This is a genomic window from Sutcliffiella halmapala (assembly GCF_002019665.1).
Taxonomy (GTDB): Bacteria; Bacillota; Bacilli; order Bacillales; family Bacillaceae_I; genus Sutcliffiella_A; species Sutcliffiella_A halmapala.
Genome location: NZ_KV917375.1, coordinates 1,741,175 through 2,202,547 on the forward strand (window position 1 = coordinate 1,741,175; position 461,373 = coordinate 2,202,547).

At 37.2% G+C, this 461,373-nt stretch carries 495 protein-coding genes, 1 other RNA gene and 5 riboswitches (1 of these 501 running past the window's edge); of the genes, 408 read left to right on the top strand and 88 right to left on the bottom strand.

Translation table 11 applies throughout. The annotated features are described in order from the left end of the window. The 20 genes from BK580_RS08385 to BK580_RS08480 form a co-directional block, all read left to right on the top strand. Positions 1-710 (top strand): group II intron maturase-specific domain-containing protein (locus BK580_RS08385; protein WP_268877368.1); only part of this gene is annotated, 710 nt, incomplete at its 5' end. A gap of 216 nt (positions 711-926) precedes the next feature. Then, a complete protein-coding gene (locus tag BK580_RS08390; protein ID WP_078379888.1) occupies positions 927-1,412 on the top strand; it encodes a flavin reductase family protein in 486 nt (161 codons plus the stop codon). A gap of 15 nt (positions 1,413-1,427) precedes the next feature. Continuing rightward, on the top strand, positions 1,428-2,903 hold the full coding sequence (locus tag BK580_RS08395; protein WP_078379889.1) for a 4-hydroxyphenylacetate 3-hydroxylase family protein: 1,476 nt from the start codon (positions 1,428-1,430) through the stop codon (positions 2,901-2,903). Between the two features lie 91 nt (positions 2,904-2,994). Beyond that, positions 2,995-3,744, top strand: a complete 750-nt coding sequence (locus tag BK580_RS08400) for an IclR family transcriptional regulator (protein WP_078379890.1) — start codon at positions 2,995-2,997, stop codon at positions 3,742-3,744. A gap of 46 nt (positions 3,745-3,790) precedes the next feature. Beyond that, positions 3,791-4,330, top strand: coding sequence for a 3-hydroxyanthranilate 3,4-dioxygenase (locus BK580_RS08405; protein WP_078379891.1), 540 nt, complete (start codon positions 3,791-3,793; stop codon positions 4,328-4,330). After that, on the top strand, positions 4,321-5,376 hold the full coding sequence (locus BK580_RS08410; protein ID WP_078382694.1) for an amidohydrolase family protein: 1,056 nt from the start codon (positions 4,321-4,323) through the stop codon (positions 5,374-5,376). Before BK580_RS08405 ends, BK580_RS08410 begins: the two co-directional genes overlap by 10 nt. Further along, a complete protein-coding gene (locus tag BK580_RS08415) occupies positions 5,324-5,785 on the top strand; it encodes a RidA family protein (protein WP_078379892.1) in 462 nt (153 codons plus the stop codon). Before BK580_RS08410 ends, BK580_RS08415 begins: the two co-directional genes overlap by 53 nt. Positions 5,786-5,841: 56 nt before the next feature. After that, positions 5,842-7,317, top strand: a complete 1,476-nt coding sequence (locus tag BK580_RS08420; protein ID WP_078379893.1) for an aldehyde dehydrogenase — start codon at positions 5,842-5,844, stop codon at positions 7,315-7,317. A 15-nt stretch (positions 7,318-7,332) separates the two neighbouring features. Further along, positions 7,333-8,118 carry a 2-keto-4-pentenoate hydratase gene (locus BK580_RS08425; RefSeq protein ID WP_078379894.1) on the top strand — a complete coding sequence of 262 codons (786 nt, stop codon included), beginning with the start codon at positions 7,333-7,335 and terminating at the stop codon, positions 8,116-8,118. A gap of 402 nt (positions 8,119-8,520) precedes the next feature. Continuing rightward, positions 8,521-9,420 (top strand): acetaldehyde dehydrogenase (acetylating), encoded by a 900-nt coding sequence (locus BK580_RS08430; RefSeq protein WP_169864872.1) that lies wholly within the window; start codon positions 8,521-8,523, stop codon positions 9,418-9,420. A 13-nt stretch (positions 9,421-9,433) separates the two neighbouring features. Then, entirely contained in the window at positions 9,434-10,450 is a 1,017-nt protein-coding gene (gene dmpG, locus BK580_RS08435) for a 4-hydroxy-2-oxovalerate aldolase (protein WP_078379896.1), read from the top strand. Positions 10,451-10,466: 16 nt separating this feature from the next. Then, entirely contained in the window at positions 10,467-11,240 is a 774-nt protein-coding gene (locus BK580_RS08440; protein ID WP_078379897.1) for a 2-keto-4-pentenoate hydratase, read from the top strand. 16 nt (positions 11,241-11,256) lie between these two features. Further along, positions 11,257-11,448 carry a 2-hydroxymuconate tautomerase gene (locus tag BK580_RS08445; protein ID WP_078379898.1) on the top strand — a complete coding sequence of 64 codons (192 nt, stop codon included), beginning with the start codon at positions 11,257-11,259 and terminating at the stop codon, positions 11,446-11,448. Between the two features lie 27 nt (positions 11,449-11,475). Beyond that, entirely contained in the window at positions 11,476-12,006 is a 531-nt protein-coding gene (locus BK580_RS08450; protein ID WP_078379899.1) for an FAD synthetase family protein, read from the top strand. Positions 12,007-12,057: 51 nt separating this feature from the next. Next, positions 12,058-13,065 carry a TRAP transporter substrate-binding protein gene (locus tag BK580_RS08455; protein WP_078379900.1) on the top strand — a complete coding sequence of 336 codons (1,008 nt, stop codon included), beginning with the start codon at positions 12,058-12,060 and terminating at the stop codon, positions 13,063-13,065. 34 nt (positions 13,066-13,099) lie between these two features. Beyond that, on the top strand, positions 13,100-13,579 hold the full coding sequence (locus BK580_RS08460; protein ID WP_078379901.1) for a TRAP transporter small permease: 480 nt from the start codon (positions 13,100-13,102) through the stop codon (positions 13,577-13,579). Further along, entirely contained in the window at positions 13,576-14,856 is a 1,281-nt protein-coding gene (locus BK580_RS08465) for a TRAP transporter large permease (RefSeq protein ID WP_078379902.1), read from the top strand. Before BK580_RS08460 ends, BK580_RS08465 begins: the two co-directional genes overlap by 4 nt. A gap of 207 nt (positions 14,857-15,063) precedes the next feature. After that, the gene (locus tag BK580_RS08470; protein WP_078379903.1) at positions 15,064-15,339 is read left to right on the top strand and encodes a hypothetical protein; all 276 of its coding nucleotides are present in this window, start codon (positions 15,064-15,066) and stop codon (positions 15,337-15,339) included. Between the two features lie 38 nt (positions 15,340-15,377). Next, a complete protein-coding gene (locus BK580_RS08475; RefSeq protein ID WP_078379904.1) occupies positions 15,378-16,238 on the top strand; it encodes a hypothetical protein in 861 nt (286 codons plus the stop codon). Further along, positions 16,231-16,776, top strand: a complete 546-nt coding sequence (locus BK580_RS08480; RefSeq protein ID WP_078379905.1) for a hypothetical protein — start codon at positions 16,231-16,233, stop codon at positions 16,774-16,776. The genes BK580_RS08475 and BK580_RS08480 overlap by 8 nt, the downstream gene beginning before the upstream one ends. Positions 16,777-16,822: 46 nt before the next feature. Here the strand turns inward: BK580_RS08480 and prli42 are convergent, their stop codons facing one another. Then, a complete protein-coding gene (prli42, locus tag BK580_RS23530) occupies positions 16,823-16,915 on the bottom strand; it encodes a stressosome-associated protein Prli42 (protein WP_169864875.1) in 93 nt (30 codons plus the stop codon). A 159-nt stretch (positions 16,916-17,074) separates the two neighbouring features. Between prli42 and mce the strand changes: the two genes are divergently transcribed. The 5 genes from mce to BK580_RS08505 all read left to right on the top strand — a co-directional run bounded on the left by mce (position 17,075) and on the right by BK580_RS08505 (position 21,340). Next, positions 17,075-17,494 (top strand): methylmalonyl-CoA epimerase, encoded by a 420-nt coding sequence (gene mce, locus BK580_RS08485; protein WP_408055240.1) that lies wholly within the window; start codon positions 17,075-17,077, stop codon positions 17,492-17,494. Continuing rightward, on the top strand, positions 17,490-19,037 hold the full coding sequence (locus tag BK580_RS08490; protein ID WP_078382695.1) for an acyl-CoA carboxylase subunit beta: 1,548 nt from the start codon (positions 17,490-17,492) through the stop codon (positions 19,035-19,037). Before mce ends, BK580_RS08490 begins: the two co-directional genes overlap by 5 nt. A gap of 64 nt (positions 19,038-19,101) precedes the next feature. Next, complete coding sequence (locus BK580_RS08495) at positions 19,102-19,587, top strand: GNAT family N-acetyltransferase (protein WP_078379907.1); 486 nt, start codon at positions 19,102-19,104, stop codon at positions 19,585-19,587. 81 nt (positions 19,588-19,668) lie between these two features. After that, positions 19,669-20,787 carry a M20/M25/M40 family metallo-hydrolase gene (locus BK580_RS08500; protein WP_078379908.1) on the top strand — a complete coding sequence of 373 codons (1,119 nt, stop codon included), beginning with the start codon at positions 19,669-19,671 and terminating at the stop codon, positions 20,785-20,787. Positions 20,788-20,869: 82 nt separating this feature from the next. Further along, positions 20,870-21,340, top strand: a complete 471-nt coding sequence (locus BK580_RS08505; protein ID WP_078379909.1) for a chemotaxis protein CheW — start codon at positions 20,870-20,872, stop codon at positions 21,338-21,340. A 179-nt stretch (positions 21,341-21,519) separates the two neighbouring features. Here BK580_RS08505 and BK580_RS08510 read toward each other — a convergent pair whose 3' ends face one another. Continuing rightward, positions 21,520-23,415 carry a sigma 54-interacting transcriptional regulator gene (locus tag BK580_RS08510; protein ID WP_078379910.1) on the bottom strand — a complete coding sequence of 632 codons (1,896 nt, stop codon included), beginning with the start codon at positions 23,413-23,415 and terminating at the stop codon, positions 21,520-21,522. Positions 23,416-23,668: 253 nt separating this feature from the next. Between BK580_RS08510 and BK580_RS08515 the strand changes: the two genes are divergently transcribed. From BK580_RS08515 to BK580_RS08530, 4 genes are all read left to right on the top strand, one after another. After that, positions 23,669-24,874, top strand: a complete 1,206-nt coding sequence (locus BK580_RS08515; RefSeq protein ID WP_078379911.1) for an iron-containing alcohol dehydrogenase — start codon at positions 23,669-23,671, stop codon at positions 24,872-24,874. 21 nt (positions 24,875-24,895) lie between these two features. After that, positions 24,896-26,242: a GntP family permease gene (locus BK580_RS08520; protein WP_078379912.1), complete on the top strand. Its 1,347-nt coding sequence runs from the start codon at positions 24,896-24,898 to the stop codon at positions 26,240-26,242. A gap of 23 nt (positions 26,243-26,265) precedes the next feature. Next, entirely contained in the window at positions 26,266-27,168 is a 903-nt protein-coding gene (locus BK580_RS08525; RefSeq protein WP_078379913.1) for an NAD(P)-dependent oxidoreductase, read from the top strand. Positions 27,169-27,261: 93 nt separating this feature from the next. Continuing rightward, positions 27,262-28,785: a CoA-acylating methylmalonate-semialdehyde dehydrogenase gene (locus BK580_RS08530; RefSeq protein ID WP_078379914.1), complete on the top strand. Its 1,524-nt coding sequence runs from the start codon at positions 27,262-27,264 to the stop codon at positions 28,783-28,785. Between the two features lie 70 nt (positions 28,786-28,855). Here the strand turns inward: BK580_RS08530 and BK580_RS08535 are convergent, their stop codons facing one another. Continuing rightward, complete coding sequence (locus BK580_RS08535) at positions 28,856-29,035, bottom strand: hypothetical protein (RefSeq protein WP_078379915.1); 180 nt, start codon at positions 29,033-29,035, stop codon at positions 28,856-28,858. A gap of 141 nt (positions 29,036-29,176) precedes the next feature. Between BK580_RS08535 and BK580_RS08540 the strand changes: the two genes are divergently transcribed. Next, positions 29,177-30,430, top strand: coding sequence for a DNA polymerase IV (locus BK580_RS08540; protein WP_078379916.1), 1,254 nt, complete (start codon positions 29,177-29,179; stop codon positions 30,428-30,430). 124 nt (positions 30,431-30,554) lie between these two features. Continuing rightward, a complete protein-coding gene (yunB, locus tag BK580_RS08545) occupies positions 30,555-31,358 on the top strand; it encodes a sporulation protein YunB (RefSeq protein WP_078379917.1) in 804 nt (267 codons plus the stop codon). Between the two features lie 32 nt (positions 31,359-31,390). Here yunB and BK580_RS23535 read toward each other — a convergent pair whose 3' ends face one another. The 3 genes from BK580_RS23535 to BK580_RS08555 all read right to left on the bottom strand — a co-directional run bounded on the left by BK580_RS23535 (position 31,391) and on the right by BK580_RS08555 (position 32,704). Next, entirely contained in the window at positions 31,391-31,561 is a 171-nt protein-coding gene (locus tag BK580_RS23535; RefSeq protein WP_169864878.1) for a hypothetical protein, read from the bottom strand. Continuing rightward, entirely contained in the window at positions 31,554-31,757 is a 204-nt protein-coding gene (locus tag BK580_RS08550) for a hypothetical protein (RefSeq protein WP_078379918.1), read from the bottom strand. Before BK580_RS08550 ends, BK580_RS23535 begins: the two co-directional genes overlap by 8 nt. Positions 31,758-31,855: 98 nt before the next feature. Continuing rightward, the gene (locus tag BK580_RS08555) at positions 31,856-32,704 is read right to left on the bottom strand and encodes an HAD family hydrolase (RefSeq protein WP_078379919.1); all 849 of its coding nucleotides are present in this window, start codon (positions 32,702-32,704) and stop codon (positions 31,856-31,858) included. Between the two features lie 115 nt (positions 32,705-32,819). Between BK580_RS08555 and rnz the strand changes: the two genes are divergently transcribed. Then, positions 32,820-33,740, top strand: a complete 921-nt coding sequence (gene rnz / locus BK580_RS08560; RefSeq protein ID WP_078379920.1) for a ribonuclease Z — start codon at positions 32,820-32,822, stop codon at positions 33,738-33,740. Positions 33,741-34,535: 795 nt separating this feature from the next. On the opposite strand, the gene namA is transcribed toward rnz, so the two are convergent. Beyond that, positions 34,536-35,552: an NADPH dehydrogenase NamA gene (namA, locus tag BK580_RS08565; protein ID WP_078379921.1), complete on the bottom strand. Its 1,017-nt coding sequence runs from the start codon at positions 35,550-35,552 to the stop codon at positions 34,536-34,538. Positions 35,553-35,691: 139 nt separating this feature from the next. Between namA and BK580_RS08570 the strand changes: the two genes are divergently transcribed. Further along, a complete protein-coding gene (locus BK580_RS08570; RefSeq protein ID WP_078379922.1) occupies positions 35,692-37,305 on the top strand; it encodes a M20/M25/M40 family metallo-hydrolase in 1,614 nt (537 codons plus the stop codon). Positions 37,306-37,330: 25 nt separating this feature from the next. Here BK580_RS08570 and proC read toward each other — a convergent pair whose 3' ends face one another. Then, complete coding sequence (gene proC, locus BK580_RS08575) at positions 37,331-38,170, bottom strand: pyrroline-5-carboxylate reductase (RefSeq protein ID WP_078379923.1); 840 nt, start codon at positions 38,168-38,170, stop codon at positions 37,331-37,333. 528 nt (positions 38,171-38,698) lie between these two features. Between proC and BK580_RS08580 the strand changes: the two genes are divergently transcribed. The 6 genes from BK580_RS08580 (at position 38,699) to BK580_RS08605 (ending at position 42,975) form a co-directional block, all read left to right on the top strand. Beyond that, on the top strand, positions 38,699-39,676 hold the full coding sequence (locus BK580_RS08580) for an MBL fold metallo-hydrolase (protein ID WP_078379924.1): 978 nt from the start codon (positions 38,699-38,701) through the stop codon (positions 39,674-39,676). Positions 39,677-39,678: 2 nt separating this feature from the next. Continuing rightward, positions 39,679-40,470, top strand: coding sequence for an SDR family NAD(P)-dependent oxidoreductase (locus tag BK580_RS08585; protein ID WP_078379925.1), 792 nt, complete (start codon positions 39,679-39,681; stop codon positions 40,468-40,470). Positions 40,471-40,526: 56 nt separating this feature from the next. Next, complete coding sequence (locus BK580_RS08590; protein ID WP_078379926.1) at positions 40,527-41,099, top strand: DUF3221 domain-containing protein; 573 nt, start codon at positions 40,527-40,529, stop codon at positions 41,097-41,099. 535 nt (positions 41,100-41,634) lie between these two features. Beyond that, entirely contained in the window at positions 41,635-41,841 is a 207-nt protein-coding gene (locus BK580_RS23310; RefSeq protein ID WP_139364860.1) for a hypothetical protein, read from the top strand. Between the two features lie 32 nt (positions 41,842-41,873). Continuing rightward, the gene (locus BK580_RS08600) at positions 41,874-42,422 is read left to right on the top strand and encodes a GNAT family N-acetyltransferase (protein ID WP_078379928.1); all 549 of its coding nucleotides are present in this window, start codon (positions 41,874-41,876) and stop codon (positions 42,420-42,422) included. A gap of 19 nt (positions 42,423-42,441) precedes the next feature. After that, a complete protein-coding gene (locus BK580_RS08605) occupies positions 42,442-42,975 on the top strand; it encodes a YfiT family bacillithiol transferase (protein ID WP_078379929.1) in 534 nt (177 codons plus the stop codon). Between the two features lie 231 nt (positions 42,976-43,206). On the opposite strand, the gene BK580_RS08610 is transcribed toward BK580_RS08605, so the two are convergent. Further along, positions 43,207-44,139: a DUF4349 domain-containing protein gene (locus BK580_RS08610; RefSeq protein ID WP_078379930.1), complete on the bottom strand. Its 933-nt coding sequence runs from the start codon at positions 44,137-44,139 to the stop codon at positions 43,207-43,209. Between the two features lie 143 nt (positions 44,140-44,282). Here BK580_RS08610 and BK580_RS08615 point away from each other — a divergent pair, with 143 nt between their 5' ends. Continuing rightward, complete coding sequence (locus BK580_RS08615) at positions 44,283-44,978, top strand: YfjL-like protein (protein ID WP_078379931.1); 696 nt, start codon at positions 44,283-44,285, stop codon at positions 44,976-44,978. A gap of 239 nt (positions 44,979-45,217) precedes the next feature. Continuing rightward, complete coding sequence (locus BK580_RS08620) at positions 45,218-46,033, top strand: lipid II flippase Amj family protein (protein WP_078379932.1); 816 nt, start codon at positions 45,218-45,220, stop codon at positions 46,031-46,033. Between the two features lie 52 nt (positions 46,034-46,085). Here BK580_RS08620 and BK580_RS08625 read toward each other — a convergent pair whose 3' ends face one another. After that, positions 46,086-46,988 (bottom strand): DMT family transporter, encoded by a 903-nt coding sequence (locus BK580_RS08625; protein WP_078379933.1) that lies wholly within the window; start codon positions 46,986-46,988, stop codon positions 46,086-46,088. A gap of 336 nt (positions 46,989-47,324) precedes the next feature. Here BK580_RS08625 and BK580_RS08630 point away from each other — a divergent pair, with 336 nt between their 5' ends. Continuing rightward, a complete protein-coding gene (locus BK580_RS08630) occupies positions 47,325-48,608 on the top strand; it encodes a histidine--tRNA ligase (RefSeq protein WP_078379934.1) in 1,284 nt (427 codons plus the stop codon). Between the two features lie 65 nt (positions 48,609-48,673). Here BK580_RS08630 and BK580_RS08635 read toward each other — a convergent pair whose 3' ends face one another. Further along, the gene (locus BK580_RS08635) at positions 48,674-49,144 is read right to left on the bottom strand and encodes a GNAT family N-acetyltransferase (protein ID WP_078379935.1); all 471 of its coding nucleotides are present in this window, start codon (positions 49,142-49,144) and stop codon (positions 48,674-48,676) included. A gap of 421 nt (positions 49,145-49,565) precedes the next feature. Between BK580_RS08635 and BK580_RS08640 the strand changes: the two genes are divergently transcribed. The 3 genes from BK580_RS08640 (at position 49,566) to BK580_RS08650 (ending at position 51,874) form a co-directional block, all read left to right on the top strand. Continuing rightward, a complete protein-coding gene (locus BK580_RS08640) occupies positions 49,566-50,195 on the top strand; it encodes a hypothetical protein (protein ID WP_078379936.1) in 630 nt (209 codons plus the stop codon). A gap of 31 nt (positions 50,196-50,226) precedes the next feature. Continuing rightward, the gene (locus tag BK580_RS08645) at positions 50,227-50,772 is read left to right on the top strand and encodes a GNAT family N-acetyltransferase (protein WP_078379937.1); all 546 of its coding nucleotides are present in this window, start codon (positions 50,227-50,229) and stop codon (positions 50,770-50,772) included. Between the two features lie 85 nt (positions 50,773-50,857). Then, the gene (locus BK580_RS08650; protein ID WP_078379938.1) at positions 50,858-51,874 is read left to right on the top strand and encodes a phosphotransferase; all 1,017 of its coding nucleotides are present in this window, start codon (positions 50,858-50,860) and stop codon (positions 51,872-51,874) included. Between the two features lie 74 nt (positions 51,875-51,948). On the opposite strand, the gene BK580_RS08655 is transcribed toward BK580_RS08650, so the two are convergent. Next, positions 51,949-52,905, bottom strand: coding sequence for an arsenic resistance protein (locus BK580_RS08655; protein ID WP_078379939.1), 957 nt, complete (start codon positions 52,903-52,905; stop codon positions 51,949-51,951). Between the two features lie 150 nt (positions 52,906-53,055). Between BK580_RS08655 and BK580_RS08660 the strand changes: the two genes are divergently transcribed. After that, positions 53,056-53,736, top strand: coding sequence for a DUF3885 domain-containing protein (locus BK580_RS08660; protein WP_078379940.1), 681 nt, complete (start codon positions 53,056-53,058; stop codon positions 53,734-53,736). A 35-nt stretch (positions 53,737-53,771) separates the two neighbouring features. Here the strand turns inward: BK580_RS08660 and BK580_RS08665 are convergent, their stop codons facing one another. After that, complete coding sequence (locus BK580_RS08665; protein ID WP_078379941.1) at positions 53,772-53,966, bottom strand: YqzH family protein; 195 nt, start codon at positions 53,964-53,966, stop codon at positions 53,772-53,774. A 171-nt stretch (positions 53,967-54,137) separates the two neighbouring features. Here BK580_RS08665 and BK580_RS08670 point away from each other — a divergent pair, with 171 nt between their 5' ends. Together BK580_RS08670 and BK580_RS08675 are read left to right on the top strand one after the other, a co-directional pair. Continuing rightward, positions 54,138-55,394: a Y-family DNA polymerase gene (locus tag BK580_RS08670; RefSeq protein ID WP_078382697.1), complete on the top strand. Its 1,257-nt coding sequence runs from the start codon at positions 54,138-54,140 to the stop codon at positions 55,392-55,394. Between the two features lie 20 nt (positions 55,395-55,414). Further along, entirely contained in the window at positions 55,415-55,738 is a 324-nt protein-coding gene (locus BK580_RS08675; protein WP_078379942.1) for a YolD-like family protein, read from the top strand. Between the two features lie 51 nt (positions 55,739-55,789). Here BK580_RS08675 and BK580_RS08680 read toward each other — a convergent pair whose 3' ends face one another. Next, positions 55,790-56,029, bottom strand: coding sequence for an HPr family phosphocarrier protein (locus BK580_RS08680; protein WP_078379943.1), 240 nt, complete (start codon positions 56,027-56,029; stop codon positions 55,790-55,792). Between the two features lie 211 nt (positions 56,030-56,240). Between BK580_RS08680 and BK580_RS08685 the strand changes: the two genes are divergently transcribed. The 3 genes from BK580_RS08685 (at position 56,241) to BK580_RS08695 (ending at position 59,227) form a co-directional block, all read left to right on the top strand. Then, positions 56,241-57,338 (top strand): threonine aldolase family protein, encoded by a 1,098-nt coding sequence (locus BK580_RS08685; protein ID WP_078379944.1) that lies wholly within the window; start codon positions 56,241-56,243, stop codon positions 57,336-57,338. Between the two features lie 173 nt (positions 57,339-57,511). Further along, complete coding sequence (locus tag BK580_RS08690) at positions 57,512-58,324, top strand: nucleotidyltransferase domain-containing protein (protein ID WP_078379945.1); 813 nt, start codon at positions 57,512-57,514, stop codon at positions 58,322-58,324. A gap of 57 nt (positions 58,325-58,381) precedes the next feature. Then, complete coding sequence (locus BK580_RS08695) at positions 58,382-59,227, top strand: SPL family radical SAM protein (RefSeq protein ID WP_078379946.1); 846 nt, start codon at positions 58,382-58,384, stop codon at positions 59,225-59,227. Positions 59,228-59,268: 41 nt separating this feature from the next. On the opposite strand, the gene BK580_RS08700 is transcribed toward BK580_RS08695, so the two are convergent. Beyond that, the gene (locus BK580_RS08700) at positions 59,269-59,481 is read right to left on the bottom strand and encodes a CDGSH iron-sulfur domain-containing protein (protein WP_078379947.1); all 213 of its coding nucleotides are present in this window, start codon (positions 59,479-59,481) and stop codon (positions 59,269-59,271) included. A 167-nt stretch (positions 59,482-59,648) separates the two neighbouring features. Between BK580_RS08700 and BK580_RS08705 the strand changes: the two genes are divergently transcribed. The 12 genes from BK580_RS08705 to BK580_RS08760 all read left to right on the top strand — a co-directional run bounded on the left by BK580_RS08705 (position 59,649) and on the right by BK580_RS08760 (position 69,228). Beyond that, complete coding sequence (locus BK580_RS08705; RefSeq protein WP_078379948.1) at positions 59,649-59,984, top strand: iron-sulfur cluster biosynthesis family protein; 336 nt, start codon at positions 59,649-59,651, stop codon at positions 59,982-59,984. Further along, entirely contained in the window at positions 59,981-60,223 is a 243-nt protein-coding gene (locus tag BK580_RS08710; protein WP_078379949.1) for a DUF2552 family protein, read from the top strand. The genes BK580_RS08705 and BK580_RS08710 overlap by 4 nt, the downstream gene beginning before the upstream one ends. A gap of 389 nt (positions 60,224-60,612) precedes the next feature. Next, positions 60,613-61,563: an ABC transporter ATP-binding protein gene (locus BK580_RS08715; RefSeq protein ID WP_078379950.1), complete on the top strand. Its 951-nt coding sequence runs from the start codon at positions 60,613-60,615 to the stop codon at positions 61,561-61,563. A gap of 5 nt (positions 61,564-61,568) precedes the next feature. Then, positions 61,569-62,333 carry an ABC transporter permease gene (locus BK580_RS08720; protein WP_078379951.1) on the top strand — a complete coding sequence of 255 codons (765 nt, stop codon included), beginning with the start codon at positions 61,569-61,571 and terminating at the stop codon, positions 62,331-62,333. Next, positions 62,334-63,119 (top strand): ABC transporter permease, encoded by a 786-nt coding sequence (locus BK580_RS08725; RefSeq protein WP_078379952.1) that lies wholly within the window; start codon positions 62,334-62,336, stop codon positions 63,117-63,119. A gap of 72 nt (positions 63,120-63,191) precedes the next feature. Next, positions 63,192-63,626 carry an SMI1/KNR4 family protein gene (locus tag BK580_RS08730; protein ID WP_078379953.1) on the top strand — a complete coding sequence of 145 codons (435 nt, stop codon included), beginning with the start codon at positions 63,192-63,194 and terminating at the stop codon, positions 63,624-63,626. Between the two features lie 253 nt (positions 63,627-63,879). Next, positions 63,880-64,068 carry a DUF4017 family protein gene (locus BK580_RS08735; protein ID WP_078379954.1) on the top strand — a complete coding sequence of 63 codons (189 nt, stop codon included), beginning with the start codon at positions 63,880-63,882 and terminating at the stop codon, positions 64,066-64,068. Between the two features lie 218 nt (positions 64,069-64,286). Next, positions 64,287-64,760, top strand: coding sequence for a GNAT family N-acetyltransferase (locus BK580_RS08740; RefSeq protein ID WP_078379955.1), 474 nt, complete (start codon positions 64,287-64,289; stop codon positions 64,758-64,760). A 183-nt stretch (positions 64,761-64,943) separates the two neighbouring features. Further along, the gene (locus BK580_RS08745; RefSeq protein ID WP_078379956.1) at positions 64,944-66,455 is read left to right on the top strand and encodes a spore germination protein; all 1,512 of its coding nucleotides are present in this window, start codon (positions 64,944-64,946) and stop codon (positions 66,453-66,455) included. 25 nt (positions 66,456-66,480) lie between these two features. Further along, positions 66,481-67,575, top strand: a complete 1,095-nt coding sequence (locus BK580_RS08750; RefSeq protein ID WP_169864881.1) for a Ger(x)C family spore germination protein — start codon at positions 66,481-66,483, stop codon at positions 67,573-67,575. Continuing rightward, complete coding sequence (locus BK580_RS08755; RefSeq protein WP_078379958.1) at positions 67,568-68,680, top strand: GerAB/ArcD/ProY family transporter; 1,113 nt, start codon at positions 67,568-67,570, stop codon at positions 68,678-68,680. Before BK580_RS08750 ends, BK580_RS08755 begins: the two co-directional genes overlap by 8 nt. A gap of 77 nt (positions 68,681-68,757) precedes the next feature. Beyond that, positions 68,758-69,228, top strand: a complete 471-nt coding sequence (locus BK580_RS08760) for a DUF4306 domain-containing protein (protein WP_169864886.1) — start codon at positions 68,758-68,760, stop codon at positions 69,226-69,228. Between the two features lie 44 nt (positions 69,229-69,272). Here BK580_RS08760 and BK580_RS08765 read toward each other — a convergent pair whose 3' ends face one another. From BK580_RS08765 to BK580_RS08775, 3 genes are all read right to left on the bottom strand, one after another. Next, positions 69,273-70,760, bottom strand: coding sequence for a lipase family alpha/beta hydrolase (locus BK580_RS08765; RefSeq protein ID WP_078379960.1), 1,488 nt, complete (start codon positions 70,758-70,760; stop codon positions 69,273-69,275). 299 nt (positions 70,761-71,059) lie between these two features. Further along, complete coding sequence (locus BK580_RS08770) at positions 71,060-71,440, bottom strand: hypothetical protein (RefSeq protein ID WP_078379961.1); 381 nt, start codon at positions 71,438-71,440, stop codon at positions 71,060-71,062. A 180-nt stretch (positions 71,441-71,620) separates the two neighbouring features. Beyond that, entirely contained in the window at positions 71,621-71,935 is a 315-nt protein-coding gene (locus tag BK580_RS08775; RefSeq protein ID WP_078379962.1) for a hypothetical protein, read from the bottom strand. A 507-nt stretch (positions 71,936-72,442) separates the two neighbouring features. Between BK580_RS08775 and BK580_RS08785 the strand changes: the two genes are divergently transcribed. Then, a complete protein-coding gene (locus BK580_RS08785; protein WP_078379963.1) occupies positions 72,443-73,906 on the top strand; it encodes an Msr family ABC-F type ribosomal protection protein in 1,464 nt (487 codons plus the stop codon). A gap of 9 nt (positions 73,907-73,915) precedes the next feature. Next, positions 73,916-74,821, top strand: coding sequence for a macrolide 2'-phosphotransferase (locus tag BK580_RS08790; RefSeq protein ID WP_211279014.1), 906 nt, complete (start codon positions 73,916-73,918; stop codon positions 74,819-74,821). 791 nt (positions 74,822-75,612) lie between these two features. On the opposite strand, the gene BK580_RS08795 is transcribed toward BK580_RS08790, so the two are convergent. Both BK580_RS08795 and BK580_RS08800 read right to left on the bottom strand, forming a co-directional pair. Beyond that, positions 75,613-75,984, bottom strand: a complete 372-nt coding sequence (locus BK580_RS08795; protein WP_078379965.1) for a hypothetical protein — start codon at positions 75,982-75,984, stop codon at positions 75,613-75,615. 150 nt (positions 75,985-76,134) lie between these two features. Continuing rightward, complete coding sequence (locus BK580_RS08800) at positions 76,135-76,476, bottom strand: DUF3889 domain-containing protein (protein WP_139364863.1); 342 nt, start codon at positions 76,474-76,476, stop codon at positions 76,135-76,137. Positions 76,477-76,744: 268 nt separating this feature from the next. On the opposite strand from BK580_RS08800, the gene BK580_RS08805 reads away from it, so the two are divergent. Beyond that, entirely contained in the window at positions 76,745-76,978 is a 234-nt protein-coding gene (locus BK580_RS08805) for a hypothetical protein (protein WP_078379966.1), read from the top strand. A gap of 55 nt (positions 76,979-77,033) precedes the next feature. Here the strand turns inward: BK580_RS08805 and BK580_RS08810 are convergent, their stop codons facing one another. Next, positions 77,034-78,707: a ribonuclease J gene (locus tag BK580_RS08810; RefSeq protein WP_078379967.1), complete on the bottom strand. Its 1,674-nt coding sequence runs from the start codon at positions 78,705-78,707 to the stop codon at positions 77,034-77,036. 272 nt (positions 78,708-78,979) lie between these two features. On the opposite strand from BK580_RS08810, the gene BK580_RS08815 reads away from it, so the two are divergent. Next, complete coding sequence (locus tag BK580_RS08815; RefSeq protein WP_078379968.1) at positions 78,980-79,606, top strand: nitroreductase family protein; 627 nt, start codon at positions 78,980-78,982, stop codon at positions 79,604-79,606. Positions 79,607-79,736: 130 nt separating this feature from the next. Here the strand turns inward: BK580_RS08815 and BK580_RS08820 are convergent, their stop codons facing one another. Continuing rightward, positions 79,737-80,276 (bottom strand): hypothetical protein, encoded by a 540-nt coding sequence (locus BK580_RS08820; protein ID WP_078379969.1) that lies wholly within the window; start codon positions 80,274-80,276, stop codon positions 79,737-79,739. Positions 80,277-80,652: 376 nt separating this feature from the next. On the opposite strand from BK580_RS08820, the gene BK580_RS08825 reads away from it, so the two are divergent. Together BK580_RS08825 and BK580_RS08835 are read left to right on the top strand one after the other, a co-directional pair. Then, positions 80,653-81,189 carry a histidine phosphatase family protein gene (locus BK580_RS08825; protein ID WP_078379970.1) on the top strand — a complete coding sequence of 179 codons (537 nt, stop codon included), beginning with the start codon at positions 80,653-80,655 and terminating at the stop codon, positions 81,187-81,189. Between the two features lie 436 nt (positions 81,190-81,625). Then, entirely contained in the window at positions 81,626-81,898 is a 273-nt protein-coding gene (locus BK580_RS08835) for a DUF4190 domain-containing protein (RefSeq protein WP_078379972.1), read from the top strand. Positions 81,899-81,990: 92 nt separating this feature from the next. Here BK580_RS08835 and BK580_RS08840 read toward each other — a convergent pair whose 3' ends face one another. Both BK580_RS08840 and BK580_RS08845 read right to left on the bottom strand, forming a co-directional pair. Next, positions 81,991-82,413, bottom strand: coding sequence for a ferritin-like domain-containing protein (locus tag BK580_RS08840; protein ID WP_078379973.1), 423 nt, complete (start codon positions 82,411-82,413; stop codon positions 81,991-81,993). 76 nt (positions 82,414-82,489) lie between these two features. Continuing rightward, positions 82,490-83,425: an alpha/beta hydrolase gene (locus tag BK580_RS08845; protein WP_078379974.1), complete on the bottom strand. Its 936-nt coding sequence runs from the start codon at positions 83,423-83,425 to the stop codon at positions 82,490-82,492. 216 nt (positions 83,426-83,641) lie between these two features. Here BK580_RS08845 and BK580_RS08850 point away from each other — a divergent pair, with 216 nt between their 5' ends. Continuing rightward, complete coding sequence (locus BK580_RS08850; protein ID WP_078379975.1) at positions 83,642-84,214, top strand: hypothetical protein; 573 nt, start codon at positions 83,642-83,644, stop codon at positions 84,212-84,214. Between the two features lie 107 nt (positions 84,215-84,321). Here BK580_RS08850 and BK580_RS08855 read toward each other — a convergent pair whose 3' ends face one another. From BK580_RS08855 to BK580_RS08860, 3 genes are all read right to left on the bottom strand, one after another. Next, positions 84,322-85,407 carry a collagen-like domain-containing protein gene (locus BK580_RS08855; RefSeq protein ID WP_078379976.1) on the bottom strand — a complete coding sequence of 362 codons (1,086 nt, stop codon included), beginning with the start codon at positions 85,405-85,407 and terminating at the stop codon, positions 84,322-84,324. A 311-nt stretch (positions 85,408-85,718) separates the two neighbouring features. Next, complete coding sequence (locus tag BK580_RS24030) at positions 85,719-85,853, bottom strand: hypothetical protein (protein WP_268877369.1); 135 nt, start codon at positions 85,851-85,853, stop codon at positions 85,719-85,721. Positions 85,854-85,911: 58 nt separating this feature from the next. Beyond that, positions 85,912-86,823 carry a hydroxymethylglutaryl-CoA lyase gene (locus BK580_RS08860; protein WP_078379977.1) on the bottom strand — a complete coding sequence of 304 codons (912 nt, stop codon included), beginning with the start codon at positions 86,821-86,823 and terminating at the stop codon, positions 85,912-85,914. A gap of 152 nt (positions 86,824-86,975) precedes the next feature. On the opposite strand from BK580_RS08860, the gene BK580_RS08865 reads away from it, so the two are divergent. The 28 genes from BK580_RS08865 to BK580_RS09000 all read left to right on the top strand — a co-directional run bounded on the left by BK580_RS08865 (position 86,976) and on the right by BK580_RS09000 (position 116,940). After that, positions 86,976-88,160: an acetyl-CoA C-acetyltransferase gene (locus BK580_RS08865; RefSeq protein ID WP_078379978.1), complete on the top strand. Its 1,185-nt coding sequence runs from the start codon at positions 86,976-86,978 to the stop codon at positions 88,158-88,160. 24 nt (positions 88,161-88,184) lie between these two features. Further along, complete coding sequence (locus BK580_RS08870) at positions 88,185-88,874, top strand: CoA transferase subunit A (RefSeq protein WP_078379979.1); 690 nt, start codon at positions 88,185-88,187, stop codon at positions 88,872-88,874. Between the two features lie 17 nt (positions 88,875-88,891). Further along, positions 88,892-89,560, top strand: coding sequence for a CoA transferase subunit B (locus tag BK580_RS08875; protein ID WP_078379980.1), 669 nt, complete (start codon positions 88,892-88,894; stop codon positions 89,558-89,560). 241 nt (positions 89,561-89,801) lie between these two features. Beyond that, the gene (locus tag BK580_RS08880; RefSeq protein ID WP_078379981.1) at positions 89,802-90,389 is read left to right on the top strand and encodes a GNAT family N-acetyltransferase; all 588 of its coding nucleotides are present in this window, start codon (positions 89,802-89,804) and stop codon (positions 90,387-90,389) included. Between the two features lie 400 nt (positions 90,390-90,789). Then, positions 90,790-90,939, top strand: a complete 150-nt coding sequence (locus BK580_RS08885) for a hypothetical protein (protein WP_211279016.1) — start codon at positions 90,790-90,792, stop codon at positions 90,937-90,939. A gap of 221 nt (positions 90,940-91,160) precedes the next feature. Continuing rightward, on the top strand, positions 91,161-91,727 hold the full coding sequence (locus tag BK580_RS08890; RefSeq protein WP_078379982.1) for an AAA family ATPase: 567 nt from the start codon (positions 91,161-91,163) through the stop codon (positions 91,725-91,727). A gap of 84 nt (positions 91,728-91,811) precedes the next feature. After that, on the top strand, positions 91,812-92,237 hold the full coding sequence (locus BK580_RS08895) for an HIT family protein (RefSeq protein ID WP_078382699.1): 426 nt from the start codon (positions 91,812-91,814) through the stop codon (positions 92,235-92,237). Positions 92,238-92,368: 131 nt separating this feature from the next. Continuing rightward, entirely contained in the window at positions 92,369-92,791 is a 423-nt protein-coding gene (locus tag BK580_RS08900; protein ID WP_078379983.1) for a VOC family protein, read from the top strand. Between the two features lie 32 nt (positions 92,792-92,823). Beyond that, entirely contained in the window at positions 92,824-93,588 is a 765-nt protein-coding gene (locus BK580_RS08905; protein ID WP_078379984.1) for a phosphotransferase family protein, read from the top strand. Between the two features lie 21 nt (positions 93,589-93,609). Further along, positions 93,610-93,780 carry a hypothetical protein gene (locus BK580_RS23540; RefSeq protein ID WP_169864888.1) on the top strand — a complete coding sequence of 57 codons (171 nt, stop codon included), beginning with the start codon at positions 93,610-93,612 and terminating at the stop codon, positions 93,778-93,780. Between the two features lie 639 nt (positions 93,781-94,419). Then, positions 94,420-94,941: a YehS family protein gene (locus tag BK580_RS08910; protein WP_078379985.1), complete on the top strand. Its 522-nt coding sequence runs from the start codon at positions 94,420-94,422 to the stop codon at positions 94,939-94,941. Between the two features lie 280 nt (positions 94,942-95,221). Further along, a complete protein-coding gene (locus BK580_RS08915; protein ID WP_078379986.1) occupies positions 95,222-96,388 on the top strand; it encodes a hypothetical protein in 1,167 nt (388 codons plus the stop codon). 186 nt (positions 96,389-96,574) lie between these two features. Continuing rightward, entirely contained in the window at positions 96,575-97,456 is an 882-nt protein-coding gene (locus BK580_RS08920) for a proline iminopeptidase-family hydrolase (RefSeq protein WP_078379987.1), read from the top strand. A 138-nt stretch (positions 97,457-97,594) separates the two neighbouring features. Further along, the gene (locus BK580_RS08925) at positions 97,595-98,221 is read left to right on the top strand and encodes an SGNH/GDSL hydrolase family protein (RefSeq protein ID WP_078379988.1); all 627 of its coding nucleotides are present in this window, start codon (positions 97,595-97,597) and stop codon (positions 98,219-98,221) included. A gap of 430 nt (positions 98,222-98,651) precedes the next feature. After that, on the top strand, positions 98,652-99,788 hold the full coding sequence (menC, locus tag BK580_RS08930; RefSeq protein ID WP_078379989.1) for an o-succinylbenzoate synthase: 1,137 nt from the start codon (positions 98,652-98,654) through the stop codon (positions 99,786-99,788). A 26-nt stretch (positions 99,789-99,814) separates the two neighbouring features. Continuing rightward, positions 99,815-100,642: a GNAT family N-acetyltransferase gene (locus BK580_RS08935; RefSeq protein ID WP_078379990.1), complete on the top strand. Its 828-nt coding sequence runs from the start codon at positions 99,815-99,817 to the stop codon at positions 100,640-100,642. After that, entirely contained in the window at positions 100,635-101,795 is a 1,161-nt protein-coding gene (locus BK580_RS08940; protein WP_078379991.1) for a M20 peptidase aminoacylase family protein, read from the top strand. Before BK580_RS08935 ends, BK580_RS08940 begins: the two co-directional genes overlap by 8 nt. Next, on the top strand, positions 101,785-104,082 hold the full coding sequence (locus BK580_RS23900) for an alpha/beta fold hydrolase (RefSeq protein WP_235864016.1): 2,298 nt from the start codon (positions 101,785-101,787) through the stop codon (positions 104,080-104,082). The genes BK580_RS08940 and BK580_RS23900 overlap by 11 nt, the downstream gene beginning before the upstream one ends. Before the next feature lie 250 nt (positions 104,083-104,332). Further along, a complete protein-coding gene (locus BK580_RS08955) occupies positions 104,333-105,820 on the top strand; it encodes a M81 family metallopeptidase (RefSeq protein WP_078379992.1) in 1,488 nt (495 codons plus the stop codon). Beyond that, positions 105,820-107,439 (top strand): ABC transporter substrate-binding protein, encoded by a 1,620-nt coding sequence (locus tag BK580_RS08960; protein ID WP_078379993.1) that lies wholly within the window; start codon positions 105,820-105,822, stop codon positions 107,437-107,439. Before BK580_RS08955 ends, BK580_RS08960 begins: the two co-directional genes overlap by 1 nt. Positions 107,440-107,554: 115 nt before the next feature. Beyond that, positions 107,555-108,475, top strand: coding sequence for an ABC transporter permease (locus tag BK580_RS08965; protein ID WP_078379994.1), 921 nt, complete (start codon positions 107,555-107,557; stop codon positions 108,473-108,475). Between the two features lie 18 nt (positions 108,476-108,493). Then, positions 108,494-109,396, top strand: coding sequence for an ABC transporter permease (locus BK580_RS08970; protein ID WP_078379995.1), 903 nt, complete (start codon positions 108,494-108,496; stop codon positions 109,394-109,396). A 51-nt stretch (positions 109,397-109,447) separates the two neighbouring features. Continuing rightward, positions 109,448-110,473, top strand: a complete 1,026-nt coding sequence (locus tag BK580_RS08975; protein ID WP_078379996.1) for an ABC transporter ATP-binding protein — start codon at positions 109,448-109,450, stop codon at positions 110,471-110,473. Next, entirely contained in the window at positions 110,474-111,457 is a 984-nt protein-coding gene (locus BK580_RS08980; RefSeq protein WP_078379997.1) for an ABC transporter ATP-binding protein, read from the top strand. It begins immediately after the preceding gene. A 24-nt stretch (positions 111,458-111,481) separates the two neighbouring features. After that, positions 111,482-112,339, top strand: a complete 858-nt coding sequence (locus BK580_RS08985; protein WP_169864890.1) for a MurR/RpiR family transcriptional regulator — start codon at positions 111,482-111,484, stop codon at positions 112,337-112,339. Between the two features lie 51 nt (positions 112,340-112,390). Further along, on the top strand, positions 112,391-113,806 hold the full coding sequence (locus tag BK580_RS08990) for a serine hydrolase domain-containing protein (protein ID WP_078379999.1): 1,416 nt from the start codon (positions 112,391-112,393) through the stop codon (positions 113,804-113,806). A 345-nt stretch (positions 113,807-114,151) separates the two neighbouring features. Beyond that, a complete protein-coding gene (locus tag BK580_RS08995) occupies positions 114,152-115,339 on the top strand; it encodes an SLC45 family MFS transporter (RefSeq protein ID WP_078380000.1) in 1,188 nt (395 codons plus the stop codon). Positions 115,340-115,458: 119 nt separating this feature from the next. Continuing rightward, a complete protein-coding gene (locus BK580_RS09000) occupies positions 115,459-116,940 on the top strand; it encodes an SEC-C domain-containing protein (protein ID WP_078380001.1) in 1,482 nt (493 codons plus the stop codon). Between the two features lie 300 nt (positions 116,941-117,240). On the opposite strand, the gene BK580_RS09005 is transcribed toward BK580_RS09000, so the two are convergent. Both BK580_RS09005 and BK580_RS09010 read right to left on the bottom strand, forming a co-directional pair. Beyond that, positions 117,241-117,918 carry a GNAT family N-acetyltransferase gene (locus BK580_RS09005; RefSeq protein WP_078380002.1) on the bottom strand — a complete coding sequence of 226 codons (678 nt, stop codon included), beginning with the start codon at positions 117,916-117,918 and terminating at the stop codon, positions 117,241-117,243. Between the two features lie 412 nt (positions 117,919-118,330). Beyond that, the gene (locus tag BK580_RS09010) at positions 118,331-118,702 is read right to left on the bottom strand and encodes a VOC family protein (protein ID WP_078380003.1); all 372 of its coding nucleotides are present in this window, start codon (positions 118,700-118,702) and stop codon (positions 118,331-118,333) included. Between the two features lie 225 nt (positions 118,703-118,927). On the opposite strand from BK580_RS09010, the gene BK580_RS23545 reads away from it, so the two are divergent. After that, entirely contained in the window at positions 118,928-119,071 is a 144-nt protein-coding gene (locus tag BK580_RS23545; protein WP_169864894.1) for a hypothetical protein, read from the top strand. 20 nt (positions 119,072-119,091) lie between these two features. Here BK580_RS23545 and folE2 read toward each other — a convergent pair whose 3' ends face one another. Further along, complete coding sequence (gene folE2 / locus BK580_RS09015; protein ID WP_078380004.1) at positions 119,092-119,988, bottom strand: GTP cyclohydrolase FolE2; 897 nt, start codon at positions 119,986-119,988, stop codon at positions 119,092-119,094. A gap of 199 nt (positions 119,989-120,187) precedes the next feature. Between folE2 and sufU the strand changes: the two genes are divergently transcribed. The 20 genes from sufU (at position 120,188) to BK580_RS09115 (ending at position 140,416) form a co-directional block, all read left to right on the top strand. Beyond that, positions 120,188-120,610, top strand: coding sequence for a Fe-S cluster assembly sulfur transfer protein SufU (sufU, locus tag BK580_RS09020; protein WP_078380005.1), 423 nt, complete (start codon positions 120,188-120,190; stop codon positions 120,608-120,610). Positions 120,611-120,657: 47 nt separating this feature from the next. Next, the gene (locus BK580_RS09025) at positions 120,658-121,647 is read left to right on the top strand and encodes a CobW family GTP-binding protein (protein WP_078380006.1); all 990 of its coding nucleotides are present in this window, start codon (positions 120,658-120,660) and stop codon (positions 121,645-121,647) included. 71 nt (positions 121,648-121,718) lie between these two features. Next, positions 121,719-122,264: a dCTP deaminase gene (dcd, locus tag BK580_RS09030; protein WP_078380007.1), complete on the top strand. Its 546-nt coding sequence runs from the start codon at positions 121,719-121,721 to the stop codon at positions 122,262-122,264. A gap of 302 nt (positions 122,265-122,566) precedes the next feature. Further along, positions 122,567-123,760, top strand: a complete 1,194-nt coding sequence (locus tag BK580_RS09035) for a GTP-binding protein (protein WP_078380008.1) — start codon at positions 122,567-122,569, stop codon at positions 123,758-123,760. 85 nt (positions 123,761-123,845) lie between these two features. Further along, positions 123,846-124,958 (top strand): NAD(P)/FAD-dependent oxidoreductase, encoded by a 1,113-nt coding sequence (locus BK580_RS09040; protein ID WP_078380009.1) that lies wholly within the window; start codon positions 123,846-123,848, stop codon positions 124,956-124,958. Beyond that, positions 124,952-126,607 carry a nucleoside recognition domain-containing protein gene (locus BK580_RS09045; protein ID WP_078380010.1) on the top strand — a complete coding sequence of 552 codons (1,656 nt, stop codon included), beginning with the start codon at positions 124,952-124,954 and terminating at the stop codon, positions 126,605-126,607. Before BK580_RS09040 ends, BK580_RS09045 begins: the two co-directional genes overlap by 7 nt. A gap of 53 nt (positions 126,608-126,660) precedes the next feature. Then, positions 126,661-127,029: a hypothetical protein gene (locus BK580_RS09050; protein ID WP_078380011.1), complete on the top strand. Its 369-nt coding sequence runs from the start codon at positions 126,661-126,663 to the stop codon at positions 127,027-127,029. A 102-nt stretch (positions 127,030-127,131) separates the two neighbouring features. Further along, positions 127,132-127,401, top strand: a complete 270-nt coding sequence (rpsN, locus tag BK580_RS09055) for a 30S ribosomal protein S14 (RefSeq protein ID WP_078380012.1) — start codon at positions 127,132-127,134, stop codon at positions 127,399-127,401. 350 nt (positions 127,402-127,751) lie between these two features. Then, positions 127,752-128,351, top strand: coding sequence for an SMI1/KNR4 family protein (locus BK580_RS09060; protein ID WP_078380013.1), 600 nt, complete (start codon positions 127,752-127,754; stop codon positions 128,349-128,351). Between the two features lie 309 nt (positions 128,352-128,660). Next, positions 128,661-129,593, top strand: coding sequence for an EamA family transporter RarD (gene rarD, locus BK580_RS09065; RefSeq protein ID WP_078380014.1), 933 nt, complete (start codon positions 128,661-128,663; stop codon positions 129,591-129,593). A gap of 216 nt (positions 129,594-129,809) precedes the next feature. Continuing rightward, positions 129,810-130,133 carry a PadR family transcriptional regulator gene (locus BK580_RS09070; protein WP_078380015.1) on the top strand — a complete coding sequence of 108 codons (324 nt, stop codon included), beginning with the start codon at positions 129,810-129,812 and terminating at the stop codon, positions 130,131-130,133. Further along, complete coding sequence (locus tag BK580_RS09075; protein ID WP_078380016.1) at positions 130,126-130,686, top strand: HAAS signaling domain-containing protein; 561 nt, start codon at positions 130,126-130,128, stop codon at positions 130,684-130,686. The genes BK580_RS09070 and BK580_RS09075 overlap by 8 nt, the downstream gene beginning before the upstream one ends. Continuing rightward, positions 130,679-131,524, top strand: a complete 846-nt coding sequence (locus BK580_RS09080) for a DUF4097 family beta strand repeat-containing protein (RefSeq protein ID WP_078380017.1) — start codon at positions 130,679-130,681, stop codon at positions 131,522-131,524. The genes BK580_RS09075 and BK580_RS09080 overlap by 8 nt, the downstream gene beginning before the upstream one ends. 310 nt (positions 131,525-131,834) lie before the next feature. Then, positions 131,835-133,286, top strand: coding sequence for a cardiolipin synthase (gene cls, locus BK580_RS09085; protein WP_078380018.1), 1,452 nt, complete (start codon positions 131,835-131,837; stop codon positions 133,284-133,286). A gap of 747 nt (positions 133,287-134,033) precedes the next feature. Beyond that, a complete protein-coding gene (gene nikA / locus BK580_RS09090) occupies positions 134,034-135,575 on the top strand; it encodes a nickel ABC transporter substrate-binding protein (protein ID WP_235864017.1) in 1,542 nt (513 codons plus the stop codon). A gap of 101 nt (positions 135,576-135,676) precedes the next feature. Continuing rightward, positions 135,677-136,624: a nickel ABC transporter permease gene (gene nikB / locus BK580_RS09095; RefSeq protein ID WP_078380019.1), complete on the top strand. Its 948-nt coding sequence runs from the start codon at positions 135,677-135,679 to the stop codon at positions 136,622-136,624. Then, complete coding sequence (gene nikC, locus BK580_RS09100) at positions 136,624-137,472, top strand: nickel transporter permease (protein ID WP_078380020.1); 849 nt, start codon at positions 136,624-136,626, stop codon at positions 137,470-137,472. Before nikB ends, nikC begins: the two co-directional genes overlap by 1 nt. Then, positions 137,469-138,287 (top strand): ABC transporter ATP-binding protein, encoded by an 819-nt coding sequence (locus tag BK580_RS09105; protein ID WP_078380021.1) that lies wholly within the window; start codon positions 137,469-137,471, stop codon positions 138,285-138,287. The genes nikC and BK580_RS09105 overlap by 4 nt, the downstream gene beginning before the upstream one ends. Beyond that, positions 138,284-139,054, top strand: a complete 771-nt coding sequence (locus BK580_RS09110) for an ABC transporter ATP-binding protein (protein ID WP_078380022.1) — start codon at positions 138,284-138,286, stop codon at positions 139,052-139,054. Before BK580_RS09105 ends, BK580_RS09110 begins: the two co-directional genes overlap by 4 nt. A gap of 18 nt (positions 139,055-139,072) precedes the next feature. Beyond that, positions 139,073-140,416 (top strand): MATE family efflux transporter, encoded by a 1,344-nt coding sequence (locus BK580_RS09115; RefSeq protein ID WP_078380023.1) that lies wholly within the window; start codon positions 139,073-139,075, stop codon positions 140,414-140,416. A gap of 163 nt (positions 140,417-140,579) precedes the next feature. Here BK580_RS09115 and BK580_RS09120 read toward each other — a convergent pair whose 3' ends face one another. After that, positions 140,580-141,017 (bottom strand): MarR family winged helix-turn-helix transcriptional regulator, encoded by a 438-nt coding sequence (locus tag BK580_RS09120; RefSeq protein WP_078380024.1) that lies wholly within the window; start codon positions 141,015-141,017, stop codon positions 140,580-140,582. A gap of 264 nt (positions 141,018-141,281) precedes the next feature. On the opposite strand from BK580_RS09120, the gene BK580_RS09125 reads away from it, so the two are divergent. From BK580_RS09125 to BK580_RS09145, 5 genes are all read left to right on the top strand, one after another. Further along, the gene (locus tag BK580_RS09125) at positions 141,282-141,695 is read left to right on the top strand and encodes an organic hydroperoxide resistance protein (RefSeq protein ID WP_078380025.1); all 414 of its coding nucleotides are present in this window, start codon (positions 141,282-141,284) and stop codon (positions 141,693-141,695) included. A 162-nt stretch (positions 141,696-141,857) separates the two neighbouring features. After that, positions 141,858-142,721: a metallophosphoesterase gene (locus BK580_RS09130; RefSeq protein ID WP_078380026.1), complete on the top strand. Its 864-nt coding sequence runs from the start codon at positions 141,858-141,860 to the stop codon at positions 142,719-142,721. A 403-nt stretch (positions 142,722-143,124) separates the two neighbouring features. Then, the gene (locus BK580_RS09135) at positions 143,125-144,657 is read left to right on the top strand and encodes a malate:quinone oxidoreductase (RefSeq protein ID WP_078380027.1); all 1,533 of its coding nucleotides are present in this window, start codon (positions 143,125-143,127) and stop codon (positions 144,655-144,657) included. Between the two features lie 125 nt (positions 144,658-144,782). Next, on the top strand, positions 144,783-145,151 hold the full coding sequence (locus BK580_RS09140) for a PH domain-containing protein (protein ID WP_078380028.1): 369 nt from the start codon (positions 144,783-144,785) through the stop codon (positions 145,149-145,151). A gap of 190 nt (positions 145,152-145,341) precedes the next feature. Continuing rightward, positions 145,342-146,112: a class I SAM-dependent methyltransferase gene (locus tag BK580_RS09145; protein WP_078380029.1), complete on the top strand. Its 771-nt coding sequence runs from the start codon at positions 145,342-145,344 to the stop codon at positions 146,110-146,112. A gap of 769 nt (positions 146,113-146,881) precedes the next feature. Here the strand turns inward: BK580_RS09145 and BK580_RS09150 are convergent. Next, positions 146,882-148,198, bottom strand: coding sequence for an HRDC domain-containing protein (locus BK580_RS09150; RefSeq protein ID WP_078380030.1), 1,317 nt, complete (start codon positions 148,196-148,198; stop codon positions 146,882-146,884). 566 nt (positions 148,199-148,764) lie between these two features. Between BK580_RS09150 and BK580_RS09155 the strand changes: the two genes are divergently transcribed. The 5 genes from BK580_RS09155 to BK580_RS09175 all read left to right on the top strand — a co-directional run bounded on the left by BK580_RS09155 (position 148,765) and on the right by BK580_RS09175 (position 154,407). Then, the gene (locus BK580_RS09155; protein ID WP_235864019.1) at positions 148,765-150,387 is read left to right on the top strand and encodes a GIY-YIG nuclease family protein; all 1,623 of its coding nucleotides are present in this window, start codon (positions 148,765-148,767) and stop codon (positions 150,385-150,387) included. Positions 150,388-150,574: 187 nt separating this feature from the next. Then, a complete protein-coding gene (locus tag BK580_RS09160) occupies positions 150,575-151,078 on the top strand; it encodes a hypothetical protein (RefSeq protein WP_078380031.1) in 504 nt (167 codons plus the stop codon). Between the two features lie 337 nt (positions 151,079-151,415). Further along, positions 151,416-152,240: an aldo/keto reductase gene (locus BK580_RS09165; RefSeq protein WP_078380032.1), complete on the top strand. Its 825-nt coding sequence runs from the start codon at positions 151,416-151,418 to the stop codon at positions 152,238-152,240. Positions 152,241-152,399: 159 nt separating this feature from the next. Continuing rightward, positions 152,400-154,112 carry a transglutaminase domain-containing protein gene (locus BK580_RS09170; RefSeq protein WP_235864020.1) on the top strand — a complete coding sequence of 571 codons (1,713 nt, stop codon included), beginning with the start codon at positions 152,400-152,402 and terminating at the stop codon, positions 154,110-154,112. Between the two features lie 106 nt (positions 154,113-154,218). Further along, positions 154,219-154,407, top strand: a complete 189-nt coding sequence (locus tag BK580_RS09175; protein WP_078380034.1) for a DUF4177 domain-containing protein — start codon at positions 154,219-154,221, stop codon at positions 154,405-154,407. 66 nt (positions 154,408-154,473) lie between these two features. Here the strand turns inward: BK580_RS09175 and BK580_RS09180 are convergent, their stop codons facing one another. From BK580_RS09180 to BK580_RS09190, 3 genes are read right to left on the bottom strand one after another with little or no spacing between them, the layout of a single operon-like run. Beyond that, positions 154,474-155,055, bottom strand: a complete 582-nt coding sequence (locus BK580_RS09180) for a hypothetical protein (RefSeq protein WP_078380035.1) — start codon at positions 155,053-155,055, stop codon at positions 154,474-154,476. Between the two features lie 37 nt (positions 155,056-155,092). Then, positions 155,093-155,842, bottom strand: coding sequence for an SAR2788 family putative toxin (locus BK580_RS09185; RefSeq protein WP_078380036.1), 750 nt, complete (start codon positions 155,840-155,842; stop codon positions 155,093-155,095). Continuing rightward, complete coding sequence (locus tag BK580_RS09190) at positions 155,839-156,768, bottom strand: S8 family peptidase (RefSeq protein WP_078382703.1); 930 nt, start codon at positions 156,766-156,768, stop codon at positions 155,839-155,841. Before BK580_RS09190 ends, BK580_RS09185 begins: the two co-directional genes overlap by 4 nt. A 207-nt stretch (positions 156,769-156,975) precedes the next feature. On the opposite strand from BK580_RS09190, the gene BK580_RS09195 reads away from it, so the two are divergent. The 5 genes from BK580_RS09195 to BK580_RS09215 all read left to right on the top strand — a co-directional run bounded on the left by BK580_RS09195 (position 156,976) and on the right by BK580_RS09215 (position 161,239). Next, a complete protein-coding gene (locus tag BK580_RS09195) occupies positions 156,976-157,674 on the top strand; it encodes a response regulator transcription factor (protein ID WP_211279018.1) in 699 nt (232 codons plus the stop codon). Then, entirely contained in the window at positions 157,664-159,070 is a 1,407-nt protein-coding gene (locus BK580_RS09200) for a sensor histidine kinase (protein ID WP_078380038.1), read from the top strand. The genes BK580_RS09195 and BK580_RS09200 overlap by 11 nt, the downstream gene beginning before the upstream one ends. Before the next feature lie 144 nt (positions 159,071-159,214). Then, positions 159,215-159,850, top strand: a complete 636-nt coding sequence (locus tag BK580_RS09205) for a YhbD family protein (protein ID WP_078380039.1) — start codon at positions 159,215-159,217, stop codon at positions 159,848-159,850. A gap of 5 nt (positions 159,851-159,855) precedes the next feature. After that, entirely contained in the window at positions 159,856-160,512 is a 657-nt protein-coding gene (locus tag BK580_RS09210; RefSeq protein WP_078380040.1) for a hypothetical protein, read from the top strand. Then, a complete protein-coding gene (locus tag BK580_RS09215) occupies positions 160,502-161,239 on the top strand; it encodes a polymer-forming cytoskeletal protein (protein WP_268877452.1) in 738 nt (245 codons plus the stop codon). The genes BK580_RS09210 and BK580_RS09215 overlap by 11 nt, the downstream gene beginning before the upstream one ends. A 48-nt stretch (positions 161,240-161,287) precedes the next feature. Here BK580_RS09215 and BK580_RS09220 read toward each other — a convergent pair whose 3' ends face one another. Continuing rightward, complete coding sequence (locus BK580_RS09220) at positions 161,288-162,202, bottom strand: DMT family transporter (protein WP_078380042.1); 915 nt, start codon at positions 162,200-162,202, stop codon at positions 161,288-161,290. A 186-nt stretch (positions 162,203-162,388) separates the two neighbouring features. Here BK580_RS09220 and BK580_RS09225 point away from each other — a divergent pair, with 186 nt between their 5' ends. The 6 genes from BK580_RS09225 to BK580_RS23550 all read left to right on the top strand — a co-directional run bounded on the left by BK580_RS09225 (position 162,389) and on the right by BK580_RS23550 (position 166,244). Continuing rightward, positions 162,389-162,889 (top strand): Lrp/AsnC family transcriptional regulator, encoded by a 501-nt coding sequence (locus BK580_RS09225; protein WP_078380043.1) that lies wholly within the window; start codon positions 162,389-162,391, stop codon positions 162,887-162,889. A 140-nt stretch (positions 162,890-163,029) separates the two neighbouring features. Then, positions 163,030-164,022, top strand: a complete 993-nt coding sequence (locus BK580_RS09230) for a zinc-binding dehydrogenase (RefSeq protein WP_078380044.1) — start codon at positions 163,030-163,032, stop codon at positions 164,020-164,022. 198 nt (positions 164,023-164,220) lie between these two features. After that, complete coding sequence (locus tag BK580_RS09235; protein WP_408055258.1) at positions 164,221-164,991, top strand: serine/threonine protein kinase; 771 nt, start codon at positions 164,221-164,223, stop codon at positions 164,989-164,991. 194 nt (positions 164,992-165,185) lie between these two features. Then, entirely contained in the window at positions 165,186-165,467 is a 282-nt protein-coding gene (locus tag BK580_RS09240; RefSeq protein WP_078380046.1) for a hypothetical protein, read from the top strand. Between the two features lie 55 nt (positions 165,468-165,522). After that, on the top strand, positions 165,523-166,068 hold the full coding sequence (locus BK580_RS09245; protein WP_139364865.1) for a GNAT family N-acetyltransferase: 546 nt from the start codon (positions 165,523-165,525) through the stop codon (positions 166,066-166,068). 26 nt (positions 166,069-166,094) lie between these two features. Then, positions 166,095-166,244 carry a hypothetical protein gene (locus tag BK580_RS23550; protein ID WP_169864900.1) on the top strand — a complete coding sequence of 50 codons (150 nt, stop codon included), beginning with the start codon at positions 166,095-166,097 and terminating at the stop codon, positions 166,242-166,244. A 303-nt stretch (positions 166,245-166,547) separates the two neighbouring features. On the opposite strand, the gene BK580_RS09250 is transcribed toward BK580_RS23550, so the two are convergent. Then, on the bottom strand, positions 166,548-167,453 hold the full coding sequence (locus tag BK580_RS09250) for an EamA family transporter (RefSeq protein WP_078380047.1): 906 nt from the start codon (positions 167,451-167,453) through the stop codon (positions 166,548-166,550). A 430-nt stretch (positions 167,454-167,883) separates the two neighbouring features. On the opposite strand from BK580_RS09250, the gene BK580_RS09255 reads away from it, so the two are divergent. The 8 genes from BK580_RS09255 to BK580_RS09290 all read left to right on the top strand — a co-directional run bounded on the left by BK580_RS09255 (position 167,884) and on the right by BK580_RS09290 (position 174,732). Next, the gene (locus BK580_RS09255) at positions 167,884-168,099 is read left to right on the top strand and encodes a hypothetical protein (RefSeq protein ID WP_139364866.1); all 216 of its coding nucleotides are present in this window, start codon (positions 167,884-167,886) and stop codon (positions 168,097-168,099) included. A 141-nt stretch (positions 168,100-168,240) separates the two neighbouring features. Next, entirely contained in the window at positions 168,241-168,771 is a 531-nt protein-coding gene (locus BK580_RS09260) for a P-loop nucleotide/nucleoside kinase family protein (protein ID WP_078380049.1), read from the top strand. 202 nt (positions 168,772-168,973) lie between these two features. Next, positions 168,974-169,186, top strand: a complete 213-nt coding sequence (locus tag BK580_RS09265; RefSeq protein ID WP_078380050.1) for a DUF3955 domain-containing protein — start codon at positions 168,974-168,976, stop codon at positions 169,184-169,186. 312 nt (positions 169,187-169,498) lie between these two features. Beyond that, positions 169,499-170,707, top strand: a complete 1,209-nt coding sequence (locus BK580_RS09270) for a threonine synthase (protein ID WP_078380051.1) — start codon at positions 169,499-169,501, stop codon at positions 170,705-170,707. 114 nt (positions 170,708-170,821) lie between these two features. Continuing rightward, positions 170,822-171,874: a sulfate ABC transporter substrate-binding protein gene (locus BK580_RS09275; protein WP_078380052.1), complete on the top strand. Its 1,053-nt coding sequence runs from the start codon at positions 170,822-170,824 to the stop codon at positions 171,872-171,874. Positions 171,875-171,898: 24 nt separating this feature from the next. Continuing rightward, on the top strand, positions 171,899-172,741 hold the full coding sequence (gene cysT, locus BK580_RS09280; protein ID WP_078380053.1) for a sulfate ABC transporter permease subunit CysT: 843 nt from the start codon (positions 171,899-171,901) through the stop codon (positions 172,739-172,741). Positions 172,742-172,753: 12 nt separating this feature from the next. After that, positions 172,754-173,641, top strand: a complete 888-nt coding sequence (gene cysW / locus BK580_RS09285; RefSeq protein WP_078380054.1) for a sulfate ABC transporter permease subunit CysW — start codon at positions 172,754-172,756, stop codon at positions 173,639-173,641. 17 nt (positions 173,642-173,658) lie between these two features. Next, a complete protein-coding gene (locus BK580_RS09290; protein WP_078382705.1) occupies positions 173,659-174,732 on the top strand; it encodes a sulfate/molybdate ABC transporter ATP-binding protein in 1,074 nt (357 codons plus the stop codon). A gap of 33 nt (positions 174,733-174,765) precedes the next feature. On the opposite strand, the gene nagZ is transcribed toward BK580_RS09290, so the two are convergent. Next, a complete protein-coding gene (gene nagZ, locus BK580_RS09295) occupies positions 174,766-175,983 on the bottom strand; it encodes a beta-N-acetylhexosaminidase (protein WP_211279020.1) in 1,218 nt (405 codons plus the stop codon). Between the two features lie 493 nt (positions 175,984-176,476). Next, a riboswitch (purine riboswitch) is annotated at positions 176,477-176,579 on the top strand. A gap of 376 nt (positions 176,580-176,955) precedes the next feature. Between nagZ and BK580_RS09300 the strand changes: the two genes are divergently transcribed. The 6 genes from BK580_RS09300 (at position 176,956) to BK580_RS09325 (ending at position 183,510) form a co-directional block, all read left to right on the top strand. Then, positions 176,956-177,843 carry a 5'-methylthioadenosine/S-adenosylhomocysteine nucleosidase gene (locus BK580_RS09300; RefSeq protein ID WP_078380056.1) on the top strand — a complete coding sequence of 296 codons (888 nt, stop codon included), beginning with the start codon at positions 176,956-176,958 and terminating at the stop codon, positions 177,841-177,843. A 189-nt stretch (positions 177,844-178,032) separates the two neighbouring features. Next, positions 178,033-178,644: a DUF421 domain-containing protein gene (locus tag BK580_RS09305; protein ID WP_078380057.1), complete on the top strand. Its 612-nt coding sequence runs from the start codon at positions 178,033-178,035 to the stop codon at positions 178,642-178,644. Between the two features lie 162 nt (positions 178,645-178,806). Next, positions 178,807-178,906: riboswitch (TPP riboswitch) on the top strand. Between the two features lie 79 nt (positions 178,907-178,985). Further along, the gene (locus BK580_RS09310; protein ID WP_078380058.1) at positions 178,986-180,260 is read left to right on the top strand and encodes an acetylornithine deacetylase; all 1,275 of its coding nucleotides are present in this window, start codon (positions 178,986-178,988) and stop codon (positions 180,258-180,260) included. 21 nt (positions 180,261-180,281) lie between these two features. Then, positions 180,282-180,947: a thiaminase II gene (gene tenA / locus BK580_RS09315; protein ID WP_078380059.1), complete on the top strand. Its 666-nt coding sequence runs from the start codon at positions 180,282-180,284 to the stop codon at positions 180,945-180,947. 251 nt (positions 180,948-181,198) lie between these two features. Beyond that, positions 181,199-182,320 carry a metallophosphoesterase gene (locus BK580_RS09320; RefSeq protein WP_235864021.1) on the top strand — a complete coding sequence of 374 codons (1,122 nt, stop codon included), beginning with the start codon at positions 181,199-181,201 and terminating at the stop codon, positions 182,318-182,320. Positions 182,321-182,640: 320 nt separating this feature from the next. After that, positions 182,641-183,510, top strand: a complete 870-nt coding sequence (locus BK580_RS09325; RefSeq protein WP_078380060.1) for an aminoglycoside 6-adenylyltransferase — start codon at positions 182,641-182,643, stop codon at positions 183,508-183,510. Between the two features lie 116 nt (positions 183,511-183,626). Here BK580_RS09325 and BK580_RS09330 read toward each other — a convergent pair whose 3' ends face one another. The 4 genes from BK580_RS09330 to BK580_RS09345 all read right to left on the bottom strand — a co-directional run bounded on the left by BK580_RS09330 (position 183,627) and on the right by BK580_RS09345 (position 186,818). Next, positions 183,627-184,370, bottom strand: a complete 744-nt coding sequence (locus BK580_RS09330; RefSeq protein WP_078380061.1) for an amino acid ABC transporter ATP-binding protein — start codon at positions 184,368-184,370, stop codon at positions 183,627-183,629. Between the two features lie 15 nt (positions 184,371-184,385). Then, entirely contained in the window at positions 184,386-185,069 is a 684-nt protein-coding gene (locus tag BK580_RS09335) for an amino acid ABC transporter permease (protein WP_078380062.1), read from the bottom strand. A 61-nt stretch (positions 185,070-185,130) separates the two neighbouring features. Further along, positions 185,131-185,982 carry a transporter substrate-binding domain-containing protein gene (locus BK580_RS09340; protein WP_078380063.1) on the bottom strand — a complete coding sequence of 284 codons (852 nt, stop codon included), beginning with the start codon at positions 185,980-185,982 and terminating at the stop codon, positions 185,131-185,133. A gap of 137 nt (positions 185,983-186,119) precedes the next feature. Then, positions 186,120-186,222: riboswitch (SAM riboswitch) on the bottom strand. Between the two features lie 101 nt (positions 186,223-186,323). Then, on the bottom strand, positions 186,324-186,818 hold the full coding sequence (locus BK580_RS09345) for an MFS transporter (protein ID WP_328589091.1): 495 nt from the start codon (positions 186,816-186,818) through the stop codon (positions 186,324-186,326). On the opposite strand from BK580_RS09345, the gene BK580_RS09350 reads away from it, so the two are divergent. The 6 genes from BK580_RS09350 to BK580_RS09375 all read left to right on the top strand — a co-directional run bounded on the left by BK580_RS09350 (position 186,798) and on the right by BK580_RS09375 (position 194,191). Then, the gene (locus tag BK580_RS09350) at positions 186,798-187,385 is read left to right on the top strand and encodes a cupin domain-containing protein (RefSeq protein ID WP_235864022.1); all 588 of its coding nucleotides are present in this window, start codon (positions 186,798-186,800) and stop codon (positions 187,383-187,385) included. The two genes, BK580_RS09345 and BK580_RS09350, sit on opposite strands and share 21 nt — an antisense overlap. A 147-nt stretch (positions 187,386-187,532) precedes the next feature. Continuing rightward, entirely contained in the window at positions 187,533-188,471 is a 939-nt protein-coding gene (locus BK580_RS09355; protein WP_078380066.1) for an LCP family protein, read from the top strand. A 329-nt stretch (positions 188,472-188,800) separates the two neighbouring features. Further along, positions 188,801-189,868: an LLM class flavin-dependent oxidoreductase gene (locus tag BK580_RS09360; RefSeq protein ID WP_078380067.1), complete on the top strand. Its 1,068-nt coding sequence runs from the start codon at positions 188,801-188,803 to the stop codon at positions 189,866-189,868. A 352-nt stretch (positions 189,869-190,220) separates the two neighbouring features. Further along, positions 190,221-191,216, top strand: coding sequence for an ABC transporter substrate-binding protein (locus BK580_RS09365; protein WP_235864023.1), 996 nt, complete (start codon positions 190,221-190,223; stop codon positions 191,214-191,216). Then, on the top strand, positions 191,217-193,178 hold the full coding sequence (locus tag BK580_RS09370) for an iron ABC transporter permease (protein WP_078380068.1): 1,962 nt from the start codon (positions 191,217-191,219) through the stop codon (positions 193,176-193,178). Between the two features lie 131 nt (positions 193,179-193,309). After that, positions 193,310-194,191, top strand: coding sequence for an AraC family transcriptional regulator (locus BK580_RS09375; protein ID WP_078380069.1), 882 nt, complete (start codon positions 193,310-193,312; stop codon positions 194,189-194,191). Between the two features lie 116 nt (positions 194,192-194,307). On the opposite strand, the gene BK580_RS09380 is transcribed toward BK580_RS09375, so the two are convergent. The 3 genes from BK580_RS09380 to BK580_RS09390 all read right to left on the bottom strand — a co-directional run bounded on the left by BK580_RS09380 (position 194,308) and on the right by BK580_RS09390 (position 197,692). Then, positions 194,308-195,429: an ABC transporter permease gene (locus BK580_RS09380; RefSeq protein WP_235864024.1), complete on the bottom strand. Its 1,122-nt coding sequence runs from the start codon at positions 195,427-195,429 to the stop codon at positions 194,308-194,310. A 1-nt stretch (position 195,430) separates the two neighbouring features. Continuing rightward, the gene (locus BK580_RS09385; protein ID WP_078380070.1) at positions 195,431-196,360 is read right to left on the bottom strand and encodes an ABC transporter ATP-binding protein; all 930 of its coding nucleotides are present in this window, start codon (positions 196,358-196,360) and stop codon (positions 195,431-195,433) included. A 207-nt stretch (positions 196,361-196,567) separates the two neighbouring features. Beyond that, positions 196,568-197,692: a M20 family metallopeptidase gene (locus tag BK580_RS09390; protein ID WP_235864025.1), complete on the bottom strand. Its 1,125-nt coding sequence runs from the start codon at positions 197,690-197,692 to the stop codon at positions 196,568-196,570. Positions 197,693-197,954: 262 nt separating this feature from the next. Between BK580_RS09390 and BK580_RS09395 the strand changes: the two genes are divergently transcribed. The 8 genes from BK580_RS09395 (at position 197,955) to BK580_RS24035 (ending at position 206,306) form a co-directional block, all read left to right on the top strand. Continuing rightward, a complete protein-coding gene (locus tag BK580_RS09395; RefSeq protein WP_078380071.1) occupies positions 197,955-199,301 on the top strand; it encodes a M20/M25/M40 family metallo-hydrolase in 1,347 nt (448 codons plus the stop codon). Between the two features lie 12 nt (positions 199,302-199,313). Further along, positions 199,314-200,516: a M20 metallopeptidase family protein gene (locus tag BK580_RS09400; protein ID WP_235864026.1), complete on the top strand. Its 1,203-nt coding sequence runs from the start codon at positions 199,314-199,316 to the stop codon at positions 200,514-200,516. Continuing rightward, complete coding sequence (locus BK580_RS09405) at positions 200,513-202,066, top strand: ABC transporter substrate-binding protein (RefSeq protein WP_078380072.1); 1,554 nt, start codon at positions 200,513-200,515, stop codon at positions 202,064-202,066. Before BK580_RS09400 ends, BK580_RS09405 begins: the two co-directional genes overlap by 4 nt. 85 nt (positions 202,067-202,151) lie before the next feature. Further along, positions 202,152-203,066: an ABC transporter permease gene (locus BK580_RS09410; RefSeq protein ID WP_078380073.1), complete on the top strand. Its 915-nt coding sequence runs from the start codon at positions 202,152-202,154 to the stop codon at positions 203,064-203,066. 18 nt (positions 203,067-203,084) lie between these two features. Then, positions 203,085-204,005, top strand: a complete 921-nt coding sequence (locus BK580_RS09415; RefSeq protein WP_078380074.1) for an ABC transporter permease — start codon at positions 203,085-203,087, stop codon at positions 204,003-204,005. A 24-nt stretch (positions 204,006-204,029) separates the two neighbouring features. Next, positions 204,030-204,986, top strand: coding sequence for an ABC transporter ATP-binding protein (locus BK580_RS09420; protein ID WP_078380075.1), 957 nt, complete (start codon positions 204,030-204,032; stop codon positions 204,984-204,986). A 14-nt stretch (positions 204,987-205,000) separates the two neighbouring features. Continuing rightward, positions 205,001-205,993: an ABC transporter ATP-binding protein gene (locus BK580_RS09425; protein WP_078380076.1), complete on the top strand. Its 993-nt coding sequence runs from the start codon at positions 205,001-205,003 to the stop codon at positions 205,991-205,993. A 181-nt stretch (positions 205,994-206,174) separates the two neighbouring features. Then, positions 206,175-206,306, top strand: a complete 132-nt coding sequence (locus BK580_RS24035) for a hypothetical protein (RefSeq protein ID WP_268877370.1) — start codon at positions 206,175-206,177, stop codon at positions 206,304-206,306. A 118-nt stretch (positions 206,307-206,424) separates the two neighbouring features. On the opposite strand, the gene BK580_RS09430 is transcribed toward BK580_RS24035, so the two are convergent. Continuing rightward, entirely contained in the window at positions 206,425-206,895 is a 471-nt protein-coding gene (locus tag BK580_RS09430; RefSeq protein ID WP_078380077.1) for a nucleoside deaminase, read from the bottom strand. Positions 206,896-207,071: 176 nt separating this feature from the next. On the opposite strand from BK580_RS09430, the gene BK580_RS09435 reads away from it, so the two are divergent. From BK580_RS09435 to BK580_RS09465, 7 genes are all read left to right on the top strand, one after another. Next, positions 207,072-207,947, top strand: a complete 876-nt coding sequence (locus BK580_RS09435) for a gamma-glutamylcyclotransferase family protein (RefSeq protein WP_078380078.1) — start codon at positions 207,072-207,074, stop codon at positions 207,945-207,947. Positions 207,948-207,997: 50 nt separating this feature from the next. Beyond that, positions 207,998-209,161 carry an iron-containing alcohol dehydrogenase gene (locus tag BK580_RS09440; RefSeq protein ID WP_078380079.1) on the top strand — a complete coding sequence of 388 codons (1,164 nt, stop codon included), beginning with the start codon at positions 207,998-208,000 and terminating at the stop codon, positions 209,159-209,161. Between the two features lie 182 nt (positions 209,162-209,343). Then, a complete protein-coding gene (locus tag BK580_RS09445; protein WP_078380080.1) occupies positions 209,344-210,318 on the top strand; it encodes an ABC transporter ATP-binding protein in 975 nt (324 codons plus the stop codon). Continuing rightward, positions 210,305-211,078 (top strand): ABC transporter permease, encoded by a 774-nt coding sequence (locus BK580_RS09450; protein WP_078380081.1) that lies wholly within the window; start codon positions 210,305-210,307, stop codon positions 211,076-211,078. The genes BK580_RS09445 and BK580_RS09450 overlap by 14 nt, the downstream gene beginning before the upstream one ends. Before the next feature lie 216 nt (positions 211,079-211,294). After that, positions 211,295-211,828 (top strand): GNAT family N-acetyltransferase, encoded by a 534-nt coding sequence (locus BK580_RS09455; protein ID WP_078380082.1) that lies wholly within the window; start codon positions 211,295-211,297, stop codon positions 211,826-211,828. Between the two features lie 39 nt (positions 211,829-211,867). Continuing rightward, positions 211,868-213,028, top strand: coding sequence for a GNAT family N-acetyltransferase (locus tag BK580_RS09460; protein WP_268877371.1), 1,161 nt, complete (start codon positions 211,868-211,870; stop codon positions 213,026-213,028). 30 nt (positions 213,029-213,058) lie between these two features. After that, positions 213,059-214,372 carry an MFS transporter gene (locus BK580_RS09465; protein WP_078380083.1) on the top strand — a complete coding sequence of 438 codons (1,314 nt, stop codon included), beginning with the start codon at positions 213,059-213,061 and terminating at the stop codon, positions 214,370-214,372. A gap of 62 nt (positions 214,373-214,434) precedes the next feature. Here the strand turns inward: BK580_RS09465 and BK580_RS09470 are convergent, their stop codons facing one another. Continuing rightward, positions 214,435-214,737, bottom strand: coding sequence for a hypothetical protein (locus tag BK580_RS09470; RefSeq protein WP_078380084.1), 303 nt, complete (start codon positions 214,735-214,737; stop codon positions 214,435-214,437). Positions 214,738-214,926: 189 nt separating this feature from the next. Continuing rightward, positions 214,927-215,514: a TetR/AcrR family transcriptional regulator gene (locus tag BK580_RS09475; RefSeq protein WP_078380085.1), complete on the bottom strand. Its 588-nt coding sequence runs from the start codon at positions 215,512-215,514 to the stop codon at positions 214,927-214,929. A 216-nt stretch (positions 215,515-215,730) separates the two neighbouring features. Between BK580_RS09475 and BK580_RS09480 the strand changes: the two genes are divergently transcribed. From BK580_RS09480 to BK580_RS09515, 8 genes are all read left to right on the top strand, one after another. Then, on the top strand, positions 215,731-216,075 hold the full coding sequence (locus BK580_RS09480; RefSeq protein WP_078380086.1) for a DoxX family protein: 345 nt from the start codon (positions 215,731-215,733) through the stop codon (positions 216,073-216,075). A 79-nt stretch (positions 216,076-216,154) separates the two neighbouring features. After that, positions 216,155-216,796 (top strand): FMN-dependent NADH-azoreductase, encoded by a 642-nt coding sequence (locus BK580_RS09485; protein WP_078380087.1) that lies wholly within the window; start codon positions 216,155-216,157, stop codon positions 216,794-216,796. Positions 216,797-216,927: 131 nt separating this feature from the next. Then, complete coding sequence (locus tag BK580_RS09490) at positions 216,928-218,646, top strand: WG repeat-containing protein (protein WP_078380088.1); 1,719 nt, start codon at positions 216,928-216,930, stop codon at positions 218,644-218,646. Between the two features lie 216 nt (positions 218,647-218,862). Beyond that, the gene (locus tag BK580_RS09495; RefSeq protein ID WP_139364868.1) at positions 218,863-219,372 is read left to right on the top strand and encodes a GNAT family N-acetyltransferase; all 510 of its coding nucleotides are present in this window, start codon (positions 218,863-218,865) and stop codon (positions 219,370-219,372) included. Between the two features lie 37 nt (positions 219,373-219,409). Next, entirely contained in the window at positions 219,410-219,868 is a 459-nt protein-coding gene (locus BK580_RS09500; RefSeq protein ID WP_078380090.1) for a hypothetical protein, read from the top strand. Between the two features lie 148 nt (positions 219,869-220,016). After that, a complete protein-coding gene (locus BK580_RS09505) occupies positions 220,017-220,364 on the top strand; it encodes a DUF4260 domain-containing protein (RefSeq protein WP_078380091.1) in 348 nt (115 codons plus the stop codon). 179 nt (positions 220,365-220,543) lie between these two features. Then, positions 220,544-221,101 (top strand): DJ-1/PfpI family protein, encoded by a 558-nt coding sequence (locus BK580_RS09510; protein WP_078382714.1) that lies wholly within the window; start codon positions 220,544-220,546, stop codon positions 221,099-221,101. A 181-nt stretch (positions 221,102-221,282) separates the two neighbouring features. Beyond that, entirely contained in the window at positions 221,283-222,449 is a 1,167-nt protein-coding gene (locus tag BK580_RS09515) for an FAD-dependent monooxygenase (RefSeq protein WP_078380092.1), read from the top strand. 126 nt (positions 222,450-222,575) lie between these two features. Here the strand turns inward: BK580_RS09515 and katA are convergent, their stop codons facing one another. Continuing rightward, entirely contained in the window at positions 222,576-224,036 is a 1,461-nt protein-coding gene (gene katA, locus BK580_RS09520) for a catalase KatA (protein ID WP_078380093.1), read from the bottom strand. A 222-nt stretch (positions 224,037-224,258) separates the two neighbouring features. On the opposite strand from katA, the gene BK580_RS09525 reads away from it, so the two are divergent. After that, the gene (locus BK580_RS09525) at positions 224,259-224,513 is read left to right on the top strand and encodes a YqkE family protein (protein WP_078380094.1); all 255 of its coding nucleotides are present in this window, start codon (positions 224,259-224,261) and stop codon (positions 224,511-224,513) included. A gap of 98 nt (positions 224,514-224,611) precedes the next feature. On the opposite strand, the gene BK580_RS09530 is transcribed toward BK580_RS09525, so the two are convergent. Next, positions 224,612-225,526 (bottom strand): aldo/keto reductase, encoded by a 915-nt coding sequence (locus tag BK580_RS09530; protein WP_078382715.1) that lies wholly within the window; start codon positions 225,524-225,526, stop codon positions 224,612-224,614. Positions 225,527-225,642: 116 nt separating this feature from the next. Further along, positions 225,643-225,780, bottom strand: coding sequence for a Z-ring formation inhibitor MciZ (gene mciZ, locus BK580_RS09535; protein WP_078380095.1), 138 nt, complete (start codon positions 225,778-225,780; stop codon positions 225,643-225,645). Between the two features lie 74 nt (positions 225,781-225,854). Here mciZ and BK580_RS09540 point away from each other — a divergent pair, with 74 nt between their 5' ends. The 28 genes from BK580_RS09540 to BK580_RS09675 all read left to right on the top strand — a co-directional run bounded on the left by BK580_RS09540 (position 225,855) and on the right by BK580_RS09675 (position 251,843). Continuing rightward, complete coding sequence (locus tag BK580_RS09540; RefSeq protein ID WP_078380096.1) at positions 225,855-226,406, top strand: NUDIX hydrolase; 552 nt, start codon at positions 225,855-225,857, stop codon at positions 226,404-226,406. Positions 226,407-226,415: 9 nt separating this feature from the next. Continuing rightward, positions 226,416-227,585 carry an endonuclease Q family protein gene (locus BK580_RS09545; RefSeq protein ID WP_078380097.1) on the top strand — a complete coding sequence of 390 codons (1,170 nt, stop codon included), beginning with the start codon at positions 226,416-226,418 and terminating at the stop codon, positions 227,583-227,585. A 660-nt stretch (positions 227,586-228,245) separates the two neighbouring features. Further along, a complete protein-coding gene (ltrA, locus tag BK580_RS09550) occupies positions 228,246-229,574 on the top strand; it encodes a group II intron reverse transcriptase/maturase (RefSeq protein ID WP_078380098.1) in 1,329 nt (442 codons plus the stop codon). A 315-nt stretch (positions 229,575-229,889) separates the two neighbouring features. Beyond that, positions 229,890-230,531: a stage II sporulation protein M gene (gene spoIIM, locus BK580_RS09555; protein ID WP_078380099.1), complete on the top strand. Its 642-nt coding sequence runs from the start codon at positions 229,890-229,892 to the stop codon at positions 230,529-230,531. Positions 230,532-230,640: 109 nt separating this feature from the next. Further along, a complete protein-coding gene (fur, locus tag BK580_RS09560) occupies positions 230,641-231,111 on the top strand; it encodes a ferric iron uptake transcriptional regulator (RefSeq protein ID WP_078380100.1) in 471 nt (156 codons plus the stop codon). 152 nt (positions 231,112-231,263) lie between these two features. Next, positions 231,264-231,491 carry a YqzK family protein gene (locus BK580_RS09565; RefSeq protein ID WP_078380101.1) on the top strand — a complete coding sequence of 76 codons (228 nt, stop codon included), beginning with the start codon at positions 231,264-231,266 and terminating at the stop codon, positions 231,489-231,491. A 6-nt stretch (positions 231,492-231,497) separates the two neighbouring features. Continuing rightward, on the top strand, positions 231,498-232,388 hold the full coding sequence (gene xerD / locus BK580_RS09570) for a site-specific tyrosine recombinase XerD (protein WP_078380102.1): 891 nt from the start codon (positions 231,498-231,500) through the stop codon (positions 232,386-232,388). Between the two features lie 194 nt (positions 232,389-232,582). Next, positions 232,583-233,767, top strand: a complete 1,185-nt coding sequence (gene deoB, locus BK580_RS09575; RefSeq protein ID WP_078380103.1) for a phosphopentomutase — start codon at positions 232,583-232,585, stop codon at positions 233,765-233,767. A gap of 13 nt (positions 233,768-233,780) precedes the next feature. After that, complete coding sequence (locus BK580_RS09580) at positions 233,781-234,596, top strand: purine-nucleoside phosphorylase (RefSeq protein ID WP_078380104.1); 816 nt, start codon at positions 233,781-233,783, stop codon at positions 234,594-234,596. Positions 234,597-234,619: 23 nt separating this feature from the next. Continuing rightward, the gene (locus BK580_RS09585; protein WP_139364870.1) at positions 234,620-235,924 is read left to right on the top strand and encodes a pyrimidine-nucleoside phosphorylase; all 1,305 of its coding nucleotides are present in this window, start codon (positions 234,620-234,622) and stop codon (positions 235,922-235,924) included. A 537-nt stretch (positions 235,925-236,461) separates the two neighbouring features. Further along, a complete protein-coding gene (locus tag BK580_RS09590) occupies positions 236,462-237,625 on the top strand; it encodes a D-alanyl-D-alanine carboxypeptidase family protein (RefSeq protein ID WP_078380105.1) in 1,164 nt (387 codons plus the stop codon). Positions 237,626-237,751: 126 nt separating this feature from the next. Beyond that, positions 237,752-238,102: an anti-sigma F factor antagonist gene (gene spoIIAA, locus BK580_RS09595; protein ID WP_078380106.1), complete on the top strand. Its 351-nt coding sequence runs from the start codon at positions 237,752-237,754 to the stop codon at positions 238,100-238,102. After that, a complete protein-coding gene (gene spoIIAB / locus BK580_RS09600; RefSeq protein WP_078380107.1) occupies positions 238,102-238,539 on the top strand; it encodes an anti-sigma F factor in 438 nt (145 codons plus the stop codon). The genes spoIIAA and spoIIAB overlap by 1 nt, the downstream gene beginning before the upstream one ends. Positions 238,540-238,551: 12 nt before the next feature. Further along, positions 238,552-239,307, top strand: a complete 756-nt coding sequence (gene sigF, locus BK580_RS09605; protein WP_078380108.1) for an RNA polymerase sporulation sigma factor SigF — start codon at positions 238,552-238,554, stop codon at positions 239,305-239,307. A 176-nt stretch (positions 239,308-239,483) separates the two neighbouring features. Continuing rightward, on the top strand, positions 239,484-240,104 hold the full coding sequence (locus BK580_RS09610) for a stage V sporulation protein AA (RefSeq protein ID WP_078380109.1): 621 nt from the start codon (positions 239,484-239,486) through the stop codon (positions 240,102-240,104). Beyond that, complete coding sequence (locus BK580_RS09615; RefSeq protein WP_078382717.1) at positions 240,094-240,516, top strand: stage V sporulation protein AB; 423 nt, start codon at positions 240,094-240,096, stop codon at positions 240,514-240,516. The genes BK580_RS09610 and BK580_RS09615 overlap by 11 nt, the downstream gene beginning before the upstream one ends. A gap of 14 nt (positions 240,517-240,530) precedes the next feature. Next, positions 240,531-240,989 (top strand): stage V sporulation protein AC, encoded by a 459-nt coding sequence (spoVAC, locus tag BK580_RS09620; RefSeq protein WP_078380110.1) that lies wholly within the window; start codon positions 240,531-240,533, stop codon positions 240,987-240,989. Positions 240,990-241,004: 15 nt separating this feature from the next. Continuing rightward, positions 241,005-242,015: a stage V sporulation protein AD gene (gene spoVAD / locus BK580_RS09625; protein ID WP_078380111.1), complete on the top strand. Its 1,011-nt coding sequence runs from the start codon at positions 241,005-241,007 to the stop codon at positions 242,013-242,015. Beyond that, entirely contained in the window at positions 242,015-242,365 is a 351-nt protein-coding gene (gene spoVAE, locus BK580_RS09630) for a stage V sporulation protein AE (RefSeq protein ID WP_078380112.1), read from the top strand. Before spoVAD ends, spoVAE begins: the two co-directional genes overlap by 1 nt. A 7-nt stretch (positions 242,366-242,372) precedes the next feature. Further along, positions 242,373-242,984 (top strand): stage V sporulation protein SpoVABEA, encoded by a 612-nt coding sequence (locus BK580_RS09635; RefSeq protein WP_078380113.1) that lies wholly within the window; start codon positions 242,373-242,375, stop codon positions 242,982-242,984. Continuing rightward, positions 242,932-244,407, top strand: coding sequence for a spore germination protein (locus BK580_RS09640; RefSeq protein ID WP_078382719.1), 1,476 nt, complete (start codon positions 242,932-242,934; stop codon positions 244,405-244,407). Before BK580_RS09635 ends, BK580_RS09640 begins: the two co-directional genes overlap by 53 nt. A gap of 221 nt (positions 244,408-244,628) precedes the next feature. Beyond that, positions 244,629-245,954 carry a diaminopimelate decarboxylase gene (gene lysA, locus BK580_RS09645; RefSeq protein WP_078380114.1) on the top strand — a complete coding sequence of 442 codons (1,326 nt, stop codon included), beginning with the start codon at positions 244,629-244,631 and terminating at the stop codon, positions 245,952-245,954. 196 nt (positions 245,955-246,150) lie between these two features. Further along, complete coding sequence (locus tag BK580_RS09650; RefSeq protein WP_078380115.1) at positions 246,151-246,591, top strand: peptidylprolyl isomerase; 441 nt, start codon at positions 246,151-246,153, stop codon at positions 246,589-246,591. Positions 246,592-247,674: 1,083 nt separating this feature from the next. Further along, entirely contained in the window at positions 247,675-248,757 is a 1,083-nt protein-coding gene (gene ribD, locus BK580_RS09655; protein ID WP_078380116.1) for a bifunctional diaminohydroxyphosphoribosylaminopyrimidine deaminase/5-amino-6-(5-phosphoribosylamino)uracil reductase RibD, read from the top strand. A 12-nt stretch (positions 248,758-248,769) separates the two neighbouring features. Further along, complete coding sequence (ribE, locus tag BK580_RS09660) at positions 248,770-249,423, top strand: riboflavin synthase (RefSeq protein WP_078380117.1); 654 nt, start codon at positions 248,770-248,772, stop codon at positions 249,421-249,423. Between the two features lie 23 nt (positions 249,424-249,446). Continuing rightward, complete coding sequence (locus BK580_RS09665) at positions 249,447-250,640, top strand: bifunctional 3,4-dihydroxy-2-butanone-4-phosphate synthase/GTP cyclohydrolase II (protein ID WP_078382720.1); 1,194 nt, start codon at positions 249,447-249,449, stop codon at positions 250,638-250,640. A 233-nt stretch (positions 250,641-250,873) separates the two neighbouring features. Beyond that, positions 250,874-251,338, top strand: a complete 465-nt coding sequence (ribH, locus tag BK580_RS09670) for a 6,7-dimethyl-8-ribityllumazine synthase (RefSeq protein ID WP_078380118.1) — start codon at positions 250,874-250,876, stop codon at positions 251,336-251,338. Between the two features lie 157 nt (positions 251,339-251,495). Next, on the top strand, positions 251,496-251,843 hold the full coding sequence (locus tag BK580_RS09675; RefSeq protein ID WP_078380119.1) for a GNAT family N-acetyltransferase: 348 nt from the start codon (positions 251,496-251,498) through the stop codon (positions 251,841-251,843). 65 nt (positions 251,844-251,908) lie between these two features. Here BK580_RS09675 and BK580_RS09680 read toward each other — a convergent pair whose 3' ends face one another. Then, positions 251,909-252,442 carry a DUF309 domain-containing protein gene (locus tag BK580_RS09680; protein WP_078380120.1) on the bottom strand — a complete coding sequence of 178 codons (534 nt, stop codon included), beginning with the start codon at positions 252,440-252,442 and terminating at the stop codon, positions 251,909-251,911. A 129-nt stretch (positions 252,443-252,571) separates the two neighbouring features. Between BK580_RS09680 and BK580_RS09685 the strand changes: the two genes are divergently transcribed. From BK580_RS09685 to BK580_RS09760, 16 genes are all read left to right on the top strand, one after another. Beyond that, entirely contained in the window at positions 252,572-253,348 is a 777-nt protein-coding gene (locus tag BK580_RS09685; RefSeq protein ID WP_078380121.1) for a segregation/condensation protein A, read from the top strand. Continuing rightward, complete coding sequence (scpB, locus tag BK580_RS09690) at positions 253,335-253,913, top strand: SMC-Scp complex subunit ScpB (protein WP_078380122.1); 579 nt, start codon at positions 253,335-253,337, stop codon at positions 253,911-253,913. Before BK580_RS09685 ends, scpB begins: the two co-directional genes overlap by 14 nt. A gap of 69 nt (positions 253,914-253,982) precedes the next feature. After that, a complete protein-coding gene (locus tag BK580_RS09695) occupies positions 253,983-254,411 on the top strand; it encodes a hypothetical protein (protein WP_078380123.1) in 429 nt (142 codons plus the stop codon). 104 nt (positions 254,412-254,515) lie between these two features. Beyond that, positions 254,516-255,004, top strand: coding sequence for a YpuI family protein (locus tag BK580_RS09700; protein ID WP_078380124.1), 489 nt, complete (start codon positions 254,516-254,518; stop codon positions 255,002-255,004). 166 nt (positions 255,005-255,170) lie between these two features. Then, positions 255,171-256,049: a superoxide dismutase gene (locus tag BK580_RS09705; protein WP_078380125.1), complete on the top strand. Its 879-nt coding sequence runs from the start codon at positions 255,171-255,173 to the stop codon at positions 256,047-256,049. A 98-nt stretch (positions 256,050-256,147) separates the two neighbouring features. Next, a complete protein-coding gene (locus BK580_RS09710; protein ID WP_078380126.1) occupies positions 256,148-257,299 on the top strand; it encodes a D-alanyl-D-alanine carboxypeptidase family protein in 1,152 nt (383 codons plus the stop codon). Further along, a complete protein-coding gene (locus tag BK580_RS09715) occupies positions 257,296-257,886 on the top strand; it encodes a nucleoside recognition domain-containing protein (RefSeq protein ID WP_078380127.1) in 591 nt (196 codons plus the stop codon). The genes BK580_RS09710 and BK580_RS09715 overlap by 4 nt, the downstream gene beginning before the upstream one ends. Before the next feature lie 11 nt (positions 257,887-257,897). Next, positions 257,898-258,431, top strand: a complete 534-nt coding sequence (locus tag BK580_RS09720; protein ID WP_078380128.1) for a spore maturation protein — start codon at positions 257,898-257,900, stop codon at positions 258,429-258,431. 193 nt (positions 258,432-258,624) lie between these two features. Next, positions 258,625-259,353 (top strand): pseudouridine synthase, encoded by a 729-nt coding sequence (locus BK580_RS09725; protein ID WP_078380129.1) that lies wholly within the window; start codon positions 258,625-258,627, stop codon positions 259,351-259,353. Between the two features lie 189 nt (positions 259,354-259,542). Next, positions 259,543-260,073 carry a thiol-disulfide oxidoreductase ResA gene (resA, locus tag BK580_RS09730; protein ID WP_078380130.1) on the top strand — a complete coding sequence of 177 codons (531 nt, stop codon included), beginning with the start codon at positions 259,543-259,545 and terminating at the stop codon, positions 260,071-260,073. Positions 260,074-260,085: 12 nt separating this feature from the next. Then, positions 260,086-261,729, top strand: a complete 1,644-nt coding sequence (resB, locus tag BK580_RS09735; protein WP_078380131.1) for a cytochrome c biogenesis protein ResB — start codon at positions 260,086-260,088, stop codon at positions 261,727-261,729. 11 nt (positions 261,730-261,740) lie between these two features. Beyond that, entirely contained in the window at positions 261,741-262,904 is a 1,164-nt protein-coding gene (gene ccsB / locus BK580_RS09740; RefSeq protein WP_078380132.1) for a c-type cytochrome biogenesis protein CcsB, read from the top strand. A gap of 75 nt (positions 262,905-262,979) precedes the next feature. After that, positions 262,980-263,699, top strand: a complete 720-nt coding sequence (locus BK580_RS09745; protein ID WP_078380133.1) for a response regulator transcription factor — start codon at positions 262,980-262,982, stop codon at positions 263,697-263,699. Further along, the gene (locus BK580_RS09750; protein ID WP_078380134.1) at positions 263,696-265,465 is read left to right on the top strand and encodes an ATP-binding protein; all 1,770 of its coding nucleotides are present in this window, start codon (positions 263,696-263,698) and stop codon (positions 265,463-265,465) included. Before BK580_RS09745 ends, BK580_RS09750 begins: the two co-directional genes overlap by 4 nt. An 88-nt stretch (positions 265,466-265,553) precedes the next feature. Continuing rightward, positions 265,554-265,754: riboswitch (cobalamin riboswitch) on the top strand. A gap of 212 nt (positions 265,755-265,966) precedes the next feature. Then, positions 265,967-266,377 (top strand): DUF4430 domain-containing protein, encoded by a 411-nt coding sequence (locus tag BK580_RS09755; protein ID WP_169864903.1) that lies wholly within the window; start codon positions 265,967-265,969, stop codon positions 266,375-266,377. Positions 266,378-266,380: 3 nt separating this feature from the next. Continuing rightward, entirely contained in the window at positions 266,381-266,881 is a 501-nt protein-coding gene (locus BK580_RS09760; RefSeq protein WP_078380136.1) for an ECF transporter S component, read from the top strand. Between the two features lie 246 nt (positions 266,882-267,127). On the opposite strand, the gene BK580_RS09765 is transcribed toward BK580_RS09760, so the two are convergent. Then, positions 267,128-267,502, bottom strand: a complete 375-nt coding sequence (locus BK580_RS09765) for a hypothetical protein (RefSeq protein ID WP_078380137.1) — start codon at positions 267,500-267,502, stop codon at positions 267,128-267,130. Between the two features lie 347 nt (positions 267,503-267,849). Here BK580_RS09765 and sigX point away from each other — a divergent pair, with 347 nt between their 5' ends. The 3 genes from sigX to BK580_RS09780 all read left to right on the top strand — a co-directional run bounded on the left by sigX (position 267,850) and on the right by BK580_RS09780 (position 270,952). Further along, on the top strand, positions 267,850-268,386 hold the full coding sequence (sigX, locus tag BK580_RS09770; RefSeq protein WP_078380138.1) for an RNA polymerase sigma factor SigX: 537 nt from the start codon (positions 267,850-267,852) through the stop codon (positions 268,384-268,386). After that, the gene (locus tag BK580_RS09775) at positions 268,376-269,659 is read left to right on the top strand and encodes a hypothetical protein (protein WP_078380139.1); all 1,284 of its coding nucleotides are present in this window, start codon (positions 268,376-268,378) and stop codon (positions 269,657-269,659) included. The genes sigX and BK580_RS09775 overlap by 11 nt, the downstream gene beginning before the upstream one ends. A gap of 480 nt (positions 269,660-270,139) precedes the next feature. After that, complete coding sequence (locus BK580_RS09780) at positions 270,140-270,952, top strand: histidinol-phosphatase (RefSeq protein ID WP_078380140.1); 813 nt, start codon at positions 270,140-270,142, stop codon at positions 270,950-270,952. Between the two features lie 4 nt (positions 270,953-270,956). On the opposite strand, the gene serA is transcribed toward BK580_RS09780, so the two are convergent. Beyond that, positions 270,957-272,528 (bottom strand): phosphoglycerate dehydrogenase, encoded by a 1,572-nt coding sequence (gene serA / locus BK580_RS09785; protein ID WP_078380141.1) that lies wholly within the window; start codon positions 272,526-272,528, stop codon positions 270,957-270,959. A gap of 191 nt (positions 272,529-272,719) precedes the next feature. Further along, positions 272,720-272,984, top strand: a riboswitch (FMN riboswitch). 168 nt (positions 272,985-273,152) lie between these two features. Between serA and BK580_RS09790 the strand changes: the two genes are divergently transcribed. Further along, positions 273,153-273,737, top strand: a complete 585-nt coding sequence (locus BK580_RS09790) for an ECF transporter S component (RefSeq protein ID WP_078380142.1) — start codon at positions 273,153-273,155, stop codon at positions 273,735-273,737. Positions 273,738-273,787: 50 nt separating this feature from the next. Here BK580_RS09790 and BK580_RS09795 read toward each other — a convergent pair whose 3' ends face one another. Beyond that, the gene (locus tag BK580_RS09795; RefSeq protein ID WP_078380143.1) at positions 273,788-274,036 is read right to left on the bottom strand and encodes a ferredoxin; all 249 of its coding nucleotides are present in this window, start codon (positions 274,034-274,036) and stop codon (positions 273,788-273,790) included. A gap of 249 nt (positions 274,037-274,285) precedes the next feature. Here BK580_RS09795 and BK580_RS09800 point away from each other — a divergent pair, with 249 nt between their 5' ends. From BK580_RS09800 to BK580_RS09845, 10 genes are all read left to right on the top strand, one after another. Next, a complete protein-coding gene (locus BK580_RS09800; protein ID WP_078380144.1) occupies positions 274,286-275,368 on the top strand; it encodes a YpbB family protein in 1,083 nt (360 codons plus the stop codon). Further along, positions 275,340-276,869: a RecQ family ATP-dependent DNA helicase gene (locus BK580_RS09805; RefSeq protein ID WP_078380145.1), complete on the top strand. Its 1,530-nt coding sequence runs from the start codon at positions 275,340-275,342 to the stop codon at positions 276,867-276,869. Before BK580_RS09800 ends, BK580_RS09805 begins: the two co-directional genes overlap by 29 nt. Then, positions 276,866-277,492 (top strand): CPBP family intramembrane glutamic endopeptidase, encoded by a 627-nt coding sequence (locus BK580_RS09810; protein WP_078380146.1) that lies wholly within the window; start codon positions 276,866-276,868, stop codon positions 277,490-277,492. The genes BK580_RS09805 and BK580_RS09810 overlap by 4 nt, the downstream gene beginning before the upstream one ends. After that, on the top strand, positions 277,473-278,174 hold the full coding sequence (locus BK580_RS09815; RefSeq protein WP_169864906.1) for a LysM peptidoglycan-binding domain-containing protein: 702 nt from the start codon (positions 277,473-277,475) through the stop codon (positions 278,172-278,174). Before BK580_RS09810 ends, BK580_RS09815 begins: the two co-directional genes overlap by 20 nt. Before the next feature lie 177 nt (positions 278,175-278,351). Then, on the top strand, positions 278,352-278,789 hold the full coding sequence (locus BK580_RS09820; RefSeq protein WP_078380148.1) for a DUF2663 family protein: 438 nt from the start codon (positions 278,352-278,354) through the stop codon (positions 278,787-278,789). 443 nt (positions 278,790-279,232) lie between these two features. Next, positions 279,233-279,949 carry a metallophosphoesterase gene (locus tag BK580_RS09825; protein ID WP_211279079.1) on the top strand — a complete coding sequence of 239 codons (717 nt, stop codon included), beginning with the start codon at positions 279,233-279,235 and terminating at the stop codon, positions 279,947-279,949. Between the two features lie 110 nt (positions 279,950-280,059). Then, positions 280,060-280,983, top strand: coding sequence for a MerR family transcriptional regulator (locus BK580_RS09830; RefSeq protein ID WP_078380149.1), 924 nt, complete (start codon positions 280,060-280,062; stop codon positions 280,981-280,983). Between the two features lie 231 nt (positions 280,984-281,214). Continuing rightward, positions 281,215-281,802 carry a genetic competence negative regulator gene (locus BK580_RS09835; protein WP_078380150.1) on the top strand — a complete coding sequence of 196 codons (588 nt, stop codon included), beginning with the start codon at positions 281,215-281,217 and terminating at the stop codon, positions 281,800-281,802. 460 nt (positions 281,803-282,262) lie between these two features. Next, entirely contained in the window at positions 282,263-283,543 is a 1,281-nt protein-coding gene (locus BK580_RS09840; RefSeq protein WP_078380151.1) for a Glu/Leu/Phe/Val family dehydrogenase, read from the top strand. 155 nt (positions 283,544-283,698) lie between these two features. Further along, positions 283,699-284,664, top strand: coding sequence for a YpdA family putative bacillithiol disulfide reductase (locus BK580_RS09845; RefSeq protein ID WP_078380152.1), 966 nt, complete (start codon positions 283,699-283,701; stop codon positions 284,662-284,664). A gap of 172 nt (positions 284,665-284,836) precedes the next feature. On the opposite strand, the gene BK580_RS09850 is transcribed toward BK580_RS09845, so the two are convergent. Further along, entirely contained in the window at positions 284,837-285,811 is a 975-nt protein-coding gene (locus BK580_RS09850) for an asparaginase (protein WP_078380153.1), read from the bottom strand. A 113-nt stretch (positions 285,812-285,924) separates the two neighbouring features. On the opposite strand from BK580_RS09850, the gene prsW reads away from it, so the two are divergent. From prsW to fni, 9 genes are all read left to right on the top strand, one after another. Then, positions 285,925-286,575 carry a glutamic-type intramembrane protease PrsW gene (gene prsW, locus BK580_RS09855; RefSeq protein WP_078380154.1) on the top strand — a complete coding sequence of 217 codons (651 nt, stop codon included), beginning with the start codon at positions 285,925-285,927 and terminating at the stop codon, positions 286,573-286,575. A 529-nt stretch (positions 286,576-287,104) separates the two neighbouring features. Beyond that, positions 287,105-288,109 (top strand): cell wall hydrolase, encoded by a 1,005-nt coding sequence (locus BK580_RS09860; protein WP_078382722.1) that lies wholly within the window; start codon positions 287,105-287,107, stop codon positions 288,107-288,109. A gap of 15 nt (positions 288,110-288,124) precedes the next feature. Beyond that, entirely contained in the window at positions 288,125-289,465 is a 1,341-nt protein-coding gene (gene ypeB / locus BK580_RS09865) for a germination protein YpeB (protein ID WP_078380155.1), read from the top strand. A 122-nt stretch (positions 289,466-289,587) separates the two neighbouring features. After that, positions 289,588-290,238: a flagellar brake protein gene (locus tag BK580_RS09870; RefSeq protein ID WP_078380156.1), complete on the top strand. Its 651-nt coding sequence runs from the start codon at positions 289,588-289,590 to the stop codon at positions 290,236-290,238. Between the two features lie 57 nt (positions 290,239-290,295). Further along, positions 290,296-290,487: a YpfB family protein gene (locus BK580_RS09875; RefSeq protein ID WP_235864116.1), complete on the top strand. Its 192-nt coding sequence runs from the start codon at positions 290,296-290,298 to the stop codon at positions 290,485-290,487. Between the two features lie 184 nt (positions 290,488-290,671). Continuing rightward, entirely contained in the window at positions 290,672-291,361 is a 690-nt protein-coding gene (gene cmk, locus BK580_RS09880; RefSeq protein WP_078380158.1) for a (d)CMP kinase, read from the top strand. Further along, the gene (locus BK580_RS09885; protein ID WP_078380159.1) at positions 291,358-291,939 is read left to right on the top strand and encodes a lysophospholipid acyltransferase family protein; all 582 of its coding nucleotides are present in this window, start codon (positions 291,358-291,360) and stop codon (positions 291,937-291,939) included. The genes cmk and BK580_RS09885 overlap by 4 nt, the downstream gene beginning before the upstream one ends. 396 nt (positions 291,940-292,335) lie before the next feature. Next, on the top strand, positions 292,336-293,478 hold the full coding sequence (gene rpsA, locus BK580_RS09890) for a 30S ribosomal protein S1 (protein ID WP_078380160.1): 1,143 nt from the start codon (positions 292,336-292,338) through the stop codon (positions 293,476-293,478). Positions 293,479-293,499: 21 nt separating this feature from the next. Next, positions 293,500-294,561, top strand: a complete 1,062-nt coding sequence (gene fni / locus BK580_RS09895; RefSeq protein WP_078380161.1) for a type 2 isopentenyl-diphosphate Delta-isomerase — start codon at positions 293,500-293,502, stop codon at positions 294,559-294,561. A 180-nt stretch (positions 294,562-294,741) separates the two neighbouring features. Here the strand turns inward: fni and BK580_RS09900 are convergent, their stop codons facing one another. After that, positions 294,742-294,873, bottom strand: a complete 132-nt coding sequence (locus BK580_RS09900) for a YpzI family protein (protein ID WP_078380162.1) — start codon at positions 294,871-294,873, stop codon at positions 294,742-294,744. 128 nt (positions 294,874-295,001) lie between these two features. Here BK580_RS09900 and BK580_RS09905 point away from each other — a divergent pair, with 128 nt between their 5' ends. From BK580_RS09905 to aroA, 28 genes are all read left to right on the top strand, one after another. Then, complete coding sequence (locus tag BK580_RS09905; protein ID WP_078380163.1) at positions 295,002-295,607, top strand: YphA family membrane protein; 606 nt, start codon at positions 295,002-295,004, stop codon at positions 295,605-295,607. After that, on the top strand, positions 295,604-296,488 hold the full coding sequence (locus BK580_RS09910; protein WP_078380164.1) for a YIEGIA family protein: 885 nt from the start codon (positions 295,604-295,606) through the stop codon (positions 296,486-296,488). The genes BK580_RS09905 and BK580_RS09910 overlap by 4 nt, the downstream gene beginning before the upstream one ends. A 1-nt stretch (position 296,489) precedes the next feature. Then, positions 296,490-296,675, top strand: a complete 186-nt coding sequence (locus tag BK580_RS09915) for a capping complex subunit for YIEGIA (protein ID WP_078380165.1) — start codon at positions 296,490-296,492, stop codon at positions 296,673-296,675. A gap of 243 nt (positions 296,676-296,918) precedes the next feature. After that, positions 296,919-298,229, top strand: coding sequence for a ribosome biogenesis GTPase Der (der, locus tag BK580_RS09920; protein WP_078380166.1), 1,311 nt, complete (start codon positions 296,919-296,921; stop codon positions 298,227-298,229). An 18-nt stretch (positions 298,230-298,247) separates the two neighbouring features. Next, positions 298,248-299,288, top strand: coding sequence for an NAD(P)H-dependent glycerol-3-phosphate dehydrogenase (locus BK580_RS09925; RefSeq protein WP_078380167.1), 1,041 nt, complete (start codon positions 298,248-298,250; stop codon positions 299,286-299,288). 560 nt (positions 299,289-299,848) lie between these two features. Then, entirely contained in the window at positions 299,849-300,052 is a 204-nt protein-coding gene (locus BK580_RS09930; RefSeq protein WP_078380168.1) for a DUF2768 domain-containing protein, read from the top strand. A gap of 38 nt (positions 300,053-300,090) precedes the next feature. Next, entirely contained in the window at positions 300,091-300,825 is a 735-nt protein-coding gene (locus tag BK580_RS09935) for a hypothetical protein (RefSeq protein WP_078380169.1), read from the top strand. A gap of 235 nt (positions 300,826-301,060) precedes the next feature. Then, positions 301,061-302,539, top strand: a complete 1,479-nt coding sequence (gene spoIVA / locus BK580_RS09940; RefSeq protein WP_078380170.1) for a stage IV sporulation protein A — start codon at positions 301,061-301,063, stop codon at positions 302,537-302,539. Positions 302,540-303,309: 770 nt separating this feature from the next. Next, positions 303,310-303,582 carry an HU family DNA-binding protein gene (locus BK580_RS09945; RefSeq protein WP_078380171.1) on the top strand — a complete coding sequence of 91 codons (273 nt, stop codon included), beginning with the start codon at positions 303,310-303,312 and terminating at the stop codon, positions 303,580-303,582. Between the two features lie 310 nt (positions 303,583-303,892). After that, complete coding sequence (folE, locus tag BK580_RS09950; protein WP_078380172.1) at positions 303,893-304,459, top strand: GTP cyclohydrolase I FolE; 567 nt, start codon at positions 303,893-303,895, stop codon at positions 304,457-304,459. Between the two features lie 27 nt (positions 304,460-304,486). After that, positions 304,487-304,708, top strand: coding sequence for a trp RNA-binding attenuation protein MtrB (gene mtrB, locus BK580_RS09955; RefSeq protein ID WP_078380173.1), 222 nt, complete (start codon positions 304,487-304,489; stop codon positions 304,706-304,708). Between the two features lie 539 nt (positions 304,709-305,247). After that, on the top strand, positions 305,248-306,078 hold the full coding sequence (locus BK580_RS09960; RefSeq protein WP_078380174.1) for a heptaprenyl diphosphate synthase component 1: 831 nt from the start codon (positions 305,248-305,250) through the stop codon (positions 306,076-306,078). Positions 306,079-306,081: 3 nt separating this feature from the next. Then, entirely contained in the window at positions 306,082-306,795 is a 714-nt protein-coding gene (locus BK580_RS09965) for a demethylmenaquinone methyltransferase (protein WP_078380175.1), read from the top strand. A gap of 18 nt (positions 306,796-306,813) precedes the next feature. Beyond that, positions 306,814-307,776 (top strand): heptaprenyl diphosphate synthase component II, encoded by a 963-nt coding sequence (gene hepT / locus BK580_RS09970; protein WP_078380176.1) that lies wholly within the window; start codon positions 306,814-306,816, stop codon positions 307,774-307,776. Between the two features lie 109 nt (positions 307,777-307,885). Beyond that, complete coding sequence (gene ndk, locus BK580_RS09975) at positions 307,886-308,332, top strand: nucleoside-diphosphate kinase (RefSeq protein WP_078380177.1); 447 nt, start codon at positions 307,886-307,888, stop codon at positions 308,330-308,332. Positions 308,333-308,543: 211 nt separating this feature from the next. Then, the gene (locus tag BK580_RS09980) at positions 308,544-309,329 is read left to right on the top strand and encodes a CheR family methyltransferase (RefSeq protein ID WP_078380178.1); all 786 of its coding nucleotides are present in this window, start codon (positions 308,544-308,546) and stop codon (positions 309,327-309,329) included. 587 nt (positions 309,330-309,916) lie between these two features. Continuing rightward, positions 309,917-311,089, top strand: coding sequence for a chorismate synthase (gene aroC, locus BK580_RS09985; protein WP_078382724.1), 1,173 nt, complete (start codon positions 309,917-309,919; stop codon positions 311,087-311,089). A gap of 1 nt (position 311,090) precedes the next feature. Continuing rightward, positions 311,091-312,170, top strand: coding sequence for a 3-dehydroquinate synthase (gene aroB / locus BK580_RS09990; RefSeq protein WP_078382723.1), 1,080 nt, complete (start codon positions 311,091-311,093; stop codon positions 312,168-312,170). Between the two features lie 202 nt (positions 312,171-312,372). Then, positions 312,373-312,738 (top strand): chorismate mutase, encoded by a 366-nt coding sequence (gene aroH, locus BK580_RS09995; RefSeq protein ID WP_078380179.1) that lies wholly within the window; start codon positions 312,373-312,375, stop codon positions 312,736-312,738. A 295-nt stretch (positions 312,739-313,033) separates the two neighbouring features. Continuing rightward, entirely contained in the window at positions 313,034-314,548 is a 1,515-nt protein-coding gene (trpE, locus tag BK580_RS10000; protein WP_078380180.1) for an anthranilate synthase component I, read from the top strand. Then, positions 314,541-315,566 carry an anthranilate phosphoribosyltransferase gene (gene trpD / locus BK580_RS10005; RefSeq protein WP_078380181.1) on the top strand — a complete coding sequence of 342 codons (1,026 nt, stop codon included), beginning with the start codon at positions 314,541-314,543 and terminating at the stop codon, positions 315,564-315,566. Before trpE ends, trpD begins: the two co-directional genes overlap by 8 nt. Continuing rightward, positions 315,556-316,320 carry an indole-3-glycerol phosphate synthase TrpC gene (gene trpC, locus BK580_RS10010; protein WP_078380182.1) on the top strand — a complete coding sequence of 255 codons (765 nt, stop codon included), beginning with the start codon at positions 315,556-315,558 and terminating at the stop codon, positions 316,318-316,320. The genes trpD and trpC overlap by 11 nt, the downstream gene beginning before the upstream one ends. Continuing rightward, complete coding sequence (locus BK580_RS10015) at positions 316,313-316,972, top strand: phosphoribosylanthranilate isomerase (protein ID WP_078380183.1); 660 nt, start codon at positions 316,313-316,315, stop codon at positions 316,970-316,972. Before trpC ends, BK580_RS10015 begins: the two co-directional genes overlap by 8 nt. Further along, on the top strand, positions 316,950-318,161 hold the full coding sequence (trpB, locus tag BK580_RS10020) for a tryptophan synthase subunit beta (RefSeq protein WP_078380184.1): 1,212 nt from the start codon (positions 316,950-316,952) through the stop codon (positions 318,159-318,161). The genes BK580_RS10015 and trpB overlap by 23 nt, the downstream gene beginning before the upstream one ends. After that, complete coding sequence (gene trpA, locus BK580_RS10025) at positions 318,154-318,954, top strand: tryptophan synthase subunit alpha (protein WP_408055259.1); 801 nt, start codon at positions 318,154-318,156, stop codon at positions 318,952-318,954. Before trpB ends, trpA begins: the two co-directional genes overlap by 8 nt. 8 nt (positions 318,955-318,962) lie before the next feature. Beyond that, on the top strand, positions 318,963-320,057 hold the full coding sequence (gene hisC, locus BK580_RS10030) for a histidinol-phosphate transaminase (protein ID WP_078380186.1): 1,095 nt from the start codon (positions 318,963-318,965) through the stop codon (positions 320,055-320,057). A 59-nt stretch (positions 320,058-320,116) separates the two neighbouring features. Then, the gene (locus tag BK580_RS10035) at positions 320,117-321,226 is read left to right on the top strand and encodes a prephenate dehydrogenase (protein ID WP_078380187.1); all 1,110 of its coding nucleotides are present in this window, start codon (positions 320,117-320,119) and stop codon (positions 321,224-321,226) included. A 26-nt stretch (positions 321,227-321,252) separates the two neighbouring features. Then, positions 321,253-322,539 (top strand): 3-phosphoshikimate 1-carboxyvinyltransferase, encoded by a 1,287-nt coding sequence (gene aroA / locus BK580_RS10040; RefSeq protein ID WP_078380188.1) that lies wholly within the window; start codon positions 321,253-321,255, stop codon positions 322,537-322,539. 137 nt (positions 322,540-322,676) lie between these two features. Here the strand turns inward: aroA and BK580_RS10045 are convergent, their stop codons facing one another. Further along, positions 322,677-323,159, bottom strand: coding sequence for a glutathione peroxidase (locus BK580_RS10045; RefSeq protein ID WP_078380189.1), 483 nt, complete (start codon positions 323,157-323,159; stop codon positions 322,677-322,679). 257 nt (positions 323,160-323,416) lie between these two features. Between BK580_RS10045 and BK580_RS10050 the strand changes: the two genes are divergently transcribed. The 15 genes from BK580_RS10050 to BK580_RS10125 all read left to right on the top strand — a co-directional run bounded on the left by BK580_RS10050 (position 323,417) and on the right by BK580_RS10125 (position 335,019). Continuing rightward, a complete protein-coding gene (locus tag BK580_RS10050) occupies positions 323,417-323,869 on the top strand; it encodes a MarR family winged helix-turn-helix transcriptional regulator (RefSeq protein WP_078380190.1) in 453 nt (150 codons plus the stop codon). 356 nt (positions 323,870-324,225) lie between these two features. Next, positions 324,226-324,621, top strand: coding sequence for a transcriptional regulator SpxA (gene spxA, locus BK580_RS10055; protein ID WP_078380191.1), 396 nt, complete (start codon positions 324,226-324,228; stop codon positions 324,619-324,621). Positions 324,622-324,710: 89 nt separating this feature from the next. Next, entirely contained in the window at positions 324,711-325,136 is a 426-nt protein-coding gene (locus BK580_RS10060) for an RrF2 family transcriptional regulator (protein WP_078380192.1), read from the top strand. Positions 325,137-325,260: 124 nt separating this feature from the next. Continuing rightward, positions 325,261-325,593 (top strand): IDEAL domain-containing protein, encoded by a 333-nt coding sequence (locus tag BK580_RS10065; protein WP_078380193.1) that lies wholly within the window; start codon positions 325,261-325,263, stop codon positions 325,591-325,593. Between the two features lie 42 nt (positions 325,594-325,635). Next, positions 325,636-325,929, top strand: a complete 294-nt coding sequence (locus BK580_RS10070; RefSeq protein WP_078380194.1) for a heme biosynthesis protein HemY — start codon at positions 325,636-325,638, stop codon at positions 325,927-325,929. Between the two features lie 213 nt (positions 325,930-326,142). Further along, positions 326,143-327,048: a hypothetical protein gene (locus tag BK580_RS10075; protein ID WP_078380195.1), complete on the top strand. Its 906-nt coding sequence runs from the start codon at positions 326,143-326,145 to the stop codon at positions 327,046-327,048. 56 nt (positions 327,049-327,104) lie between these two features. Further along, a complete protein-coding gene (locus BK580_RS10080) occupies positions 327,105-328,364 on the top strand; it encodes a tetratricopeptide repeat protein (RefSeq protein WP_139364871.1) in 1,260 nt (419 codons plus the stop codon). Between the two features lie 32 nt (positions 328,365-328,396). Further along, positions 328,397-328,933, top strand: coding sequence for a ReoY family proteolytic degradation factor (locus BK580_RS10085; protein WP_078380196.1), 537 nt, complete (start codon positions 328,397-328,399; stop codon positions 328,931-328,933). 956 nt (positions 328,934-329,889) lie between these two features. Next, complete coding sequence (locus BK580_RS10095; protein WP_078380198.1) at positions 329,890-330,345, top strand: YpiF family protein; 456 nt, start codon at positions 329,890-329,892, stop codon at positions 330,343-330,345. 328 nt (positions 330,346-330,673) lie between these two features. Next, on the top strand, positions 330,674-331,183 hold the full coding sequence (locus tag BK580_RS10100; protein ID WP_078380199.1) for a ubiquinol-cytochrome c reductase iron-sulfur subunit: 510 nt from the start codon (positions 330,674-330,676) through the stop codon (positions 331,181-331,183). A 3-nt stretch (positions 331,184-331,186) separates the two neighbouring features. Further along, positions 331,187-331,861: a menaquinol-cytochrome c reductase cytochrome b subunit gene (qcrB, locus tag BK580_RS10105; RefSeq protein WP_078380200.1), complete on the top strand. Its 675-nt coding sequence runs from the start codon at positions 331,187-331,189 to the stop codon at positions 331,859-331,861. A gap of 36 nt (positions 331,862-331,897) precedes the next feature. Continuing rightward, on the top strand, positions 331,898-332,692 hold the full coding sequence (locus tag BK580_RS10110) for a menaquinol-cytochrome c reductase cytochrome b/c subunit (protein WP_078380201.1): 795 nt from the start codon (positions 331,898-331,900) through the stop codon (positions 332,690-332,692). A 77-nt stretch (positions 332,693-332,769) separates the two neighbouring features. Further along, positions 332,770-333,366, top strand: a complete 597-nt coding sequence (gene lhaT, locus BK580_RS10115) for a lipoprotein heptaprenylglyceryl N-acetyltransferase LhaT (RefSeq protein WP_078380202.1) — start codon at positions 332,770-332,772, stop codon at positions 333,364-333,366. Positions 333,367-333,425: 59 nt separating this feature from the next. Continuing rightward, complete coding sequence (gene ypjB / locus BK580_RS10120) at positions 333,426-334,223, top strand: sporulation protein YpjB (protein ID WP_078380203.1); 798 nt, start codon at positions 333,426-333,428, stop codon at positions 334,221-334,223. A gap of 121 nt (positions 334,224-334,344) precedes the next feature. Further along, positions 334,345-335,019 carry a zinc metallopeptidase gene (locus BK580_RS10125; RefSeq protein WP_078380204.1) on the top strand — a complete coding sequence of 225 codons (675 nt, stop codon included), beginning with the start codon at positions 334,345-334,347 and terminating at the stop codon, positions 335,017-335,019. Between the two features lie 274 nt (positions 335,020-335,293). Here BK580_RS10125 and BK580_RS10130 read toward each other — a convergent pair whose 3' ends face one another. Beyond that, positions 335,294-336,169, bottom strand: a complete 876-nt coding sequence (locus BK580_RS10130; RefSeq protein ID WP_078380205.1) for a YitT family protein — start codon at positions 336,167-336,169, stop codon at positions 335,294-335,296. A 140-nt stretch (positions 336,170-336,309) separates the two neighbouring features. Here BK580_RS10130 and BK580_RS10135 point away from each other — a divergent pair, with 140 nt between their 5' ends. The 18 genes from BK580_RS10135 to BK580_RS10220 all read left to right on the top strand — a co-directional run bounded on the left by BK580_RS10135 (position 336,310) and on the right by BK580_RS10220 (position 353,159). Continuing rightward, positions 336,310-336,657 carry a nucleotide pyrophosphohydrolase gene (locus BK580_RS10135; protein ID WP_078380206.1) on the top strand — a complete coding sequence of 116 codons (348 nt, stop codon included), beginning with the start codon at positions 336,310-336,312 and terminating at the stop codon, positions 336,655-336,657. After that, a complete protein-coding gene (gene dapB / locus BK580_RS10140; protein WP_078380207.1) occupies positions 336,654-337,457 on the top strand; it encodes a 4-hydroxy-tetrahydrodipicolinate reductase in 804 nt (267 codons plus the stop codon). The genes BK580_RS10135 and dapB overlap by 4 nt, the downstream gene beginning before the upstream one ends. Before the next feature lie 16 nt (positions 337,458-337,473). Then, on the top strand, positions 337,474-337,887 hold the full coding sequence (mgsA, locus tag BK580_RS10145) for a methylglyoxal synthase (RefSeq protein ID WP_078380208.1): 414 nt from the start codon (positions 337,474-337,476) through the stop codon (positions 337,885-337,887). Next, positions 337,884-338,594 (top strand): bacillithiol biosynthesis deacetylase BshB1, encoded by a 711-nt coding sequence (bshB1, locus tag BK580_RS10150; protein WP_078380209.1) that lies wholly within the window; start codon positions 337,884-337,886, stop codon positions 338,592-338,594. Before mgsA ends, bshB1 begins: the two co-directional genes overlap by 4 nt. Then, a complete protein-coding gene (bshA, locus tag BK580_RS10155; RefSeq protein WP_078380210.1) occupies positions 338,595-339,722 on the top strand; it encodes an N-acetyl-alpha-D-glucosaminyl L-malate synthase BshA in 1,128 nt (375 codons plus the stop codon). 42 nt (positions 339,723-339,764) lie between these two features. Beyond that, entirely contained in the window at positions 339,765-340,973 is a 1,209-nt protein-coding gene (locus BK580_RS10160) for a CCA tRNA nucleotidyltransferase (RefSeq protein ID WP_078380211.1), read from the top strand. 2 nt (positions 340,974-340,975) lie between these two features. Next, a complete protein-coding gene (locus tag BK580_RS10165; RefSeq protein WP_078382727.1) occupies positions 340,976-341,929 on the top strand; it encodes a biotin--[acetyl-CoA-carboxylase] ligase in 954 nt (317 codons plus the stop codon). A 527-nt stretch (positions 341,930-342,456) separates the two neighbouring features. Then, positions 342,457-343,305 (top strand): 3-methyl-2-oxobutanoate hydroxymethyltransferase, encoded by an 849-nt coding sequence (panB, locus tag BK580_RS10170; protein WP_078380212.1) that lies wholly within the window; start codon positions 342,457-342,459, stop codon positions 343,303-343,305. After that, entirely contained in the window at positions 343,292-344,155 is an 864-nt protein-coding gene (gene panC / locus BK580_RS10175) for a pantoate--beta-alanine ligase (protein ID WP_078380213.1), read from the top strand. The genes panB and panC overlap by 14 nt, the downstream gene beginning before the upstream one ends. Further along, on the top strand, positions 344,156-344,539 hold the full coding sequence (gene panD / locus BK580_RS10180) for an aspartate 1-decarboxylase (RefSeq protein WP_078380214.1): 384 nt from the start codon (positions 344,156-344,158) through the stop codon (positions 344,537-344,539). It begins immediately after the preceding gene. Between the two features lie 147 nt (positions 344,540-344,686). After that, complete coding sequence (locus BK580_RS10185; RefSeq protein ID WP_169864909.1) at positions 344,687-347,284, top strand: exonuclease domain-containing protein; 2,598 nt, start codon at positions 344,687-344,689, stop codon at positions 347,282-347,284. A gap of 242 nt (positions 347,285-347,526) precedes the next feature. Beyond that, positions 347,527-347,697: a YpmA family protein gene (locus BK580_RS10190; RefSeq protein ID WP_078380216.1), complete on the top strand. Its 171-nt coding sequence runs from the start codon at positions 347,527-347,529 to the stop codon at positions 347,695-347,697. A 35-nt stretch (positions 347,698-347,732) separates the two neighbouring features. Next, positions 347,733-348,173, top strand: a complete 441-nt coding sequence (locus BK580_RS10195) for a cell wall elongation regulator TseB-like domain-containing protein (protein ID WP_139364872.1) — start codon at positions 347,733-347,735, stop codon at positions 348,171-348,173. A 22-nt stretch (positions 348,174-348,195) separates the two neighbouring features. Continuing rightward, a complete protein-coding gene (locus BK580_RS10200) occupies positions 348,196-349,386 on the top strand; it encodes a pyridoxal phosphate-dependent aminotransferase (RefSeq protein ID WP_078380218.1) in 1,191 nt (396 codons plus the stop codon). 212 nt (positions 349,387-349,598) lie between these two features. Then, positions 349,599-350,891 (top strand): asparagine--tRNA ligase, encoded by a 1,293-nt coding sequence (gene asnS, locus BK580_RS10205; RefSeq protein ID WP_078380219.1) that lies wholly within the window; start codon positions 349,599-349,601, stop codon positions 350,889-350,891. 206 nt (positions 350,892-351,097) lie between these two features. After that, complete coding sequence (locus BK580_RS10210; protein WP_078380220.1) at positions 351,098-351,805, top strand: DnaD domain-containing protein; 708 nt, start codon at positions 351,098-351,100, stop codon at positions 351,803-351,805. 197 nt (positions 351,806-352,002) lie between these two features. Beyond that, positions 352,003-352,656: an endonuclease III gene (nth, locus tag BK580_RS10215; protein WP_078380221.1), complete on the top strand. Its 654-nt coding sequence runs from the start codon at positions 352,003-352,005 to the stop codon at positions 352,654-352,656. Next, a complete protein-coding gene (locus BK580_RS10220; RefSeq protein ID WP_078380222.1) occupies positions 352,656-353,159 on the top strand; it encodes a YpoC family protein in 504 nt (167 codons plus the stop codon). Before nth ends, BK580_RS10220 begins: the two co-directional genes overlap by 1 nt. 40 nt (positions 353,160-353,199) lie before the next feature. Here BK580_RS10220 and BK580_RS10225 read toward each other — a convergent pair whose 3' ends face one another. Continuing rightward, positions 353,200-355,779, bottom strand: a complete 2,580-nt coding sequence (locus tag BK580_RS10225) for a transglycosylase domain-containing protein (RefSeq protein WP_078380223.1) — start codon at positions 355,777-355,779, stop codon at positions 353,200-353,202. Between the two features lie 42 nt (positions 355,780-355,821). Continuing rightward, entirely contained in the window at positions 355,822-356,421 is a 600-nt protein-coding gene (gene recU / locus BK580_RS10230) for a Holliday junction resolvase RecU (RefSeq protein ID WP_078380224.1), read from the bottom strand. Between the two features lie 98 nt (positions 356,422-356,519). On the opposite strand from recU, the gene BK580_RS10235 reads away from it, so the two are divergent. Continuing rightward, a complete protein-coding gene (locus BK580_RS10235) occupies positions 356,520-357,539 on the top strand; it encodes a DUF2515 family protein (protein ID WP_235864027.1) in 1,020 nt (339 codons plus the stop codon). 59 nt (positions 357,540-357,598) lie between these two features. Here BK580_RS10235 and BK580_RS24040 read toward each other — a convergent pair whose 3' ends face one another. Further along, positions 357,599-357,721: a hypothetical protein gene (locus BK580_RS24040; protein ID WP_268877372.1), complete on the bottom strand. Its 123-nt coding sequence runs from the start codon at positions 357,719-357,721 to the stop codon at positions 357,599-357,601. Between the two features lie 195 nt (positions 357,722-357,916). Between BK580_RS24040 and BK580_RS10240 the strand changes: the two genes are divergently transcribed. Continuing rightward, positions 357,917-358,171 (top strand): hypothetical protein, encoded by a 255-nt coding sequence (locus tag BK580_RS10240; RefSeq protein WP_078380226.1) that lies wholly within the window; start codon positions 357,917-357,919, stop codon positions 358,169-358,171. Between the two features lie 51 nt (positions 358,172-358,222). After that, positions 358,223-358,579 (top strand): YppE family protein, encoded by a 357-nt coding sequence (locus tag BK580_RS10245; RefSeq protein ID WP_078380227.1) that lies wholly within the window; start codon positions 358,223-358,225, stop codon positions 358,577-358,579. Between the two features lie 135 nt (positions 358,580-358,714). Here BK580_RS10245 and BK580_RS23555 read toward each other — a convergent pair whose 3' ends face one another. Continuing rightward, the gene (locus tag BK580_RS23555) at positions 358,715-358,879 is read right to left on the bottom strand and encodes a hypothetical protein (RefSeq protein WP_169864911.1); all 165 of its coding nucleotides are present in this window, start codon (positions 358,877-358,879) and stop codon (positions 358,715-358,717) included. 111 nt (positions 358,880-358,990) lie between these two features. Further along, the gene (gene yppF, locus BK580_RS10250) at positions 358,991-359,194 is read right to left on the bottom strand and encodes a YppF family protein (RefSeq protein WP_078380228.1); all 204 of its coding nucleotides are present in this window, start codon (positions 359,192-359,194) and stop codon (positions 358,991-358,993) included. A 353-nt stretch (positions 359,195-359,547) separates the two neighbouring features. On the opposite strand from yppF, the gene BK580_RS10255 reads away from it, so the two are divergent. Continuing rightward, positions 359,548-359,994: a YppG family protein gene (locus BK580_RS10255; RefSeq protein WP_235864028.1), complete on the top strand. Its 447-nt coding sequence runs from the start codon at positions 359,548-359,550 to the stop codon at positions 359,992-359,994. A 100-nt stretch (positions 359,995-360,094) separates the two neighbouring features. On the opposite strand, the gene BK580_RS10260 is transcribed toward BK580_RS10255, so the two are convergent. Together BK580_RS10260 and BK580_RS10265 are read right to left on the bottom strand one after the other, a co-directional pair. After that, complete coding sequence (locus BK580_RS10260) at positions 360,095-360,343, bottom strand: hypothetical protein (RefSeq protein ID WP_078380229.1); 249 nt, start codon at positions 360,341-360,343, stop codon at positions 360,095-360,097. Next, entirely contained in the window at positions 360,336-360,521 is a 186-nt protein-coding gene (locus tag BK580_RS10265; RefSeq protein WP_078380230.1) for a hypothetical protein, read from the bottom strand. The genes BK580_RS10260 and BK580_RS10265 overlap by 8 nt, the downstream gene beginning before the upstream one ends. A 203-nt stretch (positions 360,522-360,724) precedes the next feature. On the opposite strand from BK580_RS10265, the gene BK580_RS23560 reads away from it, so the two are divergent. Then, positions 360,725-360,874 (top strand): hypothetical protein, encoded by a 150-nt coding sequence (locus BK580_RS23560; RefSeq protein WP_169864914.1) that lies wholly within the window; start codon positions 360,725-360,727, stop codon positions 360,872-360,874. 80 nt (positions 360,875-360,954) lie between these two features. Here the strand turns inward: BK580_RS23560 and BK580_RS10270 are convergent, their stop codons facing one another. Further along, positions 360,955-361,428 carry an Hsp20/alpha crystallin family protein gene (locus BK580_RS10270; protein ID WP_078380231.1) on the bottom strand — a complete coding sequence of 158 codons (474 nt, stop codon included), beginning with the start codon at positions 361,426-361,428 and terminating at the stop codon, positions 360,955-360,957. A 181-nt stretch (positions 361,429-361,609) separates the two neighbouring features. Here BK580_RS10270 and BK580_RS10275 point away from each other — a divergent pair, with 181 nt between their 5' ends. From BK580_RS10275 to BK580_RS10335, 13 genes are all read left to right on the top strand, one after another. Next, positions 361,610-363,523, top strand: coding sequence for a lysylphosphatidylglycerol synthase domain-containing protein (locus tag BK580_RS10275; protein ID WP_078380232.1), 1,914 nt, complete (start codon positions 361,610-361,612; stop codon positions 363,521-363,523). Positions 363,524-363,716: 193 nt separating this feature from the next. Next, positions 363,717-363,923 carry a cold-shock protein gene (locus tag BK580_RS10280; protein WP_078380233.1) on the top strand — a complete coding sequence of 69 codons (207 nt, stop codon included), beginning with the start codon at positions 363,717-363,719 and terminating at the stop codon, positions 363,921-363,923. A 172-nt stretch (positions 363,924-364,095) separates the two neighbouring features. Next, positions 364,096-366,363, top strand: coding sequence for a DEAD/DEAH box helicase (locus tag BK580_RS10285; protein ID WP_078380234.1), 2,268 nt, complete (start codon positions 364,096-364,098; stop codon positions 366,361-366,363). Positions 366,364-366,410: 47 nt separating this feature from the next. Next, positions 366,411-367,670 (top strand): ribonuclease H-like domain-containing protein, encoded by a 1,260-nt coding sequence (locus tag BK580_RS10290; RefSeq protein ID WP_078380235.1) that lies wholly within the window; start codon positions 366,411-366,413, stop codon positions 367,668-367,670. A gap of 339 nt (positions 367,671-368,009) precedes the next feature. Continuing rightward, positions 368,010-368,393, top strand: a complete 384-nt coding sequence (locus BK580_RS24045) for a spore coat protein (RefSeq protein ID WP_078380236.1) — start codon at positions 368,010-368,012, stop codon at positions 368,391-368,393. A gap of 143 nt (positions 368,394-368,536) precedes the next feature. After that, positions 368,537-369,103, top strand: coding sequence for an SLOG family protein (locus BK580_RS10300; RefSeq protein WP_078380237.1), 567 nt, complete (start codon positions 368,537-368,539; stop codon positions 369,101-369,103). A 168-nt stretch (positions 369,104-369,271) separates the two neighbouring features. Continuing rightward, positions 369,272-369,577, top strand: a complete 306-nt coding sequence (gene gpsB, locus BK580_RS10305; protein ID WP_078380238.1) for a cell division regulator GpsB — start codon at positions 369,272-369,274, stop codon at positions 369,575-369,577. 62 nt (positions 369,578-369,639) lie between these two features. Further along, positions 369,640-370,033, top strand: an RNA gene (gene rnpB, locus BK580_RS10310) — RNase P RNA component class B. A 233-nt stretch (positions 370,034-370,266) separates the two neighbouring features. Next, positions 370,267-371,412: a THUMP domain-containing class I SAM-dependent RNA methyltransferase gene (locus BK580_RS10315; protein ID WP_078380239.1), complete on the top strand. Its 1,146-nt coding sequence runs from the start codon at positions 370,267-370,269 to the stop codon at positions 371,410-371,412. A gap of 49 nt (positions 371,413-371,461) precedes the next feature. Then, positions 371,462-371,671, top strand: coding sequence for a hypothetical protein (locus BK580_RS10320; RefSeq protein WP_235864029.1), 210 nt, complete (start codon positions 371,462-371,464; stop codon positions 371,669-371,671). A gap of 107 nt (positions 371,672-371,778) precedes the next feature. Continuing rightward, complete coding sequence (locus tag BK580_RS10325) at positions 371,779-371,970, top strand: hypothetical protein (protein WP_078380241.1); 192 nt, start codon at positions 371,779-371,781, stop codon at positions 371,968-371,970. 529 nt (positions 371,971-372,499) lie between these two features. Then, the gene (locus BK580_RS10330) at positions 372,500-374,437 is read left to right on the top strand and encodes an ATP-dependent DNA helicase (RefSeq protein WP_078380242.1); all 1,938 of its coding nucleotides are present in this window, start codon (positions 372,500-372,502) and stop codon (positions 374,435-374,437) included. Between the two features lie 133 nt (positions 374,438-374,570). Further along, positions 374,571-376,085 (top strand): carboxypeptidase M32, encoded by a 1,515-nt coding sequence (locus BK580_RS10335; RefSeq protein ID WP_078380243.1) that lies wholly within the window; start codon positions 374,571-374,573, stop codon positions 376,083-376,085. A 190-nt stretch (positions 376,086-376,275) separates the two neighbouring features. On the opposite strand, the gene BK580_RS10340 is transcribed toward BK580_RS10335, so the two are convergent. Next, the gene (locus tag BK580_RS10340; RefSeq protein ID WP_078380244.1) at positions 376,276-376,734 is read right to left on the bottom strand and encodes a chemotaxis protein CheX; all 459 of its coding nucleotides are present in this window, start codon (positions 376,732-376,734) and stop codon (positions 376,276-376,278) included. A 241-nt stretch (positions 376,735-376,975) separates the two neighbouring features. Between BK580_RS10340 and BK580_RS10345 the strand changes: the two genes are divergently transcribed. The 10 genes from BK580_RS10345 to BK580_RS10385 all read left to right on the top strand — a co-directional run bounded on the left by BK580_RS10345 (position 376,976) and on the right by BK580_RS10385 (position 386,991). Beyond that, entirely contained in the window at positions 376,976-377,518 is a 543-nt protein-coding gene (locus tag BK580_RS10345; protein WP_078382729.1) for a GNAT family N-acetyltransferase, read from the top strand. A 202-nt stretch (positions 377,519-377,720) separates the two neighbouring features. Continuing rightward, on the top strand, positions 377,721-378,800 hold the full coding sequence (locus tag BK580_RS10350) for a type III polyketide synthase (protein WP_078380245.1): 1,080 nt from the start codon (positions 377,721-377,723) through the stop codon (positions 378,798-378,800). A gap of 4 nt (positions 378,801-378,804) precedes the next feature. After that, positions 378,805-379,371, top strand: coding sequence for an isoprenylcysteine carboxyl methyltransferase family protein (locus BK580_RS10355; RefSeq protein ID WP_078380246.1), 567 nt, complete (start codon positions 378,805-378,807; stop codon positions 379,369-379,371). 573 nt (positions 379,372-379,944) lie between these two features. Continuing rightward, positions 379,945-383,643 carry a dynamin family protein gene (locus BK580_RS10360; protein WP_078380247.1) on the top strand — a complete coding sequence of 1,233 codons (3,699 nt, stop codon included), beginning with the start codon at positions 379,945-379,947 and terminating at the stop codon, positions 383,641-383,643. Positions 383,644-383,647: 4 nt separating this feature from the next. Beyond that, positions 383,648-384,391, top strand: a complete 744-nt coding sequence (locus BK580_RS10365; RefSeq protein WP_078380248.1) for a nucleotidyltransferase domain-containing protein — start codon at positions 383,648-383,650, stop codon at positions 384,389-384,391. Between the two features lie 5 nt (positions 384,392-384,396). Then, on the top strand, positions 384,397-384,600 hold the full coding sequence (locus BK580_RS10370; protein ID WP_078380249.1) for a hypothetical protein: 204 nt from the start codon (positions 384,397-384,399) through the stop codon (positions 384,598-384,600). Beyond that, positions 384,597-384,851, top strand: a complete 255-nt coding sequence (locus BK580_RS10375; RefSeq protein WP_078380250.1) for a YpbS family protein — start codon at positions 384,597-384,599, stop codon at positions 384,849-384,851. Before BK580_RS10370 ends, BK580_RS10375 begins: the two co-directional genes overlap by 4 nt. Before the next feature lie 15 nt (positions 384,852-384,866). Further along, on the top strand, positions 384,867-385,706 hold the full coding sequence (locus BK580_RS10380; RefSeq protein ID WP_078380251.1) for a sulfurtransferase: 840 nt from the start codon (positions 384,867-384,869) through the stop codon (positions 385,704-385,706). Between the two features lie 72 nt (positions 385,707-385,778). Beyond that, complete coding sequence (locus BK580_RS24050) at positions 385,779-385,913, top strand: hypothetical protein (RefSeq protein ID WP_268877373.1); 135 nt, start codon at positions 385,779-385,781, stop codon at positions 385,911-385,913. A gap of 205 nt (positions 385,914-386,118) precedes the next feature. Further along, positions 386,119-386,991, top strand: a complete 873-nt coding sequence (locus BK580_RS10385; RefSeq protein WP_078380252.1) for a 5'-3' exonuclease — start codon at positions 386,119-386,121, stop codon at positions 386,989-386,991. 70 nt (positions 386,992-387,061) lie between these two features. Here the strand turns inward: BK580_RS10385 and sspL are convergent, their stop codons facing one another. Further along, complete coding sequence (gene sspL, locus BK580_RS10390) at positions 387,062-387,202, bottom strand: small, acid-soluble spore protein L (RefSeq protein ID WP_078380253.1); 141 nt, start codon at positions 387,200-387,202, stop codon at positions 387,062-387,064. Positions 387,203-387,301: 99 nt separating this feature from the next. On the opposite strand from sspL, the gene BK580_RS10395 reads away from it, so the two are divergent. Both BK580_RS10395 and BK580_RS10400 read left to right on the top strand, forming a co-directional pair. Continuing rightward, positions 387,302-387,790 carry a divergent PAP2 family protein gene (locus BK580_RS10395; protein ID WP_078380254.1) on the top strand — a complete coding sequence of 163 codons (489 nt, stop codon included), beginning with the start codon at positions 387,302-387,304 and terminating at the stop codon, positions 387,788-387,790. 66 nt (positions 387,791-387,856) lie between these two features. Beyond that, on the top strand, positions 387,857-388,129 hold the full coding sequence (locus tag BK580_RS10400) for a DUF6123 family protein (RefSeq protein WP_078380255.1): 273 nt from the start codon (positions 387,857-387,859) through the stop codon (positions 388,127-388,129). A gap of 80 nt (positions 388,130-388,209) precedes the next feature. On the opposite strand, the gene BK580_RS10405 is transcribed toward BK580_RS10400, so the two are convergent. Beyond that, complete coding sequence (locus tag BK580_RS10405; RefSeq protein ID WP_078382730.1) at positions 388,210-388,599, bottom strand: reverse transcriptase-like protein; 390 nt, start codon at positions 388,597-388,599, stop codon at positions 388,210-388,212. Between the two features lie 175 nt (positions 388,600-388,774). Between BK580_RS10405 and BK580_RS10410 the strand changes: the two genes are divergently transcribed. Together BK580_RS10410 and BK580_RS10415 are read left to right on the top strand one after the other, a co-directional pair. Continuing rightward, complete coding sequence (locus tag BK580_RS10410; protein ID WP_078380256.1) at positions 388,775-389,428, top strand: reverse transcriptase-like protein; 654 nt, start codon at positions 388,775-388,777, stop codon at positions 389,426-389,428. A 15-nt stretch (positions 389,429-389,443) separates the two neighbouring features. Continuing rightward, on the top strand, positions 389,444-389,653 hold the full coding sequence (locus BK580_RS10415; protein WP_328589045.1) for a zinc-finger domain-containing protein: 210 nt from the start codon (positions 389,444-389,446) through the stop codon (positions 389,651-389,653). Between the two features lie 8 nt (positions 389,654-389,661). On the opposite strand, the gene BK580_RS10420 is transcribed toward BK580_RS10415, so the two are convergent. Then, positions 389,662-389,931, bottom strand: coding sequence for a DUF2564 family protein (locus tag BK580_RS10420; protein WP_078380258.1), 270 nt, complete (start codon positions 389,929-389,931; stop codon positions 389,662-389,664). Positions 389,932-390,050: 119 nt separating this feature from the next. Beyond that, positions 390,051-390,251, bottom strand: a complete 201-nt coding sequence (cspD, locus tag BK580_RS10425) for a cold-shock protein CspD (RefSeq protein ID WP_078380259.1) — start codon at positions 390,249-390,251, stop codon at positions 390,051-390,053. A gap of 196 nt (positions 390,252-390,447) precedes the next feature. Between cspD and BK580_RS10430 the strand changes: the two genes are divergently transcribed. Both BK580_RS10430 and BK580_RS10435 read left to right on the top strand, forming a co-directional pair. Next, positions 390,448-390,696 carry a hypothetical protein gene (locus tag BK580_RS10430; RefSeq protein WP_078380260.1) on the top strand — a complete coding sequence of 83 codons (249 nt, stop codon included), beginning with the start codon at positions 390,448-390,450 and terminating at the stop codon, positions 390,694-390,696. Between the two features lie 98 nt (positions 390,697-390,794). Next, positions 390,795-392,969 carry a DNA topoisomerase III gene (locus BK580_RS10435; protein WP_078380261.1) on the top strand — a complete coding sequence of 725 codons (2,175 nt, stop codon included), beginning with the start codon at positions 390,795-390,797 and terminating at the stop codon, positions 392,967-392,969. Positions 392,970-393,357: 388 nt separating this feature from the next. Here the strand turns inward: BK580_RS10435 and BK580_RS10440 are convergent, their stop codons facing one another. Together BK580_RS10440 and BK580_RS10445 are read right to left on the bottom strand one after the other, a co-directional pair. Next, a complete protein-coding gene (locus tag BK580_RS10440; RefSeq protein WP_078380262.1) occupies positions 393,358-393,972 on the bottom strand; it encodes an FMN-binding negative transcriptional regulator in 615 nt (204 codons plus the stop codon). A 120-nt stretch (positions 393,973-394,092) separates the two neighbouring features. After that, entirely contained in the window at positions 394,093-394,710 is a 618-nt protein-coding gene (locus BK580_RS10445; RefSeq protein ID WP_078380263.1) for a TetR/AcrR family transcriptional regulator, read from the bottom strand. 205 nt (positions 394,711-394,915) lie between these two features. On the opposite strand from BK580_RS10445, the gene kynU reads away from it, so the two are divergent. Together kynU and kynA are read left to right on the top strand one after the other, a co-directional pair. Continuing rightward, on the top strand, positions 394,916-396,184 hold the full coding sequence (gene kynU / locus BK580_RS10450) for a kynureninase (protein ID WP_078382731.1): 1,269 nt from the start codon (positions 394,916-394,918) through the stop codon (positions 396,182-396,184). 110 nt (positions 396,185-396,294) lie between these two features. After that, positions 396,295-397,149: a tryptophan 2,3-dioxygenase gene (kynA, locus tag BK580_RS10455; protein ID WP_078380264.1), complete on the top strand. Its 855-nt coding sequence runs from the start codon at positions 396,295-396,297 to the stop codon at positions 397,147-397,149. A 76-nt stretch (positions 397,150-397,225) separates the two neighbouring features. Here the strand turns inward: kynA and BK580_RS23565 are convergent, their stop codons facing one another. Continuing rightward, the gene (locus tag BK580_RS23565; protein ID WP_169864917.1) at positions 397,226-397,366 is read right to left on the bottom strand and encodes a hypothetical protein; all 141 of its coding nucleotides are present in this window, start codon (positions 397,364-397,366) and stop codon (positions 397,226-397,228) included. 13 nt (positions 397,367-397,379) lie between these two features. Further along, positions 397,380-397,607, bottom strand: a complete 228-nt coding sequence (locus tag BK580_RS10460; protein WP_078380265.1) for a DUF3892 domain-containing protein — start codon at positions 397,605-397,607, stop codon at positions 397,380-397,382. A 126-nt stretch (positions 397,608-397,733) separates the two neighbouring features. Between BK580_RS10460 and BK580_RS10465 the strand changes: the two genes are divergently transcribed. The 7 genes from BK580_RS10465 (at position 397,734) to BK580_RS10495 (ending at position 403,906) form a co-directional block, all read left to right on the top strand. Beyond that, positions 397,734-398,414, top strand: coding sequence for a class I SAM-dependent methyltransferase (locus BK580_RS10465; RefSeq protein ID WP_078380266.1), 681 nt, complete (start codon positions 397,734-397,736; stop codon positions 398,412-398,414). Between the two features lie 13 nt (positions 398,415-398,427). After that, positions 398,428-399,123: an AIM24 family protein gene (locus BK580_RS10470; protein ID WP_078380267.1), complete on the top strand. Its 696-nt coding sequence runs from the start codon at positions 398,428-398,430 to the stop codon at positions 399,121-399,123. Between the two features lie 134 nt (positions 399,124-399,257). Beyond that, positions 399,258-400,949, top strand: coding sequence for a formate--tetrahydrofolate ligase (locus BK580_RS10475; RefSeq protein ID WP_268877374.1), 1,692 nt, complete (start codon positions 399,258-399,260; stop codon positions 400,947-400,949). Positions 400,950-400,969: 20 nt separating this feature from the next. Then, complete coding sequence (locus BK580_RS10480) at positions 400,970-401,464, top strand: hypothetical protein (RefSeq protein ID WP_078380268.1); 495 nt, start codon at positions 400,970-400,972, stop codon at positions 401,462-401,464. A gap of 66 nt (positions 401,465-401,530) precedes the next feature. Further along, positions 401,531-402,007 carry a glutathione peroxidase gene (locus BK580_RS10485; protein ID WP_078380269.1) on the top strand — a complete coding sequence of 159 codons (477 nt, stop codon included), beginning with the start codon at positions 401,531-401,533 and terminating at the stop codon, positions 402,005-402,007. A gap of 153 nt (positions 402,008-402,160) precedes the next feature. Then, complete coding sequence (locus BK580_RS10490; RefSeq protein WP_078380270.1) at positions 402,161-403,021, top strand: amidohydrolase family protein; 861 nt, start codon at positions 402,161-402,163, stop codon at positions 403,019-403,021. A 42-nt stretch (positions 403,022-403,063) separates the two neighbouring features. Then, entirely contained in the window at positions 403,064-403,906 is an 843-nt protein-coding gene (locus BK580_RS10495) for a DegV family protein (protein ID WP_078380271.1), read from the top strand. Positions 403,907-403,908: 2 nt separating this feature from the next. Here the strand turns inward: BK580_RS10495 and BK580_RS10500 are convergent, their stop codons facing one another. Continuing rightward, positions 403,909-404,151: a hypothetical protein gene (locus tag BK580_RS10500; protein WP_235864030.1), complete on the bottom strand. Its 243-nt coding sequence runs from the start codon at positions 404,149-404,151 to the stop codon at positions 403,909-403,911. Positions 404,152-404,379: 228 nt separating this feature from the next. Here BK580_RS10500 and BK580_RS10505 point away from each other — a divergent pair, with 228 nt between their 5' ends. The 14 genes from BK580_RS10505 to BK580_RS10565 all read left to right on the top strand — a co-directional run bounded on the left by BK580_RS10505 (position 404,380) and on the right by BK580_RS10565 (position 416,116). Continuing rightward, positions 404,380-405,009, top strand: a complete 630-nt coding sequence (locus tag BK580_RS10505; protein WP_078380273.1) for an HD domain-containing protein — start codon at positions 404,380-404,382, stop codon at positions 405,007-405,009. A gap of 2 nt (positions 405,010-405,011) precedes the next feature. Continuing rightward, entirely contained in the window at positions 405,012-406,913 is a 1,902-nt protein-coding gene (locus BK580_RS10510) for an ABC-F family ATP-binding cassette domain-containing protein (RefSeq protein WP_078380274.1), read from the top strand. 74 nt (positions 406,914-406,987) lie between these two features. Next, positions 406,988-408,106, top strand: a complete 1,119-nt coding sequence (locus tag BK580_RS10515) for a conserved virulence factor C family protein (protein ID WP_078380275.1) — start codon at positions 406,988-406,990, stop codon at positions 408,104-408,106. 15 nt (positions 408,107-408,121) lie between these two features. Next, positions 408,122-408,559: a BrxA/BrxB family bacilliredoxin gene (locus tag BK580_RS10520; RefSeq protein ID WP_078380276.1), complete on the top strand. Its 438-nt coding sequence runs from the start codon at positions 408,122-408,124 to the stop codon at positions 408,557-408,559. 391 nt (positions 408,560-408,950) lie between these two features. After that, positions 408,951-409,730 carry a class I SAM-dependent methyltransferase gene (locus BK580_RS10525; protein WP_078380277.1) on the top strand — a complete coding sequence of 260 codons (780 nt, stop codon included), beginning with the start codon at positions 408,951-408,953 and terminating at the stop codon, positions 409,728-409,730. Between the two features lie 56 nt (positions 409,731-409,786). After that, on the top strand, positions 409,787-409,918 hold the full coding sequence (locus tag BK580_RS23320) for a YuzL family protein (protein WP_139364874.1): 132 nt from the start codon (positions 409,787-409,789) through the stop codon (positions 409,916-409,918). A 412-nt stretch (positions 409,919-410,330) separates the two neighbouring features. Further along, positions 410,331-410,921, top strand: a complete 591-nt coding sequence (locus BK580_RS10530) for a YpjP family protein (RefSeq protein ID WP_078380278.1) — start codon at positions 410,331-410,333, stop codon at positions 410,919-410,921. A 21-nt stretch (positions 410,922-410,942) separates the two neighbouring features. Further along, complete coding sequence (locus BK580_RS10535; protein WP_078380279.1) at positions 410,943-411,473, top strand: phosphatidylglycerophosphatase A family protein; 531 nt, start codon at positions 410,943-410,945, stop codon at positions 411,471-411,473. Between the two features lie 313 nt (positions 411,474-411,786). Beyond that, on the top strand, positions 411,787-412,542 hold the full coding sequence (locus tag BK580_RS10540) for an anthrax toxin lethal factor-related metalloendopeptidase (protein WP_078380280.1): 756 nt from the start codon (positions 411,787-411,789) through the stop codon (positions 412,540-412,542). Between the two features lie 103 nt (positions 412,543-412,645). After that, positions 412,646-413,440 carry a thymidylate synthase gene (locus tag BK580_RS10545; protein WP_078380281.1) on the top strand — a complete coding sequence of 265 codons (795 nt, stop codon included), beginning with the start codon at positions 412,646-412,648 and terminating at the stop codon, positions 413,438-413,440. Continuing rightward, positions 413,437-413,919 (top strand): dihydrofolate reductase, encoded by a 483-nt coding sequence (locus BK580_RS10550; protein ID WP_078380282.1) that lies wholly within the window; start codon positions 413,437-413,439, stop codon positions 413,917-413,919. Before BK580_RS10545 ends, BK580_RS10550 begins: the two co-directional genes overlap by 4 nt. A 31-nt stretch (positions 413,920-413,950) precedes the next feature. Beyond that, the gene (locus BK580_RS10555) at positions 413,951-414,661 is read left to right on the top strand and encodes a lysophospholipid acyltransferase family protein (RefSeq protein WP_078380283.1); all 711 of its coding nucleotides are present in this window, start codon (positions 413,951-413,953) and stop codon (positions 414,659-414,661) included. Positions 414,662-414,843: 182 nt separating this feature from the next. Beyond that, a complete protein-coding gene (locus BK580_RS10560) occupies positions 414,844-415,095 on the top strand; it encodes a DUF2535 family protein (RefSeq protein WP_078380284.1) in 252 nt (83 codons plus the stop codon). A gap of 178 nt (positions 415,096-415,273) precedes the next feature. Continuing rightward, the gene (locus BK580_RS10565) at positions 415,274-416,116 is read left to right on the top strand and encodes a DegV family protein (protein ID WP_078380285.1); all 843 of its coding nucleotides are present in this window, start codon (positions 415,274-415,276) and stop codon (positions 416,114-416,116) included. Between the two features lie 48 nt (positions 416,117-416,164). On the opposite strand, the gene BK580_RS10570 is transcribed toward BK580_RS10565, so the two are convergent. Together BK580_RS10570 and BK580_RS10575 are read right to left on the bottom strand one after the other, a co-directional pair. Next, complete coding sequence (locus BK580_RS10570) at positions 416,165-416,680, bottom strand: PCYCGC motif-containing (lipo)protein (RefSeq protein WP_078380286.1); 516 nt, start codon at positions 416,678-416,680, stop codon at positions 416,165-416,167. 131 nt (positions 416,681-416,811) lie between these two features. Beyond that, positions 416,812-417,072 carry a hypothetical protein gene (locus tag BK580_RS10575; protein ID WP_235864031.1) on the bottom strand — a complete coding sequence of 87 codons (261 nt, stop codon included), beginning with the start codon at positions 417,070-417,072 and terminating at the stop codon, positions 416,812-416,814. Positions 417,073-417,366: 294 nt separating this feature from the next. Here BK580_RS10575 and BK580_RS10580 point away from each other — a divergent pair, with 294 nt between their 5' ends. The 12 genes from BK580_RS10580 to BK580_RS10635 all read left to right on the top strand — a co-directional run bounded on the left by BK580_RS10580 (position 417,367) and on the right by BK580_RS10635 (position 434,689). Next, positions 417,367-418,851 (top strand): spore germination protein, encoded by a 1,485-nt coding sequence (locus BK580_RS10580; protein WP_078380288.1) that lies wholly within the window; start codon positions 417,367-417,369, stop codon positions 418,849-418,851. Positions 418,852-418,862: 11 nt separating this feature from the next. Further along, complete coding sequence (locus tag BK580_RS10585) at positions 418,863-419,972, top strand: GerAB/ArcD/ProY family transporter (RefSeq protein ID WP_078380289.1); 1,110 nt, start codon at positions 418,863-418,865, stop codon at positions 419,970-419,972. Then, positions 419,969-421,111, top strand: a complete 1,143-nt coding sequence (locus BK580_RS10590) for a Ger(x)C family spore germination protein (protein ID WP_078380290.1) — start codon at positions 419,969-419,971, stop codon at positions 421,109-421,111. The genes BK580_RS10585 and BK580_RS10590 overlap by 4 nt, the downstream gene beginning before the upstream one ends. 397 nt (positions 421,112-421,508) lie before the next feature. Continuing rightward, positions 421,509-423,959, top strand: a complete 2,451-nt coding sequence (locus BK580_RS10595; RefSeq protein ID WP_078380291.1) for a hypothetical protein — start codon at positions 421,509-421,511, stop codon at positions 423,957-423,959. Then, positions 423,952-424,884 carry an ABC transporter ATP-binding protein gene (locus BK580_RS10600; RefSeq protein WP_078380292.1) on the top strand — a complete coding sequence of 311 codons (933 nt, stop codon included), beginning with the start codon at positions 423,952-423,954 and terminating at the stop codon, positions 424,882-424,884. The genes BK580_RS10595 and BK580_RS10600 overlap by 8 nt, the downstream gene beginning before the upstream one ends. After that, complete coding sequence (locus tag BK580_RS10605; protein ID WP_078380293.1) at positions 424,885-425,742, top strand: ABC transporter permease; 858 nt, start codon at positions 424,885-424,887, stop codon at positions 425,740-425,742. A 1-nt stretch (position 425,743) separates the two neighbouring features. Then, complete coding sequence (locus BK580_RS23570; RefSeq protein ID WP_169864920.1) at positions 425,744-427,297, top strand: hypothetical protein; 1,554 nt, start codon at positions 425,744-425,746, stop codon at positions 427,295-427,297. After that, positions 427,298-428,305, top strand: a complete 1,008-nt coding sequence (locus BK580_RS10615; RefSeq protein WP_078380294.1) for an AAA family ATPase — start codon at positions 427,298-427,300, stop codon at positions 428,303-428,305. Between the two features lie 5 nt (positions 428,306-428,310). After that, positions 428,311-429,174, top strand: a complete 864-nt coding sequence (locus BK580_RS10620) for a DUF58 domain-containing protein (RefSeq protein WP_078380295.1) — start codon at positions 428,311-428,313, stop codon at positions 429,172-429,174. Between the two features lie 5 nt (positions 429,175-429,179). Further along, positions 429,180-430,973, top strand: a complete 1,794-nt coding sequence (locus tag BK580_RS10625) for a vWA domain-containing protein (RefSeq protein ID WP_078380296.1) — start codon at positions 429,180-429,182, stop codon at positions 430,971-430,973. Continuing rightward, positions 430,957-433,698: a VWA domain-containing protein gene (locus BK580_RS10630; RefSeq protein ID WP_078380297.1), complete on the top strand. Its 2,742-nt coding sequence runs from the start codon at positions 430,957-430,959 to the stop codon at positions 433,696-433,698. The genes BK580_RS10625 and BK580_RS10630 overlap by 17 nt, the downstream gene beginning before the upstream one ends. A gap of 400 nt (positions 433,699-434,098) precedes the next feature. Next, positions 434,099-434,689, top strand: coding sequence for an SCO family protein (locus BK580_RS10635; RefSeq protein ID WP_408055241.1), 591 nt, complete (start codon positions 434,099-434,101; stop codon positions 434,687-434,689). 132 nt (positions 434,690-434,821) lie between these two features. On the opposite strand, the gene BK580_RS23575 is transcribed toward BK580_RS10635, so the two are convergent. Continuing rightward, positions 434,822-434,965 carry a hypothetical protein gene (locus BK580_RS23575; RefSeq protein WP_169864924.1) on the bottom strand — a complete coding sequence of 48 codons (144 nt, stop codon included), beginning with the start codon at positions 434,963-434,965 and terminating at the stop codon, positions 434,822-434,824. Positions 434,966-435,397: 432 nt separating this feature from the next. Between BK580_RS23575 and BK580_RS10640 the strand changes: the two genes are divergently transcribed. From BK580_RS10640 to BK580_RS10655, 4 genes are all read left to right on the top strand, one after another. Further along, positions 435,398-436,327: an SGNH/GDSL hydrolase family protein gene (locus BK580_RS10640; protein WP_078380298.1), complete on the top strand. Its 930-nt coding sequence runs from the start codon at positions 435,398-435,400 to the stop codon at positions 436,325-436,327. Between the two features lie 11 nt (positions 436,328-436,338). Then, positions 436,339-436,926, top strand: coding sequence for a YpmS family protein (locus tag BK580_RS10645; protein ID WP_078380299.1), 588 nt, complete (start codon positions 436,339-436,341; stop codon positions 436,924-436,926). Between the two features lie 176 nt (positions 436,927-437,102). Further along, positions 437,103-437,195 (top strand): YjcZ family sporulation protein, encoded by a 93-nt coding sequence (locus BK580_RS10650; protein WP_078380300.1) that lies wholly within the window; start codon positions 437,103-437,105, stop codon positions 437,193-437,195. 43 nt (positions 437,196-437,238) lie between these two features. After that, positions 437,239-437,373, top strand: coding sequence for a YjcZ family sporulation protein (locus BK580_RS10655; RefSeq protein WP_078380301.1), 135 nt, complete (start codon positions 437,239-437,241; stop codon positions 437,371-437,373). An 89-nt stretch (positions 437,374-437,462) separates the two neighbouring features. Here BK580_RS10655 and BK580_RS10660 read toward each other — a convergent pair whose 3' ends face one another. After that, positions 437,463-438,071, bottom strand: coding sequence for a DUF4397 domain-containing protein (locus BK580_RS10660; protein ID WP_078380302.1), 609 nt, complete (start codon positions 438,069-438,071; stop codon positions 437,463-437,465). Positions 438,072-438,270: 199 nt separating this feature from the next. Between BK580_RS10660 and BK580_RS10665 the strand changes: the two genes are divergently transcribed. Then, positions 438,271-439,086, top strand: a complete 816-nt coding sequence (locus BK580_RS10665) for an alpha/beta fold hydrolase (protein WP_078380303.1) — start codon at positions 438,271-438,273, stop codon at positions 439,084-439,086. Positions 439,087-439,129: 43 nt separating this feature from the next. Here BK580_RS10665 and BK580_RS10670 read toward each other — a convergent pair whose 3' ends face one another. Further along, positions 439,130-439,378, bottom strand: coding sequence for a DNA alkylation repair protein (locus BK580_RS10670; protein ID WP_078380304.1), 249 nt, complete (start codon positions 439,376-439,378; stop codon positions 439,130-439,132). A gap of 153 nt (positions 439,379-439,531) precedes the next feature. After that, positions 439,532-439,861 (bottom strand): MerR family transcriptional regulator, encoded by a 330-nt coding sequence (locus tag BK580_RS10675; protein WP_078380305.1) that lies wholly within the window; start codon positions 439,859-439,861, stop codon positions 439,532-439,534. 193 nt (positions 439,862-440,054) lie between these two features. On the opposite strand from BK580_RS10675, the gene BK580_RS23325 reads away from it, so the two are divergent. Both BK580_RS23325 and BK580_RS23580 read left to right on the top strand, forming a co-directional pair. Next, positions 440,055-440,216, top strand: coding sequence for a Fur-regulated basic protein FbpA (locus tag BK580_RS23325; RefSeq protein ID WP_139364875.1), 162 nt, complete (start codon positions 440,055-440,057; stop codon positions 440,214-440,216). Position 440,217: 1 nt separating this feature from the next. Beyond that, the gene (locus BK580_RS23580; protein ID WP_169864927.1) at positions 440,218-440,358 is read left to right on the top strand and encodes a hypothetical protein; all 141 of its coding nucleotides are present in this window, start codon (positions 440,218-440,220) and stop codon (positions 440,356-440,358) included. Positions 440,359-440,396: 38 nt separating this feature from the next. Here the strand turns inward: BK580_RS23580 and BK580_RS10680 are convergent, their stop codons facing one another. Continuing rightward, positions 440,397-441,320, bottom strand: a complete 924-nt coding sequence (locus BK580_RS10680) for a CobW family GTP-binding protein (RefSeq protein WP_078380306.1) — start codon at positions 441,318-441,320, stop codon at positions 440,397-440,399. Between the two features lie 159 nt (positions 441,321-441,479). Between BK580_RS10680 and msrA the strand changes: the two genes are divergently transcribed. The 13 genes from msrA (at position 441,480) to BK580_RS10745 (ending at position 454,309) form a co-directional block, all read left to right on the top strand. After that, complete coding sequence (gene msrA, locus BK580_RS10685; protein ID WP_078380307.1) at positions 441,480-442,445, top strand: peptide-methionine (S)-S-oxide reductase MsrA; 966 nt, start codon at positions 441,480-441,482, stop codon at positions 442,443-442,445. Positions 442,446-442,647: 202 nt separating this feature from the next. After that, entirely contained in the window at positions 442,648-444,132 is a 1,485-nt protein-coding gene (locus tag BK580_RS10690; protein WP_078380308.1) for a methyl-accepting chemotaxis protein, read from the top strand. Between the two features lie 260 nt (positions 444,133-444,392). Then, entirely contained in the window at positions 444,393-444,545 is a 153-nt protein-coding gene (locus BK580_RS10695; RefSeq protein ID WP_078380309.1) for a YjcZ family sporulation protein, read from the top strand. Positions 444,546-444,802: 257 nt separating this feature from the next. Further along, positions 444,803-446,137: an aspartate aminotransferase family protein gene (locus BK580_RS10700; RefSeq protein WP_078380310.1), complete on the top strand. Its 1,335-nt coding sequence runs from the start codon at positions 444,803-444,805 to the stop codon at positions 446,135-446,137. A 14-nt stretch (positions 446,138-446,151) separates the two neighbouring features. Next, positions 446,152-446,868: a CoA transferase subunit A gene (locus tag BK580_RS10705; RefSeq protein ID WP_078380311.1), complete on the top strand. Its 717-nt coding sequence runs from the start codon at positions 446,152-446,154 to the stop codon at positions 446,866-446,868. Continuing rightward, positions 446,838-447,491 carry a 3-oxoacid CoA-transferase subunit B gene (locus BK580_RS10710; RefSeq protein WP_078380312.1) on the top strand — a complete coding sequence of 218 codons (654 nt, stop codon included), beginning with the start codon at positions 446,838-446,840 and terminating at the stop codon, positions 447,489-447,491. Before BK580_RS10705 ends, BK580_RS10710 begins: the two co-directional genes overlap by 31 nt. A 41-nt stretch (positions 447,492-447,532) precedes the next feature. Continuing rightward, entirely contained in the window at positions 447,533-448,801 is a 1,269-nt protein-coding gene (locus BK580_RS10715) for a peptidase (protein WP_078380313.1), read from the top strand. Between the two features lie 137 nt (positions 448,802-448,938). After that, positions 448,939-449,823, top strand: coding sequence for a putative beta-lysine N-acetyltransferase (gene ablB / locus BK580_RS10720; RefSeq protein ID WP_078380314.1), 885 nt, complete (start codon positions 448,939-448,941; stop codon positions 449,821-449,823). 13 nt (positions 449,824-449,836) lie between these two features. Beyond that, positions 449,837-451,249: a sigma-54 interaction domain-containing protein gene (locus BK580_RS10725; RefSeq protein ID WP_078380315.1), complete on the top strand. Its 1,413-nt coding sequence runs from the start codon at positions 449,837-449,839 to the stop codon at positions 451,247-451,249. 163 nt (positions 451,250-451,412) lie between these two features. Next, positions 451,413-452,828, top strand: a complete 1,416-nt coding sequence (gene kamA, locus BK580_RS10730) for a lysine 2,3-aminomutase (RefSeq protein WP_078380316.1) — start codon at positions 451,413-451,415, stop codon at positions 452,826-452,828. A gap of 11 nt (positions 452,829-452,839) precedes the next feature. Further along, a complete protein-coding gene (locus tag BK580_RS10735; RefSeq protein ID WP_078380317.1) occupies positions 452,840-453,121 on the top strand; it encodes a YokU family protein in 282 nt (93 codons plus the stop codon). 81 nt (positions 453,122-453,202) lie between these two features. Then, positions 453,203-453,421 carry a YozE family protein gene (locus BK580_RS10740; RefSeq protein ID WP_078380318.1) on the top strand — a complete coding sequence of 73 codons (219 nt, stop codon included), beginning with the start codon at positions 453,203-453,205 and terminating at the stop codon, positions 453,419-453,421. A gap of 180 nt (positions 453,422-453,601) precedes the next feature. Next, a complete protein-coding gene (locus BK580_RS10745; RefSeq protein ID WP_078380319.1) occupies positions 453,602-454,309 on the top strand; it encodes a hypothetical protein in 708 nt (235 codons plus the stop codon). Here the strand turns inward: BK580_RS10745 and BK580_RS23585 are convergent. After that, positions 454,298-454,456, bottom strand: a complete 159-nt coding sequence (locus tag BK580_RS23585; protein WP_169864931.1) for a hypothetical protein — start codon at positions 454,454-454,456, stop codon at positions 454,298-454,300. The two genes, BK580_RS10745 and BK580_RS23585, sit on opposite strands and share 12 nt — an antisense overlap. Before the next feature lie 189 nt (positions 454,457-454,645). Here BK580_RS23585 and BK580_RS10750 point away from each other — a divergent pair, with 189 nt between their 5' ends. Together BK580_RS10750 and BK580_RS10755 are read left to right on the top strand one after the other, a co-directional pair. Beyond that, positions 454,646-454,819 carry a YozD family protein gene (locus tag BK580_RS10750; RefSeq protein WP_078380320.1) on the top strand — a complete coding sequence of 58 codons (174 nt, stop codon included), beginning with the start codon at positions 454,646-454,648 and terminating at the stop codon, positions 454,817-454,819. A gap of 352 nt (positions 454,820-455,171) precedes the next feature. Next, the gene (locus BK580_RS10755) at positions 455,172-455,486 is read left to right on the top strand and encodes a hypothetical protein (protein ID WP_078380321.1); all 315 of its coding nucleotides are present in this window, start codon (positions 455,172-455,174) and stop codon (positions 455,484-455,486) included. Between the two features lie 52 nt (positions 455,487-455,538). Here the strand turns inward: BK580_RS10755 and BK580_RS23590 are convergent, their stop codons facing one another. Then, the gene (locus BK580_RS23590) at positions 455,539-455,685 is read right to left on the bottom strand and encodes a hypothetical protein (RefSeq protein ID WP_169864934.1); all 147 of its coding nucleotides are present in this window, start codon (positions 455,683-455,685) and stop codon (positions 455,539-455,541) included. 183 nt (positions 455,686-455,868) lie between these two features. On the opposite strand from BK580_RS23590, the gene deoD reads away from it, so the two are divergent. From deoD to BK580_RS10770, 3 genes are all read left to right on the top strand, one after another. Beyond that, on the top strand, positions 455,869-456,573 hold the full coding sequence (gene deoD / locus BK580_RS10760) for a purine-nucleoside phosphorylase (RefSeq protein WP_078380322.1): 705 nt from the start codon (positions 455,869-455,871) through the stop codon (positions 456,571-456,573). Between the two features lie 61 nt (positions 456,574-456,634). Further along, on the top strand, positions 456,635-457,039 hold the full coding sequence (locus BK580_RS10765) for a secondary thiamine-phosphate synthase enzyme YjbQ (RefSeq protein ID WP_078380323.1): 405 nt from the start codon (positions 456,635-456,637) through the stop codon (positions 457,037-457,039). A 169-nt stretch (positions 457,040-457,208) separates the two neighbouring features. Continuing rightward, on the top strand, positions 457,209-458,063 hold the full coding sequence (locus BK580_RS10770; RefSeq protein WP_078380324.1) for a M15 family metallopeptidase: 855 nt from the start codon (positions 457,209-457,211) through the stop codon (positions 458,061-458,063). Between the two features lie 34 nt (positions 458,064-458,097). Here the strand turns inward: BK580_RS10770 and BK580_RS10775 are convergent, their stop codons facing one another. Further along, positions 458,098-458,835 carry a ZIP family metal transporter gene (locus BK580_RS10775; protein ID WP_211279025.1) on the bottom strand — a complete coding sequence of 246 codons (738 nt, stop codon included), beginning with the start codon at positions 458,833-458,835 and terminating at the stop codon, positions 458,098-458,100. A gap of 125 nt (positions 458,836-458,960) precedes the next feature. Between BK580_RS10775 and BK580_RS10780 the strand changes: the two genes are divergently transcribed. Further along, on the top strand, positions 458,961-460,085 hold the full coding sequence (locus tag BK580_RS10780) for a hypothetical protein (RefSeq protein ID WP_139364876.1): 1,125 nt from the start codon (positions 458,961-458,963) through the stop codon (positions 460,083-460,085). A 23-nt stretch (positions 460,086-460,108) separates the two neighbouring features. On the opposite strand, the gene BK580_RS10785 is transcribed toward BK580_RS10780, so the two are convergent. After that, positions 460,109-460,612, bottom strand: a complete 504-nt coding sequence (locus tag BK580_RS10785) for an Hsp20/alpha crystallin family protein (protein ID WP_078380326.1) — start codon at positions 460,610-460,612, stop codon at positions 460,109-460,111. A gap of 173 nt (positions 460,613-460,785) precedes the next feature. Between BK580_RS10785 and BK580_RS10790 the strand changes: the two genes are divergently transcribed. Continuing rightward, a protein-coding gene (locus tag BK580_RS10790; RefSeq protein WP_078382736.1) for an alpha/beta hydrolase crosses the window boundary here: on the top strand, positions 460,786-461,373 show its 5' portion. Its footprint extends 12 nt past the window's final position; 588 of the gene's 600 nt are visible here — the first part of the coding sequence; it begins with the start codon at positions 460,786-460,788; its stop codon lies beyond the right edge, outside the window.

The following is a 461,373-nucleotide window of genomic DNA, read 5'->3' on the forward strand; positions in this document are numbered from 1 at the left end:
TAGAAGAAGGGACTCCTCAAGGTGGTCCGCTAAGTCCTCTTCTCTCTAACATCCTCTTGGATAAACTCGATAAAGAGCTAGAATCCAGAGGCCACAATTTCGTCCGATATGCGGATGATTGTAACATTTATGTTCAGTCCAAGAAGGCAGGGGAAAGAGTCATGAACTCCATCACTGACTTCATTGAAAAGAAGCTGAAACTAAAAGTTAATCGAGAGAAATCGGCAGTAGACCGCCCTTGGAGGCGTAAGTTTCTTGGCTTTAGCTTTACTATTCATAAAGAACCTAAGGTTCGGATAGCAAACGAAAGTATCAAACGACTTAAAGCTAACATAAGAATTCTTACTTCCCGTTCTAAACCAATCCCAATGGAATGGAGAATAAGGAAGCTAAACCAATACCTAGTAGGGTGGTGCAGCTACTTTGCCCTCGCAGACACACCGAGCAAATTCAAAGAATTTGATGAGTGGATAAGAAGAAGGCTACGAATGATTGTATGGAAAGAATGGAAGAAACCGAAGACCAAAGTGAGGAAATTAAAAGGTTTAGGAGTTCACCCATATAAAGCATACGAATGGGGCAATTCTAGGAAGAAATACTGGAGAATCTCCAAGAGTCCAGTCTTACACAGAACCCTTGGGAACTCCTATTGGAGTTCCCAAGGGCTCAAAAGTCTATATGCAAGATATCAAAGTCTACGTCAATTTTAATTGAACCGCCGTATACCGAACGGTACGTACGGTGGTGTGAGAGGTCGGGGGTTAGTCATCCCCTCCTACTCGATTTACATATAGCTTATTTCAAATGATGGAATGAAAAAAAAGTAAAAGAAATTATATTAAATTTCACTATTTGAAATTTTAAGATTGTTCAGAAAAATATTTCCGATTATAGTGTAAAAAGAAATAGATGGAGGTGATGTTTGATTGGATACTCGAGCATTAAGAAATTGTTTTGGTAATTTTGCTACGGGAGTAACAGTTGTAACTTGGGCTGCAGGAGAACAGCAACGAAGTGGGATTACGGTAAACTCCTTTACCTCAGTCTCTTTGGACCCACCACTTGTGTTGGTTTCTATTGATTGCAAAGCAAGAGCATGTGAAGCCTTGAAAAACAAACCATTTGTTATTAACATTTTAGCTTCTGATCAAGAAGCTATAGCTTGGCAATTTGCAGGAAGACCACAAATTGATTTAGAGATGGAATGGGAAGATACCGAACTAGGTCCGAAAATTAAAGGCGCATTGGCAACAATGGAGTGTGAACCATGGCAGGCTTATGAGGCAGGAGATCATGTTCTTTATTTAGGAAAAGTGAAAGCGTTTACAGTTAATGGAGGAAATGCGCTTTTATTTTATAAAGGTAAATTTTATGACAGTAAAGAGATGGAAAAAAAGCTCATTGAGGGTTAATTAGGGGGACGGAAGATGGGGATTAGGACTGGGGAGCAATATATCGAAGCATTAAAATCGAGAAGGCCAGAAATCTGGCTTGGTGGACGAAAGGTGACAGACCTTTACAATGAAGATGTGTTTAAACAACCGATCCATGAGATTGCCAAGCTTTATGATATGCAGTTTGATCCAGCTTATCAAGATAAAATCACGCATGTTTGTGAAGAAACTGGCGAACGAGTAAATAACGCGTTCCTTGTCCCAAGGTCACATGAAGATTTGATGGCTCGAAGCGCATTATTTGAAGCGTTTGCAAGAGCCACCTTTGGATTAATGGGAAGAACGCCAGATTTCTTAAATGTAGTTATTACATCGATGGCAAGCAATTCATGGTTCCTTGATAAATACAATCCAGATTGGTCAAAAAACATTCGAAACTATTACCGATTTGTCCGTGATAATGATTTATTTTTAACACATGCCATTATCAATCCGCAAAATGACCGTAGTAAAGCATCTTATGAACAAAAGGATATATTTACACACTTAGGTACGGTCAAGGAGACAAAAGAAGGGCTAGTTGTTCGTGGTGCGAAAATGCTTGCTACATTAGCTCCGATTACAGATGAAGTTATTATTTATTCATTTCCAGGATTCCAGCCAGGAGATGAAAGATATGCTCTTGCATTTGCGATACCAATTGATACTCCTGGATTAAGAATTATTTGTCGAGAGCAGATGCAAGATGGGAAACGTTCCTTATTTGATCACCCACTCGCTTCAAGATATGAAGAAATGGACGCGATTTTAGCCTTTAATGATGTACTAGTTCCTTGGGATCGAGTGTTTATGTATAACAATGTTGAAGCAGCTAACTCTTTATATCCAATGACTGGTATTGCTCAACAACCAGCACATCAGTCAGGAGTTCGAGGTTATGTGAAGTTAGCATTTGCTACAGAAGTAGCTTGTAAAGTAGCAGATTCTATTGGGGTAGATGGCTATCTTAATGTACAGAACGACTTAGGGGAATTAGTACAGGCGGTTGAGACCATTCGAGCTTTATTACGTGTTTCTGAATATGAATATGAAGTGACGAAAGATGGGGAGTATCGACCTGCACCTGCTCCATTAGAAACCATTCGAGGCTTATTACCAAAAATGTATCCACGGGCTATAGAGGTAATGCAAGTAATTGGTGCTGGCGGCCTTCTAATGTCACCAACGGGATCTGACTTCGATAATCCGGAATTAAGACCGGATTTAGATAAATATTTTGGTGGACGTGAAGGAGTTTCAGCGGAAGAACGTGTAAGACTTTTTAAACTAGCTTGGGATTTATGTGGGGAAGCATTTGGTCAACGTTTGCTTCAGTACGAGCGTTATTATACAGGTGATCCAATTAGAAAAAGAGCAATTTTTTACAACCAATACAAGCGAAAAAATAAATTTGAAATGGCTGAGATGGCACTCAGAAATACGACAAAAACTGAGAAGAATCTAATTTGAAATAAAGGGATTTGACGTTTTTTGTTTAATAATAGAATGTTGTGTATATTCAGACATTAAATAAAAAACAGTGTATAAAAGGAGCGAAAACATGATTTCCTCTGTGCTAAAAGTCTCGAAAATATTGGACTGTTTTACTGGTAATGAGCCGGTATTAGGTAATCAAGAAATTGCAGAGAAATTAGGAATGAATGTAAGTACGGTTCATCATATCGTAAGCACCTTATGTCATGAAGGAATTCTTATCCAGGATAGTCGAAAGAAGTACCGTTTAGGATGGAAGTTGTTAGAGTGGAGTAATCATGTAATGTACCAACAAGAAATTTATAGTGAGGCTATTCCTATAGTGGAGGATCTTGTTCGCCAGTATAACGGGACGGTACATATCGGGATGTTTGATGCAGGAGAAGTGCGTTTCGTGTTAAAGGTATCAGCGAAAAACTCGGTATCTGTTCCAACATTCGTAGGTGCTAGGAAACCGGCTTATTGTACGAGCACAGGGAAAATTCTGCTGTCATTTAATCCAACTTTTATCCAACCTACTATTTCAAAAGGTTTATTGCAACGAGCTCCTAATACGATTACATGTGTTAAAAAATTGAAAAAAGAACTTGATGAAATAAGGGAGCAAGGATATGCCATTAGTAATAATGAAAATGAATTAGGATTATACGGAATAGCAGCTCCTATTCACTCTTATACAGGGCAAACGGTAGCAGCATTAAATATGGTCGGACCAATTTCTTATATGCAAGGAAGTCAAAAGCAGTCTATCATCCAAAGTGTTTTAAAAACTTCACAACAAATCTCAAAAGAGTTAGGTTATATTAGCAATTTATGATAACGCTTACAAATAGGTTTTTGAAGAAGAAAAGGGAGGAATTTTAATGACATTAAAATCAAGAACGTTAAACATTTTACAAGTAATCGAGGATAATAAACATTTATTAAAGCCGCCAGTTAATAACAAAGTGCTTTGGGAAGATTCGGAGTTTATCGCGATGTTACTTGGTGGGCCAAACCGAAGAAGGGATTTTCATGTGGACCCGTCCGATGAATTCTTTTATCAAGTAAAAGGTGATTGCTATGTAGAGTGTATTAATGAAAATGGGGAACGTGAGGTTGTCACAGTTAAAGAAGGAGAAATGTTTATGCTGCCTGCTAATGTTCCTCACTCTCCTCATCGGGTGGCAGACACGTATGGCATTGTTCTTGAAAGAAAAAGAGATACAGGAGAACTGGAAGACTTTGTATGGTTTTGTGACCAATGTAACGAAGAAATGCATCGAGTGACGGTTCAATTGACGAACATTGAAACACAAGTAAAAGGTGCTATTGAACAATTTAATGGAAGTGAAGAACTAAGAACTTGTGAACATTGTGGTCATGTAATGCCAGAGGAAGTAGATGTGTGGAAATGCGAATAGATTTTCATACCCACATCATTCCTAAAGAGTTCCCTGACTTTGCGAAAAAGCATGGAGGAGATCGTTGGCCAACATTACAGCAAACTTGTACATGTGGTGCGAATATCATGGTTGCTGGAAAGGTATTTAGAGAAGTTACCGATCAAGTATGGTGCCCGCATAAACGTATTCAAGATATGGATCGTGAAGGGGTAGATATTCAAGTCCTTTCCCCGATTCCTGTTACCTTTTCTTATTGGGCGGATACTGATGCAGCGCTTGAAATGGCACAGCTCCAGAACGATTTTATCGCTGAAACGGTGAAAGAGTATCCAAAACGATTTATTGGCTTAGGAACAGTGCCTCTTCAAGATACGAAAGTAGCGATTGAAGAAATGGATCGTTGTATGCATGATTTAAACCTAGCGGGCATTGAAATCGGGACAAATGTGAATGGAGAAAATTTAGATGCCCCCCATTTAACGGAGTTTTTTCGAATGGCAGAGGAGTGGAATGTACCATTATTTATCCACCCTTGGGAAACGATGGCGAAAGATAGAACACCAAGACACAATTTCATGTACACAATTGGAATGCCAAGTGAAACAGCCTTAGCTGCAGCAAGTTTAATTTGGAGTGGCGTAATGGAGAAGTTTCCTAAACTGAAAATTTGTTTTGCACACGGCGGTGGATCCTTCCCTTACATTTTACCAAGGCTAGATCAAGGCTGGGACGTTTGGCCACAGTTAAGGTTAACGACTCATCCTCCTAGTTATTATGCAAAAAACTTCTATTTCGACTCGCTTAATTATGATTCGTTAAATACCAAATATTTAATTGATCGTTTTGGGTTAGATAAGGTCATTATGGGTTCTGACTATCCATTTTTATTAAGAGAAATTCCTCCTGGAAAAGTAATAGATGGAATGGAAGACCTTTCTGATCATGACAAAAGCATGCTTTTAGGAAAAAACGCTTTACAATTCTTGAACTTAAAGGAGACCGATTTTGACTATGAATCAAAAGCTGATGACTCCAGAGGAGAAGCTAGAACAATTAGGACTTGAGCTTAAACACATTCGTCCAGCCGTTGGAAACTATATTAGTCATGTCCGAGTTGATAACTTGATTTTTACAGCTGGGCAAGGGGTAGATCAATATCACGGGAAATTAGGTAGAGAATTTACCGTGGCTGAAGGCTATAAAGCATCACAGCAATCTATGTTAAATCTATTAAGTGTACTTAAAGTTGAGCTAGGTGAGCTTAGTAAAGTGAAGCGGATTGTCAAAATGCTCGGATTTGTCAATTGTACGGAGGACTTTACAGATCACCCAAAAGTAATAAATGGAGCTTCTGATCTGTTAGTGGAAGTATTTGGTGAAAAGGGAAGGCATGCTAGGTCAGCGGTAGGCATGGCACAGCTTCCGAACAATACAGCGATTGAAATCGAGTTAATTGTAGAAGTGGAAGATTAAGAGACGCCTTTCTCCTCTAAGGGGGGAGGCACTTTTCGAAAGGACCGGTGGCTACTATGCAGGTAAAAGAAATAAGGAAGAAAAAAGTCCAACCGATTGATTGTCGCCACTTTATTGATGGTGAATACATCGATTCGTTAAATCTAAAAACCTTCGAAAATATCAATCCAGCAACGGAAGAAGTGTTAGGAAAGGTAGCAGAAGGTGGAAAGGCAGAAATTGATTTAGCAGTTAAGGCAGCCAAAAAAGCATTAAAAGGTCCGTGGAAAAAGTTTACAACCAAACAGCGGTCTGATGTTTTAAGAAGAATTGGCGACGGTATTATGAAGAGAAAAGAAGAACTGGCTGCATTAGAAGCACTTGATACAGGTAAACCTTTTGAACTAGCGCTTGAAATGGACATTACTCGATCTGCCTATAATTTTTATTTTTTTGCAGATTTTCTTACCTCAATGGGCGGAGAGTCGTACCAGCAGGATGAGGTAGCACTTCATTATTCCATTCGTCGACCAGTAGGAGTCGTCGGAATGATTAATCCGTGGAACCTTCCACTACTTTTATTAACGTGGAAGCTAGCTCCTTGTCTGGCAGCTGGAAATACGGCAGTTATGAAGCCGGCGGAATGGTCGCCAATGACAGCAACGGTTTTAGCTGAAATTTGCAAAGAAGCGGGAGTACCAGATGGTGTAGTAAATCTTGTACACGGATTTGGGGCAGATTCAGCAGGTTCAGCATTAACGGAACATCCAGATGTGGATGCGATAACCTTTACAGGTGAAACCAAGACAGGTTCTGCCATTATGAAGGCAGCAGCACCAACGTTAAAAAAGCTTTCCTATGAACTAGGTGGGAAAAATCCCAATATTATCTTTGCTGATTCTGATTTAGATGAAGTAATTGAAACGACATTAAAGTCCAGCTTCATGAACCAGGGGGAAGTTTGTCTTTGTGGTTCACGCATCTATGTAGAGAGTACTGTGTATGAGAGCTTTATTGAAAAATTTGTAGCAAAAACAAAAGAGTTACAGACAGGTGATCCGTTCCATCCAGCTACAAAAGTTGGCGCTGTAATCAGTAAAGAACATTATGAACGAGTCCTTTCCTACATCGATATTGCTGTGGAGGAAGGAGGTACGATTTTAACAGGTGGTGCTAGACCTGAGGAATTAGAGAAGGGGTATTTTATCTCCCCTACGATAGTGGTTGGTCTCGATCGAACGGCGAGATGTGTTCGAGAAGAAATTTTTGGTCCGGTTGTTACCGTTCTGCCATTTGAAACTGAAGAAGAGGTAGTAGAACAAGCCAATGACACGCATTATGGTTTAGGGGCGACCATTTGGACGAACGACCTACGTCGCGCCCATCGCGTTGCACGAGAAATTGAGGCAGGAATCATCTGGATTAACACATGGTATTTACGAGATTTACGTACACCATTTGGTGGTATGAAGCAAAGTGGCATAGGGAGAGAAGGCGGGATGCATAGTTTCGATTTTTATAGTGAACTTTCAAACGTCACAGTAAAGTTATAAGCGTAAAAGGAGTGAATGTCATTGGCTATTGAAACAAAAGATCTATCAGATATTTTAATTAGTGCAGAAGAAACCAAAAAAGGAGTCCGTCCTTTAACAGAACTAGCGCCTAATTTAACCATTGATGAAGCATATAGAATCCAGCTAGCAACTATCGAAAAGAAAATATCTGAGGGGCAAGTAATAAGCGGGAAAAAAATCGGCCTAACATCTCTAGCAATGCAACAGTTATTGGGGGTAGATGAACCAGACTATGGGCATTTACTTCATAGTATGGAAATTTGTAATGGAGGAACTGTTTCTCGAGATAGCCTTTTGCAGCCTAAAGTAGAAGCGGAGATTGCTTTTGTTCTGAAGAAAGACTTAATCGGGCCAAATGTGACAGTAGCAGACGTACTAGAGGCTACTGATTATATCCAACCAGCAATTGAAATCGTTGATAGTCGAGTGGAGAACTGGAAAATCAAGCTTTGCGATACGGTTGCAGATAATGCCTCTTCTGGTCTATATGTTTTAGGCGAGAAAAAGTTAGCTCTGGATGAGGTCGACTTGAAGGAAATAAAAATGGAGTTATATAGAAATGGAGTTTTAGAAAATGAAGGGGTTGGCAAAGCAGCATTAGGTAATCCAGCGTACTGCGTGGCATGGCTTGCCAATAAATTAACGACATACGGAATCCACTTAAAAGCAAATGAGGTTATTTTATCTGGTGCGTTATCCGCTGCTGTAAATGCTAATAAGGGAGACGTTTTTTTTGCAAAGTTTGATAGCCTTGGAGAAGTAGAAGTGCGCTTTGACTAAAATAGTATGAACGTTTTGGTAAACCGCCCCTGATGATTGGAGTGCAACCGCCCGCGATCGCTGCCACCTAGCACGGAAATCAACAGGGTGTTCAAAGGAGTCACCGTATTTTCAGGGTAGACACCCATGCAAACCAAATTTGCACCATGGCGGATGAAAATGGAACTCGGATCGTTAATCGCAATGATTCCCCGTCGCCCCTGATGATTGTAGTGCAAGGCGTGAGACTCCTGCGGAAGGCAGCGAGTTTCGGGAGACCCCGCAGGCGCTTTTACGCCGAGGAGGAGGCTCCCGAACCGCCCGCGGAAAGCGAATGCCTGGCACGGAAATCATCAGGGAGTTTAAAGGTGACATCGTATTTTCAGGGTAGCTTCAAAATAGAAGGAAGGGATGAAAAAAAGCGTGAAAAAAATAAAGGTTGGAATTATCGGGTCAGGAAATATTGGGACCGACTTAATGATTAAACTTCACCGCTCTAAAGTGTTGGAAATGACAACAATGATCGGGATAGATTCACAATCAGATGGATTACGTCGCGCTAAGGCGTATGGCCATCACATTATAATGAATGGAATAGAGGGCTTTCTTGAACGACAAGATCTAGCAGATATTTTGTTTGATGCTACATCGGCAAAAGCTCACCTACATCATGCAGAGGCGTTGGAGGGAACGGGAAAACACATACTCGATTTAACTCCGGCTGCCGTAGGACCATTTGTTGTCCCCACGGTAAATTTAAAAAATCACATCGATGCGCCCATTGTAAATATGATTACATGTGGTGGTCAGGCAACTATTCCAATTGTCCATGCTGTGAATCAAATTTGTGATGTAGAATACGCTGAGATTGTAGCAACAATTGCAAGTAAAAGTGCAGGCCCTGGGACCCGTGCTAATATTGATGAATTTACGACAACAACTGCACGTGCTATTGAAAAAATAGGAGGTGCAAAAAGAGGGAAGGCAATCATCATTCTGAATCCCGCAGAGCCTCCAATTATTATGCGAGATACGGTCTATTGCCTTGTGAAAGATGTAAATGGAAAAGAAGCGCAAATCATTCAATCTATCAAAAAGCGAGTAGAAGAAATTCAACAATATGTTCCTGGATACAGACTAAGAACAGATCCAATTTTTGATGGTAATAAACTAAGTGTTTTCCTTGAAGTAGAGGGTGCTGGAGATTATCTCCCTTCCTATTCTGGAAACCTCGATATTATGACAGCTGCGGCAGTGAAAGTCGCGGAAGAAAAGGCAAAACGGTTAATAGGTGAAATGAGCCGAACGATAAAAGCTACATGAAAGGCGGGGTAGCGTGTCAGAGCGCGATTTATGGATCACGGAAGTAGCATTAAGAGATGGTAGTCATGCCATTAGTCACCAATATACGATAGAACAAGTAGAGTTAGTAGCAAGAGAATTAGATAAAGCAAATGTTCCTTATATCGAAGTTGCACATGGAGATGGACTCGGTGGATCCTCCTTACAATATGGACTTTCACTTACAAATGAAATGGATTTGATAAGTGCCGCAGTCAATGTTGTACACCAAGCGAAGATTGCTGTTTTATTATTACCTGGAATCGGAACAGTTGAACATTTAAAAGAAGCCGCGACTCGTGGTGCGAAGGTTGCAAGAATTGCGACACATGTTACAGAAGCAGATGTTTCGAAGCAACATCTCACATACGCGAAAGAAATAGGAATGGAAACGGTTGGATTTCTCATGATGTCCCATATGGCATCTGTAGAAAAGTTAGTAGAACAAGCAAATTTAATGGAGAGCTATGGAGCGGACACTGTATATGTGGTAGATTCTGCTGGAGCGCTTCTGCCCTATCAAGTTAGAGAAAGAATCCGTAGTTTACGCCAAAGCTTAGATGTTCCAATCGGTTTTCACGCACATAATAATCTGTCTTTAGCTATGGCTAATTCGTTAATCGCTATAGAAGAAGGGGCTACTAGAATCGATGGAAGTGTTCGGTGTTTAGGAGCGGGGGCTGGGAATACACAGACGGAAGTTCTGGTAGCAGTCTTAGATAGATTAAATAAAAAAACTGGAATTGATGTGTATAAATTGATGGATGTAGCAGAAGAAATAGTTGCTCCTATTCTAAAAAAGCCACAAGAGATTACAAGAGAAAGCTTACTTCTCGGCTATGCAGGAGTATATTCTAGCTTTTTAATTCATGCAAACCGCGCTGCAAAACAATTTCAGATAGATGCAAAAGACATTTTAATAGAATTAGGCAAGCGTAAGGTAGTAGGTGGCCAAGAAGACATGATAGTCGATGTAGCAGCTGAAATTGCTCAAAAAAGAGTAAACGTTTAAAGGAGGTAAGTTAATAGTGGATTTGTTACAAATAGCTAAGCAGGTTGCACAGCATCAACAAAAGGGTCAAGAGATGGATAAAATAACGTTGTCCCATCCAAAAATGAATACGGATCATGCATATGAAATCCAAAAACTAAGTATGGAGCAAGCAATCGAAAATGGAGATCGATTAATTGGCTGGAAAATGGGTCTTACAAGCAAAGCAAAGCAACTTTCTGTAGGAGTAGAAGAAGCAATATACGGTAGACTTACTTCCTCTATGGAATTAACGGAGTCAACATTGCATGTCGGACCGCTAATTCATCCGAGAGTAGAACCGGAATTCGCCTTTGTACTTAACCGAGAATTAAAAGGAGAACATATTACTGTTCGAGATGTGTGGATGGCAACAGAATGTATTTTTCCTGCAATAGAAGTAATCGATAGTAGATATCGAAATTTTTCTTTCACTTTAGAGGATGTTATTGCCGATAATGCTTCTTCCTCCAAGTTTATTTTAGGTAATCAGGCATTTTCTCCTTATTTTACTTCATGGGATACTGTCGAAGTGAAAATGCGCCGTAATGGAGAAGTTGTTCAGTCAGGGGTCGGTGCAGCTGTTTTAGATCATCCTGTAAAGTCGATTGTCGAACTCGTCAAAATGTTAAATAAAGAGGGTCTTTCTGTACAACCTGGCATGGTCGTTTTGGCCGGTGGGATTACAGAAGCAATTAATGTCTACGCTGGAGATGTAATAGAAGTTCACTATGATAAATTAGGAACGCTCAAGCTGCACATTGAACAGTAGACAGGAGGTAAGTTTCATGCCAATCGCTCATATTCACCTTTTAGAAGGGAGAAGTAGCGAAAAAAAGCAAGTGTTAATTAAAAATGTAACGGCAGCAATAAGTAAAAGTCTCGATACTTCTCCGGAAAAAGTAAGAGTATTACTATTGGAAATCCCGAAAGAGAATTGGGGAACTGCTGGTAAAACAAAGGCGGAAAGCGAAATTTAATAGAGCTTGAAGCTTGGAGGTTAGTAGATGCAGATACACAAAGCCGAGAGCATTAAATTGCCTAAATCCATTGTTACTATAGGAGCGTTTGATGGTGTTCATCGAGGACACCAAACGCTTATTAAGGAAATCGTACAAAAGGGACGTCGTTTTAATCTTCCAAGTGTTGTTTATACCTTTGATCCTCCCCCAAGAGTGTACTTTCAAAATGCCCATATTCTAACGCCAATACATGAAAAAATCAGAAGGATACAAGGATTAGGAATTGATCATTGTATAGTTGCTTCATTCAATGAAGACTATCTGCAAAAAAGTGCTGCACAGTTTATTCAGGAATTGAAGTTGTTAAATCCAATTCTAATTGTCGTTGGAAGTGGATTTCGTTTTGGGAAAAAGCGGACTGGTGATATACACCTTCTAAAGGAGCATTTTCAAGTGAAGGTGATAGAACCTTTCTATTGTTCTGCTGGGGAAGTTATTTCTTCTACAAGAATTAGAGAGTTAGTAGTGAACGGGGAAAATAAACGAGCATTTTCTTTACTAGGTTGGCCAGTGTAATAGAACCTATCTAACACATATGCTCGTAATTGGAATTTTAGGGGGAGTACGATGAAAAAGATGAAACGCAACTTATCGTTAGTATTGGTTATATCACTACTGTTAATTGTGGCTGCCTGTGGAGGAAGTCAATCAAGTGGAGATGGAGCAGATAAATCATATACGTTTAAACTAGCACATATTACACCAACCTCACATATGTGGCATATAGCTTCTGAAAAATTTGCAGAAGAGCTGGAAAGTAAATCTGACGGAAGAATGAAAGTGGAGATTTACCCAGCTAGTCAATTAGGAACCGAAGCAGATATGGTTCAACAAATTGAAGCGGGATCAATTGATTTTGGATTAATCACTGCAGCATACATGAGCTCCCGTTCTCCTTCTTTTGCAGCATGGTTTATGCCTTATGCGTTCAAGGACATTAACGCAGCACATGAGGCAAGAACAACTGATGTTGCAAAAAAGATTCTAGGCACATTAGATGAGCAAGGTCTAATTGGACTAGATTATTTATTTGCCGGTCAACGAGTGATGCTTTTTAAAGATAAAGAAGTATTAACACCAGAAGATATGTCTGGACTAAAGCTTCGAGTAACGCCAAGTCCCCCAATGCAAGATTTTTACCGCTCTGCAGGAGCATCACCTGAAGGCTTACCCCTTCCAGAAGTGTATGCAGCTGTTCAAACTGGTGTAATTGATGGAATGGATATGGATTTAGATGCAGCGATTACGAATAAATATTTTGAAGTAGTGGACTATGGTGCTGTAACAAATCACATGGTATGGCCAGCTGTTGTGACAGTGAATAAGTCTACCTTTGAAGGTATGCCAGAAGCAGATCAAAAAATAATTCGTGAAGCATTAGCGGTAGCGACAGATTTTGCAGTGTCTACGCGTTCTGCTCAAGAGGAAGAATTCAGAACAACCTTAAGCGATAATGGAATGAAAATCTATGATATTCCTGCATCCGTTTTCGCTGATCAAATAGCTGCGTTTGATGAAAAGTATAAAGAGTTAGACCCACTTATCAAGGAATTTATCGAAACATTCAGAAAGTAAATTGTGTTTGATTAGGAAGGGGGAAGACAAACGGATGAATAAAATCAGCGATACAATTGCCGAGGTAGAAAAGTATTTAGGAGCATTTTTAATGCTTTGTATGGTGGTTATTGTTATAGTTGCTGTTGCGTTCCGATACTTCCTTAACTCCCCCTTATCATGGGCAGGGGAAGTATCAATTTTTCTATTAATATGGACTAGTTTTATTGGAGGAAGTTTGGGGTTGAAATATAAGTCCCAAGCTTCTGTCACATTTTTATTAGATTTTGTTTCTGAACGAGTAAAAAAAAGTTTAATTATTCTAGGACATATTAGTATGCTTGGGTTCTTATTTATCATTTTGTACTTTAGTTATAAGTGGATACTATCTCCCAATGTAGCCCTGCAAAAATCTAGTGCTATGTTGTTGCCGATGTGGATCCCTTTTAGCGCAGTACCAATTGGCTTAACCTTTGCAACGATTCATATCATAACAAATCTACTAAACGTGATCCGAGAGGGGGAAACAAAATGACGATTCTCGTAATCTTATTGTTTTTTGTATTCCTGCTCATTGGTATCCCAATTTCCATCGTTTTAGGAATGACAACAGTTCTATACTTTTTACTAGTAGGCAGCCCTGTGTTGCTTCAATCTACTCCAATGCGTTTGTTTTCGGGTCTAGAGAACTTTGGGCTATTAGCGATTCCCCTATTTATGCTAGCTGGTGAGCTGATGAATAGCGGAGGGATTACAACGAGACTAGTAAAATTCTCAAAGGTATTAATAGGCCATGTTCGCGGGGGCTTAGCATATGTAACGATTATTTCTAATATGATTATTGCCTCCATTTTAGGTTCAGCTAATGCACAAGCAGCAATGATGAGTAAAGTAATGGTTCCAGAAATGGAAAAAGAGGGATATAATAAGGAATTCTCTGCTGCCCTTACTTTGGCATCTTCCATTGTTGCTCCGATAATCCCTCCTAGTATGATTTTTATCATTTACGGTACACTCTCTGGAACCTCTATTGGTGGTTTATTTATGGCAGGTATTATCCCAGGTATTATGTATGGAATCGGGTTTATAGGACTAATTGGTTATTTAGGCTACAAGTACAATTTCCCTAAAAGTGAGCGTGCTTCTATCAAAGAAGTGCTAAGGCATGCTTTGTATGTAATCCCTGCTCTCTCTGTACCATTTATTATTATTTTCGGTATTTTAAGTGGTGCATTTACACCAACAGAGTCAGCAGCTGTCGCTTGTTTAATTGCATTATTAGTTGGAACCTTCTTGTATAAAGAATTAAAATGGAAACATATTCCGAAGTTGCTGATTAATACGGTTGTGAGTACTGCGACGGTTACTTTTTTAATCGCAATGGCCAATATATTTGGTTGGATGATTGCTTTTGAACAAATACCACAAATGTTTGCGAATGGATTTTTATCCTTATCAGATAATCCTTTAGTTTTCTTACTACTCGTCAATCTAATGTTACTATTACTTGGAGCGGTGCTAGACGGGATTGCAGCATTAATTATTCTCATTCCAGTATTAATGCCTCTAGTAATTGCATTTAATATTGATCCTATTCATTTTGGGGTTATTATCTGTATTAACTTAACGATTGGTCTTTTAACTCCACCAGTTGGTACAGGACTATTCATCGTATCCTCCATTACAGGAGTGAAAATTGAAAGACTAGTAAGAGCAACCACTCCTTTCTTAATAATGGGGATTTTTATTCTATTAATCATCACTTATTGGTCAGATGCGGTATTAATTATCCCGAGAATGCTTGGTTTTTAAGGAAGTAGTAACTATGAAAATAGTAAAAAGCAGCGCTAACGATTCGCTGCTTTTTGTATGTCGATTTTTTACTCAAATATCGTTCTTCCAACATCTCCACGCACAAAGATATTCCATAATTTTTGTTCAAAATACACGCTAATTTGTTACTAAATAAGTTATAATAGGAAAAAAATGCCGTGTGTAAAGGTGCATAAGGAGCAAAAGATGGAAATAATTTATCAATTAATAGGTGGGATAGCAAACGTTTTTATGATATTTTCAAAGAACGTTACGGAAGAAGTAATTGAAAAGAATATTGAACATTTAAAGCAATATGATTGGTTTACGAGATTTTTAGAAAATGAAAGCTTTCAAAAGTTAATAAGCAAGGATCAAGATGTGCGATACATAATAGGAAAATTAAATCAGAAAAAACTACAAAAAAACCCGAATAAATATGAACAAAAAATCTATCAAGCTTTAGAGAAAGCAAGAAATTAGCAAATTATTTCACGTTAGTCAGGAGAATCAATTTAAATATGAAAGTAGTGGAAATTCTTCGTATTGGCATCATTATTCTTTTCCTAAGTTGGATAGGAAACACCGTTTATTTTGCAAGTCAGCAACTAGATGAGCCGATTGTGTTGCAGCATTTCTATGAATTGCCACTTTCGGACGATTATTATTTTGAAATTTACTATATTACGAATAAAAATGATCCAGTAGATTTAAGTTTTGTTGAATTTCCCGAATTAGAAGAGCTCGACTATCGGCATTTGATAACGAGACATGGGCAAGTACGGGATGAGCAAAATTTTTCGCATCATTCTGTAAAAAGTATTGGTTTTCAAATTCAACATGAAGATATCACCAAGGGGAAATACGACGACATCGTCTTAACGGAAATGAGAACGTTTAAGCCTAATGGTGAAGTCAAGACTTATTCGATTGGAGAAATCAAGCTATATTCAGATAAGCGTGGGCCTTTCGAGATGCATTCTACTGGAAGCTCTAGTGACCACAATGGTTTTGATATGGTGAGAGCTACGGAAAGTATTACTATTACTGATTTGAAATTTTCTTTCCTTGATAAGCTTGAAAATAGTATTCAATTATGGATGAATAAAGAAGAATTACAAATAATAGATTCCCAGATTGATTCTAGTTTATTTCCTAAGGTCTTAAATCAAGGGGACTGGCTCGAAGTCGAACATCGCTTTCAATTCACTGAAGGAAATTTCAATCGCTTCCACCATTATTATTTAGCACCTACTTTATTAGGAAAAACAGCGGATGGAAAAGAGTTTGAGCATCAGTTGTCAATTCAATACCGCCCTTATATTTCGAAAAAAGAGTTACAGGAATTAATCAAAGTGGCTAGTGGTGATCAGGATGAATAGTGGGTTTAACAAAATAACATTGGGATTAGTCATCGTGCTAATTAATATAAATATTGGGTTTATTAATTTACTACCAGATATCATCGGCTACATGATGATTGCTTCTGGGACATCTCAGCTTGGGTTGGAAAAAGCAAGGAATTGGGCTGTTTGGCTTGCTGTACTTTCGCTACCTACCATCTTTAACCTGGGAATGAATTTAATTGATGCAATTCAATTTAGTCCAGCGTTTTTTGCAGAATCTATCTATATTGTTGTTTTAACCATCTTTCATATTCTCCTCATTTTTGAATTGATGAAGGGATTCGTAGCAAAGGCCGAAGAAAAGGGGCTAGTAACGATAGTTGGGAGTACGAAAAAGAGAATCAACATTTATGCCACGGTCTCCTTGATTTATTTAATCACATTTCCATTTATCTTGAACTTGGAGGAGCTAGTGAGTATCACCGTTATCATACTAATTAGTTTCGTCACCTTCTTCATGGAAATCATGATTATTCTATTAGTTCGTCAATACAGAAATATATTAGCAGCATAAAAAAACCGAGCCTTTTGTTGATGGCTCGGTTTTTTCGTCTAATCTATTAAAAAAACATAGAAGCTCCAGCTAGTAGGGTTGTAATTAGCATTACGCCAATCATTAGGTACACGATTACTTTTTGTGTTTTTCTGCTCATTGAGTCTTGTCACTCCTCATTCTTTTATGCTCTTCTTATTGTACATGGAAACTTGTCTATTCTCAAGGTGAGAGATTCTAGAATAAAGGAGGATTTTTGCAGAAAAAGTCGAAATGTTATAGAGTCATAGTTAAGCGACTTACAACAAGGGGGATGGACATGATTAAAAATATAAATCATATTGGGATTGCTGTGAAGTCAATTGAGACAGCGCTTCCATTTTATACAGAAACTTTAGGTCTGACCTTTGAAACAGTTGAGCATGTTGCTAGTCAACGGGTTCGAGTGGCTTTCATTCATGCGGGGAATTGCAAGATTGAATTATTAGAGCCGACATCTCCAGAAAGTGCTGTTGCAAAATTTATTGAAAAACGTGGTGAAGGTATTCATCACGTGGCTTTAAGTGTAGATAACATCGAAGAGCGAATTCAAGAAATGGTGGATAAAGGGATTGCGATGATAGATTCGACATCTCGAGTAGGAGCAGGTGGTGCTAATATTGCATTCATGCATCCAAAGGCAAGCGGCGGGGTATTAGTGGAATTTTGTGAAAAGGCGGCGAAACAACATGACAATTGATATTTATGAAAAGATAAATGAGTTATACGATAAACGTCGCGAGGTCGAGCTTGGTGGCGGAGACGAACGAATTGATAAGCAACATGAAAAAGGGAAGCTAACAGCCAGAGAGCGAATTGAACTTTTAGTAGATGAGGGGACTTTTGTAGAGCTTAACCCTTTCATCGAGCACCGTTGCAATGATTTTGGATTACAAGGAAAAAAAGGTCCGGGAGATGGGGTAGTAACGGGTTATGGAAAAGTAAATGGCAAGCCAATCTATCTATTCTCGCAAGATTTCACCGTGTTTGGTGGGGCATTAGGGGAAATGCACGCAAAGAAAATTGCGAATGTTATGGATATGGCGGCTCAAAATGGTACGCCAATTGTCGGATTGAACGATTCTGGAGGAGCGAGAATTCAAGAAGGTGTCCTTTCTCTTGATGGGTATGGTCACATCTTTTATCGAAATTCTATCTATTCCGGCGTGATTCCCCAAATCTCTGTCATCATGGGACCTTGTGCTGGCGGAGCGGTGTATTCTCCTGCCATCACTGATTTTGTGTTCATGGTGGAAAAGACAAGTCAAATGTTTATAACTGGACCAAAAGTGATTGAAACTGTTACTGGTGAAAAGATTAGTTCAGAAGGATTAGGTGGAGCGAAAGTTCATAATTCAATAAGTGGAAGTGCTCACTTTTCAAGTCCCTCTGAAGAGGAAGTTCTGGCTCAGGTTAGAAACCTCTTAAGCTATCTTCCTCAAAATAATGAAGAGAAGCCAGAGCGCATTTCATGTGAAGAGGGGGATGATTACCGTCCTGAGCTATCAGACGCCATCCCTTTTGATGCAATTAGACCATATGACGTAAGAATTGTAATTAATCAAGTAGTAGATGAAGGCTCTTTTATGGAAATCCATAAAGATTTCGCCAAAAACATCGTGGTTGGTTTAGCAAGATTGAAGGGTGAAGTCGTTGGGCTCGTTTGTAATCAACCAAAAGTGATGGCAGGAGGGTTAGATATCGACTCCTCTGACAAAGCAGCGAGATTTATCCGTTTTTGTGATTCCTTCAATATTCCGCTTATTACTTTTGAAGATGTAACTGGTTTCTTCCCAGGAGTTAAGCAAGAGCATGGTGGAATCATTCGCCATGGAGCAAAGATTCTCTATGCGTACTCTGAAGCTACGGTGCCAAAGCTTACCGTTATTTTACGAAAAGCATATGGTGGGGCTTATGTTGCCTTAAACAGTAAGTCCATTGGAGCAGATCTTGTATTTGCTTGGCCGAATGCGGAGATTGCGGTAATGGGACCTCAAGGTGCTGCAAATATTATCTTTGCACGTGAAATTAACGAAAGCGAAAATCCAGAAGAAACAAGAGCGCAAAAAATCGAGGAGTATCGTGAGAAATTTGCCAATCCTTATGTTGCAGCAAGCCAAGGAATGGTCGATGATGTAATCGATCCAAGAGAAACAAGAATTAAACTCATCCAGTCTCTCGAAATGCTGCGTAACAAAAAAGAATCTAGACCATTTAAAAAGCATGGGAATATCCCACTTTAATGTAAGGAAGATAGTAGGTGCATCCTGCTATCTTCTTTTATAGCAGATGAGAGGAAGAAGCCTGTTGATTAATCTAGTGAGTGTGAGAAAAGAAGAAGAGGAAGTTTTACAACGGCTCATTCAATTCTATATCTATGAGTTTACAAGATTTAATGACGATATTAAGTTAGAAAACGACGGTAGCTATAAGCCGTTTGATTTACAAAAATATTGGCAGATAAACACGTCTTACCGTGCATTTTTTATCAACTATCAGAAGGAAATAGTCGGGTTTGCCCTTTTAGAAGAAGGCACAGGAGACTCTCCGAATGTAATAGAAGAATTTTTCATCATAAGGAAATACCATGGAAAAGGCTTTGGTCGAATTGCTGCCCAAAGGCTATTTTCGATGTTTGAAGGGAAATGGCAAGTTTTCCAAATTCAAAACAATTATCCAGCACAAGCATTTTGGCGCAAAACAATCCGAGAATTCACTAGTAACTCCTATCTAGAACGATATGATGAGCATAGACGGTCTATTCAGGAGTTTGATACACGCCAATTGGATTAAGGGAGCTTGTTCCGTAGAAAAGTTTTTCTCAAATAGGTTATAATAAGGAAGGATTTAAAAAGTGGTAGGAGGAACATACATATGATTAATAGAGACAGATTAGTTGAAGAATTTTTAGAGCTTGTTCAAGTAGATTCTGAAACAAGATTTGAAGCTGAAATTTGTAAAGTATTAAAAGAGAAATTCTCTGCTTTAGGTGTTAACGTAATAGAAGATGACACAATGAATGTAACAGGGCACGGTGCTGGTAACCTTATCTGTACGCTTGAAGGGACAAAGACAGGAGTAGACACTATCTATTTCACCTCCCACATGGATACAGTTGTACCTGGAAAAGGAATAAAACCTTCCATTAAGGATGACTATATTGTAACAGATGGAACAACAATTTTGGGGGCAGATGATAAAGCTGGCCTTGCAGCAATGTTAGAGGCAGTAAAAGTACTAAAAGAAAACAATATCGAGCATGGAACGGTACAATTCATTATCACAGCTGGGGAAGAATCAGGACTTGTTGGAGCTAAAGCACTCGATCCGGCAATGGTAACAGCGAAATATGGCTTTGCTTTAGACAGTGATGGAACAGTCGGCAACATTATCGTTGCTGCACCTACACAAGCAAAAGTAAAAGCAACTATTTATGGAAAAACAGCTCATGCTGGTGTTGCTCCAGAAAAAGGAATCTCTGCCATTACGATTGCAGCAAAATCCATTGCGAAAATGCCACTAGGTCGTATTGACGAGGAAACAACTGCAAACATTGGTCGCTTTGAAGGTGGCGGTCCAACAAACATTGTGTGCGATCGCGTAGATATCTTAGCAGAGGCACGTTCTCTAGTACCTGAAAAGATGGAAGTGCAAGTTGCCAAAATGAAAGAAGCTTTCGAAACAGTTGCAGTAAATATGGGTGGACGTGCAGAAGTAACCATTGATATTATGTACCCTGGTTTCAAATTTGCAGCAGGAGATCACGTAGTAGAGGTTGCCAAACGTGCTGTTACAGCCATTGGAAGAACTCCTGAGTTACAAAAAAGTGGCGGCGGAAGCGATGCGAATGTAATTGCTGGATTCGGTGTTCCGACTGTCAACTTAGCTGTTGGCTACGAAGAAATCCATACAACCAATGAAAGAATGCCAATTGAAGAATTAGTTAAAACGACAGAGCTTGTCGTAAGTATCATGAAAGAAGTTGCAAAGTAAGTAAGGGAAGCTTGGTGAAATGCCAAGCTTTTTTTTCATGGTTGAATTATAATGAAAGAAAAGCGTTGATAGGAGAAAAGTCATGGAACCTAAAAAACTAGTTATCTTTCAAGCGAATGAAGAAGAGTATGGTGTTTCTGTGGAGTTTGTCGTTTCCATTGAAAAACTAGCTAGCGTAACACCGATCCCTGAAATGCCTACCTTTATGAAAGGTCTTATGAAGGTAAGAGATGAATTGATTCCAGTACTAGATACAAGCCAGATACTTTTTAATACACCTACGACTCTTACCGAAAAAACGAGAGTAATTGTTGTGCAAACGACTGATCTTTCTGTTGCTCTATTAGTAGAAGATGCAAAGGAAATCCTAGATGTGCAACAAGAAAATATTCAACCGCTTAGTTTAATTGCGGCCAACACTACCGCCTATATAAGTGGAATGGTAAATTTAGAAAACCGATTAATTGCTATTATTGATCCTAGTATACTAGTTAATAACCTTAGCGAAATAGAAACAATTAAAGAAGAAGTAGAAAAGCAAGCAACTAGTTAAAAAACACTTAACGGTAGTAAGGAGGTTCTCTTTAGGTAGGAGGGTACCTCTTTTTTTAGTTTGAGTAGTGATAATCTTGCTAGTTCACACAAGCAAGTTCCGCCAAAAGCCATGGAGAGGTGATACTTTTGGCGAAGGGAATGTGCTTGTCTGATTTGATTAAGGTGCCTTACTATAGTTTACTGCAAGTGATACTTTGCCATTTTTTTATATAACGTAGTTCGGTGGATGCCGAGAATTTTGGCAGCCTTTGATTTGTTTCCTGCTACTTTTTGCAAGATGGATAAAATAAGTTCTCGCTCAAGTTCATCATTTGCCTCCTTTTGATTAACAAGCAAATCCGAGGTTGCGATATTTCCTTGTGGGAGTGAATAGCTTTGTTGGGTCAATTCCCGAACTGTACTTAAGGTTGGTTGACTAGCTAGCGATGAAGTCTTAGTTGGTTTTGTATATTCGTTAGGCATAAGATAGCTCGTTAAGTGTGGCGGAAGGTCCTGCAGTAATATTTGGTTTTGATCAGTAAGTACAACTAAGCTTTCTAAGATGTTTGCCATTTCTCGAACGTTACCTGGCCAATCATATTGAATGAATTTTTCCATGACCTCTCTACTTATCTTTATGGAAGAGAGATGATGTTTTTTGGAGGCTGCTTCTAATAAGTGTGATACAAGGACAGGAATATCTGCTTTCCTATTTTTAAGGGGCGGAATATGCAAGGGAACAATATTAAGTCGATAGTATAAATCCTTTCGAAAGGCTCCCTTTTCTACAAGCTTCTCCAATGGTTGATTTGTTGCAGCAATAATGCGCACATTCACATTTATTTCACTTATGCCTCCTACCCTTTCGAATTTTTGCTCCTGCAGGACACGAAGGAGCTTAGCTTGTAAGTGAAGAGACATATCCCCGATTTCATCTAAAAACAACGTTCCGTTATGTGCCAATTCGAACTTTCCGGGTTTTCCACCCTTGCTTGCTCCAGTAAACGCTCCAGGATCGTATCCAAATAGCTCTGATTCAAGCAATTCATCAGGAATAGCCGCGCAGTTTAAAGATATCAATGGGCCATTTTTTACTGGACTTAGGTGATGAATAGATTTGGCAAAAAGCTCCTTCCCAACACCACTTTCTCCGATAATTAAGACCGTTGCCATCGTTTTCGCTGCTCTCCGCGCGATTTTTTTAACTTCTCCTATTGATTTGCTCTCTCCAATAATTTTGTCAAATGTAATCTTCTCTTTCTCTTGTTTAGGTATTTCGAGCGTGAACTGTTTATTGCTAGTTTCCTTAAGAACCTGTAGCTTGTCAAAGGCTTTAGCGAGCTCTGAAACACCTTCAAAAACGAGCATTCCGATTGCACCAATTACTTTAGTGTTTTTCCAAATAGGTATCACATGGGCAACCATTTCCTGCCCTTGCAACATAACTGCATTAGAACGTTCCGGAATTCCAGTTTCAAGAACTACAGGCAATCTAGTGTTTTCGATTACTTCTGTACAATGTTTTCCAATCACATCATCTTTTTTCATACGTACGAAACGGCTATAGGAGCTATTAAAAAGTTGGATGATGCCATTTTCATCTACCACCGTTATTCCTTCATAAGCTGTATCGAAACAAACTTCGTACATTTTTACAATCTGATCTAAAGATTGATTTTGTTCATGGAGTTCCAAGACTTTATTGACTATTTTTCTTTTTGAAGGAAAGCTACCAATGAGTCTTTTCTCTCTATCTACCACTGGAATAACTGTAGGGAAATAAAGAGAATCTTCATTTATTGGCTCATCAGCATATAGAGTAGTGAACTCTGTGACCATAATACTTTGAATCTCTTGTTCTATGGGGAGACCACTTAAGAATGCTTTCATAACTATCGAGGAGGAGACAATCCCCTTTACAGTCCGATCTTTGTTTACTACTGCAATACTAGTAATTTCATATTCCGACATGATTTTAGCTGCTTTAAAAATAGAGTCATTAACTTGGACGGAATAATATTCATCATCCATCCAATCTTGAACAATAGAGTCCTTATATTGCAAGGGGGTGCCTTCTTTTTTTAGAGCGTCCATATAAAACCACCTATCAACTTTATCGGTTATTAATCCGTTTGATTTTGAAAAATTAGAATATTTATAAAATAGATTAAAGGATAGTGTAGTTATTAGTCAACACATTTGTTTGTCTAAGACTACATATTTGTGTTCGGTGTGTAGCTTTATCAAAGCATATATTGATAAAAATACAGAAAATTCGTTAAATTAATAGTTGGCACGATAATTGCATTATATAAAGTGTATATTACTTCGTAACAGGGGGGCTTATATGAATTTAATAGCAGAAATCCGGATGCCCAATGTCATTCATTACGGGAGAGGTAGTCTTTCTAAATTGGGCAAGGAGGCAAATGAATTAGGATCAAAGGCATTGTTAATTAGTGATAAACCTTTAAGTGAGTTAGGTTATGTTGACAAGTTGATTGACTCTTTGGAAGTGGATAATGTTGAGGCAATTCCTTATTTGGGAGTGGACTCTGAAACAAAAGATACTCATGTTGAAGAAGCTTTAACCCTGTTTCATGAAAATGGTTGTGCTTTCATTATTGCCTTAGGTGGAGGAAGTTGTATTGATGCAGCTAAAGCCGTTGCTTTATTGGCTAGAAATGAAGGCGAGTTAATAGAATATGTGGGAAATCGGAAAATCATCAAAAATGATCCGGTGCCAGTAATAGCCATTCCTACAACAGCAGGCACAGGATCTGAAGTAACGGATGCATTGGTTGTGACCCATACAATTAATGATATAAAAATGATGATTAAGCAGCCTAAAATCATGCCAAGGGTAGCCATTGTTGACCCAATCCTTACACTATCAGCACCAAAAATGATAACGGTTGCAACAGGGGTAGATGCATTAAGCCACGCCATTGAAGCATTTATTTCACGCAAGTCCAATCCCTTATCTAATACATTAGCCTTATCATCTATTAAACTAATTGCAGATAACATTCAGCGCGTTTATGAAGATGGAAACGATTTGGAAGCAAGAACACAAATGGCTTTAGCATCTATGCAAGCAGGGATTGCATTTTCTAATGCCTCTGTATGCCTCGTTCATGGGATGTCTCGCCCTATTGGCGCTTTGTTTAAAGTGCCACATGGAATATCTAATGCTATGTTGCTATCGGCTGTATTGGAATTTAGTGAAAGTAGCTGTATAGAAAAATTAGCTCAGATAGGAAGGACAATTCTGAGAGATATAGAACAGTACAGTGATGAGGTCATCGCTAGAGAAACAGTCTTATTTATTAAAAAGCTCTGTATGGATTTAACAATTCCTAATTTAGAAACTTGGGGTATTAAAGAGCAAGATTTTGAAAAAGTGTTAGACAAAATGGCTACCGATGCATTGGCAAGTGGGAGTCCAAGTAATAATCCTCGAATTCCTAGTAAAGAGGAAATTATCAATCTGTATCGAGTCTCCTTTACATATGACTATTCAAATATGAAGCTTTTAAACAACAATGTCTAAAATAGTAAAGGAGGTTAGGGGATGGCACTTAGCTTTATAGGCTTGATTGTGGGACTTGGACTACTTATGTATTTAACAATTAAAGGGATAAACATCATTATCGCTGCTGTACTCTGTTCGACAATTGTAGCAGTCACAGGTGGGCACAATTTATTGGAAGCGTTAACATCTTACTATATGACAGGCTTCACTGGATTCTTTGCTTCTTGGTTTTTAACATTTTTACTTGGGGCAATTTTTGGGAAAGTCATGGAGGATACATTAGCTGCAAATGCGATTGCTGATTGGGTTAAACGCAAATTTGGAGCAAAGAGAGCGGTGTTTGCTGTTGTAACGGCGTGTGCACTTATGACTTACGGTGGTGTAAGCGTATTCATTGTAGCGTTTACTGTTTATCCAATAGCTTTTTCTTTATTTAAAAGTGCTAATTTGCCCCATCGTTTTATCCCAAGTGCACTAGTGTTCGGATCAATCTCTTTTACGATGACATCACCAGGTTCACCGGAGATTCAAAATCTAATTCCTACTCAGCATTTTGGCACGACTCCCACTGCTGGTGGTTGGATAGGAGTTATTATTGCGTTATTCATTATGGTAGTAGGCGGAATTATCTTAGGGAAGATGGTAAAAAAAGCAGTAGATCGAGGAGAAGCTTTCTCCTTGGAGCATCTTTCTGAAATAGCAAAGGCAGAGGTCGCCGCAACTAATGAAGGTAGAGCAAATGAAGGAGAAACTAAAAAGGACTTGCCTAATATTTTTGTTTCGCTATTGCCTTTAATATCTGTAGTAATAGTCTTAAATATTGTTGCCCAGTTTATCTCAACAGAACAAGCAGTTTTAATTGCTTTATTTGCTGGAATTGTTGTAGGGTGGGGTCTTATGTATAAAAATGCCATTGGTACTCATTTGAAAGCACTTACTAAAGGTACTGAAAATGCAATAAATGCGATTGCTAATACTTGTGCTGTAGTTGGATTTGGTGCAGTTGCTGCAAAGGTACCTGCATTTACAGCTATTGTGGATGCGCTCACAAACATGCCTGGCCTAGAATATGCAGGTCTTGCTATGGCTGTTACACTGATTGCTGCGATTACAGGTTCAGCATCTGGTGGGTTAGGGATTGCTTTGCCGATACTCGGACCTATTTATATGGCCCAGGGATTAGATCCAGGCGCAATGCACCGGATTTCAGCCCTTGCTTCAGGTGGATTAGACTCTCTTCCTCATAACGGATACATCGTCACTACTATTAATGGGGTTTGTAAGGAAACACATAAACGGGCTTATTTTCCAGTATTTATAATGAGTGTAGTTGTACCAACCATATTTTTAGCACTAGCGGTTGTACTATATATGATTTTTCACTAAACCATTAAAAAGGAGAGAGAATGATGAGTGTAAAGCGCATTCTAGGTTTTATAGGGTTAGGAAATATGGGGCTTCCTATGGCTGGAAATTTAATTAATGAGGAATATGAGGTATTTGGTTTTGATATTAATCCAACGGCCATTGCCAAATTCCAAGAAAAAGGGGGCCATATATGCCCAAGTATTAAAGAGGTCCTTCAGCGTGTAGATGTTGTTTTCCTTAGTTTACCCTCACCTGCTATCGTGGAAAAAGCATTTTATGAAGAAGGTATAATCAAGTATGGTAGAGAAGGTTTAATAATTATAGACACTAGTACCGTAACACCAGAATTAAACCGCAAAGTCTTTCAGGCTTGTCTGGAAAATAAACTAAAATACTTAGGATCTCCAATTAGCGGAGGTGTAATTGGTGCCGTTAATGCAACCTTGACGTTTATGGTTGGAGGACCGAAACAAGATTTTGAAGAAGTACTACCACTATTAAATATACTGGGAAAAAACCTCTTTCATGTCGGTGAAAACCCAGGCAGCGGTACAGTGATTAAGTTAATCAACAACTTAATGATCGGTTTTTATACCCAGGCCGTTGGAGAAGCCTTAACTCTTGGTGAAAAGATGGGCCTAGATCACGAGAGTATGTTTGAAATTTTAAATGTGAGTTACGGCCAAAGTAGAATCTATGAAAGAAACTATAAAGAATATATTGCTGAAAATAACTTTGAGCCTGGCTTTACAACGAATCTACTGTTAAAAGACTTAAAAATCGCTAAACAAATGGCAGAGGATTGTAAAGTCCAATTGCCAATTGGGGATCACCTTGTAGAGTGGTATTCACAGATAGCTAATGAAGGCTATGGAGAAAATGACATGTCTGCTGCTTACTTAATGACGAAGAAGCTAGCTGAAAAAGCAGAAACAACAAAATAGATTACTAGAATCATAGATACAACTTCTTATAAGTTAATGAAGGAATGCTTGTGAATAGAAAAGAAAAGCACTTAAAAATTAGGAGGAATAAATATGACTACAGTAAAGAGTGGAATGACAACATTAACGCATTTTATCGGTGGTGAAATGAAAGCTGGAAAAAGTGATCGCTTTGGAAAGGTTTATAATCCTTCAACTGGTGAAGTAACAGCATTATGTCCATATGCTTCAGCTGATGAAGTAAATGAAACCGTTGAAGTGGCACATGCTGCATTCGCAGGGTGGAAAAATACTTCTGTTGGGAAAAGAGTAGAAATTCTGCACCGCTTTAGAAGTCTTCTAGTGCAGGAAACTGATAAACTAGCTGAAATGATTGGTCTTGAAAATGGAAAAACGATTTCTGATGCAAAAGGTGAAATCAGCAGAGGGATTGAATCTGTTGACTTTGCAATTAATGCTCCGCAAATGTTAAAAGGAGAGTACTCGGTTAATGTTGGAGGAGATATTAATGCTTATTCATTGAAACAACCTTTAGGTGTAGTTGCAGCGATTTCACCATTTAATTTCCCGGTAATGGTGCCACTTGCGATGACTTCTATGGCAGTAGCTGTCGGAAATGCAGTAATCTTAAAACCATCGGAACGTGTTCCAAACTCGGCACTATTTATCTCAGAACTATGGAAAAAAGCAGGCCTGCCAGATGGAGTTTGGACCATCATTAATGGTGATAAAGAGGCTGTAGATGCTATCCTTAGAAACCCTAAAGTGCATGCAATTTCATTTGTAGGTTCAACGAGAGTTGCTGAATACGTCTATCATGAAGGATGCCGAAATAATAAGCGAGTTGCTGCTTTTGGTGGTGGTAAGAATCATATGATCATTATGCCTGACGCGGATTTAGATCAAGCGGTTAATGCCTTTCTTGGAGCTGCATATGGTTCTGCTTCCCAACGTTGTATGGCCATTTCAGCGGCTATGCCAGTAGGAGAAAAAACAGCAGAAGTATTTGTCCAGAAATTAAGGACTCGTGTAAAGGAATTAAAAGTTGGCGCTTATAATGATGAACAAGCAGATTTCGGCGCAGTGATTACTCAAGAGTCGAAGGATACTATCTTAAAGTATATTAACGAGAGCTTAGCAGAAGGAGCTGAATTAACGGTTGACGGCCGCAACCCGGAAATATGCGAAAAAGAAAATGGCTTCTACTTAGGTGCTACACTACTAGATCGTGTTACTCCTGAGATGAAGATTTATCGCGATGAAGTATTCGGGCCTGCACGAATTGTTGTGCACGTTAATAGTTTAGATGAAGCCATTGAATTAATAAATAGCCACGAATATGGAAATGGTGTGACGATTTTTACAGAGAGTGGATCTGCTGCAAGAAAGTTCACAGAACAAATTGAAGTGGGCATGGTTGGTGTGAATGTACCGATTCCAATTCCTGTTGGCTACCATAACTTTGGTGGGTGGAAGCGTTCTAAATTTGGAGAAGGTCATATGTTTGGACCAGACACAGTTCGTTTCTTCACAAAAACTAAAACAGTATCAGAAAAATGGCCGGAAGCAAAAGCAAAGGACCACAAAACAGAATTTGCATTTCCAAGTAACAATTAACAGTTAGTTCAGGGGCATAATAGCACCCAGACATTTTATTTAACTGAAGATATGGAGATTTCCTAAGTTACTAGGAAGTCTCTTTTTGGTGTTTATCTTCTTTTTTTGAGATTTGTATTACTAAATAAATATTAAGAAGGAAGGAAGCGGTGGAGAATGTGAGCAATGCATTTTCAGCTCCCCCACCAGCGGCAATACTAAAAAAGGGAACTAAAACGACTATTATTGCTAGAATTATCCCATTGAACATGATATGGCCTCATTTCTTAACTACTAATATATCTATAATTATACAATATTGTCCAATTGATTCTGAAGAAAAAGTCATCTCCCTTTGATAATCTGCTTATATTTCATATAATAAAGGTAATGAAAAGTTAGGGTGGATACTATGAATGAACCAGTGAAAAAGAGCGGACGAATTATCTTTCATGTAGATATGAATAGTTTTTATGCTTCTGTTGAGATTGCGTATGATCCAACACTTCGCGGTAAGCCTCTTGCTATTGCAGGGAATGTGGAGGACCGGAAAGGGATTGTTGTAACCTGTAGTTATGAAGCCCGAGCATTTGGTGTGAAAACTACGATGCCTGTTTGGGAAGCGAAGCAAAAATGCCCTAATTTAATTGTACGGAAACCGAATTTTGAAAGATATCGAAAAAGCTCTCATGCCATGTTCGAATTACTTAGAACCTATACGGATTTAGTTGAACCTGTTTCTATTGATGAAGGGTATATGGATGTAACGGATTGTTCGATTTCATTAACTCCTATACAGATTGCGGAAGAAATTCAAACTCGTCTTAAAACGGAGCTATTACTGCCATGTAGCATTGGGGTTGCACCAAATAAATTTCTAGCTAAAATGGCTTCTGATATGAAAAAGCCAATGGGAATAACTGTGTTAAGAAAAAGAGAGCTTACAACAAAGTTGTGGCCTTTGCCTGTTGGTGAGATGCATGGTGTTGGTTCTAAAACTGCGGAAAAGCTCAAAACTATTAATATTACGACAATTGGTGAGTTGGCAAAGGGAAATGACTATCAACTAAAGCATATTCTCGGTATCAACGGTGAAAGGCTTAAAAAGCGAGCTAATGGAGAAGATAATCGTCTAGTTGATCCAGATTCTGTTTCGGAGTTTAAGAGTATTGGTAATTCCACCACTTTAAGAGAAGATACGGATGACGAGTTATTGATAGAAAATGTCCTAGAAAAATTAGCAGTATCCGTCAGTGCACGTATGAAAAGAAAATCTGTTTTAAGTTATAATATACAGCTTGTGATTCGGTACGGAATCAATCATACGGTCACAAGAAGTAGAAAGCTAGCTAATTCAGTTGAGTCAGTTGCACAAATAAAGGAAGCTGCTATTTTTTTGTTGAAAAAGCATTGGAATGGTAATCCTGTCCGTCTACTTGGTATAACTGCGCAAGATCTTGTTGAGAAGGATCATTCAGTAAAGCAGCTGGATCTATTCACCTTTCAAGAGGATGCTAAAGATGAACCATTGCAGAAAACACTGGAGAAATTGCAAGATAAATTTGGTAAAGGAATTATCAAAAGAGGAATTAAGAACAAAAATACGATAAATTCAAATTCTACAGCAAAACTCACTACAAGTTTCCAAAAAGATTTTTTGGAATAAACACTGTCCTGTAAACGGTAGAAGTTTATAGGGCTTTTTTGTGCACTTTTTTAGTTTGTCCCATAAAAAATAGCTAATAATCTGTCCAAAGAATCTATATATATTAGGGAAGGAGGATTATTACATGAGAAAAATACGTCGGACTTCACTATTAAAACGTGGACCGTTACCTTTAAAATATGTGTTTTTAATATCTTTCGTAGTTTTTAATGTGCTAACTGTTTTTAGTCTAATTATTATTAATAAAAATCTAGAGCCAAGTTTTAAAGGGATAGCTGAAACGAAAGCGCGACAAATTGCTACACAAGCAATTAATGATGCAATCTCAAAAAACATGGTAGATAGTTTTGATGTGAGAGATTTAATTATTGTAATAAGCGAAGGTCCGGACCATTTTAGTTATAGTACTAATTCTCAAATAGTTAATCGGCTTAGTTCTGATACTACTTTATCGGTTCAAAGATATTTAGACTATTTAGAGGAAGGAAACTTAGAAGGATTAGAGTCATACAAGGTGGATCCTAATATTAACTTTGAAAAATCAAAAAAACAAAATGGGATTGTTTATAATGTACCGTTAGGGATGGCTACGAAAGCTACTCTATTTTCTAATTTAGGTCCGAAGATCCCGGTGAGGTTTGAAATTCTAGGAGATGTCATTTCGAATGTAGAAACCAAAATTATTGAATCAGGAATAAATAATACGATTATGGAGTTTTACTTGAATGTAAGTGTGAAAATGAACATCATTATTCCCTTAATAGAACAGCCACTGGAAATTAAAAATTCAGTTAAAATCGGCGACCACACAATTCATGGGAAAGTACCTCAGTTTTATCATGGCGGTGGAAGCGGAAGTGGTGGATTTGCACCAGTGTTAGTTCCAGAAAATGAAACACAAAAGGATGAAGAGGAAAATAATAATTAAAATACTAGTATTTTATGGCCTGTGATTTCATATCATGGGTTTGTTTTTTTGTTGGAAAAAATATAAGTAATTACGTCTTCTTTACAAACATTGACGACAGAGCAAATAACATCTAGATCATTGGTAACCTTTTGATCAACAAGTCGTTTAGCAATTTCAAGTGCAACAGTATAGGAAGGTGAACTACTGGTTGTTTTAGCCATGGTGGGATTCCTCTGAATGATTTATTACATTTTTCATTCCAGGAATAGCGATTAAGCAGATAGAAGTAAGTAGGCTTAACCTAAACATAGGAGCACTGCTTGTCTTATCTGAGATTACAAAATAGAAGAGAATACCGAAGCCTGTTACTGCTAAAAGTTTTAAGAATAAGTAGAAGGAATTTTGAATGGTTTTCATGTTTATCACCTCATAAGTTTTTAGAACGTTTGTTCTTGTTTTTATTATAAGGAACATTTGTTCTCATTTCAAGTGTTTTTTACAAAAAAATAACACCGTTAAATTTCGGTGTTATCTAGTAATAGTTTTTCCAGTTTTATTGATAGTTCATTTAGGTTACGGACAGTATAGTTAGCAACGCTATTTTCGTGGATATCGTAAGGATCAATACAAATTGTTGAGCAGCCTAAAAGCGATGCAGGTAGGATTTCATTAATATAGTTGTCTCCAATACTAAGCATCTGACTAAATGGTACCGTCCACTTTTCGGAGATGAAGGTTAATTTCTCTCCTGTATGTATAGGCTTGTTTGCCTCAAAGATTTTATCGTGAAAATAAGAAGTAAATCCTAATTTTTTGATGATAGTTTCACTATCTACTTGCGGACTGTTTGTCATGAGTACCAGTGTATATTTGGAATGTAGCCTTTCTAATACATCTGCGAATTCCTTTAAAGGTTGTAGCTCAAAGTCGTCTGTCATCATATGCTCTCTTGTTTGTAAAAAGGCCTCATATGCTTCTTTGCTCGATAGACCATAGTGTTTTGCAATTGCTACAGGTATCCACCACAAGTCTCCGATGCTGAGCGTTTCTACTAAGTCAAACTGCAGAGGTTTTGGATATAATTCCTTTATTTCGTGAGAAGGAACGATCTCTCCATCCCATTTCCACCCTTGCGTAACTTCACCATGATGATGAGAAAGAATGAGATCCTTTTGGGCATCATATACTCTTCCAATCTTTAGTGTGTGGCTTCCATCCTCCACTGCTAAATAATCTTGCTCGAATAGTTCTTGGACATCCATTGAAAGTTTGTTTCTTAAAAGGTCAGCATAATAACGAAAGTGATGTGTGTCTTCATAAAGTGTTCCGTCTAGATCAAATACAATGGTCGTTATATTTTCCATTTGATTCGCTCCTTTATTGTTTCTCTTATCATTGTACTATATCTAGCGGTGGCTTCCATCCCCTTATGCTTTTTTTACAATTTGAGTATAATGGAGAAAGAAGGAGAGGGTGAAGGTGAAGATTACGTTTTTAGGGACAGGATCGGGTATTCCTGCAAAGCACCGCAATGTGTCTTCTTTGGCTTTGCATATAGATGATAAAGAAAGCTCGATTTGGTTGTTTGATTGTGGGGAAGCGACGCAGCACCAAATTTTACATACATCGTTAAAGCCGAGAAAGATTGCGAAAATATTTATTACTCATTTACATGGAGATCATATTTTTGGTTTACCTGGTCTTTTAAGCAGCCGTTCTTTTCAGGGAGGAGAATCACCACTTACCGTTTATGGTCCCAAAGGTATTAAGGAATTTATTGAAACGTCCTTGAGGGTAAGTGTGACGCATGTGAAGTATCCTTTACATATTGAAGAGTTTGAGGAAGAAGGCTTAATACTTCGGGAAGATGAGTATCAAATAGAGGGGAAAAAGCTAGTTCACGGTATTCCTTCCTATGGATTTCGGGTGGTGCAAAAGGACTTACCGGGAGCACTGTTGATGGATAAAATAAAGGCACATAACATTCCGGCGGGTCCCCACTATCAGCAATTAAAGGATGGCCAGACGGTGGTGCTACCAGATGGGCGAACCTTTGATGGAACAGAGTTTATCGGTCCACTTAAAAGAGGGAAAGTCATTACAATCCTTGGTGACACACGATATAATGATGTTTCTGTTGAACTGGCTAAAGATGCCGATGTTCTTGTTCATGAGGCGACTTTTGCAGCGAAAGATGAATTACTAGCGATGGAGTATTTTCATTCCACGACCGTGCAAGCAGCTAAAGTTGCACTCGATGCCGGGGTGTCGCAGCTCTTGCTTACCCATATAAGTGCCAGGTACCAAAAGGAAGAAATTGGACTTTTGGAGGATGAGGCAAGAGTGATTTTTGCCAATTCGAGTGTTGTGTCTGATTTAGAGATGATAGAAATAAAATAGTGAAGGAAAACGGTGTTCTATCTGGAGGTAGGGGACACTGTTTTTGGTGTATCAGGAAATTATATAAACTTCCGATTAGTGGATAATTGTTCGATACAAGGTTTATTCAAGTCTAGTATACCTTAGTGTATATTACGAAGATAAGAGGGAGCGATTGGAGCGTGATCGTGTCCTTTAAAATGAAAAACGAGAAAAAGAGGGAACGATCAGAGTGTGATCGTGACCTCAAAAATGAAAAATGAGAAAAAGAGGGAACGATCGTAGCGTGATCGTTCCCTCAAAAATGAAAAATGAGAAAAAGAGGGAACGATCGGAGCGTAATCGTGCCCTCAAAAATGAAAAACGAGAAAAAGAGGGAACGATCGTAGCGTGATCGTGCCCTCAAAAATGAAAAATGAGAAAAAGAGGGAACGATCGGAGCGTGATCGTGACCTCAAAAATGAAAAACGAGAAAAAGAGGGAACGATCAGAGTGTGATCGTTCCCTCAAAAATGAAAAATGAGAAAAAGAGGGAACGATTGGAGCGTGATCGTTCCCTCAAAAATGAAAAATGAGAAAAAGAGGGAACGATCAGAGCGTGATCATGCCCTCAAAAATGAAAAATGAGAAAAAGAGGGAACGATCGGAGCGTAATCGTGCCCTCAAAAGCGAAAACAAGAAAAAGAGGGAACAATCAGAGTGTAATTTAAAAGATTAACTCACTTTAGCGATTTTGTTCCTTGCTGATTGTACTTTTCGTATATCCCACCACACAAAAAGGTCCGCCCACACTGGACAAACCTTTTCCTATTCCTATTACCAACCACGGTCATACTGCTTTGGTGCTTCAATCTCTACCCCAAGTTCCTTCGCAGCCGTTCTTGGCCAATAAGGATCACGTAGTAGTTCTCTTGCTACAAAGATTAAATCGGCACGTTCGTTGCGTAGAATTTCTTCTGCCTGTAGACCAGATGTAATGAGGCCAACTGCTCCTGTATCAATTCCAGCACCAGCTTTAATCGTCTCCGCGAAGCCTACTTGATAGCCAGGATACGCTTCAATACGTGCGGGAACAACAGCGCCTGAGCTTACATCGATTAAGTCCACACCTTGTTCTTTCATCCAAGCTGCGTAGGTGACATAATCCTCCGCTGTTAGGCCTTCTGGATGGTAGTCATTAGCTGAGACTCTCACGAATAAGGGACCGTCCCAAACAACCTGAACGGCATCAATTACTTCGCGTAAAAAGCGATAGCGATTTTCTGTGCTTCCGCCGTAGTTATCTTCTCTTTTATTCGATAAAGGTGATAAAAATTCATTGATTAAATAACCGTGTGCACCATGTAGCTCGATAATATCAAAGCCAGCTTCTTTTGCGCGCCTTGCACCAGCGACAAATGCCTCTATGGTTTCTGTAATATCTGCTTGCGACATTTCCACAGGTGTTTTCATTTTTTCGTTAAAAGCAAGAGCTGATGGTGCGTATATAGTGCCTTCTAGCATTGCTTTGCGACCGGCATGTGCTAGTTGGATTGCTGTTTTTGCACCATGGGATTTTAATTGTCTGGTCAATTCTTGTAAACGTGCAACATGATCGTTACTCCAAATGCCAAGATCCTGTGGCGAGATTCTACCTTGTGGCTGCACGGCAGTTGCTTCTACCATAATGAGACCAACTTGGCCGACAGCACGGGATACATAGTGAGTCATGTGCCAGTCTTCGATTTTTCCATCCTCATTGTGACTTGAATACATGCACATAGGAGACATCACAATGCGGTTCTTCAGGGTAACACCTTTAACAGTATATGGCGAAAAAAGAGCAGTTTTCATTTGTCATTCCTCCTATATATTTCGGGTACCTAAAATATTATATCAAATGTTTTTTCTACCTCCAAAAGATAGGTGTTCAATTTTAAAAAATAGTAGTATGATAGGAGCAAAATAGTACTATTTTAGAGGAGGATAAGCGATGCGATGGCAAACGAAAGAGCAGTTGACAGATCTATTAGTATCCCTTGTCCAACATGGAAGTGTCACGTTATCTGGTGAAGAAAAAAGGCTTGCTTCTTTTATCTATTATCAGTTAAATCACTTAGATTATTTTCAAAACAACCCTAGTAACTTAGAGCTCCATCGTATGGAGGATGGCCGTTCTTTTGTAACTGCTTTAGTAAAAAAGTCTACTAAAAAGGAAACGATTGTGTTAGTGAGTCATTTTGACGTGGTAGGAGTAGAAGATTACGGAGTGTTAAAAGAGTTAGCATTCCAACCATTGGAGCTAACAAGAGAGCTGGAGAACTATGTGGATACGTTGCCAAATGAAGCGAGAGAGCATCTACTAACAGGTGATTGGTTGTTTGGTAGAGGAGTCATGGATATGAAAGCAGGACTTGCTCTGCAAATGTCCTTGCTCGAGCGAGTCATTGAGGAGAATTGGGATGTCAATCTCTTGCTTTTAGCGGTTCCTGATGAAGAGGTCAATTCACAAGGGATGCTTCAAGCATTACCAGCCTTAAGTACGATTGCCCAAGATCATGACATTAGCTATAAAGCATGCGTGAATTCGGAGCCAATGTTTCAGCAATATCCAGGTGATGATAATCTTTATCTGTATTCTGGGTCCATTGGAAAGCTATTACCTGGCTTTTTCTGCTATGGAAAAGAAACACATGTGGGAGAACCTTTAGCAGGGCTTAATGCCAATTTTATGGTGTCTGAGATTAATAAGTTAATGGAATGGAATACGGAATTATGTGAGCACGTTGAAGGTGAGGTCACACCACCGCCAACCAATCTTTTACAAAAGGGCTTGAAGGAAGATTATTCTGTTCAAATCCCGCACACAGCGGTGACCCTATACAATGTCCTATTTATGAAAAAATCGCTTCCAGAGTGGGAGGCTTCGTTTCTTGCTATTGCCAAGCAAGCAGCCGAAAATATGGAAGCGTTTTGCAAAGAAAAAATAAAGCAATATCAACAATTTGCTGCTTTTAACGAACGACCAATTCATGTGTCTGTATTAACTTATGAAGAGCTTGTACAAAAAGCCAAGGAAATTCACGGAGAGCATGAGATAGATCTACGAATCTTTTCGGTTATTGCTGCTTTCTCTCATTTAGATGAAAGGGAACAATCAATAAAAGTAGTAGAAGAGGTCGCTTCCTTATGTAAAGAAGTAGGTCCAATGATTATTTTATTTTTTGCTCCACCATATTACCCAGCAGTGGTAACGGAAGAGGACAATGAACTGATGGCAGTCGCGAAGAGCTTCATCGAGAAAATGAAGCAAGAAAAAAATATTAATTTTGTCGAACAGCGATATTTCTCGGGCTTATGTGATTTAAGCTTTATTGGAAAAGGGGATTTTACAGCAAAGGAACGTTTACCTTACAATATACCAGTCTATGGCACGACGTATAGTTTGCCGTTTCAAGATATGGAATCCTTACAAATGCCTGTCTTTAATTTAGGACCAATTGGTAAGGATGCTCATCAATGGACGGAGCGTTTAGATGTCTCCTTTTCCTTTGATGTGTTTCCGCCTATTTTAGCTGAGTTTGTAAAAACAATTTATGAAAAATAAAAGTATGAAGCCTGCATATGCAGGCTTAATTAGATGTCTTTTCTCTTAACTTTTCCGCGATTTCTTCTCCCATTTCACGTGAACGTTTCGTCGCTCCGTCAATGCATGATTCAAAGGCTTCTGTTACTTTTAAATCATTTAATAGGGAAATTCCTCGTTGAGTAGTGCCACCTGGACTTGTTACTTCCGCTCGAAGTACTTCAGCATCTTTCTCTGTTTCCTGAAGCATATGTGCCGCACCAATTAACGTCTGGCTTACTAATTTTTTGGCAACCTCTATGTCTAAGCCTTGTGCAAGTGCGGCTTTTTCCATCGCCTCGGCTATAAAATATATATATGCTGGTCCACTTCCGGATACACCTGTTACCGCATGAAGCTGTTCTTCCTCAACGACCGTACATAATCCAATCGCTGTAAAAAGAGCTTGAACTAAGTGGAGGTCTTTGTTGGTTGCATACTTTCCTTTTGCAATAGCCGTTGCAGAAAGTCCAATAGCAGCGGAGGTATTTGGCATGGAACGAATGATGCGTAATTCCTGTTGAAAGAGTGTTTCTATTACTGTACTAGAAATTCCAGCGAGAACGGATACGACTAGCTGGTCTTTTTTAATAAATGGTGCAATAGAAAGAATTCCTTCCTTCGCATCCTTTGGTTTCATTGCTAAAAAGATAACATCGGCGTCTTTTATGGCTTTTTCCTTATTATCATTCACGCTTACTCCATATCTCACTTTTAAACGATCCAACCTGTTTTTATCTTGTTTATTTGTAACCGTTATGGATTTGCTTTCACAAATTCCTTGTTTAATTAGGCCAGCAATAATTGCTTCTGCCATCGATCCTGCCCCAATAAAAGAAATCTTCATCGTCAACACGCTCCTTTTAAAATAGAAAAAAGACCTATCTGTCCTATAAATAAGGACGGATAGGTCTTATCCGCGGTACCACCTTGATTGGTTGGTTAAACCCAGCTTGTTTTCCCGTATCGTGGGGGACGATTAGGTTTGCCTAATTGTTCCTGGGTAGGTTCAAAAGAATAGGGGATGAGGAAGTCTTTCAGCCGGTGAACTTCCATCTCTTTCATCATTGTTCTTTTTACTAGTCCCATTCGTCACGTTATCTTTTATAATTTTTTACATTATGCAACGGGAACCACTGAAAGTCAAGGGATTATTTGTCACAATTTTAAAAATATCTCAAGTCGTTATTTAAGAATAATGAAGTGTGAATTTTTTTTAGTTATTGAAGAATAACACTTTCTTTTTTATCAGAAATAGTGCATTCTGTAAATGAATACTTATTCATTAAAATTGCTCGTCTATTATTTTGTTATAATTTTAAAAAATCATCTATCCATTCACTAAGTGTTATGACGAAGAAAAAAGGAGATTATTATGAACAAAGTTTCTTGTAAACAAGAAATAAAACAAATCACCATTCCAACTCCTTTTGCGGTTGGAGATGTACATACATATTTGATTATTACAGACAAGATTACACTTGTGGACGCTGGTGTAAGAACGATTGAAGCGTGGGAGATTTTTCAGAAAGAACTCAAAAAACATGGTCTGAAATTGTTGGACATTGACCAAGTATTTATTACACATCATCACCCCGACCATGTCGGTTTGTTAGATTATTTACCTGCTAACATTCCTGTTTATGGACATAAGCGCTCGCACCCTTGGATGACACAAGATCAGCGTTATTTTGAGACACATGAAACGTTTTATAAGGATCTTTTTGAGAAAATGGGGGTAGAGAAGCGTTTCTATGCACTGCTTGCTTCCATCGATAAGCCAATGCGCTTTTCTTGCCATAGAGGGTTAACATCCTTTGTTAAAGAAGGGGATCAACTAGAAGGTTTAGCGAACTGGCGTATTTTCGAGACACCAGGCCATGCAAGCAGCCATCTGGTTCTTTTTGATGAAAAAAGCGGAACATTGATAGGGGGAGACCTCATCTTAGAGCACATCTCTCCTAACCCTCTTGTGGAGCCTCCTTATGTAGGAGAAACAGAGCGCAAAAAATCGATGATTGACTATGTGGCTTCGATTGAAAAAATGCTCACCTTGCCGATTTCGAGAGTCCTGCCTGGTCATGGTGGAATAGTGGAAAACGTTCAGGAGATTTTAACGGAGCGCTTGGAACAACAGGAAAAACGTGCGCACAAAGTTCAGACTTTTGTAAAAGAGAAGTCGGCTACTGCCTATGAGATATGTCAACATCTGTTCCCGAAGGTTTTTGAAAAGCAGCTACTTTTAACCTTATCGGAAACCCTCGGACAAATCGACTATCTCTTGGACCAAGAAAGAATTGAGGTAGACACATCCTCCCTTCCATATCGATACAAAGAAAAAGAGGGTGTATAGAAGTGGCAAATTTACAAGGAAAATATGTGGTGATCACTGGCGCTTCTGGTGGTATTGGAAAAACGCTCGCTTTAGAAGTAGCGAAAAGAGGGGCCAATCCAATTTTGATGGCGCGTTCTTTAGATAAACTGGAACAAGTATCAAGCCAAATAAAAATGAATACTGGAAGAGATGTTCTTTTTTTTCCTTTAGATGTGGGCAAGCGTCAAGATATAGAAGAGACGTTTACTAAACTTTTAACTGAAATTCCGACTGTTGATGTGTTAGTAAACAACGCAGGATTTGGAATTTTTGATGAAGTACATAATCTTTCTTTAGATGATATGCAAGGCATGTTTGAAGTAAATGTGTTTGGAGTAATTGGATGTACCAAAATGGTGCTGCCAACGATGCTTAAGCAAAATAGCGGACATATTATTAATATTGCTTCTCAAGCTGGAAAATTGGCGACTCCGAAATCCAGTGTGTATTCCGCTACCAAGCATGCTGTTCTTGGTTTCACGAATAGCCTTCGAATGGAGCTTCACGATTCGGCGATTCATGTTACCTCAGTCAATCCAGGTCCGATTCGTACAAACTTTTTTGATGTGGCAGACGCCACTGGCCAATACAAACAGAAAGTGGATAAATGGATGTTAGATCCCGAAAAAGTGGCCAACGAGATAGCGAATGCGATGCTTACAAACAAGCGAGAAATCAATCTACCTGGCTGGATGAACATGGGAAGCAAAATGTATCAGCTTTTTCCTGGACTCGTGGAAAAATTTGCTGGAAAAGCCTTTCGTCAAAAATAGACAGCGCTTGTAACTTTTTTTTAATCGTTTCGTCCAATAGGATAAGAGGTGAGAAGATGAAAACGATAAAATTTTGGACATTGCTAAGTTGTTTTCTTCTCTTGTTCGGCTGTGGTACGAGCAATGAGAATAGTGGCAACAATGGAACCGGATCCGATCAAATCCATCCAACTGAACCTGATGAGGAAGAAGCGGTCGAGGATCTTACTGGCTATATTATCTCGATAAACGAAGGAGATAACTTGCAAATTCTCGTAACTGGTCACCATGCAAGCTACGATGGAATATCGGCTACTAGCTATACGTTGGAAGATAGTACACAAATAGAAGACCCAGATGGAGAACCGCTTGCTGCTACCGATTTAAAAGTAGGGCTGAAGGTGACCGTTTGGAATTCAGGGATCGTTCTCGATTCTTTTCCAGCACAATCTGGTGCCGTGAAAGTAGTTGTGGATACTACACAAGAAGAGCATGAACAAGAAGCGGTTCAAAAAGCTCTAGCTGAAGTGGAAGCGGGATATCCATGGCACGTGGAAAAGGTAGAAGAAACTGGAGAACATCAGTATAAAGTAACATTGAAGAATTTATTAGAGGATTCGGAATCTGTGGACGTGGAAGTGGAATTATAGGGTTGTAGAAGGCGCACATTTATTTTGAATGTGTGCCTTTTTAAATGGAAAATTTCCGGTCTACTATATTTTTTACTTATCAAAATAGTGATAATATGAATATATGGATAATTTAGTATAATTTAAAGAGACATTGAATCTAGTATTCATGTTCTCTCTGGTTAAAAATTTTTAACAGAGCCAATTTTAACGAATTTAATGACTAAAAATTATAATGATTTTGAAACTACTAGTTGTGAAGAACGTATCAATTAGATAAGTAAAGAGAATAGGATCTTGGGAAGTATACCTAATTCAGAACGCAATAGGGAGGTCGGCGTTATAAAAAATCTTACTTTAATAGGAAAAGTTAACTTTGGAATAGGAATTGTTTTTTTCATACTTGGCATAGTTCTGTTCGTTCAAACGTTTCAGGATACTTTTTTCTTGCAAAAACAATATCAATTTATATCAATATCCTTTATTTGTCTTGGATTAGCATTTTTCTTAAGCGCATATCGCCTGAAGAGTAGTAACGAATAATGAAAAGTAGGTGATGAAAATCTCCAAATCTATGATATGGAAAGTAGTAGCGGTATTCTCTCTATATACATTGATCGGCTTTATTTTTGACATAGATGTGTTAAAAATAATCATCATACGACCTAACGAACAAACCATCAGTATTGTTGGGGTCATTATCTGTCTACTTACGTTAAAACTTTTTAGTTACATAGAGGGAAAATGGAAAGCCAACAATTAAGGCGGGAAAATATTTATTTAGGAGGGGGATTTATGCTTTTCCAAAATGGTATGTTAAGTGTTCGGAAATTAGAAGAAAAGGATAACTATTTGTTAGCAAAATGGCTATCCGACCCATTTGTGCTTGAATTTTACGAGGGACGAGACAATCCATTTAATTTGGAAAGAGTGAACCAAGTTTTTTACGATCCTGAGGATGACGAGGTTAAATGTATCATCGAGTTTGAAGGAAAAGAAATAGGATATATTCAATTTTATCTAATAGATGATGCATCTAGAAAGGTATATGGTTACCAAATGAATCATGAAAGAATCTATGGGATAGACCAGTTCATTGGAGAAGTAGAGTATTGGAATAAAGGAATTGGTTCTCAATTAGTTACATCGATGGTGAATTATTTGGTGGAACAGCAGCAAGCGGATAAAGTAGTGATGGAACCGCATGTACAAAATTTGAGGGCTTTGAAGTGTTACGAAAAGTGTGGGTTCAAAAAAATTCGTCTTCTACCTAAGCAGGAACTTCACGAGGGAGAATATCGCGATTGTTGGTTGATAGAATACAATAAGTCTAGAACAATATAAAAATAGTGGAGGGAATTATATGACGGATTTACGCTACCCTATTGGTCCATTTAAGTTGGAAAAGAATCCGACAATAGAGACAATTGAAAGCTGGATAAAAGAGATTGAGATTACTCCAGCCAACCTTAAAGAGGCGGTAAAAGATTTAAGTGAAGAGCAACTGGATACGCCCTATCGTCAAGGGGGATGGACTGTTCGCCAAGTAGTCCACCATCTTGCCGACAGTCATATGAATAGTTATATCCGCTTTAAATTGGCTCTTACAGAAGACAATCCCACCATTAAGCCCTATATGGAAGATAAGTGGGCCGAGTTGCCTGATTCCAAACTACCAATAGATATTTCATTATCCCTCTTAGAGTCCCTGCATGCTAGATGGATTACGTTATTGCGCTCTATGCAGCCGGCTGACTTTGAAAAGACTTTCCAGCACCCAGAATTAGGAGCTGTTAAATTAGCGGTAAATATAGCTATCTATGAATGGCATGGGCGTCATCATATTGCACATATTACGTCTCTTCGTGAAAGGTTTGGGTGGTGTAAATTTTCATAATGCTTCAGAATATGCTCACAATTTTTCGGGTTGAGTTTCATAATTGGAAAGGCAAGTAATATGGAAATACTTTAGAGAAACGAATTAGTCGTTTCTCTCTTTTTTTTATTATTTATTTTCACCAGTAAACCACGAAGTTGCAAAATGGATTAACTTTAGAAAGTTTTTTGTCCAACCAAAAAAGACAAGCAATTAGCTTGCCTTTTTTAGGTGCCAAGCCAATAAGTTAGATTACTCCAAATCGGAATTACTTTTCCTAAACCTTCTGCGCCATAAGAAAAATACAAGAAATCCAACTATCGCAAGCAAGATTAGGATTGGGGAGTATCCGATTAAGAAGACTGCAAGCCCTGAGAAAAAGGCCACGATGGAATTGATAGATACAGCGAATGTCTGCTTTATTTTTTCACCAGTTTTAAGCTCTTCCTTTCCTTTCACTTCCTGTACATTGACGGAGACATCGATGAATTCTATTTGTACCTCGGCATATTCGGTTTTGTTATCCAAGTATTTCATACGGCCCATAACTTGTTCGATTTCTTCCTGTACGATGGATAGGTCATTGGATATCTTCAAAAGATCCTCCGTTTGCTCTGCACGGCTCAACAGGTCGAGCAGCCGTTCCTCGACGACTCTCTTTGCTTTCAACCTGGAGGTCAAGTCCACGTACTCCTCGGTTACGTCCTGCCCGACCACCCTTTTTTCTGTCACCTTCCCGCTGTACTCTTCCACACCATCTAAGAAGGAGGTAAGGGAATCAGTTGGGATCCTTAGGGTAACCGATCCATAATCCTGTTCCTCATTCGATGAAAAATTAACTTCCACCACATACCCTTTTTCTTTAGTTACTGTTTTCTCTATCTCTTTGATGGAACTGTCAATGTCATCTACTTCCAATGTTACAAGTGCATTGTACATTACCTTCCGCTCTTCCGGATTCAATGGTGCGCTCTCTTCGTTCCCTGCGGCATCATCCATGTCAGCTACATTTTCTGATTCCCCTATTCCTCCGTAGGAATCTTCGGATGCAACTTCATTTTTACTTGATTCACTCGATTCGTTGCCAGCACTGCAACCAGCCAATAACAGAATTACCATTGCAAGTCCGAGTGAAATTCTCTTTATCATTTCAATCACCCCTTTAAAGCAATAGACGCTAATCATGGGGAAAAGTTCCAATACAAGGAATTTTTTTTGTTTTGGTTTTGTGGTAATTACTATGATGTAAGATTATTTCTATTTTTTGGATGAACTATTTCTAATGGTTTTTCGTTATAGAGTTAGCTACTTTATTATGGGGGGACTTTATGGTTAAAAAGCGCATTTTCAAAATCTTTATAGCACTTGTTTTTTCTTTTCTTCTTTTATTTTTCTACTCTTTATTTAATGGTATTCCTTTTGGTAGTTATATAGCAAAAGCAAAAATTACGGATTATGTGGAGCAAGTATATGGCTTTGATGAAGGTATCCCCAAACCACAATTCAACTATAAAGAATCATCTTATGAAGTAAACCTTCCTCAATTAGGAAATGAATTTTCCTACCACCTTTCAAGTAATCTAATTTTTGATGAAAAACTAGGAAACGAAATTAATAGTCAATTTCAAATTGATTACGATAAGTTAAAAAATTCATATGTAGAAAATATTGAGTTGCCAAGCGCATTTTTGTTTAGTACGGTTTTAGCGAATGGTGAGTATTCAAAGAATATCCAACTTCATCAAAAAATTTACCTTTTAGGGATAATAAACCGCGAGAAGATAGCGCCTGAGGATAGTATAAAATTGCCTGCAAATCTTACAAAAGAACTCATTGACAGTCTAGGTGAAAGATACAATATTACATCTCTTCAAGTGTTATATACTGATTTAAATGGTCAATATGAAATTACATTAAATGATAATAAATCAATCTCAGTAGATAAATTGCGTAAGAATACATCGAAAACGGATCAGATTGGTGAGGAAGAAAGAGAATTAATTCGCAAATTAAATGAACCTTAATAAAAATCTGTATAAAGTTATTCCGCTATCGGGCGCGATGCTGTAACAAGGAACGACGCTCATTTTTATTTTAGCCGGGATGAGAATATCTTATTGTAGGAATTTTTAGATTATGAAATAATTGGTATTAAGCAATAGGAGCAGGATTGGGGAATATCAAAGGGATAAAGGTGAAAAATGGTAGAAAAAGAAATTCAGCTTTCTGATTTGGAAGCTGAATTTCGATGGAGGCTTTTAGTATGGAATTAATAACTGGGAAACTAATAATTATTTCTATTTTTCTTTTAATCGTAACAATGGTTGAAACATTGGCTTATTCCATGAGAATCTCAGGGGCAAGAGTGAAATTAATAGCAACAGCACTATCATTATTTGGTACGTTAGTTATCGTTGCGAGATTCTCTACTATGATCCATCAACCTCTAACGGCAAAGTTAATAGCTGAAGCACCTGAAGTGAATAAACTACATTTTATTGAGGAGCAATATCGAATTTTAATCGGTATTACTTCTGTTGGGGTTCTTTTAGCGATTCTTCTCTTTCCAACATTTATCAATATTTTTTCAAGGGCGATTATTCAGCTTTCAAACGAGCGTGGCTCTGTTGTTGCAGTATTTGTGAAGCAGTTTAATCTAAATGGAATCCGAAAGGTTTGGAAATGTGTCGCCTTACCTCGATTTTCCTACTTAAAAGGAATCACGTTACAAACGATCCCTAAACGTCTTTTTGTGATTAATGTTATTATTTCGGCGATATTTACGGTGGGAGTGCTCTCATCCATTTATGCTTCTTTGTTAGTTCCTCATGATTATGCACAAGCGGCTCTTATGTCATCTGGAATAATTAACGGCATTGCGACTATTTTACTTTCTCTTTTTATTGATCCTAAAGCTTCGGTATTAGCCGATAGAGTGGCAAAGGGGCAAAGTAAATATATTTATTTGAAAAGTTATTCATTGACAATGGTTAGTTCAAAATTAGTCGGTACCGTAGTAGCTCAGCTTTTCTTCATCCCAGCAGCATTTTATGTAGCGTGGTTTGCTAAGTGGATTTAAGAACCTTGTTTCAGGAAAAAAGCGTCTCTTCTAAAAAATAGAGACGCTTCACTCACAATCCAGCATGCACAGCTTTTCTTCTTTTCGTTGGCATATTTACCAGTATCACGGATGCCAAAATCAAGATGGCGCCAATGACTTGTACGATACCTAGTGTCTCTGAAAATACGAGCAGTCCGATCATCGAGGCAACGATTGGTTCTACGGTTGCAATGATAGAGGCTTTACTACCCTCTGTATATCCCAATCCCCAAGTATATAAGAAGTAAGCGAGCACAGTTGGAATTAAGCCTAAGCCAATGCCAATCAGCATCACTTCTACTGAAAATAATACATCTAGTTTCTGCCAAAGTTGTGTAAACGGTAAAAGAGAAATGGCTGCAACGAGAAAGGTGTAGAATGTAACCGAAAAAGGTTCATATTTTTTCAAGGCAAACTTACCAAATATCGTATAAAGTGCATACCCCAACCCTGATCCCAAACCAGTCAGAACTCCAAGTGCAGTCAACTCTACATTGCTTCCGGACAGACCGGCTATAAGAGTACACCCCATAATAGTTCCTATTACAGCCACTATCTTTTGAATTGTTAAAGCCTCCTTTAAAAATAAAAAAGAAAGGACGGTCACAAATGCCGGGGCTGTGTATAGTAAAATCACAGCAATGGATATATTCATCTCGTTGATCGTCGTAAAATAACAATAATTAAAAAATACAATACTAAAAATTCCTGTTCCAATGAAATAGCGAAGATCGCCCATTTTTTTTAGCTTCATCTGCTGTTTAAAGCGAATAAGTCCGACAGCAAATAAAAAAATCACCGCCCAAATTACTCGAATCGCGACAATCTCCATCGCTGAAAATCCATAGTTGCTTAACCCTTTCACAAAAAGCGCGATAATTCCCCAGAGGCTTGCACCTGCTGCAATCATCAGATAGGGAAGTATTTTTTTCATATGTATCACTCCAATAAAGCTAGGTTCTGTATAATCTCTTCTTTTCTACTATACTACGATTTTTATAAAAATAAATAATAATGAATTTTCAAAATGCGATTGAAAAGCGATGGACAATATGCTACAGTATATGGAAATTAGAGGTGGATATTATGCTAATCAATAAAAAAATAATTTCCTTGTCACAAGTACATCATCATATCAAGTAGCTTTGCTATTCGATTTTTTATAAATCGTAGATAGGAAGGCTATTTCTCATGAAACCGCATGGATAAAGTGTAAGAACTTTTATCTGGAGCGGTTTTTTATTTTTTAAACAATTGGAGGGAAAGAACGATGAGAAAGATGGATTATCAAAATGTAAAGGGAACACTGGATTATTTACCGGAAGCAGAAGTAGTTCGACGAGAGGTTAGAAGAACTTTAGAAGATGTTTTTATTCAATATGGATGCAAGCCTTTGGAAACGCCTATTTTAAACTATACGGAGTTACTTGCTTCCAAGTATGGTGGTGGAGCTGAGATACTAGAAGAAATGTACACCTTAACAGATAGAGGGGAAAGAGATTTAGCGTTGCGATACGATCTTACGATACCTTTTGCTAAAGTGGTCGCAATGAATCCAACGATTAGGATGCCTTTCAAAAGATATGAGATTGGAAAAGTATTCAGGGATGGTCCGATAAAAACAGGGAGATTTCGTGAGTTTACGCAATGCGATGTCGATATTGTAGGGGTGAAATCGCAAATAGCGGAGGCAGAATTAATGCTCATGGCCTTGGATGCATTTCGTAAACTGGATATAAAAATAACGATTCAATATAACAATCGAAAGCTTTTGACAGGAATGCTCGAAGTGTTTGAGATAACAGAAGAGAAAATCAATCAAGTAATATTAATTCTTGATAAGCTCGAAAAAGTGGGCTTAGAGGCTGTTACTTCGGAGCTTACGGAACTAGGACTACCACTAGCGACGGTCGAGCTCATTAAACAGTTTTTAACCGCTGAAAATAATGCAAGCTACAGTTACTTCGAGCCTTTTTCTGAACAAAATGAACTAGTGAAGCAAGGATTAGAAGAGCTAAAAGAATTAGAAAGCTATTTGGCATTTCTAGGTGCCAAGCAGCAATGTGTGTTCAATCCTTTTTTAGCGAGAGGTTTGGAAATTTATACAGGTACGATCTATGAAATTTTTCTAGCGGATCAAACAATAAAGTCTAGCATTGGTAGCGGTGGAAGATATGACAATGCAATCGGGGGCTTAATCGGGACGAATGAAAGCTTTTCCACCGTCGGAATTTCATTTGGGCTAGATGTTATATATACGGCTCTTAGTATCTCAAAGGAAAAAAGCTTAGAAAGTTCTAATGTGGATTATTACATCATTCCATTAAATACCGAAAAAGAGTCATTATTAGTGGCAAGCCAGCTTCGCAATCAAGGATATAAGGTCGAGGTGGAATTGGGCAATAAAAAGTTAGGGAAGGCTCTAGATAAAGCGAACAAGGAGAACATTCGCAACGTCATCATTATTGGAGAAAATGAAGTGAAGAACAATCAATATAAAATAAAAGATATGGTGTCTGGTGAGGAAAGAGCGGAAGGATTCTTGTTTAATTAAAGTCCTAATGGAGAAGCGTAAGCTCAGAGTTACAGCTTTGAGCTTACGTTTTTATGGAAACTAGTCTAGTTAATGTCATCTACATCGTAACCGGTATGTTGTAGTAGCATATCTACGTGCGGGATATTATCTTCTAAATAGGTATCGGATATAGCTCGGAAACCAAAGGAGCCGTAGAATTTTCTTAAATAATCCTGCGCTTGAATTTTAACCGTGTTTTCTTTTAATTCGTTTTGGATAAAATCTAACCCTTTTCTTAAGAGCTCTTCAGCAATTCCTTGCCCTCTAAATTCTCTTTTTACAAAAACTCTACCAATAGAAGCTTCTTGATACGAAACACCTGCGGGTAAAATTCTTAAGTAAGCGACAATTTCCCCATCTTCTTCTTTAAAGAGGTGATAGGACTGAGGATCCTTCCCATCGACTTCTAGATAAGGACAATTTTGTTCTACAACAAAAACGGAGGTTCGTTCTTGTAAAAGAGTGTATAGTTCTATATTTGTTAAATCATTAAATTTCTTTAATTTCCAGCTCATAAACATTTGCCCCTTTTATATGTAGTGTTAAATGATAGGTTATTAATCAGTTATAACATATCCTTCAACAATGGTAACCATATAGTATAGTAATATTATAATTATGAGTATCTTCTTGAATCAACAGCCAAGCTTAACTGAGCTAACTGATTTGCTCTGTTAAACACCGCTGTTGATTTCCGCACTAGGCTACGCTTTCCGCGGGGTTTACGAGAGCCTCCTCGGCTTCGCCTGTGGGGTCTCCACAAAACGCTATCTCCCGCAGAGTCTTCGCCTATTGCTCCAATCAACAGCTAGCGTCCTAAAAATCAACACTACTTTTATAGAGTAAATAGTAAAAAAAAGGAAAAGTTCTTTTTTTTGTCGAATTATTTCTTTAAAAGAGTTAATTACTATACGTTTTGGGAAGAGGAGACTTCATTTGAAAACAACTAGTGAGTCAATAATAGCTAGAGGTAAAGGTTTTATTTTAGAAGCTGTCTTAACAGAATTAAGTGTTTTGTATTATTCAATCATCGTGTGGTTTCGGAAACCTGATATGCGATCGGAAGAAGTCTATACTTATCATAAATCTTCTCAGATAAAGACTATTGTCATTGTGTTTTCCATATTAATTATTGCAGAAGGCGCATTGTTTCATTTTCTTATTCAACGATGGAGTGATATTGCTGCCTGGATTCTTACCGTTTTGAATGTATACGCGCTTATGTACATGGTAGGCCTTTATAATTCTGTCAGATTTTTGCCCCATATGATAAAGCAGGGAAAACTCTTCATTCATCTAGGCTTTCAGAGTAGTATTGAAATAGATATTGATAATATCGAGAGCATTCGGCAAGCGAAAGAAATTGATCTGGGAGAGAAAATACCGCGAGATACATACTATTCATTGTTACAAATAGATTCCCCACAGTTCGAACTCATCCTGAAGGAGCCAACATCATTAATGAGAGGTTCCTATGGAAAAAAGAAATACGTAAATCGTGTTATAGTTCGAGCCGATGAGCCAAATAAGGTAATGGAGGTACTACATTCATTAATGCTCATTTGAAAAAGGGATAATTAAATAGATGGGGGAACAAATGAAAATGAATCAAGAGGAATTCAACGTTAACGGCATGAATTACATAGTAAGACCCGCAAGGATTCAAGATGCAAAGGAGTTGTCTGCACTTCGATTACAGATTGATGGAGAGACGGAAAACCTTGATAGGGAAAAAGGTGAAGCGTTCTTAGATACAGTTAGTTTTGAGAAATTAATCAAAACGGATACGGAAAATGAGAGGAACCTATTTTTAGTTGCTGTGGCTAACGACAGGCTTGTTGGGTTTTCAAGATGTGAAGGAAATCTCTTGAAGCGTTTTGCTCATAAGGTAGAATTTGGGGTTTGTGTTTTAAAAGATTACTGGGGCTTCGGTGTTGGAACCAATCTGTTAAAAGAATCTATTACATGGGCTGATTCAAACGGAATCAAAAAAATAACGTTAACTGTTTTAGAAAAAAACGACAAAGCCGTCAATCTCTATAAAAAGTATGGTTTTAAAGTAGAGGGAATTCTAGAAAATGACAAAGTCCTTTCCGACGGTTGCTACTATAACACGGTTGTGATGGGGCGGTTTAATGGGTAAGGTCGACTATAACTTATTTTCTTGCACTTGTTTTTATTGAACTAAAGGGAGAATAGTTAACTGTGAATATAAGGAAGGTTAGAAAATGAGTGATATACAGTACAATATACAATTGGGGAAATTGTGTAATGCATTGCAACTTGGTGAGCTAGATAGTGTACCTAAAGCAATATCGGGTGGGCTTTTACACAGAATGTATGCTATTGAAACTACGCAAGGGAAATATGCAATTAAAGCTTTAAACCCTCAAATTATGCTTAGGTCTGGGGCAATGCAGAACTATATCAATTCAGAACGTATTGCCAATTTTGTAGCAAATAATATATCTGCTATTCCAGCTGAAAAGTTTAATGGTGTGGTCATACAAAAATTAGATGCTCAGTTCTATCTTGTGTTTGATTGGATAAAAGGTGACAGCCTGAATTCGAATGAAATTAACAGTGTTCATTGTGAAAAGATAGGTGTCATTCTTGCTGATATACATAAGACTGATTTTTCTGGACTAAGCATAAATTATGATTACATACTTAATGAGAAGCTGATTGATTGGAATTACTATTTACAAAAAGGACAAGAAAATAGTATAGAATGGGTTAATCTCTTGCTTGAAAACATCGATAATCTTATTGGTTGGAACACTAAGGCTATTAAAGCAGGGAAACTCCTGGTATCTAATATGGTTATTAGTCACAGAGATTTAGATCCAAAAAATGTTATGTGGAACAATCAGGACAATCCCGTCCTAATTGATTGGGAGTCTGCTGGCTATATAAACCCTATGCAAGATTTAATAGAAACAGCAATTTACTGGTCTCAAAATGAAATAGGAAGCATTGATAAAGAAAGATTTTTTGCTTTTATAGGTGGATATAAAAAGAGAAATGAAATACTACACGCAGATTGGAGAATTGTTTTAGCAAATGGTTTTCTAGGCAAATTAGGTTGGCTAGAATATAATTTAAAACGCTCTTTATGGATGGAATGTACTGACGATGAAGAACAACAGATGGGGACTACCCAAGTAACAGGTACAATACATGAAATTAGACGCTATGCAGATATAATTCTCGAATTAGAAGATTGGTTAAATAATGAATTATAAGACTAGTGCGGTTAAACGACATTTAACGGACTTCCATATAATCGGAAGTCCGTTTTACTCATAAAAAATTAATATTAACCTTTAAGAGATCTTCTCGAAACCAACAAAGCTTGCGAAACAAGTACTAAGATAGGTAGTTCAATAAGTGGTCCAATGACTAATGCTAGGGCAATGAGTGGTTGTTCTGGAAATGCTGTAACCGCAATTGCCAAAGCAACGGGTGAGTTTCGCGCAAGGATGGTTAAGTTTAAGCTAACGGAATCCTCGTATGAAAAGTTGAGCATTCTGGCTGCAATTCTTCCTATAAAATAGTTCAGGAAGAAGTATAGCAATATTGGTACAAGCAAAATGAAAATAACTTCGAAATTCCCCATCAAGTAGGATCCTTGTGATGCAAACATTGCGATAATCGCTAGTGATAAAAAGACGATTTGTGATTGAGCAAAGAATGGGACGACTTTATTATCAAAAATAGCTTTTCTCTTTTTAAACAAAAAGCGTGTAAGATGTGCGAATGAAAAAGGGATTAATAGGACTAGGATGACGCTTTCTAGAAGTGTTCCCATTGCTATCGTTTCGATTGTTCCAGCAAAAATCAGTAAATAGAGTGGTAATAGTAACACTTGTAGTATCAGATTGAATGGTAGTACGGAAGTTGCAAGGGATACATTTCCTTTTGCGATAGCTGTGAAAACTAAATACCAATCTGTACAAGGAGTGACCATTAGCATGATAAAGCCGATCCAAAGTGCTGGATGGTCAGAAAGGAAAATAGCTCCTAGCCCCCATGCCAAAAGGGGAGTCCAGATAAAGTTAATAATAGCGCTTGTTCCTAAAAACTTTATGTTTAAAAAAGCCTTTTTCAGTTCGCCTAAGGGGATACTTAAAAATAGTCCATAGAGCATTAATAATAGGAAAGGAATGATGAATGATTCGGCTCGTTGCTCTATTAGGGAAACCTGCCCTAGCAAAAGTCCTAAACCTACTGCCGCTATAATAATGAGTGTTTGAAATTTTTCTAAGAGATTCATGAAACGGACCTTTCTTTAAGCTTATTCTAAAAATAAAGTATAGGCGAATTTCATCATTAAATCCATGTTCTTTTTACATAGAATGAGTGCGATAGATAAACAAAGATGTGGTAGGTACTATAATGAGTTAAAAGAACGGAGTCAATGTATATGGAATTAAAGGAATATTTAGCTATTAATTTTCCAGGGCTTATGTTAAAGCCAAGCCTCTATCATCAATGGGAGGCGGGTATTCACTTTGTATTAGGGGAAGGAATGGATGCATTTAAAAGTGGAATAGACGAGCTAAACCTTGGTCGATTTAATCGAGTACATAATCAGGCATTGGCTATCTTTAATGAAGTATTTTCTTTTGAGGATGAGATTTTTCTTGTTACGAATGTTTATCAACCTAAGGCTTATAGAAACAGAAGACAGCGAACAAGAGTTTATGATCACTATATAAAAAATAAAGAGTTAAAATTTCACTTAAAACAGGAAACTTTACCATATATGTTTGACGACGAAGAAAGGCATGAATGCTACACCTCGCGTTTTTTCCTGAAATGTCGCAAACAGGATATTAATTACCCACTACTCATTCAAGCAACTTGCAACGAAGATTGCCACTTAAAGCCTAAGCTTGGCAGAGTAAACGGTTCATACTATCCAGATGTGTTTTTTATTAATGTCACTAAAAATATTATCTTCTTTATTTATGATGACAGAGGTTGTGAAGTGATTGCAAGTGATAAAGACACTATTCGGACTTTATGTGAAAAATATCATGATTGGGTGGATGGAAATTATCGAGAAGAAATTAATCGGCGTTTTAAGCTCAACTATCAATAAGCTAGAGTTATTGATAGTCGAGCTTATTCTGGTATTCACTGACTCAAATATTCATACACTACATCATTAATTACTTCAAACACTTCGGCCGTTGTATCTTCATTTAATTTCTCTGCTACTTCTCCCACTAATCTTTCATAATCATCGTCACTAAGCGGAACAGATTCTGGGTCGTGTCGATATTGGATAAAGCCGTTTCTAATCATTTTCTTTAATAATTTTTTCTCCACATGCTCACCTCATTATTCTCTTATTATATAGGATTTACCCTTTCGTCGAAAGATGTCGTCATAAATCCTCAAATTTCCATTGAAATAGAACGTATATTCGCTTATTATTGGGTATATACTACCGATACGAACATATATTCTATTTCTGGAGAGGTGTGACCTTTTGTGGAGATGGATCACAGCAAAAGACCAAACAACAAGATTTTATGTGTAGACATGAAGAGCTTTTATGCCAGTTGCTCTGCTGTCATGAGGGGTCTCGATCCGCTTACTTGCTATTTAGCAGTAGTAGGGGATAAAGAGCGTCAGGGAAGTATTGTTCTAGCGGCTTCTCCCATGCTAAAAAAAGAATTCGGCATTAAAACAGGATCGCGGCTCTTTGAAATTCCCAATGATAAGCGCATTCATGTGGTAAACCCTCAAATGGCTATGTATTTACGGATCTCAACAGAAATAACGCGCCTTTTTAATCGCTATGTCCCCAATGATGCCATTCATACGTATAGCGTCGATGAGTGCTTCCTGCAAGTGGACGGGGTGGAAGGCATTTGGGGAGGAGCGACTACTATTGCAAAGAAAATAAGAGAGGAAATTGACCGTGAAATTCAGCTCCCATGCTCTATTGGGATTGGTCCTAATATGCTCATGTCCAAACTTTGTCTGGACTTAGAGGCAAAAACGATAGGCATCGCGGAGTGGACCTATGATGATGTCCCGACAAAGCTTTGGGCCATTTCTCCCTTGCGCAAAATGTGGGGAATTGGTTCAAAAGTAGAGAAAACACTCAATCGAATGGGCATTTTTAATGTTGGTCAGCTTGCGAAATATCCGCTCGAGCTTCTGGAGAAAAAATTCGGGGTGATGGGGAATCAGCTTTACTATCATGCTTGGGGCATTGATTTATCTGAACTGGGCGCTCCTATTATTCAAGGGCAAATTAGTTTTGGGAAAAGCCAAATTCTAATGCGGGACTATACGGATCCAAAGGAAGTGAAACATGTACTTCTAGAAATTTGTGAAGAAGTAGCAAGGCGAACTCGGGAACACGGGAAAGCAGGGCGAACGATAAGCCTTGGAATTGGCTATAGTCGCGATGAGTTAGGTGGGGGCTTTTACCGATCGAAAACAATGGAGCGGCCGAGCAATATTACCATGGATTTATATAAAACCTGCTTAGAGTTATTTGAGAAGCACTATGAACAAAAAACGGTTCGGAAAATAGACGTCTCCTTATCTAATATTGTCGATGATAGTGAGATGCAGCTCAGCTTATTTGAATTAGAACGACCAAAGAAAAGGGAGCTTGGCTATGTCATGGACCGAATTCGTGGAAAGCATGGCTCAAACGCTCTGTTGAGGGCTGTTTCCTACACAAACGCTGGGACTGCTAAGCAGAGAAGTAGTCTTGTTGGTGGGCATAAAGCTTAAGAAAGGTAGTGAGCATAATTATGATACGTGATCGAGGAACGATAAAATGGACATCCATGATGCTACCAGAGCATGTGAAAATGCTTAGGGATTTGGTGAGAGAGGATACGTATGAAACAAAACCAGAACTGGATGAACAGCAACTAGACGAAATGAATGAGCTATTTTGCGAGGCGATGGAAACGGGGAAAGAAGTAACGATTACTTATTATGAGAAGAAAAGGTACCACTTATTTGTTGGTATGGTTCATCATCTAGACGCCTATCAACGACGCTTACATGTGGTAGATAAGTTTGGAGAGACATGTTATTTGAGTGTGGATAATATATTAGATATTTCCTAAAATGAAAGTCAGACTGAATGAGGATTTATCACCAGTCTGACCCCTAGCTACTTATTTCTGTTCAAAAAATCCAAGCTCAAGGATAGCTGCAAACACTTCTTCGCCCTCATCAGAAGTTACTTCCACCTCTTGACCAGGCTGAAGAGCAAGAGCCAACACACCAAGCAAGCTTTTCGCATCCACTACCCAATGCTCCTTTTTAAACAAAACAGTGCCGGGATAAGCACTTGTCGTATTCACTAAACTACTAGCAGATTCCGCAAAAATAGGCTTCAACACTTTAAGTATCATTTTGATATCCCCCTTTGTCTTCGTATAATTTAAGTATAGAGAAAAAATTGGAAACGACAAGAGAAAATTATTGATAAAAAGAAGTAAATATGTAGGTCCGTATAACTCTACGCACAAATAAAGGAATTGATTTAGAAAGTATCGAATGTATGGGTAGAGCAAAATTGCTGGGATGTACTTAAAATTTAAAAATGGCAGAGGGGAAACATACATGAACGAAATTAATCTATTAGTAGAATCATATAAACAAACAAAGTATCAATTAGTAGGCAATGGAGGAAGGGACGTCCAAGTACTGAAAGAGGCATTAAGGGAAATCGAGGGACAGCAGGAAAGTGATATGTATGGAAAGGGCAAAATAATAGAAGATTTTCAAGCGAAGATGGCAACGTATTTAGGTAAGGAAGATGCCGTCTTTTTCCCTAGTGGAACGATGGCGCAGCAAATTGCATTAAGAATTTGGTGTGATAAGAAAGGAGTGAAAAAGGTCGCTTATCATCCATTATGTCATTTAGAAATTCATGAAGAAGATGGATTGAAAAAATTACATCACATAAAGTCAATTTTGTTGGCGGATAAAAACAGGGTCATACAATTGGAAGATGTGTTGAATATAGAAGAGGATATTGCTTGTTTATTACTAGAATTACCTCAACGTGAAATTGGTGGTCAACTACCAGAATATCAAACGCTTGAAGCTATTTCTTCCTACTGTAGGGAAAAAGGAATCCGATTACATTTAGATGGTGCCAGGCTTTTTGAAATTCTGCCATACTATAAAAAAACGGCTGCTGAAATTTGCAATCTTTTTGATAGTGTTTATGTATCTTTTTACAAAGGTATTGGAGGAGTTGCAGGAGCCATTCTTGCAGGTGATAAAGCCTTTACTAAGGAAACAAAAGTATGGAAAAGGCGCTATGGTGGGGATTTAATCAGTCTATATCCTTATATTGTAAGTGCAGACTATTACTTTGAGCAGAGGGCACATAAAATGAAACAGTATTATGAGGATGCGAAAGAGCTTGCCAGTTATTTTAACAATTGCCATGCTGTTTCTACAAGGCCAATTGTACCTGTTTCTAATATGTTCCACGTGCATTTTGATGTGCCAAAAGAGAAGCTTGAATCGATTCTAGTAAACATTCATAAGGGTACCGATATCGGATTAACCAAATATTTAAGCGAAACGAGTGAACAAACTTGTTTCTATGAGATAAGTATTGGCGATCGATATGCTGAAATACCAAAAGAAGAGTTAAACAGAGTGTTTCATCTCCTGGATGAAGGGATAAGGAGCTCCCTTGAATAAAAAAATTTCTTCTTTAAAAGGAAAAAGTATAAAAATCTAGAATATAATGAAATGAACAATAAGCAGAAATTTGAAGGCAATGATACCAAAAGGTACAACCTAGGCTCTAGTCAAGGTTGTACCTTTTTATTTTGGCGGAAAATGGAAGCAGACAAACAGAGAGGATGAGGGCGATGTTTCAATATCATGCAGGATTAAGCGCAATAGTAGCTGAATTTTCACAATTAGAGGAGGTAGAAGCCATACTGCTTGCTGGTTCTCACACAACCAACACACAAGATGAAAACTCTGACTATGATTTATACATCTATTTAAACCGAGAAGTCCCAATTATAAAAAGAGAAGAAATTATAAGGAAGTTTTGTGATTATATAGAGATTAATAATCAATTTTGGGAAACAGAAGATGATGGGATCCTACGTGACGGAAATATTCCCATCGAAATTATTTACCGGGGTTTAGATGGAATCGATGCACAACTGGAGCGAACAGTAATTAATTGTCAAGCAGATATCGGTTACACCACTTGTTTTTGGAGCAATTTCCAAACATCCGTTATACTGTATGATAAAAATAAAAAGGCAGAAAAACTGCAACAGAAATACAAGGTTAACTATCCCGAAGCACTAAAATTAAACATAGTGCGAAAAAATTATCCATTATTAAGGAAACAGATGCCTTCCTTTTATTTTCAAATAGAAAAAGCCATCAAGAGAAAGGATTATGTAAGTATTAATCATCGAATTGCCGCTTTATTGGCTAGCTATTTTGATATATTGTTTGCGATTAATGAAATGCCACATCCTGGTGAAAAGAAATTAGTAGAAATATTAAAAGCAAGGGCGACTAAACTGCCTTTGGATATGGAGAATAATTTAAAGGATTTATTGAGCGGCATGTCTAACTTTGATGAACGAATATTAACCGAAGTAAATACGCTAGTGGATAACTTAGATGCCCTTTTAGCGAAAGAGGGTGTATATTAATCTAACAGTTGGATGATGCCGCGAAAAGCAAATGATGGATAAGTGGGTGAGAAATCGATGAAAGTAGAAGTAACGGAAAAAACACCGCAAAAAATCCTAACTCCAGCAAGTGGATTTTTAGAAGGATATACCCATTCACTAAATCCTTATATTGGTTGTGCCTTTGGATGTTCTTATTGCTATGTAAGGCAGAGTCCGGTTGGATTATTTCGTAAACAAGAATGGGGCACATGGGTTGATGTGAAAAAGGGAGTAAAAGAGAAGTTAGAAAAAGAACTGCTTTTATTAAGAAAAAAACAAAAGCCTATCACAATCTTCATGTCATCCAGTACAGATCCGTATCAACCTATGGAGCACAATGAGCAGGTTACGCGAGCTTTGTTAGAAGTAATGACGAAGGTAAAACCTGATTTTCTTTTGGTGCAAACAAGAAGTCCATTGGTAGTAAGAGATATCAATTTGTTGCTGGAGCTGAAAGATCGAGTGATGGTAAGCATGACGGTTGAGACTGATTTGGAGGAAGTGAGAAAACGTTTTTCACCAGCGGCACCGCCAATTCCAGCAAGATTGAAGGCCTTAAAGGAATTACGAGCATTTGGAATTCCAGTACAGGTAGCGATTGCACCGGCACTCCCCTTTTCGGAAAAGTTTCCTGAGGCATTATCTAAGCTGGTAAATCGGGTTTGTGTTGATGATTTTACAGGAGATGGAAGTGGTGGGAAACGAACAAAGCGCTTGAAGATAGGAGACAGGTATGAGGCGTTGGAAAAAGAGAATTGGTATGATGGAGACGTACAAAAGCGAGTGTGGGAGAGACTGAGAGAGTGTTTTCCAGAAGAACAGTTAGTAGTAAGTCCAGAAGGCTTTATGCCACCAAAAAAGAGCATGGACCATTCTCATTAAAGAGAAGTCCATGCTCTTTTTTTAATAAGCGCTACACAAAATCAATCGTTTAGTACTTGTGTAGCGCGAACACAGGATTCAAAATTACCTTTATGTGACGCATCACAGTATGGTAGCTTTTTAGAAAGCCCACAGCGGCATAAAGTAAAAGCCGGCTTCGGCTCGAATTTGTTGCCGTCAACATCGACTAAATCTACGTCTCCTGTTACACGAAATCCTCCATTGTCCATCACTTTGATTTGAACCTTTGACATTGGTAAAACCCTCCTTCATATTCATATATTAGTATCGTATCTATAAAACCCCATTTTGACAACCTCAACTTATACCACTATCAGCCTCTCCAAATAGCTTCTAGTTATACAATAAAGCAAAATATGGTACAATCAGGCTAACGATTATATAGTTGGAGGCATGAAACGTGAAAGTAACGTTTACAGAGAAAGCAGCAGATAGAGTAAAAGCAAAGCTAGAAAACCAAGAAGGAAAATGGTTGAAGCTGAAATATGATACAGAAGGTTGTGGCTGTGTGGTTAGTGGCGTATCCGCATTATGGATTACACCAGAGAAAGACGATGACGATGTGACGCTAGATACAAATGTAGGGCCATTGTTAATGGAAAAATCGAAACTAGTCTTTTTCGATGAAGACATGACGGTCGATTTTGTGGAAAGTGCAAACACCTACATGCTTAAATGCCCAAGCCAAATTCTAAACCCCCGCATGTCTTTAAAGGTAGTGGAGGTAGCGAAATGAGTGGAAAAATTAATGCATTAAAAAATGTAGCGCAATCCAAAACATGGGCGTCCTTTTTAAATCATAACCATCCTTATAGCCTGCTGCACTGGTCGATCGGTGGCATCAACCATGAGGATAAAGATGTGTGGTTACTGCAGGATGAAGTAACCTTTGAAGCACAGGAATTTGAGAATTTGGATGCTGCAATGGTATGGATTACAGAAAATATGGATGGCATAACAGATGTATTAGGCTGAGTCGAAGAATTTATTCTTCGGCTTTTTTTGTTTGCTTGAAGAGTAGAGGGGGAGACTTGGAGCAAAGGGGGAAAATAGGGAAATGTCAGAAGGTCCTAGAAAAAAATCAGAAGGTCGTCCAAAAATGTCAGAAGGCCTTGGGAGAAAATCAAAAGGTCGTCCGTCCCCCGCCTCCGCAAGCTTCAAAATCGGTCTAAACACCACCCGAAATCTCTAGCACCAATCAAAAATCCCGATAACCCCTCCAATTTCTATTTAAAAAACCCCTCTCTTATGAAGACCCAAAAGTTCACCAAACTCTCAAAACCCCTAAAATAAAACCAATTATTTACATCAAACCCAAACTTATCTATAATTAATTATTATAATTTTCTGAATGGAGTGAGGTTATGAATAGAATTATCGAAGTAAGTAATTTATCCCGTACCTATAAATTAAAAGGGGGACATAAAACGGCGTTGGATCATGTTTCGTTTGAGGTTTATGAGGGGGAGGTTTTCGGATTACTTGGTCCAAATGGAGCGGGGAAAACTACCACTATTAAAATTTTAACAACCTTACTTCTACCAACTTCTGGACAAGCAAAAGTCCTCGGGTACGACGTCGTAAAAGAGAGTGCTAAAATTCGAGACAAAATCAACTTCGTCTATGGCGGGGAGCGGGGTGTATATGGAAGGTTAACAGCCATAGAATATATGCATTATTTTTGCACACTGTACAAAATCCCAAACAAGAAACAAAAGGAATTAATCCAGCAGCTGCTATCATTAGTGGGATTAAAGGATGCGGCAAACCAAAAGATACACACTTATTCCAAAGGGATGGTGCAACGGCTACATATTGCACGCTGTTTAATTAATGAACCAAAAATAATTTTTCTGGATGAGCCAACTATTGGACTAGATCCTATTGGGGCAAGATTGTTAAGGGATCTTGTAAGGGAATTAGCGCAAAAGGGAATTACGATCATCTTAACGACGCATTACATGCAAGAAGCGGATGAGCTTTGCGATCGGATTGCTTTTATTAAAAATGGAGCAATTAGTTTAATCGGTGAGCCGGTGCATATAAAAGAAAGCTGTAGTCATTTGAAGTTATTTGAGGCGACGATGCAGGTCTATGATACTCGTAAACTAGAACAAGATAGATTCCTGCAACAAGTAGAAGTAAATGAAATTAAAGCCCCATATTACTCTGTGAATTTTCAAGTAGCTGAAGAAGAAGCAGATCATCAAAAATTGACTTCCTATTTGGAGACATACGGCGAAGTAATTAAACTTGAGAAAAGAGAGATTTCTTTAGAAGACGCCTATGTTCATCATATGAAAGACGTGGGGTGAATAGGGTGAATTTTGTTAATTTACTATTTAGAGAGATTCGATATTTCACTACTCTACAAAATAAAATGTACCAATTTCTTTTGTTTTTCCAGCCACTTCTGTTCCTTTCGATTGTTTATTTTCTTAAACAAATGCGAGGGGACGTCAATATTGAGAAATTTGTGGTGGCTTCCGCATTAATTAGTATGTGGAGTTATGTCCTTTATTCATCAGGTTCTGCCTTAATCGCGCAAAAGTGGAATGATACATTAAAGCTCTTAATTGCGGCGCCTATTTCGCTTTTTCAAATCATTCTCACGAAAGCAATAAGCAATGCCTTTATCGCTCTAATTTCGATGGTTCTTAGTTTTACTTATGCGAGATTTATTTATCAGCTACCAATTGGGATTGAACATCTCGGTTTATTTTTCCTATCTGTCCTAGTATTACTCCTCTCTTTAAGTGTAGTAGGAATGATTTTAGCGATAGTGTTTGTGGCGTTCCAAAATGTTTTTGATTATCAAAATTTAATTTTAACCCCTGTCATTTTATTATGTGGTGTTTTTATCCCAGTGGAAAGTATGCCTTTCTTGTTAAAAGGTATTGCTTACCTTATCCCCATGACTTGGGGAATACAAGCTGTCTATGAAACCCTTACTCTTTCCCCTCAGATGTACACTTCTATGATGGTATCTTTAGGCGTCAGTACCTGCTACTTCTTGTTATCTATTTTCATTATAAAAAGAATCGAACTCGTTTTACGAAAACATGGAAGCTTGGGGGCGATATAAGTGTTTTTCCTTAATAAATTTGGTTTTACTTATTTGTCCTATAAAGCACTTTACTCCTTTCAAACGCTTCGGCTATTTATTTTGTTTCGGATACTTGATCCATTTATGCACTATTTATTCTTTGCAACACTTGCTAGTGCCATTGTTGGACAGGAGTATTTGTCCTATGTTGTTCTTGGAAATATTGTCTATTACACCGGACAGACGATGATGATTAATTTCATGTCGATGTTTCGAAATGAACGTAAATTTGGAACATTAGAATTAAACATTGCCTCCCCGACTTCTACTTTTGTCATCATCATGAGAAAAGCGTTGGTACCATTTTTAGATGGGCTATTCGTATTTATTGCAGGTTTGACGATTGCAAGGGTGCTATTTTCTATTGCTTTGCCACTGGATCAAATAGGACATTTACTATTACTCTTTACTGTCACCATGTTTTCACTACTAAGCTTTGCCCTACTATTTGCCTGTATTAGTCTATTGTTCTCGAATGTTAACTTGTTCTTAAATCTTGTTTTAGCTAGCTTTCAAGTGTTATGTGGAGTCAACTTTTCCGTGGCCTTACTTCCAGGTTCACTTGAAGCACTTGCAAGAATATTACCTCTAACCCATAGTATTGAAGCAATACGGTCAATTTATCAATTAGAGTCCTACGCGATTTTACCACTATTAGGAAAAGAGTTAATGATTGGGGGATGTTATTTCTTGATTGCCCTCCTTTTAGTCAACGTGATGGAGAAATTGGCGCGAAAGCAGGGGGCGTTGTTTAAGAATGTGTAAGTGAAATCTGACAGTTCAAGTAAGAACTAGTAATGAATTCATACTTATAAAATAAAGGGGTCAATGGCCATTATGTGGGAAAATTATATTAATTCTATTTCTAAGGATTATCATTTTGTAACTCCTGCAACTAATTCCGAAATAATAAAAATTGGTGAAGAACTAAATGTGGAGCTACCTAAAAAGTTACTAGAATTGTTCAAGGAGACAAATGGAGTGTTTGATCAGTTTAAGTGTCCCTTAATTTGGTCTACAGAACAAATCGTCAAAGACAATTTGTTTTTCAGGAATTTTGAAGAATATAAGGATATCTATATGCCTTTTGATCATTTGTTGTTTTTTTCTGATTCTGGATGTGGTGATTTATTTGGCTTCCCTATATTAAATGGCGTAGTTCAAAAAGAAGACATCTATGTTTGGAATCATGAGGATGATAGTCGAATGTGGGTGTCGTCATCGTTAGAAGAGTTTATTAAGGGTTGGATTACGGGTGAAATTTCCGTTTGAACAAGTTTTTCCGATAGTAATGAATGAGAGCGTATTTGTTGTGTAATAAGCAAATACGCTCTTTTTTATAGTGAAGAGGTAGACAATTAATATACAAAGAAGGAAAAAACATAATACTAGCTAGGTTACCGAAAATAAGATTATGAATATATTATAAACAATAAAGAAAGTAAAAAAGGGAGAGATGCAGTTATAAAATCAATCAGCCTATTGGACAGGGGTTACCTTTACATAAGTGAAGGGAGGGCTGTAAATGAAAAATTTAGTTTTACCATTACTAGCTTACGTGCTTGTTTGTGTACTAGTCGTTATCGCGCCAGCATCTACGGGTTATGATACGCTAGGCTGGAAATTATTCGCTGGACAAATGTATGCGATACCGGCTTTTGTAGTCGTTGCGCTGTTTTCATTTTATGTAAATAAAAAGCCTACAGATGATTAATAAATGAGAGGAATTTCCTTAAAGGCAGCTGTAAAAAGGACTATAAACGAGTCCTTTTTCTATTTAGTAATTAAACTCGTCCGTCTACTTCCCGAGATTCAGAATCCCAATTCTTGAACCTCCAAAAAGCGAACTAAATGTAACTAAGATTTCTAAAAACGCGGCAATATTTATAAGGGGTTTTATAGTAAACTAGTAGTAAAAAAGGGGATAGATACATGCTGCTTAGAAATATTCAAAACGATGATTTTTTAAGGGTCTCGACAATTCTCAATGCTTGGTGGGGGGGGCGCAATATGGTAGATATGCTGCCAAGATTGTTCTTTAACCACTTTCAGGAAACGAGTTTCATTGTCGAGGATGAGGGAAGAACGATGGGATTTTTGATTGGATTTGTCTCCCCGACACGACCAGAAGAAGCATATATTCATTTTGTTGGTGTTAATCCATCTGCGCGTCAGAAAAATATTGGGCGAGACCTTTATGAGCATTTTTTCAAAGTGGTGAGATTCAAAGGTTGTCAGGAAGTAAGCTGTGTGACGTCTCCCATAAATACGACATCGATAAAATTCCATCAAAAGCTTGGCTTCTCCATGAAGACGAGCGATCATATAATCGATGGTCTTCCGATTCATCTCAGCTATGATGGAGTGGGAGAGGATCGCGTCGTTTTTGTTAGAAGTCTTGTATAATCAAGCATTAGAATAAGTGTTACATAACCTCCAATCAAATCGTGCCGACTCTTCTGTGAATATATAGAAGAGTCTTTTTTTGTATGTTTAACTATGGGTGAATTGGACGGATTTTTGACTCTCATAAAAAGGGAACTTTTGGATAACATAATGGTAGAAAATGATAGGTGGTATTTATGAAGAATGTTCAATGGATTGTTTGGTAACCTAAACTCAAAAAATAAAAAAAATTATAAGTTAGCAACATTTCTTGAAATCGCTAGTAAATCAAGTGATTTTACTTGTTTTTATCCTTCGAGTAGTAAAGATAAAGTTATCATTTATTACTACTATTCCTTGATTGACTCAGAACTATTTAAGAGAGACCTTCTTCCATATTTAAAGCCAAATCTCGATAAAATAAAATCGTTACAGGATATAAGTGATATTATCCCAGTAGAAACGATGCTCATTTCAGATAGCGTACAAGAAATTGAAACAAAATTAAACCATGGATTTATCTTTATACAATTACATAAAAAGGATGAAAAGGGTTTATTAATTGATCTAAAATCAGTGGGTAAAGGATATCGAGAGACAAATGATACAGAAAATGAATTTAGTGTCATTGGACCAAAAGTTGGATTTGTAGAGAATTTATCAACCAATATATTTTTATTAAAGCAACTTTTGAATACGAACTTGATGGTAGAAGAGCTAAAGGTAGGTTCAATTTCAAAAACAAAAGTGGCAATTGTGTATTTAGAAGGTATTACGAATCCTGAATATGTGAATACAGCAAGACAGAGGTTAAAGGATACAGACTTTGATGTCGTGTTTGACACATCCATTATAGATCAAATGTTATCGGATAATTCCACTACTCCATTTCCAGTCCTTCTTACTACAGAACGGGTAGATAGGGTAGTGTATGCCTTAACAATGGGACAAGTTGCTATAATTAGTGACGGATCTCCTTACATTTTAACTGGTCCTTCTGCCTTTTTGGATTTTTTTATTTCGCCAGAGGATTATTATTTACCATGGATTGTTGGTACTTTTTTCCGAATGATTCGAATTATTGGGGTATTATTTTCGATTTTTTCGACACCAATATATGTTGCTATTTTGACGTTTCATTATGAAGTGATTCCTCAAGATTTACTGCGTCCCTTAATTAGCTCTCGAGCGTATGTACCATTTCCACCAGTATTAGAAGCTATTTTTTTAGAAATTACAATCGAATTTTTGCGAGAAGCTGGTGCACGATTACCGACGAAAATTGGACAGACCCTTGGGATAGTTGGAGGGATTGTTATTGGACAAGCGTCTGTGGAAGCGGCTCTTACTAGTAATATTCTTTTAATAGTGGTCGCATTATCGGCATTAGCTTCCTTTACAACACCAATCTTTAAAATGTCGAATACAATTCGATTGATTCGCTTTCCTTTTATCGTGTTAGCGGCGACATGGGGAGGTTTTGGTATTGTTATTGGATTTGTTATTATGCTTACTCATTTACTTGGACTGAAATCATTAGGTAATCCGTATCTGGTGCCACTCTTTCCTTTCAGAATAAGGGACTATGCAGACAGTATTGTTCGTTCAAACTTTGAACAAACAACGAAACGAGCTAGTTATTTAAGGCCACTAAAAATGATAAGATATCGACCAAAGAAAAATAGGGACGTAAAAGAGGGACTGGATCATGAATAAGTATTTTATATGGAGGCACTTGAGATTGTGGGGAATATGCCTTTTTACCACAGTTTTATTAGTGGGTTGTGAAAGGTATAAATTGGTGGATGAAATAAATCTTGTTGATGTATTCGGTTTTGATGTAGTGGAGGATAAGGAAAATGAAATTATGACAAGTGGGATCATCCATTTGTACAGAAAGGGACAAGAAGAGGAGGCACTTGTAAGCGTAATAGGGACAGGTAAATCAGCTAATGCTGCGTTATCAAGTGCAAATGCCAAATCATCCTATCCAATAGAAATCGGAAAAGCTCGTGTAATGGCATTTACAGAGAGGTTTACGAGAGAACAGCCGATTAAGGATGTAGTTAGCTCTGTTTGTAGAGATGTACTTGTAGGTAGTAATTTGAAAATTATTATCATCAATGATAACCTCACTCCCTTTCTTGAAAAACTGCTAAAAGAAGAGGGGGATATGCTCCCAAAGCAAATTGAACACAATATGAACACACATATTATCCCTTTTTCCAATTTGCAAATATTTCTCTATAATTATTACGGTGAGGGAAGTGACCCCGTTTTACCTTACATAGTCATGTCAGAAAATGGGGAGATAACATTGGAGAAAGTTGGAGTTATAGGTCGTCAGGATAAATTAAAAATGGTCTTAGGACGTGATCAAAGCTCTCTATTATCCTTAATCATGGATAATAGATCTTCGAAAAAGATGATTTTTAATGTTCCAATCCATAAGGAAGGAAAGGTAGGGAATTTGTCCTTTAACATCTTTACTGGAAAATCCAAGCTAATTCCTAAGGTAGAGAAGAACACCTTTCATGTGAACCTGAAGATTGACGGTCTAATTAAAGACTATCCAAGTTGGATTAATTTGAACCAAGATAAAGCTTTCGTAGAAAAAGTAGTGAAAGAATACATGGTGAAAAATTATACTTCCTTGTTTAAGGAGTTTCAAAAAAATGATGTAGACCCTCTCGGAGTAGGAATGTTGTTTAAAACGAAAGACCGAAAATGGACGGAAAAGGAATTTTACAAAACGACTTATCCTAATATCGACACAGACCTAGACGTAGCGTTAAATATTTATCAATCTTATTTAGGAGATACGGAGCATGACTAATAAGCCTTCAAAAATAAAAGAAAATCTGCTTGTATCTCCCTTTTTAGTGCTATTTTTAGTGCATTCATCCCAGACAGGAATCGGATTATTAAGCTTTCAACATGAAATAGCCATGGATGCAGGATATGATGCATGGATTAGTTTATTTCTAATTGGACTTATTTTTCATCTCTTATTATTTATGATGTTTAAACTATTAAGCTACTCAAGTGAAGGAGATATTATTTCTCTTCATCGTGATTATTTTGGAAAATGGTTCGGTAATATCCTTACCTTGCTATTTTGTTTTTACTTTCTTCTATTAGTAACAACTGTTTTACGATCTTATGTAGAAGTATTACAAATTTGGGCGTTTAATACGATAACGATATGGGAATTTACTTTGCTCATTTCTATCATAATTTTTTATGTGGTCATTCGCGGCTTTCGCGTAATTACAGGGGTTGTTTTTTTTAGTACAATCATTCCCCTCATTCTGATATTTGTGTTGATTTACACTTTAAAATATAGTCATTTTTCTAATTTAATGCCATTTTTCAACCATGATTTGATAGAAATTATGAAATCAGCAAAAACATCTACCATTTCATTTCTCGGATTTGAATCGATCTTATTCTATTATCCCTATATAAAAAATCAAAAACAGTCGCATAAATGGGGACAAGCTGGTCTGCTTTTAACTACTGTCCTCTATACGATATTAGCGATTTTTACATTCGCCTATTTTAGTGAAGGTCAATTAAAATATATGATTTGGCCCACCTTAATCATGACGAAAATAGTTTGGATTCCTTTCATTGAAAGATTTGAATTCATTTTTATCTTTTCCTGGCTATTAGTCATTCTCGCACCAATTTGCTTATCATTATGGTCGACAGTTAGAGGGTTTAAAAGATTATTCCATATTAAGCCACGATATTCATTAATTGGTGCCTTAATTCTCCTTAATATCACACCATTTTTCCTACAAGACAGGGAAAATATTGAGATGTTAGGGAAGATAACATCAGAAATGGGATTTTATTTACTTTTTCTCTATATCCCACTTCTATTTGTCTATGTGACAATCGTCCGTAAAATAAAAGTAAGAAAAAATGTTTCCTAAAATTCCGTAGTTTTTTACAAATTGTTGTTGTAATATATAAACTATCAAATGTAAAAATGTGTAATAGGAGGAAAGGGATGAGAATGAGTCGATTAATCTTGTTCGGTTTAGCCTGTTTATTTTTCGTGATTGCTACTTTTGCATCTTGGTATGAGGGCAGTGACTTAGTTGAAAACCCATTTGAATGGGAGAATACGGCGATCATTACGTCATGGCTTCATGATGGAGAAATAGAGCGGACCAATATTTCACAGTTCGATTATTTTATTTACGCGGTAAAATTTAAACCGACATTTCCGATTATTATGATGATTAGTTTAGTATACATATTGTTTAAGGTTGGTCAGCTTTTCTTAAAAGGAATAAAACAATTCTCCTACTTTAACGTAGCTGTAGGATTGGCCTTAATAATAAGTGCGTTACAACTTATTAGTTCTCCGACAGACGGAGCTAGCATGATGATGAAATCTATGTTCTTTGTCAGTGGATTACTGATGCTATATGCTTTTTTGAATTACTTTAAAATAATCCCGCATATAGAAAACTAAAAGCCAAGCACTTTGCGGGGATGCAGCAAAGTGCTTGGCTTTTCTTAATATTTATTCCCGTTTTTATCAATATAAAGGGACTTCACAATTGTTCGCTCAAAGTTATTGCCATTTTTTGTTTTCCCCTTCACATCAAGCGTAATGGAGTAGACGCCTTCTTCCGTAAAGTTCAGTGCTACTTTGCCTTTTTTGGCGACTTTCATTCCATAAGCCGATTTAGCTTTGCCGTCTTTTTGGATGTTAACATCGACTTCAAAATCCTTAACTTTGGCTCCTGTATTTTTTAACTCTAATGTTGCTTCCTCTAATACAATTTCTTCATTTAATTCGGAATGAAAGCCGACAGTCATCAAATAGGTTGCTTGCTCCTTTTTAGCTTTAACGGTCCATTCTCCTTGTTCAGGTTTGGTAATTTGAAAGGTATGGTGATGACCACCTTGAAAAATTTCCCGGTCAATGGAATGCTGGAAATTGGTGTGGATTTTTCCGGATGGACTAATTATTTCGATGTCTGTTGTTTGCTTGTCGCTTAACCAATCTAGGTCGATTTGTGCGACATTTTCTTCAACAGAAAAGGTTTCTTTTCCTTCTGTTTGAAATTCTCCACCTCGATGAAGGGTGCTGATGGAGATAGCTTCTTCTTCTCTTGGTTCGACCGTTGCGCTTACCTCGTCAAGGGCAAAACTAGCCCCAGCCGCTTGAGTTAGTGTTAAGTAAGGACGGAAATACTGAAACGTGACCCCTTCACGAACGGTCGTGTGATTCCAATTGCTCACTAGCACTTCCGTACTATACGGGAGGCGTGAACTTGTGACCGTAACTGCACCATCATTTGACCCATAGGAATTTAAGTATAGTCCACCCCAGTAAAGGGAAGAGCCAAAGCTTCCCCAGCTTGTGCCAGCCAAGGTGTAGACACGATTACGTGAACGGTTCGTATGATTATCAATTTGTGGACGATAGCTATTCATATAGCCTGTTTGTAGCGAGTACGTTGCATCATTTTTACTACCTAAAATACTAGCAAGCCAGCTTGCCCAGCCACTATAAGCGAGATCTGCTAGCTGCGAACCATAGTGTGGAGTAGATAAGGTGATGAGATTAGACACATATGGATGCGCTCCGTGGTGAACAAGGGCATTTTGTGAATCAATTCCCCCCTTACTATGAGCAACAATGACAAGCTTTTTTTGTCCAAAATGATTATAGATATCTCGGATGCGGCTATTGACGATGGCGCCGTTATCCCACATGTTTTTATCGGGATGAACATCAATAAAGGCAGTCTGGTAGCCGTTAGTTAAAGCAGTTTGATACATATTATTATTTTCCCACCATGTACGCGACGAACTATTAATCCCATGAATAAATACAATTGGAGGTTTATTCGGATCAACAAAGCTCGGCGTATCCCCAACATACCACTGACCAGGAACGCCACCAGGATTATCCTTTCCACCAATACTACCTGCATTCACCGAAACTGGAACAACAAGCAAAGCAACCAGCAAGATCAACACCAACCTTTTCATACCACCACTCCACTTCTGCTAAGAAATAGGAGATATTCTCCCCATCTATCCTATCTGAGAGCGGTGTCATTTCAGAAGTGATTTTTGAAAAATGAGTGAAAGGACACGGAAGTATGGGAGAATTGTAGGTAGATAGATTTATGATTTTATGGCGTTCGTGGGTGAAGTAAAGGTGTTTGATGGTAAAAAGGGAGCTATCGACAATTAGATCACTGAACTTCTCCTCACTCCCCTTATAGCATCCAAAAGCCAACCTCTTAAACTAAAATTACCTTTTTTACCAAAAAACTAAGCGACCTCTAAGGTGTCCTACCAGCCGCAAATAATTCTCTCATTTCTTTTGGAACAAAAATAATATCTTGTATCTCAATTTTCCCATCTTCCATTGGTATTAGATGAACAAGAACCATTTCGCCGTTTTCAAAGGTAAGCAATTCGTAGCTAGCGTAGCTCGTTCCAGCAGAGGTAAGATTACGTAATTGATCAAAGCTTTCTTGGCTAGCTGCCACTTTTCGCCCTTCACTAAAAAGCGATTCAAAATGTGCGAAATCGTTATTGTCAGCAGCAAGCTTCATGAGCCAAGCTGTATTTTTGGGACTATCTGGATTTACCGTTTGATTGCTGCTACAGCCAGCTCCAATTAAAAGTAATAAGGAAAGTACTACAAGCATTCTCTTCATGTTATCTCCATTCCTTTGCAAATCTCTTATTTTGGCAATAACCTAATCTATTAATTCTCGAAAAGAGAAATCAGCTAATAGGTAGCCTCTTTCTTCCCCTGGAAAAACGGTTATTTTCTTATACGGATACGGTTAAGATTCTATAAAAGGATGAGGAGTTCCTGCTGAGAGAAGTGTGTATCAATTCATAAAAAAAGACATTGTTAGATACACGATAAAACAAACAATAGAACCAACTAAAAACGGGCCAACACGCAATGTTGCCTTTTCGTGCTTTGGATGATAGCTGCCTGCAAGGGATTCAAAAACAGCAAGTTCCGCGTTTTTGCTGAGTGCGTCTCCTGTTGATCCTAATAAGAATGCCACAATAATAAAGGAAATAGAACCGAAGAACATGGTGCTTAACAGATTAAAATCGAAGAAATAAGATATTCCAAAAAGCAAGCCAATCTCAATGCCTACAACAAGAAGGAGCATAATAATGTACCGTCTCAATTGCCATCCCTCCACCAGATAAATTTAGTTTACATTAAATATACGTTTCGGCAGTAGTAAGGTTTCGGAAAATTATGCATTTTAAAACAGAAAATTCCCCATTGACATATTTAAAGGGAGAACCATATAATAAAGGTGAATTTAAATTAAAGGAGGATTATTAAAAGATGTATTCAGTCAGATGGCGTTTCCTAGCTTTGAACTCGTAATTTCATACGTTCAAAGGCTCTGCTTGTGAATGCGGAGTAAACGGGATCAGTCTGTCCATTTTTAATAATCTTCATTTAGCATAGAGATATGTCATGGAGAAAGGCGGATCGTTCTGCCTTTCTTTATTTTTGTTTAAATCCGTCTACATTTGCTTTGGCAAAGGTAGGTTTATTTGTTGTAGTGTTTAGGACGAACACTAACATCAAAGGGATTGGTCTCTTTCCGTTTACTCGAAATCACAGGCAGCTTGCCTGTGATTTTTTTGTATTTCACAAGGAGAAACGGGAGGAAAAATTAATGGAACAATTAATGTTAGAACTAACCAATGTAGAAGTATCGTTTTTAGATAAGAAAGTATTAGACATTCCGAAGCTATCGGTCTATCAGTTTGATCGAATTGGAATTGTCGGAAAGAATGGTGGTGGGAAAAGTACCTTATTGAAAGTAATGAATGGACAAATCCAACCAAATATTGGGCAAGTAAATCGACTTGCTGAAGTGGGCTATTTTAGTCAAACGGAAAAGCCGGTGGAGGGCGAACTCGATTATGAATTGCTGGGTAAGCTAGCAGTGCCGCAAACCGATATTGGGCAATTAAGTGGTGGAGAACAGACTCGTATGAAATTAGCGCAGCTATTTTCGACTTATTACGAAGGGTTATTGATCGATGAGCCGACCACTCACTTAGACGCTTCCGGGACAGATTTTCTCATAGAAGAGCTACGCTACTACTATGGGGCCCTTGTCCTTGTAAGCCATGATCGCTACCTATTAGATCAGCTCGTAACAAAAATTTGGGAAGTGGATAATGGGAAAGTGACTGAATATACCGGGAATTATTCCGACTATTTTGAGCAGAAAAAACTGGAGCGAAAACAACAACAGGAGCAGCATGAAAAGTATGTAAAAGATAAAAATCGACTATTAAAGGCTGCTGAGGCCAAAATGAAAATGGCGGAGAAGGTAACCCAAGCGAATAACCATATTTCCAAAAAAGAAACAAAAGCAAAAGCAAATCTGATGTTCATGACGAAATCAAAGGATACTGGCCAAAAGTCGATGCAGAAAGTTGCGAAAGCAATGGAGCAGCGTGTCAAGCAATTGGAGGTAGTCGAAGCGCCTGAAGAAGAAAGAGCCTTACAATTTCACCAATCCGAAGCGCTGCAAATGCATAATAAGTTTCCGATTATGGCGGATTGCTTGATGCTTGCGGCTGGAGAAAAAATATTGCTTCAAGAAACGAGCTTCCAGCTGCCAGTAGGAGCGACGATTGCGATTACTGGTAATAATGGGACGGGGAAATCCACGCTTCTCAAGCACATTTTAGAAAATGGGGAGAGTATCATTCTTTCTCCTAAAGTCGTCTTTGGTTCGTATCAGCAAATGGAATATCAATTTGAGATGGCTGAGACAGTGCTTTCCTATATGAAAGAGCGAAGTGATTATGAGGAAAGCAGAATTCGCGCCGTTCTTCATGCAATGAATTTTACAGGGAATGATATTAGAAAAGATGTAAGAGCGTTAAGTGGTGGAGAGTCGATTCGACTAATTTTGTGTCAGTTATTCTTAGGAAGATATAATGTGCTCGTATTAGATGAGCCAACAAATTTCTTAGATGTAGATTGTTTAGAAGCCCTAGAAAGATTCCTCCATGCTTATCAGGGTACTGTTTTGTTAGTGTCACATGATCGAACCTTTATCGAAAGAGTAACAGATCATGTGTATGTGATAGAGGATCAACAGTTGAAAATTAAAAAATAAAAAGATGAGGTGTTTGCATTGACATTAAAAGTAAAAGAAATCGCAGAACAGAATGGAATTTTAATAAAAGAAGACTCCATCAAATTAAATGAGTCTGGCTTGGATTTTCAAGTAGCACATGCAGAAGATGTACAAGGTAACAATTGGATCCTAAGACTTCCGAGAAGAGAGGACGCTTGGTTAAAAACAGAGCTAGAAAAAAATGTGTTGGAAACTCTCCATCAACACGTTTTCTTCGAAATTCCGGTTTGGTCCGTCTATACGAAGGAGTTAATTGCGTATAAACAGCTCTCAGGGATTCCAGCAGTTACCTTCGATCTAGCGTCACAAAAGAATAAGTGGCAGCTGGACGAAGAAAATGTACCACAAAGCTTTAATGAATCATTAGGGAGAGTACTGGCTGAATTACACCAGTTCCCAAAAGAAAAACTAACCCATCTAGACTTAAAGGTGCATACTGCCGCAGAAGCTAGGGCAACTATGGTAAGTCGGATGAATAAAGTGAAAGAAAAATTCGGAGTCGGAGAAGCACTATGGGAAAGGTGGCAAACATGGATTGCAAACGATGAAATGTGGCCGAAAGAAACTGCACTAATTCATGGCGATGTCCACGCAGGCCATACATTAATTAATGACAATAAAGAGGTGACAGGCTTAATCGACTGGACAGAAGCAGCAGTGACAGATCCATCCAAGGATTTCATGGGCCATTATGTGGTGTTTGGAGAAGCTGCGTTAGAGCAATTAATCGCGTTTTATCACCAAGCCGGTGGGATAACGTGGCCGTTTATGAAGGAACATATCATCGAGCTGACCACCACATCAGCCATCGATTTAGCGGAATTTGCTGAGCAATCTGGGTCGAAGGAATATGAGCAACTGGCGATAGATGGACTTGGTGTTAGTGGGGAGTAACTAGAATAAAATAAAAGGTGAAAAGTGCATCGTCCCCTGGAAAATGCAAAAAACAAAAAGAGAGGGAACGATGAGGAGCCAATCGTGCCCTGAAAATGCCAAAAACGAAAAGAGAGGGAACAATGAGTCGCCGATCGTGCCCTGAAAATGCCAAAAACGAAAAGAGAGGGAACGATGAGGCGTCGATCGTGCCCTGAAATTGTAAAAAACAAAAAGAGAGGGAACGATGAGGAGCTGATCGTGCCCTGAAATTGCCAAAAACAAAAAGAGAGGGAACGATGAGTCGCCGATCGTGCCCTGAAATTGCCAAAAACAAAAAGAGAGGGAACGATGAGGAGCTAATCGTTCCCTGAAAATGCAAAAAACAAAAAGAGAGGGAACGATGAGGAGCTGATCGTGCCCTGAAATTGCCAAAAACGAAAAGAGAGGGAACGATGAGTCGCCGATCGTGCCCTGAAATTGCCAAAAACGAAAAGAGAGGGAACGATGAGGCGTCGATCGTGCCCTGAAATTGTAAAAAACAAAAAGAGAGGGAACGATGAGGAGCTGATCGTGCCCTGAAATCGTAAAAAACCAAAAGAGAGGGAACGATGAGTCGCCGATCGTGCCCTGAAATTGCCAAAAACCAAAAGAGAGGGAACGATGAGGAGCTAATCGTTCCCTGAAAATGCAAAAAACAAAAAAAGAGGGAACGATCTGGCGTCGATCGTTCCCAAAATAGTAAATAAAAAATTAGAGTAAGAACGATCATTCTACTCTAAATGGCTAAACCTATCTTATCCTCCAATGTTTTAACTCTCTTTATATTTCTCATACCACTCTTTCCCGGTCTCCCAATCTCTGTTCACAGGGTTTTCCTTGCCTAAGATCTCAATACACGCCAGCGCCATAATGTATTCTTTTAAACCATTAGAATCTGATTGGCTGAACTCATGTGAGAAATGTTGTAATGTAGCATCTCCTTGCTTCACGATTAAGTCGAATGCTTCTTGGTTGGTTTTTACATAATCGTGAGGACTAGAAGAGGTCGATGGGGAATCAACAATTAATGCTAAGGAGCTATCAAGTTCTTTCGCAACTGCTTCATCTATTTCCATCACCGGATTATTACAAGCTATTAAGAAAAATAGAGCTAAAAATAGTACTCCAAAAATCCGCTTCATTTTTACAACTCCTTTACTTAGAAAAATATTACAGTACTCTATTAATTACAACAAAAACCAAAAAAATCCTCTACATTCAGAAAAAGAAATCTGGAATGCTGAGGATTTTCACATGAAATAATAGCGTGTAGAGGTATCTTTACACATTCACTACCTACGAGATTCTCTAAATGAGACGTCTATTAATTCTTCTGTTTCGGGATTGAATGTAACATGGACAAACACAGCGAATTCTCTGTTATCCTCTTTTAGCCATAGCTTAAATTTTTCGGTAGAAACTTTTTCTTTTTTCTCAAGATTAATATGAAAGTAATCGGTAATGGCTGCATTGGGATATTTCTTTTTTGTCCGCTCCATCGCAATTTTTCCCCATTTGGCGTACGCAGGGGAGAGCTGGTCTATATGATTCATACTGATTAAATGATTATTCGGAATATCAGCACCAAAGGATAAAAGGCCAAACACTAAGAAACTCGTTGTAATAATTCTCAACTTTTTACAACTCCTTTTTGTAATAGGATTTTCATAATGGGTAGAGGTTATGCAAACAATTCGTTGAGCTTTTGTAACTAGCAATCAAAATGAAACGTCCAAAAAAGAAAAGGGGTGATTTGGTTGGAAAATAGAAGTGGAAAATCCGCTTTAATTAAGTACGTAATGTTATTTGGGATAGTTCTAATGAGACTATATTAGAAAAACAACAATGGATTATTTTATTTTCCATGGTGAGTGAATCCTTATAGGAAGAGGGGGGAATGGGATGGAGGGATATTCAGGTATATTGTGTTTGTTAGGTGTTGTCATTTTACTATTTGTATTGAATTTTTATATTCAGGTTAGTGATCTTAAAAAAGTTTCGGAATTGAGTACGAAAGAAGCAATGAAAAAGGGCTTAAAGTCGATGTCATTTCTTGCAATAGTCTTTGGTATTATAATCATCGTGTTCCTTGGGATAGTAGCTTATCTCCGATTCTTTGCGGTGGAATCCTGGTAGGTTAAAAAGTAAATCCTGAGTGGCAGTAAAGAAATCGCTACTACCACTCTTTGCATTATATTTCAATGATGATAGGAAGAATCATTGGTTTTCTTCTAGTTTGTTTAAATAAATATTGCCCAACAGATTTCTTTATGTTCTGTTTTATCACATTCCATCTTCTTACTTTTTCATGTTGAAGTGCTACGATCGTGTCTTTTACAAGCTGATTGATTTCCTTTGTAATGTGCTCGGAATCCTTTGTAAAAATAAACCCACGTGTAATCGTATCTGGCCCGGTCATAATTTTGTGGTTGGATTTACTAAGGGTAATGACGATGACCACCATCCCCTGTTCGGAAAGTAACTTGCGGTCTCTTAGCATGCTAGATCCGACATCCTCTACACCCATGCCATCCACATAAATATCACCTGCAGAAATAGACCTAGTTTGTTGTGCAATAGAGTGTTGCATATCGATTACATCACCATTCTTGATGATAAAAGTATTTCCTTTCTCCACTCCTACAGACTCTGCTAATAATTGATGATGGTGAAGCATTCGATATTCTCCATGTATCGGTATGAAATATTTGGGCTTCATTAAGGTGATCATGAACTTCAAATCTTCCTGATAGCCATGACCCGAAACATGCATGCCTGTAGAACTTCCAGATCCATAAATCACATTCGCACCTAATTGGTATAAATTATCAATAACTTTGGAAACATCCTTTTCATTTCCTGGGATAGGAGAGGCTGCAAAGATTACCGTGTCATCCGGATAGATGTTCATGTCGCGATAATTACCAGTTGAAAGGCGTGCAAGTGCGGCATTTGGTTCGCCTTGGCTACCAGTACATAAAATAACAACATTTTCGGGAGGAAGCTGTTCGACCTCACGTGGATCTACTAACATTCCATCAGGTATAGTCAAATACCCCCGTTCCATTGCAATGGAAATCACATTTACCATGCTTCTTCCAACCAAGGAGAGCTTACGTCTCGTTTTTAGCGCAGCATGGACAACCTGCTGAACACGACTCACATTAGAAGCAAAGGTAGTAACAAAAATCTTTCCCGTTGCTTTGATGAAAGCTTCCTCCATATGGCCAGCGACGATGCTTTCCGAAGGGGACAACCCAGAACGTTCCGCGTTTGTACTTTCTGAAATAAGAGCCAAGACCCCCTCGTTGCCAATAGTAGCCATTTTATGTATATCTGCAAATTCATCGTTGATTGGTGTTAAATCAAATTTGAAATCGCCCGTATGCACAACTCTACCTTCTGGTGTATCAAATACAATACCAAGACAATCGGGGATGCTATGACTTACCTTAAAGAAAGAAACCTTTATCGCCCCAAGCTCTATAGAAGAGTTAGAGTCAATGGTATACAGCTCTGAATCTCTAAGGAGTCGATGCTCTTCTAACTTCAGTTCAATTAAACCCAAAGTGAAATTTGTCGCATAAATTGGTACATTTAATTTCTTTAAAAAGTATGGGATTCCACCAATGTGATCTTCATGGCCATGTGTGACAATCAACGCTTTGATGTTTTCCTTGTTTTCCTCTAGGAATGTAAAGTCAGGAATAATTAAATCTATTCCTAATAAACCTTCATCAGGAAACTTCCCACCACAATCCACGATGATGAGGTCATTTGAATATTGAATTACATACATGTTTTTTCCAATTTCATTTATGCCACCTAAGGCAAAAAAGGATAATGTGTTTTCATTTGATTGCATGGAAATCCTCCTTGGGAAATGAGTCCTAGTATTACTCTTTTCTATATAAATAAAAATTATTAAAAAATATATACTAAGCGTGATAGGCAAAGTGAATTCCACGTATAATCAGGAATTAGATTTGGGAATCTAAGTTGATTTATTTGTAGAAATTTCATGTAGTACAAATTATTGGAATTTATCTCGAAAACAATTATTTTGACATCAAGATTTACGTGTGGTAAAAATAATAAGGATAAATTTAATTAACAAGAAGAGGGAGAGTTTTCTTCATGACAACAACTACACAACAATCAGCAATTGAGATAATGAAAGAACGTCATTCCGTTCGTAAATATACGCAATATGAAATGCCACAAGCTGACTTAAACGCCATTTTAGAAGCAACAATTACGGCACCATCTGCTTGGAACCTGCAGCACTGGAAATTCCTAGTCATCCAATCAGAAGAGCAAAAACAAAAGCTATTACCAATTGCGTATAACCAACAGCAAGTAGTAGATAGCTCCGTAACAATTGCGATCTTAGGTGATTTAGAAGCAAACTTAAATGCGGAAAAAGTGTATGGAGAGGTTGTTAATAAAGGTTTCATGACACCAGAAGTAAAGGACATACTTACTGGGCAAATTAATCGAGCTTATACAAATGAACAATTTGCTCGTGATGCAGCAGTTTCAAACAGTTCCCTAGCTGCCATGCAATTAATGCTTGCCGCAAAGGCCAAAGGCTACGACACTGTAGCAATGGGTGGATTTGATAAAGAAAAGTTCATAAAAGAATTCAACATTCCAGAACGCTATGTACCAACTATGCTAATCTCAGTAGGGAAAGCAGCAGAAAAAGCACATGGTACATTACGCTTGCCGCTTGATGAAGTAGTAGCATACGAAACATTTTAATAGAAGCTTGGCTCACTCTGTGATAGGCGGGGTGGGCTTTTTTAGTAAAAGAGGGAGGAGGTTTTGAAAAATGTCAGAAGCTCCTTGTCAAACGAAGCTTTGAGAGGTGAGGCAAATCTTTAATGCTCAATTATTTATCTTTCCCCGGATCTCCTTCATCAAAAATGCTTCCTAATCCAGAATATATCAATGTAAGTAAAACAGAAATGACAATTTTACCAAAATCGGAAGAATATAATGGAACAATAACCTCAGTTGATAGGAAGCTTAAAGAAAGATATATTGCTAAAAATACTAGGATTGATTCCACAGAAAACAGTAAGATTCTCGGTACCCTAAACGAACTAACTGTTATTTTAATTAAAAATACTAAAAATAACATGTAGATAAAAGCTAAAATACTCGTGATTAATGAAAATAAATACATATCAATTTTCGTTTCAAAAATGAAATGGTTGCTTAAAAAACCTAAAATAACCAGATAAATAATTAAACTAGTTGTAGTAGCTTTTAAAAATATTGCAAAACCGACGACAACCCCTAGTAAAAAGATAGTCATCAACTTGAGACGTTTTTTGGAAGAATATTTCTTTAATAGAAGCTGTATAATTGCTAATCCAATCAAACAACAAACGAATAAAATAGCGATTATAGCTTGAAGTATGCTCACATATTTTCACCTCAATTAGTTTACAGTTGGATTTTTCCTTTAATAGGCTCAAAAATAAAATGCCTATTAAGTATGAAAAATGGTAAAATTATCATAAATGTTGTAAGAAGAAAAAGATTTTCTTGTTAATAACAAGCATCGTTTAATTTTACTGCTAGACAAAGGAACATGAACATGGTCTTTTTTGTATATATATCGTGATTCAGGTAGCACTATGCCACTATGCGATTTAAATATAAATCGTCGCTATGGACAAGGCATACAATTATAATTGTATGAAGCACGAAAAATAATAGAGTGAGTAACAGCAATTGATAAATAAAGTTAAGAAATTTATAGAAGATTCGTGTTATTAACCCAAATTGGAGGAGTTCCGTTGAAAGTAGGTCTGATTCGGCATTTTAAAGTAACTCGGGGCTACCCGAATGCAAGCGTAACATCAGATGAATTATTAAAATGGATTGAAGAATATGATGTGTCAGAAGTAGAGGAAAATGAGCTGGATTTAGGAAATGTTGATTGGAAAAGATGCTATTCCAGTGACTTACCCCGCGCTGTTACAACAGCAAAAAAAGCATTTCAAGGTGACATCACTTACCTGAAGGAGTTAAGAGAAATAACGCTGGCGCCGGTCTTTCCAGCTACCAAAAAGCTACCGTTAAAATTACACCTATTGTCTATCCGTTTAGCTTGGCTTTTCAATCACAAATCGCAGCCTGTAAGTAAAGCAGAATTACGAGCTCAAATAAGCACAACACTAGATACAATTCTCCAAGAAAAGGAAAACGTACTGATCGTCAGCCACGGTGGCGTGATGATGCTCCTCAGAAAAGAGTTGTTACGTAGAGGGTTTAGAGGTCCAGATTTTAAAATTGCTAATAATGGTGAGCTATATATTTTTGAAAAAAGATGACGGGAGAGATGAAAAGATTAAGTTATTTCTAATAGAATAGTAGGAAGTTCGTTTCAAACTCAATCTCAATTATTAATAATAGAGGCAGAAAACATTGATTTAAAGAGAGAAGGCATTGTGAGTAATGAGTAAAATCGTTAAATCCCAGATCAGTTAAGCGAAAGTATGGAGAGGATTGATGGTTTGAGCAATGAAAGGCTCGGAAAAAAGATTCATTATGGATTATTCTTTTTGATTTTTCCTTTAGCAATTCTCTCTGGGTTTAACGAACTCTATCTAAAATTAGCGTTTATTTTAATAGGTATTAATTTTTTATCTAGGGCCATTACAGAATTTCATCTAAAGAAAAAAAGTGACAAAATCTGGCTGATAGTAGGCGGTTGTTTTTTAATTTTATTTAATTGTTTTAGAATCATTTTTTAGAGGGGGAATTATTTTGCAAACAGTTGAAATTAAACAAACGAACACGAAAGCAATCATTGGATTAACATTAGGTATACTTTCTATTTTGATACCTTTTCTTGGTTTAGTGCTTGCAGTAATTGGAATTGTCCTTTATGGTATGAGCAAAAGAGAAATTGTGCAAAACAATGAAAATGGAAGTGGACTTGCTGTAGCAGGCTTGATTTGCAGTATAGTAGGAATCGTCATTCAATTGTTCATGATACTAGGATTAGTTTCCTTTTATGCGGTTACTGTGGGTGCGTAGTTTGTAGGGGTTCTTTATTAGAAGGAATGTCCTTATAAGATTCAATAAAAGGCAAGTATTCATAGACATACATGAATACTTGCCTTTTACCTTTATTTCAAATGCTTGCGCAACAATTCAATATGCTGTTGATGCTCGGCTAAAATTGATTGAACGATGCTTTTGCTTTCTTGATCAAGATCACCTTTTACCATTTTAGCCATCATATCTGTACCGAATTCTTCTCCCCTAATTGCTCCTTTAATAATGTCATGGGTTTCCTTCGGGTAGCCCTTTACTTGTGCAACGCGCTCTTGGAAGGAGCCGACAATCCCGACATCGTCCACTGCAGTGCCGCCAAGATTTTGAATCTGCTCAGCCACAAAAATGGCATGCATTTTATGGTTTTGTTGAATTGTTTGCAGGTCTTTTTTTACCGCTTGATCTTGGGTGTTTTGAATATAATGTTCATAGGCGTGGATGCCCATAAATTCGCCTTCTAAAAAAGCATTTAATTCTTTAATCTGCTGGTCCATGTCTTTCACTCCTTCAAAATCACTCACTAGTTATAGCGTTCTTTTTAAAGGAGCAAATTATTCTCTTCGAACTTGATTATGAAAGAATTTCTTCTTTTCCATGACCGATTTCTTCTAAAAATTCATCAACGGCTTTTTCATATTCCTCCCGATTTTCTGAATAGCTCATCGCGTGCATTCCGTTTTTAGCGAGATACAATTGCTTTTTGCCTTTCTTTTTTTCGAAAAGCTGTTGAGTCATCATCATTGGAATAAAATCATCGGGCTCACTATGAATAAAAAGTACCGGGTTCTCGATATTTTCGATGACATTAATCGGAGAGACATCTCGCATTGAGTATTTGTCACGTAAGCGCAAAAACGTGTTCGCAATCGGCATGATAAGTTGTTTTGGAATTTTATAATCTGCTCGTAGACGATAGGTGAGTTGTTCTTCTAAATCGGAAAAAGGACAGTCGGCAATATAAAAATCAGCGCCATCTTCCAAGCCACCTGCATACATCAGCAAAGTAGCAGCACCCATTGATTCCCCGTGGATACCGATAACTGCGTCTTTACTAGCTTGCTCTCTGACCCAATCCACAACCGCCTTTAGGTCATGCTTTTCATAAAAACCATAGCTTGTCGTTTTTCCACCGGACTTTCCGTGACGGCGGTGATCATAAAGAACCACATTCCAGCCTCTTTCCAAAAAGATGTTCATATACTTAATGGAATTCAGCGTATTTTGCGTAACTCCATGGCTAAAAATCATGTAACGATTAGAACCTTGGACATCAATTATTTCCCCGTAAATGTTGTAGCCGAAAGGGGAGGGGATCGTTAGCTCTTTTTTAGGAAGCTTCATATACACATCTTCCTTATAGTGACCAAGCATCATCTCTCGTTCTAGGATCTCTTCATTTGTTTTTTTGCGAATGTACATCACCTTGTTCGTAAAGAAAATCCCGATAAACAAGATATAGGAGAGGATTACACCAAAAACAATCAGTACTCGCTTTAGTTGTCTCACTAAGAAAACCTCCAAAATGAATGTATATCCCTTAGTTTACCATTTGGATAAGCATGGAGGGAAATAGGGTGAGAAAATAGTTCCGCTAAAAAATAGTTATTCTTTCATAAGTCAGACCGTATAGTAAAGAAAACAAGGTGCAGGAGATTAGAACAAATTATTGAAATCAGAATAGGTATCAGATGGAATTCGAATAAGCATTGGGAGGGAAGATAAATGGATGTTTTTTGGAGTGCTTTAGGGATTTCTGTTGATATAGTAATTCTAGGGATAGCTGTAGTTTCATTAATCCTACTCTTATCTTTCAAGAAAAGAATATTAGTAAGCATAGTGATCATTGTGGTTGCTATAGGAGCGGTTTATGTATATGACCGCGCAAAATATATCACCTTTCCTGAACTTGTGGAGACTCAACTTAATAGTGAAAGTACGGTTCGGGATATAACCATCACGATCAATGATAATGATCTTTCTGGTGATGGTTTGCCAGTGAGAAAAGCGCATGTAACGATAGAAGATGAGGAAATCATTAAGCGGATTTTAGATGACTTTTCCGACTTGGAGCTTAAGAAAAATGTTAATGCTCAAGGTACTTTTAAAGAGTATCAACTACGCCTTCTTATCATCAATCCGTCGAAGGAAAATGGATTAGTGACAGATTCTCTTTACTTGTATGTAGATGAACATTACGTTAATGATTTTGCAATAGTAGGAGAGACGGACCATTTAAAAACAATTAAGTATTTAGTGGAGAGTGATGAGGTTGAGTGGGAAGACCTAGGGGAGTGATTTTAAAGGGATGCACGCAAGAAAGTAAAAAACCGCAACTTTAAAAGTCACGGTTTCAGGTAGGAAAAAGTCCCTTGTCACCCCAGATTATAATGTTGTTTAACTATTTATTGAAGCCGAGTGATAACAAGGTGTGCCGATACTGGTCTAGCTCCTCCTGCTAGAGGAGTTATCGTTAGTGCAGTGGAATTTCCGGCAGGATTACGTACAGTAAGAATTGAGTTAATTGATAAAGTTTCCACGAGAGCCGTACCTATGATTTTAGAAGTACCGGTTGCTCTTCCTGCCACGGTATAGGCTAGATCAGAACCATCGAGAGTTAGAATCAATTGCCCTGCTTCGGTTACACTCACATTAAAAAAGATCTGGTATACACCAATTTCAGACAAGTTAAATGAACTAGGACTTATACGAGTAATACCGCCAGATCCACTAGTTGGCCCATCTTGTGGAAAGCTAACGTCTGTAGCAGGTGCAACTGTTGCTGCATTATCATTAGGCATTAATGCATAAAAATCTGCAAAGTCTAGTACTCCTCCGGCAGGCCCAGCAGGTCCAGTAGCCCCAGCAACTCCTTGCGGTCCCGCTTCTCCTGCAGGTCCAATTGGGCCTGCAATTCCTTGAGACCCTTGAGGTCCAGTAGCCCCTGTGGCCCCAGTGGTTCCGGTTGCTCCCTCTGGTCCTGGAACTCCTTGCGGTCCTTGTGGTCCCTGAGGCCCAGGAACTCCTTGCGGTCCGGTTGCTCCCGTTGGTCCTTCTGGTCCTGGAATCCCCTGAGGCCCTTGTGGCCCCCCTGAACCACCTGCAGGCCCAGGGACACCTTGAGGCCCTTGAGGCCCTGTAGCGCCAGTAGGACCTGTGGACCCTGTTAAACCTTGAGGTCCAATTTGCCCTGAAGCTCCTTGAGGACCTGTAGCCCCCGTAGCGCCTGGAGTTCCTGAAGCTCCTTGTGGCCCAATAGGACCCTGAGGCCCAGTTTGCCCAGGAATTCCTTGAGGACCCGTAGCGCCAGTAGGCCCAGCTGGTCCAACAGGTCCAATTGGTCCTCCAGCCGGCCCGGGAGGCCCTTGTGGCCCAGCAGGTCCCTGTGGTCCTGGTACTGGAAAAGGGATATGCTTATCACAACAACATTTTAAACGGTTTCGATTACATCGGCTACATCGGTTGCACTGACCCTCGAAGTATATTCCCATACTAAATCCATCCTTTCACTTTTTACTAATATATGTGAATGCCTCCTTAATGGTATAGGTCAATTGAAAAGATGGTGCACAAATAAACTATTATCCTAAATTACTAGGAAAAAAGTCGCTCATTTTCACAAATAACGAAATACATTCAGAACAAAAACACAAGCATCTCGTTCGGATTCGAAAACTTGAGGGAATAGAAGGCGAGGCTAAACGTAGCAATGCTTTATAAACAGACTCCACAAATCATCGAGTATTATATAATTCCCAACAATATAAAAACCGTGACTCCTAGTAAGTCACGGTCTTCATGATTATTGCTCCGAATTCTGCCCCTTTATTGGGTGTGTAGCACGTTCTACTTCTTCTGCTGATTCTACATTTTTGATACTATTTGCATTCGGTTGGCCCTTTTGGCTAGGGCCTTTATGTTTATTGTGTTTTGACATATTAGTAATTCTCCCTTCTCCAATTATCATTAGTTAATGTGAGTAAGGAAGGGGAGAATTATACATGCTGGTTTGTATCCAACTGTGCAAGCTTAAAGTACTGGCTTTCGTAGGACTTATTAAGATGTGGTTGCAGGTTTTCTAGTGCCACCACCACACGGCGCAAGTTAATGCCAGTCTCGATGCCCATTTGTTCTAGCATAAATACGACATCCTCTGTTGCCACATTACCGGACGCTCCAGGTGCAAATGGGCATCCGCCAAGTCCGCCAGCTGATGTATCGAAGCGATCGACCCCAGCTTGCAATGCCGCGAATACATTGGCGAGCGCCATGCCTCTCGTGTTATGAAAGTGTGCCGTTATCATGATATTTGGTAACGCTTTCTTTAGCGTGGAAAATAACTCGAAGGACTCCTTTGGATTAGCCATTCCAATTGTATCGGCTACACTTAATTCGTCCACACCGAAGCCTTCAAATCTTTTACATAGTGCTAACACATCGTCAATTTCCACTTTTCCTTCATATGGGCAGTAAAAAGAGGTGGAAATACACGTTCGTACGAAGAAGTTTTTCGCCTTTAAATCTCGGATAATGGGCTCAAGTTCCTGTAGACTTTCCTCGGTTGTTTTGTTGATATTTTTCTTATTAAAGGTATTACTCACTCCTACAAACACTGCTGCATTTCTACATGAGGTGCTTAGCAAGCGGTCAATTCCCGTTTGGTTGGGTGTGAGCACAAAGTTGCGTGTTTCCTCGTCTAAACATTCCTCGATAATAGCAGGTGCGTCCGCCATTTGTGGAACCCATTTTGGAGACACGAAAGAGGTCAACTCCATTTCCTGAACCCCTGCACTTTTTAGTTGTTTGATAAACTCTATTTTAGCTTCTGTTGGTACAAACGTTTTTAAATTTTGTAATCCGTCTCTTGGCCCGACCTCAATAATTGTTGCTTTCTTTGGTAAGTTCACTATAAGTCCCCCTACTTATTGGAATAACTTTACTACAATTTTAGATAGAAGATAGGCAAAAAAGCAAGAATTATAGAAATTTTATAAAAAAAGCAGGATTTTCGACAGAAACCAAGAAATTAGTTTAATGTAGAGAGAGAGGAGATGGAATCATGGCAAACAAAGAAGTAGTCATTGTAAGCGCTGTCAGAACAGCGATTGGAAGTTTTGGTGGTGCATTGAAGGATGTTTCCGCTCCACAATTAGGAGCAGTAGTAATTAAAGAGGCGCTCGCGAAAGCCGGGCTTGCACCAGATAGTGTAGACGAAGTAATTATGGGGAATGTGCTGCAGGCAGGCTTAGGTCAAAATCCTGCGAGACAAGCTGCAATCGGAGCTGGACTTCCGAATGAGGTATCCTCGATGACGATTAATAAAGTATGTGGATCAGGATTAAAAGCTGTTCACCTTGCCGCGCAAGCGATTATCGCAGGAGACGCTGATATTGTCGTTGCAGGTGGCATGGAAAATATGTCACAAGCCCCTTATTTATTAAAGGGTGCGCGTGATGGTTACCGCATGGGCGATCAAAAGGTCACCGATAGTATGGTGGCAGACGGCCTCTGGTGCTCGTTCAATGATTATCATATGGGTGTAACTGCGGAAAACCTATGCACAAAATATGAGCTAACAAGAGAAGAACAGGACCAATTCGCGGCAAACAGTCAGCAAAAAGCTGTTCAAGCAATCGAAGGCGGAAAATTCAAGGACGAGATTGTCGCGGTAGAAGTAAAAAAGCGAAAAGAAATTCTGACAGTCGATACAGATGAATATCCTAGAAAGGGAACAACCGCCGAAAAACTAGGTGGTTTACGTCCAGCCTTCAAAAAGGATGGCTCCGTAACAGCTGGAAACGCTTCTGGGATTAACGACGGCGCTGCTGCAGTCGTTGTGATGAGCAAGGAAAAAGCAGACGAACTAGGTATTAAGCCGTTAGTGAAAATTGTCGCTAATGCTAGCAGTGGTGTCGATCCAAGTATCATGGGTATCGGACCTGTCACAGCAGTCAAAAAAGCATTAGAAAAAGGCGGGCAAACACTCGAAGAAATGGACCTTGTGGAAGCAAATGAAGCGTTCGCTGCACAAGCACTAGCAGTCGGAAAAGAGCTGCAATTTGATGCTGAAAAATTAAATGTTAACGGTGGTGCGATTGCGCTTGGACATCCAATCGGAGCAAGCGGAGCTCGTATCCTGGTTACCCTTATTCACGAAATGAAACGTCGTGAAGCGAAAAAAGGTCTTGCTACACTATGTATCGGTGGCGGCCAAGGTGTTGCAACAATAGTAGAAAACATCTAATTCAATAGAGAGAGGTGCAACGCGATGAAACCAATTTACACATCATTTACCGAAGCAGTAAAAGATATTCAGGATGGCGCAACCATTATGGTAGGTGGATTTGGCCTGTGTGGAATTCCAGAAAACCTCATCCTAGCGCTAGTAGAAACAGGGGTAAAGGACTTAACGGTCATCTCCAATAACTGCGGAGTAGACGAATGGGGTTTAGGACTTTTACTAAAAAATAAACAAATCAAGAAAATGATTGGCTCCTATGTCGGAGAAAATAAAGAATTTGAACGCCAAGTGTTATCAGGTGAACTAGAAGTGGAACTTACTCCACAAGGAACGCTTGCCGAAAAAATCCGTGCAGGTGGAGCAGGAATCCCAGCATTTTATACGCCAGCAGGAGTTGGAACGCCAATTGCTGAAGGTAAAGAGGTGCGCGATTTCAACGGGAAAGAATATGTATTAGAAGAAGCTTACTCGGCAGATTTCAGCTTAGTAAGGGCAGATAAGGCAGATAAAATGGGGAATCTCATTTATAACAAAACTGCTCGTAACTTCAACCCAATGATCGCGGCAGCTGGAAAAGTAACGATTGCCGAAGTGGAAGAGCTTGTTGAAATTGGAGACTTAGAGCCAAATCAAATTCAAACACCAAGCATCTATGTTCAACGACTCATTGTCGGCAAGCAGGAAAAGAAAATAGAACGTGTCACGACAAGAGATTAGCGAGGAGGGGAAAACGAATGGCAAATGAAAAAGTAAACACCCGTGAAAAAATCGCCAAACGAGCAGAAAAAGAAATCGAAAGCGGCTACTACGTCAACCTAGGAATCGGAATACCCACACTCGTGGCTAACTACATATCCGACAACAAACAAGTCGTCCTGCAATCGGAAAATGGTCTATTAGGAATCGGACCATACCCAACAAAAGAAAACGTCGACGCTGATCTAATCAATGCCGGCAAAGAAACCGTAACCGCCATCCCAGGCGCGGCTTACTTCGATAGTGCGGAATCCTTCGCGATGATTCGCGGTGGCCATGTTAACATCGCCATCCTAGGTGGAATGGAAGTTAGTGAGAACGGCGATCTCGCAAACTGGATGATTCCAGGAAAAATGATCAAAGGTATGGGTGGTGCGATGGACCTCGTACACGGAGCTGGTCGTATCATCGTCATTATGGATCATGTAAACAAAGCTGGCGAAGCAAAGATTTTGAAAGAATGTACATTGCCACTAACGGGAAAAGGTGTGGTAGATCGTATTATCACCGACCGTGCAGTGTTAGATGTGACTGAGCGAGGCTTGAAGCTTGTAGAAGTTGCAAATGGATATACGGTGGAGGATATTCAAAATTCAACAGAGCCCACTTTGATTGTGGATGAGTTTGTAAAGTTGGATGCGTTTTAATAGGGAGTAGTAAAAACGAAGTACCTATAAATTTTAGAGAACAAAGGAAAAAAGGAGGGGATTTACATGCTAATTAAACAAAATATATCAAATTATAATACGATGGTTATTTCCCCCTCACTAAGTCAGTGAATTTGTTCAAAAACAGTTTATTATTCTAAACAAGACCTTCGTATTAAACGGAGGTCTTTATTTTTTTCTGCCAAACTAATATGAATTATATATAAAGGAGACTGTTAATATGGAGATTAGAAGGTACAAGATTGAAGATGAAATGAGTTGGGTACGGTGTCGAGTCCTTTCTTTTTTAGATACAGCGTATTACGATAACGTGTTGCAGGAAAAAGAAAGGTATGAAAATCCATCGATTGAATTAGTAGCAGTAATTCATAATCAAATTGTTGGGCTATTAGACATTGAGTACGAAGAAAAAGAAAGGACTGTGTGTTCCAGAGGTAAGGGGATTGGTGGAATGATCTGGCATATAGCAGTCCATCCAGATTTTCGTAGGAAAGGCATTGGAAAAGCACTACTTTTAGAGGCAGAAAAAATCGCAAAAGAGTTAGGATTAAACCGCCTTGAGGCATGGACAAGGGACAATGCATGGGTCAATAGATGGTATGATTCGAACCAGTTTGAAATGGTTGATTCTTATCTGCAAGTATATATAGATGGGGCAGGGGAATTAAAAGGAGTATTAAAAAGTGAAGTGCCTAAGCTGAAGCCAGTTCAAGCTTTCGCACATTATGTTGGTGAAGATAGGGAGCGGATAAAGACTAAATTTAAACGGGTTCATGAATGTTTTTGTTATGAGAAACAATTAATTTAGTCTACCCTACTCTGAAAATGGAGTAGGGTACCTGTTTCTACTCCCCATAGGTCTCTGCTATAGGTGTTTGTGAGTGTTCGAGGTCATGGATTTTAAAAGAAAGGAAAAGCATGACCTTAGCAAAGGAAAAAGAAAGAAGGTAGTCAAGGAGCTTTTATGAGTATCCGAATCACGCTACATTATGCAGGCTTTCACACCTGCACTCCAATCATTAGGGGTGAAGGGGATACTGGAGCTCCACTTAATCATTATCATGTTGTGATTTTTCGTTGCATTGCAAGGGTGTATAGCAGAATGAGTTTAGCTTGAAATTTCCATAATTAATAATTTCTAAATATTTGAAACTATATAAAATATATATCGTACTAAATGGAAAGGGGATAAATTAGGAGGAGTCTTATTGGCTGATACAATTTTAACGATTATTTTATTGTTGCCGGTATATGGTGTATTAATTTGGACCTTCTTTCACCCGGAGGAAAGTATGCTTTTGGGAAATAGGTGGATGTATAAGGGGGAACCGGAGTTTTCGGAAGACGCCATTCGGTAAACTAAATTTGTATCCATTAATGGTGCTATTTTCCTAACACTAATACTGGTAATTTCTGTCCTAGATAATCAATTTGTTAGGTTTCTACTAATTATAGGATTCGTCTTTTACATCATCTTTAGTGGTTACAGATTGCTAAAAAAATATGTTGAGTAACGGTTGTTTTGCTTTTTTGGAGAGAGAAAACTTATTCAAAGAAAAAGATATTAGGAGAAATAGTCATGAAAAGGTTAATGATTATGACAGTTGGTAAAACACATAGCGGGAAAAGTACTTTTGCAAGAGATCTGGAGAAGGAGTTAAGCAATTCAATTGTAATGGATCAGGATAATAATGCTGATTTTATTAATACATTTTATAGAAATTTGCAGCCGAAGCATGGCCCTAATACGCTCAAGCATGCAATCTCAAAGTTAATTGTCAATTATGCCATTGAACAAACAAACTTTCATCTTATTATTTGTAACGCAAACCGAAGTAGAAAAGGTCGATCCAATTTACTTGAAGAGTTCTTTTGTGAAAATGAGTTTGTCAGGATTCTTGTCCATTTTGATATACCGGATGATGTCCTTCAATTCCGAGTTAGGAATAGTCAGCGAAGTACGAATATATTTAGGGGAACTTATACTAATTTTGAGGAGGTCCTCGTTCGACAACAGGAAGAATCTCTAATGGAAGATATCATAGATCCTATGGAAGGGGAAGGAGACCATCTGTTTGTCATAAAAGACAACCAGGAAGTGGCTGCTGTTATTCAGAAAATTAATCATATTGCTCAATGTCTATGACAAAGATCTATGATGGAAGAGAAAACTAATTGGATAAGGAACCTGTCGAGCGATCTCCATAGAGGTGATAATGTGAACGAAATTATGAAATGTTTAGGATGTAGTCTAGCAAATAAATTTGCACCTGTGAATGTAGTCTATGAGAACGATTATATTTGTTGTATTTTAGACCATGACCCATTTAATGAAGGGCACGTTATGATACTACCAAAAAAACATGTTGAAGATGTTGATGAACTTGATGTAGATACCGCAAATGAGGTAATACAGGCATCAAGGTTAATCTCAAAAGCGATAAAGGTGCTATATAAACCTGATGGAATAACCATCTGTCAAAATGGAGGCGTCTTTAGCGAATTATCTCATTTTCATATGCACATTGTTCCAAGGTATAAGCATCAATCGTTTGCCGATTTTTATTTGGAAGAGCCTTTAAAAAATGAGAGGTTAAAAAGTAAATTGATAGATACAAGAAATGAATTAGTCGAAGCTATCAAAACAATAAATTAATTCTTCTTAAACTATTAGGCGCAATCCTTCCAATAGCAGAAAAAACACTTGTTTATTGAAATTTGTGTATATATAGTGATAACTAATAGAAAAATTATATGACAAGAAGATACTAGAGGGGAATGAATAATATGAAGCCAAGAATTTCGGTTATTACATTGGGTGTAGATGATTTGGAAAGGTCATTGAAATTCTATCAGTATGGGCTTGGACTACCAACCGAAGGAATAATAGGCAAAGAATTTGAACATGGAGCTGTTGCTTTTTTCGACTTACAACCGGGATTAAAACTTGCAATTTGGAATCGTAAAGATCTTGCTCATGAGGCAAAGGTTAAGCAAACTGCTATAAGTCCAACTGAATTTACTCTTGGTCATAATGTAGGTAGTAAGGAAGAGGTCGATATGGTAATGGAACAGGCAAAAAAAGCCGGGGCTGTTATTACAGACCCAGCGCACGATGCTTTTTGGGGGGGATACTCTGGACACTTCCAAGACCCAGATGGACATTTATGGGAAGTGGTTTGGAATCCACATTGGGAATTAGTTGAATAAAAAAGGCAGAAAAAATAGTTAGGGGATAAAAGATGCATTTAGGTACTCTAATTGCAATAGGGAACACAGCCAAAATCTATCTGTCTGAAAATAAGATTGTTAAATTATATAATGACTATCTACCGGAAACGGAAGCTTCCTATGAAGCATCCAAACAAAAATGCGCCTATACGTGTGGACTATCGGTACCTAAAATATTGGATATTACGAAAATAGATGGGAAACAAGCGTTAATAATGGAATACGTTAAGGGTAGAACAATAGGTGACCTTGTATCTGATGAAATGGATCAAGCAGAATACTACATGAATATTTCTGTTGAGATACAACAAAAAATTCATCAGACGGTCGTCGCTAATGAATTTGAACCAATGACTGAAAAATTAAGTCGTCAAATCGCATCAGCCCATACCTTGGATAATAGACACAAGTCTGCTTTACTACATAAATTGGAGACGATGACCTTTGAGAAAAGGCTTTGTCATGGAGATTATCATTTATATAACTTGATTATGTCAGACAACAAAGTAACAATTATCGATTGGGTGGATGCAAGTGTGGGGGATATTCGTGCCGACGTTTACCGGACGTATCTTTTGTATTTACAGTTTTCAGTAGAATTAGCAGATTTGTATTTGCGTCTTTATTGTGAGAAAAGTGGTTTATTGAAAGAGGAGGTCCTGCAATGGGCGCCAATCATAGCAGGTGCGAGATTGGCTGAACATGTGCCAGCGGAAAAATCCGAACGCCTTATGGAGATAGTAAATCAACATCTTAGGAATGAAAGGGATTTCTAATTTTGCATAGTAGAATAGAGTTTGGGAGCAGCAGTTAGTGCTGCCTTTTTAATTGTAACAGAATTAATTGTGATAATACTTCATAATCGCATCATCAAAACTCCTTATAAAAGGAAAAAGAGAGAACGATTAGTGGGTGATCGTGCCCTCAAAAACGAAAAAAGAGAAATAGGTGGAACGATTAGCGCGTGATCGTGCCCTCAAAAACGAAAAAAGAGAAATAGGGGGAACGATTAGCGCGTGATCGTGCCCTCAAAATCGGAAAAGAGAAATAGGTGGAACGATTAGCGCGTGATCGTGCCCTCAAAATCGGAAAAAGAGAAATAGGTGGAACGATTAGCGCGTGATCGTGTCCTTAAAAACGAAAAAAGGGAAATAGGGGGAACGATTAGCGAGCGATCGTGCCCTCAAAAACGAAAAAAGAGAAATAGGTGGAACGATTAGCGCGTGATCGTTCCCTCAAAATCGAAAAAAGAGAAAAAGAGGGAACGATTAACGCATAATCGTGTCCTCAAAAACGAAAAAAGAGGGAACCATCTGAACGTGATCTATAAAGGTTAATTAACTCGTGCTTTCTCTTTTGTTCTAATCTGGTTAATTAACTCGGATATATTGTGCAATAGTAAAATTAATAAAGGAATGTAAGTTTATATCCTGAAAATAGGGGAAAATCATCATAATTGAACTTAGGTTTCAGGTAAAACTATAAATCATGTCTTTAAAGTGTTAAAATTTAAATTTAATGGAGATTAGAATAAAGTAGTTTTATGTTGGCTAGTGTTGGAACTTTCAATGCTGTGAATATAGCTATAATTTTCGGAGGTTTTACAAATGGACATGAATAATAACGATATTTTAATTCGATTACGATATGCGCTAGACATAAAAGATGCGGATATGATAGAAATTTTTAAACTTGGTGGCGTGGATGTCACGAAAGAAGACGTACAAAAGCTGCTTACTAAATTTGAGGAAATTTACGATGCTGAAGGTAATTTAGTAGAAGATGAAGAAAATGTTAGATGTGATAATTTCACATTAGAGTCATTTTTGAACGGCCTTATTGTTTTTAAAAGAGGAAAACAAGAACCAAAACCCGGTCAGCCTGAAAGACCAGCAATGTCGATCACAGATAATCGAAGTGTGAATAATGTAGTTCTAAAGAAGCTGAAAATAGCACTAGCATTAACAAGCGAGGATATGATTGATATTTTGGCAGATGCTGGAGTGATGGTAACAAAAGGAGAATTAGGAGCTTTACTAAGAAAAGAAGGCCATAAGAATTATAAGGCATGCGGTGATAGATACGCGCGAAACTTTTTAAAAGGACTAGCGTTTAAATATAGAGATTAACATAATCTTTAGATAAGGGTCGAAACAGATACCGCTTCTATAGGAGGGTGGGGTTGAATCATAAGCAGCCCTTCTTTCCGTTACTTAGCTAGATGGTTTCGGCAATGATTTCAAATTTTCCCGAGGATACACCAACTGCGTTATCAATCGCTTGTTATAAGACAAAAGACCACGAACTTCCTTACTCATTTTTTCTACCCTTTCCTATACATATTTCCAAAAGTAACCACATTTACTAATATAGATACTTATATTGTTTCTTAGGAGGTTACTGAGTTTAGTGATTAAAAAAAAGTGGCTTATTTCGATATTTATTTTCCTCATTACAGGGATAGGTACGTTTTTTATTTTTCAACAAATTTTTAATAAGGAAACAGAAGCAATTCCAGTAACAAGTCATGTCAGCACTCGAGACATAGAAGTGGAAGTGAAAGAGGTTCACAGGGATGAGGAATCAGATACTAACATCGATAGCGATGGTAGTAAGGGAAACGAAACGGAATATCCCAAAGAGGAGGAAGAAAGTTTATCGAATGACGATGTAAAAGACATTGTTTCTGATTTATTTGAAGGTATTCTTTTCACCTATCGTGATCTGGGTACAGCGCATAATTGGAGTAATCGTAGTAACCCTGCTGATTTTGAGCTTCTTAAACCAGAGCTACTTCAATATGCATCTAAATCCTTTACGGATGGTCATTTGAAGGAGTTATCCTCAAAATATTATTGTGAATGTGATGCACCTCTTATCCCGTTTCCATCGCTGGATGTTCGATTTACGGTGGTAGAAAGCAACAGTAATAAAATAGTTGCGTCGTCCATCGAATTTTCTAATGAGTTACATGGGGACAACGGAGGGACGATCTATTTTACGGTAATTAAAGAGAATGAAATTTGGGTGATGGATGGTTGGAGCAAAGTCAGTCCTGAGAAAGAGGATATGAAGGTCACCTGGCAGGAGTATGAAGCTTATGTAGGGAAGTATAACGACGTTACCTTTCTAAACGAAGTGAATGGTGGAAAGGTCTATGTTTTTTTTAATCATGATGCTAATTGGTTGAACGCGGTTGACGCTACAAACACAAATTCCATCTATGACATTCCGATAGACTGGATTCCAATCGAGTATCGTAAGCCACCATACTATATCAAGAGCATCGAGGGTATCTGGAGGCATGAAAGCTACTCTGGAGGATTTGAAATTAGTAATGTCTCTGGGAATGTATTTGACTTTCAGCTAAATGTTATCTCTAGTGGAGGAAACGTTGGTGAGCTAGAAGGAATGGCAGTAGTCGATGGAACAAAAGGAATCTTCAACGAATTAGAGCATGGATGTGAACTGATTTTCGAGCTCGGTACAGACTCCATTGAAGTGACCGAAAACACAGGATGTACAGCTTGGCATGGAAGTAATATGTCGTTTGAAGGTGTTTATAAGAGAGAGTAGTAGATAACAAGAGAATGGAGAAATTTAGGGAACTTCTTAATTAAAGCAGAAGTTTCCTTATTTTTATTGAAAAATGTTATTCTGTTTAGTTATTTTCAATTTTAAGCTACATTTAGCAATGCCTTTTCATTTCATTCTTTTTACATGATAATAGAAGGGTTCATATGTAAAAAGGGGGAGAAATGTATGTCTATGTCGGAGGGATTTATTGAAGTAACTGGTGGGAAGGTATGGTATCAGCTTCACGATACGAATACAAATCAGACACCGGTTATTGTGTTACATGGCGGGCCAGGTTCTTCGCATTTTGCTATGCAAGATTTACGAATCCTTAGCAAGGATCGCCCGGTTATTTTTTATGATCAATTAGGATGTGGGAAATCGGATCGACCTACGGACACGTCCCTTTGGAATATTGATCGATTTGTGGAGGAGTTAGGACAAATCAAAGAGGCGCTTGAACTAGAGGAATTCCATATTCTTGGTCACTCATGGGGAACGACGTTAGCAGCGGCTTACTATCTAGCGAATCCTACCGGGGTAAAGAGTATTATCTTTTCAAGCCCGTGTTTAAGCGCTCCAATGTGGGCAGCGGATCAGGATCTAAATCGCAAACAACTTTCTCGAGATGTTCAAGAAACATTAAAGCAATGTGAGGAAAATGGGACAACAGATTCACAGGAATACAAGGATGCAACGGCTGTATTTAATAAGCATTTTGTCTGTAGACTGGATCCATATCCTGAATTCCTAAAAAAAGGGGCACACAACAGAAATCCTGAGGTTTACAATATTATGTGGGGTCCATCTGAATTCCATGTGACCGGAAACTTAAAGGATTTTGACTGTACCGACCGATTAAAAGAAATCCAGGTACCAACTCTTTATACGTGTGGTCGCTACGATGAAGCTACGCCTAAATCAACAGAATACTTTAGCTCCTTAACACCTAATGGAAGGTTCCATGAGTTTGAAGAAAGTGCGCATATGCCATACATAGAAGAGCCGGAGGAATATGTGAGAGTAATTGGTAAATTTTTAAAGAATGCTGATGTAAGAGAATTGTAATTTTATATGAAATTTGAAAAAATTGCAAAAACCGATAAGAATCGTCTTGTCGGTTTTTGTTAGTTTATGGAATAATATAATTAAACCACAATTAGGTTTTGTACCATCATTTGCGCGAAAAGGAGAGAAGAGAATTCCATGCAACCACAAAAGCGATTAGTATTCATAGGTGATAGTATTACCGAGTCAGGGCGTTTCAAGGATACAGAAAGAATGGGTTCTGGCTATGTGAAAATGATTTACGACTATTTAGTATTAACGGATCCTAGTAATTTTCCGAACGTTATAAATCGTGGAATTAGCGGAAATAGAATCACAGATTTACAGAGTAGATGGGACGAGGATGTAATAAAGCTCAATCCAGATTATGTATCTATCTCAATCGGCGTGAACGATGTTTGGAGGCAATTAGATAACCCGGAATTAGAACAAGTCTCTCCAGAAAGATTTGAAAGCATTTATCGTGAGCTTTTAACGGAAGTAAATGAAAAAACGAACGCGGTCCTTTTCTTGATGGAGCCAACTATAATTGAAGAAAATATAGAGTCTCCTGGTAATATCATACTAAAAGAATATGTCGACATCGTTCAACAATTAGCGATAGAATACGATTCGATCCTTGTACCGACCCACCAATCATTCTTAGATTATTTACGAAATAATCCTATCCACGCATTAACAACAGACGGTGTTCACATGAATGATAAAGGAAATCTGTTAATGGCGAAAACATGGGTTGATGCAGTAAAGTGGCACTTGAAATAAAAAATGAAAATGAAAACTGGTGTTTCCCCGCAAAAATTCTGTTGATAAGTATTTTATAAACGAGACCGTTTGGTGTTGTAGCACCAGCGGTTTTTTGTATTTAAAACACAACAGCCATGGTTTTAATAGCAGTATCAATAAAAGAAGCAATGAAATGAAACAATTATAAAAGTCAAAAAATTATGAAAATAATTCTTGCAATATCAGAAAAGTGAAAATATAATAATTATAAAGTTTAAACTTTATTATTATTATATTTTGTTGTATAAACTTCTTTTGTGCTACCATCAAAGAAATCCCTTCTTAAGCTCCTTTTTTTCTAAGCTCCTAGTTTTATCAACATTTCTTCTCGTGAAGAAAAAACTATGCCCACATGTCTAGAGGAAATATCCTCCAAGATAATAATTCTATTTAAAAAGGAAGTGACTACATGAAAATAGATAAAATTAAACTACAGCGATTAAAAATGCCTTTAAAGGCCCCTTTCGAAACGAGCTTTGGAAAGGTAGTAGAAAGAGATATCATTCTTGTTCGTGCTTTTGGTGGCGGAGAGGTTGGGATAGGTGAAAGTGTAGCAATGCCATTTCCTGTTTATAATGAGGAAACAACTGGGACGGTATTCTATATTCTTGATGAATTTTTAATTCCTAAATTAATGGATATTGAGATTCAACATCCTGATGAAATTTCATCAATGTTTTCCTCTATTCGACGCAATAATATGGCAAAAGCAGTACTAGAAATGGCCATCTGGGATCTATATAGTAAGCAAACTGGACAAAGCTTATCATCAGCGATTGGTGGAACACGAGATGAGATAGAGGTTGGAGTTAGTATTGGAATAGAACCTACTGTAGAAAAACTAGTAGAAAAAGTGGAGGGATTTATAGAGGAAGGTTATCGAAAAATTAAAGTGAAAATTAAGCCGAGTTGGGACATAAAACCACTGAGCGCGATTCGAAATAGATTTGGAGACTCTATTCCCCTAATGGCAGATGCCAATTCAGCTTATACTTTAAAAGATTTAAATCTATTAAAGCAGTTGGAACAATTTAATTTAATGATGATTGAACAGCCATTAGCTCATGATGACATTATTGATCATGCCAAGCTACAATCTGTATTAACAACGCCATTGTGCCTTGATGAAAGTATTCATTCAGTGGAGGATGCGAGAAAAGCAATAGAAATTGGGGCATGCAAAATTATAAATATTAAGGTTGGACGCGTAGGGGGCATTACAGAATCAAAGAAAATTCATGACTTATGTGAAGAACAAAATATTCCAGTTTGGTGCGGGGGCATGTTAGAAGCTGGTGTTGGACGCGCCCATAATATTGCATTAGCATCGTTAAGAAATTTTACTATTCCTGGTGACACGTCGGCATCTAATAGATACTTTGAGGAGGATATTATTTTCCCAGAAGTAAAACTAATGAAACCTGGCTATATTAAAGTACCTACACAATCAGGATTTGGTTTCGATCTCAATGAAGGTCTTATTAGTAAATTAGTATATTTAGAGAAAGAATATAAACTTTGTAGTAAGCTATCAAAAAAGTATTGACTAATCTATTAGGAGGTTACTACCAAATGACGACAAGCCCCATTAAGTATAGGGTAGTAGTGGGTATAGAGGAAATGAAAGAGATTGTTTTCTTTCAAGGGGAGATTTGGGGTCACGAGGTGGTTACTCCTCTTACTCAATTAGTTGCAGCTAGCCATCATGGTGGCATTGTAATAGGTGCTTTTCAAGAAGAAAAGGTCATTGGATTTACCTATGGTTTTCCAGGATTTAAAGATGGAAGAGCATATTTGATTTCTCATATGACAGCAGTGCACCCGAAACACCAAAATGCAGGTATAGGCTATGCTTTAAAGTTAGCCCAACGAGAATGGGCCATAAAGACTGGGGGATATAAAAAAATAGTATGGACCTATGATCCGTTAGAAGCGCGCAATGCTTACTTTAATTTAGTGAAACTCGGTGGATACGCTCGTCAATATATTAAAGAGTATTACGGACTTATGGACGATAAGTTAAATAAAGGTCTACCAACTGACCGATTTTTAATTGAATGGGATATTACATCGAAAAGAGTAGAACGGGCAATTTCCGATCAACATTCCTTATCAGATTCAGTCCACACATATCCATTTGTTTTATTGCGAGAGCTTGAAAAAACACCATCCGTAAAATTGGAGGAAAGTGCTGGTTATTTAGTTCCTGTTCCTAAAAACATCCAACAAATCAAGATTCAAGATATACAATTAGCAAAAAGCTGGCGGGATGATTTAAGGTTGTTTTTTACAGAATTATTAGCAAAAGACTTTGTTGTAACAGGTATTATGAAAGATCGAGATCCTTCCTATCAATTTTATGTTATCGAAAATTCAAATTTGGGGGTATTAGATGATTGATAGCATTCGAGAATGGATTGCCAATAATGAGGAAAGGGTAACAGCAACCTATCATCATTTACATAAAAATGGGGAGACGAGCTGGAAAGAGGTTAAGACCACTAAATTCCTCTGTGAGCAATTGGAGCTGTTAGGTATTCCTTATGAAACGTTCTCTGACCATACAGGTGTCGTTGGGTATTGGGGTGACGGTAAAGAAGGCACAACTATTGGGTTAAGAGCAGATATGGATGCACTCTGGCAACTAGTAGATGGAGAGTGGAAAGCTAATCATTCTTGTGGTCATGATGCACATATGACAATGGTTTTATACAGTATAATTTGTTTGAAAGAAATAGGGTTTACCCCAAAGGGCTTAATTAAAATTATCTTTCAACCTGCAGAGGAATCAGGAAATGGTGCAAAAGCGATTATAAAGAAAGGAATTATAGAGGATGTGCAATATCTTATTGGCACTCATCTCCGACCAATACAAGAGCTACCTTTCGGAACCGCTTCACCAGGAATTTATCATGGTGCAACGACTTTATTGAAAGGAACCGTCAAAGGAGTCCAGGCTCATGGAGCAAGACCTCATCTCGGCATTAATGTGGTTGATTCATTAGGAGCAATTATTCATGCGGTCAATGCAATTAAAGTAGATCCTACAAAATCTGCTTCCGTTAAGGTTACGGTAGTGAAAGCTGGTGGAGATAACATTAATATTATTCCCGATTTAGCGGAGTTTGGAATTGATGTCAGAGCTCAAGAAAATGAAGTGATGAAAGAACTGATTGAACAAGTTAAATATGCAGTTATTACTGCAGGTTCTGTGAATAATGCAAAGGTCGAAATTGATATAATGGCTTCCATGGTAGCAGCAAAGCCAAGCTTGGAGGTTGAGTCTATCATTCGTGAGTCTATTAAAGAGAGCCTTGGAGAAAAAGGGTTAGTTGATTCGCAAGTAACACCAGGAGGAGAGGATTTTCACTTTTATAAAGCATCTTATCCAGATCTTCAAGCAACAATGGTTGGTATTGGCGCCGGTTTATCGCCAGGCTTACATCATCCAGAAATGAAATTCGACCTACAAGCGTTACAGATTGGCGTGCAGATTTTTTGCTTAGCTATTGGAAAACTGTTAAAACAGGAGATTGATTATTATGTTCGCTAATTTAAATGGAACAAAACTTTTCTTTGATATTGAAGGTGCTGGATGGGAAAAGGTTGGCACAAAACTAGTTGAAAAACCGGTTTGCTTTATTTTACATGGCGGACCAGGAGGTACCCATCTAGGATTTAAACCTCATTTTTCACGATTGTCAGAAATGTCACAGTTGGTGTATATCGATAACCGTGGGAGTGGACTATCCAACCGAGGTCCTCAAACCTCTTATTCTATAGAAAATAATGTGGAGGATATTGAGGCGTTAAGGAAGTATCTAGGCTTTAAGAAGATATATTTACTAGGGCACTCATACGGAGGAATGGTGGCATTAAACTATGCATTAAAGTATCAGAATCATCTACAAGGCTTATTGTTATTGACAACCTCTGCAAGTTCTAACTTTTTAGAGAAAGCAAAAGCTTTTATCAAAGAAAGGGGGAATAAAGAGCAAAAAGAAATGGCCACTATTTTGTGGAAAGGTTCCTTTCAATCTCAAGAACAATTAAAAAAATATTATGAAGTAATGGCGCCGCTATATTCCTTCAAACATCAAGAGACAATTTCGACATCGACTCCTCTTGGTAATCGTTCCTATGAGGCATTAAATGAAGGGTTTGGGAACTTTTTGAAAAAATATGATGTGATAGATAAAGTTTCTGCCATTCGGATACCAACAATTGTGATGGCAGGTCGTTACGATTGGATTACACCAGTAGAAGAGTCAGTACAAATTTCAGAACTCATTCCAAACAGTCAACTAAAGATTTTTGAAAATAGTAGCCATAATATACCAATCGATGAACCATCACTATTTTTCGATACAGTAAAAACTTTCATCCAATCAAAAGGAGGACAAAAAATGGGAGAAAAGAAATTGTCTCAAGATTTTGAACATGCGACCAAACAATTAGTAGAAAAGTACTTAATTCCTGGGACATCTGTAGCTTTAGCGCAAGACGGAGAAGTTGTCTCTAGTTCAGGATTAGGTTTTAGAAATATTGAGAAATCACTTCCTGTTAATTTAGATACAGTATTTGGGATAGGTTCCATTACAAAATCAATTACATGTATAGCAATTATGCAACTTCAAGAACAGGGGAAGCTTTCTGTGGATGATCCAGTTGTAAAATACTTACCCGAATTTACTTTGAAAGATTCTATTACGGTAAAGGAGATGACGATCCATCACTTTATGACGCATTCTGCTGGGATACCCCCATTGTCTTCTTTGTATTATGCACTTAGAAGGACGATGGAAATAGATCCATCGGTAAAGGACCATAAAAGTCTACAAGTAGAGGAAGAAAATCTAGGGTATATCGATACCTATGATCAACTAATGAGCTTTATAGGGAAACTGGATCTAGATTTATTAGGAAAACCAGGAAATAATTTTAGTTATTCCAATGATTGTTATGCGCTATTAGGTACGATTATTGAGCGAGCTAGTGGAAAATCGTATGAGCAATATGTATATGACCATATATTGAAGCCATGTAGAATGGACCGTAGCTTCTTTACTATAGAAGAGTATGGCGATGATGAAAATTTACAAATGAGTTATGCAATAGATGAAATAGAAGGTAGAAAGTATGTTTATCAAGCACCGATTTGGTGGGATGCTCCTGCGATGCGAGCAGCTGGATTTTTAAAATCATCAACTGCGGATATGTTGAAATATGCAGAAATTTTCCGTAACACTGGTGTAGTAAATGACCAAAGGATTTTATCAACTGAAAGCGTAGAGGCTATGATGACACCTCATATAGAGGCACAGCCAGGAAGATATTATGGATATGGATTAATGATTACGCCTGATTATTTTGGTACTAGGTTAGTAGAGCATGGTGGAAACTTAAAGGCAATAGCGGCGCAAATGAGCGTGTTACCAGAAGTAGGATTAAGTGGCGTTACATTGACTAACTTAGCTGGTGTCCCAGCATCACGTATTATGGAACTAGCCATCAATGATTACCAAGGAAGGGATGTATTTGTATCCTCTGCTGATTTAGAGAAAGTAGAAGTGCCGCTTGAAGTGTTAGAGCGTTTTACTGGTGAATATGTGTCTAACGAAGGAATGAAAGTAGCAATAGCAATTGAAAATGGAGTTCCAGTGTTTACTTATCAAGAGAGTTCCCATCCTGTAAAAACGGTAGGTGAAAACCTACTATTAGCAACTGTTAATGATATGAAGGAGCTTATTCAAATTCATAGAGATGATGTTGGAAATGCTGTGAGAATTACATTTCATTATCGAGAGTTCCCAAAAGTAAACAGTAAGCAAAGGGTGTAGTATATGGAGGGATGATTACTTTTCAAAGAATTATATCCTGTCAGTTAGTAGAATATTTCGTTGAATGATAGAAAGGGAAAAGATTGTCAACATTCCTATCATGAATTTAAGAAATATTCTGAATATAAGCTTGTTTCTAAAAAAATAGGTGTGTATAATAATGATAAATTGAATGTTAGACTTCTGGTGTTTGAAATTTTGAAGTTTAAACAACAATAAAGCTAGGCTGATAATAATAGGGGGTGTTAGCTTGAAAATTTTAGTCGGACAAATTGCTCATGAGACAAACACATTCTCCAATGTCAAAACAGATGTAGAATCGTTTAAGCTTTGGGGATGGGATGTTGGAGAAGCGGTGTTTGAGAAAAACCGTCATGTAAGGAATTTTGTAGGTGGAATGATTGAACGAGCTGAAGAGCTAGGGATAGAAGTCATACCGACATTTTCTACCTTTGCATATCCTGCTGGTGTCATTACTGCGGAAGCGTACGAAGCCTTAAAAGGAGAATTATTAAGTGGAATTTCAAAGTCCGCCGACTACGATGCTATTTGTCTTTCATTACATGGTGCGGGAGTAACAGAAAGTACGGAAGATTTAGAAGGAGATTTATTGAAGGAAATTCGTAAAATGGTTGGTTACAAGATTCCAATAGTAGTCACACTTGATTTACATGCAAACGTCACTCAAACGATGGTCGATGAGGCTGATGTACTTCTCGGAAACAACTTATATCCTCATACTGATTCTTACGAAATAGGTATAGAAGCAGTAAATGTAGCACAAAGCATCCTACAACAAAACCTCAAACCAACTATGTATCTATCTACTCTACCTATGATTATTCCAACATCAACGACCAATTTAGCCCCTGCAAGCGATGTAAATGAACGTTGCTGGAAATGGGAGGAAAAAGAAAATATTATCGATTGTACTTTTTATCATGGTTTTCCATATACCAATATAGCAGAGTTAGGAGTAACTGTGTTAGTAACTACAAACGGAGATCCAGACTTGGCAAAACAAGCAGCGAAAGATGTTTCTTCTTATATATGGGAAAGAAAAGAAGATTTTTATCAAAAGCAACCATCACCAAAGGAAGGAATTATTCAAGCATTACAACATAAAGGATTTCCAGTTGTTATAAATGAAACTTCTGATAATCCAGGTGGAGGTACACCTGGTGACGGGACATATTTATTAAGAGCTTTGTTAGAAGAAAAAGTAGAAAATGCTGCATTTGGATTTATATACGACCCTGAAGTAGTAGAAATGGCTTTTAAAGCAGGAGTAGGATCGAGTATTGAAGCAGAGTTGGGTGGTAAAACGGATAATTTACATGGAGAACCTATTACGTTAAGAGCTTATGTAAAGTGTTTAACAGATGGGTATTTCACGCAATCCTCTCCAATGGGGAAGGGAGGAAAGGTTAATCTTGGGCGAACTGTGCGTCTACAATGCGACGGAGTCGATATTATTGTTTGTTCTGTAAAAGCTCAAACGCTAGATGAGCAAATATTCCTCTTACATGGAATAGATGTCACAGAATATAAGATTATTGCATTAAAGTCAAGCCAACATTTTAGAGCTGGCTTCGAACCAATTACTTCAAAGATAATCACAGTTGATTCTCCAGGTCTGACAACATTAGATTTTACCACCTTTCATTATACGAATCTTAAAGAAGATGTCTATCCATTAAAACTAGTTTCTAGTATGAATAAGGAAGTGAAAAATTAATGAAAAAGCCACATTTCTTATTGCTATTTTTGCTGTTGCTTGTGGTTGCTTTGGCTGCATGTACATCCTCTAATAATACAACAACGGATGTAACGAAGGACAATGCAGGTGATTCTGACTCCAATACAGGGAAAAGTGGAGGATCGATAACGGTTACCTCTGTACGTGAGCCTGATACGGTAGACGTGCAAAGAACAACTTGGGTGGATGATGCGAATGCACATTTATATGAGCCATTAGTTAGATTTGATGAAGATGGAACAATTGTACCGGCTTTAGCTGAAAAATATGAGTTTTCAGATGATGGAAAAGTTATTATTTTTACATTAAAGGAAGGAGCAGCCTTTCATTCTGGTACCCCTGTCACTGCAGAAGGAGTAAAAAAATCATTTGAGAGATTTATTGAATCAGCTCCAACGAGTTACATGGTAGGACCATTAGAGAATATGGTAGTGGCAGACGAGTTAACATTAGAGCTGCATTTCAGTGAACCTTTTGCTCCATTTTTAAGCAATGCAACGACAGCTTATTTAGCACCGTTAGATCCAGCTACAATAGACGAACATGGTGAAGACTTTGGAAATCATGCAAGTTCTGCAGGGATTTTAAGTTTAAAAGAGATAAATAGAGGATCTTCTATTACATTTGAGGCGTTTAACGAATTTATTTTAGGTGCACCATATTCTGCTAATAAAGGTGCAGTAAATTTTGATGAAGTAGTATTCCGTTTTATTGCGGATGACGATACTAGATTACTAGAATTCAAGCGTGGTAATACACAAGTTATGCTTTCTGTTCCACCTAACTATATTGCGGAGTTAGAAGCAGATGCGAATACACAATTAGCTAGAGCTTTAGCTAATGGCCATGTCTATCTTGGTATGAATAATAAAAAAGAAGTGTTCCAAGATAAAAGAGTGAGAAAGGCCATTGCATTAGCTGTAGACCGTGCCCCAATTGTTGATTATGCGTTAGAAGGTGCAGCACAACCAATCTATGGACCATTACCTCCAACTATTCCGGGGTATAACCAAGAGGTAGAAGATTACGCAGCAAATATGTATGCTCGTGACCTTGAAGAAGCGAAAAGCCTTCTACAAGAAGCAGGATACTCAGAAACAAATGGTTCTGGATTTGTGATGAAGGATGGAAAGCCATTAAGCGTAGATTTATGGGTAACTCAAGAGCCAACGATGCAACGAATTGCCCAAATTTTACAAAATCAATTAAAAGAAGCGGGAATTGAAATGACGATTTCTGTACAGGAGGATGCCACAATTCGTGCACAAAGTCCTGAAGGTGTACACGAGATGCTTCTATGGACTTACGGCTGGTATGATGCGGATATTTTACATTCTATGTTTGGTAGAGGGCTTTCTACACGTGTGCACTATGAGAATGACGATTTGATTTCTATTTTAGAAAAGGCACGTGTCACAATGGATCATGAGGAAAGAATGGAAATGTATAAAGAAGCTCAAGAGATTTTAGTTGAAGAAGCTCCATGGGTTCCATTATTTGTTCGTGAAAATGTAACAGCTTATCGTGATTTAGAAGGCTTTAAATTACATCCAATCACTGGGAATATTATCTGGTCTGATATCTCGCTGTCAAAATAAGTAGCTCTAATAATGTTGGGGAAGTAATTCAATACTTTCCCAACTTCCTTCTTTTTGGACGGTGTAGATATACGAATTGCCCGGTATTTGTCTTTCAAATAAAGGGGGAACATATGTGACAAAATACTTAATTAAACGACTGTTTTCGATGGTCATTACGCTTCTTGGGGTTTCAGTACTTGTTTTTCTAATGATTCATTTAATCCCAGGTGACCCAGTATTAAATATTCTTGGTGAATTTGCTACGGAAGAGTCCATTAATAGGTTAAGAGAGACTCTCGGGCTCGATAAGCCATACATTGTGCAGTATTTTAGTTTTATAGGGGATGCCATTCAGGGGAATTTAGGTAAATCTTATATAACAAATCAGTTTGTATTAGATGAAATTATGCATAGATTTCCAGTTACATTTCAATTAGCAGTCTATAGTTTAATCATCGGTACTATTTTAGGAATTGTTATGGGCACCATTGCAGCTGTAAAACAAAATACCATTTTCGATCAATTAGCGATGCTAGTTTCCTTGATTGGTATTTCTGCTCCAGGTTTCTGGATTGCACTTTTTTTAATATATATTTTTGCTTATCAACTGCCGATTTTTCCGATTTCGGGTTACGACGGGATATATTCTTTAATTTTGCCATCGATTACTCTAGGTTTAGCTACAGCTGGTAATATTGCCCGCATGACTCGGTCTAGCATGCTAGAGGTTATTAAACAGGATTATATGCGAACGGCTGAAGCAAAAGGCGTAGATGTTCTCCGCCTCGTTTTTGGCCATGGATTACAAAATGCTCTAATTCCTGTTATTACCTTAGTAGGTTTGCAATTTGGGAACTTATTAGCAGGAGCGGTCGTGACTGAAACTGTTTTTGCACTCCCAGGTATAGGAAGTTTAGCAATTGATGCTATAGCTACACGTGATATGCCTACGATTCAAGGGCTAGTACTTTTTATGGCATTCCTATTTATTATCGTTAACCTAATGATCGACATTATATATAGTGTGGTTGATCCTCGAATTAAATACGAATAGAGAGGAGGATGACAAAAAATGAGTCAAATAGTTACAAGACCTAAAACAGAAGAAATTCTTCCTGAAATAGGTGCAGTAAAGAAACCGAATTCGTATTGGTCCTTAGTATGGGGACGCCTGAAAAAAAATAAGGGTGCTTTAGTCGGGGCAACAATTTTACTTTTCTTTATTATCACAGCATTACTTGCTCCTGTACTCGCACCATTTCCTATCGAAGAAATGAGAATGGAAAATCGTTTTATCCCACCTTCTTCTGAACATTGGTTAGGAACAGACGAATTTGGACGAGATATATTATCTAGAATGATGCATGGTGGAAGAGTATCCCTCATGATGGGATTAATTGCAGTATCAATAGCTGGAATAGTCGGTGTAATTTTAGGAGTTATTTCAGGATATTATCGACGATTAGATATATACATTATGCAATGCATGGATATTTTATTAGCTTTTCCATCGCTATTATTAGCCATTGCTATTATTGCAGTATTAGGAGTTGGCTTAACAAATGCAATGATTGCTGTCGCTATTTCTGTCATTCCTTCTTATGTAAGGGTAGTTCGAGGGACGGTATTGTCAATCAGGGAAAAGGAATACATTGAGGCTGTGAAAGCATTAGGAGTAAGTGACTTGAAAATTATCGGTAAACATATTTTACCTAACGTAATGTCACCAGTCATCGTGTTATCATCATTACAATTTGGAACAAGTATTTTAGCTGCGGCAGCTTTAAGCTTTTTAGGTTTAGGAGCCCAACCACCGATACCGGAGTGGGGAGCAATGGCGTATGTAGGGAAATCTTTTTTACTTAGCGCTTGGTGGATGACTCTATTTCCAGGGTTAGCCATTATGTTGGTCGTGTTAGGCTTCAACTTACTGGGAGATGGATTAAGAGACGCACTTGATCCTAGATTAAAATAGTTTCATAAAGTTTGGGAGTCGACAAACACGACTAGGTAGGGGGGAGATACTATGATATCTATTCAAGAAACATTAAATGTGCAAAATCATAGAAACAGTGATAGAGAAGACTTATTAAACGTTGAGGAATTATATATCAAATTTAAAAATAATAAAAAGGAAGTTTCAGCTGTAAATAATATTAGCTTTAGCTTAAAAGAAGGGGAAACGGTTGCTTTAGTTGGGGAGTCTGGATGTGGGAAAAGCGTAACTTCTCTATCAATAATGGGATTGATTCCTAAACATGATGGTGTTGTAAAAGGAAGCATTAAGTTAGGAGATTTACAATTAAATGGGCTATCACCAAAAAAAATGCGGAAAATACGTGGACAAGCTGTTTCAATGATTTTCCAAGAACCAATGACATCACTAAACCCTGTCCATAAAATTGGACAGCAAATTGGAGAAGTTATTCAATTACATGAGGCCTGTACTAAAGAAGAAAAAAAAGAGAGAACGATTGAAATGTTGAAGAAGGTAGGGATTCCACGGCCTGATAAAATTATTAACGATTATCCTCACCAATTATCAGGAGGAATGCGACAAAGGGTAATGATTGCAATGGCGATGGCTTGCAATCCGAAGCTGCTTATTGCAGATGAACCTACAACTGCATTAGATGTAACAATTCAAGCTCAGATTTTAGATTTAATGAAGGAATTAAAAAGAGAATACAATACAACAATTTTATTAATTACACATGACCTTGGTGTTGTGGCAGATATAGCGGATCGAGTGATGGTCATGTATTATGGGCAGATTGTTGAAGAAGCAGATGTATATACTTTATTTAAGTCGCCCAAACATCCTTATACAATTGGATTAATTAATTCGATACCCAATTTAGCGAAACAGCAAAAACGATTAGATCCAATTATAGGAAATGTGCCGAGCTTAGGTGAGATTACTAAAGGGTGTCCGTTTAGAAATAGATGTAATGTTGCGATAGATATATGTACGGAGAAAAACCCTCCTCTGTTTTTCCAAGATAAACAAACAGTTAGATGCTGGTTACATGAACCGAAGGAGGAAAAGTAAATGAGCGCACCATTACTAGAGGTCGGGGATTTAAAGACATATTTTCCTATAAAAACAGGCATTTTTAAAAAAGTAAATAGTTATGTTAGGGCAGTAGATGGTATTTCCTTTTCCTTAGAAGAAGGAGATACTCTAGGTTTAGTAGGAGAAAGTGGCTGTGGTAAGTCAACTACGGGTAGAAGTATTCTTCGCCTTATTGAACCAACTAGCGGTACAGTGAAATATCAAGGTATGGAAATAACATCCATGGATAGTAAACAATTAAGAAAGCTTAGGAAAGATATGCAAATAGTTTTTCAGGATCCATATGCTTCATTAAATCCGAGGCTTCAAATTGGTTCTATTATTGAAGAGGCCCTGTCGACACACAAAATTGGTCAAAATACGAAAGAACGTAAAGAAATGGTAATGGATCTTCTTGAGAAAGTTGGACTTAATCGAAATGCTTATGAGCGGTATCCTCATGAATTCAGTGGAGGTCAACGGCAACGGATTGGAATTGCCCGCGCAATCGCTGTAAATCCAAAACTTATTATTGCAGATGAGCCGGTATCGGCACTAGATGTTTCGATACAAGCGCAAATATTAAATTTATTCCAAGATTTACAAGATAAAATGGGCTTAACGTATATTTTTATAGCACATGATTTGAGTGTGGTGAAACATATAAGTGACAAGATAGGAGTGATGTACTTAGGTCGAATGGTAGAGTTTGCTTCAAAAGAAAAGTTGTTCTCCAATCCTTCCCATCCATATACACAAGCACTAATGTCTGCCGTGCCAGTGCCTGATCCAACGATAAAAAAAGAAAGAATAATTCTAACTGGAGATGTTCCGAATCCATCCAACCCGCCTAGTGGCTGTACCTTTAATCCTCGTTGTAGTTCTTGTATGGATATTTGCACCAAAATTGCACCTAAGCCTATAGAATTAAGTCCCGGGCATGTGGTATCCTGTCATTTGTATGACACTGAAATTTTGTAGATATACATGATAGGAGAGAGTTGTTTGAAGAGGATAAAGGATCAAATTAAATTACATTATAACGACCTGTCACAACGGTTAAAGCAAGTAGCAAATTTTATTATAGAAAACCCTAAATTAATCGCCTTATATCCAGCAAAGGAAATCGGAAAGCAAACCAATACGAGTGAAACAACCGTTATCCGGTGTAGTGCTGCACTAGGATATACCGGATATGCAGCTCTACAGGAGGATATTCGGAAAGCATTGTTACTTCCAGATGGGGAGGATCCAATTCAAGCTTTAAAAAAGGGAATAAAGAATGACAATAATACACTAATGGATGTAATGAACCAAGACATTGAATTTATTAAAAAAACGTTTGAAAAGATGGATGAAGCCCTATTTTTAGAAGCAGTGACGAGTATTGTTCAAGCAAAAAAAATAATCGTCGTTGGTTTAAGAACGACGTATGCTCCTGCTAATTGGTTAGCTTACAGCTTAAATATCGTGAAAGGGGATACGATTTTATTTAAAGGGGATATTGATGATGCAAATTATTTACTAAGAGAAGTAGGGGAAGATTGGTTAGTAATTGCACTATCGTTCCAACGCTATGTTAAGCAAACAATTTCGTTTGTAAAAGCCGCAAAAGAAAAAGGCGCCACTATTCTTGCAATTACAGACAACGAATTATCTCCAGTTGGCGTGATAGCAAATTACACACTACCAGTCATTACACCGAATCCAACTAGTTTAAAAGGTATGCCAACTTTATTTTCCATTTTGAATGCATTGATTACGAGTGTTATGGTGTCGGATAAGGAAAATGTCGAAGCGCGAGTAGATGAATATAACCAAACAAGTGAACATTTTTATTCGTTCTATCGAAATGAGAACTAGTTTTGAGCGTGAAATGGGACAAAAATATTGATGATGCTAGGGGGAGGAAGAATGAAAGTTCAAGTTGAAATGAGTGCATTTGAAAATTATGCAGAAGGTTTAATTCAGAAATACAAAATTCCAGGAACTGCAATAGGTTTTGCACATAATGGGCATCCAATCTATGAAAAAGGTTTCGGCTATCGGAATGTAGAGAAAAAGCTTCCTGTAACGATGGATACTGTATTTGGAATCGCGTCTGTAACGAAATCATTTACTTGTATGGCGATTATGATGCTACAAGAACAAGGGAAGCTGTCGGTTCACGACCCTGTAGTGAAATATTTGCCGGAATTTTCTACACCAACAGATGCAACTAATAAAATGACTATTCATCATTTCATGACCCATACAGCAGGGTTACCACCACTTCCATCCCTTTTTTATGCCAAAAAAAGAAGTATTGATCAAGATCCTTCAGCTAAAGACTATCCTGGATTATCCATTGTAAAAGACGATGAACAGGGACCAATTGATACATATGAACAGTTAATGGCGTTCATTGCAGGATTACAGTTTGACCTTCTCGGTGAGCCAGGCATGGAGTTCAGTTATTCAAATGATTCGTATGCTCTGTTAGGGACGATTGTGCAACGTGTGTGTGGTATCTCGTTTGAACAGTTTGTAAAAGAATCCATTTTAGATCCGTGTGGGATGGAGCATACTTGCTTTGAACCTGATGAGTTGGATGGCTACTCTAACATTACCTCACTTTATGCTGCTAGAAAAATAGAGGACGGCTTAGAAGTTTATGAAGCCCCTGTATGGTGGGAATCACCTTCAATGAGAGGTGCTGGTGCACTTAAATCTACCGTAAATGATATGTTAAAGTATGCAGAAATAATTCGTACGAAAGGTAAAATAGGGGATAAACGACTTTTAACAGAAGAAAGTGTGGAGCAAATGATTACGCCGTACATTGAATGCTCCCCCGGGCGCTATTATGGCTATGGTTTTATGATTACACCTAATTTTCATGGCTCAACATTAGTAGAGCATGGAGGAAATCTAAAAGCAGTAGCTTCTCAACTTTGCATCATACCGGAAGAAGGCATTACGGGTATGATTTTAACGAACTTAGCCGGTGTCCCAGCAACGACTATTATGAGTGGAGCATTAAATAGTATAGAGGGTCGAGATGTAGAAGAAACGCCGTATTCTGTGGCAGAACTAGAACTTTCTTTTGCGGAATTAAAAACTTATGAGGGAACATATACTTCGAATGAAGGAATGAGTCTCTCCATAACAGTAACAGAAGAGGGGATTGATTTCTCTACACAAGGAACATCCTTTCCAATTCAATGTGTAGGACCTGATCTATTCCTTGCGGTCGTAAAAGATCAAAAGGAGCTAATCCGTTTTGTAAGAGATAATAATGGAGAGATTGAGCGGGTTGCTTATCATATGCGTCAATTTCCCAAGAATTAATAGTTAAGTCCGGAGTTTGGAAGAAATAATATCTCAGATTAATAGAGCCATTAATATGAAAAACCGTTTGGTATTACGCAAACGGTTTTTCTATTTTTATTCGTCCATAATCTCCTTCCCCAGACAAAAAAACTTCCTATAGACATTCTATGAGTCTTCCACAGTGAACGCTCCTGTTTACATTTTTTGAGTACTGAACAAACGGGACAAGCAAAAGTGAGAGATTAACAGCATAGTATAATATCACTACATTCCAATACTTATAAAGATTATATGTTTACATAAGTGCAATCCGATTTTTATAAGCCTTTTACAAAAGGTAAATTGAAAACAAGGGGAACGAGAATGAAAAAAACATGGCTGTTAGGGTTTGGTTTTTTTAGCATTAGTATTGCTTGGTCTTTGTATAACGGATTTGTGCCATTCTTTCTAGACGATTTCGTTGCAAGCACTGCCTTGATTGGATTTCTCATGACCATTGATAATTATATTGCCCTATTTTTGCAGCCATATATTGGACAAAGAAGTGACCGCACGAATACGCGGTATGGTCGAAGGATGCCATATTTGCTCATCGGTATTCCATTGGCTGCTGTATTTTTTGCTCTGATTCCATTTCACACTAGTTTACTTATGCTAATTATTTTTATGCTCTGTATGAACCTATCAATGGCGATTTTCCGTTCTCCCACTATTGCTTTAATGCCTGATATTACACCAGAATCAAAGCGTACGAAAGCAAACGGAATTATCAACTTTATGGGTGGCTGTGGAGCAATATTAGCATTTAGTGTTGGCTCGTATCTTTTTCATATCAATGAATCCCTTCCATTTTTAGTTGTTTCCTCCCTTTTCTTTCTGGCTTTATGGATTGTCTATAAAAATATTAAAGAAAATCGAGATGCCATTTCCTATACCATTACGACAGTACAAAAGTTTAATTACAAAAAGGAACTAAATAGGCCAACGCTTTACTTGTTAGCGGCAATCTTTTTTTGGTTCATTTCGATCCAAGGAATGGAAGCATTATTTACGCTATACGGAGTAAATGAATTTGGCTTGTCCAAAAGTGCCTCCGCCTTTTCCCTAGCCTTTTTTTCCTTAACCTTTGTTGCCGCAGCCATACCGTGCGGACTCTTAGGGGCGAAATACGGCAAGAAAAAGATGATCATCATCGGTATTATCGGTTTATTTATCATTTTCCTTCTATTAAACATGATAAACTCAGTCTACCTTTTATGGGTTCTTCTTCTAGCTGGCGGAATGTTTTGGGCCTGTATTAACATCAATGCTTATCCACTAATTGTTGCGACTGGAGGGAAAAACAGCTATGGAGCACGGACCGGCTTGTATTATTTAGTATCTTCCTTAGCAGCGATCACTTCTCCACCAGCATTTGGTCTTCTCATTGATTTATTTGGATTTGGAATCCTATTCTATGCCGCAGCAGCTAGCATGCTTTTTGCTTTAGGTTGTATATTGAAGGTGGAGCATTCAGAGGAGGAGAACCAAGACATTCCTCTTGGTACTTGATGCCACGGATACCACGGGATACCATGGGGACAGTCCCTGTGGTAACTTCTCTTGTTTCCCTTGATTTTTCCCCTCATGCCTTTAAACTAGAATTAGATAACTTAAGGGAGAGTTGACCGATGGCAATTAGTCGTAATCAAGCTTGTCCGTGTGGCAGTGGTAAGAAATATAAGAAATGTTGTATGAATAAAGATAAGGTCATAGATATATTTAAGCTACAAGAAGAAAGATTTTATGAGCGAAAGCATGAATTAACAACAATGATTACTGATTTTGTATGGGGGAAAATGGACCATCGAGAACATAAACGCTTACAGACTATTTTTGATACTAGAACAGGACAAAGTGTAGATAAAGAGGCGGTTCCTATGATGTTTCACTTTTTTACATTGTTTATCCATCGATATGAAAATGGACATCGTGGAATTGAATGGTTTTATAAGGAGAGAAAGAATCACTTAAACTCAGACTTGAAAGCAATGGCTAAAAGATGGACGAATTTAAAATTTTACCCAGTTCAAGCAACGGAAATAGCGGCGGATGTCATTATATTTGAAGATATGATAACAAAAGAAGCGTATCCAGTTGCAAATACATATGGAAATGTACCTAGTAGTATTAAGCAAGGCGATGGAACAATTGGACTGTTAGAATTAAATAATGAAAAGTATTACTTCAATGGCGTAAAAGTATTCATGGCATCAAACAATCTGATACGGGCTAAACATAAGATAGAGTCACTTATGAAGACAACTGGAATGGCATATGATGCTGTAATGATGGAGTATACTCTTGAAGTGTTAGCAGTAATGCTATCTGGAGATAAGCAGCACCGGTATAATAACGAGGACATTGCTATTTTAGAAGATCTAGGATTAGAGCATCTTCCTGTCTATTCAGGCGATTTTCTGGCATTTTTTAAAGAAAAAACAAAAGGGAAAAAAGAGAATACGATTAGGAAGTATCGAGAAAGTTTACAGGATCTTAATGAAGTATTAAAAAGAAATCATATTGTTGATTTAATAGAAATTGAAGAAAAAACATGGAAAAGCCTTCTGTCAAAAGATTACTTTGATATGTTTGAGGTCATGACGAAAACGCAAATAACTGATTTTCTAAGCACTTTCAAAGCTTTTCTACAATGGATGAAACGAAATAAGAAGGGGATGTTGTGGACAGGATTAGCCGATTTCATAAAGGAAGAAGAGAGTCAATTCATAAACGCTGTACAGCTTCCACATACTTTTTTTGCGAACCGGCATGGGGATTTTGGTTTGAAAATGAATGAACTAGCAAAACTATTACGCGGTGAAATAGTAATAGATAGTCCAAAAATCGCAGGGTTGTTTGAAATAGTGAAGAGAAATAAACAAAGCTTTCGTGTCATTCTATTAAGTGGATCAAATAAAGAATTAGAAGGAAAACAATACACGATTTCCGGATCTGATGTGCATATGGAATATCTAGAGGAAGGACTACTATTCACTGGGGAGATAACAAAGGGACGAATTAATATGTGGGAATTATTAGAAATGGAAGGTGGATATCCAAGGACCGCCAAGCCGTTTTTAATAGAAGAATTGAATAAAGTGGAGGTATGAGATAGTGGGGAATCCAGTAAATCTAAAGTTACTGGTTGAAGATTAAGAGAAATAGCAGAAGAATGGTGCGAGATGAATGGGATTGAGTATAGTATAGAGGAGTAATAGTCGCTCCTCTATAAAAAAGAAAGGCACATCTAAAGGTAAGTAGTTCCGATAACGTGGAAAAAAAGCCAAATAACAATATAATTAACACACCGAAACGCTTTGAGGGGTACATTGAATTGCCTAAGCGTTTTGAATTTATTGTGTATATCATGCTGAATTGTTCGTTTTTAAACAGGGTAATACCCAAAAAACTTAACTTAAATGGAAATCCACACCATATTTATGAAGCCCCAATTTTTTAGCTATTGATTGTGATGAGAAATTATCCCACGCTGTACTATAAAGAGGTTGTAATCCTTCTTTCTTGAGTTCATTCCCCCAAGCGATAACACTATTTGTCCCATAACCTTTCCCTTTATACCCTTCCAATGTTTCCACACTTGCCTCAGCTGCTTTTGTGCTTTTTCTCGCACTACAACAAACAGAAACAGCATTACCGTCTGCAATAATTGCAAAACACGGTTGTCTCCATTCAAATTGCTTAAATAGATTTGGGAAATCCTTTATTAGTAATTCCTTATTTTCATTTGTTATTTTAACTGCGTTTGAATTCATATTAAAACTTTCTGGAAAAACGTATGCTGGACCAATCCAAATACTACTTATCGCTTTTATCTCATTAATAACTTCAATTATTTTTCCAAGGTCAACGTTCCGTTCGTCGTTATTTATAACTTCCAACACTGTCTTCATTTTTAAATTTGGGAAAGAATTATGGAAACGAACGACATTTCCTTCTTTTGTACGCCCAAGGAAAAAGAAAGGTCCATCAATATTCAGCGGCTCATTTATTTCTGTCATTCTTCCTAAACTATCATGTTTAAATAATACATCTGCTTGTATTTCCATTAGTTTGTAATCTTTAGTCAAATTTTCTCTCCCCCTTATATCTCAATATTATAAACACGATTACTATTCAACTGCTTTGTTAGTTAGAACATATCTTCACATTCTTTTATAATGATTTTAACATAAAATTACATTTAACCCCGCACCTGAATTCAGGTAATGATAATAGCCATTGTCCGGTTGTTTTTTAGTACGATATCGGGATATTATTCGTTCAAATTTCTGTTATATTATCGAAAAAAAGCATACCAACTTTAGTGATTATTGGTATGCTAATTACTATGCTATTTATAGTTTTTTTCCACAAAAACGGAACTACTTAATCTAAAGGGTAGTTCCGTGTTGTGTTTCTCCTTAATACTCAAGCACTCGAGGAAAGTCAGCTATAAACTAGATTTTATGTACTTAATTACTTATTATGCAAACCACTTCATCATCTATGCTGATCTATAAGGATTTGATTACCGTCTGGATCTTCTAGTGTAATGTAAGCTGGTCCTTCACTTGTCTCATCTGCTTCTGTTTGGAGTTGTATTCCTCTTTCATTCAGCTGTTTTTGAAGTTCACGAACATCTGTAAATGAGTCGAGGTTTTCTGCATTTTCATTCCAGCCTGGGTTAAAGGTCAAAATGTTTTTTTCGAACATATCTTGGAATAGTCCAATGATACAATTTTCATTCTTCATGATAATCCAATTATGACCAACATCTCCACCTAATACTTGAAATCCTAGCTTTTCATAGAAAGACTTTGATACGTTGATATCTTTCACATTTAAACTTACAGAAAAAGCACCAAGCTTCATGTTTTTAGCCCCTTTTTTAAAAAACAGATTTTTTCGTTGCTTATGTTTAGTATATATGTGTATTTAGCAATATACAATATTAACCATTGGGTTATTTTGAATCAAAATAACTCATCCTTGAGCTTCATGGATTATGAAAAAAACTATTAATTACCCCGTAAGCGTTTTATAACATTTCAAAAAAATTAGAATATAGCTAAATGCAACCATTTAAGGATGATAATTTTGGATATTACGATAAAAAAAGTAGTAGAAGCACGTTATTTAACAACTGAACTGTCTTATGTTGGTTGGTGCTTAACATGGAGCTTGAGCTTGTGTTCTCCCATTGAGAAGATGGCAGGACTAATCATGGGGCTACCTTTCTAAAAAACTAACAAATACCCAAACTATTTTCTATATTCCAGTTTTGCATATGCATCGTGAAGATGAATAGACTCTTCGTTTCTACATTCTATTTTAAAAGAATCGACCCAATCTAATAAATACAAATCTGCAGCGATGAGACGAATAAGATCCTCTACAAAACGGGGGTTTTCATAAGCCTGTTCTGTTACTCTCTTTTCATCAGGTCTTTTCAAAATTGGGTGTAACATGGCACTTGCGTTGGATTCAATAATATTCAGGATGGTTTCTTTCGTGTCTTCTGTGAAGGATTCGTTGATTTCATTCTCTATTTCTACTTTAACGATCCCCCGTTGATTATGTGCACTGTATTCACTTATTTCTTTGGAACACGGACAAAGAGTTGTAACTGAAGCAGTCATTATTAATTTCTCTGTCCAACCCACATTCTTTTCATAGTTTATTAATAGGTCTACATCTGCTTTCATTAAACCAGTTAATTTAACCTGGGGGCTTTTTCTTTCAAAAAACCAAGGAAAAGTCACATGGATGGAAGAAGAAGATTGCTCCATTTTTTCAGAGAAACGTTTACTTAAATCCCTTAGAGTAGAGAAATCCATTTTGAGTCCATGAGTATAATATTCCTGAAGTATCTCTGGTAGTCGGCTCATATTAATGCCCTTTTGATTGCGTTCTAATCCTGTTGTTAATGTGAAGATTCCAATCGAATCTTGTTGATAAGGTTTTAGCGTTGAAGATATCTTTACAGGATAAGTAATATTTTTTATACCAACATGACTGATTGCAAAAAAATAGTCTTTTTTTGTATTCTGCAAGTCGTTCATTTGTTCTTTATTTTTTGGTTTATCTCCTTCAATTGAAGGAACAGAACCAAAATAGCGTAATCTTTCTTCTTTAGAAGGAAGGATAATATTATTCATTTATAAGCTCCTTTTTCAAATCGTAATCATTCTTGTTTATTATGATTTTATTTTTATAGAAAATCAAGTGATTGTTTTAATAGTATCCTGTTTCTGGTGATATTGATTATTCATTTGGTGAAGTAGTATACTTAAATCGTAATGATTGCGAATTAAACCAAAAAGGAATCAACTATCTTATAAATTTGGAGGGGATTGGTTGAATCTCAGCGATCTTTATAAACAAATTGTGCTAAATCATGCAAGAAACAGAAGAAATCAAAAGGAACCGATTTCTTATACGCATAAGATACATTACAAAAACCCTACTTGTGGCGATGTAATGACGATGTATGCCACAATAAACGATAATATTGTGGAAGAATTATTTTTTAATGGAGATGGATGTTTTATAAGTATGGCTTCATCTTCTATGTTTACTACTATTGCAAAGAACAAATCGATTAAAGAACTAGAAGAATTATCCCATCTTATGCATGAAATGATAGTAAAAGGGATAGAAGTAGAGGATTTACGTCTAGATGATACCCTTAGCTTACGAAATATTCATAAACTACCTGCAAGATATAATTGTGCATTAATGCCATGGCAAGCTTTTTGCAAACTGATAAAAGGAAGTTAACTATTTTCATGTGTTTTTCGTTAAGAGTAAAAATGGAGGTGGCTTGTATGAGTGACAATAGCTCAAAGAAAATTCCAGTAACAATCCTTACTGGGTATTTAGGTGCAGGGAAAACGACATTATTAAATAGGATTTTAACAGAAAAGCAAGAACAAAAGGTGGCAGTCATCATTAATGAATTTGGAGAAGTCGGGATCGATAATCAATTGGTCCTTAAAACAGAAGAAGAAATCATACAGATGAACAATGGGTGCATTTGTTGTAGAGTACGAGGAGATTTAATATCAAGCTTACGAGAACTAAGAAGGTCAATGGCAGAAGGAAAGATTATGTTTGATCGGGTTATCATTGAAACAACCGGACTTGCGAATCCAACTCCTGTTGCACAGACATTTTTTATGGACAAATTAGTTACTGAGAAATTTGAAATAGATAGTATTTTAACGGTAGTGGATTGCAAGCACATCGTAAATCATCTAAATGACAAAGATGAGGCTCAAGAGCAAATTGCTTTTGCGGATGTAATTATACTGAATAAGCTAGATTTAATAACAACGGAAGAGCTTCACGTGTTAGATAAGAGGATAAGTAGTTTAAATCCAACTGCTAAGAGGTTATACACTGAAAATTGTGGAGTAGATTTAGATGATGTCCTAGGGTTAAACTCATTTGAATTGGATCATAAGTTAGCAATTAATCCTGATTTTTTAAATAACCACTACCATCACCATCATGATGATAAAATAACTGCCATTGTATTTATGGAAGAGCGAGCACTAGACAGAAGAAAAATTGATTTATGGATGAGTTATCTTGTTCAAGTAAAAGGGGAAGACCTACTTAGATACAAAGGGATTCTCTATGTAAAAGGTGTAAGGGAACGAGTTGTATTCCAAGGCGTCCACATGTTATTTGCAGGAATGCCTGATAGAGAATGGGAAAATTCAGAAAGAAAAGTAAGTCAAATGGTCTTTATAGGGAGAAATTTAGATAAAGATCAATTAGAACTTCAATTTAAAGAATGTATTGCGAACTAGTAACCTGAGAGAGATCTCCGTTAGCTTTCCTTTTAGAAAACCAAATTGATTATAAAGAGGAGTAATATTTTATGATACTTTCAGGGAAGACGCTTGAAAAGAAATTGGAGCAACAAGAACTAGTGATTGTTCCTTATGATAAGAAATGTATTCAACCTGCCTCGATTGATTTAAGAATAAGTAATCATTTTTTGACAATTGATGAGAACAATAGTGCATTAATTTCTTTAAATAAAGAAGCTATTTATCGGGATATTTATGTGGAGAAAAATGGGGCGATTATTATTTCACCACAATCCTTTTTACTCGCCACTACCTTAGAATATGTGGAGATTCCATCGTACCTGACTGCTTTTGTAGAGGGAAGAAGCTCGATTGGAAGATTAGGCTTGTTTATACAAAATGCAGGATGGGTGGATCCTGGGTTTAAAGGACATATAACACTAGAATTATTTAATGCAAATCGATTCCCAATAGAGATACCTGTTGGAAGAAGAGTTTGTCAATTAGTTTTAGCAGAACTAGATCAAGAAGCAGAAAGATATGATGGGAAATATATCGGGCAAACAAATGCGACAGCAAGTAGAGTTTATCTCGATTACGATCGTTCAAAATAGAGACCATTCATAAGATTGTTTATGAAAAATGAATAAGTAGTGGTTCATTAAGTAGTCGTACTGTTTTAATCAGGTGGGTGTAACGATTGGTATAAAAAGATTTGACTATATACTCCATATACTTACTGTTTATGTAATATTCATAAATTTATACATTACAAGTTTACATATATATGGAATAAAAGTTATAAATAATTTCTAGCTATGAGGTTTAATTTGGCTTAAAAAGATGTTATCACTTTACAAATAATAAAGAATAGCATATATTTAATCGTAATCATTACGATTTAGGAGGAGTTAATATGATACCTGTTACCGTATTAAGTGGATATTTAGGTGCTGGAAAAACAACCATTTTGAATCATATCTTACAGAATAGAGATGGTCTGAGGGTAGCTGTCATCGTAAATGATATGAGTGAAATTAATATAGATGCTGAAACAATTAAGCAAGGTGGGGGTCTTAAAAGAACGGAAGAGAAATTAGTGGAAATGTCAAACGGTTGTATTTGCTGCACTCTTCGTGAAGATTTACTTATAGAGGTCGAAAAACTAGCACTTGAAGGAAATATAGATTACATAGTAATTGAATCTACAGGCATTAGTGAGCCAGTTCCAGTTGCACAAACGTTTTCTTATATTGATGAGGAATTGGGTATTGATTTAACTCGCTTCTGTAAGTTGGATACAATGGTTACTGTTGTAGATGCAAACCGTTTTTGGCATGATTTTAGATCCGGGGATAGTTTATTAGATAGGAAAGAAGCACTAAGTGAGGAAGATGATAGGGAAATAGCGGATCTATTGCTCGACCAGATTGAATTTTGTGATGTATTAATAGTGAACAAGTGTGATTTAGTCAGTCCAGAAGCGCTCCACAAGCTTGAGCAGGTTTTACGAAAGCTTCAGCCAGAAGCAAAATTGATTCGGACTGAAAAAGGGAGAATAGATTCTAGGGAAATTCTTCAAACGGGACGCTTTGATTTTGATAAAGCAAGTGAATCTGCTGGTTGGATTAAAGAATTAAGGATGGGTCATAAAGAACACCAACCGGAAACGGAGGAATATGGTATTTCTTCTTTTGTTTATCGAAGAAGGCTTCCTTTCCATAGTGTACGATTTGATGATTTAATGCACAATCTATCAGATAATATTGTACGTGTTAAAGGTGTTGCTTGGTGTGCTTCAAGGAATAATTTAGCACTTGCTGTATCACAAGCGGGTCCGTCTGTCGTTATTGAACCTGTTTCATATTGGGTAGCAACATTACCTATACCTGAACAAGAAGTAGTTTTGGATGAAAATCCTCAAGTGAAAGCTAATTGGGATACGGAATTTGGTGACCGTGTTACACAATTAGTGTTTATAGGTGTTGGTCTAAATGAAAAGGGTATAACGGAACAACTAGATGCTTGTTTACTAAACAGTGAAGAATTTGATACGGATTGGAGTAAACTAGAGGACCCATTTAAGTGGGAAATTCCTTCCTCAAATTAAAGCAATCAAAGCAAGCTTCAATGGGGAAATTTTTCTTTAGTTGCAATGATACTACTAATCTTAGTTACTTTGGAGGAAAGCTTATATGAACTACAAAATTGCAATTGTTGGTGGAGGACCATCAGGTATTGGTTTTGGAATTCTTCTAAAACAATTAGGAATAAAAGATTTTGTGATAATAGAAAGGGACGAAGTTGGTTCCACTTTTTATAAATGGCCAAAGGAAATGAAACTTATCACTCCATCCTTTACTGGCCACGGGTTTGGTTTACTTGATTTAAATGCTATTACTCCAGACACTTCTCCTGCCTATACATTTCAAAAGGAACATATTAGCGGCGAAGAGTATGGGGACTATTTGGCCATGTTAGCGGAGCATTATGAATTGCCAATTATGGAATATACAGAAGTAACCAACATAGAATTCAAAAAGGATAACGTTACATTTAATGCAGGCAATGAAAAAATGACAGTAAGTAGCCTGGTGTGGGCGACAGGTGAATATCAAACTCCTAACTTAACTCCCTTTGAAGGGGCAGAGCTGTGCATTCACAATAGTCAAGTTGCATCTTGGAGTAAGATGGAAGGTCAGGAACTCACGATTATAGGTGGATATGAGAGTGGGATAGATGCAGCATTGCATCTTGTTAAAAATGGAAAAAACGTTACGGTTCTTTCTAAAAGTGCAAGGTGGAAGTCGAATGATGCGGATCCTAGCATTACTTTATCCCCATATACACAAGAACGATTAGCACAAGTGAAGAAAACAGGTCGCTTGCAGTTAAAAGGAGATAAAGAAGTTGTAAAAATTGCATTCTTAAATGAGGAATATCATATTTATCTCACTGATGGTTCTACTCTTCGTTCCTTAACAAAACCTATCTTAGCAACGGGGTTTCATCCAGGAGCTAGACAATTAGAGGGGCTATTTGATTGGGGAAAAGATGGTATGCCAGTATTAACAAATAAAGATGAATCTACAAAACAAAATAATCTCTTTTTAATTGGTCCCAATGTCCGTCATAAAGAAGTAATCTTTTGCTTTATTTATAAATATCGTCAACGATTTGCGATTGTGGCAGAAGAAATAATCAAAAGACTGAATATGGAATACGAAGAAAGCACGCTAGAAAAGTATAAAAAAAATCAAATGTACTTAGATGATTTATCGTGTTGTGAGGTTAAGTGTGAATGCTAGCTTCCGTTAAAAAGTTAAAGTGTTCGACAATCACATTAATAGGATTAGAGTCATCTGGTAAAACAACCTTTTTTTCAAAATTAACCAATCAAGCCATAGGCGAGGAGTCTAATGTAAAAGGCTCCACTTACAGTGTGCGTATACATCGGAAGAATAATATCGAATATGTAGATACACCAGGGATACACCCAAATGATACGTTAGCAAACGAGATGGTAAAACAGGAATTGGAAAAAGCAACTTGTATCGTGGTTATTGTTAGAGGTACCCATTTGCAAGAAGAACTAAAGGAAATTATTCCTTATTTAGAGAATAATTCTAAATCAACTATTATAGTGGCTACATATGCAGATAAGATGACCAAGAAGAGTAAAAAAGTACTCAATCAGACTAGCCTTATGTATAAATTACCATTAATATTATTGGATGCTAGAAAAACGACAGATGAAAAGTTGCAGACCTTCTATAGATGTGTCGAAAAAGAATATTCATTTACAGATGAAAAAGTGAAGAAACTTCAAGTTTTATCTTTAGATCGTGTAGAGCCAAGTAGATTGATATTTGACATTCCTTTTTTCGGAAAGCTTCTCTCTTTTTTAGTATTAACCTTTATGTTTCTCGTTCCTGTAATGGGGGCTTATTATTTTGCTGATGCCTTGACGCCACTAGTGAATTCGTATCTGATTTCGTCTATGGAAGCCAAGCTGAATCATGCACCGGTTTTTATTTATAGTATTCTAGTAGGAGACTATGGAGTATTCTCACTTGGGATATATTCTTTTTTGTGGGCATTTCCGGTTGTCTTTCTTATGGGGTGTACCACTGCTATAGTGGATGAGACAGGTCTAAAGGATAGGATTGTCGATACGTTAGATCCATTACTTAGAAATATAGGATTAAACGGAAAAGATTTAATACCTGTTCTTACTGGTTTTGGGTGTAATGTAGTGGCTGTTTTTCAATCAAGAAATTGTAGTCTTTGTACACGTAAGCAATGTATTTCTTTCATCACTTTTGGATCAGCGTGTAGTTATCAAATCGGTGCTACTCTTTCCATTTTTAATTCAGCTCAAAAGCCGTGGTTAATTTTTCCGTATTTAGGTCTTCTTATAGCAGGAGGGATTTTCCACACTAGAATATGGAATAGAAAATATAGCACCCCACCTAGCTTTAGTGTGCGTAAGACATTTTTACAAAAACCTACAATAAACGGACTCCTTTTTCGCTTAAGCTCTGATATTAAACAATTCTGCAGGCAAGCTTTACCGATATTCCTAATTATTTGTGTAATAGCAGCGATATTTCATGAAATAGGTTTGCTGCAGGTTTTATCCTTTGTATTTTATCCGTTGCTGGCTATTTTTGATATTCCTTTAGCAGCTGCATCAGGCCTGGCTTTTTCTATTATAAGAAAAGATGGTATTCTTTTATTTAATGAGGGTCAAGGAGAGCTGTTAGTTCAATTAGATGATTTTCAATTAGTCTTGTTAGTTTTTTTGGCTTCTACATTGACAGCTTGTGTGGTAACAATGATGACGATTTGGAAAGAGATTGGCGCAAAAATAGCATTGCAGTTAATATCTAAGCAACTAATAACTTCATTAATCTGCACATTTTTTATTTATGGAATCAGTTTGTTTTTTGCGTAAGAGATAAACTTTACTTTTTATGAATAAAGGTTTGGATAAAAGAGGTGATAAGGGTGAATGAAAATGTAGTAAACTTTTTCACGCGAAAAATAATAGCAAATCTACCTACAAATAAAAAAATTGTCTATCAATATATTTTAAGGATAGAGGATCAACTGGCTGAAGAGTGTGATACAAAGGAACAGTTTTTAAGTCAGCTGCTAGAAAAATCATATTATCAACAAGCCGCAAACCACTTTCAAATGTCGATAGATGAGATTTTCAGCATGTTAAAGGAGATTGAACAGGAAATTAGTATTAGACTGGATTACGTGTTGGTTCTCTATAAGTGGATGGATTATACGAATCAAGTAGAGGATTATATGGAACAATTAATGGATAATAAAAGATATTTTTTAGTAGTTACTTCATCTGAATACTAATAAAATAAGTTTAGTTAAATGATTTTATTTGAATATGATCCAATTTAATGTTTAAATAGTAATGATTACGATTTGGTTCTATAAAAGAAAGGAAGTTGAGTAATGGCAAAAACATCTAAGGTTGCTAAAGAAAAAAAACGTCAGACATTGGTGGAAAAGTATAGAGAATTACGATTGGAGCTAAAAGAAAAGGGGGACTACGAAGCACTCAGAAAGTTACCGAGAGATTCATCCCCTACACGTTTGAAAAATAGATGTGAATTAACAGGTAGGCCAAGGGGAGTATTAAGGAAGTTCAAACTTTCTAGAATTGCCTTCCGGGAGCTGGCACATAAGGGGCAAGTCCCAGGAGTGAAAAAAGCTAGCTGGTAACCATAGACATGTAAAGAATGGAACTTCAGTAATGAAGGAAGCACTAACAAGACTTGATATTCACAAGTCTAAAGTATTTATATTATTGAAGTTTAAATCGTCATAATAACTATTATTATTTGGGTTTAGGATTTTTTTCCTAATATTTCTGATTTGATGTAATGACTATGCAGCCAATCACAAGTCAGAAGGAGTTAGTTGCATTTAGATGAAAGTGATCTATGGGGATATTATACTCCATAGACCTTTCGTGTTCTTGTGCCTTGATTACAACTAATGAAGAGTGTTAATTAATATTTTAATAGAAGGAACATCACTCATTCTATTAAAAGAGTGGAGGGATTTTTCAGATGAGAGCAGAGTGGGGAATGAACGAGTTAATAGGAAAAGTACTAGACTATAAAGGGCCGTATACTAATTATGCAAAGTGTGGACTAACTCTGATATATCTTTCGCATGAATTAAAGGAAGACAATAGAATGATATTTCCAGATAACCTTGCACACTCATTTTTCTCTTCTGCAACAACAGAATCGATAATGAAAATAGAAAATAAATACAGTATGGAATTCCCGAAACTTTATAAAAATTTGATTAAAGAATGCAATGGGTTCTCCTTAGAAGCGGGAAACCTTAATTTTTATGGAATAGATTTCGGTTTATTGGATGAACTCTCACAGAATGAAAAAGCATTTTTTGAAGTTGATGTTATTCAAATTAATAAATTATCTGTCCCCAAAAACATAACTAGTAGATATTTTATTATTGGAGAAGATTTTTATAAGAACTGCTGGATTGGTATTAAGAATGATAAAACATACTATATCAATAGAGATGGCAAAGAGTTAAAAGAGACTGATATGGTAAATGATTACCTATTATCTGTGGAGAAATTTAATAGGCATGCAATGGATATAATTTCAAACCTGAAACAATTGTATAAATACTGAAAAAGAAAACCCTTTAAAATAAGGGTTTTTGTGCGTTGAGTAGGGAAAAATTTAATAAGAATCATAGGTAAGCTAGTCACTAAAGAGGCTCATATGGGAATAGAGTAGCGATTTTCTTGTTTTAGTTGATTCGTATTTTCTACATATTATGAATCCTTCTTAAAGGTAGAAAAACTCCCCAGTAGAGTATTTTCACCTCCCCAATTAGGAAGAAAATACTCTTTTTTCGCAACACGAAACATTTTTATTGCATTTTTCTTCCAACGGTCCTAAACTGATTACAAACAATTAGAAAAAGAGGTAACTGGCATGAATCAAACATCAGGAAATAAGGAGCTTGGACTAGGGATTGTCTGTGCAGGACTATCGTATATGTTGTGGGGATTTCTCCCGTTATTTTGGAAGCTGGTCGATGATGTATCGGCTGGAGAAATACTAGCGCATCGAATTGTCTGGTCGCTCGTCTTTATGCTGGTCATTTTGTTGTGTTTACGAAAAATCCCGGCGTTCACTTTGGAGTTGAAGGCGCTTTTGACTAATCGCAAGCGGTTGATCGGTATTACGCTTGCCTCCATTTTTATTAGCTTAAACTGGGGTCTATATATTTGGGCTGTAAATGCAGACCGGATCATCGAGGCAAGTCTTGGCTATTACATCAACCCATTAGTTAGTATTCTCTTAGCGGTTATCGTACTGAAGGAAAAGCTATCGAGCTTGCAAACTCTTTCTATTATTCTAGCTGGAGTTGGCGTGCTTGTGCTCACTTTAAACTTTGGTTCGTTTCCGTGGGTTGCTATTATGCTTGCTGTTAGCTTTGCTTTTTATGGGTTGATTAAAAAGATGGTCCAGCTTGGCGCGCTAGTTGGCCTAGCGATAGAAACTTTGCTAATTACGCCTTTTGCTTTACTATTTTTGACTTATGTACATGGAAGTGGTGGAGGAGCTTTTGGCGGAAGCGTCAGTTTGTCAACACTTCTGATGCTTGCCGGTGTGGTGACGGCTGTACCGCTACTACTCTTTGCTAACGGCGCAAAACGAATTCCACTCTCAATGGTCGGCCTGCTGCAATATATAGCACCAACCATCAAGCTAATTTTAGGTGTGTACCTATTTAATGAACCATTTACTTCCATCCACCTCGTGGCGTTTTCTTGTATTTGGGTGGCATTGGTGATTTATACGTGGACGTTGACGAAGGGGTTACGTGTGAGGACTTTGACTACAGCAGGGAAAAGTGCATAATTTGATGGGACCAGGAGAAAAGTTCTCCTGGTTCTTTTTTGTATACCGCAAAATATATATGTCAGTGGAACCGCTACACTCAAGCACCCTCATGCTCATAAAAAATATTATTCAGTACCTTGCATTAAACAGTACTTGGTGTTATATTATTTATAGAACGGTACTGGATATTAAACAGTAGTGAATAATATATAGTGATGAGGGTGTGAAAGATAAGTGAACGTACAATTTAAAAAAGGTGTTTTAGAGTTATGTGTACTCGTTTTATTAGATAAGCAGGATCGGTATGGGTATGAGCTCGTCCAAAAGATTTCAGAGCAAATTTCCATATCGGAAGGCACGGTGTATCCACTGTTACGACGATTAACGAAGGAAGGATACTTCACGACGTATCTAAAGGAGTCAACGGAGGGTCCATCCCGTAAGTACTATCAACTGACTGATAGCGGAAGAGAATTTTTACATGAACTGCTGCAGGAGTGGGAAGATTTCACATTAGGAGTTAATCAATTAATTAAAGAAGGTGTTAATAATGAATAAAAAACAGTTTTTAGAGACGTTAGACTCCTTTTTAAAAAGAATGCCTATAGAGGAACGTCAAGATATTATACATGACTTTGAAGAGCATTTTGCCATTGGCTTAGCAGAAGGGAAATCCGAAGAGCAGATTGCCGCATCCCTTGGATCTCCACAACAAATAGCTAAAGATTTAAATGCCACATATCATCTTGAGAAGGTAGAAGTATCCGCAACAACAGGGAATATTTTTCGTGCAATGTGGGCTGTTATTGGATTAGGCTTTTTCAACCTTCTTGTTGTCCTTGCACCATTTATTGCTCTAGTTTCTGTTATTATAGGAGGCTGGGCATTAGGAATCGGATTTATCGCATCGCCTTTACTCGTTTTAGGAAATGCTGTTATTTTTCCAGCTACATTTGCGTTTTTTGATTTGTTTTTTTCTTTGGCGTTATGTGGAATCGGATTGTTCATCGCAATTGGAATGTTCTTTGCAACACGTGCATTAGCACAAGGCTTTGTTCGATATTTGAAATTTAATATGAAGCTTGTAAAAGGTGGGTTGAAAAATGATTAATATAAAAAAAATATCGATTGTTGCATTAATATTATTACTTGTTGGAATTGCTGGAAGTGCTTTTTTCTTACAAGGTATGAAGAAAGATGACTGGGTAGAGGAAGAAAGAACAGTTAATGATGAGTTTCAAACAATTGAAATTACAACCGATAACACACAAATAGAACTTCTTCCAACTAGTGAACTTGCAGCTAAGGTGGAGTTAACAGGTAACGACTCTAACCATGTGTTAACAACAGAAGTAAAAGATAACACCCTATCGATTCAGGTAAACTATAATCAAAAAAAATATTTTAATTTCAATTTCTTTGATGAGTCCTTATCATTGAAAGTTTATGTACCAGAAAAGCAGTATGAAGCGTTACAAATTAGAAGCAATAACGGGAGAATTACAGTAGATAACATACATGCCAAGGATACGAAAATAAAATCTGACAATGGCAGACTCGTTATAAGTAATGTAGAAGGAACTACTGTTACAACGGAAACAAATAACGGTTCCACTTCCCTAAAAAGAGTTAAATCTACAACTATCTCGGTGAAATCAAATAATGGGAAAATCGAATTAATCGATATTGAAGGTGAGATTATTGGCAACACCAATAATGGTGGCATCTCTCTTGCGACTAGTCATTTAGATCGCTCTATTCAACTCAAAACAGATAATGGCCGAATCACCATTGATACAGAAAAAGAGCCAACTAACGCTACCATCAATGTAGATGTGAAAAACGGCAGAGTCGATATCTTCGGTAGCTCTTCTAACCACAAAGTAATTGGTGACGGTGAACATGCAATTAAACTAACTACCAAAAATGGTAGTGTGACGGTTAAATAACGCGGTGAAAAAGTCTCCACAAGTAGACTTAAAATAAGAATTCAGCTATTAAACAGAATAAATCACCCCCTAATGGTAGAATCAGTGTGACTAAACACTAACCATAGGGGGTTTTTCTTTTGCTTCTAGTTGAGCGGAATCGAATTAACTTTCTAACAAAATTGCTAGAAACCCCTTATTTTTCAGTGTTTGTTTGCTAAAATGAAGGTATATGTAATAGTGATAAAGAAGAATAGAAACACTTCAATAAGCAAATAGCTAAAAATACATAGTCAGACTGTTTTAAATCAGAATAGGGGCACATTCTTTTATGGATTATAGTAGTATCGTTGCATTAGTTTTCACAATCATCCCATTTATTAACTTCTTGCTTGCAATAGTTTTGATTTTTTTCGAAAGAAAAGATATTGGAACTACCTGGGCCTGGTTGATGGTGATTTTTTTTATACCAGTACTAGGCTTTTTAATCTATGTGTTTTTTGGACGTCGGTTAAAGCAAAAGAACTTTTATAATATGTCGGTTGAAGAAAAAGAGTATCTTCAATCAACCGTAGATAGACAAATAGAAGGGCTAGACAGTGGTCAATTTCCACAAACTTTAATGAAGAAATATCGAGATTCCATTAGGATGAACGTAAAGTCTGCCAATGCTTTAGTTACAACAAATAATGAAATTAAGCTATTTATTGATGGCCATGACAAGTTTTATTCGTTGTTTGAGGATATCAGAAATGCTCAAGAAGAGATAAACATTGAGTATTATATTATTCAACGTGATTCATTAGCAAAAAAGCTGAGGGATGAACTTACAAAAAAGGCAAAGCAAGGTATCAAAGTCCGCGTTCTTTATGATGGATTTGGCTCCAGAAAAATATCTCCTGCCTTTTTCAAGGAACTGATCGCAAGTGGAGGGGAAGTAGGGGTGTTCTTCCCCTCATTTCTTAGATTAATCAATTTCCGCATTAATAATAGAAACCACCGCAAGCTTTGTATAGTAGATGGAAAGATTGCTTATATAGGAGGTTTTAACATTGGGGATGAATATTTAGGTCTTCATGAAAAAATTGGATACTGGCGTGATACACACTTCCGAATTAGTGGTGGTGCTGTTGCTCATATTCAAGGAAGATTTATTCTTGACTGGAATCAGGCGACAAAACAAGTCGCAGGGAACCTGAAACAGTTTTCTCTCCCGACAGAAACCGATGATGGAGACAGTATTGTTCAAATCGTTGCCGGTGGACCAAGCTCTAAAACACAACACCTCAAGAATATGTATATAAAGTTAATTACATCTGCTGAAAAAGAAATACTGATTCAATCGCCATATTTTATACCCGATTCAAGCTTTATGGATGCGTGTAAGATAGCGCTACTTTCTGGAGTGGATGTCCGAATTATGATTCCCAATAAACCTGACCATCCCTTTGTGTACTGGGCCACTTGGTCCTATGCAGGTGAGCTTATTTCCTATGGAGCGAAAATACTCTTGTATGAAAAAGGTTTTTTACATGCGAAAACGATGATAGTAGATCAAGAAGTAGCTACGGTCGGAACAACTAATATTGATAATCGTAGTTTCGAATTAAACTTTGAAGTAAACGCGACAGTTTATGATGAAAAGGTAGCTGCAAACTTAAGAAAGTCATTTTTGGAAGATCTCAAAGTCTGTTCAGAGCTTACCTTAGAGCGCTATCAACAAAGGAGCAATATTATAAAATTTAAAGAATCGATTTCGCGCCTTTTATCGCCTATTTTATAGTCTTTTTATGAGAAAGAAAGTGACTTTCCGTCTTTTTTCAAGATGGTCTATATCGAGTTTTTGACATTTTTTATTTCCCGTAATTTTCGTGGAGCTGCTTTCTTTGTAGAACCCGCTATTATCTTCCAGCATCCAAAACAAAGCTTTTTCATACAATGGTATAATAAATAAGGAAAAAGAGGTGAAATAGACGAAATGTTTTCTTATGAGGAAAAAAAGTACTTGTTATCCCTTTTAAAAAAACAAAAGCGAAACACCTTTTTTAGAAGAACACCGGATATTAACAGTAGATTAATAGAAAAAATACAACAAATGATACGAAATGAAGAAGTGAATAATGAGGAATTAAGAAAAAAACTTTAATCCAATTCTCAATCCTGCTTTTAAGGGTTGAGTTTTTTTGTGGACACGGAAGTGATTCTAGGTACATAAAAAAATGCTAATTCTATAAATAAATCAAAATTGTTACGATTTACAGTTGACGTGTGGTCGTTTGTTTTTGTATAGTAAGTAAAGTGTAAATAAGAATCGTTACGATTAAACCGAGATTTAAATCGTAATGATTCTATTTTGTTGGAAAGCTTTATTATTTTGTTTTGTAGTAAAAAGGGGGACAAGGATTAAAAATAAGCCATAATTTTCACTATGGCTTACACACTTACTTTTAATTAAAAAGGACAGTATTTATTAAAGAGAAATTGAAAATAGAAGTGGTATGAAAATTTTACGATAACAGGAGTGAGTTAATTGTTAAAAAATACTATATTTTTCTTGATAGTAAGCATATTTATGGTCTTCCTTATTGGGTGTGATAACCATGAAAAGGATGTACAAGGAGAAGATAAGTCTTCAAGTGAAAGTAACAAATCTATCACATTACTATTTAGCTTTCCGTCTAAAACGATGGATCCACATCAAGATTGGATGGGAGTACGTGCTGGGGTTGCTGAGACGTTAGTGAAGATAGATGAGGATTTAAACATTCAACCGTGGTTAGCAGAATCTTGGGAACAAACGGGTGAGAAGACATGGACCTTTCAGATTAGAAAAGGCATTACATTTCATGATGGTACACTTGTTGATGGAGAAGCAGTTAAAGAATCTTTTACTAGAGTACTAGAGGTAAATGAAGCTGTTGGATCTAGCTTGAAAATTGAATCAATGGAAGCAGAAGGACAAACTATTACATTTTTCACGAAGGAAGTAAATCCTGCTTTTCTTTCTGAGCTTGTACATACAAATGCTTCTGTTATTAAGACGGATACGGATAATATTAGTGAAAGTCCAATTGCTACTGGTCCATTCAAAGTGGATCATTTCACGCCAGAAGTTGATATTAAATTAGAAAGATACGATGATTACTGGGATGGAGCAGCAAATCTTGAACACGTAAACATAAAGTTTAATTCTGATGGAAATGTTCGTGCGCTAGCGCTTCAATCTGGTGAAGCGGACATTGCTTATCATTTACCACCAGAAGCATTGACACCAATTGAAAATAGGGAGGATCTTCGGGTCGAATCTGTCTCAAGCTTGCGAGTTCATTTTATGCTTTACAATGCTAATAAGGTAACATTACAAGATTTGAATGTACGAAAAGCATTAGATTTACTTATTAATCGTCCGATTATGGTAAAGGAAATTATGAGTGGCCATGCTACAAGTGCCTTTGGTCCATATCATCCTGATTTTGCATTTTCAGGAGAAGAAACAGATGCTATTTATGACCCATCACAGGCAGAGGCATTATTGAAGGAAGCTGGTTATACGAAAAACGACGCAGGGAAGTTAGAAAAAGCTGGTGAGACACTGCAACTGACAGTAGCTACTTATCAAGGTAGACCTGAACTACCATTGATGGCTCAGTACTTACAAGCAGAAGCGGCAAAGGTTGGTATCGAGATTAATATCGTAACGGTGGAAAATATCGATAGTTATTTATGGGAGCAACAAGATGATTGGGACATAGTGACGTATTCCAATTTAACGGCACCTAGAGGAGATGGTGGTTATTTCTTGAATGTAGCCTATTTACCTGATGGATCTCTAAACCCAGGTCAAATTAATATTCCACAGTTAAATGATTTAACCAGACAACTAAACGTTACTTCCGACCCAGAAGGAAGAACAGCTATTCAAGAAAATGCAGTCTCAATTATTCAGCAAGAGGTACCACAGTCATTTATTCTTCACCCACATATTATTGTTGGTGTAAACGAACGAGTGAAAAGCTGGAAGCCAGGTTCTGAAGAGTACTATTTAATTACGAATAAAATGGATGTTGAATAAGTGGAAAATCAGGTTCAAATATCAGGTCGATTTGGCCACATATCTCGACGGATACTAGAAGAATATGAAAATAACAAACGGTACAAATGGGAGGTGAGAGGATGAAAAGAGTATTTTCAATGATTGCATCACGTCTCATTCAGTTGTTAATCATGGTCTTCGTTCTCTCCTTTGTTACGTTCGTGTTAATGAAAATTACATCTGGAGATCCAATTAGAGATCTCTTGAAAGTAGACGATGTGGCAGCAACGAAAGCAGATGAAGAACGTTTAATGAAGGAGAATGGATTTGACCAACCGATCCTCGTGCAATATGGCAAGTGGATTTGGAATGTGCTACATCTAGATTTAGGGGAATCCATTATTTCCAAAAAGCCCGTTCTTGACATGATTATGAGTAGATTACCTTCCACAGTCGCTCTTTCTGTTGGCGGCTTAGTTGTATTGTTTATGATCGCCATCCCACTTGGTATTGTTGGGGCGATTTATGAAGGGCGTTGGCCAGATTATATTAGTAGATGGACAGCTTTATTTGGTGCATCCATCCCAAGCTTTTGGTTTGGCTTGCTACTCATCTATTTTTTTTCATTGAAATTAAATTGGTTACCGGTGATGGGAAAAGGAACGCTTGCCCATTATGTCTTGCCATCGGTGACACTTGGGGTTGCGATGGCCCCGATGTATATTCGTTTGTTACGGGAAAGACTGATTGCGACATTGCAAAGCCCTTATATAGAAGCAGCAAAGGCTAGGGGACTGACGAAAGAACGCATCATTCTTTTTCATGCGCTGCGCGGGAGCTTAATCCCATTAGTAACCATGTTTGGCTTAAGTATCGGAAGTCTGCTAGGAGGTATTACCGTCATTGAAATTCTCTTCTCCTGGCCAGGAATGGGGGAGATGATCGTGAATTCGGTTATGCAGCGTGATTATCCGGTCATTCAAGGCTATATTTTAATAATCGGTTGCCTCGTTGTCGGAGTAAATTTAATAGTAGATTTACTGTATATGATCATTAATCCGCAAATAAGGCAAGAGGAGAAGACATGATGGAAACGATAAAAATAAAAACCTCCACTCTTTTGCAAAATCCTAATATGTTGGTAGGTATGGTGTTAGCCGTTGTACTATTCGGCATCACAATTTTTGGAGAAGTCTTTGTTGTGCACGATCCTTTTCAGATTGACATGAATAATAGATTGAACGGTGCCTCGCCCATAAATTGGCTTGGCACCGATCAATTGGGAAGAGATGTTTTTTCTCGAATTATTTATGGAGCAAAACTAACAATTGGATTGAGCTTGCTTGCCATTATATTAGCTGTTGGAATTGGGGTACCTATTGGACTTGTATCTGGTTATATCGGTGGAAAGCTAGATGCCATACTCATGAGAATAGTAGACGGTATTTTGTCTTTTCCAGATTTTATTTTAGCTATTGTCATTGCAGGGATGCTAGGGCCTAATTTAACGAATTTAATAATAGCGATTGTGATCGTGAGATGGATTGTTTATGCAAGAATTGTTCGAGGACTAGTGCTTGGGGAAAAGGAAAAGGAGTATGTGCTTGTTTCTAAAATTTCGAATTCTAGCTTTCTAAAAACGGTCCGAATGCATCTTTTGCCACACGTAATGCCAGATATTATTGTGATGGCTGCCATCGATATTGGGAAGGTCATTTTACTTATTTCTGCCTTTTCTTATATTGGTCTTGGTGCACAGCCGCCGATTCCTGAATGGGGAGCTATGTTAAACGATGCAAGAGGGTATTTTCAAGTTCATCCTTTTCTAATGATTTTTCCTGGAGTTGCCATCGTTCTAACTGTCCTGTGCTTTAATTTATTAGGTGATGGATTGAAAAGCTATTTTGATATCAGAAAAGGGAGGGGCTTTATGTGAATCAACCTTTACTCTTGATACAAGATTTAACAGTAAGTCAGCCTATAGTTAACAAGGAATTAGTGCACGACGTTAATTTGTCTATAGATAAGGGAGAAATGGTGGCTCTTATTGGCGAGAGCGGTAGCGGGAAAAGTATGACTGCTCGTTCTATTATGGGTCTTTTACCGAATGGGATGGAAGCAAGTGGTCGTATACTTTTTCAAGAAAAAAACTTATTGTCCCTACCTTATGAAAAGCATCGCAAATTGTTAGGACGTGAAATAGGGATGATTTTTCAGGATTATCGTGGAAGCTTTACACCGTATATTAAAGTAGGAAATCAAATGGTGGAAGCGATTCGTACACATTACTCGATAGGAAAGAAAGAAGCGAAAAGCATCGTGCAGGATGCCTTAAATGAAATGGGTTTAGACGCAGAACGAATATATCGGAGCTATCCCTTTCAATTAAGTGGGGGGCAGGTCCAACGCGCCTCGATAGCTATGTCACTTGCCTTAAAGCCTTCCTTACTTATTTGTGATGAGGTGACGTCTGCGCTTGACGTTATGAATGGAAATAAGGTCCTACATTATATTAATAAAGTCCGTAAGAGCACAGGATGTGGGGTATTGTTTATTACGCATGATCTCGCCCAAGCCTTTAAGGTGACAGACCGTATGTATGTCATGCAAAAAGGGGAAATCATAGAAGAAGGCCTGCCAGAGCAGATTCGATGTCATCACCAGCATCCATATACAAAGAAACTGTGCTCCTGTTTACTAGAATTACCTAAAAACATACCAGTAAAAAAAGAAAGAGTGAGTTTCCTATGACGCTCTTAGTAGAAGCGGTCTCAAAGCAATATTCTAATAATGTTCTAGCCTTAAACGAACTTTCTTTTCACGTCGTGGCAGGTGAAAGTGTAGGAATCGTTGGGGAAAGCGGAAGTGGGAAAAGTACACTCGCGAAGCTTTTAGTTGGAATTGAGTACTATAATAAAGGGGTTATTACATTCGATGGAATGCCAATTGTACCGAAGAAACGAATAAATCAAAAGAAATTCCGGAAAAATGTTCAGATGGTTTTCCAGGATGCCGTGAGTGCGTTAAATCCTAAACTACCAATCTGGAAGAGTTTATTAGAGCCACTTGATAACTATAAAGAATTTACTCCTTCGTTTTTGGATGGTGAAAACCTTACGAGGAAAGAAATAGCAGCACAACTATTAGAGATGGTTGGATTAGAAAAAGAAATGGCGAACCGACTTCCAGGAGAATTAAGCGGTGGTCAAAAGCAAAGGGTAAGTATTGCTCGAGCAATTAGTATGGAACCGAAACTCCTCATTTGTGATGAACCGACAGCTAGTCTAGATGCTTCCATTCAAGTCCAAATATTAGATTTATTGAAGGAACTTCAACAAAAATCTAATATGACGATCCTTTTTATTTCGCACGATATTAGAGCGGTAGCCTATCTATGTGAAAGGTTGATGGTTCTGAAAAACGGGGTAAAGGTAGATGAGTTCAAATTAGTAGATATCTATCATGAGGATCGTCACGAATATACAAAAGCATTAATTCAAGCAGCAGCCATTGATTAGCGAAAGAGTGGAAGAAAAATGAAGATAGCTACACATTCTAAAGCAATAGAAAACAAATCGTTACATCATAGGACTTATCTAGCTTTGTCCATTCCATTGATTATCTCAGGAATTTCAACCCCTCTATTAGGAGCTGTAGATACAGCTGTAGTTGGGAGAATTCCTGACACAGCAGCTATCGGTGGCGTTGCAATTGGTGCAGTTATTTTTAATACTATATACTGGCTTCTTGGTTTTCTAAGAGTAAGCACGAGTGGATTTACTGCACAAGCAGAAGGAGCGAATAATCAAAACGAGATTTTACTCTCTCTTCTTCGTCCCGTAATTTTGGCAATCTTATTTGGGGCATTGTTTATTATATTTCAGCAGCCTATTTTGCAGATAGCTTTATCTCTTATAGGTGGAAGTGAAGCCATTTCGGCCAATGCTGCAACCTACTTCTCTATTAGAATTTGGGGAGCGCCTTTTCTTCTATTAAGTTATTGTATAATAGGCTGGTTAATTGGAATGGGAAAGGTTCGATTAGCATTATTCATCCAAATAGGTATGAATGTCATCAATATATCATTGGATTTTTTATTTGTATTTGGACTAGGGCTAGGGGTTGCTGGTGTTGGATATGCTAGCTTAATTGCGGAAGCAAGTACAATCCTTTTTGGCTGTTTTTTTATCTATCGAACGAATGCCACTAAAATACGAAATATAACAAGAAAGATGCTATGGGAGAAGGAACCACTTCTACAAATGTTAAAAGTAAATCGGGACCTATTCCTTCGCACCGTTTCCTTACTTGTAATGACAGGACTTTTTACTTCAAGTGGCGCAAGTATGGGAGAGGTTACGTTAGCAGCTAATGCAATCCTCTTACAACTACATTATATGATGGCCTACTTATTTGGAGGGTTCGCAAATGCATCAAGTATACTTGTCGGAAGAGCCGTTGGGACGAGAAATCACTTTTTATTTCAGCGTGCATGCTCTCTATCTGTTCAATGGGGGCTTTTATCCGCTATCCTATTATTCTTTCTAACATACCTCTTTGGAGATTACATAGTTGTACTCTTTACTAACATTCCTGAAATTAAAGAATTGACATTAGAATTACTAATCTGGATGCTTATCTTTCCTTTTGTTGGGTTTTTAGGACTATTATTAGAAGGGATTTTTTCTGGTGCGACTGAGGCTAAACCAGTTAGAGATTCTATTTTTCTTGCCTTACTCGTATACGTAATTGCCCAGTGGATATTAATCCCTATCTATGAAAACAACGGGTTGTGGATCGCGTTTTTACTATTTAGTTTAGGACGATCGATTTTTTTATTACTTTATGTGCCTAAGCTATCGCGTACGAAGTTTTCATAACTTTAAAGGATATGGCAAAAACACCATCTAGAAAAAGGCTTTCCTGTTTCATAGTTGATGAATCAAAAACAAGTGGTGTCAAAATACACCTCTTGTTTTTTTGTCATTTGATTTTCAAGATTTCTACCGATACTTTTTATCTATAGCTATTGATAATAAAAAATTATTTTGTAAGAAGGTTCGAATGTAAATTTTTTATTATATTAATTAATTCATCAATTTGTTGTTGTGACAATTTTGATTTTTCGAAAATTTGAATAGGAATATTTTTAGCCTTTTCTTTCAGTTCTTCCCCTTTATTTGTAAGTGAAATGTTGACAATTCTCTCGTCCTCGACGGATCTCTCACGTGTTATTAAACCAGCTTCCTGTAGTCTTTTTAATAAAGGTGTTAAAGTACCCGTATCAAGATACAGTTTTGAACCTAAAATTTTAATTGGTATTTCATCCTGTTCCCAAAGTACTACCATTACTAAATATTGCGGATAAGTGAGTTTAATTTCTTTAAGTATTGGTGTGTACAATTTAGTTATTTCTCTTGAACAAGCATATATATTAAAGCATAAGAGATTGGATAATGATAATTTCTCCTCTTCATTCATTGTTTAACCTCCATTAAACATCAATTTTTTGGTATTAATAATTATACATAATAGTTGTCAATAATAGAAAGATTAACTTTAGTAGATTAACCACAAATTATATTGGGCTAAATTAGACTTATATAAGTGTACCTTAAAAACCAAATGAAAATATTTCCTTGTTAATCTTTCAATTAGAAAGTTGACTAATATTTATCGATGATGTTATATTTATATTGTGCAAAATATAGTTTTGCAAAACATATTATCAAGGAGGAAATTACTATGAAAAAACTTTATACTGCAACTGTAAAAGCTACTGGTGGAAGAGAAGGTAGAATTGAATCCTCTGATGGACAATTAGATTTAAAGATAGAAATGCCGAAAGCTCTTGGTGGATCTGGTAAAGAAGGTACAAACCCGGAGCAATTATTTGCAGCTGGATATTCTGCTTGTTTCGATGGTGCTTTAAACTTAGTGGCTCGCACAAAACGAGTGAAAATTGGAACGAGTGAAGTTACTTCTCATGTAACTATAAACAAAGATGACAGTGGATTTGTTCTAAGTGTTGTGATGGAAGTTCATGTTCCGGGGATTACTTTAGAGGAAGCAAAAGAGTTAGTGGAAGAGGCTCATCAAGTATGTCCTTACTCAAAAGCAACAAGAGGGAATATAGAAGTAGAACTGAAAGTAGTATAATTAATGTAAATTAAAAAGATAAATTTAAGGTGTCTCTAAAACAATGTGTGTCTAAATCATCCCGTTAGCAAACGGGGTGATTTTTTTGAAGGTCTAAGATAACTTTGTGTTAAACTATTTGCATATTCAGTTTGGCTATCCAAATTAAAAAGAGGTGAAAGGTTGAAAAGAATAACTAAGAAAAGTTTTCTAATTCTTATTATTGCTATTATATCAATTGTTTTTTTCTTTTATTTTCAAAACAATTCTATTGAAACAACGGAAATTGATATACGATCGGCAAACATCCCAGCAGGTTTTCACGGGTTTAAGATCGTTCAATTATCAGACCTCCATAGTAAATCCTTTGGAGAAAATCAAAGTGGGTTAGTCAAAGAGGTAGGTAAAGCTAATCCTAACTTAATTGTATTTACAGGGGATTTGGTCGACTCTAAAAAATATGATGAGGATGCCAGTCTGACATTGATGAAGGAATTGGTTCAAATTGCTCCTGTTTATTTTGTAACAGGAAATCATGAATGGTGGTCAGGAAGATTCAATTCATTGGAAAACAAGTTAATAGAACTAGGGGTACAAGTAATGAGAAACACATCAGCTGTTATCGCAAATGGAGAGGACAAAATTCACATCATTGGAATTGATGATCCAGCACAAGTTAATGAGGGATATTCAGAAGAAAGTATTGCTGAAGAAGCGATTGAAAATGCAATGGATGGACTAACTGATGGAGAAAATTTTAAAATCCTTTTATCACATAGACCAGAATTATTTTCCCTATATTCCAACTATGAATTAGATGTTGTTTTTTCAGGTCACGCTCACGGTGGACAAGTAAGAATTCCTTTTTTAGATAGTGGTTTAATTGCACCTAATCAGGGATTTTTCCCAAAGTATACATCAGGAAAACATAATTTAAATAACACAACAATGATCGTAAACAGAGGACTTGGAAATAGCATTATTCCACTTAGGATATTTAATCGTCCTGAAATAGTTGTTGCAACGTTAAAGCAAGGCATAAATTAATGTCAAAGCTAAATCGGAATTTGAGAACGTCTTAAGATCCTAGATTTGTGTGAACAGTCTAGCATTAATTCAGTAGAAAAATCGAGGGGAAATATAAACAAAATCCAAACCATCTACTAGTAAAATCTGTAGGTGGTTTCTTTAATTTTTAAGGTATTTCCTTTTGAAAAGATAAGAGAAGTTTATACCTTTCAGATACACAATGAGTAAAAAATGAATTATATGATTGTAGGCTTATAAAAACACTTTAAAATATCATAACAAAAAATATTTTAATATTATAATATTTTAAGAATAATGGTACACTATGATTAGGGTATAATTGATCCAGAAAGATATAGGTCGCACCTTTTAGGAGTGCCTGCATCCTTTCTGCAAACTTAGGGGATAAAGGACGGTAAAAATGAGTAACAGACATACTAGATCAGACGTTATCTTAATTGGTGCCGGTATCATGAGTGCAACATTGGGGACATTACTGAAAGAATTAGTACCGGACTGGAACATTAAAGTGTTTGAAAGACTAGAAAATGCAGGAGAGGAAAGCTCTAACGAATGGAATAATGCGGGAACAGGGCATGCAGCATTGTGTGAGCTTAACTACACGAACGAAAAACCGGATGGATCGGTAGATATTAGTAAAGCGATAAAAATTAATGAACAGTTTCAGGATTCATTGCAGTTCTGGTCTTATCTTGTAAACAGCAAGCTACTTCATAAGCCACAGGACTTTATTAAACAATTGCCTCATATGAGTTTAGTGCAAGGGGAAGAAAATGTTGCTTTTTTGAAGAATCGTTTTGAAGCGCTTACAAGAAACCCATTATTTCAAGGGATGGAATTTTCCGATGAGCCGGAAAAACTGATGGAATGGGTTCCGCTTATTATGCAGGATCGATCATGGAATGAGCCAATAGCAGCTACAAAAATCGACTCTGGAACAGATGTCAATTTTGGCGCTTTAACGCGAATGTTGTTTGATCACTTAGAGAGTAAAAATGTCCATATAAACTACAAACATAATGTTAATGATATAAATCGTACGAGTGACGGCCAGTGGGAATTGAAAGTGAAGAACCTTGATAGCGGTACAGTCGATCGCCATACGGCAAAATTTGTCTTTATCGGAGGCGGGGGAGGAAGCATCCATTTACTCCAAAAATCCGGTATTCCTGAAGGAAAAGGTATTGGAGGATTCCCAGTAAGCGGAATATTCATGGCGTGTAAGAACCCAGATGTTGTAGCACTTCATCATGCAAAAGTCTATGGCAAAGCTAAAGTTGGTGCACCACCAATGTCAGTTCCACATCTTGATACAAGGTTTATCGACAATAAAAAGTCGTTACTATTCGGACCATTTGCAGGTTTCTCACCCAAATTCTTAAAAACTGGTTCCATGTTCGATTTAGTAACGTCCGTAAAACCGAATAATGTCTTAACGATGTTGGCAGCAGGGGCAAAAGAGATGCCATTGACAAAATATCTGATCCAACAAGTTATGTTGTCAAAAGAACAGCGCATGGAAGAACTACGTGAATTTATTCCTAATGCGAAAGGTGAGGATTGGGATTTAATCGTAGCAGGCCAACGTGTTCAGGTTATCAAAGATACGGAAGCTGGAGGCAAAGGAACGCTCCAATTTGGAACAGAAGTAATTACTGCCTCTGATGGTTCGATTGCAGCATTACTAGGTGCTTCACCAGGTGCCTCGACTGCTGTTTCCGTTATGCTGGAATTAATGGAAAAATGTTTCCCGCAACATATAAAAGAATGGGAACCGAAAATAAAAGAAATGATTCCTTCTTATGGTGAGTCACTAATGAAAAAACAAGAGCTTATTAAGAAAATTCATACTTCAACTGCTCTATCACTAGGATTAAACGGGAATGAACAAGTAGATTCGAAAATAGAAGATCGTGTGTTACAGGAAGCATAAATTGCCGTTTGGTGATTTATGCTTTTTTTAGTTCCCGGATAGCGAATCATAAAAAAGGGTTTTTCTGTTATTAGAAAGAATATTAAAGTGTAATAGCTTGCGAATCAATAGAGGGGGTAAGGCTAATGCCTGCAACAAAAGGAATATTAGAATGGACACTTGTTTCTGAATGCCCAATACCTGGGGATGTGAATGATTTATTAGTAGACGGGGAAGAAGCAATTACTGCTTATAAGACATTCCGTGATAGCGCGATTTTTACAAATAAGAGATTGCTAGTTAGAGATGCTCAAGGACTAACGGGTAAAAAGGTAGAGATTTATTCCCTGCCGTATTCGTCTATCTATATGTGGTCAACAGAGAATGCAGGTGGTTTTCTTGATGTAAACGCTGAGGTAGAGTTATGGACCAAAGCAGGCCATATTAAAGTAAACCTAAAAAAGGGTGTAGATATTCGGAAATTCGATAATTTAATTGCTAATGCTATTTTGTAATTTACAAGAAAGGGAGAGTATAAAATATACACTCCCTTGGCTGGATCAAATTTTACTCGGGTATCTTTGACAATTTTCTTAATAACTGATTATAATGAATCAAAGAATTAATAGGCAATGCTTGAATCAAAAGTTAGTGTTTGTAAAAATTAACAAAACCATTATTTAAACTAGAAAAGAGCAAAGCGATATGGATATAGTTAAACATAATAGCAATGCATGGGATAATAGGGTTAAAACTCAGAATAAATGGACGATTCCTTTAACATCACTTCAAGTAGAACAAGTAAAAAAGGGCGAGTTTACATTAAGTTTAACTCCAACAAAGCCAGTACCAAAAGAGTGGATCGGACAAATAGCCGGAAAGAATGTGTTATGTCTTGCATCTGGTGGAGGACAACAAGGTCCAATATTTGCTGCACTAGGCGCTAACGTCATCGTTTTTGATAATAGTAAGGAACAACTTGCACAGGATAAAATGGTAGCAGAAAGGGATCATTTAATCATTCATCTAGAGCATGGAGACATGAGAGATTTATCAAGATTTGAAGAAGGAACTTTTGACTTAATCTTTCATCCAGTAGCTAATTGTTTTATTAATGATGTGGAAAAAGTGTGGAAAGAATGCTATCGAGTGTTAAAAAAAGGCGGAACAATAATCTCCGGATTTGTGAATCCACTTTCCTATATTTTTGATACATACGAGTGGGAAAATAACAATCAATTGGTTGTAAGAAATAGCATACCCTATTCCGACATAGATCAACTTCCTAAGGAGTTCCTAGCAGAAAGAATCCAGAATAATGATGCTCTTGAGTTTGGTCATTCTCTTCAGAGTCAAATCGGTGGTCAACTGGAGGCTGGCTTTGTTTTAGCAGGATTTTATGAAGATAATTGCGGTGGGAATTTGCTAGATAAGCATATAGATACATTTATTGCTACGAGAGCATTAAAATTATAATTAATTTGGTGAAAAATCCATCCTAAAGCGATTATTAGTATTAGGATGGCTTTTTTTATTGTTTCTTTGCTCTGTTGGTAAGATTAAATATAGAAAAAGTGCGTTTTCTTGTTTGGTAGTATTACGAGAATCTATCATTGATGTTAAGAAGAAAAATTCCGATAGTTTGAGGGGTGGAGAGAATAGATATTTTCATAAGTCTACTTATTATAGCTATAGCAACTGCAGTTGTATCTTATTTTATTTACTATTTTGGTAAAAAGAAATATGCAAAAACTAGTAAGTATGTTCCTGCAATAGCCTCAGCATTAGGGATTTGCTTCCTATATTTTAAATTAAAATTAAATCTATATTCCAAAGCCCTTAGTGGTATATACGATATCCTAGGAATCATCTTTTTATCTATAATATTTTCCATTTCCATCCTTACAGCTCTAATAATAGAATTAAATAGCAAGATAAAAAGAAAAGCATAAAGATAAACTGTTCTTGTGATTCGGAACATTAAGGAAAATAAACATGGGTATCAAGTAAAGATTGATTTAGAAGAGACAAAGATATTAGTGAAGGAAAAATAATAATTTTCAATTTTTGTATTTGTAGATTTACCGGGTAATCAAGAAGAAAAGTCACTTTAGTTAGCGGAAAGTGACTTTTCTTCTTATGTTTTAGGGCTGCCACCATCTTACAACGAAGCTTTGGAGCAATAACTGACTGTGCCACTGATTAACATTTATCAGAGTATAATTAATACCTAAGTCAAAACCACTCAACTCTCACATTTCTGAACAATTCTTAAAATATCTTCCCCGAACTCAGCAACCTTTTTTTCTCCAATTCCATCAACTTTTAATAGGTCATTAAAGGTTTTAGGTTTTTGTTTGACTATTGCTTCCATTGTGTTGTTAGTAAAGATGTAATAAGGCTTTACATTTAATTCCTTTGATCGTTTTGTTCGGTATTCAATGAGTGATGATTGTAAATTGGAAGATTGAGCTGGTTGTGAATGAATACTTAGTGAGTTTTGGAGCTTATTACTTTCCTGAATATTATTCCAGCTTTTTTGGATGATAGCTAAAATGTCGTGACCGTATTGTTCAGCTTTGTGAGCTCCGATTCCTTGTACTTCTAAGAGGTCATCCATTGTTTTAGGTTTTTTATCTAGTAGTTCGTCTAATGTTTTGTTAGTGAATATATGATAGGGCATGCTCTCTTGTTGTTTAGCCTTTTTGGAGCGGTAATCCATAAGTATATATTTTAAGTCGCTTTTATCAGGATATACGATCTTACTACAATCATACTCCATGGATGGAGAGTTATTTTGTATAACATTGCCATCCACTCCATAGTCATTCATATCGAAGGTTTTCTCTTTACAATTTTCTTTTATCACGTTAGCAATCTTGAACACTGGTGCATCAAGCATAAATACAGGTGAGTTCTTCCCTAACTCTGTTGTTAAAAATGTCTTAATTTGATCATGACGAATCACACTAGATTGTATATGTATAGGTGTTTTCTTAGAAATATCTATAATAGTTTTTGGATTAGCAAAGGTAACTGCATATCGAATAGGGCATTTTTCTATCAAATTCTTTGATTTTAAGAACTTTTCAAGAATGGCAACATGTCTCTCAACTTGATTAATAGGACTGTACATTCCTTCTTTATTAATAACTCTATTATTCTTCGTAATCACACGTTGAAACTCACCTTTATCGTTAACAACAATGTTTCCAAAAAGTTTCTTCACTTCAAGTACAAGAATAAATTTATGTGTAATAAGTACGAAATCCATTTGAGCTTTGTAATCCTCAATCTCGATATTCACATCATGCAAAATTAACATTGGAATCATTGAATTTTTCAATTCAAATAACACGCTACTTTCACCAGCATGTCCAATAGAAAACAGTTTTAACTGTTGTTCAACTTTTTTTAAATCTACCTGAGAATCTTTGCTTTCAGCTAAACTCTTTAAAGAATCCATCATCGTTGAGTTTTGACTAAATTCTTTATAAACAAGTGGTTCTTTTATATCTCGATTATCAGATAAAATTTTAAATACATTTTTAAGAAAAGACATAGTGTACCTCACTTTTGAAAAAATATGTAACTATTTATCTAGTATTATAACAAATAATTCATTATTTAATTTATTTTTCCATCTATTTCAATTGAAGAAATTTGGTTATTTTACGAAGAAAGCGAGGGAAAGAATCTTTTGTTTTTTCGTTTTGCTAATCGAAGAAGCACCGGGGCTATAGTACTTTATTAAAGAGAAGTGACCAAGTATATCTAGGTATTTAAGTTTCTAAAGCGCATCGTGGATAGGTTAATTTAGGAGTGTCTTCCTAGTAATTGATTAAAAAATAGTAGAATATTCACACTTATACTTATGTAAATATTGGATATTTTTATATAATCTAGTAAAATAGTTTTATGTAGGAGGAAACTAGGTTTGCGATTTATAGTAATAAGAATTGATGGTTATATGACTGCCTTTTAAATTTCGTAAAAATTATATTTAAGAAACAAGGTGATTACATCTTTACTGTTTTAAACAATTTACTTGGATTAAAATTTGTTGAGTAATTGATTGTGGATTCAAATCAGTTTGTGTAGTTCTATAATTATGTGGGAGGAATTATTATGAAAACATTTCCTTGGTATTACTCCACTGCATTTATTGCTATTCTATTTGCATGTTGGTGGTTTTATGGATTACCACTAGTAGTAGGGATAATCCTATTAATATTACGAAAGAAAAAAGAAAAAGATTTACAAATGAAGTGGGAAGAAAGTGGTTTTGAAAGCCTTGATGATGTAAAAATAAAATTTAATGAAGCTACTAATCAACTAGAGGACGTTACTAATACATTAAAAAGTAAAAGTGAAGAATTAAACAAACTAAACAATAATATTTCCCAAAAAGGAGAACTCGTAGAAAAAGTTCTGAATTTCGAAAATACAATCGTTGATTATCAAAATCAAATTACAGCATTGACTAGTGAGCTTTCTGAGTTAGCAGAAACGAAAAAGCATTTTATTGAAGAGAACGAAAAAGTATTACTCCTTAAAGACGAAGCTGTGAAAACAGAGAAACAGCTAATTAAGCAACAAAATTTGATTGGAAAATATAAGGTGGAGATTGTTGGTATAAAGCAACTCATTGAAAATTTCCCAAATGCCATCAATTACTCTTATATCGAAGAACATTTACAGGAACTTGATAATCAACTAGAAGTTGGCTACTTAAATACAATTGTTGAATTAGACCTTCATCACAAAGCGTCAAAAGAACTAAGAAAAGAAATGAATGCAAATAACAAAGATATTAAGAAATTACTTAAAGGTTATCAGACTCGGTACACATCTAAGGCAAACTTAACAATATATGACCTAATGGTAATTGGATTGCAAGCAGAATTACAAAACATATTATACACCCTAAGTTATACAAACCTAGACATTGCATTAGAAAAATCTGAAGCACTAATTGAAAAGTATTTAACGATTTGTGGAAATGGGAATGCTTCAATCCTCTCTACTATAACTAGATTTTTAACAGAGTTAGAACCTTTATTTAGAAATGCCATCCAAATTGAATATAAATATTATATTCAAAAGGAAAAGGAAAAAGAAGAACAGAAACTTATAAAAGAACAAATTCGTCAAGAAGCTGAAGAACGCCGCTTACTTGAAATAGAACGTAAGAAAATTGAAAAAGAAGAAGAGAAATATATAATAGAAATAAATAAAAATAAAGAGTTGCTTGAACAAGAAAAAGATCAGGAGAAGGTTTTAGCTTTACAAGAAAGATTGAGAGAATTAGAAGAGCAATTCAATAAAATAGAAGAGCAAAAGGAGGAAATAGTTAAACGTGCAAATGGTAGAGCAGGTTATGTCTATGTTATTTCCAACCTCGGTTCATTTGGAGAAAAATTATTTAAAATTGGTATGACTAGAAGATTAAACCCATTAGATAGAGTAGATGAATTGGGTGACGCATCAGTCCCATTTAAGTTTGATATCCATGCGATGGTATTTAGTGATAACGCAGTAGAGCTCGAACAAAGACTTCATAACCACTTAGAAAAAAAACGGGTAAATAAAATTAATTTAAGAAAAGAATTCTTTAACGTTGATGTATTTGAATTACAAGAAATTGTTCAAGAAATAGATCCAACAGTTGAGTTTACAACTACGATGAAAGCGGAAGAGTATCGCCAAAGTCAAAGTTTAGAAAATGTTGAACCAGAATACATCGGTTGAATTACCCTCTAATCTTTAATAATGAAAGTTTATTTAGACAGTAAAGGAACTCTTGCTTCTTTCGTTTTGATAATCAAAAGAGGCAACGGAATCGTCGGTGACTGCAGTAAAGTAGAGGTGAATTGTTAAAGTACAACTAGATGAGGGGGAATCTAGTATATTTATACGAAAAGGTGGCTGATAGATAGTGGTTCTAAGAAAGAAAAGGTTAGGTTATTGGTTATGTTTGGTGTTATCTTTCTTTGTATTATCTGGCTGTAATGGTCAAAAAAGTGATAATAATTATTATTTATTACTGATGGGTGAAAGTGAAAACTGGAATCTATCAGGTTATGAAATTGTTATAACACCAGAGGAATTTAAAGCAGGATATGGGACTTTAAATATGAAAAACGAGAATGAGTATATAACAGATTCCTTCCACTTTGTTACTTATGTAGTTATAAATGATGAAGATACAGTAGTTCATTCTGGTTCAGAGACTGGTGAGATGAACATAGCAGAAAAGACAACTGGTGCTATTGAAGGTAAAACATACCTAAATGAAAACGGTGACTCTATAAAACTTAACGAAATAAGTGAAATTTATGTAGTAGTTGAATGGTGGGATATAGGTAAGAGTGAAAGTGTTAAAGAAAGAATAGATTTATATAACAAAGATAGCAAAGAACAAACCTTTTTAAATGAATAAGTATAGGAATAAACCTTTAGAATTAACAGCGCAAAAATAAAGAGATTTTTAACTATATATCAAAGAAAGCGCTCTTATGTACAGGACACAGGCTTTAGGTTCCAAGGACGTTCGAAATTACTTAAAAGCACCTTTTAACTTATGTTTATTATGTGCTTTTTTCATTTTAAACCATCCTTACATATTCAGCCCGAATCTCCAAAAAAGACAGACTATTCGTAGTATTGTATAATTAGAAAAGAATGAGAGCGATATGAGTAGTACTTTAATAAATGAAGATTGATAGTGTACTCATATTAATCTATCCATTAAAACACTAATAAAGGGGATATGCAGAATGAATCTTGTTACCTTAAATAACGGTGTCAAAATGCCTCAGCTTGGATATGGTGTGTGGCAGGTGCCTGATGATCAAGCGATAGCATCAGTTGCGAAAGCGATTGAAGTTGGATACACATCTATTGATACTGCGATGATTTATAAAAATGAAGTAGGGGTAGGAAAAGCGATTAAAGAAGCGAATGTACCTCGTGAAGAGTTGTTCATTACGACGAAAGTTTGGAATAGTGATCAAGGCTATGAAAATACATTACTTGCATTTGATGCTAGCTTGGAGAGATTAGGTCTTGATTATATCGATCTTTATTTAATTCACTGGCCAACTCCTCAATTCGATCAGTATGTTGATACATATAAAGCATTAGAAAAGCTTTATCATGATGGCAAAGTGAAAGCGATTGGTGTGTGTAACTTCGAAATAGAGCATTTAGAACGCCTTCTTCAGGAATGTGAGGTTGTTCCTGTTTTAAACCAGGTTGAGTGTCATCCATATTTAGCTCAAAATGAGTTAAAGGAGTTTTGTGCAAAGCATAATATTTTTGTAGAAGCATGGAGTCCCTTAGATCAAGGCGGAGAAGTTCTCCAAGACGAAGTGATTCAAAAAATCGCGGCATCGCACGGTAAAACTCCTGCACAGGTTGTTCTGCGCTGGCATTTACAAAATAATACGATTGTCATTCCTAAGTCTGTTACTGCATCAAGAATAGAAGAGAATTTCCAAGTGTTTGACTTTGAACTTTCGGAAGATGAAATTCAAGAAATTAATCAACTAAATCGCAACAGACGTAAAGGTTCACATCCGAACGATATGAATGTGAGGTAAGGAGAAAAAGTGGGTTTTGGGAGCAGAGTTCTCCCCCCCACTTTTTTTATTTTAGGGGACAGGTTAATCTAACTAATCTATAAAAATGAGAAACTAATCACTTTTTCAGACGTACATATACATGTAGGCTTTCAACTCTGTATCCACATGAGGGAGGTAATGATGATTCGAACAAAATCATTGTTTACAATCTTACTAGGTTTAGTGAGTAGTATGTTTTTTCTTGCAGCTTGTAGTAATAGTAGTGATAGTAATATGAGTGAAAATAACGAAGAGAGTAATCCCCCTGTTGTTGAGGAAACTAAAGTAGACCCGTATGAGGAACTTGTGAACGTAAAGAACGAGGAAATAGGGTTAACTCCAATAGAACTAACATCCTATAGCGAGCAGATCGGTGTTACTTTATCGAATCCTATCTATAATAAATTTGCCGTAAATGGCCAAGTGGTTATCGAAGGAGCAATTGAAAAATTCGCTGAGTTGAAATCAGATTATGCGTGGATTAAAGTACATGCATTTGAAGAAGGTCCGGCAGGTAATCAGCATGAATATTATACGCCAATCGTAAATGGGGAATTTACACAAGCAATCCACTTTTTTAATGGAGAAGGGGAATATCGGATAACTGTACAACTACCGAGTGTGGACCGGGAAAATTATTATTATGACACCGCTACATTTGAAGTGGTGAATGTCAATCCTGAATTAAAGCGTGATGTAAGCTACACCCCCTTTGGTCATCAGGCAGAGCTTTCCATTTCATTAGATTCAAGCTTTGTGAAGGAGGAGGGAGTATTTTCCTTACAAGGAAGCGTAAATTTAACGAATGAAGATACCGTAATGCTTCGACTTAATAAAGACTCGGAATCTTGGAAGCATGTTATCTCGGTAAAGGATGGTCAATTTTCTTATGATGTCCCATTGTTTTTCGGAGAGGGGATACACGAGCTAGAAGTGCTAGTTCCAGATAAGAAACGTGATAATTATTTTCAAACGGCTACGGTTATTTTAGTAGAAAACGAGTCTGATCTGGTCATGAAACCAATTACATTTTATAACACCTATTTGGAGCGAGGTGTAACATTAGCTTCTCCAACTTTTGGTGGAGAAGAAGTGGATGAAACCTACCGTATTAGCGGGACGATTGACCCGTCAGCTGAATTCGCAGCAGAGACGACACATCTATATGTTACGACAAAATTAGGGGATGATGAAGCATTAGAGGTCATTCCTGTAGAAAATTATTCCTTTGATGGCTCATTCCATCTCCGGTTTGGACCTGGTACCTATACAGTGAATGTTAGTGTTCCAGAAATAAAAGAGAAAAACAGTAATCAGTTCCGCTATTTTCACTTTGTTGAATTCGAGGTTGATTCCAAAGCTATTGTGGATAAACGAAATATATTACCTTCAAGAGGAATTCAATCAGAGGCACCAGAGATTATTCAATTAGCGGAAGAAATAACAAAAGGGATTGATTCTGAGCGCGACAAAGCAAAGGCTGTCTACGAATATGTCGCAAAAAATGTTTCGTATGATGTAGAAAAGTTCAAAACATATGATTTTCATTGGGACGATAGTGCGCTTAAAACCCTAGAATTAAAGACCGGTGTATGTCAGGACTATGCATACTTAGCAATAGCGCTATTTCGATCAATCGACATGGAAGCTAGATTTGTCGAGGGATACACGCGAGAAAAACACGCATGGGTAGAGGTAAGTGTGAATGGAGATTGGCTTACTATGGATCCTACATGGGGAGCTGGGTATGTGCAAGGGGATGAATTTGTAGCACAATATCGCGATGATTATTTTGATCCAAATCAAGAGGAGTTTGAAAAGACACATTCGCGGACTGGAGTAGTTTATTAGCGCATTTTGGTTGTATTGTACATTCACTCATTTTGCAGAAATTATGAAACTATTACCTAATTTTTTCTGTCTATTAATTAATATTACTTACATGGAGGTATGAATAATGTACGAATATAAATTTGTGAAAATTGAACTTTCTCAATGGAACAGTAAACCAAAAGAAGATTATCAAGATATCATCACCAACCATGCGAAGGATGGTTGGCGATTTATCCAAATATTCGCACCAGCTACCAGAGGATATGGTTCTGCTGCATATTTTGAAATCATTTTTGAAAGACCTATCACTTAAGGGTATCGGGGACAAGTTTCATGACCCACCATATTTTGGTGGGTCGAGAAAGAAATCTGTCCTACATTATTGCTCAATTTTTTCATAATCCAGATAAAAAACTATTCCCTCATTGATAAGATATTCTTCGACACGTTCTCCATCAAGTGTATCAATTTTTCGAGTTTCTACTAAATTGTCCATGAGTGTTTGTTTTTCTTCTTCTGGCAATGTATCTATCTCATCTTTTAACCAAGTGGAATGCATATAATAACATTTCCACTCAATAGAATTGTTATTATTCAACCAGCTAGGAAGTTTTAGGTGATCCTCACATTTAAGGAATCTGTTTTTATACGCTTCTATTTGCTCATCTATTGATAGGATAAGTTCAGAATCAAATATATCGACCGTATTAATATGCAATCTTAAATAATAGGAGCTTAATTGAGCATCAGCTTGTTCTTTCCAAGCATGGAAAGTATCAATGAATGTTGTAACGATATCTGCTTTATACCATAAAGGAATATTATCGATCTCAGGATAATTAAATAATTTTTGATACTCTACCTTATTATCTTTTAAAAAATCCCTGTCAAAAGCAACATGCTCTTTTTTAAATGCTTCTAATTGTCTTACTCTTCTTTTCCAACCTCTAATTTTTTTCAAATTTACTTGCACCTCTATTCCTACTTTTAAAAAAGTCTTAAAGCTTTATTTTTCTTCCCTTGACGGCTCCTTTATACATTTCCCCTGTTAAAGGATCCATGCTACCTAAATGTTTGCCATTATGATCATATACTTCAATATCATTATGAGTGTTGTCCCATTCATAATATCTTTTCTTCTTCCCACTTCCACTTGTCTTGGTTTTACCTCTGAATGTACTGAAACGCTTCCAAACGGGGCTGTCCGCTTTGGTCATATTTTTAGCTATAGCTCTTAATGTAGTTTTTCCAAAATGCTGAACAGCTTTTTGAACACCCCATCTTGCTAAAAATGCTACAACAATAGGAACAGCAGGTAAAACTGAAGCTGTTATCTCTGTTGTATCGTAAACATAGTCTTTTCCAGTTTCTCTATCATGGAATAAAGCTACGAATTTATCATCATTACTTTCAAATACAGTTACATCAAAATTAACATTGGTTTCTTTGCCCTCCGAATCAAGAACAGAACCAAAAACTCGAATATCTTCTGTTTCAATAGTTAATTTTACATCAACTTTTGCTTCAAAGTCACTTGTAGTTAGTTGACTTTCTACAACAATTTCTTCAGAGGTATCTTTAGTGATTTCCAATTTTAATTCTTCTTCGATGTTAACATCCGGTTCATGTTCTATTGAATTATCTATCCTATGTATATCAGTTTCTGGCAAAGACTCCGCCTTATTTAGACTAGGTAAAGTACTTAAAACTAAAGTGAAAACTAGTAGATTAATAAGTAATTTTTTCATTGTGAACCACTCCCACCATATTTCAATAATCCATTTCCATACTTTATATGTTCTTCTTTAGTTCCTATATAAGTAGCTGACTGTTTAAACTTTTGAATAATTTCTTCTGAGCTATAAGTTTCTTGTCTATGAGACAAAGTGGCTGCGATAACTCCTGTTAGATACGGTGTCGAAAAGGATGTTCCTTCAAATAGGTCATATGAACCATTATTTGAAGTAGAAAGGATATTACGACCTGGAGCTACAAAATCAATTTTACCTTTAGCAGAGGTACTAATCCGATTTAAATCCTCATCAATGGAAGAGACTGATAAAACATTTTCATATTTAGCAGGGTAATCTACACTTAACCCAAAAGTATTTCCTGCAGCTGCCACAACAATAATTCCTTTGGATACAGCTTCTTTTATTGCTTCTTCTAACAATTCATTATTAGACTGAACACCAAAACTGATATTAAGAATGTCAACTTCCTCTTTAATACTCCAGTTTATCCCTGCTATTAAATCTTCTATATTGCCTTTGCCTTCCTCATTTAAGACCTTAACATCGTAGATTTCGACATTTTGTGTTATTCCAACAATGCCAATAGCATTATTGTTAGCAGTAATAATACCTGCGACTGCTGTTCCATGACCTAAATCATCATGTACTCCATCTTGAGGATTAATAGTATTATATTTTTTGTAAACTTTCCCTAACAGATCTTCATGATTATCATTGATACCACTATCTAGAATAGCTACTTTAATTTTTTTTCCTTTTTCGGTGTCAATCCCGACTAAATGTTGACCCCAAGGGGTAATTTGTCCATTTAAGTCATTTAATTTTAGTGAATCATTTTCATACGCTTTGTTCTTATCTTTTGTATGCTCTAGTAAGTAAAAGAAAAGGCAAGAAAAGAACACAATTATTATCGTTCCCATTGTTATTTTTTTTCTCATAATCTCAAATTAACTTTTGTTTAACCTCCTCTCCATTAACATTGGTTGTTAGGGGATTTATTTATTGTATAAAATCACATTAAATGGAAGCTTAACCAAACCTTAAATAAACCTTAAATTGCAAATCGAGCGAGCGTTTTCATGATAAAATATGATGATATTCTTTTTAAACGGGGACTGAGGAGTAAGATGATGACCAAGCTGATCTATATTGCAGAAGATGATAAAGAAATAAATCAATTGCTTGCACTCCATTTAAGAAATGAGGGCTATCAGGTCGAACAGACTTATTGTGGGAAGGAAGTTCTGAAGAAGTTCCAAGAGAAAGTGCCAGGGTTACTTATTTTGGATCTTATGATGCCAGGTGTCGATGGCTTACAGGTCATACAAACGGTGAGGGAATATTCCAAGGTTCCTATCCTGCTTCTTACGGCAAGGGGAACCGATGCTGACAAAGTATTGGGATTTGGTTTGGGAGCGGATGATTATGTCGTGAAGCCTTTTAGCATAATCGAGCTGCTTTCCAGAGTGCATGCACTGATTCGCCGGTACAGTGATTACGGGAAAGAAGAGGAAGAGAAAATTATTCGGAATGGAGAGCTCGAGTTCCATCCGATCAACCAAGTTATCACTAAAAATGGAGTTGCCCTTTTGTTAAAGCCAAAAGAGACACAGCTTCTATCCATCTTCATGAAAAATGTAAACCGTTTGTACACAAAAGCCCAATTATATGAGCTTGTCTGGAATACCGATTATCTTGGAGACAGTAATACCATCATGGTTCACATTAGCAGAATCAGGGAGCAAATTGAGCCAAATCCTAAAACACCTACCTATATCAAAACGATTAAGGGGTTGGGCTATAGGATGGAACGACATGAACAGTAGAAGATTGTTTTTCCTTCCTCAGAAGAAGCCCATTTCCATCAAGAAACAATTTTTTGTTAACTACACTCTATTATTTATTATCCTCCTATTATTAGGTATCGTCACATTAATCGCCAATACGATATATGTCGAATCCGTGTATGAGGATTTGGACCAGGAATACTTAAAAGAGCTTTATGAAGATGTACAGGTTTTAGGGATGAAGAAAGCTTTTCAAAAAAATGCCCTACCGGAACGTTCTTATCTCGAATATGTGAGTAATGACTATACGGTACTAGATCAATACAATAGCCCGCATGAAGTAGGCTATCATTATGGATTACATGAATTCTTAAGGGAAACGAACCACTATGATGCGGATCTCTATATACCGGAAGGAGATCCGAATTATCTGCTATTATACTTTCCTGTAGAAAGCTATTTTAAATTGGATGATATTTTCCTATTTACTGTCCTCTTTTTCATGATCTGTTTATTGTTTATCTTACGATGGTATGTGAAAAGAACCTCCACTCAGATCATTCAGCCGATTGATAGACTGCTAACAGGTGTTCATCATATTTCACAAGGAAATTATGCTACAAAGATACAATTTCAAGCAAATAAAGAATTTAATCAACTGAAAAATGATATTAATAGCATGGCTTCTAAAATAGGAGAGGAAATTGCACTGAAGGAGCGCTCTGAATCCTTAAGAAAGCAATTGATTCTGGATATTTCTCATGATTTGAAAACGCCATTGACTAACATACAAGGATATGCGGAAACATTATGTAAATTCCCAGCACTTATACAAGAGGAGCGTCAAAAATATTCCTCGATTATTATGGAAAATAGTACAAGAGCAAACCGACTCATACAGGATCTATTCGAGTTATCACAGCTGGAAATGCAGCCGAATAAGGTTTTCTTGGTGGATTGTAACCTGACTGAAGTAATCAGGACGATTTTTTCTACTTATGTCGACGAGTTGGAGGCAAAAGGTATTTGCTATGATGTTGATATCCCGGACAATATGATAACGGTGAAACTAAATGCTCATTTATTCGAAAGGGTAATTACAAATATGCTCCAAAACTGTATAACCTATGGTGATAAACACGTCACTTTGTCGTTAAGAGGAGAAAAGAATAAGGCAATTCTTACTATAGAAGATAACGGAAAAGGCATTCCGATAGACTATCATAGGAAAGTTTTCGAACCATTTATACGAGTGGATGAGTCGCGAAATATGCAAACAGGTGGAACCGGACTTGGCCTGGCAATCGTCCAAAAAATAATTGCTCAGCACAACGGAACCATTTCTATAGATTCTTCCTACACAGAGGGCTGTCGCTTTGTGATTGTATTGCCGTTAAGTGGGGATGGAGGGAAGCTGGTGGAATCTGTATTGTAAGCTATCAATATATTTGGCTATGGTTTTGGAAAGAGGTGTCAATCCTCCGCATAGTAGAGGGTTGATACCTCTCTTTTTCATTTACAACGTAACAGTGTTATGTTACATTGTTATTAGTTAATATGAAATTTGGAGGGTTATTTATTGGAAGAGAACTTAATTTCTAAAAAAGACCTTTTAGAGATAGCGGATATATCGTATGGGCAGCTATACCGTTGGAAAAGAAAGAACTTGATTCCAGAAGACTGGTTTGTTCGCAAATCAACGTTTACCGGACAAGAAACGTTTTTTCCTAAGGGGCAAATTCTAGAAAGAATAAATAAAATTAAACAACTGAAAGATGACCTCTCATTAGATGCTTTAGCAGAAATGTTTTCATCTAGGCCAAAAGAAGATATCAGCTTATCTAAAAAGGATTTACTAGAACGTAACATTGTTTCGGTATTGGTGTTTTCTTTAGTGGCAGAACCTTTTAAGCCAGAGCAAGCATTATCTTTTCATACGATTTTGTTTCTGTATCTCCTGCATAAAATGTTAGAACAAGGGGATGTCAGCTTGGAAGAAGGTAGGTTAATGTATCATTTATTAGAGGAACATTATGAGAAGCTGGAGCAAAAAAAGGGGGAATTATTGCTTGTGAGGAAAATGGGAGTGCCTTTTGCTCTTTTATTAGAAAATCCTAAATCGCTTTACTTAGATGATCAGGTAAAAGTTGTTGTACAGCTGAATATTGGAGCTGTGGTAGAGGATTTAAAAAATACATTGATTGTAGGAGGGTGAAGTCGATGGCTCAAAAAAAAGCAGAGAAGCTACGGATTTTCGGTGATGGTACATACCCAGGTGGCCAATACAGTAAGGTTAAAATAATAGGGCAAGGAAGAGTGAATGGGGATATTGAAAGTGAGAATATCAAAATTCTAGGTGATAGTATATTTGAGGGAAAGGTAGTAGTGGATTCCTTTCAATTGGTAGGTAATGGAATTGTAAATAGTGATATGTCAGGTAAATCATATTGGGTACTGGGGAATCTTGATATTTCAACTAATTTGATAGGTGAGCATTGCCGCATTCGAGGTTGGGTAAATGCAAACGGAAATATTGAAATGGAAAGGCTCGATGTAAAAGGTGGACTAAAGGTAAAGGGATTAGTTAATGCTGAGGAATTTAAATTAAAGCTTCACCAAGCGACGAGTCAGGTGCAAGAAATCGGAGGTAAAAATATAAGGGTGAAAAGCAACTGGTTACATTTTTTTGGTGGAAAAAACAGGCTAGTTGCAGACATAATTGAGGGAGATACGATTTACCTTGAGCATACCACTGCTAAGATTGTAAGAGGGAAAGACATTATTCTTGGGCCACAGTGTGAAATTGAAGTCGTTGAATATAAAGTTAGCTATAAGCAAGATAAAAACGCAACAGTTCATCATGTAAATAGATTATAAGGGGGAGTTTGTAATGGCTGATAACGATTTAATTTTAAATGGAAGCGGAACGGTTACAGGCGGTTCCTTTCAACGAGTGAGTATTAATGGAAGTGGAACAATAACTAGCGATGTGGAGTGTCAAGTTTTCGAATGTAATGGTTCAGGAAGAGTAAAGGGAGACGTTATGGCGCAAAGTTGCTCCATTGCAGGAGGAGCAAAAATCGAAGGGGACATCCATGCTAAGGAAGTGAAAGTTCATGGATCTTCTACTATTGAAGGGAAGCTTCTGTTTCTTAACCTAGAAGTTCGAGGATCAACGAAGGTGAAGAAGGGGCTAAAAGGTGAAAGCGTTTCTGTCGAAGGGTCAATCAAGGTGAACGGAGACTTTGAAGCTGAAACGGCTGATTTTGATGGTTCCTTTGAAATAAATGGGCTATTGAATGCAGATAGGATTGATATTGGCATGCATGGAAGATGCTATGCGCAAGAAATTGGTGGAGAAACAATTAAAGTAAAGAAAAAAAGTGGCATGCTCTTAGATAAACTTATCAAAGCTTTTAATAGAGAATTACACTGCGAGTTGATTGAAGGTGATACGATTCAGCTAGAATATACTACTGCGAAAATAGTAAGAGGAACTAACGTGTATATTGGACCAGGCTGTGAAATAGATCTAATTGAATATAAGAATGACCTAAAAATTGATAATAGTGCGAAGGTGAAAGAGAGCAAGAAAGTGGAATGATAGGTTTTGGGGAAAGGTTCTGTATCTACTAGGTACAGAACCTTTCCTTCACTTCACCAGCCGAGGTTTTACTGCAATTTGAATGGAAATCACTCTCGTTTTAAAATAAGTAAATAAATAACTTCCTAAAATGACAATACAACTCCCGACCGCTTGGATCCAAGTAAGTTGTTCTCCCAAAAGGAAGAATGCTAGGATGACGGTGAAAATAGGGTTAAAATTAAGGAATAACCCCGAAGTTGTTGCCCCTAATTTTTGTACTCCGATATTCCAAAGTACCATACAAACTACAGTAGATATAACGCCTGTATAGGCAAGAGCCCCAATGAAAGAAGCGTTGATATTAGATATCTTTAAATCAGTGGCATTGAAGGGTAGGAGAAAGAGTAGACCAAATATCCCAGAATATAAAATTGCCATCATTGGTGATGTACTGGATGATACCCATTTGCTACAGACGGAGTAGATCCCCCAAATACATACGGCTGCTAGCATCCAGAGGTCCCCGGTGTTAAATTGAAAAGAAAGTAAGTAGTGAATGTTTCCCTTTGATAAAACAAGGATGACACCAAATAGGGAAAATACCATCGAAAGAATTTGTAACGAATTGATTTTTTCCTTAAGAAATATGTATGAAAAAACCGCAATTGAGACGGTAATGAGTGTTGAAATAAGTCCGATATTCGTGGCGGTTGTTTTTTCTAATGCTAGAAATTGTAATACATTAAATAGTGCAGCTCCTGTAATCCCCATTATGATCAGGGGAAAGAGCGCTTTTTTTTGTGGTACAAGCTTTTTTTCTTTCCACCATACGATTGGAAAAAGACAAACGACGGCTATAGCCCAACGTATGATTGTTAAGGTCATAGGTGAAGCGTGATCAACGAGCTGTTTTCCCACGATAAAATTTCCCGCCCATAGGAAACTAGTTAAAAGTAGTAATAATTGATACTTGTACGCCATAGCCGGTCTTCCTCTCTTCATCTGATAGAATAATTTTAACATTTATCTCACTATTACTATCGTTTTTATTTTATAATTGAAATATATCGAAATAATCGAAAGTGAACTTATGTTTTTGGTAAAATTAATTCAGTTTATGAAGAAAAAACGCTTTAGCGTCAGAATAAAATAAAGGAGGGAAAGTGAATGGAGTCACTTGTAAGTAAAGTACTCGATGAGATCGACCTACATATTCTAGATATTTTACAAAAAGAAGGACAAGTAAATAATTCGGAGATTGCCAAGCGGGTAAAGTTATCCCCGCCTGCCACACATGCGCGGATAAAAAGATTGGAAGCAGAGGGGTATATTGATAAACGTGTTTCCATTTTAAACCAAGAGAAGCTAGGGTTTGATTTGTTGTCATTTGTCTTTATTAGTACAAATATTCATCAAGCAGAGCAGCTAGAAGTTTTGGAGAGTGAACTTGAATCCATGCCAGAGGTGTTAGAGGTACACCTATTAACGGGGGAGCATGATTATTTGTTAAAGGTGATGAACAGGGATAGAAAGGAACTAGAGAAGTTCATCCGAAAATTAAATAAGCTTGGGATAACGAGAATTCAGACGAGTTTGTCTTTGCGGGAGATTAAGTTTTCTACTGAATTACCTTTAGAGGGTCTGTCCCCTGGTACTGTAAAACATTAAAGTATTTGAAAGAATTGGGTTGCAAAGAGGGGAGTTCCACGATAATTAAATTCTTTTCCGTATTAAAGTTGAAACTTCTGATCTGCTTGCTTTACTATTAATCTATAAGTTTAATTATCAATAATTAGGGGTGTAATGAGATGAAAGCAATAATTCATGCAGAAAAGCTAGGCTTAGAAGGAGTTTCAGTAGGAGAGATGGACGTACCTAATCCGGCAGCAGGTGAGGTAAGAGTCAAATTGAAAACTGCTGGGCTTAATCATCGCGATCTTTTTATACCTAATCGTCATCAGCCGTCAGAAGGAGTATTAGTCCTTGGTTCAGATGGTGCTGGGATCATTGACCAAGTGGGAGAGGGAGTTAAAAACGTCCGAGTTGGGGATGAAGTGATTGTTAATCCAGGTCTTGGTTGGAAAGAAAACACGCCTGCACCACCAGCTGGCTTTGAAATAGTCGGTTTTCCTTTTAACGGAACGTTTGCAGAATACATTGTAATAGGAGCAGAGAACGTTGTGTCGAAGCCAAGTCACCTAAATTGGGAAGAGGCAGGTGTCCTTTCATTAGCGGCACTAACTGCATACAGAGCCCTTTTTACTAGAGGAAAAGTAGAAGCTGGTATGAAGGTGTTTATTCCTGGAATTGGAAGTGGGGTGGCGACATTCCTTTTGCAATTTGCTAAAGCTGTCGGAGCTGAAGTATATGTATCGTCCCGCTCTGAAATAAAGAGACAAAAAGCGCTTGAGCTTGGAGCTGATAAGGCAATCGATAGTAACGGAGATTGGGATCAAGCTTTGAACGGAGAAAAAATGGACCTTGTCATAGAATGTGTAGGAGCGGCAACATTCAATAAATCACTCGCACAATTAAAAGCTGGTGGCACCATCGTTACATTCGGAGCATCTGCTGGGGATGTAGTCGAATTCGACTTACGAACTTTCTTTTACGGACAATATAATCTATTAGGCTCAACAATGGGAAGTGGGGAAGAGTATAAAGAAATGCTCAACTTTATTACTACCCACAACATTAAGCCGGTCATGGATGAGATGTATACATTGGATCAATTTGAAGGTGCCTTCGAGCGAATGGAGAAAGCAGAGCAGTTAGGGAAGATTGGGTTTGTGATGGAGTAAGAATAGAGCCTGTCCCTTGATGATATAAAGTACTAAAGTTTTCTCGGGGGATAGAATGATAGAAATAAAGAAAGGAAGGGTAGTTTATGCTATCCTTCCTTTCTTGGTGGAAACCGCATTAAAATAATGTGAGGTGAGTGTTCTTTGGTAGTGCAAAATATAGATGGGATCGATTATGAACTAGAGGAACCTTATGATATGTCCTTTCTCTCAAAATACGGAAGAGTATTTCAGGTGTTTGATAAGCAAGACTCGGGTTGCATATGTTTTGGTGTACAAAACAAAGACGAAAAATTATTTGTGAAATTTGCGGGTGCTAAACCAGTCCAATATAAGGGAACTCGAGAGGATGCTATTCTAGTATTGAAATCTACTTGTAAGGTATATGGAGACCTGCGACATAGCAATTTAGTATCCTTTATTAATGGTGAGGATATTGGAAATGGTTATGCAACTTTCTTTAGATGGACAGATGCGGAATGTATGGGGAAACAATATAATTCAAGATTCAAATTCTTTGAATTATCGATTGAAGAAAGAATACATATGTTTGAAGATATTTTGGCATTTCATAAATTTGTTTCAGAACAGGGCTATGTTGGCATAGATTTCTATGATGGGAGTATCATGTATGATTTTGCTAACCAAAATACAATAATCTGTGATATTGATTCCTATTCAAAAATGCCATATATAAATTCTATGGGAAGAATGTGGGGATCATCAAGGTTCATGTCACCTGAAGAATTTGAAAAAGGTTCAGTTATCGACGAGGTTACTAATGTGTATTTAATGGGAGCAACAGCCTTTGTATTATTGGGAGATGCCGAAGATAAAACTCTTCAAAATTGGGAGGCGGACAACTCCCTATTTGCTGTTGCAGCAAAAGCAGTAGGCAAAGATAGAGCGGAGCGTTTTCAATCGATAGATGAATTTATTGTTGCCTGGAATGGTGCAAAAACGAGATAATTCCAGAAGCATAGCGTAAGGACAACAAAGAAGATAGAAATTTCTATTTGATTGAATTATTATCATATTTTTAAAAAATAGTTTGAGTAAAGTGAAATGTTTTGAAATAATTGATAATAATACCAATATTGTAAATGTAAAAGTGTTAGAAGAATAGATTAGTTGAAATAAAGTGTAGGTGGTGTTTTTAAAAGATGGGATTGTTTTTCCAAAAGATGAAAAAAAAAAGTTCGAAATCCATGATGGTGGTTAGACTTTTCGTTATCTTTATAATGGTGATTTTATTGGCAACGGGAATCATCAAAGGTTTTGATTCTATTTTCTTTGGATTATTTTTTATTATATCAGGGATAGGATCCATAATAGATGGAACCGAAAATTATTTTCATAGAGAAAACAAACGTGTCTATCTAGTTAATTACGGATTAGCCTTTGTATGCTTTGTTGCATCATTTACATTTTTTGAATTAATTTAAATAAATGTATCTAAATTTTAAAAAAAAGATGACAAAATCAAGAAAGAGGTACAGTATGACATTCCCTATTTTAGAAACGGAAAGATTAATTCTTCGCCAAGTGAAAGCAGTTGATGCCGGAAGTTTATTAACCTATCTTTCTGATCCAGATGTTATGAAGCACGTAGGGTTACTGCCATTCGAGTCTATCGAGGATGCACTCGGGGAAATATCCTGGTACGACTCTATCTATAAAGAGAAAACAGGAATCAGATGGGGGATCACCCTAAAAGATGAGGGGGAAGTCATCGGTAGCTGTGGGTTTCTTAAAATGGCTTCTCAACATTTTCGTGCAGAAATCGGAACAGAACTTAGCAAAGAGTATTGGGGACAAGGCATTGCCAGTGAAGCATTAGAGGCAGTGATTCAATATGGTTTCAATAGCTTGGATCTACAAAGAATAGAAGGACTGATTGAACCTGCGAATCTCTCATCACAAAAGCTGTTCGAAAAACATGGCTTTCTACGAGAGGGACTACTAAGGAAGTATGAATTTACGTGTGGCAAATTTGACGATTTGTATTTATATTCATTATTGAAAGAAGAGTTTCCAAGATTGTAAGTAACTGTTAAAAAGGAGGGGATGCAATGGTAGATTTTATGGATGATTTGGCAGGTGCTTTTTATGATTGCTTTAAGTTCATTTTAACAGGTATTTGTTATTTATTAGCCGGAATGTTAATAGTAGGAGTTCCTCTATATTTGATAGTAATTATAATTGGGAAAATTTCGTCATAAATAGGTATGGTTTAGGGTTTGGTTTTCAGATAATAGTAATAACCAAGTTGTCTTTTAATGGCTGTTTTCGAATACTTTGTTGCTTATCGTAAATAGAATCAACCCATTATTATCGTTGCAATCGTGCTCTGTTCCATCATGTAATCGAGGGTTTTTCTTCTATTTTCTAAGCAAGGTGACGGTAAAAAGTCCCAATGCCGACTTTTTACCAGCTTAAAACAACAATCTTTACGAAAAGAGCCTTTTTAATTAATAAAACTAAGGTTATGACTATACCTGGATACTATAACCCCTCCCCATTTTTTAGATGCTAATTTTGCTTGATAGTTTTAATATCACTGTATTAAACCGTTTCGTATTACCAAGAATTATTCCTCCTAAAATAAGAACAACTCCTGACCATTGTAATAGACTTATATCTTCTGCTAAGACAATTGCTGACATGATTATTGCGATTGGGAGTTCAGAAGCCGTTAGTATCGTTCCGAGTCCTGGCCCAACATGTGGCATTCCAATCGAAAAGAATAACGGTGGCAATACTACGCCGAATATACCGAGAATCAATCCATATGGCGCCACACCTGCTAAGGTCGGTAAATCGAAAAGAAAGACGGGAGGAAATAATAAAAATGTAACAATCATGCTCCCAGTTGCCAAAAGTGCACTTTTTTGTATAGCGGGAACCTGTTTACCGACTATGCTACTGAGAAAGATAAAGATGGAAAAAGTAAAAGCAGAGAGTATTCCCCAAAAAGCCCCTTGCCAAGATATAGATTTTATACTTTCTGCAAAAAGCCCTGCTGCTAAAATAGATCCTGAAAGAAGAATCACCATAGAAAGAACCTTGCCTGATGATGGTTTCTTTTTATAAAAAATCCATTCAATTAATGAGCCAATCCAGATAAATTGAAATAAAAAAATAATGGCCAAAGATGCATCAAGTGTTTGTAAAGATTGATAATAAAGCAATCCTGTTAATCCCATCGGTATTCCAGCTAAAATGATTTTAACAGTTTGAATCAAATTAGTTCTTGTTTTTTTGACGAAAATAGTTACCAGCCAAATTATCACTGTTCCAAACAACACTTGACTCCCAGTTACCTCGACCATGGAAAAACCTGCTGAATAGGCAAGCTTCACAAATGTAGATAATATCCCAAGACAGCAGCCACCAATAAATACAAGAAATGCATAATGCCAAGTTTTCATAATAAATCCCCACTTTCATTTTATTTTAAAAAATACAAAAAGCCACACGACTGTCATTAGACAATCGTGTGGCGAAAATAGAGTTACCTCTAGAAAAATCCACATTTAACAAAGATTTTATTATTGAATTGAATTTCCAAAATGAATTATAACGGAAAAAGTAGTTAATTACAATAGTTAAAAGTAGCCTATTACCACGAATGGATTTATCCTCAATAGAACAATTTAATAAGTAAAGATAGCCCTTTATCAATAAGTAGTTCAGCTTTAGAGTACCAATCGTAACACACCCTAAAAACAAATTACTTTATTATCTCTATTAAATCCGTAAATTTTCGCGATATATTTCTCCTTTTGTAAGAAAAAACCATAAATTGTGGTATTATTTAAGTAGAAGTTATTTAACTATTTTGTAGGAAAATGACGGAGGGTGAAGTGGTTGTCTAATAATGTTATCATTCTACTGATTATACTTGCACTATTATTTGCACCGATTATTTTTATTGTAGTAAAAGATTGGTTGGGACTTAATAGTAATAAGTTCTATGGAGATGAACTGAATAAAAAGACGAAAAATTCAAAAACAACTAAGTTTGATGAGCAAGAAAAAAGTTCATTTTTGACCGAACTTTTTCGTAATCGATAGGAAAAGAGGGGTGTGAAACTTATTAGAGTTTAACATCCCTTTTTGTATGTGTTTTAAATTTTTGTTCCTCTAAAGTAAACTATTTATTTTTTCAGGAATGTCAATAAGTTATATAGACTAAAAATTGGAGGATGAACACTGATGAAGGGGAAAATTGAATTAGCCGACATTTTACTTTGTAAACAAAATGGTTTCACTCCTTTAGTGATAATGATGTGTGGTGTAGCCGGATCCGGAAAGACGACATTTGCTCAGCGATTAGAAAAGGAAGGTTTTGTTCGACTATCTATTGACGAAGAAATTTGGGCAAGTAATGGTCGTTATGGGATTGATTACCCAGAAGAAAAGTATGAGAAATACAAGGAAGATGCAGAAGTGAAATTACGTCAGCAATTAGTTGAATTAATCCAAGATAAACAACAGGTAGTAATTGATTTCAGTTTTTGGCAACGTTCTAGAAGAAATGAGTATAAACAACTTATTGAAGAGGCTGGCGGTGAGTGGAAACTGATTTATCTAAAAGTTAATGCTAATGAATTACGTGAACGACTTCAAATAAGGAGTCAACGCTTTGATGCAAATGCAGCTTTTCCTATAACAGAAGAAATTTTAACTGCTTTTCTTCTTGGCTTTGAAGTTCCCACAGATGAAGGAGAAATAGTAATTGAATAATAGACGACTAGTCTTTTGAAAGAAATTTTTAGTATTTTATGATAAAAGCTACAGGGATCTCTCGGGATTTTTTCACTTGATTTTTGGAGAATGAGAAAGCGTATAATAATATAAATATGTTGATAATAATTAAATGTTTATTGATAAACGATAAATTCGGATGTATAATTCAATTATGAATTAATATAGAGGAGAGTTTACAATGAAGAATAAATATTTATTGGCATCTACACCCATATTATTAGGAGTTATTTGTCTCGTTATTAAAGGCATGATCGGTTCAAGTGTGGAACCAGATGGCACTTTACAAGAAGCGTTCTTTTTAATTCCATTAGCATATTTATTTGTTTTTATAGGGATGATTTTAATAATGAGCGTGGCAATTCTCTCGTTTTATAAAAAGAGAGTTAACTAGCTTTAAAAGGGATAGGTTTCGTGACACATCATATTTTCTTGGATTAACCAACCTATCCTCCCATTATGTTTCTCATTTAAATAAAATATTTACAGAATATTAAAAAACTACGTTGACATACTTTGAAATTTAGGTTAAGTTATGTATTAATTAAATTGTATCAAATGATTAATATACATATTGCCGATTGGAAAACCAAAGGCCCTACGTCATATAAAAAGACTTAGGGTCTTATTTTTTACCCTAAATACCTAGTAAATCAATAGGGATTATGTAATTAAATAAATAGAGAAAGGGTGTTGAATACTTAAGATGAAGTATAGTTATATCTCCCATTTAGAATGTCCTAAATGTAGGAAGGAGTTTTCCTACAAACTTGTTCAGCAACTTTGTGTTTGTGGCTCCCCATTACTTGTACAGTATGATCTAGATAATCTTACTAAAGATTTAACAAAAGAAGATTTAAAGAAAAGAACGAATACTCTCTGGAGATATCATGAGTTATTACCTGTCGTGGAGGAGGATAATATCCTCACGTTAAAAGAAGGAATGACTCCATTACTACCATTAAAGGGAATAGGCGAAGTTCTTCAACTTCCCAGTCTTCTATTAAAGGATGAGGGGTTAATCCCATCTGGATCTTTTAAGGCTAGGGGAGCAGCAGTTGGTGTTTCTAAGGCGAAAGAGTTAGGTGTAAAAGAGTTGGCGATGCCTACTAATGGCAATGCCGGAGCTGCGTGGTCTCTCTATTGTGCAAAGGCTGGAATTAAAGCTCATATTGTGATGCCCCTTGATGCGCCGGATATAACACGAAAAGAGGTGAGTATCTCAGGAGCAGCACTATACTTAGTTAATGGGTTGATTAGTGATGCAGGGAAAATTACTGCAAAAATGGTAAAGGATAATGATTATTATGATGCATCTACTTTAAAGGAGCCTTATCGGATCGAAGGGAAAAAAACAATGGGCTATGAAATAGTAGAGCAGCTTGATTGGGAGGTTCCAGATGTCATTTTGTATCCTACAGGTGGTGGTGTAGGACTTATCGGAATATATAAAGCTTTATTGGAGCTGCAAAGTCTCGGCTGGATTGACAAGCAGCTTCCTCGGCTGGTCGCTGTACAGGCAGAGGGCTGTGCACCAATTGTGAAAGCATTTAACGAGGGAAAAGAAGAATCAGAATTCTGGTCAAACTCTACAACAAAGGCATTTGGGATTAACGTACCAAAGGCACTAGGAGATTTCCTTGTATTACATGGTATTTATGAAACGAATGGATGTGCAGTGGCTGTATCGGAAGTAGAAATAGAGCAGGCACAAAAGCTGACGGCAGAAAAGGAAGGGTTATATATCTGTCCAGAAGGCGCAGCGACTATCGCTGCAGCAAAAATATTGCGTGAATCGAACTGGCTAGAAGAAGATGAAACAGTAGTATGTTTAAATACAGGTGTAGGAATTAAATACCCTGAAACAGTGGAAGTTACTGCAACTTATCTAGATAAAGAATCATTTACGTATTGAAACCAACAATAGAAAACATTCATTGATGTGCTGATCAGAAAAACTGAAGGCCGCCGCTTAGATTTTAAGCAGCGGCTTTTTGTATAACTTTAAAAACAAAAAGGAGATGTTTTGATGAGAAGAAAATCATTTTTGGGACTTATTGTAGGAATAATACTGGTGTTACTTATCACTGCTTGCAGCCAAGATACAACTTCTGGGAAACAAAATGAAGCAAGCGCTCAGTCTAAAGAGTCTATTGAACTATTAAATGTTTCCTATGATCCTACCCGTGAACTCTATCAAGAATTTAATGAAGAATTTGCAAAGCATTGGGAGGAAGAAACTGGTCAAAAAGTGACGATTCAACAGTCACATGGGGGTTCAGGGAAACAAGCTCGCTCCGTAATTGATGGTCTCGAAGCGGATGTCGTGACGTTAGCGCTGGCATATGACATCGATGAAATTGGTAATAAACGTGGCATTCTCTCTGAAGATTGGCAGACAAAGCTAGAGGATAACTCTACTCCATATACCTCTACTATTGTCTTTCTAGTTAGAAAAGGAAATCCAAAAGGAATTAAAGATTGGGATGACCTTATAAGAGAGGACGTATCGGTAATTACGCCAAATCCCAAAACCTCTGGTGGAGCAAGGTGGAACTATCTAGCTGCTTGGGCTTATGCAGCGAAAAAATTTAATGGGGACGAGGAGCAAACTAAAGGATTTGTGAAGGACTTATATCAAAATGTAGAAGTACTTGATTCAGGGGCGCGTGACTCTACGAATACGTTTGTACAGCGAGGGATAGGAGATGTTCTTATCGCTTGGGAGAATGAAGCCTACTTAGCTATTCATGAGCTTGGGAAGGATAACTTTGAACTTGTAAATCCTTCTATCAGCATTCTTGCTGAACCTCCAGTTGCAGTGGTAGATAAAATAGTGGAAAAGAAAGGAACCGCAGAAGTGGCGGAGGCGTATTTAAAGTATTTATATACGGAAAAAGGACAGGAAATTGCAGCAAAGAATTATTACAGACCACGTAATACTGAAGTGTTAAAGAAGTATGCAGACCAATTTGCAGAAATTGAATTTGTGACAGTAGATGAGGAGTTTGGAGGTTGGCAAAAAGCCCAAGAAACGCATTTTAACGATGGAGGTACCTTTGACCAAATCTATCTACAATAACGAGGAAAGGCTTCAGGTGATGAAATGCAGAAAGCGAATAAAGTAGTTTTTAAAAAACATAGGGTGTTACCTGGATTTGGATTAACGATGGGCTATACCATGTTGTATCTTAGTATTCTTGTATTATTACCTTTATCCATGATTTTCTTCTATACGGCAAAAATGGGCTGGACGGAGTTTCTGGATACAGTATTAGATCCACGAGTAGTGGCCTCTTATAAACTTAGCTTTGGGGCTTCGATTACGGCAGCTTTCGTTAACGTAGTGTTTGGAGTATTGCTAGCATGGGTGTTAGTTCGATATCAATTTCCTGGGAAAAAAATTATTGATGGTTTAGTAGATTTGCCTTTTGCACTACCGACTGCTGTTGCTGGGATTGCGTTAACAACGGTTTATGCACCAAATGGATGGATTGGTAGTTTATTAGGTTTTAAGGTTGCTTTCACACCACTTGGAGTGGTTATTGCTCTAACCTTTATTGGTCTCCCTTTTGTAGTTCGGATGGTTCAACCTGTCTTGCAGAATCTAGAAAAAGAGGTGGAGGAAGCTTCCTCCTCTCTAGGAGCTAGCAGATGGCAGAATTTCCGGAAAATTATTTTTCCGGAGTTGTTGCCTGCAGCTCTTGCAGGATTCACACTTGCCTTTGCTAGATCTTTAGGGGAATACGGATCTGTGGTATTTATTGCGGGTAATATGCCAATGAAAACAGAAATTACCCCGCTACTGATTTTAACGAAGCTTGAGCAGTATGACTATACCGGTGCTACCGCAATTGCGTCGGTAATGTTGGCAGCATCCTTCGTACTTTTACTAGTTATTAATTTTATTCAATGGTGGACGAACAGAAAATTCATCCATGCTTCATAAGGAGGTGCTAACTTGGCTGGGAATGTTCCTATTAATGTCTCAAGTACAACTATTACCAATCAAAAAGTAAAAGGAACAAATGACCCTAAATGGGTACAATTACTACTTATTACAATTGCCTTATTGTTTCTAGGTCTCTTTCTTTTCCTGCCATTAATTACAGTGTTTATACAGGCATTTGATAAAGGGTTAGAGGTATATATCGCAGCCATCACAAATCCTGATGCTTTTTCCGCTATCAAGCTGACTATTTTTGTTGCAATTATAGCAGTTCCATTAAATGCGATATTTGGAATTATGTCTGCATGGGCTATTACTAAATTTCAATTTAGGGGGAAGAATTTTCTTATTACCCTAATAGATTTGCCCTTTGCGGTATCACCTATCATTGCTGGACTTATCTTTGTTTTACTTTTCGGTTCACAAGGATTATTTGGAGAATGGCTATTTGAAAGAGACATAAAAATCATATTTGCTGTGCCTGGAATAGTACTTGCTACTATATTTGTTACATTTCCTTTCATAGCAAGAGAGTTGATTCCTTTAATGCAAGCACAAGGGACAGCTGAGGAGGAGGCATCTATTACCTTAGGTGCAAATGGTTGGAAAACCTTCTGGTATGTGACATTACCCAATATAAAGTGGGCGTTACTTTATGGAATGATCCTCTGTAACGCAAGAGCAATAGGGGAGTTTGGTGCAGTATCCGTCGTATCTGGGCATATTCGTGGTTTGACGAATACGATGCCCCTTCATATTGAAATTTTATATGGGGAGTATCAGTTTGCAGCTGCCTTTGCAGTAGCTTCCTTGATGTCTATAATGGCTATCTTCACCTTAATTTTAAAGAGTATTCTTGAATGGAAAGCAAGAAAACAGCTGGATACAGGACTAAATTAAATGAGAGAGGTATTCCCATGAGTATTGTGATAAAACAAGTTTCAAAGTCTTTTGGTACCTTTCAGGCATTAGAAGATATTAATCTAGAAATTCAAACAGGGGAACTAGTAGCTTTGTTAGGTCCATCTGGATCTGGGAAAACATCCCTACTTCGTATCATTGCTGGTTTAGAAGCCGCCGATCAAGGTATCATTTACTTTGACCAGGAAAACATTACATCAGTTACAGCAAAAGAAAGGAAGGTTGGTTTTGTCTTTCAACATTATGCTTTGTTTAGACATATGACCGTATTTGATAACATTGCGTATGGCTTAAAAGTAAGGCCGCGAAAGGAAAGACCTAGTAAAAAAGAAATAGAAAACAAAGTGCATGAATTGTTGGGGCTTGTGAAATTAGAAGCGTTAGCCAATCGTTACCCAGCTCAACTTTCAGGAGGGCAAAGACAACGTGTGGCATTGGCTAGAGCGTTAGCGGTGGAACCAAAGGTATTGTTACTGGATGAACCCTTTGGTGCTCTTGATGCGAAGGTAAGAAAAGAGCTACGAAGATGGTTGAGAAGACTACATGATGAGTTTCAAATCTCCAGTATTTTTGTTACTCATGACCAGGAAGAAGCCTTAGATGTAGCAGATAAAATTGTTGTAATGAATCAAGGGAAAATAGAACAAATAGGCACACCAAATGAAGTGTACGAAAATCCACAATCTCCTTTTGTCTATGATTTTTTGGGCAGTGTCAATCTCTTTAAAGGACGTTTCAATAATGGAAAGCTGAAGCAAGGTGACTTTGTTTTAGATATTCCAGAATGGAGTGGTACAAATAACCAAGAAGCAGTAGCTTATGTTAGGCCACATGATATTAATATTAGCAAAGAGAACGAAGGGGAAGAAGCGGTTCAATCAACAATTACTCATCTCCACATGATTGGTCCAGTAGTTCAGATTGAGTTAGTTCGTAGTGATAATAAAGAATATCTAGAGGCAGAGATTTCAAAGGAACAATATGTAAAGTTAGCACTTAGAGTAGGCGAAGAAGTATTTGTTAGACCAAGGCAATTAAAAGTGTTTACGCCGCAGGATTATATGATTTAAAAAGCCAGAGGGGAGGAATCTCTCTGGCTTCCTTTATTGAAGTGCACGAAGTATTTCTTCTGATGATTGGTTTATTTTATTTAAATCAAGATCGTATTGCAGACTATCTGATAAGTTATATTTATCTTTTAAACGTAAAATTCTTTCCACGCTTTCATTGATACGATCTTCACTTATCGTTCCATCCTTGAAGGCATTGGTTATACTGTTGACAGCTTTCACTTTATTTTCTGTACCATGGCAAACTAAAATAATGTCATTTCCTGCTTGAATTGCTCTTACGGAAGCTTCCCCTATATCGTAGTTTTCGATAATAGCTCCCATTGTCATGTCATCGGTTATCACAACGCCATTAAAGTTCATTCCTTCTCTTAACAAATTGGTGATTACATTTTTTGATAAAGAAGAAGGGAATTCGATGTCTATTTCAGGCAAAAGGATATGGGCAACCATCATCAGATCTGCTTGTTGATTAACCGCATGTTGAAATGGCACCAATTCCATTTGGCGAAGTCTTTCCAAACTATGGTTTACAACCGGCAATCCTAGATGAGAATCAACATCTGTATCACCATGACCTGGAAAATGCTTTACTACTGGAATGATGCTTTTGGATTGTATTCCTTTCATTTCTTCGATTCCCAGCTTTGCAACAATTTCCCTATTAGCGCCAAAAGCTCTTTTCCCGATTACTGGGTTTGCTGGATTGCTATTGATATCCAAAACAGGGGTCATCGTCATATTAAATCCAAATGAGTCTACTCTTTCTGCAATGGCTTCACCAACTTGATAGGCAAGTGCTGGACTATTAGAATTTCCAATGTCCACACTGTCTGGCAAGTTTATTATCTCAGGGGGCATTCTCGATATTAAACCACCCTCTTCATCTACTGCTATAAAAATGGGAGTGTTATGATGCTTGGAATTTATTTCTTTTATCTGATTGGTTAAGGCCAATAATTGCTGTGAGCTAGTTATGTTTTTCTTAAATAAAATGACACCACCAATATGATTATCCACTATTAATTTCCTAGTTTCCTCATTAATTTTACTATCATCAAATCCAAACATAAGCATCTGACCAATTTTTTCTGCTATTGACATAGAATCCAGTTTTGCTTTTATCGGATCAGTTGCGCCATCAAGCAGAGATACTTCCGTTTCCATTTCATACTCAGCGCCTTGGACAGCGTGAACGATGTTATGGTTGGAAGCTTTGCTACATCCGACGAAAATCATTATCAAAATCAAAGAAAAAACTACCTCTTTTTTGTACCAATTATTCCTAATTTCCATCATACCTTTCCCTATAAAACAATTTCTTTTACGCGAAAACTTAATTCCCTATCTCTCATAGGGATTCTTTATTTATGGGCAGTTAAAATATAATTGCCTTTTTGAACATGGTCCATTAAATGTAATATTCCCGTTTTCCTATCGTATTCATACTATCTAGCAAAGTCCATTTGGAGAATAAGTTGAAAAAGGCGATGGCAAGCAAAAGGGAATATGGAAAATGCGGAAATGATAGAAGGTTGCACAACTAACGATTTTCGAGTGAATCGAATAATTCCGACTCTATTTCACTCTACCTATCAAAATAGCTTATTTTGTAAAAGGAGTAGGGATAAAGACTGTGTTATTATCTAAAAACGATAAAACACGAACATTAAATTAGTTTTTATTAATTAAAATTCGTATTTTGGTTGATTATCTGTTATTAATTTGTTATATTAATAAAGTAATAAAGTGAAATATTATTACTCGTATATACTCGGTAATATGGTCTGAGTGTCTCTACCCGGTTCCCATTGAAGAACAGGACTACGAGGTAAAGTATATGGTTGTTCGGCTTTTTAGTTGAACCCATTTTATGATGTAGCACTGGCTTCTTAACTAGCTGCATTATATATACTTGAACTCGTAGGTTTAGATGGTAGAAATTATTCTACATTTTCTAGACCTTTTTCTATTGACCAAGGCTTTGTTAAAGTACAGTTTTGATTTTTAGGTACCTAGCTGTTGATTGGAGCACGGGAAGAAGACTCCTGCGGGAGATAGCGTTTTGTGGAGACCCCCGCAGGCGAAGCCGAGGAGGCTCCACAAGCGCCCCGTGGAAAGCGTAGCCTCGTGTGGAAATCAACAGCGGTGTTTAACAGAGTCTTGACCAAAAAAGCAAGTATATCAACATCAAAAAGAAAAACTACTTAGGAGAGATTACTTATGAAAAACAACATGGTAAAAAAATTCATTTCAATATCAATGATAGCGGTACTGTTATTATCGGTATTTGCAGGATGTAGTTCTCCTTCACAATCAGCAGCAGAGAAAGTGGAAGTAGAAACTCAAAGACCCATTATGGTTCAAGGACCAATGCCAATCGAAGCTGAAAAGTTTGCACAAAGATTAGAGAATGTGAAAGAAGAAACATCAGGAACTTTTGTGTTTTACATAGGGACTTTAGATGATTATCCAGTAATCGTAGCAAAAACTGGTAAGGGGATGGAAAATACAGCTGCAGCTACAGCAGTTGCTATTGAGAGATATAATCCAATTGCCATCATCAATCAAGGAACTTCAGGCGGACATGACCCGGATTTAAACGTATTTGATATTGTTTTAGGAGAAAGAACGACAAACCTCGGTTCATTAAAGACAGCAGATAAGGATGAAAACCAAGGAATTGATCCAACTGTATGGATACCAATGGACTTAATGGCTTCTGAAGGAAGTGCAGGAGAAGATCCAAATGCTGAAAAAATTCGTTATTACGAGGGAGATAAAGATTTGCTCGCAGCTGCAAATGCAGTGATTGATACCTATACAGAGGGTAAAATTGTTCAGGGAACTATTGGTTCTGCCGATGTATGGAATAATGAAGTTGATCGAATTAAATGGTTCCATACTAAATTTGGCACATCTGTAGAAGAAATGGAAGGTGCTGCAGCAGCACAAATTGCTGGCGCGTATGATATAGCATTTTTGGGTATTAGAGTACTATCTAATAATAAAACCAACGGTGGTAAATACAACCCAGAAACAGCAACAGCCAACCAAGAATATGTATATGAAGTAGTAAAAAAATATATATCCACAATGCAAGGCGAATAATGTAGTTGATTGGGAGGCCCTTTTTAGGGTCTTTTTTTTGTGGTATCTATAGATAGTAGTGCTTGACCACCAGCAACTGTAAAGAAGGAATATTGAGGGTAAGTGAATAGGTTGTATGGGGAATTTTGAATAATTTATATGTGTTTAGTCATGCTACATAGAAGGAAAAGATTTTAGGAGGCTCATGTCTTGGAGTTAGATTGGATATGGAAAGCGGTACTAATTGTAATTATTGGATTTCTTATTTTGCGATTGGCTGGAAGAAAATCGATTTCTCAGCTGACTGCCGCACAAACCATCATCATGATTTCAATCGGAAATTTACTCATTCAGCCAGTACTCCAAAAAAACATTTGGATCACCTTTTTAATTGCCTTATTATTGGTAATCGTTTTAATAACGATCGAATGCCTTCAAATAAAATTTGATAAACTTGAAACCTTCATAACTGGAAAAGGAATAGTTGTAATAGAGAATGGAACAATTCTTGACGAAAACCTTAAAAAGATGCGAATCACCGTCGATCAATTGGAAATGCGCTTACGTCAAGACAACATCTCGAACATTAGCAATGTCAAAACAGCAACCATTGAGCCAAGTGGACAACTGGGATACGTACTAAAAGAAAGCGCCCAATATGCGACAAAAGAAGATATACAAGCAATCTTAGATTATCTTCATCATAAATTTCCAACTGGTCAACAGCCCCCAAATATTCTCCAAGAAAAAAATCAAAAGTCGATTTTTTCAGAAGTGGTGAGGGATGAGGAGGGTGGGGCTACTTCTAAGAGGTTACAGTAGCTAGACATTGAAAGTTCAAATATGAGCTCTCCTATCAATCTTTTTCTAATTCATAGATAATCTTTTGTTTTCAATGATAAAGGAATATCATAAGGGTGAATCTTCGACACTATTTATTGTATTAATCCCTTCTATTTGTTAAAGTTTATATATAATAGAATACACGAACACTAGGGGTGCTTTTTAGCTGAGAGAGACTGCTGTCTTAACCCTGTAACCTGCTCTAGGTAATGCTAGCGAAGGGAAGTGGAATGATGGGATAGTTGTGTCTTTTTCTAATTCAACCACTTCTTTAGGGAAGTGGTTTTTTGTTGTTTTTTTCAAAAGTGAGGGTGATGTAAATGAAATCGGATTTGTTGGAATTGTTAAAGATGGTGAATCAACGTCAGGATGAGTTAGTGGATCTCTTATCGCATTTGATACGCTATAAAACGCCAGCTCCTCCTGCGCGAAATACGGAGGATGCGCAGCAGTTTATTGCGAATTTTTTAGGAGAAAGAGGATTTGCCATTGATAAGTGGGATGTTTATCCTGGTGATCCGAATGTGGTAGGAGTGTTGAAAGGAAAGCGTTCACAGGAGTATCAAAGTTTGATTGTGAATGGGCATATGGATGTAGCAGAGGTAAGTGAGACGGAAGAATGGGAGGTCGATCCGTTTACTCCAGTAGTGAGGGATGGAGTTGTTATTGGTCGTGGCGCCTCTGATATGAAGGGTGGGCTTGCTGGGGCTTTGTTTGCGATTAAGCTACTCCATGAGGCGGGGATTGAACTGCCCGGAGATCTTACTTTTCAGTCTGTGATTGGAGAAGAGGTAGGGGAAGCGGGGACTTTGGAGTGTTGTAAGAGGGGGTATACGGCTGATTTTGCGTTAGTGGTCGATACTAGTAATCTGCAAATTCAAGGGCAAGGTGGCGTGATAACTGGTTGGGTTACGGTTAAAAGTAAGCAAACACATCATGATGCAACAAGGAAAAGTATGATTCATGCTGGTGGCAAGCTTTATGGTGCTAGTGCGATTGAGAAGATGATGAAAATCATGCAAGGGTTGCAAGACTTGGAGAGACACTGGTCTGTGATGAAAAGCTATCCTGGATATGATCCTGGTACAAATACGATTAATCCTGCTGTTATTGAAGGAGGAAGGCATGCTGCTTTTATTGCCGATGAATGTCGTTTATGGATTACCGTGCACTTTTACCCAAATGAAACGCATGAACAGGTCGTAAAAGAAATCGAAGAGCACATTCTGCACGTGGCAAAGGCGGATCCATGGTTAAGAGAAAATCCTCCGACGTTTGAGTGGGGTGGTTCCTCCATGATTGTCGATCGTGGTGAAATTTTCCCTTCCTTAGAGATTGACCCGGAGCATCAGGCTATCAAGACGTTAATGGGCTGTCACGAATCTACCTTGAAAGAACAACCTGTTGTAGGTGTATCACCAACTGTGACTGATGGCGGCTGGTTTGGTGATGCAGGAATACCTGCTGCGATTTATGGTCCAGGAGAGCTGAAGCATGCACATTCGATTAACGAACAAGTCTCTATTCAACAATTAGTTGATTATACAAAAGTAGTATTAACATTTATTTATGAATGGAGCCATACAAAAAAATAGTAGAATTGGAGAGGGTTAAAAATGAAATTCACAGAGCGTTTGCAACTAAAAACAGAGCCAATTTGGAGGAAAAATCATTCCCATCCATTTGTAGTAGAAATGGGGAACGGAACGCTAGATAAAGAGAAGTTTAGGTTTTACATGATCCAGGACTATCTTTATTTAATCGATTATGCCAAGTTGTTTGGAATTGGTGCAGTTAAAGCAACCGATGTGTCCACAATGGAGAAATTTTCTGCACTATTACATGCGACTTTACACGAGGAAATGGCGTTACATAGAAGCTATGCCGAACAGTTTGAAATTTCACTAGAGGAATTAGAGAATGCAGAGCCATCTCCAATTACGCTAGCCTATTCTCACTACATGCTACATAAAGCGCAAAGTGGCACACTTGCTGAGCTAGTGGCTGCTTTGTTACCGTGCATGTGGAGCTATTGGGAAATTGGAAAAGAACTAAGTCAAATTCCTGGAGCAGCTACTCATGAATTATATGGAGAATGGATTAGTATGTATAGCTGCGAAGAATTTGGCGAATTAGCAACATGGTGTAAGGATCTAATGGATAAGTTGGCTGAAGGAAAATCAGAATCAGAGCTTTTGGAGTTAGAGAAAATATTTTTGAATACGACACGGTTTGAGTATATGTTTTGGGATATGGCTTATAAGGGACAGATGTGGGAATAGGTTTTTGATGTCTTCTCTAGAGTGTAGAGGAAGTATGCTTACAAGAGCTTAAATAAATTCGTATAGGAAATTTATTGGTAGTGATGCACGCTAGATATTGTTTATACAATATCTGCTCACCAGTAAATTTCCTTTTTTGTATTAGCAAGCTAAATCTTACAGTAGTCGTGTAAAATTGTGATACAATGCACACTATAAAGGAAAGATTTTACTCACTTTCCACTATGTAAAAATGATTGGAGAACAAAGTTGTGATTATTTTTGGTTTAGTTTTTCTTTTCGTGTATGCCGCTCTTGTTTTGTATATTGGGTGGAGTGGTTGGGGCTGGATGAAGTCCGTGGTGAAAAAAGAGATATCACGGAAATTCAAAGTCCTTTATATTGTTACATTTACTATTGTTTCTAGTTCATTTGTAATAGGAAGATTTTTCGATAATATTATATTTCATATTATTGGTTCCTTTTGGATGGCGTTGTTTTATCTCTTAGTCATTATCGTACCTTTAGTACATATTAGTGTTTTGCTTTTACGTTTAACGCGATTGCCAAGACCTAATATTGATAAATGGTCTAGTATTATGGCGATGGGCTTAGTATTTTCTTTAGTAGGCTATGGATTATTTAACGCATATAGTCCAACCGTTCAAACGTACGATATACAGATTGAAAAAAGTAATCCATCGACTGAGCAGCTTAATATTGTGATGGCTTCCGATACCCACTTTGGAGTACTTTCAGGGAAACGTCATGCGATTCGGATGGTGAAGGAGATTAATGCACTAGAACCAGACCTCGTCTTGTTTCCAGGAGACATTCTTGACGATGATATCAATCAATTTATTGAAAAAGAAATTGCCCAAGTTTTGGCTCAAATCAAAGCCCCTGATGGCGTGTATCTCTCTCTCGGTAACCATGATCGACATAATGGACCGATTGAGGACTTAATCGATACGCTGGAAATTGGAAATTTGCACGTATTATATGATGATGTCATTACAATTAATGATAGTATCACCCTTATCGGTAGAAGAGATCGTACGAATTCTGAACGTTTGGAGCTCGGGGCGTTTACGGAGGGAATGGATTTATCGAAGACCGTTATTTTACTAGAACATCAGCCGTACGATCTGGATATTGCGCAAGAGCATGGTATCGACCTTATGCTTTCAGGCCATACACACCGTGGACAAGTCTTTCCTGGTAACCTCATAACGAAACGAATTTATGAAAATGATTGGGGACTTTTACAGAAGGAGCAGATGTATTCGATTGTATCCTCTGGCTATGGATTCTGGGGTCCACCGATACGGATAGGATCTCGTTCAGAGATTGTGCAAATTAATGTGTCTTTTCAAGAAGAATCGAATATGTAGAATCTAGGCACAGCTAGCTCGCTAGTTGTGCTTTTTTGATGATAGTAGTCATTGTATAAGATTTATTTACTCATAAAATCAGGAAGGATTTTGTTATTATTAAGTTAATAAATATAATGATGGAAAACATTATTATATGCAAGTTATCATAAAAAGCTGAGGGACGGAGAAGAACAAAAGAATCACAATGAAATGGGGGAATTCGAATTCGATGACATATAAAGAACATTTTAAATAACTCTATTTCGTTAGTATTCGAGGACCTCCTTTAGTTGGGGTGTTTTTGAATAATTACATCACCTTTTTAGGAGGGGAAATAAATGCGTTCTGAACAGGAAATGCTAGATTTAGTTTTAAAAGTAGCGAAGGAAGATGATAGAGTTAGAGCGGTTGGAATGAATGGTTCTCGTACGAATCCGAACGTACCAAAGGATTCTTTTCGGGATTATGATATTGTTTACCTAGTAAAGGACATGCAATCTTTTTTAGACAACCCTAATTGGGTTAATGTCTTTGGCGAACGAATAATCATGCAGACTCCGGAGGATATGGCGATGTTCCCCCCTTCTTTGGGAGGAAGGTTCTCCTATTTAATGTTATTTAACGATGGGAATAGAATTGATTTAATTCTTGCGCCGATAGAGGAAAAAGATCAGTATACCTATGAAGATGGGCTGACAATCCTCTTATTAGATAAAGATGGGACGATGCCAATTTTATCTCCGCCAACAGACGAAGAATATTGGGTGAAAAAGCCCACTGCAGCCTATTTTGCTGATTGCAGTAATGAATTTTGGTGGGTTTCTACTTATGTAGCAAAAGGATTATGGAGACGGGAAACCCTATATGCTTATGATCATTTAAATATTGTAAGAGCGATGCTCATTAAAATGATCGAATGGAAAGTAGGCATCGATACCGATTTTTCCTTAAGTATCGGTAAGAATGGCAAATATTTAAAGCGTTATGTGACGAATGAAACATGGGAGAAGTTATTAAAGACCTATCCTAGCGGAGATGATGAACAGATTTGGAAAGCTTTGTTTATCATGACGGATTTGTTTGAAGAAGTTGCTAATGAAGTGGCAGATAAACTTTCTTATATCTACCCACTAAAAGAAGCGGAGAAGGTAAAGCGGTACCTTAAGCGTGTTCAAGGTTTACCTGAAGACGCAATGGAGATTTATTAGTAGGTATTTTATTTTGAACAACATTAGATTACAGAAATCCTAAAAAAGGAGAAGACTTTCGTTTTGAACAACGTTAGGTCTTCTCTTTTTTATGATAATGAAATAGAAAAAGGCCCCTATCTAACCAGCACTTTCTCCAAAAACCGCTTCGTTCGCTCTTCTTTTGGATTAAAAAAGATAGCTTCCGGCGTACCTTCCTCCATGATATGACCATCCGCAATAAACACTGTACGATCTGATACGTCTCTCGCAAAGTTCATTTCATGTGTGACGATAACCATGGTTTGACCTTCGTCGGCCAGTTCTTTGATGACAGTTAATACTTCACCCACAAGTTCTGGATCAAGGGCGGAGGTTGGCTCATCGAATAGGAGAATTTCAGGCTTTAAGGCTAGCATTCTTGCAATGGCAGCGCGTTGTTTTTGACCTCCGGATAGTTGATCAGGGTACTGATTTTTTTGTATTGTCAAGCCCACTTTTTGTAAGAGTACTTCTGCTTCTTTTATAACCTCAAGTTTGTTTCTTTTTTGCACAATGTAAGGAGCTTCGATAATATTTTCTAATACCGTCTTATGGGGGAAGAGGTGAAAATGCTGAAAGACCATTCCGGAATATTGTTGGATTTCTTTTTTCTTTTTTTTAGATGGAGTTTTTCCGTTAAAACTTACTTGTACATCAGCAATTTGTAACGTCCCAGAAGAGGGAGTTTCTAATAAATTAAGACAACGAAGTAACGTTGTCTTACCCGAACCGGATGGGCCGATGATACTTACTACTTCACCTTTTTCAATAGTTAAAGAGATAGATTTTAAGACTTCTGTATCCTGAAATTTTTTTGTTAATTTGTTAACTTGAATCATACATTTAACCTCCAATCAAGCTGAGACATAACGATTAGCTTTTTTCTCTAGATAGTCTTGTAGTATGGTGACAACGGTACATAATCCCCAGTATATAAGTGCAACGAGAATGTATAATGTTAAACTCTCGTAAGTCTGACCAACCACAACTTTAGCTCGATAAAACATTTCAGATACAGTAATTACCATCGCAAGGGAGGTACCTTTAATAATATCCATAAAAACACTTGATAATGGTGGTAGAGCGATTCGTGTTGCTTGAGGTAAAATAATTCGGCGCATTGTTTGCCAATAAGACATTCTTAATGTTTCAGCTGCTTCCCATTGACCATGTGAAACGGAAGAAATGGCAGAACGAATAATTTCGGCACAATAAGCGGAAAAATGGAGGCTTATTCCAAGAATTGCTGCTGACAGTGGCTTTAGTTCTATGCCAACCATTGGAAGTCCGAAATACAAGATAAATAGAATTACAAGTAAGGGAGTGCCACGCATAAAAGAAATGAAAATCCGTGCTATTGTGCGCGTGAAGAAAAATTTGTTCATCCTTGCAAGTGCGACAAATAATCCTAAAACCAACGCGATAGCCATACTTACTAACGCAATATAAATCGTATACCAGGCTCCTTCTAAAATAAAAGGGAGGGAGTTTAAGGCAACTTCGACATTAAAAAGATATTCCCATTTAAAATCCGACATAAAAAGTCTCCTTCATTTCATATGTAAAAAAGAAAGGAATCAAATCGATTCCTAATCAAAACTAATCTATTTCAACTGGATGAGAAACATCTGCTCCAAAGAATTCTAGAGCGATTTCTTTAATCGATCCATCATCGATCATTTCTTGTAGTACTTTATCTAATTGATTCTTAAGTTCTGTGCTATCCTTTTGCATCACAATTGCTCCAACATTTGGTTCAAACTTCACATTTTCCGCAAGCTTCAAACCAGGTTTATTAAATTGTTTCAAAGTTTGAATTAAGACAAGGTAGTCATTAAGTGTAGCATCAACACGACCGTTGATAATTTCTGGTAATACCGTATCCGAACCTGTATAAACAACAACTTCTGCACCTTGGCTCCTTGCAAAGTCCGAATAGTTACTTGTTGCAGAGCCTCCTACCTTTTTTCCTTGTAAATCTTCTACTGTGTCAATCCCAGAACTATCACTTTCACGAACAAGTGCAGATCCAAAAGAATGTTTAATAGGAATCGTAAAATCAAATTTTTCTAGACGCTCTTCTGTAATAGTGAAGTCATTGGCAGCAACATCAATTTGGCCATTACGAAGAGCTGGAAGAAGTCCGTCAAATTCCATGGTTTTAAATCCGACCTCTAAGCCTAATCTTTTTCCTAATTCTTTTGCTACTTCTACATCAAAGCCTGTTAATTCTTGAGTATTCTCATCAAAATATGTAACTGGAAAATAAAGTCCCTCTGTCCCTACAACAATTTTCCCGGATTCTTTAATCCTTTCCCAAGAGTTTTGTTCATCAGCTATTTTACTAGTAGAATCTGAAGGTGTAGCAGAACTACTAGATTCATTGTCACCACAAGCAGAAAGTAAGAGTCCAATTGTGAAGACAAACAAGAATAATGAAAGTTTTTTCATGTTCAATACCATCCTTTTTCAATAGTTTTACTTGGTTTTAACTTAACAGAGTTGCCGCTATCACGATTCTCCTAACATAAACAAAAAACCTCTTCCATAAGAAGAGGTTGGCAGAAAAAAATAAAAATACCGGACTCTTCTTATCTCTCAAGCCGTTGCTTGCTGGATTTGGCACAGTACTCTAAAAGTCTGTTGCCGAGGTTTCATAGGGCCAATCCCTCCACCTTCTCGTGATAAGAAACAAAGTAACTATTAAGTTATTAATGGAAATATTACCATTCAAAGAAATAACAGTCAATAGATTTTTGTGAGTCAATTCTCTTGACTGAGAAAAGTACCCTCTACTGTTCTTCCAGTTTAGCATCCCGCATTGGAGAAACAGCTAACCAAATCGCACAAATAGCTAGCCCAATAATGGCAACCCATAGAGACGTTCGGAATCTGAACGCGTCCGCGATTAATCCGCCTAGTGGTGCTCCAATTACAATCATACTGCGATTGATCGACCGCATTGTTGCATTCACTCGGCCTTGCAGGTGCATTGGTGTGATGGACTGGAGATAGCCCATTTCGATTGGCCCTTCGATTCTCATCGCAAAACCGTAAAAGAATTGACCAATAATCACTAATACTAGTGCGGCAACTTGGTGATTAACATGACTTGTTATTGGTGCCAATGCAATGAGGATTACAGCCGGACTATAGAGAAAGCGGGAAAAAATCGCACGTCCGACTCCCCATTTTTGTCCGATAAGTGGTTTAACTATTTGTGGAGATGAAGTTGATTTGTCATAATTGAAAGTATGATAGAACGCTTGATAACAAACGAAATTTATAGTTTTCGATTAACTAAATCTTATGATGGGGTGTTTAGCATAGTTAAATTAGCTGAAGAGGTACTAGTTCACCCGGATGGAACAACCATTACGCTTCTGGAAAAAGGGACGGATGAACAGGGAGAATATATAGTAATTGAGCATTTAGTGAAGAAAATGGGTGCGATGAACGGGCCTCATTGGCATCCAGAATTGACGGAATCGTTCACAGTTAAGGAAGGAAAGATGCGGTTTATGGTAGATGGCAAGGAGTATTTACTAGGACCTGGTCAGCAATTGAAGGTGCTTCCGAAACAGCTTCATCAATTTTGGAACGAGAGTGAAGAGCAGTTACTAGTCATCCATGAAATTCGACCACCAAAGAATCATTGGGATATGTTTAAAATCATTCATAAGTTAACCATTCAAAACAAAGTAAATGCTAAAGGAATACCAAAAAATCCACTTTGGTTAGGCTTAGCCTGGGAAAGTATAGATGGCTATTTATCCGGACCACCTATTTTTTTACAACGGACATTATTAGGCGGATTGGCAAGAGTGGCTCGTGTAATGGGGTATCGAATTTAAATTCAGGAAATGAATTTAGTATAAAAGGAAGGAAGAAAAATTAAATTCGACATAATAGTCTATTATTATTTTTAAAGATTGTATTTTTTTGAAAATTTTGTTAGATTAAATTTGAATCATCAAATTTTAAAATACAAGGATGCTAATATGACGATTAAAACTAGAAGACAAAAGCGAAATATTAAAAAGAAAAAACTATTAATATCAATAGGTTTTATTCCTATTATGCTTATTTCGGCCGTATTAATTTATGGATATTTACAATATAAAAGTGCATTTGAGAGTTCAGTTAAAGAATCTGTAATAGATCGTACACAAATAGAGTTTAACCCGGTAAAAAGTACAGATGATAAACATAACGTTTTATTATTAGGTATTGATGCTAGGAATGAGGAGAAATCTAGAACGGATACGATTATGATTGCTCAATATGATGGGAAAACCAAAAGCACTAAAATAATATCGATAATGCGTGATTCATACGTAGAAATCCCGGATTATGGTTATAACAAGATTAATGCTGCACATGCATTTGGGGGAGTAGAGTTATTAAGAAAAACTTTAAAATTAAATTTTGATGTTGATGTGCATTATTATGCAATAGTCGATTTTAATAGTTTCTCTAAAGTAGTAGATGTAGCTTTTCCTGATGGGATTGAAATTGATATTGAAAAAGAAATGTCTAAAGGAATTAATTCTACCCTTTTTGCTGGTACACATAAGTTGAATGGTGATCAATTATTGGATTATGTTAGGTTTAGACAAGATGCGGAAAGTGATTTTGGTAGAGTCCGAAGACAACAGGATGTCCTAAAAGTATTAACTAGTGAATTTTCAGAGATTAATAATTTAGTAAAACTTCCTCAAATTTTAGGAACAATTACACCTCATATTAAAACAAACATGGAAAATTCGCTTCTTTTTTCAATTGGTCCATCTATACTTTTTGAGAACAAGAATGATATTGAATCCATAAGAATTCCATTGGAAGGCACCTATACGGATGAAAGATATGAGAACGCTGGGGCAGTGCTTGGCTTAGATATTGAAGAAAATAAAAATGCGATGCAAGATTTTTTTAATTGAAACAGTAGCATGTGTATTTTGGAGTAACGAAAAAGCCTAATTTCTTAATGGTGCTACGAAATTAGGCTTTTTATATTGGGGTTTCTAGTAAGGTGAATATAGGTTCTTGGACTTACATTCCAATTGGTCCGGTATAGAAAATACAGTAATGTTATGATTTTAATTCTGAATACTAGATTATTTTTTCGCGGTCTAGGGATATTGAAACACTTAGTGGCAAAAGGGGGAATATTGGAGATAACCGAAAATCCATGACCTTTCATTTGACTACAAAATTAAATAATGCTGTAATTCTAGATAGATTAATTATTAAGTAGGGGGAACTTTTCTTGGAAATAGGCATAAGTACGTTTGTAGAAACGACACCAGATGTTGTAACTGGTGAGGTAATTAGTCATGCTCAGCGAATACGTGAGGTGGTCGAGGAGATTATACTGGCGGATAAGGTCGGATTGGATGTCTTTGGTGTGGGGGAGCATCATCGCGAAGACTTTGCAGCTTCTTCGCCTGCAGTTGTTTTAGCAGCAGCAGCTTCCCAAACGAACCGGATTCGTTTAACAAGTGCTGTAACAGTACTTTCTTCTGTAGATCCTGTGCGAGTTTTTCAAGATTTTGCAACGCTTGATGGAATTTCGAATGGTCGTGCTGAGATCATGGCCGGTAGAGGCTCTTTTATTGAATCTTTCCCGTTGTTTGGTTATGACTTAAAAGACTATGATGAGTTATTTGAAGAGAATTTAGAGTTGTTGTTGAAAATTCGGGAGTCAGAAAAAGTGACTTGGAGAGGTGGACATCGACCTGCCATTCAAAATCTTGGGGTATATCCGCGTCCAGTTCAGGGTCCACTTCCTGTATGGATTGGCAGTGGTGGAAATTCTGAATCCGTAGTGCGCGCAGGTATTCTAGGATTGCCGTTAGTTCTGGCTATTATTGGAGGCAGTCCGCTTCAGTTCAAACCATTAGTGGACCTTTATAAGAGAGCAGCAATCCATGCTGGCCATGATGTATCAAAGTTACCGGTTGCTTCACATTCACACGGATTTATAGCCGAGAATACTGAAATAGCTGCTGATAAATTTTTCCCTTCTACCCAACAGGTAATGAATAAATTAGGACAAGAACGTGGCTGGGCAAGGTATGACCGATCCACATTTGATGCTGCTCGTAGCTTTGAGGGAGCTCTCTATGTAGGAGATTCTGCAACAGTAGCTAAGAAAATTATTCACCTTCGAAAAAATGTAGGTATTACCCGTTTCATGCTTCATGTTCCAGTTGGCACGATGCCTCATGATGATGTCATGAAAGCAATAGAGCTATTAGGAACAGAGGTCGCGCCTAAGGTTCGAGAAGAAATAGCAAGATGGGAAGCGGAGAGTAAATTGGAAAAGAGGCATTAATCCTAGAATTAATGTTCTTTCTACTTATCATGAGGGAGTATAAAAAGGCCCGGTGGGTGATGTGTTTAGAAAGGATAATTCGTACGTGCTTTTGTTCCGTACAAGCATGGGAAAAAGTAGAAAGAAAACAATACGAAAAGCAGTGCGTTCCCTTAAAGGAATCCACTGCTTTTCGCATTCTAATAGCTAAACCTAGCAGAAGTGATTTTATCCTATGAGCTAAATACTCTTCCTAAAGAGTTTGACTGATATGAGTAATCATGTGCTCATCTATAAATAGTTCTTGCAAAAAATTCATAATGTTTTATAATTGATAACGATTATCATAATTGGTTAAACAGGGGGAACTAAAGTGAAAAAGGTTACACTGATGTTAATAGCTTTAATGATCTTTTTGGTTGCTTGCGGCCAAAAAGATGGAAGTAATGGCGGAGATAAAGAAAATGAAGCCGCTTCCGAAGGGAACAAGGCAGATGTAATTACGGTTTCCGGTGTATTAGGTGAAGTAGAGTTAGAAGGTCCGGTGCAAAATGTGGTTGCTCTGGAATGGACATATGCAGAAGATTTATTAGCTGTTGGTGTACAACCAATAGGGATGGCAGATATTGCAGGATACAACAGCTGGGTTGATATTGAAAAAGAATTAAGCAGTGATGTAATAGATGTAGGAACACGCCAAGAGCCTAGCTTAGAACAAATAGCAGCACTTGAGCCTGAATTAATTATTGCTATTAAAAGTCGTCATGAAGCCATCAAAGATGAATTAGAATCTATAGCTCCAACAGTCTTTTTTGATCCATATCCAACGGATGAAAGCTTTAATCAATATGCGGAAATGGAAGCAACGTTTAATGAAATTGCAAAAGCGGTTGGTAGAACTTCAGAAGCAGAACAGGTACTTGCTGATTTAGCTAAGAAGTATGAGGAAGCAAAAGCAACCATTGAATCTAGTGATTTAGAAAATAAGGATGTCGTTCTTACTCAAGCGTATAGTGCAAGTCAAGCACCAGAAATTCGTGTATTTACACCAAATGCTCTTGCCGTTACTATTTTGGAGAAAATAGGATTAAATAATGTTCATCAACCAGATTCGTTTGAAGTGTACGGATTTAGTACGTTGAATGTTGAAGGTTTAACAAAATATGAAGATGCAAACTTTATCTATGTCGTGCAGGATAATGATAATGTGTTTGAGAACCAGTTAAAGGACAATAGTGTCTGGAAAAACTTAAGTTTTGTTCAAGAAAACCGTACATATGCATTAGGTGGGGATGCTTGGTTATTTGGCGGTCCGTTATCAGCGAAAGTAGTAGTTGATCGTATTGTTGAGACAATGGTGACTAACTAAATGCGTTTGAAAAACGCGAAGTCCCTCTCTTTTTTGGGGGGCTTTTTCCTGTTAATTCCCTTATGTATCCTTCACCTTACACAAGGGCAGGCAGGTTACACAGTTACCGAACTTGTGACCGACGTTTGGACAGAAGGTCGCGTACAGGATATAGTACTGGGATTACGCTTGCCGCGGCTTGTTATAGGACTGTTGGCTGGAGGTGCTCTTGCAGTAGCAGGAGTTATTTTACAAACGTTAACGAATAATCCTTTAGCGTCAGCGAGTACTTTAGGAATCAACGCCGGTGCTTATTTTGGAGTAGTCATAGCGATTATTTTCTTTCCAGGATTTCTTAGTCAATTTCCATTTGTTGTGGCTTTGGTAGGAGCTACTCTTTCGACCTTTCTTGTGCTGGCTTTAGCAGGGAAAGCGCTTGATCCTGTTCGAGTTGCGTTAACTGGAATGGTTATTTCCTTGTTTTTTTCATCAGTAACTGGTGCACTCCAGCTTTTGTTTGAAAATGAAACAAATGGTTTATTCTTATGGGGAGCGGGGACTTTATTTCAGTTAGACTGGTCAGGAGTTACTTTTGCATTCCCATTTATTCTGATTGTCACCGTGATCGCGATTTTCTCAGGGAAGACACTAGATACGCTCTCATTAGGAGAAGGTGTTGCAACCTCGTTAGGACAGTCCGTAATCAAGGTCAAGGTGTTAATGTGGACCATTGCGATTGTCTTAGCATCTGTAACAGTCAGTGTGGTCGGGGTCATTGGATTTGTCGGCTTAATCGCTCCTCATATTGTTCGTTTGCTAGGAGTTAAAGGTCATAGAGCATTAATTATGCACTCTTTCTTATGGGGAGCTGTAATATTAATAGCTGCTGATACAGCAGCGAGGTGGATACAGCCTGGTCAGGAGATTCCTGTAGGTGCGATGACGGCGTTAGTTGGTGGGCCATGGCTCATGTATTTAGCCTACAAAACAGCAAAGCAGCAAAAAAGGGGCGGAAAATCATTAGGAGGAACTAAGAATCCGATTTCCTTAAAATGGATTTTGCCTATTCTTCTACTTGGTATCGGAGTAATAGTAACGATTTCCTTTTCTTATAATGGATCGGAATGGGTTGCGATGTCAGAGTGGACTTCCAAAATTGTTTGGAACTTTAGAATACCTCGTGTGATAACAGCGTTTGCTATAGGGGCGATGCTTGCAGTGAGTGGTGTTTTGTTACAAGGAGTATTGAGAAACCCATTAGCAGATGCTAGTGTGTTAGGGATTACGTCTATGGGTGGTGCTGGCGCGATGATTTTTCTCGTGTTATTTCCAACACTACCTGCTTCATGGATGCCGATCGGTGCTGTTCTTGGCTCATTATTTGCCATGTTGATAATTTTTATAACGTCATGGAGAGCAGGATTTCAGCCAGTGTTAGTCGCACTTATTGGAATATCTGTGTCAGCATTTGGCTCCGCAATTATTCAAATTTTAGTTGTTAAATCTAAGCTTGTTGTAGCGGCAGCACTTGTTTGGTTATCAGGTAGTACGTATGCAAAAGGCTGGGAAGAAGTACAACTTGTATCCATCATCTTTTTGCTGCTTATTCCAATCGCAGTGTATTTTACAAGATCACTTAATTCACTAGCATTTGGCGATGATATAGCAACTAGTCATGGACTAAAGATTTCAAAGACTAGAATTTGGGTACTATTAATTGGTGTTGCGTTAACAGCTGGTGCCGTATCGATTGTCGGAACCATCGGCTTTGTTGGTCTACTCGCTCCACATATAGCACGTAGACTAGTTGGGTATTTACATTTGCCGTTATTGACGGTTAGTATGCTCCTTGGAGGTTTTCTACTTGTACTAGCAGACTTTATTGGGCGGGTTGTATTAGCTCCGAAAGAGATTCCTTCTGGGTTAGTGGTTGCTCTAATTGGGGCACCTTACTTGCTATATTTATTGAAAAAAATAAAGTAAGGTCTTTTCCATTCAATGGATTAAGTTATTTTAAAGGAGAAAAGACATAGTTTCACCCGACTTTATTGTGCATATATTGTCGGGTAACTACCCTCCAATCCTGTTATTTTATTGATAAAGGAGGTCAAGGGATGGATTTGCTGAAGAACATGAATATGGCGTTAAAGTATATCGAGGAAAACCTTGTAGATGAAATCGATTTTAAAGAAGTAGCTAGGACTTCACTTTGCTCTGAATATCATTTTAAAAGAATGTTTTCTTTCCTCGCAGGTGTTTCTTTATCGGAATATATTCGTAGGAGACGTTTGACTCTTGCAGCACTGGAGCTTACCGATAGCAACTTAAAGATTATTGATATTGCAATGAAATACGGATATAGCTCCCCTGATTCTTTTACACGGGCTTTTCAACAATTGCACGGCATTACACCATCAGAAGCAAGAACTAATGGCAAGCCAATGAAAGCTTATCCACCCATGACCTTCCAATTATCCATAAAAGGAGGGCATGAAATGAATTATCGAATCGAAGAAAAAGGACCATTTCGCATTGTGGGTTTGAAAAAGAGGGTACCAATCATTTTTCATGGGGTGAATCCAGAGATAGCAGAAATGTGGAAAAGTCTAAATGGTGAAATGATAGAGTCGCTTAAATCTCTTTCCAATGTTAATCCTATCGGACTGATAAGTGCATCCACTAACTTTTCTGAAGGTCGGATGGAGGGAAGAGGAGAGTTGGATCATTATATTGGTGTAGCAACCACAAATGAATCTCCCAGTAATTTTGAACATCTTGAGGTTACCGCTTCAACTTGGGCAGTATTTACAGCAATCGGGCCATTCCCAGATACGCTTCAAAATGTGTGGGGACGCATTTATTCTGAATGGTTCCCATCTTCAACCTATGAGCAAACAGAAGGTCCCGAAATCCTTTGGAATGCGGATAAAGATCTAACATCTCCGACTTTTGAAAGTGAAATTTGGATTCCGGTGACAAAAAGTAATAGAACATAACTTGTTTTTCAGAGCTGTTGTTTTTGCGACAGCTCTCTTATTTATGAAGATTAAGTGCTAGGTACAACCATTTTAGTAGTACCTAACACTTTTTCTATGTTGAAATTCTATTTCTGTTATCTCGTAGCCACAATCGAATTCCTTCTATATAACCAAGAACCAATGACAAAGGTGACAACGCCCCAAATAAGTAATACTCCAATCCCAAACCACAAAGTACTTGTGAATATACTCGTCTCATACACCATGCTATATCTTAACCCTTCAGCAAAATAGGTAAGTGGAAGAATATTTGATATCGGCTGGATCCAGTCTGGCATTGTTTCAACTGGGAAGAATATGCCGCTTAAAAACATCATGAGGAAGCTAAAGATGTTTGCGACTCCCATGTAAGCTTCCGCTGTTTTGCTGAAAGAGGAGAAGAAGTAGCCAAGTGCATTAAATGATAGTGCTCCAATTAAAAAGACGACGAGTAGACCAAGAAAATTGATGTAGAGATTTGCGCCAAATATAAAAACGCCGATAAGTGAAAGTAGAACGATTTGGACGATACTAAATACTAACCTCATCACCATATCACTTAATCCGAAAAGCCCCATGTTTGCAGGCGTCATCCGTAGTCTTTTGATCAGTCCTTTTCGGCGCATCTCTACTAAATCCACCATTCCGAACATGCCCCCTTGCGCAATTGCTAAGGCGATCATTCCAGTTAATAGAAAATCTGTATAGCTCAATTCAGTATTTCCTGATGAAATCGATTCGAATTGCATTTCATACGTAGGTGCAGCGCCAACGCTGTGAAGGTTTGCCTGCTGAATAAACTTATCCAAGATACCGGCAATCGCCTGGGTAGTAACACCTTGTTCATTTTCTTTGTTTACGATAAGAACAAGTGTAGTAGCATCTTGCGATTCAGGTAAAATAATAGCAGCATCTACTTCCTTGTTTTTCACCAATTCCTCTGCTCGTACTCGATTAACGGATTCTTCTTCTTTAATGTCAAAAACAGGAAGTTGCGTTATTTGTGTTAACAGCATTTCAGAGGTGGGATTCGGATTTTCATCTACAATTGCAATTTCTGAATGAAACTCTTTATCTGAACCTCCAGTAAAAATAACCATAAAGATAACCATTAGAATGACTGGGAAAAATATCCCCCAAAACCAAGCCTGTTTCTCACGAAGGGTCATTTTTAATTGAGCAGCAAACATTTTCTTAAACTGTTTAAAATTGTTCACCTTAATCCCTCCATTCCTTGCCAGTAAAAGCAATAAAGACATCTTCCAAACTCATTTCTCGGATGGAGACTTGTTCTACCTGGTATTCTTTTTCCTTTGTGAACTTGAATAAATCATAGAGCGTATCCTCAGGCTTGGTCGTCCAAAGGGTTAGTGATGCTCCATCCCGTTTCGTACGAGAGACAGAATCAAGATTATTGGAAAAGAGCTCGCCTTCCTCTGCTGCCGTTTCTCCATCAAGAAACGATAATCGTACTTCTCTTTCTTTCGTTAGTTTTTCAATCAGTGCTCCAGGTGTATCTAATGTGACAATACGTCCCTGATCGACAATGCAAACACGATCACTTAGTTTTTCTGCTTCTTCCATATAATGAGTAGTTAGAATGGTTGTTTTACCTAATTTCTTAAGTTCAAGGATAATATCCCATATGTTTCGGCGTGCTTGTGGGTCAAGACCAGTTGTAGGTTCATCGAGGAAAATAATTTCTGGATCACTAATCATTGCAAGTCCAATTGCAAGCCTTTGTCGCTGGCCTCCTGATAGCTTTTTTACTTGATTGTGACGATGGTCGGTAAGATTGATTAATTTTAGCATTTCTTCGGTAGAACGTGCATTCTCATAAAAGGTAGCAAAAAGATCTAAATTTTCTTCAGGAGTTAATAAATCAAACATCGCACTTGATTGAGGCTGGACACCAATCTTCATTTTGATAGATGTTGCATGTTTATCCCAGTTCAACGCTCCGAAATGTATCTCCCCATTGTCTGGCGTAACTAAACCCTCAATCATTTCAAGCGTTGTCGTCTTGCCTGCTCCGTTAGGTCCAATAATGGTGAACACTTCCCCAGCTTCGACAGAAAAGCTAATGTCTTGCACAGCATGGATCGTTCCAAACGACTTTTGTAACTGTTTTACCTCTAAAACCGTCATGTATTCTCCTCACTTTCATGGCAACTATAAGACATATTTATTTTAACAGAACTAGGCGTAATTTCTATAATTTTCTGTCAAATGATTTCGGATGTAATTCATGTGAAAGGAATAAATCGCTATTCGCTAAAATACATAAAGCCTTGATGAAGCATCGGTTCATCAGGGCTTTAAAAATATTGAAATAGCAATATATTAATAGTGGATTTAAATTCTCATCAATAAATGAGAAATCAGTGCAGTTCTTTTAGGTATCTCATCGATTATAATGTGCTCGTATTCAGCATGAGGACCTTCGCCTAAACATCCCAGGCCATCAAGTGTAGGTATACCAAGATATGCTGTGAAGTTCCCGTCACTTGCGCCACCGGCAGCTGCTTCGTCTAGTGAGAAGCCAATTTCTTTTGCGGCTTCTTTTGCTTTTAAAAAAAGGCTTACAATCTCTTCTGTACGTTCCATAGGAGGGCGATTAAGTTCACCGGTTACTTCTAGTTCAATTCCATCGATAATGGGAGAAAGATTTTCTAATATATTAACCATTCGCTTTGCTTCAGAAGCTGTCTCCACACGAAAGTCGATATGCGCTTCCGCTTCTTCAGGTACAACATTGCTTCTAGTACCACCATTTACAACTCCAACATTTACTGTCGTACCTAGTTTGTAATTAGTTAGTTCTTCTAAGTTAATAATCTGGTGAGCAATTTCTTTGATGGCGCTTTTTCCTGCTTGGTGATGGTTGCCGGCATGTGAACTTATCCCTTTCGCCTTTAACTGATAAATTCCTACGCCTTTTCTAGCAGTTTTTAAAGCTCCGGTTTTTGCAACGGGAGGTTCTGTAATTAAGACAATATCACTTTTTTGTGCTTCTGCTTCGATTAGTGCCCTCGAAGTTTGGCTACCTACTTCCTCATCAGATGTGCAAAGGAATGCAATCTCCGCATTCAATTCATATTTTAGAGCAAGATATGCTTTCACTGCCCAAATCGATTGGATAATTCCACCCTTCATATCAAGTACTCCAGGTCCATAGAATTTCCCATCATTAATATACAAAGGTAATCGTCCTTTATCCCAAACGGTATCAAAGTGGCCGGCAATTAGAATTCTAGTTTTTCCTTTTCCCACTTTAAATAGTAAATGATCTCCACGATCTTTTTGAGGAAATCTTACTGCATCTACTCCTAATCGTTCTTTAAAAATAGTCTCTAGTACTTGACCACATGAATCAACCATTTCTTTTTCCAGTGAGGGAGATTCCGCCTCTACCAATCTTGTTAAATCCTCTAACATTTGATCTTTATGCTGATTTAAATATGTATGAATATCTAACAATGTCTTTTCCTCCAATTAGTTTATTTTTCTAAACTAGAAAAAATGTATATTTGGAAAATTTAAGTTGTTACGAGGATTCTCCATCTTTTCCTGTCTATAATTTTGTTATTGTAGAACACTATCTCTATTTATTCAATAGTTTTGAATATAAAAAAAATTAAGAATATTAGATTGACAAAATAATCAAACAGTTTTAATATTGGGAATAAGATTTTTAGGGAATGATTAAGGAATGTTTCCTTAAATGATCAGGGGGGATAAAGTGGAGGATATTTATCAATATATTGAAGAGCACAAAGATGTGTATATTCAGTGGCTTCGAGAACTTTGTCAAATACCTAGTGTTGCAGCTCAAAATAGAGGTATGCAAGAAGCTGCTCATAAAGTTATGAGTTACATAGAAGAGATAAACGGAGAAAGACAACTAGTACCTACGTCAGGTTTTCCTGTTATCTACGGAAAGATTAATGGAAATTCACCCAAAACATTATCTTTTTATAATCACTATGATGTGCAACCAGAAGAACCAGTAGACCTATGGAATTATCCACCGTTCGAAGGAGTCATTGATGATGGGAAGATGTTTGCAAGAGGGGTTGCCGATAACAAAGGGAATTTAATTGCAAGATTAGCTGCGGTTCATGCCTATCAGCAAGTAAGAAATGAACTCCCTCTCACTGTAAAGTTCATAGTTGAGGGTGAAGAAGAGATAGGAAGCATCCATTTAGGTGAATTCAGTGATAATTATCCAGAACTTGTTGAAGCAGACGGTTGTATATGGGAGTTCGGATATCGAAATGCTGATGGAACACAACAAGTCAGTCTTGGGGTAAAAGGCATGGCATATGTTGAACTTGTATGCAGAGGAGCAAATACTGATATGCATTCTGCAAACGCGGTGGTAATTGAAAATCCAGCTTGGCGTTTGCTGTGGGCGTTAAACACGATTAAAGATCAGTATGAAAATGTGAAAATAGAAGGCTTTTACGATGAAGTCTTAGAGTTATCTCAAGAGGAAAAAAAAGCGATTCAAGAACTCGTTTATAGCGAAGAAGAGATGCTATCAAATCTGGGCTTGAATTCCTTTTTACTCGGGCTTGAAGGGGATGCACTGAAGGAACGTCTGATTTTTAGTCCAACATGCAATATCTGTGGAATTACATCAGGTTATACCGGAGAAGGTTCTAAAACAGTACTTCCTTCTGAAGCAAGAGTGAAAATAGATTTTCGCCTCGTTCCAAATCAAGATCCGCATAAAATAGTTAGCTTATTAAGAAAGCATTTAGATAAAAACGGCTATCAAGACATTGAGATTATCCAAATGGGATTGGAAAAACCAGCTAAGACACCACTAAAGAATCCACTAGCAGAAAGTATTATAACTATCACAGAACAACTAACCAAAAAGAAACCAACGGTAATGCCAATGTCCCCTGGAACTGGTCCAATGTATGAGATTTGTCAAAAATTCGGCATCCCATCCGTTTCAATTGGGGTAGGGAATTTTCAATCGAATAACCATGCACCAAATGAAAATATCAAGGTAGATGATTTCATAGAAGGCATTAAATTAATTGCAGCTATTATGAAAGATTACGCAAAGAGGTAGGGAGGAATCAAAATGGTATTGAAGATGAATCATCCGATTTTAGAAAAGGCTAAGCTTCTCGAGTCAGAGTTAACGGCATTAAGGCGAGATTTTCATCAACATCCTGAATTAGGCTTTGAGGAACAAAGAACTGCGGCAATCGTCGCTGATTATTTAGAAACTCTTGGTCTTGAAGTGGAACGAAATGTCGCTAAGACTGGAGTGATTGGACTTTTAAAAGGAAAAGAACCTGGTCCAACTTTCGCCCTACGTGCAGACATGGATGCACTTCCTATTCTTGATGAAAAAGAAGTGGAGTATAGCTCAAGGAATGAAGGGAAAATGCATGCTTGTGGTCATGATGCTCACACAACCATTTTGTTAGGTGCTGCTAAACTCTTAACCGAACAAGGAATAGAAAAAGGCAATGTGAAATTTGTGTTTCAACCTGCAGAAGAGGGACAAGGTGGAGCCAGCGCGATGATTGAAGGAGGAGCACTTCGAAATGTTGATGCCATTGCAGGGCTCCACGTTAACACGGGAATTGATACAGGTAATATTACAGTTTCAAGTGAAAGAGTAGGCTGTGGTGCAGCTGATTTCTTCTCACTAAAGATTATCGGCAGTGGTGGACATGCTGCACATCCACATATGACGGTGGACTCAATCGCAGTGGCAGGGCAGATACTTACTGCCTTACAGAATATTTCTAGCAGGCAAGTGAACCCTACTGATCCAATTGTAGTAACTGTTGGATCAATTCATGGTGGTAATGCTAGCAATGTTATTGCTCCTATAGTAGAGATGACAGGAACAGTTAGAACATTAAACCCCGAATTACGTAAAAAGGTTCCAAGTATGATGAAAAAGATTATTAAAGGTACAACAGAAGCATTTGGGGCTACTTATGATTTTGACTTCCAATATAAGTTTCCGTCCATTCTAAATGACGATGCATTGACGGAATTAGTAGTACAAACTGCAGATGATGTTCTAGGAGAAGGCCATTCTTCAAGGGAAAAGCCTGGACTTGGTGGAGAGGACTTTTCTTTTTACACAGAGCTTGTACCAGCAGTGTTTTTTCGACTAGGAGTTGGTAATGATGACATGGTCAGATATCCCGGACATCATCCGAAATTTGATATTGATGAAAAAGCACTGCCATATGGATCAGCGATGTTAGCAAAGGTTGCACTTAACTTTTTAGATAAAGATTTAGAGGGGGAAAACAGATGAAAAAAATACTTTCATTATTAGTCATGTTAGTACTTATGATTTCGTTAGTAGCATGTACATCTGATTCAACTGGTAAAACGTCTACAGATGGTGGGGAGTCAGCAAAAAAAGATGATAAGAAACTAGTAATTGCCATGGGGTCTGATATGACTACTTTTGATATTCATGACCATAACAATACTTCTACAGAAGCGATTCACATTAATATGTTTAATTATTTAATAAAAACAGGTGAGAATGGTGAATTTCAACCAGACTTAGCGGAGTCATGGGAAAACGTAGATGAAACTACTTGGAACTTCAAGCTTCGTGAAGGTGTAAAGTTCCATAACGGTGAGGATTTCACAGCGGAAGATGTGAAATTCACTTTAGAGCGTGTTGCAAAGGATAATACGGTGCTTGAACACGGGAATTATAAACAAATAAAAGAAGTAAAAATAATTAGTGATTATGAAATTTCTATTATTACTGAAAGTGCAGAACCTGCACTGTTAAATCGCCTTTCACGCCTAGGCTCAGGCATATTACCATCTGAATACATTGAATCAGAAGGATGGGAGACGTTTTTAGCAAATCCAGTTGGTACTGGTCCTTATAAATTTGTAGAGTGGAAAAAAGATGACAGAGTGGTTCTTGAAGCAAATCCTGACTATTTTGGTGAAAAAGCAAAATGGGAGCAGTTGGTGTTCCGTGCAGTACCAGAGGATTCAACGCGTGTTTCTGAATTATTGACCGGCGGTGTTGATATAGCAGTGAATATACCACCTACTGACTGGAAGCGTATAGAAGAAAACGCAAGTACAACTTTAGCAGATAGCCCGACACAACGTGTAATGATGCTTGTACTTCGAACTGCGGGTGATTTCCCTACTGCTGATCCTAAAGTACGTGAAGCTATCGATTTAGCTATTGATAAACAGGTAATCCTTGATAATTTAATGGAAGGTTCAGGAACTGTTACTAGAACACGTGTTACTCCAGGAAATACTGGAGCAAATGAAGATTTATATGGTACAAGTCTTTATGATCCTGAAAAAGCAAAGGATCTTTTAAAAGAAGCTGGTTATGAGAATGGTCTACAACTAACATTGAGTGCTCCAAGTGGTCGTTATTTAAAAGACAAAGAATCAGTTGAATTGATGCAAGCAATGTTAGCAGAAGTAGGAATCGAAGTGAAGCTTGATCTATTAGAATGGAGCTCCTTTTCCGAAAAATATGCAAGTAAAAGCTTCAGCGACATGTTCCTAATTGGCTATGGAAACTCCATGTTTGATGCAGCTTTGGCACTTGATCGCCTTAGCAAAGGACAAGCAGCTGGAGAAACGGATTATGACAATCCAAGAGTAGAGGAATTACTACTTGGAGCAATGAGTAATATGAATCCAGAAGAAAGAGCGGAACAATATAAAGAAGCACAAGTATTAATTGCAGAGGATCGTCCACAGATTTATCTGTACCAATTAGATTCAATTTATGGAGTGAATGAAGGACTTTCATTTCAACCAAGGTTAGATGAAATGATTTTCGTTGACGACATTACAGTTAAGTAAATAGTTGTTCATTGATGTATGCAGAAGGAACTGACAGGTTAGTCAATTGTCAGTTCCTTCTTGTCCTTACTAAGGAGGGATTTCTATGAAGTTTTTACTGACCAATATACTACGTATTATACCGGTATTGTTTATTATTACGATCATCGTATTTATTCTAGTACGAGTAACTGGGGATCCTGTATCTCTTATGCTACCAGAAACAGCAACAGATGAAGATAGAACTGCGTTACAAGAGTCTCTAGGCTTAAATGAACCACTACATATACAATATCTTGTTTTTTTAGGAGATTTGGTTAAAGGAGATTTTGGAGACTCGTTCCGTTATAATCAACCCGCGTTAAGTATTGTAATAGAGCGATTACCAGCAAGCTTTAGTCTTGCTATCGCCTCGATGATTATAGCAACGCTTATTTCAGTACCACTTGGAATCTTATCAGCCATTAAACGAAATACTTTTATAGATTTATTTATCACAAGTTCCTCTGTACTTGGAAAAGCAATGCCGAACTTTTGGTTAGGAATTATGCTTATTTTATTATTATCGGTTACTTTTCAGATTTTTCCTGTATCAGGGACAGGTTCAATGATGCACCTCGTTTTACCAGCAATTACTCTAGGGACCGGGATAGCAGCTGAGATGACAAGGTTAATTAGGTCTAGCATGTTAGAAATTCTTGGTCAAGAATATATTCGAACTGCACGAAGTAAAGGTTTGCTAGAAATAGTTGTTGTTAATAAACATGCATTTCGAAACGCATTGATTCCTGTGGTGACAATTATGGCATTACAAACATCTACTTTAATAGGTGGAACCTTAATAACAGAAACCATTTTTTCTTGGCCAGGAATGGGTCAACTGTTAGTACAAGCAGTTAACTTACGAGATATGGCAGTTGTACAAGCAGCAACTTTTGTTATTGCAATCCTTGTTATTGGTAGCAATCTTTTCGCAGATTTAGCTTATCGATACCTTGATCCAAGAATTAAATACGACTAAAGGAGGGTTTAGCTCTAGATGCAGATACAAGTTGAAACAAATAAAGATATATCGATAAATACTCAAAATGAAAAAACAAAGAGCAAGTTTTCAAAATGGGTGAAAATGTTATTTAAGAGTAAGACTGGCACAGTTGGCTTGGTCATTGTTCTATTAATGATAATGATGGCACTGTCAGCAGATGTGATTGCACCACATGATCCATCAAAAACAAATGTAATGGATCGATTGCTACCTCCAGTTTGGTCAGAAGGTGGAGATTCAACGTATCTATTAGGAACGGACAATTTAGGAAGAGATATTTTAAGTCGGATTATTGTTGGTTCAAGAGTATCATTACTAGTTGGAATTAGTGCCGTAATAGTTGCTGGGGCAATAGGTTTAGCTATGGGGCTTATTGCAGGATATTATGGTGGATTTATTGACCGTGCAATTATGCGCGTAGTGGATGCCTTTTTAGCCATTCCAAATATCTTATTTATGTTGATTATCTTAGCGGTTGTAGGTCCAAGCTTAATGACATTAATAATCGTGCTTGGTGTTACGACCTGGGTAGTCTACGCCAGGATGGTACGAGGAGAGACCTTAAGTATTAAAGAACGTGATTATGTAAATTCTGCAAAAGCTGTTGGTGCAAAAGATTTTCGCATCATTACAGTCTATATTTTACCTAATATTATTTCATCATTTATCGTCATTGCCACTCTTAACGTAGCCACTACGATTATTTTAGAGTCCTCTTTAAGTTTCCTAGGTTTAGGAATCCAATCTCCAGATGTTTCCTGGGGTCTGATGTTAAGTGATGGAAGGGAATATATAGCGACAAGCTGGTGGGTAGCCACATTCCCAGGCATTGCAATTACAGTTACCGTGTTAGGAATAATCTTTTTAGGTGACTGGTTACGAGATGTGTTAGATCCAAAGTTAAAAGCAAATTAGTTGGGAGTTAGGGGGGAATTCGATATGAAAGATGCACTTCTAGAAGTAGAAGATTTGAAGGTGCGTTTTAAGACAGATGATGGATACGTTACTACTGTTAACGGCGTCTCCTTTTCTGTCAACGAAGGTGAAACAGTAGCAGTTGTAGGAGAGTCTGGTTGCGGCAAAAGTGTGACTTCTCTTTCTATACTAGGGTTAACTCCTGGAGAAATTTACAACGGTGAAATAAAATTCAATGGCAAAGACTTAACAAAAATGAAAAAAGGAGAGCTTAGGAGATTAAGAGGTAAGGAAATATCGATGATCTTCCAAGAGCCCATGTCTTCATTAAATCCAGTCTTTACAATCGGTAATCAGATCAGTGAAGTGATTATGCTTCATAAAGGTGCAAATAAAAGACAAGCGTTCGATAAATCTGTTGAAATGCTTAAGATTGTTGGAATTCCAGATGCCCAAAAGGTTGCTAAAAGATATCCACATCAACTTTCAGGCGGAATGAGACAAAGAGTAATGATTGCAATGGCATTGTCTTGTAACCCGAAATTACTGATTGCAGATGAACCGACAACTGCCTTAGATGTAACCATTCAGGCTCAAATTCTAGAGTTAATCAAAAAGCTGAAAATAGAATTTAACACGGGCATTATCATGATTACCCATGACCTAGGGGTAGTGGCTGAAGTAGCAGATCGCGTAGTAGTTATGTATGCAGGAGAAGTGGTTGAGGAAGCACCAGTATATGAATTGTTTAAAAACCCAACTCATCCTTATACAAAAGGATTGTTAAGCTCCATACCACAAATCGATCAGGTGGTGGAAGAACTAGGATCGATAATAGGGTCTGTTCCTATTCCGAAAGAGATGCCTATCGGTTGTAAATTTCATCCTCGTTGTCCGATTGCAACTGACATATGTCGTACAAGCCATCCGTCAATAGAGCAAATTGGATTAGATCATAAAATACGTTGTTTTCACGTGTGAAGGAGTGATGTGTCGTGCCAGAAACAGTGAGTAAAACGAGAACTTTGTTAAAAGCTGAGGGCTTGAAAAAACATTTTCAGATGAGAAAAGGATTTATAAAAAAAGAAATAACCTACACAAAAGCAGTAGATGGGGTTAATTTAGAAGTCTATGAAGGAGAAACACTTGGAATTGTGGGAGAGTCTGGGTGCGGCAAATCCACTACTGGGCAAATGCTTTTAGGGTTGCTACCTCCCACAAGTGGGAATGTCTGGTTCGACGGGAAAGATATTACTAAACTCTCAAAAGAAGAATTGCGTAAACTACGAAAAGATATCCAAGTTATCTTCCAGGACCCATTTTCATCTCTAAATCCGAGGATGACTATAGAACAATTAATAGCGGAACCTTTAAAAATTCATGGGGGAAAAAGCAAGGCTGAGATTAAAGCGGAAGTAATAGACTTGATAGAAGTAGTAGGGTTGAATCGGTATCACCTTGATCGCTACCCTCATGAATTTAGTGGTGGGCAGCGTCAAAGAATTGGAATTGCAAGAGCACTAGCATTAAAGCCAAAATTAATTATTTGTGATGAGCCAGTCTCAGCATTAGACGTTTCTATTCAGGCTCAAATACTAAATCTATTAAAAAAACTTCAAAAAGAATTCCAATTAACCTATGTATTTATCGCACACGGATTACCAGCGGTCAGACACATTAGTGACAGGATCGCAGTTATGTATCTTGGTAGAATTGTAGAAATTACTGATCGTGATTCTTTATTTGAAAATCCGACTCATCCATATACAGAAGCACTTTTATCAGCTATTCCTATCCCTGATCCGACAAAGAGGAAAGAACATAAGCTATTAGAAGGTGATTTGCCAAACCCTAGCAATCCACCAACAGGTTGCCATTTTCATACGAGGTGCCCTTATGCTCAGGAAATCTGTAGTCAAAAAACACCGGAATTAGTGGAATATCGTGAAGGCCACTCTGCAGCCTGTCATTTTCCATTGGGAGTATAATATTGAACCTCTTTGTAGTAATAGTTTTTTGTCAGAAAACTAAGAATTATTTTTAAAATCAGTCTTAATTCTACATTTTCAATTTTGATTAATCAAAAACCTTTCAGAATTCTGTCACCAATTTCCCTTTCTTACATATGCTAGTTTTGTTGTGAGATATTTTTTGAAAGGATGAATTAGAATGAAAGACATCAAAATTAATAGACCGACATTGAATGAGACAGGGAGTTATCAGGAGTTTAAAGTTATTGAAGTAAACATATCGGATACTACTGAAAATTTATTTGCTGTTGTTACTCCAGTGAAAAATTGAGTTTGATAATACTTAGTTTAAACTAGTAATAATAAAGCTCCTAGTACGGACATGTTACTATAAAGATGCACCTCGAAAGTTAGAGGTGCATCTTTATAATTGAAGAATATTTCATTTTCTAGTACATTTTCTTGTTCGCGTTTGTTTCCCACAAAGTGAATGGTTGCTCTTTAATCGTTACATCTATTTTGTTAAAAGGGATCGTTTTCTTTTGATCAAGCGTATTTATTTCTTTATAAATATACTCATCATCAAAACCCACACTTTTGGCATCATCCTTCGTATACGCATAATACACTTCTTTTAATCTAGCCCAATAAATGGCACCAAAACACATTGGACATGGTTCGCAGCTAGTATAGAGCGTGCAATTTGTTAATTGAAAATCCTTCATTTCTAGACATGCATGTCTAATCGCTTGTACTTCTGCATGTGCGGTTGGATCTGTGTGACTTGTCACTTTGTTAACTCCTTGGCCAATTATAACCCCATCTTTTACAATTATGGCTCCAAATGGACCGCCCTCTCCATTTTTCACATTCTCGTTCGCTAGCTTTATGGCATACTTCAAAAATTGTTCGTGATCCATAGTTCCCCCTCCATTTTTTTTATTATATTTTTTGAAGCAGAGAAGTAGACGATAAATCTTGAACTTTCTATTGACTTGAAAATGGCTTTAGAGCATTGCTGCTGATAATGAACTCCTAAATTAAACCTACATGAATATATTTATAAATAATTACTATTCAAAAAGGAGTTGTTCAAATGAAAGAAACATTCCTTGTATTTGTTTACGGCACTTTACGACGGCATGAGCGCAATCATTTTTTATTAAAGAAAGCGAAAAACATTGCTAAGCAGTGTTGGTCTACTGGGATACTTTATGACACGGGGTGTGATTATCCTGTTATGACTCCCCATAATTCGCGAAGAGTTTATGGAGAATTGTATGAGGTTAATCAAGCACAATTGAAAAGCCTTGATTTTTTGGAAGGATATACAGGAAATGAAAGGACCAACAATTACGATCGGATTTTACAAACCGTATATACAGATAAAGAAACAGTGGAAGCTTTAGTATATGTACAATCAACTACTAAAATAGGGAATCTGAACGAAATTAAGTATGGAGATTGGAAATGTCAAAAATATTTAGCTCAACAAGAACTACTGTACTTTGCCTATGGTTCATGTATGGATGATGAACGATTTTGTTTATCTGGTGTACAGGAGCAATTTAAGGATGTGAAAGGTTGCGGTATTGCGGCTAACTATTCACTGGCGTATACGCGAAATTCTTTAGATGGTGGAAAAGCGGATTTAGTGGAGTCAGATGAATATGTTGAAGGAAAGGTGTATCGAATCAAAAATGAGGCCTTACCTTACTTATTTAAAAGAGAAGGAGTTGCCTTTTCTATTTATCGACCTGCTTTCCTGGATGTCTGTATTGACAGCGTTATATATCAAGATGTCTTAACATTTCTTGTTGTGGATAAAGTGGAAGAGGTTGCTCCATCAGAGTATTATGTAACGCAAATCCTGCGAGGTGCGAAGGGGTTTGTTAGTGAGGTGTATTATAAAAAACTGCAGGATGATCTTAATAAAAGGTTTGAAACAACTAAAAACTTTTATAAGCCTTAAAGTTGCGATTGTTGTAGAGGGAAATTAATATATGAATAGGAGGAGATAACATGAATGACTTTACTTTTCAAAATGGAACCAAGATTATTTTTGGGAAAGATACCGAACAAATGGTTGGTAAGGAATCGAAAGCTCACGGGAAAAAACTGCTGTTACATTATGGTGGCGGTAGTATTAAAAGCAGTGGGCTTTACGAGAAAATCGTAAATTCCTTGAAGGAAGAGGGTATTGAGTTCTATGAATTAGGTGGTGTAAAGCCTAATCCTAGAGTTAGCCTTGTTCGAGAAGGAGTGACAATGTGTAAGGAGCATGAACTCGATTTTATTCTCGCGGTTGGTGGCGGAAGTGTTATTGACTCCGCAAAGGCTATAGCTGCAGGAGCGAAATATGATGGAGATGTATGGGATTTCTTTTCTGGGAAAAATCAAGTGACAGAGTGTTTACCGATTGGTGTGGTATTGACGATTCCAGCAGCAGGTAGTGAGACAAGCTCCGGGACCGTTGTGACGAATGAGGACGGCTGGTTCAAGCGTGCGACCGGACATTTAACGATGAGACCACAGTTTGCCATTTTGAATCCGATTCTTACATATACATTACCTTCTTATCAAACAGCTTGCGGAATCACGGATATGATGGCACATATATTGGAGAGATATTTTACAAATGTGAAGCATGTAGAGCTAACGGATCGACTATGTGAAGCGACATTAAAGACAATTATCAATAATGCTCCTACTGTGCTAGAGAATCCAACAAATTATGATGCAAGAGCGGAGATTATGTGGGCGGGTACAATTGCACATAATGATTTATTGGGGACAGGAAGAATTGGTGACTGGGCTAGTCATGATATCGAACATGAAATTAGTGGTATTTATGATATTGCACATGGAGCGGGTTTAGCAATTATTTTCCCAGCGTGGATGAAGTATGTATATAAACACGATGTCAAACGATTTGCCCAATTTGCTAACAGAGTTTGGGATGTAGAGCTTGACTTAAATGATTTAGAAAAAACTGCTTTGGCAGGTATCAAGAAAACGGAGCAATTCTTCCGATCTATCGGGATGCCTATCACATTAAGTGAAGCCAATATCGGCGAAGAGCATTTTGAAGAAATGGCAAAAAAAGCAACTGAACGGTGGGCACTCGGGAATTTTGTGAAATTACAAGAAGAAGATGTTTATCGAATTTATCAGTTGGCGAAGTAAGTTGAAAAAAGTCCTAAAATCTTTAGGGCTTTTTTTTATACCCAATAATGTAGATAGTTCTAAATATCCACCTTAAGACGGAGAGAAAATCCAACTGCATCTCGTTTAATAAGATCAATATTCTAAATATAATGAATATTAGTAAGAGGTAATGGTAAATTCAATTTGGGGAGGGTGATTAAATGGAAAAGATTATTGAAGTGCGTGACATAAAAAAGAATTATGTCAAAAGAAAAACGAAAGAGGTCATTACAGCAGTTAATAATGTGTCATTTGATGTTCATCGTGGGGAGGTCCTTGGATTATTAGGGCCAAATGGTGCAGGGAAAACTTCAACAATTAAGATGATTTGTGGATTGTTACATGCTGATTCTGGCTCTATCCGAATCAATGGAATAGATATACATAAAAAGAGGCTAAAGGCGTTGCGCCATATTAGCGCAGTATTAGAGGGGAATCGAAATTTGTATTGGCGCTTAACTGTTCGAGAAAACATGGAATACTTTGCTGGAAACCGCGGTCAATCTCGTAAACAAGTATTATCTCAAGTTGAAAAGTTATTAGAACAGTTTCGTTTGAAAGAAAAGGAGCATGAGCTTGTTCAAGGTTTATCACGTGGAATGCAACAGAAGCTTGCCATCGCAGTAGCTTTATTAGCGAATACAGACGTTATATTATTAGATGAGCCGACTCTTGGATTAGACGTGGAAATTAGTTATGAACTTCGAGAGCTTCTTAAGATGATTGTAAAAGAAGAGCAACGAACAATTATTATAAGCTCGCATGACATGCCAGTTGTGCAAGAATTATGTGATCGCACGATTATCATCAATAAAGGAACGGTAGTGGTAGACGAAAAGGTAGAGAATTTACTCAATCTGTTTGAAACAAAGGCGTACTCCGTTAAATTGGGAGAGGCTTTAAGCACGAAACAAAAGGAACAATTAATCATTAACTTTCCTTTAAGTACGTATTCAGAGCAATCTCATCAAACGATTGTGGAAGTGAATTTAGAACGAAGTGAGGACATCTATAAGCTATTCGATATTTTTAAAGCGGAAGGAACACTGGTGGAAAGTATTGATCGCACGACTATTGATTTTGAAAAAGTATTTATGCAAATAGTGAAGGGGGAGAAAAAGCTTGCAATGGCTTAATTTATTGAATGCTAACTTTCGAAAAGAATACATTGAAATGAAGCGTTATTTACCAAACACGATTGCTTTGTTACTGACTTTTTATATTCTTTTCCTCGGTGCGTTCTTCGGTATTATGTTTATTGGAGATCCAGCAACCTTTGATGCGAATGTACAGTATTCCATTATCAGTGTCGTTTTTTGGGGCTTAACGATGCTGACGATGAATTTTATTGGATTTGCCGTGGTCACCGAGGCGATGCGTGGGACATTGGAGCAATTATACATGTCGCCTATGGGTGTATGGAAAATTATGCTCATGCGTATTATCGGGCAATTTTCACTACAATCGATTCTGATGCTTCTTTTACTTTTTGCTGCCATGTGGACTTCTGGTCAATGGATGAATCTTAATCCATTGACGACCATACCTATTATAATCATAACCATGATAAGTATGATTGGTGTTAGTTTTATGATTGCTGGTTTAGCTATTATCGTAAAACAAATACAAGCTTTTCTACAGATATTCCAATTTGTTTTAATGGCACTGGTCTTTATCCCGATTTCGGTCGCACCATACCTTGTATTCGCTCCCTTTGTAAAAGGAGTCAACATGATAAGAACAGTAATGATGGAGAATTTGACTTTAACCCAATTACCTTGGTCTGATTTCGGCATCTTATTCATTAACTCAGTCGTGTATTTGGCCTTAGGGCTATTTGTTTTCCATCGTTGTGAGAAAGTAGCGATGAAGAAGGGGTTGTTAGGACAATATTAATAGGAACTTGAGCTTCTGGTTAGTCCAGAAGCTTTTTTTCTTGGCTATCATTAGATTTTCGAATGTTGAAAGCAACAAGTCTTTCTAAAATGACGTAATTTTTCAGTTTAGTTTATATTATAATAGGAATGGTTTTAAAGGAACTCACTTAAATTTGTCGAACTATTTATCTGATAAACCGATTAGTGTAAGCTTATACTTAAGGAGAAAAGTAAAATGCAAATATCAATCAGACAAGAACAGCAAAGAGACTATAATACTACTGAGAATGTAATAAAGAATGCTTTTGCTAAAGAAGAATTTAGCGATAAGAAAGAGCATGAATTGGTGTCACGCTTAAGGAATTTTGATGCTTTTGTACCTGAACTATCACTAGTAGCACTTAGCGCAGAACAAGAGATTGTCGGTCATGTACTATTATCGAAAATTACGATAAGAAATGATACATATATAACAGAGTCTTTAGCGCTTGCTCCGGTTTCTGTTTTACCAGCGTTTCAAAGTAAGGGTATCGGAAAACTGTTGATTGAAGAAGCTTTAAAAATTGCTAAAGAGTTGAACTATAAATCTGTCATTGTATTAGGACATCCAGCCTATTATCCTAAATTTGGGTTCAAGCGAGCTTCCATGTGGGGGATTAAAGCGCCATTTGTAGTGTCGGATGAAGTGTTTATGGCATTAGAGCTGCAAGAAAATGGACTTAGTGGTGTTTCTGGTGTGGTCGAATACTCGCCAGCATTTCTTGAGTAAAAAGAGAGAGAAAAGTAATTATTTTTAGGAGGAAGCAAATTGGGAAAAATCGTTAAACTAACGGAAAATCAATTCATGGATGCTATTCAATTATCTCAATATGCGTTTCAATACATTGTACCAGAGGATCAAATTCCGAAACGATTAGAAATGTTAAAGAAGCATAAAATTTTGGGGATTTTTGAAGCTGAACAGCTTGCTGCCAAGTTACATTTGATTCCGTTTGAAGTACATATTGGAGAACAGAAATGGAAAATGGGTGGAATTGCTGGGGTAGCAACTTATCCAGAGTATAGAAGGAAAGGCTATGTAAAAGTCTTGATGCAGCAAGTGCTAGAAGAGATGAAAGACGAAGGATATAGCGTTTCGATGTTACATCCGTTTAAAATTTCTTTTTATCGAAAATATGGCTGGGAGCTCTTAACGAATCGAATAAAATGTACGTTATCAAAAAGTGATTTAGTGATGCAGGAAGTAGTTTCTGGTACCATTAAGCGTACAAATAAAGACGTTAACTTTCATGATTTGAACGAGGTATATACTCATTATGCTAGTCGCTTCGCTGGTATGTTGGTTCGTGACGAAACTTGGTGGGAAGCAATAACGAAGGACGAATTTGTTTCTATCTATTACGATGCTAATCAGGAATCAAAAGGATTTTTAGTATATTCCATTAAAGATTCGAAAATGAAAGTGGAGGAGTTTGTCGCATTAACAGGGGAAGCAAGGAAAGGGCTTTGGAATTTTATTTGCCAACATGACTCGATGGTCAATGAAGTGGAAATCATCCTCTCCGAAAAGGATCCACTGCTATATACTTTACAGGAGCCAAATGTGAAGACGGAATTAATGCCATATTTTATGGTGCGAATTGTCGATGTGGAAAAGTTTCTTCCTGATTATGACTTTCATTGGAGTGGCGAAGAGGTTGTTTTGCAAGTAACGGATGAGTACGCAAGTTGGAATGAAAAGTTTTTTACCTTGAAAAATGATGAGGTTTTTGTTCATGCAGAGGATGATCAGATAGAGAGCTCTCATGTAATAAAGCTCTCCATTAACTCCTTATCTGCTATTCTATTTGGCTATAAACGTCCTCTTGAACTCTTTAATCTTGCATTATTAAACGGTAAGGAAGAGGAGATACAGAAATTGGAGAAAATGATCCCTTATCGCGAATCATTTTTTTATGATTTTTTCTAATTTGCTAGACATCGGAAGGCGGTAAACACCATGTTGCAAAATCATAAACCTGACGATTCAGGGGCTATTTACAATCAAAAAGAAGAAAAGTTATATGAATATGTTCACTCTCCAGAAAAACAACAGCAGTTATATCGCCGTACGTTGTTCATTGTTGTCCTCTCACAAATTTTTGGAGGAGCTGGACTAGCAGCTGGGATAACAGTAGGAGCGCTTCTTGCACAAGATATGCTTGGTACAGATGCATATTCAGGAGTTCCGGTCGCATTATTTACGCTTGGTTCAGCTGGTTCGGCGTTAGTAGTAGGGCGTCTTTCTCAAAGATTTGGTCGGCGTTACGGACTAGCTACTGGGTTTATAACTGGGGGGATTGGTGCAATAGGAGTAGTCATTGCGGCATTAACTAGTAATGTGCTGCTTCTTTTCGCTGCCCTAGTAATCTATGGGGCTGGTACGGCAACAAACCTTCAAGCACGTTATGCTGGGACAGATTTAGCTAACACTAAACAAAGGGCAACAGCTGTAAGTATTGCCTTAGTATCGACAACATTAGGTGCTGTTGCGGGACCCAACTTGGTCGGAGTAATGGGGGGATTCGCGACTTCAATCGGTGTTCCAGCATTGGCAGGCCCATTTATTTTGGCGGCAGCAGCTTTTCTTCTAGCGGGACTAGTCCTTTTGGCTTTCCTCCGACCTGATCCATTATTGGTTGCAAAAGCTTTGGAAGAAAGGATAAAGAGGGAGCCGTTAGTCAATTCTACTAAAATTTCCGCAAAAAATAATCGTGGAATCGTGGTGGGAGCTTCTGTCATGGTCTTAACACAGATTGTCATGGTCGCTATTATGACGATGACCCCAATCCATATGGGGCACCACGGACATGGTTTGAGTCATGTCGGACTTGTTATCGGAATTCATGTCGGTGCTATGTATCTTCCATCGCTTGTGACTGGAATTTTAGTAGATAAGGTCGGACGTACCACAATGGCGGTCGCAGCAGGAGTTACGCTCCTTCTAGCAGGAATTGTAGCAGCATTTGCACCTACTGATAATCTAGTAGGACTTATTATTGCACTTGCGCTGCTAGGTCTCGGTTGGAACTTTGGCTTGATAAGTGGTACCGCAACCATTATCGATGCAACGGCTCCTTCAACGAGAGCAAAGACGCAAGGTTCAGTGGATGTATTAATTGCCCTATCTGGAGCGACAGGAGGGGCATTATCAGGAATGGTTGTAGCGCACTCCAGTTATGCCACACTTTCGCTCGTTGGGGGTCTACTCTCTCTACTTTTAATTCCTGTTGTTATTTGGGCAAATAAAACTAGACTGAATGAAAAAATGTAATGAAAAAGCTTCCCTTCACTATGGTATGTAGTGATGGAAAGCTTTTTTGACGAACAGATAAGTTATTTAGTTTTTAGTTGAGCCATTTCTTCTGTCACAATAAATGCTAAATCATCATTCCCAAACAGGGACAAGACCCCTAACAATGTTTCATTTGAAATTTCTCCAGCTTCTTCTTTTGTCACAGTCAATTCCAATGCTTGGGCTAATGCAGGATTATTTGCTTGATCTGGATAAGCCTTCATATAAAGTGCTGCTGGATCTAAGTCGTGGTTGACACACCATTGGGCAAACACGAGTATCATCATGTTTTCTTCTTTTTGATAGTTTTCTATGATACTCTGTTCTACTTCATTTTTATTCATCTATTATTACTCCTTAAAATAAATACTAAAGTAATTATAACATTTGATTGGTTCTTACTTAATAAATAATCCTCTTTTCGTTGCATTTCTAAGTTTTTGTAAAAGTAAGAAAGAGTTTGAGTAGTCTTTCTTTTAAATGCTTTTGCAAAATAATTCGGAATATAAAAACCTTCCTAATTCCCATATACCTTATTTATTAGTATTACATGAATTTAGTAACTGTACACCATTTGAAATGGGGGTAAGTGCTTTATTGATATATTGACTTGCGGTGAGATGACTATTATGTTGCCAATCGATAGTTGCGCCATAAATCCCCCAGCTTAACATAACTGCTCCTATTCTAAGGGTTTCAAGATTCTCCTCAGGTTGATTTTTCATTAATAGTTTATATAAAAGGTCTTCTAACTCAGCTTTTAGTTTTGCTTCGATTGTAGACATGAAGGCATCGTAGCTGCGTCGACACTGTGAGGAAAGCTCAGCTTGGAATGTTGTTATGGAAAGAAAAATTTTAACGATCGTTTCTTCCGAAAGTTCATCATACAATTTAATTTCATTAAAGACCTTTTCCATGAGGTTTTCCGTTAGAGCTGCATCTAATAATTGATACTTATCTGTGAAATGAGAATAGAATGTAGCCCGATTGACCGTTGCTTTATCTGTTATATCTTTTATTGTAATGTCCTTGAACTCTTTTTTCATTGAAAGTTCTACGAATGCTTCCATGATTAAGTTTCGGGTACGAGTAATACGTGGATCAATTCGAGTTGGTGACATTTAATCCCTACTTCCTTCCTGTTTTTTTAGACAATTTATCGAATTTGTTGCTTATGCAACAATAGCTATATATCATCGATTGAAATCATATTAAAAAGCGTATAAATTTATTATACAACATATGTTGGGTATGCAAAATATGTTGTTTAGAGAGTTGCTTTAAATTAATAGTACCATTTGCGTCAACAAAGTCTAATATAAAAGGAGGAAAATAAGATGGATATATTAACTTGGATTTTACAAGGTCTACTCATACTGATGTTCTTGATGGCTGGAATAGGAAAATTAGTTGGTTCACAAATGCACAAAGAAGCATTCGATAAATTGCAATTACCACAATGGTTCCGTGTTGTAACAGGACTCGTTGAATTTATAGGAGCAACTTTATTAATCATCGGTTTTTGGCATATAACTAGTAGTATAGTAGGGGCGTTGTTATTAGGGGTAACTGCGATTGGTGGGATTTTAGCACATGTAAAGGTAAAGGATAGTTTGAAAGAAGCGGCACCTATTACGATTTTAGCAGTCATATCTTTTATTCTATTATTCTTATTAATGTAATTAAAGTGTGTGTAGTTAAATAAGTATTTTTTAATAATGATTAGAACAATATAAATGTAAACATTGGAGGATTTTTAACATGAACGTATTAGTAGTCAAAGCAAATAACCGTCCAGCGTCAGAAGCTGTATCAAGTAAAATGTATGAAACATTTATGGCATCTATCAAGCATGCTGAAAATATAAACGTCACTACTTATGATGTATTTGCAGAAGATATGCCTTACTTTGGCCAGGATTTATTCAACGCATTCGGTAAAATGCAAGCAGGTGGAGAGCTTACAGATCTTGAACAACGACTATTAGCCTCTAAACAAAAAGCAATGGATGCTTTTACGGCTGCTGATGTAGTGGTTCTCGTTTTTCCTTTATGGAACTTATCCATTCCAGCAAATCTTAGAACATTTATTGATTATGTATTTCAAGCAGGATATACATTTAAATACAGTGAAGAAGGACAATTAGTAAGTCTAATGCCAGAGAAAAAAGTGATTATTTTAAATGCACGTGGCGGAATTTACTCAACACCAGAAGCTGCACCAATGGAAATGGCCGTTAATTATGTACGTAATGTGTTTGGTGGAATGTTCGGGATGGAAATCATCAATGAAGTAATTATCGAAGGTCACAACGCAAAGCCAGAACAAGCAGAACAAATTATTGCACAAGGTCTTGAAAAAGTAACAGACGTTGCAAATAGATTAACTTTCCAACCTGTTTGATTGAGTGAGGGTGCCTGTCCCCTAGTGCTTTAAAGCGCTAGGGGACAGGCACTTTTTTAGGCGCTTTTTTAACACCCATCTTTCATACACTCCATAAGATATCAAAAATATCTACTTGGGAGATGCGGCTTATGCAAAAAGAAAGAATTGCAATTCATTTATTTCCGGCATCCGTCAAAACGATTACTGGAACAAAATGGGGTTATATAAATGAAGCGGGGAAATTCGTGTTTCCACCTCAATATGAAGAAGCAAGTGAGTTCCAGACAAATGGTTTGGCAATTGTTCGTCAAAAAGGTGCTGGAATCATCAATCAGTCTGGAAACTATGTTGTTCTACCTAAGTATAGCTCGATATCTCTCTATTCCGAAGGGCGTGCGGTTGTGATGGATGAACATGGCTCGATGGTTGTGGATGAAGCCGGAAAAGTGTTGAATCTAAAAGCATATCCTTTTATTAGCTCTTTTCAAGAACAACGGGCTGTTTTTCAGGATATTGTGAATGATGGCCAGACAGTTTATGGCTATTTAGATTTGAATGGAAAACCTGTGATTCCAGCACGATTTCAGTATGCCAACGACTTTAAAGATGGAAAAGCACTTGTTCAAATAAACGCTGCTCACTACGCACTGATCAATCGGAGTGGAAAACAGCTACAAACTTATCCGTATGAACAAATGAGCGGTTTAAGTGAAGGGATGATTTCATATAAGAGAACATTTCAGGATAAGGCTGGCTATGTGAATGAAGCCGGAAAAGTCGTCATTGCTCCACGATTTGCGTTTGCCTTGCCATTTCGAAATGGAAGGGCAGTGGTTAATGCATCGGAGGATTACAAAAACGAATATGGCATCATAAATAAATCGGGAGTTTATGTTATTCCTCCTAAATATAACGATATCATTATGTTGGGGGAAGACCGTGCCGCCGTAGGGAGAGCGATCGATTCGAACCAGCCTTTTATAGGATCTATTTATGCCATTGCTGATACGGAAAAAGGTCGAGTCCTGACTGATTTTATCTATGATAGTGTGAATGAGTTTGATGGTGGCTATAGCTCGGTCACACAAGGGCTACAGTCATTTTTTATAAACAGAGATGGAAAGCCTGCATCCAATCTTCCTGTCATTCAAGGCATTGGCACACTTAGCTTGGAAGGGAATGTGATCAAAGCCTTTGTTGATCAACGACTGACCTATTATGATCGGAATGGTCGTGTAATATGGACCCAGAATAACAAAATCCCTTTAACTCCATCCCTTTTCATTCGGGAGGGAAAATACAGACCGAATAAAGACTATCTTGTCTACTATCCACAAATGGAGGGAATGCAGAACAGAGCTGCACAAGCAATAATAAATCAAGTGTTAAAAAAAGAATCTCAGGTGAAGCCGATCGATTCTAATACACCTCTTGATTACAGCTATACTGGGGACTTTTCCGTTAAATTTCTTCAAAAGCATTTACTTGTGCTAGAACTTGTGGGCTATAACTTTCCATATGGAGCTGCTCATGGCATGCCAAGTCAAATAGAAGTGCCGCTCAATTTAGTCACCGGTCAAATCTATGAATTAAAGGATTTGTTTAAGTCTAACAGTAATTACGTTAAAGTAATAAGTCAAATCATCGGTAAGAAAATTCAGGAGAATTCAGATGCTTATTTCCCTGATGCTTATCAAGGAATTGCAGCTAATCAACCATTTTATGTAACAAAGGATTCTTTAGCGATTTATTTTCAGCCATATGAAATTGCGGCTTTTGCGGCAGGGTTTCCAACTTTTGATATCCCATTTGAAGAGATTAAGAGTTTGATAAATGTAGACGGGGAGTTTTGGAGGTCTTTTCATTAGGTTTGTCATAGCTGCTTGCCCATTTAGAGTTGGGCAAGTTTTCTTTTAGTGCAAGATTAATAAAAATTGAGTGGGTTTTCCTGAGGGTTTTTTATATCATTTCAATATTATTTAACACATCTCGGAATCTATCTAACACTTCCACTTATTGGTGGTATATAATCCAATTATAGATACCCTAGAATTTTTGTAAAAACTAAAAAAGAGGTGATAGTGTTGACAAAAGATATTACAATCACACAACTCCATTCCGCGGAAGAGCATATTAATGAGTTAACAGAACTACTCATTCAGGTTGTGGAAGGTGGTGCTTCCATAGGCTTCTTACCACCACTCGACCGTTCGGTAGCTATAGAGTATTGGCAGAATGTATTAAAGCAAGACGTAATTCTTTTCATCGCTAAACTAAACAATCAAATAGTAGGAACAGTACAATTACATAGCAGTTCCAGCCAAAACGGTGCACATAGGATGGAAATTGCTAAATTAATGACGCATCCTAATTATCGTAACAAGGGTATCGCAAAGATGCTGATGAACCATGCAGAAGAAAGAGCGAAGCAAGAAGGTAAGACTTTATTAATTCTAGATACGAGAAAAGGGGATCCATCAAATCTCCTTTATTCATCAATCGGTTTTATCGAAGCTGGGCAGATTCCCAACTTTGCAAGATCCAGTGACGGCCAATTACATACGACGGTTTTTTATTATAAAATCCTTAAGTAATCAAGGTTTCACAACGAACTTGAGGGTAGGTGTTAACGTGATTTTATTAAACGGGGTAAGTGGTTCTAATAATGAAACATTAGTTGATGGGGTAGAATTTAAGCGGATTTCTTATTATATTATTAAAAAAAATCGTGGTAGAGTTCTGTCCTTTATTGAGCCAGAAACCGGAACTAATTATTATAAAGTTAAAGTGCAGATTTTCGGTGAGCAACTGTATATTTTGCTGAATATCAGTTATCCATTCCTTGCATTTGCTTCCTCTGTTGAGCCTGGGGAAATTTTATTTGTTGATTACCCACTACTGAAGGAAGAATTAATTTCCTATTATAGGATATTGACCATTCATGAATTGAACGAACCATTAATAGTGAAGCAAGTAAAAGGAAAAAGCCTAGTAGAAAATGAGAATCAGTTAAATGAGGCTGACCTTTACGGAATAAAGCATTGGAAAACGCAAACGATTGGTGAGGTAGTTTTCAATTTTTGGGACTAAATATCAAAATAAGGAGATTAAATCTACTGATTCAATATAAAAGCGACTGTGTTACTTCATTATATCTATGCTAACGAGTCTCGAATTTACAGATGTTAATAAGACAAAGGCTAGTGAGCATTATGTCAATTTGAAAGGAGATGTCTTGTTGAATAAAATTCTATTACATTTAGAAGGCGCCTTTATTTTGTTAATTAGCCTTTATTTTTACTCGTCCCAACAGTTCAGCTGGCTTGTGTTTGCAATCTTTTTATTAGCACCAGATCTTGCAATGGTCGGGTATTTAAAAAATAATAAATTTGGAGCAATAATTTATAATCTGTTTCATACTTATTGCTTTCCAATTGTCATAATTATCTTTGGGATATTTTTGAAAAACGACCTACTTCTACAATTCGGGTTAATTTGGTCTGCTCATATTGGAATGGATCGGATGTTTGGTTACGGATTGAAAAATCCAACTAATTTTAAAGATACGCATTTGAATCGGATTTGAGGGATTGGGAATTTTTTTAACTGGAATTATTCAATAAACTTTCATCTAATGACATTTTCGAAATATTGCGATAAAATTAATTTGATACATATGGGAAGGAGCTGGTTGTATGAAATTTAATCAAATAGGTGGTAAAAACTCGATTTGATTCAACAGAAAAGCAAAAGGGAGATGAGTGGTTGAAAGCATTATTTTTCTTATATGAGGGGTATGTTGATTGGGAAATTAGTGCCTTAACTTATATGTTATGGGACTCTAAAATCGAAATTAAAACAACAGCACTAAGTAGCGAGGTAACACATATAGGAGGTTTCAGAATTGCAATTGATTTAGCAGTGGAGGAGTGTAACCCTTCTGACTTTGATATATTAATCATTCCTGGAGGAGACCCAGGTGAGTTAGTAAATGAAAAGCATTTATTGAACATTATCCGAGGATTTGATGCACAAAATAAATATATTGCGGCGATTTGTGGGGCTCCAACCTTTTTAGCAGCTGCAGGTGTATTAAAGGAAAGAAAATATTCCACGTCAATTGAGGAGCCGGAATATACGTCGCTTTTTGATGAGCAGTATAAGAGTGAAAAAGATGTAACTGTTTGCGAAAATTTGATTACGGCTGAAGGAAATGCCTATATCGAATTTGCAATTGAAGTTGGGAAAAAATTGAAGATTTTCAAGGATAGAGAAGATGAACTAGAAACAGTCCTATTTTTTAAAAATCAACTAAGAGGATAAAATAACATTTTTGTTTAATAATTACCCTAGAGAGAAGGAAAATAACAAACTCTTTAGGGTGTTTTTTAAATTAGCCTCTATTAAAGTAAAGTGTTGTTTTAGACAACAGCGGTGTTTAGTAGAGCCTTAAATTAAGATGTAAACACAGATATAGTGAAGTGGTTTGAGAGAGGTGAGATAAATGCCTAAGAAAGCAATTATCATTGGTGCTGGGATTGGTGGTTTAAGTACGGCTATTGCCATACAAAAGAAAGGATGGAACGTAAGCGTTTTTGATCGGACCAGCTCGTTAACGGAAGCAGGAGCAGGTATCGTTTTGGCAGCGAATGCGATGAAGGCACTCGTAAAGCTAGGCGTCGCTAAAGATGTTGTTTCGATAGGGGCTGCTGTAGGAAAAGCGGAAATTCGCACGTGGAACGGCGAGTTAATCTTGGATTTACCTACTTCAAGGCAAGCCAAACGGTATGGGTCGCAGAGTTTTCTCATCCACAGAGGGAAGTTACAGTCTATTTTACTGGAAAAAGTAGAAGAAGCTTCTATTGTGAAACTCAATAAACAATTAGCTAGTGTAGAACAAAATAACGACAAAGTGATAGCAACTTTTACAGATGGATCTAAGGAGGAAGGGGATATCCTAATTGGTGCGGATGGTCTACACTCTATTGTCCGCGAACAATTATTTGGCACATTACAAACTCGGTATTCAGGCTATACCGCATTACGAGGTATTTGTTCATTTAAGGATGAACGTTACACGATGGAGCAAGGAGGCGGATTCGAGGCATGGGGACCAGGCAAAAGGTTTGGTTTCTCTCAGCTTGGACAAGGTCAAGTCTTTTGGTTTGCGGCGATTAATGCTCCTCGTGGTGAAACGATCTCATCAAATGATAGAAAACAAGTCGCGCTAAATCATTTTAATAGATGGTTTGAGCCGATTCAAACGGTTATTGCTGCGACGGTAGATGGCGACATTTTACACCATGATATTGTGGATTATGAACCTCTTCCATATTGGAGCAAAGGACGAATTACTTTGTTAGGGGATGCAGCCCACCCGATGCTTCCTAATCTTGGACAGGGTGGCGCACAAGCAATGGAAGATGCACTCGTTTTAGCTCGATGCTTAGCCGAACCCCACATTAACGTAAACCTTCCTTCTTCCTTACAAGAATATGAAAAAATAAGAAAGCAGCGTACAACTAAAATTGTACAACAATCAAGAAGAATGGGGCGAATGGTTCAGCTGGAAAATCAGCTGGCAATCACTGTTCGAAATAGCCTGCTACGTCATGTGCCAAATAAGATTTTAATAGAGCGATTAAATTGGATAGTAGGACATAAGGTGTAAAACTTAGAAAGTAATATACAATCCCCCATAAAAAGAGCAGGTACCTATATGGCACCTGCTTTTGACAGAAGTGAATGAGAATTAAATAGAATTGTAATGTTACGTAATAGACTTACAACTAGTAAATTATAAAACTTCTTGTGGCACTTTCAAGCCAAGGCCTTCAGCGACACGAGTTCCATATTCAGGATCTGCTTTATAGAAGTGAGAGATTTGACGTAGCTTGATTTCATCGCTTTCTACTGGCTTCATGGCACCAACGATATTGGCAACAAGACGTGCGCGTTCCTCTTCACTTTGCAGGCGATAAAGGTCACCAGCTTGTGTATAGTGATCATGGTGATCGTAAGCTACACTATCGGCAACACCAGACACTGGATATGCCGCTTGTTTGTTTTCGGAAGATTCAGTCGGTCCACCTAAGCTGTTTGGCTCGTAATAGACGGATCCGCCCCCATTGTTATCAAATCTCATTTGGCCATCACGTTGGTAGTTATTTACTTCATTACGCGGGCGGTTAATTGGCAATGCTTGATGGTTTGCACCAACACGGTAACGATGTGCATCGCTGTAAGCGAATAAACGTCCTTGAAGCATTTTATCTGGAGATACGTCAATTCCAGGTACTAATGTTCCAGGAGAGAATGTTGCTTGCTCTACCTCTGCAAAATAATTTTCTGGGTTTTTATCTAATACCATTCGTCCCACTTCAATTAATGGATAATCCTTTTGCGACCACACTTTTGTCACATCGAATGGATCGAAGCGGTAAGTATCAGCATCTTCTAAAGGCATGATTTGTACATGAACTTTCCATGCAGGGAAATCGCCTTGCTCGATGGAGTTAAATAAATCTTGCGTATGATAATCTGGGTTTTCACCAGCAATCTTCGTCCCAACTTCTTCTGTTAGGTTCTTAATGCCTTGCTCTGTTTTAAAGTGGTATTTAATCCAAACACCATCTCCATCTTCGTTTACCCATTTGAAGGTATGGCTACCAAAACCGTGCATATGACGGAATGTAGCTGGAATGCCACGATCAGACATTAAAATAGACACTTGGTGTAAGGATTCTGGAGATAAAGACCAGAAATCCCAAACCGCGTTAGGATTTTTCAAATGAGTCTGAGGGTGACGTTTTTGTGTATGAATAAAGTCAGGGAATTTGATAGCGTCACGAATAAAGAATACAGGCGTGTTGTTTCCAACTAAATCGTAGTTTCCATCCTCAGTATAGAATTTAACGGCAAATCCACGTGGATCACGCACGGAATCAGCAGAACCGTTTTCCCCAGCTACCGTTGAAAAACGAACAAATAATGGTGTACGTTTTCCTACTTCAGATAAGAATTTAGCTTTTGTATATTTTGTCACGTCATTTGTTACTTCGAAATATCCGTGAGCTCCTGCTCCTTTGGCATGTACCACACGCTCAGGTACACGTTCTCTGTTGAAATGCGCTAGTTTCTCTAGTAAATGAACATCTTGAATTAGTGTAGGTCCTCTTGAACCGGCTGTCATGGAGTTCTGGTTGTCCCCAACTGGAGCGCCCCAGCTAGTAGTTAAATTTTTGTTGTTAGTACTCAAATTTAATCACCTCATAAGATAAGATTAGTAGTACAAATATAATGATAACACTTCTCAGGGGAAAATCAATATCTTTTTATAATAATTATAAAAAGAAAACTCTTATAAAAATAATATTAGTATAATAATAGAGTATTCTGTTAATGGAGCGCTCTATTATTATTCCGAATAAGAGCCGTTTCTGCTATACTACAAAAAAGTATATGAAGGAGTTTGTTTAATATGAAGAAAAAACAAAGAAAAAACGTAACGAATTCACCAAAATCGAAAGACGATAAGCTTTCATTAAAAGATCAACTGCAAGATGATGTATTTTCAAAGTTAAAGTCAATGAAAGAACAGCTCATGCAAACAGAGCATAAGGCAAAAGAAGAAGAGGCTGCTAGAATAAAAGAAGAAAAGCGCTTAAAAGAGAAGAATAAATCATTTGAAGAACTACTAGAAGAAAGCAGTCAGAACTGGAAGGAATTTAAATGATAGAAGTAACCACTAAGAATGAAGTAGAAATAGACCGAGAAGCGGAGCAATGGTCCAAACAATAAAAGTGCCAAACACTAATGTGTTTGGCACTTTTGTCATTCTCGATGTGACTCATATTGTGAATGCTTCAATAATTCCTTCAATCGCTTATATTCGATCGCTGTTAACGCTGGATATTGTATAGCAGCAACGTTTGCTTTAATTTGCTCCACAGTGCTTGCGCCTGGAATTACGGCTGCTACTGCTGGATGGTGGAGACAATAATGGAAGGCAGTTGATTGTAAAGGACGTGTCTTTTCTGATTCCTCAAGTTTTCCTAAGAGCTCTATCAGTTCTTCGTAAGAATAATTCATATAATCTTTTGCTTTTTCCTTCGCTTTTTCTAGACCTTTACTAGATAAGAGTCCTTTCGCCAAAGAGCCTCTAGCAATGACGCTGATATCATTTGTATGTAGATAGTCTAAATACTCTTCTGGGCGCGTATCAAGCATGCTATATTGCATCATTACAGATATAATGCCAGAAGAATTCGTAAAGCGCTGAATCACATTCGGGCGGATGGAGGAAATGCCGTATTCTCGAATATAGCCTTCCTTTTTCAATTCTTCAAAGGCTTCGATCGTCTCCTCGCTATTATCTTCTATCGTTCCACCATGAAGTTGATATAAATCAATATAATCGGTTTGGAGGCGGTGTAAACTGTTCTTCACACCTGATTTTATATGTTTTTTTGAAGGATCCCATTCCCAGCCTTCTTTTCCAGCGGTCCACCTATTACCGACCTTAGTCGCAAGTATCACTTTGTCACGTTGTCCTTTTATGGCTTTTCCAACTATTTCTTCATTTTTTCCTAAATCATATAGATCAGCAGTATCTAAATAGTTAATCCCAAGATCCAGTGCTTGCTTAATAATTTCTACTGCTTTTGTTTCCTCTGTGCCAAGTGACATGCAACCAAGTCCGATTTTACTTACATATAAATCCGATTTGCCAAGTCGATTTGTTGGTATCAAAGAAATGCCCTCCCTTTTAAAGTTGTAGCTATATAATCGTAGTGACCAGCTCTGGCTAATATTATTTATAAGTTTACCGAATAAGGGAGGAGTTGTGCAATTACAAGGGCTTACTAATCTTGATTCTCTTTTTGATGAGTGATCCACTCCTGTAACGTCCCATGTTTTTTGGCATATTCTTTTAACTTGGAACGAATCTCCCACGCCTTTCCAACTAGTACAATGCTGTTAGGACGCACATAGATCTTCATATTTGTTACCCCCTAAAGGTTGTATGTTAGAATGTATGAAGGTAGTTCAATAATGAGAACAAGGGGCGGTAATAGTGGATCATTTAAAAGAAACGACGATAAAAAAGGAAAAATTATTTACTGGAAGAATTATTGATTTATATGTAGAAGAGGTCACCTTACCGAACGGGAAAACGAGTAAGCGGGAAATCATAAAGCATCCGGGAGCAGTTGCGGTTATTGCTTTGACAGATGAAGGGAAAATCGTGATGGTACGCCAATATCGAAAAGCGATGGAAAGAGCCCTAGTTGAAATTCCTGCAGGAAAGCTAGAAAAGGGTGAAGAACCAATTGCTACTGCTAAACGAGAGCTCCAAGAAGAAACCGGCTATACATGCGAATCATTAACACCTTTGCTTTCGTTTTATACTTCTCCTGGCTTTGCAGACGAATTAGTGCATCTTTTTATAGCGAATGGATTACATAAGGATACCCAGGAGCATCATTTAGATGAGGATGAATTTGTTGATCTTTTAGAGGTTTCGATAGAAGAAGCACAGGGAATGATAGAAACTCAAGAAATTTTTGATGCGAAAACAGCATACGCGGTTCAATATTTACAACTTCAAGCATTACTTCGAAAGTAGTGAGGAAAGATGAAGGATTATTTTGTTGATTTACATATTCATTTAGGGCGAACAGCAAGTGGAAAGCCCGTTAAAATTACAGCTTCCAACCAATTGACGTTGGAGGCTGTTTTAGAAGAAGCCAAGGATCGCAAAGGGTTAGACATGGTGGGTATAATTGACTGCCATGTGCCAGAAGTTTTAGTGCAGCTAAGAACCAGTTTGGATAACGGAATTATGAAGGAACACTCTGGTGGAGGCCTTGTTTTCAATGATTTAACACTCATACTGGGCACAGAAATCGAGATTTATGATGAGAACTGTCACGGGCCGATCCATGCACTTTGTTACTTTGGGACTATAGAGCGGATGGTTACTTTTTCTCGGTGGTTAAGCGCTAGGATGAAGAATATTACTTTATCGACACAGCGAGTCTATGAACAGGCGGTAATCATTCAAGAAAAAGTGAAGGAACTAGACGGTTTATTTATACCTGCCCATGTGTTTACTCCTTTCAAGAGCTTGTACGGAAAAGGGGTAATGAAAAGCTTAACTGAGGTGTTTCAGCTTAATTTAATCGATGCCATTGAATTGGGATTAAGTGCAAACACGGAGATGGCAATATGTCTATCTGAGTTGGATTGTTATACTTTTGTATCCAATTCAGATGCTCATTCTGTAGGGAAAATTGCCAGAGAGTATCAAAAAATTCGCATGCTGACTCCAAGCTTTGAAGAGCTCAGGCTTGCTCTGCACGAGCGGAAAGGGAGAGGAATTGTTGCGAATTATGGACTTGATCCACACTTAGGTAAGTATTATAACACTGCATGTGAAAAATGCTTTTTTACGGTAAATTCAACGGCCGAACTGTCATGCCCGAATTGTGAACATAAGCGTTTTACGAAGGGAGTGTCCACGAGAATAAGGGAAATACAAGATCAAAGCGCGACTGTTAGAAAAAGACCACCATACATTCACCAAGTTCCTTTAGATTTTATTCCAGGAATCGGTCCGAAAACACTAGAAAAGCTAAGAAATACTTTTCAGACAGAAATGAATATCCTACATGAAGCAACCTTTGACCAGCTAACAGATGTAGTAGGAGAAAAAGTAGCATTACTTATTACGAAAGCAAGAAATGGAGAACTCACCTTCCATGCAGGTGGCGGCGGAAAATTCGGCAAAATCGTTTCGGATTAATAGATAGGGATTGTTAAGAAAGAGAGTAAATAAATGAATTTGTAAATTTTCATAGTAGACAATCATGCAAAGAAATTTGCACCATGGATGATGAAAAAGGGGAATGTTAAGTATTCCCGTCTCCCCTGTTGATTGAAGTGGAAGGCATGAGACTCCTGGAGCGACCGAGCAAGGTCGTAATATATAACGGGTGGGATTCCCGTCGAGAAAGAACTAACCATTCACTCGTAGCGAGTCTTGGAGGATATGTGGTAACACTATATCTTTAAGCGTAGACAGTTAGGGAATGGGCCGTAAACCGAATAAAGGTTGAAGGGATTGAGCTCCGAAATCAGTGCCAAGTTAGGAAGGCCGATGTGTTCGGGAGTGCAGAAGGCAACATTGTTATTCTCGTAATGGTGAGAGAATGACAACTTCCTCGGAGTCGATGACCGTGGCACGTTTCACATTGATATATTACGGCAACTCGGGAGGTCCTTTAAGTCTCTCCTTCATATCGGAGAGTAATGACGAACAAGCGATAACAAAGTGAGGGCTGTCAAACGCTTAAAGGAAGTCGGATAGTGGCATAGTACCTATTAAAATAATGATAGGAAAGGCCATTACTCGTCATCGACCTTGAAAGAGACACACTTACTACACACGGAGGTAGAGAGAGAAGTGGAAACAAAACTAGCAAGGATAACAGAATTAGCGAAATCGAATCAAGATATAGTTTTCACTTCGTTGGCTCATTTACTTAATGAAGAGAATCTTAAACAATGTCACCGAGAGTTGCCAAGCAAGAAGGCAACAGGCATAACTGGCATGACAAAGGCGGAATATGACACAAATCTGGATGAGAACACCAAAAGACTAGTGGGGAAATTAAAGAAGAAGGCTTATCGTCCTATCCCAGTAAAACGAACATACATCGATAAACCTGGAACGAAGATGAAAAGACCACTGGGTATCCCAGACCACGAGGATAAAATCGTTCAACAAGCCATTGGGAAAATTCTCAAAGCCATATTTGAGCATGAGTTCCTGGACAGTTCCTTTGGATTTCGACCAGGTAGAAACTGCCACGATGCATTAAAGATTCTGAATGTGTATATTGAAGAACGCCCCACCAACTATATAGTGGATGTTGATATTAAAGGATTCTTTGACAACGTTAATCACGAGTGGATGATGAAATTCTTGAAACAACGTATCAATGACCCAAACTTCTTAGGAATTATCGCTAGGTTTCTAAAAGGTGGGTACATGGAAGAAGGTAAATATTTCGATACGGATAAAGGAACTCCCCAAGGGGGTATCATTTCACCAATTTTAGCGAACGTATATCTACATTATGTCCTAGACTTATGGTTCGAAAAAGTGGTTCGTAAACAGTGTAATGGTCAAGCTTACATGGTCCGTTATGCGGACGACTTTGTGTGCTGCTTTCAGTACAAAAGCGATGCAGATGCCTTTTACTCTGCCCTTATCATGCGTTTACAAAAGTTCCATCTTGAAATTGCAGAAGATAAAACGAAAATCATTTCCTTTGGTCGTTATGCAGATAAAGATAGTAAGCGGAATGGACAAGGAAAACCACCAACATTCGATTTCTTAGGCTTCACTCACTATTGTAGTGAGAGTAAGAAAGGGTCATTTAGGGTTAAACGGAAGAGTAGTAAGAAGAAAGTAACAGCCAAGTTAAAGAAACATAAGGAATGGCTCAAAGCTAATCGAACAATGGACATCAAGGACATTATGAAAAGCATTAACCGTTCCTTAACAGGCTACTACAACTACTACTGTATTACCGATAACACTCAACATGTCGAGAGTTTTCTGTATCGTATCCGACTACTATTGTTCAAGTGGATGAACCGAAGGAGCCAAAGGAAATCATTCACATGGGAGAAGTTCAACATATTTTTAAGTAAATATCCTTTGAAGAGTCCAAGGGCGAAAGTAAACATATATCAACTGAAGAAAGACATTAGCTACATTTTGTGAAGGGTGATGAGAAGAGCCGTGTGCGATAGTATCGCATGCACGGATCTGTGAGGAGTGAGGAGAACACAGTAAAAGTGTGGCTCCCGCTTACTCGACCGGGAGATAGCATTTTGTCGAGACCCCGCAGGCGAAGCCGAGGAGGCTCCACAAGCGCCCCGCGGAAAGCGAATGCCTGCAACGGAAATCGACAGGGTGTTTACCAGGTCCAATTCTATTTTCAATGTAACTCTCTTTTTCTTACTTTTTACTAATAGCTTGTCATACTTCCATTCCTCTATCATACAATCTAGTAAGAGAGTGATAGGAGGAACTATGATGAAAAAACAGTCGCGCTTTTCCATTTTACTAGGGCATATAAAAGAACACTCCTCTCTATACTTGTTTATAGTGGTTCTTTTTTTTATGGGGGTGATATTCGGTGCAATCGTCGTGAACAGTATGAATTTCACGCAAAAACAAGATTTATACGTTTACTTAAACCGCTTCTTTGGACAAGTTGCTGATGGACAGTTTGCAAATGCAAAGGATATATTCTTCCAGAGCTATTTTCATAACATTAAGTATGTACTATTAATGTGGATACTAGGAATTTCTATTATAGGATTACCTGTTATATTAGTATTGCTATTTCTAAAAGGTGTCGTTGTAGGATTTACAGTGGGCTTTCTTGTGAATCAGTTAAGCTGGAAGGGTTTCTTACTCTCTTTTGTAGCCATTCTTCCGCAAAATATGATTGCGATTCCTGCTTATATCATTATTGGGACATTATCTGTAGCCTTTTCTTTAAAGATGATCCGCCAACAATTTGTTAAAAGAATTCAAGAGCCCTTCTTTCAACAGTTTATTCGATATAGTATGGCGATGGGATTAATCTGTTTGTTATTGCTAGTGGCTTCTTTTATAGAAGCTGTAGCATCTCCAGTTTTGATGAAATCAGTCATTACAATGTTAAAGTGATTATTATTTAATAATAATTATTAGTTCTTGTTTATAATAATTATATTTTCTTTGACAGTTGTCTCCCTATTCGCTAAAATATAAAAGTATAGCGAGGGAGGGACAATTTATGGAAGAAAGAATTGATCGGATTAAAAAGCAACTACATTCCGCAAGCTACAAGCTAACTCCTCAACGGGAATCAACAGTCCGAGTTTTATTAGAGCATGAAGAGGATCATTTAAGTGCGGAAGATGTATACCTCCTCGTAAAAGAAAAGTCCCCTGAAATTGGGCTTGCTACCGTGTATCGAACATTAGAGCTACTTACAGAATTGAAAGTTGTCGATAAAATAAATTTTGGCGATGGAGTTTCCCGTTATGATTTAAGACAAGAGGGAGCGAAACATTTCCATCATCATTTAGTTTGTATAGAATGTGGTGCAGTAGACGAAATACAGGATGACCTGCTAGAAGATGTAGAAGCGGTAGTAGAACGAGATTGGAATTTTAAAATTAAAGACCATCGTCTGACGTTTCACGGAATTTGTCATCGTTGTCAAGATCCGGAGAATCCCGATGAGAGTAATGAACCTACATAATGAAGATGTCCCAAAAGTGTACGCGCTTTAGATAGGGACGTCTTTTTTTTTCGTTTCTTTTAATCTTCCATGTATAAAACCACTCCAAATTGTCATACCTTCTAATAAGACAAGTTTAGAAGCTGATTATAAGCTGGAGGGTGCTGTTTTTTATGAAGAATCTTATTGATACATGCTATAATACATTTAAGGTTTTTATTTTATTTACTGGCTGCACAGTTTTATTTTACTATGGCATTATATGGGTTAATCAAGAGTACGAAAATTACCATAGATATGATGAGCCAGAAGGTGCGGCAGTGAAAGTGACAAAAATGGTAGAGGAGAGAGATGAGGGCTGGATTCAGCGCTTACTGTTTTTCTATCATTACGGGGAGTAGAGTAGAGTGCAGGATCAATTAAAAGATTTTATCCACTTTTTAGTGGTGGAGAAGGGTTTGGCAGAAAACACAATTGTTTCCTATGAACGAGATCTAAAGGCTTATATACAATATATAAATAAAGTGGAAGAACTGACTTCCTTTAATGAAGTAACTCGAGCGACCATTCTTCAGTTTCTAAAGTTTCTACATGAAAAGGGGAAGTCATCTAAAACAATTGCTAGACATATTGCATCAATTCGTTCGCTTCACCAATTTTTATTGCGAGAAAAGGTGACAACTCAGGATCCTACAGTACATATTGACTCACCGAAGCCGCAACAAAAACTACCACAGGTTCTTTCAGTAGAGGAAGTTCAAGCATTACTGGATTCACCGGATACAAGTAAAACTTTTGGGGCTAGGGACAAGGCGATGCTTGAATTATTGTATGCGACTGGAATACGTGTATCAGAACTTATATCGTTAAATTTGAGTGATGTCCATTTAACAATGGGGTTTGTACGGTGTATTGGAAAAGGAAATAAGGAGAGAATCATTCCTCTTGGAAAAATGGCGCAGGAAGCGATTCATACTTATATAGAAGAAAATAGAAATAAGTTGAAGAAGAAAAAGATAACAGACGCATTCTTTTTGAACCATCATGGGAATCGATTGACAAGACAAGGATTTTGGAAAATACTGAAAAAGTTATCGAAAGAAGCTGGTATTGAAAAGGATCTCACGCCTCATACATTACGTCATTCCTTTGCGACTCATCTATTAGAAAATGGCGCAGATCTTCGTGCGGTCCAAGAGATGCTAGGACATGCAGATATCTCGACAACGCAAATTTATACACATGTAACAAAGACACGTTTAAAGGATGTTTACAGTAAGTTTCATCCAAGAGCATAGAGGCTGGTTGTCAGAACAGTCTTTTTTTTATTTTTTGATTGCAAGAGTGAAAGCGCTTGTTTATACTTTATAGTGAGACGTCAGACTTCTGACAATTGTTTTTGGTTTTATAGGGTTAACCTCATTAAAAGAGGGAAAAATACATTTGTTAAAATATATACTAAAAGTAAATAGCTTTTGGAGGAGGTTTACAAATGAGTTCTTATACATATAAAAGAGTATTTCTTGTAGTAATGGATTCAGTAGGAATTGGTGAGGCACCTGATGCGGAGAAATTCGGTGATAAAGGTGCAAACACAATCGGGCATATTGCAGATCATATGAATGGCCTGAACATGCCGAACATGGCAAAACTTGGACTAAGTAATATTGAAGAGGTTAAAGGAATTGAAAAAGCAGTAAAACCACTTGCTTATTATACAAAAATGGAAGAAGCATCAAGCGGGAAAGATACGATGACTGGTCATTGGGAAATTATGGGTCTTCGAATCGATACGCCGTTCCGCGTGTTTCCTGAAGGCTTCCCAGATGAATTAATTCAAGAATTAGAAGAGAAAACAGGTAGAAAAATTATTGGAAATATCCCTGCCTCCGGTACAGAAATATTGGATCAATTAGGAAAAGAACATATGGATACTGGTGCATTGATTGTATACACTTCTGCTGATTCTGTCCTACAAATTGCAGCGCATGAAGGTATTGTTCCAATCGAAGAATTATATGATATTTGTAAAATTGCACGTGAGCTAACTTTAGATGAAAAGTACATGGTTGGAAGAGTAATTGCGCGACCATTTGAAGGGGAGCCTGGAAACTTCAAACGGACTCCAAACCGTCATGACTATGCTTTAAAACCTTTTGAACGTACAGTAATGAATGAGTTAAAGGATGGCGGCTATGATGTCATCTCTATTGGAAAGATTTCCGACATTTATGATGGAGAAGGAGTAACAAAATCACTTCGTACAGTGTCCAATATGGATGGAATGGATAAGTTAGTCGATACGGTGGAAATGAATTTTACCGGAATCAGCTTCCTGAATCTAGTTGATTTTGATGCAGTTTATGGCCATCGTAGAGATCCGGCTGGATATGGAAAAGCGCTAGAAGAGTTCGATGCTAGATTACCGGAAGTTCTAGCAAATCTTCGTGATGAAGATTTATTAATCATTACTGCGGATCACGGCAATGATCCAACCTTCCCTGGTACGGATCATACTCGTGAGTATGTACCACTACTTGTATACTCACCGCGTCATTCGGAAGGCAAAGAATTAGAAATCAGAAAAACGTTTGCAGATATTGGTGCAACCATTGCTGATAACTTTAATACTAGAATGCCAAAGCATGGAAAAAGTTTTTTAACAGACTTAAACTAGGGGGAACATATCGATGAACACTCAATCTATTCAACAATCAGCTACTTATATAAAGTCTAAAATTACAACAGAACCCAAAATTGGTCTTATCCTTGGTTCTGGGTTAGGTGTACTGGCGGAAGAAATTCAAAACCCAATTACAATCCCATACAGCGAAATTCCTGAATTTCCTGTTTCTACAGTAGAAGGTCACGCAGGACAACTAGTGATCGGTGAATTAGAAGGAAAAACAGTTATCGCTATGCAAGGTAGATTTCACTTTTATGAAGGTTATTCCATGGATAAAGTGACCTTCCCAGTACGTGTAATGAAGTATTTAGGTGTCGAGCAATTAATCGTGACTAACGCTGCTGGTGGAGTGAATGAAAACTTTGAAGCAGGAGACTTAATGATTATCACGGATCATATTAATAATTTTGGTACAAATCCGTTAATTGGAGAGAATCACGCAGAATTAGGCGCTCGCTTCCCTGATATGTCAGAGGCTTATAGCAAGGATTTAAGGAATTTAGCTAAGTCTACTGCAGAACAATTAGGAATTAAAGTTCAAGAGGGCGTATACGTTGGTAACACAGGTCCTTCTTATGAAACACCAGCAGAAGTAAGAATGCTTCGTATCCTTGGTGGAGACGCTGTTGGGATGTCTACAGTACCTGAAGTAATTATTGCCCGTCATAGCGGGTTGAAAGTATTAGGAATTTCATGTATCTCTAATATGGCAGCAGGTATTTTAGACCAACCATTAACACATGATGAAGTAATGGAAACAACTGAAATGGTAAAAGCAAACTTCCTACAATTCGTAAAAACAATTATTAAAGGTATGTAATTTTAAAAAAGAGGTGTTTCCTAATGAGAATGGTAGATGTTATTGAAAAGAAACGTGACGGAAAAGAATTAACAACAGAAGAAATTCAATTTGTCGTAAAAGGCTTCACTGACGGGTCTATACCTGACTATCAAATGAGTGCTTTTTCAATGGCAATTTATTTTAAAGGGATGAGCGACCAAGAACGTGCAGATTTAACAATGGCAATGGTTCATTCGGGTGATACAATCGATTTATCCGCTATTGAAGGGATTAAAGTAGATAAACATAGTACTGGAGGAGTTGGCGATACAACTACTTTAGTGTTAGCGCCACTTGTAGCAGCAGTTGGAGTACCAGTTGCGAAAATGTCCGGACGTGGTCTTGGACATACTGGTGGTACTATTGATAAGCTTGAGGCGGTTCCAGGCTTCCATGTGGAAATCGACAATCAAGAATTTATCGACTATGTAAACAAAAATAAAGTAGCTGTAATTGGTCAAAGCGGAAACTTAACACCTGCTGACAAAAAGCTTTACGCACTTCGTGATGTAACAGCAACGGTTAACAGTATTCCACTAATCGCAAGCTCCATCATGAGTAAAAAAATTGCAGCAGGTGCTGACGCAATCGTACTAGACGTAAAAACTGGTGCAGGCGCATTCATGAAAGATTTAGATGAAGCGAAAAAATTAGCAAAAGCAATGGTTGATATCGGAAATAACGTCGGCCGTAGAACGATGGCTGTTATCTCAGACATGAGCCAACCTCTAGGATTTGCAATTGGTAATGCACTTGAAATTAAAGAAGCAATCGATACACTTCGTGGTAAAGGACCAAAGGATCTAGAGGAACTTTGCTTAGTGTTAGGAAGCTACATGGTATTGTTAGCAGAAAAAGCATCTACTTTAGAGGAAGCTCGTGGCATGCTAGAAGAGGTTATTCAATCTGGTGCCGCAATTGAAACGTTAAAAACTTTCTTAGAGGCGCAAGGTGGAGACGCTTCTGTTGTCGATAATCCTGAGAAATTACCACAAGCTAGTTTCATTGTGGAGCTAGAAGCAAAAGAAGCAGGAGTTGTATCTGAAATCGTAGCAGATTCAGTTGGAACAGCAGCAATGTTGCTTGGTGCAGGTCGTGCTACAAAAGAGTCTGAAATTGACTTAGCAGTTGGTATCGTGCTTAATAAGAAAATTGGAGACAAAGTGGAAGCTGGTGGATCCCTAGCAACAATCCACAGTAACCAAGAAGATGTAACTAAAGTAAAAGAAAAACTTTATGAGAGCATTAAATTAGTAAGCGGTGAAGTAAAAGTTCCACCACTTGTGTATGATACAATTTCTGAATAAGGCTTAAATGGACAGCTCCTCGGTGATGAGGAGCTGTTTTTTTATGACAGCGGCGGGTTAGATATGGGAATTATGACTCTTTTTTGATCCAGTTCTCCATTTCTGAGCCGATTCGAACGATTTGTGACTCGGTACAATCTAATTCTGATCCGAACCGGGCGAATTCTGATCGGGTATGACCATTGTGAGCCCCACCGTCCTGTTTCTGAGCCGATTCGAACGATATGTGATCCGGTATAATCTAATTCTGATCCGAACCGGGCGAATTCTGATCGGGTATGACCATTGTGAGCCCCACCATCCTGTTTCTGAGCCGATTCGAACGATATGTGATCCGCTACTATCCAATTCTGATCCGAACCGACCTATTTCTGATACAATCCCCCTCTGTACGATAGAAAGCAACTCCCATCCTATACCGATTCACTCAAAGTGCTTCAACATTTCTAACTTTTTTAATTCGCCTGCCAAATCTTAGTATAAAACGTATGATATTGGAAAAAATGAGAATTATGGAATAAGATTGGAGGTCTATGGATGAAAAAGTTAGTAACCGCAATAATTGCAATTGCTTTTACTTTTTCCGCATTTAGTCCATTCGCGCTAGCGGAAGAAAAAGGTGTTCAGCTTACAGAAAATGCGAAATCTGCAATTTTGATTGAACGTGACACAGGTCAAGTTTTATATGAGAAAAACGGACACGAAAAATTGCCGCCAGCGAGTATGACAAAAATCATGACGATGCTCTTAATTATGGAAGCAATCGATGAAGGCAAATTAACTTGGGATGAAAAAATCAGAACAAGTGAGTATGCTGCGTCTATGGGTGGCTCTCAAATTTTTCTTGAAGCAGGAGAAGAAATGACAACAGATGAAATGCTTCGAGGTATCGCTATAGCATCAGGTAACGATGCATCAGTCGCGATGGCAGAGCGTATTGCGGGTTCTGAAGAGGCATTTGTGGAGAAAATGAATGCGAAGGCTAAAGAACTTGGATTAGAAAATACATTATTTCAAAATCCAACAGGTTTACCTGCTAAAAATCATTACAGTACGGCCTCTGATATGGCAGTAATCGCAAAAGAATTATTAAAATTTGATGATATTACGAAATACACAGGTCAATATGAGGATTATCTTCGAGAAAATACGGAGAAAAAATTCTGGCTGGTTAACACCAATAAGCTAGTAAAATTTTATCCCGGTGTTGATGGAGTCAAAACTGGCTTTACAGCAGAAGCAAAATATTGTTTAACTGCAACAGCAAAAAAAGATAACATGCGTGTCATTGCTGTCGTATATGGTGCTCCAACGCCAAAAGAACGTAACGCCCAAATCACCAATATGTTAGATTATGCTTTTAGTCACTACAAAACGCATCCAATGTTCGAAAGAAATGTAGCGGTCGCAAAAGTTAAGGTAAGTAAGGGCTCTAAAAAAGAACTAGAGGCTGTAACGAGCGAACCAATATCCGTTTTAACGAAAAAAGGTGAAACGGTGGATGATGTGGTAAAAGTAATTAACGTAGATGAAAAGGTGCAGGCACCAGTGAAAAAAGGTGACAAGGTAGGTACGATTGTTCTGAAAAAAGGAAATAAAGTACTTTCAGAAAGTGATCTTGTAGCTGGTGGAGATAGCTTAGAAGCCAGCTGGTGGCAACTATTTAAGCGATCTATGGGACATTTTACAAAAGTTAACTAATAAAATTTATGGCGAAGAAGGACACACTTTAGCGAAATAGCACTAGTTTTGTCCTTAAGCAGGATTTTGGAATATAAAAATAGAAATTGACTCACTGAACGATGATTCTACAAGGAGGAAAGTACAGTGAGTCTTACAGTTGATTTAGAAGTAAAGCAGAATGTACTTTGTGTACGATTGGCAGGAGAATTAGATCATCACACGGCAGAGAATCTACGTGAACAAGCTTCAACCATTATTCAAAAGCAACAAATCACTCACATTATTTTAAATTTGGAGCAGCTATCTTTTATGGATAGTTCAGGGCTGGGAGTTATTTTAGGGCGATATAAGCAAATCAAAAATAACGGTGGAGAAATGGTTGTGTGCTCTATTTCCCCAGCAGTGAAACGCCTGTTCGAAATGTCTGGCTTATTTAAAATCATTCGTTTAGAAGAAAGTGAAAAAAATGCTCTTCAGAAATTGGGGGTGGCATAATGAATAATCAAATGCACCTACAATTTTCTGCGCTTAGTCAAAATGAATCGTTTGCTAGGGTAACAGTAGCGGCATTCATCATGCAGTTAGACCCAACCATGGATGAGCTTACAGAAATTAAGACAGTTGTTTCAGAAGCGGTGACAAACGCAATTATTCATGGTTACGACAACGATCCTAAAGCCACTGTTTATATCTCTGTAGAACTTGAGGATGGAGCTGTCCACATTACCATTAAAGATGAAGGAATTGGAATTGATGATGTGGAGGAAGCTAGACAGCCGTTATACACTACTAAGCCTGAGCTCGAGCGTTCTGGTATGGGGTTTACCATTATGGAAAACTTTATGGATTATGTAGAAATTCACTCAACTAAAGAAGGCACCTCAATCCGTATGACCAAATATTTAGCTAAGAGCAAAGCGCTTGTAAATTAAGGAGCTAAGCCTATGGATGTGGAGGTCAAAAAAGAAGCGCAAATCTATTTAAAAGATCATGAAGTGAAAGAACTGATCAAAAAAAGTCAAGCTGGTGAGCAAGAAGCCAGAGACCTAATCGTGTCAAAGAATATGCGACTCGTATGGTCGGTTGTTCAACGTTTTATGAATAGAGGATATGAACCAGACGACCTTTTCCAAATTGGGTGTATTGGTTTACTAAAATCAGTCGATAAGTTTGATCTTTCTTATGACGTGAAATTTTCTACCTATGCCGTTCCGATGATTATCGGGGAAATTCAACGATTTATTCGCGATGATGGAAGTGTGAAGGTGAGTCGCTCTTTAAAAGAGGTTGCGAATAAAATAAGAAAGGCGAAGGACGAATTATCTAAGCGCTATGGAAGAGTACCGACAATTAATGAGATTGCAGAGTTTCTTGAAATTACTGCAGAGGAAGTAGTCCTTGCTCAAGAAGCAGCGAGAGCGCCATCTTCCATTCATGAAACGGTATATGAAAACGATGGGGATCCTATCACGTTACTAGACCAAATTGCTGACCACTCAGAAAATCGATGGTTTGATAAAATTGCATTAAAAGAAGCAATTGAAGAGTTGGATGAACGTGAAAAACTAATAGTCTATTTACGCTATTATAAAGATCAAACGCAGACAGAGGTCGCACAGAGGCTTGGTATTTCGCAGGTTCAAGTCTCTAGGTTGGAGAAGAAAATATTAGTTCAGATGAAAGATCGTATGGATGAGTGATGTCCGTACGGTCTTTTTTTTGTTTTGGTATTGGGCAATTAAAGTTTTGTTTTTTTCCTTTGGGGAGGAAGAGTTTTTTATGTGGTAATTCTTGGTGATGTTTTTTCCTTTGCATGGTAATTCTCCCACTAAACCATACTACAGATACAGTATGTTTTGGCGGGATGTGTTCGGGGATGGATAAAATTGTGTATATTCGGCTGCGGCATCGTATTCAAGCTCGTCCAAATCAAATCATTAGAATTGGGGATGTCGCACAACTTGTTGCTGATGACAGCATTGTACAACTAATAGAAAAAGTTGCTGTTCATCATGTGAATATGAGTGATAAATCGATTGTTGTTGTAGATGTCATGCAATTACTGAAGGAATTGCGAAAGGTAGACCCTGAACTGGATATTCAAACGTTTGGGGCAGCACAAACAATCGTAGAAATTATGTATAAGAAAAAGCGTTTTCGTCCAATGTTTTTTGCAGCGGTATGGCTATTACTATTTTTGGGAGCAGCACTTGCAATTATGAATTTCCACGAAGATGTCAGTATGCGTATTGTCCATCAAAAGATTTTTAAAACAATTACTGGCCTTGAAGATGACAAACCACTTTTATTGCAAATACCTTATTCCATTGGTTTAGGCTTAGGTATGATCCTGTTTTTCAATCATGTATTTAAAAAGCGGATAAATGAAGAGCCAAGTCCATTAGAGGTAGAGATGTTTAATTACCAACAGGATTTGGATCAATATGTGATTATGAATGAGAATAAAGAAAGTTCGAAAAAAATGGATGGCCATTAGTATCATTTTCGTCGTTTTTTTGGGGTTAGCCGGTGGATTAGCGGTGGGATCTGGATTTGTCGCTTTTTTAACAGTCCTTGGAATTATTCCTCGACTAACACAACTTACAAAAACGACATCATATGTGTATGGCTATGAATGGGGAGTTATTGGAGGGGCCTTATTTGGAAGTTGGATCAGTTTAAATAACGTTGCCTTCCATTTACCTTCCATTTTGGCCGTTCCGATTGGACTGTTTTGTGGAATATTTGTTGGTTTATTAGCTGCTGCATTAACAGAAGTTCTCAATGTATTACCAATCCTTGCAAAACGTATCGGAGTAGATGGGCAAATCGTCATCCTTTTAATGGCGATTGTTTTTGGGAAAATCGTTGGCTCGCTTTATCACTGGCTAATATTCGTTAATTTATGAAAGGAGAAGCAGATATGAGTGAAAAATTAAAAGATAACTATCAGCAAAATATAAAAAAATTTCAGCCGAAACCACCTTACTTTATAAACTGTGTGAAAGCCTTCCTTGTGGGAGGATTAATCTGCCTAATAGGGCAGGGAATTCAGAATTTCTATATTTCGGTCTTTGATTTTTCAGAAAAACAAGCAGGAAATCCGACCGTTGCCACCTTGATTTTATTTGCTGCACTGCTTACAGGGTTTGGAGTTTACGATAAGATAGGTCAGTTTGCTGGTGCAGGTTCTGCAGTGCCTGTGACCGGGTTTGCTAACTCGATGACAAGTGCAGCTTTAGAGCATCGAAGTGAAGGATTAGTACTTGGGGTTGCAACGAATATGTTTAAGCTAGCTGGGAGCGTCATTGTGTTTGGAGTAGTTGCGGCATATGTGGTTGGGTTTCTTCGTTATCTTTTTAATATGAGTTTTACGGGATAAAGGAGGAGAAAGGTTATGAGGATAGTAGGAAAGCAAACATGGATTTTTCAAAATCCAATCTATATTAATGCGACCGGAACAGCTGTTGGCCCTAAAGAGGCAGATGGGCCACTCGGAGCAGATTTTGACTACTCATTCAAGGAGTTACATTGTGGGGAGGACAACTGGGAGCTGGCAGAGAGAAGGCTGATGGAGCAGTCTATCCAATCGTGCTTAAGTAAGGAGAAGCTAGAATATAAAGATATTGATCTCTTCTTAGCTGGAGATTTACTTAATCAAAATGTTACAGCTAATTATGTTGCGCGTCACCATCAGATTCCATTTCTCTGTATGTTTGGTGCTTGCTCTACTTCCATGGAAACATTAGCGATGTCTGCTGCATTAGTCGATGCGGGTTTTGCAAATAGAGTGCTAGCGTCAACAAGTAGTCATAACGCAACTGCTGAAAGACAATTTCGTTATCCAACTGAATATGGCGGGCAAAAGCCAGATTCGGCAACGTTTACCGTGACAGGTGCAGGTACAGCTTTAGTTAGTAAAGAAAAAGGTGCGGTGAAAATAACCTCAGCTACGATAGGGAGGGTGATTGATTTAGGAATTACTGATCCATTTGATATGGGAACGGCTATGGCTCCAGCTGCTGCGGATACGATTCAGGCTCATCTACAAGATTTAAACATACAACCTGATGAGTATGATTTAATCGCTACTGGTGATCTGTCTGGCGTAGGTAGTCCTATTTTAAAAGAATTACTGAAAGAAGAAGGCTTTGATGTTTCGATTATTCATAATGATTGTGGCCTAATGATTTATCGCTCCGATCAAAATGTGTTTGCTGGAGGAAGTGGCTGTGGCTGTGCAGCTGTCGTAACATATGGTCATATCATAAATGAACTGAAAACTGGGGCCTTAAAGAAGGTGTTGGTTGTAGCAACCGGCGCATTATTAAGCCCGACAATGCTTCAACAGAAGGAATCGATTCCAACCATTGCCCATGGTGTCGTTCTAGAAAGGGTGAATAATTAATGGAGTATGTCATTGCGTTTGTTGTAGGTGGACTTGTTTGTGTAGTTGGACAACTTCTATTGGATTTTTGCAAGCTTACACCAGCTCATGTAATGAGTAGCTTTGTGGTAGCAGGTGCCATTCTAGACGGGTTTGGAATATATGATAAATTCATTGACTTTGCTGGTGCAGGTGCAACGGTTCCTATAACTAGTTTTGGGCATTCTTTGCTCCACGGGGCTATGCATCAATCGGAAAAGCACGGCTTAGTGGGAATAGGTATGGGCATATTTGAATTAACATCTGCTGGGATTTCTTCTGCTATTCTATTTGCTTTTCTTGTGGCATTAATATTTAAGCCGAAAGGATAAGGACCACATGATAAAAAAACGGGTCATTTTAGTCACAGATGGAGATGTGTACGCGAAGAAAAACATTCAATTAGTTGCGAAGAAGTACGGGGGGAGATGTATTTCGAGTTCCTTTGGAAATCCGACATTATTGAGCGGCGAAGAAATGGTTCAATTAATCTTAAAAGCCAAATCAGAGCCTGTTTTTGTGATGTTTGATGACAGTGGTTATTTGGGCGAAGGAGCAGGGGAAATAGCATTGAAGTATGTAGCCTCTCATCCGCAGATAGAGGTTCTTGGTGTCATTGCGGTTGCTTCTAAAACACATCAATCCGAATGGGCGAAAGTAAATGTTACCGTTGATCGTGATTTACAAGTTTCATCCTTTGGAGTAGATAAAAGTGGGATTCAAGAAATGGATATTGGAAGAATAAATGGAGACACCGTGTATTGTTTAGATACCATTGATGTTCCCGTTATTGTAGGAATTGGTGATATTGGCAAAATGGCCAGGAAAGATGATGTGAAGCGAGGAGCTCCCGTAACTTGTAAAGCAGTAGAAATCATTTTAGAGAGGAATGGGTATGATGTCTCACAATGGAATGGAAAAAATACCGATTTCACCGAAGCTGACGAATAACGAGGATTTTTTTAAAGATAAAGTAGGATTGAATGACAGTTTTGATTTAGGAATAAGAAAGATTACGGTTCTTGGAAAAGAATTAAATATTTATTATGTGAATGGCCTATGTGACACGAGCTATATTATCGAGTTAATGGAAGAGCTTGTTCATATCAATGATGTGGAGCGGAAAACATATAAAACCAAAGAAATTATCCATAATCGTCTTGTCCACCAGCAAGTGGAGACAATTAAGTATTTGGATGAAGTTGTAGATCAGGTTTTAAGTGGACTAATCGCCATTCTTATTGAAGGAGAAGACACCGGGTTTGTCGTTGATACGAGATCTTATCCTGGGAGAAATCCAGAGGAGCCTGACACCGAGAAAGTAGTGCGAGGAGCACGTGATGGATATGTAGAGAATATCATTGTAAATACAGCACTAACGAGAAGAAGGATAAGAGATGAGCGTTTGCGTAATGAGATTTTTCAGGTAGGTGAACGCTCTAAAACAGACATATGCCTTTCCTACATAAAAGATGTTGCAGACCCTGATTTAGTGGATATCATTCGAAAAGAAATCCAAAATATTAAGATAGACGGAATCACGATGGCTGATAAAACAGTGGAAGAGTTTCTGGTGAAACAAGGCTTCAATCCATTTCCGCTTGTACGGTTTACAGAAAGACCTGATATAGCGGCAACTCATCTGCTAGAAGGACATGTTATTATCATGGTCGACACTTCTCCGAGTGTTATTATCACACCTACAACTTTCTTTCATCATGTACAACATGTGGAGGAGTATCGCCAATCACCAGCAGTCGGGACATTTGTTCGGTGGGTTCGTTTTGTAGGGATCTTTGCTTCCTTATTTTTATTGCCAATGTGGTTTTTAATGGTAATTGAACCAAGCATGTTACCTGAAGCGATAAGTTTTGTTGGTCCGAATGAACAGTCGAATATTCCGATCGTTATTCAGATTTTCCTCGCAGATATTGGGGTTGAATTTTTAAGGCTTGCGGCGATTCATACTCCAACAGCTCTCTCTACTGCGATGGGTTTAATTGCTGCAGTATTAATTGGACAAATCGCGATTGATGTGGGGTTATTTGTTCCAGAAGTTATTTTATATGTAGCGGTTGCGGCAATTGGATCTTTTACCACACCAAGCTATGAATTAAGTGTTGCAAATAAAATTGTTCGACTGATTCTATTAGCCCTAGTAGCGCTTTTTAAAGCACCAGGATTAATAATTGGCGGTACTTTATTCGTTATTTTTCTAGCGGGGATCCGCTCGTTAAATACTCCATATTTATGGCCGTTTATTCCATTTAACGCAAAAGCGTTATTTATGATCTTAATTAGACGTAGTACTCCAGGAGCGAAAGTGAGACCGAGTATCGTACATCCAAAAAATCGCTTTAGACAACCACAATAAAAAAGTAGTAAGAATATTCGCTTGATAGGGGAAAATAGATGTGATAGAGTTTATTTAATCAAATAAAGAGGTAAAGGGTTTGCTAACAGCTAAATGAGTTCTGTTTAGCTGTTTTTTCTTACTAAGTCTTAAAATGGGCAAGTACCCTTCCCCTTTCTGAATAAAAGAATAATGTACAACATGAGTAACCTAAAAGACTACATTAAGAGGAGAAATAGCGCATGTATTTTCATGGAACAAGTCAAGTAAATGAAAAGGGACATTTAGAAATTGGTGGAGTAGATACGATTGAATTAGCCAATCAGTATGGAACACCGTTATATATTTATGATGTAGCACTTATTCGAGAACGAGCGCGTAATTTCCAAAAGACGTTTAAAAATCTAGGAATTAAAGCGCAAGTTGCTTATGCGAGTAAGGCATTCTCGTCTATTGCAATGTTTCAATTAGCTAAAGAAGAAGGATTATCGCTTGATGTTGTTTCAGGAGGCGAATTATTTACTGCACTTGTAGCAGACTTCCCTGTTGATCGGATTCATTTCCATGGCAATAACAAAAGCTATGAAGAGTTAGAAATGGCTGTTCAGCAAAAGATTGGCTGTGTCGTAGTAGATAACTTCTATGAATTAGAGCTATTACAAGAAATTTGCCAAAAACATGATTACATAATGCCGATACTTTTACGAGTAACACCAGGTATTGAAGCGCATACCCACGATTATATTTTAACTGGGCAAGAGGATTCTAAGTTTGGTTTTGATTTACAGAGCGGGCAAGCAGGAGATGCGATGAAGCTTGCAATTAAAGCTTCTCATCTAGATTTATTAGGTATTCACTGCCATATTGGTTCACAAATTTTTGAAACAACGGGTTTCAAATTAGCAGCAGAAAAATTATTTGAAACTTTAAAGAATTGGAAAGCTGAAGTAGAGTTTGAAGCTAGAGTAGTAAATCTGGGTGGTGGGTTTGGAATTCGCTATACTAAAGAAGATGATCCGATTCCAGTATCTGTATATGTGGAAGAGATAATTAAAGATGTGCAAACTTATGTAAAAGAGATGAACTTACAGATGCCAGAAATTTGGATTGAGCCAGGCCGCTCTTTAGTTGGTGATGCCGGAACTACTATTTACTCCGTTGGTTCAAAGAAAGAAATTCCTAATATTCGCAAGTACCTAGCGATTGACGGTGGGATGAGTGATAATATTCGTCCAGCCCTCTATCAAGCAAAATATGAGGCAGTGTTAGCAAATCGGGTAAATGACCCTGCAGACGAAACGGTTTCGATTGCAGGCAAGTGTTGCGAATCCGGCGATATGCTTATTTGGGATCTTCCTTTACCTAAAGCAAACCATGAAGATTATTTAGCAGTTTTCTGTACAGGTGCATATGGCTACTCGATGGCAAATAATTATAACCGGATCACAAGACCAGCTGTCGTATTTGTAGAAGATGGAGAAACGCAGCTAGTTATAAAAAGAGAAACATTTGAAGATTTGGTGCGATTAGATTTACCGTTTCAGTCAAAATCGAAAATACTAAAGTAACTAAAGTAATTCATTTAGGATGAAGCCTATTCCGATCGTTAGTGGGGTAGGCTTTTTCTGGTTTTAGGATTTGACGAATACAGAAGAAACCCCTGAGTTAACAAAATAACATTTTCATAGGCTCTTGCTTTCCTTTGGACATAGAATCATGTATGATAAAGACTGATTAAGTTACTCATAAAGGAGATGTTTTCCCATGAAAAAACAAGGATACATACTAATGCAAAACGGTGAGAAAATCGAATTCGAATTATATCCAAATGAAGCACCAAACACTGTTGCTAATTTCGAGAAGTTAGCAAACGAAGGATTCTACAATGGTGTTACTTTCCACCGTGTTATTCCTGGCTTTGTAAGTCAAGGTGGCGACCCAACTGGTACAGGTGCTGGTGGTAGTGGAACAACAATCAAATGTGAAACTGAAGGCAACCCACATAAGCATGAAGCTGGTAGCCTTTCCATGGCGCACGCTGGGAGAGACACTGGTTCTAGCCAATTCTTCATCGTACATGAGCCACAACCACATTTAAATGGTGTGCACACTGTATTCGGTAAAGTAACTTCTGGTCTTGAAACAGCTAGAAGCATGAAAAATGGCGACACTATGGAGAAAGTTGAAATAGTGGACGCCCAATAGTAAGTTTAAAAGGTGGGAGCAGAAATGCTCTCTCTTTTTTATAGAATGGCTCTGTTCAATTTTACTGTTCATTCCGTATCATGCGAAAAATCCCCCGGCTACTGGCTTCCACCTCGGTTCAAAGGGGTCACCTTCTTTTCACGGGAAGCACCCATATAAAAAACTTAAACTTAGATGATGAAAAAGTGGAGCTCCCCGCGGAAAGCGAACACCTGGCACGGAAATCTACAGGGTGTTTAATGTGCCACCCTTATTTTCAGGGTAGTCTATAGAATAAAATAAGCGTAACGGCAATAAAGAAAGGATAGTTAGATTCAACTTCAGCGTATAGCCTCCTAATTCATAAGGGTTTTTCTAAGGGTGCTTATGAGCACTCTATAGAAAACTCTTTATACTTGTCTAGGGGGAATAAAAAGCTTAGACGTTGTTATTTGTAGAAAGTAGGGTTTAAAATGAATAAATCAAATTGGATTCTAGCAGGTGTTTTACTCGTTATGTCACTTGTTTGGGGTATTATTTATTGGTTTTTTATCGTCTAAATGGAGTAAGTAATAGATTTTAAAATTTTACTTCTTTGAAAGATATGCTAAGATAATGTAGAACATAAAATTATATATTTATGTCCTTCGGGGGTGGGTGCAATTCCCTACCGGCGGTGATGAAGCATGATTGCTTCTTAGTCCGTGACCCAGTTTATTTGTGAAAAGTATAGCCACTTAGTTTTGGTTATTGTTGGAGCTAAACAAGCCGCTTCTGCTTTTCTGTGTCTAGCTCCAGCGGCTAGCTCCTCGAGTCATAAGTCAGTTTCCTACAGAGGTCAAAAGAACAACCTCTGTAGGAAACTGTCTTATGCTTGTCGGAGCTGAACGAGCCGCTTCTGCTTTTCTTGTAAACTGGTGGATCTGGTGTAATTCCAGGGCCGACAGTGAAAGTCTGGATGGGAGAAGGATTTAAGTTGCTAAAGCAGTGAAAAAACACTTAGGTGAGCACTGTTTATTTTCCTATACGCAATTTTAATCCATTTAACCTCTAGGGCAAGTTTCTTAGAGGTTTTTTATATTTCTATTAGAAAGTGTGGGGTTCATGGACGATCGTTATTTTATGGAATTTGCCATTAATCTAGCAAGGAAAGCGATAGGACAGACCACTCCTAATCCTGTGGTTGGTTCAGTTGTGGTGAAGGAGGGTGAAATCGTTGGGTTTGGTGCGCATTTAAAAGCAGGAGAAGCACATGCTGAAGTCAATGCGCTTCAAATGGCTGGTGATAAGGCAATCGGTGCGACTGTTTATGTAACGCTAGAGCCTTGTAGCCACTTCGGTAAAACACCGCCTTGTTCAGATCTTTTAATTCAAACAAAGGTTAAACGAGTAGTCGTTGCATCTGTAGATCCCAACCCTCTTGTCGCCGGAAAAGGGATCAAAAAGCTAGAAGAGGCTGGTATTAGTGTCGAGGTTGGTGTTTGTGAAGAAGAAGCGCTAGCGTTAAACGCAGTATTTTTTCACTATATAAAAACGAAGACACCATATGTAACGTTAAAAACCGCTTCGAGTTTAGATGGGAAAACGGCGACTGTCACAAAGAATAGTAAATGGATTACAGGGGAGGAAGCTCGTCTTGATGTCCATCGGTATCGCCATCAGCATGACGCAATCCTTGTTGGAGTGGAGACAATCATAGCGGATAATCCGAGTCTAACTACAAGATTGCCGAACGGTGGCAAGAATCCAATTAGAGTTATCCTAGATACAGCGCTAAGGACTCCATTGAATGCGAAGGTTGTGACGGATTCCGCGGCACCAACATGGATTATTACCGCCTCTAATGTGAACGAGGAAAAAGTACAGGATTTTCACAATGATCAAGTCTCTATTCTTCCGCTTCCGACCATGAAAATAGAAATACACTCTCTGCTAGCTTTACTTGGAGAACGTGGTATCACCTCTTTATTTGTCGAAGGAGGAGCTACTGTGAATGGGAGCTTTCTTAAAGAAGGTTTTATTAATCAAGTGATTACGTACATCGCGCCAAAGTTAATTGGTGGAAGACATGCGCCGACAATGATTGGCGGAGAAGGTTTTGCGACAATGGATGAGTGTATGCTTCTTGAAGTGAAAGAATGTACAAGAATGGGGCAAGACATCAAGATAGTCTCGGTTCCAAGGTAAGGAGAGATTTTCATGTTCACAGGAATTATTGAAGAAATCGGAACAATTAAGCAACTAACTCGTGGCGATCAGGCAATTATCTTAGAAATTGCAGCAAAGAAGGTATTAGAGGATGTTAAGCTTGGGGATAGTATCGCAGTCAATGGAGTTTGTTTAACCGTTACTACTTTTTCAGCAAATCATTTCACGGTAGATGTGATGCCAGAAACTGTACACGCTACTTCGCTAAGTGAGTTATCAGCAGGTTCAAAGGTTAATCTTGAACGAGCAATGCTTGCGAATGGCAGATTTGGTGGGCATTTTGTTAGTGGGCATGTGGATGGAACAGGCTTCATCAAGGAGAAGAGAAGAGTTTCAAATGCTGTTTACTACACTATCTCGGTAGAAAGTCAGCTTGCCAAGTTCCTTATGCTTAAGGGCTCAATAACGGTTGATGGTACAAGCCTAACGATATTTGGTGTAACGATGGATTCGTTCACGATATCATTGATTCCCCATACCTTAAATGAAACAATCCTCGGTGGTAAAGAAAAGGGAGATAAAGTCAATATTGAAGTGGATATGTTGGCAAAATACATGGATCATTTATTGAAGCGAACGGAATCAACTCCAAAAAGTAAATCAAGCATATCCACGTCATTCTTAGAAGAACATGGATACAAATAAGGTGGGTGATTGGAATGAGTAAAATGTTTAATTCGATTGAGGAAGCGTTAATAGACTTGGAAAATGGGAAAGTAATCATTGTTTGTGATGATGAGGATCGGGAAAATGAAGGGGATTTTGTTTCATTAGCCGAAAAAGCAACACCAGCTGTCATTAACTTTATGGCGACGCATGGTAGGGGGTTAATATGTGTACCTGTTACCGAGGAGCTTGCGGAAAAATTAGAATTAGTTCCAATGGTAAACCATAATACAGACTCCCATGGGACGGCGTTTACGATTAGTGTTGATCATATATCAACGACTACAGGTATTTCTGCTTATGAACGATCCACCACGATACTAGAGCTTTTAACTCCAGCTGCAAAAGGTGGAGATTTTAAGAGACCTGGTCACATTTTTCCACTTGTTGCAAAAAAAGGTGGGGTCTTGAGAAGAGCAGGACATACTGAAGCAGCAGTTGACTTAGCGCAAATGAGTGGCTCATATCCTGCAGGAGTTATCTGTGAGATTATGAACGAAGATGGTTCGATGGCAAGAGTTCCTGAGTTAAGGCAGATTGCTGATAAGTTTGACTTGAAAATGATTACGATAAAAGATTTAATACAATATCGGAACCGGAAAGATAAGTTAGTACAACGAGAAGTGGAAATTAAGCTTCCAACCGAATTTGGTGACTTTCGTGCGATTGGCTACTCTAATATTGTAGATGGAAAAGAGCATGTTGCTCTTGTCAAAGGCGAAATCAACCCAACTACTCCTACATTAGTTCGCGTTCATTCGGAATGTTTAACGGGAGATGTATTTGGTTCTAATCGTTGTGACTGTGGCCCTCAGCTCCATGCAGCTCTGGCACAAATCGAGAAGGCGGGAAATGGGGTCCTTCTCTATATGCGTCAAGAAGGGCGAGGAATTGGCCTATTAAACAAAATGAGAGCATACAAGCTACAAGAACAAGGTTATGATACAGTCGAGGCTAATGAAAAATTAGGCTTTGGAGCGGATCTACGAGATTATGGAATTGGTGCGCAAATTCTCCGTGACCTCGGTATCTCAAAAATGAATCTCTTGACGAATAATCCACGTAAAATTGCTGGTCTAAAAGGATACGGATTAGCAGTAGTCGATCGAATTCCTTTACAAATGCCAGCAAAAGAAGCCAATGAGCACTATCTAAAAACAAAATCAACGAAACTAGGACATATGTTGCATTTTTAAACGAATAGCACTGTTAAGAAAAAAACGGATGATATGCTTAGATAACTATAGTAAAACCGTTAAGTATTCCCGTCTCCCCTGTAGATTGTAGTGCAAGGTGTGAGACTCCTGCGGGAGGCTCCCGGACCGCCCGCTTTCGCTGCCACCTGGCACGGAAATCTACAGGGGTTCAAAGTAGCCAGTTTATATTTTTAGGGTAGACAAACAATTAAAAATTTTGGAGGTAGAGGAAAATGGGTAAAATTTTTGAAGGTAATTTAGTAGGATCAGGACTTAAGTTTGCAATAGTAGTAGGAAGATTTAATGAATTTATCACGAGTAAACTGTTAGGTGGCGCACAAGATGCGTTAAAGAGACATGGAGTAGAAGAGGACCAAGTGGATGTTGCCTGGGTACCAGGAGCGTTTGAAATTCCACTTGTTGCGAAAAGATTAGCCGATTCAGGAAAATACGATGCGGTTATTACCCTTGGGACTGTAATTCGTGGAGCTACACCTCATTTTGATTACGTTTGTAATGAAGCGGCAAAAGGAGTTTCAGCAGCTTCCATGGCATCTGGCGTTCCAATTATCTTTGGTGTATTAACAACAGAAACAATCGAACAAGCGATCGAACGAGCAGGAACGAAGGCTGGAAATAAAGGCTGGGAAGCTGCAGCAGCAGCAATTGAGATGGCTAATTTATTACGCGAATTTTAAGATATATTCAAAAAAGGTATACAATCTAGTAGCGATTGGATAGAATGTATATTTAAGAGTAAGTTAATTGTAAAAAAACAGGAACCTTTTTTATTTGGTTGCCTATACTACTTATATCATTTATTAAGAAAGTTTTTTCGATAATGAGGGGTAATGTATGTTAATTCGTTATAAAAAGAGCTTCGAAAAAATCGCCATGGGGCTTATGTCTTTTATGCCAACCGAGAAAGAGCTAAAAAAACTACAGCAAACCATGAAAGCTTACGAAGAAAATGAGAATTGGCAACTTTTCCTATGGAAGCAAGAAGACATCATAGGAATTCTCGGTGTGGTAGAAGAGACGGACAGCGTCACGCTCCAGCATATTAGTGTGAGTCCATCCCACCGTCAACAAGGTTGTGGGAAGAATATGGTGAAGGCATTAAAAGAATACTATCCTACTAAATCTGTGAAGACAACTGAGTATACAACTGGATTTATGGAGAAATGTAATCAGGAACAGTGATTTTTCTCTAAGCCACAATTTAACAATATATACTCTATGTAAAGAAAGGAAGGCAACCAAATAGGTTAGCCTTCCTTTTCTTTACTTTGCTGTCTTTTCATTAATTGTACGAGTCTTTCATTGATGACATCTTCACGGTTGCGAGTAGAATGTCTATTGATTAAGGAGTCGTTGGAAAGATCACTCGGTGAGCCCCAATGCTTATTCTGGATTTTTGCTTGCTTCATACAGCTAGTTAGCAAAGCGGAATCCGTAATAGGTAAATTAAAGCTCTTATAGTCCTCTTTTTTTTCCACTTGCTGAATGTGTTCTGAAAGTAATGCTACTGTTTTTTCGCTGTCAAGTCCGAGCTTATTTATTGCTGTTCTTTCCTTGTTGATTATTTTCACAGCATTTTTTAGCATTTTTTGCGCACCGTTAAAGTTACCTCTGCGATGATGATATAAGCCAACTGCTATTTGGATTAGTCCAACCCAATGTAGTTCTCGCTCATTAGCCTCGCGTTCTTTCCAATGCTCTTCTAGTACTTCATGGCATTCAAAATAGTCGCGATCACAATGAAAATAATGTAAAAAATCAACATAAGCTTGTGGATACAAAGGATTTCCCCCTTTTAAAAAACATAATTATATTTTATCATAATCATGAAAACTCTATAAAATAAAGCTGAAATACTCTATACTATACTATTGTAAAGTTTGCTGATTAAGTTGGGTGGATGAAGAAACGTGCAGGAATATAATGTGAAAGTAGAAGCTTTTGAAGGTCCATTAGACCTTTTGCTTCATTTAATAAATCGACTAGAGATTGATATATATGATATCCCAGTTGCTCAAATTACAGAGCAATATTTATTTTATATACATACGATGAAAGAGTTACAATTAGACGTTGCGAGTGAATACCTTGTGATGGCTGCGACCTTACTAGAGATTAAGAGTAAAATGCTCTTACCTAAGCATGAAGAAGAAATAGTAATAGAAGATGAAGAATTTGGAGAGTTTGAGGAAGATCCTCGCGAAGAATTAATGAATCGATTGATAGAATATCGAAAATATAAAGAAGCGGCAGATGATCTGAAAGAACTGGAAGAAGAAAGAAGTCATATATACACGAAACCTCCTAGTGATTTAAGTGCGCTTGTTAAAAATGTAGAGCCAGAAGAAGTAAAACTAGATGTATCTCTTTACGATATGTTAGGTGCGCTTCAGAAGTTGATGCGTCGTAAAAAACTTCAAAAACCTTTACAAACTAGAATAACGAGACAAGAAATCCCCATTGAAAAAAGAATGGAGGAGCTTATTGAGGATTTGCGTAATTTTAAAGGAAGAAAGCATTTCTTTGATCTTTTTCCAGAGTCGAGTAAAGAATATATTGTGGTTACTTTTTTAGCAATTCTTGAGCTATTAAAAAAGAATACGATTCTACTTGAGCAGGAGAATAATTTTTCAGATATATATGTGTCGTATCAGGAAGGAGGAGCTACAGAAGTTGGATATTATTAAGTGGAAATCCATTGTAGAAAGCTTGCTATTTGCAGCGGGCGATGAGGGCTTGACCTTAAAGCAGCTAACGACAGTTTTAGAAATAGATGAACGTGTTGTCTTAGATGTTATTAGTTCATTAAAGGATGATTATCAAGCTCCAGATAGGGGAATAGCAATCATAGAGCTTGCTGGCACCTGGCAGCTAACCACCAAAAAAGAGCATTCTACCTATTTAAAAAAGCTAGTTGAATCACCAGTCACACAATCTTTGTCACAAGCAGCGTTAGAAACACTTGCAATTGTGGCTTATAAGCAACCCATTACAAGAACGGAAGTAGAAAGCATTCGCGGGGTGAAAAGTGAACGTCCATTGCAAACCCTTGCTGCTAAAGCGCTTGTGAAAGAGGTAGGTCGTGCAGAAGGAACAGGACGCGCCATTCTGTATGGAACAACGAGGGAATTTCTCGATTACTTTGGCTTAAAAGATATAAAAGAGTTACCACCTCTCTCCGTAAGTGTCGAAGATAGTGAAGAAGAAGCTGATTTGTTTTTTGAAAAGTTTCAAGAAACGTTTGAAAATTAAAACGGTTTGGACGAAAGTATGGTAAAATAGTAGTACATAATAGATCTGCTACTAGTAAGGGGTGTAAAAATGCGAATTACGGAATTAAAAGGCTATGAATTAGAAAAAGCACAACCGAATACATCAGAAGATTTTTTTAACCGTTCAGAAGTAACTTTTGAGGAAAACGGAGAAGAAAGAACTTTTCATGTGCTCTATATTCGCTATTTTGATGAAACCTTTTCTGAATTTTTGCATGTTGGAGTAGAAAGTGATCCGGTCTTTCAAATTGGAGAGAAAGTTATAAATTTTAAAGATTTAGTAGCTATCACGTGTTTAATAAAAAATCCAAGCTTCAGGCATCGTAAACGTATTTACATAAATACCCAAGAAGAGTTTGCTCGCTATTTTGAAGGTGTTAACGTACCCAAACTAAAAGAAATCTTTGATGGACTGATTCATCAAGGGGAATATACGCTAACTTCTCCTTTACACTTTTTGGCACAGCCATCCGCATAAGTTAATAAGCTAGTCATAGATATTGAATAAAAAACGTATCGTTATAGAAGTCGCTACATTCCTAGAATTTACTATTAAACCTATACATGGAGGGTCCATTACAAATGGCAAATACGATTGTAAAAACTCAGACAGAACAAGTAGAGAGTTTTTTAGGTAATACGGTACAACAATTAAATGATTTTTTAAATGAAGTAACACTATCGTCTTTAATTTCAGAGACATCTGGCACGAAAGCATATGTGGAATTATTACTTGCTAACACCCGTCGACTTACTGTGTTTTGTGACGAAGGTCATAATGCTTGTCAAGTTATTTTAAAGGGAGCACCATTCCGCAAATCAGCAGCCGAAAAGGTCTTATATAATATATATCACCAATGCATAGAGGAGTTTTTTGCTCCTAAAAATGATGCATGGTATGAGGATAGCCGCTCTGCTTATACTGGGAAGAATTCCATCCAATTCCATGAGACTCCTCCAGAAACGTTAAAAGCGGTTATTAGACAATTAGAGAGTGATTTTCAAACAATAAGAGAAGAACTTGAGTACTATGAAACAGATTATCGCACGAAAATGATTCAAAGTAATTAACATTATCATACACCTAATCCGTTAGTGGACTGGGTGTATTTTTTTTGTAAGTCATTTGTTTGGATAGTTAGTAAAGGAAGTTTGCCTGGCAAATTAGTGGGTACAACTTTCTTTTTCTCTTGCTCATCGCATAGGATAGCACGATGAGTTTTCTAGGAGGGGTAGAATGATTAAACAAAATCAGAAAGTTTTTAGACAATATTTAAATGATATGGAAAACTGGTGTTTGCAAGTGTTGACGGAAAATGGTGCAACTCGCTCAGAATGGGTAATGGACGTAAGAGACCTCTTAAAAAACGTACAAACTGCTCAACAAAAGACTACAATTCTAGAATTAGATGTTTTGACAATGAAACAAAAAATGGAGGATGTAGCACAGGGATTCCAATTAGGACAAAATACGCGCCAAAATAATGGAAGGGTTCCAATTGGAGGACACAAATTACCGCCACTGCCGTATAGCTATACTGCACTTGAACCCTATATTTCAAGAGATATCATGGAAATTCATCACTTGAAACATCATAAAAGCTATGTAGATGGACTAAATCAAGCAGAATTGAAAATGCAAGAATCTCGGGATACTGGGAATTTCGATCTTATCAAGCATTGGGCGAGGGAAGCGGCATTTCATGGTTCTGGGCACTATTTGCATACAATGTTTTGGGAGAATATGTCCCCTAGTGGCGGTGGTTTACCTAAAGGAAGACTTCTTCAACAAATAATTCAAGACTTCGGAAGTTTTGATAAGTTTAAAAAACATTTTTCAGAAGCTGCTGATAAGGTAGAAGGCGTAGGCTGGGCGTTGCTGGTTTGGTCTCCTCGTGCACAAAGATTAGAAATTTTACAAACGGAAAAACAACAACTTTTCACACAATGGGATACGATACCATTGCTTGGACTTGATGTATGGGAGCATGCGTACTACTTGCAATATAAGAATAATAGGAAAGAGTATATAGACAATTGGTGGAATATCGTAAACTGGCGGGATGTCGAGAAACGGTTCCAAGAAGCGTCTAAATTAAAATGGAAATCGTATTAAGTTGGGGAGAGAAATCTTCCCTTTTTTTGATGGAAAAATCATATTAGGACATGTTGAGCATAAACTTGTACAAACATAGATAAAGGGATGGGGATTAGATGTTACAAGCTAGAGTTATGTTCATCATCGCTTCTATTATGATGCTGGTGTTTAGTATAAGTTTTCCTTCGAGTGCAAAGGCAGAGCAGGTTGGAGTTAGTGCAAGAAATGCGGTTTTAATGGAGCAAGAGAGTGGTAGAGTCATCTTCGAAAAAAACGCACATGATAAGCAGCGTATTGCAAGTATTACAAAGGTCATGACAGCTATTATTGCGATTGAATCTGGGAAAATGGGAGAAATAGTAACGGTTAGTAATCGAGCTATTCATGCAGAAGGTTCTTCTATTTACTTAAAAAGTGGGGAGAAAATCAAGCTTGAGCATCTTGTATATGGATTAATGCTTCGATCAGGTAATGATTCAGCCGTTGCGATTGCCGAACATGTAGGAGGGAGCCTGGAAGGGTTTGTTTACATGATGAATGAAAAAGCAGCGGAAATTGGAATGTCCAATACGGAGTTCGCCAATCCCCATGGCTTAGATGATCATGAAAACCACTATTCCACCGCATATGACATGGCACTATTAACACGCTATGCAATGGAAAATGAGAAGTTTAGAGAGATTTCTGGAACAAAGGTTTATCGTGCACCGGCAGCACCAGGTGAATCGTGGGAAAGAAGCTGGACGAACAAACATCGTCTCGTAACAGGGATGTATTCCAATGCAACCGGAGGAAAGACTGGATTTACAAAACGAGCGAAACGAACGCTTATTACTACCGCCTCCAAAGATGGTTTGGATGCTATTGTGGTTACGTTGAACGGCCCGGACGATTGGCAAGATCATATTTATATGTTTAATCGTGCATTCGTAGATTATAAGCTTTATAACTTAGCACATGAAGGTAAGTTGAAAAACATTGAAGATGAATTCTATAAAAATAAAATTTTTATTGCAAGAGATATCCAGTATCCTTTAACTGTGAAAGAAAGAGAAAATGTTCGGATAAATGTTACATTAGTAAAACCAAAAGAAGAGTGGGATCGCTCTGCAAATGTGCCTGATGTCGTAGGGAATTATACGGTGATATTAAATGATGAAATGATTGCAGAAACACCAATCTATTTTGAGAAGAAGGAGAAAGAATCTAGTGGATTTTGGTCCATTTTTAAAAATATATTCTTTATTTTTGCTGGTAAGCTACCATGATTAATCTTATTTGGGTTGCTATGACAATCATTGGAATAGTATTTGCAATGATTAATGGCACGATGGATAAGGTGAATGAAGCCATTTTCCTTGGAGCGAAAGAGGGCGTCACCATCTGTATCGGATTTATTAGTATTTTAGTATTTTGGTTAGGTTTGATGAGAATTGCTCAAGAAGCAGGGCTATTAGAAAAATTAGCTATTTTATTCAGACCCTTTATGAAATGGATTTTTCCAGAGGTACCACCAGATCATCCTGCAATGGGGTATATGTTATCTAATATGATCGCTAATATGTTTGGACTTGGAAATGCAGCTACACCAATGGGTATTAAGGCGATGGAGCAATTAAGGGCGCTTAACGGAGGTACGGTGGAAGCGAGTCGTTCTATGGTGACATTTCTAGCAATTAATACAGCAAGTATTACACTTATACCAACTACAGTCATCGCAATAAGAATGACGTATGAGTCGGCAGCCCCTACGGAAATTGTAGGCCCGACGTTAGTTGCGACAACTTGCTCGGCAATTGCTGCCATTCTCATAGACCGCTTTTTCTATTATCGAAGAATGGCTAGAAGGAGGTAGGATATTAAGGTATGCAGTTTATTTCTCTTATTTCACTCTGGTTAATTCCTTTTATGATAGGATTTATCCTCCTTTATGGGACATTTAAAAAAGTACCGACCTACGAAACGTTTGTGGAAGGTGGAAAGGAAGGCATAAAGATTGCGATTTCTATTATTCCATTTCTAGTAGGAATGCTAGTAGCAATTTCAATCTTTCGAGCTTCAGGTGCACTAGACTTTTTAGTAGAATTATTACGTCCTGCTATGCAAGCGATAGGTGTGCCTGCTGAGATTGTTCCGCTAGCTCTCATTCGACCAATCTCAGGTACAGCAGCACTTGGTATGACTACGGATATGATTGCCACATACGGGCCCGACTCCTTTATGGGCCGGTTAGCCTCAATTTTGCAAGGAAGCACCGATACGACTTTATATGTCCTTACTGTTTATTTTGGTGCAGTAGGAATTAAGAAGATGGGAGATGCCTTAAAGGTAGGTTTACTTGCAGATGTTGTGGGGATTGCAGTTTCCATTTTGGTCGTGACTTTTTTCTTTGGCTTATAAAAACAGTTAGGGGGTCTGGCCCCATTTGGGTAATTTGCCCAAATGGGGCCAGACCCCTTTTATATAATTTTCCTTCCTATTTTAAAAATAGTATGGGTATAATTAGAGTTTGTGAACAATGGGAATAATAAAGGTATAGAAATCTTGGCTTTTCCTTGTAAAGTCAGGTAAGATGTTGAATGAGGTGAAAGAAATGGAACGGTTACAAAAAGTTATTGCACATGCAGGTATTGCATCTAGAAGAAAAGCAGAAGAATTAATTCAAGAAGGTAAAGTTAGGGTAAATGGGAAAGTAATCAAAGAGCTTGGGGTCAAAGTATCCCCTCATGATAAAATAGAAGTGCAAGGTGTTCCTGTTGAAAGAGAGGAACCGGTATATTTTGTTCTTTATAAACCTAGAGGTGTCATATCAAGTGTTAGTGATGACAAAGGAAGAAAAGTAGTAACAGACTTTTTCCCTTTTATTACGGAACGTATCTATCCCGTTGGACGTTTAGACTATGATACATCTGGTCTTTTGATCATGACAAATGATGGGGATTTCGCAAATAACTTGATGCATCCAACCTCGGAGGTTGAAAAAGTATATGTTGCGAAAGTAAAAGGTATCCCTTCAAGAGAAGCTATCCGTAGCCTAGAGCGTGGAATAAAGCTAGAGGATGGAAAAACAGCTCCTGCAAAAATCAAGATGATTTCTATGGAGAAAACAAAACAAACTGCTATTTTTGAAGTGATCATTCATGAGGGAAGAAATCGCCAAGTTCGTAGAATGTTCGAGGCAATCGGCCATCCCGTAATGAAGTTAAAAAGAGAACGCTATGGCTTCTTAACACTTCAAGGTTTACAAGCAGGTGAAGCAAGAGAGTTAACTCCGCATGAGGTGAAACAATTACGTGTGATGGCTACTAAGCCAAAGAAATAGTAGAAAAGCTGCATAAGCGGAGGTGGAGATATCCGCTTCCGCTTTACTGATTTTTTTGGACAGAAAGAGCGGACTCTGCTTTTCTAGTGTTCACATAAGGTTCATAATCTGTTTACTGTGGGAAAAGTGGTAAGTGATATAATAGCAAAGATGAATGATGATGACTTAGATATAGGAGAGTTTTGAAGAATGAGTAAAAAGAACCGTTTAGTTATGCGTACAGCGATTCTGCTTCTCCTGTTATCCGCTATCGGGTATACGTTATACACGAATTTTTTTACAACAAAAGAGTTGGTGAGTGTGGGAGATCAGGCTCCAAACTTTGTCTTAACTGATCTACAAGGTAATGAGGTAATGTTATCAGACTTAAAAGGCAAGGGTGTTTTTTTAAACTTTTGGGGTACATGGTGTAAGCCGTGTGAGCGTGAAATGCCGTATATGGAAAATCAATATCGAGTGTTTAAAGACCAAGGTGTAGAAATATTAGCAGTGAATATTCAAGAAACGAATGTAGCTGTGGAACGATTTAAAAATCGATATGGGTTAACATTTCCAATATTATTAGACAAAAACGACCAAGTAAGACAAGCATATGGGATTGTTCCTTTACCGACAACAATTTTAATTGATGAAAATGGAAAAATACTAAAAAAAGATTCTGGGCAACTAACAGAAGCAAAAGTGAAGGAATACATGGAAATGATCAAACCGAAACAATAGGGAGTTTTACGAATGAAGGAAATAAAATGTGAGTGCGGACATCTTAATCCAGAAGGCACCATTTTATGTGAAGCATGTGGGAAGCCTACCGAGAATGATACAGGTAAAGAAAAACTACTAGACATGCGGTATGAAGGTAGTGCAAGACGATCCCAAACCTATAATAAAACTATTGTAGATAAAATTTGGAATTTCTTCTCTTCAGTGAAAGTGGGAGTTTGGATTATTGTTATCTTGTTGATTGCATCTGCCTTTGGTACACTTTTTCCACAAGAAGCGTATATTCCCCCAACTTCCAACGCTAGTACATATTATGCAGAAGAATACGGATTCGCCGGAAAAATGTATTATCAGTTAGGGTTTCATAATCTTTATGGATCATGGTGGTACATGCTTTTAATTGCAGCACTTGGAATATCGCTAGTAATAGCAAGCTTAGACCGCTTTGTTCCACTCTATAAATCATTAAAAACGCAAAAAGTAACGAGACATGATAGTTTTCTAAAACGCCAGCGTGTGTTTGGACAGACAACTGTAACTGAATCAATGTCAGAACTAGATAAAGTTAAAGAGGGTCTTTCAAAAAGACATTATAAAATTAGAGAAGAGAATGGAAATATACTAGCGGAAAAATACCGTTTTTCCCGCTGGGGTCCTTATGTGAACCATATTGGATTGATTATCTTTTTATTAGGTGCTATGCTACGGTTTTTCCCTGGAATGTATGTGGACGAGGTAGTATGGGTCCGTGAAGGGGAAACACGTCCAGTACCGGGTACGGATGGTCAATATTTTTTAAAAAGTGAAGACTTCATTTTCGAGTCATATACAAGCGATTCTGCTAATGAAGTGTTTGAGTCTGCTATTTCTAGAGCTGGGGAAGGGGCAATTGCAAGTAACTTCCAAACCAATGCGATTCTTTTTGAAAGAAAAGGTGAAATCGTTCATGGAGCAGAGCCAGAATTAGAAGAAGTAAAGAAACATGCCATTAAAGTCAATCAACCTTTGAAGTATGACTCTTTTGCCTATTATCAAGTGGATTATAAACTAAATGAATTTAGTGCGATGTCCTTTAATTTTGTAAACAAGGAAACTGAAGAAAACTTTGGTACGATTAAAGTGGATTTGTTAAACCCGGATTCAATCTATGAATTGGGGAATGGACACTCTGTAGAGCTAATAAGTTATTTTCCAGACTTTGTGTTAGATAATGGCGAACCGACAACTAAATCGAGAATTCCAGATAATCCTGCTTTTGTTTTCCGTATGGTGACACCAGAGAAACCTGATGGAGAAATTAGTTTAGTGGCAATCCAACAAAACATTGAACCCAACGGTACAAACGAAAACAAAATGACTTTTGCTGGTATAGAAACGAGGAATGTTTCCGGTCTGACAGTTCGAAAGGATCACACCCTTTGGTTATTAGGTCTCGGTGGTACAATCTTTATGATAGGTGTTATCCAGGGGATGTATTGGAATCACCGCCGTGTATGGGTGCAAGTAAAAGGAAATGAAATTTGGGTTGCAGGCCATACTAATAAAAACTGGTTTGGACTAAAACATGATATTAATAAAGCTCTTCAAGGAACTTCTATTGAAATTCCAGTTGATCAAGTAGAAGATGATAAAGAAATCAAGAAAGTGGAAGAATAGGAGGCTCACTTATGGCGCAGCTTAGTGGTAACTTGCTTTACACTGCATTTATCCTATATTTAATAGGAACCGCCTTTTTTGGCGGAGCGATCCGTGCTAAGAAGGGGAATAAAGCAGCATTAATAGGAATTTCACTCACTATTTTGGGGTTTGTTGCCCAATTAGGATACTTTATTACACGTTGGATTGCAGGTGGTCATGCACCGCTTAGTAACTTATTTGAATTCACGACGTTTTTTGGGATGATGTTAGTATTAGCATTTATCGTTATATATTTCATCTATAAAACTAGTACGCTTGGTGTTTTTACTTTACCAATTGCTTTACTATTGATTGCTTATGCAAGTATGTTTCCGAGAGATATTGCCCCATTGATTCCAGCATTGCAAAGTCACTGGCTTGCAATCCATGTTTCAACAGTGGCACTTGGTATTGCTATCCTGTCTGTCAGTTTTGCTGCAGGCTTGATTTATCTAGTGAAAGTGGTAGATTATAGTAAAAAAGGTCAAAAGCCTTTTTGGATAGAGTTTACACTTTACACGCTCATCTGCTTCTTAGGCTATATTTTCCTCTCCATTGGCTTTGGAGCTGCAAATTATGAAGCAGAATTCGCTTATGTGAATAAACAGGGGGCACCTGCGAATGTTGAGTATCATCTACCAGCATTAGTTGGCCCAAACCAAGGTGAACTATTAACAGACAATAGAATGGATGCGTGGATTAATTTACCAGCAGTTGTTAATACTTTGAAATTAAATACAGTTATTTGGTCACTTTTTGCAGGCCTATTTTTATATGGATTATTCCGTCTGATTTTACGAAAACCAATCGGTAAAGCTTTAAAGCCAGTAGTAAGTAAGGTTAATTTAGAGCTTGTCGATGAAATCGGTTATCGTGCAGTAACAATTGGATTTCCAGTGTTTACATTAGGTGGCTTAATCTTTGCTGCAATCTGGGCTCAAATAGCTTGGACAAGATTCTGGGCTTGGGATCCAAAGGAAGTATGGGCACTTATTACGTGGTTATTTTACGCTGCTTATTTACATTTACGCCTTTCCAAAGGGTGGCAAGGTGAAAATTCGGCATGGTTAACCTTAATTGGATTTGCTATAATTTTATTTAACCTTATTGGAGTTAATTTAATAATTGCAGGTTTACACTCGTATGCTATGTAACGTTGAATAATGAGCCTTCACAGAAATTGTGAGGGCTTTTCTTACAGAACTATGTGATTAACAGGAGGGTTTTCAATGGAAAAAGACGTGAAAATACTAGTGGTGGATGATGAAGATCGCATTAGAAGATTATTAAGAATGTATCTAGAACGTGAAAACTATACGATTGAAGAGGCAGATAATGGATATCTAGCTTTAGAACTTGCGCTAGAAAAAGAATATGATGTTATTCTCCTAGATATAATGATGCCTGGGATGGACGGTATGGAAGTTTGTAAAGAAATAAGAGAAAAGAAGGCTACTCCAATTATCATGCTGACAGCAAAGGGAGAAGAAACAAACCGCGTGCAAGGCTTTGAAGTAGGAACTGATGATTACATAGTAAAACCCTTTAGTCCAAGAGAAGTAGTGCTTCGTGTTAAAGCGTTATTAAGACGTTCTTCGACCACGACATTCTTAACAACCGAAACGACTACGAAAGATGTCATTGTATTTCCGCATCTTACGATTGATAACGATGCACATCGCGTTACATCTGATGGAAAAGAAGTTAATTTGACACCAAAGGAATATGAATTGTTATACTTCCTTGCTAAATCCCCTGACAAGGTATTTGACCGCGAGCAATTACTAAAAGAAGTATGGCAATATGAATTCTTTGGAGATCTACGTACTGTGGATACTCATGTCAAAAGGCTTCGTGAAAAACTTAATAAAGTATCAGAGCCTGCTTCAAAAATGATTGTAACCGTTTGGGGGGTAGGATATAAATTTGAGGTTGGCAGTGAATCATGATTTGGAAAAGTGTCGTTGGTAAGCTTTGGCTTACCATTTTACTTTTAGTTTCCTTTGTATTATTTGTTTTAACAATTCTCCTGCTAGAATTTTTCGAGAATTACCATGTGAAAGAAGCGGAAAATGAATTAACAAAGGATGCAAAAAAAATTGCTCTCATCCTCGAACAGCATGCAGATCATGAACAATCTAAATTGATTGCATGGGAGCTTGTTGATGAATCGACACGAGTTGTAATATTTTCGGATAAAGCGGACTATTCGCATTCACCAAGCAAAACTCTTGAACATCTTCCAGCATCATTTTTCTTAGATGACCCACAATTGTCCTTAGTATTTGAGGACCAACCTATGGTTACAAAAAAAACATATCTGCCGGATATAAATACGACAGCTGATATGTATGGAGAAGTGATGGTAGTTGGAATTCCACTTCATCTAGAAGAAAACAAAGATGGGGCAGTATTCATCTATCAATCATTGCTCGCTATAAAAGAAACAACGAAGCAAACAACGAAACTTATTTTACTAGCAGCTGGCTTTGCAATATTTTTAACAACCATTTTTGCCTTCTTCCTATCTACAAGGATCACTGCCCCACTTCGGAAAATGCGAGAGGCTGCATTTGAAGTAGCACGTGGGAAATTTGATACGAAGCTGCCAATGCTAACGCATGATGAAATTGGCGAATTAGCCATGGCTTTTAATCAGATGGGAAGACAATTAAAATTTAATATAAATGCCTTAAATCAAGAAAAAGAACATTTGGCCAATATCTTAAGTAGTATGGCAGACGGAGTTATCACGCTAAATCGAGATGGTTCCATACTTGTAACCAATCCTCCAGCTGAACGCTTTTTACAAGCATGGTTCTATCAGGAGGGGAATGAAAAAGGTGAAAATCTTCCAACTGAAGTGAAGGAGATGTTTCAACGGGCTGTTTCGATAGAAAAAGAGCAAAGTATAGAACTCTCTTATCAAGGAAGAACTTGGGTTATCGTCATGAGTCCACTTTATAGCCAAACTACAATCCGTGGAGCAGTGGCGGTTATTCGGGACATGACGGAGGAGAGAAGGCTTGATAAGCTGCGCAAAGACTTCATCGCAAATGTGTCGCATGAACTGCGAACTCCGATTTCGATGCTTCAGGGGTATAGTGAGGCAATAGTAGATGACATCGCTGGAACAGATGAAGCGAAAAAAGAACTAGCATCGGTTATCTATGATGAGTCTTTACGAATGGGAAGACTTGTAAACGACCTGTTGGATCTGGCGAGAATGGAAGCTGGTCATATCTCCTTAAACTATGAAAAGGCAGATGTGTCGCATTTTGTTGAAAAAATTATTCGCAAATTTCAAGGCCTTTCAAAAGAGAAACATATACATCTTAGCTATAACATGACTGGGCAGGGTGAAATAGATTTTGATGTCGATAAGATGGAGCAAGTACTAACAAACCTTGTCGACAATGCTATTCGCCATACGGAACAAGGTGGAGAAATTATCATTATCATTAACCTGACAGATCTTGGTGTGAAAATTGATGTGAAGGATTCCGGTCACGGTATACCGGAAGAAGACCTTCCATTTGTTTTTGAAAGATTCTATAAGGCAGATAAAGCAAGAACAAGAGGGCGAGCAGGGACAGGATTAGGCTTAGCCATTGTAAAAAATATTATTGAAGCCCATAATGGACATATTTCCGTTCATTCAAAATGGAACGAAGGTACGACATTTTCACTGTTTATCCCTCGAACGATAGCTTAAAATGTTACTCTTTAGCGAATAATCTTGTTAACTATGGAACATTTTCTTGTCATGTTCCAGCAATTTGTGTAATATGGAAAATAGTTAACTGAATAGAAAAGTAATTGGTATCACTTCGGTGATTTAAAAGGGAATTTGGTGAAAGACCAAAACTGTCCCCGCAACTGTAAATGTGGACGAAATGAGATTACCACTGTATGAGAAGGCTTAATAATAAGGTCTCCATATGGGAAGGCTCAAAGTAGAGTGAAGCATAAGTCAGTAGACCTGCCAATTACCAAACTAGTTTCTATGCTTCGGGGGTTGAGTGAGCGAGACGGCTACTTTTGTGTATTACTTGTTTTTATAGATGCCGTTAAACCTCATCCTCTTTCCAACAGAGGATGAGGTTTTTTATTGCATTTATTGACCCAGTAGCCACTATTTTTGCTGAAAATGGTGGGATGAAGTAACATTCTTGTAGTTAGCTTAAACTATCACGTACATAGGGGAGAAATGACAATGAAAAAGTATTTATTAACACTATTAACAATCTTCACATTAGCGCTTGCTGGCTGTGCAATTGGTCAGGAAAACACGGAGAATAACCAAAATGCAGGTGAAACTCAAGAAGAACAACAACAGGAGCAAGCAGAAGTTACTGTTAAACTTACTAAAGATGGAGAAGAAGTGATTAGTGAAGAAACAGTGGAATTTGAAGAAGGCGAATCAATCATGGAAGTGATGGAACGTAACTTTGATTTAACTTTAGACGGTGATTTTATCGTTGGAATAGATGGGGTAGAATCTGATACAGAAAATTCTTATTTTTGGACTTATACCGTGAATGAAGAAGAGGTTATGGTAGGTGCTAAGGAATATATTCTAGAAGCAGACGATGTGGTTCAGTTCAATTATGCAAAGTGGGAATAAAAAATGTCTACTAGAAAGATTGCTCTTTTAGGTGTTTTCATCGCACTATGTGTAGTTGGGAGACTTGCGTTTGTCTCGATTCCGAATGTGCAACCTGTAACGGCAATTATAATTATTTGCTCGTTCTGGATGGGGCCAATTTCCGGTGTAATTCTTGCTGCCGGCAGTACTTTAGCAACTAATCTAGTGTTAGGAAGTGGCACGTGGACCATTACGCAGATCATTGCTTGGTCCACGATTGGAGTCATGAGTGGACTACTAGGGAAATGGTTTAAAAAAACACCAGTCATTATTTTAGCAATCTATGCTGGGGTTTGTGGACTATTATACGGCTTTGTCGTATCACTAGAACGTGTTGTTATTGGAAAAATGTTTTGGCCCTATTATTTAGCTGGCTTGCCGTTTGATATTAACCATGCAATCGGTAATGTTATATTTTTCCTTATTTTATTTCCTATACTAACACGGTTACTTAGGGAAAGAGCGGAATATATGTTGCAATGAATGAGAGATGAGGGGAAGCCTGGAAGTTTTGGGCTTCTCTTTTTTATCCGTTTTTTTTAGGCTTAGATTACACTAGGACATAGAATTTCTAATAAACAGAAGGTGTTTGAGAAGGTTAAGTAGGAAACATAGGTGGCAAGTAAAGTGTTTTGACTATCGTATTTTCGTAAACTTTGTAGAATACCTATCGTAGTACGGCTCTATAATTTGGATTGTATTCGTTTATTTAGGTTGTTTAGCTCTGTGTCATGTTTCCCAGCCTTCGAACTCATCAATGTTTACTTTTTTAAACTCACCTTCCACAACGTTAAAAGTACTTTGTTGTTCATTAAGTTTATTTTCAATCTGTTTAAAATGGCTACGACTTTCGATTGAATTATTGGTAACAGTTTCTTTAATTACTGAGACTTCAGCCTTTAAAAAATTTAAATCCCCATCAACTTTCTCAAAACGAGCATCAATCTGTTCAAAGCGAGTGTCAATTTGTTCAAAACGGGCATCAATCTGTTCAAAGCGAGTGTCGATTTGTTCAAAACGAGTATCAATTTGGTCAAAATGAACATCAATCTGGTCAAAACGAGTATTCATTTGGTCTATCAGTTGTTTTAAAAGTTTTTCCATAAGTAAACACCTACCTTTTTTTTTATAAGTATATCATATACTTGTTTTCTCTTTCGTAAAAAACAAGAAGAGTTGTGAAACGTGTTTAGTTGAAACGTGTTCAAAATTTCACAACATAAAATTCATTTTTTTTAACCTCTTCAAAATTAATCTATTATGTTATGAACGCATCCATTATAATTAAACCTAAACACTATTTTTTATACGTAATTACATAAATAACGATAGCTTAATAAGTTTCCTAAATATTCCTATAAGAATCTAGCTAAACTGTAATTTTTGTCATATATTTGTAATGTAACTTTTTTAGTATAGTATACGACTAATGTAATGAACGGAGGGAAAGGATGAATACCGTTTTTCAAGAGCTCTATGAAAAATATCATCATGATGTCTTTCAATTTTTATTTTATATGGTTAAAAACAAAGAGCAAGCCGAAGACCTCGTTCAAGAAGTGTATATAAAAGTTTTACGTTCTTACGATCGGTTTGAAGGAAAGAGTAGCGAAAAGACTTGGTTATTTTCTATAGCTAAGCATGTAGCAATTGATTCTTTCCGAAAGCAAAAAGGTTGGAAAAGTAAGCTGCTCGAAACTTTTGACTGGAGTACACAACAGGTACAGGATCACGCCCCATTACCTGAGGAAATAGCCGTACAGAATGAACAAATACAACAAATGTACCGCTGTTTAGATAAGTGTAAAGTCGATCACCGATTAGTCCTTATCTTACGGTACATACAGGCCTTATCAATCCAAGAAACCGCTCAAATATTAGGGTGGACGGAAAGTAAGGTGAAAACAACTCAGCATAGAGCCTTAAAGGTCTTGAAGGCTCATATGGAAGAACTCCAAGAGAAAGGGGGGAATAGTAATGCGTCCTAAACAACGTATAAATAAAGACCAACTGGAAAACCTTTTAAGGCAAATGCCGAAAGTTAAAGACGAGCGAGACTCAAGTCAGATCTATAGTGAAGTTCAGATCGGTTTAAATAAAAAACCAAGGAAATTTAAAGTGATGCCAACTATTGCATTAGCGGCAGCTATTATGATTTTCGCTATTATTACACCATTATTCTTTCAAAATATGACTTCTCAAAACTCATCAATGGATGATGCAGCACAAGAAACGAAGCGTTCTGGTATTATGGAGTATTCAAATTTTAATGATGATGCAGCGGATAGTGAGACGGGTAATCAATTAGAATCTATAAATAAAATCGATGGCAATAATGCGGTTGAAGATGAAAAACCTAACGAAATTATGACTACAGACGTGAAAAATCAAACCTTTGTTGTATCAAATTTAGATGAAGAGACTAATCATATTGTTACGATAGGAGTAACAGCTCATTCGGAATCTGCGATGTCAGATGATGGTGGCTTTACTTTTCCAATTTCACTTATCGTTTCAAAAAATGAAGAGGAATCATATTTTTCCGCATTGGAACGAATTCGTTATGAATTAAACTATGCAGAGTTAGGCTTAGAAGAGCCTTTGATCAATCAAGGCGCTGTTCTTTCAATGGCATATTCTGCTGGTGGAACTCCTATGACTATGATAGAAGTGGGAGAACTGTATATGTCTTATTCTAGTATGCAACAGACCACTTTGCTTAATGAAATTGATGAAACTTTGAGGTGGACTCCATACACATATCATGAGTTTACTAGTAATGGAAGCAACAAAGGTGTGGCTATTGGAAATAGTGAATACAATGAATCGATTTCAATGACAGTTTTTGCTAAAAGGCCTTATTTTAAATATCAAGCATCTGAACAGACACCAATTTTTCTTGTTCGGTCACAGACAGAATTTGCGACAATAACAGAAGCAATAAATACGATGAAAACAAAACCAGATCAATATCCAGATAATAAAGTTGATCCTTCCATCCCGTCTACCATTCAAATAGAAAATGTACAAACAGACGATGCGGAAGATGGTACAGTAAGAATTATTCTTTCACCTTCAAGTGTGCTAACTAATACAGAAGAGACGATCTTTGCTTTAGAAGCGATGCTGATGACGGCAAAAGAATTTGGCTTTCAGAAAGTGATTTTTGAATCTACTCAAGACGGTATCATTGGAAATATCCAACTAAATGAACCAGTGGATGTTCCTTATTCACCGAATCCAATTCCATATCCTTTATAAAAGCGTGCAGCCTTGCACGCTTTTTCTCTTACTACAATTATTGAAAAGGGAATGCAGAATTGATTGGATGATGGTACCATTTTTTTAGCCTACCCTGAAAATAGGGAGGTTACCTGTAAAACTCCCTGTTGATCTCCGTTGCAGGCATTCGCTTTCCGCGGGGCGCTTGCGGAGCCTCCTCGGCTTTGCCTGCGGGGTCTCCACAAAGCGCTGCTTCCCGCAGGAGTCTCACACCTTCCACTTCAATCTACAGGGGAGACGTGGAAACTTAACATTTCCCTTTTTCATCAACCAAGGTGCAATTTTCTTTGTATTTCATAGTTGCCTACCCTGAAAATATAAGATGACCCCTTTGAACGCCCTGTAGATTTCCGTGCCAGGTGTTCGCTTTCCTTGAGTGGCTAATTAACTATGACGTTTTCTCATTCCCATAGCTTTGTTGATAGTAGTATAATAGTCAAAAAGGAAAGAGGGATGCAGATGTTAACCGATTATCATAACCATTTAGAACGCGGTACATTGACATTGGATTATTTGGAGCAATTTATTAAAGTTGCAAAAGAAAAAGGGATTGAGGAGTTTGGAATATCTGAGCATGCCTATCACTTTTATCAAACAAAGGATATATTAAGTAATCCATGGGTAGATGAGCGAAGATATTATGATATGGAAGATTATCATCGTTTATTTAGAGAAGCATGGGACAAAGACATACATGTTAAGATGTCGATTGAAATGGACTATACGCCTTCTAAACACAAGGAGATGAAGAAGTTCATCGATTCCTATCCCTTCGATTATGTAATCGGCTCTATTCACTGGGTAGGAGACTTTGGCATTGACTTAGCAGAATTCCGAAAAGAGTGGGACAGAAGAGATACATATGAAGTGTATGAACAATATTTTGATCAAGTTATTACACTAGCAGAATCTAATCTGTTTGATATTATTGGACATATTGATTTAGTAAAGATCTTTAACTATGTCCCCAAAGATGAAGAGTTCCTACTTGAACAATATGAAAGAGCAACAACGGCTCTTGCCAATTCGAAGACATGTGTAGAGATTAGTACAGCTGGATTACGTAAGCCGGTACGTGAATTGTATCCAGATAAACGTTTGCTACAAATGTGCTATCAAAAAGGTGTGCCAATTGTGCTCTCATCAGATGCTCATGTTCCAGAGCATGTAGGGTGTGACTATGACAAAGCTATCAATCTTGCAAATGAAGTAGGATATAAAAGTATTATGATCTTTGATAAAGGGCAAAGAAAAGAAATGAAATTAGGGTAACTCATTACAAATCTAACGTAATAGCAAATGCAATATCAGGTATGAGAAGGATTTCATCTAACAAGAGTTTATCCAAAGGCTTGTCGACGGAGAGCATCATAATAGCCTTCCCGCCTTGGAGCATTCGTCCCACATGCATCGTCGCAATATTTGTTTCATGCTTTCCAAATATATTTCCTAATTGTCCAATAACACCTGGGCGGTCATAATGCTGTACATAAAGTAGATGGCCGCTTGGTGCAAAGTCAATATCAAATCCATTCATATGAACAATTCTTGCACCAAATCCTTCGATATAGGTCGCCCGAATAAGCAAGTCTACTTGGTTTCCTTTTGCTTGAACTTGGATTAAGTTAGAGTAGCCAAAACTTTCATTTCGATGCTTTTCTCCATACATAATACCTCGTTCTTTCGCAATCGTAGCTGCATTTACCTCATTTACTGTTTGATCCACTCTATTTTGTAAAAAACCTGCAATGATACTTTTCGTGATAATGGAGGTTTCCCATTCTGTTATTTTACCTGCATAGGTTGCAGTGATTTCTTCTATTGGACCTTTTGAAGATTGTGAAAGAATGGAGCCAACTGTTTTCCCAAGTTGAAAAAAAGGCTTAATCTTATTTAGAATGTCTTTTGGAATAGTAGGCAAGTTAATACTTGTCGTTACCGATTGTCCGTGTAAAAATGCCAGTACATCCTTGGATACTTGATATGCCACATTGTATTGAGCTTCCTTTGTTGATGCTCCTAAGTGGGGGGTTGCAATAACATTTTCATGCATAATAAGCTCAGTCTTCGTTGGGGGTTCGATTTCAAATACATCCAGAGCAGCTCCTGCTACGTGTCCAGTGTTCAAAAAGTGTAAGAGTGCATCCTCATCAATGATCCCACCACGGGCGCAGTTGACTAAGAAGACGCCTTTTTTTAATTCTGGCATATTATCCTGATTAAGAAGTCCTTTTGTTTCTTTTGTCAAAGGGGTATGTACCGTTATTATGTCGGCATTTTTCATTACCTCTTGCAGGCTCAAGGAAACAACATCTAACTTTTCTGCTCGCGTCTCTGTTAAAAATGGATCGTAGACGACCACTTTCATTTGAAACGCTTTGGCTCGCTTTGCAATTTCACTTCCAATACGACCAAAACCAACAATTCCAAGCGTTTTTCCAAATAATTCTGTTCCAATAAATTTCTTTCGGTCCCAATGAGAGCTCTTTACATTCATATTTGCTTGCGGAATGTGACGAACTAAAGAAGAAATCATAGCAAGTGTGTGCTCTGCTGTGGATATGGTGTTTCCATCAGGTGCGTTAATGACGACAATGCCTTTTTTTGTGGCAGCCTGAACATCAATATTGTCTACACCAACGCCTGCTCGTGCAATGACCTTTAAATTAGGTAGGGTGGCTAAAAGCTCATCATTTACGAGTGTTGCACTCCGAACAAGCAAAGCATCAATTTCATCGTAGGAGAAACTAGAATCTGAATCCTTCCTTACAACACGAATATTTTCTGCTTCCAATAATGGGGCAAGACCATCTGCACTGATGGAATCTGCGACAAGTACTTGGTACATAGTATCCCTCCAAAATATTATAAAATTTCTGATAACTTATCATCTTAAAGGATGACTGTCAATAACTTTGACACAAGTCGAACCTATGTAAGCGCTATATGTTTTAAAAAGGGATTAAAAATGAATTTCAATTCAATTTCTTCCCTTTTTACTATTTTATGAGTATAATAAATTTGTAATTAAATAATATGATCTATCTTCGGGGCAGGGTGAAATTCCCGATCGGCGGTGATGAGGATTGTTCTCTAAGCCCGCGAGCCTTTCTAGTTGTCTAGCTACAGCGGCTAGCTCCTCGAGTCATAAGCCATTTTCCTCCAGAGGTCAAAAGAGCGACCTCCTGCGGAAACTGTCTTATGCTTGTCGGAGCTGAACGAGCCGCTTACGCTTTTCTTCTTATGGGCAGGATTTGGTGTAATTCCAAAGCCGACAGTATAGTCTGGATGGGAGAAGATGGAGGTTCAAAGAACGTTAAAAATTGTTGTTTTTAACGCTTATTTGCTTATGCCTTCTACTCCCGTTTGCTTCTTTTGCAGGCGGGAGTTTGTTGTTGTGCATAATGAAATAAGATTTTTTGAATTTCGCTTTTCAAACGAGGTGGATCTCCAATGAAAAGGAGAGAATCGAATGAAGCAGAGAGTACGTATCAAGAAAATGGTAACAGTGGGGATGTTAAGTGGAATCGCCTATCTTTTAATGTGGCTGAGTTTCCCATTACCTCTTTTACCTCCATATTTATCGGTAGATTTTAGTGATGTACCAGCATTACTTGCCGCTATTCTTTTTGGGCCAGTGGCAGGAATAACCGTGGAAGCTATAAAAAATTTGCTACACTATATGGTGCAAGGCAGTATGACAGGGGTACCTGTTGGCCAGTTAGCAAACTTTACAGCGGGTATCCTTTTTATTCTACCAACTTACTATATCTTTAAGAAAATCCGGACGATGAAAGGTCTTGGATTAGGCTTAGTTGTAGGTACTGCGTCTATGGCAGTAATGATGAGCGTATTGAACTATTACGTCTTTTTACCAGCGTTTGCGTTCTTCTTAAATTACGAGGTAGAATCCTCTTCTGTAGTGATTAAATCGATTGTATATGGTATTTTACCTTTCAATATTATTAAAGGCCTTATCGTAACTTTCTTATTTTTATTACTATATAAAAAGCTTTCTTTCTGGTTGAACAGACAGTGGAACATTAAAAATATATAAATAGATAAAAAGAGCGGCACTCCGTATAGGAATGCCGCTCTTATATCGTACTATTCAAATTTTAATGCGTCTCCATCAAACGACTCTTCAGAAATTTTGATAGAATCAGTTGGACAGCCTTCGAATGCGTCCATCATATCATCTTCTAATACTTCAGGAATTTCAACAATTCCTTGGTTGTCATCAAGAGTTACGAATGCAATACCTTCATCATCGTAATCGTAAATGTCTGGAGCTGCAGCACCACATGCGCCACATGCAATACAAGTTTCTTTGTCAACAATCGTATATTTTGCCATAAAATAAACCTCCCAATTATATACAATAAGATTAACATTTCCGATAATTAGCTGGAAACGTATTCCTCATACTTTATATTGTAAAACTGTTTTCCGAACTTTTCAATAGAAAAGTCAATGAGAATGCTTATCAGATAAGGGTTTTACCTATATTCTCTTAAGTTACCCGACTGTTTATTAGGATAAACATGTCACAATCATACAAATTTTGATAAAATGAAAATAGATAAATAAAGGTGTTGATTTTTGTTGAAATCATTCGAATTTCTTTGTTTATATTGTATTGATGCTTTTCGAGGGGAAAGAACAATCTCCGCTGTTTATCATTTGTTAAAAGGGAAGAAATCATCCCAAACAATACAGGATGGTAATCTCTTTTCAGTTGCATTTCTTTTTGGACTTTTGCCAGATATTTCTCGCAAAGTACTTGGAGCGACTGTTACAAAAATGGAAGAAGAAAACCTAGTGACACCCAACAAGAATAATTATTATATTCTGACTCAAAAAGGGAAAGCTGTTTTCTCTAATGCGAGAGGAAAATATTCATTCTCCCAAAACTTAAATGGATGGCTGTATAAAAGTAAAGCAACTTTATTTTGGAAAAGGTATTCCCTATTAGTCCAGACACTTTCTAACATACAAAAAGGAAGAACAGATTATATTCCCGTTCAATATGAGGAAAAGGTACAAAGTTTTGTGAAACGGCTAATTCTTAAGTCAGGTACCTCAAAAAAACTGTTAATAAAACAATTGTATGAAGAGAGTTATTCCCTATTAGAAAAAGCGAACGGCAACCAAGCTTACATATTTGTCGCACAGCTCTCTGGTTATCGGCATGCAGGGCTTACGATTCCTCAGCTGTCAAAAAAATTATCAATGGATGAAACATGGGTAATCATTGAGTTTCAGACAATCCTTCATTTTATCTTGCAAGAGGTCGAGAAATGTCCGGATTTATTTCCATTACTAAACAGTCTTTGCATGGATATCATAAATCGTCCGAATCTAACAAGTACCACCCAAAAGAGTCTTTATTTCCTAGAGAAAGGCTACAATTTGGACGAAATAGCCACTATTAGAAACTTAAAGATAAGTACCATTGAAGATCACATTGTTGAACTGGCACTTCAAGTGAATAACTTCTCCCTTACACCTTATGTAACGAAAGAAAAAGAAGTGCTAATTCAACAAGCCATTCATGCTTTAAAAACAAATCAACTTAAACGCATAAAAGATTATGTTGCTGAAGCAGATATTAGTTATTTTCAAATAAGACTAGTTCTTACAAAGATGGGTGATATGCATGATTCTCGAAAAGCTATTGAAAGATAGGTTCGGTTTTTCGAATTTTAAACTAGGTCAGAAGGAAATTGTAGCAGATGTTGCCCTAAAGAAAGATGTAGTGGCTCTTTTACCTACTGGTGGAGGTAAATCTTTATGTTATCAATTATCAGGCTATCTTCATGAAGGAACAGTTTTAATCGTTTCACCCTTATTATCATTAATGGAAGATCAAGTCCAACAAATGAAATCAAGTGGCGAAAAAAGAGTCATTGCAATTAATTCTTTTTTGAGCTACCAGGAAAAAGACAAATTATTGTCTGCTAACTTGTCTGGTTATAAATTCATCTTTATTTCTCCAGAAATGCTGCAAGTCAATCGTTGGTTAGAAAAGATTAAAGGTTTAGTTATTAGTTTATTTGTAGTCGATGAAGCTCATTGTGTTTCACAATGGGGTCATGATTTTCGTACAGACTATTTAAAGCTAGGTAAAGTAAGAGAAGCCTTAGGTACCCCAACTTGTTTAGCTTTAACTGCAACTGCGACAAAAGCAGTGTTAGCTGATATAAAAACCTATCTTTACTTACAATCCCCTGTAGAGCATATTAACTCGATAGATAGACCGAACATTGCTTTAATGGTGGAGAGAATGACCAAAAACAAAGAAAAAAGAATGCGGTTGTTAACGTTAATCACACAGCTTCAATCGCCAGGGATTGTTTATTTTTCAAGTAGAACAAAAGCAGAAGAGGTATGTCAGTTTCTTGAAGAACATGGCGTGGAACGCGTGGCATACTATCATGCAGGTTTAGCACAAGAACAGAGGATTCTGATTCAGGAGCAATTCTTAGTAGGGCAGTTAGATGTTATTTGTAGTACAAGCGCGTTCGGTATGGGGATAAATAAACCCAATGTCCGCTTTGTTATTCATTATCATCAACCAACACAAATGGAATCGTATGTTCAAGAAATAGGTAGAGCCGGTCGAGATGGGGAAAAAAGTATTGCTATTCTTTTGAAAAGTGATGAAGATAGTATGCTTCCACAATTATTGATTGAACATGAGTTACCTGATAACACGTGGGTTTTGGCTGTTATCTCAGAATTGGTGGCTACGTGGGGAACGATTAGCAAGCTTACTGATGAATTATGGAACGACATCATGGTAAGATATCCTAATAATGAGGTGCATTGGCGTTATCTTATCTATCAGCTATCATCTTTTATTGAGAATAATGGACCTATTACAGAAATAGAATTAGAATCGTGTGTTACCTTTATTTTGACGCAAATGGAGAAAAGAACTACAGATAAATTACAAAAACTCCAAACTTTTGATGATTGGACGTTAACGTCGGTTTGTAGAAGGAAAGTAATACTTGAATACTTTGGGGAAGACAAAGGTTCTGAAATCACAAATTGTTGTGATAACTGTGGAATTGATATGGAAAATTACAGATTCGCGCAAGAGGAGAAAGCAATCCAAAAAGCAGAAGATTTAACCTGGAGTACTTTACTAGGAAAAATATTAGTACAGGAAGAAATGGAATGAAAAATAAACAAGCAGAAATTGTCAAGCAAATGAGCAATAAAGAGCTTTTGTTTCATTTGTATATCTCACAAATTATTTTCCTTGTTATTGCTATCGCACTCTCGGTTTTCTTGTTTGACAATATGGAAGAATTTACTTCTTTATGGTCATTCGATCTAGTAGATATATTTGTTCTAGGGTCACTAGTAGGTTTAGGTGTCGTAGCTATAGATTTAGTCCTTATGAAATATGTACCCAAACATTTAATGGATGATGGCGGCATAAATGAAAAAATGTTCCAAAGAAGAAGTACTCCCCATATCTTTTTTTTAGCATTACTTATCGCTACTGTAGAAGAGCTTTTGTTCCGGGGAGCCATACAAACCCATTTTGGTATTTGGATTGCAAGTATTGTATTTGCTCTCTTACATATTCGATACTTACATAAATGGCTTTTGTTACTATCTGTCGTTCTTCTAAGTTTTCTACTAGGTTTTATTTATGAGATTACTGGGAATATCCTAGTGACTATTTGGGTGCATTTTATCATCGATTTACTTCTTGCATTAAAGATAAAAAATGATTTTTTGAACAAAGTAAGCAATGAAGAGGGGGGCGAGGGAAATGAGTACAAAGAAGAATAATCAGGATCAAGCGGATTCCTTACGGGAAAAGGTAGAAAAAACTTCAGCACCTCTTCCAACAAGAAGTGAAATACATGCAGAAAAAAGAAAGAAAACAAAATGGAAAATCAAATTTCCTATTGTTCGATTAATCGGTATCACATTTATCTTGATTCCTATTGCGATATTAGCGATTGATTTTAATAGTAAGGAAGAAAATAGTTTGAAATCTCTACTTTCCTTAAAAGGAAGAGTGGAGCCGTATGATCAGATTAGTATTCCTACAAAAAAAGTTACAGCTAAGCCAGCTGAAAATAACTCAAAAAGCAAAGAGGAAGAAAAAGAAACGAAGGAAATAGATGAGCAAGAAATAGCAACTACAGAAACGGTTAACACGAACGTTCAACTTGGAAGTGAAAAAACGGATCCAGCCGATGTGAAAACAAATACAAAGCCTAGTACGAATACTAACGATAATAATACGGATGAATCCAAAGAGAAAGTTATAGATAAAGAAAAAATTGAAGAAAACGTAGAATATACTGAGCATGTAGTTGCTAACGGCGAAACACTTTATCGGATTTCTATGAAATACTATAATAGTAGGTCAGGAGAAAAGATAATTAGCGACTACAATAATTTAATTAATAACCAGGTGAATGTGGGTCAAACATTGATTATTCCAATAAAAAAAGTGCAATGAATCCAAAAGTATAGGGGGAATTCCTATGCTTTTTTTGTGCGAGTAGGTTTAGCTATCTATTCTGAATAACCGCCTAATGGCATCTTCGTTATTTTTCATCATACAAGTCTCTTTTCTAGCATATTTATAAGTAACAGGACAAGGTCTGAGGTGATCACTTTGGAGTCAGTTATACAAATGTTGGATAAGCACACCGATGATGCAACTAAAAAGACGTTGCAACTATTAGTAGCAAAAAAAAGAAAGTTTGATCAATTTAAAAGAAGAGAGTGGCATTGGAGGCTCTCTGCATTCTTCACTTTTGGGTTGTTTTTAGTCTATATCTATAACTTTATCGTTGTGCATTCGACGACTTACTCTGAGATGTTTTCCTATTTCTTTGATCGACCAATTCATTTGCCTATTGTCATGTTTATTGGTTATCAAGTGGGTATGATCAAATATTTATTATATAAAAAAGATAAAGCGGAAAAAGAGTATCATGATTTGCGCAAAGAAATGGTGAAGCGAAGCGATGATTATTGGTCTCAGCCAGAGGAATGGAAGCAACGGCATCAAGTATTTGAAATGATGAAAAAGGAATTTGATATTAATTTATATCATGAAACAAAATAGGGCCTTATATGGGTCTTTTTTTTGTTTTTGTATTTATTGTTTTTTCACACTTGGCATGGGAGAAGGTTACCTTGAAAATCACGGTGACAGCTTAGAACACCCTGATGATCTCCGTGCCAGGCGTTCGCTTTCCGCGGGCGGCCTCGGGAGCCTCCTCGGCGAAAAAACGCCTGTGGGGTCTCCCTTCGACTCGCATTCCCGCAGGCGATGATCCATCAAGTGCTGGCCAGCTTATAGATTAATCATAATGAAAAGAAAAGGTTGGTTTTTTCAATTTTTAATGGATTCTCTAGGTGAACACTGACCTAAGGGATACATTATGGTATGATTTCGTTAGAATTTAAAAAAGTAATGATTAATTTTTCTAGAAAGGAAGTCAGGCGTTGGGTATTTGGTATGTTGGTGGAGTAATTATTATTATTGGACTTGTATTAGTTCTTTATATGTTTAAACAAGCGAAAGAGCAAAATATTATAGAGCAGACTTTGGCATTTCCTGATTTCCCTAAAAGTTTTGATAAAGTAACCGTCTTTTTTATATCAGATATTCATCGAAGAACAATAACAAATGATTTTATTGAACCGTTATTGAATAAGGTGGACATTGTAATTATTGGAGGAGATTTAGTAGAAAAGGGAGTATCGATGCAACAGGTGAAAGATAATATTGATACACTGAAAAAGCTTGGTCTCGTCTTTTTTGTATGGGGAAATAATGATTACGAGGTAGATTATCATGAGTTGGATTCTTTGCTTTTACATAATGGAGTCAAAATTTTAGATAATACAGCGTTTAAGTTCGAGTCAGAAGCTGGGGATATCATAGAAATCATCGGAGTAGATGATATGATTCATGAGCGTGATCAGTTAGAACTAGCATTACAAGACGCTACTCCAGGAAGTTTTAAAATTCTTGTAAGCCATGATCCGAAGATTATCGAGAAATTTTCGGCTGAGCAAAAAATAAGTCTTGTTGTAAGTGGACATACCCACGGGGGACAAATAAGAATCTTTGGTTTCGGTCCACATGAAAGGGGAGGGATACATCAGTTACCTCATACGACGCTTCTAGTAAGCAATGGATTTGGTACATCACTAATCCCCTTAAGGTTAGGTGCACCACCAGAGACTCATCTCTTAACTATTACTACGCACCATTAAAAGCTAGGAGAGTAAGTTGAAATGAAAATCTGATTAGGAATTTATACGGACTCTTTTTACTAGCCCCATCTAACTTGCAAAGAACCATTTGTTAAGAGAAAGGAATCAGTATGTCAATTAATGAAGGTAAATATAACATTAAAGCAGCTTCGAATATGCTAGGAATTCAACCAGGTACACTTAGAGCGTGGGAAAGAAGATATCAGATGATAGCACCTGTTAGAAAAGAGTCAGGGCATCGACTGTACACTGAAGAGCATATAAAAATATTAAGGTGGCTTATTCAAAAAGTAGATAAAGGCTTTACAATCAGCCAGGCTGTCTCACTTTTGGAAAAAGGTGGTCACTCTTTGTTAGATGCCAGTCGAAGCGAAATATATCAAGATCAGGACTTGTCGAAAGAAATAGTTGAGCATTTATTACAAGCCTTACTAACATTTGATGAAGGAAAAGCTCACGAAATGTTGGATAAAATGTTGAGTAAGTATTCGGTGGAAAAAGTACTTATTGATATTTCAGGCATACTACTAGTTAAGTTAATTGATCTTTTGGAAAGAGAAGAAATTTCTATCACCCAGGAGCATTACACTTCTGCATTCCTTAGATCCCGTTTAGGAATACTTTTACATGGTCATCTGGGGAAAGGGTTCTTACCGAAAACGGTATCGGTATGCGGCCCAGGAGAGGGACATGAACTTAGTTTACTAGTATACACGTTGTTCGTTCGTAGAAAAGGTTTTGAAACCATCTATCTTGGGACAAGTATTACTGACTACGAAATACATCTTATGCTAAAAGAAATCAAACCAAAGTTTTTATTTCTATCGTGTACTTTTTCCATGAATCTTCCTAATACGCTGGATTTAGTTGTGGAACTTCACAAACAGTACCCAGATTTAATGATCGGTTTAACTGGTGTTGCTGTGGATAAAATGTCAAATCAGCAGAAGCATGCTTTTCAAGCGTTTTTAACTGGGAACACGCTAACTGAATGGGAAAGCTGGTTACATGTGAATATGAACAGTACTAGTTAAATTTAGTATATATTGCTATTTTTTATTGTGGTTTTACGTTATTGTAATAGAGAATTGATTTTGACTAGCAATAATTCCCATAAGAGTAAGTGGGTTAATCAACTAAGAGATTAATATTCAATACGAAAATAACTTTACTTACAATCATTGGTGTACTGTAACGAACCAACTAACACCTCTTATCATAAAATAAATGAAGTAGCAGGGTGTAAAGGTTGGGAGGACTCTTTCATGCGGCTGGAACGAATCAACTACAATAAGATAAAGATATTCCTCACTTTTGACGATCTCGAAGAAAGAGGTTTAACAAAGGAGGATTTATGGAAAGACTCGCAAAAGGTTCATCAGTTGTTTCGTGACATGATTGATGAAGCGAGTGAAGAGTTAGGGTTTGAAGTAAGTGGTTCCTTAGCAGTTGAGGTATATGCCCTTCAGGCTCAAGGGATGGTTGTTATTGTAACATCCACAGATGATGAACTATTAGAAGAAGAATTTACGGATGAATATATAGAAATGCAAGTAACGGTTGATGAAAGCAATGAATTGTTTTATGAGTTTCATTCGTTTGAACACCTCATAGATCTAGCAAAACGAATCGAGCCTATGAACATCAAGAGTGGAACCATTTATTCTCATCAACATATATTTTATTTATTATTAGACGAAAACATGCCTGCATCCGTAAATATAGATACGCTAATCGCAATGTTGTCTGAATATGGGTTTCCTTCTACTATGACTACTCATCGTGTGCATGAGTATGGAAAAATAATAATGGAAAAAGATGCAATCGAACAATTGAATAATTATTTCAAATAAGCATCAGCCTAATCTACAGTATAGTATAGATTAGGCTGGTGTTTATTCTTTAGCTAACCAACGAGCCGCTTCCGCTTTCCTATTGTCTAGCTACAGCGGCTAACTCCTCGAGTCATAAGTCATCTTTTCTACAGAGGTAAACCCCAACCTCTTCCGAAAAGCTGTCTTATGCTTGTCGGAGCTGAACGAGCCGCTTCCGCTTTTCTTATTGTCTAGCTACAGCGGCTAGCTCCTCGAGTCATAAGTCATCTTTTCTACAGAGGTAAACCCCAACCTCTTCCGAAAAGCTGTCTTATGCTTGTCGGAGCTGAACGAGCCGCTTCCGCTTTCCTTGTAATCGGTTACAATATTTTTTGTGAAATATGATTTTCTATCTTTGCATAAACCATAGGAAGGTGTATACTATTGTCTGAGATGGACTTTGATAAATTTAAAGTGAAACAATCTAGGAGGTTTACTTATGGTAGCCGAGAAAAGCAACGAGCAGATTAAGAAAAATGAAGATAAGCTAGATGTATTAAAATCAACACAAGTTGTGATACATAAAGCCTTAGAGAGACTAGGCTATCCTGAGGAAGTATATGAACTATTAAAAGAACCACTTCGCATGCTAACAGTGAAAATCCCTGTCCGAATGGATGATGGATCAGTAAAAATCTTCACGGGATTCCGTGCTCAACATAATGATTCAGTTGGACCTACTAAGGGGGGAATTCGTTTCCATCCCAATGTAACAGAAAAAGAAGTTAAAGCACTTTCAATTTGGATGAGTTTGAAGTGTGGCATTGTCGATTTACCTTATGGTGGAGGAAAAGGTGGAATTATTTGTGATCCACGTGAAATGTCATTTCGAGAACTAGAAAGATTGAGCCGTGGTTATGTTCGTGCTATTAGTCAAATTGTTGGACCTACAAAAGATATTCCAGCTCCAGACGTATTTACTAACTCACAAATTATGGCTTGGATGATGGATGAATACAGTAGAATTGATGAATTTAACTCTCCAGGGTTTATTACAGGTAAGCCACTTGTACTTGGAGGTTCACATGGAAGAGAATCAGCAACCGCTAAGGGTGTTACTATATGTATTCGTGAAGCTGCGAAAAAACGTGACATTGAGATCCAAGGTGCAAAAGTTGTTGTTCAGGGATTTGGAAATGCAGGTAGCTACTTAGCGAAATTTATGCATGATGCAGGAGCGAAGGTAGTTGGTATCTCTGATGCTTACGGTGGATTGTATGACGCAAATGGTCTTGATATTGATTATTTGTTAGATCGTCGTGATAGCTTTGGTACCGTAACGAAATTATTCAATAACACAATTACGAATAAAGAGTTGTTAGAATTAGAATGTGATATCTTAGTTCCGGCTGCAATTGAAAATCAGATAACAGAAGAAAATGCGCATAACATTAGAGCTAAAATCGTTGTAGAGGCTGCAAATGGACCAACTACGATTGAAGGTACGCAAATATTAACAGATCGTGGCATACTGTTAGTTCCAGACGTACTCGCAAGTGCTGGTGGAGTAACTGTTTCTTACTTTGAATGGGTACAAAATAACCAAGGTTATTATTGGACAGAAGAAGAAGTAGAAGAGAAATTAGAAAAAGTAATGGTGAAATCCTTTAATAGTGTATATGATACATCTCAAAACCGTCGTGTTGATATGAGATTAGCAGCATATATGGTAGGAGCACGCAAAATGGCGGAAGCTTCTCGCTTTAGAGGCTGGATTTAAAGTTTGCACATCTATTTGGAATCCCCTATCATTAACGATAGGGGATTTTTCTATTTCATTCTAGGATTTGAGTCGAAGTTTAGTTTGAATTGTTAGTTAGAATATAGGTACTTGCCTGTTTCTTATTATTTTATTGTACGGAGTTGAGAACATCAGTGAAAACTAGAGATGCCATTATTATTGGTGGAGGTCCATGTGGCTTGTCAGCTGCGATTGCTCTACAGAACATTGGACTTTCACCACTTGTTATAGAAAAAGGTAATATAGTAAATGCCATTTATCATTATCCGACGCACCAGACCTTTTTCAGTTCAAGCGAGAAACTGGAGATTGGTGAGGTTCCTTTTATAACAGAAAATCGAAAACCAGTGAGAATTCAAGCATTAACCTATTACCGTGAAGTGGTAAAGAGAAAAAAAGTAGAAGTTAATTCGTTTGAAAAAGTTGAGCATGTAATAAAACAAGAAGATGGGATGTTCATCGTTCAAACTTCTAGAGCTAGATATCTTACCAAATATGTCATTATTGCGACTGGTTATTATGATAATCATAACAAGCTATCTGTCCCAGGAGCAGAGCTAGGAAAAGTTTCCCACTATTTTAAAGAAGGTCATCCTTATTTCAATAAGAATGTTACTGTAATTGGCGGAAAAAATTCTAGTGTTGATGCAGCGTTGGAACTAGTGAAAGCAGATGCAAATGTGACTGTAATCTATCGAGGTGCAACTTATTCTCCAAGCATAAAGCCGTGGATTCTCCCGGAATTTGAGGCGCTTGTGAAAAATGGTACGATCAAAATGGTATTTGAAGCAAATGTAACAAGAATTACGGAAAACACTCTAACTTATGTAGATGTCCATGGTAGGGAAGAAACGATCGATAATGATTATGTTTTTGCGATGATTGGCTATCATCCAGATCATCGTTTTTTAACGAAAATGGGAGTGGAGATTGATACAGTATCGGGTAGACCTGACTTTAATTCGGATACAATGGAAACGAATATAGAAGGTATCTTTATTGCAGGGGTAATAGCTGCAGGGAATAACGCTAATGAGATTTTTATAGAGAATGGTCGATTTCATGGTGGTCTCATTGCTGAGAGTATTAAGGAAAGATAAAAGTAGTAAAAGTCACGCTTAGGTATTTATAAGCGTGACTTTTACTTTGTCTAATGGCTACCATGAAAATAAGTGAAGCACTTTGATCCGTGCCAGGTGGCAGCGATCGCGGGAGCTTGTGAAGCCTCTTTCTGTAGAATCCGCGAGCGAGTTAAACATATGAGCCAGATGCTTATTTAAAAAATAGTGATTGTAGTTGTTGAGAGTCATGGGTAGATTCAAGTGCGACCATTAGTTTAATTCTTGCTTTTTGTCCATTAAGGCCATTAGAAAAAATGACACCTAGTTGTTTTAGTTGTCTTCCGCCTCCGTCATAGCCATATACATCCTGCGCTATGCCGTTAAAGCATCTTGACACTAGCACGACAGGTACTTTCGCGTCTGTGAGTGCTTTTACTCCTTCAATGGTAGATGGCGGTAAGTTGCCTTGACCAAGCGCTTCTACAATCACCCCATCCACTTTCATTTGCTTGAGGAGTTGAAATACCGTAGAGTCCATCCCAGCAAATGCTTTTAATAACATTACATTTTTCGATACAGAATGAATTCTATACTTATCCTCTGAAACAGGGGAGTGATGGAAGGATGCGCCTCGCTTTGTTACTATGCCGATTGGACCATATTGGGGGCTTTGGAACGTCGCGATATTACTGGTATGAGTTTTTGTAACATTTTTTGCAGTGTGTATTTCATCGTTTAATACAACTAGGACTCCTTTATTAATCGCTTCGTCACTTGCTGCGACTTTAATGGAGGAGAGTAGATTGTATGGACCATCCGATCCTATTTCATTACTAGAGCGCATCGCACCTGTTAATACGATTGGGACGTTAGTTTGTACAGTTAAGTCTAGAAAAAATGCTGTCTCTTCTAAAGTATCTGTACCATGTGTGATGACAACGCCATCATAATTCTTTTCTGATACCACTTCATCGATAAAAGAAGCAAGTTTTAACATATGTTTAGGCGTTATGTGTGGAGAAGGGAGATTAAACAGTTCATGGCTATCAATTGTTAAATTTGGATCAACAATTAGAGGAGAAGTAACTAAAGGATTTTTCGCCCCTGGAGTTACCGCGCCAGTTTGTTCATCTTCAGACATAGAAATGGTACCACCTGTGTGAATAAGTAAAATCTTTTTCTTCATTTTGCTTTCACCTCTTTATTATACAAACAATTCCAAAAAAAATAGACATATCATTTCATTAATTACGATAACATGATACGATAAAAAAAAACAGATTGAAACGAGGCTTATTTATGCTGGCAGTTGTATCCGCCGGGATTGCTCCAGGCTTAGCATTATTGTCTTATTTTTACTTAAGAGATAAATTCCAGAAAGAACCAATAGCGTATGTTTTTAAAATATTTACTTTCGGAGCTTTACTTGTGTTTCCGCTTATGTTCATTCAATATGTCATTGAATTGGAGTTAGGAATAACATCAAGCTTTATTAAGGCTTTTTTATTGTCTGGACTATTAGAAGAGTTCTTTAAATGGTTCATTCTTATTTATCTCGTCTATCAAAATGCCCATTTTGATGAACACTATGATGGTATCGTCTATGGCGTTTCCGTTTCACTAGGGTTTGCGACTGCAGAGAATATTTTGTTTTTGTTTGCAAATGGTGTAGAACTAGCATTCGGAAGAGCTATCTTGCCAGTATCAAGTCATGCATTATTCGGAGTGATTATGGGCTATTACCTTGGCAAAGGGAAATTTTCGTTCAAACAAAATGATCGCAAATTATGGTTAAGTTTATCTTTAATCATTCCATTTTTCCTTCATGGAACATACGATATTATTTTATTTTCGCAAAACAATTGGGGCTTCTACATGGTTCCATTCATGGTATTCCTATGGTGGCTCGGATTACGCAAAGTAAAATTAGCCAACACACTACTAGCCTAGCATCAAAAGCATCCACACAAAGAGCCCTACAAGGCTCTTTGTACGTTAAATTCTCACTCAACATCCAAAGAACTAACTCAAACCCTCCAAAAGAGCAAAAAAGACTATCCAACCCAAACTTTCACCAAACCCAAAAACCCGGCTATCATACATCAAAGCCAAAGAGCCCTCAATGCTCTTCGCTCACCCCGCCCCCAACCCAAACTTCTCCATCCATCAAAACTCCATGAATCTACCAACCTCTTCACCAGCCGGCTGAATCGGACCTAACCCTCCGACAGCAACTTAAACTAAATACCAGACGGTCCTACGTCTCCTCACAACCTAAACCACCCACTACCGCGAGGGTCAGGTGCGGGATCTTGAGCGCTACATCCCTCACTGAAAAAATCATCCATTTTATGGAATATGCTATTAATTAAATAGAATCTGTATAAAATACCAACATCTACAGAAAATACTTGTAACAATTGTTTAAAGAAGACAAAGGAGGAAATGTAAGGTGAAGCGGTTACTAAAAATTTCATGTATGTTTCTTTTCAGCACATGTATGCTATTTTCGATAAATCAGCCTAGTGTAAGTGCCTTTTCAGAGCAAATCATACAAAAAGGCGCTACAGGGAACGATGTCGTCGAATTACAAGCTCGTCTTCAATATAACGGATACTATCATGCAAGAATTGATGGTGTATATGGCTGGACTACTTATTGGGCAGTAAAGAACTTCCAAAAAGAATTTGGATTAGATGATGTGGACGGTTTAGTAGGTCCCAAAACAAAAGAAATGTTGAATAAAGCTACTAAGTTTCATAAAGATTGGGTTCACCAACAAATTAATAGTGGGAAAAAATTTACGCACTATGGTGGTATGGAGCTAAAATACCAAGTGGCACCGTCAGCAGCTACTACTGAAAAAGCAAAGCAAGGAGCTTCTTCAAAATGGAAGCAAGATAAGAAGCAGTTTCAACAGAAAGATCAAACGCCAAAACAACAACCACCAAAGCAGGATCCAGTACAACAACAACCAGCACCAGAGCAACCGGCACCAGAGCAACCGGCACCAGCACAGCCAGCACCAGAACAACCAGCTCCAGAGCAGCCGGCACCAGAACAACCAGCTCCAGAACAAGCTGAACCAGAAGAGGGAAAACAAACGGCAACAAATATGCCAGGTGGATTCTCGGATAATGATATTCAACTTATGGCTAATGCTGTGTATGGTGAAGCACGTGGAGAGCCTTATGAAGGTCAAATTGCAGTTGCGGCTGTAATATTAAATCGCTTGAATAGTCCAACCTTTCCAAATACGATTTCAGGAGTTATTTTTGAACCGTTAGCATTTACGGCAGTTGCCGATGGACAGATTTGGTTAACCCCAAATGAAAATGCAAAAAGAGCTGTAGTAGATGCTATTAATGGAATGGATCCATCAGAAGGAGCTACCTATTATTTCAACCCCGACACAGCAACGAGTGGTTGGATTTGGGGACGTCCACAAATTAAAAGAATCGGAAAACATATTTTCTGTGATTAAAGAGGGTGAAAAATTATGTTGAGACTTGTCATTATCACTGTTTTAGCAATTGCTGTAGCAGGAACAGGGTATTGGGGTTATCAAGAGCATCAAGAAAAAAACGCAGTCCTCATAAATGCGGAAAACAATTATCAACGTGCGTTCCATGACCTTGTATACCATGTTGATCTTCTGCAAGATAAAATTGGTACAACTTTAGCTATGAGTTCAAGAGAACAGTTATCTCCTTCATTTGCAGAGGTTTGGAGAATAACTTCTGAAGCACAAAATGATGTGGGACAATTACCTTTAACCTTACTACCATTTAACAAAACAGAAACCTTTTTAACGAATATAGGCGATTTTACGTACCAAGTCGCGATTCGGGATTTAGATACAAATCCTTTATCTGACGAAGAGTATTCTTCCTTGCAAAATTTATACAAAAAATCAGGTGAAATACAGCAAGAGCTTCGAAAAGTTCAAAGCATGGTGATGAAAAATAATTTACGCTGGATGGATGTAGAATTAGCACTTTCTGCAAAGGATCAACCACAAGATAACACTATAATTGATGGTTTTAAAACAGTCGAGAAAAACGTGGAAGGGTATGACGAAGCCGATTTTGGCCCTACCTTTACCTCGATGAACAAAAAAGACGGAGACTATAGTAAGCTAAAAGGTAAAGCGATTACGAAAGAAGAAGCAAAGAAAATTGCTGATCGATACTTAGAATTAGAAGGTAATGAAGAAATTACGATAACGGAAAATGGAAAAGGGGCAAAAGTAGGTTTTTACAGCTTGAAAATAGTGGATAAAAACCAAGTTGATACGTATATGGATATTGCCAAAAAAGGCGGTACCCCTATATATCTCGTACAAAATAAAGAAGCAAAGCAAAAAAATATTAGTTTAAATGAAGCAACCGACAAGGCGAGGAACTTCCTTAAACAAAACAAATTCGAAAGCTTGGATCTTTATGAAAGTGTAGAATACAATAAGATTGGAGTATTTACCTTTGTTTCAAACATTGATGGGGTTAGAATATATCCAGATGCTATAAGAATGAAAGTAAGCCTTGATACTGGGGAAATTGTTGGTTTTTCAGCAAGGGATTACTTAATGGCTCATCAAAGTCGTGAAATTCCAAAGCCAAAAATATCGTTGGGTGAGGCAAAAGACAGAATTAATGAAAAAGTGATGATTATGGAAGATCGTCTTGCTGTTATGAATAACGATGTCGGTGAAGAAGTATTGTGTTATGAATTCCTTGGAACGATAAATGATGACACATACCAAATATTTATCAATGCAACGAATGGTCGTGAAGAAAAAGTTGAAAAATTGAAAAACGCTGAAGAGTTGTTTGATTTATAATGGAAGAAAAGGAAGGAAAAGCTAAATTTCGGCTTTTCCTTTCTTTATTTACATGGTTTAATTATTAATAAGAAGATAGAGAAGAGAAGGAGAAATAGGTAGGCATGTGAGGGGGCAATTCTTTGTTAAAAACAGGTGTGGTTTTAACCCTTCAAATACATAATGATGAAGGTGTGAATAAATACCGATGTAAGGTACAGGAAATGAACGAGAAAGAGATTTACGTTGATTATCCAGTGCAAATGAATAACGGGAAAACTACATATATTCTAAACGGCACAGAGCTGAATGTTACCTTCGTGACAGAAGACGGACAAGCTTATAGCTTTGAAAGTGAAGTGATAGGAAGAATAAAGCAGATCATCCCAATGATTCAGCTTTCCTATCCTGGACATTCTAATTTGTTCAAAATACAGAGAAGGGAATATTTGAGAGTCGATAGTAATGTGGATGTCGCAGTTCATCCCATTTCAGTAGATTTCAAGCCCTTCACGACTGTAACGCACGACATAAGTGCTGGTGGTTGTTCAATTTATTTACAACCAAATATGGAGATACCAGAATTAAAAACGATTGTAACTAATTTAGTTTTTCATTTAAATAATGGAGATATCCATTACTTAAAGTTGAAAAGCAAGGTTATTAGAGTAGTGGATCAACAAAATGGTTCTAAGCGAGCATCACTTCAATTCGATTTTATTACAGAAAACGAAAAACAAATTATTATTAAATATTGCTTCGAACAACAATTATTATTAAGAAAAACACAATAATGAGAATATTTTCCACTATTTTTATTCATAATAACAATAAAGTGAATGAATGGTGGAGTGAAGCGATTGAAGAGATTTGAAGGCATCATAATAAAATTACTTGTTATCCAATTATGCTGTTTGTTTATTGCTCAGGCATTAATCCTCTATACAGAAGTTGCTCCCTTTCTAACAAAAGTCGTGCACTATGAAGGTGTAGATGGAATGAAGATTCTAGAGCATATAGAAACATTCGACCAAAAAAGATAAATATGATAAAATTAAGTGAATATACGACTGAAAATTGCAGGGGAAACCTGCTTTTTTCATTGTTAAAACGAAAAAATATTATGGATAGATGTGAACAAAGGAAAGCTGAGTGAGGCAAACTCACTTTAGTGCCTATAATCAGGTTACAAAAGGCATTTTTCCGGTAGTTCAAGCAGGAGGAATTATGAATCAACCATTATCAGTAGCAATTGATGGACCAGCAGCAGCGGGAAAAAGCACCGTAGCGAAAATAGTAGCAGACAATTTAGGATACATATATATCGATACCGGCGCCATGTACCGAGCAGTAACATTTGAAGCAATTCGACATGATATCAACCTTGAAGATGAGCTAGCCCTACAAACATTAGTAAGTAACATGGACATAGATTTACGAGCGTCTACTAATCAAGAGCAACATGTTTTCATTAATAATGAAAATGTAACAGATCAAATCAGAACGCATAACGTGACAAATTCTGTTTCAATCGTAGCGAAACATAAAACGGTACGAGAAGAAATGGTCGGACGCCAACGCATTCTTGCGAGTAGAGGCGGAGTAGTCATGGATGGGCGTGATATTGGAACGCATGTATTACCTGACGCTGAAGTAAAGGTCTTTTTGTTAGCTTCAGTAGACGAGCGCGCTAAAAGAAGACATGCAGAGAACTTATCCAAAGGGTTTGATTCTGATTTAGCAAAATTAAAAACAGAAATTGCACGTAGAGATAAATTAGATTCAGAAAGAGAAATTGCTCCGTTAACCAAGGCAGAAGATGCGAAAGAAATTGATACAACTTCTTTAACTATCGAGCAAGTTGTTGATAAAATAATGGATTTAGTGAAAGACATGGAAAGGACAAATCGCACATGAACTTATACTCATTTGCAAAATTTATTGTGAGTGTTGTTTTAAAGCCAGTATATAGAATAAAAGTAATAGGAAAAGAAAATATCCCAAAAGAAGGTCCAGTATTGCTATGTTCTAACCATATTGATAACCTAGACCCTCCTGTAGTTGGGATAACTTCACCTAGAACTGTACATTTTATGGCCAAGGAAGAAATTTTCAAGGTGCCGATTTTAAAGACCATTTTACCTAGAATTCATGCCTTTCCAGTTAAGAGAGGCATGAGTGATAGAGAAGCACTAAGAAATGCCATTAAGATTCTAAAAGAAGGAAATGTTTTAGGACTCTTTCCTGAGGGAACAAGAAGTAAAACTGGTGAATTACAAAAGGGGCTTGCAGGAGCTGGTTTTTTTGCCCTAAGAACAGAAGCTATTATCGTACCTTGTGCGATAATCGGTCCTTATAAACCATTTAAGGCATTGAAGGTTGTGTATGGAAAACCAGTAAATTTTGAAGAGCTTCGAAAGGAAAAAATTTCAGCAGAAGAAGCCACCATGGTTATTATGAATTCAATCAAAGAACTTATAGAAAAAAATAAATAGTTTAAGAGTTTTAACTTGACAAAATGTCCTATTTATTAGAAGTTAATAGAAGGAAGCAGAATTATTACTTTATTTGAAGTTTAAATAATATTCTAACTATCTTAGTTACATGAAGAACCGCTTCCTTTTATTTCAAAGGTTTGATCTGTCTGTTAATCAATGTTTTTTCGCATAAATTATTGTATTTCGTTTGTGGTTTACTAGATATCGAAACAACAAGATTTACGCTTAAAACTTTATTAATGTAATTATTACACGAAAAAATGCTTCATTTTTTAAGTACATATGATGTTTTTTTGGACTTATATTGTCTAAAAATTCTTTCATATATACGTAACGGCCACCGTTACTTACATAAATAATGGAATAGTTGGTTTGTATGGAGGAGGTAATAATATGGTAGAAGACATGAATCAAGTAGAAGTGAAAAATTTAGAGGTTGGATCAAAAGTGACTGGAATTGTTACGAAGGTGGAAGAAAAGCAGGTTCTAGTCTCTATAGAAGGAAGTAAGTTAGATGGAATCATTCCAATAAGTGAACTTTCTAGTCTTCATGTTGAGAAAGCTACAGATGTAGTGTCAGAAGGACAAGAGCTTGAACTCAAAGTAACAAAAGTAGAAGAGGAATTATTGGTTTTATCTAAAAAAGCGGTAGATGCAGATCAAGCTTGGGAAGACTTACAAAAGAAGTTTGAATCCAAAGAAGTATTTGAAGCTGAAATCAAAGATGTGGTAAAAGGCGGCTTAGTCGTTGATCTTGGAGTTCGTGGGTTTGTTCCAGCTTCTTTAGTGGAAAATTATTTTGTAGATGATTTCTCTGACTATAAAGGAAAAACCTTGACATTTAAGGTAGTTGAACTAGAAAAAGTGAAAAATCGTGTGATCCTCTCTCATCGAGCTGTGGTAGAGGAAGAACTCAAAAATAAAAAGCATCAATTGCTTGATAAAGTTGAAGCGGGTCAAGTTTTAGAAGGTACTGTACAACGTATAACTGATTTTGGTGCATTTGTTGATATTGGAGGAGTAGATGGGCTTGTCCACATCTCTCAACTATCCTATGAACATGTTGCGAAGCCTTCAGAGGTAGTAACAGAAGGCCAAAAGGTAAATGTTAAAGTACTATCCGTTGACCGAGATAATGAAAGAATTTCACTTTCCATTAAAGAAACATTACCAGGGCCATGGAGCCAGGTAGCGGATAAACTTTCATCCGGAAGTATAACAGAAGGTGTAGTGAAACGTCTTGTTTCATTTGGTGCCTTCGTTGAGGTCCTTCCAGGAGTAGAAGGGTTGGTTCATATTTCACAAATCTCTAATAAACACATCGGAACTCCTCATGAAGTTCTTTCTGAAGGGGAAAAAGTTCAGGTGAAAGTGTTAGATATTAATGTGGAAGAACAACGAATATCGTTAAGTATTCGTGAGTTAGAAGAGCCAGAACAAGAAGAAGACTATAGTGTATACAATCAATCAGACGAAACTAGTGGATTCCAGCTAGGTGAAATGATTGGAGATAAGTTGAAAAAACTTAAAAAATAACAATCCTATAGGTGATATACGGTGAGCAGAGCGAAAAGAAAAATGGATCATATCAAACATGCTTTATCAACAGGTCAGTTAAAACAACATGGGTTTGAGGATGTTACGTTTGTTCATCAAAGCTTGCCAAACACTAATGTTTCAGATGTTGAACTAAATACGAAAATAGGCGAACTTGAATTAAGTTCGCCTATTTTCATCAATGCGATGACAGGCGGCGGTGGAGAACAGACCTTTGAAATTAACAAAGGGTTAGCGGCGGTAGCTAGAGACTGTAATATTGCTTTAGCGGTTGGTTCTCAAATGTCAGCAATAAAAAATCAAGACGAACGTTACACGTATGAAATTGTTCGTAAAGAAAATCCAAAAGGTTTGATTTTTGCTAATTTAGGAAGTGAAGCAACAGTCGATCAAGCTAAGCTAGCGGTAGATATGCTACAAGCAGATGCGATACAACTTCACTTGAATGTCATTCAGGAATTAGTAATGCCAGAAGGAGACCGTGATTTTAAAGGGGCTCTTTCAAGAATCGAAAAAATAGCATCCTCTATTTCTCTTCCACTCATCGTGAAAGAAACAGGTTTTGGGATTAGCAAAGAAACAGCACGAAAGCTTGTTGATGCAGGAGTTACCATCATAGATGTTGGTGGATACGGTGGAACAAATTTTTCTAAAATAGAGAATGAACGTCGCGACCAGCGATTAGGCTTTTTTGATCGATGGGGCATTACAACGGCCGCTTCCATTAGTGAAGTGAAATTCTTTGTCCCTGAAGCATCTGTTATCGGGTCAGGTGGAGTACAAGGAGCGCTGGATATTGCAAAAGCACTTGCGCTAGGCTCATCTGCTGTCGGAATAGCAGGCTACTTTCTCCGTGTATATCTGGATGAAGGGCATGAAGCTTTATCTCAGCTCATAGTGAATGTTCACGAAGAGCTTAAGTGGATCATGACAGCTCTTGGGGTTAAGACGTTACCAGATCTGCAGAATGTACCGCTTGTACTAAGTGGAGACACCTTTCACTGGTTAACACAACGTGGAGTTGATACTACTTATTATAGTAATCGCTCCATTAATAAATAATGAAAAAGCAGCGTCATCCATTCGTTTTGGATGACGCTGCTTTTATTTGCGCTTAAAGAAGGTTTCTGTCTTTTATGCTTGGATAATTAGAGTGTTTGTCTAACATATAGAAGATTCTATGGAAATCATCTAATGAAGAATCGCAAATTGGAGCTGAACCAGCCAGCCCCGAATTTCATACTATTTTTGCCTTTTTCTTGCTTCCTCTGGACCTTCGAGACTAGTCGCACCAGAATACTTTAAGGACTGATCTCGATCTGAATCTGTTCGTTTTAGTGCTTTTAATTTTCTTTCTTGTCTATCTTTTCCCATTTTCATCACCTCTATATAATACATTTCCTTTCTATTATCTGTATGTTTTGAAAAAAGATACGGGATTTCATGACTAACTTTTTCTGTTTTTAGACATAATGAAATGGGAGAGAGGGAGGAGAAGGTAAGTGGTTATAGAGGGATTATATTTTTACTTTTTGAGTTGGGTAAGTTGGATTGTTGTAATGTTTTTCTTTGCAAAGAGTACACAACGCTTCCTGTTGTCTATATGTTTATTGTTGGTGATAGCTGGCTCTAATTCCTATATTTCAATAGTAGATTTTCAAGTGAGTGTGTCTTATATTGTGTTAGCCAGTACAGCAGTTATCCTTCTTGTGAAAATATTAAAAAAGCAATATCTGCTACACTATTTTTCTATTTGCACCATCGCTCTTGCTTATGTTTGCTTTAAGTTATTTGAAATCTTTGATCCTATTTGGATTATCTTTAACAGAACGTGGATGTTGTCGTTTATCCTTCTTTATTTGGCATTATTGCTGTTTAAATCAAGTGAAAATCGATATGCGTTTCTTCTTGCGGGATTGATTCTAGGGGAATTACTTGCCATATTTGTGCTAAATAATGTGTTCCAGTATTCCGTCATTGGATCGTTTGAGTTTCTAGATGTATTTGCAATGTCGTTTGCAGGTTTGTCTATGTGGGTTGTATTTGAATCAATTACTGTTTACTTAGATTCCATCATACAAAAGCGTGTAAAGGAGAAACAAGGATGAATGAATATACATACCCGATATTGTTTGGGGTTATTGTGGGTCTTTCAACAAGAATATACATGTTAAAAACAGATTATCGGCAATATCCTACATATCTTCATGGCAAGATTATTCACCTTTCCCTTGCTTTTATTGCTGCTGGTTTAGGTACTATAGCAGTACCAGCGATTATGGAGGAAGAATTTGCTGCCATTACTTTTTTGGCGCTTGCTGCATCACAATTTCGAGATGTTAGAAATATGGAGAGAAATACGCTTACTGAATTAGATGGTTATGAATTAGTGCCAAGAGGGAGTACCTATATTGAAGGCATAGCAATCGCGTTTGAAGGACGCAATTATTTAGTAATGATAACTTCGTTTTTAGCAACCTTTGCCTATCTTGTTGCGAATCTATGGGTCGGACTTGTTGTTGGTATTGCTGCCATGCTACTATCTCATCGTCTTATGACTGGTGGGCAAATTAAGGATATTGTAGATGTTCATTATGTAAAGCCTCATTTTGTGGATGCAGGTCTTTATGTCGATAATATTTATATCATGAATATCGGTTTACCAGAAAGACAAAAGGAAGTATTGCAATATGGAATGGGATTTATCCTCACTCCGAAAAACTTCAATGCTCGTACTACTATTGCAAACCTTGGGCAACGTCAGGCGATTCTTCATGATATGTCCACCGCACTTGGAGTTTATCGTGATTCTGGAACGCCCGCTTTAGTACCCTTAGCAAAAAGAGACTTAAATGATGGCAGAGTCGGCATTTTTGTTCTTCCGCAAGAGCCTGATTTAGAGATTGCTTTAGCGATATTAGAACAAGTTCCGACCTTAGAGAATGCTATTAGAATGCCTACGAAAAACTTGAAAGAGAAGGTGAAATAGCATGGAATTTAAAAAATATATTCTTGCTGTTATCACGACAAATAAATCTAAAATAGCAGGAGGAGCTCCTATTTTTACTTGTGAAACAAAAGAAGAAATGGAGTTTGTTGCGGCGAATTTAGAAGCAATTCTTGATGGAATAGCGCACGGTTTAGGTGAAGATTTATTTGTGATAGTAAAACATTAGCACGAAATAATGGCCCGGTGTGAAAAGTCAGACTTCCTTATTGTGTTCAATAATGTTAAACTATTCTAGTTATACCCTTCCGTTTTGAGGAGGGTTTCTTTTATTATCAGCAATTGTATTATCATTTTTTTTAATTAGGTAAAGACTAAGAGAAATAACGAAAAAATCGGTAAGTAGAGTTTCTTTGTCATCTTGATAGAGAATTTTTACATATACATTTAGAAAATTGGGAGGATGGTCATGATGCCAAAACCAACCGTTGCGATAGTCGGTAGACCAAATGTCGGGAAATCGACCATATTTAATCGTATTGTAGGAGAAAGAATTTCCATTGTAGAAGATGTTCCAGGAGTAACGCGAGATCGTATCTATAGCTCTGGTGAATGGTTAAATCAATACTTTAATTTAATTGACACTGGTGGTATTGAGATTAGTGATGCACCATTTATGACGCAAATTCGTGAGCAAGCTGAAATAGCAATTGATGAGGCTGATGTTATTGTTTTCATGACAAATGGTCGTGAGGGATTAACAACTGCAGATGAAGAAGTTGCCAAGATTTTGTACCGCTCTAAAAAGCCAGTAGTAGTTGCTGTAAATAAAATAGATAACCCTGATATGAGAGATACATTGTATGATTTCTATGCACTAGGGTTTGGAGAACCGATTCCTATTTCAGGTTCACATGGTTTAGGACTAGGGGATTTATTAGATCTTGTTATTGCAAACTTTCCTTCAAAGCAAGAAGAAGAATATGATGAAGACACGATCAAATTCTCGCTAATTGGTCGACCAAATGTCGGAAAGTCATCTCTTGTAAACGCTTTGCTAGGAGAAGACCGTGTTATCGTAAGTGATATCGCAGGTACAACACGCGATGCTATCGATACACCTTATAAATATGACGGAAAAGAATATGTCATTATTGATACTGCAGGAATGCGTAAAAAAGGGAAAGTGTATGAAACTACGGAAAAATATAGTGTATTACGTGCGTTAAGAGCGATTGAACGTTCCGATGTTGTTTTAGTCGTTATTAATGGAGAAGAAGGTATAATCGAGCAAGATAAGAAAATTGCTGGATATGCTCATGAAGCGGGTCGTGCCATCGTTATTGTGGTAAATAAATGGGATGTAGTAGATAAAGATGATAAAACTATGAAAGAATTCGAGCAAAAAATAAGAGATCACTTCTTATTTTTAGATTATGCACCGATTGTTTTCTTATCTGCAAAAACTAAAAAACGTGTTCATACGCTAATTCCAAAAATTGACCTTGCAAGTGAAAATCATGCTATGCGTGTCGTTACGACTGTCTTAAATGATGTCATTATGGATGCGGTTGCGATGAATCCAACACCTACGGATAAAGGGCAACGATTAAAGATTTATTATGCAACTCAAGTGGCAATCAAACCACCGACTTTTGTTATTTTTGTAAATGATCCAGAATTAATGCATTTCTCTTACAAGAGATTCTTAGAAAATCGTATACGTGATGCATTTGGATTCGAAGGAACACCTATTAAGCTTATCGCACGTCCACGTAAGTAATGGAGAGGGAGTGAGTTAGTGAAAAAGGTAGCAGTTCTCGGTGCAGGAAGCTGGGGTACAGCACTTGCAATGGTATTAGCAGATAATAATCATGAGGTACGCCTTTGGGGACATAAAAAAGAACAAATAGATGAAATTAATACTAACCATACAAACAATAAATACTTAAAGAACATAACTTTATCGAACTCAATTGTTGGTTACCAATCTATGGAAGCTGCGGTTGATAAGGTAGATGCCATCATATTAGCGGTTCCGACAAAAGCGATGAGAGAAGTCTGTCAAGAAGTAAAACAATATCTTGATCGACCACATCTTTTTGTCCATGTAAGTAAGGGGATTGAACCTGATACACATTTACGTGTGTCAGAAGTTATTGAGGATGAGCTGCCGACATCAGTCCGTGAAGCGGTCGTCGTCCTTTCAGGTCCAAGTCATGCAGAAGAAGTAAGCTTAAGACAACCTACTACTGTGACAGCTGCGTCCACCGATCTAGAGCCAGCAGAAAAAGTGCAAGATTTATTTATTAATCAGCACTTCCGAGTATATACGAATAATGATGTCGTAGGCGTGGAGATCGGTGGCGCCCTTAAGAATATCATTGCTCTTGCTGCAGGAATAACGGATGGACTTGGGTATGGGGATAATGCGAAGGCAGCACTCATCACCAGAGGTCTAGCAGAAATCGCTAGACTGGGCAGCTGCTTAGGTGCTAATCCACTAACATTCTTAGGGTTAACGGGTATGGGTGATCTAATTGTTACTTGTACAAGCGTCCACAGCCGAAATTGGAGAGCGGGCAATATGTTAGGTAAAGGGATGAAACTAGAGGAAGTCCTTGAAAACATGGGAATGGTGGTAGAAGGTGTCCGTACGACGAAAGCCGCTTACCAGCTATCTCAAAAACTACAAGTTAAAATGCCATTAACCTCTGCACTTTATCACGTGTTATTTGATGGAGTAAACCCTGAAGATGCAGTAGATGAGTTAATGAGTCGCAATAAGACAACAGAGCTTGATGATCTTGCTCAATTGTTAGGAGAACGCTTCTCTTCTTAAGGAAGAGGGGTGTTTTTTTAGATACAAAATTCCTTAATCAAAAATTAATACAAACACCCAAAAAATAATTCAGCATACTGTAGTAAGGAAGAATATATGGGAGGGTGCTTATATTAACTTAACAACATCCATAATTTTTACATGCTTTATTTGCGATAAATAGGCATTTGGCGATGCATGTATGCATTTTGCCGCATATGATGTGAATGAGGATATCACTGTTTGAGCTGTGGGATTGGATTATTTAGTCTTTTTTTTCACGCTGAGGTAAAATGGCCCCATTTGCTTCAGCTTTTTTTTATGGATGAGTAGAACTTTACAGGTGTTTGAATTAACGTGTATTCAAAAGAAAGCTACGAGAAATTTTATCGAAGACATCACTTCGATAATTATTGATTTCAAAATGGACAACCCTTAAGTTTCCGCAATTCCTCGCTAACTCCCAACAATATTTGTCTGTTTTGTGACCACTACCTCACTCAATAGCAACCCTGTACATAGTGGAGTTTTTTTCATGCTTATATTATGCTATAATGTTTGACGGAAAAGGAGAGATGAGAATGTCACCTGCATTAATGAAAATGTGGATTTCTTTTGTAGCGATGGGCTTTATGTTCATATCGGTACTAACCGTTTATTTCACTAGATTTAAAGTTAAAAATAATGTAATTCGAGGAATTTTTAATACGATTGCTTTTCTTTTAATTGTCATTGCTGGACTTATCATCTTTTATGTTGTGTTTAGTGGACCAGTACCGGAATAACCGAAATAGAGAAAAAAGTGAAAAGGAAGGAAAAATTTATGCAATTAAATAGGTTCCTCTTCCTAGTAGGAATGGCAGCTATGATTGCTTTACTTACAGGTTGTTTATATCCACAAGATCGTTTACAGCATAATCAAGTGCCTTATTTAGATCAGCTTGAAGCAGTTCAATCCTCTGTAAATCAATTTCAAGAAGCAAACGGAGGGCTACTTCCAATTAAGGATAGAGATATGGAAACACCAATCTATCAGAAGTATCCGATAGATTTTAATAAGCTATCACCAAGGTATCTTCAGGATCCACCGGGAACTGCTTATGAAAGTGGCGGTGTTTATTTGTATGTCCTTGTGGATGTGGAAGAAAACCCAACTGTGAAACTGATTGACCTGAGAATAGCCGAACAAATTCGTGATTTAAATATGCGTATTTCCGTCTATAAGAGTTCGAATGGATTTGCTCCTGTGAAGGAAGTAATCAACGCTCATGCATTTAGAGTGGATTGGGAAAAGCTAGGGTATTCAGAAGAGCCATATGTGGAAAGTCCATATTCTGATAAAAATCTGCCACTTATTTTAAATGATAAGGCAGAGTTACAAGTAGACTATTCTGCCGATCTTTATGAATTTCTTCAAAAGCATGAACATAAGTTTAAAGAAGGCGAGGATATCCGCGATATTCTTGTAGAGAATTCAGTTTTTGTTCCTGCATTTTCCTCCCCTTATACGCTAGATGAAAATAATGAGCCGATAATAACAAAATTGGATAATAATTAGTCATGAACCCTTCTTTAGAGAATACATTCTAAAGAAGGGTTTTTTGTTGCACCATTACTAACGTCCCATTGCTAATAAAGCTATCAAATTCTTTTAAAAATAAAATGTAAACGAGGGATTTATTTTCTAAAAAGTAGTCATATTTAATTAGGACAACATCATACACATATAGTGTCATAGATTATATTCTTACTAGAAAATGAATATCCCAAGATAAATGTCGGGAGGGAATCACTTGGAAAAAGTAGATATTTTCAAAGATATTGCTGAACGTACAGGCGGCGATATCTATTTAGGAGTAGTTGGTGCTGTTCGTACAGGGAAATCAACATTCATTAAACGATTCATGGAGTTAGTGGTTCTGCCGAACATCGGAAATGAAGCGGATAAAGCGAGAGCACAAGATGAGCTTCCCCAAAGTGCAGCTGGAAAAACCATCATGACAACTGAGCCTAAATTTGTACCTAACCAGGCGGTAAAGGTTAGAGTAGATGAAGGCCTTGATGTTAATATTCGTCTTGTTGACTGCGTTGGTTATACGGTACCTGGTGCAAAGGGCTATGAGGATGAGAATGGGCCAAGAATGATTAATACACCTTGGTTTGAGGAACCAATTCCGTTTCATGAAGCAGCTGAAATTGGTACAAGAAAAGTTATTCAAGAACATTCTACTATCGGAGTTGTCATTGCAACAGATGGTTCTATTGGTGAAATTCCACGCAGAGATTATATCGAAGCAGAGGAACGAGTAGTAGAAGAACTAAAAGAAGTGGGCAAACCATTTATTATGGTTATCAACACGGTGCAACCCCATCACCCTGAGACGGAAGCATTAAAAAGAGAACTCTGTGAAAAGTATGACATTCCGGTTATCGCAATGAGCGTTGAAAGTATGAGAGAGTCAGATGTTTATAATGTATTACGTGAAGCATTATTTGAATTTCCAGTCTTAGAAGTAAATGTTAACCTTCCAAGCTGGGTAATGGTTCTTAAAGAAAACCATTGGTTACGTGAAAGCTATCAAGAGGCAGTAAAGGACACAGTAAAGGATATTAAACGTCTCCGTGATGTAGATAGAGTAGTAGGTCAATTTAGCGAATATGAGTTCATTGATCGAGCGGGGCTAGCAGGCATAGAAATGGGGCAAGGGATTGCGGAAATTGATCTTTACGCTCCAGATGATCTGTATGATCACATTTTAAAAGAAGTAGTAGGTGTTGAAATTCGTGGGAAAGATCACCTACTTCAATTAATGCAAGACTTTGCTTATGCGAAAGCGGAGTACGATCAAGTATCAGATGCATTAAAAATGGTGAAACAAACTGGCTATGGTATTGCCTCCCCAGCCTTAAGCGATATGAGCTTAGAAGAGCCTGAAATCATACGTCAAGGTTCGAGGTTTGGTGTAAGACTTAAAGCGGTTGCTCCTTCTATCCATATGATTAAGGTGGATGTAGAATCTGAATTTGCCCCAATCATTGGAACGGAGAAGCAAAGTGAAGAGTTAGTTCGTTACCTTATGCAGGATTTTGAAGATGATCCACTTTCCATTTGGAACTCGGATATTTTCGGACGCTCGTTAAGCTCAATCGTCCGAGAAGGGATTCATGCAAAGATTTCCTTAATGCCTGAGAATGCACGATATAAACTAAAGGAAACCTTAGAAAGAATCATAAACGAAGGTTCTGGAGGCTTAATCGCTATAATTTTGTAAAAATCCCGTTAAAAAGGTTTGTCAGTTTCCCGAGTGTGGTATTATACACAAACGGGAGGCTGTTTTTTTGTTTAGCCATGTCAAAGCACATCGTTAGTATTAACACCATGTGTTGGAGAACAAAGCAAGCTAAATAAGCTTAAATCAAATCCAAGATTAACAGGGGATTCAAAGAGGTTTCCTATTTTAAAGGTAGACACCCATGCAATGTAAAGAAAAATCGCACCATGGTTGATGAAAAAGGCGAATGTTAAGTTTCCCCGTCTCCCCTGTAGATTGAAGTGGAAGGTGTGAGACTCCTGCGGGAAGTAGCGTTTTGTGGAGACCCCGCAGGCAAAGCCGAGGAGGCTCCACAAGCGCCCCGCGGAAAGCGAACACCTGGCACGGAAATCTACAGGGTGTTCAAAGAGGCCATCGTATTTTCAGGGTAGCCATTACGCTTAGCCGCGAGTTTCCATTACTAAAGCCAATCAAGTAATTGCTACTTTGCTGCAAACCACTTGATTAGCAGGTATTCCTTATGTTAATCTACTAACAGAAAATCTTCACTGAAATGGTGGAAAATTCCTGTATAACCACATTTTTAAGAGAAATTTGTTGAAATCTAGTGATTTATGCGGTAATATAAGCCTTGTTACAAGATTTGCAGCTCTATGATGTATAGAATAACTGAAATCTGTGAAGAAATGTTAGTACTAGGCTTTTACTAGACCAAATCTTCTTTTTGGTCTATTATAGTGATAAACTCCCTTTGGGAGGAGGTGAATGGCATGAACAAGACAGATTTAATCAATGCAGTTGCTGAAGCAAGTGAACTTTCTAAGAAAGACGCTACGAAAGCAGTTGATGCTGTTTTCGATACAATTTTAGAAGCACTAAAAAACGGTGACAAAGTACAATTAATCGGTTTTGGTAACTTTGAAGTACGTGAGCGCGCTGCGCGTAAAGGTCGTAACCCTCAAACTGGGGAAGAGATCGAAATCGCTGCTAGTAAAGTACCGGCTTTCAAACCTGGTAAAGCACTTAAAGACGCTGTTAAATAATTAACAGCTACATAGTCAAATGATTGTCATCATTAAGAGGCGCATGTTTTTGCGCCTCTTTTAGTTTGTTGACATGTATTGTTATACGTATTCTAGAAGGAATGAAAGCGTTTATCACTCTAACAAACAGCTCTTAAGAAGAGTAGAAATATCATAATTGAGATAAAGCTTTTGAGTAATAACGAGCAACAAACGAGTGTGAGCGTTTTCCAACAAAATCTAGAACGTCTCTTTCTTTTTGCATTTATAAAAAAACTTATGCTAGAATCACATTATAGCTATTTGTATGTGATGTAGGAGGAAAATAGAAATGACACAAGTAAATACAGCACAAATTGAACAAGCAGTTCGTTTAATATTGGAAGCAATTGGTGAAGACCCTAATCGTGAGGGCTTATTAGATACACCTAAACGTGTTGCAAAAATGTATACTGAAGTATTTTCAGGCCTGAATGAAGATCCGAAAGAGCATTTCAAAACAGTATTTGGTGAAGCGCACGAAGAATTAGTTCTTGTTAAAGATATTTCTTTCTTCTCTATGTGTGAACATCATCTCGTTCCTTTCTTTGGGAAAGCACATGTTGCATACATCCCAAGAGGTGGAAAAGTAACAGGATTAAGTAAACTTGCAAGGGCCGTAGAAGCGGTTGCAAAGCGTCCACAGCTTCAAGAAAGAATTACTTCCACCATTGCTGATTCTATTGTAGAGTCACTAGATCCGCACGGTGTAATGGTTGTAGTAGAAGCAGAGCATATGTGTATGACAATGCGTGGTGTGAAAAAGCCAGGTGCCTTAACAATTACATCTGCGGTGCGTGGAGTACTAGAAAAAGACCCGGCAGCTAGAGCAGAAGTGTTATCCTTTATTAAAGGCTAACCGAATTAGTTAATTAGGAGGATTGTCATGAGTCAAACACATCCAAATGATTTTATAGTAATCAAGGCGAAAGAAGATGGCGTTAGTGTAATTGGCTTAACTCGTGGAACAGATACGCGTTTTCATCACTCTGAGAAGCTAGATAAGGGTGAAATAATGATTGCGCAATTTACGGAACACACGTCTGCGATTAAAATTAGAGGGAAAGCCCTTATTCAATCTTCTCATGGTGAAATGGATACTGAATAAAAAAGGAAAAGCAACCCAAACTGAGAGATGATTCTAGTCTATGTTGCTTTTTTGTCCACTGGCTGATAGCAGCTAATGATACAATGATTAGCTGTTCGAGCTAGACACTATGTAAACTTCAAAACGAGAGCAGAAGAATTAAATTTTCTCTGCTTTTCTTATATCTTTTCTATCCCAAAATTCTTAAATACGATTTGTCTACTTAAAACAGGTTAAACTAAAGAAAGATAGCTTATTTTCGCCAATATGTCTTACTAATGTGCTATAATTAGCTTTGTTTATTTAAAGAGAGTAAAAAGGGCTTTTCTTCAAAAGTTTATTCTTTCTAATAAGGCATTTTTCGTAAATCTTGTTGTTTTTTTGTTACGTAAGGAGAAATCAGATTGAACTATTACCGAGCTTACCTTTCAATCAATTCCGAAAATACGAGGAATAGAGCAAGACAATCCTTTTATTTCGTGACTAAAAGATAAATTATAGAGTTTTATACGAAAATAACCTTTAATAAAAGTTAGAAAAGGGAACAAGGGTGGTCTTTAGTGAGTCATATTCAAATACATATATCAACGATAAAAGAGCAACTACATAACTTAATAACACATCCATACTTAGTTAAACATATAAAATATCCGGTGATTGATGAGGATAAGCTTTTACTCCTTTATTCGGCTTTGGAATCCATCCCTTTGGCTGATGAGAAAAAAGAGCAATATATTTTATCTACCATGCTCGTGCAAATCGCCCTTGATACCCATGATTTGGTAACCAACACCAGGATAGATCAAATGAAAAAAGATAATGCGAAGAATCGTCAGTTGACAGTGCTTGCAGGAGATTATTATAGCGGCCTTCATTACCAATTATTAGCGAAAAGTAATGATATAACGATGATTAAGACACTTGCTCATTCAATAAAACAAATTAATGAACACAAAATTGCTTATTATCAAAAAGAGTTTGATGGAATGGAAACATTAATGGATAGTCTTGGGAAAATAGAGTCATCCTTAATACAATCCGTCTCTCAGTATTTTTCAGATTCTGTATTTAAAGAACTAAGTGTAAACTTTTTATTATTAAAACGCTTAATCATGGAGCGGAATAAGTATGCTCTTGATAAATCCACCTTTTTCTTTGACACCATGAAAAGAATTGCTTTTTCCAAGAGTCAAACCGAAAAGATGGATCCTTCAAAGGATCAAGAAACATATATGTTGTATCTTATAGATCGCTATATTGAACATGTGAGAAAAACTATCGATCAAATAGTAGGATCCATTCCAAACATGAATCACTTATTAAAATCTCGAATCCAAGAATTATATTATGAGATTCCATTTTCATCAAAAAAGTTTGTGGAAGAAGGGTAAACAATGCAGCATCCATCAAAAGAGGAAAGAGTGCATGGAGTTTTCGAAAAAATTTATAAGAACTATGACAAAATGAATTCCGTCATAAGCTTTCAAAGACATGTTGCTTGGCGGAAGGACACGATGAAAAGAATGAACGTCCAAAAAGGGGCTACTTCATTGGATGTATGCTGTGGAACTGGGGATTGGACGATTTCCATGGCAGAAGCAGTTGGAGCTAACGGGAAAGTTATTGGATTAGATTTTAGCGAAAACATGCTGTCTATCGGAAAAGAGAAAGTGAAAAACTTAAGGGTAAACAATATAGAATTAGTTCATGGTAATGCCATGGCCCTTCCATTTGAAGATAATAGCTTTGACTATGTGACAATTGGATTTGGATTGCGAAATGTCCCCGATTATTGTCAAGTCCTAAAAGAAATGTACCGTGTCGTAAAGCCTGGTGGAAAAGTAGTGTGTTTAGAAACCTCACAGCCAACCTTAATAGGCTTCAGACAAATGTACTTTCTCTATTTCCAGTATGTAATGCCATTGTTAGGTAAAGTTTTTGCTAAAAGCTATAATGAATATGCCTGGTTACATGAATCTGCAAAGGATTTTCCGGGTATGAAAGAATTAAAAGCGATGTATGAAAAAGTAGGTTTCCAACCAGTACAGGTAAAGGCTTATACAGGTGGAGTTGCTGCCATGCATTTAGGAATTAAACCTAGAAAATAGTTTGTAAAGGTGACCTACATGAAATTAAAGATGATGTATTCCTTTTTGAATACCGACCTACAAATAATAGAAAAAGAGTTAGAAGCGACGATTGAGTCAGAGCGTGCTTTATTACAGGAAGCATCCCTACATTTATTACAAGCAGGCGGAAAACGGATTAGACCTGTATTTGTGCTTTTAGCAGCTAAATTTGGTCATTATGATATTCATAAAATCAAATATGTTGCCGTTGCACTGGAATTGATTCATATGGCTTCACTTGTACATGATGATGTTATTGACGATGCAGAGTTAAGACGTGGACAACCGACTATTAAAGCTAAATGGGATAATCGTATAGCCATGTATACAGGTGATTATATTTTCGCCAGATCATTAGAATTAATGACGATGGTAGATAATATCAAAGCCCATCAAATCTTGTCCAATACGATTGTTGAGTTAAGTAAGGGAGAGATTGAACAAATCAGAGATAAGTTCAACTACGACCAAAACTTACGAATTTACTTTAGACGAATCAAGAGGAAAACTGCTTTGCTTATTGCAGCAAGTTGTCAATTAGGAGCAGTTTCAGCGAATGCACCTGAATCTGTCCATAAAAGCTTGTTTAGGTTTGGGTATAATGTGGGAATGTCTTTTCAAATTACAGATGATATACTGGATTTCACTGGCACAGAAGAACAATTAGGAAAACCTGCTGGTAGTGACCTGTGGCAAGGTAACATTACATTACCTGTTTTATATGCAATGGAGAATCCTAGTTTGAATGAAAAGATAAGAGCGATCCATGAAAATAGTACAGCTGATGAAATAAAAGAAGTTATTTCCCTAATAAAAGGTTCCGATGCAATAGAGCGCTCATTCCAACTTAGTGATCGTTATTTGAATAAAGCTTTTAAGGAACTTGAAAAGCTACCAAATGGAATTGCTAAAAGGACTTTTAATAATGTAGCAAAATTTATCGGAAAACGTAAATATTAAGATAATTCTCCATCTTTTGAGTTGCGAAACAGGAAAAACCATGATATATTTTTGTAGGTTAGGACAATTCCTAACCTTACATAATCTTTAATGGGGTGGAGAAATTATTATGGAAAAAACATTTTTAATGGTAAAACCAGATGGTGTACAACGTAACCTTATTGGGGAGATTGTTTCTCGATTTGAAAAAAAGGGCTTCCAATTAGTTGGAGCAAAATTAATGCAAATACCTGCTGAATTAGCAGAAGAGCATTATGGTGAGCATAAAGAACGTCCTTTCTTTGGGGAATTAGTAGATTTCATCACGTCAGGACCTGTATTTGCTATGGTATGGCAAGGGGAAAACGTTATTGCAACTGCACGTCAAATGATGGGTTCTACCAACCCTAAAGATGCTGCTCCTGGTACTATTCGCGGTGAGTTTGGTGTAATCGTTGGGAAAAATATCATTCACGGATCTGATTCACCAGAAAGTGCTGAACGCGAAATTGGTCTTTTCTTCAAAGGTGAAGGATTAGTAGAATACAATAAAGATGTAAACAACTGGATTTATTAATTTTTGTAAACGCTTCATAAATGAAACACCTCTTAATCGTGTATTACATGATAAGAGGTGTTTTTTTATTGAATAGGCTCTATTAAAGTACGGCGGTGTTTAAACGGAGCCATTGAATATGAAACGATAAAAAACGCGACATACGGAAATATATTCTCTCTTATCAAGTTAAATAATATATAATTTAGATAGATATTTAGAGAGAAAGTAGATGACTAGTATGATTAGAGATGACTATGGACAGTTTGTAGGAAATATGAAGCGAAAAACAGGAATTGACCTGTCTTTATACAAAGAAGCCCAAATGAAAAGAAGACTAACTTCGCTTTATGAAAAAAAAGGGCTAACTAATTTTCAAGATTATTTTAAGATACTAGATAAAAATAAAGAGGAACTCCACGAATTTTTAGATCGGATGACAATAAATGTTTCGGAGTTTTATCGAAATTATAAACGTTGGGAAATCTTAGAGAAATCATTACTCCCTACTTTACTGAAAAATGAAAATAAAATTAAAGTTTGGAGTGCTGCTTGTTCTACTGGGGAAGAGCCCTATACGCTAGCAATGGTATTATCGAGCTATCTTCCATTATCAAATATTAAGATAGCGGCGACAGATCTTGATGAAAATGCGATAGCTAGAGCAAAGCTAGCTACATATCCAGAGAGATCCCTACAAGAGGTTCCAGAGGCTATCAGGAAGCGCTATTTTCTAAAGGATGAAGGAATGTATAAGGTGAAAGATGAAGTTCGGAAGACAGTTACTTTTAAGAAGCAAAACCTGTTGGCTGATCCATTCGAAGCGAATCACGATTTAATTGTATGCCGCAATGTGCTTATTTATTTTACGGAGGAAGCGAAAGTACAGTTGTATCATAAATTTAGTAATGCTTTAAAAAAGGGCGGCATTTTATTTGTTGGCAGTACGGAACAAATTTTTCAGCCTGCTAAATACGGGTTTGAAGTGTTAGATACGTTTTTTTATAAGAAGATTTGAGGAATCCACTGTGAAGGTGGGTTTTTTTGTTGTTCAGACGAATAATTCTACGTAGTGAAGTGATTTTTATAAAAAGACTACTCTGAAAAAAAGGAAACACCATTGAACGCCCTGTAGATTTCCGTGCCAGGTGTTCGCTTTCCGCGGGCGGTTCTTGGGAGCCTCCTCGTCGCTATCGCTCCTGCGGGGTCTCCCTTCGACACGCATTCCCGCAGGAGTCTCACACCTTGCACTACAATCTACAGGGGGGACGAGGAATACTTAACACTCCTTTTTCTTTATAGTACATGGGTGTACCTTGAAAATAAGGTTCCGCTTTTGAATACCCTGTTGTTACTGTTCCAGGCGTTGGCGTATTTATTCAATTAATATCGTGTCATTATCGAAAATGTAGGTTAGCTTGGCGTCGATAAAGATTTCAATATTTCTATCACCTTTGCAAAAGAAATTTATATTAATTTTGCTTACTATCTACCCAAGCTTTTTTTTTATACCACTCTGAGCTAAACTTATGGTATAGTATTACATAAAACATTAACACTTAGATGCTTAAAAGCTTTAAAGGGATAAAGGAGATGCTGATGATTATGAGATATTTGACTGCAGGCGAATCACACGGACCACAGTTGACCACTATTCTTGAAGGGGTTCCTGCTGGATTACCTTTGACTACAGAGGACATAAATGACGATTTAGCGAGGCGACAAAAGGGGCATGGTCGCGGTAGAAGAATGCAGATTGAGAAGGATACAGTGGAAATTTTAAGTGGGGTCCGTCATGGACAAACATTAGGTTCTCCGATTTGCTTAGTGGTGGAGAATAATGATTGGAAGCATTGGACAAAGATTATGGGAATTGAACCACTTCCTGAAGAAGACCAAGAAGAAGTAAAGCGGAAAATTACCCGTCCACGCCCGGGGCATGCTGACCTTAATGGGGCGATTAAATATGGACATCGTGATATGCGTAATGTTCTTGAGAGGTCCTCGGCTAGAGAAACCACGGTAAGAGTAGCTGCGGGGGCTGTGGCTCGAAAATTTCTTTCCGAGCTTGGAATTACAGTTGCTGGGCACGTTACGGAAATAGGTGGCGTAAAGGCAAACCCAACGAATATCTCTAACTTGCAAGAGCTTAAAGATGTGACAGAGGCATCTCCAGTTCGTTGCTTTGATAAAAGTGTGGAACAAGAGATGATGGATGCAATAGATAGCGCGAAACAAAATGGTGACTCAATTGGTGGCGTAGTAGAAGTGATTGTGGAGGGCATGCCTTCTGGTGTAGGAAGCTATGTCCATTACGATCGTAAGTTAGATGCGAAGCTCGCTGCGGCAATTATGAGTATTAATGCCTTTAAAGGTGTGGAATTTGGCGTTGGATTTGAAGCTGCTCGACTGCCAGGAAGTAAAGTCCATGATGAAATTGCCTGGAGTGAAGAGCGTGGTTATTTCCGCTTATCTAATAATTTAGGCGGCTTTGAAGGTGGCATGACTACGGGGATGCCTATCGTAATTAGAGGGGTAATGAAGCCGATTCCAACTTTGTATAAGCCACTCCAAAGTGTTGACATAGAAACAAAAGAACCTTTCCAAGCAAGTATTGAGCGTTCTGATAGCTGTGCGGTTCCAGCAGCGAGTGTTGTCGCAGAAGCAGTAGTGGCATGGGAAGTTGCAGCAGCATTAATCGAACAGTTTGGACAGGATCGCATGGATCTGATTAAAGAAAATGTTCAAAGGATGCGAGAGCATGCCGCAGAATTTTAATATAAAAGAAGTAGTAGTGAAAACAGATTCCAAGTCCTACTCCGTTTATATTGGCGAAGGAGCGACTAACGTTCTTCCAGAAGTATTACAATCATTTAAAAAAGCGCCTACTACTATTTTAATAGTGACGGATGACCGTGTGGCACAGCACTATTTGTCTGATGTGGAAGCTATCATTGGACCGGAGTCTGCGGTCCACAGCTTTATTTTAGAAAATGGTGAGAGTGCCAAGTCCTTTCAAAATTATTACGAGCTTCAAACGTTTGCACTCGAAAAAGGGCTAGATAGAAATTCGGTCATTATTGCATTAGGTGGTGGAGTGGTAGGGGATATTGCTGGCTTTGTGGCTTCTACCTACATGCGAGGAATTAAGTTTATCCAGCTGCCCACAACTTTACTCGCTCATGATAGTGCAGTTGGCGGGAAGGTAGCAATCAACCATCCGTTGGGTAAAAATATGATTGGCTCCTTTTATCAGCCGGAAGCGGTCATTTATGATATAAATTTCCTTGCTAGTTTACCGGAAAAGGAACTAAGATCGGGCTTTGCTGAAGTTGTTAAACATGCACTCATTTGGGATGCTGAGTTCTACCAATGGATTAAAGCTAATATTCCGACTCTTGCTGACCTTACTGAAGAAAAGTTACACTTTTGCATTGAAAAGGGGATAAAGACGAAAGCTGCTGTCGTTTCTACCGATGAAAAGGAACAAGGATTACGTGCTATTTTAAATTTCGGGCATACACTTGGACATTCGTTAGAAGCATCGTACGGGTATGGTGAAATCACGCATGGTGACGGTGTAGCCTTAGGTATGTTGTTTGCAACTGAACTGAGTGAGGATCTATTTCCTGAGCTTTCACTTTCCGCTGAAATACGTGAACTTTGGCATAATTATAATTTCCCTACAAGTATTTCCTCACATATCGAACCAAAGGAAATTCTAAAATGGATGAAAATAGATAAAAAATCGCAAAACGGTCATATACATATGGTATTAATCCATTCTGTTGGAAAAGTTGCTTTAAAATTTATACCAGATGACGTAGTTCTGCAAAAATTACAATTGTTTTATAAGTAGGCTCTGTTAAAGTACAGTGTTGATTTTTACGTACCTAGTTGTTGATTGGAGCACGAGGCGAAGACTCCTGCGGGAGGTAGCGTTTTGTGGAGACCCCGCAGGCAAAGCCGAGGAGGCTCCACAAGCGCCCCGCGGAAAGCGAAGCCTCGTGCGGAAATCAACAGCGGTGTATAACAGAGGCTATAAATAAAGGGGGTATTAGGTGATTAGAGGAGTAAGAGGAGCGACCACGATTGATGAAAATACAGAGCAAGAAATTATAAAGAAAACCGAAGAACTTTTACTAACTATGATTCGCGCAAATGATATTATTGCGGAGGAAGTTGCCCAAGTTTTAATCTCTGTTACAGCAGATATTACGGCCTGTTTCCCTGCGAAAGCTTTACGAAATTTAGCCGGTTGGGATTATGTGCCTGTCATGTGTACAAAGGAAATTGCCGTCCCTAATTCTTTGCCATCTTGCATTAGAGTAATGATGACAGTGAATACGAAAGCTAGCCAAAAAGAAGTAAACCACATTTATCTGTATCAAGCGCGATCATTACGACCAGATTTATCCCCATCCTAAAGGTTGACAATTAGGAATGTTCTATCATATAGTACTACCAAGGAAAGATATAGTTAGAGTTTTTTAGAGCCTAGATGAGTAAGTTTTTTATGTAAGATATGAACCAAATGAAGCAATACATTAGTTTAGTTGAGATGAGAATAGCTGAGAATGAGTGAGTTTAGCTGAGGTGAGAATGTATTTTCGAAATCTACCCAAAGACTATCCTCGTCTTTGGGTTTTTGTTTTTTCCTCATTCGATCAATAACCTCTTGCAATAGCTCATTCTCCATTTAGAAAAATGGAGGAGATAGTTATGCACACACGCGAGTTTGCTGACTTTTTAGAATCAAGCAAACAATACAAAACCATACCCATAGTAGAAACTTTTTTTAGTGATACCGTTACACCCGTATCGATTTTCCAATCCCTGAAAGAAGAGGCGGCCTATATATTAGAGAGTAAAGAGCCGAACTCAGATTGGTCTAGGTATTCCTTTATAGGGCTACATCCATTTATGAAGATAAAAGGACAAGACACTAGTATTACACTAGAAGACCATAACAAGGTACTTTATACGTCTAAGAGTCTAAATGACGTGATAGAACAAGCGAATGCTCTTTTACAAGTTAAAAAGCTAGACAAAAAAATTGGTTTTACAGGAGGTGCCGTCGGCTATCTTAGCTACGACTTTATCTCTAACATTGAAAAGGTTCCGCTTCACCCGGGCTATCAAGGAGAGAATACGGTCCATCTCCTTTACTGTGAGTCTATTATAGTGATGGACCATAAAAAGAATGAAATTCATTTCATTCAATATGTGCGATTAACTAGTAAGGAAACAGAAGAAGAGTTACATGCGAAATATCAACAAGCATCGTCTGTTATTTCTAACTTTATTACTCTTTTGCGAAAAACAGAAAACACTGAGACTCTTTTAGGCGCTCAACAACAAAGGGAAAGTTTAGCAGTATCATCTAATTACACAAAAGTGGATTTCATAGATCATGTTGAGAAAATCAAGAACTATATTACAGCTGGAGATGTTTTTCAATGTGTTTTATCGCAACGTTTTGAAATGGAAGCGGAGCTTGATGGCTTTGATGTTTACCGAGTACTTAGAAAGCAGAATCCATCTCCATATTTATTTTATTTAAAGTTTGAGGAGATGGAGCTGATCGGTAGCTCTCCAGAGAGATTAATTCAAATACAAGACAATATGTTAGAAATTCATCCGATTGCTGGGACAAGAAAAAGAGGTGCTGATGAGAACGAAGATAAGCTCTTAGCAGAAGAGTTAATGCAAGATGAAAAAGAACAAGCCGAGCATTTTATGTTAGTTGATTTAGCAAGAAATGATTTAGGTAGAGTGGCGAAATATGGATCGGTGCATACTCCTATCATAAAACAGCTTGTTTATTTTTCGAAGGTTATGCATTTAATTTCGATCGTTAAGGGGGAATTAGCACCTTCTCATACTCCAGTCAATGCGCTACTTGCGTCCTTTCCAGCAGGGACTGTTTCGGGGGCACCAAAGGTTAGGGCTATGCAAATTCTTCAGCAATTAGAATCAACGGCTAGAAACACTTATGCTGGAGCGATATGTTATATCGGCTTTGATGGGAATGTCGATTCATGTATAACGATTCGGACCATCCAGAAGCAACAGAACAAGTTTTATATTCAAGCTGGTGCTGGGATTGTAGCAGATTCTGTGCCTGAGTCGGAATGGGAAGAAACGAAGAATAAAGCTGCGGCACTTATTGAAACCGTTCAAATTGCTAATACATTATTCCATAAGAAGTCAAAAGGGGGACTTCGATATGTTTAAAGCTTATTTAACAAAAATAATTAATAGTGAAACATTAACGTCTGAAGAAGCAAAAACTGCTATGGATTTAATGATGAAGGGGGAGGCAACCTCTAGTCAGATTGCCAGCTTTATTTCTATCTTGAGATTCCGAGGAGAAACGGTGGAAGAAATGATTGGTTTTACAATAGCAATGAGACATCACATGAAAGAGATTCCTTTTGAACACCCATATTTAATTGATACATGTGGTACAGGCGGAGACGGTGCCTCTACGTTTAATGTGAGTACCGCTGCTGCAATCGTAGCAGCAAGTGGCGGAGCAAAGGTAGCCAAACATGGAAATAGAGCAGTTTCTTCTGCGAGTGGAAGTGCGGATGTGTTAGAGCAGCTCCACCTCCCAGTTCAACAGTCATTAGAAGAAGCAACGAAAAATCTATCGGAAAAGGGAATGTCCTTCCTGTTCGCTCCCATCTACCATGAAGCAATGAAACATGCCGTTGCACCTCGGAAAGAAATTGGATTCCGAACGATATTTAACTTGCTTGGACCATTGGCTAATCCTGTGCGATGTAAAAAGCAAGTAATAGGGGTGTTTTCAGCAAGTTATGCACAGAAAATGGCGCAAGTATTAAATAGATTAGATTCAGAGCATGTCTTAATTGTGGCAGGAAATGATGGGCTCGATGAGATAACCATTACTGCAAAAACAAGTGTAGTAGAGGTGAAGAACGGGGAAATCCGGTCTTATACGATTAAACCCGAGGATTTTGGTTTTAAAAGAGGAACCTTAGCAGATATTCAAGTGTCGAATAGCTTACAAAGCGCTCAGTTAATCAAGCGGATTTTTCAAAATAAAGCGACAGATAGTGCTAAGCATATCGTAGCGTTAAACGCGGGAGCTGCTTTGTATGTAGCTGGTATTTCTAAAAGTTTAGCAGAAGGCGTGGAACTCGCAACCGAACTGATTGAAACGAGAAAGGCTTATAATCTATTGCTAGAGCTACAAAAAGAAGGAGTGAACTCGCATGTTAACTAAAATTGTTGCAACAAAGAAAGAGGAAGTGAGCAATTTGGAACTTCCTTCCCAGGCAATTGTGAAGAAGCACTCTTTTTATGAAGCGTTAAAAAATCCAAAACGATCAGTAGGTTTAATAGCGGAAATGAAGAAGGCATCCCCATCAAAAGGTGTATTAAAAGAAAGTTTTGCTCCGATTGATATCGGAGCGCATTATGAAAAGGTTGGTGTAGATGCGATATCGGTGCTTACAGATCAAAGATATTTTAAAGGATCGAAGCATGACTTAATGATGGTGAAGGAAACAACTAATCTGCCCGTTCTTCGCAAGGATTTTATTATAGATTCTCTTCAAGTGCAAGAGAGTGTTCGGATAGGTGCGGACGCCATTCTATTGATTGCTGAAATTCTAACAGATGAAAAGCTAACTCAGCTTTATCAAGAAGCAGTTGAATCAGGTTTAGATGTCCTAGTGGAGGTTCATAGCTTAGAACGGCTACAACAGCTGCTCCAGACCCTTACTCCTCGGATTATTGGGGTGAATAATCGTAATCTACAAAGCTTTGAAACAGATATCCAAGCGACGAAAGAGTTAGCACAATATATTCCGAGGTCCTCCTTATTAATCAGTGAGAGTGGAATCCTTACTTTCCAGGACTTACAGGCTGTTCAGTCCTACGGGGCAAATGCAGTGTTAGTTGGAGAAGCCTTTATGAGAGATTCCACACCTAGCGCTGGTGTGAAGCGGCTATTTGGAGAATTAGGAGATGACTAAACCGCTAGTGAAGTTTTGTGGGAATAAAACCTTACAAGATTATCAGATTTCTAGTAAGTCGCAGGTTGATTATCTCGGCTTCGTCTTTGCGAAAAGTAAACGCCAAGTAGGGATAGAAGAGGTTGCCTTATGGGTAAAAACGGAAACTTTTAATCAAAAGAAATTGGTTGGTGTGTTTGTTAATCAAACGATAGAAGAAATTGTTCTGACGGTGGATAGGATATCGCTTTCTGTTATCCAACTACATGGAGATGAAACTCCGACATTTATAAAACAGTTGAGGGAAAGAACAAATGCACATATATGGAAAGTTATTCACCATGATGATAACGGACTACAAAGGATGAATTGCTATCAAGGATTAGTAGATGGTTATGTAATCGATAATAAGGTAGGGAGCCAATACGGTGGCACAGGTCGTGTATTCGACTGGACCTATCTTCCTCGCTATTTAGAACAAGCCCAAGCTGAACAAGTGCCTTGCTTTGTAGCAGGTGGGATTAGAGAAGAAAATATATCTAACCTATTAAATTATCAGCCCGGTGGAATTGATTTATCTAGCGGGATTGAACATGAATTTAAAAAAGATTACAAAATGATAAATGTGATAGAAAGAAAGGTGAGGGACCATGCCACAAGTACAAACACCTGATAGTTTTGGAAGATTTGGCGAGTTTGGCGGAAAGTATGTACCAGAAACGTTAATGCTTCCATTAGAAGAATTAGAGACCGGTTTTCAAGAAGCCCTAATGGATAAGGGATTTTTGCAAGAATATCATTATTATTTAAAAGAGTATTCTGGAAGACCCACCACCCTAACATTAGCAGAGAACCTTTCTTCTAGATTAGGAGGAGCAAAAATCTATTTAAAGAGAGAGGATTTGAATCATACTGGGGCTCATAAAATAAACAATGCCATCGGTCAGGCATTACTTGCAAAGAGACTAGGAAAAAAGAAAATTATTGCTGAAACAGGGGCTGGTCAGCATGGAGTTGCCGCGGCAACGGTAGCAGCAAAGTTTGGACTAGAATGTAAAGTGTTTATGGGAGAAGAGGACATACAGCGTCAATCCCTCAATGTCTTCCGAATGAAGCTGTTAGGAGCAGAAGTGATACCGGCAACTAGTGGTAATAAGACCCTAAAAGATGCCACGAACGAAGCAATTAGATATTGGGTACAGCATTGCGAGGATCACTTCTATATGATTGGTTCTGTTGTCGGTCCACACCCCTATCCATATATGGTGCGAGAGTTTCAAAAAGTCATCGGGGAAGAGGCAAAGCGTCAGTTTATCGAACGTGAAGGACGGCTACCAGAGAAAGTAATAGCGTGTGTGGGAGGCGGCTCTAATGCGATAGGCATATTTGCTCCATTCATAGACGAGCAAGTCACCCTTATTGGAGTAGAGGCAGCTGGCAAAGGAATCGATACCCCTCTTCATGCAGCAACCTTAACAAAAGGAACGAAAGGTGTTATCCACGGTTCCCTTACGTATCTTCTGCAAGATGAGGACGGACAAATTACGGAGCCATATTCAATTTCTGCTGGACTAGATTATCCTGGGATTGGACCAGAGCATGCTTATTTAAAGGACACGAAAAAAGTAGAATATAAAAGTGTAACCGACCAAGAAGCAATTGAAGCTTTAGAGCTCTTAGCAAAGGAAGAAGGGATCATTCCAGCGATTGAATCCGCACATGCACTATCCATCGCTTTTAAAGAAGCTAAAACGATGTCAAAAGACGAAGCGATCCTTGTTTGCTTATCGGGTAGAGGAGATAAGGATGTTGACACACTCATTAAAAGAATGGAGGGGGAGCAATATGACGACCTTGTTTAAAGAACGTTTACCCAATCATGAGAAATTGTTTATCCCCTTTATTATGTCAGGGGATCCAACGCCTGAATTGACAATAAAAATGGCTTTATTGTTGGAAAAAGCAGGTGCCTCCATCTTAGAGCTCGGTGTCCCCTATTCGGACCCCTTAGCAGATGGCCCTGTTATCCAACGGGCATCAAAGCGCGCATTAAATCATAAAATGACAATTACAAAGACGATGACTCTTGCCGGAGAAATGCGAAGAAGGGGCTTGAAAATACCAATCATCCTCTTTACGTACTATAATCCTGTGTTACAATTAGGGGAAGAATCCTTTTTCGCTTTAGCGAGAGAAAATCAGGTCGATGGACTTCTAATACCAGATCTTCCCTTCGAAGAAAGTGCAGTAGTGAGACAAAGATGCGAAGAGCATGGATTAACCTATATTTCCCTTGTGGCCCCAACTTCGAAAAGAAGAATGATTACCATTTCCCAACACGCACAAGGCTTCTTGTATTGCATTTCGTCATTAGGGGTAACGGGAATTCGCAATGATTTTTCCGAACAGATTTACTCATTCTTAGCGGAAGTAAAGCAAAATAGTTCGGTCCCGACAGCTGTTGGTTTTGGAATATCAAAAAGAGAGCAAATTGAAGAGCTCATGCCATATTGCGATGGATTCGTAGTAGGTAGTGCATTGATTCAAATGATTGAAAACTCAAAAGAATCATTTAAACTAGATGAAGAAAAAGTTTTGCATGATATTAAACAACAAATAGAAGCGTTAATTTCCCCAATTTTAGCAGGAAGGTGATTGTGAGCATGGATATTAAAAAACAACTTTTATCTTTAACCCCTTATCAACCGGGAAAGCCAATGGAAGAGGTGAAAAGGGAGTTAAAATTAGAGAAAATCGTAAAGCTTGCATCAAATGAAAATCCATTTGGTTGCTCAAATAATGTGAAAACTGCCATTGTCGATCAATTAGAAAAGGCTGCAACCTATCCAGATGGATACGCTAGACAGTTAAGAGAAACTCTTGCAACTCATTTATCCGTTTCAGAGCATGAGTTGATTTTCGGGAATGGCTCAGATGAAGTAATTCAAATGATTTGCCGTGCCTTGCTGCACAGTGGAAAAAATACTGTTATGGCCACACCTACGTTCCCGCAATACAAGCATAATGCCATTATTGAAGGAGCAGAAGTGAGGGAAGTCTTAATAATAGATGGTCATCACCAATTAGACGAGATGCTATCTCAAATAGATGAAAACACGGCGATTGTATGGTTATGTAGTCCTAATAATCCAACCGGTACCTATATTAGTGAAGATAAATTACTGAATTTTATTCAACAAGTACCGAATACAACTTTAATCGTAGTTGATGAAGCATACAAGGAGTATGTCACAGCTGAAGACTATCCTGAAACATTAAAGCTATTATCGGATTATCCGAATCTACTTATTACAAGAACGTTCTCGAAGGCATATGGACTTGCTAGTTTCCGCATAGGGTATGGTGTTGCTAATAAAGAACTCATCCAACTACTTGAACCTGCTAGGGAACCGTTTAACACGAATTCTATGGCACAGGTGGCGGCAACGGCTGGAATACTTGATCAACAATTTATTAAAGAATGTGTTCAAAAGAATAAAGAGGGATTACAGCAATTTTATTCCTTCTGCCAAGAACTGAATCTTGCCTATTATCAGTCAGAAGGTAATTTCATTCTAATTGATTTTGAAACCGACGCAGATACTCTATTTAATTATTTATTAACAAAAGGATTTATTGTTCGATCGGGAACAGCCCTTGGTTATCCTACTTGTTTACGCATAACCATAGGAACCTTGGAACAAAATGCAGAAATTATTTCACATCTTAAAGAATTTAAACTTAAGCAAGCAATTTGATGTAGAGAGGAGCGATTCCTCTCTACTTAACTTTATCAAGGCATCAGGCGGTGAACGAAATGAATGGAAAAGTATTAATTATAGGTCTTGGCCTAATAGGTGGATCTGTCGCGCTGGCAATAAAAAAAGAGTATCCAAACACGACCGTAATTGGGTTTGATATTAATGAACAACAAGCGCGATTAGCGAAATCTTTAAAAGTGGTCGATGACTTCTGCCCGAACTATGAAAGTGTTGCGACTACTGCAGATTTAATTCTCATTGCAGTCCCTGTCATACAGGCAAATCTTGTTTTAGAGAATTTAAGTCGCTTGGATTTTACGAAGCAAGTATTAATTTCCGATGTGGGAAGCACCAAAGAGAAAATCGTTCAACGTGCGACTACACTATTTCCACGAAAAAATGTTACATTTATAGGGGGGCACCCAATGGCGGGTTCTCATAAAAGCGGGGTTATAGCCGCGAAAGCCCACCTTTTTGAAAATGCCTTCTACGTGCTGACTCCATCTGATGTGGAAGAAAGTAATGAGGCAATAGAAACATTAATAGCCTGGCTTAAAGGAACAAAGGCTAATATTGTAACCATGACGGCAAAAGAGCATGATTTGGTTGCAGGAGTCATTAGTCACTTTCCTCACATTGTTGCCGCTGGGCTTGTTCATCAAGCAGAGGACTTGCAGCAAAAGAGCCCATTTGTTTCGAGACTTGCAGCAGGCGGATTCCGAGATATTACTCGAATAGCCTCTAGTAATCCAACAATGTGGAAAGACATTTTAATACATAATAGAGAAACGCTTTTACAACTTATAGACTTATGGCTTGAGCAAATGAAAGAAGTAAAGGTGAACTTACAGGAAAGTCAGGAAGACAAGCTATTAGCTTACTTTCAATCCGCCAAACAGTTTCGTGATGACCTCCCAGTAAAAGCGAAGGGTGCCATTCCCTCATTTTATGATCTATATGTCGATGTTCCAGATTATCCAGGGGTTATTTCAGAAATCACCGGTTACTTGGCAATGGAGCAGATTAGTATTACTAATATTAGAATTATGGAGACTCGGGAAGAAATCTATGGTGTGTTACGTCTAAGTTTTCAGTCGGAAGATGATAGGCAAAATGCAGCAGATTGTATAAGTAAATACACAAATTATGAAACGTATACAGTATGATTTTTCAGGTAGGGAGTGAATGAAAGATGAGAAAGCTATCATATAAAAAATCAAGATTGAATGGTGCAATAAACATACCAGGAGATAAATCAATTTCTCACCGTGCCGTAATGTTTGGTTCGATGGCGCGTGGCAAAACAACAGTGGAAAATTTTTTACCTGGTGAAGATTGTCTAAGCACCATTAGTTGTTTTGAAAAGTTAGGTGTACAAATTGAAAGAAGCGAGACGGCTGTTACAGTCTATGGAAAAGGATTTGAAGGACTGAAAGAATCTTCAGACATATTAAATGTCGGAAACTCTGGAACGACAGCTCGTCTAATGATGGGGATTTTATCAGGATTGCCCTTTCACTCGGTATTAATCGGCGATGAATCAATTGCAAAAAGACCGATGAAGAGAGTAACAGGTCCTCTGCGTGATATGGGGGCGAGAATACAAGGAAATCAAGATGGCAACTTCACGCCGATTTCCATCCAAGGTGGAGATCTATCAGGGATAAATTACGCTTCTCCAGTAGCTAGTGCGCAAGTAAAATCAGCTATTTTGTTAGCTGGCTTACAAGCGAAAGGCAGCACGACAGTACAAGAGCCATTTAAATCACGAGATCATACAGAAAGAATGCTGAGAGCGTTCGGAGTAGACATAGAAATTGATGGATGCAACGTTAAGCTTGAGGGTGGACAAAGCCTAACTGCAGATTTACATATTGTGGTACCTGGAGATATCTCTTCAGCAGCATTTTTTCTAGTTGCTGGAGCCATTGTTCCAGACAGTAAAGTAACGCTAAAAAGAGTCGGGCTAAACCCTACGAGAACAGGGATATTGGAAGTACTGAAAGAAATGGGTGCTTCTTTAACTTACACGAATGTAGTAGAAGATGGACCGGAGCCTTATGCAGACATCACGGTAGTAGCATCCTCGTTAAAAGCGGTGGAAGTTTCAGGAGAAATCATTCCGCGTTTAATCGATGAAATTCCTATTATTGCTCTGATGGCTACACAAGCAGAAGGAACAACAGTCATCAAAGATGCACAAGAATTGAAAGTAAAAGAAACAAATCGAATTGACACAGTGGTAAATGAGTTGAAGAAGCTAGGTGCAAAGATTACTGCCACGGATGATGGCATGATTATCGAAGGCAAAACCAAACTTACTGGAGGTCAGTTAGACAGTTATGGTGATCATCGTATTGGGATGATGGGAGCAATCGCGAGTCTAATTGCAGAAGATGAAACTATTTTAGTAAATGACGAGGCAATTAATGTGTCCTATCCGAACTTTTTTGAACATTTGGAGAGCCTACTTGGATAGATAAAATTCTAAGATAAACGGAGCAGTATAATAAAATTATCGTAAAAACCTCCTCTAAGCTACAGTATGAGGAGGTTTTTTATTAGGTTAAAGAAAAATAAATATCTATCAGTCCATAAAATACTTCTATTGGTTACTTATCTATTTATTAATGCTTTTAAATCATTCTCTATATTAGAAGGTTTATCTTTTGAACCGTAGCGCTTTATAACCTTACCGTTCTGATCTACTAGGAATTTAGTGAAGTTCCACTTAATTTGTTCGGTACCGAGAATGCCTGTCGCTTCTTTTTTTAAATATTGAAATAGCGGATCAGCATTTGGTCCGTTCACTTCGATCTTACTGAAAATAGGAAAAGTCACTCCGTAATTCAATTGACAGAAACTTTGAATTTCTTCATCCGTTCCTTTATCACCGTTCCCAAATTGATTTGTGGGAAAGCCTAAGATTTCTAAACCATTCTCCTGATATTTTGAATAGAGGTCCTGTAACTCCTTAAATTGTGAAGTGAATGCACATTTGCTAGCAGTATTCACAATTAACATTACATTTCCTCGATATTCTTCAAGAGATTTCAAAGTTCCTTTATTAGTTGTTACAGTATAAGAAAAAATTGACATTTATCTTCATCCCTTCTTTTTGGATAATTTGTTATGTCCTTCGACATGTTTAATCTTATAACGCTATTAATTAATAGTCAATTAAATAGTGTGCTATTTTTATTGGTAAAAAATGATAATTGGAATAGGTTTTAGTTTGCAATTAATAAGAAGAAATACACAAATAAGCAACCAAAATCATTTGCTTTTAAAAATTCTCTAATATAAGGTAAACTAAAACAAAAATATTTTTATACATTGTGAAGGAAGGTTCCGATATGTCTGAAAATCAAAAGATGAAGCTCGAGGACATGCTCTGTTTTACGATATATGCTAGCTCACGTGAAATTACACGTTTATATAGACCTGTATTAAGCCAGTTCAATTTAACATATCCGCAGTATTTAGCTTTAGTTGTGCTTTGGGAAAAAGAAAAATGTACAGTAACAGAACTTGGAGACAGGTTGCTACTAGATTCTGCAACACTTACCCCCTTACTTAAACGTTTAGAGGCGTCTGAGTTAATAACTCGCAAGCGATCACTTGGTGACGAAAGAAAAGTGGAAATCACTCTAACAAAAAAAGGAGAAGAACTTCAAGCAGACGTTGAAGAAGTTTCTTTAAAGATATTTACAGAGTTGTGTCAAACAGAAGAAAACTATTATAAACTAATGGATATTAATAAAAATCTATTGGACAAAGCACACGAAATCGCACGTAAAGTCCGATAAAAATGGATTTTTATTAAACGGAATCAATGAAGGCTTTTTCAACATTCGAAAAAGCCTATCTAGTCAACTAAATTCTTAAAGAACCACAAATTTACATTTGACTTATTTAACTGTAAATATTATTATTACAGTAAGAAACCTAATTAATATCTATTTTCAAAGTAAACACCCATGCAAACCAAATTTGCAACATAGATGATGAAAAAGTGGAACGTCAAGTCTCCCCCGTCCCCCCTGTAGATTGAAGTGGAAGGTGTGAGACTCCTTCTTAGTCAACACTGGAATCTACATTAAGTAGCGTAGAGCCCAGATTCCATTGAATAATCCAAACTAATATAAGGAGAGTGTATGAATATATGGTAACTCTATATACAACACCTAGTTGTACATCTTGTCGAAAAGCCAAAGCTTGGCTCGAAGAACATAATATCCCTTATGTTGAAAGAAATATATTATCTAATCCACTTACAATAGAAGAGATCAAATCCATCCTTCGCTTAACCGAAGAGGGGACAGAAGAAATAATTTCAACCAAATCAAAAACATTTCAGGAACTAAATATTAATATAGAAAATCTTCCACTTCCTAACCTTTATCAACTAATGAGGGAAAACCCTCAAATGTTACGTAGACCAATCATTCAGGATGAAAAAAGATTGCAGGTTGGATATAATGAAGAAGAGATTCGTCGTTTTTTACCACGAAAACTTCGTACATTTCTGACTATAGAATCAGAACTATTAGCTAACTAGTAAAAGAACCAACAGTTAATAAAGAATTTTTTGATGGTGAAAAATGGAGAGTAAGAAACCACAATGATTGCTTGATCGGAGGAAGGACAATGAATAGTGAATTTACACTTGCCGTTCATAGTTTAACACTACTTGCACTACAGCCTGACCGAATGTCAACCAGTGAAGCAATAGCCGAAAGTGCTGGTGTACATCCTGTTCGTATTCGTAAAGTCCTAAGTTTGTTGAGGAAAAATGGGGTAATCAAATCAAAAGAAGGAATAGGTGGTGGATTTACTTTTGCTTTAGAACTTAGCGAAATAAATCTCTGGGACATCTATAAGCTAACTTCTATAGGTTCGCTGCAACCGAAATGCCCGGATTCAAATAAAGAATGCATAGTGGGGGCTAACATGAAACAAGTCTTGTTCGGCATTTTTATAGGTGCTGAAGAACATCTAAGCACATATTTAAAAGATTATACAATTAAAGAAGTAATCGATCTAATTAATCGAGAACAAAAGAACAGCTTTTAATAATGAAAGCTATTTTTTAATAAAAATGTAATAAAAAACATTACAGTTGAAGTGGGGTTTCTCTGTCTTAATAGTTTCACTACACGATATTGCGGCTCAATCAAAAATAAGAAGGTGAAATAATATGTTGCCTAAAAATAAAACGGTTTTAAAATCAGGGGATTGGATTAAGGGGAAAACTAGTGAAGGTGAGCTTGTTATAGGATATATAGAATCCTTCATGTTTGAAGAAGTAGTCAAGGTAAAAGTAGTTACATGTGATAATAACGATACGGTTGGAAAAACGGTGAATTTATTAAAAAAACAGGTCAATCGGTTACCCGTTTCAAACGTGACCAATAAGGCGCAGATTCTTTTTCTAATTGACTTAGCCTTAGCGACAGGGGATGAAGAGTGGTTTGTTGAACTATCCTCCAAATTAAATGCAATCAAAGAACTTGTTAAGGAATTACATTAAAAATAGATAATTTATATATTAAATTTGAATAGGGGCAGAAAAATGAAATGTAAAATTAACAGAAATGCTGCAAAGGTATTAAAACAGATGTTGGATAAAGAAGAAGTGAAGGAAAAAATGATCCGAGTATTTATCACTGAGAATCATGGGGATCATGCTCATTTTGACATTAAACTTGATTTACCTACTGAACATGATGAAATTGTGAAAACAGACAAAGAAATAGACATTTTACTAGATAAAAGGGAAGATTTTTTAGATGGTGTGTGGATTCAATATTTTTATGTTCCACAAGAAGGCTTTGTAATTACGAATTCATCATCAAAAATACATTAATTGAATAGGTTTATTGTGAGTCATCTGCTATTCGTTATCTAAAGATCAAAATAGCAGATGACATTATTTTTGTAAGCTGTCCTTTGAAATTCTAATCCGAACCTGTATTTTTTTCATTTCTATCTGAAATTTTTAAACCAAATCGACATATCAATCATATTTTCTATCATTCCAACATAGCTTGTCTTAAGACGTACTAATTAGGGTGATGCAATGGAATATATAATTGATGAAGCAAACATTGTACGCAATGAAAAATCCTTTGTAACTAGTTCCTTGCTTATTAAAGACAATAAGATACAGTTTATGAAGGATGTTATTCTTTCAAAAAAAATGATGAGAATGAATCTATCTCCCTATGTCATGACACCGGGGCATGTAATGGTTGTCGACGATCTACCTTTTATGACCTTCCAACAGTACAAATCTTACATCATCGAAAATTATATACGTAAGGGCTGTACCACACTCCTATCGGTTTTTACCATTCATACAGAACGAGAATTAGCACAAAAGCTTAAAGAAGCAAGAACACATATGTTAAATAGCCCAATTGATTACTATTTTGCCTTACGAATACCTCTACAAAAATTAACCCCTTCTCTTATTCGTCATTGTAAACGGTATAAGATCCCTGCGATATTACTTGAAATCGAGGAAGATTCTGATTTGCAAAACATTCCGTGGGGCTGGATGAAGGATGCACTTTATCAATTTCCAATTGCTTTTATCCCATGCTTAAGAAATAAACCTGCAAACATAAAAGGACTAAAAAAAACCTGGAAAACCATTATGAAAGAAGAAAAACTACCCCATTTAATAGAATGTCCAGAAGCGGGTAAGCCTCTTAGCTTAGATGTATTAATGAAACTTGGTATCTATCCAACTAAAGGAGATTTAAGGGTCGGTGGAGAATTAAACTATAATCTTTATATTTATCCAGAAGACCGTATTATTGAAACAATAGAGGATCTGGATTATGATAGTCATATTCCAGAAATTACGGTACATCAAGGTAATGTCATAAAGGTTGGTAAGAAAATCTCATTCCGACCTGGATTTGGAAATGAATGTACTGTAACGATACCAGGGCACTTTTTACAGGGGCGGGGAGTCTGATGCTCACCTGAACTAGCGCCGCTTACGCATTTTTAAATTAGAAGGGAAGTAGTATTTTGTCATACCAAGTAATTGAAAAAGCTTTAACGTTTATAGACAATGGAGAGGTGGAAAAAGGCCTTTCGATGTTAAGAGATAATCAAGCCACTTTTAATGAAGAAGACTTATTTCATACTGCACAAATTTATCAGCAGCTAGGAATGCTTGAGGAAGCTAAAGAGTTGTTAAGTGGACTATTATTACATTATCCTAACGAGTCCGATCTCATTCTTTCTTTAGCCGAGGTCTATATTGATCTTGATGAAGAAGACGAAGCAATGGCACTCCTTGAGAACATCACGGAAGAAGAGGAAGTGTATGTACAAGCTTTATTGCTTTTAGCCGACCTCTATCAATCGCAAGGATTGTTCGAAGTTAGTGAAAGAAAATTGCTTACTGCCAAAAAAATCGGTCCAAACGAACCAATCATTGATTTAGCTTTAGGGGAGGTTAATCTTTCCCAAGGTGAGTATAAAAAAGCGATTCCTTTTTATCAAGCTGTCCTTCCTCACAAGGATGACATCCAATTTGACTTAGAGGAAAGACTAGCGGAATGTTATAGTGCTACAGGTCAATTTGAAGAAGCGATTGCCTATTTCGACAAGGCTGTGCAAAAAGAGTTGAAAATTGACGTACTGTTTCAATACGGTTTTACTGCACTTCAAGCAGGATATTACAAGACCGCTATCGAAAAACTAAACGAGGTAAAAGAATTAGATTATGAATATTCTTCTCTTTATTTATATCTAGCTAAGGCCTATGAACAAGAAGGATTACTCGAAGATAGCTTGCGAGTTGCTAATGAAGGGTTAGTGGTTAATGAATATAATAAGGAGTTGCAAGTATATGCTGCTAAAGTGGCATTAATGCAAAATAACGTCTCAGAGGCTGTGCGATTATTAAGAGAAGCCATCGCTATTGATCCGGGATATCTAGAGGCAACAATTACCTTAACGAAAGTATTCATTCAAGAAGAGCGGTATGAGGATGTAGTAGATGTCCTTTCCGAACTCATTAGGTTTGGTGAAACAGACCCGCAATTTGATTGGGATCTCGCTGTTGCAAATCAGAAATTAGAAAAGTATTCTGATGCATTAAACCATTACCGTCAAGCATATACTTCTTTTAAAGATGATCCTGACTTCCTTTATGACTATGCATACTTTTTATTAGAGGAAGGAAAGAGAGACGAAGCCAAGCCTATATTTGAGAAGCTTATTCAACTTGATCCAACCAATATGGAACTTCAGGACGTATACACAAATCTGGAAGAGTAGTGACTATTCTACGCAGAGGAGGGACGATAGTTGTGGCTACCCCTGTATCTGTCAACGAGAAGAAAGACTTTATAAGGTGGTTCTTAGGTAACTATCAGTTAAAAAGACGTGAATGTGTGTGGATATTAAATTACTTAATGAGTCATGATCAATTAATGAGAAAAGTACATTTTGTCGAGCAAGCACAGTACTGCCCTAGGGGAATTATCATGTCGACTCATTGTGTAGAGGAAGTCCCGTTTCGATTTTACAAAGAAAATGTGATGACTACAGATGCAGAAAAGTCCTTTCATGATATTCGCCTAAACAGAGATGAGGATATCTATATTCAATTGAATTTCCGTTCTGTCTACCATTCTCCTCAATATGCGGCAGTCCTAGAGGAAAATCCATTCATGCCTAAAACAACGCAAACGAATGAAAAAGATCGAATCGTAGCGGAACGCTTTTTAGAAGAATCCATTTTCACATTTCAAAAAGAAAAACTGTTATCCCAAATTGACGATGCTCTAGATCGTCAAGACCAGGAAGCTTTCCAGCGACTAACTGAACAACTGAAAAAATTATAGTGTTTTATAGGACCTTGCCTTTTTAGGAGCAAGGTCTATTTTTTTTTTGAAACAAATAGGAAAATTGTTAGGAATAAAAATGGCAAGTGGAGATGGGAAACCTGAGTGTGGGAGTGAGAATAGGGACATTAGCATTGGATCGTGCCCTTAAAATGAGAAAAGTAAAAATAGAGGGAACGATGAAGAGCGGATCGTGCCCTCTAAACGTGAAAAGTGAAAATAGAGGGAACGATAAAGCACTGATCGTGCCCTCTAAACGAGAAAAGTGAAAATAGAGGGAACGATGAAGAGCGGATCGTGCCCTTTAAACGTGAAAAGTGAAAATAGAGGGAACGATGAAGCGTCGATCGTGCCCTCTAAACGAGAAAAATGAAAATAGAGGGAACGATGAAGAGCGGATCGTGCCCTCTAAACGAGAAAAATGAAAATAGAGGGAACGATGAAGCGTCGATCGTGCCCTCTAAACGAGAAAAATGAAAATAGAGGGAACGATGAAGAGCGGATCGTGCCCTCTAAACGAGAAAAATGAAAATAGAGGGAACGATGAAGAGCGGAACGTGCCCTCCAAACGAGAAAAATGAAAATAGAGGGAACGATGAAGCGTCGATCGTGCCCTCTAAACGTGAAAAGTGAAAATAGAGGGAACGATGAAGCGTCGATCGTGTCCTCTAAACGTGAAAAGTGAAAATAGAGGGAACGATGAAGAGCGGAACGTGCCCTCTAAACGAGAAAAATGAAAATAGAGGGAACGATGAAGAGCGGAACGTGCCCTCCAAACGAGAAAAATGAAAATAGAGGGAACGATGAAGAGCGGATCGTGCCCTCAAACTAAGAAAAAAGAAAATATGATTCTTATATTTTAATCACAGTGAATGATTTGACCTCTACAAATTTTAATCTTATATTAGGTAAGATAATAAATTACATATCTAAATTATAGAAAGAGTTGATCCTCCATGAAATGGACAAGCAAAGATATAACACAGTATGTTCAAGCAAAAGAGTATATCGACACTGTCATCATTCCATTAATATCGGTAAGTTTTGAAGAAGATATAAAAAGCTTAGCATCACATGGCGAATATATAACCATACTAAGTCATGAATTAGAAAGGCAATTTAAAGGAAGAGTAATATTATTACCTTCTTATTCTTACTTACATAACGAGTCCTTTGACTCCAAAGTACCTCGTTTGAATGAATATGTGAATCATATCAAACAAAATATGAAACATGTATTTCTTCTTACATCAGATAGCAACTGGACACAAAAGGAACAGGAGTTAGAAGGTAAGCTTGTATGGCTGCCAGCAATACCACTAGAAGACATGGACGAGAAGTACAAAAAGAAAATCCTTCAAGATCAAATGAATCAACTATTACCGATGTTTATTCAAAAATGGCAACAGTAAGAAGTGAATTTTAAAAAGTAAGACATTCATTAAAGTCTTAAACTCCCGAGCCCTCCCGCGATCGATGCCGCCTGGCACGGAAATCATCAGGGAGTTTAGCAGGTAACCTTACTATTTTCAAGTTAGACTACAGTAAAAAAGTATTCCTTTAGTATGAACTTCTAAATTATGTCCAAAATAAGTCACAAGGTTGCCATTATTTCAATCAAGGAGATTATTGACCTTGGGCGAAGATTGATATATCATGAGAATGTCCTAGTTTTCTATGTGTTAATAACCTAACTGTCCGTTAATGGACTTAGTTTTTTCTATAGAGGGGGGAAAAACAATGAGTGAGAAAAACCATCGTGTGTCTAGACGTCAATTTTTAAACTATACCCTTACTGGTGTAGGCGGATTCATGGCTGCAGGTATGCTTATGCCAATGGTTCGATTTGCGATTGACCCAGTTTTAAAAGCTGGAACAGATCAAGATATGGTTGCGGTCTGTGAAGAAAGTGAATTAACTAATGAGCCACAAAGTTTCAACTTTAAAATTGAACAAGTAGATGGATGGTATGAATCTGAAGAACCAAGAACAGCTTGGATTTTTAAGGATGATGGCGGTAATATCGTCGCTTTATCTCCTGTCTGTAAGCACTTAGGCTGTACGGTAAACTGGGGATCTGACCCAGCAAACCCAAATATGTTCTTCTGTCCATGTCATTACGGCTTATACGAAAAAAGCGGTAAAAACGTACCTAATACACCACCTCTTGCTCCACTAGATGTGTACGAGCATAAAGTGGAAAACGGAACAGTGTACTTAGGTAGTGCGAAACCTAAAGGGGAGGCGTAATAATTGTTAAATAAGATTTATGATTGGGTTGACGAACGATTAGATATTACGCCGATGTGGCGGGATATTGCAGACCATGAAGTTCCTGAACACGTAAACCCAGCGCATCACTTCTCAGCATTTGTATACTGTTTCGGTGGATTAACTTTCTTCGTTACTGTCATTCAAGTTTTATCCGGAATGTTCTTAACAATGTATTATGTTCCAGATATTAAAAATGCTTGGGAATCTGTTTATTACTTACAAAATGAAGTAGCGTTCGGTCAAATCGTACGCGGTATGCATCACTGGGGAGCGAGTCTTGTAATTGTAATGATGTTCTTACATACGTTACGTGTTTTCTTCCAAGGTGCATATAAAAAACCACGTGAACTTAACTGGGTGGTAGGAGTTCTTATCTTCTTCGTTATGTTAGGTCTTGGTTTCACAGGTTACTTATTACCTTGGGATATGAAAGCGTTATTCGCGACGAAGGTAGGTTTACAAATTGCAGAGGCAACACCGGTTATTGGTACAGCAGTGAAAACTTTACTTGCTGGTCACCCTGAAATCGTTGGAGCACAAACTTTAACTCGTTTCTTTGCCATTCATGTATTCTTCTTACCAGCAGCTCTATTTGGATTAATGGGAGCTCACTTTGTCATGATTCGTAAGCAAGGTATTTCAGGACCACTATAAGATATATATTTTTGATAACAAAGGAGGGGAACATGTATGCATAGAGGAAAAGGTATGAAGTTTGTTGGTGATTCTCGTATCCCAGCTACTCGCAAACCAAATATTCCGAAGGACTACTCAGAGTATCCTGGTAAAACGGAAGCGTTTTGGCCAAACTTCCTTCTAAAAGAATGGATGGTCGGTGCGGTATTCTTAATTGCTTTCTTATGCTTAACTGTTGCGCATCAGCCGCCACTTGAACGTGTAGCAGATCCTACTGATACTGCATATATTCCGTTACCAGACTGGTACTTTTTATTCTTATACGAGCTACTTAAATATCAATACGCTGCTGGACCATACACTGTAATCGGTGCGATGGTAATGCCAGGTCTTGCGTTCGGAGCCCTTTTACTTGCTCCATTCCTAGATCGTGGACCAGAACGTCGTCCAAGCAAGCGTCCAATTGCAACTGGTTTAATGCTATTAGGTATCGCATCTATCTTCTTCTTAACTTGGCAGTCTGTTGATTCTCATGACTGGGAAGCTGCAGCAGAGCAAGGGGAAATTAGAGATGAGTTAGCGATTGAAATTGATGAAGAAGCAGAAGGCTACCAAATTCTTTCCGCCAATACTTGTTTATCTTGTCATGCTAACAATTTACAAGGTACACCTGGTTTGGCACCTTCATTAATAGACAATCCTGACATGACTCCTGAAGAGTATGCAGATATTGCTAAAAATGGTGTTGGTACTATGCCTGGAGATGTTTTCAAAGGCACGGATGAAGAGCTAGAAGTTCTTGCTGAATACTTAGTAGAAATGAATAAATTAGCTGCAGAAGCTGAATAAGAGAACTGGCTATTATAGCCAGTTTTTTTGTATACTCTTTTTATACATAATTATAGTAAGTAAAGTGAGGCTGAACGATGTTAAATTGGTTTATTTATCTATTGAAAACGCCCTTTATGCTTTGGTCTGTCCTTATCATAAATATTTTAGGGACAGTCTATGGGTACATATGGTATGGATATCAACTAAAGGAAACACCAGCAATTTTTCTTATTTTTGTTCCGGATAGCCCTACAGCTAGCCTCTTTTTTGTCTTTGTGCTAATCGGATTTATCATGAAAAAGAATTTTAAGCTTTTTGAGGCACTTGCAATCGTTACACTAGTAAAGTACGGAATATGGGCTGTGGTCATGAATATATTGACTCTATTAGAAACAGGTTATCTTCCGATAGAGGGATATATGTTAATATTTTCTCATGGAGCGATGGCTGTCCAAGGTGTATTGTATAGTCCTTATTACCGCTTTACAATCTGGCATTTAGTTATCGCTGGTGTATGGACATTGCATAACGATGTCATTGATTATGTGTTTAAAATGATGCCGTGGTATGGAAGCTTAATAAAATATATGCCTCAGATTGGCTATTTTACTTTTTGGTTAAGTATTTTTTCCATCGCAATAGCTTATTATTTTTCAGTTCGAAAAGATCGGCAAAAGTTATCGCTTAATTAAAGTTCTAACCTTGTCCACTCTCTCATAAAATTTACTAGAGAATATGGGAGGGACAAGCGATGAATGGAAAAAGGATTATCGTACTATTACTTTTTTTACTATTAATTATTCCAACTAGTTTCGATGCACACTCTCATACGGAAGTGCAGCCTTTGAAATTAAATATACTTACAGATGATGCCTTACAATTAGTGAAAAATGAAAGATATGTGGAAGCGCACAATTTACTTGATATTTTTTCGGACGAATTTACTAAAGTAATGATGGAAGAACGTACGATGACGATGGATCAAATTCGTATTATCACCATTGTCCATGATCAGTCAATGGCAGCAATGGCGGATTTAACTCTTCCACATGAGGAAAAAGTACGAGCTATCACAAGGCTACGTTTAGTGGTGGATGCGATGACTTCAGAGCATCAACCCTTATGGACGGAGATGGAAGGCTCGATTATGGCTACTTTTAATCAACTAAAGGATTCTGTTGAAATAAGAGATAGTTCCTCCTATCAGCAATTGTATCAGCGACTATTATTGAATTACAATTTGATTCACCCAAGCTTACGCATGGATGTAAAGCCAGAATATATTCAAAAGGTGGATGCTCATATTGACTATCTCTATGAGTATAGAAATGAACTCCTTTCTAGTTCACAAAGTGCAGAAGAGTTACAAGTTATTGAAGCAGATTTAAAAGCATTATTTACAGAGTTAAAAGAAGATGAAACAGATCCATCTTTAATTTGGGTAATGATTTCGACAGGCAGTATCATTTTTCTAACCTTATTTTATGTCGGCTGGAGAAAATATCAGGCCGATAAAAAACGCGCAAAAAGAAAGAAACAGAAAGATTGATGGAAATGGTTCAAAGGGAAGAACAAAGGGAATAAAAATAGGAGAAAGTATTAATCCTAGAAAAGATAACTTTTGCAGGTACCTTGAAAACAATCGCAAAAGCTACAGGAGGATTCCCTTTATGGTTCTTTATTTACTATACTTTGCCATTCTTCTTATTGTTCCTTTATGGGCACAAGCTAGAGTGAAAAATGCGTATAAGAAATATTCAAAGGTTGCTTCTTCATCAGGGATGTCTGGAGCAGAAGTGGCTCGGAAAATCCTGAACGATAACGGATTATATGACGTGCGTGTCGAAGAAACTCGTGGAATGCTAACCGATCATTATGATCCACGTAGTAAAGCTGTTCGGTTGTCTTCGCATAATTTTCATGGGAATTCTATTGCAGGAGCGGCTATTGCTGCACATGAAGTGGGACATGCCATTCAGGACGAGCAGCAGTACGCGTTTTTGCGTTTTCGCCATTCCTTAGCTCCTATAGCGAGTTTAGGTTCTAATATGTCGTTTTTTATCATTTTTGCTGGGTTAATCTTTAGCATTAATAATTTAATTCTTGTCGGAATTGTCTTTATGGCAGCGGCTGTACTGTTTCAATTAGTAACGCTACCAGTCGAGTTTGATGCTTCCAATAGGGCGATGGATTTAATGATTGCTGGCGGAGTTATAACAAATAGTGAAGAGCGGAATACGAAGAAGGTTCTAAATGCTGCTGCGCTTACGTATGTCGCTGCTGCTGCAGTGGCAGTGGCAGAGTTGGTCAGATTTATTTTGATTTATTTAGGAAACAGGGAATGATGAAACGTGGCTTTGTGAGCACGTTTCTTTTTTTATGGTTCTATTAAACACCGCTGTTGATTTCCGCACAAGGCTTCGCTTTCCTCGGGGCTTACGAGAGCCTCCTCGGCTTTGCCTGCGGGGTCTCCACAAAACGCTACCTTCCCGCAGGAGTCTTCGCCTTGTGCTCCAATCAACAGCTAGGGACAAAAAATCAACACTGTCTTTTGCTTTGCCTATTGTAAAAAGGGGCAGGCATCTCTTTAACGCGATACCTGCCCTAGAGGGTGTTTGATTATCGTTCTAACGGGTTTTTGTTTTCGTCTAGGGTGAATCCTTCACCTAGGACGTCGTGTACATCGCTTACTGCTACGAATGCGTGTGGGTCGACGGAGGTGATGACGTTTTTTAGCTTGACTAGTTCATTTTTTGCAACTACACAATACAAAACATTTCTCTCTACCTTGGAGTAGGATCCTCTGCCATGTAGGATGGTAACCCCACGATCCATTTCTTGATGGATTTTTAATGCAATGTCTTCGTGTTTGTCAGAGATAATCGTTGCGCCTTTTGCAGCGTATGCGCCTTCCTGCATGAAATCAATAACACGTGCAGCAACAAAGACAGCGACTAGTGTATACATTGCCTCTGTATACGTTAAATACATAATCAGTGAAAGAATAATGACGACTGCATCGAAGAGAAACATTGCTTTTCCCATGCTCCATCCGATGTATTTGTGCGCAAGTCTGGCAATAATATCTACGCCTCCAGTAGTGCCACCGTATCGGAAAATGATTCCTAGACCTATTCCTATAAATACACCAGCAAAAAGAGCAGCAAGTGCTAAATCATCTTCAAGCGGTGGAAACATTAGTGGAACACGTTGGAAAATCCATAAAAATACTGATAAGCTGACCGTACCAATAATAGTATAAATGAAGGTATTCCGTCCTAGTAGCTTCCAACCAATGAAAAAAATCGGAATGTTTAAAATCAGGTTGGTGTAGGATGGGTCAAAGTTAAACATGAAAAATAGCAAAAGTGTTATTCCAGTAAAACCACCTTCTGCAAGATTATTTTGCATATTAAAGTTAACAAGGCCAAATGCAAAGATGGCTGAGCCGAGTAAAATAAAGAAAATATTAGTTAGTTTTATTCCTTTAAACATGAGGTCCTCCAAAAAGCTAGCGTATTTTAGAACCATTTCATTATAATAAACTTGTAGAGGATAAGTAAATCCTCATTTGTCACTTAATTATTTGTCAAATAGTACGGTTTTAGCTAACATGAGAAGATGAGGTGAATAAATTGAGTGAAAAAACGATGAAAATAATGCAAGATGAGGTAGATCAATATATCTCGCAATTTAAAGAAGGGTATTTCAGTCCACTTGCGATGCTAGCAAGAATGACTGAAGAATTGGGAGAGTTATCGCGTGAAGTTAATCATTATTATGGAGAAAAGCCTAAAAAAAATACCGAAAAAGAAAATACAATAGAAGAAGAAATGGGAGATGTCTTGTTTGTTTTGATCTGCTTTGCTAATTCCTTAAATATTGATTTGCAAGAAGCGCATGACAGAGTGATGGAGAAATTTCAAACGAGAGATAAAGATAGATGGACAAGGATTGAAACAGAAGGGGAAGAGGAGAAATGAAAACAATCAAGATTATTTTAGCTGGTCCACGTGGTAGAATGGGACGAGAGGCGGTAGAGCTTATACATAGAACAGAACACTTTGAATTAGTTGCCTGCTTAGATAGAGTAAATGAAGGGAAGAAGTTATCAGAGATAGGGGGCTTTCCACCAATAGACGCACCTATCTATCATAATCCAGTAGCCTGTTTTCAGAATGTGGAGGCAGATGTCCTCATTGATTTAACTACTCCAGAAATCGGAAAATTACACACGAAACTAGCATTAGAGTATGGGGTTCGACCAGTGGTAGGCACAACTGGGTTTACGGACGAAGAATTAAAAGAGCTAGCAGAATTAGCAGAAGAAAAGAAAACTGGTGTTATTATTGCGCCTAACTTTGCTGTTGGGGCAATTTTAATGATGAAGTTTGCACAAATGGCTGCGAAGCATTTGGAGGATGTTGAAATTATCGAATTACATCACGATCGTAAATTAGATGCTCCTTCTGGTACGGCACTAAAAACTGCTGAGTTAATTTCTCAGACACGTACACCGAAACGTCAAGGTCATCCTGAAGAGGTACAACAGCTAGCTGGGGCAAGAGGGGCTGAAACGAAAGATGGCATTCGGATTCATAGTGTGCGCTTACCTGGTTTAGTTGCGCACCAAGAAGTGATTTTTGGCGGAGAAGGACAATCCTTAAGCATTAAACATGATTCTTATAATCGTGCATCATTTATGTCAGGGATTAAGCTTTCAGTCGAAACTATTATGACTTTAGATGTATTAGTATATGGTTTAGAAAATATCATTGAATAATACTGGGGGAAATAAAATGAAGATTGCCTTAATTGCACACGATAAGAAAAAACCTGATATGATTCAATTTACAACGGCCTATCAACCAATTCTAGTAAAACATGAGTTGTTTGCAACTGGGACAACGGGGTTGAGAATTGCTGAAGCAACCGGATTAAGCCTTCATCGCTTTCAATCAGGCCCGCTTGGAGGAGACCAAGAGATTGGGGCTTTAATTGCTCAAAATAAAATGGATATGGTTATTTTCTTTCGTGATCCGCTCACTGCTCAGCCGCATGAGCCGGATGTAACAGCATTGTTGCGATTATGTGATGTTTATTCGATTCCGCTAGCTACTAATATGGGAACGGCAGAAATCTTAATTCACGGACTAGCGCGAGGGGAATTAGGCTGGAGAAAGGTGATCCACGAAAAAGAGGGAGAAAAATGACAGAAACATTAGATATTCTCGCATTTGGGGCACATCCAGACGATGTTGAAATTGGAATGGCTGGTACCTTGGCGAAATATAAAGAACAAGGCTATAAAATAGGAATATGCGATTTAACCTATGCTGAGATGTCATCAAATGGGACGGTGGATATCCGTCAAGAAGAGGCAAAGAAAGCAAGTGAAATATTACAATTAGATGTCCGTGTTCAGCTTTCGCTTCCTGATCGTGGTTTATACAAAACAGAAGAACATATCGGAGAAATTGTTTCTGTGATTCGGAAGTATCGACCTAAGATTGTATTTGCTCCATATTTTGAAGATCGTCATCCAGACCATGGAAATTGTGCTCAATTAGTAGATGAGGCAGTTTTTTCTGCAGGCATAAAAAGGGTTAAAGTGTCTTCAGGTGCAGAGAGTCATAAAGTGAAAAATCTTTATTATTATATGATAAATGGAATGCTACAAGCTCAATTTTACATAGATATAACAAGTCAAATAGAAAAGAAACAACAAGCATTGCTGGCATATAATAGTCAGTTTGAAAAGAGCTCAGACAGTGTTGATACGCCATTAACCAATGGATATGTTGAAGGGGTTATTAGTAGAGAGCGTGCATACGGAAAACAAATAGGCACTATGTATGCAGAAGGGTTCTTTGCAAAGGCGCCATTGGAAGTTAACTATGATTTATTAGGTGGGATTTAATTGAAACTAAAGATAGGCATTACCTGCTATCCTACGGTTGGGGGATCGGGCGTTATTGCAACAGAACTGGGGAAACTTTTGGCAGAAAAGGGACATGAAATCCATTTTATCTCCTCTAGTATGCCATTTAGATTAAATAAGGTTTATAGCAACATCTATTATCATGAAGTTCAAATTAATCAATATTCGGTTTTTCAATATCCACCTTATGATCTAGCGCTTGCAAGTAAAATGGCAGAGGTAGCCAAACGGGAGAAGTTAGATTTGCTTCATGTTCATTATGCGATACCACACGCGGTTTGTGCGTATCTTGCTAAGAAAATGACAGGAGATCAATTGAAAATCGTTACCACCTTACATGGTACAGATATTACGGTTCTTGGTAATGACCCATCATTAAATGATATGATTCGCTTTGGGATTGAGGGCTCAGATGTTGTAACGGCTGTTTCTGAATCGCTTGTAAAGCAAACGTATGAGTTATTACAGCCACAAAAAGCTATTCAAACAGTATATAACTTTATTGATGAGAGAGTGTACTATAAAAAAGATAGGGAAGATTTAAAAGAACAATACGGGATCTTGCCTAATGAGAAAGTGGTCATCCATGTTTCGAACTTCCGTCAAGTGAAAAGAGTTCAGGATGTAATACAATCTTTCTATCGAATTCAAAAGGAAATTGCTTCTAAGCTCATACTGGTTGGAGATGGTCCGGAAATCTCCGTAGTTTGCAAACTCGTAAAGGAACTTGGTTTAGAAAAGAAGGTACTTTTATTAGGGAAACAAGAGAATGTAGAAGACCTTTATTCTATTAGCGATTTAATGCTCCTATTGTCTGAGAAAGAAAGCTTTGGGCTTGTGCTTTTAGAGGCAATGGCATGTGGTGTTCCATCTGTGGGTACTAATGTCGGCGGAATCCCAGAAGTGATTGAACATGGAGTTACTGGCTATTTATGCGAGGTTGGAGAAATAGACGAAATTGCCATGAGAGCCATTGCTATCTTAGAAAATGATGCGTTACATAAACGCTTTTCAGAGAAATCCATTAAGCGAGTTAAAGAGCTATTTAACTCCAGTTATATCGTGGAACAGTACGAGGAATTATATATGAATTTAATAAAGGAATAGCGCCTTCTACCTAAGAAGGAAACGCTTAAGTGAGGGGTAGCAATGAACGAAGCTTTTTTGCAAGCATCCACCATTATCTCAACCCTTGAAAAAGATGGACATGAAGCTTATATTGTCGGTGGTTCTGTTCGCGATCATATTTTGAATCGCGATTTAGGCGATATTGATATTGCGACGTCTGCAACACCAACACAAATTCAAGCGCTTTTTCCTAAAACGATTGATGTGGGTGCAGAGCATGGAACGATCATCGTCGTGACGGACAATGATTCATATGAAGTAACGACATTTCGTACGGAGGGATCCTACTCTGATAATAGAAGGCCAGATGAAGTTACTTTTGTTAAAAGCTTAAAAGAAGATCTAAGGCGAAGAGATTTTACAATGAATGCGATTGCAATGACGAAAGAAGGGAAAATCCTCGATCCATTTTGTGGGACAAGAGATATTGAGCATAAGCTAATTCGTACAGTAGGAGAGGCATCCGAACGATTTTCTGAGGATGCCCTTAGAATGTTTCGTGCTTTGCGCTTTAGTAGTCAGCTTTCCTTTTCTGTTCACTCCAAAACTTTGGAAGCGATTCAATTGGATGCACACCTTATGCAGCATATTTCTGTCGAAAGGAAGACAGTTGAGTTAGAGAAGCTTTTAATAGGACAAGGGATGACACAAGCACTCTCTTTACTTGTAGAATCAAACTTGTTTCTATTTTTACCGTTGTTAGCAGATAAAAAAGAAGAGCTAATCAAGTTAAGTGAATTTCCGCTCCATACTTTAACTAGTAGGGAGGAGCTTTGGACAACCTTTGTCTATATGCTAAAGGTAGAAGAGGTAGAAAGGTTTTTAACGGCATGGAAACTGCCAAAGAGATTGAGTAAGTCAGTACAAGAAATTCTTCACACCATCCAGCAATTTCAAAAACAGGGTTGGCATCAAGAGCTTGTCTACCGATCAGGATGGAACGCCTGCCTTGCAGCACATCATGTGTTATTATTGCTTGAATTGGATAAGAGCAACTCTTATCTTGATATAAAAAGATTGTTTGAAGAACTACCGATCTACAACTTGCAAGACATCGCAATAAATGGGAATGATTTAGTAGAATGGCTCGAGAAAAAACCAGGTAAATGGATAGCAGAGGTGCTTCAAGAAATCGAGAGTGAATTATTACAAGGCAACATAGAAAATGAAGCGGTTGTTTTAAAGGAGTGGGTACGTACTTGGCAACAGAAATTAGAACGAAACTGTTAAAGATGTTCACCGAAGTTGAGGGTGAATTCTTATCCGGTCAAAAAATTAGTGAAGAACTTGGCTGTTCCAGAACAGCAGTTTGGAAGCATATAGAAGAATTAAGGAATGCAGGCTATGAATTAGAGGCGATAAGACGAAAAGGTTATCGGATAACTAAAATCCCTAATAAAATTAGTGATAATGAAATTTCATTAGGATTAAAAACTCGTGATCTTGGTAGAGTGATTCATTTTGAAGAATCGGTAACATCCACTCAAAGAATTGCGCACCAGCTGGCACATGATGGCGCTGTAGAAGGAACTTTAGTAGTGGCAGAAGAACAAACGGCAGGGCGAGGAAGATTAAACCGAGCATGGTATTCTCCTAAATATACTGGAGTATGGATGAGTTTAATCCTCAGGCCGAATCTTCCGCCTGCAAAAGCACCACAGCTTACCCTTTTAACAGCAGTTGCGATAGCGCAAGCGATTGAAGAGGTGACGGATTTAAGAACGGATATCAAATGGCCAAACGATATTTTAATTAATAAAAAGAAATCAGTTGGGATCCTAACGGAAATGCAGGCAGAAGCAGATAAAATTAATTCAGTTATTATCGGAATGGGAATTAACGTGAATCAAAGCTTAGAACACTTCCCGGAGGAACTTCATTCTATCGCGACATCGTTAGCTATAGAGCTTGGGGAACCGATTAATCGAGCAGAGCTTATTCAAGTAATCCTATTGAAGTTTGAACAGCTGTATCACCGTTATCTGGAGCATGGGTTTTATCCAATTAAGCTTTTATGGGAATCTTATGCGATAAGCATAGGTAAAAAAATAATTGCGAGAACTATTACAGGAACACTTGAGGGCATTGCGGTAGGCATTACAGAGGATGGCGTTTTAATGTTAGAGGGAATCGATGGAGAAATCTCCTATATTCACTCAGCAGATATAGAAATTGGAAGCGATTAAAATTAATAGCTTCTTTTTCCAATATCTTTTATAATAGTAACGTGGGCAGTATCTATTGTAGAACTGCACCATTGACTAAGGAGTAGTTTTTTTGTAACCAACAACCAAATATCTGCCTTGATCCAAAGGACTAGGACAGAGGGATTGAACTGAGCCGATTCATTTTAACGATGTAGCACTTTTGTGTGAATTAACTATCCTTCTTTCTGCTGAAAGAAGGTTTTTTATGTTAGGTTTTGTTAAAAGACAATGTTGATTTTTAGGACCCTAGCTGTTGATTGGAGCACAAGGCGAAGACTCCCGCGGGAAATAGCGTTTTGTTGAGACCCCGCAGGCGAAGCCGAGGAGGCTCAACAAACGCCCCGCGGAAAGCGAAGCCTAGTGCGGAAATCAACAGCGGTCTTAACAGAACCTTATGTTAAAAAGTGAGAAGATGCTAGTTGGCGTCTACTCTTAGTTAAATTTCCGCTTTCACCTATCGTTTTCGCTCGTTCCTTTCCTGTCCTCAAAAAAGAGGAGGAAAAAACATGAAAACTGTGACAGATTTTATGAAAATGAAACAAAACCAAGAAAAGATCGCGATGTTAACGGCATATGATTATCCATCTGCAAAATTAGCAGAAGAATCCGGAGTAGATGTAATCCTAGTAGGCGATTCACTCGGAATGGTCGTTTTAGGCTATGATTCTACAGTACCAGTAACAGTCGAAGATATGATTCACCATACAAAAGCAGTAAAGCGTGGTGCCAAATCTACTTTCATCGTGACGGATATGCCTTTTATGTCCTATCATCTATCGATGGAGAATACCCTTACGAATGCCCAAAGAATGATTCAAGAATCTGGCGCTCATGCTTTAAAGGTAGAGGGTGCAGGAGATGTCATTAACGTTATTTATGCTTTAACAAGCGCGGGAGTACCTGTTGTCGCACACTTAGGACTCACACCACAATCAGTTGGTGTACTTGGCGGATATAAAGTGCAAGGAAAAGATCTTGAAAGCGCACAGAAAATGATAGAAGATGCAAAGAAAGTGGAAAGAGCTGGTGCGATGGCATTAGTATTAGAATGTGTTCCGCAACAGCTTGCGAAAGAAATATCGGAGCAGCTAACTATTCCGACAATCGGTATTGGAGCTGGAGATGGCACAGATGGCCAAGTTCTTGTTTATCACGATGTTGTCACTTATGGTGTAGGAAGAGTTCCGAAATTCGTTAAATCCTATGTGGATGTACAATCTTTACTAAAAGTAGGGTTAAGTAATTATGTGTCTGATGTGAAAAATAAAGAATTTCCGAAAATAGAGCATAGCTTTACGATGAAGGAAGAAACATTGCAACGATTATATGGGGGCAACAGTAGTGAAGATAATTAATACCATCGAAGAAATGCAACAAGTGAGTCAAAACGAAAGGTATGTCCAAAAATCGATCGGATTTGTTCCTACTATGGGATTCCTCCATGAAGGTCATGGAACGCTAATAAGAGAAGCAAAGAAACAAAATGAAATTGTGGTAGTAAGTATTTTTGTAAACCCACTTCAATTTGGACCAAATGAAGATTTTGATGCGTATCCAAGAGATATCGCTAGAGATGAAGCAATCGCCAAAGAATTAGGGGTCGATTATCTTTTTTACCCAACGACAGAGGAAATGTATAAAAAGAATCGCACAACATTAATTACCGTTGAAAGGCGAGTAGATGTATTGTGTGGAAAGTCTCGTCCGGGTCATTTTGATGGTGTAGCTACCGTGGTGATGAAACTATTTCATATCGTCATGCCACACAATGCTTATTTCGGAATGAAAGATGCCCAACAAGTTGCTGTTCTAGAAGGCTTAATCGCGGACTATCACCTACTAGTCAACTTAGTTAGAGTTAATACGGTAAGAGAAGAAGATGGACTCGCTAAGAGCTCACGAAACGTTTATTTGTCAGATCAAGAAAGAGCCGTAGCACCTTTTCTTTTTCAAGCATTGCAAAAAGGAAAAAATAAAATGTTGCAGGGAGAAGCAATTCCTGTTATAAAAGAATGGATTGCTGAATTCGTCGAGGAGAACACGAAAGCTGAGCTAGATTATATCGAGATACTTTCATATCCAAATCTAGAAAAGCTAGATTCCTTAGAGGAAGTAGACGGCATCATCATTGCTATTGCGGCTAAATTCAGCAAAGCAAGATTAATTGACAACCTTGTCTTTTCATATCAGAAGGGGGAGCAATAAATGTTTCGTACATTAATGAATGCGAAAATACATCGTGCACGAGTAACAGATGCAAATTTAAATTATGTTGGTAGTATTACCATTGATGAAGATATATTAGATGCAGTAGGTTTGGTTGCAAACGAAAAGGTGCAAATTGTTAATAATAACAATGGTGCGAGATTTGAAACGTATATCATTCCTGGTGCAAGAGGTAAAAAAGAGTTTTGTTTAAACGGAGCGGCAGCAAGACTTGTCCAAAAAGACGATGTAATCATCGTTATTTCCTATGCTATGATTGCGGAGGAAAAAGTGAAATATCACCAACCAAAAGTTGCAGTAATGAATGAGTATAATGAGATTGTAGAAATGCTGGGCACAGAGCCTGCGCATACAATTATGTAACTCCCCCTCTAATGGGGGTTTTTCTTTTCATTTGATGGAGAAAATAAAATAAGTCATTTTTTAATGAGGCTTTTGTGCTTTTCTTCTAACATTGTCTGTGATACTTTGTTTATATGCGAGTAGCGAGAAGTAATGAGGTGTAAGGAAATGAAACAGCGATATGTCGTGATGGATTTAGAAACGACAGGGAACTCTCCCAAAAAACAAGATAAAATTATACAAGTGGGCGCTGTATTGATCGAGGATGGCGAGATAATTGAACGATTTGCAAGCTTTGTTAATCCTAGCTGCAAGATTCCTCCTTTTATCGAGCAATTAACGAGTATTAATAATGACATGGTAACAAAGGCGCCAACATTTGAACAAATTGCACCGATGCTAAATGAAATGTTAGAAGGATCCGCATTAGTCGCACATAATGTGCCCTTTGATTTGTCCTTTTTACAGCATGAGTTAAAAGTAAGCGGCTATCCTGCTTTTACAGGTAATACAATTGATACGGTAGAATTAGCTCGTATTTTACTACCTACTCGAAATAGTTATAAATTGACCGATTTGGCGGATTTTTATGAACTAAGCCATGATAATCCTCATCGAGCAGATAGCGATGCTGAGGTTACAGCTAATATTTTTCTAAAGTTATTAGAGAAAATAAAATCATTACCTTCCACAACGAACCGACAATTACATGAGCTGTTACACAATATGAAGAGTGACATTTACATACTTTTTAAGGAAGAATTTACGAAGGTTACGCAGAACCAATTAATTTATCAGGATAAAATTGCGTTAAAACAACCTACTACTATTCGTGTAGAGGATTATAAGGAAATTAAAGAGACTATTCTTTTTTCCTCCCAAAAGATAGAAGATAAATTTATAGGCGCTGAGGAAATACGGGCATTGTTTACATCTAGGCAACATGGACTTCTTGAAATGTCTCCAAGCTTGACTAATAAAGAAGACCATTTATTAGGTGCACTGTTGTATTCACTTGAAACTGGGAAGAAAGTAGTGGTTAGTGCACATAACCCTAAAACGCGAGAGAAAATTCAAGTGTTTTTAACAGAAATACATAAGACACACAAAAATTGTTCGTTTCTTACAGCTTCAATTAAAGGGAAATATTTCTATTTAAGTCTTCCGCGTTTTTTACAGACACTAGAAGATAAGGAAGACAATTACGATGCAGTGCTTACAAAAGCCCAAATATTAGTGTGGCTGACAGAAACAGAAACAGGGGATATGGAGGAAATTTCCTTATCTTCGGGCGGGAAATTGTTATGGGAATCCATAAACTGCGCAGTTTCCCAAAAGATGAATGAAGATACAACTTATTGCTTTTATCAAAAAGCAATGGAAAAACTTGAACATGCAAGTTTAATCCTAACCAATCATTCTTTTCTAGCAAAAGAGATTTGGAAGGAAGAAATATTAAAAGAGTGTAACTATTTTGTGGTGGAAGATGCAAATGTGTTTTATCATAATGTGAGTAAATTTCTTGGAAAGGAAATTAGCTACTTAGATATTTATTTTGCATTATCTAAACTTCCTGATAGTTTTTTAACTCAGCAAGCCAAAGAAGAATTAGATGAGATGTTTCGATTATTACGTTCTTATTGCATGTCTAAGACGAAAGGATCCTTATCAAGAGTGGCTTATCGCTTTGATATACTGAAAGAAAAAGGAGCCACCTGGTTAGCTGTACAAGAAGCAACTCAGCGGCTTTATATGAAATTATCGGACATTATTCATCATTTAGGAAAGCAGAAATCTAATTCTGTAGATTCATCTAATGAAAATAGTAAGCAAAATCAAGTTGTGCTTCAGACAATGAAGGACACGCTATATTCTTTAATGTTTGTCCCTAACAAGAGTAGATTGACTTGGTTTGAAGTAAATGTTAGAGGTGCGAAAAACTCACTAACCATTTATGAGCAACCGCTTGATATTTCTTTAAGCTTAGCTGAAAAGTTTTATCAAATAAAAAAAAGCGTGATCTTTGTTTCACCAGCATTAAGTGTAAATCATAACTTTGATTTTATGATGGAGGAGTTAGGTTTATCGGACTTTTATCCGAAAACGATAGCGATAGAAGAGAAGAACACGCAGGAGTATCCTGGTGTGTTCATCCCGACAGATATGCCATATATTTCAAAAGGGAAAAATGAAACCTTTATTCAAATCTCTGCTCTTCAAATAAAAGAGCTTTTAGCAGAGAAGGGTGGCAGGATTTTAGTTGCCTTTTCCTCGATAGAAATGTTGTCAGCAGTATACACGGAGATAAAAAATCTGCCTAATTCTAATGAAACAGTAATAGTAAGCCAAAGTAGCATCAGTGGAGGAAAGCAAAAGATATTAAAAGCAGCTGCTAATTTTGAAAGAGCTATATTACTTGTCACCAATAGCTTTTTGGAAGAAGTTTCGATTAATAATGAACAGATTGATACACTTGTCATTATCCGGTTGCCCTTTAAGGCGATGGAAGAACCAATCATGGCTGCAAAAATTGAACGAGTTGAAAAGCAAGGAAGAAATTCTTTCACAGATGTTTCCTTACCGATTGCCGTCCTAAGGTTCAAAAAAATGCTTGCTACCTTTTTAGAAGGTGACGGCTCAAAAGACGTTTTTATTTTTGACAGAAGAATCATCGATAAAAGATATGGTGAACAATTTATAGAGGCTATCCCGAATGGAATTGTACAAAAAGATTCATTCTTTACATTGATAAATAATATAAATTAAACAATGTTTAGTTATGTCCTTAAAAAAGAGGGTGAACCAATTATTAAGCTGGTTTCACCCTAAAAATGATGGTGTGGGTTAGGAGAAAATTTATTATACTTAAGCAGTACTTAATTGTACTAAACTGAATATTTACTGTTATAATGTGTTTGAACACTATAGGTGATTCAGTACTTATATTCTTACCGACAATGTACGTCAATATGAGTTACAATAATTGCTTGAATCAGGAGGATTTTGGGATGGAAAGTAAAATTGAAGTGATTTCTACAGTTAAAGTAGAATACTCTTCCGATCTTTATAAAATTGTAGACACACTTAATCGTAACCTAAAAAGAGAAAATCTTATGTTTGGACTAGCTTTAGATAATGAAAATAAAGAAAAAGCAGTCTTTACAATATATCGTACATAAAGATGAAAAAATGGATCTTAATAATAAGTACATTAATGGTAATATTTTTAATTTGGCAAATAGTATCGATTTACTATACTGCTATGAAACCAATTAACGATAACATAAATGATGCTTCACAAATTGCAATGACAGAAAAAAACTTACATACCATTAGTGAGGTTTATACATATAATGGTACGACTCCTTATACCATCGTCCAAGGAACAAACGACGAGAAGGAAGAACTGATTATTTGGTTAGATGAAAAAAAGGAAATAGCTTTAACCGTTAATGCTAAAGAAGGTATTGTCAAAGAAGATGTGATGAAATACGTTGATACAGATCGTACACCATCTGAAATTATTTCTATATCGTTGGCAATGGAGAATAAGGTACCTCTTTGGGAAATCAAATTTAAAGATCAAAACGATCGATATAATCTGTATTACATTAAATTTGAGAATGGAGACTATTATCAACGTATAACTTTTTAATTGTAGCGGGAGGAAATAGAAGATGAAATTAGCAAAAAGAGTTTCAACATTGACAGCATCTACTACGTTAGAAATCACGGCAAAGGCAAAGGAACTAAAGGATGCAGGACATGATGTGATTGGATTAGGTGCTGGAGAGCCAGATTTTAATACACCAGCTCATATTCTAGAGGCAGCAAAAAAAGCAATGGATGAAGGGTTTACTAAATATACGCCATCTGGTGGATTACCTGCGCTAAAAAAAGCGATTATCAATAAATTAGAAACAGATCAACGCTTAACATATAAGCCTTCTGAAGTAATTGTTTGTATTGGTGCAAAGCATGCACTGTACACCTTGTTCCAAGTGATTTTAGATGAGGGAGATGAAGTAATTATCCCTACTCCTTATTGGGTGAGTTACCCGGAGCAAGTAAAGTTAGCAGAAGGTGTACCTGTATATGTGGAAGGTAAAGAAGAGAATCAATTTAAAATTACTGCTGATCAATTGAAAAATGTTATTTCATCCAAAACAAAAGCGCTTATTTTAAATTCACCTAGTAATCCAACAGGGATGATTTATACAAAAGAAGAGTTACAAGAGTTAGGAAAGATTTGTTTAGAGCACAACATTATTATTGTGTCCGATGAAATTTATGAGAAGCTTTTGTATGATGGAAACCAACATATTTCGATTGCCCAGCTCTCCCCGGAATTAAAAGCACAAACCATAATTATTAATGGAGTATCAAAATCACACTCTATGACAGGTTGGAGAATTGGGTATGCGGTTGGAAATGCGGAAATTATTAGTGCGATGACCAACTTAGCTAGTCATAGTACATCCAATCCTACATCTATTGCGCAATATGCAACAATTGCAGCGTATCAGGGATCGCAGGGCGATGTTGAAGTAATGCGTCAAGCATTCGAGGAAAGACTTACAATTATCTTTGAAAAATTAAATGCGATTCCAGGCTTCCATTGCATTAAACCACAAGGCGCGTTCTATCTTTTCCCTAATGCTTCTGAAGCAGCTAAACTTGCCGGATATAACGATGTAGATAGCTTGGTCAAAGCATTACTTGAAGAAGAAAAAGTAGCATTAGTTCCAGGTTCAGGCTTTGGAGCGGATAATTATGTTCGCCTTTCCTATGCAACAAGCTTGGAGCAGTTGGAAAAAGCTGTTGAGCGCATAGCAAGGTTCATGGAAAAAGCAACGGCAAAGTTATAAGGGTACTCTTACATTTTTAGATAAAGTAGAACATAGAGAACTTCAGACGGATTGAAAGCGTGGGTCAACCGGGCTTAGGCTAAGTCATAAGCTTAGCCTTTTTCTCGGTATTATATATAAAAAGAAGTGTTTGCTTCCTTAATTCATGGCTTGTATAATAGAGGTTATGTACATAAAAGTGTAGCAAGAACAATGTTGGAGGGAACAAAAGAGTGAAAACAACAATTAAAGAAGTATATAAACATGTGGGCGAAGAAGTAACGATTGGTGCATGGATTGCCAATAAACGCTCAAGTGGAAAAATTGCCTTTTTACAGTTACGTGATGGTTCTGGCTTTATTCAAGGCGTCGTTGTAAAAGCGGAAGTTGCAGAAGAGGTATTTCAAAGTGCTAAATCTGTCACACAAGAAACATCGGTGTATGTAACTGGAATTGTAAAAGAAGATGAAAGATCTCCATTTGGTTTCGAATTAACGGTAACGGGATTAGAAGTAATTCATGAGGCGGTAGATTATCCGATCACGCCAAAGAACCATGGTACTGAATTCCTAATGGACAACCGTCATTTATGGTTACGCTCTAAAAAGCAACATGCCATTATGAAGATACGTAATGAAGTGATTCGTGCAACATATGAATTCTTTAATGAAAATGGTTTTGTAAAGGTAGATCCACCAATCCTAACAGGAAGTGCTCCTGAAGGTACATCTGAGCTATTTGCGACGAAATATTTTGATGAGGATGCATATCTTTCACAAAGCGGTCAGCTTTACATGGAAGCTGCAGCAATGGCCTTAGGAAAAGTGTTCTCATTTGGACCGACGTTCCGAGCGGAAAAATCCAAGACACGCCGACATCTTATTGAATTTTGGATGATCGAGCCGGAAATGGCATTTGTTGAATTTGAAGATAACTTAAAAGTGCAAGAAGAATATGTGTCTTACGTTGTTCAAGCAGTTTTAAGAAACTGTAAGCTAGAGTTAGGTGTTTTAGATAGAGATGTAACAAAGCTTGAAAAAATCAAAGCACCTTTCCCACGTATCTCTTATGACGATGCAATCAAATTTTTAAATGACAAAGGCTTTGACGATATTACATGGGGCGATGACTTCGGTTCTCCTCATGAAACGGCAATCGCAGAAAGCTTTGATATGCCGGTTTTCATTACACATTATCCGACGACAATTAAGCCATTCTACATGCAGCCGCATCCGGATCGCGATGACGTGGTATTATGTGCTGACTTAATTGCACCAGAGGGCTACGGAGAAATCATCGGTGGATCTGAACGTATTCATGATTTCGATCTATTAAAGCAACGTCTAGAAGAACATAATCTAGAAGTAGATGCTTATAAATGGTATTTAGAACTACGTCAATATGGTTCTGTACCTCATTCTGGATTTGGTCTAGGGCTTGAGCGTACTGTAGCTTGGATTAGCGGCACTGAACATGTTCGTGAGGCAATCCCATTCCCAAGATTATTAAACCGTCTATACCCTTAATAAGTGCAAGCTGACTGCCTGTTTTGTTTAGGCACGGGTAAACATTATAAATTTCATCAAAGATGGCTCGGAGTTTTGCTCTGAGCCATCTTTTTGTCTGTTTTTTGCAAGAGGGTGGATGAGAGCAAAATCTAAATGAACTGAATAATATTTCCTGTGAAGTTTATGCATAAATTTGTTATACTTAGTTATGAGGTGTCTTCTAAATGAAAAAAGAGCAATTTATAGAGTTTTTGGAAGAAGGAAATCTATCTATTCCAAATTATTTATTGAGTAATTACGTTAAACTAGGTTTAAATGAAAAAGAATTTTTGCTAATCATACATGTTCATTCTTTTTTGGAAAGCGGAAAGATCTTTCCAACCCCAATAGAAATCGCTGATAGAATGACGATAGATCCCACAGAATGCATGGAAATTTTACGTCACCTACTACAAAAAGGATATCTTGCCATTAGTGATGAAATGGACGAGTACTCTATTAAATATGAGCGTTATTCCCTCCAACCCTTATGGGAAAAGATGATCCACTTTATGCTAGAAAAAAATAAACAAGCATCTATTCAAACCCACAAAGATCAAGAAATTAATTTATATTCTATCTTTGAACAAGAGTTCGGCAGACCTTTATCGCCTTTTGAATGTGAATCATTAGGAATGTGGCTTGATCAAGATCATCATGATCCATCAATTATCAAGGCTGCATTAAGAGAAGCTGTTATCTCGGGTAAGTTAAACTTCCGTTATATAGATCGCATTTTATTTGAGTGGAAGAAGAACGGAATAAAAACCCTAAGTCAAGCAAATGAGTATGGAAAGAAATTCAGAAAAACGCAAGTTTCACAAAAACAACAACAAATTCCGGTAAATAAAGAGCATAAAAGTACAGTGCCTTTTTACAATTGGCTTGATTAACCTGTAAATGAACGGAAAACGTATGTATACAAATTGCGTTTTCCTTTTTAAATGGCTGTTTTCGATTGCTTCTTTTCAACAAGAAGTAATTAACTTATAGAAAAGTGCCTTTTAAAATGAAAGTCTGTCTTCCTATTTAAAAGACAGACTGCGGCTTTAAAGAGAGAGAAGGCAGGAAGAAAGGTAGGAAGCACCAAATGTTAAATTTAAAGCAAGTCAATCATGTCGTCGAAGTCATGGGTGAGATGTTTCCAGATGCTCATTGTGAGCTCCGTCACAAAAACCCATTCGAACTAGTAATAGCCGTAGCACTATCTGCGCAATGCACAGATGCGTTAGTCAATAAAGTGACCAAAAATCTCTTTGAGAAATATCAAAAACCCGAAGATTATTTAGCAGTAACCTTAGAAGAACTTCAGCAGGATATTAGATCAATCGGTCTGTTTCGTAATAAAGCAAAAAACATCCGAAATCTTTGTAAGCTTTTATTAGATGAATATGATGGGGAAGTTCCGAAAGAAAGAGATGAACTGGTAAAATTACCTGGTGTCGGCAGGAAAACTGCAAATGTTGTGGTGTCGGTTGCTTTTGGTGTACCTGCTATAGCTGTTGATACACATGTCGAGCGAGTAAGTAAAAGGCTTGGTATATGCAAGTGGAAAGATAGTGTATTAGAAGTTGAAAAAACATTAATGAAAAAAATCCCGATGGATAAGTGGTCTGACACACATCATCGTTTAATTTTCTTTGGTAGATATCATTGTAAGGCGCAAAATCCTCAATGCGAAAGCTGTCCGTTACACGAGATGTGTAGAGAAGGAAAAAAACGTTTAAAAAGGAAGACTGGTTGATGAAGCTTCCTGGTTCTTTTTTACATCCACTTTTCTATGAAGCGAAGGATCGTATTGAATTGACAAGTTTTCACTGGAATGATTGCATCACAACTCCATTTAAATATGATCTTGCTTATTCTCTAGGTATGGCGCCACTGCACCTTCCTTGGGAGAATAATAATGAAACAGTACCATTACTGTTCTTAGGTTGGAAGGAATTGGAAGGTGAACTCACGCAATTTCATGAGAATAGAGAGTCTATAAAGGTAAAAGTAAAAATGACTCAGGCGATAGCTTTGTTGCTTCAAGCATTATTTTGGCTCAATAGGCAGCCGGTTCGCTCTTTACAAGAATGGCAAAAAGAAGTGAATTTGTTACAGTATAAGCCAGTGAATATCGAGGAAAGATTAGATTTTGTGATGAAGAGGCCTGAACTGTATCATGCTTTCATCCAACTCCAACAGCTTTTTTCGGAATGTACAAAGCTTTTTTATAAAGTAAAAATAATAGAAAAACAGTAGTTCATCAATTTATCGTGATGAACTACTGTTTTTTTGTTAACTAGTCATTATTACTTTCTCTATCATTATCCTCAGATACTTCATCCGAGTCATCTTCTTCGTTATCGTCCACATCGCCCTCATCATCTTCTACAGGAGGCTCTGTTTCTTCGTCTTCATCCGGTGGAGTAGTAGGAGGGAGTTCAGGTATTATAATTTCCTCTTCCTCTTCTTCAATAGGTTCAGGGATTTGGACGGATTTTGTGACAGAATCACTTCTATTTTCGTTGTTGTCGTTTTGTATTGCTGTTAGTTCAAATGTAAAGGTTGCACCTGGGTCAGGCGCATCGATAGTAAAGCTAAGTTCCTTAGTAACAGTCAGTGATTGAGGCGTGCCCTCATTAACCGCTACTTTTATATCAAAGCTTACTCTATCCATTTGATCTTCAGGATAATCCCAGTTTAGTAAAATCTTATTCGACTCTTCGTCATAGGTAGCCGTGAAATTAGAAGGGCTGGTTAGCTTATCATATTCCGTTGATACCTTGGTTGGCTCTGTACCTTTTACGAAGTACTCGTTTGTCACGCGATCTTTAGGTGTAAATTCACTCGCTTTAAGCGGTGGATTAGATCCTTTTTCAATCGCAACGCGAACAACACTGTTTGGAACAGGGAAGTCAGCTTTATCTGCTTCGGTTGTTGATATGTGTGCCATCAACTGTCTGAAAAGTTCTCTTGATAAATATTGATCTTGTGAACCAGAGCTAATACTGCGTAAATAATTATCTTCTCCGGATTTATTAAACCCAGTCCATACTGCAGCAGTATAGGTTGGCGTATATCCAGCAAACCAAGTGCTAGGAGCTGCCGCTTCTGGAATATTAAATCGCTGAAGATCATCACCACTAAAGTTAGTAGTTCCTGATTTACCTGCAAGGTTTAATCCAGGAACATTAGCTGCACGAGCCAAACCGCTTCTAACAGAGGTTTTTAGCATATCTGATATCATAAATGCTGTAGAATCTTTCATAACTACCTGAGATTCTTTATTTAAATTCACACTTGTTCCATCTTGAAAAACAACCTTTGTGACTGCAAATGGTTCTGTATAGACTCCGCTATTCCCAAATGGTGCATAGGCGCCAGCTAATTGAAGAGGGGAGACTCCTCGTTCAAATCCACCGATAGAATACGCCTCTGGTACATGTTCGCCTAAAGGAATTCCAAGTTTCAATCCGAATTCACGTACTTTTTCTTCGCCAACCTCTTGGAAAGCTTTTAAGGCTGGAATATTACGTGAATCTGCTAGGTGCTCGCGCATACTCATATACCCTTTATGCCTTTTATCCCAGTTGTTGATAGAGGCTCCATTTGAATAACTAATAGGTTCATCATTGATTTGGTGGTACGTAGACCAATTTAAGTATTCAATAGCGGGACCGTAATCTAAAATTGGCTTTATTGCCGATCCTGGTTGTACTCGAATGTCAGTAGCGTAATTTAATCCGGTTTTTACATGGTTGCGTCCACCGCCGATTGCTCGAATTTCCCCAGTTTGCGTATCAATCAGGGCAATTCCCGCTTGGTAATCTTCATTATCTGGGTGTGCGATTCCACTTTCATCCGATAATAGATATTCAACATGTTCTTGGGCATCTACATCGAGTGTCGTATAGATTTCTAGACCATCAGCCTGTGGATCTACTTCTCCAAGTTGTTCAGAAATTTCTTCAATAACTCGATCAATAAAAGCGTTGTATTTATTGGAAAAACTTGTTTTCTCTACATCGCTTGTTAATGTCGCATCAATCGGAATTGCCTTTGCTTCATCAGCTTCCTCTTGTGTGATTTTTCCGTGTTTCACCATTAAGGTAAGGACAATATTACGACGCTTTTCTCCAGATTCAGGGTTAGTTAGCGGATTGTAATTGTTTGGACTTTGTGGAAGCCCTGCTAACATTGCTGCTTCATGAAGTTCTAACTCGTCAAGCGTTTTGCCGTAATAATTTTTTGCAGCTTTTGCAATTCCGTATGAATAATTAGAAAAATAAATTCTATTTAAGTACATTTCAAGAATCTGTTCTTTCGAAAAACGAGATTCAAGTTCGTAAGCTAAATAAAACTCTTGGGCTTTTCTTTTTAATGTTTTATCCTTAGAGAGAAAAGATAATTTAACTAATTGTTGAGTTATGGTACTACCACCTTCAGAGCCAAATCCTCTTGTCACATTTGCAACAACTGCTCCTCCAAGACGACGATAATCCACACCATTATGTTCAAAGAAACGAACATCTTCTGTTGCTAGAAATGCATCCTTTACTAGTTCAGGAAGTTCCTCATATTCGGCATATTCTCTTGCTTCATGACCACCAATTTCTGCGGCTAATTCTCCATCTAATCCATAAACTTTAGAAGGCACAGGGACTTTGAGTAATGTCTCGTCTAGAGGAGGAGTTCCTTTTACATAAAAGGCAAAGGTTCCAATTCCAATAACAAGCCCTACTATTCCAACAATGAGGCAAGATAATATGATTTTTTTGAAAAGATTTTTTCTCTTCTTCGCATTTGGCCCTTTTTTCGCGCTTTTTTGTTCTTCTAATGCTTTTCTTCTCTGTTCTCTTGATTGGTATTTATCAGTCATGTTACAGACCTGCCTTTCTCCACTTTTACCGTGTTACAGGGGTTAATAATAGATAGCATCTATTATTTTAATATAATCAATTCTTGGTTGGAAGCCTAATGGTATCAAGTAACCATCACGTTCAACCTCTTGTTTTGTGATTGATTTTCTTTCCCCGTTTTCTTTTCGCTCCCAATAATGAAATAATTTTTCAGCTGGTAATAAATATACCTCATTAAAAACACGGAACATTAATATGACGAAACAAATTCCATTTTGTTTCACTACCTGTTGCATATGTTTTATTTGATGGTCATGAAAATTTTGCAATGGAAAGGAGGTTTTGTTCTTTGTCTCCTTTGCTTCAAAGTCGATATAACGTCCTTTATATACACCGTTAAAGTCTGTCGTAGAGGCTTGTTTGAAGTACGCTTCTTTAATCACTGCGGCACTCCTTTTAGGGTAATGAACATCTACTATTTGTATCGGCGTAGGTTTCTTATGAATCACTGCAATTTGTTGATGCAGGTAATACACATTAGAATCGTTCAAATCATCTTCTAATGTCATTCCTCTATTTCCATAGAGTGTAGGTGAATATTTTTTTGAAGACTCACTGTTTGTAGTCTGAAATGTTTTTCCGTTTGGGTATCGGATATTCATAAAATTCCCCCTGTAGACCAAAACTAATCTTATCTAGGAAAAAAACGTAAAATCTTTCAATATTATTCATGTCATGCTTGTTTAAAGGAGGAGAAAAATTGAATCGACCTTCCACACATCTTCTTTATAAATCGATTGAAAAAAGAAGGAAAGATTATGTATATTCCTTTCAAGAGAATAAGTTTATCACTAGTATAAAAAAAAATACAGTAAAACATAATCTCGACAATATTTCTCGAACAAAAGCTTATGCTGCCTTTTATGAAAGGAATAAGAAGGTTAAATGGTCCTTTTTAGCAAGCATGGTATCAAGGAATGCTGGGTGGAATATGACCGATTTAGAAGGTAGATGGTATACCTTAGCATTGAGCTGGAATCAGCGCTTTCCCTTATTTTATACATACGAACTGGCCAACTGGATGATTTTTCAGGATGCTTTTCCACAACTATTACTTTATGAGCTATCCTCTTATTATAACAAACCCTTATTTCACTTACTGAAAGAATTTCATGTTTCTTGTTTTATGGAGTCTGAGTGGGAAAGGTTTTGGCTAGAAGGTGACGAAAAGCGCTTGGTTACTTCCCTAATAATTAATGAACAGAACCTAATTCAACAACCAGTACTTCAGAATCATGTATTGAAGAAGAAAGTCTTTAAAACACTAGTATATTTCCTTCAAGACCTGTGTCACTTTAACTGTGTCATTTTTCCAACATTAGAGGGGAAGTTATACGGATACTCGGTGCATGGCTTTCAAAAACTGTCCAATCGCATTGAGTTAGGGAAAAAACTTGCTGCTTTATTATTCTCAGAGAGCTATTACGAAAAATTTCATGAATTCTCGATCAAGACAGAACATACTGGATCGCGTTATGATTATGAAAAAAATTTCAAGGAAGGCCTTTTCAGAGAAACTCCTATTCTAAGAAGTGTTTATCCAGTTTTGCAACATGTGCAAAAGGATACAGAAGATTGGGTATTGAAAAGAGGAAAGCCTATTCAAAAGTGGTTAGCTACTATTGAGAACGAAGAGAAACAACATGAAGATGTAACAAAATGGTTTATTCATAAACAACATCAACTTCATGGTCTTATTGCGTTGAAAAAGTGGATATAACGTTAAAACTCAATATAAAAAGGTAGTACCATATAACCCCGGTACTACCTAAGCAACTATTATGTAGAAGGGCGATTAGGTCCGCCTAGCTTTTTATCTTCATTACCAGGAGCATTTTCTACAGGCTTACGATGATCTGCTTGTTGTTGATTTTGTTGTTCACTATTTCTTTTATGGCTCAATTAATTCCCCTCCTTGCTTTGAATTTTTTATATTGCCCCATTATTTTTACCAACCTTCCAGTATTCATACAAGACAGGATAAATGAATGCAAAAAAGCACTTTCTTTGACGAATTGCTTCTAGTTTTGTCACAGAGGGAGGGAGTGGAGGAGAAGCAACGAAATGTAAGAGTAATAAAGTTTGGAGGGGATTTGAATGTCCAATGTTGTATCGCGTTATGATGTCTCGAAGTTGTTTGATGATATGATGCTACAAATGGATGTGCTGGAGCAAACAATGTCCAATTCAATGAAAATCGAAAAAGAGGAAATGGAAGAGGCAATGAAAAGTCAGATTCAACGATTACACCTTACACTTGATGAAGTGGAAAAGGTGATGAATGAACAAAAAGTTCAAAAGACAGAACGCAATAAGTCATTGTCATTTAATCAAAATGCTTACTCTGCATAATTGTTGTTACCCTCATTCTTATGGTATTATTTATTGCTAGAGGTGAGATAGATGACTAGCAATGATGTAACTGGTTTATCGCAAAAGTTATTGCAATATATAGAGAGAATAGAGATATTATTTCAGGAAACACAGGTAAAAAAAGAAGCTCCGGATTTTTTTCTGGAAGTAAAGCCATTTGCTGATGAAGTATATGATACTTTGATCAAATGGGAAAAAGATACGGTGGAATGGATTAAAGAAGAATCACCTAAATATATACACACTCAACAAATAGATAGTACTGTCGAAAATGTGAAACATGTATCCGTGCAATGCTTTTATCCTGATACGCGTGAAATAAAGTTCAAAGGTATGTTACAGTCTATCAGATATGTGTTGCAGGATATTCTTACAAAGAAGCTATAAAAAGGCTCCCCTGAAATTAAAGGGACATCTTTGGAGACCCTGATGATTTACGTTCTAATCAACATTGTGTTTTTAATTTAGCTAATAATAAAAGAAGTGCCTTCTCTTCAGATAAGTCGAGGAGGCACTTCTTTTTTATTGTTCTTTTTCTTTTTTGATATAAACTGGTGGATTGCCGTTTTTTGCAACAGGTTCAATGGCAAATTCGGCTTTTTCAAACACCTTTTTCTCTGCAGGTGCAGTACCTATTGTTGGTTCATGTCCTTTTTTCTTATGCTGAAAATGATTGCCACGACTCATTCTTCCTACCTCCTTCATTTCTTTTTTATTGTTCCTCATTTATGTTTAGTTCATTACATAGAAACAAAATAAAAAAGAGATTCCCTAAAGAATCTCCAGTAATGTTAGGTATTAAGTTAGTTCTAATATGTCTTCTAAGGTTCTTGGCGGAACTGCACCATTTCGTTCTAATTCTTTAATAAGGGTACGAAATTGTCCAATCGATAATTCTTCACGTAAATAAAGCTGCCTAGCAAAATCCATTAACTCATTTTGTTCAATTGGTTCATAGTTTTTACAAGAAACAAATTTGTGACGAAGTTCTTCGAGTACCACCAAACATCCCCCCACTTTGAAGTTATCTTCATTTTAACATGGGATTTAAATTTTTCTTGTTTTTGAAAAAATGAGACTTCCGACAAAATCAGACATAATAAGCGAGATTTTCTATTTGATTTATCGGAGCGAATGATTAGCACTACCTTATATGTTCTTCTTCTCAAATAGGCACATTTCCCAATTTGTGTTCATATCTTATGTATAGCTAGAAAAGAGGAGGGATCTAAATGTTTAGGAGAATGTACGGGAGACCTAGACATTTATCATACAACAGGAATATGTCATTTATAAATCAATTGCCTTTTATGCAGAACCTGACGCCTTTTGCCAATAGCGGGAACTTTCAAGGGATGTCAACAGGTGTCCCTTTAAGTGGTGGGATGATGAGCTGGAACCAAGATGGCAACTATCTCAATGCGATGAACCCTAACCAAGCGTATCAAAATTATCAAGGTTTTCCTTATCAGGGGTTTCCATTCCAAAATGGAACAATGCCACCTAATGGGCTAACAAGTATGCTGCCGCCTAATGGAGGAAATGGCGCGGGAATGTTCCCTGCTGCAATGTCTTCTCCACAAATGAATAACATGCAGATGCCATTTATGAATCCATACCCGACGCAAAACCAGACTAGCAAACCACAATCTTCACAGGTGCAATCTTTTATGAACCAATTTAAAGGCCAAGACGGAAATGTAGATATGAAAAAAATGATGGATACCGCAGGACAGATGATGAATACCGTCAATCAACTTAATAGTATGGTGAAAGGGATAGCTGCTACTTTTAAAGCCTAAAGATGCCTCGATTAAAGGCATCTTTTTGACTTTCTTTAAAGAGAAAGCAGGAGTGCAGCTAGCTCCAATTTTCCAATATTAACGAAAAGAAGGACGAGCCTTATAATAATTCATATACTTCGTTTAATTGTTGCAAACGCGGAAAATCTTCAGATTCTAACGCGTGTTTCATTTCATCAGGCAATGAATCATTTAAAAATTGTACCTCTTCTTCATTTAAGGAATACACAAAGGGCAACAGATTCTCCTCACTTTGTTGATGTATTTTTTGAAGAATTTGCTTCGAGAGGGCATAATCCTCAGAGTAGGATGATAGCACTTCTTGAAGATAAGCTAGCGGTTTATTCATGATAATCGCCTTTTGCTTTCCCATCAAAGAAAAAGTTGTCCAACTTTTCTTCCTCTTGATGATTCAATGAAGAACTATAGTATGGATTTTCCACTTTCTCACGTTCATCAAGATGCGTTTTGATAACAAGTTTTGGTGATGTGGAAGGATTAGAGTAAACTTTCTTGAATTTGACCAATGCAAACACCTCCTCCATTTTATCGTTCGTTACAAAAAGAAAAGTATGTGCTTTGAGACATCACAAGTTTTGGAAAAAATCATGAATTTTCCAGAATCAAAGAAGAGGTGTAAGGAAAAATAATAAAGCAGCTTATAATGGTTGAACCATTTCTCTAACTTAGCCGCAATGTGGTAGAAATATGATTTAGGAGCCGATAAAAAATGACAACCGGTAAAGATAATCGAAAGCGTAGTAATAAATATTCCAATAACTATAACGACGTAGAAATAGCAAAAGAATCTTCAGGTATTCAACAGGATCCAACACCTGAAGAAAATGAAAAATACGGTTCAAAATCCCATAAAAATTAGAAATGCATGACAAAAAAACGCCACTTTATTTCTGTGGCGTTGAAGCACTATGATACTTATATAGCTTTTGAGGATTTTGGTTAATCTTCAATTTTGATATTTCGCTTGTTTTTTTTCGGGAAACGTATTTGTAAGAGTCCGTCTCGATAATTTGCTTGTAGGCTAACTATTTTTACATACGGAGGTATTGCGATACTCCGGCTTGCTCGATTAGCAGAATAACTTTTTGAAAAAGCAGCAGAATCTTCATCAATTGTTTCAATGATTTCCTCATGGTCAACTGTGATTGTGATATAACGATCAAAGCTCTCGATAGTAATTTGTTCTTTTTTTACACCAGCCAATTTACATAATATGATAAATTCATTTTCGGTTTCTCTTGTTTCAACGTCTAGAACATTTTCGAAAAGGGATGGAGCAAAAAAATCATCCATTTGTTTTAACATACCTTTGAGCGGGGAATGACTAAAAAATGAATCGATAGATCGTAATATATCGGTTTGGGGAGTTCGCGTTTTATTATTTGATGATATTTCCGAATTTTTGTCTTTCATTTTGTAACTCCTTTCAAGTAATGATATTTATCTATATGTAGAAATGGGTGTTTATGGTTCCAATCTTTATACATGGAACGCTGAGAAATCGGAAAATCACGTTTTTAGAAAAATGTCTTGGTAAGCTTATACAAACTATGATACTTTTGGAGATATAGAAGTTATAAAAGGAAGTTAAAGTATGCAATTATTAAAAAATACCTATCTTTTAAAAGTTTTAAAGGTTGTCTTTCCTTTGACAATTCTTATTGTTATTTACATAGAAGCAAAAAAGCAAATGCAGTCCATTAATCTCACATTAGTTTTTCAAAAAATTCAGGAAATAGGGTTATTTTCATTTATTTGGATTTTGTTTTTGGGAATAATCGCAGTTGCAACCATGATTCTTTATGATGTTTTTCTTGCGAAGTATTTAGGAATGAGGCTTTCTAAGAAGCAAATAATTCTACAAGGTTTTTCTGCCAATTCCTTCGCCAATTTTCTAGGATTTGGTGGCTTTGCGGGAGTGGGCTTGCGTACAATCTTCTATCGAAAACAAACAAATAGCATGCCTTTACTATTAAAATGGGTCACCATTATATTACCTTATATGTTAATTGGTCTTTCTATATTTGCGTGGATTGTACTCATTTTTGAATGGAGATCACCTATTCTCTTAAAGAGTTATCCAATTTTGAAACTCCCACTATTTATCATGTGTGGGTATGGTATTTTTATTGTTTTAGCTGGTTATTTTACAAAAAGTCTAAAGAATAAATCGCAACTGTCATTAATTGGAATATCCTTATTAGAATGGGTATTTGCTGCCATTTTATTTTTTCAAATTTCCTTATCCTTAGATGTCGATATTCCGATAAAGTCTGTTTTTCTCTTATTTTTTATGGCTGCTATTGCTGGTGTTTTAAGCACAGTTCCTGGTGGAGTGGGGGCATTCGACTTCGTCATCGTTGTAGGATTATCTAGTTATGCTGTTTCAGAGGAGAAGGCAATAGCCCTCTTATTTATCTATCGTCTAGTGTATTATGCTGTACCATTTTTATTAAGTAATGTCATAGTAGGACACTTTTTCTATCGTGAAAAAATTTGGAAAAACTTTATGCCAAATAGAGAAGCTTTCTCTACTATAAGTCATCGTATTTTATCTATTTGGGTAGTAGTGGTCGGTGCACTACTATTACTTTTTCCGGTAGTTCCAGCATTTGTTCAACGAGTTAAGCTAGCAGACCGGTTTTTATCAATGGAAATGATGCAAATCTCCCAACAATTTTCTATTGCTATCGGTATAACACTAATGGTGTTAGCTCGTGCTATTGAGGATAAAGTAAATCGAGCTTATTCTTTTACTTTCTATATACTTATCATTGGAACAATCGTTAGCTTTTCTAAAGGGTTTCATATTTGGGAAGTAGCTATACTTCTTGTCGCATTAGTACTTTTATATGGGTCAAAAGACAATTTCTATCGTTCGGAGAGTCAATATACAATTGCAAAGATACTAATAGATGGATTTATACTTTTCAGTATTTCCATGTTGTATGTTTTCGTTGGTTCCTTACAAATTTCGTATCTTCAAAAAATCGTGCCAAAAAGATTACAGGATTTATTTTCATTACATCCCCAACAGCTAATGCATGATGTATTAATAGGAGTAATTATCGCTATTTTTCTAATCTATATCGGGCTTTATTTTAAGAGGAAGAGTAGGGCGACCACTCTCTTTTTATCGGCTACATTGATAGAAAGAGCGAGCAACCAACCGCTATTTCCAACTAAACCGCTTTATGTTTACAGGACTGAAAAAACAAGCGTTTATTATCAAAAGTGGATGGACTCACTTATCGTTGTTAAGGTAAACGATTATAATACAAATACCTTGAAAATTTATAAAGAATTTGAGACAGAAATAGACAAATACGGATATTCACTAGTAATCCCACAGCTTACTGAGAAAGAGGCTGTTCAATTAAAAGAGAATGGCTTTCAGATATACAATATTGGGCAGGAATTATTCGCTTTTTCTGCTAAAGTTCCACAAATTGTAACTAAATTCTCTCTGAAATGGCTTGTACGCTATACTAAAAAAGTGGTAAGATAGATGTCTTTTCTTTTGATATATGGTACAATATATATTGGAAGAGATTGTATGACGAGGACGTCTTTTTCCATATAGTCATCTAAAGTAATTCTTTTTAAAAAAAACCATTATTATTTCCTCGTAAATTGGAATACTAAAAGTATATTAGTGTGGATTTAGTATGCCCCACCTCAAAAGATAGGAGAGTGGTACAATGGCGTTTGGAAGAAGAGAAGTAGAAGAGGTAGTAACAGACGAAACAAAGATTTGGATCTGTGAGTCAGAAGACTGTAAGGGTTGGATGAGAGACAACTTTAAGAGCAGTGAGACTCCTTCGTGTCCGCTCTGTAAAAGTGGCATGACGCAATCAACAAAAGTGTTAGCAGTAATTAATAATTACAGCCAAAATCAAAAAATGTAAATAAAGCTAGCTCAAGATAACCAAGTTCCTTTTAAAAGGGGCTTGGTTATTTTCATTTTCATACAGATATGAGCAAAATTATTTCATAAACTGAAATAAATATCCAAGAAAAGTCTCTTTACGAAGCGAACGCTTATTCGCTAGAATAGGAAGTAGATAATGAGGTGAGGGTATGAAGTGGAGAAAAAGTATCCATGAAGTAATACATTGGATGAAAACAGAAGAATCAATTGCTAAAAATATTGTTCATTGGGAAACCGTACCGCAGAAAGAGGCACAGTCTGTTCCGTTTCCTGAACAAATAGAAGAACGCCTTTCTGAAGCATTAACAAGTAGAGGTATTTCTTCCTTATATACACATCAAGCTGCAGCATTTGAAGCAGCCATACATAAAAAACATTTTGTAGCAGTGACCCCGACTGCATCTGGTAAAACATTATGTTACAACTTGCCTGTCCTACAGCAAATTGTGAAAAATAACGAGAGCAGAGCACTGTACTTATTTCCAACAAAAGCACTGGCCCAAGACCAGAAAAGTGAACTGAATGAAATCATTACACAAATGGGAGTACCTATAAATAGCTATACCTATGACGGAGATACAGCACCAGCTATAAGACAAAAAGTAAGAAAAGCAGGACATATAGTGATTACAAATCCTGATATGTTGCATTCGGGCATCTTGCCACACCACACAAAATGGGTGTCGCTATTTGAAAACCTCGAATATATCGTCATAGATGAGTTACATACTTATCGAGGTGTTTTTGGAAGTCATGTGGCAAATGTGATCCGCCGCTTAAAACGGATTTGCCGCTTTTATGGAAGTAGTCCAACTTTTATTTGTACGTCAGCTACGATTGCTAATCCTAAAGAACTTGCAGAGGGGCTAACGGGGGAAACGTTTGAACTTATTAATAATAATGGGGCACCCTCAAGCAAGAAGCACATCGTTTTCTATAATCCTCCTATTGTAAATAAGCCATTAAATATTCGTAGAAGCGCTACACTTGAAGTGCGGAAGCTGGCGAGTGAATTTTTACAAGAAAAAATTCAAACAATTGTATTTGCAAGAAGTCGCGTAAGAGTGGAAATTTTATTAACGTATTTACAAGACCTCGTGAAAAATCAGTTAGGGAAAAAATCGATACGGGGTTACAGAGGTGGTTATCTACCTACTCAACGAAGAGAAATTGAGCGTGGTTTACGAAATGGAGAAATCTATGGAGTCGTCAGTACAAATGCTCTAGAGCTTGGAGTGGATATCGGGCAATTACAGGTTTGTATCATGACGGGTTATCCTGGAACCATTGCAAGTGCATGGCAGCAAGCAGGAAGAGCAGGGAGAAGACAAGGTGAAGCGGTTATCGTAATGGTCGCAAGCTCTAGTCCCCTTGATCAGTATGTCATACAACATCCTGAATTTTTTCTGAAAAGCAGTCCAGAATCAGCAAGAATTAACCCGAATAACCTTGTGATACTTGTGGATCATGTGAAGTGTGCAGCCTATGAATTACCCTTTAAAAAAGGGGAAACATTTGATGGATTCGAGCTCGAGGATATTCTCGATTATTTGACGGAAGAGAGAGTACTGCACGTAAATGCAGGAAAATGGCATTGGATGAATGATGCATTTCCAGCCCATAATATAAGCCTACGTTCTGCATCACAAGAGAACGTCATAATAATCGATCAGACAGTAGCGCCGGCAAACAAAGTGATAGGAGAAATGGATCGCTTTAGTGCGATGACCTTATTGCACGATGAAGCAATCTATCTCCATCAAGGTATCCAATTTCAAGTAGAAAAGCTTGATTGGGAAGAAAAAAAGGCATTTGTAAGAGAGGTAAATGTCGATTACTTTACAGATGCGAATCTTGCAGTTTCTTTAGATGTATTAGAAGTTGATAAAAAAAGAGAGTACCAAGTAGGTACTATTTACTTCGGCGATGTATCGGTCAAAGCCATGGCCACGATTTTTAAAAAGATTAAATTTGAAACCCATGAGAATATCGGTTCGGGCCCTATTCATTTACCAGAAGAAGAACTGCACACCAATGCTACATGGATTACGATGGAAGAAGAAACAACGAATACACTAGGTGCAGATGAATTAGAGAAAAGCTTACTTGCCATAGCTCATGCCTTAAAACATGTTGCACCTCTACTACTAATGTGCGAGCCAATGGACCTTCAAGTAGTACCTCAGGTGAAGTCCACGCATGATGAAAAGCCAGTAATCTATTTTTATGACCGCTATCCAGGTGGAGTTGGTTTAAGTGAGAAAGCGTACGAAAGTATTACTGATTTACTCAATAGGGCAAGTGAGCTAATTGCAAGTTGTCCGTGTCAATCCGGATGCCCATCTTGTATTGGAGCCGATTATAGTGAACATGATACGAAAAAAAGAGCGTTACAGCTATTGCTTAACCTCGTATAAAAGCACAAAGGTTTACGCAATTAGCTATAAAAAAGGATGAGAAAAACATGTCTCTGAAAAATAAATTAAATAGAATGAAAAAACATTTAAAAACGGAATCAGGAGAAAAGATAACGATCCAAAAGGAAGAAACTAGCTCCGATATACAGAGTTCCATTGAAATACCAAACCTCCAAAAATGGGAAGAGTTTGGAGCTCGACCTTTCCACTTTAATGAAGAGTATTGTCTTATTCGAGAAGTAGTGTATCCTCTGAACTATCAACACGGGATCTATCCATTACAGGAAGTTTTACCTGTAATGGAGCTTTGGCAAGAAGCAGAGGTGGACCACCCTTTATCGGCAAAAGGCCACCTCCCAAAGGATTTATTCTTTTTTGATACAGAGACAACTGGACTTAGTGGAGGGACAGGTACGACTATCTTTCTTTTAGGTTATGCTAGAATCTTTGAAGATAAAGTTGTTGTAAAGCAGCATTTTCTCCCAGGACCAGGAAATGAAGTGGCCTTATACCAAAGCTTTCTTCAAGAGGTCGACTATACTACTTTAGTGACTTATAATGGCAAAGCCTTTGATTGGCCACAAGTAAAAACGAGGCATACTTTAATACGAGAGCATGTTCCCAAATTACCTGCGTTTGGTCATTTTGATTTATTACATGCGGCTCGAAGGTTATGGAAAGAACAGTTAGAATCTGTCCGATTAGCCAATGTTGAGAAAGAAATTCTAGGGATAAAACGCGAAAATGATATTCCTGGGTTTCTAGCCCCGATGATTTATTTTGATTTTGTCAAAACGCATGAACTCCAAGGGATAAAAGGTGTATTAAAGCATAATGAGTGGGATGTCCTCACATTAATAACTTTATATATCCATCTTTCTAAGCTATTACAAGTAGAAGGAAACAGTAGAAGTAACCGAGAAGAATATGAAATAGGTCGATGGTTTGATTCTTTAGGAGAATCGGAAATTGCGGCTGCGTTGTATGAAAATATTGTCGAACAATCTTGGGAAGCGTCGTATAAATTAGGACTAATTAAGAAGAGAGAACAGGATTATATACTGGCGCGTCAATTATTTCTTCAATCTTACCAGCATCGAGAAAACACAATGAAGGAAATTGTCGCGATTGAACTAGCTAAGCTGTTCGAACATAAAGAAAAAGACTTCGTAGAGGCACTTTTTTATGCAGAAAAAGCCTGTGTTATCTTGAATGAAAAAAAGCTATTAAACGCAAACATCCCAAGCGAAAAAGTTACTGAAATTCAAAAGAGAATAAACAGATTGAAAAAGAAACTAAATGGATGAAATATTTTTCGGATTTTGTTAAAAATCATGTACTTTTGTATTGTCAACTTAACATTTACCATGTAAAATTTAATATTGTGATTTACTATTATTAAAGGAAGAGCATGGGAGAGAGAGCGTTGTCAAGATTAATTTTGTGTTTGTTTTTTGTTGTTATCGGCCTTACACTTTTCGTATTTTCTAATCTAAAAGAAAACATTTATACAATTTTGCTTTAAAATTCATAGGCGAACGAGTATATCTGTGTAAAATAGGTGTTTGTATTAGTACATGTATCTCCCTTCTTTCATAGTTTGTTAATGTAAAGAGAAAAACAAAAAATGAAAGGAGATCATAAGCATGTACAATTGCAAACCAAACATGATGGCACCAATCGTTCATCCAACTAAGTGTTGTGTGAAAAATTTATATTCAACAACTGAGGTACCACACATTCACCCATCACATACAACTTATGTAAACAATCACACATTCCAGCACAAGCATTACTTCCCACACACTGATTCTATGGTTGATTCTGTATCACACCAAAACTTCAACTGTGGCGGGGGAGCACCTGGGTTCGGTCAAGGAGGCCCTGGATTCGGTCAAGGAGCACCTGGTCAAGTAATGGGAGCTTTCCAAGGTCCTGGAGGTCCTCAAGTATTAGGAGCATCTCAAGGTCCTGGTGCGGGTTACGGCGGAATGCCTGGTCATGGTCATTGTAAGCCTTTTGGAAGATAATTTTTAGCAAGTTTAAATTTTCAGAATGCTGTTTATATAAAGGAACTGGTTTGCGCCAGTTCTTTTTTTATTTTTATAACATATTATAACAAGTCGCTTGCTCTTTTCTTCATACATATCTATTATTAATTTATGAGGTGCTTATGAAAGTATTGGTAGTTACAGGTTATAAACCACAAGAATTGCAAGTATTTAAAAAGGATGATCCAGCTGTCTATTATATAAAACAGGCCATAAAAAAACGGATTGTATCTTTACTAGAAGAAGGACATGAGTTAGAATGGGTTGTCATTAGTGGTCAGTTAGGTGTAGAACTTTGGGGAGCTGAGGTGGTTTATGATTTGCAAGAATCATACCCAGACCTCAAACTAGCTATTCTTACTCCTTTTTTGTCCCAGGAAGAAAATTGGAGTGACGCGAATAAAGAGTATTACGAACTTATTTTGTCACAAGCTAATTATATTGATTCCATTACGAAGAAGAAATACGAATCACCTCTCCAATTACGCTTGAAAAATAAGTACTTAGTCGATAAATCAGACGGCTTATTAGTGGTTTACGATGAACAGAGGCAGGGTAATCCTCAGTATATAATGGAGATGGCGAAGAATAAAGCGATGGAGAAGACCTATCCAATATTTATCATTGATGACTATGAGCTTCAACTAGTCGTGGAAGAAGAACAATTAAGCAAATTAAATGATTGGTAAGAGCGTCTGCAAACAGCTAAATCGTGCTTCTTCACTGTTAAAGCTGGCTGATGTTACCCAATTTTAAAAAATTACTAAAAACAATAAAAAGAGAAATTGACAAGTGCCCACTTATTTGAAAAAATAATAGTTGATAAACGTGGCACTAGCATTGAGGTGAGGAAACTTATGCTATCAGATAAAATTAAATTAACTGCTAAAGAAATTTTAGAAAAAGAATTCAAATCCGGCATGAGAGGCTATAAGCCAGAAGATGTGGACAAATTTTTAGATGTCGTAATTAAAGACTATGAAACATTTTACCAAGAGTATGATCTTCTTATGCAGGAAAATGCCAGATTAAAACGACAAGTAGAGGAAGTTGGCAAGAAACAGCAAACTAGCAGTAGCAATACTGGCTCTACAAACTTTGATATTTTACGTAGACTTTCTAACTTAGAAAAACACGTGTTTGGCAGTAAATTATACGAATAACAAAAAATAACAGTTGCATTAATTATTCATTTTTACTATACTAATATATGCTGACATCAATAGTGATTGGGTAACCGCTACAGTTTCGACTGTAGAGGAAAGTCCATGCTCGCACAGGCTGTGATGCCTGTAGTGTTCGTGCCTAGCGAAAAAATAAGCTAGGGTAGCTTGGTTTATTACTAAGCTAACGGCAGGGAAATCACCTAAGTCTTTATAGATATGGTGTGAATACCTTGAAAGTGCCACAGTGACGGAGTCTTACAAGAAATTGTAAGAGTGGAACGCGGTAAACCCCTCGAGCGAGAAACCCAAACAATGGTAGGGGCACCTTCTCTACGGAATTCGAACGAAAGAGAAGGACAGATGATCTTGAATCATCTGTAGACAGATGGTTACCACCTGAGTACAAGGAGCAATCCGCTTGCAGTACGAAGGAACAGAACATGGCTTACAGATCGCTATTGATCGAATGTCGCATTTTTTCGTTAATAATGAATGATTGATATTAGCTCTCCTGATTTCATGCAGGGGAGCTTTTGTGTTAGAAGATGGTTAAATTAGAACAGAATACACTAATACAGAGGATCCAGTAAAAAATCTTAAGACTTTCCTTTAAGAATCTTGGAAACACTAAGATACATAAAACAAATACATACTAATAATGAACTAAACAGTTAGGGTGAAATGTGATGAAGAATAAGTACAAATTAATTGCTACAGCAGCAATGGGGTTAGAAGCTATCGTTGCAAAAGAGGTTAGAGATCTTGGATACGATTGTACAGTGGATAATGGAAAGGTTATTTTTCAAGGAGATGCACTTGCTATATGTCGTGCCAACTTGTGGCTTCGAACAGCAGACCGCATTAAAGTCGTGATTGGAGAGTTTACAGCAACAACATTTGATGAACTTTTTGAACAAACTAAAGCCTTGCCTTGGGGAGATTACTTGTCAGAAGACGCTGAATTCCCTGTTATCGGAAAATCTGTAAAATCCCAACTTGCAAGTGTTCCAGACTGTCAAGCCATTGTCAAAAAGGCTGTCGTAGAAAAGATTAAACAACACTACGGGATTCAATCTGCATGGTTGGATGAAAAGGGAGCAGTCCACAAAATCGAAGTTGCCATCTTGAAAGATGTTGTACAATTAACATTGGATGCTTCTGGAATTGGATTGCATAAACGTGGTTACAGAGCTGACCAAGGGGAAGCACCATTAAAAGAAACCCTAGCGGCATCTTTAGTATTACTAACTAATTGGACAGCTGATAAACCGTTTGTAGATCCATTTTGTGGTTCTGGAACCATCCCAATTGAGGCAGCTTTAATTGGTCAAAATATTGCACCTGGCTTTAATCGTGATTTTGTTTCAGAGGATTGGGAGTGGATTGGTCAAAGTTTATGGGATAAAGCTCGTGAGGAAGTTGAAAATAAAGCAAATTATGATCAGCACCTAGACATTTCAGGTTATGACATTGACCATCGAATGATTAACATTGCCAAAGAAAACGCCTTTGAAGCAGGGTTAGGTGAATTAATCACGTTTAAACAAATGCAAGTAAACGACTTTACTACAAAAAAAGACTATGGTGTGATTATAGGGAACCCTCCATATGGTGAACGTCTTGGAGAGCGTCCTGAAGTGGAAAAAATGTATAAAGAAATGGGAAAAGCTTTTGCAAGCTTAGATACATGGTCTATTTATATGTTAACGTCACATGAAGGTTTTGAGAGTCTATATGGTAAGAAGGCAACAAAAAAGCGTAAATTATTTAATGGTTTTATCAAAACTGATTTCTATCAATACTGGGGTAAACGTCCACCTAGAAACATGTAATCGTTATCTAGTTTATCAAAGGTAATCATCGGGAATTGTTAAGTAAGGAGTGATTACATTGAAGAATATAGATAAAGATAAAGAACTATTAGAAAGAAATGAAAAGGACAAGGCTTTTAAAGAGGACAAGAAGAAACAAATAAGGCGAGATCAACTTGTGATGCCAATTGATGAATTACCTCTTGAAGAAATTAAGTATGAAGCGGAAGAGGAAAGAAAGAAAAAGGAATCTAAAAATCGATCCTCTAGTGAAGAGTAGGAATGCTTTCTACACTTTATGGTTTGTCCCATTTATTTGTTAAAGAAGAATATTTAACGTGAAATTGGCATAGAATACTCTTATCTAAAAGATGGAGGGAGTTTCTGATGTCATTACATGTCCATGATTTTATGAAAATATCAAAAGCATTAGAGAGTAGCTACCAACGGCTACTTAGTGAGAATATTCTCGAGTCAGAATGCATCGAACGATTAAACTTAGCTAGAGAAGAATATACAAAAGCTATGTTACATGCAACACTTTATGATGAAGAGATTTTACAAATAGCAAAGAATTAGAAGCTTCCGGGACGTAAAGGAAGCTTCTTTTTATTATTAGAATAAGCTGTAAGTTCACACTTGTTTATAGTAGAAAGTTTTGTGGAAAAGCTAGAACCCATTATATAAATAGGCTCCTTTAAACACCGCTGTTGATTTCCGCACGTGGCTTCGCTTTCTGCGGGGCGCTTGTGGAGCCTCCTCGGCTTTTGCCTGCGGGGTCTCCACAAAACGCTATCTCCCGCAGGAGTCTTCGCCTCGTGCTCCAATCAACAGCTAGGTACCTTATAATTAACACTTTACTTTAACAGAGTCTATTAATAATAAAATTCCCACACACTATCACAAGACGTTATTACAAGAATAACTTCTAGTAAAATCTCCTAGTCAAACTGCTTACAAGACATGAGAATAACCCAATCCACCCTAAATCATCGTAAATATAGATGAAATCTTCCTCTTATAATCAATCATAGTAAAAAATACTTGACAAATCCCTTTATTTTTTCAATAATGTTTAGATGCAAACTTTTTCCCGGAGGTACATATAATGAATAATCGTCTGCCTTTTACAATGAACAAGGGTGATTCTTTTTTTGATCGTTTGAACGAATGGATAGGAGATGTTTTTTACGACATCTTACCGGAAGCTGGTTTTGAACTGCGTGATGAACAAATCTTTATGGCATTTCAACTAGAACGAGCATTTAAAGAGAAAAAAGTCATTTTCTCAGAGGCTGGTGTTGGAACAGGAAAGACGATGGTGTATCTTTTATATGCGATTTGTTACGCAAGATATATGGGAAAACCAGCCATTATTACCTGTGCCGATGAGTCCCTTATTGAACAACTAGTAAAAAAAGAAGGCGATATTGCGAAGCTTTCTCAAATACTAGATGTGACGTTTGATGTTCGTTTAGCAAAATCACCTGATCAATACTTATGTCTAAATAAACTTGATCATGCTCTAAATACCTATGATATTGACAATATTGATGATGTGTTTGATTCTCTACCGAGTTTTGTGAATAAGAACTCTGCTATGCAGTCCTTTCATCCATATGGCGATAGAAAGGATTATGCGAAATTAAATGATGAAGAATGGAATTTAATTGCATGGGATACTTTTCAAGACTGCTTTAGCTGTCAAAAGCGTCATCGATGTGGACAAACCTTATCAAGAGACCATTATCGGAAATCGACAGACTTAATTATTTGTTCGCATGATTTTTATATGGAACATGTCTGGACTTTTGATAAGCGTAAAAGAGAAGGGCAACTCCCATTATTACCTGAAGCGTCTACAGTCGTATTCGATGAAGGCCATTTATTAGAATTTGCTGCACAAAAGGCACTAACATATAAAATTAAAAAACACATGGTAGAAGAGCTGCTTACGCGACTCTTAGGTAATGATTTAAGAGAAGAATTCGCTTTACTAGTGGAGGATTCTTTAGAAGCGAATGATTTATTCTTTGAAAGTTTGGAAGAAAATTTAAGTGTGGTAGAGGGATCAGACCGTAAGGATATTCGAATGGATCAATCCCTGTTCAAGGAAGCAAAAAACTTACTTTCAAAAGTTGAGGAAATTGGAAATCAATTAGTCTTTGAAGGGGAGCTTCATACAGTTGACCATTATCAATTGCATATCGTGGAAGAGTACTTAGATTCGATTGAGTTCTTGTTAAAGCTTCTCTTATCACAGGAAGATGTAATTGCATGGGCAGAACATGCCAATAATGATCTGACCTTAGTCGTTATGCCTAAAACAGTGGAAGAAGTACTAAAGACGAATGTTTTCTCTAAGAAGATCCCTTTTATCTTTTCTTCGGCTACACTATCGGATAACAACTCATTTGATTACTTAGCGAATTCGTTAGGAATTGACGATTACTTATCGTTCTCTATTAACTCTCCGTTTGATTATGATGAGAATATGAATTTACAATTGGTAGAATTAAATACTCAAAATGATTTTGAGAAAAAATATCACCATACGATGAAAGCAATAGAACGTACCGATGGAAGTACCCTTGTTTTGTTTTCTAATAAGCAAGATCTACATCGTTTCCATGAAGAGAATCGTTCCAATGAAAATTATCGATTCCTCTATGAAGGAGATAAAGAAATTAGTGTCTTAGTTTCTGACTTCCAAAATGATGAAAAATCTGTCTTATGTGCTTATCACCTATGGGAAGGTCTAGATATACCTGGTCCATCGCTATCAAATGTTGTGATATGGTCTTTACCATTCCCTCCAAATGATCCCGTATTTGCGGCAAAACGGAAAGGATTGGAAGATGCGTATATGCAACTAGATGTCCCATATATGCTACTTCGTTTAAGGCAAGGGATAGGAAGACTTATCAGATCTACGGATGATAGAGGAGAGATAACCATTTTCGCTCCAAATGATCTATCTAATGAAGTAAAGGATAAGCTACTAACAGCACTACCAACTAGTCCGGTTTCAAGCACTCTGCAATAAGCAGAGTGCTTTTTGTTGTAATAACCATTGGATTGTTGCTAAGTTTGTTCAATTTTATATTTTTCCTGTTGCCAACTAGTGAGAAAATTGTGTATTCTTAAACTTAGTCTAAGATTTGTTGGGGGTTGTTAAAATGCTAGAGATTGGTAGCGTAGAAGAACAGTATTTAGAGCATATAGCAAAAATGGAAAGCTATAAGGAAGCTTTATCACTAATATTTTGGGATTTAAGAACTGGGGCACCTAAAAAGGGAGTGGAGCGTCGTTCAGACGTCATCGGAACTTTATCCGCGGAAGTTTTTAATATGTCTACCTCAAAAGAGATGGAAGGGTTTCTAACACAGCTATTAAAAGAAGAAGTGTTTGCTACATTAAATGAAGTGACAAAAGCGTCTTTGCTTGAAAGTAAAAAGAATTATGATCAAAATAAGAAAATCCCTCCTAAGGAATACCAAGAGTATGTGGTACTGAGTTCTAAGGCAGAATCAGTTTGGGAAGAGGCAAAAGAACAATCAGATTTTTCGCTACTACTACCGTTTTTGGAAAAGCTAGTAGACTTTAACAAAAGGTTTATAGAATATTGGGGATATGAGGGCAACAAGTACAACACTTTACTCGATTTTTATGAGCCAGGAATGACTGTTGCTAAATTGGATGAGGTATTTGGAAAGCTAAAAGAACGTATTGTCCCTTTAGTTCAGGCTATTCAAACTTCTTCTGTACAACCAAGATCTTCGGCTTTACTTATTCCTTTTGCTAAAGAGCAACAGCGGAATTTTAGTCTAGAAGTGTTAAAAGATCTTCAATATGACTTTGACTCAGGCAGATTGGATGAAACCGTTCATCCTTTTGCAATCGGTTTAAACCCAGGAGATGTTCGCGTCACTACGAAATATGATGAAAATGATTTTCGAACAGCCGTCTTTGGGACCATCCATGAATGTGGACATGCGCTTTATGAACAAAATATTTCATTGGATTTAATTGGAACAGGTTTATGTACGGGAACTTCAATGGGGATTCATGAATCACAATCCCTATTCTATGAAAACTTTGTAGGACGCCATTTTGCTTTTTGGAAGCGTCATTACGAAACACTCCAAGGCTACGCAAATGGAGCCTTTGATGGTTTAAGCTTAGATGAATTTTATTTAGCTATCAATGAAGCAAAGCCTTCCCTAATTCGAATTGAAGCAGATGAGCTTACTTATTCATTACATATTATGATTCGTTATGAACTAGAAAAAGCACTCTTCAATGATGAATTAGAAGTGAAGGATTTACCTCAAGCCTGGAATGAAAAATACGAGAGCTATTTAGGAATAACTCCACCAAGTGATGCGAAGGGTGTCTTGCAGGACGTACATTGGTCTGGTGGAGCATTTGGCTATTTTCCTTCTTATGCGCTAGGTCTTATGTACGCAGCTCAATTTAAACAAGCTATGTTGAAGGACCTGCCTAACTTTAATGAGCTTTTAGAAAAAGGTGACCTCCAACCTGTTAAAGCATGGCTAACAGAGAAAGTCCATCAATATGGCAAATTGAAAAAGCCATTGGAAATCTTAAAGGATGTAACAGGTGAGGAGTTAAATGTTGATTATTTAATTACGTATTTAGAAGAGAAATATAGAGGAATCTATCAGCTTTAGTATGGCGGATTTTTCGTTAAACATGAGGATAACCATTGGTTAATCCTCTTTTCTTTTGGAAAATACCATTTAAAAGAATTTGTTCTATTTCTGATAATAAAAATCAGGGAAATGAAAAAGGGTTGAAATTAAAACGAAAATTAGCTTTTAAAAAAAGAAGTCCAATAACAAGGACTTCAATAATATCAGATTATGAGACAGCTTCTAATTCCACAATAATTTGCATTTCTCCATTATCTTTCAAAAAAATCGGAGAATGAAGTCGATGGTGAAAATGAAACTCTTGTTGTTGTTCGATTAAAACATTTGGAGGAGTAATATCCATATTCAACCCACTTTGAGCAATGTTGGTTGAGAGATTTCCTGCGATCATATTACCTAATTCACCTGTAAAAGATTGAAGCATTTCTCCCTCTAACTCCATCCCAAACATTAATGAGCCAATATGCTGAAAAACAGTTTGTTCTCCCTGAATAATTAATTGCCCCCGGATATCTCCGGTTAATACGATGAGGACCCCTAATGCTACATTGGTTAAATTTTCTGTATGTAAACTTGGTTGGTCAAACGTAAAGTCTATTGGAATAACTGATTTTACTGAATCAATAGTCCTATTAAAGACCTGTGTCAAGCTCTCTGCAGGGGACATAAAGCACCTCCTCAACTCAAATAAATAGTACTTTTTTATCATATCACAAATTTCGACTTATTTTTCAATAAATTTGTTAATAAAGGTTTGAGTATGCTAAGTTTGTTGAACAATAAGGAGAGATTCCATGGCAGCCCACGGAAATCGAACGCCTAGCACGGAAATCATCAGGGTGTTCGAAGGTGTCATCTTTATTTTCACGGTAGCTTTTCACCTAGAAAGAATGAGAAGAGGTATAAAAATGTCTGAAATGTCTTTAGAATTCACTGCAAAGGATGGAACTACTGTCAAGCTTAGACCAGTTAAAGAAGAGGATGCAAAAGACATAATTAATGCGGTAGAAAGCATTATTGCTGCTGGAGAATATATTCAAAAAGAATCGCCAAGAACCGAAAAGGAAGAGAAAGATTTCATTAAAGAAATGAAACAAAAAGGAAATATGTATCTGGCGGTAGAAAAAAACAGTAAAGTTGTCGGGATCGCTCGTGTGATAAAGGGCGAACTGAAAATGAAAAGCCATACAGGACTATTTCGAACATGGTTAGCAGAAGAAGCACAAGGTCTTGGAATCGGAAAAAAAATTATGGAATACACCGATAAATGGTGTGAACAAAATATAAAAAAACTTACACTCACCGTTTTTTCTTCCAACGAAGTAGCTTACCAACTCTATAAAAAATATGGTTTTCATGAAGAAGGGAATCAAAAGGAACAAGCCTTTATTAAAGGAGACTATGTGGATGAAAGATGGATGGCCAAATTTTATCGAACAAATGATAATTGATAATTTCCATTAATTTATAATGTTAAAAGAACGATTTTTCGGTATAATAAAAATGCACAACACAACAACTCCTTTAAAACGTTTTAAGTTTTCCTAAGTTACTAGGAAAGCTTTTTTTATCGCTTTTTTTTAAATCCAATATTTGTATAAATATTAAAAACTTGGAAATAGTAAAAATACTACGATTCTGAGGTGTATTACTATGCCAAAAATACTATCAGTTGGAACTTCTATCCCCAAACACACAATAAAACAAGATACAGCCGTAGAATTTGCCAACGAGCTATTTGAAGAGTCCTTTAAAGATATCTCAAGACTCTTAACTGTTTTTCAAAATGGCCAAATTGAGAAGCGACATTTTGTGAAAGATTTAGAATGGTTTCGTGAACCTCATTCCTTCGAAGAAAGAAATAATCTTTACATAGAAGAATCTGTTTCATATGGAGTAAGAGCAATTACGGCATGTTTAGAAAATCCTATCTTACTTCCCAAAAAAATAGACTATGAAGAAATAGAGGCAATTTTTTATATTTCTACAACTGGCATGGCAACCCCTAGTATAGAAGCACGTATTATGAATATCCTGCCATTTTCTCCTTATACGAAAAGAATTCCGATTTGGGGCTTAGGATGCGCAGGTGGTGCAGCTGGCCTTTCTCGTGCTTTTGAATACTGTAAAGCTTTTTCAAAATCCAAAGTATTGGTTCTTTGTGTAGAGCTTTGTAGCTTAACTTTTCAAAAGAATGATCGTTCAAAAAGCAATCTTATCGGTACCTCGCTGTTTGCGGACGGTATTTGCTGTGTTCTTGTAGCGGGTGATGATGTAACCGTAAACACAGATCGTTCCTATCCACATATTTTAGGGAGTCAGTCCACTTTAATGAAGGATTCAGAGGAGGTAATGGGCTGGGAGATAAAGAACGAAGGCCTATATGTAGTGTTTTCACGCGATATACCGTCGATTATTACAGAGTGGCTTTCCCCAAATGTACAACATTTTTTGAAGGAGTATCATTTAGCGACAGAGGATATTGAGCACTTTATTCTTCATCCTGGAGGGAAAAAAGTTTTGGATGCGTATATCGACTGTCTTGAGATACATGAATCGAAGCTTAAAATTTCTTTTGAAGTGTTGAAGCAATTCGGTAATATGTCTTCGGCAACTGTGCTTTTTGTCCTTAAGGAAATGATGGAAAAGGAAGCGAAAAAAGAAGATATTGGTTTAGTTGGTGCACTAGGTCCTGGATTTTGTTCCGAAATGCTGCTGTTAAAATGGGAGTGAGCAGATGTTTCTTATCTTTTTTTTATTTATTATATTTCAGCGTTTAGGTGAGCTATCGATTGCGAAGAATAATGAGAGATGGATGAAAGAGAACGGTGCTTTAGAATTTGGAGAGAATCATTATGGTTATATGGTATTTATGCATATTGCTTTTCTTGTTTGTTTTTTGTTAGAAGTGTTGGTGTTTGCAAAAACAATTCATCCACTATGGCCTGTGATAGTAATTCTATTCATGGTAACTCAAGGATTGAGGATATGGGCGATTACCTCTTTAGGTAGGTATTGGAACACCAAAATTCTAGTTGTTCCAAGCGCAACAATTGTGCGAAAAGGACCTTACCGGTTTCTTCGTCATCCTAATTATTTAATAGTGGGATTAGAAATTTTTCTTATTCCTGTGCTTTTTCAAGCGTATATAACGGCTGCTCTATTTACCATCTTAAATGTTTGGATGCTATCTGTTAGAATCCCAATTGAAGAAAAAGCATTATCGCATACAGCAAGCGACTATTCTGACTATATCCTAGAAAAAAGCAGATTCACACCGAAATTCAATAAAAATATTGATTGATAGTCATTGTCAATTAGCTGAAAATCTGTTAAGATGATAATAATTATCAATTTCAATGAAGGGGGAAGTGTAACGATGATGATACTTCTTTTTGCAGGGACAACAATTGTTGCCTATTCCATTCTCTTAAAAGTTGTTTTACGACATACATGTGAGCCTAAACAAGCAGAATAATACATAACAAGACCCGTTGCTATATAAAAGCAGTGAGTCTTGTTTTTTTGTTCTTGAAAATAAGTAGGTTGCTGGTTAAACTCCCTGTAAATCTCCGGTGCAGGTGTTCGCTTATCCAGAGGGAGTTTGTGGAGCCTCCTCGGCTTTTGCCTGCGGGGGTCTCCACAAAACGCTACTTCCCGCAGGAGTCTCACGCCTTCCACGACGATCTACAGGGGGAGTCCGAGATACTTAACATTCCTCCTTTTCATCATCCATGATGCAAATTAGTTTGCAGGGGTGTCAATGTGAATTTAAGGTGTTTCACGGATAGTTATTTACAGTTTAAATATAGGAAAATTCGTTATAATCAAGTAAAATAGAAGAATAATGTATCATGAAGACAGCTGAGGGGACTAAATGATGGGAATAAATAAGCCAATAGAACGTAAAGAACAATCATATACACAGCTATTAGAAAAAACGAACAGGATTCTTGCTGAGTTACATAATAAGGGCGATAAGGTCAGTGCGAGAAAGGTTGCTGAGCTAGGGAAAAAGATTATGGATGAAGATTTGACTATTGCATTTTGTGGTCACTTTTCAGCAGGGAAATCGACATTCATTAATGAGCTATTACAAGAATCTATTTTACCAGCTAGTCCAATTCCAACCTCTGCAAATGTGGTGAAAATTCAAAAAGGGGAAGAATTGGCTCATGTTTACTTTTTTGAAGGGGAAGCTTTAGAGATTCTTCCGCCAGTATCGTTCGAAAATGTGAAGGCATACTGTAAAGACGGGGACCATGTTGAGTCTGTCGCTTATCAGTACCCTTTTAAAAACTTACCAGATGACTTAATTGTTTTAGATACTCCTGGAGTTGATTCAACGGATGATGCACATCGGATATCCACAGAATCAGCATTACATCTTGCAGATGTTATTTTCTACGTTATGGATTACAATCATGTGCAATCAGAAGTAAACTTGAAGTTTATAAAAGACTTACAAGATAAAGAAAAGAAAATTTACTTAGTAGTGAACCAAATCGATAAACATCGTGAGGAAGAACTACCATTTGAAGCCTATCAGACGAGAATTAATGATTCTTTTCGTGATTGGGGAATTGAGCCAGTAAGTCTTTATTACACTAGTTTAAAGGTTGAGAAACACCCATTAAATGATTTAGCTATTGTAAAGGAAACGATTCAGCTTTTACGAGAAGATAAAATGGCGATCTTACCTATTACAGTTGAGAACGCGCTACATCATTTGTTAGAAGAGCATAAAAAGTGGTTACTTGATCAACAAGAAGATAAATTAGAATCCCTTATAAAGCAAAAGCAAAATAATGAGCTTACAAGTTCTGAAGTTCTACATCAATGGAATAGAAAAAAAACAGAATGGAATCAGATAGAATCTAAAAGTAAGCAGAAAAATGAGGATTTTATCCATCAAATCAATCAAATTTTAGAAAATGCAAATATTACTCCATTTGAAATGAGAGAGTTAGCCCAAAAGTATTTAGAGTCTAAGCAAAAAGGCTTTAAGGTAGGTTTACTTTTTTCAAGTAAAAAAACCATGGAAGAGCAAAACGTACGTCTTTCAGCGTTTGTTGAGGATGTAGCTGACCGTGTGAAAACCCAGATAGAAAAATTTATACACGAGCAGATTTATGCGTTCTTAAAAGAAAATGACCTATATCAGCCATCCATATTCGATCAAATCCAAACGATTTCGATCGATATAGATGAGGACTTTGTAGCTGGCCAAGTTAAGCAAGGGGCGGGCATTACAGGAGAAGCTGTTTTACACTATACAAAAGAGTTGGCTCAATCGATAAAATCTATTTACAGAAAACAAGTTCAGGAGTTTATTGAAGATATCTTTATTCAACTGAATGAGCAACATGGGAAAAATAATCAGAGGCTTCAGCACGAAATAAACGAATTAGAGCGAATGTACAAGGCCAACGAAGAAATCCAAGCTATCGAGGCAAAGATAGAAGAACAAATAGAAAATTTGCTAACTATTCTTTATAAAAATAATTCTAATGAAAATTTAGAGAAGAATGGTTCACACTTAATAGATCAATATGTGAGTCGAGAATATAAAAGAATTGTTGGTACGGAGCTGCTTGAAGTAAAGGTTAATACAGAGCAGGTGGTAAAAGATTCAGAACCAACTACTATTGCTCCGAAAAATCAGGAAGATACGGATAGCCCAAAGCAAATGTCCCTTATTTTAAAGGAAACTTCTAACCATTTAAACCATTTACAAGGTTTTCAAACAGTTGTTCAAGAATTAAGAAATCGTGCAAACAAACTGGATAATCAATCATTTACGGTGGCGCTTTTTGGGGCATTTAGTGCAGGGAAATCTTCTTTTGCTAACGCTTTGCTTGGGGAAAGCATTCTACCTGTTTCACCTAATCCAACGACTGCGTCTATTAATAAAATCTCGCCGGTTACAACAGAGCGTCCACATGGGACAGTATGTGTTCAAATGAAATCAAGAGAACAACTTCTTCAGGACGTCCAGCAAGCACTTACTTATTTTCAAACAACCATTGTTTCATTAGAAGATGCTTATGAAACCATAAAAAAAATCGTTCACAAAAATAGTCAGATAGAACTGGAGGCAAACAAGAAACCTCATTTTCATTTCTTAAAAGCATTTCTTACAGGTTGGACAGAAATGGATAAGCAATTAGGGTGCTTGTTGACGGTTGCTTTTGATAAGTTTGCCAGCTATGTTGCACAAGAGGAGAAATCCTGTTTCGTTGAATGGATTGAAGTATTTTATGACTGCCCTCTAACAAAAGAAGGCTTAACTTTAGTTGATACACCGGGGGCAGATTCAATTCATGCAAGGCATACAGATGTTGCGTTTGAATATATAAAAAATACGGACGCCATTCTTTTCGTCACCTATTATCAACATGCATTTTCAAAAGCAGACAGGGAATTTCTTATCCAGCTCGGTCGGGTGAAAGATGCATTTTCTTTGGATAAAATGTTTTTCTTAGTCAATGCTGCTGATTTAGCTCATAACGAAGAAGAGCTACAGTTAGTGTGTGACTATGTTGAAAATCAATTAACCACTTATGGGATTAGAAATCCGAGACTATTTCCTGTATCTAGTTTGCTTGCGATTAAAGAAAAAGAAGGGAAGAAGTTTACTCATTCCTTCTTACCTAGTTCGTTAATGGGTAATTTCGAGAAGGCCTTTATACGATTTATCCAGTCTGATCTAGTTAGCATGAGCGTTCATGCTGCACAATTAGAGATAAACCGAGCAGTCGTACTATTGGAAAATTATATAAAAGAAGCACAGCTAGGAACAGAAGAAAAAGATAAGAAGAGACTAATCCATCAACAAAATAAAATAGAAATCCAAAAATGGATAGCAGATTATAAGGTAACAAACTTTCAAACATTGCTGAATCAAGAAATTAATGAACTATTGTATTATGTTAAACAACGAACAATGTTGCGTTTTTCTGATTTCTTTAAAGAAGCCTTTAATCCGGCAGTATTAAAAGAAGATGGAAGAAACATGAAGGAGCAGCTTGCTAGTTGTATACACGAATTTCTCTCAGATATAGCACATAATCTCTCACAGGAAGTGCGTGCTACTACTGTGCGGATTGAAAACTATGTGAAGAAATCATTGGTTAATTGGCAGGTAGAAGTGGGGTCACATGCTCAAAAACTCGAAAATAAAGTCACTTTTTCAACCTTTGAAATTGAAAAAATTAAACAAATGAAAGTAGAGCATGATTTTCCTACTTTACCAACAAAAACAGAAAAGCAAGCAATAGGATATTTCCGTAATTCTAAAGCCTTTTTTGAGAAAAACGAAAAACAAAAATTAAGTCATTTCTTAGAAGAACAGTTATCACCTCTAATGGATAGTTACTTGGAGCAAAATGAAGAGGAATTGAATTCCCATTATCAAGTGGAACTTCAACAAGGCTTTGACCAAGTGAAGAAAAACATAGAGCAACAGCTTTTGGATTTCTTTGAAGGAATGCAGGCTGCATTAAGTGAAGAAATTAACGTAGCAGAATTAGAAAATGCCTATCATCAGATTCAATTACTTAACCTAAGGAGATGAAAGGTTGAAACTATCCATTCTTAAGCAATTAAGTCAAATTGAAAAAGAGAAACAAATCAAAATTTTGTATGCGTGTGAAGCGGGTAGTAGAGCATATAATGTAGCCACAACAGAAAGTGACTTTGATATACGTTTTATCTATGTATCACCACTGCCCTTCTATTTATCCTTAAGTACGATTAATGATACGATATCTATTCAAGAGGATAAATGGGATATACACGGGTGGGATTTGAAAAAAGCGTTGACCCTCGCTCAAAAGTCAAATCCCTCTCTTTTTGAATGGATGTTATCACCAGTTCACTATACTAAGGAAGTCGCGTTTTATGAAAAATTGCATGATATTGTAAAAAGAAATTTTTCAAAAAAAACGCTTGTCGCGCATTATAGCAATATGGCAAAAAGAAATTTAGCGAGCTATCATGAGCACCGAAAGCTATCCTTTCTATTTCACGGACTTAGAGCAACCTTGATGGTGGAACAATTAGTGATGGGATATTCACTTTCGATTGATGTCGTTTCTTTACTAGAAGTAAGTTCTGTTATTGATAAGCAAGACATCATAAGTGTCCTTGCTGCAAAAAAAGAGAAGGCAGAGTTGGAGCATATAAATTCTGATAGGATGATCGCAAGAGTGGTGGATTTTCTAGCGACTACAGAAAAAGAAATGAGCCAGCTGTCTAATACGAAACCAAATATTGATTTATTGCAAGAATTATTTTATCAGCAACTAGGGATAAAAGGGTGAGGAATGTGCCAACTGCAAATCGTTTTCATGCATGTGCAACATGTCAGCACTATCAAGTGATAAAATTAGATAGTCACACTATTTATCGCTGTAGTCGATTAGGGTATGAGACTAAGCCACATTTTAAATTTAATTGTTGGCAGCCGAAAGAGAAAGTACTACAATTAATGAAAAAACATGGAATTGAAGTGGAGGATTTACAGCAATGAGCGTACATAAAGCAATCAGTGCCCATTCAAAAAAACAAAATCAAATCGTATCAAGCTTTTTACAGTTAGAACAAAAGAGAGAAAATTTTATTGAAGAAGCAATCGTACTGTGCAAACAAAACAAGCCGTTTACGACTGAAAAAATCAATCAAGTTACTAATCAAATCAATGAATTAGCAAGACATGGCATTGCGCCTCAAAGAAAGCTTGTCACGAAACAAATGGTAGAGGAATTTGTATCACGCAGTTAAGTAGGAGGGGAAGAAATGCAGGCTATTGTCGAGCCACAATGGGTGAAGGAACATTTAGAAAGTCTCGTAATTATTGATTGTCGATTCCACTTAAACGACCCGCTGAAAGGGCGTCAAGAATATAGTAACGAACATATCCCACAAGCCTTTTACTTTGATTTGGATCAGGATCTATCTGGAACGATTGAAAAGCATGGGGGCCGGCATCCTTTACCTGATTTGAACAAGCTACGTGATAAGTTAGAGGCTGTTGGAGTAAGTAATGATGTAACAGTCGTATTGTACGATGATCAAAACAGCGCAATGGCTTCTAGATTATGGTGGTTATTAAGCTATTTAGGTCATGATAAAACCTATATTTTAAATGGTGGTTTCAAAGAGTGGAAACGTCAAGGATATCCAGTTAGCACTTCTCCATCCATTCCAATAAAAAAAGGAACTTTTATTCCAGTGGTTCAACAGAATATGGTCGTTTCTGCTCATGATATCTTACGTGATCTCAAAGCTTTTGAACTAAGGGAAAGCTATCTTATCGATTCAAGAGAGCCCAAAAGATATCTTGGGTTGGAAGAACCTATTGATAAAAAGGCTGGGCATATTCCAGGGGCATATAATTATTTCTGGATGGATAATTTGACTGCAAATCGTTGGAGAAATGAAGAAGAGTTGAAACAGCAATTTGCAGAACTTGACCCTTCAAAAGAAATTATCGTCTATTGTGGCTCCGGAGTAACAGCTTGTCCTAATGTTCTTGCATTAAAGGAAGCAGGCTTTACAAACGTTAAATTATATCCAGGAAGCTGGAGTGATTGGATCAGCTATGAAGAAAATCCAATTTCGACATCTTCAAGATAAATATTACCTATTATGAAATGCCTCTCTATTTCACAAGCTATATTAGATTAATGAAATTAGGGGGTTTTTCTATTGGGTCGTACGAAAAAGGGAAATGCAAACGCACAACGTAATAATAATGCAAAACAAAAAGGTGTTCTGAATACCGAATTTGCTTCTTATGCGGAATATGAAGCAGCGAAAATGACGAACAAGAAAAATCATTAATCTTTTAAAAAAACCTAGTCGCTCTTTTAGAGACTAGGTTTTTTTTTATGTAGTAGGTTCTGCTAAAATGCGGTGTTTAACACAGAGCCATGTAGTAAGTACAAACGTTTAATGGGAAGGAATGTTTCTTCCCATTAACCCACTCTTAAAAGAAAGGACAAAATATGATATAATCTAAGTCGCATAATAGAGAGGGGAAGATCTTGTGAACAAGAAAGTATTATTAATAGATGGTATGGCCTTATTATTTCGTTCCTTTTACGCAACGTCGGTTTACAATCGGTTTATGTATACCTCAAATGGGATTCCCACAAACGCGGTTCAAGGCTTTGTGAAGCATATGATATCGTCGATGGAAGCTTTCCAACCAACTCATATTGTTTGTTGTTGGGATATGGGGAGTAAAACCTTTCGAACGGAAATGTTTGATGAATATAAAGCAAATCGACCAGCTCCACCACAAGAATTAATCCCTCAATTTGATTTAGTAAAAGAAGTAGTGGAAGCTTTTAATATCCCGAATATTGGTTTAGTCGGATATGAAGCGGATGATTGCCTCGGTACATTGGCTGAGCAATATAGCACAGACGCAGAAGTGATAATTTTAACTGGAGACCAAGATGTTCTACAACTCATCACCCCTAATGTAAAGGTGGCGCTATTACTTAAAGGTTACGGTAACTATGAAGTGTTAGATGAAAATGGCTTTTATGTGAAGAAGGGGCTAACTCCAAGACAGTTAATTGATTTAAAGGCAATTATGGGAGATAGTAGTGATAATTATCCAGGGGTAAAAGGTATTGGAGAAAAGACAGCATCCAAATTGTTAATGGAGTACCATACTGTTGATGGTATTTTAGAAAATATCGAAGCTCTTACGAAAGCCCAACGTAAAAAGTTTGAAGAAAGCTTAGATCTTCTTCATCTTTCCAGAGAGCTAGCAACCATTAAATGTGACGTTCCAATCTCCTGTGAGTTACAGGAAGCAACTATCACCATTGATCGAACTAAAGTCATGACAAAATTCGATGAATTAGAATTTAAAAGTCTCCATGCTTTTGTAAGTAAAGTTTGTTAAGAGATGAAAATATAAATGAAAACAGGTAGAGGGAGGGTGTCCCAAAAGGTTTCCTTTTGAGACAGCCTCTTTAACTTTTGTTATTACTTTTTTTAGCTTTGTCTTCAAGTTTGGACTTTGGCTCTTGAGCAAATTCTGCATCTTGTCCATAGCCTTGTGGATTAATACCAGGCGCTGCTTTACCTCTATTTGCGGATTTATTCCTACTCATCAATTTCACCTCCAGTTATTTTTAGCTTTCCTTTTTCCTTTAAAAATATGTTGTATACAAGTTCATCTCCTATTTAAAACTATAGATGAGGTGATGTAATTGAACAGAGCACTGAAAATTGCTTTAAGTGCAATCACGATAGCACAGTTTTTAAAAATACCAATCAAATACGTTCGCACAGGTAGATGGGAATGGTCGACATTTTTTGAGACTGGCGGAATGCCTAGTTCACATTCTGCAGGTGTTTCCGCGCTTGCGACATTTATTGCAATAAAGAGGGGATTTAAAACGATTGATTTTGCACTTTCCGCTATTTTTGGTTTAATTGTGATGTACGATGCCCAAGGAGTGAGACGACAAACGGGAGAAATAACATTAGCGGTAAACGACTTAGCGGAACAGCTTGATAAACTAGAGGGAAAACCAGATAACAATGTGCATGATAGAATTGAAAAAAGATTAAAGGAACGACTAGGACATCAACCTGAAGAGGTAGTTGGAGGAGCATTGTTTGGAATTTTAATCGGATTAATTGGCGGGAATTTGTTTCCAAAGAAGAAAAAAATAAGTTGGCTGGAAAAACACTAATAGGCAGCCGACAATTTTTGCGGTAAGATAATGGGAGGGGATTGAAAAGAATAAGGATGGATTTTCATGAAAAGCACATTAAGCACTGAAGAGTATATTCAGCAGCTTTCCGCAAAAGGATTTGTCTTTCGAGAAGACTCATTAGGATTTATTGAGTTTGGAAAGCATTATACAGCTAGTTCAGATTATTTAGTCAATATAGCCATTGAGCTAACCTTAAAGGCTCAAAAGCAATTTGACGGCAGTTTTTTTGTATCTATTTTGGAAATGATCCAAACCGAGAGCATTCAAACGAAAAGTGCAGCATTTCAATTAGCTAAGAAAAAGAAAATCATCTAGAAGGACTATCTGTGGGTATAGATAGTCCTTTGGTGTGTAATCAAACCAATAGGAGAATAGGCATGAGGCTTGAGCACTTTTTATTTATTCATTTGAATGGCTTTTCGTGCTAGTTCATCCGCAACCTTGTTTTGGTTGCTTGGAATCCACTTGATAAAAAATAAATCAAATTGGTCAATATGCTTTAAAGCTTCTTCTAAAAGAGAACGATACGTTTCTTTTTTCGCAAACCTTTTTTCTACAGCACCTTCTACTGCTTGTGAATCAGTTCGGAAAGAAACGACTTGATAATTATTTCTTTGGCATATTGTTAGAGCATGGATCAATGCATGAAACTCTGCTTCATGATTGGACATAATTCCTAAGGGAATGGAGTATTGATCAGCACCTCCATGACCTTTTATAAAGATACCTGCTCCTGATGGTCCAGGATTTCCTGCACTAGCACCATCAATGTACACTTCAATCATTTTTCTCCCCATCCCCAATCTATTCATAATTGTGATAAACATAATTCAAGCACTCCTGTGATAAGATAAGAATACACAACAAAGCAATATTAGGAAAGTAAATAGATAGATGTTTTCTGTCCTAAACATTAGCGGCTAAGGGTCAGAAAAACGAGCGGAGAGGAGAAGTGAAAATATGAGAGTAACTATGGAATGGCACTATCATACACCAAGGCATATTGAGACCATTTTCAGAAATGAAGAAATGGACGTTAAATTGGCATTAAGATTAGCAGAGGATATAGAAAAGACTGGAAGAGTAAAGCATTTATATTTCTATGATCAAAATGGGGAAGAATGGACAAAAAAAGAAATCCTAAAGTGGATTAAACAAAGTGAGGAAGGAATATCTGACGTAACAGCTTATTTTGATGGTGGATATGATGTAGACTCAAAACTAGCAGGAATCGGAAATGTGGTTTATTATAATCAAAATAGAAAAAACTATCGCTATCGAATCAACGCTCGACTAGAAGAGCTTGAGTCCAATAATGAGGCAGAATATGCCGCCTTTTACTTTTTGGTACAGCAGCTAGAAAATTTAGGAGTCAGAGCTATGGAAGTAACCTTTAAAGGGGATTCCTTAGTAGTACTCAACCAATTATCCGGAGAATGGCCATGCTATGATGAACTATTTAATCGTTGGTTGGATAAAATAGAAGAAAAATTAAAAAGCTTAAAAATAAAGCCTATATATGAACCTGTTCAACGAAAAGAAAATGAAGAAGCGGATCGCTTGGCTAAACAAGCGCTTGAAGGAACACCAATTGAAAGTAATTTGTTACTGTAACCATAGGAGTGAACGATGATGATAAACCGAAAGAAGATATTAATGGAAGTTGGTGGAATTTTAGACACCTATTGTACTGAATGCTTAGTAAAGCAAGCCTTGCGTAAAGACTATGGGAAAAACCATGCACAGTCATTTTGCATTAATGATTGTACAGTAGGTGCTGAAATAAAGAAATTAGGGGATTTATTAGTCAACGCAGCCCAAAGAAATAACCGCCTTTGAAGAGGCGGTTATTTCTTTGCTTCAGTAAGTTGATGTTCACACTGTGCTAATGTAAGCTCAGCATTTTGAAGAAAATCTGTATCTAAACCCGTGCCTTCACTTTTCGCATCATTTAGTAAAGATCTAGCATTAGAAATTGCTCGCTCCGCATGCTCCATTGCTTCCGGATCCAAGCTCATTGTAGCAGATCCAACCATTTTCTCTGCAGATTGAATAGAGACCTCTACTTGCATTAAATCATTATAGCCTGTGTGAATATCGTTTGAATGATTGTCCATTTTCATGCCTCCTTCTTATGTTAGAATCGGTAAATAACTAAGAAGATATGCATCGAAAAATAAGAAAAAGAGGCCTAGTTAGCCTCTTTCCCCTTAAGTATATATGGTTGTATACTAAATTATAGTTTTGTTACGTTTTCAGCTTGCGGTCCGCGATTTCCATCAACGATTTCAAAAGAAACTTCTTGGCCCTCTTCTAAAGACTTGAAGCCGTCTCCTTGAATTGCTGAGAAGTGTACGAATACATCGTCTCCACCTTCTACTTCAATAAATCCGAAACCTTTTTCATTGTTGAACCATTTTACTTTGCCGTTTTGCATTATTCGTTTTCCTCCTAAAAATAGCGCACAGTGTGCTTTGAAAGTAGTTTATCACCTATCCATTTTCCCAAAAAGAAAGCGGTTAAATGACAATTACACTATACAATATATTCCTAAGGAAGGTCAAGACTTCTCAAGGAATGGGGTGCTAATCCGTTCTTTTTTATCATAAATTAGATAAAAAGGAGGATAAGCAATGTTACGTACCAAATATCAAGAACAGGATATCATCTTACGTATCAAGCGAAATCTAATGCTCTACTCCTTAACAGATGAAATGATTTATGAGGGATTACTAAATGTGATGGACACCATTTATCAGATGGATACCTTTGCATTAGTGGTAGACGAAAAATATTGGATCGTAGGGGATACACAACGTAGTGCCTATCCATTAATAACGGTTCAAAATATTATTCCCGTTCAAAATGTACTATCCCTCTAGCCTATACAAACAAGTGTTTTGCTTTTATAATAAATGTAGGATAGAGGTTTACTCTCTTTCCTACATTTATTTTGCTTTAGAGAGGGGCTTAAATTGTTGTGATGTTAATAATTGCCGAAAAACCAGATCAAGGATTAAAGCTGGCTGCTCCATTTTCTTTCAAAAAAAAGGACGGTTACGTGGAAATTCCACCTCAACCAATGTTTCCAAAGGGTGCTCTTTTAACCTGGGCAGTCGGCCATTTATGTGAATTGTTATCCCCAGAAGAATATGACTCCTCGTGGAAGCGCTGGTCCTTACAAACCCTCCCCATTTTACCAGACCGATTCCAACACAAAGTCACCAAATCTAAATGGAAGCAGTTTAAAACGGTTAAAGAACTGGTGCACAGAAAAGATGTGTCAGAAATTATAATGGCAGGTGATGCCGAGCGTGAAGGCGAGGCCATCATCCGTATCATTTTGACAGTTGCTAAATGCTCTAAACCAATGAAGCGCCTTTGGATCTCCTCCCTAACTCCGAAATCAGTGCAGAATGGGTTTGAGAACTTGTTAGAGGAACAACAAACAAGAAATATCTACTATGAAGCATTGAGTCGATCTTGTGCAGACTGGCTTATTGGAATGAACGCATCGAGAGCCTATACTTTATTGCTTCAGAAAAAAGGTGTGTCAGATGTCTTCTCGACAGGGAGAGTGCAAACACCTACGCTGGCTCTCATCGTTAAGCGGGAATTAGAAATTGAAAATTTTAAATCACAGCCATTTTGGGAGGTACTTGCCACCTTTAATATGGACGATAAAGTATATCAAGGAAAATGGCATAAGGAAGGAGAGTCTAGGCTAGAAGACGCTGATTTAGCAAAAAAAATTGTTCAATTTTGTAAAGGAAAGGAAGCGCAGATCAACGCAATCGAGAAAGAACGAAAGGAGTTTCAACCGCCTTTTTTATTTAATCTTTCCTCGTTACAAGCTACAGCTAATAGCCTATTTAAATTCTCACCACAAAAAACGTTAGAAATTGCACAAAAGCTCTATGTAAAAGGAATCATATCGTATCCTCGTTCTGACTCAAGCTTTGTGACAAAAGAAGAGGCAGCAATGTTTCCAGAAACATTGCAAAAAATAAGTAAGCTTGCAGCATTTAAGAACTATTTCCCTTTGCCAATGAGTTCCGTCATGAATAACAAGCGTGTGGTGAATGAGAAAAAGGTTACCGATCACTATGCAATTATCCCGACTGAGCAAGTAACTGACCCTTCTAAAATGTCAGATGAGGAAGAAAAAATATACTCTCTAATTGTGAAACGCCTTATTGCTGCGCACTACGAAAAAGCAATCTTTGACTATACCACCATCCATACACTTGTGGATGGAAGAGCTACATTTATTTCAAAAGGTAAAGAAGAAATCCAGTCCGGCTGGCGAAAGGTTATTTATGGGAATAAGAAAGAAAAGGAAAAAGATGAAGACGAGCAGGATCTCCCTTCTTTGGCCGATGGAGAAAAAGGTATTGTGCAAGATGTGAATGTAAAGAATGGAAAAACACAACCTCCCAAAAGATACACAGAAGGTCAACTCATAACCGTAATGAAAACTGCTGGAAAACATCTAGAAGATGGAGAATTGACGAAAGTTCTAAATAAAACCGAAGGCTTAGGAACAGAGGCCACAAGGGCAGGAATAATCGGTGTATTAAAGGACAGAAAATATATTGATGTGAAGAAAAATCAAGTGTTTGCGACTAATAAAGGAAAGCTTCTCATTCAATCGATTGGTCCTAGTATTCTAGCGAGTCCTGAAATGACAGCGAAATGGGAGCAACGCTTGAACGAAATAGGTGAAGGAAAAGCGTCTCCGGAAGAATTTATGGAACAAGCCAAAAGACTCTCGGTAAAATTAATTGAGGATGCCAAAAGTCAAAGTGAAGCATGGTCATTTGATGGGATGGACTTGAGTGAATTTTCACGTGACAAAGGAAAAAGAAAAGGTCGTGCATCTACGGGAACCAAGATAGGGAAATGTAAAAAATGTGATGGAGAAGTAGTCGATAAGGGCACTTTCTATGGCTGCTCAAACTATAACACCATAAAATGTAATTTTACTGTTTCTAAAAAAATTCTTGGAAAATCGATATCAGCGACGAATGCGAAGAAGTTATTAGCGGCAGGGAGAACAGATGAAATAAAAGGTTTTAAAAAAGGAGAGAAAGTATTTAATGCAGCGTTAGAGTGGAAGGAAGATCGAGTGCAGTTTTTATTTGAGCAAAAGTGAGTGGGCTGTAAATGAGGCTAAGCTTTGGAAATAACAGCGGAGATTAGGTGTAAATTGAACTGCTTGTTTTTAAATCGGCGACCTTGAAAATATAGTGGTTTCTTTTAACACCCTGTAGATCTCCGTGCCAGGTGTTCGCTTTCCGCGGGGCGCTTGTGGAGCCTCCTCGGCTTTGCCTGCGGGGTCGCTACTTCCCGCAGGAGTCTCACACCTTGCACTCCAATCAACAGGGGAGACGGGTCAGACATGACGGTCCACTTTTTCATCATCCATGTTGCAATCTTTCTTTGCATTGCATGGGGGTCTACCCTGAAAATCGAAAGGTTAACTGTAAAACTCCCTAATTATTTCCATGACAAGCGTTTTTTTTCGACGTTTGTATTTTTTCTTATTTTAATTGTTGCTCCATTAACCGGGCAATTTCTTGAGAGTCATAAACGGACTGAGTTTTTAATTGTTTAATCACTCGCTCTTTTCTTTCTTTGGAGTGATGTTGATTTAACTTCCATTTCCCTTCAAGCTTTTCCACGATTAATTTGATTCCGACAATCCCACCTAACATACTTTCCACTGTTTCTTCATGTTCTTCTAGTTTCCAAGGTTCTTGAAAACCTTGCTCATAAAAATCAGTTGCGGCTTTTAGGATTTCTTTTAAAGAAGATGAATCAGTCACAACTTCTACCTTTCCATGTACATGGGCACTGACATAATTCCAGGTAGAAACCGTGCCAGCTTCCCTATACCATGAAGCTGAAATATAGGCATGAGGTCCTGTAAATACAGCTAAAGCCGATTTTCCTTGGAGCGTTTTCCATTGAGGATTGGCTTTAGCTAAGTGCGTTAAAAGCACAACTTTATCGTTTTCGTATTTTACAATAAAGGGAAGGTGAGTAGCACTTTGCTCCTCATCCTGTTGGGAGAATAAAATTCCAAAGCTATGATGTTGGATAAACTCGATTATTTCTTGTTGGTTGGCGTTTTTGAATTGTTTTGGTATGTACATGAAGGAAATACCTCTTCTCTTAGTTAATAATTCTATTATATATATAAAGGTGGCTAGCGATGACATATAGAGCGTATTAACTGTTTTTGTGGTATAAAACTGATAGGTGAGAGCCCTTAACTATTCATAAAGCCCACTTGTATAAATACTCGTTAAATTATGAATGATATCGTCTATTGAGTATTTGTTTTCATTATTCACAAGCTCCCACAAAAACATTTCATTTGAATAGTACCATCCTCTTGCAGCTAGAGTTGGATCTAATTGACGCTTAGCTAGTGAGTTAATTTGAGCGTACTTTATATCAAGTGAAATGCGATGGATAAATCGTTCTCTTATCATGTACCACTTTTGGTCGATTTCAGGAGATACTCCGATTGCTTCTTTTACAATTAACATCATCTTCCGTTCGTTTACAGCTAATGTTAGAAATAGTCGTACTTGTTTTTTTATGGAGTCGTAAGCTTCTAATTTAGAAGTAGGTTTAAAGGGTAATTCTGCAATTTCATAAAATTGGTTCATTAGATCTTCCATTAGAACTATGAATAATTGATCTTTATTTTTAAAGTATACATAGGCTGTACCGTAACCGGTATTAGCTTTTTTTATTATTTGAGCGATGGTCGTTTTTTGAAAGCCATTTTCTAGGAATGTTTCTTTGGCAGCTATTAAGAGTTTTTGTCTAGTTTGTTGGGCTTGTTGTTTTCTAGGAGATAACTTATTAGATGAATCATCCATGCTTTCACCCCTTTCAAATTTAATTGACAATGGTCATTTAAATCTTAGTTTACAAGTAAATAAATGTACTGACAACTTTAAGGAATCTCTGGGAAAGGAACACTTACATTTTAGTCCTACTATATTGACATGGTGTCATTGACTTTGTGTCAGTGACGAAGATATAATGTTGTTAAAAAGTAAAGATTCTGAAAGGTTGGTTGTCATGAATGATCTTAAATATGCTAAAAAGTTAAGTGAACAGGACCCGTTAGCAAAGTATCGTCAGGAGTTCTATATAAAAGAAGATGAAATTTATCTTGATGGAAATTCACTTGGACTTCTTTCGAAAAGGGCAGAGAATTCACTTTTAGACTTGTTAGATTCATGGAAATCATTTGGTATTAATGGGTGGACCTCTGGTAATAAACCTTGGTTTTATTTATCCGAAACAATAGGTGAACAAATGGCACCAATTGTAGGAGCAGAGCCTAAGGAAGTAATTGTAAGTGGTTCCACTACAGTGAATCTACATCAATTAGTATCAACCTTTTATCAACCATCCGATAAGCGCACGAAAATCTTAGCGGATGAATTAAATTTTCCAAGCGACATTTATGCGTTAAAGAGTCAATTGAAGCTGAAGGGATATGATCCTTCAGAGCATCTCGTGAAAGTAAAAAGTGAAGATGGTCACACATTAAAGGAAGAAGAGATTATTGCAGCAATGACAGAGGATATTGCGCTAATCGTATTACCGGGAGTTTTGTATCGTAGTGGTCAAGTTTTAGATATGGAGAGATTGACGAAAGAAGCACATAAGCGTAATATTCTGATTGGATTTGATCTTTGTCATTCGATTGGGTCTATTCCGCATGAGTTAAGTGCATGGGATGTTGACTTTGCATTTTGGTGTAACTATAAACATTTAAATGGTGGACCAGGTAGTACAGGTGGTCTGTATATTAACAAGCGACACTTTGGATTAATGCCAGGTCTTGCAGGCTGGTTTAGTTCTCGAAAAGATAAACAGTTCGATATGGACCATGAGTTAATTGCTGCAGATGATGCTGGAGCATATCAAATTGGTACACCAAATATTTTTAGCATGGCTCCAATTATAGGGTCACTCTCCATGTTTAATGAAGTTGGAATGGCTCAAATCCGTACGAAATCTTTGAAGCTTACAAATTATCTGATGGAACTGATAAACAGTGAGTTGGATGGTCATGGCTTTATCATTCGAAATCCGATTGAGGATCATAAAAGAGGTGGACACATTTATTTAGAACATCCTGAGGCGGCAAGAATCTGTAAGGCTTTAAAAGCAGATGGAGTTATTCCTGATTACCGCTCGCCCAATGGGATTCGTCTAGCACCAGTTGCCCTTTATAATACGTATGAAGAAGTATGGAAATCTGTTAAAATTCTTCAGAGCATTATGGTAGAAGAAAAATATAAACAGTTTGAGAACAAGCGCGAGATAGTTGCATAGATGATAAAGAATTAAAAATAGATTGATAGATTACAGTATGCAAGTTATGAATTAACAAAATAATAAAAGGCTATTTCCAAATAATAAATTTATGAAGGAGGATTAGCAAGATGAACAAAAATGATCAAAGAGAAAAGAACGCAACAAGTGATGAAAAGGCTATTCATACGGATTTTACGAATAATATGACCTATGGAGAGTATTTAAATTTAGATAAAATTTTGTCAGCACAGAATAGATTATCTGGTCATCATGATGAGATGCTTTTTATAGTGATTCATCAGGTGAGCGAACTATGGATGAAACTAATTCTTCATGAAACGAAGGCTGCTATTGAATCAATTGAAAAAGATGATTTATCTACTGCCCAGAAACGTTTGGCAAGGGTCTCAAAAACACAGTCTCAAATCATCCAAGCATGGGATGTGCTTTCTACATTGACTCCATCAGAGTATATGGAATTCCGTGATTCTTTAGGCCAGGCATCTGGATTCCAATCTTATCAATATAGAATGATCGAGTTCTCACTTGGATACAAAACGGATCATGTATTGAAAATCTATCAAAAAGATCCTGCATTACACACTATCTTAAAAGAAGCGTACGAAGCGCACAGTCTTTATGACGTTTCTATCCGTGCTTTGCATAGAGCTGGTCTTGAGATTGATATTGATGTTTTAGAGAGAGATATTACGCAAACCTATAAAGAAAATGATTCTGTGCGAGATGCATGGATGAAGGTTTATAAAAATGTTGATCAGTATTGGGAGTTGTATGAGTTAGCGGAAAAATTAATAGATATTGAGGATTGGCTGCAACAGTGGCGCTTCCGCCATATGAAAACGGTTGAAAGAATTATTGGTTTCAAAATGGGAACCGGTGGGTCATCTGGAGTAGGTTATTTAAAGAAGGTACTTGATCAACGCTTTTTCCCAGAGTTATGGGCGATTCGTACAGAGTTATAATTTTTTTATCCCTCAAGTTCATCAACTGAAAAAGCAAGTATGCGCTAGTTTGCCACATACTTGCTTTTTTATTTGTTTATAGTTCGGTCTTATCTTTTTGGTCTTTATTATGTTTGTTGCCTTTGCTGTTATCGCCAGGGATATGTTGTTTTTGGCTTATGCTATCGCCAGTTGGACTATTTTGATTTTTGCTGCCTCGATTGTATTTTTTTGTCATGGAAAGTCACTCCTTAAGAAAATGTTGGTAATTGATCTAGATTATTGGTGGGGTCTCCGTCCGCGTTACCCCTGATATACATATCTCCGTCTTTGCCCTTAAACACATTGGCACCCAATACCTCTCCTTGATTAACTGCAAGGATTGCTTCTTCATAAGCAAGGACTTTACCAGTTGATGTTTTAAACTTTACAATATCTCCATCGCCATTTTTTTGGACAGCTACAAAGGTTTCACTCAAATTGAATCCTCCTTTATCTATACGCTTCTAGAATTTCCTAGAAAGTTGAATTTATTCTCTAGGAAAAAAAAGGAAAAAATCATATCAATAGAGAAATATTGAAAAAAGAAAGGATTGGTCCAAATTATGAAAACCTTTAACTGGAATCAAGAAACGGAAAAACAATGGAATGATAGAGCGGACTTTTGGCATGAAAATAGTGAAAACATGTGGCTAAAAGGAAGTAGAAAAACCATCATTCCCTTTATTAAGGAGAGGTTACAGGAAGGCTCGTTTATTTTAGATGCAGGTTGTGGAGATGGATTTGGCTCCTTTTTATTAGCAGAAAATAATTACAAAGTTGTTGGAATAGATATAGCAGGGAAAATGATACAGAAAGCGCAAGAAAAGAGGATTCACAAAAATGTCTCCTATCTGCAGGGCGATCTAACAAAACTACCATTCAAAAAGAATTATGTAGACGCTATTATGGCGATTAATTCGATTGAATGGGTTGAGCATCCATTAGATGTTCTAGATGAGTTTCACAGAGTTACTAAGGAAAAAGGAATATTATTTCTAGGGTTGTTAGGTCCTACTGCGGGACCACGGGCGAATAGCTTCCCGCGTTTATATGAGCAAAGAGCAATCTGCAATACGATGATGCCTTGGGAATTAGAGCAGCTCGCGCAGGAAAATGGTTGGGAACTTTTAGACGGCATGCCCGTATATAAAGAAGAAGTAAAAAGAATAGAACCAACAGCTCTACCAAGACACTTAAAGCAAGCATTATCTTTTATGTGGGTGTTTATGCTACAAAAAAAATAAGGGGAGATCATTCATGTCAAAGTACTCCATCCAACAATTTATACAAAAGAGTAAACAAGAGGATAAAGGGCAAGGTCTTTTCGAGTTAGAAACAGAGAGAATTTTAGAAATTAATTTAGATGGCGAGATTTGGGCGAAAATGGGTTCGATGATCTCCTATGATGGGTCCATCAAATTTGTACGGGAAGGTATTCTCGAACATGGAATCGGGCGACTGATGAAAAAAGCATTTACAGGAGAAGGCTCACAATTAATGAAAGCAACTGGAAAAGGCAAGCTTTATGTTGCAGATCAAGGAAAGAAAATTACTATTTTAGATTTAAAAGGCGAGAGTATTTATATTAACGGTAATGATCTACTGGCATTTGAAAGAAAATTGGATTGGGATATTAAGCTAATGCGAAGAATTGCTGGAATGATGGCAGGTGGATTATTTAATGTACGATTAGAAGGGGAAGGCATGGTTGCTTTTACTTCGCACTATGAACCACTTACTTTAATGGTTTATCCAGGACAACCAGTCTTTACAGACCCTAATGCGACTGTTGCGTGGTCAGGTAATCTTCAGCCTGAATTTGTGACAGATATTCAAATAAAGACATTTTTTGGGAGAGGCAGTGGCGAGTCCATTCAAATGAAATTTTCTGGAAATGGTTTTGTTGTTGTCCAACCCTATGAAGAGGTATATATGGAAGGAAACCAAGGATAGTGAGAAAAGCATTGACGAACAGTTGTCGATGCTTTTTCACATTATAAGCATAAATCGAAGCATAATCAAGCTGTAAAAAGTGGTACAATAACCAATGTGAGAATTTTTAATTATTATATGGTGGGGGAATTATAGTGAAGCATACAAAAACAGCTGTGCCTTCTGATATAGAAATTGCACAACAAGCATCGATGAAGAAAATCGTAGAAATTGCAAATGAATTAGATATTCAAGAAGATGAGTTAGAACTGTATGGTCGTTATAAAGCAAAATTATCCTTAAATATTACGAAAAGATTACATACAAAAGAAAACGGTAAAGTAATTCTTGTTACGGCAATTAATCCTACTCCTGCTGGTGAGGGAAAGTCTACTGTAACAGTTGGACTTGGTCAGGCTCTGAATCAGCTCGGCAAAAAAGCAGTCATTGCGATGAGAGAGCCTTCTTTAGGACCAACGATGGGAATGAAAGGTGGAGCTACTGGTGGGGGGTATTCACAAGTACTCCCGATGGAAGACATTAATTTGCATTTCACAGGAGATATTCATGCGATCACTACAGCTAACAACACTTTGGCTGCCATGATTGATAATCATATCCATCAAGGAAATGCACTTCAAATTGATACGAGAAGAATTAGCTGGAAGCGAGTAATGGATTTAAATGATCGTGCTCTCAGAAAAGTCGTCATTGGACTTGGTGGTCCCATTCAAGGAGTACCGAGAGAAGATGGGTTTGACATCACCGTAGCATCTGAAATTATGGCCGTATTTTGCCTTGCGAAAGATCTAAAGGATTTAAAAGAACGTTTATCTAAAATAGTCGTTGCTTATGATGTTCATAAAAAACCGATTACCGTAAAGAATCTGAAGGTAGAAGGAGCCCTTACACTATTATTAAAAGATGCGTGTCAGCCTAATTTAGTTCAAACATTAGAACATACACCAGCTATCATTCATGGTGGACCGTTTGCAAATATCGCCCATGGATGTAATAGTGTCATTGCGACACAAATGGCGGCTAAACTAGGGGATTATGTCGTAACAGAAGCAGGGTTCGGCGCGGATTTAGGAGCGGAAAAATTTCTTCATATTAAAACACCTTCCTTAGGGTTCAATCCAGAGGTTGTTGTAATAGTTGCTACCATTAGAGCAATTAAAATGCATGGTGGAGTATCGAAAGAACAGCTAAAAGAAGAAAATGTAGAAGCGCTTTCCAAAGGTATAGAAAATTTAAAGAAGCATGTTGAAACCATTGAAAAATTTGGACTTTCCTATGTTGTTGCATTAAATGAGTTTGTCACAGATTCAGAAGCGGAAATTCAATTTGTGAAAGACTGGTGCAAAGAGCATAACATTCCGATTGCCTTAACTCAAGTGTGGGAAAAGGGGGGAGCAGGTGGCATAAATCTTGCTGAAATGGTGCTAGAGCAATTAGATAAAAAGCAGGCTACTTTTAAGCCATTGTATCAACAAGAAAATACGTTGGAAGAAAAATTAAAAGCAATTGCAACGCAAGTATATGGTGCAAAAGATATCGATCTTTTACCTGCTGCTAAAAAACAGTTGCAACAGATCATAGGCGAAGGATGGGGAGAACTGCCGGTTTGTATGGCGAAAACACAATACTCTTTAACTGATGATGCTTCTAAGCTTGGAAGACCAGAAGATTTTGTCATCACAATAAGAGAATTAAAGCCATCTGTCGGAGCAGGATTTATCGTAGCACTAACAGGGACTATCATGACCATGCCTGGACTTCCAAAACAACCGGCAGCTTTAAATATGGATGTGGACGAAGACGGAAAAGCGGTTGGATTATTTTAAGAGAAGAGGTTGAAACAACCATGTTTGATCCTATCGTTTTTGACAATTTAAAAGTAGTGATAGAAGGGGATATCTATGACCTTGATCTAGAAGGCCAGCTTGAGGTCGTGGATCGGAAAGATTTAGTCGACTTAGCTACTATGTCACGGAATTTTACAATGGACTTCACGATTACTGGCAGAATCATTGGTCGATTGGAACTATCAAGTAACATAGAAAATATTGCGGGAGAATTACTAAATAGAATTGATCGACCTGGTTGTTCAGTGAAAGTAACATTCTATCGAGAAATAAATGAATTTAACACCCGAAATCAAGTTTTAACGCAATGGAAAAAAGACCTGGAAGCAATATGGGGAAAAGAGTGGGGCATGGCTTTCTATGCAACGGTAGATTTAGAAGAAAGGGCGCCAATAAAACTCTCAGCAGAGATTACCTTCAATCGGTTATTTTATGAAGACAATATCGACGACCTTCGTGAGTTAGTAGTTTATGTGATAAAGTCCTTAAACTAATGTGTGCTAATAATTAGACAAATCAGAGGTTATACCGACATAATAGAGGAAAAAGAGGTGATAGGTTTGAGTATTTATGAGTATACTGCAAAAAGCCTTAAAGGTAATGAGATTCCATTAAGTGAGTATAGAGAGTATGTCATGTTAATTGTGAATACAGCAAGCAAATGTGGCTTTACTCCACAATATGAAGAGTTAGAACAATTATATAATGAATACAAGGATAAAAAATTTATTGTTTTAGGTTTTCCTTGTAATCAATTTGGTAATCAAGAGCCAGGTAGCGAAGAAGAGATAAGTGAGTTTTGTCAGGTGAACTACGGTGTCACTTTTCCTATGTTTGCAAAGGTGGATGTAAATGGAGAGGATACACATCCTTTATTTGAATACTTAAAAGAGCAAGCAACAGGGTTATTAGGTTCCAAAGCGGTTAAATGGAATTTCACTAAGTTTTTAGTAAACAGAAATGGAGAAGTAGTAGACAGAATTGCGTCTACCACTTCTCCACTAAAAATGAAAAGTGATATTGAAGCATTACTATAATTTTTTTAGTGAAAATTTCACATCTACAAGTATATAAATGTCTAATAATGATAAAGTTTAAAAGAAAAATCCTTTTCTACTATTTGAAAAGGATTTTTCTTTAATGTTATCGAATTAATAATAATACTATTATGTTACGAAAGGAGTGTGCGGGTGAAAATTATAGATGCACATGTGCATTTTTCCAATATTGGAAGCTTTCACGATACTGCCAACCGACTCTCTCAATTATCCTATTCCTATGAAGGTCTCCTACAAGAATGGAAGGAGAATAATGTGGTGGCTGGGGTCGCAATGGGAGTCACGGAAACGATACATAATAACTTTCCTGATTATGAGAGCCAAACTCCGATGGGGCTTGATCTAGCAGATAGCGTTCCTAGGAATTTAGTCCACTGCGTAGGGATAAATCCTTTCAAAATGGATGAGAGAAATAAACGTGAACTGGAACTAGACCTGCAAAAATCAAATGTTGTAGGAATTAAAATCTATTTAGGCTATTATCCTTTTTATGCCTATGACGAGGTTTATACTCCGGTCTATCAGCTTGCTGCAAAGTATCAGGTACCAGTGGTATTCCACACAGGAGATACGTATTCAGAGCGCGGATTGTTAAAGTACTCGCATCCATTAACTTTAGATGAAGTAGCTGTAAATTATCGGGATATAAATTTTGTGATGGCTCATTTTGGTGATCCTTGGGTACTAGACGGTGCTGAGGTCGTATATAAAAACAGAAACATGTTTGCTGATCTTTCTGGTTTAATTGTTGGTACAGAAGCAGAAATTAATCGACACCGAAAAACACGTTTTCTTAATCATCTTCTACATGCCTTAGATTATTGTGATCACTATGAGAAATTAATGTTTGGAACCGATTGGCCATTGATCAGCACTGGATCTTACATAACATTTATTAAAGAAATTATACCAGAGAAGTATCATCAAGCTGTATTTTTCGACACAGCATTAAAGGTTTTTCCGAAATTAAGGGGATTTTTACCGAAAAACTAGAATAGGATAGGTACAAAGAAATAGAAATGGGGGAAAGTTAATATGGAGAAAATTGCTTGGGTCACCGATAGCACCGCTTTTTTGGACGAGGTATTAACGAATCATCCGGATGTTTATAGTATTCCAATGGTCGTATATTTTGAAGAGGAAGAGTATTTAGACGGAGTAACACTCTCATTGGAGGATTTTTATACGAAACTTGCTGCTAGTCCTACCCCACCCAAGACATCTCAACCATCTGTAGGAGCGTTTGTAGAATTATATAATAAGCTTGCAGAAACGTATGATCGAATCATTTCCATTCATCTTTCTAGTCATTTAAGTGGGACAGTTTCTTCTAGTATGCAAGCAGGAGATATCGTTGATATACCAGTCCATACAGTAGATTCAAAAGTGATATCATTTCCACTTTCGGCTATGGTAAAGCGAGGTATTGAGCTTTATGAAGCAGGGAAAACTCATGAAGAAGTCATTTCCCATTTGAATGAACTATCGGATAAATGTGAAATTTATGTGTTAATTGGAAGTTTGGAGCAACTACACAGAAGTGGAAGAATGTCTGGCGTTCAAAAGCTTTTAGGAAGTCTTCTTCAAATTAAGCCAATTATTAAGATTGAAGAAGGAAAACTTTCCGTATCAGAAAAAGTACGAACAGAAAAGAAAGCGCTAGCAAAAATAACAGATTATTTAGCAGATGCTTTTGCTACTTCCACAATAAAAGAGCTTTTTGTCTTGCACGGCACCAATCTAGAACAAGCTCATGAGCTAGTAGAAGAATTACGTGAAAAGTATCCGAACATTCCAGTTAACGGGTTTCCTCTTTCCACAGCAATTGCGGTACATGCAGGAGTTAATACGATCGGTATCTGCTGGTTTAAAGAATGAGATTAGCGGTAAATTAACAAGTATTGAACTTCAGAAGGACTTAATGGGTAAGCTCCGATTAGTGTATATCCAATACTAATAAACCGAGAGAGTGTTTCGGCACATTTAGTGCTTATTGGTTCTGTTGGGGCATGATCGCTCTTGTAAAAAGAGAGGACTTCATTAGTCTGGTGATTGCATTTAATAAGTATGACATGTGTTCCATGCCAAGCAGTTCCAATTTGATTGGGAAATTGATGTATCACAATAGAAGTACCTCCGTAAGGCTAACTGAACCATGAGAACATTTTAATCTCATCGCTCAGTTAGCTTTTTTTATGAGCCCCGGCCCAGTACTTAGTATATGAGATTCTTTTCTTACGGTGACAAAAGTAACAGTAAGCCATTTCTATTATAGAATAGGTGGTAAACATGGTAAAATGGATTAGGGTAAAGAAAAAAGGTACGATCGATGGTAAAGGAGATTCAGTTTTGTGATAGAAATTATAGAAGAGTTTGTTCAATTGAAATTTCAACATGATGCAACAGGTCATGATTGGAATCATATTCAAAGAGTGAGGAAATTAGCCTTACATATTGCAGAGCAAGAAAATGCCGATTTACGATTAGTGGAAGTTGTTGCGCTCCTTCATGACGTAATCGATGATAAACTTGTTGTTGATAAAGCGCAAGCACAACGAGAAATTATAGAGCTGTTGAAAAGTATCGAGTTGATGGAAGAGCAGATAAGTGAAATCCTAACGATAATTGAGAATATTGGTTTTAAAGGTGGAAATGGAATTGCACTTCCTAGTTTAGAAGGTAGAATTGTTCAGGATGCTGATCGACTTGATGCAGTTGGTGCAATTGGAATTGCAAGGACCTTTATGTATTCTGGTGCAAAAGGCCAGTCGATGTATGATCCTGAAATTGCGGTTAGAGATTCGATGAGCTACGAGCAATATCGCAAGGAAAAGTCTACGGCTATCAACCATTTTTATGAAAAATTATTTTTATTAAAAGATACCTTACATACAAAAACCGCGAAGCAAATTGCAAAAGAGAGACATCACTATATGGTGAATTTTGTGGATCAATTTATGAAAGAATGGAATGAAATTTAAACATGAAAATGCTAATCGGTGAGAATCTATCAAAAACATATGTGGAAAAAGTCCTATTAAAAAATGTGTCATTCAGCATTCAAGAAAAAGAAAGAGTAGGATTAATTGGAGTTAATGGTACCGGTAAATCAACTCTCCTTAAAATAATTGCTGGAATTGAGAGTACAGACGAAGGAAACATTACTACTTCTAATGATTATAGTATAGGCTTTCTCTCACAGCAGCCTGAATTGACAGAAGAGTATACCGTCATGGAACAAATCTTTAGTAAAAATAGTCAAACGAATATCGTCATAAAAAACTATGAAACCTGCTTAGTTCTCATACAAGAAAATCCAATGAATGAAAAGCTGCATGAGGAACTTGCAAAGTTACAACAGCAAATGGACCAATTACAAGCATGGGATGCAAGTGCTAATGCGAAAGCTATTTTACATAAGTTAGGAATCCATGATGTGAGTCTAACCATTGCTAATCTATCAGGTGGGCAGAAAAAGCGGGTTGCATTGGCGCAAACATTAATAGAGTCTGCGGATTTACTTATTTTGGATGAACCAACAAACCACTTGGATTTTGAAGCAATCGAGTGGTTAGAAGACTACTTAAGTAAATATAGAGGAGCCGTTCTCCTAGTCACACATGACCGTTATTTCTTAGATCGAGTCAGCAATAAAATATTTGAACTTCATAATGGCTCCATATACTCATACACTGGAAATTATGGAGATTATTTAGAAGCAAAAGCGCTCCGTCTAGAGGAGCAGGAAAAAGCAGAGTCTAAACAAAAAAGCTTGTATCGCCAAGAATTAGATTGGATGCGAAAAGGTGCAAAGGCAAGAACGACTAAACAAAAGGCGAGAATAAAGCGTTTTGAAGATTTAGATGAAAAAGTAGCATCTACTACCTCGTCTCAAGATCTAGAACTTATTACTGGATCAGCACGACTTGGAAAAAAAGTAATGGAATTAAAGGATGTTTCATTACAATTTGGAACAAAGGTTATTTTAGACAATGTGAACTTATTAATTAAACAAAAGGACCGTATTGGAATTGTAGGGCCAAATGGAGTCGGAAAGTCGAGTCTTTTAAATGTATTAGTTGGGAAAATTAAAGCTGATAGTGGTGAATTGGACACTGGGGTAACGGTTAAAATTGGGTATTATACGCAAGAGCAGGGAGAAATGAATTTAGAACAACGGATGATTGAGTATGTCAAAGAGGAAGCGGAAGTAATAAAAGGTGAAGATGGCCAACATATTAGTGCTTCTCAGCTTTTAGAGCGATTTTTGTTTCCTTCTTCCTCTCATGGTACCCCAATACGCAAGTTATCGGGTGGGGAAAGAAAAAGACTTTATTTGCTCAGAATCTTAATGTCTCAGCCAAATGTTCTTTTATTAGATGAACCTACTAATGACTTGGATACAGAGACTTTAACTATTTTAGAATCTTATTTAGAAGAATTTCCAGGTGTTGTAATAACAGTATCTCATGATCGCTACTTCCTTGATAAAGTGGTAGATGAGCTCGTTATTTTAGAAGGAAATGGGACTCTAAAGCGTATATTTGGCGAGTACTCTGATTATGTTCAAGACCAGCAAAGAAAGAAACAGGAAGAAAAACAACAGGAACAATCTTTGAAGGAAAACCAACAACGTCAAAAGACGAAAACGTTAAAACTTTCTTACCAGGAACAAAAGGATTGGGAATCAATAGAGGAACGAATCATGAAGGTAGAAGAAAAGCTGGAAACGATTGAAGAAGAGATTGCCAAGGCTGGAAGTGACTACGAAAAGGTTAGCAAATGGTTGAAAGAACAAGAGGAAAATAACCAGCTACTTCAGGAACTGATGGAAAGATGGGAAGAGCTCTCTGAAAAAGTAGAACAGATAAAAGAACAAGGTTAGACTCAATTAATGTAAAGTGCCAGTCACATATGCTACCATTAAGGGATAGAAAAGTACAAAGGGAGTGATTTCTCGTGAGAATTAAAGCAATAGAACCTACTCCGAGTCCAAATACGATGAAAGTTATCTTAGCTGAGGAATTACCAGCTGGTGCTCGTAATAATTATACAGCAGAAAATAGTTCACAAGCCCCGGAAATCATTCAGTCTATATTAACGATTGAAGGTGTGAAAGGTGTTTATCATGTGGCAGACTTTCTCGCGGTAGAGCGTAATGCAAGATACGATTGGAAAACTATTTTAGCAGAGGTACGAAGCGCATTCGGTGAAACAGAAGAAGACAAGGACAACACTGGTGAAAATCCTCTAAGCGGTTATGGAGAGATAAAAGTTTTTGTACAATTGTTCCAAGGCATTCCTATGCAAGTTAAACTAACCGATGGAGAACAAGAAAAACGTGTCGGTTTACCTGAGCGATTTATGAACGCCGTTTTAACGGCACAAAACAATCAAGACAATGTTGTGTTAGAGCGTGAGTGGAAAGAACATGGTGTTCGTTACGGTGATCTCGAGGCAGTTGGTATCGAGATTGTAGATGAAATAGCAGCAACATACAGTGAAGAGAGATTGCAAACCATGGCAAAGCATTCTGTTAGTGGCGAGAAAAATGTAATCAAGCAAAAACAGCGATATAAAGTAACATTAGAGATGCTAGATGATCCTGACTGGTCGAAACGATTTGCTGCATTAGACCAAATGAATCCGACAGAAGAAGACATACCAGTATTAGCAAAAGCACTTGAAGATGAGAAAGGTTCGATTCGTCGTTTAGCAACAGTGTACTTTGGGATGCTAGAAGATGCAGATATCTTACCTTATCTATATACTGCCTTAAAGGATAAATCCGTCACAGTAAGAAGAACAGCCGGTGATTGCCTCTCTGACTTAGGGAATGAAGCGGCAGTTCCAGCCATGATAGCAGCCTTAAAGGATAAGAATAAGTTAGTTCGCTGGAGAGCTGCAATGTTTTTATATGAGGTTGGAGATGAGACGGCGTTACCAGCCTTACATGAAGCGGAAAATGACTCGGAATTTGAAGTAGACATGCAAGTGAAAATGGCAATTCACCGTATTGAAGGTGGAGAAGAAGCAAAAGGGTCCGTTTGGAAGCAAATGACCGAACGAAACAAATAAAAGGAGGACACTATAATGTCAATGGCTTATGAAGAATACATGAAACAAATGGTAAAACCAATGAGAGCTGAGTTAACGAGAGCAGGGTTCCAAGAGCTAACAACAACTGAAGAGGTCGAAGGTTTTTTTGATAAGGTTGAAGGAACTAGCCTAGTAGTCGTTAACTCTGTATGTGGATGTGCAGCTGGATTAGCACGCCCTGCAGCAACACAGGCAGTAATTCAATCAGACAGCAGACCAGATCATCTTATCACAGTGTTTGCAGGCCAAGATAAAGAAGCTACTACAAAAATGAGAGAAATATTCGGTGACATCCCACCTTCCTCGCCTTCCATGGCAGTATTAAAGGGAAAAGAAGTCGTTCATTTCATCCATCGTCATGATATTGAATCAAACTCAATGGAAAACATTATGAATAATTTGACAGAAGCTTTTAATCAGCACTGTAAATAAAAAAAAGGGAAGTGTAGTTTTTCACACTTCCCTTTTTAAATGCCATCTTAAAACCCATTGCTAATTTCTCACGATCCCAAACAGTTGTTTAAAGATAACACTGCATTCACAAGATACGCACCTATGCAAAGAAAAGAAAAATAGCACTATGGATAATGAAAAAGTGGACCGTCAAGTATCCCCGTTTCCCTTGATGATTGGAGTGCAAGGCGTGAGACTCCTGCGGGAGGAAGGGACAAGGGAGACCCCGAAGGCGAATTTGCCGAGGAGGCTCCCGGACCGCCCGCGATCGCTGCCACCTGGCACGGAGATCAAAAGGGTGTTTAATGTGCTATCTTTATTTTCAAGTTAGCCATTGAACAGAACGAAGCAAGCACAAGGAGATAAAATTATGATTGTAACAACAGCTGGAAGAACAAACCAAGAAATGATAGCACTTGCCCATCAAGTAGCAAAGGACTTGCAACTTCCATACATACAGCGAAACAAAAAATCAATTCTACATTTACAAACAGAACACAAAAAAGAAATACTGGTTATTGGAAAAGATCGATTCGAATGGTACCGACTAGGTCAAGATCAACCTCTATTCTTTCACCCCAATAGTGCAGCTTTCCGTGCAAAAAGATGGCTAGCTGGCGAGATTGAACCATTTCTGCAAGCAACACAATTAAAACAAGGAATGAGCTTTTTGGATGGTACGTTAGGACTAGCTTCTGACAGTATTATGGCAAGCCTTGCAACTGGTGTAAGTGGCAAAGTAACAGCTATTGAGGCAAATAAAATGCTTGCTTATCTTGTGAAAACAGGACTGCACGCTTGGGAAATGAAAAACGAAGAAACAGAAGAGGCGATGAAACGAATCGAAGTAATACAAGGGAACCATCATGATATCTTACACACACTCCCTGACAACAGCTATGATGTTGTTTACTTTGATCCCATGTTTGAACAACAAATAGAGGAATCAACAGGAATTCATACTTTAAGAAGTGTGGCATATTACAATGATTTATCAGAGAATACACTTCAACAGGCATTAAGAGTAGCGAAGCAAAGAGTAGTGTTGAAGGACCATTGGCAGAGTCAGCGTTTTGAACGATTTGGATTTATAGTGATGAAACGAAAAACATCGAAATTTCATTATGGTTATTTGGAAAAAAACATTTAATTTGGGACATCCTAAAGTTGAAGAAGTTAGCATTTTCTAATGGGAGGTCTTATAAAGTGAGTGGAAAAAGAAAGAAACCAGGTAATGTAGGCTTATCGTCGCCTCAAGTAGAGGGTCAAGGAACTACCAACACGGAAATCGATGGTAAATCTTTATCTTCTAGTAGAAAGAGTAGTAAACGCAACTAAAAAAAGAAACTCGTGTTGGTATTACCACACGAGTTTCTTTTTTTAGTCTACAAGACACAAATAAGTTAAGTACCCTAAAGTAACAAAGCAACTTACAACGATTAAAACCTCAGCCATTTATAATACCTCCATTATGTACTCATATTACTAAATATTTAGGAAGAGCGTTAGTAATGTTTTCTTATAATAACGCTTTTCTTTAATATTAACAAAAAAAGCTAAATAAATGAACAAAAAAATATTATTAGGAAAAGGTGTTTAAAAAAGGAATGAAATTTGCTACGAATTACCGGATGATTTTAAAGTAGAATCACAAAAACAAACACAAATTAATATAATTTTCTTACATTTATGATATACTAGATTTACTCCTTATATTTAATGAATATACATAAGAGAAAGGGAGATTACCATGCCGAAATGGTTAAAGAAATCATTAGTCGTCTTAATTACAGCACTGACATTCGGTACTGTTTCACCTCCTGCCTATTTAATAGCTGACGACAAATCCGATGATTCTAAATTTAGTAATATATCAAGTAAAGAGAATAATAGATTTGCTCCAGAACTCTATCATCCATTTGATTCTCAATTTTCAAAAGAACAATTTCTGGCATTAGCTGTGGAACAAGCAGAACTACAGAGTTTTGCCAAATTTGGATCACGAATTGGACCAAAAATACAAGATGAATTTAAAGATGTAATCCTTCCGAAGATGGAAGAAGTAATTAATGACCTTGCTCAACAACACCCAGAAGAAGAGCTAAGTAATTTAACTATATCTGAATCGCCTTCAGGTGGTAATGGTGAGAAAATTTTTCATATTTATAATGAAGTAACAGGACAAGATATTATTCGTTTCCACGTCAGAAAAGACAACCCGCCAAAAGAAGGGTACTGGTTTAATTTTCATTATCATACTTACCATGATGAATTTCAAGAGCATCATACTATAGGGTCTATCTTTTGGGCCAAAAACATGCCGCCTAAATGGTTAAGCTAAGAGAGAAAATGAGGGGTAATGATGAGAAAATACACACTACAACAAATGAGAGAAACAGCAAAGAAAATGTTAGAGGATCGTGGTGTCACAATTAAAGATATAGCAGAAATCGTTTTGCTTCTGCAAAAAAGATATATTGTGGATGTAACCTTAGAGGATTGCATTCATAATGTTGAAAAAGTTTTAGAAAAAAGGGAAATAGTTCACGCAGTATTAACGGGCGTATCCTTAGATATATTGGCAGAAAAGAAACTCCTGCCTGAACCTTTACAATACTTAGTAGAAACGGATGAACCATTATATGGGATTGATGAAATAATTCCACTTTCTATTGTAAATGTATATGGTTCGATCGGCTTGACGAATTTCGGCTTTCTCGATAAAGAAAAATTCGGGATTATTAAACGTTTAGATGAGCATGAAGGTGAGGAAGTTCACACTTTTATGGATGATATAGTCTGTGCACTAGCAGCAGCGGCAGCAAGTAGAATTGCTCACAGAACGAGAGATATTGAAGAAGCAGCGTTAAATGAGGAAGAGATAATTGTATAAAGAACACTGTAGATGACTTTCCGTTATTACTTCGGAAGGTTCTTTTTTTTGCAGAATAAGAAAGAAAAAAATAATTCATTGCCTATGTGTTTACTAAAGGGAGTTACGTAAAGACTCACTGCTGAACTCAGTTCACACTATCATTAAAAATTGGAAATATTTTATTACCTTTTTTTAATAATATTAAACTTTCCTTACGAAAATAACATTTCAATTAAATAGATTGGTGGTATAATAAATTTATATTATCAGACAAAATGAATTTTCGAATAATTAACAACGTAGAATATCCAACAAGAGAAGGAGCAGGAAGATGAATCGTCGAATTTTAGCTATCATAATTTTATTAGTTTTTACAATTATTCCTGTTTATTGGAAAGCCTATGCAAGCTTAGATGCTATATCGCTAAAAGCCTATTATTCTCCTTCTCTTGATAATCATCTAAAGGAATTACCTAACAGAGAAATCATGAATGAGTTAGTGTATCTACCTTCAAGTAAGTTTTCTGAAAAAGAGGCAGCCTTAATGATTCAGCGAGTTTCCAATATTCCTACTAATATCTTAGATGTACTTGTGCACCAAAATGTCCACCTTTACCTCTTTAATGGGAAGTTAACAGACGTTCAAGGGTTCGAACATTTACATGGGTCAAAACCAAGAGGATATAGTAACAATGGAGTAAATTGGGAAGAAGTACCAGGGATTGGTGGCTCAAAGCTTGTATTAGCGAAGATTGGCCATAGTAATAAAGGGATGGGGCACGGTTCCATAAATTTAGAAATACATGAGCTTGCACATTCAGTGGACCGATATGTATTAGGCAATGTCCGTTTAAATCAATCCTTTTTAAATGTTTGGAAAGAGGAAGCATCGCTTTTGTTCCCGGAGAAAAATTATTTTCTCCATTTTCCAGAAGAGTATTTTGCTGAAACCTTTGCTATGTATTATTTAAACGAGAAAACAAGGTTTGAACTCGCTATGAACGCGCCAAAAACCTTTTTGTTCATACAAAATATAGAGACGTTGCCGATCACAAATGAATTCATCGTATCAGGAAACCACCATTAAGCATTTCATCCTATATGAAATGCTTTTTTTCTGTCTAGCGATTTATCCTACACGAAGTATGGTAAAATAAAATGGTTGATTTTAGCCTAAGAGGTGAGGAAAAGTGAAGCAATATTTAGAACTTTGTAGTCATATTTTACATAATGGAACAAAAAAGGAAGATAGAACAGGTACAGGTACGATTAGTACATTCGGCTACCAAATGCGTTTTGACCTAGCGGAAGGATTCCCATTAGTAACGACAAAAAAGCTGCATTTAAAATCGATTGTTCATGAATTGTTATGGTTCTTAAGCGGAGATACCAATGTTAAGTACTTGCAAGAAAACGGGGTACGCATATGGAATGAGTGGGCGGATGAAAATGGCGATTTAGGACCAGTTTATGGTTACCAATGGCGATCTTGGCCAACAGCAGACGGCAAAAGTATCGACCAAATTACGAATTTAATTGACCAAATTAAGCAAAATCCAGATTCGAGAAGATTAATTGTTTCTGCTTGGAATGTAGCAAATGTTGATTCAATGGCTCTCCCTCCATGTCATACGATGTTTCAATTTTACGTTGCAGATGGGAAACTGTCATGTCAGCTTTATCAGCGTTCAGCCGATGTATTCCTAGGGGTTCCATTTAATATCCCATCTTATGCATTGTTAACGATGATGGTTGCACAAGTATGTGACTTAGAACCTGGTGAATTTATCCATACTTTAGGAGATGCACATATATATTCTAATCATATCGAACAAGTTAAAATGCAGCTTGAACGAACACCAAAAGCACTACCTAAAATGGTGATTAACAAGGAAGTAAAATCAATATTTGATTTCAAATATGAAGATTTTAATTTAGTAGGCTATGATCCTCATCCCCATATTAAAGGGGTTGTAAGTGTATGATATCCATGATTGTTGCAACAGATAAAAATGGTTTAATCGGAAAAGATAATGATATGCCATGGAGGCTTCCTGCTGATTTAGCTTATTTTAAGCAGGTTACAACAGGTTCAACAGTTATAATGGGAAGAAATACATTTGAGTCGATTGGAAAGCCGTTGCCTAATAGAAAGAATATCATCCTTTCAAGAGATAGCAATCTGCAAATTGAAGGCTGTGAAACATTGTCTTCAATAACGGAAGTGGAAAAAATGGCGAAACTAGATGAGGAAATTTTCATAGTTGGCGGAGCTAATATTTATAAACAATTATTACCGATTACGGAAACACTTTATCTTACGTTTATAGATGAAGAGTTCGAGGGTGATACTTTTTTCCCTAAAATAGACACCAAAGAATGGGAATTGATATCTAATGAAAAAGGTGTCAAAGATGAGAAGAACCCGTATGACTATTACTTCAAAGTGTATAAAAGAAAGTAAAAGGAATGTACTTGATTAGGGAGAGAACAAGATGTTGCGAACTATTTGGTGGTTTATTTACTTTTTTGGTTATTTGATTTATAGCTTACCAACGATAAAAAAAGTAAATAAGTTAGATCCATCAATGCCTGTAGAAAAACGAGATATTATTATCCATGAAAAACCAAAAACATGGGCAAAGAATTTAGTTAACATTACTGGATCTGAAATTAAAGTTATCGGGGAAGAAAAAATTCCGAAAGGACCAGTATTGTTCGTAAGTAATCATCAAGGAAATTTTGATGTTCCAATACTAATTGGCTTCCTGAAAAAACCAGTAGGATTTATTTCAAAAGTGGAAGTACAGAAGATTCCATTCGTTTCAAAATGGATGGTGGCTATGAATTGTGTATTCATTGATCGTAGAGATAGAAGAAAGGCTATTCAATCAATTAGAGAAGGTGTCTCGAGATTGAAAGAAGGACATTCCCTTGTGATTTTTCCAGAAGGGACAAGAAGTAAAGGGAATTCTATGGGAGAATTTAAGAAAGGTGGCTTGAGACTTGCTACTGAAAGTAAAGTTCCAGTAGTTCCAGTGACAATCTCTGGTTCCTATAAAATCATGGAACGTAGCAAAGTAAGCTTTAAGGCAGCTAGAGTAACAGTCACAATAAATGATCCTATCTATTTACCTAAAGATGAAAAAGTTGATGGCACTGAATTAGGGAAATTAGTACAGGCTAAAATTCAAGAACACTTATAATGAAGTCACAACTTGGGTTATATAGTGAGCTGCACTGACTAACTCTCGACAATTCTAACTTTATCCTTAAAAAACTATCGAAATTAGTTGAAAGATGTTTTATTTTGTCACACTAAATAGTAACACTTGTAAGAAAATTTAGGTTATAATATAACAAACGGGTGAAAAAGAGGATTGATATTTTGCTATGGAAAAGCCTAGAGTTCACGATTGAAAAGGGACAGAAGGTAAAAGTCATTGAAATTCCAGTATTGGAGGACGATAGCACATATCACTTTATGGTTCGTGTAAGGCTACAATCATTTATAGCAAAAATACTTTCAGAAAAAGAACCGAAGCAAGTATATTCATTTCGGGAATACCTTCAAAAAGTATTAAAGTGGCCAGACTATTGTAATGTTATAAAATCAGATATCCTAAAAAATAATGCTTGAAGAAAGCAATATGCTATAATATGAAGACAGGGATAATATCCCTGTTATTTTTTTTGTCTAAAATGCGAAGATTTATCTAGAACGCGCTAGAAATGTCGAAATCTAAGATAATTTTGTTTTAACAAGCTTAAATTGTAGGTATAATAAAGCATAAGGCTATATTTGGGGAAGTGAATTCATGACAAATGTAAAAATAGTGACGGATTCTACAATCGATATTGATCAATCCATCATTGATAATCTAAACATTGAAGTTGTACCATTATCCATCATCATTGATGGGCATTCATACATAGACAGGTTTGGGATAAAGCCTGATGAATTTATGAATAAAATGAAAGTCTCAAAAGAGTTACCTAAAAGTTCTCAACCTGCAGTTGGAACATTTGTAGAAGTGTATAATCGTTTAGGAGCAGATGGGAGCAAAGTTCTATCCATCCATATGACTGGTGGAATGAGTGGAACAGTTTCTTCTGCAGAAAGCGCTTCTAATATGTCGGATTCTGATGTAACGGTTGTCGATTCTCGCTTTATATCTTTTGCTTTATCATTTCAAGTGGTAGAAGCTGCAAAGATGGCGAAAGAAGGAAAAACAATCGAGGAGATCTTAGTAAGACTAGATGAGGTACAAAAACATACCAACTTGTATCTTATGGTTGATACATTAGAAAACTTGGTTAAGGGTGGAAGAATTGGAAGGGGCAAGGCATTGATTGGTTCCCTATTAAATATTAAACCAATTGCGTCACTTGCTGATGGTGTTTATACTCCAGTAAATAAAGTGAGAAGCCACTCACAAGTTATTAAATTCTACACAAAACAATTTAAAGAAGATATAGCAGGGAAAAAGGTAAAAGGTGTAGGAATCGCACATGCAGGCTGCATAAAATTAGCCCAAACATTAAAAGATGCTATACAAGAGGTTTCTGGTTTCGAGGATACTCAAATTTCTTTTACAACTCCAGTTATCTCCACACATACTGGACCAGGTGCACTTGCTTTAATGTATCACGCAGAATAATAAGAAAAGCTAAGGGGGGTTCCCTTAGCTTTTCTTATTGATATTTACTTAATTAGTTTTTGGCATTGGAGTTGGGGTCGGTGTTGCATAGCCTTCTTTATAGGTCTCATCAATCATATCGCGGATTTCAATGATTGATTTTCCTTTACTGTATTCTACAATGGATGATGCAGCAATTTCTAAACATACCCCGCACCTTGTTCCGTGATCATCCCAATCAATAGAGCCGTCTTCATGAACCTCATGGACAAAGCATTGATAACTGCTTTTGTGACCCGCTGAAGTACCACAACCACAATAACAAGGAATCTGTTCTAATACCTCTTGATGTTGTGCTGCTGCAGAATAAATAATTGTCATATCTTCAGGCTTATCATCTAAAAAAGATGGTAGTTCTTCAACAGAAGCAGTTTTCTCTCTAAGATCACCTTGATAGAAAGAAGGTTTATTGTGTTGGTGGGATCCTTCCTCATGTGATTGCTCCGTACTATTTGACTCCGAGTTATTGGAACAAGCAGCAAGAAGAAATAAAAGTGCGCTTAGTATAAATACCGTTTTTTTCATGATTAATACACCTCGTTCACATAAACTATTCCATTTTACTATATCATAACAAAGAACTATGAAATATTAACATCTTTGTGAACGAAGCTTTTAACCTTTCATTTTGACTATTTAAACTTTGTCAAGCATTTTTACCAGAACAATAGTCCACCTAATACAATTCCAGTTACGAATGCTAAAGGAACGGCGATAGGACTATACCCACCATACCCTCCATAATACCCTCCGAAAAATCCCATTCCAAATCCGCCTAAATTTTTTCCTCTTGGTTGAATATATACATGAGTGGGAGAAACTCTTACAATTCTTCCACTATGATTTGAGCCATCTCTACATTTAAGTGTTACAACTTGACCGTGATAACGCTGACACTGATGATAAAATTGTGACATGTTCATCCTCCTATCGATTTTATACATAATAGACTATTCTACTTATAACTAGGTTGCTTGTACGTTTGTCTTGGTTTGTCTGACAGGAAATTAAATGCTCATAAAAAGAAAGTGATTTATTGACCAGAAAAATATTATGTAAATTAAAAAGCATTCAATTTTGAGAACAAACTGTATATGACAGAGATAGAGAATAAGAGTATAAATTAGAGGCATCTTTTAAAGAAGATGCTTTTTTCATAAATTTGTTTGATTAGGTAATCCTATCAATAAGAGTGTTGGAGAGAGAAAGGAATGTTCGAAGTGGATGGCAACAATCAACTATCAAATCTAGAAATAGAGGAGATTAAGAACTATTTCTCGCAAAAACTACATCACAGTCCGGATCTATACTTTTATGAACTTCCCATAAAAGAGTCCGTCTTGATTTTTGTTTATATGAAGAATTTAATCGATGATTCCTCATTTAATCAGTTTATCCTTTCACCAGCTTTAAAGTTAGCCAGAGAGATTGAGCTTCATGCAAAAGAGCTTAGAAATAACCTTTTAACATCAAATAGCTTACTTAGCAATGATGGTGAAGAGATTACAAAAAAGTTACTAGAAGGCTTTATATACATCTATATACAAAAAGGTGAAACGGGAGTTCTTGCGAATGCTTCCAAAAAGACGGAGCGAGGGCTGGAAAAAGCGGAAACGGAATCTTTAGTATTTGGTCCGAAGATAGCTTTTACTGAATCTTTAAATACCAATATCAGTATTGTTCGCCAAAATATACTGACAGAAGAACTTTGTGCCGACAAATTAACGGTGGGAAAGCGTAATGAAACGGAGATCAGATTAGTTTATTTAAAAGGCTTAGCTGATGAGGACTCTGTCGAATATATTAAAGAGAAGATAAATAATCTTGAAGTAAATGAAATTTTGGATACATCTGTCTTAGCGCAATTAATTGAAGACAATAGTTATACTCTGTTTCCACAATATCTTCAAACAGAATTACCAGATCGAGTTACATACAGTTTAGAAAAAGGTATGATTGCTGTATTTGTCGACAGAAGTCCAATGGTACTTCTCGGTCCAGTTTCATTCTTCCACTTTTTTGAGTCTACAGAAGATGTCTATATGCGGTGGAATATGGGTAGCTTTATTCGTTTCCTACGCTATTTGACGATGTTCTTATCCATCTTACTAACTCCCGCATATGTGGCTGTGATTACGTACCATTATGAAATGATCCCCTCAACTTTAATTGTATCGCTTGGAGAATCGAGATCTAAGGTTCCATTTTCACCAATTTTCGAAGCCTTTCTACTTGAAATTATGATTGAATTATTAAGAGAAGCAGGAGCAAGGCTTCCAACAAAAGTCGGTCAAACAATGGGTATCGTAGGCGGTATTGTATTAGGACAAGCTGCCGTAGAAGCAGGGTTCACAAGCAATATTCTAATTATTGTTGTTGCACTGAGTGCATTAGGTTCATTTACAGCGCCTAGTTATTTAATGGGGACTGCTATCAGGGTTACTCGCTTTCCCATTCTCGTTCTAGGAGGGATGTGGGGAGGTATTGGAATAGCAATTGGATTATGTTTCTTACTTATTCATTTAATTAAACTTACCAGCGCAGGGAGACCGTATTTACAACCAATCTATCCGCTTGAATTAAGGAAGGTAAAAAATACTGTCATCAGGTTACCAATTGAATTGATAAAAACAAATCCGGAGAAAAAGGGCTTTTTCTCTTTTAATGAAAAATATGCGAAAGATATAGATGAGTAGGATGGTCTAAGATGAACACTCAAACAACACCAAAAAAGAGTCTTTTACTTCAAGCTTTTTTAGTGTTTTTTATCGTACATACTAACCAAATGGGAGTAGGTATTGCTGGTGTCCAAAGAATCATTTTCTTTGAATCTAAGCAAGATGCATGGATATCAGTTTGTATAAGTTACATCGGGATGGTAGTAGTAATAGCGGCGATGTGTTATATACTGCGAACATTTAAAGATAAAGATCTCTTTGATATTCATGTTTCACTTTTTGGAAAATTCATCGGAACTATTTTAAATTTGGTGTATATAACTTACCTTTTAGCTGGCTTACTTTCTATTATTTTAGGCTATACAGAAATAGTGCAAGCCTGGATTTTCCCAGACATGAAGTCTTGGACAATTTCAAGCTTTATCCTTTTTCTAACTTTGTATGGAGTATTCGGTGGGATTAGGACAGTTGTAGGTGTAAGCTTTTTAGGTTTCTTTTTAGCTATTTGGTTAGTGCTGTTAATTTACGAACCTATAAGATATATGGAGTGGACAAATTTTCTTCCGATATTAGAAGCATCACCCAAAGAATTGCTAAGAGGAGCATATAAGACTTCTTTTACCGTTTTAGGCTTAGAAATTTTGTATTTCGTATATCCCTACATTAGAAATAAAGAGAAAGTGCATATTTATGCACAACTTGGTGTGTTTTTCACCTTCTTATTAATTTTATTACTGACGATTGTTGCGATTGGCTATTATAGTGCAGAACAATTAGAAAAAACAATTTGGGCAACATTATCCATGTTCAAAATCATTCAATTTCCTAATCTTGAGAGATTTGAGTTCTTTGCTGTATCCATGTGGCTAGTAATCATTCTTCCGAATACTTTATTTATGATGTGGGCTGCTACAAAGGGTCTTAAAAAGATAATTAAGATTAAGCAACGGAAGTTAGTGATTATTTGTAGCATTTTAATAATTGCTCTTACAATGTTATTTAACAGAAGGGTAGAGATTAATTTATACATAGATGTTGTTGGTCTTTTCGGGTTTGGAGTGATATTTGTTTATACGATAATTTTATTTCTAATTGTTTTCGTACGAAACAGAATAGTAGCAGGGAGGAAGGCAGGATGATAAATCGAAAATTGATTGGTCTTCTTTCATGTTTTCTACTCTTAGTTGGGTGCCTCGAACAAAAACCATTAGAAGAATTAGGATTACTTACAGCTACTGGCTATGACAAAGAAGAAGACGATCTGATACGAGGATCCATCGTTTACTATGAGTTTGATCCATTACATCCCAATAATTCAAAAATGGTCTCTACTGTTGCAAATACAAGTAAGGGTATTAGACAGAAAGAAAATTTAGCATCAAGTAGAAAATTAGTATCTGGGCAATTAAGGGTTGCGGTTTATGGTCAAGAACTTGCAAAAGAAGGGATTATATCTTATATTGATACGTTGTCCAGAGATTCAGAAATAGGAACAATGTCTTACTTAGCTGTAAGTAATACTACTGCACATGAACTTCTAAGTAGAGCTCAAGAATCAGATGATATTGCGAATGCAGGAACCTACCTCTATGATTTAATTAGTCAAAATGTCCAGTCGGAATCACTCGTTTCTCCAACACTACATGAATTTATGCAATGCTATTATAGTCAAGGTAGAGATCCGGCTCTCCCTTATATGGAATTTCGTGGAAATACAATATTTGTTAATGGACTAGCTTTATTTAAAGATGATCGGATGGTAGGTAATATAGACACAACAAAATCATTTTATTTGAAGCTCCTATTAAACCCTTACAGAGCAGGTAATATAGAAATATCATTTCCGAAAGATAAGCTAGATAATTATTTGCAAAAAAGGAAACATCCAAAAGTGGAAAAAGAACTAATATTCGCTTCGCTTGATCACTTAGAGAGCGATGTGCGTATTGAAATGGAAAATGTAAATCCTTTAACTTTTAGCATAGAGGTAGATGTTGTAACAAGAATGCAAGAAATATCCGAGGATTATGATTTAGGTAATCCAGAAGCACTTAAAGAAATAGAAAAGGTTATTAGTGCCACAATGAAAGCTCACATCGAAGAATTAATCAAAGAGTTTCAAATGCTAACGGTTGATCCAATCGGTTTTGGTAATCATTATCGAGCAAAAATAGGAAGCAAAAATTTCACAAGGGAAAAATGGAGAAAGCTATATCCTGAAACAAGCTTTAACATAAAGGTAGAGACAAAAATATTACGAACTGGTGTGATGGATTAGGAGAGCTATTTTAGCTTTCCTTTTTTATTGGTTGTGTATTTTTTGATGGGGATAAAAAAGTTGTATTCTTCTATTTTTTAGAAATTATTTGAAACTTTTAGGCTTTCATTTCGTCAAAGATATAGTTAACTATTCAGGACTGTTAAAAAAGGCTGTTTTCGCATACTTTGTTGCTTTTCGTAAATAGAATCAATCCGTCATTATCAATGCAATCGTGCTCTTTTCCATTATGTAATCGAGAGCCTGCTTCTATTTTCTAAGCAAAATGACGGTAAAAAGTCCAAATGCCGACTTTTCACCAGCTTAAAGCAACAATCTTTACGAAAAGAGCCTAAAAAAAGATGATAGATAACTAATTAATAGGGAAGAGTCTTTATATTCATTAGGGGGAAGAAACTTGAGAAGCTTAGACGTTATGAAGAAATGCTTAGTTTTTTTATTATTTTTTCTTATTATTTATCCTAGTTTTACTAACGCAGAAGCAAAATTGGAAGTAAAGGTTGAGTATGGGGTAGAAAATAAAGTTCAAATGGGAAAGGGACATCCCGTTAAAATTGAAGTCATCAACAATGGGAATGCTATAAAAGGGGATTTCGTTGTATTTTCAAACCCTACATATAATATGGCAGGTAGCTATATCGTTCCAGTAGAAATCGGAGCTGGAGATACAAAGATAATTGAATTATCTGTAAAGGGAACTAACGATTATTTTCATCATAACACGTCTCCTAATAATAAAATGGAGATTGTTCGTTTCTTTGAAGGTGGAGTAGAGACAGGAAAAGAAGTAAAACTTTCAGGGAACATAAGTTCAATGCCACGCATTTTACAAGATAATCGATTAGTTTTAGGAGTTCTAAGCAACAATCCCGATGCAGTTAATTACATAAAACTTTTGAAATATCAACAAGAACCAATGGAGTTTCTTACTATTAAGAGTGAGAATATTCCAACTGAATCATTTGGATTAGAGATATATGATGTTATTCTTGTACACGATTTCTCACTAGCCACCCTTACTGATGCTCAACAATTTTCACTAAAAGAGTGGGTTAGAAGCGGGGGTTCCATCGTTTTTGATACAAAAATAGGTCTTGCTCAGGATTTAGGAGAATTAAGTGAATTTTTGCTTCTAAACCCAAATGAAGAAACCATGATTTCTTCCATTAATCCTGATAGCACGTATCCAGGGTCGTTACCCGTTTTTATCGGAAATACGGTGGAAAGTGATCTACAGGTATTAACTAAAGAAGGAGAAACGCCTCTTACTTTGATGAAGAAAATTGGTGCAGGCTCTGTCACTCAGATATCAAGCAGTCTCTCTAGTGATGCTTGGAAGGATTGGGATAAGCTTAATAACTGGTGGTCGAGTGTTATTCAAAAATCAACTAATAAGCAAGTTAATTCTAATAATCCTCATGCATTGGAGGATCTTTCCTACCAATTGACAGCTGTGGGTGAAATTTTTCCAGGATCTATTATTTCTGTGCCGCTTCTAATTGGTGCATTTATTGTGTACTTAATTCTATTAATCCCTGTTTTGTATATTATTCTGAAGAAAATGGATAAACGAGAACAGGCATGGTGGATTATACCAACCGTTGCAATGATAACTAGTATTAGTATTTTTGTGGTCGGTGCTAAAGATAGAATTGCAGGGACGCAAATCAACGATGCCAGTATTCTCTTACTAGATAATGAGACGGAGCTTGCTACTGGTTATGGAACTGTATCTATTTTAACTAATAGCGGCGGTAAATATAAAGTTGAAATGGAACATAAAGGTACCGATTTCTTTCCGGTATTATATGGATATAATCATAACTTTGATATTGTGAAAAATTATGCTTATTTAAATGCCGGATCAAAAAGTACGGATATTACGTTCAATGATGTAGAGTATTGGTCGTTACGTTCAAGTATTGGAAAAGTTCATTCTGTACCACTTGGGAACATCGATTATGATATTAGTGTCAAAGAAGGAAATGTAAGAGGGAAGATTTCAAATCAACTAGGTTATGAATTAACGGATGTATTCCTCTTATCTGGTAGGCATTCAGAAAAACTGGGTACTGTAAAAGCTGGACAAGAGATTCAATTAAATTATGAGCTGGATAAAAAGAATGTTGCTAATGTGATGAGTTCGCCAACCAATGCATCTGTCATGAAGAGCTTTCCTAATGTATCCAATGCTTATAATCAGCCTAATCCACCGAAAATCGATAAAACAGACTTAGAAAACCATAAGAAATTTCAAATGCTAGACTTAATTGTAAATAGAAAAGAGCTATTCATAAATTCTGAACAACCCATTTTAGTAGGATTTATCGCACAAGATATTTTAGGAACAAAAGTTAATGGGAAGTCTTCAAATCAGAATTCCCTGCATCTTGTTGCCCTTCCCATTACGATTAAAAATGAAGGTTCTGCAAGTTTCAGCTTTACAGAAGAGAACCTAAATCCAATGCTTCAAGTTACAGAAGGTGAAAGAGGAACTATTTATCACAATGGATTAGACTATGGTGATAAAGTTATACACATTGGTGGTGGAAGTTATACCATGTCCTACCGAATACCAGATATGTTTTCAGTAGAACGAGATAAAGTGACGGAGCTGAAATTCAAATTAAGAACTAGTGGTGAAGATTTGGAATATTTCGTATTAAATCAACGAACAAATAAATTAGAACCGTTAGAGAATATGAACACAGTGAAAATTGAAGGAAACTTGGAGCATTATATCGCAGAGAATCAGGTGATACAGCTTGTATTTACTGTGCCAACGAATATGGATCGGGATATGACGGTACCAGGAATTGAAGTTGAGGGAGAGTTAAAGAATGATTGAAACGGTTAATTTAACGAAGAAATATGGTAATTTTACAGCATTAGATTCACTTTCTCTTAAAATAGAGAAAGGAACTGTTTTTGGATTTGTTGGACATAACGGAGCAGGTAAATCTACAACCTTTTCGATTCTTTCCACTTTGTTAGCTCCAACATCTGGAACTGCCTTTGTGAATGGATTTGATGTAACACAAAACCCTCAAATGGTAAGAAAACATATAGGCTATATGCCCGACTTCTTTGGAGTTTATGATCAGTTTAAAGCTGATGAATACTTAGATTTTTATGGGGCTAGCTATGGAATTCCATCGGATCAGCGTAAAAAGCTCATTCCACAGCTTTTAGAACTTGTGAATTTAACAAGCAAAAAAGATTCCTATGTAGATTTGCTTTCAAGAGGTATGAAGCAAAGGCTATGCCTAGCACGAGCCTTGATTCATGACCCAGAGGTATTAATACTAGATGAACCCGCTTCAGGATTAGACCCTCGAGCACGAATAGAAATGCGAGAAATTTTAAGAGAATTAAAGAATATGGGGAAAACGATAATGATTTCCTCTCATATACTGCCAGAGTTAGCTGAAATGTGTGATGAGATCGGAGTAATTAACAGTGGGAAACTAGTGGCAACTGGGAAAGTAGAGGAGATACATCAGCAATTACAAGCTAACAAAGTGTTAAAAGTATTTGTTATACATCAGATAGAAGAAGCCATTCGCTTTTTTGAAGATATTCCAGCTGTATCGAATATTCAAGTAAACGACCAGAAAGATAATCTACTTTCTTTTTCATTTGAAGGTACAGATGAAGAACAAGTATACCTTCTCAGAAAAGCATTAGAAGCGGGAATTATGATTAGTAGCTTCAGTCAGGAAGAAACTAATTTAGAAGACATATTTTTAGAGATAACAAAGGGGGTGGAATAAATGAAGGCACAGATAACGAATCCAATGTTAAATAAAGAATTCAAATTAAGGTTTCGAAGTTTTAAAAGTTTTCTTGGAGTATTCTTCTACCTGGCAGTTCTTGGAATGATTGCACTCTTCTTTATCTATATGGAGACAAGATATAGTTCAATGGGGATGTTTCGACCAGAAAATAGTAAGAACATGTTTATGCTTTTAGCCTTTGTACAGTTAGCTTTAATATTTTTCATGACACCTGGATTAACTGCGGGAGTTATAAGTAGTGAGCGTGAAAAGCAAACACTTAACATTTTACTTACAACTCAACAATCATCAACAAGTATTATAATAAGTAAATTGGCTTCGTCTCTATCTTTTTTGTTGTTAATTGTAGTATCCTCTCTACCTTTATATAGTATAGTCTTTCTGTTTGGGGGAATATCTCCAAAACTACTTTTTATGACTTTTGGAATATACCTAATTACGATGATCACGCTTGGTAGTATCGGTGTTTTTTTCTCAACCTTTATTAGAAAAACCATTGTTGCAATGATTTGTACTTATGGTGTTGCCTTCTTTTTAGCTGCTGGTACAGCAGTGTTAACCCTTTTTATGGTGAGCTTTTTCCAGTATGGGATGGGCGGGATGCAGCCATCCACTAATCCGGCACCATATTTTGTGGCGATGCTAAATCCATTTGTCCTTTTGATGACGGCATTTGAACCTTCTGTTGAAATGGAATTACATCAAATTACAGGGTGGGAAATTTCACTTGGAGTAGGTTTTATTATTTCATACATCGCAATCTCGATATTATTAGTGTTAATTAGTATAAAAAAACTTCGACCTAATATGAGACCTAGAAAAGGTAAGAAATAAAATGAACGAAAAAGATCAACTTTTTGGTTTTTTACTATCCATTAGAAAAAAGCTTAGAATACAAAAAATTACGAAGCAAACACAATTTGCGTTGCTGTTTGCTTGTCTTACTTTTTTAGCTTTCGTTTTATTTGGGAGGCTATTCGTAACGACATATCTCCTTAGAAAAGCCATTTTGATCGCAATTAGCTTTTTTATCATCTCCTTTGTTTTCTATTGGAGAAATAAGCCGTCTATGTATGATGCAGCCATCTTTGGAGATGGGTTTTTGAAGGAAGATCGTCTTGTTACCTCTTTAGATTATTTAGAGGATACCTCTTTATTAGCGCAGCTTCAACGGAAAGAAACGATGAACCATTTAACGAAACAAAAAGCTGAAATAAAAGATACAAAATTACCTTTGTTTGATTGGAAAGCTATCGTGTTTTCATTTGGGGCTTTGTTTGTTGCATCTATTCTTTTATTACTTCCAAATGACATTATGGAAAAAGCAAAAGCAATAGAACAAGAGGAGCTAATTGTAAAGGAAACAAAGGATGAATTAAAAGAGGAATTAAAAAAACACGAAGAAGAAAAACCGCTAATACTTGAGTTAGAAAAGTTAAAAGATTTACAAACACAAGAGGATGCAGATACCTTATTGAAAGAGTTAATGAAGAAAGAAAATGAATTGAATGAGTCAATAAAAAATTTAAAAGAAAAAGAGCTACAGTTAAAGGAACTAGCGGATAATAGTCCGAAAAATTCCTTAGCAAATCTAGCACTAGAAGGCAAAAGTAAAGAGATGCAGGAACAATTAAATAAACTAAAGGAAAATATCGCTAATTTGAATGAAACAGAAATAGAACAGTTTCAAAAGCTTGTAGAAAATATGCTGGATCAGAAAACCGAAGATATCTCTGAACTCTCAGAGGATGAACTTTTAGCTTTGTTAGAGCAATTAGAACAGGTATTGGAAAATGTTGCGTCTATATCAGATTTACAAGCATTGCAAAGTGCTTTACAAGCGACCGCTACAAATCAATATGGAAAAATGGCGCAATCAGGGTTAAATCCTAGCAAATTAACCTTATCTAATTCAAACACTACAAATTCATCGAATACAACAGCACAAACTCCAGGGAATAGTCCTTCCAACAACCAACAAGGAAACAATGCAAGTTCTGGTTCAGGCTCTGGCAATGGCAATGGATCTGGTTCAGGCTCTGGCAATGGCAATGGATCTGGTTCAGGCTCTGGCAATGGTAATGGATCTGGTTCAGGGGGGAGTGGTGCAGGTACTGGCGTAGGGGATCAAACATTAACGGTACCTTCTTATATTGACAGTGAATCAAGAATAGAAACGGACAGTGCTCCTACTGGAGAAGGAGAATCGGAGTTTGAAGAAACAACAAATTCCCCAGCTATTAAAGGTCATGTTCGCACTTATGATGAGGTGTATTCCTCATATGAACGTTCATACCGGGAATCGGTCGATCGAATGAATTTACCAACAAGACTAGAGGATATTGTGAAGCAATACTTCAGTGAAATGGAACCGAAGGGAGAAAATTAAGTGATTAGTTTGGAAGAAAAAGAGCAAGAGTTAAAAGCATTTCAAGCAATTTTATTGGAAGTTCAACAGGAAATTGGAAAAGTTATTGTTGGGCAAGAGGAGGTAATCCAGCAGCTTTTTTGGGCAATGTTGTCTGAAGGGCATGCGCTTTTAGAAGGGATGCCAGGAGTAGGTAAAACAATGTTGATTCGCACAATTTCTGATGTAATGGATTTTCGTTTCTCAAGGATCCAATTTACACCTGATTTGATGCCTTCGGATATTACAGGTACAAAAATGATTGAAATAAATGTTAATAGAAAACAATCTTTTGTTTTTCATGAAGGACCGATTTTTTCAAATATCGTTTTAGCAGATGAAATAAACCGTGCTACGCCAAAAACACAAAGTTCTTTGCTAGAAGCAATGGCTGAAAAAACAGTTACTATTATGGGGGAAACAAGAAAAGTAGCATCTCCTTTTTTTGTCTTGGCTACACAAAATCCGATTGATATGGAAGGAACTTATCCATTACCCGAAGCACAAATGGACCGTTTCTTATTAAAGATAAATATGAGTTATCCCAAAAAGGAAGAACTCTATGAAATAATTAATAGAACTACCGGTACGACAACATATGAAGTGAGAAAGTTAATGAATACCGAGAATATCCAACTTATTCAACAGGCAGTGAAAGAGATACTAGTTTCTCAAGAATTGTTAGACTATACAGTGAATCTCATAATGGCAACTCATCCAGCAGATGAAAATGCTAGCGAACTAGTGAAGAAATATGTTCGTTATGGAGTAGGGCCACGTGGTATACAAAGTTTAATTAAAGTTGCGAAAGCAAGAGCATTTTGTTCTGGACGCTTTCATATTTCGAAAGGAGATATCAAACAGACGATATTCCCTGTCCTAAGACATCGTCTTTTCTTAAATTTTGAAGGTGAAGCATCAGGTATAAAAGAAGACATTATTTTAGAAGACGTTATTCAACACGTTGATAAAGTTTTGAATGGTAGGTAGGGTATATGTTAAACGCCACTATAACGAAACAACTTCAATCGTATTCACTGCAAGCAGGGAAGCTAAAGAGAAGCTGGCATAAGGGTACAAGGAAAGCTCAAAGATTTGGGGCATCTCACGACTTTTCAGATTATCGTGCCTATCAATTGGGAGATGACCTTAGACAGGTTGATTGGAACATCTATGCCAGAACACAAAAGCATTATATTAAGAGATACCTAGATGAGCAGGAATTAATCGCTTCGATTTATTTAGATTGTACAAAATCCATGGCGTGTATTTCAGAAAAATGGAACTTAGCAAAAACCCTTGCGGCAACATTCGCCTATCTTGGACTATGTCAGGATGACAGGATTTCTGTCATTGGTGTACATGGAGAGCAGTCTCCATATCTTTATCGTAAAGGGAAAGTACATTTGTATCAGATGATGAAATATGTGGAGGAACTACAGCCACTTGATACTAATGGGCTATTTTCAGAGGCAGTCTCGAAATACGTCCAACGAAAAAGTAGCGTATCTATTGTGATAAGTGATCTTATGGAGCCCTTAGATTCTATTATTCATACACTAAAGCTTATACAAGCAAATCGTCAGCAAATATATGTTGTGCAAGTATTAGATCAAGAAGAAATGGAACCTAGTTTTGAAGGGGACTTTATGCTACAGGATAGTGAAACAAATCAAGAAATGAATGTGACAATATCAGATTACACAAAAAATGGTTATCGAACAAAAATGAAAGCCAGAAAAGAACAATTAGAGAGCTTTTGCTTCGAAAGAGGCATATCATATATGGTTTGTGCCACTAATGAAACCGTAGAAGATATATTGTTTAAACGCATGACCTCAATGGGTTGGATTAGGTGATAAAAATGGGATTTACAACGCCAATAATTTTTATATTAACGATTTTTTTACTGTTAGTAATATTTATGTATTTTTTCCGGAAACAGTATGAAAACAAAACTGTTCCATCTGTTTTGTTGTGGCAAGAGTGGATGAATGATTTTGAAGCACAAGCCTGGTGGAAAAAGCTACAGCATCACCTTTTACTTTACTTACAATTGTTAGCACTTCTGCTATTAATTTTCACCTTAGCCCAGCCTTTTATCCAGAAGGAAGGTATAGAAGGTGATCACATTGTGTTGATATTTGACACTTCTGCTACGATGACGGCATTAGATGGGGATAAAACAAGATTAGAGATTGCAAAAGCAAAATCCCTTGATACCTTACAACAATTAGATAAACAAGATATCACTGTCATTATTGCTAATGAATCACCTATTATTCTAGACGAAAGGTCTAAATCTAAACGTGAAATACGGCGTATTATAGAAAAGTTGGAGCCTCATTATGGATCATCAAATATACTGGATTCTATCCAATTAGCTAAGGGATTGATTGGAGAAGAGTTAGGACAAATTCATCTATACACAGATAGTTTCTCAAGAGAGAATGAGCTTGTTTTCCACGAAAAGACAGCCTTCTTTTCTCATAATATTGGGGAAGATTATCAAAACCTCTCGCTGGGTACCTTTGCGGTAGTTAATAGGGAAGATAGCGTAGTGGGAGTGGCTACAGTCATGAATGAAGGTAAAGAACCTATGGATGTCATTTTGTCTATTTTTAGCGAGGAAGAAACAATCTTTGAGACAACTGAACAGCTCAAACCAAATCAAACGAAAACAATTTATTTCGAAGATCTAGCCCATTCAGATGTTTACCGTGCAGAGGTAAGTGGTGATTCACAATATAAGCTTGATAATGTCCAGTATGCTTTTTTAGCTGAACAACAAGATACGACGATATATGTTCATGATGCGGTACATCCATTTGTGCGAAAAGCGGTGGAAATTACTAATAATAATGTTGTTCACCTTACATCTACCACGACTACCGAAAAAGAAGGCGTACATATAATTAGAGGTGAATCAATTAACGAATGGCCGATGGGACCTAAATTAGTCTTTTTGCCTACAGAAGAGAGTAAGGAAGGTTTAATGGAGTTGGATGAGAAATTGACCGTTGATGAAACGCATTCACTATTAAATCTAATAGAACTTGAAAAAGTCTATATGGAAAGGACTCATCAAATAGAACTCGATGGTATTGAAGTTATTGCGGAGAAAGGAGCTAACCCTCTTATCTATGCTGGGCAGTATGAGGGATATCCAATTATTGTCGTGGGCATAGAGATAGAAGCAAGTGATTGGGCATTACACCCAAGCTTTCCGTTGTTCATTTATAATTCCATTCAGTATTTAACAGAAGGTCAGAACTTACTTGGTTATTTCTATCCGGGACAATTGCTAGACTACTACCCTTCCTCTGACACGAAATTTATTGAAATATTCGATGACTCTGAGGATGTTGTGTTCAAGCAAGATCAATTTGATAAGCAATTAGAAATGCCAAATAAACCAGGTCTTTATAGATTTAAGGAGTCAAAAGAAACAAGTACTTCAGAAAAGTTTCTACAAGTAATTCTACAAGACCAAGAAAAGTCAATCAAAACGGAGAAAAGCTTCGTAATTTCTTCTATGGAAGAAATTACTGAAGAAACGAATAAATCGAAAAAAGATATAACATCTATTTTCTTAATCTTGGCCCTACTAATTTTGCTATTGGAATGGGAGGTATACAGACGTGCAAGTACAAATTGAACACCCTCTCATGCTTCTGTTTTTGCTTCCTATTTTTGTTAGTTTGTTTTTGTTTTGGCGTAAAAAGAAACAGAAAGGGAAAAAAGAATATGTGATTTTCACCTTAAGAAGTTTGCTCTATTTTCTCCTAATACTAGGATTGTGTGTTCCAGCAGTACTTTATCCTGTAGAGGGTGTACACACAGTATTTATTATTGATCAATCAGAAAGCGTAAAACGAAAAGAAAATGAAATGCTTGACTCCGTGAATAAAGCAATACAAGCAAAAGGAGAGAAAGATTCGTTTTCTATTATGACTGTTGCCAATAGGGCGAAGTTAGAATGGTCATTTCAGTCAGAAAAAGAAACGATTAGTAATCTATCTACTAACGAAGAAACTTATTTTACTAATTTAGAAGAGGGCTTAAAATTAGCAACAACCTATATTCCTACTGAGGCTAAAGGTCGAGTGGTTCTCCTGAGCGATGGAATAGAAACTACGGGGAATGTTTTACGTCAAGGAAAACTTTTAGCATCTCGTAATATTGAATTGGATGTTTTACCTTTTCAGCCACAAAATGTTCAAGATGTTTCTTTTGAATCATTTTTTACGCCACAAAGTGGGTTTGAGGGAGAAGCGCTCCCGTTTCATATTACGCTAGACTCTAATGTAGAAACGAATGCTTTATTGCAGATTACTCAAAATAGCAAGACGGTCATTCAAGAACCAATAAGGATTGAAAAAGGAAAAAACTACTATTCATATCATACGGAATTAAGTACCCCAGGGTTATATACTTTTAAAGCAGAAGTGATACCAGATTCCGATCAGATAAAAGAAAACAACATTTCCCATTCTATTACAAGAGTAAATGGTCAACCGAAAGTTTTATTAGTAGACAAGGATAATGAGGGGGGAAATGTCTACCAAGCACTTACTGCAAGTGGTTGGAAAATAGATCGACTTCAACCCGATCTTCTCCCAACTACTCTAGCTGGTTTCCTTGCCTATGAAAGCATTATCTTTAATAATATCTCTGGCCATCAATTAAACGAAAATCAAATGACATTGCTAGAAACAGCTGTAAAGGATTTCGGGATAGGCTTCATCATGACTGGTGGAGAGGAGTCTTATGGGTTAGGGGGATATTTTCAAACTCCAATCGAGAAAATTTTACCAGTTGATATGGATGTAAAAGGGAAAAAGGAAATCCCATCTCTTGGAATTGTCATTGTTCTTGACCGTTCTGGAAGTATGTCAGGTCAGAAGTTTGAATTAGCAAAAGAGGCTGCAGCTCGTTCTGTAGAAATGTTAAGAGAGGAAGATACATTTGGCTTTATTGCTTTTGATACAGAGCCTTGGACAGTCGTGGAAACAGAAAAAATAAAAAATAAAGCAGAAGTTATTGAAACGATTCGTTCGACAGCATTGGGAGGCGGGACAGAGATTTACCCTGCATTATCTCTTGCTTATGAAGAACTTAATAAGATGGATTTAAAGCGTAAGCATATCATCCTATTAACTGATGGCCAATCACCAAATGGTGACTATGAAGAACTAATTGAAGAAGGTCTCTCTAATAATGTAACACTCTCTACAGTTGCCATAGGTGGCGATGCAGATCGCTCTTTATTAGAAGAGTTATCTGAATATGGAACAGGAAGATTCTATGATGTTTATGATGCAAGCTCTATACCAAGTATTCTTTCAAGAGAAACTGCACTTACAACCAAAACCTATATTGAAGATAACCCTCATACCCCAAATGTGACTGCTGGGTATGACTGGTCCAAAAGGTTTGCAACTGGTATTCCTCCAATAAACAGCTATATTGCTACTACATTAAAATCACGAGCAGAACAAATAATTAGTAGCGAAAAAGACGATCCTATTCTCGCACGAATGAATTATGGCCTAGGTAGAACAGTTGCCTGGACATCTGATGTGACAGGAGAATGGAGTGGTGGATTTCCTGCTTGGGTTGAGTGGACAGGCTTTTGGAATGAGATTGTAAACTGGTCGTTGCCGTCTTATGAAAAAGGAAATTATGACATTTCATCCATAGTTTCGGATGGTAAAGCACAAGTTACGATAGAGGCGGTACAAGACATACTATTACCTCTTTCCATTACTGTATCAAATAATGAGGGTAAATTAATTGAAGAAGCAAAAAGTAAGCTTGTTGGCCCTGGACAATATGAGGTTGAATTTCCCGCAATGCCAGAAATATATTTTATTAATATTACACAAGAAGAAGATGAGGAAACAGTAAATAGCTATACAAGTGGACTGGTCATCCCGTTTTCTACGGAGTATGAACAAAGACCATTGAATCTTTCTTTATTAGAAACGCTTGCAACTAATAATAAGGGGAAAATTTTAGAAAAGCCTGAAGAAGCTTTTAGAGATTGGCATAAAAATATCTATAACTCTCAATCTATCTGGAGTCCCTTTATTTTTCTTGCTTTCTTCTTACTCATATTAGAAATTTTCATCAGACGATTTGGATTAGCCCCATTTTCCTGGTGGAAAAGATTTATCTTTCCATCTTCTAGTCAGAAAAAAGAAAAGAATACTAAAAAAGTAAGGAAGAAAGAACGACATACAAAAAATGAACTAAAAAGAGAAGACCCGAAGCCCACGAAACAAAAGAAGTCAGATTTAGTCGAGGAATCCTTATCGACAGAAGAAAAAGAAGATAGGATTTCGCAACTCTTGAAAGCCAAAAACCGAAAACGCAGATAAAAATATTGTAGATGAGGCTGGGACATTAATTAAATCCCCATCTCTATTTACGAACGATTTAATCTAAATGCCCTTTTAAAGTATACTTTTGATTTTTAGAGTACCTAGCTGTTGATTGGAGCACAAGGCGAAGACTCCTGCGGGAGATAGTGTTTGGTGGAGACCCCGCAGGAACGCCAGGGACGAGGAGGCTCCACAAGCGCCCCGCGGAAAGCGAAGCCTCGTGCGGAAATCAACAGCGGTGTTTAACAGAGCCGATTTTTAAAAAGTTAATCTTATAGCCCTCTTATCTGTGAAAATATGATAGTTTTATGAATTTAACGGCTACCTTCTTTTATCTCACAATATTTAATGATAGTATTTGGAATGGTACATGATAATTTGAAGTGGGTGAAAATTCTTGAGTAAAAGATTAGGTCTTCTTAATGTTTTTATAATAATGACTTTATTATTAGCAGCTTGTGGAGCGTCATCTGGCAAAGATATACCTGATAAAACAAATTGGCAATTAGAGGAGTTTAGTTTTATCAACCAAGACGGAGAACCTTTTGGTTTGGAAGATGTGAAAGGAGATATTACTATTGCTTCCTTAATATTTACAAACTGCACGACTGTGTGTTCACCGATTACGGCGAATTTAGCGAAATTGCAACGAATGTCAACGGGAGAAGGACTTAATGTTCATTATCTTTCATTCTCTGTTGATCCAGAAGTAGATTCACCTGAAGTATTAAAAGAATTCGGAGAACGATTCGAAGCGGATTTTACAAAATGGAATTTCTTAACGGGTTATACTCAAAAGGAAATAGAGGAATATGGACCGAAAAACTTTAAAACAATCGTAGCTAAGCCTAAAAATGGTGGAGAAGTTGTACATGGTACAAGCATTTATCTGATTGACAAAGATGGCGTCATAATTAAAAGTTACGATGGGTTAGATGTACCTTTTGAAGAAATTATTGATCACTTGAAAATTTTGCATGCTAAATAATAAATGGATGTCTAGCATTCCGCCCACTACAGGTCGGTGCTAGACATTTTTACTTTACAAGTAAAACGGAATGTCCTTATGTTTAACTTAAACGAGTTATGCTTCATACTTCAGAAAAAGTATATCTTTAGTTCAATCTTCCTCTTTTTCTATACTTGCTTGCAAGCCATCGGTTACAATTACGTGTAACTCTTTTGAGAATAATTCTTTTGCTATTTCCTCGTTACATGCAAGTATTTCCTTTTCTGTTATTTCTTCTTTTTGTTTATAATCCATTTTTAACTTCCTTTCAGATTTATTTTGAAGGACCCCCTGAAAATACGGTGAGACTTTTGAACTCCCTGTTGATTTCCGTGCCAGGTGTTCGCTTTCCGCAGGCTGCCTCGTGAGCCTCCCTTCGACTCGCATTCTGAGCAGGAGTCCCCCGGCTTGCACTCCAATCAACAGGGTGGACGGGTTAAACATGGTCTTTAGTGAATTTTGGTTTCTTGTTTCTATCACCATCTTGTAAAGAAATTTTTGAAAAAAGTTGAAGAGTATGTTATAAAAAACATACTGTAGTATGAGATAGGGTATATAATTATGAGTAGGTTAATACTCATTTGAAATTACATGCCCATGAGTGCTTTTAAATATGGATGGTTCAATTTGTAATTGGAAGCGATAGAACCACACCGATGAAGTTTCACTTAATGAGGAGAATGAGTAATGAAAAAAAATATTACAATAATAGGCATTTTTGCCCTTTTAATAGTAGGTATGGTTAGTATGTCTAGTTGTAGTGCAGAAAATTCGTCTAGCATAATCTTAGAAAAAGTGAAAGAAAGACGAGAAAGTCAAAAGGAAAAAGAGTTGTTTGAAGGGGTATTTTTCTTTAATAAGGAAGAACAATCGGACAATCAGTTAAAACAAACTACTTTGGAAGTGAAGGAAGAAGTACCCGATGAGTTTTTTGATCGTTCGTTTGAGCTTGTGTTTTTTGGAGACTCTTTAACACAAGGTGTGGGAGATCGTACAGAAATGGGCGGATTTACTTCAATTGTAAAAGAGCATTATACAAGTAAGTCATACATCGATAATGTAACCATTACAAACTTGGGCGTAAGAGGAAATAGAACAAGTCATTTATTGAAACGATTACAGGAACCGGAAGTACAAGAATCATTAAAAGATGCCGATGTTATTTTTATTACGGTTGGTGGTAATGATTTAATGAAAGTAATTAGAGAAAATTTTCTGGATTTAAACTTTGATTTATTTGATCGTGAACAGGCTGAATATGCAAAAAGACTAGAAACAGTTTTATCTGAGGTAAGAATGAATAACGAAAATAGTACAATCTATCTTCTTGGATTATTTAATCCGTTTTATGAATTTTTTAAAGAAATTCCTGAAATGAATCAGGTTGTTAGCAATTGGAACGATACTACTATCTCTGTGTTAGAAAAATACGAAAAAACAGCTTTTGTTCCTATTCAGGATTTGTTTATTGATACAGAAGAAAGCTTACTAGATGATGATCAGTTTCATCCGAATGAGATAGGGTATCAATTAATAGGAAATGAAATTGTAGAAAAAATAAAAGTATATAATGAAGAGGACGTTCTTGAAGAAAATGAGCTGATGGAAAGGGAGTAGTAAAACAAATTATGGTTAAGAAAGTAATAAATTGGAAGATTGCATTTCTTTCCTTACTCATTGTAAATATTTTAATTGCAGGAATAGCTATAATACTGGTGCTTCTTCCAAATCACCCAAAGATGATGTTATCTCAAAATGATGATGATCGAGCACGAGTTGCGTTTAATATTCGCTCAGATAAAAATGATTTAAATGATTTAATTCGGTATTACTTAGAAAAAGAAACAAAGCGCCCTTTAAATTATGAAGTGCTGTTAACAGATAGGGTAGAGCTTAGAGGTGAAATGACGGTATTTGAAAGAGACATCCCACTTACGATGACATTCATTCCTGAAGTCCAGGAAAATGGTGATGTCAATTTAAAACAAGATTCGATGTCGATAGGCAGATTGCAAGTTCCGGTTGCAATGGTATTGAAATATGTTGGAGATAATTATCCTTTGCCATCATGGGTAAGAATCGTACCAAGTGATCAGAGTATTTATGTTTCTTTAGAAGAACTTGAATTACAAAGTGATGCCAAAGTTGAATTTACAAAATTCAATTTAGAAACTGACGATATTGAGTTTAAATTACTTGTTCCTGTAGAGGATTAATTGACTTATTAACTCGAATAAACCAAAAAGACGCGTGGTGAAATGTTCACCATGCGTCTTTTTGGTTTTTATTAACTAGATAAATCACCTAATTTTTTAGGAACTGGGCATATGCCTTTCCCTTTAGACTATAGATGAATACATTAAGTATTAGGAAAGAGGGGGAGGTGTACAGCATGGGTGGTCCTGGATATGGAACGGGATTTGCATTGATTGTTGTTCTGTTTATCTTACTGGTGATTGTAGGTGCTGGTGTTTTAAGCTTCTAAAAAATCAAAGAATATTTTTTGTTTTGTAGAGGAGGTGACAGCTATGAGTTGGTGTGGTTGCGGATCTTACGGATACGGCCAAGTAGCAGGTGCAGGTTACCCTGGTGCAGGAAGTTCTTTCGTATTAATCGTAGTATTGTTTATTCTTCTTATAATCGTTGGCGCTGCTTGGTGCTAATAATTTAAAAAAGAAAATGCTCAATCTAATTGATTGAGTATTTTCTTTTTTTAGGCTTTTACATAAGAATTTTCAGTAATTCACCTTAATCAAGGAACTAAAAAGATTGCTTCTAAATGAAGGTTTTCTTCAGTAAGCCCCACTATGGCAATAGTATAGGCTAAATTAGGTTTTACATTTACTCTTTTGAGTAAAAATGTTACCTCCTTTGTCCCAACTTTTCTAACTTCTAAGTCAACGGTCATAGGTATTAATGATAAATAATCGGTTACCTCACCATATTCTATATGAGGGAAAATAGTATCGCCTTTGTAGATAGCAATATCTACAGTTGGAGTATTTGGGGAGAGGTGAAAAAAACGAATTTTGGTTTCGCCTGAATGGACAAACTCATCATCGGAAATAACTAATAGCTGCAAAGCATCCATTTGGTCAGTTGCTACTAAGGTGTAGGATTTATTAGCAATCACTTTTAGATATTTCGTAAGGTTTGGGCGATTGGAAACACCCTCTGGGAAAATATCAATTTGATAGGATCCTTCAGGTAAATTTAAGTATTCACTACTATATTTAAAACGGAAATCTTTTAATAGAAGGCAATTATTTATATACACATCTACTGATTTCGTGTTAGTGGAAGTATGTAAGAGTCGAACTTTTGCCTTTCCTTTTTGATAATATCCTTCGATATATTGCATATCTTCACCTCCAGATAATTGATGTTCGCTAAAAGGATATGCAAGTTGACTTGGGTATTTGTCTAAATTTCAAATGAAAAATCACTTAAAAAACGCCAAAGAAAATAAACAACAAAAAGGTTGGTTTATCTTAAAGAAAATAGTGGTAAATTAAGATTAAGAACCGCTAGCTATTTCAGAAGACAAAGGAGCAAATATCATGGCTGAATATGAGAGTACCATACAAAAGGATATCTCTTTATATTATGAAGACAGAGGGGTAGGAAAGCCTATTGTTTTATTGCACGGCTTTTGTGGATCTCATGCTTATTGGAAATACATCATTGAGGATTTGTCTATCCATTACAGAGTTATTGCCATTGATTTACGCGGTCATGGGAAATCAGCAGTATCAGAAGATTCCTTTTCCATAACAGATATGGCTCAAGACGTACAACTTCTTTTACAACAATTAGAGATAGAACATGCTACGGTAATTGGTCATTCATTGGGAGGCTACGTAACATTAGAATTGGTTGAAAATTACCCAGAATTAATAAACGCTTTTGGTCTCGTACACTCAACAGGTGCTCCTGACAGTGATGAAGCAAAATTAGGAAGAGAGAAAGCGATAAATAGGATAAACGAAGAAGGAATGAATGGATTTATTGAAGACTTAGTTCAGAAACTTTTCGCTAAAGAAAATTTGGAAGAAATGAATAGTGAAATAGAGTTTGTGAAGAAAATCGGATTTACCACGAGTGTAAATGGTGCGGAGGGTGCACTGAATGCGATGAAGGAAAGAAAGGATCTTCAACGTGTAGTAAAAGAGTCTGATTTTCCAATATTATTACTAGCTGGAAAAGGGGATCAAGTCATTCCTGTAGAAAAAACATTTATCGCAAAGGGACCTAATATTATGCAAGTCTTATTAGAGGAATCAGGCCACATGAGTATGCTAGAGGAACCAAAAGCTCTTGCAGACGCGATTAGTGATTTTTTAAAAATGGTTGAGGGAAATAAGAAAAAAAGTTAATAAACGTTGACTAAAAGGATAAAAGGCTGACTATTTCAGCCTTTTATCCTTTCTGATATTCAGCTCTTTTAATAAAGGAGCGCTCTTCCTCAATTAAACCACAGGCCGCACATTGGATTTTGTATGCTGGTCCTTTGTATGGAATATGAAAGGCATCAAGTGAATCTGACGTATATTCATTCACAACTTCACCAGACTGTGGATCTAGTTTCACCGACTTTGCAACCTGTTCAATAATATTAAAACGAGATCTGTTTGTTTTACAATTTGGACATAAATAAGGCGACGTCATAATTTGGCTTCTACCTCCTTTACTTTATGTTTTTCTTTCATAGAAAAATTATGCAAGAAATAAAGTAAGGACTTTTCTTATCGTGTATGAACCGAAGAATTATTAGATAAATGAAAAACAGTAAAGAGAGTATCTAATGATAGAACAGTCTCTTTACTGTTTATTATTATTAAAATGCGCCTGTATTTGCCCTTTTAGCATTTGTTTCTTCCAATCTTCATTAGCTTTTTCTTTCTTTTTCCATTCTCTTCGAATTTCATGTGTTTGGACACCCTCTTCCATCTGATTTGCTATTTCCATTAATCGCTCGACATCGGAGAAAGAATATTTTCTAATACCAGAAGAACCCGATCTAGCTGGAAAAATAAGCTTTCTCTCTTCATAATAACGAATTTGTCTTTCAGATAATCCTGTAAGTTCACGAACAGTACCAATAGAAATAACCTTTTTTTCTTTTATGGATGTTGGATCTTCCTGCTTCATGGCTTCACACTTCCTATCTATTTGCCCTCTTTCCATCCATTATAGTACAAAAATAGAGAATGTTCTTGTATGTTTGTGAGGTTTTCTTACAAACTTTTCGAAAAGTTGTCAATACTTTGTTATATATCCTAACACATAAGAAGACAGTATTTACCTAATCCTTTACACTAGAAAAAAAGGAGAGGTGAAACAGATGGCAAAATTACTGAAGCAAGCGATCCAAGATGTCAGGAATTTTTATATTCAAAAATTGATTGACGATGGACACAAGCTTGACATGTATTCTCTTTCATCCTATACAATCAGTGAATTAAAAAAAGAATACAACTTGGTGATTAATAAGGAGCGGAAGTAGCATGCAAACAGTAGAAGTAATAAAATTAGCGAGCGAGATAGTAAAATTAGATGAATTACGCGATGAAATGTGGGAGAAATTGCTTCAGCATGCCGGGGAACGTGCATTGGAAGTATTAAGACATGTACAGAATGCAAAATGAAAAGCTAACTCGTTTTTGGAGAGTTAGCTTTTCTTTAGTTACAAAGTTTCTTCCAATTTCTGAAGTTGGGAGGTTAATAAAGGAATATTTAAATTTTCTCCTATAATAACTAAGTTCAGCGGTACTTTAATTGGCTCCTTTAAATACAGTGGTGTGCCATAAGAGTATTGGAACAAGTAAATACTAGAAGTGTGCTTAAGATTTAGATACCCCTTAATACGGTATACCGAGTCAGGTAGTTCTCTTAACCAATCTTCGAATTCATCCAAGTCTATGGAAGAAGCAAATTGATAGACGAATGTTTTTAAAGATAAGTTTTCAGTAGCATGTGCTTTTAAATGGCTGTCTTTCTCTATTTGTTTAACTTGTCTCCAGCTGTATTCTGGTATTTTGGCAAAACTCGTTAGAATCGTTTTCGCATTAGGATTAATGGATTGTAACTCAAATAGAATGGAAGCGACTTCAGATTCGCTGAGAAGATCCGTTTTATTTAAAATAAGTAAATCAGCATGTTTCACTTGTTCTCTAATTAATTGTCTTATCTGAATGGAGAGGCTATCTCTTTCTTTCCATCTCAAGACATCCAATAAAGTAATGATTTTTACAGTAGTAAGCTGATTGGCGAAAATAGGGGATAGTACAGTGTCAAGAACCTCAATAGGGTGCGCAGCCCCAGTAGTTTCTATATAAATAGCATCCAATTCTTGATTCATCAATAAGCCTTGCATCGTAGATTCAAGTTTTTCTTGAATGGTACAGCAAATGCAACCGTCAAAAAGTTCTGCAAGTGGTAAATTTTCAGGTACTGCATCGGAATCAATGGATACTTTGCCTAATTCGTTCATAATAACGGCTACTTTTCTAGCGTTTTTCTGTTCTTGCTCTAACATTTGGGTTAATAACGTTGTTTTCCCACTTCCTAAAAAGCCGGACAGTATATATACCTCTACATTTTTGCTCATGGTAACCTCGTAACCTCCTACAAGTATGAAAGGAATGATCTCATCCATACATTTTACCATATTGTACAGCTAACTCGTTGATCGAAAGTGCAATAAATTAGGCAATAGTCGTTGAAGTTGATATAATCCTACTCATATACAGTAAAGGTGGGACGAACAATGGAGAGAACTAATCAATTAGAAAAAGCTACTTTTGCAGGTGGCTGCTTTTGGTGCATGGTAAAACCTTTTCACGAGCAGGAAGGGATTGAAGAGGTGATTTCCGGATATACCGGGGGACATAAAGAAAACCCAACTTATAAAGAGGTTTGTTCTAATACAACAGGACATTATGAAGCTGTTCAAATTACGTTTAATCCAACAGTATATCCCTACGAAAAATTAGTAGAGTTATATTGGACTCAAATTGATCCAACTGACGCTGGTGGACAATTCCATGATAGAGGAGAATCATATCGAACAGCAATCTTCTATCATTCAGAGGAACAAAAAACTATCGCAGAAAAGTCCAAACAACAATTACAAGCTAGTGGTAGATTTTCTAAACCGATCGTAACAGAGATTCTTCCAGCAGCAATCTTTTATCCTGCAGAAGATTATCATCAAGACTATTATAAAAAAAATGCATTCCGGTATAAGATGTACCAATCCGGGTCTGGTCGGGCCAAGTTTATTAAGGAAAATTGGAAAAAGCTTTCGGAAGATATCAGACAAAAGCTGACTCCTATGCAATACGAAGTTACACAAAATAATGGGACAGAACCTCCTTTTAAAAATGAGTTTTGGAATCATATAGAAGAAGGCATTTACGTGGATATTGTATCTGGTGAACCATTATTTTGCTCACTAGATAAATACGATGCAGGGTGTGGCTGGCCAAGTTTTACAAAACCTATTGAATCTCAGTTAATTAAAGAAGAGATGGATGTAACCCATCACATGGTTCGGACAGAGGTTAGAAGTAAAGAAGCTGATTCTCATTTAGGGCATGTTTTTGAAGATGGCCCGAAAGAACAAGGTGGACTTAGATATTGTATTAACTCAGCAGCTTTGCGTTTTGTACCTGTGAGTGATTTAGAGAAAGAAGGATATGGATTGTATTTAGCTCTTTTTGAAACGAAATAGTACGAAAAGAAAGGGTGGAACCGTAACGATGGTTGTATCCTTTTTTTGTTGTGCTAATTAAAAACAACCCGACCTATTTGTATCGTCACGTCAAAATTCTACAAATTCCTCCCTGCTTTGCAGGATTTTGTAATATAATGAAGAATTATTGAAATAGCTAGTAGAAAAGTAGTAGATTTGCTAATTGAGTGGGGGATCTGTAATGTCGGTTTATAGTATTAAGGAGTTAAAGTATCAAGATTTAATTAACAAAAATAAGTTAATGTTTTTTATCGTAATTTTTTCTTACGCCGCCGGGTTTATTGTTAATGTAATCTACCCTGCATCATCTCTTATTACCTACTCTCTCCTTGGCGCTTTAGTTTTAGGGATTGGTTTGTTTTTTCTAACTATGTGGAAGCAAAGTGTACATAGGCTTGTTCCGTATTTTGCAGTAATTGTCACTTTTTTTGTTTTTTTTCTAATTCTAATTAACCGTGGTGCCTCGTTATCCGGTTTTGTATTACCGTTCTTTGTTTTAATCATTGCTACTGTTTATTTTGACAGAATCGTTTTAGTGATTGGCGGCATTTGTAGCATGATTCTTTTTGTGTTTTCTGTATGGTCCTTCTTAAATGGAAACCTATTAACAGAAGGACAAATTGGAAACATCATTTTGCTATTTTTCCTATTATTTGTTATTACAGGTGTCCAGGTAACAATTGGGAGGAAATTATTTTCTCAATTTGAAAACATTGTTCAAACAATCAAACATGACAATGAAATAAGAGAACAAAAACAAGAAGCTTTTCGAAGTGACGCAATGAAACTGATGGACAGCGTGGAGAAAATTCATGAAAGATTAAGTGTGAATATTCATTCACAACGGGAAATTTCCTTAACTATTCAGGAACTCTCAACAGGAAGTCAAAAGCAAACAGATCATATTGCTGGCATCGCAGAACTCACGAATAATGTAACGACCTTAATGGACCGTATTGTCGATCAATCAAATACTCTATATGAAGACACAGGCTCATCCCAAATGACTGCTTTGGAAGGAAAAAACATGGCAATGGATTTACAGGAAAATATGAGTAGGTTTTCCGATGATGTGAAGCAAGTGGATTCAATCTTCCAGGTATTAACAGAAAAGATTGATGAAACGAATCAATTAACACAGCATATCAAAAAAATAACTGAGCAAACCAATCTCCTGGCACTTAACGCGTCGATTGAAGCAGCTAGAGCAGGAGACGCTGGCAGAGGATTTGCAGTTGTTGCAGATGAAATTAGAAAACTAGCTAGCTTAACAGGGGATACGACGAAAGAAATTACAGAAAATCTTAGCTCTCTTCATATCACGAAAGAGCAAGTATTGCATCAGCTACAACAAAATGTGTTAAAAATGGGGACAAATCTCCAATCCACTGAACAGGTAAACGGGATGTTCAGTCAGATTGGTGAAACATTAGAAAGTTTACTTTCTAATGCAAAGCAGTTTCATCATTTTGCTCACGAAGTAAAAGAAAAAACAAACAACACCGATCATTATACAAATGAAGCTGCAGCATTAATGGAGGAAGCTACTGCAGGTTTACAAGAAATAAGTGCGAACATCGAACAATTAACAGACGAAAATTGGCAAATAGAAACCATTCTGAAAAAAATGCTCCAAATTATTGATGATATGGATCATAAGAAGTGATTTTCTGTAAAAAGCCACTTAATTACTAAATTAATGCTTGTGAAATAATGATTTTGAAAGAACTTAAGGTTGATATTTTAGCTAACCCTTGCTGGTGTTTGGAGCGGAAGTCGTAGACGCCTGCTGAAAATCAACTGCGCCGTTAAACAGAGCCAAAATAATAAATTTGGGTTTATTTTTGAAAAATAGGCAGATGCACATACGAGACAACCACCTAGTTCATAGGTTAGAAGTGTAAATAATAAACAGGAGTGATAATCATGCACGACTACTGTTACTACACTTGTGGACCTTGTGACGGATACCCTTCAGCCGTAGCGCCAGCATATGGTGGCGGCGGAAATACCTTTGTATTAATTGTTGTTTTATTCATCCTCCTAATTATCGTAGGAGCTTGTTACTGTAAGTACTAAGTAAAAAAGAACTGTAATAATTAGAGGTAAGAAATGAAAAACAAAAGTATTATTCCTAGAAATCTCGGAAGGATGATACTTTTATGTTGTCATGAAGAATGAGAATGATCTGAGATTTGAGCAGCTAATCAATTGGTTAGCTGCTTTTTCTATGAAAGAATTCGTTCCTCTGAACATAGACTATATTAAGCTATCTTATGTAAAAAATTTTTGGTTAGTAAACGGTTACAGAACATAGGGGAGGGGAGTAATCGTTTATGGATTATCAATCCTATCTAATAAAACCTTTATTGGATAAAGACTATCCTATAATCAGTCATGGAAGAGGAGTTTATTTGTATGATGTGAATGGCAAAAAATATTTAGATGGCTCCTCAGGTGCTGTTACAGCTAGTATAGGTCATCATGTACAAGCAGTAATTGATGCCATGACAGATCAGGCAAGCAAGGTTTCATTCGTCTATCGTTCACAGTTTAGCAGTTTGCCAGCGGAAAAATTAGCGAAAAAATTGATGAGCATTGCTCCTGGTGATGTAAACTGGTCCTTTTTTGTAAATAGCGGAACAGAATCTATTGAAACAGCGATGAAAATTGCCATTCAATATTGGCAAGAAAAAGGGAAACCAGAGAAAAATCAAATTATATCTAGGTGGAAAAGTTATCACGGAATAACAATAGGAGCTCTCTCTCTCTCTGGGCATGCGGATAGAAGGATTCGGTTTGAAGCATTGTTGGAAAAATCTCCAGTAGTCGAGCCGCCATACTGTTATCGCTGCCCTTTTGATTTGGAGTATCCAGGATGCAAGGTGAAGTGTGCACACGATTTAGAAAGAGCTATATTAGAAATTGGAATTGAAAACATCGCAGCTTTTGTCGCAGAACCAATAGTTGGTGCTGCAGCTGGTGCTATCACACCTCCTGAGGGCTACTATCAACAAATTAAAGAGATATGTAAGAAACATGACATTTTGTTTATTGCAGATGAAGTGATGACAGGGATAGGACGAACAGGGAAAATGTTTGCGATGGAGCATTGGGGTGTCACTCCAGATATTATTTGTATCGGAAAAGGAATGAGTGCAGGCTATACACCAATTGCAGCTACACTAGTTAGTAATTCTATCATTGAAACGATATTAAATGGTTCCAAAATTATTATGAGTGGGCATACGTATAGTGCCAACCCTCAATCTTCGGCTGTAGCCTTAGCAGTATTGGAATATATCGAAAAGGAAAACTTGGTAGAAAACGCAAGAGTAATAGGCTTGTATTTAAGGAATGAACTTGAGACGCTTCAAAAAAAGTTTTCTTTTATCGGTGACGTAAGAGGAAAAGGGTTACTTCTAGGAATGGAAATAGTTGCTGATCATACAACGAAATATCCATTCTCACATGAAAAAGCGGTTACTTTAAAACTTATTGAAAAAGCACAAAAAAATGGACTCCTCCTATATCCAGCAGCAGCAGGAACAGAAGGAATAGGAGGAGATGCTATTATCATTGCGCCTCCTCTCTCTATAACGAAAGAAGAAGTCGATGAACTTGTTACTATTCTAGAAAAAACACTGACAGAACTTAAAGAAGAATTATAAGGAGTGTCTGCAGGGTGGAGAAGGTTCAAAATATATTCGGGAAACTTAAAACATATAATGATATCTTACCAATGTTTAAGGATGAGGCTTCCATCATGTTTGGCGGCTTTGGTGGAGTTGGTACACCACCAACTTTAGTCGATATTATTTTCCAATCAAAGGCAAAAAAACTAACGCTTATTGGAAATGATGCTGGATTTCCTACTATTGGGATTGGGAAAATTGTATCTGAAGGAAGGGCGAAGAAGCTAATCGCCTCACATATCGGTTCCAATCCTATAGCAGGTAAGTTAATGACAGAGGGAAAACTTGATGTGGAATTTAATCCTCAAGGTACATTGGCTGAGAGAATGAGAGCAGGCGGTGTTGGATTAGGCGGTATATTGATAGATGTTGGGATTACAAGTGAAGTTGTTACGAAAAATAAAAAGATTGTGAGCTTGGAAGGACATGACTTTATTTTAGAAACAGCCTTAACTGCGGATATTTCCATTATCTATGCAAAAAAGGCAGATCCATACGGTAACTTAATTTTTGATAAAAGTGCTAGAAACACCAATCCACTTGCGGCCATGGCCGGAAATTTAACCATCGTAGAAGTGGAGGAATTTGTTCCACTTGGAGCCTTAAATCCAGAAGAAATAATCACACCTGGTGTATATGTGGATTACATGATTCAAAGTGAGGGAGTGAATTGGAAGTGGGTGTGGGAGGAAACATACGGAACTTAATTGCTAATAGAGCAGCACAAGAAATTAAAGACGGGATGGTTGTGAATTTAGGGATCGGGATACCATCTCTAGTGCCGAACCATCTTTCAAAAGAGTTGAACGTTATGTTCCATGCGGAAAACGGTGTGCTTGGAATGGGGCCAACACCTCCAATGGGCGAAGAGGATGAAAACTTGTGTAATGCAGCTGGATATCCGGTAACAGTTCACAACGGGGCAGCGTATTTCGATAGTACCGTTGCTTTTGGAATGATCCGACGAGGGAAGCTAGATATAACGATACTTGGTTCCCTTCAAGTAAGTGAAAAAGGAGATTTAGCCAATTGGATTGTCCCAGGAAAGCGTGTACCTGGAATGGGTGGGGCGATGGAATTATCTCAAAAAGCCAAAAAGGTAATTGTTTTAATGAATCATTGTGATAAAAATGGAGAATCGAAAATTCTTCCAGCTTGCACACTTCCTATTACTACACCAAGATGTGTCAATTTAATCATAACGGAACTAGCTGTGCTAGAAATCACAAGAAATGGACTAGTTTTGCAAGAGCTAATGCCTGGAGTAACGCTTGAAACAGTTACGCTAAAGACAAATGCACCTTTTACTTTATCACCATCTTTCAAATAGAATAAGTTATTTCTTTTTCGGTTTCAGAGGGGGATGAGAAAATGGAAAGCAAGGTGAAGGAGATTCATGGCTGGATTGCTAAGAATAAAGGAAAAGCAGTGAAACTCTTGCAGCGACTAGTGCAGGAAAAGAGCGTACAAGGTAATGAAAGCTCTGCCCAAGCGGTAGTGATTGAGGCATGCAGGGAAATGGGACTAGAGATTGATATATGGGAGCCAGACGGAAAAGAGTTAAAGGAACACGAGAATTTTGTTTCTACTAGGGAATATTTCTCAGATTCTCCCAATGTGGTAGCAGTCTGGAAAGGATCAGGGGGCGGTCGCTCCATCATCTTAAATGGGCATATTGATGTCGTGCCTGAAGGAGATCGGAATCAGTGGGATTGTGATCCATACGAAGGGAAAGTAGAAAATGGTAAAGTGTACGGACGTGGGACAACAGATATGAAGGGTGGGAATGTCTCGATGTTACTTGCGGTAGAAGCCCTTCAAGCTGCTGGAATAAAGTTAAAAGGAGATGTCATTTTTCAAAGTGTCATTGAAGAAGAAAGTGGCGGTGCAGGATCGTTAGCAGCGATTTTACGAGGATACAAAGCGGATGCAGCACTTATTCCTGAACCCACTAATCTTAAGATTTTTCCAAAGCAACAAGGCTCGATGTGGTTCCGTATTAAGGTGAAAGGAAAATCAGCTCATGGTGGAACGAGATACGAAGGAGTTAGTGCGATTGAAAAAAGTATGCTTGTCGTCGAGAAAATAAGGAAGCTAGAAAAAGTAAGAAACGAACGTGTCAAAGATCCATTATACGAAAAAATTCCGATTCCCTTGCCAATAAATATTGGGAAAATCGCTGGAGGATCATGGCCATCCTCGGTACCTGACGAATTGACGCTAGAAGGAAGAATAGGTGTAGGTCCAGAAGAATCGATGTTTGATGTCCAACAAGAAATGGAAGCATTCCTTCAAACCTTACAAGCAGAGGATAAATGGTTTGCTGACCATCCTGTGGAGCTCGAATGGTATGGGGCAAGATGGGTACCTGGCTCTGTTGATGGAAAACATCCCTTTGTCGAACTAATAAAGAAAAACTATCAAGGAGTAACGAAAAAAGAAGCAATTCTCGAGGCCTCACCCTGGGGAACAGATGGTGGACTATTTACACAAGTGGCCAAAATTCCTACGGTCGTATTTGGGCCAGGTACGACAGAGGTTGCTCATTATCCAAATGAGTATATCTCTATTGAAAATATGCTTTCAGTAGCTGAAATTATTGCACTAACTTTAGTAGATTGGTGTGAAATTGCTCAATAATAAGTAGGAGAATCGTTTGTGCTTCATGCATATCGATTCTTTTTTATGCTTCAAACTTTGAACTTGAAGGAAAAAATGTACAATATAAAGGGGAATTCCTAGTTCAATATCGAACAAGTATCATGAGGAGTGATTAGATGAAAGAAAGAGGAGAACGTTTTATCATCCAAAATGAGTACATTTATTTAAAAGGATACAAAGATTTTTATAATGAACGACTAAAATTAGAAGACTTTCGGGGAGACATAAAAAAGGTGTTTATCGAGCTAGAAAGCTTACAACAAGAAGAATATGTAAAAAAAACAATTGTGCAAAGTCGCGCAGAAAAATTAGGTTACTTTATCGAAGCTGGCTTTACGTTAGAAGCAATCGTAAAAGGTTATTACTTAGGAACAGATGCGTATTATTTCTGTAAATATAAAGAGTTAAGTCGTTTTACTAGTGAAAAGTGGGGGGAGGAGGATCAGATTTTAGAGGGAGTGAAGCAGAAGAGTCGCTCTGAAAATGGAAAATCAGGTTCAATGCTACAAATAAGAAAAGCTACAATAGAAGATGCGAATAATTTATCGCGTTTTTATGCAAGTGTATTTCCGATTTATCCAGTACCTATTGAAAGTCCTGAATACGTGACACAACAAATTAAGGATAATACAATTTTTCACCTGATTGAAGAAAATGGAATAATTATTGCTGCAGCCTCAGCTGAGATAAATCGAGAATATAAGAATGCAGAAATTACCGATTGTGCGACGCTCCCTTCTCATCGAAAAGGGGGATACATGAATGACATAATCCGTAGTTTAGAGGAGGAGCTAATTCAAAACCAAGTATTCTGTAGTTATTCGATAGCAAGAGCCCTATCGTTTGGTATGAATGCTGTGCTTCATAATTTAAATTATTCCTATTCTGGAAGACTAAAAAATAATTGTTATATTTATGACAAAATAGAAGATATGAATGTTTGGAGTAAGGATCTATCCAGAGTTTGTGCCGAAAATTCAGCAGATACTGCTATAAATTAGGCAGGTGAAGCGAATGAAAAGATCAAGCCTACTTTCTAAGGAAATGTTAGAAGCTATCTTAAATGGAATTGATGAGGCGATACATGCTGTTGATCAAGAAGGTGTCACCATTTACTATAATAAAATTGCAGCTGAGCATGACGGGATGAAGGTGGAAGAAGTAATGGGGAAACACATTTTACATGTTTTTCCCTCATTAACAGAGTACACAAGTACTTTGTTAAAAGTACTCAAGACTAAAAAAGCTATCTATCATCAAAATCAGAGGTTCGAAAATAAAAATGGCAAGCTGATAGAAACCATCAATACTACCATACCAATCCTTGATGGAGAGCAGTTAATTGGAGCGGTGGAAATTGCAAAAAACTACGGACAAGTAAAATCCCTCTCAAATAAACTGATGGATCTGCAAACGAAAATGTATCATAAAAATGAGAAGAATCAAAGAAGTTCTCCGGAAATTACTTTATCATTGGAAAATTTTATTACAGTAGATCCAGTATGTAAGCAAGTAGTTGCAGAAGCCAATTTGTTCGCTTCTACTTCACTACCAATTATTATTTACGGGGAAACAGGTACAGGAAAGGAAATCATCGCACAGGGAATACATCAGGCTTCTTTAAGAAAAACAGCCCCTTTTATTACACAAAACTGTGGTGCGATACCAGAATCTCTTCTAGAGAGCATACTATTCGGAACGGAAAAAGGAAGTTATACCGGGGCAATAGAGAGAGTGGGTCTCCTTGAACTAGCTAACGGCGGGACGTTATTCTTAGATGAATTAAATTCCATGCCGGTGGAGCTACAAACAAAGTTATTGAGGGTATTAGAAGACGGTACCATCCGAAGAGTTGGAGGCACAAAAACACATAGAGTGGATGTAAGAATTATTACTGCGATGAATGAATCACCAGAATATTGTTTAAAGCAAGAGAGGTTAAGAGAAGACCTGTACTTTCGATTAAGTACATGCTCAATCATCCTGCCACCATTAAGGGAAAGACCTCATGATATTCTCGTACTAGCAAACTATTTTCTAACAACTTTACCAACCACTTCATTTCATCCTTCTTCCAAACCAATGCAGCTTTGTGAACAAGTTGAAAAGAAGTTGCTGTCTTATTCATGGCCAGGTAATGTTAGGGAATTAAAGAATACAATGGAATACGTTCTTATAAAAGCGAAGGAAAGTGTAATTACCGAGCTAGATCTACCCAAAAGGTTTCTCCAAAGAACCTATTCCACTTTACAAATACATGATAAACCGTTGAAACAAGTTCTACTAGAAACAGAAAAACAAATTATCCAAAACGCCTTATTAAAAACCGATGGAAATGTCTTACGTGCAGCAAAGTATTTGGATATTCCAAGACAAACTCTCCAATATAAAATTTCGAAAATGCAAGAAATACAGGAAGGGACCTAGCATTATTGCGCTAGGTCCTTTCTGCCGAAAAATGGGCATAAAAAAACTCTAGGGTAAAGGACGAATAACAGAATCGCTACTCTTTACATATATAAATAGTAACTAGGCAACTTTACCAGTTGGCACGGTTATTGCATTTCGTAGGTAAAGGGAGGAGATAGAGATGAGAATGGATTTATATACGCCCGATCGCCATTGGAAGGAGATAGAGCTTTGGAAAGATGTTACAGAGGAGCAGTGGAATGATTGGATTTGGCAATTAACGAATACTATTAGAACGCTGGAGGATTTGAAGAAGGTTATTAATTTAACACCTGAGGAAGAAGAGGGTGTTAAAATTTCAACCAAAACAATTCCTTTAAATATAACGCCATATTATGCTTCCTTAATGAATCCAGATGATCCTAGATGTCCTATTAGAATGCAGTCAGTCCCAATATCAAAGGAAATCTATAAAACAAAATACGATTTAGAGGATCCTTTGCATGAAGATGAAGATTCACCGGTTCCAGGGTTAACGCATCGCTATCCGGACCGAGTACTATTTTTAGTGACAAATCAATGTTCGATGTATTGCCGTTATTGCACAAGAAGAAGGTTTTCCGGACAAATAGGTATGGGAGTGCCGAAAAAACAGCTGGATGCAGCAATTGCTTATATAGCAGCGAACGAACAAGTGCGTGATTGTTTAATCTCCGGTGGAGACGGGCTGCTTATTAACGATCAAATACTTGAATACATCTTGAAGAACCTTCGCGCTATCCCTCATTTAGAGATTATTAGAATTGGTACACGTGCACCAGTAGTTTTTCCACAAAGAATTACCGAGAATTTATGTAATATTCTAAAGAAGTATCACCCAGTTTGGCTCAATACTCATTTTAACACTTCTATAGAAATTACAGAGGAATCTAAATTAGCCTGTGAAATGCTTGTAAATGCAGGGGTCCCAGTTGGGAATCAAGCGGTCATTTTAGCTGGAATTAATGACAGTGTACCGATCATGAAAAAACTGATGCATGATTTAGTGAAAATAAGAGTACGGCCATATTACATCTATCAGTGTGATCTTTCAGAAGGAATTGGTCATTTTCGTGCACCGGTTTCTAAAGGGTTAGAAATTATTGAAGGACTAAGAGGGCATACCTCAGGATACGCAGTCCCAACTTTTGTCGTCGATGCACCTGGAGGGGGAGGGAAAATTGCTGTCCAACCGAATTATATTATCTCACAAAGTGCTAATAAGGTTGTGTTGCGAAACTTCGAAGGGGTTATTACGACTTATCCAGAACCGGAGAATTACATTCCAGGTCGAGCAGAAGCTTATTTTGAAGGAATATATGCCAATATGGAGGAAAAACGGTCTAATATTGGGATTGCTGGTCTGATGAATGACACACAATTTAACCTTGTTCCAGAAGGATTAAACAGGCTCAATCGCAGAAAAAATTATGAGATAGATCCAGATCATACTACCCTTAAGGATAAACGAGGCAAAAGAGACGAGCTAAAGGAAAAGAAGTTTCAAGCCCAGCAACAAAAGTATAGCGACGTCGACAAAACAAGTGAAAGTAGTTAGGAGGTAAGGTGATGACTTGTAAATGGTGTGATACCCCCAACTCATGTGAAGTGTCAGAAAGTACGGTTTATTGGGAGCTTCCTGATGGGCTAAGAGCTATAACAATAACAGCTACTCCTTCTGTTACTTGTCATGCATGTGGCATGCAATACCAAGAAGATGAAACGACAAAGGAAATAGAAGATCAGCTTTTTTTAATCAATACGAAGGAGCTAGAAAGTGAGCTGTCCTATAAGGCTCTAATGGCTAAAGCAAGATTATTGAAACGTAATTACTTTGATTTTAGCAACTAATTTGCATTTTTCTAAGCAGGAGTTCTTAACAATAAAAAGAATTTCATGTAGAATGAGAGAAAAAACTAGGTGTGTGTATTCATGAGAAAGTCATTTTATCATTATATTTTAAAATATCGTCATGCTTTAAAAAAGAATGACATTAGCATCTTTGCTAATCATGCATATGAAGATCATAGCTTTCCAAAAAATTCTACGGATTATCATGAAATTAGTAGTTATTTAGAATTGAATGGTCAGTATCTATCAAGCATGTCAATATTTGATGAGGCATGGGAGCTTTATAAGCAGGATGTATAGGCTATTTAAAGAATGGCATGTTCGCAAGGGTGCGAGCGTGTCATTTTTTATGTTTTTTTTTCAAAAGCGTTACCCCTCATTCATCCGCGCTCGTTTTTTATTTCCTCTTTAGCGATTTTACCTTTCCGTGCATATAATAGATTAATTACAAAGCCACAGTGACAAATGGGGAGAAATGAAATGGCGAAGAAAAAGAAACCAAATAAACCTAAATATAAAATTGGTGACATCGTTGTCATCACCATTTATGGAACAGTCGGGAAAATAACGGATAGGAAGCAAATTGACGGAGCATACGTATATGAAGTTAACTCAAGTGAGGGGCTTTATCAGGAGGAGACATTAGCCTTTGTGTCTGAGTATGAAGGGAAAGTACTAGTCACCGAACGCTTGGATATAAAATATCTTTATTTTATTGGAGATATTGTCCATGTATCTGGGTATGGCACAGAGCTATTTAAAATAGTAGGATTTCGCACAGAAATTTGGCGATATAAAGAAGACTCTTGGGAGGATATCATTTACGAGTTAACAAGACTGTCAGATGGGGAATGGTTAGAAGCTGGGGAAGAAGAATTAACCATGGTGGTACATCATGATCATGCAGAAATTCTCATTCATAAACTTGGTTTGTCCTATATGTTCAACAAAGAAAATACAAGCTTGGAGTTGTATAATCCCATGACAGGATCAAACAAACACTACAAAAAAGAAGAGTATAATCAAGAATATCAACGGATTATTGATGGGTTATTAGATGTGTATAATGACTATAAAGTATTATATGATTTATTTGGAGATGAAGAATACAAAGAAGTAATGAATCTTGTCGTAAAAAACTTAAAAAAATACATGGATGGCAAAAAACATAGTCAATTAGAAAAATAAAAAGGAGAATTGTAGAAGTAAAAATAGTATAAAAGGAACTCCAACTATAGCAGTTAACGTAACAATGACATTACTCATCTTATCTAAAATCGGTAACAATACTTCTTCTTCTCCTAATTTTTCCATATTTGATAAATGTTCTTTCATTTCCAACTACCCCCTTTTGATTATCTGCTTGTCCAACATACTTAAAAATATGTTTCCCACCTAAAAATTATGATTTTTTTCTTTTTTTTAAAAACATTTCTGGTAAAAGTAGAAACTAATGGATTATTATAGAGGGTAAGACATATATCTAGAAAGACGTACATAAACCTTTAAAAAAGGGGTGATATTGTGAAAGAAATCGAGGTAGTCATTGATACAGAGGAGATAGCCGAATTCTTTTACAATGAGCTGGTAAGACGAGGGTATGTCCCAGCGGAGAGTGAGATTGAGGAATTAGCAGACATCATGTTTGATTATTTGTTAGACAAATGCATTATTGATGAAGAGATGGATGTAGAATAATTAATGCATTTCCCTCATTCTGTTCCCAACATGTAAACGGTATTTGGTAGAGATTACTACAGAAGCTCTTCTTGACCTCTAAGCCCAATAATTCAATTTATTGTAATTGTTAACGGCGGGACAATACTCGTCGTTTTTTTAATTTGGAACTAGCTCTTTTCTGAAAATGAAAGTCTGAATTTTTAGAAAAAAACACTATTAAGTAAGAAGGAATGACAGTTTTGGAGAGGTTGGTGGTAGTTTTCTTCAAATATCACTTCTATTCGACAAAACTTTTTATTATTTTATGAAGGAATCGACAGGGTAAGTTTCTAATTAATAAGGTATAGAAATGGTTAAGGAGTGATAAAGGATGTTGGCGATAAAAAGAATGATGAAAATTGGTTCGGGAGAATACGATGTCACCATTATGCAAACACCGAATTATGGAGAATCCAAAGGTTATGCTCCAATATTACGTTTAACCATGGAAGCAAGTAACCACAAAGAATTAATTAGTAAAGTGTATAAGAAGTTTAATGTAACAGATTCTATCCCACAAAATTATGTAGGAAGATTTATCGGTACAGGGGATGTCCTCATGATTGATGAAGGAACTTTTGGGATAAGTTATTATCGATTAGAATTTGGTGGGTGGAAAAAAATAAATAGAGTGCAGGTACGCTAACGTAATTTATATGGGCAGTCAAGAAAGGCTGCCCATAATTTAGTGATAATAGTTAAGATTGATGATTCCCTGGTCCGTTTTTTCGACCGTTTGGAGAAAATTCTTTTTTATGAGCTGTTTGTTCAGCTTCAATTGCTTCGGGAGGAATGTGATTATTTTTCTTTGGAGCATTAATACGATTTCGGTGTTTTTTACCCATCTACGTGTTACCTCCTAGATAATATAATTCTTTATCTAAACTTTGTTCCTTAATATGTTTTGCTGAAAAAGAAAAAGCATGCGTTTCTTTTTGTTTCGTTCTTTTGAAACAAGGTAAAGATATGGTATAGTAGTGTTTGTTACAAAATGAAGTATGAGATCTAGGTAATTAGGAGGTAACACAATGAGTGTACATATTGGAGCAAAACAAGGTGAAATTGCAGAAACGATTCTTCTACCTGGAGATCCGTTACGTGCTAAGTATATAGCGGAAACGTTTTTAGAAGATGCCGTTTGTTATAATGAAGTAAGAGGGATGCTTGGGTTTACTGGGACATATAAAGGAGAACGTATTTCTGTCCAAGGAACAGGCATGGGTGTTCCATCGATTTCTATCTATGTTAATGAATTAATGAACGAATATAATGTTCAAAACTTGGTCCGTGTTGGAACTTGTGGTGCGATTCAAAAAGACGTTAAAGTTCGTGACGTCATACTAGCAATGAGTGCTTCCACTGATTCTCAAATGAATCGTTTAACTTTTGGTGGAGTTGACTATGCACCAACAGCAAGTTTTGACTTGCTTAAGAAAGCATACGATGTAGGTGTAGAAAAAGGACTAAACCTGAAAGTTGGGAATGTCTTCACGGCTGACATGTTCTATAACGATAATGGCGAATTAGAAAAATGGGCGAAGTATGGCATTCTCGCAATCGAAATGGAGTCTGCTGCACTATATACGCTTGCTGCTAAGTATGGAAGAAATGCACTATCAGTTCTTACAGTGAGCGACCATATTTTAACAGGGGAAGAGACTACTTCTGAAGAACGTCAATCTACCTTCAGCGAAATGATGGAAGTAGCGTTAGAAGCAGTAATTAAAAAATAATAAAGATAAAAGTCCTTGGTTATTCAAGGGCTTTTTCTATAAAAAAGGGAGCTGGAAAAGTATGTTAATTACATTGGAGCTTTCAACTAGCAAACAAGATGAGTGGAAAGACATTACAGATAAAGTTAATGATGCACTTAGATCCACGAATGTAATGGATGGCATAGTGGTAGTGTATTGTCCTCACACTACTGCTGGTATCACTATCAATGAAAATGCTGATCCCGACGTAGTAACGGATGTGCAAATGAGGCTTCATGAGGTGTATCCTTGGGACCATCCAAGATATTTGCATATGGAGGGAAATACTGCGGCTCATTTAAAAGCCATTACAGTAGGAAACTCTCAGCAAATAATAATTGATAATGGTGAACTAGTCTTAGGAACCTGGCAAGGAATATTTTTCTGTGAATTTGATGGTCCACGTAAAAGAACGGTCCATTTAAAAATTATCGGTGCTAAATAGGTAAAATGTCCTTATTTATTTAAATCTGTTATTTTCTATAGTAAATCTTTTTACGATTAAACAATTTAATGTTAAACTATGTGGTATGCTTCGCTATTTGGTGAGGCATTTATTTTTGTTTTAATATGCTTTATTGAATTTTATTAGGGAAAATAAAAAGGTGATTGTAATGAAATATAAATTAGCAGTAATTTCTATCGTGAGTGTATTTTTAATCACAGGATGTTCCAATCAGATGAAAGATATTAATTGGAAGTTCTGGGAGTATTTTAACAAGGAAGAGCAAGCTGTAAATGAAGTTCCCGAAGAAGTAGAAGAGGAACCAACCGATGAAGATCAGGTGGAACCGATTGAAGAAGAGCCAGAAACGCCTACTCCAAATGAAGATGAATATTTATTAGAAGAACCGTTTTTCACTGTTTTAAATGAGGATCAAGTTATTGAAAATACAGAAAACATATTAATTGTTGTAAATAAAGAACAATCCCTACCTGCTGACTATGTACCTAGTGATTTAGCTATTCCAGATGTAGCTTTTTCTTTTGACGGAGATTATGACAAAAAATATTTAAGAGAAGAAGCAGCGCGAGCACTCGAGGAATTATTTTCAGTTGCAGCTAGTGAAAATGTGGAACTGTTTGCAGTCTCTGGGTATCGTTCTTATGAAACCCAGTACGGTATTTATAACAGCTACATTAAGAGATGGGGAGAAGAAAAAACAAATGCTGTCTCAGCAATCCCAGGTCATAGTGAGCATCAAACTGGTTTAGCGATGGATGTATCTAGTAGATCAGCTGCACTGGATTTGACAGAGGAATTCGGTGAGACTGTTGAGGGTAAATGGATTAAGAAAAACGCGGGAAAACATGGGTTCATCATTCGTTATCCTAAAGGTAAAGAAGTCATCACAGGTTATCAATATGAGCCATGGCACCTTCGATATGTTGGCAAAGATGTGGCTACATATATTCAAGAAAACGATTTAACATTAGAAGAATTTTTCGATAGAGCAATTAAACAATAATAGAAATGGCCCCGCCTTGGACTGGCGGGGCTTCTTATATAATGCAACTAGATAGAATATATGAACAGAGTAAACCTATGGCAGAAAGTAACCCAACGATCGGACCACCCTCTTCAAAAGCTTCTGGCATCATAGTAGAGGACACCATCGCAATAATCCCACCTGCTGCTAATCCACTAACTAGGTACATGTATTCCTCACTTAACTCCTTAAATGTCACAAAGCCTAAAAAAGAACTTAAAGAAGTGAGGCCGAAGACGATAATCCACATTAACATAATTTTTTTATTCGTATACCCATCTTTTTTTAATCCGACAGAACTAGAGAGAGCTTCTGGGAAATTGCTCATAAAAATGGCAAATACGATAACCCAACTCACGGTATTATCTTTCAAAATACTTACGCCGATGATTATTGATTCAGGAACAGCATCAATTATCGACCCAATAAATATCGCCATCCCAGAACCGGAGGAATTACCTTTTTTACCTTTAGAACGCTTTCGCTCCTTTCCACCTTTTTTGCTTATTAGTAATTCTGCAATCGTAAAGAGAATCGCTCCAATCAAGAAACCAAATATACAGTAGCTATACCCAGTTTTCCCCTCAACTTTTCCTAACAGCTCAAAAGATGCTGCACCAATTAAAATTCCAGTTCCAAGGGCCATTATAAAACCTGTTAATTTTCGAGGCATAGGGACAAACAACCCTATGACAGCACCCAATACAAGTGCTAGACCAGCAATAGCTCCCCAAAATAATGCTTGTGCCAAAAATATTCACCCTAGCTTTCATCAATCTCTATTACTAATGTGTACGAAAAAAAACAGAACATACTTTTTTCTACTTTTGACAAAATAACAAAGGTAATTAAATTTATTGAAGGAGGCACCAAGTGTTGAAAAGGTTACTACTATTTTTTTGTTATGTAACCATTATTGTTCTAGCATGGACTATTAGTTTTTCTGGTTCTAGTGTATTTGCTTTTGGTAATAAAACTGCTATCGGAGAATACGTGATACAAACGTCAATCGAGTCAGGCTATGAAACGGCCAATCCCTTACCTAAGAAAATAAGTAAGCAATTATCAAAAGGAAAATGGAGCACTATTACCTATCCCGTCCCTCCAACGGATACATTTATTAGAATAAATGATGAGGTTACCTATGCAATAGATCATCAATTAAACATTTATGATAGGGACAAGAAAAAGCTACTGGCAAATATGCCAGAAAAAATTAAAAAGCAGCTTTCGCAAGATATGAAAAAGCTACACAGTAAGCATTATGGCCAATTAGTTTCATGGAAGGATGCGAATAAGCTACTACCAAGATACAGTATATTTACAGTGCTAGATCTAGATACAGGACTTTCCTTTCAAGTTCAAAGAAGGGCTGGCTCCTATCATGCGGATGTCCAACCTTTAACTCATGATGATACGAAAAAGATGAAGGAGATTTATCGGGGTACTTGGAGCTGGGATCGAAGAGGGATACTTGTATTAACCGAAACAGGTCAAATTGCAGCTTCCATGCATGGTATGCCGCATGGACAAGGCGCTCTGAAAAATGGTTTCCCAGGCCATTTTTGTATTCACTTTCAAGATAGTATTACTCATAAGTCAAGGAAGATGGATCACGCTCACTCGATTATGATAAAGAAAGCAGCAGGCGACTGGTTAGACTATACACAAAAACTGTCTCCCCAAGAAATAGTTGACGCAACAGTTATTGCTATTCACCAAAATGACTGGTTTATTTTATCATCCATCTTAGATGACAAAAATCGAGTTTTGCTCGAGAAATATAAGCCAGAATTAACAGAGATAGAATTAATAAAGAGATTATCTGATTTACCTGAATCGAGTGAATATGAAACGAAGCTTTCTTTTCCGATAACAGTAAAATTACACGTGCATCGTGACACGGGAACAGTAAATAAAGTCGTAACATTTAACATCGTACGTCCTTCACTTGAAGAGCCGTGGACAATTGACTTAGAAAACTTAATCAAGCAATTGTAAAAAAATAGAGGAGAGAGGTTCCTCTATTTTTTTGATGAATTCTTAATTATTTCAATCGGAATTTTAGTGATAGAAATATTGGTTTCTTTTGGTATTCTAATTTCGACAATTCCACTTTTATACTTCGCTACTGTCCCGTTTGACTTGACGATGCATGGCAATTTCAAGCTTTGTTTATGCCCGTTATGAGGAACATTTTCAATAAAGCAAGTGGTAGAATCGTGATATGTTTTTAACTCGCCTAGTTTTTCTTCTGATGAGAGTGGGAAACGAATGATAACTTCTTCATGTGTTTCAAATATGCTTGCTTCAAAGTCTGTCTTCCGTTTATTCTTTTTCTTTGCTTGAACTTTATTTAATAAGTCAAAGGATTGCTCAAAAAAGTCTGTCGAATGAAACATTTGTGACGTTTGCGGTAATTTCCCTCCCATTGCTTTCTTCATCCAGCCATCTACATCGGATTGCTTAAAAATATCATCCTTCATATAATCCTTTGGGAAAGGGAACATTTTGTTCCATGGAAACATTAGTTGATCTCCTTTGTTTTTTATTTTTAGTTTATTCCAAATTATATTGGATGGTTATATGAAGTTTGCTGAACTTATAAAATAGTCGAGTCTTGACGTACCTAGAATATTTCTTTATACTGAAAATATCTCGAATTCAAGATAAAAATGAAGTGAGGTATAACAAAATGACAATGAAGCATATTTTTAAAAAAGGTTCAGAAAAAACGCTCTTACTTCTCCATGGAACAGGTGGTACAGAGACAGACCTTTTACCAATAGCTGAGATGATAGATCCAGAAGCATCTGTGTTAAGTGTACGAGGAAACGTATTAGAAAACGGAATGCCACGGTTTTTCAGAAGACTTTCTGAAGGCGTTTTTGATGAAGAAGACCTTATTTTTCGCACAAAGGAACTAAACCAATTTATTGAAGAATCAGCAATCAACTATGATTTTAAGCGCGAAGAATTAGTAGCCGTAGGGTATTCAAATGGTGCTAACATTGCGGGTAGCTTATTGTTTCATTACCAGAATAGCTTAAAGGGTGCGATTTTATATCATCCGATGGTACCAAGAAGAGGGATTACCCTTCCAAACTTAAGTGCCACTCCGGTATTTATTGGCGCAGGAAAAAATGATCCAATCTGTCCAGCATCAGAAACAGAAGATTTACATGACCTGCTATCAAAAGCGCAAGCACAAGTTCAAGTCCACTGGGAATACCAAGGCCATCAACTAACACACTCAGAAGTCACTGCATCGAAAGAATGGTACAATCAA

What these genes read in the sequence shown, in the direction of transcription:
- BK580_RS10655 (WP_078380301.1), top strand. Translation starts at nt 437,239, where the DNA reads ATGAGTTGGTGTGGTTGCGGATCTTACGGATACGGCCAAGTAGCAGGT.
- BK580_RS10335 (WP_078380243.1), top strand. Translation starts at nt 374,571, where the DNA reads ATGCTAGAGATTGGTAGCGTAGAAGAACAGTATTTAGAGCATATAGCA.
- BK580_RS09035 (WP_078380008.1), top strand. Translation starts at nt 122,567, where the DNA reads ATGATACCTGTTACCGTATTAAGTGGATATTTAGGTGCTGGAAAAACA.
- sigF (WP_078380108.1), top strand. Translation starts at nt 238,552, where the DNA reads ATGGATGTGGAGGTCAAAAAAGAAGCGCAAATCTATTTAAAAGATCAT.
- BK580_RS09710 (WP_078380126.1), top strand. Translation starts at nt 256,148, where the DNA reads ATGTTACAAGCTAGAGTTATGTTCATCATCGCTTCTATTATGATGCTG.
- BK580_RS08625 (WP_078379933.1), bottom strand. Translation starts at nt 46,988, where the DNA reads ATGAAAAAAATACTTCCCTATCTGATGATTGCAGCAGGTGCAAGCCTC.
- BK580_RS09980 (WP_078380178.1), top strand. Translation starts at nt 308,544, where the DNA reads ATGACTAGTATGATTAGAGATGACTATGGACAGTTTGTAGGAAATATG.
- BK580_RS08840 (WP_078379973.1), bottom strand. Translation starts at nt 82,413, where the DNA reads ATGGACCAGCAGATTAAAGAATTAAATGCTTTTTTAGAAGGCGAATTT.
- BK580_RS09830 (WP_078380149.1), top strand. Translation starts at nt 280,060, where the DNA reads ATGTCAATTAATGAAGGTAAATATAACATTAAAGCAGCTTCGAATATG.
- BK580_RS09445 (WP_078380080.1), top strand. Translation starts at nt 209,344, where the DNA reads ATGGAAAAGATTATTGAAGTGCGTGACATAAAAAAGAATTATGTCAAA.
- BK580_RS10640 (WP_078380298.1), top strand. Translation starts at nt 435,398, where the DNA reads ATGAAAAAAAATATTACAATAATAGGCATTTTTGCCCTTTTAATAGTA.
- BK580_RS09140 (WP_078380028.1), top strand. Translation starts at nt 144,783, where the DNA reads ATGCCTGCAACAAAAGGAATATTAGAATGGACACTTGTTTCTGAATGC.
- BK580_RS10765 (WP_078380323.1), top strand. Translation starts at nt 456,635, where the DNA reads ATGTTAATTACATTGGAGCTTTCAACTAGCAAACAAGATGAGTGGAAA.
- BK580_RS08895 (WP_078382699.1), top strand. Translation starts at nt 91,812, where the DNA reads ATGAAATGTTTAGGATGTAGTCTAGCAAATAAATTTGCACCTGTGAAT.
- BK580_RS09165 (WP_078380032.1), top strand. Translation starts at nt 151,416, where the DNA reads ATGAATCTTGTTACCTTAAATAACGGTGTCAAAATGCCTCAGCTTGGA.
- BK580_RS08765 (WP_078379960.1), bottom strand. Translation starts at nt 70,760, where the DNA reads ATGAAAAGGTTGGTGTTGATCTTGCTGGTTGCTTTGCTTGTTGTTCCA.
- BK580_RS09125 (WP_078380025.1), top strand. Translation starts at nt 141,282, where the DNA reads ATGAAAAAACTTTATACTGCAACTGTAAAAGCTACTGGTGGAAGAGAA.
- BK580_RS09135 (WP_078380027.1), top strand. Translation starts at nt 143,125, where the DNA reads ATGAGTAACAGACATACTAGATCAGACGTTATCTTAATTGGTGCCGGT.
- BK580_RS10650 (WP_078380300.1), top strand. Translation starts at nt 437,103, where the DNA reads ATGGGTGGTCCTGGATATGGAACGGGATTTGCATTGATTGTTGTTCTG.
- BK580_RS08980 (WP_078379997.1), top strand. Translation starts at nt 110,474, where the DNA reads ATGAGCGCACCATTACTAGAGGTCGGGGATTTAAAGACATATTTTCCT.
- BK580_RS08960 (WP_078379993.1), top strand. Translation starts at nt 105,820, where the DNA reads ATGAAAAAGCCACATTTCTTATTGCTATTTTTGCTGTTGCTTGTGGTT.
- BK580_RS09545 (WP_078380097.1), top strand. Translation starts at nt 226,416, where the DNA reads ATGAAGGATTATTTTGTTGATTTACATATTCATTTAGGGCGAACAGCA.
- BK580_RS09965 (WP_078380175.1), top strand. Translation starts at nt 306,082, where the DNA reads ATGCAGCATCCATCAAAAGAGGAAAGAGTGCATGGAGTTTTCGAAAAA.
- resA (WP_078380130.1), top strand. Translation starts at nt 259,543, where the DNA reads ATGAGTAAAAAGAACCGTTTAGTTATGCGTACAGCGATTCTGCTTCTC.
- BK580_RS08675 (WP_078379942.1), top strand. Translation starts at nt 55,415, where the DNA reads ATGATACGTGATCGAGGAACGATAAAATGGACATCCATGATGCTACCA.
- fur (WP_078380100.1), top strand. Translation starts at nt 230,641, where the DNA reads ATGGAAGAAAGAATTGATCGGATTAAAAAGCAACTACATTCCGCAAGC.
- trpC (WP_078380182.1), top strand. Translation starts at nt 315,556, where the DNA reads ATGTTAACTAAAATTGTTGCAACAAAGAAAGAGGAAGTGAGCAATTTG.
- BK580_RS10520 (WP_078380276.1), top strand. Translation starts at nt 408,122, where the DNA reads ATGTCAATGGCTTATGAAGAATACATGAAACAAATGGTAAAACCAATG.
- BK580_RS08810 (WP_078379967.1), bottom strand. Translation starts at nt 78,707, where the DNA reads ATGCAATCAAATGAAAACACATTATCCTTTTTTGCCTTAGGTGGCATA.
- BK580_RS10165 (WP_078382727.1), top strand. Translation starts at nt 340,976, where the DNA reads ATGTTCACCGAAGTTGAGGGTGAATTCTTATCCGGTCAAAAAATTAGT.
- BK580_RS08670 (WP_078382697.1), top strand. Translation starts at nt 54,138, where the DNA reads ATGGATCACAGCAAAAGACCAAACAACAAGATTTTATGTGTAGACATG.
- BK580_RS10480 (WP_078380268.1), top strand. Translation starts at nt 400,970, where the DNA reads ATGTTTGATCCTATCGTTTTTGACAATTTAAAAGTAGTGATAGAAGGG.
- BK580_RS09415 (WP_078380074.1), top strand. Translation starts at nt 203,085, where the DNA reads ATGCAGATACAAGTTGAAACAAATAAAGATATATCGATAAATACTCAA.
- BK580_RS09720 (WP_078380128.1), top strand. Translation starts at nt 257,898, where the DNA reads ATGCAGTTTATTTCTCTTATTTCACTCTGGTTAATTCCTTTTATGATA.
- BK580_RS09765 (WP_078380137.1), bottom strand. Translation starts at nt 267,502, where the DNA reads ATGGAAAAACTTTTAAAACAACTGATAGACCAAATGAATACTCGTTTT.
- BK580_RS10575 (WP_235864031.1), bottom strand. Translation starts at nt 417,072, where the DNA reads ATGTCACAATTTTATCATCAGTGTCAGCGTTATCACGGTCAAGTTGTA.
- BK580_RS09665 (WP_078382720.1), top strand. Translation starts at nt 249,447, where the DNA reads ATGTTTAATTCGATTGAGGAAGCGTTAATAGACTTGGAAAATGGGAAA.
- trpD (WP_078380181.1), top strand. Translation starts at nt 314,541, where the DNA reads ATGTTTAAAGCTTATTTAACAAAAATAATTAATAGTGAAACATTAACG.
- dcd (WP_078380007.1), top strand. Translation starts at nt 121,719, where the DNA reads ATGATACTTTCAGGGAAGACGCTTGAAAAGAAATTGGAGCAACAAGAA.
- BK580_RS23575 (WP_169864924.1), bottom strand. Translation starts at nt 434,965, where the DNA reads ATGGATTATAAACAAAAAGAAGAAATAACAGAAAAGGAAATACTTGCA.
- der (WP_078380166.1), top strand. Translation starts at nt 296,919, where the DNA reads ATGCCAAAACCAACCGTTGCGATAGTCGGTAGACCAAATGTCGGGAAA.
- BK580_RS09585 (WP_139364870.1), top strand. Translation starts at nt 234,620, where the DNA reads ATGAGAATGGTAGATGTTATTGAAAAGAAACGTGACGGAAAAGAATTA.
- BK580_RS10695 (WP_078380309.1), top strand. Translation starts at nt 444,393, where the DNA reads ATGCACGACTACTGTTACTACACTTGTGGACCTTGTGACGGATACCCT.
- BK580_RS10240 (WP_078380226.1), top strand. Translation starts at nt 357,917, where the DNA reads ATGTCCAATGTTGTATCGCGTTATGATGTCTCGAAGTTGTTTGATGAT.
- BK580_RS08935 (WP_078379990.1), top strand. Translation starts at nt 99,815, where the DNA reads ATGACGACAAGCCCCATTAAGTATAGGGTAGTAGTGGGTATAGAGGAA.
- trpB (WP_078380184.1), top strand. Translation starts at nt 316,950, where the DNA reads ATGCCACAAGTACAAACACCTGATAGTTTTGGAAGATTTGGCGAGTTT.
- BK580_RS08850 (WP_078379975.1), top strand. Translation starts at nt 83,642, where the DNA reads ATGGATGTTTTTTGGAGTGCTTTAGGGATTTCTGTTGATATAGTAATT.
- BK580_RS23900 (WP_235864016.1), top strand. Translation starts at nt 101,785, where the DNA reads ATGTTCGCTAATTTAAATGGAACAAAACTTTTCTTTGATATTGAAGGT.
- BK580_RS23535 (WP_169864878.1), bottom strand. Translation starts at nt 31,561, where the DNA reads ATGGCTAAAACAACCAGTAGTTCACCTTCCTATACTGTTGCACTTGAA.
- BK580_RS09335 (WP_078380062.1), bottom strand. Translation starts at nt 185,069, where the DNA reads ATGTCGGATTTTAAATGGGAATATCTTTTTAATGTCGAAGTTGCCTTA.
- BK580_RS09195 (WP_211279018.1), top strand. Translation starts at nt 156,976, where the DNA reads ATGATGACCAAGCTGATCTATATTGCAGAAGATGATAAAGAAATAAAT.
- BK580_RS09565 (WP_078380101.1), top strand. Translation starts at nt 231,264, where the DNA reads ATGAAGAATCTTATTGATACATGCTATAATACATTTAAGGTTTTTATT.
- BK580_RS09025 (WP_078380006.1), top strand. Translation starts at nt 120,658, where the DNA reads ATGAGTGACAATAGCTCAAAGAAAATTCCAGTAACAATCCTTACTGGG.
- BK580_RS08710 (WP_078379949.1), top strand. Translation starts at nt 59,981, where the DNA reads ATGAGTGGAAAAATTAATGCATTAAAAAATGTAGCGCAATCCAAAACA.
- BK580_RS08870 (WP_078379979.1), top strand. Translation starts at nt 88,185, where the DNA reads ATGAAACCAATTTACACATCATTTACCGAAGCAGTAAAAGATATTCAG.
- BK580_RS09000 (WP_078380001.1), top strand. Translation starts at nt 115,459, where the DNA reads ATGGCAATTAGTCGTAATCAAGCTTGTCCGTGTGGCAGTGGTAAGAAA.
- BK580_RS09490 (WP_078380088.1), top strand. Translation starts at nt 216,928, where the DNA reads ATGCAAAAAGAAAGAATTGCAATTCATTTATTTCCGGCATCCGTCAAA.
- BK580_RS09170 (WP_235864020.1), top strand. Translation starts at nt 152,400, where the DNA reads ATGATGATTCGAACAAAATCATTGTTTACAATCTTACTAGGTTTAGTG.
- BK580_RS10065 (WP_078380193.1), top strand. Translation starts at nt 325,261, where the DNA reads ATGTTGCCTAAAAATAAAACGGTTTTAAAATCAGGGGATTGGATTAAG.
- BK580_RS09355 (WP_078380066.1), top strand. Translation starts at nt 187,533, where the DNA reads ATGACGATTAAAACTAGAAGACAAAAGCGAAATATTAAAAAGAAAAAA.
- BK580_RS09330 (WP_078380061.1), bottom strand. Translation starts at nt 184,370, where the DNA reads ATGATTCAAGTTAACAAATTAACAAAAAAATTTCAGGATACAGAAGTC.
- BK580_RS10070 (WP_078380194.1), top strand. Translation starts at nt 325,636, where the DNA reads ATGAAATGTAAAATTAACAGAAATGCTGCAAAGGTATTAAAACAGATG.
- BK580_RS10345 (WP_078382729.1), top strand. Translation starts at nt 376,976, where the DNA reads ATGTCTGAAATGTCTTTAGAATTCACTGCAAAGGATGGAACTACTGTC.
- BK580_RS10715 (WP_078380313.1), top strand. Translation starts at nt 447,533, where the DNA reads ATGGAAAGCAAGGTGAAGGAGATTCATGGCTGGATTGCTAAGAATAAA.
- BK580_RS08620 (WP_078379932.1), top strand. Translation starts at nt 45,218, where the DNA reads ATGGAATTAATAACTGGGAAACTAATAATTATTTCTATTTTTCTTTTA.
- kamA (WP_078380316.1), top strand. Translation starts at nt 451,413, where the DNA reads ATGAGAATGGATTTATATACGCCCGATCGCCATTGGAAGGAGATAGAG.
- ablB (WP_078380314.1), top strand. Translation starts at nt 448,939, where the DNA reads ATGAAAGAAAGAGGAGAACGTTTTATCATCCAAAATGAGTACATTTAT.
- BK580_RS09750 (WP_078380134.1), top strand. Translation starts at nt 263,696, where the DNA reads ATGATTTGGAAAAGTGTCGTTGGTAAGCTTTGGCTTACCATTTTACTT.
- BK580_RS08530 (WP_078379914.1), top strand. Translation starts at nt 27,262, where the DNA reads ATGACTACAGTAAAGAGTGGAATGACAACATTAACGCATTTTATCGGT.
- tenA (WP_078380059.1), top strand. Translation starts at nt 180,282, where the DNA reads ATGAAATTCACAGAGCGTTTGCAACTAAAAACAGAGCCAATTTGGAGG.
- BK580_RS08910 (WP_078379985.1), top strand. Translation starts at nt 94,420, where the DNA reads ATGGACATGAATAATAACGATATTTTAATTCGATTACGATATGCGCTA.
- BK580_RS09780 (WP_078380140.1), top strand. Translation starts at nt 270,140, where the DNA reads ATGTTAACCGATTATCATAACCATTTAGAACGCGGTACATTGACATTG.
- BK580_RS10160 (WP_078380211.1), top strand. Translation starts at nt 339,765, where the DNA reads ATGAACGAAGCTTTTTTGCAAGCATCCACCATTATCTCAACCCTTGAA.
- BK580_RS09885 (WP_078380159.1), top strand. Translation starts at nt 291,358, where the DNA reads ATGAACTTATACTCATTTGCAAAATTTATTGTGAGTGTTGTTTTAAAG.
- BK580_RS23550 (WP_169864900.1), top strand. Translation starts at nt 166,095, where the DNA reads ATGGTAGATTTTATGGATGATTTGGCAGGTGCTTTTTATGATTGCTTT.
- BK580_RS09400 (WP_235864026.1), top strand. Translation starts at nt 199,314, where the DNA reads ATGGTATTGAAGATGAATCATCCGATTTTAGAAAAGGCTAAGCTTCTC.
- BK580_RS09820 (WP_078380148.1), top strand. Translation starts at nt 278,352, where the DNA reads ATGTTGGATAAGCACACCGATGATGCAACTAAAAAGACGTTGCAACTA.
- BK580_RS10415 (WP_328589045.1), top strand. Translation starts at nt 389,444, where the DNA reads ATGATGATAAACCGAAAGAAGATATTAATGGAAGTTGGTGGAATTTTA.
- BK580_RS10035 (WP_078380187.1), top strand. Translation starts at nt 320,117, where the DNA reads ATGAATGGAAAAGTATTAATTATAGGTCTTGGCCTAATAGGTGGATCT.
- BK580_RS09485 (WP_078380087.1), top strand. Translation starts at nt 216,155, where the DNA reads ATGAACGTATTAGTAGTCAAAGCAAATAACCGTCCAGCGTCAGAAGCT.
- BK580_RS09310 (WP_078380058.1), top strand. Translation starts at nt 178,986, where the DNA reads ATGAAATCGGATTTGTTGGAATTGTTAAAGATGGTGAATCAACGTCAG.
- BK580_RS10220 (WP_078380222.1), top strand. Translation starts at nt 352,656, where the DNA reads ATGAAGCTTCCTGGTTCTTTTTTACATCCACTTTTCTATGAAGCGAAG.
- BK580_RS10210 (WP_078380220.1), top strand. Translation starts at nt 351,098, where the DNA reads ATGAAAAAAGAGCAATTTATAGAGTTTTTGGAAGAAGGAAATCTATCT.
- BK580_RS10190 (WP_078380216.1), top strand. Translation starts at nt 347,527, where the DNA reads ATGGAAAGTAAAATTGAAGTGATTTCTACAGTTAAAGTAGAATACTCT.
- menC (WP_078379989.1), top strand. Translation starts at nt 98,652, where the DNA reads ATGAAAATAGATAAAATTAAACTACAGCGATTAAAAATGCCTTTAAAG.
- BK580_RS24045 (WP_078380236.1), top strand. Translation starts at nt 368,010, where the DNA reads ATGTACAATTGCAAACCAAACATGATGGCACCAATCGTTCATCCAACT.
- BK580_RS10045 (WP_078380189.1), bottom strand. Translation starts at nt 323,159, where the DNA reads ATGTCAATTTTTTCTTATACTGTAACAACTAATAAAGGAACTTTGAAA.
- BK580_RS08500 (WP_078379908.1), top strand. Translation starts at nt 19,669, where the DNA reads ATGATTAATAGAGACAGATTAGTTGAAGAATTTTTAGAGCTTGTTCAA.
- panB (WP_078380212.1), top strand. Translation starts at nt 342,457, where the DNA reads ATGAAAACTGTGACAGATTTTATGAAAATGAAACAAAACCAAGAAAAG.
- BK580_RS08745 (WP_078379956.1), top strand. Translation starts at nt 64,944, where the DNA reads ATGTTCAATGGATTGTTTGGTAACCTAAACTCAAAAAATAAAAAAAAT.
- BK580_RS08630 (WP_078379934.1), top strand. Translation starts at nt 47,325, where the DNA reads ATGAGAAAGATGGATTATCAAAATGTAAAGGGAACACTGGATTATTTA.
- BK580_RS08415 (WP_078379892.1), top strand. Translation starts at nt 5,324, where the DNA reads ATGAATCAAAAGCTGATGACTCCAGAGGAGAAGCTAGAACAATTAGGA.
- BK580_RS10110 (WP_078380201.1), top strand. Translation starts at nt 331,898, where the DNA reads ATGCATAGAGGAAAAGGTATGAAGTTTGTTGGTGATTCTCGTATCCCA.
- BK580_RS10355 (WP_078380246.1), top strand. Translation starts at nt 378,805, where the DNA reads ATGTTTCTTATCTTTTTTTTATTTATTATATTTCAGCGTTTAGGTGAG.
- BK580_RS10400 (WP_078380255.1), top strand. Translation starts at nt 387,857, where the DNA reads ATGAAAAGCACATTAAGCACTGAAGAGTATATTCAGCAGCTTTCCGCA.
- BK580_RS09915 (WP_078380165.1), top strand. Translation starts at nt 296,490, where the DNA reads ATGGAATTTAAAAAATATATTCTTGCTGTTATCACGACAAATAAATCT.
- lysA (WP_078380114.1), top strand. Translation starts at nt 244,629, where the DNA reads ATGTATTTTCATGGAACAAGTCAAGTAAATGAAAAGGGACATTTAGAA.
- BK580_RS08865 (WP_078379978.1), top strand. Translation starts at nt 86,976, where the DNA reads ATGGCAAACAAAGAAGTAGTCATTGTAAGCGCTGTCAGAACAGCGATT.
- BK580_RS10525 (WP_078380277.1), top strand. Translation starts at nt 408,951, where the DNA reads ATGATTGTAACAACAGCTGGAAGAACAAACCAAGAAATGATAGCACTT.
- trpE (WP_078380180.1), top strand. Translation starts at nt 313,034, where the DNA reads ATGCACACACGCGAGTTTGCTGACTTTTTAGAATCAAGCAAACAATAC.
- BK580_RS09300 (WP_078380056.1), top strand. Translation starts at nt 176,956, where the DNA reads ATGAAAAACAACATGGTAAAAAAATTCATTTCAATATCAATGATAGCG.
- bshB1 (WP_078380209.1), top strand. Translation starts at nt 337,884, where the DNA reads ATGACAGAAACATTAGATATTCTCGCATTTGGGGCACATCCAGACGAT.
- BK580_RS08735 (WP_078379954.1), top strand. Translation starts at nt 63,880, where the DNA reads ATGAAAAATTTAGTTTTACCATTACTAGCTTACGTGCTTGTTTGTGTA.
- deoB (WP_078380103.1), top strand. Translation starts at nt 232,583, where the DNA reads ATGAGTTCTTATACATATAAAAGAGTATTTCTTGTAGTAATGGATTCA.
- BK580_RS08535 (WP_078379915.1), bottom strand. Translation starts at nt 29,035, where the DNA reads ATGTTCAATGGGATAATTCTAGCAATAATAGTCGTTTTAGTTCCCTTT.
- BK580_RS10645 (WP_078380299.1), top strand. Translation starts at nt 436,339, where the DNA reads ATGGTTAAGAAAGTAATAAATTGGAAGATTGCATTTCTTTCCTTACTC.
- BK580_RS08400 (WP_078379890.1), top strand. Translation starts at nt 2,995, where the DNA reads ATGATTTCCTCTGTGCTAAAAGTCTCGAAAATATTGGACTGTTTTACT.
- BK580_RS10625 (WP_078380296.1), top strand. Translation starts at nt 429,180, where the DNA reads ATGGGATTTACAACGCCAATAATTTTTATATTAACGATTTTTTTACTG.
- BK580_RS23555 (WP_169864911.1), bottom strand. Translation starts at nt 358,879, where the DNA reads ATGAGTCGTGGCAATCATTTTCAGCATAAGAAAAAAGGACATGAACCA.
- BK580_RS09705 (WP_078380125.1), top strand. Translation starts at nt 255,171, where the DNA reads ATGATTAAACAAAATCAGAAAGTTTTTAGACAATATTTAAATGATATG.
- panD (WP_078380214.1), top strand. Translation starts at nt 344,156, where the DNA reads ATGTTTCGTACATTAATGAATGCGAAAATACATCGTGCACGAGTAACA.
- BK580_RS10410 (WP_078380256.1), top strand. Translation starts at nt 388,775, where the DNA reads ATGAGAGTAACTATGGAATGGCACTATCATACACCAAGGCATATTGAG.
- BK580_RS09080 (WP_078380017.1), top strand. Translation starts at nt 130,679, where the DNA reads ATGATTAATATAAAAAAAATATCGATTGTTGCATTAATATTATTACTT.
- BK580_RS08755 (WP_078379958.1), top strand. Translation starts at nt 67,568, where the DNA reads ATGACTAATAAGCCTTCAAAAATAAAAGAAAATCTGCTTGTATCTCCC.
- hisC (WP_078380186.1), top strand. Translation starts at nt 318,963, where the DNA reads ATGGATATTAAAAAACAACTTTTATCTTTAACCCCTTATCAACCGGGA.
- BK580_RS10290 (WP_078380235.1), top strand. Translation starts at nt 366,411, where the DNA reads ATGTCTCTGAAAAATAAATTAAATAGAATGAAAAAACATTTAAAAACG.
- BK580_RS09290 (WP_078382705.1), top strand. Translation starts at nt 173,659, where the DNA reads ATGAGTATTGTGATAAAACAAGTTTCAAAGTCTTTTGGTACCTTTCAG.
- BK580_RS23585 (WP_169864931.1), bottom strand. Translation starts at nt 454,456, where the DNA reads ATGAAAGAACATTTATCAAATATGGAAAAATTAGGAGAAGAAGAAGTA.
- BK580_RS09860 (WP_078382722.1), top strand. Translation starts at nt 287,105, where the DNA reads ATGTTTCTTTTCAGCACATGTATGCTATTTTCGATAAATCAGCCTAGT.
- BK580_RS23310 (WP_139364860.1), top strand. Translation starts at nt 41,635, where the DNA reads ATGAAAATCTCCAAATCTATGATATGGAAAGTAGTAGCGGTATTCTCT.
- BK580_RS09240 (WP_078380046.1), top strand. Translation starts at nt 165,186, where the DNA reads ATGGGATTGTTTTTCCAAAAGATGAAAAAAAAAAGTTCGAAATCCATG.
- BK580_RS08685 (WP_078379944.1), top strand. Translation starts at nt 56,241, where the DNA reads ATGAACGAAATTAATCTATTAGTAGAATCATATAAACAAACAAAGTAT.
- BK580_RS10725 (WP_078380315.1), top strand. Translation starts at nt 449,837, where the DNA reads ATGAAAAGATCAAGCCTACTTTCTAAGGAAATGTTAGAAGCTATCTTA.
- spoVAC (WP_078380110.1), top strand. Translation starts at nt 240,531, where the DNA reads ATGAGTGAAAAATTAAAAGATAACTATCAGCAAAATATAAAAAAATTT.
- BK580_RS10550 (WP_078380282.1), top strand. Translation starts at nt 413,437, where the DNA reads ATGATATCCATGATTGTTGCAACAGATAAAAATGGTTTAATCGGAAAA.
- BK580_RS08785 (WP_078379963.1), top strand. Translation starts at nt 72,443, where the DNA reads ATGGAACAATTAATGTTAGAACTAACCAATGTAGAAGTATCGTTTTTA.
- BK580_RS10605 (WP_078380293.1), top strand. Translation starts at nt 424,885, where the DNA reads ATGAAGGCACAGATAACGAATCCAATGTTAAATAAAGAATTCAAATTA.
- BK580_RS08475 (WP_078379904.1), top strand. Translation starts at nt 15,378, where the DNA reads ATGAAAGTAGTGGAAATTCTTCGTATTGGCATCATTATTCTTTTCCTA.
- BK580_RS09175 (WP_078380034.1), top strand. Translation starts at nt 154,219, where the DNA reads ATGTACGAATATAAATTTGTGAAAATTGAACTTTCTCAATGGAACAGT.
- BK580_RS09230 (WP_078380044.1), top strand. Translation starts at nt 163,030, where the DNA reads ATGAAAGCAATAATTCATGCAGAAAAGCTAGGCTTAGAAGGAGTTTCA.
- lhaT (WP_078380202.1), top strand. Translation starts at nt 332,770, where the DNA reads ATGTTAAATTGGTTTATTTATCTATTGAAAACGCCCTTTATGCTTTGG.
- BK580_RS08770 (WP_078379961.1), bottom strand. Translation starts at nt 71,440, where the DNA reads ATGAAGAGAATGCTTGTAGTACTTTCCTTATTACTTTTAATTGGAGCT.
- BK580_RS10600 (WP_078380292.1), top strand. Translation starts at nt 423,952, where the DNA reads ATGATTGAAACGGTTAATTTAACGAAGAAATATGGTAATTTTACAGCA.
- BK580_RS10620 (WP_078380295.1), top strand. Translation starts at nt 428,311, where the DNA reads ATGTTAAACGCCACTATAACGAAACAACTTCAATCGTATTCACTGCAA.
- BK580_RS09185 (WP_078380036.1), bottom strand. Translation starts at nt 155,842, where the DNA reads ATGAAAAAATTACTTATTAATCTACTAGTTTTCACTTTAGTTTTAAGT.
- spxA (WP_078380191.1), top strand. Translation starts at nt 324,226, where the DNA reads ATGGTAACTCTATATACAACACCTAGTTGTACATCTTGTCGAAAAGCC.
- nikB (WP_078380019.1), top strand. Translation starts at nt 135,677, where the DNA reads ATGAAAAGAGTATTTTCAATGATTGCATCACGTCTCATTCAGTTGTTA.
- BK580_RS09610 (WP_078380109.1), top strand. Translation starts at nt 239,484, where the DNA reads ATGGATAAAATTGTGTATATTCGGCTGCGGCATCGTATTCAAGCTCGT.
- BK580_RS10270 (WP_078380231.1), bottom strand. Translation starts at nt 361,428, where the DNA reads ATGAAAGACAAAAATTCGGAAATATCATCAAATAATAAAACGCGAACT.
- BK580_RS24035 (WP_268877370.1), top strand. Translation starts at nt 206,175, where the DNA reads ATGAAAGACATCAAAATTAATAGACCGACATTGAATGAGACAGGGAGT.
- BK580_RS09515 (WP_078380092.1), top strand. Translation starts at nt 221,283, where the DNA reads ATGCCTAAGAAAGCAATTATCATTGGTGCTGGGATTGGTGGTTTAAGT.
- BK580_RS10420 (WP_078380258.1), bottom strand. Translation starts at nt 389,931, where the DNA reads ATGGACAATCATTCAAACGATATTCACACAGGCTATAATGATTTAATG.
- BK580_RS08470 (WP_078379903.1), top strand. Translation starts at nt 15,064, where the DNA reads ATGGAAATAATTTATCAATTAATAGGTGGGATAGCAAACGTTTTTATG.
- BK580_RS09695 (WP_078380123.1), top strand. Translation starts at nt 253,983, where the DNA reads ATGCGAATTACGGAATTAAAAGGCTATGAATTAGAAAAAGCACAACCG.
- BK580_RS09900 (WP_078380162.1), bottom strand. Translation starts at nt 294,873, where the DNA reads ATGGGAAAAGATAGACAAGAAAGAAAATTAAAAGCACTAAAACGAACA.
- BK580_RS08635 (WP_078379935.1), bottom strand. Translation starts at nt 49,144, where the DNA reads ATGAGCTGGAAATTAAAGAAATTTAATGATTTAACAAATATAGAACTA.
- BK580_RS10585 (WP_078380289.1), top strand. Translation starts at nt 418,863, where the DNA reads ATGAACACTCAAACAACACCAAAAAAGAGTCTTTTACTTCAAGCTTTT.
- BK580_RS10130 (WP_078380205.1), bottom strand. Translation starts at nt 336,169, where the DNA reads ATGTTTAAAGGAATAAAACTAACTAATATTTTCTTTATTTTACTCGGC.
- BK580_RS08420 (WP_078379893.1), top strand. Translation starts at nt 5,842, where the DNA reads ATGCAGGTAAAAGAAATAAGGAAGAAAAAAGTCCAACCGATTGATTGT.
- BK580_RS08700 (WP_078379947.1), bottom strand. Translation starts at nt 59,481, where the DNA reads ATGTCAAAGGTTCAAATCAAAGTGATGGACAATGGAGGATTTCGTGTA.
- BK580_RS09635 (WP_078380113.1), top strand. Translation starts at nt 242,373, where the DNA reads ATGATAAAAAAACGGGTCATTTTAGTCACAGATGGAGATGTGTACGCG.
- BK580_RS10050 (WP_078380190.1), top strand. Translation starts at nt 323,417, where the DNA reads ATGTCTGAAAATCAAAAGATGAAGCTCGAGGACATGCTCTGTTTTACG.
- BK580_RS09420 (WP_078380075.1), top strand. Translation starts at nt 204,030, where the DNA reads ATGAAAGATGCACTTCTAGAAGTAGAAGATTTGAAGGTGCGTTTTAAG.
- BK580_RS10445 (WP_078380263.1), bottom strand. Translation starts at nt 394,710, where the DNA reads ATGGATGATTCATCTAATAAGTTATCTCCTAGAAAACAACAAGCCCAA.
- mtrB (WP_078380173.1), top strand. Translation starts at nt 304,487, where the DNA reads ATGAGTCAAACACATCCAAATGATTTTATAGTAATCAAGGCGAAAGAA.
- BK580_RS09590 (WP_078380105.1), top strand. Translation starts at nt 236,462, where the DNA reads ATGAAAAAGTTAGTAACCGCAATAATTGCAATTGCTTTTACTTTTTCC.
- BK580_RS09010 (WP_078380003.1), bottom strand. Translation starts at nt 118,702, where the DNA reads ATGAAGCTTGGTGCTTTTTCTGTAAGTTTAAATGTGAAAGATATCAAC.
- BK580_RS09945 (WP_078380171.1), top strand. Translation starts at nt 303,310, where the DNA reads ATGAACAAGACAGATTTAATCAATGCAGTTGCTGAAGCAAGTGAACTT.
- BK580_RS23570 (WP_169864920.1), top strand. Translation starts at nt 425,744, where the DNA reads ATGAACGAAAAAGATCAACTTTTTGGTTTTTTACTATCCATTAGAAAA.
- BK580_RS10100 (WP_078380199.1), top strand. Translation starts at nt 330,674, where the DNA reads ATGAGTGAGAAAAACCATCGTGTGTCTAGACGTCAATTTTTAAACTAT.
- yunB (WP_078379917.1), top strand. Translation starts at nt 30,555, where the DNA reads ATGAGAAAAATACGTCGGACTTCACTATTAAAACGTGGACCGTTACCT.
- BK580_RS08555 (WP_078379919.1), bottom strand. Translation starts at nt 32,704, where the DNA reads ATGGAAAATATAACGACCATTGTATTTGATCTAGACGGAACACTTTAT.
- deoD (WP_078380322.1), top strand. Translation starts at nt 455,869, where the DNA reads ATGAGTGTACATATTGGAGCAAAACAAGGTGAAATTGCAGAAACGATT.
- BK580_RS09650 (WP_078380115.1), top strand. Translation starts at nt 246,151, where the DNA reads ATGAAAAAACAAGGATACATACTAATGCAAAACGGTGAGAAAATCGAA.
- spoVAE (WP_078380112.1), top strand. Translation starts at nt 242,015, where the DNA reads ATGGAGTATGTCATTGCGTTTGTTGTAGGTGGACTTGTTTGTGTAGTT.
- BK580_RS08505 (WP_078379909.1), top strand. Translation starts at nt 20,870, where the DNA reads ATGGAACCTAAAAAACTAGTTATCTTTCAAGCGAATGAAGAAGAGTAT.
- BK580_RS10580 (WP_078380288.1), top strand. Translation starts at nt 417,367, where the DNA reads ATGTTCGAAGTGGATGGCAACAATCAACTATCAAATCTAGAAATAGAG.
- BK580_RS23325 (WP_139364875.1), top strand. Translation starts at nt 440,055, where the DNA reads ATGGCAAAATTACTGAAGCAAGCGATCCAAGATGTCAGGAATTTTTAT.
- BK580_RS08645 (WP_078379937.1), top strand. Translation starts at nt 50,227, where the DNA reads ATGAAAATGAATCAAGAGGAATTCAACGTTAACGGCATGAATTACATA.
- namA (WP_078379921.1), bottom strand. Translation starts at nt 35,552, where the DNA reads ATGAAAACTGCTCTTTTTTCGCCATATACTGTTAAAGGTGTTACCCTG.
- BK580_RS08425 (WP_078379894.1), top strand. Translation starts at nt 7,333, where the DNA reads ATGTCATTGGCTATTGAAACAAAAGATCTATCAGATATTTTAATTAGT.
- ccsB (WP_078380132.1), top strand. Translation starts at nt 261,741, where the DNA reads ATGGCGCAGCTTAGTGGTAACTTGCTTTACACTGCATTTATCCTATAT.
- BK580_RS10200 (WP_078380218.1), top strand. Translation starts at nt 348,196, where the DNA reads ATGAAATTAGCAAAAAGAGTTTCAACATTGACAGCATCTACTACGTTA.
- BK580_RS23590 (WP_169864934.1), bottom strand. Translation starts at nt 455,685, where the DNA reads ATGGGTAAAAAACACCGAAATCGTATTAATGCTCCAAAGAAAAATAAT.
- BK580_RS10225 (WP_078380223.1), bottom strand. Translation starts at nt 355,779, where the DNA reads ATGACTGATAAATACCAATCAAGAGAACAGAGAAGAAAAGCATTAGAA.
- BK580_RS09435 (WP_078380078.1), top strand. Translation starts at nt 207,072, where the DNA reads ATGAAAGAAACATTCCTTGTATTTGTTTACGGCACTTTACGACGGCAT.
- BK580_RS08680 (WP_078379943.1), bottom strand. Translation starts at nt 56,029, where the DNA reads ATGATACTTAAAGTGTTGAAGCCTATTTTTGCGGAATCTGCTAGTAGT.
- BK580_RS08515 (WP_078379911.1), top strand. Translation starts at nt 23,669, where the DNA reads ATGAATTTAATAGCAGAAATCCGGATGCCCAATGTCATTCATTACGGG.
- BK580_RS08975 (WP_078379996.1), top strand. Translation starts at nt 109,448, where the DNA reads ATGATATCTATTCAAGAAACATTAAATGTGCAAAATCATAGAAACAGT.
- BK580_RS08905 (WP_078379984.1), top strand. Translation starts at nt 92,824, where the DNA reads ATGCATTTAGGTACTCTAATTGCAATAGGGAACACAGCCAAAATCTAT.
- BK580_RS09155 (WP_235864019.1), top strand. Translation starts at nt 148,765, where the DNA reads ATGAAAACATTTCCTTGGTATTACTCCACTGCATTTATTGCTATTCTA.
- rpsN (WP_078380012.1), top strand. Translation starts at nt 127,132, where the DNA reads ATGGCAAAAACATCTAAGGTTGCTAAAGAAAAAAAACGTCAGACATTG.
- BK580_RS08855 (WP_078379976.1), bottom strand. Translation starts at nt 85,407, where the DNA reads ATGGGAATATACTTCGAGGGTCAGTGCAACCGATGTAGCCGATGTAAT.
- ribH (WP_078380118.1), top strand. Translation starts at nt 250,874, where the DNA reads ATGGGTAAAATTTTTGAAGGTAATTTAGTAGGATCAGGACTTAAGTTT.
- BK580_RS08715 (WP_078379950.1), top strand. Translation starts at nt 60,613, where the DNA reads ATGAATAGAATTATCGAAGTAAGTAATTTATCCCGTACCTATAAATTA.
- BK580_RS09700 (WP_078380124.1), top strand. Translation starts at nt 254,516, where the DNA reads ATGGCAAATACGATTGTAAAAACTCAGACAGAACAAGTAGAGAGTTTT.
- mce (WP_408055240.1), top strand. Translation starts at nt 17,075, where the DNA reads ATGATTAAAAATATAAATCATATTGGGATTGCTGTGAAGTCAATTGAG.
- mciZ (WP_078380095.1), bottom strand. Translation starts at nt 225,780, where the DNA reads ATGAAGATCTATGTGCGTCCTAACAGCATTGTACTAGTTGGAAAGGCG.
- BK580_RS10185 (WP_169864909.1), top strand. Translation starts at nt 344,687, where the DNA reads ATGAAACAGCGATATGTCGTGATGGATTTAGAAACGACAGGGAACTCT.
- cspD (WP_078380259.1), bottom strand. Translation starts at nt 390,251, where the DNA reads ATGCAAAACGGCAAAGTAAAATGGTTCAACAATGAAAAAGGTTTCGGA.
- BK580_RS08445 (WP_078379898.1), top strand. Translation starts at nt 11,257, where the DNA reads ATGCCAATCGCTCATATTCACCTTTTAGAAGGGAGAAGTAGCGAAAAA.
- BK580_RS09810 (WP_078380146.1), top strand. Translation starts at nt 276,866, where the DNA reads ATGAAAAATAAACAAGCAGAAATTGTCAAGCAAATGAGCAATAAAGAG.
- BK580_RS09440 (WP_078380079.1), top strand. Translation starts at nt 207,998, where the DNA reads ATGAATGACTTTACTTTTCAAAATGGAACCAAGATTATTTTTGGGAAA.
- cls (WP_078380018.1), top strand. Translation starts at nt 131,835, where the DNA reads ATGGATTATAGTAGTATCGTTGCATTAGTTTTCACAATCATCCCATTT.
- BK580_RS10330 (WP_078380242.1), top strand. Translation starts at nt 372,500, where the DNA reads ATGAATAATCGTCTGCCTTTTACAATGAACAAGGGTGATTCTTTTTTT.
- BK580_RS09480 (WP_078380086.1), top strand. Translation starts at nt 215,731, where the DNA reads ATGGATATATTAACTTGGATTTTACAAGGTCTACTCATACTGATGTTC.
- BK580_RS08570 (WP_078379922.1), top strand. Translation starts at nt 35,692, where the DNA reads ATGCGATGGCAAACGAAAGAGCAGTTGACAGATCTATTAGTATCCCTT.
- BK580_RS09640 (WP_078382719.1), top strand. Translation starts at nt 242,932, where the DNA reads ATGTCTCACAATGGAATGGAAAAAATACCGATTTCACCGAAGCTGACG.
- BK580_RS08805 (WP_078379966.1), top strand. Translation starts at nt 76,745, where the DNA reads ATGGAGGGATATTCAGGTATATTGTGTTTGTTAGGTGTTGTCATTTTA.
- sspL (WP_078380253.1), bottom strand. Translation starts at nt 387,202, where the DNA reads ATGAGTAGGAATAAATCCGCAAATAGAGGTAAAGCAGCGCCTGGTATT.
- BK580_RS08510 (WP_078379910.1), bottom strand. Translation starts at nt 23,415, where the DNA reads ATGGACGCTCTAAAAAAAGAAGGCACCCCCTTGCAATATAAGGACTCT.
- BK580_RS10530 (WP_078380278.1), top strand. Translation starts at nt 410,331, where the DNA reads ATGCCGAAATGGTTAAAGAAATCATTAGTCGTCTTAATTACAGCACTG.
- BK580_RS10360 (WP_078380247.1), top strand. Translation starts at nt 379,945, where the DNA reads ATGATGGGAATAAATAAGCCAATAGAACGTAAAGAACAATCATATACA.
- BK580_RS09725 (WP_078380129.1), top strand. Translation starts at nt 258,625, where the DNA reads ATGGAACGGTTACAAAAAGTTATTGCACATGCAGGTATTGCATCTAGA.
- prsW (WP_078380154.1), top strand. Translation starts at nt 285,925, where the DNA reads ATGCTGGCAGTTGTATCCGCCGGGATTGCTCCAGGCTTAGCATTATTG.
- BK580_RS08550 (WP_078379918.1), bottom strand. Translation starts at nt 31,757, where the DNA reads ATGAAAACCATTCAAAATTCCTTCTACTTATTCTTAAAACTTTTAGCA.
- BK580_RS09825 (WP_211279079.1), top strand. Translation starts at nt 279,233, where the DNA reads ATGTTTAAACAAGCGAAAGAGCAAAATATTATAGAGCAGACTTTGGCA.
- BK580_RS09475 (WP_078380085.1), bottom strand. Translation starts at nt 215,514, where the DNA reads ATGTCACCAACTCGAATTGATCCACGTATTACTCGTACCCGAAACTTA.
- BK580_RS08410 (WP_078382694.1), top strand. Translation starts at nt 4,321, where the DNA reads ATGCGAATAGATTTTCATACCCACATCATTCCTAAAGAGTTCCCTGAC.
- BK580_RS09060 (WP_078380013.1), top strand. Translation starts at nt 127,752, where the DNA reads ATGAGAGCAGAGTGGGGAATGAACGAGTTAATAGGAAAAGTACTAGAC.
- BK580_RS10680 (WP_078380306.1), bottom strand. Translation starts at nt 441,320, where the DNA reads ATGAGCAAAAATGTAGAGGTATATATACTGTCCGGCTTTTTAGGAAGT.
- BK580_RS08610 (WP_078379930.1), bottom strand. Translation starts at nt 44,139, where the DNA reads ATGATTAGCGTCTATTGCTTTAAAGGGGTGATTGAAATGATAAAGAGA.
- BK580_RS10340 (WP_078380244.1), bottom strand. Translation starts at nt 376,734, where the DNA reads ATGTCCCCTGCAGAGAGCTTGACACAGGTCTTTAATAGGACTATTGAT.
- hepT (WP_078380176.1), top strand. Translation starts at nt 306,814, where the DNA reads ATGAAATTAAAGATGATGTATTCCTTTTTGAATACCGACCTACAAATA.
- recU (WP_078380224.1), bottom strand. Translation starts at nt 356,421, where the DNA reads ATGAATATCCGATACCCAAACGGAAAAACATTTCAGACTACAAACAGT.
- BK580_RS09795 (WP_078380143.1), bottom strand. Translation starts at nt 274,036, where the DNA reads ATGGCAAAATATACGATTGTTGACAAAGAAACTTGTATTGCATGTGGC.
- BK580_RS09405 (WP_078380072.1), top strand. Translation starts at nt 200,513, where the DNA reads ATGAAAAAAATACTTTCATTATTAGTCATGTTAGTACTTATGATTTCG.
- BK580_RS09245 (WP_139364865.1), top strand. Translation starts at nt 165,523, where the DNA reads ATGACATTCCCTATTTTAGAAACGGAAAGATTAATTCTTCGCCAAGTG.
- BK580_RS10570 (WP_078380286.1), bottom strand. Translation starts at nt 416,680, where the DNA reads ATGAAAAAAACGGTATTTATACTAAGCGCACTTTTATTTCTTCTTGCT.
- BK580_RS10440 (WP_078380262.1), bottom strand. Translation starts at nt 393,972, where the DNA reads ATGTACATACCAAAACAATTCAAAAACGCCAACCAACAAGAAATAATC.
- BK580_RS10060 (WP_078380192.1), top strand. Translation starts at nt 324,711, where the DNA reads ATGAATAGTGAATTTACACTTGCCGTTCATAGTTTAACACTACTTGCA.
- BK580_RS10510 (WP_078380274.1), top strand. Translation starts at nt 405,012, where the DNA reads ATGAAAATGCTAATCGGTGAGAATCTATCAAAAACATATGTGGAAAAA.
- BK580_RS09220 (WP_078380042.1), bottom strand. Translation starts at nt 162,202, where the DNA reads ATGGCGTACAAGTATCAATTATTACTACTTTTAACTAGTTTCCTATGG.
- BK580_RS09410 (WP_078380073.1), top strand. Translation starts at nt 202,152, where the DNA reads ATGAAGTTTTTACTGACCAATATACTACGTATTATACCGGTATTGTTT.
- BK580_RS08900 (WP_078379983.1), top strand. Translation starts at nt 92,369, where the DNA reads ATGAAGCCAAGAATTTCGGTTATTACATTGGGTGTAGATGATTTGGAA.
- nikC (WP_078380020.1), top strand. Translation starts at nt 136,624, where the DNA reads ATGGAAACGATAAAAATAAAAACCTCCACTCTTTTGCAAAATCCTAAT.
- BK580_RS09930 (WP_078380168.1), top strand. Translation starts at nt 299,849, where the DNA reads ATGTCACCTGCATTAATGAAAATGTGGATTTCTTTTGTAGCGATGGGC.
- spoVAD (WP_078380111.1), top strand. Translation starts at nt 241,005, where the DNA reads ATGAGGATAGTAGGAAAGCAAACATGGATTTTTCAAAATCCAATCTAT.
- BK580_RS10125 (WP_078380204.1), top strand. Translation starts at nt 334,345, where the DNA reads ATGGTTCTTTATTTACTATACTTTGCCATTCTTCTTATTGTTCCTTTA.
- nth (WP_078380221.1), top strand. Translation starts at nt 352,003, where the DNA reads ATGTTAAATTTAAAGCAAGTCAATCATGTCGTCGAAGTCATGGGTGAG.
- BK580_RS08795 (WP_078379965.1), bottom strand. Translation starts at nt 75,984, where the DNA reads ATGAAGCGGATTTTTGGAGTACTATTTTTAGCTCTATTTTTCTTAATA.
- BK580_RS08650 (WP_078379938.1), top strand. Translation starts at nt 50,858, where the DNA reads ATGAGTGATATACAGTACAATATACAATTGGGGAAATTGTGTAATGCA.
- BK580_RS10375 (WP_078380250.1), top strand. Translation starts at nt 384,597, where the DNA reads ATGAGCGTACATAAAGCAATCAGTGCCCATTCAAAAAAACAAAATCAA.
- BK580_RS10555 (WP_078380283.1), top strand. Translation starts at nt 413,951, where the DNA reads ATGTTGCGAACTATTTGGTGGTTTATTTACTTTTTTGGTTATTTGATT.
- spoIIAB (WP_078380107.1), top strand. Translation starts at nt 238,102, where the DNA reads ATGAATAATCAAATGCACCTACAATTTTCTGCGCTTAGTCAAAATGAA.
- BK580_RS08695 (WP_078379946.1), top strand. Translation starts at nt 58,382, where the DNA reads ATGAAAGTAGAAGTAACGGAAAAAACACCGCAAAAAATCCTAACTCCA.
- BK580_RS08815 (WP_078379968.1), top strand. Translation starts at nt 78,980, where the DNA reads ATGACAACAACTACACAACAATCAGCAATTGAGATAATGAAAGAACGT.
- BK580_RS08880 (WP_078379981.1), top strand. Translation starts at nt 89,802, where the DNA reads ATGGAGATTAGAAGGTACAAGATTGAAGATGAAATGAGTTGGGTACGG.
- ribE (WP_078380117.1), top strand. Translation starts at nt 248,770, where the DNA reads ATGTTCACAGGAATTATTGAAGAAATCGGAACAATTAAGCAACTAACT.
- BK580_RS09385 (WP_078380070.1), bottom strand. Translation starts at nt 196,360, where the DNA reads ATGACGGTTTTAGAGGTAAAACAGTTACAAAAGTCGTTTGGAACGATC.
- BK580_RS09755 (WP_169864903.1), top strand. Translation starts at nt 265,967, where the DNA reads ATGAAAAAGTATTTATTAACACTATTAACAATCTTCACATTAGCGCTT.
- BK580_RS10095 (WP_078380198.1), top strand. Translation starts at nt 329,890, where the DNA reads ATGAAATGGACAAGCAAAGATATAACACAGTATGTTCAAGCAAAAGAG.
- gpsB (WP_078380238.1), top strand. Translation starts at nt 369,272, where the DNA reads ATGCTATCAGATAAAATTAAATTAACTGCTAAAGAAATTTTAGAAAAA.
- BK580_RS09715 (WP_078380127.1), top strand. Translation starts at nt 257,296, where the DNA reads ATGATTAATCTTATTTGGGTTGCTATGACAATCATTGGAATAGTATTT.
- BK580_RS08655 (WP_078379939.1), bottom strand. Translation starts at nt 52,905, where the DNA reads ATGAATCTCTTAGAAAAATTTCAAACACTCATTATTATAGCGGCAGTA.
- BK580_RS10015 (WP_078380183.1), top strand. Translation starts at nt 316,313, where the DNA reads ATGACTAAACCGCTAGTGAAGTTTTGTGGGAATAAAACCTTACAAGAT.
- BK580_RS09235 (WP_408055258.1), top strand. Translation starts at nt 164,221, where the DNA reads ATGTCCTTTCTCTCAAAATACGGAAGAGTATTTCAGGTGTTTGATAAG.
- BK580_RS09775 (WP_078380139.1), top strand. Translation starts at nt 268,376, where the DNA reads ATGCGTCCTAAACAACGTATAAATAAAGACCAACTGGAAAACCTTTTA.
- BK580_RS09760 (WP_078380136.1), top strand. Translation starts at nt 266,381, where the DNA reads ATGTCTACTAGAAAGATTGCTCTTTTAGGTGTTTTCATCGCACTATGT.
- BK580_RS09210 (WP_078380040.1), top strand. Translation starts at nt 159,856, where the DNA reads ATGGCTCAAAAAAAAGCAGAGAAGCTACGGATTTTCGGTGATGGTACA.
- BK580_RS09815 (WP_169864906.1), top strand. Translation starts at nt 277,473, where the DNA reads ATGAGTACAAAGAAGAATAATCAGGATCAAGCGGATTCCTTACGGGAA.
- BK580_RS23560 (WP_169864914.1), top strand. Translation starts at nt 360,725, where the DNA reads ATGACAACCGGTAAAGATAATCGAAAGCGTAGTAATAAATATTCCAAT.
- BK580_RS08740 (WP_078379955.1), top strand. Translation starts at nt 64,287, where the DNA reads ATGCTGCTTAGAAATATTCAAAACGATGATTTTTTAAGGGTCTCGACA.
- BK580_RS09580 (WP_078380104.1), top strand. Translation starts at nt 233,781, where the DNA reads ATGAACACTCAATCTATTCAACAATCAGCTACTTATATAAAGTCTAAA.
- BK580_RS09040 (WP_078380009.1), top strand. Translation starts at nt 123,846, where the DNA reads ATGAACTACAAAATTGCAATTGTTGGTGGAGGACCATCAGGTATTGGT.
- BK580_RS10785 (WP_078380326.1), bottom strand. Translation starts at nt 460,612, where the DNA reads ATGTTTCCATGGAACAAAATGTTCCCTTTCCCAAAGGATTATATGAAG.
- BK580_RS08970 (WP_078379995.1), top strand. Translation starts at nt 108,494, where the DNA reads ATGAGTCAAATAGTTACAAGACCTAAAACAGAAGAAATTCTTCCTGAA.
- BK580_RS09075 (WP_078380016.1), top strand. Translation starts at nt 130,126, where the DNA reads ATGAATAAAAAACAGTTTTTAGAGACGTTAGACTCCTTTTTAAAAAGA.
- BK580_RS09145 (WP_078380029.1), top strand. Translation starts at nt 145,342, where the DNA reads ATGGATATAGTTAAACATAATAGCAATGCATGGGATAATAGGGTTAAA.
- BK580_RS10465 (WP_078380266.1), top strand. Translation starts at nt 397,734, where the DNA reads ATGAAAACCTTTAACTGGAATCAAGAAACGGAAAAACAATGGAATGAT.
- BK580_RS10755 (WP_078380321.1), top strand. Translation starts at nt 455,172, where the DNA reads ATGTTGGCGATAAAAAGAATGATGAAAATTGGTTCGGGAGAATACGAT.
- BK580_RS10735 (WP_078380317.1), top strand. Translation starts at nt 452,840, where the DNA reads ATGACTTGTAAATGGTGTGATACCCCCAACTCATGTGAAGTGTCAGAA.
- BK580_RS10300 (WP_078380237.1), top strand. Translation starts at nt 368,537, where the DNA reads ATGAAAGTATTGGTAGTTACAGGTTATAAACCACAAGAATTGCAAGTA.
- BK580_RS08605 (WP_078379929.1), top strand. Translation starts at nt 42,442, where the DNA reads ATGACGGATTTACGCTACCCTATTGGTCCATTTAAGTTGGAAAAGAAT.
- BK580_RS09200 (WP_078380038.1), top strand. Translation starts at nt 157,664, where the DNA reads ATGAACAGTAGAAGATTGTTTTTCCTTCCTCAGAAGAAGCCCATTTCC.
- cmk (WP_078380158.1), top strand. Translation starts at nt 290,672, where the DNA reads ATGAATCAACCATTATCAGTAGCAATTGATGGACCAGCAGCAGCGGGA.
- resB (WP_078380131.1), top strand. Translation starts at nt 260,086, where the DNA reads ATGAAGGAAATAAAATGTGAGTGCGGACATCTTAATCCAGAAGGCACC.
- BK580_RS08450 (WP_078379899.1), top strand. Translation starts at nt 11,476, where the DNA reads ATGCAGATACACAAAGCCGAGAGCATTAAATTGCCTAAATCCATTGTT.
- BK580_RS08660 (WP_078379940.1), top strand. Translation starts at nt 53,056, where the DNA reads ATGGAATTAAAGGAATATTTAGCTATTAATTTTCCAGGGCTTATGTTA.
- prli42 (WP_169864875.1), bottom strand. Translation starts at nt 16,915, where the DNA reads ATGAGCAGAAAAACACAAAAAGTAATCGTGTACCTAATGATTGGCGTA.
- BK580_RS10745 (WP_078380319.1), top strand. Translation starts at nt 453,602, where the DNA reads ATGGCGAAGAAAAAGAAACCAAATAAACCTAAATATAAAATTGGTGAC.
- BK580_RS09340 (WP_078380063.1), bottom strand. Translation starts at nt 185,982, where the DNA reads ATGAAAAAACTTTCATTATTCTTGTTTGTCTTCACAATTGGACTCTTA.
- BK580_RS08540 (WP_078379916.1), top strand. Translation starts at nt 29,177, where the DNA reads ATGAATGAACCAGTGAAAAAGAGCGGACGAATTATCTTTCATGTAGAT.
- BK580_RS23580 (WP_169864927.1), top strand. Translation starts at nt 440,218, where the DNA reads ATGCAAACAGTAGAAGTAATAAAATTAGCGAGCGAGATAGTAAAATTA.
- BK580_RS10690 (WP_078380308.1), top strand. Translation starts at nt 442,648, where the DNA reads ATGTCGGTTTATAGTATTAAGGAGTTAAAGTATCAAGATTTAATTAAC.
- BK580_RS23565 (WP_169864917.1), bottom strand. Translation starts at nt 397,366, where the DNA reads ATGACAAAAAAATACAATCGAGGCAGCAAAAATCAAAATAGTCCAACT.
- BK580_RS10275 (WP_078380232.1), top strand. Translation starts at nt 361,610, where the DNA reads ATGCAATTATTAAAAAATACCTATCTTTTAAAAGTTTTAAAGGTTGTC.
- BK580_RS09465 (WP_078380083.1), top strand. Translation starts at nt 213,059, where the DNA reads ATGTTGCAAAATCATAAACCTGACGATTCAGGGGCTATTTACAATCAA.
- BK580_RS10590 (WP_078380290.1), top strand. Translation starts at nt 419,969, where the DNA reads ATGATAAATCGAAAATTGATTGGTCTTCTTTCATGTTTTCTACTCTTA.
- serA (WP_078380141.1), bottom strand. Translation starts at nt 272,528, where the DNA reads ATGTACCAAGTACTTGTCGCAGATTCCATCAGTGCAGATGGTCTTGCC.
- BK580_RS10660 (WP_078380302.1), bottom strand. Translation starts at nt 438,071, where the DNA reads ATGCAATATATCGAAGGATATTATCAAAAAGGAAAGGCAAAAGTTCGA.
- BK580_RS10565 (WP_078380285.1), top strand. Translation starts at nt 415,274, where the DNA reads ATGACAAATGTAAAAATAGTGACGGATTCTACAATCGATATTGATCAA.
- BK580_RS10255 (WP_235864028.1), top strand. Translation starts at nt 359,548, where the DNA reads ATGTCAACAGGTGTCCCTTTAAGTGGTGGGATGATGAGCTGGAACCAA.
- BK580_RS08480 (WP_078379905.1), top strand. Translation starts at nt 16,231, where the DNA reads ATGAATAGTGGGTTTAACAAAATAACATTGGGATTAGTCATCGTGCTA.
- proC (WP_078379923.1), bottom strand. Translation starts at nt 38,170, where the DNA reads ATGAAGATTTCTTTTATTGGGGCAGGATCGATGGCAGAAGCAATTATT.
- BK580_RS09455 (WP_078380082.1), top strand. Translation starts at nt 211,295, where the DNA reads ATGCAAATATCAATCAGACAAGAACAGCAAAGAGACTATAATACTACT.
- BK580_RS24030 (WP_268877369.1), bottom strand. Translation starts at nt 85,853, where the DNA reads ATGTCAAAACACAATAAACATAAAGGCCCTAGCCAAAAGGGCCAACCG.
- BK580_RS10380 (WP_078380251.1), top strand. Translation starts at nt 384,867, where the DNA reads ATGCAGGCTATTGTCGAGCCACAATGGGTGAAGGAACATTTAGAAAGT.
- BK580_RS10280 (WP_078380233.1), top strand. Translation starts at nt 363,717, where the DNA reads ATGGCGTTTGGAAGAAGAGAAGTAGAAGAGGTAGTAACAGACGAAACA.
- BK580_RS09260 (WP_078380049.1), top strand. Translation starts at nt 168,241, where the DNA reads ATGAAGGGGAAAATTGAATTAGCCGACATTTTACTTTGTAAACAAAAT.
- BK580_RS08580 (WP_078379924.1), top strand. Translation starts at nt 38,699, where the DNA reads ATGAACAAAGTTTCTTGTAAACAAGAAATAAAACAAATCACCATTCCA.
- BK580_RS10350 (WP_078380245.1), top strand. Translation starts at nt 377,721, where the DNA reads ATGCCAAAAATACTATCAGTTGGAACTTCTATCCCCAAACACACAATA.
- BK580_RS08875 (WP_078379980.1), top strand. Translation starts at nt 88,892, where the DNA reads ATGGCAAATGAAAAAGTAAACACCCGTGAAAAAATCGCCAAACGAGCA.
- BK580_RS10700 (WP_078380310.1), top strand. Translation starts at nt 444,803, where the DNA reads ATGGATTATCAATCCTATCTAATAAAACCTTTATTGGATAAAGACTAT.
- cysT (WP_078380053.1), top strand. Translation starts at nt 171,899, where the DNA reads ATGCAGAAAGCGAATAAAGTAGTTTTTAAAAAACATAGGGTGTTACCT.
- BK580_RS09805 (WP_078380145.1), top strand. Translation starts at nt 275,340, where the DNA reads ATGATTCTCGAAAAGCTATTGAAAGATAGGTTCGGTTTTTCGAATTTT.
- BK580_RS09110 (WP_078380022.1), top strand. Translation starts at nt 138,284, where the DNA reads ATGACGCTCTTAGTAGAAGCGGTCTCAAAGCAATATTCTAATAATGTT.
- BK580_RS10495 (WP_078380271.1), top strand. Translation starts at nt 403,064, where the DNA reads ATGGAGAAAATTGCTTGGGTCACCGATAGCACCGCTTTTTTGGACGAG.
- BK580_RS08590 (WP_078379926.1), top strand. Translation starts at nt 40,527, where the DNA reads ATGAAAACGATAAAATTTTGGACATTGCTAAGTTGTTTTCTTCTCTTG.
- BK580_RS08525 (WP_078379913.1), top strand. Translation starts at nt 26,266, where the DNA reads ATGAGTGTAAAGCGCATTCTAGGTTTTATAGGGTTAGGAAATATGGGG.
- BK580_RS10260 (WP_078380229.1), bottom strand. Translation starts at nt 360,343, where the DNA reads ATGAATAAACCGCTAGCTTATCTTCAAGAAGTGCTATCATCCTACTCT.
- BK580_RS09745 (WP_078380133.1), top strand. Translation starts at nt 262,980, where the DNA reads ATGGAAAAAGACGTGAAAATACTAGTGGTGGATGATGAAGATCGCATT.
- folE (WP_078380172.1), top strand. Translation starts at nt 303,893, where the DNA reads ATGACACAAGTAAATACAGCACAAATTGAACAAGCAGTTCGTTTAATA.
- BK580_RS10535 (WP_078380279.1), top strand. Translation starts at nt 410,943, where the DNA reads ATGAGAAAATACACACTACAACAAATGAGAGAAACAGCAAAGAAAATG.
- BK580_RS08465 (WP_078379902.1), top strand. Translation starts at nt 13,576, where the DNA reads ATGACGATTCTCGTAATCTTATTGTTTTTTGTATTCCTGCTCATTGGT.
- BK580_RS09935 (WP_078380169.1), top strand. Translation starts at nt 300,091, where the DNA reads ATGCAATTAAATAGGTTCCTCTTCCTAGTAGGAATGGCAGCTATGATT.
- BK580_RS09250 (WP_078380047.1), bottom strand. Translation starts at nt 167,453, where the DNA reads ATGAAAACTTGGCATTATGCATTTCTTGTATTTATTGGTGGCTGCTGT.
- BK580_RS09150 (WP_078380030.1), bottom strand. Translation starts at nt 148,198, where the DNA reads ATGTCTTTTCTTAAAAATGTATTTAAAATTTTATCTGATAATCGAGAT.
- folE2 (WP_078380004.1), bottom strand. Translation starts at nt 119,988, where the DNA reads ATGAATAATATTATCCTTCCTTCTAAAGAAGAAAGATTACGCTATTTT.
- kynA (WP_078380264.1), top strand. Translation starts at nt 396,295, where the DNA reads ATGAACAAAAATGATCAAAGAGAAAAGAACGCAACAAGTGATGAAAAG.
- BK580_RS08455 (WP_078379900.1), top strand. Translation starts at nt 12,058, where the DNA reads ATGAAAAAGATGAAACGCAACTTATCGTTAGTATTGGTTATATCACTA.
- BK580_RS08615 (WP_078379931.1), top strand. Translation starts at nt 44,283, where the DNA reads ATGGTTAAAAAGCGCATTTTCAAAATCTTTATAGCACTTGTTTTTTCT.
- BK580_RS10325 (WP_078380241.1), top strand. Translation starts at nt 371,779, where the DNA reads ATGTCATTACATGTCCATGATTTTATGAAAATATCAAAAGCATTAGAG.
- BK580_RS10405 (WP_078382730.1), bottom strand. Translation starts at nt 388,599, where the DNA reads ATGATTGAAGTGTACATTGATGGTGCTAGTGCAGGAAATCCTGGACCA.
- ypjB (WP_078380203.1), top strand. Translation starts at nt 333,426, where the DNA reads ATGAATGGAAAAAGGATTATCGTACTATTACTTTTTTTACTATTAATT.
- BK580_RS09525 (WP_078380094.1), top strand. Translation starts at nt 224,259, where the DNA reads ATGAAGAAAAAACAAAGAAAAAACGTAACGAATTCACCAAAATCGAAA.
- BK580_RS08405 (WP_078379891.1), top strand. Translation starts at nt 3,791, where the DNA reads ATGACATTAAAATCAAGAACGTTAAACATTTTACAAGTAATCGAGGAT.
- BK580_RS10245 (WP_078380227.1), top strand. Translation starts at nt 358,223, where the DNA reads ATGACTAGCAATGATGTAACTGGTTTATCGCAAAAGTTATTGCAATAT.
- BK580_RS09850 (WP_078380153.1), bottom strand. Translation starts at nt 285,811, where the DNA reads ATGAAGAAAAAGATTTTACTTATTCACACAGGTGGTACCATTTCTATG.
- BK580_RS09045 (WP_078380010.1), top strand. Translation starts at nt 124,952, where the DNA reads ATGCTAGCTTCCGTTAAAAAGTTAAAGTGTTCGACAATCACATTAATA.
- BK580_RS09120 (WP_078380024.1), bottom strand. Translation starts at nt 141,017, where the DNA reads ATGAATGAAGAGGAGAAATTATCATTATCCAATCTCTTATGCTTTAAT.
- BK580_RS08760 (WP_169864886.1), top strand. Translation starts at nt 68,758, where the DNA reads ATGAGAATGAGTCGATTAATCTTGTTCGGTTTAGCCTGTTTATTTTTC.
- mgsA (WP_078380208.1), top strand. Translation starts at nt 337,474, where the DNA reads ATGAAGATTGCCTTAATTGCACACGATAAGAAAAAACCTGATATGATT.
- BK580_RS10470 (WP_078380267.1), top strand. Translation starts at nt 398,428, where the DNA reads ATGTCAAAGTACTCCATCCAACAATTTATACAAAAGAGTAAACAAGAG.
- BK580_RS09675 (WP_078380119.1), top strand. Translation starts at nt 251,496, where the DNA reads ATGTTAATTCGTTATAAAAAGAGCTTCGAAAAAATCGCCATGGGGCTT.
- BK580_RS08730 (WP_078379953.1), top strand. Translation starts at nt 63,192, where the DNA reads ATGTGGGAAAATTATATTAATTCTATTTCTAAGGATTATCATTTTGTA.
- dapB (WP_078380207.1), top strand. Translation starts at nt 336,654, where the DNA reads ATGAAAACAATCAAGATTATTTTAGCTGGTCCACGTGGTAGAATGGGA.
- BK580_RS09265 (WP_078380050.1), top strand. Translation starts at nt 168,974, where the DNA reads ATGAAGAATAAATATTTATTGGCATCTACACCCATATTATTAGGAGTT.
- BK580_RS08995 (WP_078380000.1), top strand. Translation starts at nt 114,152, where the DNA reads ATGAAAAAAACATGGCTGTTAGGGTTTGGTTTTTTTAGCATTAGTATT.
- ribD (WP_078380116.1), top strand. Translation starts at nt 247,675, where the DNA reads ATGGACGATCGTTATTTTATGGAATTTGCCATTAATCTAGCAAGGAAA.
- BK580_RS10315 (WP_078380239.1), top strand. Translation starts at nt 370,267, where the DNA reads ATGAAGAATAAGTACAAATTAATTGCTACAGCAGCAATGGGGTTAGAA.
- BK580_RS10670 (WP_078380304.1), bottom strand. Translation starts at nt 439,378, where the DNA reads ATGACGTCGCCTTATTTATGTCCAAATTGTAAAACAAACAGATCTCGT.
- BK580_RS09430 (WP_078380077.1), bottom strand. Translation starts at nt 206,895, where the DNA reads ATGGATCACGAACAATTTTTGAAGTATGCCATAAAGCTAGCGAACGAG.
- BK580_RS09115 (WP_078380023.1), top strand. Translation starts at nt 139,073, where the DNA reads ATGAAGATAGCTACACATTCTAAAGCAATAGAAAACAAATCGTTACAT.
- BK580_RS10285 (WP_078380234.1), top strand. Translation starts at nt 364,096, where the DNA reads ATGAAGTGGAGAAAAAGTATCCATGAAGTAATACATTGGATGAAAACA.
- BK580_RS09225 (WP_078380043.1), top strand. Translation starts at nt 162,389, where the DNA reads ATGGAGTCACTTGTAAGTAAAGTACTCGATGAGATCGACCTACATATT.
- BK580_RS09790 (WP_078380142.1), top strand. Translation starts at nt 273,153, where the DNA reads ATGAAGCAGAGAGTACGTATCAAGAAAATGGTAACAGTGGGGATGTTA.
- BK580_RS09375 (WP_078380069.1), top strand. Translation starts at nt 193,310, where the DNA reads ATGGATTTGCTGAAGAACATGAATATGGCGTTAAAGTATATCGAGGAA.
- BK580_RS10540 (WP_078380280.1), top strand. Translation starts at nt 411,787, where the DNA reads ATGAATCGTCGAATTTTAGCTATCATAATTTTATTAGTTTTTACAATT.
- BK580_RS09470 (WP_078380084.1), bottom strand. Translation starts at nt 214,737, where the DNA reads ATGAATAAAAATGAAGTAGAACAGAGTATCATAGAAAACTATCAAAAA.
- BK580_RS08460 (WP_078379901.1), top strand. Translation starts at nt 13,100, where the DNA reads ATGAATAAAATCAGCGATACAATTGCCGAGGTAGAAAAGTATTTAGGA.
- BK580_RS09370 (WP_078380068.1), top strand. Translation starts at nt 191,217, where the DNA reads ATGCGTTTGAAAAACGCGAAGTCCCTCTCTTTTTTGGGGGGCTTTTTC.
- BK580_RS10075 (WP_078380195.1), top strand. Translation starts at nt 326,143, where the DNA reads ATGGAATATATAATTGATGAAGCAAACATTGTACGCAATGAAAAATCC.
- BK580_RS08920 (WP_078379987.1), top strand. Translation starts at nt 96,575, where the DNA reads ATGTCTATGTCGGAGGGATTTATTGAAGTAACTGGTGGGAAGGTATGG.
- BK580_RS09910 (WP_078380164.1), top strand. Translation starts at nt 295,604, where the DNA reads ATGAATGAATATACATACCCGATATTGTTTGGGGTTATTGTGGGTCTT.
- BK580_RS10195 (WP_139364872.1), top strand. Translation starts at nt 347,733, where the DNA reads ATGGTAATATTTTTAATTTGGCAAATAGTATCGATTTACTATACTGCT.
- aroC (WP_078382724.1), top strand. Translation starts at nt 309,917, where the DNA reads ATGAGATATTTGACTGCAGGCGAATCACACGGACCACAGTTGACCACT.
- BK580_RS08940 (WP_078379991.1), top strand. Translation starts at nt 100,635, where the DNA reads ATGATTGATAGCATTCGAGAATGGATTGCCAATAATGAGGAAAGGGTA.
- BK580_RS08890 (WP_078379982.1), top strand. Translation starts at nt 91,161, where the DNA reads ATGAAAAGGTTAATGATTATGACAGTTGGTAAAACACATAGCGGGAAA.
- ndk (WP_078380177.1), top strand. Translation starts at nt 307,886, where the DNA reads ATGGAAAAAACATTTTTAATGGTAAAACCAGATGGTGTACAACGTAAC.
- kynU (WP_078382731.1), top strand. Translation starts at nt 394,916, where the DNA reads ATGAATGATCTTAAATATGCTAAAAAGTTAAGTGAACAGGACCCGTTA.
- sigX (WP_078380138.1), top strand. Translation starts at nt 267,850, where the DNA reads ATGAATACCGTTTTTCAAGAGCTCTATGAAAAATATCATCATGATGTC.
- BK580_RS08600 (WP_078379928.1), top strand. Translation starts at nt 41,874, where the DNA reads ATGCTTTTCCAAAATGGTATGTTAAGTGTTCGGAAATTAGAAGAAAAG.
- BK580_RS09835 (WP_078380150.1), top strand. Translation starts at nt 281,215, where the DNA reads ATGCGGCTGGAACGAATCAACTACAATAAGATAAAGATATTCCTCACT.
- BK580_RS08395 (WP_078379889.1), top strand. Translation starts at nt 1,428, where the DNA reads ATGGGGATTAGGACTGGGGAGCAATATATCGAAGCATTAAAATCGAGA.
- BK580_RS09325 (WP_078380060.1), top strand. Translation starts at nt 182,641, where the DNA reads ATGCGTTCTGAACAGGAAATGCTAGATTTAGTTTTAAAAGTAGCGAAG.
- BK580_RS09275 (WP_078380052.1), top strand. Translation starts at nt 170,822, where the DNA reads ATGAGAAGAAAATCATTTTTGGGACTTATTGTAGGAATAATACTGGTG.
- msrA (WP_078380307.1), top strand. Translation starts at nt 441,480, where the DNA reads ATGGAGAGAACTAATCAATTAGAAAAAGCTACTTTTGCAGGTGGCTGC.
- BK580_RS10675 (WP_078380305.1), bottom strand. Translation starts at nt 439,861, where the DNA reads ATGAAGCAGGAAGATCCAACATCCATAAAAGAAAAAAAGGTTATTTCT.
- ypeB (WP_078380155.1), top strand. Translation starts at nt 288,125, where the DNA reads ATGTTGAGACTTGTCATTATCACTGTTTTAGCAATTGCTGTAGCAGGA.
- BK580_RS09270 (WP_078380051.1), top strand. Translation starts at nt 169,499, where the DNA reads ATGAAGTATAGTTATATCTCCCATTTAGAATGTCCTAAATGTAGGAAG.
- BK580_RS10740 (WP_078380318.1), top strand. Translation starts at nt 453,203, where the DNA reads ATGAGAAAGTCATTTTATCATTATATTTTAAAATATCGTCATGCTTTA.
- BK580_RS10770 (WP_078380324.1), top strand. Translation starts at nt 457,209, where the DNA reads ATGAAATATAAATTAGCAGTAATTTCTATCGTGAGTGTATTTTTAATC.
- BK580_RS10430 (WP_078380260.1), top strand. Translation starts at nt 390,448, where the DNA reads ATGTTACGTACCAAATATCAAGAACAGGATATCATCTTACGTATCAAG.
- BK580_RS09615 (WP_078382717.1), top strand. Translation starts at nt 240,094, where the DNA reads ATGGCCATTAGTATCATTTTCGTCGTTTTTTTGGGGTTAGCCGGTGGA.
- rpsA (WP_078380160.1), top strand. Translation starts at nt 292,336, where the DNA reads ATGGTAGAAGACATGAATCAAGTAGAAGTGAAAAATTTAGAGGTTGGA.
- BK580_RS08925 (WP_078379988.1), top strand. Translation starts at nt 97,595, where the DNA reads ATGCAACCACAAAAGCGATTAGTATTCATAGGTGATAGTATTACCGAG.
- BK580_RS09840 (WP_078380151.1), top strand. Translation starts at nt 282,263, where the DNA reads ATGGTAGCCGAGAAAAGCAACGAGCAGATTAAGAAAAATGAAGATAAG.
- rarD (WP_078380014.1), top strand. Translation starts at nt 128,661, where the DNA reads ATGAATCAAACATCAGGAAATAAGGAGCTTGGACTAGGGATTGTCTGT.
- BK580_RS09190 (WP_078382703.1), bottom strand. Translation starts at nt 156,768, where the DNA reads ATGGGAACGATAATAATTGTGTTCTTTTCTTGCCTTTTCTTTTACTTA.
- BK580_RS08690 (WP_078379945.1), top strand. Translation starts at nt 57,512, where the DNA reads ATGTTTCAATATCATGCAGGATTAAGCGCAATAGTAGCTGAATTTTCA.
- BK580_RS08520 (WP_078379912.1), top strand. Translation starts at nt 24,896, where the DNA reads ATGGCACTTAGCTTTATAGGCTTGATTGTGGGACTTGGACTACTTATG.
- BK580_RS10665 (WP_078380303.1), top strand. Translation starts at nt 438,271, where the DNA reads ATGGCTGAATATGAGAGTACCATACAAAAGGATATCTCTTTATATTAT.
- aroA (WP_078380188.1), top strand. Translation starts at nt 321,253, where the DNA reads ATGAGAAAGCTATCATATAAAAAATCAAGATTGAATGGTGCAATAAAC.
- BK580_RS08990 (WP_078379999.1), top strand. Translation starts at nt 112,391, where the DNA reads ATGAAAGTTCAAGTTGAAATGAGTGCATTTGAAAATTATGCAGAAGGT.
- spoIIM (WP_078380099.1), top strand. Translation starts at nt 229,890, where the DNA reads ATGAAAAAACAGTCGCGCTTTTCCATTTTACTAGGGCATATAAAAGAA.